The sequence below is a fragment of the Corynebacterium pseudogenitalium genome, assembly GCF_024453815.1.
In the GTDB taxonomy this organism is placed as follows: Bacteria; Actinomycetota; Actinomycetes; order Mycobacteriales; family Mycobacteriaceae; genus Corynebacterium; species Corynebacterium pseudogenitalium.
The window spans coordinates 1-461373 of sequence record NZ_CP072934.1 but is presented as its reverse complement, the minus strand read 5'-3'; the positions used below and the strand labels follow the sequence as shown (position 1 = coordinate 461373).

Annotated in this window: 416 protein-coding genes, 15 tRNA genes, 1 other RNA gene and 5 pseudogenes (1 of these 437 only partly in view); 188 read left to right on the top strand and 249 right to left on the bottom strand. The window is 62.2% G+C overall.

Annotation, left to right across the window (positions count from 1 at the left end; translation table 11 throughout):
* The 12 genes and pseudogenes from KBP54_RS02175 to secY form a co-directional block, all read right to left on the bottom strand.
* Nucleotides 1-562, bottom strand: the start of a protein-coding gene (locus KBP54_RS02175) for a DUF6541 family protein (RefSeq protein ID WP_256000515.1). The gene continues 1577 nt to the left of window position 1, outside the view; the window shows 562 of its 2139 coding nt (coding positions 1-562); the start codon lies at nucleotides 560-562; its stop codon lies off the left edge, out of view.
* A gap of 58 nt (nucleotides 563-620) precedes the next feature.
* Complete coding sequence (gene truA, locus KBP54_RS02170) at nucleotides 621-1460, bottom strand: tRNA pseudouridine(38-40) synthase TruA (protein ID WP_070975809.1); 840 nt, start codon at nucleotides 1458-1460, stop codon at nucleotides 621-623.
* 122 nt (nucleotides 1461-1582) lie between these two features.
* Nucleotides 1583-1963 (bottom strand): annotated as a pseudogene (gene rplQ / locus KBP54_RS02165) (50S ribosomal protein L17); the annotation flags it as partial.
* A 42-nt stretch (nucleotides 1964-2005) separates the two neighbouring features.
* Entirely contained in the window at nucleotides 2006-3019 is a 1014-nt protein-coding gene (locus tag KBP54_RS02160; protein ID WP_070363062.1) for a DNA-directed RNA polymerase subunit alpha, read from the bottom strand.
* Nucleotides 3020-3136: 117 nt separating this feature from the next.
* Entirely contained in the window at nucleotides 3137-3742 is a 606-nt protein-coding gene (gene rpsD / locus KBP54_RS02155) for a 30S ribosomal protein S4 (RefSeq protein ID WP_070363063.1), read from the bottom strand.
* Between the two features lie 27 nt (nucleotides 3743-3769).
* Entirely contained in the window at nucleotides 3770-4174 is a 405-nt protein-coding gene (rpsK, locus tag KBP54_RS02150) for a 30S ribosomal protein S11 (protein ID WP_070363064.1), read from the bottom strand.
* Between the two features lie 3 nt (nucleotides 4175-4177).
* Nucleotides 4178-4546 carry a 30S ribosomal protein S13 gene (rpsM, locus tag KBP54_RS02145; protein ID WP_070477572.1) on the bottom strand — a complete coding sequence of 123 codons (369 nt, stop codon included), beginning with the start codon at nucleotides 4544-4546 and terminating at the stop codon, nucleotides 4178-4180.
* 179 nt (nucleotides 4547-4725) lie between these two features.
* Nucleotides 4726-4944, bottom strand: coding sequence for a translation initiation factor IF-1 (gene infA, locus KBP54_RS02140; RefSeq protein WP_018017508.1), 219 nt, complete (start codon nucleotides 4942-4944; stop codon nucleotides 4726-4728).
* Nucleotides 4945-5140: 196 nt separating this feature from the next.
* Nucleotides 5141-5914, bottom strand: coding sequence for a L,D-transpeptidase (locus tag KBP54_RS02135; protein ID WP_070477570.1), 774 nt, complete (start codon nucleotides 5912-5914; stop codon nucleotides 5141-5143).
* 14 nt (nucleotides 5915-5928) lie between these two features.
* Complete coding sequence (gene map / locus KBP54_RS02130; protein WP_070477786.1) at nucleotides 5929-6726, bottom strand: type I methionyl aminopeptidase; 798 nt, start codon at nucleotides 6724-6726, stop codon at nucleotides 5929-5931.
* 92 nt (nucleotides 6727-6818) lie between these two features.
* Nucleotides 6819-7364 (bottom strand): adenylate kinase, encoded by a 546-nt coding sequence (locus KBP54_RS02125; protein ID WP_070363068.1) that lies wholly within the window; start codon nucleotides 7362-7364, stop codon nucleotides 6819-6821.
* Nucleotides 7364-8692: a preprotein translocase subunit SecY gene (secY, locus tag KBP54_RS02120; protein ID WP_070477568.1), complete on the bottom strand. Its 1329-nt coding sequence runs from the start codon at nucleotides 8690-8692 to the stop codon at nucleotides 7364-7366. Before secY ends, KBP54_RS02125 begins: the two co-directional genes overlap by 1 nt.
* A gap of 277 nt (nucleotides 8693-8969) precedes the next feature.
* Here secY and KBP54_RS02115 point away from each other — a divergent pair, with 277 nt between their 5' ends.
* Genes KBP54_RS02115 through KBP54_RS02100 form a run of 4 tightly spaced genes read left to right on the top strand, consistent with a single transcriptional unit; the run spans nucleotide 8970 to nucleotide 13658 of the window.
* Nucleotides 8970-11441 carry a DMSO/selenate family reductase complex A subunit gene (locus tag KBP54_RS02115; protein WP_070975807.1) on the top strand — a complete coding sequence of 824 codons (2472 nt, stop codon included), beginning with the start codon at nucleotides 8970-8972 and terminating at the stop codon, nucleotides 11439-11441.
* 25 nt (nucleotides 11442-11466) lie between these two features.
* Nucleotides 11467-12111: a DMSO/selenate family reductase complex B subunit gene (locus KBP54_RS02110; RefSeq protein ID WP_070363070.1), complete on the top strand. Its 645-nt coding sequence runs from the start codon at nucleotides 11467-11469 to the stop codon at nucleotides 12109-12111.
* A gap of 3 nt (nucleotides 12112-12114) precedes the next feature.
* Entirely contained in the window at nucleotides 12115-13056 is a 942-nt protein-coding gene (locus tag KBP54_RS02105) for a dimethyl sulfoxide reductase anchor subunit family protein (RefSeq protein ID WP_256006180.1), read from the top strand.
* On the top strand, nucleotides 13056-13658 hold the full coding sequence (locus tag KBP54_RS02100) for a TorD/DmsD family molecular chaperone (protein WP_256006177.1): 603 nt from the start codon (nucleotides 13056-13058) through the stop codon (nucleotides 13656-13658). Before KBP54_RS02105 ends, KBP54_RS02100 begins: the two co-directional genes overlap by 1 nt.
* Before the next feature lie 71 nt (nucleotides 13659-13729).
* On the opposite strand, the gene rplO is transcribed toward KBP54_RS02100, so the two are convergent.
* From rplO to rpsH, 6 genes are read right to left on the bottom strand one after another with little or no spacing between them, the layout of a single operon-like run.
* Nucleotides 13730-14179 (bottom strand): 50S ribosomal protein L15, encoded by a 450-nt coding sequence (gene rplO, locus KBP54_RS02095; protein WP_070363073.1) that lies wholly within the window; start codon nucleotides 14177-14179, stop codon nucleotides 13730-13732.
* 6 nt (nucleotides 14180-14185) lie between these two features.
* Nucleotides 14186-14371 (bottom strand): 50S ribosomal protein L30, encoded by a 186-nt coding sequence (gene rpmD / locus KBP54_RS02090; protein ID WP_070363074.1) that lies wholly within the window; start codon nucleotides 14369-14371, stop codon nucleotides 14186-14188.
* Nucleotides 14372-14376: 5 nt separating this feature from the next.
* Entirely contained in the window at nucleotides 14377-15012 is a 636-nt protein-coding gene (rpsE, locus tag KBP54_RS02085; protein ID WP_070363075.1) for a 30S ribosomal protein S5, read from the bottom strand.
* Nucleotides 15013-15052: 40 nt separating this feature from the next.
* Nucleotides 15053-15457, bottom strand: a complete 405-nt coding sequence (gene rplR / locus KBP54_RS02080) for a 50S ribosomal protein L18 (protein ID WP_070363076.1) — start codon at nucleotides 15455-15457, stop codon at nucleotides 15053-15055.
* A gap of 2 nt (nucleotides 15458-15459) precedes the next feature.
* The gene (gene rplF / locus KBP54_RS02075) at nucleotides 15460-15996 is read right to left on the bottom strand and encodes a 50S ribosomal protein L6 (RefSeq protein ID WP_070477559.1); all 537 of its coding nucleotides are present in this window, start codon (nucleotides 15994-15996) and stop codon (nucleotides 15460-15462) included.
* A gap of 18 nt (nucleotides 15997-16014) precedes the next feature.
* Complete coding sequence (rpsH, locus tag KBP54_RS02070; RefSeq protein ID WP_070363078.1) at nucleotides 16015-16413, bottom strand: 30S ribosomal protein S8; 399 nt, start codon at nucleotides 16411-16413, stop codon at nucleotides 16015-16017.
* Nucleotides 16414-16736: 323 nt separating this feature from the next.
* Here rpsH and KBP54_RS02065 point away from each other — a divergent pair, with 323 nt between their 5' ends.
* Genes KBP54_RS02065 through fdhD form a run of 3 tightly spaced genes read left to right on the top strand, consistent with a single transcriptional unit; the run spans nucleotide 16737 to nucleotide 19081 of the window.
* The gene (locus KBP54_RS02065) at nucleotides 16737-17969 is read left to right on the top strand and encodes an amidohydrolase (protein WP_256006175.1); all 1233 of its coding nucleotides are present in this window, start codon (nucleotides 16737-16739) and stop codon (nucleotides 17967-17969) included.
* A gap of 10 nt (nucleotides 17970-17979) precedes the next feature.
* Nucleotides 17980-18267: a DUF6457 domain-containing protein gene (locus tag KBP54_RS02060; protein ID WP_070976034.1), complete on the top strand. Its 288-nt coding sequence runs from the start codon at nucleotides 17980-17982 to the stop codon at nucleotides 18265-18267.
* Nucleotides 18254-19081: a formate dehydrogenase accessory sulfurtransferase FdhD gene (gene fdhD, locus KBP54_RS02055; protein ID WP_256006174.1), complete on the top strand. Its 828-nt coding sequence runs from the start codon at nucleotides 18254-18256 to the stop codon at nucleotides 19079-19081. Before KBP54_RS02060 ends, fdhD begins: the two co-directional genes overlap by 14 nt.
* Here fdhD and KBP54_RS02050 read toward each other — a convergent pair.
* The 4 genes from KBP54_RS02050 to rplN form a co-directional block, all read right to left on the bottom strand.
* Nucleotides 19078-19860 (bottom strand): formate/nitrite transporter family protein, encoded by a 783-nt coding sequence (locus tag KBP54_RS02050; protein WP_070363080.1) that lies wholly within the window; start codon nucleotides 19858-19860, stop codon nucleotides 19078-19080. The two genes, fdhD and KBP54_RS02050, sit on opposite strands and share 4 nt — an antisense overlap.
* A gap of 173 nt (nucleotides 19861-20033) precedes the next feature.
* Entirely contained in the window at nucleotides 20034-20612 is a 579-nt protein-coding gene (rplE, locus tag KBP54_RS02045) for a 50S ribosomal protein L5 (RefSeq protein WP_070363081.1), read from the bottom strand.
* Nucleotides 20613-20614: 2 nt separating this feature from the next.
* Entirely contained in the window at nucleotides 20615-20929 is a 315-nt protein-coding gene (gene rplX / locus KBP54_RS02040) for a 50S ribosomal protein L24 (RefSeq protein ID WP_070363082.1), read from the bottom strand.
* A 2-nt stretch (nucleotides 20930-20931) separates the two neighbouring features.
* Nucleotides 20932-21300 carry a 50S ribosomal protein L14 gene (gene rplN / locus KBP54_RS02035; RefSeq protein WP_070363083.1) on the bottom strand — a complete coding sequence of 123 codons (369 nt, stop codon included), beginning with the start codon at nucleotides 21298-21300 and terminating at the stop codon, nucleotides 20932-20934.
* 256 nt (nucleotides 21301-21556) lie between these two features.
* Between rplN and KBP54_RS02030 the strand changes: the two genes are divergently transcribed.
* Nucleotides 21557-22363 carry a formate/nitrite transporter family protein gene (locus KBP54_RS02030; RefSeq protein WP_256006172.1) on the top strand — a complete coding sequence of 269 codons (807 nt, stop codon included), beginning with the start codon at nucleotides 21557-21559 and terminating at the stop codon, nucleotides 22361-22363.
* A gap of 69 nt (nucleotides 22364-22432) precedes the next feature.
* Here KBP54_RS02030 and KBP54_RS02025 read toward each other — a convergent pair whose 3' ends face one another.
* The 4 genes from KBP54_RS02025 to KBP54_RS02010 form a co-directional block, all read right to left on the bottom strand.
* The gene (locus KBP54_RS02025) at nucleotides 22433-22696 is read right to left on the bottom strand and encodes a hypothetical protein (protein WP_070363084.1); all 264 of its coding nucleotides are present in this window, start codon (nucleotides 22694-22696) and stop codon (nucleotides 22433-22435) included.
* Nucleotides 22697-22738: 42 nt separating this feature from the next.
* The gene (locus KBP54_RS02020) at nucleotides 22739-22963 is read right to left on the bottom strand and encodes a hypothetical protein (RefSeq protein ID WP_070363085.1); all 225 of its coding nucleotides are present in this window, start codon (nucleotides 22961-22963) and stop codon (nucleotides 22739-22741) included.
* Nucleotides 22964-23072: 109 nt separating this feature from the next.
* Nucleotides 23073-25055 (bottom strand): sucrose-specific PTS transporter subunit IIBC, encoded by a 1983-nt coding sequence (locus tag KBP54_RS02015; RefSeq protein WP_256006170.1) that lies wholly within the window; start codon nucleotides 25053-25055, stop codon nucleotides 23073-23075.
* A gap of 69 nt (nucleotides 25056-25124) precedes the next feature.
* Nucleotides 25125-26429 (bottom strand): glycoside hydrolase family 32 protein, encoded by a 1305-nt coding sequence (locus KBP54_RS02010; protein WP_256006169.1) that lies wholly within the window; start codon nucleotides 26427-26429, stop codon nucleotides 25125-25127.
* 23 nt (nucleotides 26430-26452) lie between these two features.
* Here KBP54_RS02010 and KBP54_RS02005 point away from each other — a divergent pair, with 23 nt between their 5' ends.
* Nucleotides 26453-27319 carry a carbohydrate kinase family protein gene (locus tag KBP54_RS02005; RefSeq protein ID WP_256006167.1) on the top strand — a complete coding sequence of 289 codons (867 nt, stop codon included), beginning with the start codon at nucleotides 26453-26455 and terminating at the stop codon, nucleotides 27317-27319.
* On the opposite strand, the gene KBP54_RS02000 is transcribed toward KBP54_RS02005, so the two are convergent.
* From KBP54_RS02000 to rpsJ, 19 genes are all read right to left on the bottom strand, one after another.
* Nucleotides 27316-28359 carry an LLM class flavin-dependent oxidoreductase gene (locus KBP54_RS02000; RefSeq protein ID WP_256006166.1) on the bottom strand — a complete coding sequence of 348 codons (1044 nt, stop codon included), beginning with the start codon at nucleotides 28357-28359 and terminating at the stop codon, nucleotides 27316-27318. The genes KBP54_RS02005 and KBP54_RS02000 overlap by 4 nt on opposite strands.
* 17 nt (nucleotides 28360-28376) lie before the next feature.
* Nucleotides 28377-30245, bottom strand: coding sequence for a glutamine--fructose-6-phosphate transaminase (isomerizing) (gene glmS / locus KBP54_RS01995; RefSeq protein ID WP_071572781.1), 1869 nt, complete (start codon nucleotides 30243-30245; stop codon nucleotides 28377-28379).
* A 52-nt stretch (nucleotides 30246-30297) separates the two neighbouring features.
* Nucleotides 30298-31800 carry a SulP family inorganic anion transporter gene (locus KBP54_RS01990; RefSeq protein ID WP_256006163.1) on the bottom strand — a complete coding sequence of 501 codons (1503 nt, stop codon included), beginning with the start codon at nucleotides 31798-31800 and terminating at the stop codon, nucleotides 30298-30300.
* A gap of 23 nt (nucleotides 31801-31823) precedes the next feature.
* Nucleotides 31824-33086, bottom strand: coding sequence for an ABC transporter permease (locus KBP54_RS01985; protein WP_256006161.1), 1263 nt, complete (start codon nucleotides 33084-33086; stop codon nucleotides 31824-31826).
* Nucleotides 33083-34684, bottom strand: a complete 1602-nt coding sequence (locus KBP54_RS01980) for an efflux RND transporter periplasmic adaptor subunit (protein WP_256006159.1) — start codon at nucleotides 34682-34684, stop codon at nucleotides 33083-33085. Before KBP54_RS01980 ends, KBP54_RS01985 begins: the two co-directional genes overlap by 4 nt.
* A 27-nt stretch (nucleotides 34685-34711) precedes the next feature.
* Nucleotides 34712-34936, bottom strand: a complete 225-nt coding sequence (locus KBP54_RS01975; protein ID WP_070363094.1) for a sulfurtransferase TusA family protein — start codon at nucleotides 34934-34936, stop codon at nucleotides 34712-34714.
* Nucleotides 34929-36521 (bottom strand): sulfurtransferase TusA family protein, encoded by a 1593-nt coding sequence (locus KBP54_RS01970; RefSeq protein ID WP_256006157.1) that lies wholly within the window; start codon nucleotides 36519-36521, stop codon nucleotides 34929-34931. Before KBP54_RS01970 ends, KBP54_RS01975 begins: the two co-directional genes overlap by 8 nt.
* Nucleotides 36522-36528: 7 nt before the next feature.
* Entirely contained in the window at nucleotides 36529-36927 is a 399-nt protein-coding gene (locus tag KBP54_RS01965) for a DsrE family protein (RefSeq protein WP_256006156.1), read from the bottom strand.
* A gap of 99 nt (nucleotides 36928-37026) precedes the next feature.
* Nucleotides 37027-37311: a 30S ribosomal protein S17 gene (gene rpsQ / locus KBP54_RS01960; RefSeq protein WP_070363097.1), complete on the bottom strand. Its 285-nt coding sequence runs from the start codon at nucleotides 37309-37311 to the stop codon at nucleotides 37027-37029.
* A 2-nt stretch (nucleotides 37312-37313) separates the two neighbouring features.
* Nucleotides 37314-37544, bottom strand: coding sequence for a 50S ribosomal protein L29 (gene rpmC / locus KBP54_RS01955; protein WP_070363098.1), 231 nt, complete (start codon nucleotides 37542-37544; stop codon nucleotides 37314-37316).
* Nucleotides 37544-37960, bottom strand: a complete 417-nt coding sequence (gene rplP, locus KBP54_RS01950) for a 50S ribosomal protein L16 (protein WP_070363099.1) — start codon at nucleotides 37958-37960, stop codon at nucleotides 37544-37546. The genes rpmC and rplP overlap by 1 nt, the downstream gene beginning before the upstream one ends.
* A gap of 3 nt (nucleotides 37961-37963) precedes the next feature.
* Complete coding sequence (gene rpsC / locus KBP54_RS01945; RefSeq protein WP_070363100.1) at nucleotides 37964-38707, bottom strand: 30S ribosomal protein S3; 744 nt, start codon at nucleotides 38705-38707, stop codon at nucleotides 37964-37966.
* A complete protein-coding gene (gene rplV, locus KBP54_RS01940; protein WP_070363101.1) occupies nucleotides 38707-39066 on the bottom strand; it encodes a 50S ribosomal protein L22 in 360 nt (119 codons plus the stop codon). The genes rpsC and rplV overlap by 1 nt, the downstream gene beginning before the upstream one ends.
* Before the next feature lie 3 nt (nucleotides 39067-39069).
* Nucleotides 39070-39345 (bottom strand): 30S ribosomal protein S19, encoded by a 276-nt coding sequence (gene rpsS / locus KBP54_RS01935; RefSeq protein ID WP_070363102.1) that lies wholly within the window; start codon nucleotides 39343-39345, stop codon nucleotides 39070-39072.
* A 16-nt stretch (nucleotides 39346-39361) separates the two neighbouring features.
* Nucleotides 39362-40201, bottom strand: coding sequence for a 50S ribosomal protein L2 (gene rplB / locus KBP54_RS01930; protein WP_070363103.1), 840 nt, complete (start codon nucleotides 40199-40201; stop codon nucleotides 39362-39364).
* A 25-nt stretch (nucleotides 40202-40226) separates the two neighbouring features.
* Complete coding sequence (rplW, locus tag KBP54_RS01925; RefSeq protein ID WP_070363104.1) at nucleotides 40227-40532, bottom strand: 50S ribosomal protein L23; 306 nt, start codon at nucleotides 40530-40532, stop codon at nucleotides 40227-40229.
* On the bottom strand, nucleotides 40533-41189 hold the full coding sequence (gene rplD / locus KBP54_RS01920; protein WP_070363105.1) for a 50S ribosomal protein L4: 657 nt from the start codon (nucleotides 41187-41189) through the stop codon (nucleotides 40533-40535).
* On the bottom strand, nucleotides 41186-41842 hold the full coding sequence (gene rplC / locus KBP54_RS01915; protein ID WP_070363106.1) for a 50S ribosomal protein L3: 657 nt from the start codon (nucleotides 41840-41842) through the stop codon (nucleotides 41186-41188). The genes rplD and rplC overlap by 4 nt, the downstream gene beginning before the upstream one ends.
* 43 nt (nucleotides 41843-41885) lie before the next feature.
* Nucleotides 41886-42191, bottom strand: coding sequence for a 30S ribosomal protein S10 (rpsJ, locus tag KBP54_RS01910; RefSeq protein ID WP_003848085.1), 306 nt, complete (start codon nucleotides 42189-42191; stop codon nucleotides 41886-41888).
* 566 nt (nucleotides 42192-42757) lie between these two features.
* Here rpsJ and KBP54_RS01905 point away from each other — a divergent pair.
* Genes KBP54_RS01905 through KBP54_RS01880 form a run of 6 tightly spaced genes read left to right on the top strand, consistent with a single transcriptional unit; the run spans nucleotide 42758 to nucleotide 45750 of the window.
* Nucleotides 42758-43252, top strand: coding sequence for an Asp23/Gls24 family envelope stress response protein (locus KBP54_RS01905; RefSeq protein WP_070363107.1), 495 nt, complete (start codon nucleotides 42758-42760; stop codon nucleotides 43250-43252).
* Nucleotides 43253-43254: 2 nt separating this feature from the next.
* Nucleotides 43255-43566: a hypothetical protein gene (locus KBP54_RS01900; RefSeq protein ID WP_256006154.1), complete on the top strand. Its 312-nt coding sequence runs from the start codon at nucleotides 43255-43257 to the stop codon at nucleotides 43564-43566.
* A gap of 57 nt (nucleotides 43567-43623) precedes the next feature.
* Entirely contained in the window at nucleotides 43624-43824 is a 201-nt protein-coding gene (locus KBP54_RS01895) for a hypothetical protein (protein WP_070363109.1), read from the top strand.
* Nucleotides 43824-44609, top strand: coding sequence for an Asp23/Gls24 family envelope stress response protein (locus KBP54_RS01890; RefSeq protein ID WP_256006152.1), 786 nt, complete (start codon nucleotides 43824-43826; stop codon nucleotides 44607-44609). Before KBP54_RS01895 ends, KBP54_RS01890 begins: the two co-directional genes overlap by 1 nt.
* Nucleotides 44596-45189 carry a hypothetical protein gene (locus KBP54_RS01885; protein WP_070975789.1) on the top strand — a complete coding sequence of 198 codons (594 nt, stop codon included), beginning with the start codon at nucleotides 44596-44598 and terminating at the stop codon, nucleotides 45187-45189. Before KBP54_RS01890 ends, KBP54_RS01885 begins: the two co-directional genes overlap by 14 nt.
* Complete coding sequence (locus tag KBP54_RS01880; protein ID WP_070363112.1) at nucleotides 45190-45750, top strand: Asp23/Gls24 family envelope stress response protein; 561 nt, start codon at nucleotides 45190-45192, stop codon at nucleotides 45748-45750.
* A 675-nt stretch (nucleotides 45751-46425) separates the two neighbouring features.
* On the opposite strand, the gene tuf is transcribed toward KBP54_RS01880, so the two are convergent.
* From tuf to rpsL, 4 genes are all read right to left on the bottom strand, one after another.
* Nucleotides 46426-47616 (bottom strand): elongation factor Tu, encoded by a 1191-nt coding sequence (gene tuf, locus KBP54_RS01875; protein ID WP_070363113.1) that lies wholly within the window; start codon nucleotides 47614-47616, stop codon nucleotides 46426-46428.
* 313 nt (nucleotides 47617-47929) lie between these two features.
* Nucleotides 47930-50050, bottom strand: coding sequence for an elongation factor G (fusA, locus tag KBP54_RS01870; protein WP_070363114.1), 2121 nt, complete (start codon nucleotides 50048-50050; stop codon nucleotides 47930-47932).
* Nucleotides 50051-50290: 240 nt separating this feature from the next.
* On the bottom strand, nucleotides 50291-50758 hold the full coding sequence (gene rpsG / locus KBP54_RS01865; RefSeq protein ID WP_070363115.1) for a 30S ribosomal protein S7: 468 nt from the start codon (nucleotides 50756-50758) through the stop codon (nucleotides 50291-50293).
* A 6-nt stretch (nucleotides 50759-50764) separates the two neighbouring features.
* Nucleotides 50765-51136, bottom strand: coding sequence for a 30S ribosomal protein S12 (rpsL, locus tag KBP54_RS01860; RefSeq protein ID WP_070363116.1), 372 nt, complete (start codon nucleotides 51134-51136; stop codon nucleotides 50765-50767).
* 406 nt (nucleotides 51137-51542) lie between these two features.
* Here rpsL and KBP54_RS01855 point away from each other — a divergent pair, with 406 nt between their 5' ends.
* Entirely contained in the window at nucleotides 51543-53327 is a 1785-nt protein-coding gene (locus KBP54_RS01855; protein WP_256006150.1) for a ribonucleoside triphosphate reductase, read from the top strand.
* Nucleotides 53293-53955 carry an anaerobic ribonucleoside-triphosphate reductase activating protein gene (locus KBP54_RS01850; protein WP_305083183.1) on the top strand — a complete coding sequence of 221 codons (663 nt, stop codon included), beginning with the start codon at nucleotides 53293-53295 and terminating at the stop codon, nucleotides 53953-53955. The genes KBP54_RS01855 and KBP54_RS01850 overlap by 35 nt, the downstream gene beginning before the upstream one ends.
* An 80-nt stretch (nucleotides 53956-54035) precedes the next feature.
* Here KBP54_RS01850 and KBP54_RS01845 read toward each other — a convergent pair whose 3' ends face one another.
* The 11 genes from KBP54_RS01845 to KBP54_RS01795 all read right to left on the bottom strand — a co-directional run bounded on the left by KBP54_RS01845 (nucleotide 54036) and on the right by KBP54_RS01795 (nucleotide 71069).
* Nucleotides 54036-58034 (bottom strand): DNA-directed RNA polymerase subunit beta', encoded by a 3999-nt coding sequence (locus tag KBP54_RS01845; protein ID WP_256006147.1) that lies wholly within the window; start codon nucleotides 58032-58034, stop codon nucleotides 54036-54038.
* A gap of 71 nt (nucleotides 58035-58105) precedes the next feature.
* Nucleotides 58106-61603 carry a DNA-directed RNA polymerase subunit beta gene (rpoB, locus tag KBP54_RS01840; RefSeq protein WP_256000493.1) on the bottom strand — a complete coding sequence of 1166 codons (3498 nt, stop codon included), beginning with the start codon at nucleotides 61601-61603 and terminating at the stop codon, nucleotides 58106-58108.
* Nucleotides 61604-61897: 294 nt separating this feature from the next.
* Complete coding sequence (pgfA, locus tag KBP54_RS01835) at nucleotides 61898-62824, bottom strand: cell envelope lipid trafficking protein PgfA (protein WP_256006145.1); 927 nt, start codon at nucleotides 62822-62824, stop codon at nucleotides 61898-61900.
* A gap of 92 nt (nucleotides 62825-62916) precedes the next feature.
* Complete coding sequence (rplL, locus tag KBP54_RS01830) at nucleotides 62917-63306, bottom strand: 50S ribosomal protein L7/L12 (RefSeq protein ID WP_070363121.1); 390 nt, start codon at nucleotides 63304-63306, stop codon at nucleotides 62917-62919.
* A 49-nt stretch (nucleotides 63307-63355) separates the two neighbouring features.
* Nucleotides 63356-63877, bottom strand: a complete 522-nt coding sequence (gene rplJ / locus KBP54_RS01825; protein ID WP_070363122.1) for a 50S ribosomal protein L10 — start codon at nucleotides 63875-63877, stop codon at nucleotides 63356-63358.
* 218 nt (nucleotides 63878-64095) lie between these two features.
* Entirely contained in the window at nucleotides 64096-66111 is a 2016-nt protein-coding gene (locus tag KBP54_RS01820; RefSeq protein WP_256006144.1) for a choice-of-anchor M domain-containing protein, read from the bottom strand.
* Nucleotides 66108-66950: an anchored repeat-type ABC transporter permease subunit gene (locus tag KBP54_RS01815; protein ID WP_256006142.1), complete on the bottom strand. Its 843-nt coding sequence runs from the start codon at nucleotides 66948-66950 to the stop codon at nucleotides 66108-66110. The genes KBP54_RS01820 and KBP54_RS01815 overlap by 4 nt, the downstream gene beginning before the upstream one ends.
* On the bottom strand, nucleotides 66943-67716 hold the full coding sequence (locus tag KBP54_RS01810) for an anchored repeat-type ABC transporter ATP-binding subunit (RefSeq protein WP_256006141.1): 774 nt from the start codon (nucleotides 67714-67716) through the stop codon (nucleotides 66943-66945). The genes KBP54_RS01815 and KBP54_RS01810 overlap by 8 nt, the downstream gene beginning before the upstream one ends.
* Complete coding sequence (locus tag KBP54_RS01805; RefSeq protein ID WP_256006139.1) at nucleotides 67713-68606, bottom strand: choice-of-anchor M domain-containing protein; 894 nt, start codon at nucleotides 68604-68606, stop codon at nucleotides 67713-67715. Before KBP54_RS01805 ends, KBP54_RS01810 begins: the two co-directional genes overlap by 4 nt.
* Nucleotides 68607-68613: 7 nt before the next feature.
* On the bottom strand, nucleotides 68614-70155 hold the full coding sequence (locus tag KBP54_RS01800) for an anchored repeat ABC transporter, substrate-binding protein (RefSeq protein ID WP_256000488.1): 1542 nt from the start codon (nucleotides 70153-70155) through the stop codon (nucleotides 68614-68616).
* Nucleotides 70152-71069 (bottom strand): TIGR03773 family transporter-associated surface protein, encoded by a 918-nt coding sequence (locus KBP54_RS01795; protein WP_256000487.1) that lies wholly within the window; start codon nucleotides 71067-71069, stop codon nucleotides 70152-70154. The genes KBP54_RS01800 and KBP54_RS01795 overlap by 4 nt, the downstream gene beginning before the upstream one ends.
* Before the next feature lie 146 nt (nucleotides 71070-71215).
* Here KBP54_RS01795 and KBP54_RS01790 point away from each other — a divergent pair, with 146 nt between their 5' ends.
* The gene (locus tag KBP54_RS01790) at nucleotides 71216-72292 is read left to right on the top strand and encodes an HNH endonuclease signature motif containing protein (protein ID WP_070477514.1); all 1077 of its coding nucleotides are present in this window, start codon (nucleotides 71216-71218) and stop codon (nucleotides 72290-72292) included.
* 49 nt (nucleotides 72293-72341) lie between these two features.
* Here KBP54_RS01790 and KBP54_RS01785 read toward each other — a convergent pair whose 3' ends face one another.
* Nucleotides 72342-73196 (bottom strand): alpha/beta fold hydrolase, encoded by an 855-nt coding sequence (locus KBP54_RS01785; RefSeq protein WP_070976029.1) that lies wholly within the window; start codon nucleotides 73194-73196, stop codon nucleotides 72342-72344.
* An 87-nt stretch (nucleotides 73197-73283) separates the two neighbouring features.
* Here KBP54_RS01785 and KBP54_RS01780 point away from each other — a divergent pair, with 87 nt between their 5' ends.
* On the top strand, nucleotides 73284-74048 hold the full coding sequence (locus KBP54_RS01780; RefSeq protein WP_070363129.1) for an IclR family transcriptional regulator: 765 nt from the start codon (nucleotides 73284-73286) through the stop codon (nucleotides 74046-74048).
* A 23-nt stretch (nucleotides 74049-74071) separates the two neighbouring features.
* On the opposite strand, the gene dmpG is transcribed toward KBP54_RS01780, so the two are convergent.
* The 4 genes from dmpG to KBP54_RS01760 are packed head-to-tail and all read right to left on the bottom strand — an operon-like array spanning nucleotide 74072 to nucleotide 77796.
* On the bottom strand, nucleotides 74072-75121 hold the full coding sequence (gene dmpG / locus KBP54_RS01775) for a 4-hydroxy-2-oxovalerate aldolase (protein WP_070363130.1): 1050 nt from the start codon (nucleotides 75119-75121) through the stop codon (nucleotides 74072-74074).
* A 1-nt stretch (nucleotide 75122) separates the two neighbouring features.
* Nucleotides 75123-76052 (bottom strand): acetaldehyde dehydrogenase (acetylating), encoded by a 930-nt coding sequence (locus KBP54_RS01770; protein ID WP_070363131.1) that lies wholly within the window; start codon nucleotides 76050-76052, stop codon nucleotides 75123-75125.
* Between the two features lie 15 nt (nucleotides 76053-76067).
* Complete coding sequence (locus KBP54_RS01765) at nucleotides 76068-76853, bottom strand: 2-keto-4-pentenoate hydratase (protein WP_070363132.1); 786 nt, start codon at nucleotides 76851-76853, stop codon at nucleotides 76068-76070.
* A gap of 13 nt (nucleotides 76854-76866) precedes the next feature.
* Nucleotides 76867-77796: a 3-carboxyethylcatechol 2,3-dioxygenase gene (locus tag KBP54_RS01760; protein WP_256006137.1), complete on the bottom strand. Its 930-nt coding sequence runs from the start codon at nucleotides 77794-77796 to the stop codon at nucleotides 76867-76869.
* Nucleotides 77797-78081: 285 nt separating this feature from the next.
* Here KBP54_RS01760 and KBP54_RS01755 point away from each other — a divergent pair, with 285 nt between their 5' ends.
* From KBP54_RS01755 to KBP54_RS01720, 8 genes are read left to right on the top strand one after another with little or no spacing between them, the layout of a single operon-like run.
* Nucleotides 78082-79395: an aromatic ring-hydroxylating dioxygenase subunit alpha gene (locus KBP54_RS01755; RefSeq protein WP_070363134.1), complete on the top strand. Its 1314-nt coding sequence runs from the start codon at nucleotides 78082-78084 to the stop codon at nucleotides 79393-79395.
* 33 nt (nucleotides 79396-79428) lie between these two features.
* A complete protein-coding gene (locus KBP54_RS01750) occupies nucleotides 79429-79779 on the top strand; it encodes a non-heme iron oxygenase ferredoxin subunit (protein WP_070363135.1) in 351 nt (116 codons plus the stop codon).
* Nucleotides 79776-80984: an NAD(P)/FAD-dependent oxidoreductase gene (locus tag KBP54_RS01745; RefSeq protein WP_256000484.1), complete on the top strand. Its 1209-nt coding sequence runs from the start codon at nucleotides 79776-79778 to the stop codon at nucleotides 80982-80984. The genes KBP54_RS01750 and KBP54_RS01745 overlap by 4 nt, the downstream gene beginning before the upstream one ends.
* Before the next feature lie 21 nt (nucleotides 80985-81005).
* The gene (locus KBP54_RS01740; protein ID WP_256000483.1) at nucleotides 81006-81590 is read left to right on the top strand and encodes an aromatic-ring-hydroxylating dioxygenase subunit beta; all 585 of its coding nucleotides are present in this window, start codon (nucleotides 81006-81008) and stop codon (nucleotides 81588-81590) included.
* Between the two features lie 8 nt (nucleotides 81591-81598).
* On the top strand, nucleotides 81599-82420 hold the full coding sequence (locus KBP54_RS01735) for an SDR family NAD(P)-dependent oxidoreductase (protein ID WP_070477503.1): 822 nt from the start codon (nucleotides 81599-81601) through the stop codon (nucleotides 82418-82420).
* Entirely contained in the window at nucleotides 82414-84072 is a 1659-nt protein-coding gene (locus KBP54_RS01730) for an acyl-CoA synthetase (RefSeq protein WP_070363139.1), read from the top strand. Before KBP54_RS01735 ends, KBP54_RS01730 begins: the two co-directional genes overlap by 7 nt.
* Before the next feature lie 13 nt (nucleotides 84073-84085).
* Nucleotides 84086-84409: a hypothetical protein gene (locus KBP54_RS01725; protein ID WP_070363140.1), complete on the top strand. Its 324-nt coding sequence runs from the start codon at nucleotides 84086-84088 to the stop codon at nucleotides 84407-84409.
* Nucleotides 84410-84847, top strand: a complete 438-nt coding sequence (locus KBP54_RS01720) for a PaaI family thioesterase (protein ID WP_070363141.1) — start codon at nucleotides 84410-84412, stop codon at nucleotides 84845-84847.
* 73 nt (nucleotides 84848-84920) lie between these two features.
* Here the strand turns inward: KBP54_RS01720 and rplA are convergent, their stop codons facing one another.
* The 9 genes from rplA to KBP54_RS01675 all read right to left on the bottom strand — a co-directional run bounded on the left by rplA (nucleotide 84921) and on the right by KBP54_RS01675 (nucleotide 89369).
* On the bottom strand, nucleotides 84921-85631 hold the full coding sequence (rplA, locus tag KBP54_RS01715; protein ID WP_070477499.1) for a 50S ribosomal protein L1: 711 nt from the start codon (nucleotides 85629-85631) through the stop codon (nucleotides 84921-84923).
* A gap of 77 nt (nucleotides 85632-85708) precedes the next feature.
* On the bottom strand, nucleotides 85709-86137 hold the full coding sequence (rplK, locus tag KBP54_RS01710; RefSeq protein ID WP_070363143.1) for a 50S ribosomal protein L11: 429 nt from the start codon (nucleotides 86135-86137) through the stop codon (nucleotides 85709-85711).
* A 167-nt stretch (nucleotides 86138-86304) separates the two neighbouring features.
* Nucleotides 86305-87240, bottom strand: coding sequence for a transcription termination/antitermination protein NusG (gene nusG, locus KBP54_RS01705; protein WP_256006134.1), 936 nt, complete (start codon nucleotides 87238-87240; stop codon nucleotides 86305-86307).
* 81 nt (nucleotides 87241-87321) lie between these two features.
* Entirely contained in the window at nucleotides 87322-87645 is a 324-nt protein-coding gene (gene secE / locus KBP54_RS01700; protein ID WP_252930988.1) for a preprotein translocase subunit SecE, read from the bottom strand.
* Between the two features lie 24 nt (nucleotides 87646-87669).
* Nucleotides 87670-87745, bottom strand: a tRNA-Trp gene (locus KBP54_RS01695).
* Nucleotides 87746-87808: 63 nt separating this feature from the next.
* A tRNA-Met gene (locus tag KBP54_RS01690) sits at nucleotides 87809-87880 on the bottom strand.
* 36 nt (nucleotides 87881-87916) lie between these two features.
* Nucleotides 87917-87989, bottom strand: a tRNA-Thr gene (locus KBP54_RS01685).
* 198 nt (nucleotides 87990-88187) lie between these two features.
* Nucleotides 88188-88270: transfer RNA gene (locus KBP54_RS01680), tRNA-Tyr, on the bottom strand.
* A gap of 82 nt (nucleotides 88271-88352) precedes the next feature.
* Nucleotides 88353-89369 (bottom strand): polyprenyl synthetase family protein, encoded by a 1017-nt coding sequence (locus KBP54_RS01675; RefSeq protein WP_256006132.1) that lies wholly within the window; start codon nucleotides 89367-89369, stop codon nucleotides 88353-88355.
* Nucleotides 89370-89514: 145 nt separating this feature from the next.
* Here KBP54_RS01675 and KBP54_RS01670 point away from each other — a divergent pair, with 145 nt between their 5' ends.
* Nucleotides 89515-90741, top strand: a complete 1227-nt coding sequence (locus KBP54_RS01670; protein WP_256006129.1) for a geranylgeranyl reductase family protein — start codon at nucleotides 89515-89517, stop codon at nucleotides 90739-90741.
* Here the strand turns inward: KBP54_RS01670 and KBP54_RS01665 are convergent.
* The 10 genes from KBP54_RS01665 to KBP54_RS01620 all read right to left on the bottom strand — a co-directional run bounded on the left by KBP54_RS01665 (nucleotide 90731) and on the right by KBP54_RS01620 (nucleotide 100166).
* Nucleotides 90731-91423, bottom strand: a complete 693-nt coding sequence (locus tag KBP54_RS01665; RefSeq protein WP_256006128.1) for a demethylmenaquinone methyltransferase — start codon at nucleotides 91421-91423, stop codon at nucleotides 90731-90733. The genes KBP54_RS01670 and KBP54_RS01665 overlap by 11 nt on opposite strands.
* A gap of 6 nt (nucleotides 91424-91429) precedes the next feature.
* Nucleotides 91430-92551 carry a glycosyltransferase family 4 protein gene (locus tag KBP54_RS01660; RefSeq protein WP_256006126.1) on the bottom strand — a complete coding sequence of 374 codons (1122 nt, stop codon included), beginning with the start codon at nucleotides 92549-92551 and terminating at the stop codon, nucleotides 91430-91432.
* Nucleotides 92552-92554: 3 nt separating this feature from the next.
* Nucleotides 92555-92980: a DUF3592 domain-containing protein gene (locus KBP54_RS01655; RefSeq protein ID WP_418904464.1), complete on the bottom strand. Its 426-nt coding sequence runs from the start codon at nucleotides 92978-92980 to the stop codon at nucleotides 92555-92557.
* Nucleotides 92980-94596, bottom strand: a complete 1617-nt coding sequence (gene menD, locus KBP54_RS01650; RefSeq protein WP_070975770.1) for a 2-succinyl-5-enolpyruvyl-6-hydroxy-3-cyclohexene-1-carboxylic-acid synthase — start codon at nucleotides 94594-94596, stop codon at nucleotides 92980-92982. The genes KBP54_RS01655 and menD overlap by 1 nt, the downstream gene beginning before the upstream one ends.
* A gap of 11 nt (nucleotides 94597-94607) precedes the next feature.
* Entirely contained in the window at nucleotides 94608-95045 is a 438-nt protein-coding gene (locus KBP54_RS01645; RefSeq protein ID WP_070477489.1) for a hypothetical protein, read from the bottom strand.
* A 15-nt stretch (nucleotides 95046-95060) separates the two neighbouring features.
* The gene (locus tag KBP54_RS01640) at nucleotides 95061-96641 is read right to left on the bottom strand and encodes an SLC13 family permease (RefSeq protein WP_070975769.1); all 1581 of its coding nucleotides are present in this window, start codon (nucleotides 96639-96641) and stop codon (nucleotides 95061-95063) included.
* A 146-nt stretch (nucleotides 96642-96787) separates the two neighbouring features.
* On the bottom strand, nucleotides 96788-97747 hold the full coding sequence (locus tag KBP54_RS01635; RefSeq protein WP_070975768.1) for an o-succinylbenzoate synthase: 960 nt from the start codon (nucleotides 97745-97747) through the stop codon (nucleotides 96788-96790).
* Between the two features lie 9 nt (nucleotides 97748-97756).
* Nucleotides 97757-98008 (bottom strand): FeoC-like transcriptional regulator, encoded by a 252-nt coding sequence (locus KBP54_RS01630; RefSeq protein WP_070975766.1) that lies wholly within the window; start codon nucleotides 98006-98008, stop codon nucleotides 97757-97759.
* Entirely contained in the window at nucleotides 98008-99915 is a 1908-nt protein-coding gene (gene feoB / locus KBP54_RS01625) for a ferrous iron transport protein B (RefSeq protein ID WP_256006123.1), read from the bottom strand. Before feoB ends, KBP54_RS01630 begins: the two co-directional genes overlap by 1 nt.
* Nucleotides 99916-99917: 2 nt before the next feature.
* Nucleotides 99918-100166, bottom strand: coding sequence for a FeoA family protein (locus KBP54_RS01620; protein WP_083290805.1), 249 nt, complete (start codon nucleotides 100164-100166; stop codon nucleotides 99918-99920).
* 106 nt (nucleotides 100167-100272) lie between these two features.
* On the opposite strand from KBP54_RS01620, the gene KBP54_RS01615 reads away from it, so the two are divergent.
* Both KBP54_RS01615 and KBP54_RS01610 read left to right on the top strand, forming a co-directional pair.
* Nucleotides 100273-101205 (top strand): 1,4-dihydroxy-2-naphthoyl-CoA synthase, encoded by a 933-nt coding sequence (locus KBP54_RS01615; RefSeq protein ID WP_256006121.1) that lies wholly within the window; start codon nucleotides 100273-100275, stop codon nucleotides 101203-101205.
* Between the two features lie 209 nt (nucleotides 101206-101414).
* Nucleotides 101415-102293 (top strand): hypothetical protein, encoded by an 879-nt coding sequence (locus KBP54_RS01610; RefSeq protein ID WP_252931000.1) that lies wholly within the window; start codon nucleotides 101415-101417, stop codon nucleotides 102291-102293.
* On the opposite strand, the gene KBP54_RS01605 is transcribed toward KBP54_RS01610, so the two are convergent.
* From KBP54_RS01605 to KBP54_RS01585, 5 genes are all read right to left on the bottom strand, one after another.
* Complete coding sequence (locus tag KBP54_RS01605) at nucleotides 102290-103705, bottom strand: ABC-2 family transporter permease (RefSeq protein ID WP_256006119.1); 1416 nt, start codon at nucleotides 103703-103705, stop codon at nucleotides 102290-102292. The two genes, KBP54_RS01610 and KBP54_RS01605, sit on opposite strands and share 4 nt — an antisense overlap.
* Nucleotides 103702-104403 carry an ATP-binding cassette domain-containing protein gene (locus KBP54_RS01600; RefSeq protein ID WP_256006117.1) on the bottom strand — a complete coding sequence of 234 codons (702 nt, stop codon included), beginning with the start codon at nucleotides 104401-104403 and terminating at the stop codon, nucleotides 103702-103704. The genes KBP54_RS01605 and KBP54_RS01600 overlap by 4 nt, the downstream gene beginning before the upstream one ends.
* 65 nt (nucleotides 104404-104468) lie before the next feature.
* Complete coding sequence (locus KBP54_RS01595) at nucleotides 104469-105107, bottom strand: response regulator transcription factor (RefSeq protein WP_256006116.1); 639 nt, start codon at nucleotides 105105-105107, stop codon at nucleotides 104469-104471.
* Nucleotides 105104-106216 carry a sensor histidine kinase gene (locus tag KBP54_RS01590; protein ID WP_256006114.1) on the bottom strand — a complete coding sequence of 371 codons (1113 nt, stop codon included), beginning with the start codon at nucleotides 106214-106216 and terminating at the stop codon, nucleotides 105104-105106. The genes KBP54_RS01595 and KBP54_RS01590 overlap by 4 nt, the downstream gene beginning before the upstream one ends.
* Nucleotides 106217-106270: 54 nt before the next feature.
* Nucleotides 106271-107251, bottom strand: a complete 981-nt coding sequence (locus KBP54_RS01585; protein ID WP_252931003.1) for a hypothetical protein — start codon at nucleotides 107249-107251, stop codon at nucleotides 106271-106273.
* 154 nt (nucleotides 107252-107405) lie between these two features.
* Between KBP54_RS01585 and KBP54_RS01580 the strand changes: the two genes are divergently transcribed.
* The 4 genes from KBP54_RS01580 to KBP54_RS01565 all read left to right on the top strand — a co-directional run bounded on the left by KBP54_RS01580 (nucleotide 107406) and on the right by KBP54_RS01565 (nucleotide 112471).
* Complete coding sequence (locus tag KBP54_RS01580) at nucleotides 107406-109349, top strand: exonuclease domain-containing protein (protein WP_256006113.1); 1944 nt, start codon at nucleotides 107406-107408, stop codon at nucleotides 109347-109349.
* A 535-nt stretch (nucleotides 109350-109884) separates the two neighbouring features.
* Entirely contained in the window at nucleotides 109885-110721 is an 837-nt protein-coding gene (locus tag KBP54_RS01575) for a MetQ/NlpA family ABC transporter substrate-binding protein (RefSeq protein WP_070363163.1), read from the top strand.
* A 22-nt stretch (nucleotides 110722-110743) separates the two neighbouring features.
* Complete coding sequence (locus KBP54_RS01570) at nucleotides 110744-111784, top strand: methionine ABC transporter ATP-binding protein (protein WP_070363164.1); 1041 nt, start codon at nucleotides 110744-110746, stop codon at nucleotides 111782-111784.
* Nucleotides 111785-112471 carry a methionine ABC transporter permease gene (locus KBP54_RS01565; RefSeq protein ID WP_070363165.1) on the top strand — a complete coding sequence of 229 codons (687 nt, stop codon included), beginning with the start codon at nucleotides 111785-111787 and terminating at the stop codon, nucleotides 112469-112471.
* Between the two features lie 13 nt (nucleotides 112472-112484).
* Here the strand turns inward: KBP54_RS01565 and KBP54_RS01560 are convergent, their stop codons facing one another.
* Complete coding sequence (locus KBP54_RS01560) at nucleotides 112485-112901, bottom strand: arsenate-mycothiol transferase ArsC (RefSeq protein ID WP_256006111.1); 417 nt, start codon at nucleotides 112899-112901, stop codon at nucleotides 112485-112487.
* Entirely contained in the window at nucleotides 112898-113983 is a 1086-nt protein-coding gene (gene arsB, locus KBP54_RS01555) for an ACR3 family arsenite efflux transporter (protein WP_256006109.1), read from the bottom strand. Before arsB ends, KBP54_RS01560 begins: the two co-directional genes overlap by 4 nt.
* Before the next feature lie 84 nt (nucleotides 113984-114067).
* Here arsB and KBP54_RS01550 point away from each other — a divergent pair, with 84 nt between their 5' ends.
* From KBP54_RS01550 to menE, 7 genes are all read left to right on the top strand, one after another.
* On the top strand, nucleotides 114068-114400 hold the full coding sequence (locus KBP54_RS01550) for an ArsR/SmtB family transcription factor (RefSeq protein ID WP_256006107.1): 333 nt from the start codon (nucleotides 114068-114070) through the stop codon (nucleotides 114398-114400).
* A 41-nt stretch (nucleotides 114401-114441) separates the two neighbouring features.
* On the top strand, nucleotides 114442-115344 hold the full coding sequence (locus tag KBP54_RS01545) for an AEC family transporter (RefSeq protein WP_256006106.1): 903 nt from the start codon (nucleotides 114442-114444) through the stop codon (nucleotides 115342-115344).
* A 37-nt stretch (nucleotides 115345-115381) separates the two neighbouring features.
* Nucleotides 115382-116371, top strand: a complete 990-nt coding sequence (locus KBP54_RS01540) for a substrate-binding domain-containing protein (protein WP_070477448.1) — start codon at nucleotides 115382-115384, stop codon at nucleotides 116369-116371.
* Entirely contained in the window at nucleotides 116368-117414 is a 1047-nt protein-coding gene (locus tag KBP54_RS01535; protein WP_070477446.1) for an ABC transporter permease, read from the top strand. The genes KBP54_RS01540 and KBP54_RS01535 overlap by 4 nt, the downstream gene beginning before the upstream one ends.
* Nucleotides 117415-118173 (top strand): ATP-binding cassette domain-containing protein, encoded by a 759-nt coding sequence (locus KBP54_RS01530; RefSeq protein WP_256006103.1) that lies wholly within the window; start codon nucleotides 117415-117417, stop codon nucleotides 118171-118173.
* 68 nt (nucleotides 118174-118241) lie between these two features.
* The gene (locus KBP54_RS01525) at nucleotides 118242-119456 is read left to right on the top strand and encodes an ATP-binding protein (RefSeq protein ID WP_256006101.1); all 1215 of its coding nucleotides are present in this window, start codon (nucleotides 118242-118244) and stop codon (nucleotides 119454-119456) included.
* 6 nt (nucleotides 119457-119462) lie between these two features.
* A complete protein-coding gene (gene menE, locus KBP54_RS01520) occupies nucleotides 119463-120590 on the top strand; it encodes an o-succinylbenzoate--CoA ligase (protein ID WP_256006100.1) in 1128 nt (375 codons plus the stop codon).
* Here menE and KBP54_RS01515 read toward each other — a convergent pair.
* Entirely contained in the window at nucleotides 120587-121426 is an 840-nt protein-coding gene (locus KBP54_RS01515; RefSeq protein WP_256006098.1) for a glycosyltransferase, read from the bottom strand. The genes menE and KBP54_RS01515 overlap by 4 nt on opposite strands.
* A gap of 48 nt (nucleotides 121427-121474) precedes the next feature.
* Between KBP54_RS01515 and KBP54_RS01510 the strand changes: the two genes are divergently transcribed.
* From KBP54_RS01510 to KBP54_RS01490, 5 genes and pseudogenes are all read left to right on the top strand, one after another.
* Complete coding sequence (locus KBP54_RS01510; protein ID WP_256006097.1) at nucleotides 121475-122377, top strand: 1,4-dihydroxy-2-naphthoate polyprenyltransferase; 903 nt, start codon at nucleotides 121475-121477, stop codon at nucleotides 122375-122377.
* A gap of 427 nt (nucleotides 122378-122804) precedes the next feature.
* The gene (locus KBP54_RS01505; RefSeq protein ID WP_256006096.1) at nucleotides 122805-123062 is read left to right on the top strand and encodes a hypothetical protein; all 258 of its coding nucleotides are present in this window, start codon (nucleotides 122805-122807) and stop codon (nucleotides 123060-123062) included.
* A gap of 139 nt (nucleotides 123063-123201) precedes the next feature.
* A pseudogene (locus tag KBP54_RS01500) lies at nucleotides 123202-124194 on the top strand (Abi family protein).
* 119 nt (nucleotides 124195-124313) lie between these two features.
* Nucleotides 124314-124487, top strand: coding sequence for a hypothetical protein (locus KBP54_RS01495; protein WP_256006094.1), 174 nt, complete (start codon nucleotides 124314-124316; stop codon nucleotides 124485-124487).
* A 48-nt stretch (nucleotides 124488-124535) separates the two neighbouring features.
* Nucleotides 124536-129492: pseudogene (locus KBP54_RS01490) on the top strand (DEAD/DEAH box helicase).
* 11 nt (nucleotides 129493-129503) lie between these two features.
* Here the strand turns inward: KBP54_RS01490 and KBP54_RS01485 are convergent.
* Nucleotides 129504-129635, bottom strand: a complete 132-nt coding sequence (locus KBP54_RS01485; protein ID WP_255364819.1) for a hypothetical protein — start codon at nucleotides 129633-129635, stop codon at nucleotides 129504-129506.
* A gap of 163 nt (nucleotides 129636-129798) precedes the next feature.
* On the opposite strand from KBP54_RS01485, the gene KBP54_RS01480 reads away from it, so the two are divergent.
* The 7 genes from KBP54_RS01480 to KBP54_RS01460 all read left to right on the top strand — a co-directional run bounded on the left by KBP54_RS01480 (nucleotide 129799) and on the right by KBP54_RS01460 (nucleotide 132785).
* Nucleotides 129799-130107, top strand: coding sequence for a type II toxin-antitoxin system RelE/ParE family toxin (locus KBP54_RS01480; protein ID WP_256006093.1), 309 nt, complete (start codon nucleotides 129799-129801; stop codon nucleotides 130105-130107).
* Entirely contained in the window at nucleotides 130104-130397 is a 294-nt protein-coding gene (locus tag KBP54_RS01475) for an addiction module antidote protein (RefSeq protein WP_070362126.1), read from the top strand. The genes KBP54_RS01480 and KBP54_RS01475 overlap by 4 nt, the downstream gene beginning before the upstream one ends.
* A complete protein-coding gene (locus tag KBP54_RS11245) occupies nucleotides 130390-130818 on the top strand; it encodes a DDE-type integrase/transposase/recombinase (protein ID WP_418904460.1) in 429 nt (142 codons plus the stop codon). Before KBP54_RS01475 ends, KBP54_RS11245 begins: the two co-directional genes overlap by 8 nt.
* A 5-nt stretch (nucleotides 130819-130823) precedes the next feature.
* Complete coding sequence (locus tag KBP54_RS11240) at nucleotides 130824-130997, top strand: integrase core domain-containing protein (RefSeq protein WP_418904459.1); 174 nt, start codon at nucleotides 130824-130826, stop codon at nucleotides 130995-130997.
* A 177-nt stretch (nucleotides 130998-131174) separates the two neighbouring features.
* On the top strand, nucleotides 131175-131459 hold the full coding sequence (locus KBP54_RS01470; protein ID WP_143110101.1) for a Mu transposase domain-containing protein: 285 nt from the start codon (nucleotides 131175-131177) through the stop codon (nucleotides 131457-131459).
* A 293-nt stretch (nucleotides 131460-131752) separates the two neighbouring features.
* A complete protein-coding gene (locus KBP54_RS01465) occupies nucleotides 131753-132529 on the top strand; it encodes an ATP-binding protein (RefSeq protein WP_256006091.1) in 777 nt (258 codons plus the stop codon).
* A 115-nt stretch (nucleotides 132530-132644) separates the two neighbouring features.
* Nucleotides 132645-132785 (top strand): hypothetical protein, encoded by a 141-nt coding sequence (locus KBP54_RS01460; protein WP_232745367.1) that lies wholly within the window; start codon nucleotides 132645-132647, stop codon nucleotides 132783-132785.
* On the opposite strand, the gene KBP54_RS01455 is transcribed toward KBP54_RS01460, so the two are convergent.
* On the bottom strand, nucleotides 132786-134015 hold the full coding sequence (locus KBP54_RS01455) for an MFS transporter (protein WP_070495012.1): 1230 nt from the start codon (nucleotides 134013-134015) through the stop codon (nucleotides 132786-132788). It lies immediately after the preceding gene.
* 91 nt (nucleotides 134016-134106) lie between these two features.
* On the opposite strand from KBP54_RS01455, the gene KBP54_RS01450 reads away from it, so the two are divergent.
* Nucleotides 134107-134784 carry a TetR/AcrR family transcriptional regulator gene (locus tag KBP54_RS01450; protein WP_071569465.1) on the top strand — a complete coding sequence of 226 codons (678 nt, stop codon included), beginning with the start codon at nucleotides 134107-134109 and terminating at the stop codon, nucleotides 134782-134784.
* Between the two features lie 246 nt (nucleotides 134785-135030).
* Here KBP54_RS01450 and KBP54_RS01445 read toward each other — a convergent pair whose 3' ends face one another.
* The 6 genes from KBP54_RS01445 to KBP54_RS01420 all read right to left on the bottom strand — a co-directional run bounded on the left by KBP54_RS01445 (nucleotide 135031) and on the right by KBP54_RS01420 (nucleotide 138911).
* Nucleotides 135031-135750, bottom strand: coding sequence for a hypothetical protein (locus tag KBP54_RS01445; protein WP_256006089.1), 720 nt, complete (start codon nucleotides 135748-135750; stop codon nucleotides 135031-135033).
* Complete coding sequence (locus KBP54_RS01440; RefSeq protein ID WP_071566606.1) at nucleotides 135713-135907, bottom strand: hypothetical protein; 195 nt, start codon at nucleotides 135905-135907, stop codon at nucleotides 135713-135715. The genes KBP54_RS01445 and KBP54_RS01440 overlap by 38 nt, the downstream gene beginning before the upstream one ends.
* Before the next feature lie 269 nt (nucleotides 135908-136176).
* The gene (locus tag KBP54_RS01435; RefSeq protein WP_256006086.1) at nucleotides 136177-136659 is read right to left on the bottom strand and encodes a hypothetical protein; all 483 of its coding nucleotides are present in this window, start codon (nucleotides 136657-136659) and stop codon (nucleotides 136177-136179) included.
* Nucleotides 136660-136744: 85 nt separating this feature from the next.
* Nucleotides 136745-137005 (bottom strand): hypothetical protein, encoded by a 261-nt coding sequence (locus KBP54_RS01430; protein WP_256006084.1) that lies wholly within the window; start codon nucleotides 137003-137005, stop codon nucleotides 136745-136747.
* Nucleotides 137006-137279: 274 nt separating this feature from the next.
* Nucleotides 137280-137765 carry a DUF4411 family protein gene (locus tag KBP54_RS01425; protein WP_071569468.1) on the bottom strand — a complete coding sequence of 162 codons (486 nt, stop codon included), beginning with the start codon at nucleotides 137763-137765 and terminating at the stop codon, nucleotides 137280-137282.
* Nucleotides 137766-138911, bottom strand: a complete 1146-nt coding sequence (locus KBP54_RS01420; protein WP_071569469.1) for an ImmA/IrrE family metallo-endopeptidase — start codon at nucleotides 138909-138911, stop codon at nucleotides 137766-137768. It abuts the gene before it with no gap.
* A gap of 469 nt (nucleotides 138912-139380) precedes the next feature.
* Between KBP54_RS01420 and KBP54_RS01415 the strand changes: the two genes are divergently transcribed.
* Nucleotides 139381-140664 (top strand): hypothetical protein, encoded by a 1284-nt coding sequence (locus KBP54_RS01415; RefSeq protein WP_256006082.1) that lies wholly within the window; start codon nucleotides 139381-139383, stop codon nucleotides 140662-140664.
* On the opposite strand, the gene KBP54_RS01410 is transcribed toward KBP54_RS01415, so the two are convergent.
* Complete coding sequence (locus KBP54_RS01410; protein WP_071572843.1) at nucleotides 140661-141977, bottom strand: HtaA domain-containing protein; 1317 nt, start codon at nucleotides 141975-141977, stop codon at nucleotides 140661-140663. The two genes, KBP54_RS01415 and KBP54_RS01410, sit on opposite strands and share 4 nt — an antisense overlap.
* A gap of 575 nt (nucleotides 141978-142552) precedes the next feature.
* Here KBP54_RS01410 and KBP54_RS01405 point away from each other — a divergent pair.
* Nucleotides 142553-145267, top strand: coding sequence for a PKD domain-containing protein (locus KBP54_RS01405; protein ID WP_083433177.1), 2715 nt, complete (start codon nucleotides 142553-142555; stop codon nucleotides 145265-145267).
* Between the two features lie 261 nt (nucleotides 145268-145528).
* Here the strand turns inward: KBP54_RS01405 and KBP54_RS01400 are convergent, their stop codons facing one another.
* Entirely contained in the window at nucleotides 145529-145678 is a 150-nt protein-coding gene (locus KBP54_RS01400) for a hypothetical protein (protein WP_177224254.1), read from the bottom strand.
* A gap of 1460 nt (nucleotides 145679-147138) precedes the next feature.
* On the opposite strand from KBP54_RS01400, the gene KBP54_RS01395 reads away from it, so the two are divergent.
* The 4 genes from KBP54_RS01395 (at nucleotide 147139) to KBP54_RS01380 (ending at nucleotide 152141) form a co-directional block, all read left to right on the top strand.
* Complete coding sequence (locus tag KBP54_RS01395) at nucleotides 147139-148365, top strand: IS1249 family transposase (RefSeq protein ID WP_256006080.1); 1227 nt, start codon at nucleotides 147139-147141, stop codon at nucleotides 148363-148365.
* A gap of 224 nt (nucleotides 148366-148589) precedes the next feature.
* Nucleotides 148590-149351, top strand: coding sequence for an Abi family protein (locus KBP54_RS01390; protein ID WP_083290803.1), 762 nt, complete (start codon nucleotides 148590-148592; stop codon nucleotides 149349-149351).
* Between the two features lie 98 nt (nucleotides 149352-149449).
* Complete coding sequence (locus KBP54_RS01385) at nucleotides 149450-151327, top strand: hypothetical protein (RefSeq protein WP_071572848.1); 1878 nt, start codon at nucleotides 149450-149452, stop codon at nucleotides 151325-151327.
* Nucleotides 151328-151361: 34 nt separating this feature from the next.
* Entirely contained in the window at nucleotides 151362-152141 is a 780-nt protein-coding gene (locus KBP54_RS01380; RefSeq protein WP_071572878.1) for a MerR family transcriptional regulator, read from the top strand.
* Between the two features lie 6 nt (nucleotides 152142-152147).
* On the opposite strand, the gene KBP54_RS01375 is transcribed toward KBP54_RS01380, so the two are convergent.
* From KBP54_RS01375 to KBP54_RS01360, 4 genes are all read right to left on the bottom strand, one after another.
* Nucleotides 152148-153551, bottom strand: coding sequence for a succinic semialdehyde dehydrogenase (locus KBP54_RS01375; protein WP_071572849.1), 1404 nt, complete (start codon nucleotides 153549-153551; stop codon nucleotides 152148-152150).
* 10 nt (nucleotides 153552-153561) lie between these two features.
* The gene (locus KBP54_RS01370; protein WP_177224255.1) at nucleotides 153562-154233 is read right to left on the bottom strand and encodes a potassium channel family protein; all 672 of its coding nucleotides are present in this window, start codon (nucleotides 154231-154233) and stop codon (nucleotides 153562-153564) included.
* Nucleotides 154226-155563 (bottom strand): TrkH family potassium uptake protein, encoded by a 1338-nt coding sequence (locus KBP54_RS01365; RefSeq protein WP_256006078.1) that lies wholly within the window; start codon nucleotides 155561-155563, stop codon nucleotides 154226-154228. The genes KBP54_RS01370 and KBP54_RS01365 overlap by 8 nt, the downstream gene beginning before the upstream one ends.
* A 276-nt stretch (nucleotides 155564-155839) precedes the next feature.
* Nucleotides 155840-156154, bottom strand: coding sequence for a DUF4229 domain-containing protein (locus tag KBP54_RS01360; protein ID WP_369822028.1), 315 nt, complete (start codon nucleotides 156152-156154; stop codon nucleotides 155840-155842).
* 44 nt (nucleotides 156155-156198) lie between these two features.
* Here KBP54_RS01360 and KBP54_RS01355 point away from each other — a divergent pair, with 44 nt between their 5' ends.
* A complete protein-coding gene (locus tag KBP54_RS01355; protein ID WP_070477766.1) occupies nucleotides 156199-156462 on the top strand; it encodes a hypothetical protein in 264 nt (87 codons plus the stop codon).
* Here KBP54_RS01355 and galE read toward each other — a convergent pair.
* From galE to hemL, 7 genes are read right to left on the bottom strand one after another with little or no spacing between them, the layout of a single operon-like run.
* A complete protein-coding gene (gene galE / locus KBP54_RS01350; RefSeq protein WP_070477405.1) occupies nucleotides 156459-157451 on the bottom strand; it encodes a UDP-glucose 4-epimerase GalE in 993 nt (330 codons plus the stop codon). The two genes, KBP54_RS01355 and galE, sit on opposite strands and share 4 nt — an antisense overlap.
* Nucleotides 157451-158452 carry a c-type cytochrome biogenesis protein CcsB gene (gene ccsB / locus KBP54_RS01345; protein ID WP_070477403.1) on the bottom strand — a complete coding sequence of 334 codons (1002 nt, stop codon included), beginning with the start codon at nucleotides 158450-158452 and terminating at the stop codon, nucleotides 157451-157453. The genes galE and ccsB overlap by 1 nt, the downstream gene beginning before the upstream one ends.
* A 28-nt stretch (nucleotides 158453-158480) precedes the next feature.
* Nucleotides 158481-160109, bottom strand: coding sequence for a cytochrome c biogenesis protein ResB (locus KBP54_RS01340; protein ID WP_256006075.1), 1629 nt, complete (start codon nucleotides 160107-160109; stop codon nucleotides 158481-158483).
* Entirely contained in the window at nucleotides 160110-160838 is a 729-nt protein-coding gene (locus KBP54_RS01335; RefSeq protein WP_177224256.1) for a cytochrome c biogenesis CcdA family protein, read from the bottom strand.
* Between the two features lie 51 nt (nucleotides 160839-160889).
* Nucleotides 160890-161468 (bottom strand): TlpA family protein disulfide reductase, encoded by a 579-nt coding sequence (locus KBP54_RS01330; RefSeq protein WP_071572853.1) that lies wholly within the window; start codon nucleotides 161466-161468, stop codon nucleotides 160890-160892.
* Nucleotides 161469-161482: 14 nt separating this feature from the next.
* A complete protein-coding gene (locus KBP54_RS01325) occupies nucleotides 161483-162085 on the bottom strand; it encodes a histidine phosphatase family protein (RefSeq protein ID WP_070363187.1) in 603 nt (200 codons plus the stop codon).
* Nucleotides 162086-163411 carry a glutamate-1-semialdehyde 2,1-aminomutase gene (gene hemL, locus KBP54_RS01320; protein WP_071572854.1) on the bottom strand — a complete coding sequence of 442 codons (1326 nt, stop codon included), beginning with the start codon at nucleotides 163409-163411 and terminating at the stop codon, nucleotides 162086-162088.
* A 20-nt stretch (nucleotides 163412-163431) separates the two neighbouring features.
* Here hemL and KBP54_RS01315 point away from each other — a divergent pair, with 20 nt between their 5' ends.
* On the top strand, nucleotides 163432-164277 hold the full coding sequence (locus KBP54_RS01315; RefSeq protein ID WP_071572855.1) for an NAD(P)-dependent oxidoreductase: 846 nt from the start codon (nucleotides 163432-163434) through the stop codon (nucleotides 164275-164277).
* Between the two features lie 207 nt (nucleotides 164278-164484).
* Here KBP54_RS01315 and KBP54_RS01310 read toward each other — a convergent pair whose 3' ends face one another.
* The gene (locus KBP54_RS01310) at nucleotides 164485-165189 is read right to left on the bottom strand and encodes a DedA family protein (RefSeq protein WP_071572856.1); all 705 of its coding nucleotides are present in this window, start codon (nucleotides 165187-165189) and stop codon (nucleotides 164485-164487) included.
* Nucleotides 165190-165208: 19 nt separating this feature from the next.
* Nucleotides 165209-166732, bottom strand: coding sequence for a CAP domain-containing protein (locus KBP54_RS01305; protein WP_256006072.1), 1524 nt, complete (start codon nucleotides 166730-166732; stop codon nucleotides 165209-165211).
* Nucleotides 166733-166802: 70 nt separating this feature from the next.
* Here KBP54_RS01305 and KBP54_RS01300 point away from each other — a divergent pair, with 70 nt between their 5' ends.
* The gene (locus KBP54_RS01300) at nucleotides 166803-168122 is read left to right on the top strand and encodes an MFS transporter (RefSeq protein ID WP_256006608.1); all 1320 of its coding nucleotides are present in this window, start codon (nucleotides 166803-166805) and stop codon (nucleotides 168120-168122) included.
* Here KBP54_RS01300 and KBP54_RS01295 read toward each other — a convergent pair.
* The 9 genes from KBP54_RS01295 to KBP54_RS01255 form a co-directional block, all read right to left on the bottom strand.
* A complete protein-coding gene (locus tag KBP54_RS01295; protein WP_256006071.1) occupies nucleotides 168119-169525 on the bottom strand; it encodes a protoporphyrinogen oxidase in 1407 nt (468 codons plus the stop codon). The genes KBP54_RS01300 and KBP54_RS01295 overlap by 4 nt on opposite strands.
* 15 nt (nucleotides 169526-169540) lie before the next feature.
* Nucleotides 169541-170587: a uroporphyrinogen decarboxylase gene (gene hemE / locus KBP54_RS01290; RefSeq protein ID WP_071573902.1), complete on the bottom strand. Its 1047-nt coding sequence runs from the start codon at nucleotides 170585-170587 to the stop codon at nucleotides 169541-169543.
* Between the two features lie 27 nt (nucleotides 170588-170614).
* Nucleotides 170615-173173 carry a heavy metal translocating P-type ATPase gene (locus KBP54_RS01285; protein WP_256006069.1) on the bottom strand — a complete coding sequence of 853 codons (2559 nt, stop codon included), beginning with the start codon at nucleotides 173171-173173 and terminating at the stop codon, nucleotides 170615-170617.
* Between the two features lie 31 nt (nucleotides 173174-173204).
* On the bottom strand, nucleotides 173205-173774 hold the full coding sequence (locus tag KBP54_RS01280; RefSeq protein ID WP_083329446.1) for a hypothetical protein: 570 nt from the start codon (nucleotides 173772-173774) through the stop codon (nucleotides 173205-173207).
* Entirely contained in the window at nucleotides 173767-174777 is a 1011-nt protein-coding gene (gene hemB / locus KBP54_RS01275; protein WP_256006067.1) for a porphobilinogen synthase, read from the bottom strand. Before hemB ends, KBP54_RS01280 begins: the two co-directional genes overlap by 8 nt.
* 8 nt (nucleotides 174778-174785) lie before the next feature.
* Complete coding sequence (locus KBP54_RS01270) at nucleotides 174786-176498, bottom strand: bifunctional uroporphyrinogen-III C-methyltransferase/uroporphyrinogen-III synthase (protein WP_256006065.1); 1713 nt, start codon at nucleotides 176496-176498, stop codon at nucleotides 174786-174788.
* A gap of 163 nt (nucleotides 176499-176661) precedes the next feature.
* Nucleotides 176662-177543: a hydroxymethylbilane synthase gene (hemC, locus tag KBP54_RS01265; RefSeq protein WP_070477387.1), complete on the bottom strand. Its 882-nt coding sequence runs from the start codon at nucleotides 177541-177543 to the stop codon at nucleotides 176662-176664.
* Between the two features lie 5 nt (nucleotides 177544-177548).
* On the bottom strand, nucleotides 177549-178874 hold the full coding sequence (locus KBP54_RS01260) for a glutamyl-tRNA reductase (protein WP_084028625.1): 1326 nt from the start codon (nucleotides 178872-178874) through the stop codon (nucleotides 177549-177551).
* A 44-nt stretch (nucleotides 178875-178918) separates the two neighbouring features.
* Entirely contained in the window at nucleotides 178919-179155 is a 237-nt protein-coding gene (locus KBP54_RS01255) for a glutaredoxin family protein (RefSeq protein ID WP_070363200.1), read from the bottom strand.
* 66 nt (nucleotides 179156-179221) lie between these two features.
* Here KBP54_RS01255 and KBP54_RS01250 point away from each other — a divergent pair, with 66 nt between their 5' ends.
* On the top strand, nucleotides 179222-180244 hold the full coding sequence (locus KBP54_RS01250; protein WP_256006064.1) for an HAD-IB family hydrolase: 1023 nt from the start codon (nucleotides 179222-179224) through the stop codon (nucleotides 180242-180244).
* Between the two features lie 16 nt (nucleotides 180245-180260).
* Here the strand turns inward: KBP54_RS01250 and bsaP are convergent, their stop codons facing one another.
* The 7 genes from bsaP to KBP54_RS01215 all read right to left on the bottom strand — a co-directional run bounded on the left by bsaP (nucleotide 180261) and on the right by KBP54_RS01215 (nucleotide 185105).
* On the bottom strand, nucleotides 180261-180464 hold the full coding sequence (bsaP, locus tag KBP54_RS01245; RefSeq protein ID WP_070363202.1) for a biotin synthase auxiliary protein BsaP: 204 nt from the start codon (nucleotides 180462-180464) through the stop codon (nucleotides 180261-180263).
* Nucleotides 180464-181528, bottom strand: a complete 1065-nt coding sequence (gene bioB / locus KBP54_RS01240) for a biotin synthase BioB (RefSeq protein WP_070975690.1) — start codon at nucleotides 181526-181528, stop codon at nucleotides 180464-180466. The genes bsaP and bioB overlap by 1 nt, the downstream gene beginning before the upstream one ends.
* 392 nt (nucleotides 181529-181920) lie before the next feature.
* The gene (locus KBP54_RS01235; RefSeq protein ID WP_003855542.1) at nucleotides 181921-182022 is read right to left on the bottom strand and encodes a 30S ribosomal protein bS22; all 102 of its coding nucleotides are present in this window, start codon (nucleotides 182020-182022) and stop codon (nucleotides 181921-181923) included.
* Nucleotides 182023-182149: 127 nt separating this feature from the next.
* Complete coding sequence (locus KBP54_RS01230; protein WP_070363204.1) at nucleotides 182150-182341, bottom strand: helix-turn-helix domain-containing protein; 192 nt, start codon at nucleotides 182339-182341, stop codon at nucleotides 182150-182152.
* A 191-nt stretch (nucleotides 182342-182532) separates the two neighbouring features.
* Complete coding sequence (proC, locus tag KBP54_RS01225; protein WP_256006062.1) at nucleotides 182533-183336, bottom strand: pyrroline-5-carboxylate reductase; 804 nt, start codon at nucleotides 183334-183336, stop codon at nucleotides 182533-182535.
* 45 nt (nucleotides 183337-183381) lie between these two features.
* On the bottom strand, nucleotides 183382-184149 hold the full coding sequence (locus KBP54_RS01220; RefSeq protein ID WP_256006060.1) for a hypothetical protein: 768 nt from the start codon (nucleotides 184147-184149) through the stop codon (nucleotides 183382-183384).
* On the bottom strand, nucleotides 184149-185105 hold the full coding sequence (locus tag KBP54_RS01215) for a Ppx/GppA family phosphatase (protein ID WP_070477374.1): 957 nt from the start codon (nucleotides 185103-185105) through the stop codon (nucleotides 184149-184151). Before KBP54_RS01215 ends, KBP54_RS01220 begins: the two co-directional genes overlap by 1 nt.
* 33 nt (nucleotides 185106-185138) lie before the next feature.
* Here KBP54_RS01215 and KBP54_RS01210 point away from each other — a divergent pair, with 33 nt between their 5' ends.
* On the top strand, nucleotides 185139-186014 hold the full coding sequence (locus tag KBP54_RS01210) for a DUF3109 family protein (RefSeq protein WP_070363207.1): 876 nt from the start codon (nucleotides 185139-185141) through the stop codon (nucleotides 186012-186014).
* Here KBP54_RS01210 and KBP54_RS01205 read toward each other — a convergent pair.
* The 3 genes from KBP54_RS01205 to KBP54_RS01195 are packed head-to-tail and all read right to left on the bottom strand — an operon-like array spanning nucleotide 185996 to nucleotide 188612.
* The gene (locus tag KBP54_RS01205; RefSeq protein ID WP_256000717.1) at nucleotides 185996-186691 is read right to left on the bottom strand and encodes a response regulator transcription factor; all 696 of its coding nucleotides are present in this window, start codon (nucleotides 186689-186691) and stop codon (nucleotides 185996-185998) included. The two genes, KBP54_RS01210 and KBP54_RS01205, sit on opposite strands and share 19 nt — an antisense overlap.
* 25 nt (nucleotides 186692-186716) lie before the next feature.
* Nucleotides 186717-187856, bottom strand: a complete 1140-nt coding sequence (locus KBP54_RS01200) for a sensor histidine kinase (protein ID WP_083329444.1) — start codon at nucleotides 187854-187856, stop codon at nucleotides 186717-186719.
* 9 nt (nucleotides 187857-187865) lie between these two features.
* Complete coding sequence (locus KBP54_RS01195) at nucleotides 187866-188612, bottom strand: phosphoglyceromutase (RefSeq protein ID WP_071573650.1); 747 nt, start codon at nucleotides 188610-188612, stop codon at nucleotides 187866-187868.
* A 50-nt stretch (nucleotides 188613-188662) separates the two neighbouring features.
* On the opposite strand from KBP54_RS01195, the gene KBP54_RS01190 reads away from it, so the two are divergent.
* On the top strand, nucleotides 188663-189778 hold the full coding sequence (locus KBP54_RS01190; RefSeq protein WP_256006058.1) for a S1 family peptidase: 1116 nt from the start codon (nucleotides 188663-188665) through the stop codon (nucleotides 189776-189778).
* Between the two features lie 299 nt (nucleotides 189779-190077).
* Here KBP54_RS01190 and mshA read toward each other — a convergent pair whose 3' ends face one another.
* Both mshA and KBP54_RS01180 read right to left on the bottom strand, forming a co-directional pair.
* Nucleotides 190078-191343, bottom strand: coding sequence for a D-inositol-3-phosphate glycosyltransferase (gene mshA, locus KBP54_RS01185; RefSeq protein WP_256006056.1), 1266 nt, complete (start codon nucleotides 191341-191343; stop codon nucleotides 190078-190080).
* 13 nt (nucleotides 191344-191356) lie between these two features.
* The gene (locus KBP54_RS01180) at nucleotides 191357-192325 is read right to left on the bottom strand and encodes a MinD/ParA family ATP-binding protein (protein WP_070363214.1); all 969 of its coding nucleotides are present in this window, start codon (nucleotides 192323-192325) and stop codon (nucleotides 191357-191359) included.
* Nucleotides 192326-192453: 128 nt separating this feature from the next.
* Between KBP54_RS01180 and KBP54_RS01175 the strand changes: the two genes are divergently transcribed.
* Nucleotides 192454-194151, top strand: coding sequence for a long-chain-fatty-acid--CoA ligase (locus KBP54_RS01175; RefSeq protein WP_070477361.1), 1698 nt, complete (start codon nucleotides 192454-192456; stop codon nucleotides 194149-194151).
* Nucleotides 194152-194181: 30 nt separating this feature from the next.
* Nucleotides 194182-195897 (top strand): long-chain-fatty-acid--CoA ligase, encoded by a 1716-nt coding sequence (locus tag KBP54_RS01170; RefSeq protein WP_070477763.1) that lies wholly within the window; start codon nucleotides 194182-194184, stop codon nucleotides 195895-195897.
* Nucleotides 195898-195901: 4 nt separating this feature from the next.
* Here the strand turns inward: KBP54_RS01170 and KBP54_RS01165 are convergent, their stop codons facing one another.
* Nucleotides 195902-196960: a UDP-N-acetylmuramate dehydrogenase gene (locus tag KBP54_RS01165; RefSeq protein ID WP_070477359.1), complete on the bottom strand. Its 1059-nt coding sequence runs from the start codon at nucleotides 196958-196960 to the stop codon at nucleotides 195902-195904.
* Here KBP54_RS01165 and KBP54_RS01160 point away from each other — a divergent pair.
* From KBP54_RS01160 to KBP54_RS01150, 3 genes are read left to right on the top strand one after another with little or no spacing between them, the layout of a single operon-like run.
* Nucleotides 196922-197398 carry a DUF2505 domain-containing protein gene (locus KBP54_RS01160; RefSeq protein WP_070477357.1) on the top strand — a complete coding sequence of 159 codons (477 nt, stop codon included), beginning with the start codon at nucleotides 196922-196924 and terminating at the stop codon, nucleotides 197396-197398. The two genes, KBP54_RS01165 and KBP54_RS01160, sit on opposite strands and share 39 nt — an antisense overlap.
* A complete protein-coding gene (locus KBP54_RS01155; protein WP_070477761.1) occupies nucleotides 197391-198209 on the top strand; it encodes a class I SAM-dependent methyltransferase in 819 nt (272 codons plus the stop codon). Before KBP54_RS01160 ends, KBP54_RS01155 begins: the two co-directional genes overlap by 8 nt.
* A 5-nt stretch (nucleotides 198210-198214) precedes the next feature.
* Nucleotides 198215-198943: an LmeA family phospholipid-binding protein gene (locus KBP54_RS01150; RefSeq protein ID WP_141742158.1), complete on the top strand. Its 729-nt coding sequence runs from the start codon at nucleotides 198215-198217 to the stop codon at nucleotides 198941-198943.
* A 6-nt stretch (nucleotides 198944-198949) separates the two neighbouring features.
* Here the strand turns inward: KBP54_RS01150 and KBP54_RS01145 are convergent, their stop codons facing one another.
* The 8 genes from KBP54_RS01145 to lpdA all read right to left on the bottom strand — a co-directional run bounded on the left by KBP54_RS01145 (nucleotide 198950) and on the right by lpdA (nucleotide 206926).
* The gene (locus KBP54_RS01145) at nucleotides 198950-199255 is read right to left on the bottom strand and encodes a DUF2516 family protein (RefSeq protein WP_256472911.1); all 306 of its coding nucleotides are present in this window, start codon (nucleotides 199253-199255) and stop codon (nucleotides 198950-198952) included.
* Complete coding sequence (locus KBP54_RS01140) at nucleotides 199255-199644, bottom strand: CGLAU_01105 family protein (protein WP_141742157.1); 390 nt, start codon at nucleotides 199642-199644, stop codon at nucleotides 199255-199257. The genes KBP54_RS01145 and KBP54_RS01140 overlap by 1 nt, the downstream gene beginning before the upstream one ends.
* A gap of 13 nt (nucleotides 199645-199657) precedes the next feature.
* Entirely contained in the window at nucleotides 199658-200938 is a 1281-nt protein-coding gene (locus KBP54_RS01135) for a DUF445 domain-containing protein (RefSeq protein ID WP_070363219.1), read from the bottom strand.
* 71 nt (nucleotides 200939-201009) lie between these two features.
* Nucleotides 201010-201378: a hypothetical protein gene (locus KBP54_RS01130; protein WP_070363220.1), complete on the bottom strand. Its 369-nt coding sequence runs from the start codon at nucleotides 201376-201378 to the stop codon at nucleotides 201010-201012.
* A gap of 30 nt (nucleotides 201379-201408) precedes the next feature.
* Complete coding sequence (locus KBP54_RS01125) at nucleotides 201409-202158, bottom strand: succinate dehydrogenase/fumarate reductase iron-sulfur subunit (protein WP_070477350.1); 750 nt, start codon at nucleotides 202156-202158, stop codon at nucleotides 201409-201411.
* Nucleotides 202158-204176: a fumarate reductase/succinate dehydrogenase flavoprotein subunit gene (locus KBP54_RS01120; protein ID WP_256006051.1), complete on the bottom strand. Its 2019-nt coding sequence runs from the start codon at nucleotides 204174-204176 to the stop codon at nucleotides 202158-202160. The genes KBP54_RS01125 and KBP54_RS01120 overlap by 1 nt, the downstream gene beginning before the upstream one ends.
* A 22-nt stretch (nucleotides 204177-204198) precedes the next feature.
* Nucleotides 204199-204972, bottom strand: a complete 774-nt coding sequence (locus KBP54_RS01115) for a succinate dehydrogenase cytochrome b subunit (protein ID WP_070363223.1) — start codon at nucleotides 204970-204972, stop codon at nucleotides 204199-204201.
* Between the two features lie 541 nt (nucleotides 204973-205513).
* Nucleotides 205514-206926, bottom strand: a complete 1413-nt coding sequence (lpdA, locus tag KBP54_RS01110) for a dihydrolipoyl dehydrogenase (protein WP_256006048.1) — start codon at nucleotides 206924-206926, stop codon at nucleotides 205514-205516.
* Between the two features lie 107 nt (nucleotides 206927-207033).
* Here lpdA and KBP54_RS01105 point away from each other — a divergent pair, with 107 nt between their 5' ends.
* The 11 genes from KBP54_RS01105 (at nucleotide 207034) to KBP54_RS01055 (ending at nucleotide 217270) form a co-directional block, all read left to right on the top strand.
* Nucleotides 207034-208311 (top strand): alpha/beta hydrolase, encoded by a 1278-nt coding sequence (locus KBP54_RS01105; RefSeq protein WP_256006047.1) that lies wholly within the window; start codon nucleotides 207034-207036, stop codon nucleotides 208309-208311.
* 563 nt (nucleotides 208312-208874) lie between these two features.
* Nucleotides 208875-210014 (top strand): alpha/beta hydrolase, encoded by a 1140-nt coding sequence (locus tag KBP54_RS01100; protein ID WP_256006045.1) that lies wholly within the window; start codon nucleotides 208875-208877, stop codon nucleotides 210012-210014.
* A gap of 16 nt (nucleotides 210015-210030) precedes the next feature.
* A complete protein-coding gene (locus KBP54_RS01095) occupies nucleotides 210031-211212 on the top strand; it encodes a hypothetical protein (RefSeq protein WP_256006043.1) in 1182 nt (393 codons plus the stop codon).
* 6 nt (nucleotides 211213-211218) lie between these two features.
* Nucleotides 211219-212205, top strand: a complete 987-nt coding sequence (rfbB, locus tag KBP54_RS01090) for a dTDP-glucose 4,6-dehydratase (RefSeq protein WP_256006041.1) — start codon at nucleotides 211219-211221, stop codon at nucleotides 212203-212205.
* Entirely contained in the window at nucleotides 212205-213497 is a 1293-nt protein-coding gene (gene rfbD / locus KBP54_RS01085) for a dTDP-4-dehydrorhamnose reductase (protein ID WP_070477340.1), read from the top strand. Before rfbB ends, rfbD begins: the two co-directional genes overlap by 1 nt.
* Nucleotides 213498-213507: 10 nt before the next feature.
* The gene (locus KBP54_RS01080; protein WP_141742156.1) at nucleotides 213508-213855 is read left to right on the top strand and encodes a hypothetical protein; all 348 of its coding nucleotides are present in this window, start codon (nucleotides 213508-213510) and stop codon (nucleotides 213853-213855) included.
* Between the two features lie 4 nt (nucleotides 213856-213859).
* Nucleotides 213860-214708, top strand: a complete 849-nt coding sequence (gene rfbA, locus KBP54_RS01075; RefSeq protein ID WP_070477336.1) for a glucose-1-phosphate thymidylyltransferase RfbA — start codon at nucleotides 213860-213862, stop codon at nucleotides 214706-214708.
* Nucleotides 214709-214719: 11 nt separating this feature from the next.
* On the top strand, nucleotides 214720-215511 hold the full coding sequence (locus KBP54_RS01070) for a glycosyltransferase (protein WP_070477334.1): 792 nt from the start codon (nucleotides 214720-214722) through the stop codon (nucleotides 215509-215511).
* A 13-nt stretch (nucleotides 215512-215524) separates the two neighbouring features.
* Nucleotides 215525-216208: a glycosyltransferase family 2 protein gene (locus KBP54_RS01065; protein WP_070477755.1), complete on the top strand. Its 684-nt coding sequence runs from the start codon at nucleotides 215525-215527 to the stop codon at nucleotides 216206-216208.
* Nucleotides 216205-216546, top strand: a complete 342-nt coding sequence (locus tag KBP54_RS01060; RefSeq protein WP_070477332.1) for a DUF2304 domain-containing protein — start codon at nucleotides 216205-216207, stop codon at nucleotides 216544-216546. The genes KBP54_RS01065 and KBP54_RS01060 overlap by 4 nt, the downstream gene beginning before the upstream one ends.
* The gene (locus KBP54_RS01055; RefSeq protein ID WP_246814886.1) at nucleotides 216539-217270 is read left to right on the top strand and encodes a DsbA family protein; all 732 of its coding nucleotides are present in this window, start codon (nucleotides 216539-216541) and stop codon (nucleotides 217268-217270) included. Before KBP54_RS01060 ends, KBP54_RS01055 begins: the two co-directional genes overlap by 8 nt.
* Before the next feature lie 7 nt (nucleotides 217271-217277).
* Here the strand turns inward: KBP54_RS01055 and KBP54_RS01050 are convergent, their stop codons facing one another.
* On the bottom strand, nucleotides 217278-218090 hold the full coding sequence (locus tag KBP54_RS01050; protein ID WP_256006036.1) for a GDSL-type esterase/lipase family protein: 813 nt from the start codon (nucleotides 218088-218090) through the stop codon (nucleotides 217278-217280).
* A gap of 67 nt (nucleotides 218091-218157) precedes the next feature.
* On the opposite strand from KBP54_RS01050, the gene KBP54_RS01045 reads away from it, so the two are divergent.
* Together KBP54_RS01045 and KBP54_RS01040 are read left to right on the top strand one after the other, a co-directional pair.
* Nucleotides 218158-219702 (top strand): AMP-binding protein, encoded by a 1545-nt coding sequence (locus KBP54_RS01045; protein ID WP_256006035.1) that lies wholly within the window; start codon nucleotides 218158-218160, stop codon nucleotides 219700-219702.
* Between the two features lie 297 nt (nucleotides 219703-219999).
* Nucleotides 220000-220659: a hypothetical protein gene (locus KBP54_RS01040; RefSeq protein ID WP_256006033.1), complete on the top strand. Its 660-nt coding sequence runs from the start codon at nucleotides 220000-220002 to the stop codon at nucleotides 220657-220659.
* Nucleotides 220660-220673: 14 nt separating this feature from the next.
* Here KBP54_RS01040 and KBP54_RS01035 read toward each other — a convergent pair whose 3' ends face one another.
* The 7 genes from KBP54_RS01035 to KBP54_RS01005 all read right to left on the bottom strand — a co-directional run bounded on the left by KBP54_RS01035 (nucleotide 220674) and on the right by KBP54_RS01005 (nucleotide 233559).
* Nucleotides 220674-222236, bottom strand: coding sequence for an alkaline phosphatase (locus KBP54_RS01035; RefSeq protein ID WP_256006032.1), 1563 nt, complete (start codon nucleotides 222234-222236; stop codon nucleotides 220674-220676).
* 373 nt (nucleotides 222237-222609) lie between these two features.
* A complete protein-coding gene (gene rhuM, locus KBP54_RS01030) occupies nucleotides 222610-223665 on the bottom strand; it encodes a RhuM family protein (protein ID WP_256006030.1) in 1056 nt (351 codons plus the stop codon).
* A gap of 581 nt (nucleotides 223666-224246) precedes the next feature.
* Nucleotides 224247-229475: a G5 domain-containing protein gene (locus tag KBP54_RS01025; RefSeq protein ID WP_256006028.1), complete on the bottom strand. Its 5229-nt coding sequence runs from the start codon at nucleotides 229473-229475 to the stop codon at nucleotides 224247-224249.
* A gap of 67 nt (nucleotides 229476-229542) precedes the next feature.
* A complete protein-coding gene (locus KBP54_RS01020) occupies nucleotides 229543-230460 on the bottom strand; it encodes an adhesin domain containing protein (protein WP_256006027.1) in 918 nt (305 codons plus the stop codon).
* Between the two features lie 714 nt (nucleotides 230461-231174).
* Complete coding sequence (locus KBP54_RS01015; protein ID WP_256006025.1) at nucleotides 231175-231876, bottom strand: DUF3800 domain-containing protein; 702 nt, start codon at nucleotides 231874-231876, stop codon at nucleotides 231175-231177.
* Nucleotides 231877-232243: 367 nt separating this feature from the next.
* Nucleotides 232244-232316 (bottom strand) — tRNA-Thr (locus tag KBP54_RS01010).
* 49 nt (nucleotides 232317-232365) lie between these two features.
* The gene (locus KBP54_RS01005; protein WP_256006024.1) at nucleotides 232366-233559 is read right to left on the bottom strand and encodes a DNA polymerase III subunit delta'; all 1194 of its coding nucleotides are present in this window, start codon (nucleotides 233557-233559) and stop codon (nucleotides 232366-232368) included.
* Nucleotides 233560-233606: 47 nt separating this feature from the next.
* Here KBP54_RS01005 and KBP54_RS01000 point away from each other — a divergent pair, with 47 nt between their 5' ends.
* Nucleotides 233607-235133, top strand: a complete 1527-nt coding sequence (locus KBP54_RS01000; protein WP_070363236.1) for an adenylate/guanylate cyclase domain-containing protein — start codon at nucleotides 233607-233609, stop codon at nucleotides 235131-235133.
* A gap of 12 nt (nucleotides 235134-235145) precedes the next feature.
* Here KBP54_RS01000 and topA read toward each other — a convergent pair whose 3' ends face one another.
* Nucleotides 235146-237995 (bottom strand): type I DNA topoisomerase, encoded by a 2850-nt coding sequence (gene topA, locus KBP54_RS00995; RefSeq protein ID WP_256006022.1) that lies wholly within the window; start codon nucleotides 237993-237995, stop codon nucleotides 235146-235148.
* Nucleotides 237996-238152: 157 nt separating this feature from the next.
* Between topA and KBP54_RS00990 the strand changes: the two genes are divergently transcribed.
* On the top strand, nucleotides 238153-238779 hold the full coding sequence (locus tag KBP54_RS00990) for a DedA family protein (protein WP_070477320.1): 627 nt from the start codon (nucleotides 238153-238155) through the stop codon (nucleotides 238777-238779).
* Between the two features lie 220 nt (nucleotides 238780-238999).
* Here the strand turns inward: KBP54_RS00990 and KBP54_RS00985 are convergent, their stop codons facing one another.
* On the bottom strand, nucleotides 239000-239203 hold the full coding sequence (locus KBP54_RS00985) for a cold-shock protein (RefSeq protein ID WP_070363240.1): 204 nt from the start codon (nucleotides 239201-239203) through the stop codon (nucleotides 239000-239002).
* A 158-nt stretch (nucleotides 239204-239361) separates the two neighbouring features.
* On the opposite strand from KBP54_RS00985, the gene KBP54_RS00980 reads away from it, so the two are divergent.
* The 4 genes from KBP54_RS00980 to KBP54_RS00965 all read left to right on the top strand — a co-directional run bounded on the left by KBP54_RS00980 (nucleotide 239362) and on the right by KBP54_RS00965 (nucleotide 243950).
* Nucleotides 239362-241698: a DEAD/DEAH box helicase gene (locus KBP54_RS00980; protein ID WP_256006020.1), complete on the top strand. Its 2337-nt coding sequence runs from the start codon at nucleotides 239362-239364 to the stop codon at nucleotides 241696-241698.
* A gap of 355 nt (nucleotides 241699-242053) precedes the next feature.
* Nucleotides 242054-242851, top strand: coding sequence for a YwiC-like family protein (locus KBP54_RS00975; protein ID WP_070363242.1), 798 nt, complete (start codon nucleotides 242054-242056; stop codon nucleotides 242849-242851).
* A 422-nt stretch (nucleotides 242852-243273) separates the two neighbouring features.
* Nucleotides 243274-243618 carry a hypothetical protein gene (locus KBP54_RS00970; protein WP_240492752.1) on the top strand — a complete coding sequence of 115 codons (345 nt, stop codon included), beginning with the start codon at nucleotides 243274-243276 and terminating at the stop codon, nucleotides 243616-243618.
* Between the two features lie 5 nt (nucleotides 243619-243623).
* Nucleotides 243624-243950 (top strand): type II toxin-antitoxin system HicB family antitoxin, encoded by a 327-nt coding sequence (locus tag KBP54_RS00965; RefSeq protein WP_070363243.1) that lies wholly within the window; start codon nucleotides 243624-243626, stop codon nucleotides 243948-243950.
* Nucleotides 243951-244006: 56 nt separating this feature from the next.
* Here KBP54_RS00965 and KBP54_RS00960 read toward each other — a convergent pair whose 3' ends face one another.
* The 7 genes from KBP54_RS00960 to KBP54_RS00930 are packed head-to-tail and all read right to left on the bottom strand — an operon-like array spanning nucleotide 244007 to nucleotide 248212.
* Entirely contained in the window at nucleotides 244007-244330 is a 324-nt protein-coding gene (locus tag KBP54_RS00960) for an Rv3654c family TadE-like protein (RefSeq protein WP_070363244.1), read from the bottom strand.
* Between the two features lie 2 nt (nucleotides 244331-244332).
* Nucleotides 244333-244596, bottom strand: a complete 264-nt coding sequence (locus KBP54_RS00955; protein ID WP_070363245.1) for a hypothetical protein — start codon at nucleotides 244594-244596, stop codon at nucleotides 244333-244335.
* Nucleotides 244597-244599: 3 nt separating this feature from the next.
* Entirely contained in the window at nucleotides 244600-244812 is a 213-nt protein-coding gene (locus KBP54_RS00950; protein ID WP_070363246.1) for a DUF4244 domain-containing protein, read from the bottom strand.
* A gap of 34 nt (nucleotides 244813-244846) precedes the next feature.
* Nucleotides 244847-245401 (bottom strand): type II secretion system F family protein, encoded by a 555-nt coding sequence (locus KBP54_RS00945; protein WP_256006018.1) that lies wholly within the window; start codon nucleotides 245399-245401, stop codon nucleotides 244847-244849.
* Nucleotides 245398-246147 (bottom strand): type II secretion system F family protein, encoded by a 750-nt coding sequence (locus tag KBP54_RS00940; protein ID WP_256006017.1) that lies wholly within the window; start codon nucleotides 246145-246147, stop codon nucleotides 245398-245400. The genes KBP54_RS00945 and KBP54_RS00940 overlap by 4 nt, the downstream gene beginning before the upstream one ends.
* Entirely contained in the window at nucleotides 246144-247220 is a 1077-nt protein-coding gene (locus KBP54_RS00935; RefSeq protein WP_256006014.1) for a TadA family conjugal transfer-associated ATPase, read from the bottom strand. The genes KBP54_RS00940 and KBP54_RS00935 overlap by 4 nt, the downstream gene beginning before the upstream one ends.
* 11 nt (nucleotides 247221-247231) lie before the next feature.
* A complete protein-coding gene (locus tag KBP54_RS00930) occupies nucleotides 247232-248212 on the bottom strand; it encodes a CpaE-like family protein (protein WP_256006013.1) in 981 nt (326 codons plus the stop codon).
* Nucleotides 248213-248365: 153 nt separating this feature from the next.
* Here KBP54_RS00930 and KBP54_RS00925 point away from each other — a divergent pair, with 153 nt between their 5' ends.
* From KBP54_RS00925 to KBP54_RS00915, 3 genes are all read left to right on the top strand, one after another.
* Nucleotides 248366-249172, top strand: a complete 807-nt coding sequence (locus KBP54_RS00925) for an HAD family hydrolase (RefSeq protein WP_256006011.1) — start codon at nucleotides 248366-248368, stop codon at nucleotides 249170-249172.
* An 81-nt stretch (nucleotides 249173-249253) separates the two neighbouring features.
* Entirely contained in the window at nucleotides 249254-249766 is a 513-nt protein-coding gene (locus KBP54_RS00920) for a phage holin family protein (RefSeq protein ID WP_256006010.1), read from the top strand.
* A gap of 3 nt (nucleotides 249767-249769) precedes the next feature.
* Complete coding sequence (locus tag KBP54_RS00915; protein ID WP_071573609.1) at nucleotides 249770-250396, top strand: alpha/beta fold hydrolase; 627 nt, start codon at nucleotides 249770-249772, stop codon at nucleotides 250394-250396.
* Here the strand turns inward: KBP54_RS00915 and KBP54_RS00910 are convergent, their stop codons facing one another.
* Genes KBP54_RS00910 through nth form a run of 3 tightly spaced genes read right to left on the bottom strand, consistent with a single transcriptional unit; the run spans nucleotide 250397 to nucleotide 252902 of the window.
* Nucleotides 250397-251578, bottom strand: coding sequence for a MarP family serine protease (locus tag KBP54_RS00910; RefSeq protein ID WP_256006007.1), 1182 nt, complete (start codon nucleotides 251576-251578; stop codon nucleotides 250397-250399).
* Nucleotides 251578-252072: a TlpA family protein disulfide reductase gene (locus KBP54_RS00905; RefSeq protein WP_256006606.1), complete on the bottom strand. Its 495-nt coding sequence runs from the start codon at nucleotides 252070-252072 to the stop codon at nucleotides 251578-251580. The genes KBP54_RS00910 and KBP54_RS00905 overlap by 1 nt, the downstream gene beginning before the upstream one ends.
* Before the next feature lie 56 nt (nucleotides 252073-252128).
* Nucleotides 252129-252902: an endonuclease III gene (nth, locus tag KBP54_RS00900; RefSeq protein ID WP_256006005.1), complete on the bottom strand. Its 774-nt coding sequence runs from the start codon at nucleotides 252900-252902 to the stop codon at nucleotides 252129-252131.
* 223 nt (nucleotides 252903-253125) lie between these two features.
* On the opposite strand from nth, the gene glxR reads away from it, so the two are divergent.
* Nucleotides 253126-253809, top strand: a complete 684-nt coding sequence (gene glxR / locus KBP54_RS00895; protein ID WP_070363256.1) for a CRP-like cAMP-activated global transcriptional regulator GlxR — start codon at nucleotides 253126-253128, stop codon at nucleotides 253807-253809.
* A 372-nt stretch (nucleotides 253810-254181) separates the two neighbouring features.
* On the opposite strand, the gene KBP54_RS00890 is transcribed toward glxR, so the two are convergent.
* The 4 genes from KBP54_RS00890 to KBP54_RS00875 form a co-directional block, all read right to left on the bottom strand.
* Nucleotides 254182-254991: an MBL fold metallo-hydrolase gene (locus KBP54_RS00890; RefSeq protein WP_070363614.1), complete on the bottom strand. Its 810-nt coding sequence runs from the start codon at nucleotides 254989-254991 to the stop codon at nucleotides 254182-254184.
* Between the two features lie 78 nt (nucleotides 254992-255069).
* Entirely contained in the window at nucleotides 255070-255534 is a 465-nt protein-coding gene (locus tag KBP54_RS00885; RefSeq protein ID WP_256006004.1) for a RidA family protein, read from the bottom strand.
* A 3-nt stretch (nucleotides 255535-255537) separates the two neighbouring features.
* Nucleotides 255538-255693, bottom strand: a complete 156-nt coding sequence (locus KBP54_RS00880; protein WP_145945277.1) for a Sp36 family protein — start codon at nucleotides 255691-255693, stop codon at nucleotides 255538-255540.
* A gap of 21 nt (nucleotides 255694-255714) precedes the next feature.
* A complete protein-coding gene (locus KBP54_RS00875) occupies nucleotides 255715-256071 on the bottom strand; it encodes a WhiB family transcriptional regulator (RefSeq protein ID WP_083329365.1) in 357 nt (118 codons plus the stop codon).
* 155 nt (nucleotides 256072-256226) lie between these two features.
* Here KBP54_RS00875 and KBP54_RS00870 point away from each other — a divergent pair, with 155 nt between their 5' ends.
* Nucleotides 256227-258620: a transglycosylase domain-containing protein gene (locus KBP54_RS00870; RefSeq protein WP_418904458.1), complete on the top strand. Its 2394-nt coding sequence runs from the start codon at nucleotides 256227-256229 to the stop codon at nucleotides 258618-258620.
* Between the two features lie 12 nt (nucleotides 258621-258632).
* Here the strand turns inward: KBP54_RS00870 and KBP54_RS00865 are convergent, their stop codons facing one another.
* On the bottom strand, nucleotides 258633-259082 hold the full coding sequence (locus KBP54_RS00865; protein ID WP_071573607.1) for a GatB/YqeY domain-containing protein: 450 nt from the start codon (nucleotides 259080-259082) through the stop codon (nucleotides 258633-258635).
* A 92-nt stretch (nucleotides 259083-259174) separates the two neighbouring features.
* On the opposite strand from KBP54_RS00865, the gene KBP54_RS00860 reads away from it, so the two are divergent.
* Together KBP54_RS00860 and KBP54_RS00855 are read left to right on the top strand one after the other, a co-directional pair.
* Complete coding sequence (locus KBP54_RS00860; protein ID WP_256006601.1) at nucleotides 259175-260023, top strand: metallophosphoesterase; 849 nt, start codon at nucleotides 259175-259177, stop codon at nucleotides 260021-260023.
* A gap of 50 nt (nucleotides 260024-260073) precedes the next feature.
* A tRNA-Pro gene (locus KBP54_RS00855) sits at nucleotides 260074-260150 on the top strand.
* A 306-nt stretch (nucleotides 260151-260456) separates the two neighbouring features.
* Here the strand turns inward: KBP54_RS00855 and KBP54_RS00850 are convergent.
* On the bottom strand, nucleotides 260457-265406 hold the full coding sequence (locus tag KBP54_RS00850; protein ID WP_256006002.1) for a YPDG domain-containing protein: 4950 nt from the start codon (nucleotides 265404-265406) through the stop codon (nucleotides 260457-260459).
* A 358-nt stretch (nucleotides 265407-265764) separates the two neighbouring features.
* Complete coding sequence (locus KBP54_RS00845; RefSeq protein ID WP_256006000.1) at nucleotides 265765-267168, bottom strand: hypothetical protein; 1404 nt, start codon at nucleotides 267166-267168, stop codon at nucleotides 265765-265767.
* A 144-nt stretch (nucleotides 267169-267312) separates the two neighbouring features.
* Between KBP54_RS00845 and KBP54_RS00840 the strand changes: the two genes are divergently transcribed.
* The 6 genes from KBP54_RS00840 to KBP54_RS00815 are packed head-to-tail and all read left to right on the top strand — an operon-like array spanning nucleotide 267313 to nucleotide 273236.
* Complete coding sequence (locus KBP54_RS00840; RefSeq protein ID WP_256005999.1) at nucleotides 267313-270222, top strand: DUF4040 family protein; 2910 nt, start codon at nucleotides 267313-267315, stop codon at nucleotides 270220-270222.
* A gap of 5 nt (nucleotides 270223-270227) precedes the next feature.
* Entirely contained in the window at nucleotides 270228-270656 is a 429-nt protein-coding gene (locus KBP54_RS00835) for a cation:proton antiporter subunit C (RefSeq protein ID WP_256005997.1), read from the top strand.
* Nucleotides 270653-272182, top strand: a complete 1530-nt coding sequence (locus KBP54_RS00830) for a monovalent cation/H+ antiporter subunit D family protein (RefSeq protein ID WP_256005996.1) — start codon at nucleotides 270653-270655, stop codon at nucleotides 272180-272182. The genes KBP54_RS00835 and KBP54_RS00830 overlap by 4 nt, the downstream gene beginning before the upstream one ends.
* Nucleotides 272183-272184: 2 nt before the next feature.
* Nucleotides 272185-272622 carry a monovalent cation/H+ antiporter subunit E gene (locus KBP54_RS00825; RefSeq protein ID WP_256005994.1) on the top strand — a complete coding sequence of 146 codons (438 nt, stop codon included), beginning with the start codon at nucleotides 272185-272187 and terminating at the stop codon, nucleotides 272620-272622.
* Between the two features lie 3 nt (nucleotides 272623-272625).
* Nucleotides 272626-272892, top strand: coding sequence for a cation:proton antiporter (locus KBP54_RS00820; protein ID WP_256005993.1), 267 nt, complete (start codon nucleotides 272626-272628; stop codon nucleotides 272890-272892).
* On the top strand, nucleotides 272892-273236 hold the full coding sequence (locus KBP54_RS00815) for a Na+/H+ antiporter subunit G (RefSeq protein WP_070363266.1): 345 nt from the start codon (nucleotides 272892-272894) through the stop codon (nucleotides 273234-273236). The genes KBP54_RS00820 and KBP54_RS00815 overlap by 1 nt, the downstream gene beginning before the upstream one ends.
* A 116-nt stretch (nucleotides 273237-273352) precedes the next feature.
* On the opposite strand, the gene KBP54_RS00810 is transcribed toward KBP54_RS00815, so the two are convergent.
* A complete protein-coding gene (locus tag KBP54_RS00810; protein WP_256005991.1) occupies nucleotides 273353-274912 on the bottom strand; it encodes a catalase in 1560 nt (519 codons plus the stop codon).
* Between the two features lie 96 nt (nucleotides 274913-275008).
* Between KBP54_RS00810 and KBP54_RS00805 the strand changes: the two genes are divergently transcribed.
* From KBP54_RS00805 to KBP54_RS00795, 3 genes are all read left to right on the top strand, one after another.
* Complete coding sequence (locus KBP54_RS00805; protein WP_256005990.1) at nucleotides 275009-275554, top strand: RNA polymerase sigma factor; 546 nt, start codon at nucleotides 275009-275011, stop codon at nucleotides 275552-275554.
* Between the two features lie 154 nt (nucleotides 275555-275708).
* Nucleotides 275709-275945, top strand: a complete 237-nt coding sequence (locus KBP54_RS00800) for a helix-turn-helix domain-containing protein (protein ID WP_256000666.1) — start codon at nucleotides 275709-275711, stop codon at nucleotides 275943-275945.
* 72 nt (nucleotides 275946-276017) lie between these two features.
* Nucleotides 276018-277292 carry a YkvI family membrane protein gene (locus tag KBP54_RS00795; RefSeq protein WP_256005988.1) on the top strand — a complete coding sequence of 425 codons (1275 nt, stop codon included), beginning with the start codon at nucleotides 276018-276020 and terminating at the stop codon, nucleotides 277290-277292.
* 513 nt (nucleotides 277293-277805) lie between these two features.
* Here KBP54_RS00795 and KBP54_RS00790 read toward each other — a convergent pair.
* Nucleotides 277806-278840, bottom strand: coding sequence for an aspartate-semialdehyde dehydrogenase (locus KBP54_RS00790; RefSeq protein ID WP_256005987.1), 1035 nt, complete (start codon nucleotides 278838-278840; stop codon nucleotides 277806-277808).
* 15 nt (nucleotides 278841-278855) lie between these two features.
* On the bottom strand, nucleotides 278856-280121 hold the full coding sequence (locus KBP54_RS00785; protein WP_070363272.1) for an aspartate kinase: 1266 nt from the start codon (nucleotides 280119-280121) through the stop codon (nucleotides 278856-278858).
* A 115-nt stretch (nucleotides 280122-280236) separates the two neighbouring features.
* Between KBP54_RS00785 and KBP54_RS00780 the strand changes: the two genes are divergently transcribed.
* From KBP54_RS00780 to KBP54_RS00755, 6 genes are all read left to right on the top strand, one after another.
* Nucleotides 280237-281094, top strand: coding sequence for a DMT family transporter (locus KBP54_RS00780; RefSeq protein WP_070363273.1), 858 nt, complete (start codon nucleotides 280237-280239; stop codon nucleotides 281092-281094).
* 152 nt (nucleotides 281095-281246) lie between these two features.
* Nucleotides 281247-283007 carry a 2-isopropylmalate synthase gene (gene leuA, locus KBP54_RS00775; protein WP_256005985.1) on the top strand — a complete coding sequence of 587 codons (1761 nt, stop codon included), beginning with the start codon at nucleotides 281247-281249 and terminating at the stop codon, nucleotides 283005-283007.
* A 228-nt stretch (nucleotides 283008-283235) separates the two neighbouring features.
* Nucleotides 283236-284660: a hypothetical protein gene (locus tag KBP54_RS00770; RefSeq protein WP_256005982.1), complete on the top strand. Its 1425-nt coding sequence runs from the start codon at nucleotides 283236-283238 to the stop codon at nucleotides 284658-284660.
* Between the two features lie 14 nt (nucleotides 284661-284674).
* Nucleotides 284675-285667 (top strand): DNA polymerase III subunit epsilon, encoded by a 993-nt coding sequence (locus tag KBP54_RS00765; protein WP_256005981.1) that lies wholly within the window; start codon nucleotides 284675-284677, stop codon nucleotides 285665-285667.
* A 9-nt stretch (nucleotides 285668-285676) separates the two neighbouring features.
* Nucleotides 285677-286936, top strand: coding sequence for a Mur ligase family protein (locus KBP54_RS00760; protein WP_256005979.1), 1260 nt, complete (start codon nucleotides 285677-285679; stop codon nucleotides 286934-286936).
* Nucleotides 286929-287639: a type 1 glutamine amidotransferase gene (locus KBP54_RS00755; protein ID WP_256005978.1), complete on the top strand. Its 711-nt coding sequence runs from the start codon at nucleotides 286929-286931 to the stop codon at nucleotides 287637-287639. The genes KBP54_RS00760 and KBP54_RS00755 overlap by 8 nt, the downstream gene beginning before the upstream one ends.
* 237 nt (nucleotides 287640-287876) lie before the next feature.
* On the opposite strand, the gene tet(W) is transcribed toward KBP54_RS00755, so the two are convergent.
* From tet(W) to ffs, 8 genes are all read right to left on the bottom strand, one after another.
* Nucleotides 287877-289796: a tetracycline resistance ribosomal protection protein Tet(W) gene (gene tet(W), locus KBP54_RS00750; protein ID WP_000691721.1), complete on the bottom strand. Its 1920-nt coding sequence runs from the start codon at nucleotides 289794-289796 to the stop codon at nucleotides 287877-287879.
* A gap of 616 nt (nucleotides 289797-290412) precedes the next feature.
* Nucleotides 290413-290691 carry a hypothetical protein gene (locus tag KBP54_RS00745; RefSeq protein ID WP_005391230.1) on the bottom strand — a complete coding sequence of 93 codons (279 nt, stop codon included), beginning with the start codon at nucleotides 290689-290691 and terminating at the stop codon, nucleotides 290413-290415.
* A gap of 81 nt (nucleotides 290692-290772) precedes the next feature.
* Complete coding sequence (gene recR, locus KBP54_RS00740; RefSeq protein WP_070363279.1) at nucleotides 290773-291399, bottom strand: recombination mediator RecR; 627 nt, start codon at nucleotides 291397-291399, stop codon at nucleotides 290773-290775.
* A 58-nt stretch (nucleotides 291400-291457) separates the two neighbouring features.
* A complete protein-coding gene (locus tag KBP54_RS00735) occupies nucleotides 291458-291835 on the bottom strand; it encodes a YbaB/EbfC family nucleoid-associated protein (RefSeq protein WP_070363280.1) in 378 nt (125 codons plus the stop codon).
* Between the two features lie 73 nt (nucleotides 291836-291908).
* Nucleotides 291909-293927 (bottom strand): DNA polymerase III subunit gamma and tau, encoded by a 2019-nt coding sequence (locus KBP54_RS00730; RefSeq protein WP_256005974.1) that lies wholly within the window; start codon nucleotides 293925-293927, stop codon nucleotides 291909-291911.
* 18 nt (nucleotides 293928-293945) lie between these two features.
* On the bottom strand, nucleotides 293946-294482 hold the full coding sequence (locus KBP54_RS00725) for a hypothetical protein (protein WP_071573457.1): 537 nt from the start codon (nucleotides 294480-294482) through the stop codon (nucleotides 293946-293948).
* Entirely contained in the window at nucleotides 294479-295765 is a 1287-nt protein-coding gene (locus KBP54_RS00720; RefSeq protein WP_256005973.1) for an aspartate aminotransferase type Ic, read from the bottom strand. The genes KBP54_RS00725 and KBP54_RS00720 overlap by 4 nt, the downstream gene beginning before the upstream one ends.
* A gap of 104 nt (nucleotides 295766-295869) precedes the next feature.
* Nucleotides 295870-295968, bottom strand: an RNA gene (gene ffs, locus KBP54_RS00715) — signal recognition particle sRNA small type.
* Between the two features lie 114 nt (nucleotides 295969-296082).
* On the opposite strand from ffs, the gene KBP54_RS00710 reads away from it, so the two are divergent.
* A tRNA-Ser gene (locus KBP54_RS00710) sits at nucleotides 296083-296168 on the top strand.
* 492 nt (nucleotides 296169-296660) lie between these two features.
* On the opposite strand, the gene KBP54_RS00705 is transcribed toward KBP54_RS00710, so the two are convergent.
* Together KBP54_RS00705 and gluQRS are read right to left on the bottom strand one after the other, a co-directional pair.
* Nucleotides 296661-300203, bottom strand: a complete 3543-nt coding sequence (locus KBP54_RS00705) for a YPDG domain-containing protein (RefSeq protein ID WP_256005971.1) — start codon at nucleotides 300201-300203, stop codon at nucleotides 296661-296663.
* A 168-nt stretch (nucleotides 300204-300371) separates the two neighbouring features.
* Nucleotides 300372-301292 carry a tRNA glutamyl-Q(34) synthetase GluQRS gene (gene gluQRS, locus KBP54_RS00700; RefSeq protein ID WP_256005970.1) on the bottom strand — a complete coding sequence of 307 codons (921 nt, stop codon included), beginning with the start codon at nucleotides 301290-301292 and terminating at the stop codon, nucleotides 300372-300374.
* Between gluQRS and KBP54_RS00695 the strand changes: the two genes are divergently transcribed.
* Nucleotides 301291-301977 carry a queuosine precursor transporter gene (locus KBP54_RS00695; RefSeq protein WP_070477264.1) on the top strand — a complete coding sequence of 229 codons (687 nt, stop codon included), beginning with the start codon at nucleotides 301291-301293 and terminating at the stop codon, nucleotides 301975-301977. The genes gluQRS and KBP54_RS00695 overlap by 2 nt on opposite strands.
* Here KBP54_RS00695 and KBP54_RS00690 read toward each other — a convergent pair.
* The 8 genes from KBP54_RS00690 to KBP54_RS00655 all read right to left on the bottom strand — a co-directional run bounded on the left by KBP54_RS00690 (nucleotide 301974) and on the right by KBP54_RS00655 (nucleotide 308282).
* Entirely contained in the window at nucleotides 301974-302303 is a 330-nt protein-coding gene (locus KBP54_RS00690; protein WP_256005968.1) for a helix-turn-helix domain-containing protein, read from the bottom strand. The two genes, KBP54_RS00695 and KBP54_RS00690, sit on opposite strands and share 4 nt — an antisense overlap.
* A 60-nt stretch (nucleotides 302304-302363) precedes the next feature.
* The gene (locus KBP54_RS00685) at nucleotides 302364-302798 is read right to left on the bottom strand and encodes a type II toxin-antitoxin system RelE/ParE family toxin (RefSeq protein WP_141742150.1); all 435 of its coding nucleotides are present in this window, start codon (nucleotides 302796-302798) and stop codon (nucleotides 302364-302366) included.
* Nucleotides 302799-302867: 69 nt separating this feature from the next.
* Nucleotides 302868-304118, bottom strand: a complete 1251-nt coding sequence (gene tgt / locus KBP54_RS00680; protein WP_256005966.1) for a tRNA guanosine(34) transglycosylase Tgt — start codon at nucleotides 304116-304118, stop codon at nucleotides 302868-302870.
* Complete coding sequence (locus KBP54_RS00675) at nucleotides 304115-306517, bottom strand: MMPL family transporter (protein WP_256005964.1); 2403 nt, start codon at nucleotides 306515-306517, stop codon at nucleotides 304115-304117. The genes tgt and KBP54_RS00675 overlap by 4 nt, the downstream gene beginning before the upstream one ends.
* Nucleotides 306518-306897: 380 nt before the next feature.
* Nucleotides 306898-306985: transfer RNA gene (locus tag KBP54_RS00670), tRNA-Ser, on the bottom strand.
* Between the two features lie 49 nt (nucleotides 306986-307034).
* Nucleotides 307035-307241 (bottom strand): CsbD family protein, encoded by a 207-nt coding sequence (locus KBP54_RS00665; protein WP_070363288.1) that lies wholly within the window; start codon nucleotides 307239-307241, stop codon nucleotides 307035-307037.
* Between the two features lie 89 nt (nucleotides 307242-307330).
* Nucleotides 307331-307759 (bottom strand): nucleoside deaminase, encoded by a 429-nt coding sequence (locus KBP54_RS00660; protein ID WP_256006669.1) that lies wholly within the window; start codon nucleotides 307757-307759, stop codon nucleotides 307331-307333.
* Between the two features lie 40 nt (nucleotides 307760-307799).
* Nucleotides 307800-308282, bottom strand: a complete 483-nt coding sequence (locus KBP54_RS00655) for a tRNA adenosine deaminase-associated protein (RefSeq protein ID WP_256005963.1) — start codon at nucleotides 308280-308282, stop codon at nucleotides 307800-307802.
* Nucleotides 308283-308334: 52 nt separating this feature from the next.
* On the opposite strand from KBP54_RS00655, the gene KBP54_RS00650 reads away from it, so the two are divergent.
* Entirely contained in the window at nucleotides 308335-309366 is a 1032-nt protein-coding gene (locus KBP54_RS00650) for a prephenate dehydrogenase (RefSeq protein WP_246814881.1), read from the top strand.
* A gap of 76 nt (nucleotides 309367-309442) precedes the next feature.
* Here the strand turns inward: KBP54_RS00650 and KBP54_RS00645 are convergent, their stop codons facing one another.
* The 4 genes from KBP54_RS00645 to mgtE all read right to left on the bottom strand — a co-directional run bounded on the left by KBP54_RS00645 (nucleotide 309443) and on the right by mgtE (nucleotide 321026).
* Nucleotides 309443-311407 carry a hypothetical protein gene (locus KBP54_RS00645; RefSeq protein WP_256005961.1) on the bottom strand — a complete coding sequence of 655 codons (1965 nt, stop codon included), beginning with the start codon at nucleotides 311405-311407 and terminating at the stop codon, nucleotides 309443-309445.
* A gap of 143 nt (nucleotides 311408-311550) precedes the next feature.
* A complete protein-coding gene (locus KBP54_RS00640; protein WP_256005959.1) occupies nucleotides 311551-319059 on the bottom strand; it encodes a carboxypeptidase regulatory-like domain-containing protein in 7509 nt (2502 codons plus the stop codon).
* 460 nt (nucleotides 319060-319519) lie between these two features.
* Nucleotides 319520-319595: transfer RNA gene (locus KBP54_RS00635), tRNA-Arg, on the bottom strand.
* Nucleotides 319596-319664: 69 nt separating this feature from the next.
* Nucleotides 319665-321026: a magnesium transporter gene (gene mgtE, locus KBP54_RS00630; RefSeq protein ID WP_256005957.1), complete on the bottom strand. Its 1362-nt coding sequence runs from the start codon at nucleotides 321024-321026 to the stop codon at nucleotides 319665-319667.
* 254 nt (nucleotides 321027-321280) lie between these two features.
* Here mgtE and KBP54_RS00625 point away from each other — a divergent pair, with 254 nt between their 5' ends.
* Nucleotides 321281-323776, top strand: coding sequence for a hypothetical protein (locus KBP54_RS00625; protein WP_256005956.1), 2496 nt, complete (start codon nucleotides 321281-321283; stop codon nucleotides 323774-323776).
* 12 nt (nucleotides 323777-323788) lie between these two features.
* Here the strand turns inward: KBP54_RS00625 and KBP54_RS00620 are convergent, their stop codons facing one another.
* The 4 genes from KBP54_RS00620 to KBP54_RS00605 form a co-directional block, all read right to left on the bottom strand.
* Nucleotides 323789-324613 (bottom strand): fumarylacetoacetate hydrolase family protein, encoded by an 825-nt coding sequence (locus tag KBP54_RS00620; RefSeq protein WP_256005954.1) that lies wholly within the window; start codon nucleotides 324611-324613, stop codon nucleotides 323789-323791.
* Between the two features lie 300 nt (nucleotides 324614-324913).
* Nucleotides 324914-324986: transfer RNA gene (locus tag KBP54_RS00615), tRNA-Arg, on the bottom strand.
* Between the two features lies 1 nt (nucleotide 324987).
* Nucleotides 324988-325079: transfer RNA gene (locus tag KBP54_RS00610), tRNA-Ser, on the bottom strand.
* Nucleotides 325080-325160: 81 nt separating this feature from the next.
* Nucleotides 325161-325245: transfer RNA gene (locus KBP54_RS00605), tRNA-Ser, on the bottom strand.
* A gap of 62 nt (nucleotides 325246-325307) precedes the next feature.
* On the opposite strand from KBP54_RS00605, the gene KBP54_RS00600 reads away from it, so the two are divergent.
* Nucleotides 325308-326306: an NAD(P)H-quinone oxidoreductase gene (locus KBP54_RS00600; protein ID WP_256005953.1), complete on the top strand. Its 999-nt coding sequence runs from the start codon at nucleotides 325308-325310 to the stop codon at nucleotides 326304-326306.
* Here the strand turns inward: KBP54_RS00600 and KBP54_RS00595 are convergent.
* Complete coding sequence (locus KBP54_RS00595; RefSeq protein WP_240492758.1) at nucleotides 326303-327568, bottom strand: aminotransferase class V-fold PLP-dependent enzyme; 1266 nt, start codon at nucleotides 327566-327568, stop codon at nucleotides 326303-326305. The genes KBP54_RS00600 and KBP54_RS00595 overlap by 4 nt on opposite strands.
* Before the next feature lie 119 nt (nucleotides 327569-327687).
* On the opposite strand from KBP54_RS00595, the gene wzm reads away from it, so the two are divergent.
* From wzm to glfT1, 3 genes are all read left to right on the top strand, one after another.
* Nucleotides 327688-328539, top strand: coding sequence for a galactan export ABC transporter permease subunit Wzm/RfbD (gene wzm, locus KBP54_RS00590; protein WP_472924504.1), 852 nt, complete (start codon nucleotides 327688-327690; stop codon nucleotides 328537-328539).
* A gap of 16 nt (nucleotides 328540-328555) precedes the next feature.
* Entirely contained in the window at nucleotides 328556-329344 is a 789-nt protein-coding gene (gene wzt / locus KBP54_RS00585) for a galactan export ABC transporter ATP-binding subunit Wzt/RfbE (RefSeq protein ID WP_070363296.1), read from the top strand.
* Between the two features lie 359 nt (nucleotides 329345-329703).
* Entirely contained in the window at nucleotides 329704-330621 is a 918-nt protein-coding gene (glfT1, locus tag KBP54_RS00580) for a galactofuranosyltransferase GlfT1 (protein WP_070363297.1), read from the top strand.
* Here the strand turns inward: glfT1 and KBP54_RS00575 are convergent.
* Complete coding sequence (locus KBP54_RS00575) at nucleotides 330608-331000, bottom strand: GtrA family protein (protein ID WP_256005949.1); 393 nt, start codon at nucleotides 330998-331000, stop codon at nucleotides 330608-330610. The genes glfT1 and KBP54_RS00575 overlap by 14 nt on opposite strands.
* 5 nt (nucleotides 331001-331005) lie before the next feature.
* Nucleotides 331006-331449 (bottom strand): hypothetical protein, encoded by a 444-nt coding sequence (locus KBP54_RS00570; RefSeq protein ID WP_256005948.1) that lies wholly within the window; start codon nucleotides 331447-331449, stop codon nucleotides 331006-331008.
* A gap of 31 nt (nucleotides 331450-331480) precedes the next feature.
* Here KBP54_RS00570 and KBP54_RS00565 point away from each other — a divergent pair, with 31 nt between their 5' ends.
* The 8 genes from KBP54_RS00565 to KBP54_RS00530 all read left to right on the top strand — a co-directional run bounded on the left by KBP54_RS00565 (nucleotide 331481) and on the right by KBP54_RS00530 (nucleotide 342972).
* A complete protein-coding gene (locus KBP54_RS00565) occupies nucleotides 331481-331699 on the top strand; it encodes a hypothetical protein (RefSeq protein ID WP_070363299.1) in 219 nt (72 codons plus the stop codon).
* Between the two features lie 99 nt (nucleotides 331700-331798).
* Nucleotides 331799-333214 carry a decaprenylphosphoryl-beta-D-ribose oxidase gene (locus KBP54_RS00560; RefSeq protein WP_070477238.1) on the top strand — a complete coding sequence of 472 codons (1416 nt, stop codon included), beginning with the start codon at nucleotides 331799-331801 and terminating at the stop codon, nucleotides 333212-333214.
* A gap of 27 nt (nucleotides 333215-333241) precedes the next feature.
* Nucleotides 333242-334006, top strand: a complete 765-nt coding sequence (locus tag KBP54_RS00555) for a decaprenylphospho-beta-D-erythro-pentofuranosid-2-ulose 2-reductase (RefSeq protein ID WP_070477236.1) — start codon at nucleotides 333242-333244, stop codon at nucleotides 334004-334006.
* A gap of 50 nt (nucleotides 334007-334056) precedes the next feature.
* On the top strand, nucleotides 334057-336042 hold the full coding sequence (locus KBP54_RS00550; RefSeq protein ID WP_256005946.1) for a galactan 5-O-arabinofuranosyltransferase: 1986 nt from the start codon (nucleotides 334057-334059) through the stop codon (nucleotides 336040-336042).
* 11 nt (nucleotides 336043-336053) lie between these two features.
* A complete protein-coding gene (locus tag KBP54_RS00545; protein ID WP_256005944.1) occupies nucleotides 336054-339395 on the top strand; it encodes an arabinosyltransferase domain-containing protein in 3342 nt (1113 codons plus the stop codon).
* A gap of 18 nt (nucleotides 339396-339413) precedes the next feature.
* Complete coding sequence (locus tag KBP54_RS00540; RefSeq protein WP_071573660.1) at nucleotides 339414-340298, top strand: cutinase family protein; 885 nt, start codon at nucleotides 339414-339416, stop codon at nucleotides 340296-340298.
* A gap of 44 nt (nucleotides 340299-340342) precedes the next feature.
* The gene (locus tag KBP54_RS00535) at nucleotides 340343-342193 is read left to right on the top strand and encodes a M13 family metallopeptidase (protein WP_070363626.1); all 1851 of its coding nucleotides are present in this window, start codon (nucleotides 340343-340345) and stop codon (nucleotides 342191-342193) included.
* The gene (locus KBP54_RS00530; protein WP_256005941.1) at nucleotides 342187-342972 is read left to right on the top strand and encodes an alpha/beta hydrolase; all 786 of its coding nucleotides are present in this window, start codon (nucleotides 342187-342189) and stop codon (nucleotides 342970-342972) included. Before KBP54_RS00535 ends, KBP54_RS00530 begins: the two co-directional genes overlap by 7 nt.
* 717 nt (nucleotides 342973-343689) lie before the next feature.
* Here KBP54_RS00530 and KBP54_RS00525 read toward each other — a convergent pair.
* From KBP54_RS00525 to KBP54_RS00500, 6 genes and pseudogenes are all read right to left on the bottom strand, one after another.
* A complete protein-coding gene (locus KBP54_RS00525) occupies nucleotides 343690-344454 on the bottom strand; it encodes a VOC family protein (RefSeq protein ID WP_256005939.1) in 765 nt (254 codons plus the stop codon).
* Complete coding sequence (locus tag KBP54_RS00520) at nucleotides 344455-344742, bottom strand: RNA-binding S4 domain-containing protein (protein ID WP_070477226.1); 288 nt, start codon at nucleotides 344740-344742, stop codon at nucleotides 344455-344457.
* Between the two features lie 2 nt (nucleotides 344743-344744).
* Nucleotides 344745-345077, bottom strand: coding sequence for a heavy metal-binding domain-containing protein (locus tag KBP54_RS00515; RefSeq protein ID WP_070363307.1), 333 nt, complete (start codon nucleotides 345075-345077; stop codon nucleotides 344745-344747).
* Between the two features lie 29 nt (nucleotides 345078-345106).
* Nucleotides 345107-345826 carry an SDR family oxidoreductase gene (locus tag KBP54_RS00510; RefSeq protein WP_256005938.1) on the bottom strand — a complete coding sequence of 240 codons (720 nt, stop codon included), beginning with the start codon at nucleotides 345824-345826 and terminating at the stop codon, nucleotides 345107-345109.
* Between the two features lie 442 nt (nucleotides 345827-346268).
* Nucleotides 346269-347615: pseudogene (locus tag KBP54_RS00505) on the bottom strand (IS256 family transposase).
* Nucleotides 347616-347842: 227 nt separating this feature from the next.
* Entirely contained in the window at nucleotides 347843-348154 is a 312-nt protein-coding gene (locus tag KBP54_RS00500) for a transposase family protein (protein WP_070363309.1), read from the bottom strand.
* 232 nt (nucleotides 348155-348386) lie between these two features.
* Between KBP54_RS00500 and KBP54_RS00495 the strand changes: the two genes are divergently transcribed.
* The 3 genes from KBP54_RS00495 to KBP54_RS00485 all read left to right on the top strand — a co-directional run bounded on the left by KBP54_RS00495 (nucleotide 348387) and on the right by KBP54_RS00485 (nucleotide 352691).
* Nucleotides 348387-348785: an SHOCT domain-containing protein gene (locus KBP54_RS00495; protein ID WP_005322734.1), complete on the top strand. Its 399-nt coding sequence runs from the start codon at nucleotides 348387-348389 to the stop codon at nucleotides 348783-348785.
* A gap of 1154 nt (nucleotides 348786-349939) precedes the next feature.
* Complete coding sequence (locus KBP54_RS00490; protein ID WP_070363310.1) at nucleotides 349940-350506, top strand: sugar O-acetyltransferase; 567 nt, start codon at nucleotides 349940-349942, stop codon at nucleotides 350504-350506.
* Nucleotides 350499-352691, top strand: coding sequence for an ATP-dependent RNA helicase (locus tag KBP54_RS00485; RefSeq protein WP_070479006.1), 2193 nt, complete (start codon nucleotides 350499-350501; stop codon nucleotides 352689-352691). Before KBP54_RS00490 ends, KBP54_RS00485 begins: the two co-directional genes overlap by 8 nt.
* Here KBP54_RS00485 and KBP54_RS00480 read toward each other — a convergent pair.
* The gene (locus KBP54_RS00480) at nucleotides 352657-353340 is read right to left on the bottom strand and encodes a Rib/alpha-like domain-containing protein (protein WP_070479007.1); all 684 of its coding nucleotides are present in this window, start codon (nucleotides 353338-353340) and stop codon (nucleotides 352657-352659) included. The two genes, KBP54_RS00485 and KBP54_RS00480, sit on opposite strands and share 35 nt — an antisense overlap.
* A gap of 53 nt (nucleotides 353341-353393) precedes the next feature.
* Here KBP54_RS00480 and KBP54_RS00475 point away from each other — a divergent pair, with 53 nt between their 5' ends.
* Nucleotides 353394-354857, top strand: a complete 1464-nt coding sequence (locus KBP54_RS00475) for a basic amino acid/polyamine antiporter (RefSeq protein WP_070479009.1) — start codon at nucleotides 353394-353396, stop codon at nucleotides 354855-354857.
* Nucleotides 354858-354873: 16 nt separating this feature from the next.
* On the opposite strand, the gene KBP54_RS00470 is transcribed toward KBP54_RS00475, so the two are convergent.
* Together KBP54_RS00470 and KBP54_RS00465 are read right to left on the bottom strand one after the other, a co-directional pair.
* Nucleotides 354874-355464 (bottom strand): TetR/AcrR family transcriptional regulator, encoded by a 591-nt coding sequence (locus KBP54_RS00470; protein ID WP_168156206.1) that lies wholly within the window; start codon nucleotides 355462-355464, stop codon nucleotides 354874-354876.
* Nucleotides 355465-355471: 7 nt separating this feature from the next.
* Nucleotides 355472-356218 carry a TSUP family transporter gene (locus KBP54_RS00465; protein WP_252931184.1) on the bottom strand — a complete coding sequence of 249 codons (747 nt, stop codon included), beginning with the start codon at nucleotides 356216-356218 and terminating at the stop codon, nucleotides 355472-355474.
* Nucleotides 356219-356243: 25 nt separating this feature from the next.
* Between KBP54_RS00465 and KBP54_RS00460 the strand changes: the two genes are divergently transcribed.
* The gene (locus KBP54_RS00460; RefSeq protein ID WP_070363315.1) at nucleotides 356244-357269 is read left to right on the top strand and encodes an AbrB family transcriptional regulator; all 1026 of its coding nucleotides are present in this window, start codon (nucleotides 356244-356246) and stop codon (nucleotides 357267-357269) included.
* Nucleotides 357270-357273: 4 nt separating this feature from the next.
* On the opposite strand, the gene KBP54_RS00455 is transcribed toward KBP54_RS00460, so the two are convergent.
* Entirely contained in the window at nucleotides 357274-358965 is a 1692-nt protein-coding gene (locus KBP54_RS00455; protein WP_070363316.1) for a DUF885 domain-containing protein, read from the bottom strand.
* A gap of 133 nt (nucleotides 358966-359098) precedes the next feature.
* Here KBP54_RS00455 and KBP54_RS00450 point away from each other — a divergent pair, with 133 nt between their 5' ends.
* Nucleotides 359099-360169 (top strand): ROK family protein, encoded by a 1071-nt coding sequence (locus KBP54_RS00450; protein ID WP_070363317.1) that lies wholly within the window; start codon nucleotides 359099-359101, stop codon nucleotides 360167-360169.
* An 84-nt stretch (nucleotides 360170-360253) separates the two neighbouring features.
* A complete protein-coding gene (locus tag KBP54_RS00445) occupies nucleotides 360254-361546 on the top strand; it encodes a dicarboxylate/amino acid:cation symporter (RefSeq protein ID WP_070363318.1) in 1293 nt (430 codons plus the stop codon).
* A 5-nt stretch (nucleotides 361547-361551) separates the two neighbouring features.
* Here the strand turns inward: KBP54_RS00445 and KBP54_RS00440 are convergent, their stop codons facing one another.
* Together KBP54_RS00440 and KBP54_RS00435 are read right to left on the bottom strand one after the other, a co-directional pair.
* Nucleotides 361552-362175: a TetR/AcrR family transcriptional regulator gene (locus tag KBP54_RS00440; RefSeq protein ID WP_083290935.1), complete on the bottom strand. Its 624-nt coding sequence runs from the start codon at nucleotides 362173-362175 to the stop codon at nucleotides 361552-361554.
* 14 nt (nucleotides 362176-362189) lie between these two features.
* Entirely contained in the window at nucleotides 362190-362777 is a 588-nt protein-coding gene (locus KBP54_RS00435; RefSeq protein ID WP_070479015.1) for a TetR/AcrR family transcriptional regulator, read from the bottom strand.
* A gap of 51 nt (nucleotides 362778-362828) precedes the next feature.
* Between KBP54_RS00435 and KBP54_RS00430 the strand changes: the two genes are divergently transcribed.
* Both KBP54_RS00430 and KBP54_RS00425 read left to right on the top strand, forming a co-directional pair.
* A complete protein-coding gene (locus tag KBP54_RS00430) occupies nucleotides 362829-364148 on the top strand; it encodes a M20/M25/M40 family metallo-hydrolase (RefSeq protein WP_070363628.1) in 1320 nt (439 codons plus the stop codon).
* A gap of 41 nt (nucleotides 364149-364189) precedes the next feature.
* Complete coding sequence (locus KBP54_RS00425; RefSeq protein ID WP_070363321.1) at nucleotides 364190-364717, top strand: hypothetical protein; 528 nt, start codon at nucleotides 364190-364192, stop codon at nucleotides 364715-364717.
* A gap of 13 nt (nucleotides 364718-364730) precedes the next feature.
* Here the strand turns inward: KBP54_RS00425 and KBP54_RS00420 are convergent, their stop codons facing one another.
* Nucleotides 364731-365900, bottom strand: a complete 1170-nt coding sequence (locus tag KBP54_RS00420; RefSeq protein WP_070363322.1) for an alpha-amylase family protein — start codon at nucleotides 365898-365900, stop codon at nucleotides 364731-364733.
* A 50-nt stretch (nucleotides 365901-365950) separates the two neighbouring features.
* Here KBP54_RS00420 and KBP54_RS00415 point away from each other — a divergent pair, with 50 nt between their 5' ends.
* From KBP54_RS00415 to KBP54_RS00385, 7 genes are all read left to right on the top strand, one after another.
* A complete protein-coding gene (locus KBP54_RS00415; RefSeq protein ID WP_070479017.1) occupies nucleotides 365951-366526 on the top strand; it encodes a TetR/AcrR family transcriptional regulator in 576 nt (191 codons plus the stop codon).
* Nucleotides 366527-366559: 33 nt separating this feature from the next.
* Nucleotides 366560-369295, top strand: coding sequence for a hypothetical protein (locus tag KBP54_RS00410; protein WP_070363324.1), 2736 nt, complete (start codon nucleotides 366560-366562; stop codon nucleotides 369293-369295).
* Nucleotides 369296-369656: 361 nt separating this feature from the next.
* Nucleotides 369657-371048, top strand: a complete 1392-nt coding sequence (locus KBP54_RS00405) for an aromatic ring-hydroxylating oxygenase subunit alpha (RefSeq protein ID WP_070363325.1) — start codon at nucleotides 369657-369659, stop codon at nucleotides 371046-371048.
* A gap of 36 nt (nucleotides 371049-371084) precedes the next feature.
* Nucleotides 371085-371645 (top strand): aromatic-ring-hydroxylating dioxygenase subunit beta, encoded by a 561-nt coding sequence (locus KBP54_RS00400; RefSeq protein ID WP_070975507.1) that lies wholly within the window; start codon nucleotides 371085-371087, stop codon nucleotides 371643-371645.
* A 15-nt stretch (nucleotides 371646-371660) separates the two neighbouring features.
* Entirely contained in the window at nucleotides 371661-372728 is a 1068-nt protein-coding gene (locus KBP54_RS00395) for a VOC family protein (protein ID WP_070975506.1), read from the top strand.
* On the top strand, nucleotides 372725-373426 hold the full coding sequence (locus tag KBP54_RS00390) for a putative quinol monooxygenase (RefSeq protein WP_070975505.1): 702 nt from the start codon (nucleotides 372725-372727) through the stop codon (nucleotides 373424-373426). Before KBP54_RS00395 ends, KBP54_RS00390 begins: the two co-directional genes overlap by 4 nt.
* Nucleotides 373427-373457: 31 nt before the next feature.
* On the top strand, nucleotides 373458-374855 hold the full coding sequence (locus KBP54_RS00385; RefSeq protein WP_256005934.1) for an MFS transporter: 1398 nt from the start codon (nucleotides 373458-373460) through the stop codon (nucleotides 374853-374855).
* Nucleotides 374856-374904: 49 nt separating this feature from the next.
* Here KBP54_RS00385 and KBP54_RS00380 read toward each other — a convergent pair whose 3' ends face one another.
* The 4 genes and pseudogenes from KBP54_RS00380 to KBP54_RS00365 form a co-directional block, all read right to left on the bottom strand.
* The gene (locus KBP54_RS00380) at nucleotides 374905-375555 is read right to left on the bottom strand and encodes a DUF6198 family protein (protein WP_256005933.1); all 651 of its coding nucleotides are present in this window, start codon (nucleotides 375553-375555) and stop codon (nucleotides 374905-374907) included.
* An 88-nt stretch (nucleotides 375556-375643) separates the two neighbouring features.
* Nucleotides 375644-377353 carry a bifunctional 3-(3-hydroxy-phenyl)propionate/3-hydroxycinnamic acid hydroxylase MhpA gene (gene mhpA / locus KBP54_RS00375; RefSeq protein WP_256005932.1) on the bottom strand — a complete coding sequence of 570 codons (1710 nt, stop codon included), beginning with the start codon at nucleotides 377351-377353 and terminating at the stop codon, nucleotides 375644-375646.
* A 314-nt stretch (nucleotides 377354-377667) separates the two neighbouring features.
* A complete protein-coding gene (locus KBP54_RS00370; protein WP_255366105.1) occupies nucleotides 377668-378090 on the bottom strand; it encodes an SRPBCC family protein in 423 nt (140 codons plus the stop codon).
* Nucleotides 378082-379323 (bottom strand): annotated as a pseudogene (locus KBP54_RS00365) (glutaminase); the annotation flags it as partial. The gene KBP54_RS00370 and the pseudogene KBP54_RS00365, both read right to left, overlap by 9 nt.
* 332 nt (nucleotides 379324-379655) lie before the next feature.
* Between KBP54_RS00365 and KBP54_RS00360 the strand changes: the two are divergent.
* From KBP54_RS00360 to KBP54_RS00350, 3 genes are read left to right on the top strand one after another with little or no spacing between them, the layout of a single operon-like run.
* Entirely contained in the window at nucleotides 379656-379868 is a 213-nt protein-coding gene (locus KBP54_RS00360; RefSeq protein ID WP_070363332.1) for a helix-turn-helix transcriptional regulator, read from the top strand.
* A gap of 4 nt (nucleotides 379869-379872) precedes the next feature.
* Entirely contained in the window at nucleotides 379873-380355 is a 483-nt protein-coding gene (locus KBP54_RS00355) for a hypothetical protein (protein WP_070363333.1), read from the top strand.
* Between the two features lie 23 nt (nucleotides 380356-380378).
* Nucleotides 380379-381539 carry a globin domain-containing protein gene (locus KBP54_RS00350; protein WP_256005931.1) on the top strand — a complete coding sequence of 387 codons (1161 nt, stop codon included), beginning with the start codon at nucleotides 380379-380381 and terminating at the stop codon, nucleotides 381537-381539.
* On the opposite strand, the gene KBP54_RS00345 is transcribed toward KBP54_RS00350, so the two are convergent.
* From KBP54_RS00345 to KBP54_RS00335, 3 genes are read right to left on the bottom strand one after another with little or no spacing between them, the layout of a single operon-like run.
* Complete coding sequence (locus KBP54_RS00345; protein WP_070363335.1) at nucleotides 381511-382209, bottom strand: helix-turn-helix transcriptional regulator; 699 nt, start codon at nucleotides 382207-382209, stop codon at nucleotides 381511-381513. The genes KBP54_RS00350 and KBP54_RS00345 overlap by 29 nt on opposite strands.
* A complete protein-coding gene (locus tag KBP54_RS00340) occupies nucleotides 382206-382862 on the bottom strand; it encodes a helix-turn-helix transcriptional regulator (protein WP_083329414.1) in 657 nt (218 codons plus the stop codon). Before KBP54_RS00340 ends, KBP54_RS00345 begins: the two co-directional genes overlap by 4 nt.
* Before the next feature lie 56 nt (nucleotides 382863-382918).
* A complete protein-coding gene (locus tag KBP54_RS00335) occupies nucleotides 382919-383755 on the bottom strand; it encodes a hypothetical protein (RefSeq protein WP_145945282.1) in 837 nt (278 codons plus the stop codon).
* A 127-nt stretch (nucleotides 383756-383882) separates the two neighbouring features.
* Between KBP54_RS00335 and KBP54_RS00330 the strand changes: the two genes are divergently transcribed.
* Nucleotides 383883-385196, top strand: coding sequence for a multicopper oxidase domain-containing protein (locus KBP54_RS00330; RefSeq protein ID WP_256005930.1), 1314 nt, complete (start codon nucleotides 383883-383885; stop codon nucleotides 385194-385196).
* Nucleotides 385197-385206: 10 nt separating this feature from the next.
* On the opposite strand, the gene KBP54_RS00325 is transcribed toward KBP54_RS00330, so the two are convergent.
* From KBP54_RS00325 to KBP54_RS00300, 6 genes are all read right to left on the bottom strand, one after another.
* Nucleotides 385207-386517 carry a hypothetical protein gene (locus KBP54_RS00325; protein ID WP_084028637.1) on the bottom strand — a complete coding sequence of 437 codons (1311 nt, stop codon included), beginning with the start codon at nucleotides 386515-386517 and terminating at the stop codon, nucleotides 385207-385209.
* Nucleotides 386518-387984 carry an MFS transporter gene (locus KBP54_RS00320; protein WP_256005929.1) on the bottom strand — a complete coding sequence of 489 codons (1467 nt, stop codon included), beginning with the start codon at nucleotides 387982-387984 and terminating at the stop codon, nucleotides 386518-386520.
* A 9-nt stretch (nucleotides 387985-387993) separates the two neighbouring features.
* On the bottom strand, nucleotides 387994-388992 hold the full coding sequence (locus KBP54_RS00315) for a S66 family peptidase (protein WP_070363337.1): 999 nt from the start codon (nucleotides 388990-388992) through the stop codon (nucleotides 387994-387996).
* On the bottom strand, nucleotides 388992-389585 hold the full coding sequence (locus KBP54_RS00310) for a hypothetical protein (protein ID WP_070363338.1): 594 nt from the start codon (nucleotides 389583-389585) through the stop codon (nucleotides 388992-388994). Before KBP54_RS00310 ends, KBP54_RS00315 begins: the two co-directional genes overlap by 1 nt.
* An 87-nt stretch (nucleotides 389586-389672) precedes the next feature.
* Entirely contained in the window at nucleotides 389673-390773 is a 1101-nt protein-coding gene (locus tag KBP54_RS00305) for an FAD-dependent monooxygenase (protein WP_070363339.1), read from the bottom strand.
* 295 nt (nucleotides 390774-391068) lie between these two features.
* Nucleotides 391069-391152, bottom strand: a tRNA-Leu gene (locus tag KBP54_RS00300).
* A 137-nt stretch (nucleotides 391153-391289) separates the two neighbouring features.
* Between KBP54_RS00300 and KBP54_RS00295 the strand changes: the two genes are divergently transcribed.
* From KBP54_RS00295 to crgA, 8 genes are read left to right on the top strand one after another with little or no spacing between them, the layout of a single operon-like run.
* Nucleotides 391290-392195 carry a DUF3662 and FHA domain-containing protein gene (locus KBP54_RS00295; RefSeq protein ID WP_256006666.1) on the top strand — a complete coding sequence of 302 codons (906 nt, stop codon included), beginning with the start codon at nucleotides 391290-391292 and terminating at the stop codon, nucleotides 392193-392195.
* A 45-nt stretch (nucleotides 392196-392240) separates the two neighbouring features.
* Nucleotides 392241-392696, top strand: coding sequence for an FHA domain-containing protein FhaB/FipA (locus KBP54_RS00290; RefSeq protein WP_070363634.1), 456 nt, complete (start codon nucleotides 392241-392243; stop codon nucleotides 392694-392696).
* Nucleotides 392693-394081, top strand: a complete 1389-nt coding sequence (locus KBP54_RS00285) for a PP2C family protein-serine/threonine phosphatase (protein WP_256005905.1) — start codon at nucleotides 392693-392695, stop codon at nucleotides 394079-394081. The genes KBP54_RS00290 and KBP54_RS00285 overlap by 4 nt, the downstream gene beginning before the upstream one ends.
* A 2-nt stretch (nucleotides 394082-394083) precedes the next feature.
* Nucleotides 394084-395436 carry an FtsW/RodA/SpoVE family cell cycle protein gene (locus KBP54_RS00280; protein ID WP_256005904.1) on the top strand — a complete coding sequence of 451 codons (1353 nt, stop codon included), beginning with the start codon at nucleotides 394084-394086 and terminating at the stop codon, nucleotides 395434-395436.
* Entirely contained in the window at nucleotides 395433-396890 is a 1458-nt protein-coding gene (locus KBP54_RS00275; RefSeq protein ID WP_256005902.1) for a penicillin-binding transpeptidase domain-containing protein, read from the top strand. The genes KBP54_RS00280 and KBP54_RS00275 overlap by 4 nt, the downstream gene beginning before the upstream one ends.
* Nucleotides 396887-398410 (top strand): serine/threonine-protein kinase, encoded by a 1524-nt coding sequence (locus tag KBP54_RS00270; protein ID WP_256005900.1) that lies wholly within the window; start codon nucleotides 396887-396889, stop codon nucleotides 398408-398410. Before KBP54_RS00275 ends, KBP54_RS00270 begins: the two co-directional genes overlap by 4 nt.
* The gene (gene pknB, locus KBP54_RS00265) at nucleotides 398411-400441 is read left to right on the top strand and encodes a Stk1 family PASTA domain-containing Ser/Thr kinase (RefSeq protein WP_256005899.1); all 2031 of its coding nucleotides are present in this window, start codon (nucleotides 398411-398413) and stop codon (nucleotides 400439-400441) included. It abuts the gene before it with no gap.
* 52 nt (nucleotides 400442-400493) lie between these two features.
* Nucleotides 400494-400763, top strand: coding sequence for a cell division protein CrgA (gene crgA, locus KBP54_RS00260; RefSeq protein WP_070363346.1), 270 nt, complete (start codon nucleotides 400494-400496; stop codon nucleotides 400761-400763).
* A 137-nt stretch (nucleotides 400764-400900) separates the two neighbouring features.
* Here the strand turns inward: crgA and KBP54_RS00255 are convergent, their stop codons facing one another.
* Nucleotides 400901-401788 (bottom strand): endonuclease domain-containing protein, encoded by an 888-nt coding sequence (locus KBP54_RS00255; RefSeq protein ID WP_256005897.1) that lies wholly within the window; start codon nucleotides 401786-401788, stop codon nucleotides 400901-400903.
* Nucleotides 401789-401959: 171 nt separating this feature from the next.
* On the opposite strand from KBP54_RS00255, the gene KBP54_RS00250 reads away from it, so the two are divergent.
* Nucleotides 401960-403363: a hypothetical protein gene (locus tag KBP54_RS00250; protein ID WP_256005896.1), complete on the top strand. Its 1404-nt coding sequence runs from the start codon at nucleotides 401960-401962 to the stop codon at nucleotides 403361-403363.
* A gap of 288 nt (nucleotides 403364-403651) precedes the next feature.
* On the opposite strand, the gene KBP54_RS00245 is transcribed toward KBP54_RS00250, so the two are convergent.
* The 3 genes from KBP54_RS00245 to KBP54_RS00235 all read right to left on the bottom strand — a co-directional run bounded on the left by KBP54_RS00245 (nucleotide 403652) and on the right by KBP54_RS00235 (nucleotide 407294).
* Nucleotides 403652-404308, bottom strand: coding sequence for a rhomboid family intramembrane serine protease (locus KBP54_RS00245; RefSeq protein WP_256005894.1), 657 nt, complete (start codon nucleotides 404306-404308; stop codon nucleotides 403652-403654).
* A 98-nt stretch (nucleotides 404309-404406) separates the two neighbouring features.
* A complete protein-coding gene (locus KBP54_RS00240) occupies nucleotides 404407-405573 on the bottom strand; it encodes an ATP-binding protein (RefSeq protein WP_256005893.1) in 1167 nt (388 codons plus the stop codon).
* Nucleotides 405574-406061: 488 nt separating this feature from the next.
* On the bottom strand, nucleotides 406062-407294 hold the full coding sequence (locus KBP54_RS00235; RefSeq protein WP_071573210.1) for an MFS transporter: 1233 nt from the start codon (nucleotides 407292-407294) through the stop codon (nucleotides 406062-406064).
* A 671-nt stretch (nucleotides 407295-407965) separates the two neighbouring features.
* Between KBP54_RS00235 and KBP54_RS00230 the strand changes: the two genes are divergently transcribed.
* From KBP54_RS00230 to KBP54_RS00165, 14 genes are all read left to right on the top strand, one after another.
* On the top strand, nucleotides 407966-408262 hold the full coding sequence (locus tag KBP54_RS00230) for a hypothetical protein (RefSeq protein ID WP_256005891.1): 297 nt from the start codon (nucleotides 407966-407968) through the stop codon (nucleotides 408260-408262).
* Nucleotides 408263-408333: 71 nt separating this feature from the next.
* Complete coding sequence (locus tag KBP54_RS00225) at nucleotides 408334-409848, top strand: type I restriction-modification system subunit M (RefSeq protein WP_256005889.1); 1515 nt, start codon at nucleotides 408334-408336, stop codon at nucleotides 409846-409848.
* 12 nt (nucleotides 409849-409860) lie between these two features.
* Nucleotides 409861-411000 carry a restriction endonuclease subunit S gene (locus tag KBP54_RS00220; protein ID WP_256005888.1) on the top strand — a complete coding sequence of 380 codons (1140 nt, stop codon included), beginning with the start codon at nucleotides 409861-409863 and terminating at the stop codon, nucleotides 410998-411000.
* Between the two features lie 410 nt (nucleotides 411001-411410).
* Nucleotides 411411-411764: a hypothetical protein gene (locus KBP54_RS00215; protein ID WP_256005886.1), complete on the top strand. Its 354-nt coding sequence runs from the start codon at nucleotides 411411-411413 to the stop codon at nucleotides 411762-411764.
* Nucleotides 411765-412494: 730 nt separating this feature from the next.
* Nucleotides 412495-413550 carry a type IV toxin-antitoxin system AbiEi family antitoxin domain-containing protein gene (locus KBP54_RS00210; RefSeq protein ID WP_070479067.1) on the top strand — a complete coding sequence of 352 codons (1056 nt, stop codon included), beginning with the start codon at nucleotides 412495-412497 and terminating at the stop codon, nucleotides 413548-413550.
* A complete protein-coding gene (locus KBP54_RS00205) occupies nucleotides 413450-414403 on the top strand; it encodes a nucleotidyl transferase AbiEii/AbiGii toxin family protein (RefSeq protein WP_246814950.1) in 954 nt (317 codons plus the stop codon). Before KBP54_RS00210 ends, KBP54_RS00205 begins: the two co-directional genes overlap by 101 nt.
* 178 nt (nucleotides 414404-414581) lie before the next feature.
* Complete coding sequence (locus tag KBP54_RS00200; RefSeq protein WP_070363637.1) at nucleotides 414582-415766, top strand: Nramp family divalent metal transporter; 1185 nt, start codon at nucleotides 414582-414584, stop codon at nucleotides 415764-415766.
* A gap of 20 nt (nucleotides 415767-415786) precedes the next feature.
* Complete coding sequence (locus KBP54_RS00195) at nucleotides 415787-416176, top strand: NUDIX hydrolase (protein ID WP_005292595.1); 390 nt, start codon at nucleotides 415787-415789, stop codon at nucleotides 416174-416176.
* A gap of 62 nt (nucleotides 416177-416238) precedes the next feature.
* Complete coding sequence (locus tag KBP54_RS00190) at nucleotides 416239-416814, top strand: TetR/AcrR family transcriptional regulator (protein ID WP_256005884.1); 576 nt, start codon at nucleotides 416239-416241, stop codon at nucleotides 416812-416814.
* A complete protein-coding gene (locus KBP54_RS00185; RefSeq protein WP_005292602.1) occupies nucleotides 416811-417173 on the top strand; it encodes a DoxX family protein in 363 nt (120 codons plus the stop codon). The genes KBP54_RS00190 and KBP54_RS00185 overlap by 4 nt, the downstream gene beginning before the upstream one ends.
* 88 nt (nucleotides 417174-417261) lie before the next feature.
* Complete coding sequence (locus KBP54_RS00180) at nucleotides 417262-417504, top strand: YlcI/YnfO family protein (RefSeq protein WP_005292604.1); 243 nt, start codon at nucleotides 417262-417264, stop codon at nucleotides 417502-417504.
* Between the two features lie 260 nt (nucleotides 417505-417764).
* Nucleotides 417765-418307, top strand: a complete 543-nt coding sequence (locus KBP54_RS00175; RefSeq protein ID WP_070363354.1) for a winged helix-turn-helix domain-containing protein — start codon at nucleotides 417765-417767, stop codon at nucleotides 418305-418307.
* Nucleotides 418308-418389: 82 nt separating this feature from the next.
* Nucleotides 418390-419772 (top strand): AAA family ATPase, encoded by a 1383-nt coding sequence (locus KBP54_RS00170; RefSeq protein WP_070975474.1) that lies wholly within the window; start codon nucleotides 418390-418392, stop codon nucleotides 419770-419772.
* Complete coding sequence (locus KBP54_RS00165) at nucleotides 419759-420343, top strand: RloB family protein (protein WP_168156208.1); 585 nt, start codon at nucleotides 419759-419761, stop codon at nucleotides 420341-420343. The genes KBP54_RS00170 and KBP54_RS00165 overlap by 14 nt, the downstream gene beginning before the upstream one ends.
* Nucleotides 420344-420428: 85 nt before the next feature.
* Here the strand turns inward: KBP54_RS00165 and KBP54_RS00160 are convergent, their stop codons facing one another.
* The gene (locus KBP54_RS00160; RefSeq protein WP_070363638.1) at nucleotides 420429-421811 is read right to left on the bottom strand and encodes an RNA-binding domain-containing protein; all 1383 of its coding nucleotides are present in this window, start codon (nucleotides 421809-421811) and stop codon (nucleotides 420429-420431) included.
* A gap of 159 nt (nucleotides 421812-421970) precedes the next feature.
* On the opposite strand from KBP54_RS00160, the gene KBP54_RS00155 reads away from it, so the two are divergent.
* From KBP54_RS00155 to KBP54_RS00130, 6 genes are all read left to right on the top strand, one after another.
* Complete coding sequence (locus KBP54_RS00155; protein WP_256005881.1) at nucleotides 421971-425357, top strand: DEAD/DEAH box helicase family protein; 3387 nt, start codon at nucleotides 421971-421973, stop codon at nucleotides 425355-425357.
* Nucleotides 425358-425388: 31 nt separating this feature from the next.
* Nucleotides 425389-426843, top strand: coding sequence for a DUF5129 domain-containing protein (locus KBP54_RS00150; protein ID WP_256005879.1), 1455 nt, complete (start codon nucleotides 425389-425391; stop codon nucleotides 426841-426843).
* A gap of 325 nt (nucleotides 426844-427168) precedes the next feature.
* Nucleotides 427169-427714, top strand: coding sequence for a hypothetical protein (locus KBP54_RS00145; protein WP_256005878.1), 546 nt, complete (start codon nucleotides 427169-427171; stop codon nucleotides 427712-427714).
* On the top strand, nucleotides 427707-427889 hold the full coding sequence (locus tag KBP54_RS00140; RefSeq protein WP_070363358.1) for a hypothetical protein: 183 nt from the start codon (nucleotides 427707-427709) through the stop codon (nucleotides 427887-427889). The genes KBP54_RS00145 and KBP54_RS00140 overlap by 8 nt, the downstream gene beginning before the upstream one ends.
* A 350-nt stretch (nucleotides 427890-428239) precedes the next feature.
* Nucleotides 428240-429157, top strand: a complete 918-nt coding sequence (locus KBP54_RS00135) for a hypothetical protein (protein WP_256005682.1) — start codon at nucleotides 428240-428242, stop codon at nucleotides 429155-429157.
* A gap of 41 nt (nucleotides 429158-429198) precedes the next feature.
* On the top strand, nucleotides 429199-430173 hold the full coding sequence (locus KBP54_RS00130; RefSeq protein WP_070975143.1) for an IS3 family transposase: 975 nt from the start codon (nucleotides 429199-429201) through the stop codon (nucleotides 430171-430173).
* A 270-nt stretch (nucleotides 430174-430443) separates the two neighbouring features.
* Here KBP54_RS00130 and KBP54_RS00125 read toward each other — a convergent pair whose 3' ends face one another.
* Genes KBP54_RS00125 through KBP54_RS00115 form a run of 3 tightly spaced genes read right to left on the bottom strand, consistent with a single transcriptional unit; the run spans nucleotide 430444 to nucleotide 434200 of the window.
* Nucleotides 430444-430965 (bottom strand): peptidylprolyl isomerase, encoded by a 522-nt coding sequence (locus KBP54_RS00125; protein WP_070363359.1) that lies wholly within the window; start codon nucleotides 430963-430965, stop codon nucleotides 430444-430446.
* 41 nt (nucleotides 430966-431006) lie between these two features.
* On the bottom strand, nucleotides 431007-433259 hold the full coding sequence (gene metE / locus KBP54_RS00120; protein ID WP_256005853.1) for a 5-methyltetrahydropteroyltriglutamate--homocysteine S-methyltransferase: 2253 nt from the start codon (nucleotides 433257-433259) through the stop codon (nucleotides 431007-431009).
* Nucleotides 433256-434200, bottom strand: coding sequence for a methylenetetrahydrofolate reductase (locus tag KBP54_RS00115; protein ID WP_418904469.1), 945 nt, complete (start codon nucleotides 434198-434200; stop codon nucleotides 433256-433258). The genes metE and KBP54_RS00115 overlap by 4 nt, the downstream gene beginning before the upstream one ends.
* A 239-nt stretch (nucleotides 434201-434439) precedes the next feature.
* Here KBP54_RS00115 and KBP54_RS00110 point away from each other — a divergent pair, with 239 nt between their 5' ends.
* Nucleotides 434440-435012 (top strand): hypothetical protein, encoded by a 573-nt coding sequence (locus KBP54_RS00110; RefSeq protein ID WP_256005851.1) that lies wholly within the window; start codon nucleotides 434440-434442, stop codon nucleotides 435010-435012.
* Nucleotides 435013-435015: 3 nt separating this feature from the next.
* On the opposite strand, the gene KBP54_RS00105 is transcribed toward KBP54_RS00110, so the two are convergent.
* Nucleotides 435016-435582: a TetR/AcrR family transcriptional regulator gene (locus KBP54_RS00105; protein WP_071573199.1), complete on the bottom strand. Its 567-nt coding sequence runs from the start codon at nucleotides 435580-435582 to the stop codon at nucleotides 435016-435018.
* A gap of 88 nt (nucleotides 435583-435670) precedes the next feature.
* Between KBP54_RS00105 and KBP54_RS00100 the strand changes: the two genes are divergently transcribed.
* From KBP54_RS00100 to KBP54_RS00080, 5 genes are all read left to right on the top strand, one after another.
* The gene (locus KBP54_RS00100; protein WP_256005849.1) at nucleotides 435671-436282 is read left to right on the top strand and encodes an ATP-binding cassette domain-containing protein; all 612 of its coding nucleotides are present in this window, start codon (nucleotides 435671-435673) and stop codon (nucleotides 436280-436282) included.
* Nucleotides 436279-438372 carry a YhgE/Pip family protein gene (locus KBP54_RS00095; RefSeq protein ID WP_256005847.1) on the top strand — a complete coding sequence of 698 codons (2094 nt, stop codon included), beginning with the start codon at nucleotides 436279-436281 and terminating at the stop codon, nucleotides 438370-438372. Before KBP54_RS00100 ends, KBP54_RS00095 begins: the two co-directional genes overlap by 4 nt.
* A gap of 478 nt (nucleotides 438373-438850) precedes the next feature.
* A complete protein-coding gene (locus KBP54_RS00090; protein ID WP_256005845.1) occupies nucleotides 438851-439723 on the top strand; it encodes a hypothetical protein in 873 nt (290 codons plus the stop codon).
* 47 nt (nucleotides 439724-439770) lie between these two features.
* The gene (locus KBP54_RS00085) at nucleotides 439771-440742 is read left to right on the top strand and encodes a DDE-type integrase/transposase/recombinase (RefSeq protein ID WP_256005843.1); all 972 of its coding nucleotides are present in this window, start codon (nucleotides 439771-439773) and stop codon (nucleotides 440740-440742) included.
* 194 nt (nucleotides 440743-440936) lie between these two features.
* On the top strand, nucleotides 440937-441356 hold the full coding sequence (locus KBP54_RS00080; RefSeq protein ID WP_070363365.1) for a hypothetical protein: 420 nt from the start codon (nucleotides 440937-440939) through the stop codon (nucleotides 441354-441356).
* A 100-nt stretch (nucleotides 441357-441456) separates the two neighbouring features.
* Here the strand turns inward: KBP54_RS00080 and KBP54_RS00075 are convergent, their stop codons facing one another.
* The 5 genes from KBP54_RS00075 to gyrA all read right to left on the bottom strand — a co-directional run bounded on the left by KBP54_RS00075 (nucleotide 441457) and on the right by gyrA (nucleotide 449490).
* Complete coding sequence (locus KBP54_RS00075; protein WP_256005841.1) at nucleotides 441457-445986, bottom strand: hypothetical protein; 4530 nt, start codon at nucleotides 445984-445986, stop codon at nucleotides 441457-441459.
* 335 nt (nucleotides 445987-446321) lie between these two features.
* Nucleotides 446322-446394 (bottom strand) — tRNA-Ala (locus tag KBP54_RS00070).
* 11 nt (nucleotides 446395-446405) lie between these two features.
* Nucleotides 446406-446479: transfer RNA gene (locus KBP54_RS00065), tRNA-Ile, on the bottom strand.
* A 98-nt stretch (nucleotides 446480-446577) separates the two neighbouring features.
* Nucleotides 446578-446922, bottom strand: a complete 345-nt coding sequence (locus tag KBP54_RS00060; RefSeq protein WP_070363368.1) for a DUF3566 domain-containing protein — start codon at nucleotides 446920-446922, stop codon at nucleotides 446578-446580.
* A 3-nt stretch (nucleotides 446923-446925) separates the two neighbouring features.
* Nucleotides 446926-449490 carry a DNA gyrase subunit A gene (gyrA, locus tag KBP54_RS00055; RefSeq protein WP_256005839.1) on the bottom strand — a complete coding sequence of 855 codons (2565 nt, stop codon included), beginning with the start codon at nucleotides 449488-449490 and terminating at the stop codon, nucleotides 446926-446928.
* Between the two features lie 96 nt (nucleotides 449491-449586).
* On the opposite strand from gyrA, the gene KBP54_RS00050 reads away from it, so the two are divergent.
* The 5 genes from KBP54_RS00050 (at nucleotide 449587) to KBP54_RS00030 (ending at nucleotide 454032) form a co-directional block, all read left to right on the top strand.
* On the top strand, nucleotides 449587-449802 hold the full coding sequence (locus KBP54_RS00050) for a CopG family transcriptional regulator (protein WP_070363370.1): 216 nt from the start codon (nucleotides 449587-449589) through the stop codon (nucleotides 449800-449802).
* Nucleotides 449795-450064: a TetR family transcriptional regulator gene (locus tag KBP54_RS00045; protein WP_070363371.1), complete on the top strand. Its 270-nt coding sequence runs from the start codon at nucleotides 449795-449797 to the stop codon at nucleotides 450062-450064. Before KBP54_RS00050 ends, KBP54_RS00045 begins: the two co-directional genes overlap by 8 nt.
* Before the next feature lie 67 nt (nucleotides 450065-450131).
* The gene (locus KBP54_RS00040; protein ID WP_256005838.1) at nucleotides 450132-453005 is read left to right on the top strand and encodes a Rib/alpha-like domain-containing protein; all 2874 of its coding nucleotides are present in this window, start codon (nucleotides 450132-450134) and stop codon (nucleotides 453003-453005) included.
* Between the two features lie 33 nt (nucleotides 453006-453038).
* On the top strand, nucleotides 453039-453425 hold the full coding sequence (locus tag KBP54_RS00035) for a hypothetical protein (RefSeq protein WP_256005836.1): 387 nt from the start codon (nucleotides 453039-453041) through the stop codon (nucleotides 453423-453425).
* A gap of 157 nt (nucleotides 453426-453582) precedes the next feature.
* A complete protein-coding gene (locus KBP54_RS00030) occupies nucleotides 453583-454032 on the top strand; it encodes a DUF6918 family protein (RefSeq protein ID WP_070363374.1) in 450 nt (149 codons plus the stop codon).
* Here KBP54_RS00030 and gyrB read toward each other — a convergent pair.
* From gyrB to dnaA, 5 genes are all read right to left on the bottom strand, one after another.
* On the bottom strand, nucleotides 454029-456068 hold the full coding sequence (gyrB, locus tag KBP54_RS00025) for a DNA topoisomerase (ATP-hydrolyzing) subunit B (protein WP_256005834.1): 2040 nt from the start codon (nucleotides 456066-456068) through the stop codon (nucleotides 454029-454031). The genes KBP54_RS00030 and gyrB overlap by 4 nt on opposite strands.
* A 77-nt stretch (nucleotides 456069-456145) precedes the next feature.
* A complete protein-coding gene (locus KBP54_RS00020; RefSeq protein WP_256006663.1) occupies nucleotides 456146-456748 on the bottom strand; it encodes a DciA family protein in 603 nt (200 codons plus the stop codon).
* Nucleotides 456732-457910: a DNA replication/repair protein RecF gene (gene recF / locus KBP54_RS00015; protein ID WP_256005832.1), complete on the bottom strand. Its 1179-nt coding sequence runs from the start codon at nucleotides 457908-457910 to the stop codon at nucleotides 456732-456734. Before recF ends, KBP54_RS00020 begins: the two co-directional genes overlap by 17 nt.
* A 9-nt stretch (nucleotides 457911-457919) precedes the next feature.
* The gene (gene dnaN / locus KBP54_RS00010; RefSeq protein ID WP_177224269.1) at nucleotides 457920-459125 is read right to left on the bottom strand and encodes a DNA polymerase III subunit beta; all 1206 of its coding nucleotides are present in this window, start codon (nucleotides 459123-459125) and stop codon (nucleotides 457920-457922) included.
* Nucleotides 459126-459846: 721 nt separating this feature from the next.
* Complete coding sequence (dnaA, locus tag KBP54_RS00005) at nucleotides 459847-461370, bottom strand: chromosomal replication initiator protein DnaA (protein WP_070975457.1); 1524 nt, start codon at nucleotides 461368-461370, stop codon at nucleotides 459847-459849.
* Between the last annotated feature and the right edge of the window lie 3 nt (nucleotides 461371-461373).

Below are 461373 nucleotides of genomic sequence, written 5' to 3'. Positions count from 1 at the left end.
TGTGCGTCTCCTGGTACATCAGCTCCCCCATGCGCGTTGGCGACGCAATCCCCTCATCCATGATGAAGCGCACAGTATTGGCGTGCCACTGGGAATCCCAACCCTGCACGATATTGGCCAAACCCAGCGGAGTTCCCTGCAGCCACCGCAGCTTGTCACTGATCAGCATCGCCGACCCCGCAATCACACCAAGCAGCGGCAGCACCCAGACGGGGTCAACCACACTGCCTTCGCGCCGCTCCTGCGGAGTCCCCGGCAGCAGCGCCCGACGCCACGACAGTTGCCCAGTGCCAGTCCAGCGCTCGCGGGCGCGGCGCGCAAACGCGTAGCGCCACCCCGCAGCACACAACATCACAAACACCACGCTCACAGAGAACGTCCACGGCGAAAACCTCGCCGACGTCAGGCCCCAAGACCAGGCGCTGAAGCCAATAATGCCGAAGCTCACGGGTATCGACGCCACCACCGACGCCGGCACACGCATGCCGGAGATGACGTTGACCAGGAATCCTGGCAGCACAAACACAAGTACCGCTGCTATGAACATCCCGGCAGTGACCACGCGTACTCCTTCGAGACCTAAGACGTTGAGACTGGTGAAATCTTATCGCTTTGCGCTCTCAGAGCGAACGCCGATCACGAGTTGTGTTGGCTCGTGCCTCCCACTCCTGCTCTGGTGGGTACACAACGTGGTCGAAGGTCAGCCCCTTCGCGGGGGCTAACGGTACGTCGGCGCGCCGCTCAGTGGCGTCGAGCAGTCCAGTGGCCCACGCCAGGTCGCGCTTGCCCTGCCCGACCGTGAGGCACGTCGCGGTCAGTGCGCGCACCATGTTCCAACAGAACGCGTCGGCACTGATGTGTGCCTCGTAGAGCTGCGGCTCCGCCTCCGTGGAAGCGTCTACCCAGCGGAAGCTGTGCACGTCGCGGATCGTCGTCGCGTGCGGTCGCGGCTTGCAGAACGCCGCGAAGTCGTGCAGCCCGAGCAGCACGTCGGCGGTCTGTTGCATTAGCTGCACGTCGACCGGGCGAGCCCACACCGCAGTGTCACGCGTCCGTGTCGGCAGCGCCCCCGCTGGGTTGGTAGTGACGCGGTAGATGTAGTGACGCGCCATCGCCGAGAAGCGAGCGTCGAACTCAGGGGCAACCTCCCGGACTTGTTGAACTCGGATGTCGTCCGGTAGCAGTTTGGCAAGGCGACGCACCAGGCGTGCAGGATCACCGTCAAGAGAGCGCTGCTGCAACGCGGCCGGGTCGATGTCTGCGTGCGCAACCTGGCCACGGGCGTGGACCCCCGCATCCGTACGGCCCGCGACCGTCAGGGCGACGGGGTGGCGCAGCACAAGCGCGAGCGCGTCCTCCACGGTTCCTTGGACGGTCCGCAGGTCGCCTTTCTGCCGGGCCCAGCCGTGAAAGTCGGTGCCGTCATAGGCGATGTCGAAACGCAGCCGCATCGTGTTCATTCGTTACAGGCTAGCAAACTGGTCGCGTGCTTTTGGAATGCGAAAACCCCGCGACACCGTGAAGGTGGACGCGGGGTCTCATGTGGTTGAGCTAGAAAAGCTCACTCAGCGGAGGACTAGTCCTCCTTGGAAGCCTTCGCCTCAGCTGGCTCCAGAACCAGGGAAATCTGGGTCATTGGAGCGTTGTCGCCGGAGCGAGGTGCAACCTTGATCAGGCGGGTGTAGCCGCCGTTGCGGTTTTCGAACTTCGGTGCAAGCTCGTTGAACAGGTATGCAACGATCTGCTTGTTCGGAAGCTTCGCAGCAACAGCGCGGCGTTCCTGCAGGGAACCGCCCTTCGCCTTGGTGATCAGCTTCTCAGCGTATGGGCGAAGTGCTTTCGCCTTTGCATCGGTCGTCGTGATGGCGCCGTGCTCGAACAGGGACTGCGCCAGGTTAGACAGAATGTGCTTCTGGTGGGCGGCGGACCCTCCGAGACGGGCACCCTTCTTCGGGGTAGGCATTTTCGTACTCCTCGTATGGGATTGTGAGCGCGTGCTCTTGGTTTACTCGGTTTCTTCCGCGGTGTCGTCGACGTAGTCACCAGTCTCGGCGTCGTAGCCTTCGATCTGGGTCGGGTCGAAATCTTCCGGAGCGTCCTTCAGCGTCAGGCTCATGGAGGCGAGCTTGATCTTGACCTCATTGATGGACTTCTCGCCAAAGTTGCGGATATCCATCAGGTCGGTCTCAGAGCACTCAGCCAGCTGGCCGACGGTGTTGATGCCCTCGCGCTTCAAGCAGTTGTAGGACCGGACGGAGAAGTTGAGATCCTCAATCGGCAGGTTGTAAGCCGCGATGTACTCCGTCTCCTGTGGGGACGGGCCGATCTCGATGCCTTCTGCTGCCGTGTTCAGCTCACGTGCCAGGCCGAACAGCTCCACCAGGGTGGAACCGGCCGAAGCCAACGCGTCGCGAGCAGACATGGAGTTCTTCGTCTCCACGTCAATGATCAGCTTGTCGAAGTCAGTGCGCTGCTCAACACGGGTTGCCTCAACCTTGTAGGCAACACGGGTCACTGGCGAGTAGATCTGGTCGACCGGAATGCGGCCGGCTTCCCCACCAGAGTTCGGCATCGCTGGGACGTAGCCACGGCCACGCTCCACGACAAGCTCCATCTCAAGGCGTGCCTGCTCATTGAGCGAAGCGATGTGCAGATCCGGGTTGTGGATCTGAACATCAGCTGGCGTCTCAATGTCGCCGGCGGTAACGACTCCTGGGCCTTCAACGGACAGGTACATCACGACTGGCTCGTCGGACTCCGACGACAGCACGATGTCCTTGATGTTGAGGATGATCTCGGAAACGTTTTCCTTCACACCGTTGATGGTGGTGAACTCATGGAGCACACCATCAATCTTGATCGAGGTAACCGCTGCGCCCGGAATGGACGACAGCAGCGTACGGCGCAGGGAGTTACCCAGCGTGTAACCAAAACCTGGCTCGAGTGGCTCAATGATGAACTTCGAGCGGTTGGTATCGATGTACTCCTCGGTCAGCTGCGGACGCTGTGAGATGAGCATGAACTTCTCCTTTTCCGGCTACCACTATATGAAGCCGCGAGAATATGGACTTTCGGAAAGATATCGCACCACTTGTATACGTACGTATCGACGCAGTGCGGGGTGAAGTAAGCGGGCTTACTTCGAGTAGAGCTCGACGATGAGCTGCTCCTGCAGCGGCACCTCGATCTGAGCGCGCTCCGGCAACTGGTGCACGAGAATGCGCAGGGTGTCCGGAACGACCTGGAGCCATGCCGGAACAACGGCGTCCAGCAAGTTGTCCTGGGCCTCTTCGAACCAGAGCATCTTGCGGGACTTGTCACGAACATCGATGATGTCGTACTGCGTGACCTTGTAAGAAGGAACGTCGATACGCTTGCCGTTCACGGTGAAGTGACCGTGGGAAACAAGCTGACGTGCCTGGCGGCGCGTGCGCGCCAGACCTGCACGGTATACAACGTTGTCCAGACGGGACTCAAGCAGGATCAGCAGGTTGTCGCCGGTCTTGCCTGGGAGGCGGTTGGCCTCCTCGTAGTAGCGACGGAACTGCTTCTCCATCACTCCGTAGGTGAAGCGAGCCTTCTGCTTCTCCTGGAGCTGGAGCAGGTACTCAGATTCCTTGATGCGAGCGCGGCCAGCCTGCCCCGGAGGGTACGGGCGACGCTCAAAGGACATGTCACCGCCGACGAGATCGACGCGGAGGCGACGGGACTTACGGGTAGCAGGGCCGGTATAACGAGCCATGATGTATTACCTCTTTTCCTTTCTGCCTTAAACGCGACGACGCTTCGCCGGACGGCAGCCGTTGAACGGCTGTGGGGTCACGTCAGAGATCGAGGACACCTCCAGGCCAGCAGCCTGGAGCGAACGGATTGCGGTCTCACGGCCGGAGCCTGGACCCTTGACGAAAACGTCAACCTTCTTCATACCGTGGTCCATCGCCTTGCGAGCAGCGTTCTCAGCTGCCATCTGAGCAGCGAACGGCGTGGACTTGCGGGATCCCTTGAAGCCAACGTGGCCGGAGGAAGCCCAGGAGATAACAGCACCGGTCTGATCCGTGATCGAGACGATGGTGTTGTTAAAGGTCGACTTGATGTATGCGTGGCCAGCAGCCACGTTCTTCTTTACGATGCGACGGCCACCACGGCGCGCACCGGAACGAGTCTTAGGAGGCATGGATTACTTCTTCTTTCCTGCGATGGTCTTCTTCGGGCCCTTACGAGTGCGAGCGTTCGTCTTGGTGCGCTGCCCGCGAACAGGCAGGCCACGACGGTGACGAAGGCCCTGGTAGGAGCCGATTTCAATCTTGCGGCGGATGTCTGCCTGCACCTCACGACGCAGGTCGCCCTCTACGGTGTAGGAGGACTCGATTGCGTCACGCAGTGCGGACAGCTGATCGTCGCTCAGGTTGTCCGTACGCAGGTCTGGAGAAATGCCCGTCTTCTCGAGCAGCTCCTTGGCGCGGGTTGCGCCGATGCCATAAATGTAAGTAAGTGCGATCTCCATGCGCTTATTGCGCGGAAGATCAACACCAGCTAGACGTGCCATGTGGAACGTACCTTTCGGGTTGTTACGGCGGTTTTCTCCCTATCCGCCCACGCCAACCGACTCTTTATCCGGACCGTACCGGAGGATGGGCCGTGATACACGTGGCTTTGGCCACCGTAGCCAAAGGTAAGCGACGCGCAGCAACGCCACGCGTCTGGGTAAGGAGGCTTCAAACGAAATTACTTGTAGCGGTACGTGATACGCCCACGGTCCAGGTCATATGGAGACAGCTCCACAATGACCCGGTCTTCAGGAAGGATGCGGATGTAGTGCTGGCGCATCTTGCCACTGATGTGAGCAAGGACCTCATGCCCGTTGTCGAGCTCGACACGGAACATAGCATTCTTCAAAGGTTCGACGATGCGACCCTCTACCTCAATGGCGCCTTCTTTTGCCATACACTCCACTTCCTATAGCTCACGGAACACAGCGATCCTCATTGATGCGCAGTGTTTCCGCTGGTAGCTGACGTAAAACATACTTGTACTACGTGGTGCATAAACACCAGTGGTCAACTATATCCCGTCACCAGCGCAAACACAAGCCCACCTGCGAAGCTAAGTCCGCAGGTGGGCGTCGAAAAGAATGGAGCAGCTAGAAGACGAAGACCTTGTCCCCGATAGCGAGATCCTGGAAGTAGCGCTGGGCGTCCGCGCGGTACATGCGAACGCAGCCGTGCGAGAGAATCGACGGATCCCCCTGGTGGAACGCGATACCGTTGTTGGTGAAGTACGTCGCGTACGGCATCGGCGCATTGCCGAACTCCCACGAGATCTCATCCTTCACCTTGCGGTTGACGTAGAACGTACCCTTCGGCGTATCAAGGCCAGGCCTGCCCGGACCGATCAGGTCAGCCGTGTAGTACATCTGGCCGTTATTCTGCAGCCAGGAACGGCGTCCGCCGGTGTCCACACACACCTTCGCATCCTTCGGACATGGGCCGTAATCGAACGCGGGTTGTGCAGGTGGCGCCGGGCGTGCAGCTGGTTTCGGCGCTGGCTTCGGAGTCTTCTCGGCGATCAGGCCTGGGTAGAAGCGTTCGACAGTAGCATCGATGCTTGCCTTCGCCTGGGCTGGCAGGTCCTTGTTGATTGCCGCCAATCCGTCGGCCTGCGCGCGCAGCGAGTTGCGGGTCTGCCATGCTCGCTCACGTGCGTCGGGCGTACTGGAGCCGATGCTGGAGAGCTGAGACTGCGTCTGCTCAAGCAGGGCACCCAGTCCACCATTCGAAGACATCGCTGGCATCTGCTGCGCCTCCGCCATCGCTGGCTGGGCAAGCATGGAGGCGGCGACGCCGATTCCAACACTCAAACCGGCAAGCTTGCGGCTCAGTTGGGATGGCTTCGCATGTCGAGGTTGATAACGCATGTGGGCAGTATAGCTTACTTCGCTTCGCGGACAGTGAGGATGCGCGGCCCGTCAGCCGTGGCGGCGACCGTGTGCTCCCAGTGCGATGCCGGGGCGCCGTCGATGGAAACGACAGTCCAGTCGTCACCGAGCACCTCCGTGTCGATCTCTCCGCCGAGGATCAGCATCGGCTCAATCGCCAACACCGACCCCTCCTGGATCACAGGGCCGCGTCCGGGTTTTCCCTCGTTGGCAAGGTATGGATCCTCGTGCATCGTGCGTCCGATCCCGTGGCCGCCGTACCCGTCCACAATGCCGAGCTCCACTCCGAACTTCTCCTCTGCTGCGTACGTCGCGCGTTCGAGTGCATGCGACACGTCGGTCAACCGGTTGCCCGGCACCATCGCCTTCAGCCCCTCGTGCAGCACCCATTCGGTTGCCTGGTTCAACTTTTCGACGTCCGCTTCGAGCTCACCCACACCGAACGTCCACGCGGAATCCCCTACCCAACCATGCAAGGTCGCGCCACAGTCGATGGAGACCAGGTCTCCCTCGCGGAGCACAGTCTCTTTGTTCGGAATTCCGTGCACGACTACCTCGTTGACTGACGCACAGATCGACCCCGGAAAGCCCTGATACCCCAAAAATGTGGGCGTGGCCCCGTGATCACGGATAACAGTCTCGGCGACCTTGTCTAAGTCGAGCGTCGACTTGCCGGGGGCGGCCGCCGCCCGCACCTCCTGCAGCGCCAAGCCGACGATTCGGCCTGCCTTCTCCATCGCGTCGAGCTGCTCAGGTGTCTTTGCGACAATCTTGCGCTTCCGGAACCCCATCATTCGCTTCCTTCCTAGAGTTACTGCGTAAAAGGGCCGGTAGGCACTCGTCGAGTCCCTACCGGCCCTTGCGCCTATATAGACGCTGTATGTTACTTCTTCAGCTGCGCCATCGCGCGCTCGTTGATTTCATCAACGTCACCAACGGCGTCGATGGAGATGATCTCGTCGCCGTAGTGGTCAATCAGCGGCGCGGTTTCGTCGCGGTAGACCTTGAGGCGGGTGCGGATCGTTTCCTCATTGTCGTCCGCGCGGCCACGCGCGAGCATGCGCTCGACCACCACGTCTTCGTCGACAACAAAGTTGAGCACGCCGTCCAGCTTCAGGCCCTGCTTGCTCAGCAGCTCCTTCAGGATCTCTGCTTGCTCAACGGTGCGCGGGAAACCGTCGAGCAGGAAGCCGTTCGCAGCATCTTCCTGGCTGAGTCGGTCTTCCACCATGCGTGCGGTGACATCGGTCGGCACAAGCTTGCCAGCATCGATGTAGCTTTTCGCTTCGACACCAAGCGGGGTGCCCTGGCCGATGTTCGCACGGAACAGGTCACCGGTGGAGATGTGCGGAACGCCGAGCTTCTCGGAGAGAATGGCTGCCTGAGTGCCTTTGCCAGCGCCGGGAGGGCCAAGTAGTACAAGTCGCATTATCGCAACAGTCCTTCGTAGTTGGATTGGAGAAGTTGGGATTCAATTTGCTTGACCGTAGTCAATGCTACGGACACCATAATCAGGATAGCCGTACCGCCGAACGCACTCATGCCACCGCGGCCAGCGCCGCCAATGCCGGCGTCGAGCGCCAGGTTCGGCAGGATCGCGATGAGTGCAAGGTAGAGCGCGCCAACGAACAAGAGACGGTTCATCACAAACGCGAGGTACTCGGCGGTTGGGCGACCCGGACGAATGCCTGGGATGAAGCCACCGTACTTCTTCATGTTCTCTGCCTGGTCGACCGGGTCGTACTGGATAGAGACGTAGAAGTAGGAGAAGAAGATGATCATGGCGAAGTACGCCAGGATGTACTGCCAGGAGCCTGGGTTCTGCAGCCACGCCATGACGTTGTTCATCCACCAGTTGTCCGGCGGGGTCGTGTTGTTCATGGTCACGATCTGCGTGATCAAGACAGGAACGTACATCAGCGAGGAGGCGAAAATCACAGGAATAACGCCAGCCTGGTTGACCTTGAGCGGCAGGTACGTAGAAGAACCGCCGTACTGACGGCGCCCAACCATGCGCTTGGCGTACTGCACCGGGATACGACGCTGGCCCTGCTCGATGAAGATGATGCCGACGACCAACGCAATGATCGCCGCAACGACCATGGCGAAGGTAACCGCGCCGGAGTTCTTCAGGATGTAGGCACCCTCGGACGGAAGCTTCGTCGCAATACCAGCGAAGATCAGCAGGGACATACCATTGCCAACGCCCTTTTCAGTGATGATCTCGCCGAGCCACATAATCAGGACCGCACCCGACGTCATGACGATGATCATCATGATGAGCGTCCAGATGTTGCGGTCCTCAATAAGCACCGGAATCCCCTGGCCGAGGAGCTGCTCACGGTCGGCCAGCGCCACAATACCTGCGGACTGCAGCAGCGCCAGCGCAACCGTGAGGTAACGCGTGTACTGCGTCATCTTGGTTTGGCCCGACTGCCCTTCCTTCTTCAACTCCTCGAACTTCGGAATCACCACGGTCAGCAGCTGCACGATAATCGACGCCGTAATGTACGGCATGATGCCAATCGCGAAGATGGACAACTGCAGCAACGCACCACCAGAGAACAGCCCGATGATGGAGAACATCGTGGCGTTGTCACCCTGAGCGACTTCCTCCAGACGGGAGTTAATCAACGCGTAGTCGACACCAGGCGTCGGAATCTGGGCACCAATGCGGTACAGAATCATCAACGCAAGGGTAATCAGAATCTTCTTCCGAAGATCCGGGTCCTTGAACGCTTGCAATATAGCGGACACAAAGCCTCCTGGCTCCTGCAGCACTCACGCAGGAGATAGTGGACAGTACGGTTGCCAAAAGTGCACGTCACAACCACCGTAGCGGGCTGACGGGACACTCCAGACAGGATTGACCCCACTACTCTACCAGTTAGCAGGCCAAACCCCCGATTCGGCCAGCACCCCCGCGAGGGTTTCCAACTTTCGATTGAAAATCACTACACTCAAAAATACGTAATTGGTATTACATTTATTCACGACTTTTCTGTAGAAAATCCTCGCATTCGAAGGGACAGCGATGAGCACAGCACCTACACCAACGCCGACTCCCGTGAGTCGGCGTAAATTTCTCCAATGGTCAGGCCTCGTAGGAGGCGCGGCCGTAGCGACGACGGCCGTCTCTGGCACGCTCCTGCGCGGCACCCCAGGTGTCGGCGCCGCAGAGGCCGCAGAAGGCACGAGCACCGACCCGAAGTTCGTCTGGTCCGCCTGCACCGTCAACTGCGGCTCCCGCTGCCCACTGCGCCTCCAAGTTGTGGACGGGCGCGTCACCCGCGTCCTTCCGGACGATGGCGGCGACAACTCCATCGGCTCGCAGCAGATCCGCGCCTGCGTGCGCGGCCGCTCAATCCGCCACCGCATCTACAACCCGGACCGGCTAAAGACGCCGCTGAAGCGCAAGCCCGGCACGAAGCGCGGCGACGGCGAGTGGATCGAAATCTCCTGGGAGCAGGCGCTCGACGAAATCGCCGACCAGATGAAGGGCATCCTGGACAAATACGGCAACGAGTCGATCTACCTCGCGTACGGCACGGGGACCATCGGCGGCACCGTCGCGCGCTCCTGGCCGCCTGTCGAGACTCCTTTCGCACGGTTTATGAACCTCATCGGCGGCTACCTGAACCACTACGCCGACTACTCCACCGCGCAGATCACGGCAGCCTACCCGTACCACTACGGTTCCTGGGTCACGTCGAACTCCTTCGACGACGTGAAGAACTCCAAGCTGCAGGTCATGTTCGGCAACAACCCGCTTGAGACCCGCATGTCCGGTGGTGGCGAGACGTTCGTCACCCAGCAGACGAAACGCAAGTACGGCGTGAAGACCATCGTGATCGACCCGCGCTACTCCGAGACCGCAGTCGGCCTTGGCGACGAATGGGTTCCGATCCGCCCGGGCACCGACGCAGCGCTCGTGGCAGGTATCGCGCACGTACTGCTCTCCGAGAACCTGCACGACCAAGCGTTCCTGGACAAGTATTGTGTCGGCTTTGACGAGGACCACATGCCGAAGGGCGCGCCGAAGAACGGCTCGTACCGCTCCTACATTGAGGGCAAGGGGCCGGACGGCGTCGAAAAGACTCCTGAGTGGGCCGCCCGCGTCTGCGGTGTACCCGCGCAGAAGATCCGCCAGCTTGCCCGCGAGATGGGCACCGCAAAGCCAACCGCAATTACCCAGGGCTGGGGTCCGCAGCGCCACGCGAACGGCGAGAACCAGTCGCGCGCGGTGTTTACGCTGGCAGCGCTGCTCGGGCAGATCGGTATCCCTGGTGGAGGCACCGGCGCTCGCGAGGGCTCGGCAAGCTTGCCGATGACGTACCCGTTCAACACGCAGTACGAGAACCCGGTGGAGACCTCGATCTCGGTTGCAATGTGGCCACAGGCCGTCGACCACGGCCCAGAGATGACCAAGACGAAGGACGGCGTACGCGGCAAGGACAAACTCGACGTCCCGATCAAGATGATCTGGCAATACGCCGGCAACACCAACACGAACCAGCACGGCGACCTCAATCGCACGGTCGAGCTGCTTCGCGACGACTCCAAGGCCGAACTCATCGTCGTCAGCGACATCCAGATGACGGTGTCCGCGCGCTACGCGGACTACGTTCTGCCGGACTGCTCCACCGCTGAGCAAACCGACATCATCCAGCAGGGCTCGGCGGGCAACCTGGAGTACACCATCCTGGCCTCCAGCGCGATCAAGCCACTGTACGACTGTCGGCCGATTTACGACGTCGTCGCCGATCTCGCTGAACGCTTCGGTGTGCGCGACAAATTCACCGAAGGCCGCACCCAGGAAGAGTGGCTGCGCTACACCCTCGACGAATCCCGCAAGGAGATCCCGGAGCTTCCGTCCTTTGAGGAGCTCAAGAAGATGGGTGTGTGGCGTCGAGAAGGCGAAACCACGGTCGCACTGAAAGACTTCCGTGAGGACCCAGTGGCCAACCCCCTGGAGACCCCGAGCGGCAAGATCGAGATTTTCTCCTCCGAGCTCTACGAAATGTCGAAGGAGTGGGAGTTTGACCCGAACATCGCAGGCGACAAGCTGACACCGCTGCCGGAGCAGGTCGCAACTTGGGAAGGCGCCGAGGAAGCCGCAGAGAACAAGGAGTACCCGCTGCAGGTCATCGGCCACCACACCAAGGGCCGCACCCACTCCTCCTACGGCAACGTCGATTGGCTGCGCGACGACGCCCACCCGCAGGTCCTCTGGATCAACCCCATCGACGCCAAGGAACGCGGCATCAAGAACGACGACCCCGTCTACGCCTACAACAAGCGTGGCCGGATCCGCTCCATCGCCCGCGTCACCCCGCGAATCGCACCGGGTGTCATCTCGGTGCCGCAGGGTTCCTGGTTCAACCCGAAGGACGGCGGCGTGGACGTAGGGGCATCCGTCAATACGCTGACCAGCTGGCATCCCTCCCCTCTTGCCAAGGGCAACGCGCAGCACACGGCGCTGTGCCAGGTTGAAAAAGCGAAATAACAACACCAAGGAGTGAAACAACAACATGGCTAACAACAACGACAAGCCGAGCAAGCGCCTTGGTTTCTTCTTCGACCAGACCTTGTGCAACGGCTGCAAAGCCTGCCAGATCGCCTGCAAGGACAAGCACAACACACCGATCGGCGTGAACTGGCGCCGCGTGGTCGAGTACTCGGGCGGCGACTGGAACCGCAACGCCGACGGCGAGCTGACCACCAATACGTTCACCTACTACACATCGGTGTCCTGCAACCACTGTGACAACCCGATCTGCACCAAGGTCTGTCCGACCACCGCGATGCACATCGGCGAGGACGGCGTCGTCTCCGTCGACCCGCACAAGTGCGTGGGCTGCCGCTACTGCGAGTGGGCGTGCCCCTACTCCGCGCCACAGTTCAACCCTGAAAAGGGCGTCATGACGAAGTGCGACCTGTGCGCCGACTACCGCGCAGAGGGCAAGGACCCGGCGTGCGTGGCCGCGTGCCCGTCGCGCGCGCTCGACTGGGGCCCTATCGACGAGCTGCGCAAGGAACACGGCGACGTCGCCGGCATCGCGCCGCTGCCGGACCCAACGTTTACCGAACCACGCCTGACCATCAAGCCGCACAAGGACGCAAAGCGCTGGGACGCGTTGGATGCTGGCGAGATCATGAACCCGGAAGAGGTCTAACTCATGAATATGCACGAATGGCCCCTCACGTTTTTCACTACGTTCGGGCAGATGGCAGTCGGCGCGTTCTTCGTCCTCGGCGTCATCACAATGGTGGGACGCACCCGCTACTCCGCGAACGCGATTAACCGCATTTGTGTGCCGGCGCTCTACGCAATCGGCCCAATCATGATCGCAGGCTTCTGCCTCGCGTTCTTCCACCTCGGCAACCCGCTCAACGCGCTGAACGTGATGCGCCACATCAGTTCCTCCGGACTCACCCAGGAGCTCGTGGGCGGCTGCATCTTCGCGGCGCTCGGCTTCCTGTTCGCTGCCTGCCAGTTCTTTGACTGGGGCTCCGTGGGCACCCGCACAACCATCGCGGTCATCACCGCAATTGCCGGCATCGGGTTCATCGCCACCATGGCGCGCCTCTACATGCTGCCCACGATCCCATCGTGGAACCACTGGACTACCCCGGCGGCGTTCTATCTCTCCGCCGCGGTCACCGGCCTGCTCGCGATTGCGGTCGCGCTCACGGCGTACAACTGGCTCGAGGACTCCGAGCTCATCAAAAAGCTCATTCCGTCCGCGCGCAACGAAGACCAGACAGATGCCCAGAAGGAAGAAGTCTGGGACCTCATCCACGCCTCGCTGCGCTGGATCGGCATCGCGCTGACCGTCGTCGTGCCGCTCATTTTCATCGTGATGGTGTTCAACTACGGCCGCCCCGCGGGCCCGAACCCGGCGCAGTTTGAGTTCAACATGACCGCATTCGTCATCCGCATTGGGCTCCTGCTGGTCGGTGCGTTCATCGTGGGCCTCATCCTGGCGTTCGGCGGTCGCACCCGCCGCCCCACCTCGAGCGCAATGCTGTGGATCACCGTCGCGTACATCCTGGTGGTCATCGCGGAGCTGCTGGGCCGCTTCATGTTCTACGGCGCAGTTGACCGGATCGGAATCTGATGCACACAGAGTTACTTGAACGCTGCCACATCGCAGCAGACATCGTGGGGCAGCTCTTCCTCGACGAGCCTCAAGGCCCGCTTCTCGACGCCCTCTCCGCCCCTTCCTTCCTGCAGTCATGGCCGCTCGAGGACGACGCCTCGCAGCAAGCCATCAACGCCCTGCTGGAAGCGGAGCGCGACACCGCCGAAGCGCTGCAGCGCGACCACCTCTACCTGTTCATCGGCGTAAGCTCCCCGCTCGCCCAGCCGTATGAGTCCCCGTACTTTTCCAAGGACGGACTCGTCATGGATGAGGACGCCGCGGCCGTCGCCGCCGTTTACCACCAGGTCGGCTTTGACCCCGGCGCCGATAACCTCCCGCCGGACCACATCGGGCTGGAGTTCCGCTGTATCAGCCACATGTGCGCCCTGGCACTCAGCGCGTCCTCCGAGGCCGATCAAGCCGCCGCGTTGGCCGTGCTGCGCTCCTTCACCGCCGAGCACCCCGCCCGCTTCGCTGAGCAGGTGCTTGGGGGCGTCGAAAAGCATGCGAACACCGCGATCTACCGGGCGCTGCCTGGGCTTACGCGGGGCGTGCTGGCCGCCGTCGAAACCCTCTAATACGAAAGCTCCCCACCTCGTCGTTGACGAGTGGGGAGCTTTTCTCTGCGCTGTGGCGCGAAGATGAAGGCTTATGCCTGGGTGGTGGACCCGCCGGCTGCCTCGATCTTCTCAACCGCAGACTTGGAGAACTTGGTAGCGGTGACGTCCAACTTGACGTTGATGTCGCCGTTGCCCAGCACCTTGACTGGGTGGTTCTTGCGAACCAGGCCAGCTGCGACGATGTCGTCGATGGTGATGGTGCCGCCGTTCGGGAACGCTTCTGCGAGCGCCTGAACGTTGACTACCTGGTACTCCACGCGGTTCGGGTTCTTGAAGCCCTTGAGCTTCGGCAGGCGCATGTGAAGTGGCATCTGGCCACCCTCGAATGCTGCGGAGACCTGCTTGCGAGCCTTGGTGCCCTTGGTACCACGGCCAGCGGTCTTGCCGCCCTTGCCTGCTTCACCGCGACCTACGCGGAACTTTGGTTTGTTAGCGCCCTTTGCTGGGCGCAGATCATGGAGCTTGATAATTTCAGCCATGTTGTTCTACTCCCCTGCAACTTCTTCGACGGTAACGAGGTGGCGAACCTTCAGGATCTGTCCACGGGTTGCGGCGTTGTCCTTCTTAATAACGGACTGGCCGATCTTGCGCAGACCGAGAGCCTCGAGGTTCTTACGGGTCAGTGGCTTCTCGCCAACCTTGCCGTGGTGCAATGTGATCTTCAAAGCCATTGTTCTTACGCCTCCTGTCCTGCGCGTGCGCGCAGCATGCGAGCAGGTGCGACGTCCTCGAGGTCCTTGCCGCGCTTCGCAGCGACTTCCTCAGGGCGTACGAGCTGCTTGAGACCTGCAACCGTTGCCTGAACAACGTTCAGAGCGTTGTCAGAACCGATCGACTTAGCAAGGATGTCCTGGACGCCAGCGCACTCGAGCACTGGGCGAACTGCGCCACCGGCGATAACACCGGTACCTGGTGCAGCCGGGCGCAGCATAACGATGCCTGCTGCCTCTTCTGCCTGGACTGGGTGAGGAATGGTGCCACCGATCATCGGGACGCGGAAGAAGTTCTTACGTGCTTCTTCTGCACCCTTCTGGATAGCGGCAGGAACTTCCTTTGCCTTGCCGTAGCCAACGCCGACCATGCCCTTGCCGTCGCCAACGACGACGAGAGCGGTGAAGGACATGTTGCGTCCGCCCTTCACGGTCTTTGCGACACGGTTGATGGTGATGACGCGCTCGATGTACTTGTCGCGGTCATCATTCTGGTTGCGACGATCATCGCGACGGCCACGGCCACCGCGGTTGTTGCGCTCATTCTTCTTGTTCTGGTTGTCGGCGGAGCGTCCGCCGTCACGCCGTTCACGTTCGGCCATTACGCGATCCTTCCGTTGATGGTGATGATTGCGGTGGTCATTAGAACTTCAGACCACCTTCACGAGCGGCGTCGGCAAGAGCTGCGACGCGACCGTGGTACTTGTAACCTGCGCGGTCGAAGACGATAGCTTCGATGCCTGCAGCCTTGGCACGCTCAGCGATCAGCTGGCCAACCTTGGCTGCCTTTGCCTTCTTGTCACCTTCCATTGCGCGCACGTCAGCCTCGATGGAGGATGCCGCTGCGAGCGTGTGGCCAGCGAGATCGTCGATCAGCTGGACGTGGATGTGACGCGAAGAGCGGTGCACAACGAGACGTGGGGTCTCCGGGGTGCCGCGCAGCGTCTTGCGGATACGGAAGTGGCGACGTGCACGAGCCTCGCGGCGGCGGGAGGAAATATCCTTGCCGACCGGGGTGCGCTTGGTGTTCTCTGCAGAATTGCTCATGATTACTTACCCGTCTTTCCGACCTTGCGGCGAATCTGCTCACCTTCGTAGCGGATGCCCTTACCCTTGTATGGGTCATCCTTACGGAGGCGGCGGATGTTAGCCGCGATCTGGCCAACCTGCTGCTTGTCAATGCCCTCGATGGAGAACTTGGTGTTGCCATCGACTGCGAAGCTGATCCCTTCCGGAGCCTCAATGAGGATCGGGTGGGAGTAGCCGAGCGAGAACTCGAGGTTCTTGCCCTTGGCCTGGACACGGTAGCCGACACCGAAGATCTCCATGTTGATCTTGTAGCCCTCGGTCACGCCAACAACGAGGTTGTTGACCATGGAACGGGACAGACCGTGCAGCGCACGGTGCTTACGGTGATCGTCCGGACGGGAGACGACAATCTCGTTGTCCTCAACCGCAGCGGTGATTGGCTCAGGCAGCTCGAAGTTGAGGGAACCCTTAGGGCCCTTGACCTCTACGACCTGACCGTTAATTTTAACTTCGACACCATTCGGGATGGCGATGGGTGCATTACCTACACGCGACATAGTCTTTTCAACCTCCCTTTACCAGACGTAGGCGAGAACTTCTCCGCCTACACCCTTCTCCTGGGCCTGACGGTCAGTGAGGAGACCCTGGGACGTGGAGATGATCGCCACACCCAGACCACCCAGCACCTGCGGCAGGTCGTTGGACTTTGCGTACACGCGCAGACCAGGCTTGGACACGCGACGCAGGCCAGCGATGGCAGCCTCACGGGTCGGGCCGTACTTGAGGTCCAGGGTCAGCTGCTTGCCAACCTTGGCGTCCTCAACCTTGTAATCAGCAATGTAGCCTTCCTGCTTCAGGATCTCGGCGATGTTTGCCTTGATCTTGGAGGAAGGCATTGTCACGCTCTCGTGCTGTGCGTGCGACGCGTTGCGCACGCGAGACAGCATGTCTGCGATTGGATCAGTCATCGTCATAAGATATGACCGTTTACCTTTCTCGTTGCGGTTCCCTACCCACCTGACCAGCAAAACTATGTCGTGCCAGGTCGCGTTTTCCGCATGATCTGTCGGGGGCTACTTCACGCTCCCCACGCTCAATAACGCGGGGCGCTCGCCGCCTCCCTTGCACGCGGTCCGCTTCTCGGCGGGGGGCCTGCAACAAAGTTGGATGTACAATGTTTTCTCGGATTTTGCGCGCAGACAACTATCTGTGCACAAGTCCGTTTGGCCACATTACACTCCCTCTATACAAGAAACAAGTCACGTTGGCCCGATCGCTGCGTCGTATAGTCGGTGCTATGAAGCACCTCGACGAACTTTTCGACGCCCTCTCCGCCACCCGCTCGCACCGTGAGGAGCTCTACCGCTGGTTCCACCAACACGCTGAACTCTCGATGCAGGAAACCCAAACCTCACAGCGCATCGTTCAGGAACTCGAGGCAGCCGGGATCCCATATTCGGTACTGGGCGAAACGGGCGTCGTCGCCACCATCGAAAACGGGCCTGGTCCTGTCGTCGCTCTGCGTGGTGATACTGACGGCCTCCCAATCAAGGAGGATTCCGGCAAGGACTACGCCTGCACGCGTACCCAGGTGGACGCAACGACTGAGCAGGAGGTGCCGGTGTCCCACGCATGTGGGCACGACTTCCACATTTGCTCGGTGCTCGCGGCCCTCGTCGCGTTCAACACTTGCCGCGACGCTTGGTCCGGCACGCTGGTGGGCGTATTCCAGCCCGGCGAGGAAACTGCCTCCGGCGCACGTTCGATGGTTGAGCACGGTATCGCCGACGCGATCCCCCACCCCGACGTGTACTTGGGCCAGCACGTGCTCGGCGCCCTGCCGCTGGGGCACGTCGGTACCCGGCGGGGCCCGGTGCTTTCCCAGGCGTTCTCGGTGAAGGTCACAGTACACGGAGTGGGCTCGCACGGATCCATGCCTGAGATGGGTGTCGATGCGGTCTTGTTGGCGTCGACAATTGTGACGAGGCTGCACACCGTGGTCCCCCGAGAGATTGCTGCTTCCGAAACCGCGGTGCTGACGGTCGGCGCGATCCATTCGGGAGCGAAATCCAATGTCATCCCGGATAGCGCGGAGCTGCTCATCAATACCCGCGCCTATTCGGAGGCGACGAGCGCGCACCTCAAGGAGGCCATCGAACGCATCGTGCGCGCTGAGTGCGAGGCAGCGCGTAGCCCGCAGCCGCCCGAGTTCGAGTACTACGACGCCTACCCGCTCACCAGCAACGATGACGCAGTAACACAGCGGGTACGCGACGCCTTCGAGGCGCAATTCGGTGACCAAGCACAGACGCTGGCACAGGTCCCTGCCAGCGAGGACTTCTCGATCATCCCGGACGCGCTCGGCGTGCCGTACACGTTCTGGGGCCTCGGCGGCTTCGCCAGCTACCCGCATGCACCGGGCAATCACAACGCAGCGTTCGCACCCGACCCCCAGCCGACACTCGACCGCGGCGCCGAAGCGATGGTCACGGCTGCGAGCGCGTGGCTCATCAACAAGAACGACGACTAAGGTGGCACACATGGCTAACAACGAAGGTTTGCAATCAACACACGAGTGGCTCGAAGAGGTCTCCCGAACGCTCGGCGTTTCCCCGGATCTCACGCGCTCGCTGGTCGGCGACATTCTGAAGATGACCGCCGACGTCGCGCACAACGGCCCGTCGCGCCCGGCGGCGCCGACAACGGCGTTCGTCGTAGGCGTCGCAACCGGTGCGGCGCTCCAGGGCGATACTGATGCGGACGCAGCAACGACGCGCGCGGCGCTTGCCAAGGTAGCGAAGCTCCTGGAAACGTATGAGCAGGATTAATCGACGCTTCGCCGTCACGAAAGTCACCCGCACCGACAGCGGTTTCGCGCGCGATACTCGCGCCGATACCGTCACCGTGGAAGAGCCGCTGGCGATCCGCGCCACCGGCGACACGTTGACCACCACGATGCGGACCCCCGGCCACGACATCGAGCTGGCACACGGCTGGATGTTCGCGGAGGGACTGATCAGCAGCGCAGAGGACGTTCGTTCCGCGCGCTACTGCGCGGGTGCGGTCGGGCCGAACGGCGAAAACACGTACAACACGCTCGACATCGACCTCGGGCCCGCGGCCTCCCCCGCTGCACCGCAGTTCATTCGCCTGACCACTACCACGAGCGCATGCGGCGTGTGCGGCACGCAGTCGATCGACGACATCATGGGCAAGGTGCCCGCGCCAATCACTCCCGTCCGCTTAGACCCGGACCTGGTGATGCGATTACCCGACGCCCTTGCAACCGGCCAAAAGCAGTTCCGTAAGACAGGCGGCATCCACGCGGCCGGCGCGTTTACCTTTGACGGCGAACCTGTAGTAATCCGCGAGGACATCGGCCGCCACAACGCGACCGACAAAGTCATTGGCCACCTACTACTCGAAGGGCTCCTGCCAGCCAGCGAACTGATCCTGGTTGTCAGCTCCCGCGCGTCATTCGAACTTGTGCAGAAAGCAGCAATGGCCGGTTTCCCGGCAATGGTGGCGGTCTCGGCGGCATCCTCGCTCGCCGTCGAGCTGGCCCGCAAAACAAAAATGGCGCTCGCCGGCTTTGTGCGCGGCGAGCGCTTCAATCTGTACTCCGGGGAGCTCAGCGACTAGTCCTTGTACACCGTCTTCGTCTTGTTCAACCAAGCGTAGACACCGCCGATGCACAGGCCACCGCCGATGAAGTTGCCGATCCACACAGCAACCCAGTTGCTCAGGATTGCAGCGGCGGTGAATCCCTCAGGTGGCGTGCTGGACAGGAACGCCAGGGAGAACAGCGAGAAGTTCGCAATAACGTGCTCGAGGCCCAGGCCAACGAAGATAGCGATCAGCGGCAGGATCACGACGAACTTGGAGATGAACTCCTTCGCCAGCAGCGCACCAACAATCGCCATGTTGACAATGAAGTTCGCGAAGATCGCCTCAAGCAGCGCGCCGAAGAACGGCTTCGCCAACTTGCCCTCAACCAGAGTGACAATCAGGTGGCTGTTATCCATCGAGCCGAACTTGGCCGACTGGCTCATCACAGCCGCGAAAATGATCGCACCGATCAGGTTCGCCACCGTCACCACAACGACGAGCCAAATACCCTTGCCCCAGCTGAACACCTTGTCCGTCGCCGCCCAGGACGCAAACATCATGTCGCCCGTTGCAAGCTCCGCGTTCAGGATGACGATCGCGAACAGGCCAAGCCCGAACAGCAAGGCGAACACAACCGAGCCGAGCCCCGGCGCATATTCATTGACCGCATTTCCCGCCACCGCGGCGAACGCCGTACCGGCGGTCAGGTAAATGCCGGCGAGAATCGCGCGGACGAAAAACCGTGGCATCTCATTATCGAGAAGCTGCTCTTTCTTTTTGGCCCCTGCGTGGACCATTTCCTGCAAAGCCATCGTGGCCTCCTCAAATTCACCTGAGAGATTGTTGCAAGGATTCAGTCTATCGAACGTTTCCCAAAAACAGTACATGCGTACTATTCGGGTGTGCTCTGCAGGTTCCCCCAAAAGACGTACACCCCCGCAACCCGGTTGGGTCGCAGGGGCGATCGTCGAAAAGCAGTGACGCGTTATGCGCGCTGCATCTTGCCGTCCTTGTCAGCGAACGGGAAGCCGAGGTGGCGCAGGAGTGCGCGACCCTCGTCGTCGTTCGTTGCAGTGGTAACGACGGTGATGTCCATGCCGCGGACGCGATCGATCTTGTCGATGTCGATTTCGTAGAACATCGTCTGTTCGGTCAGGCCGAAGGTGTAGTTGCCTGCACCGTCGAACTGCTTGTCGCTGAGGCCACGGAAGTCACGAATACGTGGCAGAGCAACCGTCAGCAGGCGGTCCAGGAACTCCCACATGCGGTCGCCGCGGAGGGTGACCTTCGCGCCGATCGGCATGCCTTCACGGAGCTTGAAGTTAGCGATGGACTTCTTCGCACGGCGAAGCTGTGGCTTCTGGCCGGTGATCGCGGCGAGGTCCTCGAGCGCGCCGTTGATGACCTTGGAGTCACGTGCAGCGTCGCCGACACCCATGTTGACAACAATCTTGGTCAGACCTGGGATCTGCATGACGTTGTCGTACTTGAACTCATCGTTGAGCTTGGTACGGATGTCCTCTTTGTACTGGGTCTTCAGACGAGGGGTGTAGTTCTCAGCCATGCTTAGATGTCCTTCCCGTTCGACTTTGCAACGCGGACCTTCTTGCCGTTTTCGTCGAAACGGTAGCCCACGCGCGTCGGCTTGCCGTCGGAATCCAGGACCATCACGTTGGAGACGTGGATCGGAGCTTCCTGGGTGACAATGCCGCCGGACTCTGCGCCGCGCTCGTTGTAGGAGTTCGCGACGTGCTTCTTCATACGGTTCACGCCTTCAACGAGAACGCGCTGACGCTTCGGGTATGCCTCAATAACCTTGCCCTGCGCGCCCTTATCCTTGCCAGAGATGACCTGGACCATATCGCCCTTTTTGATTTTCATCCCTAGATCACCTCCGGTGCGAGAGAAACGATCTTCATGAACTTCTTGTCGCGCAGCTCGCGAGCAACTGGGCCGAAGATACGGGTGCCGCGGGGCTCGGTGTCGTTCTTGATCAGCACTGCAGCGTTCTCGTCGAACGCGATGTAGGAGCCGTCCGGACGACGGGTCTCCTTCTTCGCACGAACGATGACAGCCTTAACGACTTCGCCTTCCTTAACGTTGCCGCCTGGGGCAGCTTCCTTCACAGTGGCGACGATCGTATCGCCGATGCCGGCGAAGCGCCGAACGGATCCGCCGAGGACACGGATGCACAGGATTTCACGTGCACCGGTGTTGTCGGCGACCTTCAGGCGCGATTCCTTCTGAATCACTATTGGTCTCCTGACCTGGGTCGATGTGCGTTAGATTTCCGTCCTATACGCACGTGGTCAATGTCTTCGATGTCTTTTCGCTTGTCGACGGCACCTTCGGCACCGCAGGCGTACATGCTCAGCTCGGAAACGCGCAGAGCAAACACGCAGCAAAGGACAACTGGAACATTAAAGCACGGAACATGCGCGCCCGCAAACCATGACTTTTGGTTGTGTGGATTCGTGCCCGGTTCTGACCTTTGGTATGGTCATACCTATGAACTTCGATGGCACACTTGCGGATTCAATCGGCTTCAAGTCGTACCTCTACACCTACGAACTCCCCAAGTTCGCGGTACGCTCCATGCTCGCCGGCATGTTTTTGACGATCATGACGGCATTCGCCACCGTCGCCTCCACCCAAGTAGAAAGCAGCGCCCCCGGCTACGGCCGCTTCGTGTTCGCAGCTATCTTCTGCCTCTCGCTGTACGTCATCGTTGTCCTGGGTGCGGAGCTCGCCACCGGCAACATGATGTTCATGACCTACGGCAGCGCCTCGGGACGCCTCCCCTGGCTCAAGGGCTTCCTGATGGTCTCCACCTGCACCATCTTCAACCTGCTCGGCGTCCTCATCACCGCGGTATTCCTGGTCCACGCCACGGCGTTCCAGCCGATCGGGATGGACAGCTTCCTCGCCGCGACCGTTGAGACCAAGCTCGCGAAGCCGGACAGCTTGCTGTTCATGGAAGGCATTTTCGCCAACATCGTGGTCAACATCGGCGTGCTGCTCGCCATCCAGGCTGGCAAGGACTTCACCGCGAAGTTCCTCGCCATCATGCTGATCGTTCCTGCATTCGCCGCAATGGGGTACGAGCACTCCATCGCCAGCTTCGTCGTTTTCTCCCTGGCGGGTTACGGCATCGGCGCCGAGCACTTCGCCGGGTTCACGCTGACGAACGGCCTGTTGAACTGGTTCATCGTGTGGGTCGGCAACTATATCGGCGGTGGCTTCATCATGGGCGGCGTCTACGCGTGGCTGAACAAGGGCGGTACCCCGGCAACGCCACTGGCAACACGCCGCTAACCCCCAAGTACATGGAAAACGCCCCGTTCCCGCGAAGGGAAGGGGCGTTCGTTATTGCTCGGTGAGCACTTAGCTCGAAGCAGCGATGCCCACGCCGGTTGCCGCAGCAACGATCGACAGGATGACCACAACGGCCATGTTGACGACACCGATGGACGAAAGCACAGCCGGAACCAGCAGCAGGTTCGGACCCTGCGGGCCAGCGAAGTTGCGCAGCTCGTTCATGACGTTGTTCAGCGGCTCTGGGTACTGTGCAGCACTTGCATCGGTAGCAACAACGCCAGACAGGACAACAACAGAAGCGGCAACTGCAATTGCGTTACGAAGTTTCATTCTTACGTTCTCTCTCTATGGTCTCGGGTGAATGGGTGGGATTTAGACGCGCTGCGAAGACGTCGCGATGTTCGTCAGGAAGCCCAAAGAGGACAGCAGTGCAGGCACGAGGATCAGGTTCTGTGCCTGGTAGCCACCGAGGCGCTTCAGCTCGTGCAGGACACCTGCCAGCGGTTCTGGCGCTGGCTGTGCTGCCTGTGCGACCGGTGCGCCCACTGCAAGAGCGGAAGCCACGAGGCCTGCGGCGAGAATGCGACGAAGTTTCATAGTTTTCCTCCTGTGATGTCCGCTAGACCCTTGTGAGCTAGCGCGCTGAACAAGACACCAACAGATTAGCAGGCCAATTTAAGGTTGTTGCCAGTTTTCTAAAAAACTTTTATTTTGCTTCTTCGGCTATCTTTTTCGGCTCGACGAAGAAGAGGTCGTCTCCAAACTTCGTGTCTGCAGGAAGGCTTGTCGACGCCCCAATCTCCCCTACCCGCTTCGTATTCGAGACAACAATCGGGGTCGTCACTTCGTATCCTGCGTCGCGGATGGCCGCGATGTCGAACGTCGCGAGGAGCTGGCCTGCTTCTACGACGTCACCTTTCTTCACGTGTGCAGTGAAGTGCTCGCCCTTGAGGTTCACGGTGTCGAAGCCGATGTGCATGAGAATGTCCACGTTCTTGCCATCGGTCCCCTTGGCGCGGATTGCGTAGGCGTGGCCGGACGGGAACGTGACCGCAACCGTACCGGCGACGGGTGCGCGCAGCTCCCCAACCGTCGGCACGATTGCCACGCCGTTCCCCAGCTTGCCCTGGGCAAACATCGGGTCACTGACCGTCGCAAGCGGCACGGCGTTGCCCTCGAGAGGCGCCACGACGTGGAGCGCCTCGTCGGACGCCTCGAGCAGCGCTTGCTCGGCAGCGGCATCGGCGGCTGGATCCTCGGTTGCGTCCGGATCGATGCTGCCATGCTTGCCCACCAGGTAGCGCCCGTACCCGTAGGCCGCCACGAAGGCGATCACGAACGTAATGACGCCGAGGATCAGGAAGGTCACCATGTCATTCGCGCGGATGGAGACCACGCCGATAAAGCCCGCCGCACCAAGCGCAACTGCCTTGACATCAAAGATCGCAATCAGCATTGCACCAATACCGGCCGCGCCGAGGCCGATAAAGAAGGGCCAGCGGAGGCGCAGGTTGACGCCGAAGATGGCGGGTTCCGTGATACCAAATACGGCCGAGATGCCCGAGGAACCAGCTAGACCTTTGAGCTTTGCGTTGCGCGCCAGGAAGTACACGGCAAGGGCCACTGCGCCTTGCGCGATGTTCGCCATGGAGGCCGTCGGGAAGATGAAGGAGCCGCCCTGATTAAACAGCTCGAGCTCGATTGGCGGGAAGGACTGGTGCAGGCCAGTGATCACGATCGGCGAGTACACCAGACCGAAGAGCAGGCCACCGATTGGGCCACCGAAGTCGTACAGGCTGGAGAGGCCGACAATCAGCAGGTCACCGAGCCAGCGGACAAACGGGCCGACGGCGATGAAGGTAATGAAGCCCGTAATCAGCAGGGTTGCCAGCGGAGTAATCAGGAAGTCCGCCGTACCCTTCAGACGCTTGTGGAACCACTTCTCGATCGTTGCCAAGATCCACGCGACCGCCAGCACCGGCAGCACCGCACCCTGGTAACCCGCCTGCGCGACTGGCAAGCCGAACAGGTCCCAGAACGGCATCGTTCCGTCGGCAACGGAGTTCGCCACGTCGTAGCCGTTGACCAACGCCGGGTGAACCATCGCCATGCCCATGCCGGCGCCGAGGTATTCGTTGCCACCGAAGCGCTTCGTCGCGGAGTACCCCACCAGCACCGGCAGGAACGCGAACGGTGCGGAGGCCAGCACATTGATGATCTCCGTCAGACCCTGGATCTGCGGGAACATCCCCACCAGGGAGTTCTCCCCGAACAACCCCTCGGCGGTCAGGACGTTGTTGAGCGCCATGAGCAGACCGCCGCCAACCAGGATTGGGATCAGCGGCACGAAGATGTCAGAAAAGACCTTAATGAAGCGCGTAAACCAGTTGCCCTGGTTCGCCGCTACTTCCTTCAGGTCTTCCGTGGAGACAGCAATGCTCTTGCTGGTCATGCCGTTGAGCTGATCAAAGACAATGTCCACGTCACCGGGGCCGACGATGATCTGGAACATGCCGCCGGTTGCGAACGTGCCCTTCAAATCAGGGTCGTTCTCCAGCGTATCCTGCGCAACCTTGTCGACGTCCTTAAGCACGAAACGCAGTCGCGTCGCGCAGTGGGCGACGCCAACGATGTTTTCCTCGCCCCCTACCCCGGCGAGGACCCGCCGGGCTACTTCTTTGTGGTCCATGTGGGAATCCTTTCTCTTCCCACACAGTCAAACATCTATACGGGCATAAATCAGCTTACTTGCGTCCGATTACCCCCGGTTGTGGCCGATTTCACGTCCCTCCACGGCCATCCAAGGGGCTCCGCCGGTACCGAACACCGCCGAGGAAAACGCCACCTCCCCGCCCCCAGCGACAACTTCGAGGGCGGCGCCGTCAGCGCACACCACGAGCTCGCCCTGCGCGCACTCGGCACTGCGCTCATCACCACCGACCGTCACGCTCAGCATTCCACGCCCGGCCTCGCCAGGCCGCCACGCCACGTGAGCACCAACGCCACCGGCATCGTCGACCAGGTCGGCCTCCCACGGCTGTCCCCTGAGAACTTCGCGGTGCACGACCATCCCCGCGGGATCGGTTGGGAGAAGGAGTTCGGTGCGAAGCTGGCCGTCGACAAGTTGGAGCCTGCGAGGCAACGTCAGCTGATGCACCCAGCCCTCTGCCTGAAGCGTTGGGGTGTCATCGCGGGCAGGCAGTCCCATCCAACCGAGCAACAGCGCATCGCCATCGTCCTCGGCGACCATCTGCGGCGCGTAAAACTGATGCCCAAAGTCCAACGCCCGGAACTGCGACTCCACGCGGAACCACAGCCCATCCAGCGTGCCCACGACGTAGCCGCACTCGTCCGAGCCCGGGTACTGTGGGCACAGCACCAGCACCTCGCGCCACTGCCCCGTCGCGTGGTCACGCATCCGCAGCAGGTTCGGGCACTCCCACATGTAGGCGGCCTCAACGCGCGGGTCCAGCCCCTCGAACTGCAGCGCGCCAGCAAACGACCAGTTCAGCAGGTCCGGTGACTCGTAGAGCACCACCGCGCCGCGCTCCTCCTCACGCTGCGCGCCGAGCACCATGCGCCAGGAGCCGTCCTCATTCTGGGTGACGTGCGGGTCCCGGTAGTGGGCGGTAAAGCCGAGGGCTGGGCCGTCAATGAGCGGATTCTCTGGCGCACGGTGGTACACACCGCCCATCGGGCCCTCCAGGTCCTCAACCCGAACCAGGTTCTGCGTGGTCAGGCGGCGCCCATCCTCCTTCACGTTGCCGGTGTAAAACAGCATGACTTCACCGTCGTGGACCACGGAGGACCCGGAGTAGCACCCGTGCGTGTCGTACGGGAAGTCCGGGTACAGCGCGTCGGGGAGGTGACGCCACTGGCCCAGGCCCTCCTCACCCCCAATTGTGGTGACGGCGTGGCCCCAACCGGTGCGCTTCGCAGCGTGCGGAAAGCACGGATCATGCTGGTAAAACACGTGGAGTTGGTCGCCGATGAGCGTGACGCCGTTCGGGTCGTTGAGGCGCCCTTGCGGCGGGGACAGGTGAAATGTTGGCCGGTACGTCATGCGACTTAGTCTACGGTGGAACCATGATCACTGTGTACGGCGAAGCCCTCGTTGACCTTGTCCCCCAGGACCGTTCCCCGCTCGCGCCGCTGGTGCCCGCGCTCGGTGGCGGCCCGTTCAATGTGGCCCGTGCGCTGGGCCGACTCGGCGCAGACGTCTCCTTCCAGTCACGGTTGTCTCGCGACAACTTCGGGGAGGCACTCGCCCAATCGCTTCTCGACGCCCACGTGGACCTCACCAACTGCGGTCGCGGGGACGAGCCCACCACCCTGGCTGTCACCGCCTTGGCGGAGAACGGCTCGGCAACGTACACGTTCTACGTCGACGGCACTGCCGACCGCTTCGCACAGCCGGTCCCGGTGCAGGAGGGCTACGCGGTGTTTGGGACCCTGTCCCTGGCGCTAGAGCCCGCGTCGCTGCGCTACGCGGAGGCCGCCTCTGAGTCGGCGAAGCACGGCGCAATCGTCTGCCTGGACCCGAATATCCGCCCGGCGTTCGCCTCCGAGAAACACCGCCTGTTCCTGCGGGGGCTGCTCGATTCCGTAACGGTGCTCAAACTCTCCGACGAGGAAGTCGAGTTCCTCGGTGACACCTCCCACGTGCCAGTCGTGGTGACCACGCTCGGCGCCGACGGCCTGCGGGTACGCGCGCCGTTCGGCACGGTCACGGTCCCGTCACCGAAGGTCACGGTCGCGGACACGATTGGGGCCGGGGACACGGTGATGGCGGCGCTGGTCCACCAGTTCGACGCCCGCGGCCTGGACCGCGACGGCCTGCTCGCCCTCGGCGAGGAGGAGTGGCGCGAGATCCTCACGTTCGCCACCCGCGCGGCCGCGATCACGGTGTCGCGCACCGGCGCAGACACCCCCTTCGCCCACGAGCTGGATTAGGAAGCCGCGTTCGCTGGCTCCCACCCAAGCGCCGGCGCGACGTGCTCGGCGAACCCGCGCAGGATCTGCATGCACACGTCCACCCCGGCCTGGTTCGGAACGGTGAGCATCAGCGTGTCCGAGGCCTGGATTGCTGGGTCATTACCGAGCTCCTCGATAAGCTGGTCGGCCTCTGCGGCGTACGTCTTGCCAAACGTGGTGTACACACCACGCTCAATCTGTCCGATCTGTTCCTCGGTATCCAGCAGTCCGAAGAGCCGCTCGGTGTCCTCGTCCACGATCGGAAAGATAGAACGAGAAACAGAAACGCGCGGTTCCCAGTCGTGGCCCGCGTCCGCCCACGCCTTCCGGTAGTGCTGGATCTGTTCCGCCTGCAGCTCGCCGAGGCTGCGGCCGTCGGCTTCCGAAATCAGCGTGGAGCTCATCAGGTTCACGCCGTCGCGGGCAGCCTGCTCGGCGCTGGCGAAGGTACCTGCGCCCCACCACACCCGGCGCGCCGCCCCCTCGGAGTGTGGCAACACCGAAAGTGGGCTGGCAGGCGGGTACATCTGCGGGTACTGCTCCTCAAGGGATGCGGCGAGCGCCATCGGGTCCCCGCGCAGCGCGGAAATGAAACGCTGGAAATGTGCACGCGCCAGGTCAGAACCGTTCGCGGCCTCTGACTCGTAGCCGAAAGCGCGCCACCCTCTATCGGCAGGCTCCGGTGACCCGCGGGAGACGCCGAAGGCGAGGCGGCCGTCGCTTAGCAAATCGAGCGCGGCGACGTCCTCCGCGAGCTGCAGCGGGTTGGCGTAGCGCATATCGACGACGCCGGTGCCCACCTCAATGTGCTTCGTCGCCGACGCCATCGCGCCAAGCAGGGCAATCGGAGACGCGAACTGCGGCGCGAAGTGGTGCACTCGCACGTAGGCGCCGTTGACACCAATCGCGTCCGCCTGGCGCGCGAGCTCCACGGTGTCCTGTAGCGCCTCGCGCGCGGTCATCCCCTGGCGCCCGGGTGGTGCGTGGTGGCCGAATGAAAGGAACCCAAACTTCTTCATGCGGCCACTCTAGCGCGCTACTCCACCGTGACGGACTTCGCCAGGTTGCGTGGCTGGTCCACGTTCAAGCCACGTGCCTGCGCAACGGTGCAGGCGAAGATCTGCAGTGGGATCGTCGACAAGAGGGGCTGCATGAGGCCGGCCGACTGCGGGATGCGGATCACGTGGTTGGCGAAGCGGTTCACGTCTTCGTCGCCCTCTTCCGCGATCACGATGGTGACGGCACCACGCGCGCGGACTTCCTGGATGTTGGAGACAACTTTGGCGTGCAGGTTGTGGCGCGAACGCTTCGACGGCACGATGACGAACACCGGCTGCCCTTCCTCAACCAGCGCGATCGGGCCGTGCTTGAGCTCGCCTGCGGCGAAGCCCTCGGAGTGCAGGTAGGCGACCTCCTTGAGCTTCAGTGCCCCCTCGAGCGCGACTGGGAAGCCGACGTGGCGGCCGAGGAAGAGCACCGACTTCGCGTCGGCGAGCTCGCGGCCAAGTTCCTGGATTTCTGCCTCGTTGTCCAGGATCCACTGGATCTTCTCCGGCATCTCCTCCAGCTCAGCAATGATGGTCTGGATTTCGTCGGTGAACTTGTTGCCGCGAACCTGCGCCAGGTACAGCGCCAACAGGTAGGACGCCACGATCTGGGAGATGAACGCCTTCGTCGACGCCACTGCGATCTCTGGGCCGGCGTAGGTGTACAGGGAGGCGTCGGCCTCACGCGGGATGGAGGAGCCGACCGTGTTGCAGATCGCGATGACCTTCGCGCCCTGCTCGCGCGCGTGGCGTACAGCCATGAGGGTGTCCATGGTCTCGCCGGACTGCGAAATTGCTACGACCAGGGTGTTCGGGGTGACGATCGGGTCGCGGTAGCGGAACTCGTGCGCCAGCTCGACCTCCGTCGGGATGCGGCACCAGTGCTCAATCGCGTACTTCGCCACGTGCCCCGCGTACGCAGCGGTACCGCAGGCCACGATGATGATCTTGTCGACGCTGCGCAGCACGGACTCGTCGATACGTAGTTCGTCGAGCGTGAGCTTGCCCTCGGCGTCGAAGCGGCCGTACAGCGTGTCGCGAACGGCGGCCGGTTGGTCGTGGATCTCCTTCGCCATGAAGGAATCAAACCCACCCTTTTCTGCGGCGGTGACGTCCCACTCGACGCGGAACGGGCTGCCCTCGGCGTGGTTGCCTTCGAAGTCAATGATGTCGTAGCTGTCGGCGGTCAGGGTAACGATCTGCCCGTTGTCCATCTCCACCGCGTCGCGGGTGAACTCGATGAAGCCGGAGACGTCAGAGCTGAGGAAGTTCTCACCCTCGCCCAGGCCGATCACCAGCGGTGAGTTCCAGCGCGCCGCAACGATACGGTCCGGGAATTCCTGCTCGATGGCCAGCAGCGTGAACGCGCCCTCGAGTCGCAGGGCGGTCAGGCGCATTGCCTCGGTGAGGTCCTTGTTCGCCTCAGTATTGAAGATGTCCAGCAGCAGCGTGGCTGCTACCTCGGTGTCAGTTTCGGAGCGGAACGTGTAGCCCTTCTCGCTCAGCTCGGCGCGGAGTGCCGCGAAGTTCTCGATGATGCCGTTGTGCACCACGGCCAGTGCGCCGTCGCCGACGACGTGGGGGTGGGCGTTGGCGTCGGTAGGCCCGCCGTGGGTTGCCCACCGGGTGTGCCCGATGCCCAGGTTGGAGGGCGCAAGCGGTGCCTCTGCGATGGCCTGCTCTAGGTCCGCGACCTTGCCTGCCTTCTTCCTGCACGCGATGGTGTCGCCCTGCATGACTGCTACCCCGGCCGAGTCATAACCGCGGTATTCGAGCCTGCGAAGCCCATCAATAATGACGGTGAGGGCGTCGTGCTCGCGTGCACGCTCGCCACCTATGTATCCAACGATTCCACACATGGGGCGAATTTTACACGCGGCGTAGTTCCTGAAAAAGTGACGCCGCCGAACCCTATCTCAGAGAGCCCGTGAGCTTGCTGTGAAACTCCGTGGTACTCGGGTTCATGCCGATGAAGCGCACGTGCTTGCCGCGCTCTTCGTATTTTTGTTCAATGCTGTCGAGCGCCGCGACCGTCGACGCGTCCCACACGTGCGCGCGGTGCAGGTCCACGACCACTTCGTCGGGGTCCTCCGAGTACATGAACAGAGTGGTCAGGTCGTTGGAGGAGGCAAACAGCAGCTGGCCGGACACCACGTAGTGGGCCACGCCGTCGACAACTTCGCGGGTCACTTCCACCAGGTGGGCGACGTTTCGCACAAAGATTACGGACGCCACAAGCACGCCAACCACGACGCCGATAGCCAGGTTGTTCGTCGCCAGCACCACCGCAACCGTGATCAGCATCGTGACGGTTTCCGAAGCCGGCAGCTTGCGCAGCGTGCTCGGCATCACCGAGTGCCAGTCGAACGTGCCCACCGACACCATCACCATCACGGCAACCAGCGCAGCCATCGGGATCATGGCGACGTACTCGCCGAACGCGAGCATCAGGATGAGCAGGAACGCGCCCGCCAGGAAGGTGGAAATACGGGTGCGAGCCCCGGAGACCTTCACGTTGATCATGGACTGGCCGATCATGGCGCAGCCACCCATCCCGCCGAACAGGCCGGTGACAATGTTCGCGACGCCCTGCCCCCAGCTCTCGCGGGTCTTGTTGGAATGCGTGTCCGTGACTTCATCGATCAGCTTCGCGGTCATCAGCGACTCCATCAGGCCGACGAGCGCCACGCCGAGCGAGTACGGTGCGATGATCCGAAGCGTCTCCCAGGTCAGCGGCACGTGTGGGATGAAGAATTCGGGCAGGCTGCTCGGCAGCTCGCCGCGGTCTCCGACCGTCGGCACGGGTGCCTTCGTAGCGACCGCGATGAGCGTGACCACCAGAATCGCAATGAGCGGCGCCGGAACCGCCTGCGTAAACTTCGGCATCACCACCATGATCACGATGGCCAGCGCCAGCAGCGGGTACACCGCCCAGTGAATGCCGATAATTTCGGGCAGCTGCGCCACAAAGATGAGAATCGCCAGCGCGTTGACGAAGCCGATCATCACGCTGCGCGGCAAGAACCGCATCAGCGTTGCGACGCCAGCTACCGCCAACACAATCTGGAACACCCCGGCGAGCATGATGGCCGCCACCATGTAGTCGTAGCCGTAATCCCTCACCAGTGGCGCGATTACCAGCGCCACCGCACCGGTGGCGGCCGCGATCATGGCGGGGCGCCCACCCGTAATCGCGATCACCATCGCCATGATGAAGGAGGAGTACAGCCCGATCTTCGGGTCCACTCCTGCGATGATGGAGAAGCTGATCGCCTCTGGGATCAGCGCCAGCGCCACAACCAGCCCGGCGAGGACCTCCTTCGTCAGGATGCGCGGTGTCTTCAGCGCTGTCGCCACTGATGGCTCGGGCTTGTACCGGCGCGTGTTTTCCGTGGTCAGCACGGTGGCTGCCATATGTGTCACTCCAAACGTTGTTGCTATTCGTAGCGCAGGGCTTCGATCGGGTTCATTCTCGATGCGCGGTTTGCCGGGTAGTAGCCGAAGAACAGGCCAATCAGCAGCGCGAATACCAGTGAGAGTAGCACTGCCGAGATCGGGGGGAACACGAAGGCGTTCAGCAGCAGCGCGCCCAGCATGCCGAAGCCCGCGCCCACGACCACGCCGAAGAGCCCGCCGATGAGGCAGACGATCATCGCCTCGGTGACAAACTGCGTGCGGATCATCCGACGCGTCGCGCCCAGCGCCATGCGCACACCGATCTCACGGGTGCGCTCCGTCACGGTAATCAACATGATGTTCATCACGCCGATACCGCCGACGAGTAGCGAGATCCCGCCGATTGCGGAGACCACCACGCTCATCATGGTCAACGTCTGGTTGAGCTGATCGATGTCACGCTTCATGTCGGCCACTTTCCCCTTGTAATCGGGGTCGTCCTCATAGGCGCGGTCCGCCCACGCCTGGACGTCCTTGGCCACTTGATCGGTGTCGGCGCCGTCCGCGGCGCGCACGCTCACGTTGTCCACGCCAGGCACCGGCGTGCGCATCATGTCCGGCTGCACCGTGTACGGCACCGCCATCATCGACTGCGAAAAGTCCCCGACCAGCACTCCCTGCTTCTCAAAGTGCCCGTACGCACCGACCACCTGCACCGAAGCGTACTGCCCGCCGATGTCCAGCTCGACTTCCTGCCCGATCGCCGAATCAGGGTCGTTATTGAACAGCTGCTCCACAACCTCCGGCGAGACCACCGCCACGGCGCGGTTCGCCTCAATGTCGTCTTGGGTCAGAAATCGCCCGGCGGTCAGCGGCAGGTTCTGCATCTCCAGCTGGTCAGCGTTGACAAAACTCACCATCGTGGTGCCGTGCGCCAGCCCGCGTGTCGCCTGAGCTGTCGAGCTATCCAACTCAAACGCGATACCCTTCGCCCGCGTCCCGAGTTCGGCGCGCAGGTCCTCGATCATGTCGGGGGTGAGCTTCGAGGCGTCGTCAATTTCTTGGAACATGTAGCGGGCGGCCTCGCTGTCATCCTCCTGGCGGGGCTTGACTTCGAGGTGGACGTCGTGAATGCCGAACTGCTCCAGGCTGTCCAGCGTCTGCTTCTGCATCGCCTTACCCAGCGTCATAATCGCAATCACCGAGGCGATGCCAATGATCACCCCGAGCAGCGTCAGCGCCGAGCGCATCTTGTTCGCCCGCAGGCTCACCGTAGCGAGTCTGACAGATTCGCGCGGGTTCACTCCTGCTCCTCAACCAAGGTCACGGTGGCACCGACGCGTTCGCGATACTCGGCAGGCTTGTTCAGCACCCGCGTCCCCTTCTCGACGCCCTCTACGACCACATCCGAATCCGACACCAGCCCAACCTTGACAGGCGTCTTCACTACCTCGAACTTGTCCCCGTCATCCTTCGGGCGCAGCGCGTACACCGAGTAGCTACCGTTCTCATCGACGACGGCCTCCCGCGGCACAGCGAGCGCGTCCTTCGCGGACTCCGTGGTGATCTGCGCCTTGGCCGTGCCGCCGATCTTGAGGCCCTCGGTATCACCCAGAACCTCGATCTCCACGGGGAACTCCGGGCGCGCCGCCTGCGCCGACGCCCCATCCGCCGCGGGCTGCGTTTCCGCAACCGATGAAACATCCAGCACACGGCCCTTAAACTTCTTCGCGCCGGTGCCAGGCGTGGTGAACGAGACGGCGTCGCCCGGCTTCATCTTCGCCGAGTCCAGCTCCTTGACGCTCGCGCGCAGCACCAGCCGGTTCGGGTCCGCCACAGAGAGCAGATAGCCCGTCGGCGTCTGCCCCTGCTTCACCGCGACCTCCGCGACCACACCCGCGATCGGGGCTCGCACCTGGCCCGACGCCACGTCGACCTCAAGCTGCGCGATTGACTGGCCCGCCGCGGCCTGCGCCGCCTGCACCCCACGCTGTGCCTGCTGCACCGCTGCCGCCTGGGAGTCGAGCTGCTGCTGGGCCGCAAGCTTTGCTACCTCGAGCCCGACCGCTGCCTCCGCCTTCGCATCAAATGCCTGGGCAACTGCGCGCTGCTTCGCCGCAAGATCCGCGTCGGTGTCGTTGAGGGCAGCGTCGTACGCTTTTTGCGCCGCAGAAAGGTTGTGCTTCGCGCCGCGGTAGCGTTCGTCGGCCTCCAGTTTGCTCAGCAACGGCTGCACAGCATCGTCTTGCGCCATCCCGGATTGGAAGATGCCGTGGTTGCCACGCACAGACTCCAGGGCCGCCGTCAGCGCGTCACGACGCGCCGAGTCCACGCCCTGCGCCTGCGTAAGCAGCGTGCTGTCCAGGCCCGCAGCGACTGCTTTCTTTCGCTGCTCGAAAACTGCGGTAGCCTCCTGCAACTGGCCATCAGCCTGGCGAAGCGCCGCCTCCGCCTGCGTCACCTGCGGGTTCAGGCCACGCTGCATCGCGTCGCTCGACTGCCGGTAAGCCTGCTGGGCCTGCTCAAGCTGATTCTGCGCCGCGACATCCGCCGAAATCTGCTGCGCGCGCTGCGCATCAATCTCACGCTGGACCCCCGACGTATCCAGGACCGCGACGACCTGGCCCGCCTCGACACGCTGTCCCACCTTCACGTTCAGGGCTGTGACCGGGCCGGTCAGGTGCGTCGTCAACGCGGTCACCGTGGCAGCCTCCACCGTCGCGGTGACCGGCACTTTGGCAGCAACATCACGAGGAGCGAGCTCTGTCGTATCAGCTGCCATGACCGGCTGACCGCCCCCAAACCCGCAGGCGGCGGTAGAGGCAAGAATACAAAGCCCGAGCCCAACGGTTGCGAGGGCTCGGGAAACGACACGGTTCGTTCGGCGCAGTCCTTTATTCACAGCGCTAAGGATAGCCGAAGTTTCACATCAATCAGAAGTTTTACGGATATAAAACTCCGGGTGATCCGCGCGCAGCAACGTGTTGCCGGTCAGGCCGCACCAGGCACGAATATCGATATCGATCGCCTCGTTCGTGGACCGCAAGTGCAGCACTTCCCCATCCTTGATCTGGTCGCGGAACAAGAGGAAGAGGCGCACCAGGACATCACCGCACGCGATGTCCTGGGCGTCCCAGTAGTGATCCTCATGCATTGCGGCGCGCCATCACATTGTCGCGGGCCTGCACAATGAGCGCGAGTTGCTGCTCAGCCAAGTTCGCGGCCACGATCGGGTTATCCGCAAACGTTGCAAAACCGCAGTCCGTGGAGAAGACCACCCGGTCAGCTCCGAACGTGTCCAGGGCGCGCTCGATGCGCTCCTCCACTGCTTCGACCGGCTCCAGCTCCTGGAGTTTTTGGTTCAGCACGCCAACGCAGATGCGCTGGTCGTCGCGGATTCCCTCGAGGGCTCGGATATCGCCGGCGCGAGGCGTCGCCAACTCCATGGACAACATACCCACGTTCAGCGAGGCGAAAAGCTCAACAAACGGAGCGTAATCGCCCGTCAGCGCCGCCGACTCGTCCGTGGTCCAGTTGCCGCGGCACACGTGCAGCGCCAACCTGTCCTTCGGCAGCCCTTCTGTGAGCTCGTCGAGCAGGGACTTCGCGAACTCCAGCTCCTCATCCACCGTGCCCTCCAGGCCGTCGAGCGCGCCACACATAAACGTGCGGCCGCCCCCGCCTGCCTGCCCGTACACGACTTCAGTAAGCACCGGCTCATCGATCTGCACCAGCGACGTTCCCTTCGCCAGCAATTCGTGGAGCTCCTCGCGTAGCACGCGGACGATATCCTTCGACATCTCCTCGCGGTTCTCGTACGCGCGGTCGGAGACACACTCCATCCACATCGTGCGTGTGAGCAGATACGGCCCTGGCAGGCACACCTTCACCGGGCGGTCGGTGAGCTGCTGCACAAACTCAACCTCGTGCGCAACCAGCGGCTTATCGCGACCAAGCGGGCCAAAGACCGCCGGGTGGCGCACCTCGCCCGCCGGGACGTCCAACGCGCGAAGCTCGCGCTCGAACTCCTCCGGGTCATCCACGTACGGCAGCAGGTCCGTAATCGGGATGAGCTGGCAGTTCTGCAGACGCCCCGCGACGAAGCTCGAGTAGTTGTCGCGTCGCATTTCACCATCCGTGACGACGTCCACTCCGGCCCGCTCCTGCGCCGCAAGCACAAGGCGCACTGCGTCGTCGGCTGTGGCCTGGAACGTGCCCTCATCCATCCGCTCTTCGAGGTGGCGGTGCAGCGCATCCAACAACCACGGAGACCGCGGCCAAGAGCCCATCGTCAGCACAGATCCGGCCGGAATCTCCGGCGCGGGAGCTGGCTCAGGCAGTTCCTTGGCGATCGTCGGCTCCACGACCTCCTGCGTCACCGGCATCTGCGGGCGCTTGCGCGGCCCCTTCTTCTTTTTCGGGCGCACAGCCTCGGGAGCAGCCGGGATATCAGCAACCTCCACGGGCTTCGTGAACGCCCCCTTCGACACAAGGAAGCACCACCGCTTGTGCTCTGGCTCCTCAACCACGTTGACCAAGTCATTGCCAGTCAAGTTACACCAGGAAGGCAGATCCACCTTGACTGTGGAGTCGTAGGAGATAATCTCTAGCAGCTGACCAGACTCGAGCGGATCGATGTTCTTTCGAATCAACAGCAGCAACCCGTTACCGCAGTCCAGATCGCCGCCATCAAAGCTGGCGTCTGGAGCGTACGGGTGCACATTCTCTTGCTGAGCCATCGCTGCCCTAGTAGGAAACGCTTGGGGTGCCGTCCGCCAGGAACTCAACCAGCTTTGCGCCGCCGACGATGGTGGCGCCGTCGATAAGATCCTCTTCCCCGAAGCCACGCTTCTTGGCACAAGGCGCGCACACGTACAGCTTGCCCTCTGCGGCAACGAAGTTCTCAATCAACTCCTTGATTGGAGCGAAGCCCTCCTCATGGATGTCGTCCGCGTAGCCCTTCACAGCGAGGCGAGCGCCCTCGGAGGACAGGAACACCATCGTGTCCTGCGCGGAACCAACAGCAGCGTTCGCGACGACGAAGCCGAGCGTCGCCAGGTCCTCATTATCCTTCGCGTGTGCAACGGTGACACAAAACTTACCAGTACCCATCATGGACTCCTTCAAATTGGTGATATCGAACACCAGAAAGTGTACCGAAATGCAAAAAGCACCACCCCCTCGTCGCGAAACTTGGGGGTGGTGCTCTCTTGTCCTTGAGTCGGACGCCTCTACCGGATGGGTTTAGCGTGCCTTCTCAATGATCTCCACGAGACGGAAGTGCTTGTCCTTGGACAGCGGACGCGTCTCCTGGATGCGGACGAGGTCGCCAACACCGGCGGTGTTCTCCTCGTCGTGTGCCTTCACGCGCTTGGTGGTACGGACGATCTTGCCGTACAGGGCGTGGGACTTGCGGTCCTCGACCTCGACAACGATGGTCTTGTCCATCTTGTCGGAGACGACGTAGCCGCGGCGGTTCTTCTGAACACGCTTCTCGTTGGTCTGTTCGTTCACGTTTGCCTCACTCATGATTAAGCCTCAGCTCCCGGAACAACGGACAGGCCGAGCTCGCGCTCGCGCAGCACGGTGTAGATACGTGCGATGTCGCGCTTCACGGTGGAGATGCGGCGGTTGTTGGTCAGCTGGCCGGTAGCAAGCTGGAAGCGCAGGTTAAACAGCTCTTCCTTTGCCTCGGACAGACGAGCGCGCAGCTCTTCGTCGTTGAGCTCGCGGAACTCGGATGCGGGGGTACCGTTTGCCATTAGAACTGGTCCTCCTTCTTGATGATGCGAACCTTGCAAGGCAGCTTCGCGCCTGCGCGGCGCAGTGCCTCGATAGCGGTTGCGTCGTTCGGGTAGGACATCTCAAAGAGAATACGTCCCGGCTTTACGTTAGCGACCCACTTCTCGACAGGGCCCTTACCGGAGCCCATACGAACACCGAGCGGCTTCTGCGTCAACGGACGGTCCGGGAAGATGTTGATCCAGACCTTGCCACCACGCTTGACGTGGCGGTTGATCGCAATACGAGCCGCCTCAATCTGACGGTTGGTGATGTACGCCGGCTCGAGAGCCTGCAGAGCGTAGTCACCGAAGTTGATCGTGTTGCCACCCTTGGACACGCCAGAACGAGTCGGGCGGTGCTGGCGGCGGTACTTCACACGCTTAGGAATAAGCATTGATTAGCCCTCCTGCTTCTGCTCTGCACGCTGGCGGCGCTGGCCACCACGGCGTGGGCGGCGATCGCCACGGCCACGACGCTCGTTCGACGGAGCGTTGAGCTCGGACTCGCGCACGCCACCGACGACGTCGCCCTTGTAGATCCAAACCTTGACGCCGATGACGCCGAAGGTCGTGTGTGCTTCTGCGATGCCGTAGTCGATCTCAGCACGAAGGGTGTGCAGTGGCACACGGCCTTCGTGGTAGCGCTCGACGCGGGACATTTCAGCGCCGCCGAGACGACCCGAGGTCATGACCTTGATGCCCTTGACCTGTGGGTTACGCATAGCGGACTGGATTGCCTTGCGCATCGCACGACGGAACGCAACGCGGTTGACCAGCTGTTCAGCGATGGACTGAGCAACGAGCGTCGCGTCGGCGTCGACGTTCTTGACCTCGAGGATGTTCAGCGCAACCATCTTGCCGGTGAGCTTCTCGAGCTCACGGCGGATGCGGTCAGCCTCAGCGCCACGACGGCCAATCACGATGCCCGGGCGGGCAGTGTGAATGTCGACGCGGACGCGGTCACGGGTGCGCTCGATGACGACGTCGGAGATACCGGCGCGCTCGAGGCCCTTGGACAGGAACTCGCGGATCTTGATGTCTTCTGCGACGTAATCAGCGTAGTTCTTGTCGGCGTACCAGTGGGACTTCCAGTCGGACGTGATACCCAGGCGCAGGCCGTGTGGGTGAATCTTCTGGCCCATTACTTCGCCCCTTCCTTGGACTCGACAACTACGGTGATGTGCGAGGTGCGCTTCCGGATCTGGAATGCGCGACCCTGAGCGCGTGGCTGGAAGCGACGCATGGTCGGACCTTCGTTTGCCCAGCACTCGGAGACGACCAGCGTACGCGGGTCCAAACCGAAGTTGTTTTCAGCGTTGGCGGCTGCAGATGCAACAACCTTGGCGACGTCCTTCGCAGCACCCTGTGGTGCGTACTTCAGGACTGCGAGAGCCTCGGAGACGGACTTCCCACGGACGAGGGCGAGCACGCGGCGCGCCTTCATCGGAGAAACACGAACGAACTTGGCCGTCGCGGATGCAGTGGTGATGGTGTCAGCCATTGCTTATCGACGTCCCTTCTGTTCCTTGACGTGACCCTTAAAGGTCTTGGTTGGTGCAAACTCGCCGAGCTTGTGGCCGACCATGGACTCGTCGACAAACACCGGGACGTGCTTGCGGCCGTCGTGGACGGCGAAAGTGTGTCCGATGAAATCTGGGAGAATGGTCGAACGGCGAGACCAGGTCTTGATTACCTGCTTGGTGCCTGCATCGTTCTGAGCGTCCACCTTGTTGAGGAGGTGCTCATCGACGAACGGGCCTTTCTTTAGGCTACGTGGCATGTCTTACTACCTCCTCTTAACGCTTCTTGTTCTTCGAGCGACGGCGTCGCACGATCATGTTGTTTGAGTAACGGTTTGGGTTGCGGGTGCGAACTTCCTTCTTGCCCCATGGGGACACTGGGTGACGACCACCGGAAGTCTTACCTTCACCACCACCGTGTGGGTGATCCACAGGGTTCATGACAACACCGCGGACCGTTGGGCGCCAGCCCTTCCAGCGCATACGGCCAGCCTTGCCCCAGCGGATGTTGATCTGGTCAGCGTTGCCGACCTCACCAACGGTTGCGCGGCAGCGGATGTCCACGCGGCGAATTTCGGAGGACGGCATACGCAGCACTGCGTAGGAACCTTCCTTACCGAGCAGCTGAATAGAAGCGCCTGCGGAACGAGCAAGCTTGGCACCTGCACCAGGCTTGAGCTCAACAGCGTGGATCGTCGTACCGGTCGGGATGTTACGAAGTGGGAGGTTGTTACCAACCTTGATGTCGGCGTTAGGACCAGCCTCAACGACGGCACCCTGCTTCAGGCCCTTCGGAGCGATGATGTAGCGCTTCTCACCGTCGTAGTAGTGGAGCAAAGCAATGTTAGCGGTGCGGTTCGGGTCGTACTCGATGTGAGCAACCTTTGCCAGCACGCCGTCTTTGTCCGAACGACGGAAGTCAATCACGCGGTAGCGACGCTTGTGGCCGCCACCACGGTGACGAGTGGTGATGTGGCCGTGCGTGTTGCGGCCACCCTTCTTCGGGAGCGGGCGCAGCAGCGACTTTTCCGGAGTGGAGCGGGTAAGCTCCTCGAACTCCGAAACAGAGCTGGCACGGCGACCCGGGGTTGTCGGCTTGTACTTACGAATAGCCATATTTTGTCCTTTTCTATCGAGTCACTTAGACGGCTGCGCCGCCGAAGATGTCGATGGGATCGCTGCCCTCGCGGAGAGTAACGTAGGCGCGCTTGGTGTCCTTGCGCTTACCGAAACCAGTGCGGGAACGCTTGCGCTTGCCCTCACGGTTCACGGTGTTCACCGAAGCGACGTCGACGCCGAAAATCTCTTCCACGGCAATCTTGATCTGGGTCTTGTTAGCAGACTTCGCTACAAAAAACGTGTAGGTGTTCTGCTCCATCAGCGCGTAGGTCTTCTCAGAGAGGACCGGCGCGATGATGATGTCGCGGGAATTCACGATCTTAGCCATTTACTTCTCCTCCTCCGCAGCTTCAGCCTTGCCACGGTTGATGAAGGTGTGCAGCGCCTCAACCGAGAACACAACGTCATCGGCGTTCAGCACGTCGTAGGTGTTCAGCTGCGCCGGCTCAAGAATGGTGACGCCCGGCAGGTTCCTTGCGGACAGACGGGAGTTAACATCCTCACGGCCGATCACGAGCAGCACCGACTTACGGTCAGTCAGACGCTCAATGAACGCACGAGCAGACTTGGTCGAAGGCTTCTGGCCCGGAACAAGCTCCTCAATGAGGTGGATGCGCTCGTTGCGAACACGATCAGTGAGTGCACCAGCAAGTGCAGCCTTGATCATCTTCTTTGGGGTGCGCTGCGCGTAAGAACGCGGCTGCGGACCGTGGACAATGCCACCGCCGGTGAAGTGTGGCGCGCGGATCGAGCCCTGACGAGCGCGACCGGTGCCCTTCTGGCGGAATGGCTTCTTACCACCACCGCGGACCATGCCGCGGGTCTTGGTGGCGTGAGTGCCCTGACGAGCGGCTGCCAGCTGAGCTGTCACAACCTGGTGCATCAGGGGAATGGAAGCTTCACGGTCAAAAAGTTCTGCCGGAAGCTCAACGGAACCGTTGGTCTTTCCGTCTGCGGTGTGGACGTTCAACGTCAGGTTCGTCATGCGTGAGCACCGCCCTTCACTGCGGTCTTGACGGTAACAACAGAACCCTTCGCACCAGGGATAGCACCCTTGATGAGGAGGAGGTTGTTGTCGCCGTCGATGCGTTGAATCTTCAGGTTCTGGGTAGTAACGCGGTTACCGCCCATACGGCCAGCCATGCGCTTGCCCTTGAACACGCGACCCGGCGTAGACGCGCCACCAATGCCACCAACGCGACGGTGAGCAGCCTGGTTACCGTGTGCTGCACCCTGGCCCGCGAAGCCGTGACGCTTCATTGCGCCAGCGAAGCCGTGGCCCTTGGTGGTGCCAGCAACGTCGACGAAGACGTCGCCGTCAAACAGATTGACGGTGATCTCTTGGCCGAGTTCGTACGCAGAGGTGTCATCCATGCGGATTTCAGCTACGTAGCGACGTGGGGTGACGCCAGCCTTCTTGAAGTGGCCAGCCTCTGGCTTGTTCGTCTTACGGGGATCGATGTCGCCGTAAGCAATCTGGATGGCGGAGTAGCCATCAGTCTCTGGTGTACGGATCTGGGTGACCACGCACGGCCCAGCCTCAACGACGGTAACCGGGATAACACGGTTCTCGTCGTCGAAGATCTGGGTCATGCCGAGCTTGGTGCCCAGAATGCCCTTGATCTGGTTATCAGACATGTATTAGTTCTCCACTACTTACAGGTTGTCGGATCTCTAGTGATTACTGGATGTTCACGTCAACGCTTGCAGGAAGGTCGATACGCATGAGCGCGTCAACCGTCTTCGGCGTCGGATCGAGAATGTCGATGAGACGCTTGTGCGTGCGCATCTCAAAGTGCTCGCGAGAGTCCTTGTACTTGTGGGGAGAACGAATAACGGCGTACACGTTCTTCTCTGTGGGCAACGGCACCGGTCCAACGACGCGGGCACCCGTGCGGGTGACCGTCTCAACGATCTTCTTCGCAGATGCGTCGATCGCTTCGTGGTCGTAGGCCTTCAGCCTGATGCGGATCTTCTGTCCCGCCACGCTTACCTCTTCCTCGCATCCCCACATTCTGAACGAAGCGGTGGGGTTGTAGCTTCTAGTTTCTCTATAACGTTGTCCGGGCTGGGCCCATGGCTCAACGCCAGTGTCGTTTTCATTGACTGTTTGACACTTCCGGAAGGTGAGTAACGCGACAATAAACTGCGCGCTTACTTCAGTGCTTCCGCCTCGGTGCACACGTGCATCGGGGTGTCAGACTCGGAAGGGTGCGTGACCCTTGCGTACTGCCGCTGTTTATTTGCCATGTCCCTTCTCCGGTTTCTCACCTAGTTAACCTAGATAAAAACCTTCTTTGGAAGGTGTCATGTTTACCCCACCATCACAACCTTGCGGCCGCCATGTCGAGGCAACCCGAGTATTAAAACACGTTCTTGCAAGAAGTGCAACCCCTTCTCCGAACATTTCAGTTTGGTTGCAGACTGATATCCATTCGGAAATTTTTGCATCGATTCAGGCAAGCTAGCTGGTTGCTGTGTACCCTGGGTGTTTACACGGGCGTCTGTCCGTCGTACTTTTCTTTACCCAATATATAGACGAAGGGATTTTCCATGGCCGACCACAATGCAACCGAGAACACTCCTGCCACCACCGAGGCAAAGGAGACAGAGCAGGTTCGCACCCGCAACTCCAACCTTGAGACTGAGCACGGCACCACGATGATCGACGACAACGTCGTCGGCAAGATCGCCGGCATCGCCGCCCGCGAAGTTTCCGGAGTTTACAACCTGGGCGGTGGCGCTGCACGCATGTGGGGCGCTGTTCGCGAGTCGCTGACCTCCTCCACCAATGTTCAGCAGGGCGTCGATGTCGTTGTCGAGGACGGCCACGCTTCCGTCGCTGTTGCAATTATTGCGGAGTACGGCGTCGCCATCCACGAGCTCGCAAACGCCATCCGCGAGAACATCACTGTTGCTGTTACCCGCATGACCGGCCTTATCGTTGACCGCGTCGACGTCACTGTTCACGACGTCCACCTGCCGGAGCAGGACAACGAGGAGTCCAACGAGGCCGCTTACAACGCTAACCAGGCGCTGGCTCAGTAGTTATGGCGTACACCTCCGTTAGCCGCGAGGTGGCCGAAGCCGCCCGGGACGCCATTTTGGCTGTCCCTGGCGTTGCGGGTATGCACAGCGGGTTCTTCGGTGAAGTTGCCCTCCTGCTACCCGGTGAGCGGATCGAAGGGCTCAAACCCGCGACGCGATCCTCAGACCCCAACCTCCGCGGCCTTGAAGTCAACTTTATTTACGACGTTTCGAGCGAACGGGACATTCACTCCGTCGCCGACGACGTACGCACCGCTACCCTGCGCGCCACCGATGTCGATTTCGTCGACGTTGTTGTCGCCGACGCCGAATAGGAACGCCCATTAGGGCGTCCGCGTTGCGTACCCACAACTACAAGTAAGTGGTGAACAATGAATCTTTTATCTAACAAAGCGTTAACCGGTGTCATTATCGGCATTATCGTTGCTTTCTTCGTCACCTTTGGCGGCGGACTCGGGCTACTGTGGCTCGTTCTCTTCTCCGTCATTGGTGGTGTCGTCGGCGCCCAGCTTGATGGCAAGCTGGACCTCGCAGAAATCCTGAGCACCAGCTCGGGCAAGGGTCGTAGCTAATGGCGTCGAACCAATTCCATCTCAGTGAGCGCGTCATCGCGCAGATTGCTGAGGTGGCGGCTTCGTCAGTGCCCGGCACGATCGAAATGGACGCAAAGCTTGCAGGTTTGGCAGGCCGCAGCTTTCCCCAAATCGATGTCCGCCTGGACCGAGTTTCAGGCACCGCGGCCGTCGAAGCCGAGATCGCTACTACTTACCCTGCCCCCATTGCTGCCATCACGGACGCCGTGCGTTCAACGATCATCTCGCACATCCGGACATTGACTGGGCTGGACGTCTCCAGCGTCAATATCGAGGTGGCAAACGTCACCGCGAACGCCGGTGAACCCGTCTCGTGGGACGACGTTGCAAACCACCAGTCGTTCATCATCCCGACTCCGCTGAAGGTCAAGCCTTTGGACGTAGAGTCCCCGACGACGAAGGAGCCGGAACCGTTGCACGATATCGTCGCTCGCTCGCTTGTCGACGACCTGACGGACACCCACGTTCCAGAGCCAGTCTCTGTGAAATCCATTACTGCTCCGACTCCGTACCCCGTGCGTACCAAGGGCTTCGAAGCACAGCCCGCGCGAGTTTTCCGTCCACGGACACCGGAGCCTGCCCGACTGCTTGGCGTGCAAACACGCAAACAGCGCGTATATAGCCCGAGCGTTCCGCAACCTGCGCCGCTCAAGCCCATTCGCGTGAAGCGCACTGCGGCACCGACGACGGTATCGGCACCGCAACCTCAGCCGCTTCGTGAAATTACGATCAAACCGGCGGTGAAGTACTATGACCGAACCTAATACGCCCGTCGCCCCAGTAGGCCCGCACCCGGCTGCCGCACCTAAAGCTAGCCCAGTTGCTCGCTGGATCACCGTGCTCGCTGGCCTGGCGTTCCTCGGGGGCGCCGTTGTTACCGGGCACGACGCTTGGGTGCGACTCCAGGAAACTAGCAACCAACCGGAGTGGCTCCCCGAGCTCTACGACCAGTTGACGTTGAATCTCATTGACATCACGTGGGTGGGCGTCGCAGTTGGCATCATTGTGATGCTCGTAGGGCTCGCGCTTGTGGTTGCATCGCTCAAACCTCGCCAGAAGACGCACCTTCGCGTGCAGTCCCCAGTTTCGATCTGGACACGACCAGTGGACATCGCACGGAAGTCAACATTCCTTGCAACATCCCAGTTCGGAGCTAATCATGCACGCACCAAGGCTGACCGGAAGAAGGTCACACTCACAATGCAGACCGACACGCAACGCCCCGAGGTAGAGCAGCAAGCGCACGAAACTCTCGTTGGTGAGTTCCAGCGTCTGGAGCAGGTACCCGCCATCACCATCAAGACCGAAGCGCCAGCACCAGTTGCTGAACAGGAGGCGAAGTAAATGACCAAGACACTTGCGTTCTTTGACCGCATACTCGTCTTCATCCTCGGAGTTTTGTTGCTCTGCATCGGGTTCGTTCCACTCGCATACTTCTGGGACATCCCCTACGTCAGCCAATGGATCCAGCAAGTGGATCCAGTGGTGATCGGCAACCTGCCCTACCGTTCCTGGTACAACACCGCGTTGATCGTCGGTGCGGTTGTGCTGGTAATTATCGGGCTGTGGGCCATTATCGCAAATATTCGCAGCCGCGGGTTCTCCACCCGCGCCATCACCGCAGCCGACGCCGAGCATGGCACAACCGAAATCAACGTCAAACGCGTCGCCGAAGCCGCATGCCACCACTTGGCTATGGACCCCATCATCAACTCTGCCGACGCCAAAGTTGCGATGGTCGAGACCAGGCCGACCGTTGAATTCGTTGCGATTGCCAACCCAGCATTCTCGCTGGACGAAGTCGTTGACGTTCTCGAGCGCGCCGATCAGGACTTCCGAATGGCAAACCACACAATGAACGTGGATACCCTGTGGAAGCTGCACTTCGACCAGGTTAGCGCCTAAAAGGACTCACGCGAATGCTCCCCACCAACAGGTGGGGAGCTTTTCGTGTCCAGACGGTGCGGCTTAAGGGACATTTTGTGTGTATATATCTATTCGGTTTCCCGGACTCCCGATATGGTTTTCAAAACAGTTCCATTCGCCGGTCTTGAGAATTGAACGCCGGATGACGTCTGACGTGTGGGATGTATCGAGTCTGCGGGTAGCGCAGCGAGATTGGTGGCTCTAGAGAACAAGAACCGGTCTCTCTACGCGTTGGGCGATCGCATACTGCCAGGGGGACGAGCAAAGCCCTGACGTGCACGATACTGGCCAGGGCACGAACATGACCGGGAAGCAAGTGGGGTATGCCGCTAACTGAGCTGCCATACAGCCTGCGGGGCGAGAGACGATCTTGCACACAGCGGTGCACTGAATGGGCGGCTGAAAGAATTCAATACTGGCAATGATCGTCAGTGCAACCCCGGTCTAGCCGTGAGAAAGGGGTGGGCTGGACGCGGCTAGTTACACACAAAATGTCCCTTAAGTCGGCGGTGCCCAATGCACTGAAGTAACAGCACGGTGACCAGTTGCAGGACATAGTGGTCCTAGAACCATTGCCTTCCCAACGCACTGTAGGCATGAAAAAAGGTCACTCCCCGATGGGGAGTGACCTTTACGTCACGTTATCGGACTGAATTAGCCGAGGATCTTGGTGACGCGGCCAGCGCCGACGGTACGGGAGCCCTCGCGGATAGCGAAGCGCAGGCCCTCGTCCATAGCGACTGGGTGGATCAGCTCGACGGACATGTCGACGTTGTCGCCAGGCATGACCATCTCGGTGCCCTCAGGCAGGTGCACAACACCGGTAACGTCGGTGGTGCGGAAGTAGAACTGAGGACGGTAGTTGTCGAAGAATGGCGTGTGACGGCCACCCTCGTCCTTGGACAGGACGTAGACGGAGCCCTCGAACTTGGAGTGAGGGGTGTAAGCGCCCGGCTTGATGACAACCTGACCACGCTCAACGTCCTCACGCTTCAGGCCACGGAGCAGCAGAGCTGCGTTGTCGCCAGCCTCAGCGGTGTCGAGAAGCTTGTTGAACATCTCGATGGAGGTGACGGTGGTCTTCGTGGACTTCTCGCGGATACCGATGATCTCAACTTCGTCGTTGAGGTTCAGGACGCCACGCTCAACACGGCCGGTAACAACGGTACCGCGGCCGGAAATGGTGAAGATGTCCTCGATCGGCATCAGGAAGTCACGGTCGGTCTCGCGAACTGGGTCCGGAATGGAGTTGTCGCAAGCTTCCATGAGCTCAACGATGGAGTCAACCCACTTCTCCTCGCCCTCAAGAGCCTTCAGAGCGGAGATGTGAACGATTGGAGCCTCTTCGTCGTAATCCTGCTCTGCGAGAAGCTCACGAACTTCCATCTCGACGAGCTCGATGATTTCCTCATCGTCGACCATGTCGCACTTGTTCAGAGCAACGAGGATGTAAGGAACGCCAACCTGGCGAGCAAGCAGAACGTGCTCGCGGGTCTGAGGCATCGGGCCGTCGGTAGCAGCAACCACGAGGATTGCGCCGTCCATCTGAGCAGCACCGGTGATCATGTTCTTGATGTAGTCAGCGTGGCCTGGAGCATCCACGTGTGCGTAGTGACGCTTAGGAGTGTTGTACTCGACGTGGGAAATGTTAATGGTAATGCCGCGCTCGCGCTCTTCCGGCGCCTTGTCAATCGCGTCGTACGCGAAGGACTTGTTCTCCTCCGGGTACTTGTCAGCGAGCACCTTGGTGATAGCAGCCGTGGTGGTCGTCTTACCGTGGTCGACGTGACCAATGGTACCGATGTTGACGTGCGGCTTTGTACGTTCGAACTTTGCCTTTGCCACTGTATGTCCTCCTAGGACTTCATGGTGGCTACGACCTTCGCAGCCACGTGGTTTACATTTGCCTTTGCCTTCGAAAAGGCGTCGGCTCATTCACAATGTGCCAGTTACCTGATCCTAGAGATTCCCAGTCTGATTTTCAAACCGTCAGACCGAAAGTTCCGGGATCATTCGTCGCGAGTAACGGCCGGCTCAAACCACCACTTCAATCTTGTGGCGATTCCAGCGCGACCGCTACTAGCGGCCATCCCTGCTTCCTTCTACCGGTCACGCTCACTGGCACGTGAGCAGGCCGTCGAGAAGCAGGGAGCAGCGATTAGTTGCCGTTGCGGGCGTCGATGATTTCCTGAGCGACGTTGGACGGAACCTCACCGTAGGAGTCAAACACCATGGTGTAGTTCGCGCGACCCTGCGTCTTGGAGCGCAGGTCACCAACGTAGCCGAACATCTGCGACAGCGGAACAACAGCCTTGACAACCTTGGCGCCAGAGCGGTCGTCCATCGAGTTGACCTGGCCACGACGGGAGTTCAGGTCACCGATGACGTCACCCATGTACTCCTCAGGCGTGACAACCTCAACAGCCATCAGCGGCTCGAGCAGCACTGGCTTCGCCTTAGCGACGGCCTCCTTGAGCACCTGCGAACCGGCCATCTTGAAGGCCATTTCGGAGGAGTCAACCTCGTGGTAAGCGCCGTCTTCGAGGGTTGCCTTGATGTTGACCAGCGGGTAGCCAGCGAGGTAGCCGTACTGCATCGCGTCCTGGATACCGGCATCCACGGAAGGGATGTACTCCTTCGGCACGCGACCACCGGTGACCTCGTTGACGAACAGGTAGGTTGCGCTCTCGCCCTCTTCCAGGGTCTCTGGATCCGGGTTGTAAGGCTCGATGGAAACGATAACCTTTGCGAACTGACCGGAACCACCCGTCTGCTTCTTGTGGGTGTAGTCCAGGGACTGCACCTTCTTGCGGATGGTCTCGCGGTACGCAACCTGTGGAGAACCAATGTTCGCCTCGACCTTGAACTCGCGCTTCATGCGGTCAACGAGGACGTCGAGGTGGAGCTCGCCCATGCCGCCGATAACGGTCTGGCCAGTCTCCTCATCCAGGTGAACGGTGAAGGTTGGGTCCTCTTCAGCAAGCTTCTGAATAGCGGTGCCCAGCTTCTCCTGGTCAGCTTTGGTCTTCGGCTCAATAGCAACCTGAATAACCGGATCCGGGAAGTCCATGGACTCGAGGATGATCGGGTGATCAGGGTTGCACAGGGTGTCACCAGTAGTGGTGTGCTTCAGACCAATGAACGCGTAGATGTTGCCGGCGTCAGCGTGCTCAACCGGATTCTCCTTGTTCGCGTGCATCTGGAAGAGCTTGCCCACGCGCTCACGCTGCTGCTTGGTGGAGTTCATCATGTTCTCGCCCGGGATAGCCTGGCCCGAGTACACGCGCACGTAAGTCAGCTTGCCGAAGAACGGGTGCACAGCAATCTTGAACGCCAGTGCAGAGAACGGCTCATCAACGGAAGGCTTACGCGTGAGGTCTTCCTCACCGTCGACGGAGGTGCCGTGAACCTCGCCGATATCCAGCGGAGAAGGCAGGTAATCGACGATGGCGTCCAGCACAGGCTCGACACCCTTGTTGCGGTACGCAGTACCACAGAACACTGGGTAAACTTCCGAATTAACGGTCAGCTTACGGATGCCAGCCTTGAGCTCCTCGATCGTGAGCTCTTCGCCGCCGAAGTACTTCTCCATGAGCTCTTCGTCGGACTCAGCAACGGTCTCGACGAGCTTCTCACGGTACTCCTCAGCCTTTTCCTTCAGATCGTCCGGGATCTCGGTGATCTGTGCAGGAGTGCCGGTCTCGACCTTGCCTGGCCACAGCATTGCCTTCATCTCGAGAAGGTCAACGACACCGTCAAAGTCATCCTCAGCACCGATCGGGAGCTGCATTACCAACGGCTTCGCGCCGAGACGATCGACGATCGTGCCAACGGTGTAGTAGAAGTCAGCGCCCAGCTTGTCCATCTTGTTGACGAAGCAGATACGCGGAACGTCGTACTTTGCAGCCTGACGCCAGACCTGCTCGGACTGCGGCTCAACGCCTTCCTTGCCGTCGAACACAGCAACTGCGCCATCGAGCACGCGCAGGGAACGCTCAACCTCAACGGTGAAGTCCACGTGACCCGGCGTATCGATGATGTTGATCTGGTTGTTATTCCAGAAGCAGGTCACTGCTGCGGACGTAATGGTGATGCCGCGCTCTTTCTCCTGCTCCATCCAGTCGGTGGTTGCGCCACCGTCGTGGGTCTCGCCGACCTTGCGGTTAATACCGGTGTAGAACAGAATGCGCTCTGTCGTGGTGGTCTTACCAGCATCGATGTGCGCCATGATGCCGATGTTGCGGACCTTGTGCAGATCCTTAAGCACTTCTTGTGCCACGTTATTTACCCCAACTTAAAAGTCGTCGACGTGCTGCACACGTCTTGGCGAATATTTACCTAGTTCATTGTGCCACTGTTTGCCCAAGATGGGCAGAGTCGGCCTGCAAGTCACCTCAAAACAAAAACCCGGACGCCGCACGTGCACCCACATTGGTGGGTAACCACGTATGCAATTGTGCACACGTTGTCCGTGTCAGCATGGTCCGGGCGTTTTGTCTCATATATGACCTACCGGCGACTACCAGCGGTAGTGAGCAAACGCGCGGTTTGCCTCGGCCATCTTGTGGACGTCCTCGCGACGCTTCACGGATGCACCCAAGCCGTTGGATGCGTCCAGGATCTCGTTAGCGAGACGCTCGATCATCGAGTTCTCACGACGCTGGCGCGTGAAGGTGACCATCCAGCGCAGAGCCAGAGTGGTTGCACGAACTGGCTTCACCTCGACTGGAACCTGGTAGGTAGCGCCACCGACACGACGGGAGCGAACCTCAAGGTCAGGACGGATGTTGCCGAGTGCCTTTTCCAAGGTGCCAACCGGATCGGTGCCGGTCTTTTCACGGCAGATCTCGAGCGCACCGTAGACGATGCGCTCAGCGGTGGACTTCTTGCCGTCGAGAAGCACCTTGTTGACCAGCTGGGTCACGAGTTCAGAGTTGTATACCGGGTCCTTAACGATGGGACGCTTCGGAGCTTGCTGCTTACGCATTTCTGATTACTGTCCCTTCTTTGCGCCGTAGCGGGAACGAGCCTGCTTACGATCCTTGACACCCTGGGTATCCAAGGAACCACGAATAATCTTGTAGCGAACACCCGGGAGGTCCTTCACACGACCACCACGGACAAGCACCATGGAGTGCTCCTGGAGGTTGTGGCCCTCACCTGGGATGTATGCGGAGACCTCAATACCGGAGGTCAGACGAACACGAGCAACCTTACGAAGCGCCGAGTTCGGCTTCTTCGGCGTGGTGGTGTACACGCGGGTGCACACGCCACGACGCTGCGGGGAACCCTTCAGCGCTGCAGTTGCTACCTTGCCACGCTTGTCGTGGCGGCCCTTGCGGACCAGCTGCTGGATAGTTGGCATAGATTTTCCTTCTAATTTTTACGCTGAGGCGGACAATCGCCTGAACATGCAAAAATGAGGGCTCTTTCCCGGGGCCCTGCCGCACGTCCAGAACGCTCCGCCACGTTTATGCGAAAACGATCAGACACTTCACCTTGAGGTGGTGAACCGTCCGACAGCGTATCACGAGCCACCCCAGCTTTGCAAGACCGAAACTTCCTCCACAGTACATACCCCCGCTCGAGGGTGTACTGAAGGTGTATGGAGGCGCTACTACACCTACACCTATCGCCCGTCGTCCACCAAGGGTGCACACCCCTACGGCTACCACATGTTGTATCTCAGTTACTCTTTGTGTCCATATCTACTAATTACGATCAATGGAATTACAGCTACGTTAGTTACGAACCGAGAGAAAGGAAGCAGCATGGCCGCCAACAACGTCAACCCCCAAGCCACCATCAACGAATACCTCCACCGCGCTGACTGGCGCATCAACGCAAACGCCAATCAGGATTACTCCCTCGGCGGAATGATTCTCAACTCCGCCGGCAAAATCACCGCCAACTACTGGCTGGACGAAGTGTTTTCCGACGTCGCCGGCAATGCCCACCGCAACGGCGACCTCCACATCCACGATCTCGACATGCTCTCCGGGTACTGCGCAGGGTGGTCATTGAGGCAGCTCCTTGAAGAAGGGTTCGGAGGGGTACCTGGCACGATATCTTCTCTGCCACCAAAACATTTCTCCTCCGCGTGCGGACAAGTAGTGAACTTCCTCGGCACACTGCAGAACGAATGGGCTGGCGCGCAGGCGTTCTCCAGCTTCGATACCTACATGGCACCATTCGTGCGGCTGGACTCGCTCACATACGAGGACGTCTTGCAACACATGCAGGAGTTCGTCTTCAACCTCAACGTTCCCTCGCGTTGGGGGACGCAGACTCCGTTCACAAACCTTACATTTGACTGGACGTGCCCTCAGGACCTCGCTGAGCAGACTCCGTTCATCGGTGGAGACCCTGTCGACTTCACTTACGGCGAGCTCCAAGAAGAGATGGACATGATCAACCGCGCGTTCATTGAGGTTATGTCCCAAGGCGACGCCGACGGCCGCCCATTTACCTTCCCCATCCCGACGTACAACATCACCAAGGACTTCGACTGGGGCTCGCCAAACACGAAAGCCCTGTTCGACATGACTGGCAAGTACGGCCTCCCCTACTTCCAAAATTTCCTCAACTCGGATTTGGACCCAGGCATGATCCGCTCGATGTGCTGCCGCCTCCAACTCGACCTGCGTGAGCTACTCAAGCGCGGAAACGGTCTGTTCGGTTCCGCGGAGCTCACTGGCTCCATTGGCGTAGTCACCCTGAACTGCGCACGCCTCGGGTACCTCTTCCCCAACGATGAGGCTGCGCTACTGCGCAGGGTTGACGAGTTGATCGAGGTGGCTGTCGATACGCTGGAGCGGCGTCGCGCGTTTGTGCAAGATTGCTTCGATAAGGGGCTATACCCGTACACGAAACGGTGGTTACCGGGGTTTGACAACCACTTCACCACCATCGGGGTCAATGGTTGCAACGAAATGGTACGTAACTTCACGCACGACGCCTACGACATCACCGACCCCCAAGGCCATGCACTTGTGGCGCGCCTGCTCGACCACATCAATGCCCGCATCACGGAAGCTCAGGAACGTACAGGGCACCTCTACAACCTAGAAGCGTCCCCCGCGGAAGGCGCAACGTACCGCTTCGCACGCGAGGACCGTGCCCGCTATCCCGGCATCATCCAGGCAGGTACCGAGGAGCAGCCGTACTACACCAACTCCTCCCAGCTGCCTGTTGCGCACACTCCAGATCCGTTCGCGGCGCTCGCCGCCCAGGAGGACCTGCAAACGAAGTACACCGGCGGCACGGTGCTTCACCTGTACATGGGCGCAGCAATGTCCAGTGGCGAAGCAACCGCCAAGCTCGTACGACGCAGCCTAGAAACCTTCCGCCTGCCGTACATCACTATCACGCCGACGTTCTCCATCTGCGCAAACCACGGCTACATCTCCGGCGAGCACCCCGAATGCCCGCACTGCGGAAGCGCCACCGAAATGTGGACGCGCGTAATGGGCTACTTCCGGCCCGTGCAAAGCTTCAACACTGGGAAGAAGGGTGAGTTCGCTGAGCGTCACTACTTCGCAGAAGCCTTCGCCTAACCTGCCGGTGGCGGGGATCATTCCGTTCTCCGCCACCGACTGGCCCGGCCGTCTCACGGTCACGGCATTCACACAAGGCTGCCCACTGCGCTGCAGCTACTGCCACAACCCTAGCTTGCAGGAATTTACTCCTGCTCCCCACGATTTCTCGGAAGTGCTCGACTTACTGCGGGCTCGACACGGACTTATTGACGCCCTCGTCATTTCCGGCGGCGAACCACTCGCATGCGCAGGACTCGGCGAAGCGATTGCCGCGGCCCATGAGATCGGGTTTCCCGTCGGGCTACACACGAGTGGCTATGTCCCCGCGAGGCTGGGTTCCATTCTCGCTGACTCGGCTACCCGCCCCGACTGGATCGGGTTCGACGTCAAGGCGCTTCCCGAGCACTTACCCTCGGTCGCTGGTGTCACCAGCGTGGTGGCCGCACGGATGTGGGAAAGCCTCGACATCGTGTGCGCCGCGGCCCGCGAACATGGCATGGAACTGCAGCTGCGTACTACGTTGTGGCCGGGGTCCGTCATCGAGCAAAACATCGACCAGCTGCAGGACGCCGCCGCACAGCGGGGCCACGCGCTGGTATTGCAGTGGGCTCGCGGAGTTGACGCCCACGGCGTGTACAGCGCCTAAGGCAAAGCGCCCCGCCTCCCTGGGTTCAGGGGGCGGGGCGCTGGTGCTGGGGTAGCAGACCTAGCTATAAGCCAGAGTCACTAGATCTGGTCGTACCCGTATTCCTCCAGTGGGACGGAGGCGCCGGTGTAGTCGCCGTATGCCTCGTCGCCGTAGATGCCGTCGCCGAAGGACGGGATCGAGTAGGCGGCGGAGCGGGCGGCTTCCGTCGGCTTGACCGTGATGTTGCGGTAGCGCGAGATACCGGTACCAGCCGGGATCAGCTTACCGATGATCACGTTCTCCTTCAGACCGATCAGCTGGTCAGAACGCTTGTTGATAGCAGCGTCCGTGAGCACACGCGTGGTCTCCTGGAACGAGGCGGCGGACAGCCAGGACTCGGTTGCCAGGGAGGCCTTGGTGATACCCATGATCTCGGAGCGCATCTCTGCTGGCTCGCCACCATCTGCAACAGCCGCAGCGTTGACCTGGCGTGCCTCCGACAGGTCCACGAGCGTACCCGGCAGGAACTCGGTGGTACCCGAGTCGATGACGGTGCCGCGTCGCAGCATCTGGCGGATGATGATCTCGATGTGCTTGTCGTGGATGGACACACCCTGGGTGCGGTACACGGCCTGCACTTCGTCGATGAGGTGCTTTTCCACGCCACGGCGGCCGAGGACCTCGAGCACGTCGTGCGGGTCAGCAGCGCCACGCAGGAGGCGGTCGCCCACGTTAACGTGGTCGCCTTCACGCAGGGAGCGCTCGATCATCGCGTTCGGGTTGGACTCCATCGGGCGGCGGACCTGTGCGAGGCCCTGGCGCTTCGACAGCTTCTCGTAGACCACAACGTCGGAGCCGTCATCCGGGTGGATGGTGAGCGTCCAGAAGTTGCCTTCGTCTTCGAGGGTGACGGTGCCGGCCACGGATGCGATCGGGGCGCAGTTCTTCGGCACGCGGGCCTCGAACAGCTCCTGAACACGTGGCAGACCACCGGTAATGTCGCCACCGACACCACCCTGGTGGAAGGTACGCATGGTCAGCTGGGTACCAGGCTCACCAATCGACTGTGCAGCCACGATACCGACGGCTTCACCGATGTCGACAAGCTTGCCGGATGCCATGGACTTGCCGTAGCACTTCGCGCAGACGCCGGTTGGGGTCTGGCAGGTCAGGACGGAGCGGACCTTGACTTCCTCGACACCGGCGGCGACGAGGGCGTCGATACGCTCTTCCGAAAGCTCAGCGTCGGCTTCGAGCACAACGTTGCCCTCGGCGTCCTTCGCGTCGGATGCCAGTACTCGGCCAGCGACGGAGGTCTCGACGAACTCGTCGCGGACGAACTTCTCACCGGCAAGCTGCGCAACTGGAACCTTGACTCCCTGGCGGGTGCCGCAGTCGTGCTCGCGGACGATGACGTCCTGGGCGACGTCGACAAGACGGCGGGTCAGGTAGCCGGAGTCTGCGGTACGCAGTGCCGTATCCGCCAGGCCCTTTCGGGAACCGTGGGAGTTGTTGAAGTACTCCATCACTGTCAGGCCTTCGCGGAAGGAGGTCTTGATCGGGCGGGTGATGTACTCACCGCGCGAGTTCACGACCATGCCCTTCATGCCGGCCAGGGTCCAGATCTGACGCATGTTACCGGCAGCACCAGACTTCACGATCATCGGAATCGGGTTGTCATCCGGGTACAGCGCCTCAACTGCTTCACCGACCTGGTTGGTGGCGTCCTGCCACAGCTCCACGAGACGGTCGTAGCGGTTCTCCTCGGTCAGGGCACCCTTCTCCCAGTACTTGCGCTCGATCTCCTCGGCGCGCTGCTCGTACTGCTCAAGGATTTCCGTCTTGTTCGGAAGCACCAACACGTCGGACATGGAGATGGTCACGCCGGAACGGGTCGCCCAGTAGAAACCGGCGTCCTTCAGCTTGTCCAGCGTCTGGGCAACGGTAATCATTGGGTACTTCTCCACCATCGACTGGATGATGTCGCCCAACAGCACCTTGCCAGCGCCGCCGCCCTTACGGACCATCGCGCCTTCCTGGTACGGGAAGTTGAACGGAAGCAGCTCGTTGAACATGATGCGACCAAGGGTGGTCTCCATCATCCAAGCCTGGCCCTTCGACCAGCCGTCTGGGAACTGCTCAGCCTCAATCTCAATCGTCGGACGCAGGTGGTCGATGCGCACCTTGATCGGTGCCTGCAGGCCAAGTACACCCAGGTCGTAAGCCATGATGGCCTCACGGTAGGAGGAGTACACGCCCTTGGCTGGGCCGTTCTCGTCGGCTGGGGTGAAACGACCCTCGCCGCCGATCTCGTCCTCGCCCTTTTCCATGGTCAGGAAGTACAGGCCGGTCACCATGTCCAGGCGAGGCATCGCCAGTGGCTTGCCGGATGCCGGGGACAGGATGTTGTTCGAGGACAGCATCAGGATGCGGGCCTCGGCCTGCGCCTCCGCGGACAGCGGCAGGTGGACTGCCATCTGGTCACCGTCGAAGTCAGCGTTGAACGCCTCACAGGCCAGCGGGTGCAGCTGGATTGCTTTACCCTCGACCAGCTTCGGCTCGAACGCCTGAATGCCAAGGCGGTGCAGGGTTGGTGCACGGTTCAGCAGCACTGGGTGCTCGGAAATCGCCTCTTCGAGGACGTCCCACACCTCAGGGCGCTGGCGCTCCACCATGCGCTTCGCCGACTTAATGTTCTGCGCGTACTCATTGTCCACGAGGCGCTTCATCACGAACGGCTTGAACAGCTCGAGCGCCATCAGCTTCGGCAGACCACACTCGTGCATCTTCAGCTGCGGACCAACAATAATGACCGAACGGCCAGAGTAGTCCACACGCTTACCCAGCAGGTTCTGGCGGAAGCGACCCTGCTTACCCTTCAGCAGGTCAGACAGGGACTTCAGCGGACGGTTGCCTGGGCCCGTGACAGGGCGGCCACGACGGCCGTTGTCGAAGAGGGCGTCGACAGACTCTTGCAGCATGCGCTTCTCGTTGTTCACGATGATCTCTGGGGCTCCCAGGTCAATCATGCGCTTCAAACGGTTGTTGCGGTTAATTACGCGACGGTACAGGTCATTCAGGTCCGAGGTGGCGAAACGGCCACCGTCGAGCTGCACCATTGGACGCAGCTCTGGTGGGATCACCGGGATCGCGTCCAGGATCATGCCGGCAGGATCATTGCCGGAACGCTGGAACGCAGCCACAACCTTCAGGCGCTTCAGTGCGCGGACCTTCTTCTGGCCCTTGCCCTCAGCGATGATGGTGCGCAGTTCCTCCGCCTCAGCTTCGAGGTCGAAGTTGCGGATCAGCGTCTGGATCGCCTCAGCGCCCATGCCGCCGGTGAAGTAGTCCTCGTAGCGGTCCACGAGCTCTTCGTAGAGGAACTCGTCGATAATCATCTGCTTCGGAGCAAGCTTCTGGAAGGTGGACCAAATTTCGTCGAGGCGCTCGACCTCGCGCTCGCCGACCTCGCGGATGTGCTGCATCTCCTTGTCAGCAGCGTTCTGCACCTTCTTGCGGGCGGCAGCAGTCGCACCGGCAGCCTCGAGCTCAGCGAGGTCCTCCTCCAGCTTCTGCGCACGCTCCGCAATCTCGGCATTCGCGTCCTGCTCGACTTCCTTCTTCTCGAGCAGCATCTCCGCCTCGAGCGTCGACATGTCGTTGTGACGCGCCTCCTCATCAACACTGGTGATGATGTTCGCGGCGAAGTAAATGATGCGCTCCAGGTCCTTCGGAGCAAGATCCAGCAGGTAACCCAGGCGCGATGGGACGCCCTTGAAGTACCAAATGTGGGTCACCGGCGCGGCCAGCTCAATGTGGCCCATGCGCTCACGGCGAACCTTCGACTTAGTGACCTCGACGCCACAACGTTCACAAATGATGCCCTTGTAGCGGACACGCTTGTACTTGCCACACGCACACTCCCAGTCACGGGTAGGACCGAAGATGCGCTCGCAGAACAGGCCGTCCTTTTCCGGCTTCAACGTGCGGTAGTTAATCGTTTCGGGCTTCTTGACCTCACCATGCGACCAACGACGGATGTCGTCAGCAGTAGCCAGGCCGATGCGAAGCTCGTCGAAGAGGTTTACGTCAAACACGTAAATTCCCTTTCACCTCCCCAACGACGGGGAGGATTGCAGTTGGATAGATTCTTTCGTTCGTTCCTGGCTTAGGCGGTGTCCGCCGCGGAGCCCTCGTCACGTGACAGGTTGATGCCAAGGGAGGAACCGGCCTGATCAAAGTCGTCATCATCGCCGTCGAGCTCCATCGGGGTGCCGTCCGTCGAAAGGACTTCAACGTTCAGGCACAGCGACTGCAGCTCCTTGAGCAACACCTTGAACGACTCCGGAATACCCGGGTCAGGGATGTTCTCGCCCTTCACAATGGCCTCGTACACCTTCACGCGGCCAACCACGTCATCCGACTTAATCGTCAGCAGTTCCTGCAGCGTGTAGGCGGCGCCGTATGCCTGCATCGCCCACACCTCCATCTCACCGAAGCGCTGGCCACCGAACTGGGCCTTACCGCCGAGCGGCTGCTGGGTAATCATGGAGTACGGACCAGTGGAGCGAGCGTGAATCTTCTCGTCAACCAGGTGGTGCAGCTTGAGCATGTACATGTAGCCGACGGAAATCGGGTACTTGAATGGCTCGCCGGAGCGGCCGTCGAACAGCGTGGTCTTGCCGTTCTCATCGACCATGACGTCACCGTCGCGGTTCGGCTTGGAATTCGCCAGCAGACCAGCGATCTCCTCGTTCGTCGCGCCGTCAAACACTGGGGTCGCGGTGAGCGACTCAGGCGGGACGTCGTACAGATGCTCAGGCAGCGTCTCGAGCAACTTGGCGTTCGCAGGATCGTCCGGGTTGACCGTCCAACCAGCCTTCGCCAACCAGCCGAGGTGTACCTCAAGGACCTGGCCAATGTTCATACGACGCGGCACACCGTGGGTGTTCAGAATGATGTCCACCGGGGTGCCATCCTCCATGAACGGCATATCTTCCTGCGGCAGAATCTTGCCCACGACACCCTTGTTGCCGTGGCGGCCAGCCATCTTGTCGCCGTCCTGGATCTTGCGCTTCTGCGCAACATAGACGCGAATCATCTCGTTGACGCCTGGCGACAGATCGTCGTCGTCCTCGCGGGAGAAGCGACGAACCGCGATGACCTTACCGGTCTCACCGTGCGGCACCTTCAGGGAGGTGTCGCGGACCTCGCGGGCCTTCTCGCCGAAGATGGCGCGCAGCAGACGCTCCTCCGGAGTCAGCTCGGTCTCACCCTTCGGGGTGACCTTACCGACCAGGATGTCGCCGTCACGCACGTCCGCACCGATGCGGATAATGCCGCGCTCATCGAGGTCCTTCAGCACGTCCTCGGACACGTTCGGGATCTCGCGAGTAATTTCCTCTGCACCCAGCTTGGTGTCGCGGGCGTCGATCTCGTGCTCTTCGATGTGCACGGAAGTCAGAATGTCGTCCTCAACCACGCGCTGGTTCAGGATGATCGCGTCCTCGTAGTTGTGGCCTTCCCACGGCATAAACGCAACCAGCAGGTTGCGGCCGAGCGCCATCTCACCGTTCTTGGTACCAGGACCGTCAGCCAGCACCTGGCCAGCCTCAACACGCTGACCGTGGTCAACGATCGGAACCTGGTTGTAGCAGGTGCCCTGGTTCGTGCGCTCGAACGTGCGCAGCATGTACGTGTCCTGGATGCCTTCGTCGTCCATGACGGTGATGAAGTCACCTGTCACATTCGTGACGACGCCAGCCTTCGCCGAAATAATCGTGTCACCAGCATCGTACGCAGCGCGCTGCTCCATGCCGGTGGCCACGTACGCGGCCTCAGAACGCAGCAGCGGCACAGCCTGCTTCTGCATGTTCGCACCCATGAGGGCACGGTTCGCGTCATCGTGCTCGAGGAACGGAATCATTGCCGTTGCCACGGACACCATCTGGCGTGGGGAAATGTCGAGGTAATCGACGCCCTTAGGGCCAACGACGCCGATGTCGCCGTCCTTCAGGCGGACCTCAATACGCTCACCAGTTAGGTTGCCGTCCTTATCCATCGGGGTGGCCGCCTGCGCAATTGCGTAGCGGTCCTCTTCGTCCGCGGTCAGGTAGTGGACCGTATCAGTCAGCTTGCCGTCTTCGACCTTCTGGTACGGCGTCTCAATGAAGCCGAACGCGTTGACGCGTGCGTAGGAAGCCAACGCACCGATCAGACCAATGTTCGGGCCTTCCGGCGTCTCAATCGGGCACATGCGGCCGTAGTGCGACGGGTGCACGTCTCGGACTTCAATGCCGGCGCGCTCACGCGACAGACCACCAGGGCCCAGCGCCGACAGACGACGCTTGTGCGTCAGACCAGACAGAGAGTTGTTCTGGTCCATGAACTGCGACAGCTGCGAGGTGCCGAAGAACTCGCGGATCGCCGCGGAAACCGGGCGGACGTTAATCAGCGAGGTCGGGGTGATGGACTCCGCGTCCTGCGTCGTCATACGCTCGCGCACAACGCGCTCCATGCGGGACAGACCAACGCGAACCTGGTTCTGGATGAGCTCGCCCACCGTGCGTAGACGACGGTTACCAAAGTGGTCAATGTCGTCCGTGTTGATCGAGATAACCTCGCCCTCCGGGGAAGTCATCTCGTGCTCACCCGCGTGCAGGCGCACCAGGTACTCGAGGGTCGTCGCGATGTCTTCCTCGGTCAGCGTCATCAGACCGTCGTGGTCGCCGCCAAGACCAAGCTTGCGGTTGATCTTGTAACGGCCAACTCGTGCCAGGTCGTAGCGCTTCGCCTTGAAGAACGAGTTCTCCAGCAGGGACTGCGCGAGGTCGCGCGTCGGCTGCTCGCCCGGGCGCTGCTTGCGGTAAATCTCCAGCAGAGCCTCGTCGGTGTTCGCCACGCCGTCGTTCTCGAGGGTGGACATCATGATCTCGGAGAAGCCGAAGCGCTCCGTGATCTGCTCCGTCGTCCAACCAAGCGCCTTCAGCAGCACCGTCACTGGCTGACGACGCTTACGGTCAATACGCACACCAACCGTGTCACGCTTATCGACGTCAAACTCCAACCACGCACCGCGCGAAGGGATCACCTTCACCGCGTGCAGCGGCCGTTCCGTCGACTTATCAATCGTCTCGTCGAAGTACACGCCCGGCGAACGCACCAACTGCGAAACAACAACACGCTCAGTGCCGTTGACGATGAAGGTGCCCTTGTCCGTCATCAGCGGGAAATCACCAATGAACACCGTCTGAGACTTAATCTCCTGGGTTTCATTGTTGATGAACTCCGCCGTCACATACAACGGCGCGGAGTAGTTAATATCTTTTTCTTTACACTCGTCGATCGTGTCCTTGACATCTTCGAAGCGCGGCTCGGACAGCGTCAGGCTCATGTTGCCCGAGTAGTCCTGGATTGGAGAAATCTCTTCGAGAATGTCCTCCAAGCCACTCGTGATACGCGCGTCGGCGCCGCGAGCTTCCTGCTCACGCTCACGCCACTCCTGCGTACCAACAAGCCACGCGAAAGATTCAAGCTGTACATCAAGAAGACCCGGGACAGCGATCGGCTCTGCGATCTTCGCGAACGAATAACGTTCGGGAGCCCCGGGAATTTCAGCCATTGACATGGTCTGGTTTGAGACTGCCAAGTTGGGTCCTTCCAGCACCTAAGGCGGACGCCGATCTCTACTCTGGCTCTGTAAAAATCGGCGTTTCCGCTGGGTAGATTAGCATTCGGTCTGCTTCGGAATACCCGCCCCCAGAGACAGCAAAATCACCTTGTCAAGTCAGCGCTTCGAAAATTCTCGACGCCAACAAAGCAAGGTTGACATAGCGGACTGGAGACGGCTTCCAGTGCACCGAATGAGTTTACACAATGCACCCAATGTTGTAAAGGGCAGCAACAATCCCCCGATTCAATGCCGTCGCGGGGAAGCTTAGCACTAAACGCAGGCGCGACGCTAACGCCGACGCGGCCACAACGCGCCAACCAGACCAATCAAGGTCAGCGCACCACCCAAACCGAGCACGCCCCACGTGAAGGCCTGCTGCACGGAAGGTCCGTAGGCGCCGTCGAGAAGCGAGATGAGCTCGGCCGTCTGCTGCTCGTCCATCGCGGCGTCGTAGGAAACAATGCCCTGGACCTCATTGCCGTCCACGTCAGCATAATAGTCGTTGACACGCTCCTGCATCCCCACGACCACGCCGGTGATCTGATCAACCAACAACTCGCGCTGCGCGCTATGCGTATAGAACGTGCGGACCGGCTCACCGTCTTCCCCTTCGACGGTCAACGTGTTTCGCATATCCGCGTACCGCTGCGCCACGTTCGTTGGCGCAATGACCTGCCGGAACCGCAGCACCGCGCGCCCAGCAACCGATTCCTCTGCGACGAACTCCGCGGGAGCAGCCCCACGCAACACCGGGTCGAACACCTGGTACGTCTCCTGCTTCACCGGCGATGGCAACTTCAGCCACGACCCCTCCACCGGGACATCGACGGCCGGCATCGCCATCACAAGCTGGACCTTTGCCGGTCCCTGCGCCTCACCGGTTTCACGGTCCAACGTATACGTCCACGTGCTCGCGCCGACAAGGTTTTCAAAGTCCGTACCCGCGTCCCCCGCACGCAACGTGTCCCCCACGCGCACGCTGGCAGAGTCCTTGCCCGCCGGATTCTGCACCTCCATATGCAGCTGGTGCACCACCGGCGCCGGCTCGCCCTCGCGGGTGCCATCGGGATCGGCCATCGTCAACGTTACCGCCCCAAGGTCCAGCGGTAGCTTCGCGCCCGAGTTCAGCACACGCGGGGCCAGCAGACCGCCAACCAACAACGCAATACCGAGGCCCGCCAACAACGAAGCAATGATCCTGGATTTGGGCAGCATGGTGCGAAATCTTAGCACACAACGCGAAACACCCCGCCAGCCACAGTACGTGGCGACGGGGTGATCGTCGAAAAGCTATGCAGCCTGCGAGATTACTTGAGGGTAACCTTTGCGCCAGCCTCTTCCAGCTTGGCCTTTGCAGCCTCTGCATCGTCCTTGTTTGCGCCCTCGAGGATAGCCTTTGGAGCACCCTCGACCATTTCCTTGGCGTCCTTCAGGCCCAGGCCCGGAACGAGCTCGCGGACAACCTTGATGACACCGATCTTCTTGGCGCCAGCGTCCTCGAGAACAACGTCGAACTCGTCCTTCTCCTCTGCAGCAGCAGCGTCGCCGCCAGCAGCGCCCGGAGCAGCAGCAACAGCAACTGGTGCAGCAGCGGTAACGTCGAAGACCTCCTCGAATTCCTTCAGGAACTCGGAAAGCTCGATGAGGGTCATTTCCTTGAACTGCTCAATGAGCTCGTCCTTAGACAGCTTAGCCATGGTGGCTTCCTTTCTATTGGTGGGCGGTTAGCCCAAGTTTGTAAGTGTGTTATGCGGCGTCGTTCTGCTTGTCCTGCAGCGCAGCGACAAGGCGAGCCGTCTTGGATGCCGGAGCCTCGAACAGCCCAGCAGCCTTTGCCAAAGAACCCTGGAATGCGCCAGCGAGCTTTGCAAGCGTGGTCTCGCGGTTGTCCATCTCAGCGATGGCGTCAACCTGAGCGGCGTCGATAGCAGCGCCATCCATGTAGCCACCCTTGATCACGAACGCGTCGTGATCCTTGGAGAACTTCTTCATGACCTTAGCAGCGTCGACAGCCTCGCCCTTAATGAAAGCGATAGCGGTCGGGCCGGTCAGAAGCTCGTCGAGACCCTCGATGCCGTGCTCGTTAGCAGCGATCTTGATGAGGGTGTTCTTGGCGACGTGGTATTCGACATCGAAGCCGAGATCGCCACGAAGAGTCTGCAGCTGACCAACGGTCAGACCACGGTACTCCGTCAGCACGATGGAGCTAGCAGCGTCAAACTTCTCCTTCAACACAGCAAGCTCGCGCTCATTCTTCGGATTTGCCATTACACACGCCTCCTTCCAATAACTTCATGTCCTTCAATCCGCCCGGGACACAAAAAGTGCCCCGTGCAGAAGCACGAGGCACCATTAGAAAGGTAGGCCACGTTCCTCCTGCGTGGGTCGACCCCTGGAGAGGGGTACCTTCGGCCCCGAAGGGCGACCGACGGTCTTCGGTGAAACTTGAGCTCGGGTATTACCCGTTCAAACTTCGTTGTGGAACCCTACACGTCTTCCTGCGTGCGCGCAACTCCGCGCAACATCCGCGCCGCCACCACGAACAACGCAATGCCCCCCAGCAGCGCCATCAAGCCAACACCGAGGATGAGCCCGCCCCAGAAACCGCTGGCAGTCACGCCCGTCGCGGGTTCCTCCTGCGCTGCTCCCTGGTCGAAAGATGAGACGATGCCACCGCCACCAGTCTGTATCGGAGCGTCCGGGATCGCTCTTCTTGTCGACGTCGGCTTCGCCCCCGTCGGCTTTACCGCCTGCCGCTTTGGTGCCGACGTTGTTGTGGACTTCTGCGTCGGTTTCTGCGCCGTCGTCTGCTTTGGTGGCGCCTGCTTGGTCGCGGCCTTCGCTTCCGTCGCACGCACAGTACTTATTACAGTGCGCGGTGGCACTGGCTTTGACGGCGCAGTCGTTGCTACTGGCCGTAGCTTGTGGCCGAACTTGCTCAACTCCTCGTCGATTGAGCGGATCCCCTTCGCCAATGCGCCCATCCACATGTCGCTGGTCGCTGCATTGGAGCCGCACGAGTCCAGCTCACGATACCCGCTCGCGTGCTGTTCGCGGGCCGTCGCGATGGCGGCGTCGCCGACCGCGAAGACCGCAACGAGCTCCGCAGAGTCAAACGCGAAAGTCACGGCGTAAAGTCCAGGCTCGGTGAAACCGAATGCCTGGTGGTCATGGGCGTTCGCCGGGTAGCTCAGCGTGCGGGACTTGTCGCCGGAGTCCAGTTCGAGCTTCGCGCCCTGCAGCCCCTCGTGCCAGGTGTACATGCGGCCGGGTCCGGCGACAGCAGTAATGCGGACGATGGCGGGGGCTGGGTGGTGGGTTGTCGAGAACCCGAGCCACGGCAGGTCCGCCTTCTGCGACTGCGGCAACACCCACATGCGCTCGGGGCGGGTGGGGAACGTGTCGCGCAGCGTCGCAGGGATGTCCTGGCGGGCGCGGTCGGGAACCTCGAAGAGGAAGGTGCCGCTGGTGTGCCGCGCGGGGTTGTTGGGGTCGCGGTCGTCGATGAGCGCGGCCTCCCCCGTATCGACGGGCCCCATGTCCATATGCCCGTTCGCGATGAACGCCTCCGGGCGGGTGCGCAGCGCGTCGCAGTGCTTCGCAGTGGGTGCGGGTGCCGGTGCCGGTGCCGCGGTTGTCACTGGTGCTGTTGGTGTTGGTGTTGGCGGTTGCGTCGGTGACGGAGTGGGCGTCGATAGTGCGGGGGTGCGAAGTCCCGTCGTGGTGCCCTCCGGCAAACCGACGTCCGCGTCGGTGCCAACCAGCCAGTACTGGTCGGTCCAGCCGGTGTACTCAGTCTCACCGTTGGTCAGCTCGGCGCGGCCCTGCCAACGCAGCTTATAAACGCCGGGCTTCGTAAACGTCCAGTTGAAATGGCCGTGCGCGCCAACCTCATACTCGACGGTGCGCATCTGTTCGTCAGCGCTATTGAAGAGGCGCTCAGCCGGCGAGGCGGCGTTCTTAAAGAAGATCTGCACATCACCCGGACCATCGATGCCCAGCAGGTCGAAGTACATCATGTCGTCTTTGAAGTTGCTCGGCACAGCACCCGGCAGCTCGTGCGCCGGGTCAAATGCACCGATGCCGGACCAGATGGGGCGCCAATCATCGGTGAAATCCGCGTGCTGGGGCGCGAGCCACACCTGACTGCCCGGAGCGCCCAGAAAATCGAGGGAACCATCATCCGGGATGGTGAGGCGGGAGACGTCATTGCCGTCGGCGTCAGCGTCGAGAGGCAGACGGAAGCAGACGTCGCGCTGGTCGGTGACCTGCTGACCGTCAACCGCACCAATGGACAGCTGGCCGTCGAACCGAGTGCCGTAGAGGGCGTCGTTGTGGGAGTGGTACAGCAACTTACGGCCAGCGCATGGGTGGTCAAGGTCCTCCGGGAGGACGACGCCATGCCCAGGGTCACCGGGCTGATGCCCGGCAGGCGTGGTCGCGTGCGCCGGGCTGACGGTGAAGGCGAGAAGCGCCACCGTAAGGATGAGTCTTCGGATCATGCCCGAGCCCCCTTCCTAGCGAACAACCAGCTCGCACCGAAGATTGCCGTCACGCACAGCACGATAGTTGCGCCGGTCGGCGAGTCAAACGACCACGCCAGCCATACACCAACCACGCTGCCTACCACGCCAATCAGCGCGGCGAGGATCATCATGGTCTCCAGGTTGTCTGTAAACAGTCGCGCGGCGGACGCCGGGGTAACCAACAGTGCCAACACCAGAATGTTGCCGATCGTCTGCACCGAAACCACCACCGCGGCCGTCACACACAGGTACAACACCAAGTCCAGGAGCGCGACGCGCACGTTCATCGCGCGCGCCGTCTCTCGGTCGAGCGCCACCGCGGTCAGCCACGGCCGTAACACCACCACCAGCGACACAATGACAGCACACGTCGCAGCACTGACTATAAGGTCGCGCTCACTCACACCTGTCAGCGAACCAAACAAGAACGAACTCAGCGACGCTGTGTAGCCCTCAACACGCGAAATAATCACCAGGCCAAGCGCGAACGCGGCCGCAAACACAATGCCAATCACCGCGTCCTCTTTCAGCGCACGCCGTTGCGACAGCACTGCAATCAACACCGCCACGATCAACCCGGCAACGGCCCCACCGAGCAGCACCGACACCTGCAGCGCGAACGCCAACGCAACACCCGGAAACACGGCGTGTGCCACCGCATCCCCGATAAACGCCATACCGCGCAGCACCACAAAACACCCAACGACCGCGCACAACACGGACGCCAACACTGCCGCCGTCAACGCGCGCGGCAAGAACGCCAGGTGCGGGTTGGCCACGTCAGCCAAGAATTGCAGAAACCCGATCTCAAGCACGGGATACCTCTTTCACATGTGTTTGCAGCGCCGCCAGCCATGGCGAATCCGGGCCGACGCCGAACGTGTCCATCCAGGGGCGGGCGTCGTCAAGATCAGCGGGAGCCCCGTCCGCGACGATGCCACCGCGGAACAGCAGGAGGCGATCACAAGAGTCAACAGCCTCCACGATGTTGTGTGTGGACATCACGATCGCGATTCCGCGGGAAGCCAGCTGACGAAACAGCGCTAGCAGCTGCTCAGTAGACGGGATATCGAGGCCGGTGAACGGCTCGTCGAGGAACAGCGCGCCTGGACGACGCACCAGGGCGCGCGCCACCAATACGCGTTGGCGCTGCCCTCCGGAGAGCGCCGCGATCGGCCGGTACGCCAGGTCTTGGAGGTTCACAGCTTCGAGTGCTTCCGCCACAGCTTCGTGGTGCTCCGCCTTAGGCCGCGCGTACCACGGGCGCAGGTCAAGCGTGGCGTTCATGACAGCGGACGCGACATCGATCGGGAAATCCCAGGCGACGTCGTGACGCTGCGGGACGTACCCCACCACTTTGCGCACCGCGTGGCCCGTACACTCCCCTACCCGCACCGTTCCGGCTGTGCCGGGAATCAGGCCGAGCGTTGCACGCATCAGCGTGGTCTTCCCCGCCCCGTTCGGACCGAGCAGCGCGACGAACTGCCCGGCAGGCACAAGAAGATCAACGCCCTCAAACACCGGGCGACCCGGGTACCCGGCGCGCAAGCCTCGCACCTCTATAAGCGGTTGCGTGCTCACGCGCGACGCTCCTTCCGAGAACGCGCCACTAGAAGCGCCACCAGCGCGAGCACCAACACACCGATCACCCCACCAGCGATCAGCCCCGCATTCAGCGTGCTCTGGTTATCTGCCTGTTCTTCCGACGCAGCACCCTCGCGCCACGGCCCGTTGAACTGTGCGGACTGCGCCGCCGCTACGTCCGTCCCGTCGCCTACAGCCACGCGCACCAACTGCTCGTCCGTGTGAACGGTGCCAGCGTCATCCTTCACCACTGCTCGCACCCCGACCAGGTGCACTCCCGGCTCGGTGAAGACCCAATTGGCGTGGGTATGCGTGTTCGGCTCCACCCACATTGGCTGCACACCCGGCTCAGTAGTCGTCCACAGCAACTGTGGTGCGTGGAACCCGCCCGGTTGCAGGAACAGGGAGAACTCGCCTGGCCCTTCGTGTCCGCCGAACTCCAGGCTCACGCCGTTTCCGGAGTGTTCGAGCAGGCTCGCGGCCTGCGTGTTCCACCCCAGCCACGGCACCCCGGCAACCTCAGTCTGTGGGATCACCCAGACGTCCGCACCTGGCTTTGCGCCGGTGAAGGCGAAGTCGTCGCCGTCGGGGAGGGTTTGCTTCGCGGCATCGGTCACGCGGAACACCACGTCGTCGAGGTGACGCCATACGGGCGGTTGCTGTGTGTCGTCGCGAGCGAGAAATTCAAGGGTATCCCCGTTGAATGTCGCGCCTAGATCGACGTGTCCGGCGTCAATAACTGTGTGCTCACCGGCTGGCGCAATCGCCTCATCTGCGCTGACCACCTGTTGTAACGCAGGATCGTTGTTGGCGGCCTGCGCATTCGCAATCGCAGGAGTTGCCACGATCATCGCAGCAACCATCAGTGGGATAATTCGAAGTTTCATTGTTCGCTCATTTCTCATTTCGTCCGAGGCACCTGCGTATCGACGCAGCATTCGCCTCCACAAGGTGTATATAGGTATCGGCTGGCCCAGACCCCGGAGGATCCAATGTGTCGCCCCAGATTGGGCATACCTCTATGCCAAGCTGGGCGGCGGTTTCTGTCAGCACTGTGCTGCGCCCCGCCAACTGTGGTTCCAGGAAGACCGCGGGCACGTGCAGATTCTCCAGTGTGCGGGTGAACGCGATGACATCACGCGGGCTCGGCTCCACGCTGGGGTTTGGCGTGACAAAACCTGCAACTCGCATTCCATATGCCCGCGCGAGGTAGGCGTATCCATGGTGCGTAGTCACCAGGTTGCGTTGTTCCTCCGGAACCGCGGAGACAGACTCGTGCATCATTTCATCCGCTGCGTCCAGTTTTTGCAGGTAGTCGCGGGCGTTTGCCTGGTAGATTTCCGCGTGGTGCGGATCCACCGCAGCCAACTCGTCACGGATTACCTGAACGATCGCTTTCATCGCCCGAACGTCGTGCCACACATGCGGGTCCAGCTCACCATGCACGTGATTGCCCAGCACCGCCTGCGGGAGCAGGTAGGTTTCCTCCCCCGGTGTACCGAGGAATCGGAAGGGGCGCTCCGGAGGGATCGGCTGCAGGGTTGTATTCGGCACTGTGACGGCTACGTTCACTGGATCCATGCGGCCGTCGTCATCCGAGTTGAGCACGAGGTGAGCCGCGCCTTGCCCATCAAGCTCTGTTGTAATGTCGACGTGCCCCTTCTCCACCGCGTGCAACCCCGGCGTTACCCGCGCGGGATCCTGCCCCACAACGACCGTCACCGTCGACTCCGCACTTGCGCGCTCAGGTGCACCGACGGCATCGCGAATATGCGATTCAAACGTCAGCTTGTACACGCCTGGCTTGGAAAATGCCCAGCTCAAGTGAGTATGCGCGTCAACCGGCAGGGTCTTTACGTCACGGCTATCCAGCCCGTCGTGAGAGTTGAACACCACCTCCGGGGTGCCGAAGGTTCCCAGGATGAACGCGAAAGTGGCACCGGGGCCGTCAACATCTACAAGGTGTAAGTCCGCGACTCCCGTCGTCGGGAGCTGTTGGCCCGTATCCACCCGCAACCCGAGCCACACCGCATCTAGGCTCGCGTCCTCCACAAGCGGAATCGGCGCAAACCCGTACCGTTGCGCCTCCTGCGCAAGTGCCACGACCGGAGTCGTGTCACGCACGGTCGCCGCAATCGTATTCGTTAAAGACTGTGGCTCCAACAACAGTCCGTTGGTAAAAATGGCATCCGCATACGCGATGTCGCGTGTGGCATGCAAGCTCGGTTCGTAGCTGTGCGGATCAACCCCACGCGCCATCAGCGTGTGCACATCAGCCACATCACCTGCAACGTTTTGAACCGCATCCGCCAAAATAGGTGTCGACGCCACCACCGACGCCTTCCCCTCTCCCACCGACTGCCCTTCTGGTGCGCTACACGCCCCGAGCAGCGCCACGCACATCAGCACAGCGGCTCGTTGAAAAAACTGGATCACCGGTGGCCACCGAAACCCCACGCTGCGGCGACACGACGGCGCAACGACGCATCCAAACACAACCAACCCGCACCAAAGACAAACACGCCCAAGCCGAGCACAGCCACCGGCAGCGTCATCACTGTCGTACCCGTTTCTGCAAGGGCCCCACCGCGTTGCGCGGGAGCAACATCCTGCTGCTGGTGATCTTGTGATTGCAACTGAGTCTCTCCCTGATCAGGCGCTGGATTCGCGTTGCTCGCCGCCACTGGCTGCGCGCACTCGCCCTCCTCGTCAAAGACGGAGCCAAAGTCGAAGTGACCATCGTTCGCGTTACCGGCGCCGCCAATGTCAAAGGTGAGCGTCGCCTCCCCGCTCACCGGCTCGCCATTACTCGTCGTCGCGCTTTGACGAACTGTCACCGTGTAAGTCCCCGGAGCACTGAACATCCAGTTTGGATGCACATGTGAATTCGCAGGAATGGTATGGCTGCCCTGCGCCTGCCCATCGACGCCACGGAACCACTCCTCGCCCACGACCTGACCGAGCCCACCCTGTGTGAACACAAACATGGCACCGGGTCCATCAAAATTTGTAATCTCCCAGGCCACATCCCCAGAAGTGTGCTCAAGCAGCGACGGATGCTGCGTATTCGCTCCAAGCCATGGCACACCGGCTTGCTGAGTTGCACCGATCATCCACGCGGTACCGGCCGGAATTGGCCCGACTGGATTGGAGAGCTGTTGCTTTGCTGCATCACCCAGCCCAAAAACGAGTTCTGCGGGATCGCGCCACTCGGCCGGAACAGTGCGGTCGTCTTTCACCATCGGGTGCAGTGTCGGGTGGCATTCCGCCGCGAAAGCAGGCGTCGACATGGAAAGGAGCAGTAATGTCGCGGCGAGCGCTCGCAGAATCTTGATGACAGAAAATTTCACCTAATGAACATTATTTTCATTAGCGTTCGCATGCAAGTCATACGTTATCCACAGGGCACTTCAGAAAACGCCACACAAGAAGAAGTTATCCACAGGTAGCGTGAAAAGCCTTTCCCAGGCGTTCTGCAACCACATATGTTCAGGTTATGAACTTCAAGACATTCCTAGAATCCATGTCCACGCAGGCACTCGACGTACTGGACGGCTTCGATTACGAAGCCGCCATCGAAGCAGGCGTCGATCCAACACGAGCCCGCGCCTGGCGCCAGCTCCACGACATCTACTTCGGGCCCACAAAATCCCGACAAAAACAGCGACTCGCTACCGAAAAGGCTCGACGCTACGGCTTCTCACTCGACCAACTCGCTATGATCGAACGGCGCTTACGCCCCATCAAGTCCGCGCGAACACGCACCAAACTGCGCCTCGTACTCCTCGATACCAAGGGCACATACAAAAAGCTCAGCGAACGCGCAAAAGCACTTCTTCCGAACAACACCAAGCACCAAAACGACCGCCTCACATTTTCGCCTTCCCGCAATGGGCGCCGCACCATGACGCTCACCACCAACGAGCGCGACCTCGCCGACCTTGAACACGCCCTCACCCAAGACATGGACCCCAAGACGCCACCCACGAAACACATGCTGCGCAGATTCCTCGACATCATACGTGGCGACGGCCGTTCCGTCCCCCACGCGGTCCCCCGACCTCTCTTGCTCATTCCACTCCCCCAGTGGATCCAAATACAGCGCGGCCACGGCGACGAGACCACCCTCACCCTGACCGATGGCACCACCATGACAGGCGCCGAATACCTAAACAGCCACGTCGCCACCACCGAGAACGAGCTCGAAGCCGCCGTCTTCCACCCACAGCACGGGGCAGTCAACCTCTACCGGACACAACGCCTCGCAAATGACAAGCAGCGCGCTCTGGCCCGCGCCGTTACCCCCGGCTGCCCAGTGCCTGGATGCCGCCATGCAGCCGACGCCTGCGAAATCCACCACATCACTGCATGGCAACACGGCGGGGAAACGAACATCAACAACCTGTCGCCATTGTGCCGCTACCACAATCGCGTCAACGACGACGACCCCCAACGAGCACGCCGAGGTCGCATCGAAATTGTGGACGCACAACCGCTCTGGCACTCACCACGCGGCTACTCCGCCCCAAACCCAGTCCACCGACCTGGTGCGATGAAAATGTTGTACACATAGCAAAACGCCCACCACGACGGGGCCGAAGTGGGCGTCGAAAAGCTGCTGACTAGAACTGACGCTTAATCCAGTTCACGATGACCTCATTGAACTCATCAGCCTTCTCAACCTGCGACCAGTGGCCACACTGTGCGAAAAGGTGAGCGTCAGCGGACGGAATTGTGTTCACCAGGTCCCACGTGCGCTGCGGCGTAATCACGACGTCTTGCATGCCGTGCACTAGCAGAACCGGGATCTCGACCTTCGACAGCACGTCGAAGTCGAGTGGAAGCTCGGTACGGTCACGGTCACGCGCCTGCACAACCTCCTGTAGGCGATCAGACGCCGTATCGTTCAGCGCGGACTGGTAGCGCAGCGACACGAGCTCATCGGTGATCAGCGACTTATCCACCACGAACTGCTCGAGCGTGTTGCGGATACCTTCTTCGGTCAGCTTCGGGTTCGAATGACCCTTCAGCGCGCCGGTCAACTTCGCCCCACCGGTGCCCATGGAGATGATGCCCTTCACACGCTCCGGGTGGTCGATGATCATCTGGAAGCCAACCCAGCCACCGAGCGAGTTACCAACAATCCAGGTCTTTTCAATTCCCAGGGCATCCAGCACACGGATTGCGTGCTCAACCCACTCGCGGATACCGTACTTGGTGCCCTCAGCTACGACAGTCTGGCCGTAACCAATGGAGTCAATCGCGATGCATCGTGCGTTCTCGGAGATGGTCGGAAGGTTCAGCCACCAGTTCGCGGCTGCAGTCACGCCCGTGCCGGAGCCGTGGAGGAACAGTACTGGTTCGCCCTCGCCGAGATCGTGGTAGTGAGTGAGCTCGCCGGGTGCCGTCTCCAGCCACTTGTCCTCGAGCCCGAAGAATTCGTCAGTCTTGTAATCAGGAATGGAAATTTCAGTCATACAGCCAACATAGCGACGAACCCACGCACACGCCGGAGTGTTCCAGTCCGTGGCACACGATAGACACTATCCGGTTACACTGAGCCTATGGTTCAAGACGCAAAACCAAACTCCATCGACAAGGCGTTCGGCATTCTGAAAGCGTTCAAGAGCGAGGACGTCAACGGGGTTGGCGTTTCAGAGTTAGCCCGGCGCGTCGATCTTCCAAAGTCGACGACGCACCGCCTTCTTAACAAGCTGGTGGAAAATGATGCCGTCCTCAAAGCGAACGAGCTCTATCGGCTCAACCCGGCGCTCGGAATGGCGTCAACACCGGAGGTGTATTCCGAGCAAACCGCTCAGGTATCAGAGTTGCTCACACCATTTTTGGCAGCGCTTTTTGAGCGCACTCGACACACCGTCCACCTTGGACATGTTGAAGGGACGAACGTTCGTTACGCGAACAAGCTCTTTTCCGTCCGTGGTGTGACAGCGCCGTCACGCATTGGCGGCCTCATTCCCGCTTACGCGACTGGCATTGGCAAAGCAATTATGGCGTACGACGAAACGCTGACCGAGCGCATCATCCGTGAGGGGCTCGCGCCATGGACCCCGCACACGATCTCAGACCCGGATGAGCTGCGTGAAACGTTGAAAAAGATCCGCGATGAAGGTATCGCCTACGACCTTGAGGAAATTTCGGAAGGTCTATGCTGCGTCGCCTGCCCGATTTTCGGCACCGAGGGCGTACCGATTGCCGCGATGAGCGTTTCCTTTCCCGCAGAAGACTTTCAGCCCAAAACAGTAATCCCGGTCCTCAAAAAGATTTGTGGATCCGGGACTCGTGCGTGGAGAGCGAAGCACGCGGGATAAACCCGCATACGCGCTCTACTTCGCTACTTCTGCTTTGCCAGGTCGATTGCGACGTCGATAATCATGTCTTCCTGACCACCGACGTAACCACGGCGACCGACTTCTTCCAGGATGGTCGCTGCAGGCACACCATAGCGTTCCGCGGCGCGCTGCGCGTGGAGCAAGAAGGAGTTGTAAACGCCAAACTCACCCTGGACGATGGAGCCGCGGTCCATCATTGGGAGACGCTCGACCATTGGCTTCAGGACGTCTTCAGCGGCGTCACGAAGCTTGGCTTGATCAACATTGCCGATGTCAATGCCGGTGCGGTTGAACACCGTGGCTAACACCTCGATCGGTGCGTTACCGGCGCCAGCACCAAGCCCATACAGGGTGCCGTCAATTTGGCGAGCACCATTGACTACAGCGAGCAACGAGTTTGCAACCCCGAAACCGAGGTTCTGGTGTCCGTGGAAGCCGACCTGTGCGTCGTCGCCAATCTCTTCAACGACTGCCTTGACGCGGTCCGCGGCCTGGTTCATCACCAGGTAGCCGGCGGAGTCGACCACGAAGACGCACTGACAGCCGGCATCGACCATGATGCGGGCCTGCTTCGCAAGCTCTGCTGGTGGGATGCGGTGTGAAAGCATCAGGAAGCCACCGGTCTCAAAACCAAGCTCCCGTGCTGCCTGGAAGTGCTGGATCGAAATATCTGCCTCGGTGCAGTGAGTGGCAACGCGCACGATGGATGCGCCCGCACTCTTTGCTTCTTTGAGGTCCTTTACGGTACCCAGGCCTGGAAGCATCAGTGCGGCAATCTTCGCATTCTTGACTTCTTCGACTGCGGCTTCGATGAGTTCGATGTCGCGGGTGTGGGAGAAGCCGTAGTTGAAGGAAGACCCGCCAAGCCCGTCGCCGTGAGTGACCTCGATCATTTCGACGCCGGCGTCGTCAAGCGCGCGGGCGATCTTTTTCACCTGGTCTTTGGTGTACTGGTGGCGTACGGCGTGGGATCCGTCACGCAGGGTCGTGTCGTTGAGGCGGATTTTGTGTGTCGGGATGCCATCGATGACATCGCTCGCAACCGTGTTCATACTATGCTCCTTGCTTCTGCGCCGACACGAGCTCGGCGTACTTGTTTGCGGTGGCAATTGCTGCCGATGTGATGATGTCGAGGTTGCCGGCGTAGTCCGGCAAGAAGTCGCCTGCCCCTTCTACTTCGATGAGGACGGAAACACGACCGAGTCCGTTCCAGTCGTCGCGGGCTTCTTCGAACTGTGGATCTGCGGTGAGGCGGTAGCCCGGTACGTACTGCTGCACCTTCGCTGCCATTTCTTTGATGGACGCGGCGATCTGGTCTTGCAGTTCGCCAGGAGCCGCGGCTTCTGGAGGAAGGGCACAGTAGACGGTGTTGCGCATCATCATTGGTGGCTCGACGGGGTTGAGGATGATGATGGCTTTTGCGTGTTTCGCGCCAGCGAGTTGTTCGAGGGCGGCGGCAGTGGTTTCGAGGAACTCGTCGACGTTAGCGCGGGTGCCGGGACCCGCAGACTTCGAGGAGATCGACGCAACGATCTCCGCGTATTCGACGTCTACGATGCGGGATACTGCCGCGACAATCGGGGTGGTGGCCTGACCGCCACAGGTAATCATGTTCACATTGTCGACGGTTTCGAGCTCATCCAGGTTGACCGATGGGCAGAAGAATGGGCCGACGGCCGCCGGGGTGAGGTCGATGGCGCGGATGCCTGCTTCGCGGTAGCGCGGTGCGTTTGCTGCGTGTGCGCCCGCCGAGGTTGCTTCAAAGACGAGGTCTGGAAGCGGATCCTGTTGCAGGAGCCAGTCGACGCCTTCGTGGGAGGCCGCGATGCCGTTTTCGCGCGCACGCTTGAGGCCTTCCGATTCTGGATCGACGCCGACCATGTAGCGCAGATCAATGTTGGATTCGTTGTTCAAAAGCTTCATCATCAGGTCGGAGCCGATGTTGCCCGATCCGACGATGGCTGCTGTCATTTTCTTTTGCATTGTGGTGCTCCAAACCTATTTAAACCGGACGTCGATGGCCCCGTATGGGCCGTAGGATACTGCGAGGTGTTGGCCTGCTTTGAAAGCGACTGCGCCGCAGAAGCTACCGGTAAGCACGATGTCACCGGCGCGCAGGGCGGTGCCTTGCTCGTCGAGAATGCCTGCGAGCCACGGCAGCGGGAGCAGCGGGTCGCCCATCACATCCTTGCCGACGCCCTCTCCGACAACTTCGCCGTCGAGCGTCATCGTCGCGTGGACTGTTGCAGCTTCCTCCAAGTCGAGATCGAGCGGGGTCGGGTCCCACACGATGGCGCCGAACGAAGCGTTGTCGGCGATGGTGTCGACAAGGCGGATGTCCCAGTCACGGACTCGTGAGTCGATGATTTCGACTGCAAGGTGCGCGGACTTGACAGCCTTGCGGGCCTCTTCGAGTGTCGCGCCCGGTTCAAGGTCCTTCCCGAGCACGAACGCGAGTTCCGGTTCGACCTTCGGGGAGATGAAGCGGTCGACTGCAATGTCGGTGCCGACTTCGTAGAGGTCGGCGTCGGTAAAGAACCCGAAGTCTGGGCTATCGACCCCCAGCTGCTGCTGCATTGCGAGTGAGGTCAGACCAACCTTGCGCCCGATAACTTTGTGTCCGCGGGCAACGAAGTCTTTTTCCTGGATCTGTTGGATTGCGTAGGCGTCGGCGATGTCAAGGTCGGCGACGACGGTGCGCGGTGGCGCGATCGGCTCGCAGGACGGGTACGCGGCGAGCAGGTCGTTTGCGATGGTACGCAGGGAGTCCTCACGGCTACTCATCTGTCTGTCTCTCCTATGATGCGATGACCAGGCCGAAGCCTGCGACGAACTCTGGGATTGGGCGGTAGAACGTGAACTCGGCGTTGACTCCACCGTTGGCGGCGGTCAGCGCGGAAAACGCCGCAACCCAGGTGCGCACCTCGTGCGAGGAGTGACCGGCTTCGTCGTCCATGGTGTCGGCGTCGTAGGCGTCGAATCGTGTCGATTCGCCGGAGATGCAGTCCGCCATGAACTTTTCGTCCCACTCTGGGTTGATGTCGATGATTCCTGCATTTGTGGCACCTTCTTTGCCGGCAGCAATGACGCGAGCTTCACGAGCGTCGCGGTCGGCCTGGTCCGGGTGGCCGTGGAGCATGAAGTGCTTCTGCGCGTCGGTTGCGGATGCCCAGCGTGGAAGCGGCGGGTCGTGGGACAGGCCACCGGAGGCAACCATCAGCACCTTCTTATCCTGGGCCTTCGCCCACTTGCCGACGGCCTCCCCCATCACACGGATGCGCTGCATCGCGGTGAACGGTCGGGCGACTCCGTTGACGAAGATCGGGATGACTGGCTTGGCGGTCAGGGAGCCGAAGAGCAGCTCGACAGGCTGTGCGCCGCCGTGGTCGAGAACCATCTGGCGGGAGATTGCCATGTCGACGTCCTGGTCGATAACGAATTGCGCGAGCTCTTCTGCGGCTGACTCGGGCACGTCGAATGGGCCAGGCGTAGTGAGGTAGTCACCCATCGATTCTGCTTGTAGGCCTACACAGAACGGGGGCATCAGGGTGTAGAAGAACCCGTTGAAGTGGTCCGGCGTGAAGACGATGACCAGATCTGGGTCATATTCTTCCGCGGCTTTGCGGGCTTTTGCGAATGCGTCTTGCAGCGCCTCGTTCACCTCTGGTTTTGGCTCGTTGATGCCGAGCAGCGGGCTGTGGGACAGCGCAATAAGTTTTACGCTCATGGTGACCTCCTCCGGGGCTGGGTTTATCAGCTGTCACATCTGACTGTAGAAGTAGCGCATCACACTCCGCACCCTCGTTCCGGGTTTTGGAACACTAAACCACATACTCAAAAGCAAGAATGCCTGGACTACCCTCGTTCCCTACCCCCGTTCCACAGATTCTGTTCTATTCACTGGAACACATACGCGAACATAACTGCCCCCATGTAGCTTAAGAATTGTGTGAAGCAAAGAACGCTTCAGAAGTAATTGTGCTTTCTATCACTAGGTGCGAAGGAGTTACCTATGGCAACGCCACCAAAGTCCGGCTTACAGCGGCCGGCAGAATTGGATCAGTGCATCGACGTCAGTGGCATGGTCGACCCTGAAGGTGGCCTGGTAGATCGTCGAGTCTTTACGGACGAGGCCGTCTATAAGCAGGAAATGTCGCGCATTTTTGCCTGTTCCTGGCTGTTTATCGCCCACGAGTCGCAGTTCCAGAAACCGGGCGATTTCTTCCAGACGTACATGGGCGAAGACCCGGTCATCGCGACGATGAACAAGAAGCGCGAAATCCGCGTGCTGCTCAACAGCTGCCGTCACCGCGGTGCCCGCGTGTGCCGCGCCGACCAGGGCCGCACGAAGATGTTTACCTGTACGTACCACGGCTGGGCGTACGACCTCGACGGTAACCTCGTCAACCTTCCTGGCAAGGAGCAGTACGACGAGAACTTCTCCCAGGACGACTGGCCGCTGGTCACGGTGCCACGCGTGGAGTCCTACAAGGGCCTCATCTTCGCGAACTGGGACGAGAACGCCGAGCCGCTCGAGGATGCGCTTGGTGATATGCGCTGGTACATCGACGCATTCATGGACCGAGACCCTGAAGGCACCTACGTCGTTGGTGGCGTCACTAAGTGGGTGCTCGACGGCAACTGGAAGTTGGCAGCGGAGCAGTTCGCTACTGATTGGTACCACGTCAACATGTCGCATGCCTCTGCGCTGATGGTGATGTCCCCGTCGGGCAAGGGCCCGAAGAAGGAGATCGCGGAGCGCACCGGTGTGCAGTACCACGACGACCACGGCAACGGCGCGGGCTTCCCAGTACACCCGAAGAACCGTTTCGACGCCCAGCCGGTCCACGAGTACTACGACTACGACTTCTTGCGCGAGCGGCTCTCCCCTGAGCAGGTGATGGGCCCGATGACGAACGGCCACGCAACCGTGTTCCCGAACTTCTCCTACCTTCCGGTGAATGGCTCGATCCGCGTCTGGCACCCGAAGGGTCCGAACAAGATGGAAGTTTGGGCATGGACTGTCCTGGACCGTTCGATGCCGGAGGATGTGGCTCGCGCGCAGCGCCTGTATAACCTGCGCACTTTTGGCCCGTCGGGCATCTTCGAGCAGGACGACGGCGAGAACTGGTCTGAGTGCCAGTCCATCGCGCATGGCTTCATGGTTGGCAACACCCCGCTGAACTACCAGATGGGTATGGCCACGGTCGGTGAACGTGAAGGGTTCCCCGGCACTACATCCGAACTGTATTCAGACGCTGCTGGTCGTGCGCTGTACCGCCGTTGGCGCGAACTGATGTCGACCCCAGCTTGGCACGAGAAGTAAACCAAACACACCCTCGAAAGGAACCGAATTACCATGGCTGAACCAGTAAAAGTTGCTGACCTGGACGATCTCGAGCAGGAGGAAGGCTTCCTGGTCACGGAGGAAATGTCGGGATACGACAAGCCGATTGCACTCTTCCGCACCGAAGACGATGAGGTGTACGCCCTCGACGATATTTGCACTCACGAAATCGCTCACCTGTCTGACGGCTGGGTCGACGGCACAATGGTTGAGTGCCCGGTGCACTCCAGCCAGTTCTGCATGAAGACTGGCGCGGTGCAGTGCATGCCAGCGACCGAGGACACCAACACGCACAAGGTTGAGCTGCGTGGCGAAGAAGTCTGGCTCTACCCAGGCGTGCCTGCTGAAGGAGCCGACAAGTGAGCAGCACGACAATCGTAGGCGGCGGAATCGGCGGCTTTACCGTCGCTGATGAGCTGCGCAGGAACGGCTACACCGGTGAGATCACGATCATTGATCCGCTTGGTGTTCCGTACGACCGCCCACCGCTGTCCAAGGACTACCTGACCAACGAGAAGACGCGCGCTGAGATTGAGTTCCGCCCGGCGGAGTGGCTCGAGGAAAACAACATTGTGTTGAAGCAAGCCACCGTTGAGCGCGTTGAGGCGCAATCGAAGAAGCTGGTGCTGGAGGGCGGTGAGGAGGTTGCGTACGACAACCTCGTTATCGCCACTGGTGGTACTGCTCGTCGCGGCAGTGCGCCGGGCTTCGACAGCGACAACGTCGTGGTGCTGCGCACTACTGAGGACGCTGACAAGCTGCGCTCGCTGATCGGCCCAGGCAAGAAATTGGGCATCATTGGCGCTGGCCTTGTTGGTGCAGAGGTCGCGTCCTCTGCACGCAAGCTGGGCGCGGACGTGGTACTCATCGACCCTGCACCGGTATCCCTGGTCCCTGCTGTCGGTCCTGAGCTGGCGCAGCGCCTCCACGACATGCACGCGGAAAACGGCGTGGAGTTCATCAACGCGATGACCTCTAGCATCGAGGAGTCTGACGGCAGGTTCCACATCGGCCTCGACGGCCACGACGCCGTCACGGTTGACGCTGTGTTGCTGTGTATCGGCATCATCCCGGAGACGGTCCTCGCCGAATCCGCTGGTCTGGAGACCGATAACGGCATCCTGGTGGATGAGCAGCAGCGCACGTCGAACTCCTCCATCTGGGCTGTGGGCGACTGCGCCCGCACCCGCCTCGAGGATGGCACGCTACTTCGCCGCCACGAGCACTGGGACTCCGCAATCCAGGAAGCAAAGACAGCCGCCGCCTCAATTATCGACGGCCCATCTCCGAAACTTTCCGCGTCCTGGTTCTGGTCCGACCGCTACGGCATCCACGTTGAGGGCACCGGCGACATGACTATCCCTGGCGAAACCATCATCCGCAATGACGCGGAGGGTCGCCCGGCCGTCGCGTTGCGCCTCGACGAGAACGGCGCCTTGGTTGGCGCGGCAGCAATCGAAGATTCGATGGCTGTTCGTGCGGCACGTCGCATCATCGACCGCGGTATTGCCGTCGATAAGGACAAGCTGGCTGACGCATCGATTCCTCTGAAGAAACTTGCTCGATAGCTACAAGAAAGGAATGGACTCGTGACTGACTTTCTACGTCGCGACGACGTGACCCCCGGGGAGCGAGTGGACCAAACCACCTACTTCGATCTCCAAAACATGTACTACGACGAAGCCACCCTCCTCGACGAGGGACGCTACGTCGACTGGCTGACCCACTTCGACGAAGACCTCTTCTACTGGGCACCAACCCGCACGAACCGCCTCCGCCGCGAGCAGGCCCTCTCCATTTCGGACGAGGACGGCCCGGCCTTCTACGACGAAACCTACGACTCGCTAGCGTGGCGCATCCGCCGCTTCGACTCCGGCATGGCGTGGGCTGAAGACCCGCCGTCGCGTACGCGCCACCTGATCACGAACCTGATCGCACGGCACGTCACCGTCGGTGAAGGCGCCGACGCCGTCGAGGCGCTCGAGGTCCGCACCAACTTCTACGTCTGGCGCACTCGCCTCGAGCGCGAGCAGGACCAGTTTGTGGGCACCCGCACCGACCTGCTTCGCCCCGCGAAGGACGGTGAGGACGGCCCGAAGTGGAAGGTCTTTGACCGCCGCATCCTGCTCGACATCAACGTTCTGAACTCCAAGAACATCTCTACCTTCTTCTAAGGGCCGACATGCTACAAGGACAACACGTACTTATTACTGGTGGTGGCTCCGGACTTGGGGCAGCGCTGGCGAAGCGCTTCGTTGAAGAAGGTGCGCGCGTAGCAGTTGTGGACATCTCGCTCGAGCGATGCGAAAGCGTCGCCGACGAGATCGGCCGCGAGCACGTCCTGCCGCTCGAGGCGGACGTGACCGACACACACTCGCTACACAAAGCCGTCGACGCTGCCGTGGCGGAGTTCGGATCCCTGGACACCGTCATCGCAAACGCTGGCATCTGGGACTACAACCGTTCCATCACCCGTCTCAACGGCGAAGAGATGAGCGCCATTTTTGACGACGTCATGAACGTCAACCTCAAGGGCTACCTGCTCACCGCGGAAGCTACGTGGCGTCACTTGCTAGCGTCGAACGGTTCGCTGATCTTCACGCTGTCCAACGCATCGACCTACGCGGCCGGCGGCGGGCCGGTCTACACCGCAAGCAAGCACGGTGCCGAAGGCATGATGCTTGAGCTGGCGTACGAGCTCGCCCCGAAAATCCGTGTCAACGGTGTCGGCGTTGGCGGCATGCGCACGAACCTATCCGGCCCCGCGTCCGCTGGCCTGGATGACCGGAAGTTCTCCGACATCATGGACAAGCGCGGCGACGGCGGCAACCCATACCTACCACTCCACGACATTTCTACTGACCCCTATGCATTCACCGGGCCGTACGTGCTGTTGGCGTCCAGGAAAGACGGCGCGAACATCACCGGCGAAGTGATCAAGATTGATGGCGGAATCGCGGCTCGCGGTTTCGCTAAGACTGCCGGAGGCGACAACCTATGTTAATTCGCGGTGTTGAGCACGACGCAAACACTCTCGACGTCAGCCCTTGCTTCCAAGTACAGCGCCACGCTGACTGGCAGCCAGAACGCTTGGCGATGGCCTACGAAGGCCAAGAAATCAATTACGGTGAGTTCCGTGACACCGTAGTCCGCTGGGCGGCCCAGCTGAAGGAAGCTGGCGTGAATCCGGGCGATCGCGTCGCTTACTTCGGTATGAACTCCAGCTCCTTCATGTATGGCATGTTCGCGTCCTGGTGGATCGGCGCAGTGTTCATGCCTGTGAACTTCCGCCTGGCTGCGGGCGAAGTCTCGCAGCTGCTGGCGATGGGCAGCCCGAACAGCATCATCGTGGAGGGCACGTTCCTCGACGAGGCAAAGCGCATCTACGGCGTGGAGCGCCACCATGTCCTCGTTGTCGATGACGACGAGGCCGCCCCACCAGAGAGCGATATCCCGCTGTACTGGTCGCGGACCTCGCAAAGCTCCGAGTACGAAACCGTGGCGGTGGAAAAGCCGACGCCACGCACCATGTCTGACTTGGCGCTGCTGCTGTTCACATCCGGCACGACTGGCCTGCCGAAGGGCGCCCAGATCACGTTCGGCAACCTATGGTGGAACCAGATCAACGTGGACACAGCGATCGACAGCCGCATCGGCGACGCGACGCTCGCGTCCGCCCCGCTGTTCCACGTCGGCGCGCTAAACTCCTTCGCGGTGCGCGCCTTCGGCCGCGGCAACTCGGTTGTGGTGCACCGTACCTTCGACCCAGCCCGCATCTTCAAGGACGTCGCCCAGTACAAGATCGGTTCGGCGTTCCTCGTGCCGGCACAGCTCGAGGCAATGGCACAGCACGACGAGTTCGCTGACTCCGACCTTTCTAGCCTCCGCGTCATCATCTGCGCAGGCGCCCCGGTGCCACCGCGGCTGATCCGCACGTACTGGGAACAGAAGGACTCCGTCGTCCAGCAGGCGTGGGGCCTCACCGAGACCTCCCCATTTGCCACCTACCTCCCACCGGCCAGGACCATGGAAAAGCTCGGCTCCTGCGGCATCCCCATGGCGCACACCGAAGTCAAACTGATGGACACCGAAACCGGGCAGCACATCAAGGAACCAGGCGTTCCCGGCGAGATGTGGGTGAAGGGCCCAAACGTAGCCGTCGGCTACTGGAACAACCCTGAAGCAACCCAGAAGGCGTACACCGGTGGCTGGTTCCACTCCGGTGACATTGGCTACTTCGACGAGGACGGATACTTCTTCATCGTCGACCGCCTCAAGGACCTGATCATTTCCGGCGGAGAGAACGTCTACCCCGCCGAGGTGGAGCGCGTCCTCGCCGAACACGACGACATCCTGGCTAACTCCGTCATCGGTATCCCCGACGAGCGCTGGGGTGAAGCCGTCGTCGCCGTCCTGCAGGTCAAGGACGGCAAGGAACTCACCTTGGAAGAAGTCCGCGACCACTGTGCGAACTACCTGGCACGTTACAAGCTGCCAACCCGCGTTGTGCACGTGGACGAAATCCCACGCAACCCGGCAGGCAAGATCAACAAGATCCAGCTACGCCAGGAAGTGCGCGCGATGTTCGGCGAGAATCCCGAGACTGCCAGCCAGTCCGTCGTATCATCGCAAAATCAGCCCGACGCACAGAAGTAAGGAGGCGGAAACGATGCTCGACTACCGCAACATCACCAAATCGCCGCTGAAGCACACGTACCCGTACGGCACCACGGACACCGTGGTGGACCTCGGGACTACCGCGGAAATCAAGGAGACCGTGGCTGAGGTGTTCAAACAGCAGCCGGAGTGTCGGCGCGTCATTGTGCCTGTGCCTGTCGGCGACACCGACGGCGTCATCGCCGCGGAGGAGGCCGGGCTGCGGTACGTCTTGGACGTCACCCAGCGTGACGGCCAAGAGTTCTCCCTCCTGGTTGCTGAACCCGACTGGGTCACCAACCAATCCATGGATATCGACGGACTGGAGTTGAAATAAATGGCCGAACTTAACGAGTTCCAGAAGCGCTGGGCGCACTTCTACCGCGAGGACGGCGGCGTCCAAGACGTGGCACAAACCTTGCGCGTTTACGCCATCGACGGCAACAAGGACCAGGTCAAGCTCGGTATGCCGCTGCACAAGGCAATCGCCCAGCCGGCCGGCATGTTCTCTGCCCCGGCGCTGTTCGGCCAAGCCGACTTGTGCGGCACCTGGCTGGCGATGCAGCAGGTACCAGAAGGCGTATTCCCGCTCGCTGTCTCGGTAGCTGGCAACGTGGTGTCCAACACCAAGGAGGGTGACGCCATCGCTACCGCCTCCATCGTGAGGGCGGGTCGCACCATCATCGTTGCGGACGTGGAGACACACTCTGAGGTCACAGGCGCCATTCTGTCGAAGTTCACCTTCACCTACTCGGTGCCGCGCCCCAAACAGTAACCAAGACGCAAGAGTAGAAAACACCCCAGTCGACGAATCGACTGGGGTGTTTTGCGTAGTAAAACGCCGAAGCTTACGCCTTCTTAGCGAAGTTCTTCACAACGTTGGTGTCCACTGGGACGCCAGGGCCCTGCGTTGCGGAGACGGTGACCTTCTTCAAGTACACGCCCTTCGCAGATGCCGGCTTGAGGCGCAGCACCTCGTCGAGCAGAGCGCCGTAGTTCTCGGCCAGCTGCTCAGCGGTGAAGGAAGCCTTACCGATCAGCGCGTGCAGGTTCGAAGCCTTGTCCACGCGGAACGCGATCTTGCCGCCCTTGGTCTCTTCGATCGCCTTCGCGACGTCGGTGGTGACGGTGCCGGTCTTCGGGTTCGGCATGAGGCCACGTGGGCCCAGGACGCGAGCGACGCGGCCAACCTTCGCCATCTGGTCCGGGGTCGCGATTGCGACGTCGAAGTCGATGTTGCCGGCGTTGATCTGCTCGATCAGTGCGTCGGTGCCGACGATGTCAGCGCCTGCAGCCTCAGCCTTGGTTGCGTTCTCGCCCTCTGCGAACACAGCGACGCGGACGGTCTTACCGGTGCCGTGTGGCAGGTTGACAGTGCCGCGGACCAGCTGGTCAGCCTTGCGAGGGTCGACGGACAGACGCATTGCGACGTCGATGGTGGCGTCGTAGTTCTTGGAGGAGGTCTCCTGTGCCAGCTTGACGGCGTCGAGCGGGTGGTAGAACGCGTCGCGGTCGACCTTTGCCAGCGTCTCGTTGTAGCGCTTGGACTTCTTAGCCATGTTGATTTCCTTTCAGAAAATGGTGTTGTCAGGAAATGTGGTACGCGCCTGGCCGGCGCTCCCACAGACGGTGAGAATTACTTCTCGACCGTGATGCCCATCGAGCGGGCGGTACCAGCGATGATCGCGGCGCCAGCCTCGATGTCGCGGGCGTTGAGATCCTTCTTCTTGGTCTCGGCGATTTCCTTGCACTGATCCCAGGTGACAGAGCCAACCTTCTGGGTGTGCGGGACGCCGGAGCCCTTCTTCAGACCAGCTGCCTTCAACAGCAGGGATGCAGCCGGTGGGGACTTCAGGATGAAGTCAAAGGAGCGGTCTTCATACACGGTGATTTCAACCGGGATGATGTTGCCGCGCATGGACTCGGTTGCAGCGTTGTATGCCTTGGTGAACTCAACGATGTTCACGCCGTGTGCACCCAGCGCAGGACCAACCGGCGGAGCCGGGTTTGCCATGCCTGCCTCGATCTGCAGTTTGATCAGGCCAGTGACCTTCTTCTTAGCCATCGAATTACCTCAATTCCTTGGTACAGTGCCGCCTGCCACGATGACGGCAGGAGCACTTCCGGATGCCCCGCTTGACGGAGCCACCGGGGAGAACGAAAAAACGTCGCGGGCCTTACGGCACACGCGACGTTCAACCTTACGCCCCCACTAGGCTCAAACGCAAACGGTTACATGATGCGTTCGATCTGGTCAGCGGTGAGCTCGACTGGTGTTTCGCGGCCGAAGATGGACACGAGCGCCTGGATCTTGCCGGTCTCCTCGTCGATCTCGGAAATGGTGGCGGACACGGACGCCAGGGCACCGGACAGGATGGTGACGGCTTCGCCGACCTTGTAGTCGTGGTCGATCTTCTTCGGCGCTGCTTCCTCCGGCATCGCGACGACAGTCTCGCCTTCGGCGTTCGGCTTGGTGTCCTCGCCGGTAGCTGGCTCAGCCTTCGGCATCAGGAACTTCGCCACGTCGCGGTGCTTGACCGGGGTAGCGTTGCCCTCGTTGCCCACGAAGCTGGTTACGCCCGGGGTTTCACGCACGACGGACCACGCGGCGTCGTTCATGTCCATACGGACCAGGACGTAGCCCGGCAACAGCTTGCGCTTGACGAGCTTCTTCTTGCCGTCCTTGTTCTCGATAGCTTGCTCGATCGGCACGACCACGTCGTAAATGGAGTCCTCCACCTCGAGCGTCTGGATACGCATGTCGAGGTTGGTCTTCACCTTGTTTTCGTAGCCGGAGTAGGACTGGATGATGTACCACTCGCCCGGCAGCTTCTTCAGCTCACGGACGTACTTGCGCAGGCGCGCGCGGTACTCGGAGTCATCGTCAGCCTCCGAAGCACCCGAAGCCTGCGAAACCTCGGCACCCTCAGCGCCCTCAGCGAGCGGCGACTCGGCCGCGGTGAGGTCGCCCTCCTGCACCGGCTCCTCGACGGCCTCAACGGCCTCGTCTGCCTCTACAGTGGCCTCTTCTATCTCCGGATCGGTGGCCTCGGTGACGGCGCCGCCTTCGGCGACCATTTCCTCTTCGGCTTGCAGTTCGGTTTCCTGCTCAGTTGCTTCGATGTCGGCGTTTTCCAGGTTTTCCAGGTTTTCCGGCTCGGTGGTCATGGTGTTTCTCCTTGGTGTGGCAAAAACTAATCCCGCCTTACCTCGAGGTTGAGGTGGCGGGACAATCACTTGTTGTTCATGTTAGCGGATGAATACCCATTGCATCAACATGGTGCCGAGGCGGTCGGTCCCCCACACGAGTGCGGTGAGCACGATGAGGAATGCGAATACGACGAGGGTGTAGTTGAGCATCTGGTTTCCGGTTGGCCAGATGACTTTGCGCATTTCCTGGACGACTTCGCCCGGGAACGCACCTGGGCCGCCGCCGAGGGATTCTTCGCGGTCCTCTTCCTGCTTGGCGGGCGCGTGCTTCTCTTCGTAGGAAGCGGATGAAACAGAGGAAACCCCGCGCAGCTGGCGCTTGCCGGTGGGCTGTGCTGGGTTGTGTTCTTGCGGATTAGTCAAAAGAACTCCTCTAACTACAAGTTTTGGCAGGGGCGACAGGACTCGAACCTGCAACCTACGGTTTTGGAGACCGTTGCGCTACCAATTGCGCCACGCCCCTAGGACACTGTGAACAGTGCTCCTAACCCTACCACGGGAAACGCGTTTCCCGTTTTGAGGTGAGTAGCGATGGCGAGAATTGAACTCGCGACACAGCGATTATGAGTCGCTTGCTCTACCACTGAGCTACACCGCCATGTGTTTGCCGCCACGAGGGCCATACAAACAACAGAGCCCCCTGTCAGAATCGAACTGACGACCTTTTCCTTACCATGGAAACGCTCTGCCGACTGAGCTAAGGGGGCACAGCCTCTATGTTGTGAACTCACCGTTTTGGTGTGTCCGCTCCGTTGAAGCCTTTGAAAGACTAACCCGGTTCTATCATTGAACGCAAATCGCCAGGTAGCAATAGCTTTTCGACGCCTTCTTCGTGCACGCTATAACGCGTCACTACAACATGAAAAATGCCCGCCCCTCACGTTCTGTGAGAGACGGGCTTGCGGTGCCAGGTAGAAGATTCGAACTTCTGAAGGCGTACGCCGGCGGATTTACAGTCCGCTTCCTTTGGCCACTCGGACAACCTGGCATGCACCGTAAGTGCGTGGACTACTTTACATCAACGCACCCGCGATAAGGCAAATCGCGTGCACAGAGGGCATATCCCACCGCTATCCGACGCGTTCGATAGCGTACACGGAGACCTGCCGCAGTGCTTGGTTTGCGGGGCCGTCGGGAAGGAAGTCGAGTTCGCGCTCGACGATGTCGAGATACTCGTGCACGGTGGCGAGGGAGCGTTGGCGCCCTTGCGTCTGGCCGAGCAGAGTGATGGCCCGTTCGACGTCGGCGTCGTTTTCGAGTGGGCCAGTGAGGAGGCTACGAAGCTCCTCTGCCGCGGGCGAGTCCTCTTCGAGCGCGTACAGCACGGGGAGGGTAAACACGCCTTCGCGGAGGTCGGTGCCTGGGGTTTTCCCGGACTGGGCGCTGTCGGAGTAGATGTCGATGATGTCGTCGACGATCTGGAAGATCATGCCGATGGCGCTGCCCATTCGGGAGCAGCTCTCGACGATGTCGCGCGACGCCCCGGAGTGCAGCGAGCCGAGGTAAGCCGCGGACGCGATGAGGACGGCGGTTTTGCCGTCGATAACTTTGAGGTAGTGCTCGACTGGGTCCTCCCCCTGGGCGCCGACTGTCTCGCGCATTTGGCCGGTGACCAGGCCCTGGAAGGTGTCGGCGAAGTGGGCGACGGTGTCGGTGTCGATTTCGCTCATGAGGCGGGAGGCGTGTGCGAACAAGATGTCGCCAGCAAGGATGGCGACGGTGTTGTTCCACCGCATGTTGGCGGAGTCGACGCCGCGGCGCTTCTCGGCTTCGTCCATGACGTCGTCGTGGTAGAGGGTGGCCAGGTGCACCATCTCGGTGGTGGTGGCGCCTTTGATGACGTTGGTGGCGCCCGGGTTGGGGCCGAACTCGCTGCAGAGCAGCGCCACGAGGGGACGAAAGCGTTTGCCGCCAGCGACTGCTAGGTGCATCACTTTGTCGGTAATGAACGCTTCACCTTGTTGGAGGCGTTCCCTGAGCAGCGTTTCAACGTCGCCCATGCCCTTCGTAACACGCTCGGTGAGGGCGTCGTCGCCTAGGTCCATGCGAAATCCATGGCGTGGTGACGGTGTTATGCCGTTGGTCATCGATGATGTCCTTGCAGGTTAAAGTACTCATTGCGCCATGCCCGGGGCATGTGCTGCGCGCGGTTAACATCACTAACCGTAGTCCACACCCTCCATTTTTTGCAGTAATGGGGTGTGCCTGCGCTATCTGGCACAATGTGGACTCGTGACTGAGTTTGTTGATTGCGTAGTTGTGGGCGCGGGCCCGTCGGGGGCCACGGCGGCCATTGCCGCCCAGAGAGCTGGGTTTTCTACCCTGCTTCTCGACGCCGCTTCGCCTGGCCGCGACAAAACCTGCGGCGACGGCCTGACCCCACGCGCCGTGCATACGCTGCGCCGCCTGGGCCTGGAGCACGTGCTGCCCGCCTACCGCAACAAGGGCCTTCGACTGCACGGGTACGGGGGCGATGTGACGGCGCCGTGGCCGGACGGGGTCTACGGCACGGAGGGCTCCGCGAGCCCGCGCGCAACCTTCGATGCCGCGCTGGTCGCGGAGGCTGAGGCCGCGGGTGCCACTGTGTGGCAGGACTGCCCAGCAACGGACGTGGCGTTCGGAGCGGACGGCCTGATCGAGTCCGTGCACACCGCGCGCGGCGAGGTGCGCACCCGCTGGGTGATCGTGGCGGATGGGGTTCGTTCGACGTTCGGCAAGCTGTTGGGCCGTACGTGGCACAAGGGCGAGGTCTTCGGTATCGCGGCGCGTTCCTACTGCACCTCCCCCATGTCCGGGGAGCCGTGGATGCACTCGCACGTGGAGCTTCGCGACGACACCGGCACCATCCAGCCCGGCTACGGCTGGATCTTCCCGCTCGGCGACGGCACGGTGAACCTTGGCTGCGGCGCCTTGTCCACGGACGCCCGCCCGGCGCGTGTGAACACGAAGAAGCTGCTGCACCAGTACGCGGACCAGCAGCGTGACACCTGGGCCTTGGGCGAGCCGCAGCAGGTCACCAGCGCCCTGCTCCCGATGGGCGGGGCAGTCTCGAACGTGGCGGGTCCGAACTGGGTGCTCATCGGGGATGCGGCGGCGTGCGTGAACCCGCTCAACGGCGAGGGTATCGACTACGGCATGGAAACCGCCGTCATGGCGGTGGAACTGCTGCAGGAGGGCAAGGACTGCACGCTGGCGTGGCCGCTCATCCTGCGGGAGGCCTACGGCCAGGCGTTCGCGCTGGCGCGCACGGCGGCCCGCCTGCTTACCTACCCGCAGTTCTTGCCGGTGGCGGGCCCGCTGGCGCTGCGCGGGGTGGCAGGACGCCACCTGATGCCGGCGGCGGCACGCCTGATGGGCAACCTGGTCACCGAAGAAGACACGGACCTGATTTCGCGTGCGTGGCGCGCGGCCGGGCGCGCGGTGCCGGTGAACGCGCCGCTGTGGGACGCTACTTTGTAGGTTTCACGGCGCTGTGCAGCGCCACAATGCCGAGCGAGAGGTCCTGCCAACCGGCGCCTGCCCACCCGTTGTGGTTGATGGCGGCGGCCAGCTCTTCTTGGTGTGGCCACGCCCGGATGGACTCGGCGAGGTACTCGTAGGCCTCCGCGTTGGAGGAGAACACCTTCGCCAGCAGCGGCAGCGCCACCGGCAGGTACTGCTTGTACAGGGTGCGGAAGCCGGGGACGATGGGCGTCGAAAATTCGTTGACCAGAAGGCGCCCGCCGGGCTTGGTCACGCGCGCCATTTCGCGCAGGCCCGCCTCGAAGTCGTAGACGTTGCGCAGGCCGTAGGAGATGGTGACGGCGTCGAAGGTGTTGTCGGCGAACGGCAGGTGCATCGCGTCGCCGACGACCTTGGGCACGTCGCGGTCGCGACCGGCGGCCAGCATGCCCTGGGAGAAGTCGCAGGCGACGACCCACGCGCCGGACTTCGCCAACTCCACGGTGGACACGGCGGTGCCTGCGGCGAGGTCGAGCACCTTCTCCCCCGGCTTTAGGTTGAGGCGCTCGCGGGCGCGCCTGCGCCAGTACTTGTCCAGCCCGAAGGACAACACGGTGTTGGTGATGTCGTACTTCTCGCCGACGCCGTCAAACATGCCCGCTACGTCGAAGGGCTTCTTCTCCAGATCTGCCTTGGCCATAACGCTCTACTGTAGCGCGCGCTGTGCCTGTTCGTAATACTCGACGAGTTGTCGGCACAGCGCCTCCCACGTTTTGCCGGAAGTGGACTCGCGGGCCGCGACCCGAAGGTCCTGCCACCTGATCTCGTCGAGGCACCACGCGACGGCGTGGGGCAGTTCGGTGGTGAACGTGGGGACGTCGAGAAGGAGGCCGTTGGTGCCCTCGGCGATGAGGTCGATGGGCCCGCCGGCGCGCGGCGCGATGGTGGGCACGCCGCTGGCCTGAGCTTCTTGGATGGTTTGGCAGAAGGTTTCAAACTCGCCGGGGTGTACGAAGACGTCGAAGCTGGCGTAGGCGCGGGCGAGCTCCTCGCCGGTGAGCGGGCCGCAGAACACCGCGCCCGGCAATACGGCGCGCAGCTCGTCGGCCTCGGGGCCGCCGCCGACGATCACCACTTGCAGGTCCTCGCGGCCACAGAGTGGTGCGAGGCGGTGCACGCTCTTCTCGGCGGCGAGGCGGCCGACGAACCCGACGATGCGTTTGCGCCCGCTCGGGTCCCAAGTGCGGCGCAGCTCCTCGCTGCGGCGGCGGGGGTGGTAGAGAGTGGCGTCGACACCTCGGCCCCACGTGTGGACGCGCTCGATGCCGTGCCTGCGCAGCTGCTCCACCGCTGCCGACGACGGCGCGAGCGTGAGCTGGCAGGCGTTGTGGAGGCGCCGTGTCCAGTCCCACGAAAGCTTCGCCAGCGCCGGAAGGTGGTATTTCGTGGCGAACCCGGCCACGTCGGTTTGATAGAGCGCTACCGCAGGCACCTTCAGCTGGCGCGCGGCGAACGCGCCGGCCGCCCCGAGCACGAACGGGCTGGCCAGGTGCACCACATCCGGCTGAAAGGAAGCGAGCGCGGCGCGCACGGCACTGGTGGGGACCCCGATGGGCAGCGAGTTGACCATCGGCACGCGCACGGTGGGCACGCGCACCACACGGAAGCCCCGGTAGTGGGAGATTTCCTCCTGGTGTTCGCGCGCCCCGGGGGCGATCACGAGGGCATCGTGGCCGTACTCGCGAAGGTGGTCGAGCACGCGCAACACGGAATTGGTCACCCCGTTGACGTTCGGCAGGAAGGACTCGGCAACGATGGCCACGCGCATCCGCTACGCCTCCCCCTCGCTGTCCTCGCGCACGAAGCGCCCCACGCCCTTCCAGGCCGCGGCAGCCACAAGCGTTGCCACCACGGCGACGGACAGCGCAGGGATCAGCGACAGCGTCCAGCCGCGGCCCTCAACCTTGACCAGGTCGGGGTCGGTGCGCGAGTACGTCACCCACACCTGTTGGCCTTCGCTGAGCCCAGTCGGGTACAGCAGACCGGTCGCCGGCGAATGTGTGCGCCCGCGGTCATCCTGATACTCCACGGCGGTGCGGATCTTGCTCACACCAGTCACGGTGGCGAGGCCTCGTCCGGGATCGCGGGCGATGCGCCAGTCGTTGATGGCTGGCCCTGCGACCATCGCGAGGCAGCCGAGCATCGCGCACGTATACAGCGCCAACACGAGCTGCTGGGCGCGTCGCTTCCAGCGGATCACTTTTGCAGCCGCTGCGCGAGCGCTCGCCGGGTGGCCCGTGTGGTGCGCGCTTCCACGACGGTGATCGGGCTGGGCTGCGCCTCCAGCTCAAGCAGCACCTCGTGCAGCTCGGCAAGGGTTTCGGCACGGCGGTAGTCGGCTCCGTAGGCCTCCGCCAGCTTTTCGACGTCCACTTCGTGCCTCGTACCAAACGCCTTCTCAAAGTCGTCCCGGACGGACTCCGCCCCGACCTCGAGCGTTTCGAAGATGCCACCGCCGTCGTCGTTGGCGACCACGATGGTGAGGTTGCCGGGGCGTGGCTCGTCGGGCCCGATGAGCAGCCCGCCGGCGTCGTGGAGGAAGGTGAGGTCCCCCATGAGCGCGACGGTGCGCGGGGCGCGGATCTCGTCCGGGTGCAGGCGCTGCGTGGCAAGGGCAATGCCGATTGCCTGGGAGACCGTGCCGTCGATGCCCGCGGCGCCGCGCGGGGAGAAGGTCGGCACGCCGTCGAACGGCATGCCGACGAAGGAGGCGTCCCGGACCGGGTTGGAGGCCCCCAACACCAGCGTGTCCCCGACCCCGAGGGTGTCGCACACGGCGGCGGCGACGTGCATGCCGGTGAACCCGTAGTCGGCGTCGGCGAGAGCGTCGCGCACCGTGTTCGCGCCGACGCCGCCCGCGGCCTCGCAGATAGTGATCCACTGCTGGCGCGGCTGGCCGGTCGCGTTGACTCGCGAACCGCGCAGCTGCGGATTGCCCGTGAACGTCTCCGTGCGCGAAATGCCGATCACGGTGATGTCCGGGTCGGCGAGCAACGCCATCACGTCGCGGTGCAGGGTCGGGTGTCCCACCACGATGACCTGCTCCGGCTTCGTCGACGCTGCGAAATCGCCGCCGTCGTGGCTAATCGAGACCTCGCTCTGCGCAAAGAAGCGCGCGGCCAGCGGGTGCACCTGGTGGAACGGTGTCGGCGCGGTGGGCTCCGCGATGGTGGGCACGTGCTCCAGCCCGGGAACGTCCCAGGCCTCGTCGCCGGCGATAACCAGCGTGTCCTTCGTCAGGTCGACGTCGACGGCGCCGTGGTCACTCCACGCGGGCTTCGTGGCCAGGCGACCCGGACCAACCCGGCGCGACTTCCCCACCGGCTCCGGCAGGGCGTCGGGCACCAGCGGGGTGTCCAGGGCCACGTTGACGTGCACCTGGGCTGCGCCGAAGTCCAGCGCGCGGGCCTCCTCCACACTGGTGACCTGCTGCGTCTTGGCGTAGTGGCCGAAGATGCCCTGCTGCCAAATCGTCTGGGAGGCCCCAGTGCCGACCATCCACTCGGGCCGGTCGGCGCTGATAACGGCCAACGGCACGTGCGCCATGTGCGCCTCCACCATGGCCGGAAGCGTGTTGGCAACCGCGGTGCCGGACGTCATCACTACGCCAACGTGGCGGCGCTGCACGCGCGCCAGGCCGAGGGCGGTGAAGGAGGCGGAGCGTTCGTCGATACGCATGTGGACGGTGATGTCCCTGCGTGCGAGCAGCGCGTACGCCAGCGGCGAGTTGCGCGAACCTGGGCACATCACCACGTCCGTGACGTGCTGCGAGAGCGACTCGGCGACCTGGCGGGCAATATCCATCGAGTTCATGGCCACCTACCTTACTGTCCTTGCAGGGCGCTCTCTGCACCGGAGACGATGTCGTCGAAAAGGCCGCGAAGCTCGGTCGGCACCTCGACGGCTGGCTCGGTCGGTGCCACGGTCTCCCCGCTCTCCCCGCGCCCCCGGTCCGGCAGCAACTTCGGCCGCTTCGTCGTGGTCTCCGTGACCGTCTCCGTAGACACGGCAGTCTCGGTCACCGTGGAGGTCACCGGCGGCTTGTCCGCCTCGGCTGCGGCGCTGCGCCACAGGAAGAACAGCACCGTGCCAGCGCACAGTGCGATAGCAAGGGCAATGCCCAGCCCAATTGCGAGCCCGTTGGAGCGCTGCGGCTCCGGCTCGTAATAGGACTGGGGTTCGTAATAGGCTTCCGGCTCGTAGTACTGCGTTTGATGCTCCGGGTCCGGGAAGTACTGCTTTGGACGTTGCTGGTTATCCATGCTGCTAGCGTACCGCTAGAGCACCAAACCAAACACCGGCACCGCCAGGAAGTAGGTCACCACGGTGATCAGGCCGAGGGAGATGATGTTCAGCCACAGGCCGCCCTTGAGCATCTCGCTCATAGTGACGTAGCCCGAGGAGTACGCGATCGCGTTCGGCGGCGTTGCCACCGGGAGCATGAACGCACAGGTTGCGGACAGCGCCACCGGGATGGCCAGCAGCAAGATGTTCATCTCGGTCGCCTCGGTCAGGCCGATACCAACCGCGACACCGCCCATGATCGGGAGGAAGGTGGCGGCGGTCGCCGTGTTCGAGGTCAGCTCGGTCAGGCCCAGCACCAGTGCGGCGACAGCCATGATGAGCAGGATCGTCGGCAGCACAGCGAGGCCCTTTGCGGCTTCACCGATCCAGAGGGACAGGCCGGTGGAGGTGAACATCGCGGACAGGGACAGGCCACCACCGAACAGCAGCAGGACGTCCCACGGCATCTCGTTCGCGGTCTCCCAGTCCATCAGGCGCTTGCCTTCCTTCGTGCCCGGCACGATGAACATCAGCAGGCCGGCAATGATGCCGACGATGGCGTCGTTGTACGGGAACTCCCAACCGAACTGCTTGATACCAAGCGGGATGAAGATCCAAGCGAGTGCCGCGATCAGGAAGATGATGCCGACGGCCACCTGCGGGAAGGTCCATGCGCCCAGCTTGCGGTACTCCTCATCGATGAGCTCCTTGCCACCGGGGATCCGGTCGATCTCAGGCTTGAACACGTTAATCAGGACAAACCAGGCGATCACGGTCAGCAGGATCGCCATCGGCATACCGACGAGCATCCACTGGCCGAAGCCGATCGTGATGTCGTGTGCTTCCTTCATGTAGCCAGCCAGCAGGGCGTTCGGCGGGGTACCGATCAGAGTGCCGAGCGAGCCAGTCGACGCGGAGTACGCGATTGCCAGCATGAGCGAGGTAGCGAACTTCTTCTGGTTCTGCATGCCGCCAACGGAGTCAGCGGTCAGGGTCAACACGGAAACACCAATCGGGAGCATGACCACCGCGGTCGCGGTGTTGGATACCCACATGGACATGAAGCCAGTGGCCAGCATGAAGCCCAAGATGATGCGCTTCGGGCTGGTACCCACAATGCGCACGACCACCAGCGCGAGCCTGCGGTGCAGATTCCAACGCTGCAACCCGAGGGCCATCAGGAAGCCACCCATGAAGAGGAAAATCGTGGACGACGCGTACGGCCCGGAGACCGCGCTGAACTTTGCCACGCCCATCACCGGGAAGATCGCTATCGGTAGCAAGGCGGTTGCCGCCAGCGGGATCGCCTCCGTCATCCACCACGCCGCCATGAGCACGGTGGTAGCGGCGACGACGCGCATTACGTCGGCGTCGTAGGTCGTTTCAGGGTCGGCGCCCGAGGACTGCTGCACTGTTTCGGCAGCGCTGCCCGGGAAGATGTAGTACACCAGCAGCGCAAGCAGCACACCTGCGATCAAACCAATGAGTTGGCGACGCCACTCACCCGGTTCGGGCGACTTGGCAAGCTCGCCGTCGGAGAGCGCGGACGATTCGTGCATCACGGGAGTCGACATTTTCGATCCTTTCGAACAGGATTCACACAACAGCTAAAAAGGTGATCTTTCACACCCTCGCGTGGGAGACGTTACGCCCTCACACATCAAATGTCGCAAGAATGCACAGATTAATCAAACATTTCCACCCCCGCCCGGGCACGTTTTTACCCCCGCATGGTGTCCATGCAGTCCCGAACGCGCTGAAACCACCAGTCGCGACGTTCCGCGGGAGCCCGCAACTCGTGCAGACGCGCCGGATCGGGGGTAACAGGGGTGGCTTCGAGGCAGCCGTCTACAAGCGGCCGCGGCTTCGCGACGTCCTCTACGAACAGCCGCTGCGTAGCCAATCCCGCTGCACGCGAATCCGCGCACTGCGCCGCTACCAGCCCCGCGTACATCCCCACCGCGGTGTCCAGGGCGCTGGCCACCGTCACATCCATCCCCAGGTCCCGCTTCAGCGCCAGCAGGCGGCGCACTCCCCCGAGCGGCGCAACCTTCAACACGGCAACATCCGCCGCACCCAGCTCGGCGACACGCAGCGGGTCAGCGGCCCGGCGTATCGATTCGTCCGCCGCGATCGGCGTACGCACCCGCGCACGCACCTCCGCGAGCTCCTCCGCGCTCCCGCAGGGCTGCTCGATGTACTCCAGCTCCCCCAACGCGTCGGCGGCGCGCACCGCCTCCTCGACGCTCCACCCCCGGTTCGCGTCCACGCGCAGGGTCGCGTCGGGACGCAGCTCGCGCACCCGCTCGACGCGCGCAACATCGTCGGCGAGCGTCTGGCCAGCCTCGGCCACCTTAATCTTGAACGTCCCGATCCCCGGGAAACGCTCCAACACCTCCTCCACCTGGGCGGCGTCCACCGCGGGCACCGTGCCGTTCACCGGCACCGGGCCGGAAGCCTCCGGCAGACCATCGAACGCGGCCTCCAAACCGGAGCGCAGCCACTGCGCGGACTCCTCAGGGCCGTACTCCACAAAGGGAGAAAACTCGCCCCAGCCGGAGGGGCCGTCGATAAGCAGGGCCTCACGGGTGGTGATCCCGCGGAACTTCACTACCATGGGCAGGGCTACAACGTGGGAGCGCTCAAGGATCTCGTCAACGGAAGGCAATAAAGAAGGCATAGGGCCAGGCTAGCGCCGGCCGAGCACCAGCGCGACGGGCCCCTGCTGGATCGAGCACGCACCCCGCGAGGAACAGCCACCGCAGCCGCCTGCGCAGGAGTCGTTGAGGGCGCGGCGCTGCACTTCGCCGGTGGCCTCGAGGTGGGCCATGACGGCGTCGATAGTCATGGGTGACAGGTTGGTGCAGCGCGCAATTTCCTCGCGGCTCACGCAGCCTTCGCGCAGCGCGCCGAGCACCGCCGACATCGGTCCGCCGCTCATCAGAAGAACACCTTCAACAGCTGGAACGCGCCGACGGCCAGGCCCCACGCCATCACCATCTGCAGTGCGACGCCGAACAGCGTCCACTTCAGGCCGATCTCCCGACGCTGCGCAGCAAGCGTGGCCACGCACGGGGTGTACGCCAGCAGGAAGAGCATGTACGCCCACACTGCTGCCACGGCATGCCCGCCCGAGGCCTGGTTGAAGTCTTCACGGATCGCCTGGCTCAGTGGCGAGTTGCCATCGCCCTCCTCAGGCTCCTCCAGTGCGTAGGTCTGCGCCCAGCTCGAAATGACGGCCTCCTTGGCCACGAAGCCGGTGATGAGCGGGCCAGCCAGGGACCAGGAGTTGAAGCCAGCCGGCGCGAAGACCGGCGCGATCGCGTCAGAGACGGTGCCGTACACCGACTCCTGCGGGGCCACCTCGCCGAACTCTGCTTCGGAAGTCACCGGGGTGGACTGCAGCGCCCACACCACGACGACAGTTGCGACGATGATCTTGCCGGCAGTCTCCAGGAAGCCGCGCAGGCGAGCCCACATCACCGACAGCGCCAGGCGCGCGCCCGGCAGCTGGTACACCGGCAGGTCAATGACCAGCGGCTCGGTGCCCATCATGGACCACAGCGCCTTACGAAGCGCCAAGCCCGTCAGCACGACAAGCAGGATAGAAATGACATACATCGCGAAGACGACGGTGCCCGCGTGGTCCGGGAAGAACGTCGCAGCCAGCATGACGTACACCGTCAACCGCGCACTGCAGGACGTGAACGGCACCAAGAGGGCCGTCATCAAGCGGTGACGCGGATCCCCCATCACGCGCGTCGCCGAAATCGCCGGCACGTTACAACCGAAACCAACAATGAGCGGGATGAACGCCTTACCCGGCAAGCCCATCGCGCGCATCACACGGTCCGCGACGACCGCCGCGCGCGCCATATAACCAGAATCCTCAAGCACGGCGAGGCACAGGAACATCAGCGCCATCAGCGGAGCGAACGTGAGCACCATGCCCACGCCGTTAATCAGACCATCGACGACCAGGCCGCGTAGCCAGCCAATATCCGGCAGCACCGCGAGCGCCGCGTCAGAAACTGGGCCGCCAAAAAAGCCCTCCAGGCCATCCTGCAACGGCTTCGCCACCGTGGTGGTGATCTCGAAGACCATCCACATCGCCACCAGGAACATCAGCGGGCCGATCACCGGGTGCAGCGCGAAACGGTCCAGGCGCTCGGTGAAAGTCTGCTGGTGGCCGGTGTCGCTCGCGGCGCGCTCGACGGCGGCGTCGACCCAGGCGAAGCGGGCGTCGGCAAGCTCGAAGTCGTCAGTGGTAGCCACTGGGCGCAGGGTGACCGCTGGTTCGACGAGCTGGGCGTCGATAACTTCGCGCAGACCGCGCACATCCCTCTTACGCGGATCGACCGCGACCACGGGCAACCCAAGCGCGTTCTGCAGCGCCGCCGCATCCACCGCAATGCCCTCCGCGCGGGCCACATCCATCTTGGTCAACGCAACCACGATGCGGTACGGCGTCTCCGCGAGCTGCGCCACCATATACAAACCACGCGCAAGGTTCGCCGCATCAACGACGACCACCACCGCATCCGGACGCTCCGCCGGGCAACGCTCCAGCAGCAGCTCGCGAGTGAGCTCCTCGTCAGGGCTCTGCGGATCCAGCGAGTAGGCGCCAGGAAAATCAATCACGTTATAGGAACCCGCCCACACGCCGCGAGAAATCTCCACGGAGGTGCCAGGCCAGTTGCCCATCTTCACGTTCGCGCCAGTCAGCGCATTAAACAAGGTGGACTTGCCGGCGTTCGGAGCTCCGATCAGCGCGATGGTGGGCTCGCCCTTGACGGCGGTATCTGCGTGCGGCCCGCAACACGACGGAACCTGGGTGAAATCGGCCATGGCTATGCCACGCTCACCTTGATGCCACGCAGCGCGTCAGCGCTGAGGGCGTAGCGGGAGGTTGCCACCTTGATCACGCGGCCACCACCAGCCGTGGACTGCATAATGCTCACGCGCTGGCCTGGGCGAAGACCAAGCTCCTGCAGGCGACGCGCGACGGTAGGGGTAGTGTCAAGCGCCGCGATAACGGCGCTGTCGCCGACGGGGATGCGGGCAAGGGTGCCCTCGGCAGTTTTCGTTATCAGACTCATACGTTTGATTTAACTCCGAGCCCATTAGGTAAGCAATGCCTTATACAGTGGTTGCCTCCCTGTGGGGGTGCCCCGAGCTGCCGTCGGCACCGTAGACTACAAAGCCATGAGCTATTCCACTGCGCAACCATTCGACCCAACCCAATGGCGCGAGGTCGAAGGTTTTGACTTCACCGACATCACCTACCACCGACACGTAGGAACCACACGCGCCGACGGCATCGTCCGCATCGCCTTCGACCGCCCCGAAGTACGCAACGCGTTCCGCCCCCACACCGTCGACGAACTCTACCGGGCACTCGACCACGCCAGGCGCGACCCTTCTGTGGGCGTGGTGTTGCTGACCGGCAACGGGCCTTCCGAGAAGGACGGCGGCTGGGCGTTCTGCTCCGGCGGCGACCAGCGCATCCGTGGCCGCTCCGGCTACCAGTACGCGGGCGGCGACACCGCCGACACCGTCGATGAAGCGCGCGTCAAGGCCGAGGGCGGACGCCTGCACATCCTTGAGGTCCAGCGCCTCATCCGCACCATGCCCAAGGTGGTCATCGCGGTGGTGAGCGGCTGGGCAGCCGGCGGCGGCCACTCACTCCACGTCGTGTGCGACCTGACCATCGCCTCGAAGGAGGAGGCCAGGTTCAAACAAACCGACGCCGACGTCGGCTCCTTCGACGCCGGCTACGGCTCCGCCTACCTGGCCAAGATGGTGGGTCAAAAGTTCGCCCGCGAGATCTTCTTCCTCGGCCGCACCTACTCTGCCGAGGAGATGCAGCGCATGGGCGCCGTCAACATCGTCGCCCCGCACGCTTCCTTGGAAGAGGAGGCCATCCAGGTCGCCCGCGAAATCAACGGCAAGTCCCCCACCGCACAGCGCATGCTCAAATTCGCCTTCAACCTTGTCGACGACGGCCTCATGGGCCAACAAGTCTTCGCCGGTGAAGCAACCCGCCTCGCCTACATGACCGACGAGGCCGTCGAAGGCCGCGACTCCTTCCTGGAAAAACGCGAGCCCCGTTGGGACGACTTCCCGTTCTACTACTAGGTAGGTATGTGACCTAGCGGTTTTCTCCCCTTCGTGCCCCTTTGAAATAGTTCCCGCCGCCGGGGAACTATTTTGCGTTTGGGGCCGGTTCCGGTCGACCAACGGTTACATTTCCCTAGGTCACAACGGCTGTCCACGAAAATGGTTCCGGCGATCACGAATAGGTTGGGAACTTTCTTCGGGTTTCTAGTTTTCTGTAGCGTGGTGCCATGAAGCGCTATCTGCCTCTCATCACCGCCACTCTCCTGCTGGCTTCCTGCGGCACGGCGCCTGTGCCGGAAGCGCCCGTGCCGGAAACAACACTGGGCACGCCCGCGACTGAAGCACCGGTGCCCTCCACCCGTGATCTGTACGCCGACGCCATCGCGGACCCGGCGCGGTTCTTCGCAGATCTCGACGGCTTGGACGGCACGTTCGCCTACGACGTCTTAGATATCAACGGCGATCTTGAGCCGGAACTGCTGCTGCGCGCTGGTGCTGACGGCCCTTCTCCAATTCGCGTGTTGCGGGCCCAGGACGGCACGCTGAGCTGGACGAAGGACTACCTCATCGACTCGGACGACCCGTACCCGACTGTGTTCACCAACGGCACGCAGCCGGGCTTGGACCAGTACGAAGCCGAAAGCCCTCTCTTGCACGTGACGCACTTCGAGCTGCGGGGTCAGCGTTTGGAGAAGGTGTGGGGTCCGGAGGAGACGGTCGTCGGCAATCCGCTCAGCGAGTTCACCCGTATCACCTGGCACCCGACGACGGCCGCGGCGGCGCTGGGCACAATCAAACCTCCAGAACTCAAAGGTCCAATGGAGGGCACGATGGGTCAGGTATCCGAGGTCGAGCACCTACAGGGGCAGCAGTTCCGTGTCTGGTTCGCGCCAACCGCGGACGGTATCGCGGTGACCTACCCTGAGCTCGGCTGTGCAGGGCAGCTCACGAGAACCGAGGATGGCTTCCGGGAGACGATCACCGAGGGCACCTGCGATAACGGCGGCACGTGGCACTTACTTATCGACGACAACCACGCCCACGCCTTCTACAACTCCCCCGATGGTCGCTACACGGCGGACGGACGCCTCACTCCGGCGGGTTAGCGTCGTACTGGGCGCATCCCGCGCAGCGTCCGCATCAGCAGCACTACAACCACCGCCAGCAGCACCAGCCCCACCGCAGCCGCAACCCACACTCGTGTACCGGTGGCGGTAGCTGGCCATGCGGGGACGGCAAGGATCCATAACGCAGATTGCGCGAGGACGTCGCCGCCGATCGTGGCGGAGACGATCGTGACCAGGATCGCCGCAGCCAGCGCCCATGCCACGCCGAAGCGGACGGTGATGGCAAGTGCGGTGAGGGCCAATACGCTGCCGGCGAGGAACGCGAGGAGTCCGAAGCGCGCGTCGCCAACCACGGCCGCTCCGAACGCGCAGACGAGTGCGACGACTCCAACGCACCAAGTGGCCAATGCGGCGCGGACGTGTGGGTGTTCGACCTGCATGAGCGCCCAGGCGGGACGCAGTTTCGGCCACACCAGTGTGGGAAGCACGCCCGCCCCTATCGGCAGGATGATGTAGGTGAACATCGCCTCACGCACATCCACCGGATATGCCAGCGAGAACAGCAGCACCAGGGCGGTGAGCAGGAGCAAGACGCGTATCGGCGACACCCTCGCCGCCATCGCAACCCCCTTCACCGCAGCCACGTATCCGGTGGCTTCGGTGCGTGGCGTCGCCGGAGAAGTGGCCAGCGGTGCGGTGACGTGGTGGACTCGGCGGCGGCGCAATATAGGTCGGGTGCGCGGTGGTACGAGGGCGGCCACTACAAAGCCAATTGCTGCGAGCACCAGCGTGAGGATGAGGGCAAGCACAGGAGACTCCCCCGCCATCGGATCCGTGGCGTCGAGGGGCAGCAGGTTGAAGTGCAGGCCCATGGTCGGCAGCACCAACCGAATTGGCCAGGCGCCGGGGTTGGCCCACCACCAGTCGCGTTCGGCGAAGTAGCCAAGCTCGATGGTGAAGAAAAAGCCGAGGATGATGGTCGGCAGCATCCCGATGCGTCGCGTGGCAGCGGCGGCAAGGCCTGCGGGGCCGAGCATGCCCAGCCACACAAATAGGCCGACGAGTGCGATCGGGGCTGTGTTGTCCAGGTTGAATACGAGGCCGGCGGCAACCGGTACGACAAAGTCAAGGGCAACGAACACGGCCAGCGCCAGCCACACCACGGCGATGCGGGCGGCTCGCGTTCGCACCCGTGAGACCGGCCGCCACCAAGTGCCACCGCCTCGGGCGTCACGCTCGCGGGTCTCGGCCAAGCCTGCGAACAGTGCGGCGGCAGGCGCAGCCATGCCGGTGACCAACAGGCCTTGCGGGTAGAGCAGGTTCGTGGCGGTTTCCACATTTCCGGCCAGGGCGAACAACGTCAGCAGCACACCGACCAGCAAACCTGCCCCAGCGAGCCACCACAGTATGGAGCCGCGAGCACGGATCCATTCGGCGTGTAGGAGGTTCATCGTTCACCACCGGAGGTGAGCCGAAAGAACGACTCTTCTAGGTTTGGACCCAGTTCCGCGAGCTCGCCTGCGAAGCGGACGCTGCCGCCTGCGATGACTGTGGCGTCGTCGGCCATGTGCAGCACTTCGCCGAGTTGGTGGGAACTGACCAGGACGGTGCGCCCGGCACGTGCGTATTCGCGGAGGTAGTCGCGCAGGTGGGCAATGCCTTCGGGGTCGAGACCGTTTTGTGGTTCGTCGAGAATAAGCACCTCCGGCTCACCGAGCAGTGCCTGAGCGAGTGCGAGGCGTCCCTTCATGCCGGTGGAAAACGTTCCGGCTTTCTTCTTGCCCGCGGTTTGGAGGCCGACCAGTTCGAGGACTCGGTCGGCTTCGCTGTCCGGCAGGCCCAGGAGCGTGGTGTGGACGCGGAGGTTGTTGCGGGCGCTGAGGTGGCTGAAAAAGGCGGGGTCGTTGATGGAGGCGCCAACGTGGCGCAGCGCCGAACGGTCAAACGGCTGGCCCATCAAGGTCACCCCGCCGGCATCGGGTTTGATCAGGCCGAGCAGCACCGACATCAACGTCGATTTACCCGCGCCGTTAGGGCCCAACAGTGCGTGGACTCGGCCCGGAGTGGTGGTCAACGACACGTCGCGAAGTACGTGGTGGTCCCCGAAGGACACGGTCACGCCGCGGCAAGCAAGTTGCGTATCAGTCATGGCATTCATGGTCGTCGCTGAGCAAGGCCACCACATCGGCCGGCGGGACCACACCGCCTCCTCCTCTAGGAGGAGATCCCGGCGCGCTGGGAGATCAAGGCAAGCGCCACCCTGTCGCGCGCGCCGAGTTTGGCAAGCAGGTTAGAGACGTGCGTTTTCACCGTGGTCTCTGCAATAAACAGCGTGGCGGCGATTTCAGCGTTCGTGGCGCCGCAGCCAATCTCCGCGAGTACATCGCGTTCGCGTTGCGTCAGCGCTTCCAGCGCGGCGGCGGATTCTGCAGTGCCCGCCCCATCGCGGACCCACTCCATCACGCGGCCGGTCACCCCGGGGGCCAGGACCGATTCGCCGCGGGCGACGGCGCGTACGGCGTTGGCCAGGATGTCGGGTTCGGCGTCTTTGAGGAGAAAGCCTTGCACGCCGGCGTCGATAGCTGCATGGATCAAGGTGTCGTCGTCGAAGGTGGTCAGCATGATCACGCGTGGGCCCATCTCCATGATCGCGCGGGCGGCGGTGATGCCGTCGAGCACTGGCATGCGGATGTCCAGCACTGCCACGTCGATGCGGTGGGCGCGCGTTTTCTCCACGGCTTCGGCGCCGTCGGCGGCGCTGGCGACGACGGTGATGTCGTCCTGGGCGTCCAAGATGGTGCGGAGGGCGCTGAGGAGGAGCGGTTGGTCGTCGGCAAGGAGCAGGCGGATCATGCTGCTAACTCCGCCCGCACGGTAAACGTCTCCCCTGACTGCCATGTCTTCAGCGTGCCACCGGCGCTCGCCGCGCGTTCACGCAGCCCCTCTAGCCCGACGCCGGTGCCTGGCTGAGGTCGAATCTGGCCGGTAGAAACGACTTCTACCACCACGGTCTCGTCCGGTACGACCCGAACCGTCACAGTGGGATCGACTTGGTGGCGCGCCGCGTTTGCCAGCGCCTCCGCCACGATGCGATAAGTAGCAAGCGAGGTCACCGGGGAGACATCCACTGCTGGTGCTTCCAGCGACACTTCCAGGCCGGCGTCGCGGTAACGCTGCACCAACGACGGCAGGTCAGGGATCCCCGCCGCCGGCGAAAACGCATGATCGCTCTCACGCAGACCCCGCACAAGCAGGCGAATCTCCGACAACGACTGCCCGGCGGCCTCGTTGATCTGCTGCAGCGCCTCCCGCTCCTGTCCGGCCGCCAAACCAGCATTCGCCTGCGCTTTGATCAGGGTCAGCGAGTGGCCGAGAAGGTCGTGAATATCGCGGGCAATGGCGCGGCGTTCCTCCTCGCGCGCCGCTGCGAGACGTTGCTCTTTCGCGTGTGCTTCTCGACGACGCACCTCATCCTCAGCCGCCACATTCGCCCCCAGGAGATACCCCACCGCACTCGCACCCCAGTGCAGCGCAAGCGTGATCCCGAGATCGACCCCGTGCCGGTAGAACAACACAAAGTTGTCGTCCCACGTCCACATGAACGGCGACAGCAGTGCCCACCCGCACGCGGCAGCGAGAACAACTAGCGCGAAGCGCTTCCCTGTAAACAGCCCGGCAATAAAGGTCGCCACCGGGACCGCCAACACCCACGGCGAAAAGCCAAGGTTGACCGGCGCGGCCAGCCACATCACAGACCAGGCAACATTCAGCGCGATAAGCGCAATCGAGGAGAACTTGGGTTTGCTCGTGAGCACCACGCACACCGCGACGAAGCCCCACGACAGCACGGCCTGGCCCCAACTGGCCGCATGCGTGGGTTGGGTAAACGCACTCGCGGTGTACACCGCCGCCAAGATGGCAACAGCGACCGCGAGCACAAGGTCACCCGGTTTGTAGCGCATGGCCGTAAGCCTATCGGCAACACCGAACACGCGCCTCCTCCCAGGGGAGGAGATCTACTTGTTCAGCCCGGGAATCTTCGGAAGCTCCGGCACATTGATGCCGGCGTTCTTGAGCAGCGCGAACAACCCGCCCAGCGCTGCCAGTACCGCAGCGATGATGCCGATGATCTGGCCGAGCTTGGCGTCAAAGTTCTGCGGCTGCTCCGGCTTCGGCGTGGGCTGCTCCGGGGTTGGCGTTTCCGGCGCGGAGGGATCCGCTGGTTGGCCCGGCAGGGTGTTCTTCAGTACCGGCGGTGCTGGCAGGTCCGCGTTTTGGGTGCTGAAGATAAGCGGTGGGTTGTCGCTGCACTGTTGCGCCTGCTTAAGCAGGTAGTAGTACCGGGACTCGAGCGAGTCGGCAGCCTTGGCAAAGTAGGTGCCGGACATGTTCGACGCGAACGCCGTGCGCTTCCAGTCGGGGACGTGATTCAGGAACCGAGCAGTGTTGTCGCCGGTGCGGCCAAACACGTAGTTCGCCCCGAGGCTGGTCACCTCCGGCACGGATCCGTCGATACCGATGTACCAGCGCGCCGAGCCCTGCAGCGCCTTGCCCGCTGGTGAAAGCGGAATCTGGGCGCCCTGCTTCATGTCCAGGTAGAAGTCGGCGTCGGTGGAAACCAGGCCTAGCTTGGCCAGTTTTTCCTTAGTGGCGGCGCGGGCGGCGTCGTAGTCGGGACGCTCGCCGGGCTCCTGCCCTTCCAGGCGGAGTTGCTGGTAGGAGATGATGGCTGGTTGGTCGAGGTGGGCGTCGCCAAGTGGTTTGAGCCCCTCGAAGGTTGCCTCGAATGCTTCGGCGACGGCGGTGGCGTACATGCCGTGCGTGAGCGTTTTTGCGATGCGTTCGGCCTGCCAGGCGGGGCCGCGCTCAGCGTCGTTGAGGACGACGCGGCACTGGCCACTTTCGGTGCGGTCAAGGTGGGCGGCGTGGGACGGGGTCGTAGCGAGGGCAGTGAAGGCGGTCGCCGCAGCGACGGCCGATGCGATGATCTTCTTCATGCCCCTGTAATCGGCACAGACGGTGCCGGGCGTTACGCGGCGACCACAACTCCCCCGCCGGTTCCATCGAACATCCGACCGACTCCGCCTCGGTGTGTCGGCGGCGTGCCTTATATTGAATGACGCCCCAACACGGATGGACAAAGGAGCAGGAATGGGCCGGAATGGGTTTGCGGTCGTCGATTTGGAGACGACAGGGCTGAGCAACCAGGACCGCATTGTGGAGATCGGCGTGGTGCTGCTGTGCCCCGACTTCTCCGTGGAGCGCACGTGGGAGACCCTGATCCAGCCGGAGCGCGACATTCCGAATAGTTACATCCATAAGATCACGGCGACCGATGTGGTGGATGCACCATTATTTTGCGACGTCGCTCCGTACCTGGGCTCGCTGCTCAATGGCCGCACGCTGGTGGCGCACAATGCGTCGTTTGAGCACCGCTTCCTGACCAACGAGTTCGCGCGCGCCGGCGCGGAGGACGGCTTGTGCGAGTGGCTGGACACGATGCGGTTGACCAAGCAGTACATGGGCGTGAGCAAGTTAAGTGAAGCGCTGGATATCGCGAGGATTCGGAACCGGTTTGCACACTCGGCGCTCGCGGACGCCGAGGCGACCGCGGAGCTCCTCCGCTACTTGTGCGTGGGCAACGGAGTGGACGTCGAGAAGTATCCGTCGGCGACGTTCACCTCCCCCGCAGCCGAGGCACCGTGCCTCCCCCGCGGCGGCGAGCCCTCCTGGGCGGGACAGCTTTCGCGCACCTTGCCGACGGCCACCACCAAGAACGAAGCCGACTACCGCGCCGAGCTGACCTGCGCACTTGTGGACCGCGCCATCTCCCGCACCGAAATGCGCCGCCTCGAATCCACCGCCATCGCCGCGGGCCTCAGCGCCGACGACGTCGACGCCATCAACGAGGAGTTCACGCGCCAGCTCGCCGTCGAAGCCTGGGCCGATGGCGTCATCACCGACGAGGAGCGCGCCACGCTGCTCGACATCGCCGAGGCGCTCAACGTCGATGCGCAGCTCGTGCGCTCGCTTCTCGACGAGCCCACCTCCGGCCCCACCCCCGCCACCTTCGCCCTGCGCCCGGGCGACCGCGTCGCGTTCACCGGAGCCCTCGACATCCCTCGCGACGTCTGGACCGACCGCGCCACCGCCGCAGGCCTCGACGTCGGTGGCGTGACCCGCACGTGCGCCGTCCTTGTTGCGGCGAATCCGGACTCGATGAGCGGGAAGGCGAAGCAAGCACGCGAGAACAACGTGCCGATCATCAGCGAGACCCACTTCGCCCAGTTACTGAAGGCCATGGAGGATTCGACCGAGGACGCACCGGTTGCTGCCCCTGATGCCGCTGCGCCTGTTTCAGCCCCGGAGCAGTTCTCTTGGCTGACCACCGAGCAGTCGCACGCTGTTGGCGCGTCGAGTGCGCGCATCGCCGCCGCGTGGATCGAACAACACCCGGACCGCCCACTGCACGAGATCGCTGACAACCTCAAACCCCACCACGTCCCCGAAGCGACCGGACGCGGCATCGACCGCTACCTCGCCATGTGGAGCCTCGAGCACCCGGTGATGCTCAACGCCAGCGCCGACGACCTACTTGACCTGCACGGCGTCGGCCCGAAGCGGTGCAGCCAGCTCGTGGAGATGGTGGTGGACCTCGCCGTCGACGGCGTCGAGGAGCCGGTTGTTGAGGAGGCCGCTCCGGACCTCTCTGAGCTGCCCGCGCAGCCTGCCCCGGAGCCACGCCCTGCAGCCGCCAAGTCTCGGCCTGCCACCAATGAACTGACACCGGAGGAGCTGCTTGCCGCAGCGTATGCCCCGCTGCACGCACCGGTCCCCGCCCAATCGGCACCGTACGATCCCGCGCTAGTCACGCCTGCTGCTGCCCCGAAGCGACACTCCAAGTCCGGGAAGGTATTCAAGTGGTCGGTGATCATCACAGTGGTGTCGTTTATGCTCTTCGGGCTGTGCATGGAAACCTTCGACCCGGAGGCCGAGTCCTTCATCGCCGGGATGCTCGCTCTGGCAACATTGGTTGGAATGCTGACGGCGGGGGTCTCGGGTGTGATGGCGCTAATCAGCAAGTTGCGGGGATAGAGCGCCAGGCCTTGTGCGTGTCTGATATTCAGTTAGGCTTGTCCGGCTGGTGACCGAAATCAGCATTAGGCATTCACCTCACCCCCTTCCCTACAGTCGAGAACAGCCGCTTCCGCAAAAGCACGTCCGTACCGCCACTCACAGTCCGCAAATTGCAAAAGCGGGTACGCCGCCCGTGAACTGCACGTTTTCTGCAGCACTAGGAACACGCTCGCCGCCATGCCGCGCGCTCGAAAACAGCGGCGCGAGCTCCCAAAAATCCAAACTGTAGTAGGTGGATTGTAGTAATCCTCGAAAATTTCGAGCGAAACGGGGATTACTACAATCCTATTGCTCACTTTTAGGCGCCCAGCCATCCAGCCCCAGCCGCTCAACCTTCCAACCCTCTGCCGCACCCCACCCCAACCCAGCACAAGCCCAAACCAGACCGCCCCGACCGCCTCACACCCCCAACAACTAGACCGACCAGTCTTGCAATAACAAACCGAGTGGTTTATTCTTCGGTACAGCTTGAAAAAACTTGAAAGGAAACATCGTGCTGAAGAAACTCACTGCCATCACCGCGGCTGCCGCGTTAACGCTTGGCCTTACCGCCTGCTCCGGTGATTCCACCGACGCCACCGCTACCCCGGACGGCGACTTGCAGACGATCCGTGTCGCTACTTCGCCTGGCCCGTACTCGGAGCTGTTCACGGACGCGGTCGGCCCCATCCTGGAGGGGCAGGGTTACGAAGTGGAGTACCAGTCGTTTACTGACCTGACCCAGGCAGATACTGCGCTCAACGAGGGGTCCGCGGACTTGAACGTTGACCAGCACACTGCCTGGCTGAACGTCTTTAATGAGGAGAAGGGCGGCAACCTCGCTTCCATTACTGAGGTGCCGACGGTGCCGGCTGGGTTGTACTCCGATAAGTACACGCAGCTCACCGAGGTTGCCGACGGCCACAAGGTTGGTATCCCGCTGGATGGGTCGAATAAGTCCCGCGCGCTGCACCTGTTGGTGGATGCTGGCTGGATTACCTTGAATGATCCGGATGCGACGCTGGTCGCGGAGTCGGATATTAAGGACAACCCCCACAACCTGGAGATTATCTCCATTGATTCGGGCAACCTGTCGCGCACGCTGCCGGACTTTGACTGGGCGGTGATCCCGGGCTCCATGTCGTATTCCGCCGGGTTGGACCCGAAGTTGCAGGTGTTCCAGGAGACGCTGCGTCCGGAGCTGATTCTTGTCGCGGTGACCACCGAGGACAAGAAGGATCAGCCGTGGGCGAAGGCGGTCGCGGACGCGTACCGCTCGGAGGAGTTCAAGCAGTACTTCGACGAACACAACGAGAACAACTACTGGTTCCTTCCGGATTCCCTGAAGTAGACAAAGCGCTAGAAAGGCTCGCATGACCATCGCAACCGGTAGCGGTAGCGCCGTCGTCTTTGACGGTGTGACCAAGGTGTTCGGCACCGGGGACACCACCTTTACTGCGCTCGAGGACATCTCGTTTGCTGTGCCAGCAGGAGGTATCTCCGGCGTGGTGGGGACGTCTGGTGCTGGCAAGTCCACGCTGATTCGTACCGTCAATGGGTTGGAGGTGCCGACGTCGGGCTCGGTGTCGGTGCTCGGCGAGGAACCCGCGAAGCTGAACGCGAAGCAGCTGCGTGACCTGCGACGCAAGGTGTCGATGGTGTTCCAGAACTACAACCTTCTGGAGACCAAGACGGTTGCGGAGAATGTCGCCACGCCCCTACTGCTATCGAAGACGCCGAAGGCGGAGATGCAGCGCCGTGTCGCGGAGGCCCTCGAAATGGTGGGGCTCACCGATCGCGCAAGTCACAAGCCACGCCAGCTTTCGGGCGGTCAGCGGCAGCGCGTCGGCATCGCTCGTGCGCTCGTGACCAATCCGAGTATTTTGCTTTGCGACGAGCCCACGTCCGCCTTGGATCCGCTCACCACAACACAAATCCTGGAGCTACTCCGCAAGATCAATTCGGAGCTGGGCGTGACGATCCTCCTGATCACGCACCAGATGGACGTGGTGGCGCAGCTCGCGGACGAGGTCGCGGTACTGTCCGAGGGCCACCTGGTGGAGTCGGGCCCCGTCGCCGAGGTGTTCGCCGACCCGCAGCACCCGTTGACGCAGCGGTTCGTGGAGACGGTCATCCAGCGCGAGGTCCCTGAGCACGTGCGCGAGACCATCCGCGAAGGAAGGTTTGACCGCGCGGTGCAGCTCGTCCACACGGGAGGGGCTGCGCAAGAGGTGTTCACGCAGCTCGTTGGCAGGTTTGGTGTGGATGCGCGGCTGCTGGCGTCGTCAAGTACTGAGCTTGCGGAGACCACCGTGGGCACCACCATCGTCGGCTTGCGTGGCGGCGAGGCGGACGGCGCGGTGGCGTGGCTGTCGAGCCTGGAAGGTGTGACTGTGAATGAGGTGGAGGCGTAAATGGAACCGCTGAACTCCTGGTGGCGCGACCTCACGGGCTCGCGCGTGACTCCGTCGATGTACCTCGACTCCTTCGGGGAGACCGTGTACATGGTGGGGGTCGCCCTGTTCATTGGTGCGCTGGTTGGTATCCCGCTGGCGCTGGCGCTGGTGATTACCCGCCCGGGCGGCTTGCGCCCGAACCGGCTGGTGTACGGGGTGCTCAACGTGGTGGTCAACATCATCCGTTCCCTGCCGTTCATCATTCTGCTGGTCGCGATTTCGCCGTTTACCCGCTCTATTGTGGGCACCTCAATAGGCACGACGGCCGCGCTGGTGCCGCTCACCCTGTACATCGCCCCGTTCATCGCAAGGCTCATCGAGCAGTCCCTGCTCGAGGTCAACCCCGGTATCACCGAGGCCGCCGAATCGATGGGCGCGAACATGTGGCAGACCATCCGCCACTTCCTCCTGCCGGAGGCGAAATCCTCCATCATTCTCGCGGTCACGACGGCAACCGTCGGCCTCATCTCCGCGACGGCGATGGCCGGAACGATCGGTGGCGGCGGCGTGGGCGATCTTGCGATTGCCTACGGCTACCAGCAGTTCGACTCCGTGGCAATGCTCACCACCGTGATCATCCTGATTATCGTGGTGCAGGCCATCCAGTCATTGGGTAACACACTCGCCCGCCGAGCACGCGCGTAGCGCCCCAAACCGCTCAAAGCGTGTGATACAGCTCGCGCAGGAGGGCGCACACGCGGGCGTCGATATCGTCGCGTACGAGGCGCATCCGCTCCATGCCTTCGATGCCACGGGTGGACGGCTCGTCGGTGTGCCAGCGTTCCAGGGTGCCGGCGGCGTCGGCTGGCATGCTGAGCTGGGCGGCGTCGCCAATTATTACTACTCGGTCGACTGTGCGCAGCAGTTCTGGGTCGATGGGTTTTGGTGTGCCGCGCGACATGTCGGCACCGAGTTCTGCAATTGCGGCGACGGATTCTTGGTTCAGCGCGGTGCCCGGTTTCGTGCCAGCGGAGAAGACGCTGACCTGGTCGCCTGCGTAGTGTCGCGCAAGCGCCGCCGCCATTTGTGATTTACCGCCGTTGCTGACGCAGACGAACAAGACACTGGGGTTCATGAACGGCTCCTTGCAGCTGGCAGGGTGGGATCGCCTGGGAAGAGTCTCTGCCCGATGCCGCGCATGAGGTAGACAAGTCCGACGAGGACGGGGATTTCGATGAGCGGACCGATCGTACCTGCCAGCGCTTGAGCCGAGGTGGCGCCAAACGTGCCGATCGCCACCGCGATGGCCAACTCGAAGTTGTTGCCCGCGGCGGTAAAGGACACGGAGGCGGATTGGGCGTAGCCCATCCCCGACGCCTTCGACACCACCAGGGCGATCAGGAACATGCCCACGAAGTACCCCAGCAGTGGCAGGGCGACTCGAGCAACGGTCCACGGTTGGGATGTAATCTGATCGCCTTGCAGGGAGAACAGCAGCACGATCGTGTACAGCAACCCCACGAGCGCAAGCGGGGAAACCGCTGGCAGGAAAGTCTCTTCGTACCACGCACGGCCCTTCACTCGCTCACCGATGATGCGGGAGAGCACTCCGGCAAGTAGCGGGATACCGAGAAACACCAGTACCGCGGTGACGATGGAGAAGAAGGAGAACTCCACAGAGGTGGTCTCCAGGCCCAGCCAGCTCGGCAGGATCTGCAGGTAGAACCATCCGAGCACGCCGAACATGAGCACCTGGAATACTGAGTTGATGGCGACCAGGACGGCCGTGGCTTCCCGGTCGGCGCAGGACAGGTCGGACCACACCAGCACCATGGCGATGCAGCGCGCCAGTCCGACGATGATGAGGCCTGTGCGTAGCTCTGGTTGGTCCGGCAGAAACAGCCAGGCCAGGGCGAACATGAACGCGGGACCGACGATCCAGTTCAAGATGATGGAGACGGTCATGAGCCGTTTGTCGGTGGCGATCTCGCGGGTCTTGTCGTAGCGGACTTTGGCCAACGGCGGGTACATCATCACCAAAAGGCCAAGCGCGATAGGCAGCGATATCCCGCCGACTTCAAAACGCTCAAGCGTGCTGCTGAGCCCTGGAACGGCGCGGCCCAGCAGCAGACCGAATGCCATCGCCAAGATGATCCATACTGGTAGGAATCTGTCGAGGAACGACATTCGAGCGGGGGTCGGCTCTGGGTTGGTCATCTAATCACCTCACATATCGATAACTATCAATATGTGAAAATAGAGGGGCGCATAGACCGCTGTCAATATGAGAAGGTAGAAGTCATGCACGAACAATCCCCCGCCCCAGACTGCTGCTCACTCGGCTCCGGCCCACTCCCCCCAGAAGACGCCGAGCGCTTCGCGGCCCTGTTCAAAGTGCTGGCAGATCCCGCCCGGCTGCGCCTCCTCTCCCGCCTCGCCGCAGAAGGGTGCGAGCCGATGAGCGTGACCGCGCTTACCGAGTATTCCGGGCTCAGCCAACCGACGGTCTCCCACCACCTCAAGAAGCTTGCCGAAGCCGGACTACTCAAAAAGTCCCGGACAGGCCGAACCGTCACGCACGAAATCTGCCCGGCTCCCTTCGCGGAACTGCGCACCGTCCTGCAGATGGACTAGGCGCCAGTTTCACGGGCGCGTAGCCACTACACTCATTCGACATGCTTGACGTTCTGACTGGTTTCGCCATCATCTTCACCGTGATCGCGGCGGGCTGGTGGCTTGCCCAGAAGAAGGTGATCGGCCCGGGCGAGCAGCGGCTGCAGCTCAACCGCATCGCGTTCCATGTGGCAACACCGTCGTTGATTTTTTCATCGGTGGCGGTTTCGGACACGGATGCGTTCTTCTCCCCGGTGATCCTGGTGATCGCAATCGCGACAGTGACCACGATGCTGATCTATTGGACGATCAGTGCGGTGTGGTTCAAGCAGGATGCTGCGGAGACCATGGCGGGGGCGGCGTCGTCGAGTTATTACAACTCGGTCAATATCGGGTTGCCCATCGCCACGTACGTGCTGGGGGATCCGACGTACGTGATTCCGGCGCTGGTGTTGCAGATGGCGGTGCTCTCCCCCATCGTGATCGCTGGCCTGGACCGTGGGGCGTCGGGGGTGCTGAAGTCAGTGATTGCGGGGTTGAAGGCGCCGGTGGTGGTTGCGGCGTTTGCGGGGTTTGCGGTGTCGGCGTCGTCGTGGACGGTGCCGGAGCCGGTGCTCGCCCCGCTGCAGATTCTGGGTGGCGCGTCCATCCCGATGATCCTCATGAGCTTCGGCGCCTCGCTCACCGGGGAGAAGGTGCTGCAGAGCCAGCGCTTAGCGACGACCACCGCTACCATCCTCAAGCTGATCGGCATGCCGGCCGTAGCGTGGGTAGTGGCGTCGCTTCTGGGCCTGACCGGCTCCGATATGTACGCGGCCCTCATCCTGTGCGCGCTGCCGACGGCGCAGAACGTGTACAACTACGCGGCGACGTACCGCTCGGGGGAGGTGATCTGCCGGGACACCGTCTTCCTCACCACGTTCCTGTCACTGCCTGCGATGTTATTGATCGCGGGGGTGTTCTAGCCTTGACAAACATGGTGCGGTGGATCACACTCGTACAATGGCTAAGACACGGACTACATTTTTTGCCGCAGCACTGATGGCTGCGGCGCTGCTTGTTGGGTGCTCTTCAACAGGCGGCGCACCCCGCTCCGAGAACACTGAAGGGACCGCTGGTGGCGTCGATACGCCGAGGTACGTGGTGGCCATGGTCACGCACGGTGCGCCGGGCGACACCTACTGGGACCTCGTGCGCAAGGGCGCGGAGGACGCGGCGAAGAAGGACAACATCGAGCTGCGCTACTCCTCCGACCCGCAGGCGCCGAACCAGGCGAACCTGGTGCGCTCGGCGGTGGACGCTGGCGTCGACGGCATCGCCGTGACCATGCCGAACGCCGAGGCAATCGGCCCTGCGGCGCGCAACGCTGTCGACCGCGGCATCCCCGTCGTCGGCCTGAACGCCGGTATGGGCAAGTACCAGGACTACGGGATGACCGGCTTCTTCGGCCAGGACGAGTCGGTGGCGGGCAACGCCGCTGGCGAGCGCCTCAAGGAGGAAGGCAAGTCGAACGTCCTGTGCGTCATCCACGAGCAGGGCAACTCCTCCCAGGAAGCGCGCTGCGACGGCGTCCGCAAGGGCCTCGATGGCAACGTCGAACTGCTCTACGTCAACGGCCAGGATCTGACGTCCGTGCAGTCCACCATCACCTCGAAACTGTCGCAGGACAAGAGCTTCGACACCGTCTTCGCCCTCCAGGCGCCGGTGGCGATGCGCGCGACGGAGTCCGTGAAGCAGTCCGGGTCCAAGGCGCAGGTCGCCACGTTTGACACCAACGCCGAGCTTGTCGACGCCATCGCCGACGGCCGTGTCGCCTTCGCCGTCGACCAGCAGCCGTACCTGCAGGGCTACCTGGCCGTCGACTCACTGTGGATCGCGAAGCGCAACGGCGGCACCCTCGGCGGCGGCCGCCCCGTCTACACAGGCCCGAGCTTCGTAGATAAGGACAACGTGGACAAGGTCGCCGAGGCAGCGAAGGCGGGCATGCGATGAGCGCGGCAGTGAGCGAAGGGGCGTCGACAAGCGATGACCGGCTACGAACGCACACTGGCTTTTCCAAGCTCATCCGGCGCCCCGAGTTCGCTTCGATGCTGGGCTTCATCGCGATCTTTGCGTTCTTCCTGACCGTCGCCCCCGCGTTCCGCTCCTTTGAGGCGCTCGCGACCACCCTGTACGCGTCCTCGACGCTGGGCATCGTGGCGCTCGCGGTGGGGCTGCTGATGATCGGCGGCGAGTTCGACCTTTCCTCGGGCGTCGCCGTGACCACGGCCGCGCTGGCCGCGACGATGCTGAACTACAACCTGCACCTCAACTCGTGGGTTGGCGCGTTCATGGCGCTCGGGATCTCGCTGGCGATCGGCGCGCTGAACGGCTACCTGGTCACCCGCACCGGCATCGATAGCTTCCTGATTACGCTGGCGGCGTTTTTGATGCTGCAGGGCCTCAACCTAGCGGTGACCAAGCTGGTGACCGGCCAGGTGGCGACACCGATCATCTCCGACATGGAGGGTTTCCCGTCGGCGCACGTGGTGTTCGCGGGCACCTTCGACATTGGCGGCGTCACCTTGAATGTGACGGTGCTGTGGTGGTTGCTGCTCGTCGCGATTGCCTCGTTTGTGCTGTTCCGCACGAAGTTCGGCAACTGGATCACGGCGGTCGGCGGGGACCAAAACGCCGCGCGTGCCGTGGGCGTGCCGGTGCGTCGGGTGAAGATTCTGCTGTTCATGGGCGTGGGCTTCGCGGCCTGGTTCGTGGGCATGCACACCCTGTTCGCCTTCGACTCCATCCAGGCAGGCCAGGGCGTGGGCAACGAGTTTCTCTACATCATCGCTGCCGTCATCGGCGGCTGCGCTATGACGGGCGGGCGCGGCACCGCGGTGGGTACCGCGATCGGCGCGCTGATTTTCGGCCTGACGAACCAGGGCATCGTCTACGCCGGCTGGAACCCTGACTGGTTCAAGTTCTTCCTCGGCGCAACACTGCTGGTCGCCGTGTTTACGAATATGTCCTTCGCTAAGTACACCAAGGGGCGCTAAGTGGCTGTCATTGAACTGAAGAACATCACCAAGTCCTACGGCAGCTTCGATGCGCTGCGCGGGGTGAACCTCGCAGTGCGTGAAGGGGAGGTCACTTGCGTGCTCGGCGACAACGGCGCCGGCAAGTCCACGTTGATCAAGATTCTCGCTGGCCTGCACCAGCCGACCTCGGGCGAAGTGCTTATCGACGGCCAGCCAACCACCTTCACCTCCCCCCGAGATTCGATCGATACCGGCATCGCAACGGTGCACCAGACGCTGGCGATCGTGGATGAGCTCAGCGTGTGGCGCAACTTCTTCCTCGGCCAGGAGCTCACCGGCCGCTTCGGCGTCCTCCGCGACGCCGAGATGAAGCAGATCTGTGCCAAGCAGCTCCTCGAGATGGGCATCGACATCCCCGACGTCGAGGTGGACGCCGGGAACCTTTCCGGCGGCCAGCGCCAGGTCGTGGCCATCGCACGCGCGGTGTACTTCGGCGCCCGCGTGCTCATCCTGGACGAGCCGACCGCGGCGCTTGGCGTGAAGCAGTCCGGCGTGGTCCTGCGCTTCGTCGCAGCTGCCCGCGACCGCGGCATCGCCGTCGTCCTGGTCACCCACAACCCGCACCACGCGTTCCTGGTCGGTGACCACTTCACCATCCTGAAGCTGGGCCGCCAGGAACTCGACGAGCCCCGGGAGAACGTGACCCTGGAGGAGCTGACCCACCAGATGGCTGGTGGCGGGGAGCTCGAGGCGCTCAGCCACGAGCTGGGAAGGTAGCGGCGCGTTTCAGGTATACCTGAAACTCTTGCCGGTTTTGGAGATAGTTTCAGGTATACTCGAAACTCATGAGAGCCCTGTACCCGCGACAGCAGTACTTCGACAACCTGCTGGCAGTCACCGATAGCGACTTTGTTCGCATCATCACCGGTGTGCGGCGCTGCGGGAAATCGACCCTCCTCGAGCTGTACCGCCGCCACCTGCGCGAGCACGGCACCCCAGACGACGCCATCATGGTGATCAACTTCGAGGACCAGGCCAACGCCGCGCTGCGGGACCCGACAACCTTCCACGACGCCGTTACGCAACGGCTCGCACAAGGGCTGCGCTACCTCCACGTCGATGAGGTGCAGGAGCTCGAGGACTGGGCACGCGTGATTAACTCGCTGCGGCTCAACGAGCAACTGGAGATCTGTGTGACCGGCTCCAACGCTTCCCTTTTCGTTGGCGAGTCGCTGACGTATTTGGCGGGGCGCTACATCGAGATCCCGATGCTGCCTCTTTCCCTGGCGGAGTTCATGGAGTTCCGCTACCCGGCGGATGCGCGCCCTGGCCTTGACAGTGCGTTTCAGGAGTGGGTCACCATCGGCGGCTTCCCCGCCACGGTACAGCTCGCGGACCCGGTGGTGATTCGTCAGGCGAACTCCTCCCTGTTCGATTCCATCTTCACTCGCGACATTTCCCTGCGTGGCCAGATCCGCGACACCGACGCTTTCCTGCGCGTGGCCCGCTTCCTCTTCGACAACGCCGGAAACCCGGTGTCCACGCACCGCATCGTGGGCCACCTCAAGCACGAGGGGCTCAAGGCGTCGAGTGAAACGGTGGACCGCTACCTCGGACTGATGGCGGACGCGCACCTTATTTATCAGTGCCGGGATTACGACACGAAGGGCAAGCGGTGGCTGAGTACAAACGGCAAGTTCTACTTCGTCGACCCGGGGCTGCGCACCGCGCTGCTGGGCTCTCGCCCTTTCAACTTCGGCCACGACTTGGAAAACATGGTTTACCTTGAGCTTCGCCGCCGTGGATACCAGGTTGCCACCGGTAAGGTTCCCGGTGGGGAGATTGATTTCATCGCCAACGACGGCCAGCACACACTCTACATCCAGGTGGCGCTCACGGTTGCCGAGCCTGCAACGCTCGCGCGCGAACTCGCACCGTTCGACGCCCTGCCCGCCTGGTCCCGCTGCATCCTCTTATCGATGGACCGCTTCGCCCCCGACACCGGCAACGTCACATGGCGCGACGCCATCGAGGTCCTCGCAGGCGGGGCGCTAGACTAACGCTTCGTGACGAAGCTCCTGGAACTCCTCCCCGTTGACCCCGCCAAGCCGCTCACGATCCTTCCTGCTCTTGAGGAGGCGCTGACCGGCCAGCGTGCGCTACTGCCCGTGCCGACGAACGACCCGGCGCGCGCCAACCTGCTGCGCAACACACAGGGCGTGGGCGAGCCGATCGCCGACGACGTCGCCCTCGTGGTGGCGACTTCCGGGTCCACGGGCACTCCGAAGGGAGCGCTGCTGACCCCGACGAACCTGATAGCCAGCGCGGACGCAACCCACCAGGCGCTCGGCGGGCCGGGCCAGTGGCTGCTGGCGATGCCCGCCGCGTTCATTGCGGGCATCCAGGTGTTGGTGCGCAGCATGGTCGCGGGCGTGGAGCCCGCCTTTGTGGACCTGACGCACGGGTTCCACGTGGACGAGTTCGCGGCGCGTACCGCGGAGATCGCCGCGACTGGGGACCGCTGCTACACGGCGCTGACCCCGCTACAGCTGGACAAGGCGATGTCCACGCTCACCGGCATCGACGCGCTGCGCAGCTTCGACGCGGTGCTCGTCGGCGGGGCCGCCACGAATCCGGCACTGCTGGACTCGGCGACCAAGCTGCGCATCAACGTGGTCACCACCTACGGTTCCTCGGAAACCTCCGGCGGCTGCGTCTACGACGGGGTGCCCATCGCCGGCGCCAACGTGCGCATCCGCGACGGCCGCATCTGGCTCGGCGGCCCCCTGGTCGCGCAGGGCTACCGCAACCAGCCGGAGCACCCCGACTTCGCCGAGCCAGGGTGGTTCCGCACCTCAGACGCAGGCCAGCTTGTCGACGGCCACCTCACGGTCGAAGGGCGCGTCGATAATGTGATTGATTCGGGTGGGCTGAAGCTGCAGCCGGAGGTGCTGGAGCGCTTCCTGCTGGGTGTGCCAGGTGTGACGGATGCGTGCGTGGTGGGCGTGCCCGACGAGCGTTTCGGGCAGCGCATTTGCGCCGCGTATGCGGGTGAGGCGCAGGTACCGGACGTGATGGACGCCCTGCAGGACCTGCCGCGGTGGCAGGTGCCGAAGGAGCTCAAGCGCGTCGCGGCGCTGCCGTTGCTGGGGCCGGGCAAGGTGGACCGGGCCGCGGTGCGCGACCTGTTCTAGCCTGCGTTGACGACTGCGCTGATGTCCTCTGCGCTGTAGCTTGCGGCGAGCTGGGCGTCGTTGCCACCGCGCAGGTTCTTCCGCACCAGCGCCACCGACTGCGAGCCCGGCACCAGCGGAAACTCCTTCGGTTTGTCAAAGACTTGGCGCACAAAGTGCCCCGAGCGCACCGCGCACATGTTGAGCCAGACGTCGTCGGCGCTGGGGGCGGCGCGCAGGAAGGCGTCGCCCTGGGCGGCCACGTAGTCCACCATCGCGGGCGGGTACGCCACCCCGGACACGCCGGTGGCGAAGTGTCGCGGGCTCGGCGCGGTGGTGCGCACACTGCGCCACTGCGTATACGGCGCAAACCCCTCGCCCACCAGCGCGATCTCGTGGGCACGGTAGGCCGTCACCGCCAGCGGATCCACCACCAGCTTCTCGACGAACCACCGCGGGTACAACACATCATCATCCACCGTAATCACGCTCGTCCCCGTGCCCGCCAGCTGCCGGAACGTACCGTAGTACTTGGTGTGCGGGCCGTAGTGGCCGTCGGAACGCCGCACCTGCAGGCCGCGCTGCACCAGCTCCTGCAGCGGCTCGGGCCAGGGTGCATCGAAGTCCTCCGCGTCCAGCCACAGGATGGTGGGCACGCGGCGAGTCCCCACCAACAGCGATGCGAGGGTGTGGTGGACCGTCGATAAGCGGGTGCCGTGCGAGGTCAGGCTGATCACGGTATGCCCCGCGGCGGGAAACTCCAGACGCCCAGAGCGCACCGCCAACCGTAACGAGGGCAAACGCGCCACCGCGCCTATCGACGCCACCGCCTGCCGCGCCGCATAATCGACCCACATGGCGCACCACTTTAGCCGACAGGCCCGACACGGGGCATGATGGAAACCATGAACGCACAACCCAACCTGCACGCGTGGTGGGAAGCCTCCCGCCCCCACACCTGGCCAAACGCCTTCGCGCCCGTCATCGCCGGCACCGGCGTCGCAGCCTTTACCGCGCACGCCAACCTCGGCCGGGCACTGTTGGCGCTGCTCGTGGCGTGGGCCCTCATCATCGGCGTGAACTTCGCCAACGACTACTCCGACGGCATCCGCGGCACCGACGACGACCGCTCCGGCCCCACACGCATCACCGCCAGCGGACTCGCCGACCCCAAGGACGTGAAACTCGCCGCCTTCATCGCGTTCGGCGTTGCAGGGCTGTTCGGGATCATCCTGTCCGTGTTGGCCGGGGCGTGGTGGCTGATCCTGGTCGGCGCCGCCTGCATCGCCGCCGCATGGTTCTACACCGGCGGTAACAACCCCTACGGCTACATCGGACTCGGCGAAGTCAGTGTCTTCATCTTCTTCGGCCTCGTCGCCGTGATGGGCACCGAGTTCGTCCAGACCGGCTTCCTGTCCTGGGAGGGCCTGCTCGTCGCCGTGGCGATCGGCGCAATCTCCGCATCCGTGAACCTAGTCAACAACATCCGCGACATCCCCACCGACGCCGCCTCCGGCAAGCAGACCATCGCGGTTCGCCTCGGCGACAGCCGCGCCCGCACCCTGTTCACGGTCCTGACCTGCGTCCCGTTCGTAGTCAGCGTACTGCTGGCTCTGGTGTACGCGCCTGCCCTGGTCGGCCTGGTGGCGCTGCCACTGGCGATCGCCGCCATCATGAAGGTTCGCAGCGGCGCGACCGGCACCGCCCTCATCCCGGTCCTCGGGCTCAACGGCAAGGCCATGCTGGCCTGGGCCGTGCTCACAGCTGTTGCGCTGGCGTTCGGCGGGATGGTCGTCCCGTACGCGTAGGGCTGGTTGTATGTGGTTTTGCGGGGGCTACGCACCAAATTCCCTCACGCAGTTTGCGTGACCTGGGCTTTTCCAAACCGCCGCGCGAAAATCTAGGAATTTGGTGCCCTCTCCACAGAGTGAGTGCCAAAGGACGCAACCCCTTTTTCACGACCTGGGCTTTTGCCCCCTTCCCCGCCAAAAATTGCGCCCTTTGGCACTCCCCATTCACGCAAGACGCCAGATTCGCCCGCCCGGTTCATTACGCGACCTGAGCTTTCCAAACCGACGCGCGATTCTGCGGTAAGCACGGATGCTTGCCCCACATCGGTAAAATCATCCGGTCGTAGGCTCGTCAGCTCCGCGTAGGCTTCCGGCGACAGATAACCCGGCTGTGCCTCGACCTTGGCGGCGAACCGGCACGCCGAATTCCAGATCGACTCCGCTCGTGATCCGACCGGGCCGGTTCGCACAGGGATGCTTTCCGGCCGAACTGGTCAATCCCGTCGGCCTCGTCCAGCCAGGCGTCCAGCAGCTTCGTGCCGTCGTGGATGGTGGTCTCGGGTTAGTGGCGCCGTGGATGAACCTGCCAGCATCGAACGCCTGTTGGTCAAAGAACTCGAACCTGGCCGCCAGGCGGCGCTTCGACCCCGCATACGCCTCAGACTCTGTCACCTGGGTGATTGGGAAACCGGACACAGCGTGAGGAAGGCTCTCGCCCATACGCCCCCGAGGACCGACGAACCCGGACGGATCAGAGAGCACACTGGTGTGTGAACGTACCGATGGCTCTGTGCCCCGTGTTCTTGCTTCGCCGTCGTCAACTAGGTAGCCTTGCAAGCAACATGACCGGTTCCGCTGCCCGCCTCGGTGGGAGTCCAGGGCCGGTCTTCGTTTTTCGTATCAAACAGGGGGTGCGCGTGGAGCAGGTAAAGCAGTTCAAGACCTACGGTGAACAGGTTGAATTGCTTCGTCAGCGTGGGATGCGAGTGAATGATCCCGAGCATGCCGAGATGCTGCTGGCGCGATTGAACTACTACCGCTTGTCCGGATACTGGTACCCGATGCGCCGCTTCTCCCAAGGCGACGGCACCGCCCGAGATGAATTCGTTGACGGAGCGTCGTTTGACCTGGTGGTAGCGCTCTATGGGTTTGACGAACAATTGCGCCACAGCGTGTTCATCGAGCTTGATCGCGTGGAGTTGGCTATTCGAACCAAGCTCGGTCACGAACTGGGCCGCCTTGACCCGCTGATCTATTTGGATCCTCAACGTTTGAGCGCCCGGGCACGGCAACGAAACAAAGACGGGCGTAGCGTGCATGAGGTATGAGTGAGAAAGTACCAGTCGGCATTGAAAGCGTCGAAGGAGGACTTCGTCGCCCACCATAAATCCAAATATGGCGGGACTCTACCCATCTGGGCGGCCGTCGAAATCATGGATTGGGGAATGCTGTCATACCTGTACGGCATGTCGCCCAATATCGTGCGCAACCGGATTGCCCACCCTTGCGGCCTAACCGGTCCTCAGCTCGAATCATGGCTGAAATCCTTGAATATTCTGCGCAACTACGCAGCTCATCATGCGAGGATGTTCAACCGCGTTTACGACATCAAACCGAAACTGAACAATGACGTCAGGCTGGCTCCGGTAGCTGAAGGAATGAATCGCGTGTTCGGGCAGCTCTCCCTTATCCAATACTTGCACCGCCAACTGGGCTTGTCCCCAGCCGACCGGCTACCGAAGCTCTTCGACACTTACCCGCACAATCCCATCGTGCCGATTTCTCGCACAGGCGCACCTGGCAACTGGCGCGAGTTGCCTCTCTGGCGCGCCTAATCCTCGCGGTTCATTACCGCGCGACCAAAAACACCGACTGGGTTGCCTGGAAAAATCACGATTATCCGCACGACAAGGGTACCGGCGCCGCACCAGACACTCAGACCACCAGGGATTGGGTGTACGGTTCCGTGGAGAACGGTTCCTCCGCCGAGGAGGCCTACCGGGCAACGCAGGCCGGCTGGATCCTGACCTGGATCGCCGTTGCCGCAGCGGGCCTGGGCGCCATCGGCTACGGCGCGAAGGTCGCAGGCGTGCTGCCTCCACAGGTTGCGCAGGCACTGCCGTTCTAGGCAACCAATACTCTCCCCACGGGGTGTCGCTGGGGCATAATATTGCCCATGTCGACATTCACTGATGCCATCGAAGAACTCCGCAAGCTGCCGTCGAAGTCAGAGCAGGGCCTGGCGTTTGAAAAGTTGATGGTCAATTATTTCAAGACAGACCCGACGCTGTCCAGTGAATACTCTGAGGTGTACCGCTGGGTGGACTGGCCGTTCAACGGCGGCAAGGCGGACGTGGGGATTGACCTCGTCGCGAAGCGGGTGGATGACGGCGAGTGGACGGCAATTCAGTGCAAGTTTTACCTGCCTACGACGCATATCCAGAAGGGGCAGCTGGATTCGTTTTTTGAGGCATCGGGGCGCTCGTTCCACACTGATCGTGGGGTGGAGCAGTTTGCGAACCGCCTGATCATTTCGACGACGGACCGTTGGTCGTCGAATGCTGAGGCGATGTTGGAGAACCAGTTGATCGCCACGAACCGGATCGGCACGTCGGCGATTGCGGAGTCCCCGATTAACTGGGATATCGCCTACCCAGGCAGTGAGATGTCGGTGAACCTCACCTTGCGGGAGACGTTTGAGCCACGCCCACATCAGGCGACGGCGATTGAAAAGTCGCTGGAGGGGTTCAAGGCGCACGATCGCGGCAAGCTGATTATGGCCTGCGGTACGGGGAAGACGTTCACCGCGCTGCGCTTGGCTGAGCGTGTTGCAAAGGAACAATATGGCAAGGCGCGGGTGCTGTTTTTGGTGCCATCGATTAGTTTGCTGTCGCAATCGTTGAAGGAGTGGACGGCACAGGCGCAGGTCGATCTTCGCAGCTACGCGGTGTGTTCCGACAGCAAGGTGGGGAAGAAAGCGGAGGATATCGCCTCGTACGACCTTGAGGTGCCCGTGTCGACGAATGGCGAGGATATTGCAGAGCGGTTGTCGAAGCGAAAGCGCGCGGCGGGGTTGAGCGTCGTGTTTTCGACATACCAGTCGCTGCCCGCGATCCACGACGCGCAGGAGGCCGGCCTTGAGGATTTCGATCTTGTCATTTGCGACGAAGCCCACCGCACCACAGGGGCGACGCTCGCTGGAGAGGATCCGTCGAATTTCTCCCGCATCCACGACAACGACTACATCAAGGCGAAGAAGCGCCTGTACATGACAGCCACTCCCCGCCTTTTCGACGAGACCGTGAAGGGCAAGGCCATCGAGCATTCGGCGGAACTGTACTCCATGGATGACGAGGCCGTGTACGGTCCTGAGTTTCACCGTTTGGGGTTCGGAGAGGCCGTCGATAAGGGGTTGTTGACGGACTACAAGGTGCTCATCATGACTGTGGATGAGTCACTGGGCGCTGATGCGATGGGCAAGTTCAACGCCGCTGGCGGCAAGGACATCAACTTAACGACGGGCTCCGCGATGATCGGCGTCTGGAATGCGTTGGCGAAGCGCTCGGGGTCGTTGCAGGGCAAGAAGGGCGGCTTCGATGAGGGTGCGGAGCCGATGCGCCGCACGGTAGCGTTTGCGAAGGATATCAAGACATCGAAGGCGATTACGGAGGCGTTCCCACTGCTGGTGAAGTCGCATCGCGAGTTGTTGCAGGAAAAAGCGGTGCTCAATGACGCTCAGACGCTGAACATGGATCTTGACGTGCAGGCGCAACATGTTGATGGCGCGATGAATGCCCTGGAGCGCAACACGAAACTGACGTGGCTTGAGTCGGATATGCCGACGAATGAGACCCGTGTGCTTACGAACGCTCGGTGCCTTTCCGAGGGTGTCGACGTCCCCGCCCTCGACTCGGTGGTGTTCTTCAACCCGCGTAATTCGATGGTGGACGTGGTGCAGTCCGTTGGTCGCGTGATGCGGAAGGCGGAAGGCAAGGACTACGGCTACATCATTTTGCCGGTGGCGGTGGCGCCGGATACATCGCCGTCGGAGGCGCTGAACGACAACCAGCGGTTCAAGGTCGTGTGGCAGATCCTCAACGCGCTGCGTGCGCACGATGATCGTTTCAACGCCAAGGTGAACTCGATTTCGCTGAACGAGAACCTGCAGGAAGATTTGCCGATTTCCGTCCAGCCGGTCGTGGATCCTTTGCAGGAGGCGAAGAAGAAACTCGCGAACAGCGAGCGGACCGAGGCCTACGAACCCGACCAGGTCACTGCCCAGCAGATCGCGTTGTTCTCGCTTGAGCAGTGGCAGGAAGCGATCTATACCAAGCTGGTGGACAAGGTGGGTACCCGCACCTACTGGGAGGATTGGGCCGACGACGTCGCCGACATCTCCAAGGCGCAGGTCACCCGCATCCGCGCGCTGCTTGACCAGGCGGATGCGACACTGCGCGGTGAGTTCGACACCTTCGTCGAGGGCCTGCGCGGCAACCTCAACGACTCGATTTCTGAGGACGAAGCGATCAGCATGCTTTCGCAGCACCTGATTACCGCCCCAGTATTTGACGCCCTGTTTAGCGAGCACGACTTCGCCGCCCACAACCCGGTCTCCCAGGTCATGCAGCGCATGGTCGACGCCCTCGACGACAGTGACCTGGATGCTGAGACTGATTCGCTGGAGAAGTTCTACGCCTCGGTGCGTGTGCGTGCTTCTGAGGTTACGAGCGCGTCCGGGAAGCAGCAGGTGATCAAGGAGCTCTATGAGCGTTTCTTCCAGAAGGCGTTCAAGCGCGACGCTGACAAGCTGGGCATTGTCTACACCCCAGTCGAGATCGTGGACTTTATCCTGCGCGCCGCCGACGATGTGTCGAGGCAACACTTCGGCCGGGGTTTAAGCGATGAGAGCGTGCATATTCTGGATCCGTTTACGGGCACGGGCACCTTTATGGTCCGCCTGCTGCAGTCCGGGTTGATTGATCCGAAGGATCTGGCGCGCAAGTACGCCAACGAGTTGCACGCCACCGAGATCATTTTGCTGGCATACTACGTCGCGGCCGTCAACATCGAAACGACGTTTAACGCGTTGCAGGCTGAGGCCGCCAAACGCTGCGAAAGCGCACCCCCCCCCCCGTTATGTTTCCTTCGAAGGCATCGCGCTTGCAGATACATTCCAGATCCACGAGGAAGGAGACATCCTCGACCTCACGGTATTCAGGAACAACAACGAACGCATTGTTCGCCAGAAGGAAGCCCCGATCAATGTCATCGTGGGCAACCCGCCGTACTCGGTGGGCCAGGCAAGCGCGAACGATAACAACGCGAACCTGAAGTACCCGACGCTGGATGCACGTATCGCGGAGACGTACGCGGCGAAGTCAACGGCGACGAATAAGAACTCGCTATACGACTCATATTTGCGCGCATTCCGGTGGGCGACGGACCGAATCGGGGATCATGGCGTCGTGGCGTTTATCGCAAATAACGGCTGGGTAGACGGCAACACCGGAGATGGTGTCCGCCTGTCGATGGCCGAGGATTTCACCGACCTCTATGTTTTCAATCTGCGCGGCAACTCTTTGGGTGGTGGCGAACAAGCCAAGCGTGAGGGCGACAATGTCTTTGATATCCGGGTTGGCGTTGCGGTGCTGATCGGTGTGAAGGATCCTTCCAAGACCGGCTTCCACCTGCATTATGCCCAAACGGCTGATTATCAAAACCGCGATGAGAAACTGGCGTTTGTTGAAAACGCGACGGTGGGCCAGATTCAGTGGCGTTCAATTACCCCGAATCAGCACGGTGATTGGTTGAACCAGCGCAGCGACGAGTTCGCGACCTGGCCGGTCATCGGCGAGAAGAAGGGTGATGCGACGAAGTTCTTTGAAGAGCATTCACGTGGCCTTTCAACTGCGCGTGATGCGTGGTCGTATTCTTCTTCCACCTTTGACTTAGCGGAGAATATCGGCACGCATATCGCGAACTACAACCAGGCACAGGCTGTGTTGCGAGCCGAGGGGTTTGAAGAAAACAAGCGGGGTGTTGACGCGTTGTTTGCGCAGCATCCTGAGTTAGTCGATAGCGCGAAAGGTTCATGGAACCGCAGCCTGAAACAGGAGTTAGCCCGCGGAACCGAGATTACGGTCGATACGGACCGTGTCTACACCTCGTTGTACCGCCCGTTTTTCAAACAGCGCAGTTACTTTGCGAAAGAACTCAACGACATGGTGTACCAGTTGCCGTCGATGTTCCCGACGCAGCACCACCACAACATTGGGTTTGCCCAGATGACCGTGGGCGCAGTGAAGCCTTACAGTATTTTTGCAGCTGATATGCTCCTTGACCTTAATCTGTTTGGCTCAGAAGGAACACAGTTCTTCCCACGCTTCACTTGGGAGCTCGTTGAGGCTTCGGATGGTGCGTTGTTTGGCGAGGGGGCGTCGATAAGCGAGGGTGAATCCTCGATGTATGGGCAGGTCGGTGAGGTTGTTGCGGGGCATGTGCGCAAGGACAACATCACTGATGCGATCAAGGCGCTCTACCGCGATGCGCTGGGTGCCGATGTCACTGGTGACGACATCTTCCACTTCGTCTACGGCAAGCTGCACGACCCGAACTATCGGGAGGCGTACGCGACGGACTTGAAAAAGATGCTGCCGCACATTGAGATACCGGGAACGCGGGAAGAGTTCGACAAGTTTGCGCGCGCCGGCAAGGAACTCATGGACCTGCACGTTGGGTACGAGGATGTGGAGCCGTACCCGCTGGACATCGCGGTCAAGGGCGACGAGTCCGACCCAGACACCTGGCGTGTGTTGAAGATGAAGTGGGCACGCAAGAAGGACCCAGAGACGGGTAAGAACGTCAACGACGTGACCAAGTTGATTTACAACAAGCGCGTGACCATCACCGGTATCCCGGCTGAGGCTGATGAGTACATGCTGGGGTCACGCTCTGCGCTGGCGTGGCTGATTGATCGCTACCAGGTGAAGAAGGACAAGGCGTCCGGGATTGTCAACGACCCGAACGATTGGGCCGATGAGGTTGGCAACCCGCGCTACATCGTGGATCTGATTGGCAAGGTCACGCGGGTTGCGGTGGAGACGGTGCGGATCGTGGAGGGGCTGCGAGAATAACGCCGTTTGCTTCATTGACAGTTGAGGCTCGAGAGCGTGGCTTCATCACGGATGATCGAAAAGCGGTGCGGTGGCCCCTCAGTCGTCAGGTTGACCTTGAACACCTCACCGAAGATCCGGGCCGTAGCGGACGTGTCATCCACCTCGACCTCAACTCATCAACCGCACCCTCAAGTCTGCATGCGTCTTTAGCGTCTTTAGACGCTTTCCTGGCGTCATCACCAATCTTCAAACCGAAAGAGGAGTCAGCCATGAGAGGCGTATCCCCCACTTGAGCCATGTAGCTTTTAGGCTACACTTGGGCGTGTGGAGATCATTTCCAGCAGCTTGTTTGACGCCTGGTTAGGTGAGCTAAAAGACAAACATGCTCAGCGACGCATTTTGTATGCAATAGCCCGATGCGAAACACACGGAAGAATGATTGGAGACATCAAACCCGTTGGCGAGAAGGTTAGCGAGATGAGATTTCATTTCGGGCCCGGCTATCGGGTGTACTACACCCGACTAGGCGCAATAACGGTTTTCCTGCTGGCCGGAGGAGATAAATCCAGCCAGGCTAAAGATATTCGAACCGCTCAAAAGCTCGCACAACAGGTAAGGGAGGAACAGTCGTGAAGGAAGTAACATTTTCAGCGTTCGATGCAAGCAAATATCTCGATAGCCAAGAAGCAGTGAACGATTACCTGGCTATCGCACTCGAAGACGGCGATACGAAAACCGTACAGGTGGTTTTGCGTGACATTGCAAGGGCACACGGCATGAGCCAGCTCGCTAAAGAGACTCAACTCAACCGTGAATCCCTCTACAAGTCACTATCAAAAGACGGTAACCCGTCCTTTGCGGCTATCACGAAAATCATGAAAGCCCTGGGACTCAAAATAACTCTCGCTACACAAAATGCCTAGATACCTGCTGGAATCACATCACCAATACACCAAACACGCCTCTGCTCAGCCCGTCCGGCCTCTATCCGCCGATCAGTGGTGGATCGCGGATTTCACGTATGTGCACACCAGCTGCGGTTTCAGCTACGTGGCTTCTGTCACCGACGTATTCACCCGTGAGATCCTGGCGTATGTCGTGGACACCCGAGCCACGAAATCTTTGGCCATCCGTGCGCTGCGACAGGCACTGGCACTACGCCAGCGCCAGGACCCGTACTTTGAGTCGGCCGGGGTGCCCCATCACTCGGGCGGGCTCACAGTACACTCCCACACATCTCCGCCGTCTGCTTGCCGTCCATCAGATAGACGGGTCCATCGGCACTGTCGGCGACGCCTACGACAACGGTCTGATGGAGTCAACGATCGGGCTGTACAAGTCTGAACTCATTGATTTCGAGGCAGAGACGTGGACGAACTGGGGGGGAGGTGGAACGCGCCACAGCCGGATGGGTCCACTGGTACGATCACGAGCGGTTGCATTCCTCGCTCGGGCATATCCCGCCGATCAAGCACTACACCAACTACCAACGAGAAAACCACGCAGGCCTTCACGCCGCGTAACACGCCACTCTCAAAAAGTCAGGCCGATTCACAACACCAGCAGAAGGATGCTCTTTGACGAGTTTGAACGCGGCGTACTCGGCGAACTTCCTACAACACCGTGGCAGCATACCGAATGGAAACGTGCGAAAGTCGCCCCCAACTTCCACATCACCGTCAACACAGCACGTTACTTAAGTGCCTTACCAGCTTGTCGGCCGGACTGTCGATGTACGTATCACTGGCAATGAAGTAACCGTTTTTGATGCCGGGCAGCGTGTTGCAACCCACCGGCTTGCCCAAGCCCGGGGGATCTATGTCACCGATGTGGATCATATTCCTGCCAACATGGCTGACACCACAGGGTTGTGGACCAGTGAGTACTTCTACCGTGAAGCAGCCAAGATCGGGCCCGCAACCCGGACAGTCATCGAAGAACTCATCAGCGCAAAGGCAATCCCTGCCCAGGTATTTCAGTCGTGACGAAACGTACTGAATATGGGCAAACACGCCAACAAAGTGATTCTGGAACAAGCCTGTGCACGCCTGATCGCACCTGATGGCACCAGGAGGGCTGTGTCGTATACCGCGGTGAAAAACATGATGGCCGCGGTACGCAAAGACCAATCAACCCGCCCGACAGGCCATGATCTGCCAGCCACAACAGCGCCTGAAACACCACCGGTGGAACACGCACGCGATACCCGCGGCGCATATCTGGGTGGGTCTGCCCAGTTCAGTATGGAAAACCTCACGAAGAAAGGACCCCTACAGTCATGACACAGCCACAACCAGCATCAGCATCAGCGCGCTTTCTTGATGAATCGATCCTACCTGTCTTTACCGATCTACGTATGACGGCTTTTGGCCGAACCGTGATTGATATTGCAGCAGATCCCATCTTCGACTCGTGGAGCTTTTCTGACAAAGTGCTCTACGCGCTCGATAAAGAAGTCGCGGCCAAGCGTGAACGACGAGTCAACAAATTACTCAAAGCATCCCGATCGCCAAATCTCGATGCGTGTATCGAAGACATCACCTACGCACCCGGCCGCAACCTCAACAAAGAGCAAATCACCAGACTCGCTCACTGCCAATGGTGTCAAAAAGCGCAAAGCATTGTCATCCTCGGCAAATCATCCGTCGGCAAAACATACCTGGCCCAAGCACTCCTTACCGCTGCGTGCAGAAACGACTACTCTGCTCGTTTCTTCCGCACAGACACCCTGGCCAACCAGCTCATGGTGCTACGCCATGATGACACAGCACGCATGGAGTTTCTTCAAGATCTCCACCTGGCAGACGTACTCGTACTTGATGACTTCTTAACAACGCCGATTGATGCTGCCACAGCACACCAGCTGCTCAACATTCTTGTTGAGCGTGAACACCGGGGCTCAACGATTGTCACCTCCCAGTTCACACCCGATGAGTGGTACAAGTCCATCCCGGATGCTGTCATCGCCGGGTCGATCCTGAATCGGCTTGTCGTTGGCGCTGAGATCATCACACTCGAAGGACCAAACATGCGCCTCGAAGCCAATACGCAGTAGCGGCTCATAGTCAACGCCCGGGTGTTACCCGATACTCACCCGGGCGTTACTGGATACTCACCCGGGTGTTACTAAATCCGTGGTCCTAACAGCTATCGCGTCCCCATTCGTGGCCATGTCTCAGTCGTTTAGCAAGCAGGCGAATACGCTCTGGTACGAGATTTTCGATGTCGTCAAAGCCAACTCGCTGGTGGACTACTCGGGGCCGACTCCTGCGGATAACGTGATGGAACGGCTACTTCAGGCACGCTCATAGTTATTGGCGTAGTGCGGGTGCGGTGTGGGCGTAGATGACGACCACTGCAATCAAGGCGATACAGACGGCGAAGGGTGCCAGCGGGTTCCACCCGTAAAGGGCGGTCGAAGCCAGCGGGGCAATCGCGTACGCCAACCCATTATTAGCGTTGATGATGCCAGCCACTGCGCCTTGCTCATCTGCACTCATCTTCAAGGTTGGGCCAGTGTTGTACCCGGGCATCGCCAGTCCCATACCTACCCCCAGCACGATACACCCGACAACCAGTAAAGCGTGCGAGGAGGTAGGCCAAATGAGCACAGTTGCAACTAGTGTAATGGCCAGACCAGTACGTAAAAGCTTCGCTGCTCCCCACCCTGTCTTTGGAGCAATCACCGCTTGGGCAATGATCATGGTCACGCCCATGATGGTCAGGTAAATCGCGGAAATACCTGCGGTCGCAGTTGCCGACAGGGCGAAGCGGTCTTGGACAGTGAATCCAAAAATCGTAGCAACAGAAGAAAACACAAGAAACATCACCAGACCAGTTGCTAGCCAGGGAGCTACACGCGGATCAGTGAAGCGAATCCGTTGAGGCTTTGCAAAAAGTTGCCCTCGGCTTTGAGGTGCGAAACTCACCAAGAGAACAACCAGACCAATCACCATCACAACGGGCATGACCACCAAGGGCAAGAGCAGGCCACCAGCAGCGGCTAACACACCTCCAGTAACACCTCCAACAATGGAGGCCATCCCTTGAGCCGCTCCAATCATGCCCAGTGCTTTTACCCGCCCGTTCTCGCTGGCAGCATGCGTGACCAGGTGGGCTTGCGCGGTCGGGGCGATCGCTGAAATCCCTCCACCATAGAGCAAACCACGAGTGATCACAACACCAAAAACTAGTCCGACACCGCCAACTACCTGGTTCATCCCCAGGTAGGAGACAATACCGAAGGCGCTCAAAGCGATGATCGCGATCACAAGCCCGGCAGCGAGTACACGTTTAGCGCCGACACGTTGGGAAGCTCGCCCCCAATAAGCACTCAAGCTCGCTAGTACAATCGCTGCCAAAGAGATAGTGGCGCCAATATGCCATTCCCGCAATCCCATCTGTCGTGACAGTGGCGCGATGATCGGATTGAGAATCATTTGCCCCATAAAGGCGAGAAAAACGATTCCCACTACCAGGTTTGCTTGCGCTCCTGGATCAATAGAGCTCTGTGTCGGCTTATTACTACGAGGGTCGGGCATCACTACACTCCATTACTAGAACACTGTTTCACTTAGGGATATTGTAGAATGGTGTTCTAGTAAGGGTCAAGGAATAAGTTAGGGTCACCTTATGAACACTGCGCTAACGGGGCGAAGGGCTGGGCTATCACGCGAGCTGATTGTCAAACAAGCTGTACAGTTAAGCGCGATCAGTGGCGTTGAGGGATGGTCAGTACGGGACATTGCCCGTGAACTGGGCGTGGTTCCCTCAGTGATTTATCATTATTTTCCAAACAAGGAAGCCATTTGTGATGCTGTTGTAGACCGGGTATGTGTCGGGATTGAAGTTCCCGACCCGGACCTTGAATGGAAGGCCTGGTTTCGAGCTATGGCTCACAATCTACGCCCCGCATTGTTAGCATATCCGGGGATTACCGACAGGTTCGCGCGGGGCAAGTTCACCGAACAGTTTTTGCCGATGATCGATGGAGCCTGGGCCAAACTACAAGAAGCTGGGTTTGGTGACAATTCGCCTGTGGCCTACACAATTATCGCGAACTCGATCATCCACACGATCGGAGCGAGAAACCTGCGCGCATCCAATCAAATCCAGCCTCGCCACAACCTGCACGAAATGCTTGTCAGGCTTGAGCCTATGATGGCTCAATCTGTTGGACTGACCAGTATTGTCAACTCTTACCTGGAGCCTCTCTCACACCCTGATGAAGAAGAAGCGATGTCCGAGGAATACTACGACCTCGTCATCGATGTGATTCTAGACGGCATCGAACACACCCTGCTGCCTTAACTCTGACCCACTTCTCAATCATCGTCTTAGTGAGCGCCCGCACAGCTGTGTACTTCAACACAGCGGATGTAGCCCAGTTGATAAGCCGGGTCAGTTCACGTTCACCCCCGCGTTCTCATGGTCACGGAGACGGTTAAGTAGTTCTTCCTGATACGGATTATTCATGGTGTGCCCTTCATCCAGGTATGGGTAAAGGGGGCCAAGGCACACACCCTGACCCCTTCGCTGTCTGCTACGGGCTAGCGTCTACTCGGTAGCACCCGCCGTGGTCGGCTCCACCACATCCTGTTCAGCCGTCGCCAGCGCCTCCGGGCGGATCACGGAACCGCCGTACACCTGGAGGCCCGTAATCGCACGGGTGAAACGGAACGGCAGCATGGACGATTCCTCCACCTCCGTGATCTGGTAGCCGAACGGGGTAGCCATCGGGTGGCCCGCAATGACCACCTCACGGCCCGGCACCGTCGGCGCGGAAATGATGCGGAACCCGAGCAGGCGACCAATCTCACCGTTCAAGAGATTGCTGTTGTTCACTGCCTTGTCCAGGCGCTCGTCGTACAGCAACGCCGATTCCATCTCCGGGCCAACCATCACGAAACGGTCAGTCTTCGGAACCGAAGTGGCGTTGAGTTTCTTACGCAGCGCCACCAGCGTCTTGTACGCGTCCTTCTTCTCAATGTCGAGCGGGAGGGTGCCCACCTTGTTGGAGTTCTTCACTCCGTCCTTCATGAGCTTGCCGATGTAGGTATCGACCTGCTCGGACATGCCTTCCTCTGCCTCGCTGACTGCCTCCGGCTTCACGTCCAGAGCAGACTGGACGGAAGATACCAGCGGAATCTTGAAGTTGAAGTAGTCGCCCTGGTCGGTCTTGAACTTACGCTCTCCGAACTCGACATCTTCAACAATCATGTCTTCGGACTCGTCGTACTTACGGATGGTGGGGACGGCCAAGGTTGGAGACAACAACCTCGTCACCCTTGCCCTTGATTTCACCTTCGAATTCGCGGTTCGTCACGCCTTCCTGCGCGAATGCCCAGGTCTCCTTGAGCGGCTGCATGAGCGCGGACGCGACAACGGGGCCAATTACCGGATCCCAGTTCTTGTGGGACTGTGGAGTTGCCATAGTGTGTTCCTCCTAGTGGAAACTGTTAGCGGCTGATACGGCCTTCCTCCACTGCCTTGTTGATTTCCTCAAACTTGCCCTGTGCGTACAGGCGGTTGAGGTCATCGGCGGTGAGGATTCGGCCATCGTTGTTGTTCGTGGGGCTGGGGTTCCGCTGGTGCGGGGTGCTACCCCACCCGCCTTGAACTGTGGGAATGAGTTGAGCGTGTTGGTGACGAGTTCGCCAGCCTTACTGTCCCACTCGTCGCTGCCCCACTTCGGGAGATCACCTACACCACGGAGATACGGCACAAGCATGTCGGGGGCTGCCCCGTTTTCCTTCGCCAGCTTGCGTAGGGTGTTGTCCTCGCGCATTCGGTCGAGTTCGGCCTGGAGCTTGTCACGCTCGGCTTCTCGTTCCTGCGCGGCGGCCTTGGCCTGCTTGATTTGTTCCTCCGAGTCTTCGTCGGACGGTTCAAACCGAGTACCTGCGCGAGTTTCTTCAACGTCGCTGCCTGTTCTTCCGCCTGCTTCGCCTTCACTCGGCGGTCGCCGTTCTCGTTCTTCAACTTGCGGTTTTCCGCTTCGTATCGGGCGAGCTGCTTACGTAGCGCGTCAAGGTCTACGGCTTCGTCCGCCTCGTTGGCCTGCGCCTCGCCTAGGTGTTCACCGGCTTGGGTGTAGTTGCCCTGCTCGGTGTCGTGCTGGGCTTGCTGCGCCTTGTCAGCGGCCTGCTGTGCGAGGTCTGCGGGGGTGGTGTTTTCATCCGACATGTGGTTTGTCTCCTCATTGGGGGCTTGGGTGGTGTTCCACGCCTTGGTGGTAACGGGGAGGAGTATCGCGGAGTCAGGGTGGCGGTCAGTGTTGCGTGACGGTCACCCAGGCGGAATCGTCCTCACACACCTGCCAGTACCACTCCGGCCACGTATCAGCGTTGGAAGGCAAAGCCACAACCCCTGTAGGGGTTACCCAGGCGGGAGCGTCACCAACCACCATGGGCACTGTTTCCTCCGGCATTACCATCGCCTCGTCACCGTAAACAACCACCCGGTTAGACCACAGGCGTTCGGGCAGCGGCTCCCTAGCGCGCTCCACCGCCCGTGCTGCAACGTCAATCAACGCTAATCACCGCCAAAACTTCATCCGTAGGTGTCAAATCGTCCGTGCGCATCATCGTCAGCGAACCCGCCTTCAACTTCTTCAACCGTTCGTCAACATTGATTAGTCCATCTGATGACTGGCCCTCAAACCACTTGATCTCGCCGTCCTCTTTAACCCAGTTCCAGATATGGCCGCTCCTAGTGTGTGCACGGCACGTACCGGGACATCATCGCGGGGTTCCTCGGGACGGTCGAAGGGTTATAGAGCGTGGCGTGGGGTCGGATTGGCCGTTTTAAAAAATAATGCTTTGTTGCCTTAAGAAATCAAACTCTGTCATGCACTGCACTCCCAAACCATTGGCAACGTCAGGCAGCTTGACCCGCGTTTGTTTTCGCGGACTCGGGGTCTCGTTCGTAATCACGGTGAAGTCTCGGGCATGCGCACTCGCCACTATCCAAGAATCTGCAACGCGCAGAAATTCTCGAATTGCGCTTTCTTCATAGGGAGCATCCTTACGATCACGCACCCATTGTGTTACCGCACGATAGGAGTCAACCTCTTCTTGCGTCACAGTGAGAATCTGCGACGTAGGGACGAAGCTTCTCAGCCACTGTGACTTTTCGTCATCTCGTTTCAGCAACTCATCTTCTACAGTCTGGTGAAAATAAAACTGACCATTGGAGAAAAACGAATCGAACTGCCGCCAGTACGTTTCAAAAATGTCCCGTGGCCGATGATTGAACGCACCAATCACGATATTCGTATCGATGAGGTACATCTATGCGACCCCCTGCGCACGAGTAACCGTATTCTTCAACGTCTCGGTCTTGGCAATCCCCAGTTGACGCGAAGCCTCCTCTTCAGAAATTGCACCGTCTACATATGCCCCGGTGACGGTGTCCAAAAATCGGCCACCCAGCCGCGACTTCAACGTGACGAAAAAGTCGCCGCCTCCGCCAACAACTGGAGGCTTGAGGTTCGAGGGACGTTGCCGAAGGAATTCCTGCACTTGTGGTTTGCCAAGGCGACGCTGCCCCACCAGTGACCACAGCGCCGTATCCGCACTCACGCGGTACGCATCGTATGCCCACTGAGTTATGTTATTCAGGTCGGGATTACGGTCCCACTCCTGCAACAACGCATGCTGTGGCAGAAGCAGGGCAGCTGCAAACCTGTTACACCATCGCTCCACATCGTGATGATCATTCATGGCACCTGTGAGACCTTCTGCAGCGAGCAGTACGTGGCCTAGCTCGTGAGCAAGGCTGAAGTACTGCCCAACTTTGTAATCACTGCCGTTAACGAAGATCAAGGGATAGGGACCATCAAACAGTGTGAAAGCTCGAAACTCGTCGATGTCGAGTTTGCGGTGGTTGTTATTTCCAAGTACGGAGTTTCGCATCACTAAGACACCGCAGTGCTCAATTGCATCCGCTAATTCCAGCACATTCTCCCGACCAGTGGGCGCTTTACCCGGCCTCCATCCGACATCGGCAAGCTGGGGTAACAATGCACACACCGCATCGTCCGGGCTATCACGCAGTGTCCAGGCACCACCGAAATTTGGAGGATCAATTCCTTCCGCGCGCGCAAATTCTGCATACCAGCTCAAGCGGCGCTCACAGGTATAAATCGTCTCCTTCAACGCTGGGCTGAACTCAGTTACTTTCTTACTATCCACGGTGCGAAAATCTGGGAAATCCGGCTGATCGTCCGTGGGGCCGTCGAGAAGCAAGTAACCAAACGGGATACATGCGAGCGATGCCAAGTGCTCAGCCTGACGCAGCGTCGGCGACACCTTGCCTTCCAGCCATTGCCGGACCAACCGGAAATCACTTCTTTGGGCAAGTTCTTCCACCGTGCTGCCGGTACGCTGCAGCGCCCAGCGCAGCGTCGGCTCTGCAATGTCGACTCGAACAGCCATCACTCACCTCCCGCTAGTTACGTAGTTTTTACCTTAGCGGAGGAGCCCGACAAACATCTCTGGGTAGCTACAGCTAGCAAATTGATACAAACGAGTTTTCATGCTTGTGGAACTAACCTCACGAACGCTAGGATTCATGTCAATCGTTCAGCCCGCCTCCGAGCCAAGCTCAGAGTGTGGGCTGGATTTCTTATTGCAATCGGGGAATATACTTCGCCAAGCTGCAAGATCAAACCAGCTACAACCGTTTCGCAACAAATCGCAAGTTCTCCTCGCTTCCAGAAGGACAACGTGAACACATTTTCGGAGCTTTCGTTATCATGTCCTCCGTAATTCGGGTCGTGTCCCCCGGGACGACTTGGCCAGACACAGTCTCGCAGTATCAAAAAGCGTGCCAGCCGTTGCACACAATAGCGATAGACATTTAAGATAAGGCTAACCTAAGTTATCTAATGAGGGGAGTCTCATCTTGAACGTATCCACACGGCGTCGCGTCGCAACGGGCACTGCTCTATTCGCGCTGTTCAGCACTAACATTGCGGCCGCGCACGCTTTCCCAACTATCGACGCCGCCACCGCCCCCGGCTGCACCGGCGAACTCGACACGCGGCACCCGAACCTCGGCGTGCAATTCGACGTCACCGGCCCCGACACCATCGACCCAACCAAGGACATCACGTTCAAATTGAAGGGTTCGGGAATCAACCCGGCGTCGACGCCCGGGGCGTCCAACGGCGTCTACGTGGTGCTCACGCCGACGCGGGTGTGGCGCCTCAACCACTGCTCCACCATGACCGGCGACGGCGACGCGCTCGTCGCACGCTGGATCCCCGCCGCCGTACTGGAAGACAACGGCGGAAAGCTGGACCTCGATCTACTCGTGGAGGCAAACACGCTGCAACCGGGGCAAACATACACGGTCGGGATCATGGCGGCGCACGCCCTGGCGCTCAGCGAGCGCTACTTCGACCGCGGCGTCACCTTCAAGGTGCCGTCGGTAACAACGGACCACGTAGCGACGCCATCCAACGTCCGCGGCGAGATCGACCAGCAGCGCAACGTCACCGTCGCGTGGGACTACCCCGAGTCCGTCCCCGGCACCGCGTGGCGCGCCCAAATCGAATGCGTCGAACACTGCACCAGCACAAAAACCCTCCGCAGCCTCGACCTTTCCGACCCCAACGCCCGCACCGCCAAGTTCGACGATGCCGACCCCGGCGTCTACCAAGCCTCCGTCAACGCCAGCCGATGGGTCAACGGCAAGTTCGTCACCACGGACTTCGGGACGTCGACGCGCTTTGTCGTAGGGGACGTCGATAAACCAATCAGCCAGCGACTGTACGCGGCCGGCATCGCGCACGAGTACGGCGAGTACGTGGCACCCGGCACCGAGATCACCCTAGCGAATCCCCTGACCGCGAAAGCGAAATGGTCAGTGACCGGGGTGAAGGACTACACAGTCGACCCCGCGACGCAGGCGCTGCGCTTCACCATGCCGACCAACCCCGTGCAGGTCGAAGTTGCAGAGGCCAAGGAGGCGCCGACGACCACCCCGACCACCCCGACTTCGACGACCACTGCGCCTGCAGCGCCTACCGTGCCTGCTGAGCCCACTACCCCTGCTGCCCCTACCAAGTTCCCGGCCTGGGGCGCGGTGCTGATCGCGGGCGGGGCAGCCCTACTCGCCGTCGTTGCTGGCCTGGCTACCCAGTCCCCCGTGATCGCGGCGCTACTGAAGCGCCTGCAGCGTTAGATCTTCGGCAGGATGCTCGCCGCGAGCGTATGCAACGCGGCAAACCCACCCAACAGCGTGGCGATAACCCCCAGCACAATCGCCACAATCGACTCCGGGGCCATACCCTGCTGCTGCACCGACGGCATCTCGACCGGCGGCAGCACCGTCCCATCCGTCAGCGTCACGACGAGCTTGCCGTCCTTATCCACCTTCACCGACGCGATACCGCGGCCGTCCTTGCCGTTGTTGCCGTCCGCGCCTGCGGCGCCTTCCTTGCCTGGGGCGCCGTCTTTTCCTGCGGTACCGTCGCGTCCATCCTTACCGTCTCGACCGGCAGGCGCGTCGCGGCCGTCACGACCATCGTGACCGTCCTTACCATCAACACCGTTGCGGCCGTCCTTGCCGTCCTTCCCCACCACTTTGCCGAGGTCCTTGGTCGTGCCGTTGGTGAAGGTCAGGATCAGGTGGCCGTCACGGTTAATCGAGGCATCGCGGATGCCGCCTTCTGGCTGCTGCCCTGGCGCTGGTGCCGGTTCCGGCTCGGCAGGCTTCTCGGGCTTCTCGCCGAGCTCCAGCGTCACAGCAAACGGCGCCGGCTTCTTCTGGTCCTCCCACCTGCTCCCGGAGTTGTAGAACCACGACCGCACCGAGTCCGTCACGTTGTTCACCAGCTCAGTCGGCCATGCATCCGGGTAGGAAATGTCCTCATCCCGCTTATAGACGACCCCTTCGTACTCCGGCGTCGCCCCCACCATCACTGTCTTGCCATCGACGGCAACGTTGGCACCCTTGAACGTCGCGACGGTGACCCGCTTCGCTTCCTTATTATTTGCTGCCTGGTTCGGGTCCGCCGAACTCACGACCGCCGTAATCTTACCGGCGCCCTCCGCATCGACCTCGAGCGCGAAGTCCTTGAAGGAGATCGTTTGCGCCCCGTTAATCGTGTAGGTCACCTGGCCGGTCCACTGCACCGACAGCGCTTTGGTGTCCTCGTCGACCCAGCCGGTCGCCTTCGTCAGCTTCAGGCTCCCATTGTTCGGCTCGGACTCGTCCACCGGGACGACGGAGACTCCCTCCCCTTCCACTGCGGCGTCCCACAGCAGGGCGCGTTTGCTCAGTTCCCACTCCAGGGTTTGGGGTTGGGCGTCAGCAAGCGGTGTTGACCCAGCGGGCTGAGCTGCGGCGACGGACGCGGCGGCCGTAGTGTCAGCCTCCTGTGCTTGGGCAGGGACGGCCAGCGGCGCGACGGCGAGACTTGCCGCGAGCACAACCGCGGGCAGCACTGGCAGCGCTGGTAGCGTGGCGTAGATCCTGCGTTGGGACTTCTTCATAAGGTTCACCCTCCTCGTGTAAATATTAGGCTTGCCTTACCTTAGTGCAATATATGGTTTGGAGTAAAGGTTTCCGGGCAGATTTTGAGGCGTTCGTTCCCGTCGACCTCTTCCGGTCGACGGGAACACCTGGCTCCGCACACGGGGAATACCGCTACATCTGGTCATCAGCGGGCCTCTGAACGATGCTGTCGCGCTCCGGCAACAGCGTAAAAAAGAAGGAACCCCTCCCGATGTTCCGACGCTTCGTCGGTATTCGGGAGAGGTTCCTTCTGCAAGAGCGCACTCGAGTCGGAGACTCTACTCGCTCTCTCGCTTGACGCGTTAACCGAGGAGCGAATAGGAAGCAAGACATCACTCACGTTTCTCAGCTAATCCCGTACCGTTTTGGTTGACGAGTCCGTTTGAGTATATAAGCAAGGCAGTTCACATCGCCCCCAAGAAGGATGAAAGTCAGATCCTCATTCATCAATACGTAACACGATAGAAAACATTCAGTTAAGCTGCGCCGACAAGTAGTGAGCTGTAAGTTTACATGCAGCTGCATTTGCCCCTTCACTCAAGGATTTACAATATTGTTCAAACGTACGACTGCAATCATGTCGGTTATAAGCATCTCCCTGGCATTGGTAACCTCTCCGGCCGATGCATTAGATATCCAAGCTGATCTTCAAACACTCTGCTCCACGCCTACAGCTATTTGGGTGCGAGGTTCGGGAGTTGAAAGAAATGATCAAAGTGTGCGGCAGATGGAGAAGTATGCCAAAGAATATCTAGGCATTGCCCCTGACAGCGCTAATCTTCTGGAACTAGGTCGATTCGTTGGAGATGGGTACGAGAATTCCGAAAAATATGCCGTGTTCGACAGGGCTGCAGCCCAAGCAGGCATCGAAGCAGCAGATGAGAGCCACCGCTCGATTCCGCCAGCGTTGACCTACCCAGCCGCCACTGTAGGTACAAAAGCCCCTGATCTAAATGAACCAGTCAAAGACGAGGCTTACTTCCATACTCCTCGTATTCTAAATTCGCTCGGTGCTCGAATCTCAGCTGGTTATGGCCACCGCTACGGGAAAAGTGTATGGACGGGCGTGGCAGAACTTACAAACCTGATCGAGCGCCGTGTAAATGTTTGCGAACAGATTGACATCACACCCAAATTCCTGCTTTTCGGCTTCTCTCAAGGTGCTCAAGTAGTTGGCGATACCATCGCCACCGACCAGGCAGTAAATGGACATCTCCTGATTGATAGCAAGAAACCGCACCGTGATTGGCCTGGAGTGGAGCCAGACAACTACGATTCCACCTTGATTGAAAGATATTCACTTGGTCTACGCCCTGACCTGCGCGAACACATTGTTTTTTCTGCCCTGCTAGGAGATCCGAAACTCCACCTTCCAGAAGGAGAATGGAAAGCTGGCGGAACTCCAGCATGCTCGGGTAAAAGCTCAAGCCTCTGGAGGCGAGGAGTTAAAAATTGCAGAACAGACAACGGGTCGTTGGAACCACGTTTGCCATACCTCAATGCGCAAGTAGACTACAAAACCGGTCTTTGGTGCAACGATAACGACTTTGTTTGTGGATCATCTAAAAACCCACTAACGCTTGAGGGCCACAAATATCACAATGACTTGGCCCGTAAGAACTCTGCTTCTGGCAGAATTCCGCTAGAAGAAGCCATGATTGAAGCGCAAATGCGCCTCAACGGCAGCATCAGCGATAACACCAGCCAGCGCACGATCCAACGAAACGTATCAATCGCATTATCTAAAAGCGAAAATCTCCTCAAGCCTAGTGAAACTACAGATGCGTCAACCCCACAAGACCTCGTATTTCTTATAGACTCCACAACCTCAATGCAACCGTACATTGAAGGTGTAAAGCAGTTCGTAAGGGAAACAGCCAAAGAACTCGACAACAGCAGCCAAACACGAATTGCGCTTGTCGAATATAAAGATCACTCAACGTACCAACCCGGCTGGGAAACCATCGAAGACTGCAAAATTCCAGCAGGAACAGTAGACACTGCCTGTGTCCTTTCTGATTTCAGCGACACCCGCGAGCACTTTCTCGACAAACTCGACGGTATCGATACCAGCCGAGGTGGTGGCGCATGGGGAGATTTTGATGAGACAGCGCTGTACGGACTGCACACCGCTTTTGAGAAGCTCGATTGGCAAAATGGCGCAACTAAGGCTGTCTTCCTTCTCACTGACGCTGGTTTCAAAGATCCCGACCCGACTACCGACAACATTAGACGCAGCCAGCTCGGTCGCGACGACTTTTACGACGGAAAGCTCACGGCGAAATACATCGCGAAGCGCTCTCTCGAAATCGATCCAGTGAACATTTACCCAATCGTTCCTAACTCTAAGCAACGCCGCTACACCGAACTTGCAGACCTAACCTCTGGCCAAGTCATCTCCATGAACGATAAGAGTCCAGAAGTCATCAAACAGGCCATCGGCGATGCCTTTGACAGAGTGCAAAATCGACCGGTTGCAAAACTCCCACAAAAAGATTATTCAGGCCAACCAAATACCGAATTTGCTTTTGACGCTGGCCTGTACTCTTACTCACCAGCGTCCGAGATCGTACGCTTCGACTACGACTTCGACGGAGACGGCACTTGGGATGTAACAGACGCCGGCGAAATCGGAACTCACATCTACAACAAAGTAGGGGATTACCAAATGCAAGTCCGTGTGACCGATGCGAATGGCCTCATCGGTTCCCACTCCGTACCAGTCCACATTGGAACTGAAACACCAAAACCCGCACCAATTGGATCTATCGACCTCGCTACCATCGACAACGGCAATTCTGCGAAACTCGAATGGGCATCAACAGCAGAGCCAAACTACGGCTGGCTCATCTCTTCCAACAGCGTGCCGCTCGCATATACTGCATCTGATCTCCGAGAAATCACAATCACAGACCTCGACCGACGCTATCCAGTCGACCTGCGAGTCACTGCAATCAACCGATACACCGAGGATGAAGACATCCAAGGAGCCTCCGCTAACAGCTTCTTGCGGCCAACTGAGGCCATCCAAATCGATAGTGACGGCAAGATCACGAACAACCCTTGGCAAGAAGGAGATAACTCTTCGCGCTCAAGCGGAAGTACAGCCAGCAGCAGTTCTAAGAACGACACTCAGAATGGCCCGACTGAGCTCTCCGCTGCCGCAATTGCTGGCATAGTGGTCAGCGTAATCGTCGCCACCGGGACCATCGGTGCACTTGTCTGGCCCTATATCGAACCACGACTTCGGCGCATGGGATTGATCTAAACTCCCACGCAGCAAGAAGCACCACACAAAAGTCTGATGGAAATAACTTCATCAGGCTTTTCGTACTCTATTACGATATTCTCTGAATAGGCGTGAGAATAGAATCTCTCCCCTGGCTAGAATGACCACCCTTCCCTCACTTGGGAACTACTTCGGTTTTTAGGCCTGTTCCGGTCGACCAGCCGTGATATTCCTCAGGCCACGACGGCCTACCCACGAAGAAAGTTCCCAAGATACCGTCAGGTCGAAAAGTGTTCCACCCTATGCGCACTGTGCACCACCAACGTTACGGTCGCGCACGCCTTCCAGGCTATCGACGCCACCACCGCCCCCGGCTGCACCGTTGACCTCGCCACCCACCACCCCAACCTCGGAGTCCAATTCGACGACGCCGACACCGGCGTCTGCCAAGCCTCCGTCAACGCCAACCGCTGGGTCAACGGCAGGTTCGTCACCACAGACTTTTGGGGAGTCGACGCGCTTTGTCGTAAGGGACAGGGACGTCGATTAGCCGATCAGCCAGCGACTGTAAGCTGCGGAAATCGCGCACGAGTACGGCGAGTACGTGGCACCCGGCACCGAGATCACTCGGTGCGAACCCCTGGCCACAAAGGCGAAATGGTCGGCGACCGGGGTAAAGGACTATACAGTCGATCCCGCAACGCAAGCGCTGCACTTCACCGTGCCGACCAACCCAGCGTGTCGAAGTCACAGAGGCCAAGGAGGTCCCGACCGCGACAATGGAGGCGCTCTCTCCTACCCTCGCAGCCCCCCTCAATGCCTGAACTGGCCATAGCACCTCATGTCCGAACTGGAGAATCAGTCGACGGTACCGCCCGGGGACAGGGAACCATTCAGTGGACACCGAGCCAATGTTATGGCTCAATAGAATGGATCGCCGACAACACTCCTTTAGGAACGTGTTCGGGTTATCCGGGTGCCACCGTAGACCTGCACGGCACGTACCGCGACTTCATTGTGGTGTTTCTCGGGGCAGTCGAGGGGTTGTAAAGCAGGGGAAGCGTCGGCCCATCGGCTTCTTTCTCCGAATTGACGTTGACGTGCTGATTAGCCTTTTCCGTAAACATTTTGTTGTTGGTGGGCTGCCGCAGCCGTGATGCCGATGGGGTTAGCCGTCGACTTCTGGGGCATGAGAAAACCCTCCATCCAAGAAAAATGCTGGGTGGAAGGGATATTTTGTCGTCACGTCGATTACATCACAAGCTGCGACACGTATCTGCTAGACACCGGAGAAATATCGGGAGTGGGACTGGCGGAGGCTTTCTTCACTGGCACTAGCAACCGCCACGATTTCAACATCGGGGTCAGCATTGGATCGATCCAAGCGCAGTCGCTCACGCGTAGCCTCAGAAAGCGAATCAAACTTCTTACACCGGACAGTTCCCTTTTTGCGATGGTATTCAATCAAGAATGCTGGCATAGGGCTTTACGTTCCTTTCTGCGCGAGGCTTGACCGTACTCTGACTAATCTCGAACCCCCACTCCCATAGTATGGGATGAGCATTTCTCCTCAACTGACGAACTCATCAGTACAGGGCAGTAAAAGAAGCGGAACTAAACGCAGTACGCTTCGTTCCCCATTCATGTTTACGCGATAGGATACTCCCGAACGCCCCGAGGCGCCTCTGCGAAAGCATGCACCCGGGGCTCTCGTATTATTTCGGCACCGCGACCCCGCGCAACGTCGGGTTAAGCGACAAAATGTGTGCTTTTTTGGATATGGATTCCAGGTCCTGCCTGGGCCTACGGCGGGACAGTGCTCGTTGAATCGGGATTCCCTGCCGTAGACCGGAAGGTCCACCACTTCAGGCGTTGGATGTGCTATGACAGCAGACTGTTAAACCAGCTGCATGCCAACTCAACACAGAAAGAGAAAACACAACAGGCCCCTATGCACGGCATGCGAGCACACCGCCACAAAAATGGGCACCACATCCAGCGGAAAACAGCGATGGCGCTGCACAGACTGCGGGCACACCTTCACCAACCCCAACACAGCCAAGACCAGCGCATATCGGTTTGCCATCTTCATTGACTGGATCACCAACCAGCGTCCCCTCGACGCTGTCGCTGCTGCGCACAACGTCTCCAGACGCACACTCATCCGCTGGTTCACCTACTTTTGGTTCATCATCGTCCCGTGCAAACCGGACCCGTACCGCGTCTACGACCAGCTCTTTATTGATGGCACCTACTTCCACAAAAAATGCCTGCTTGTCGCTGCAACCAGCGAGCACGTCGTCGCCTGGCACTGGTGCACACGAGAAACCGCCTACGACTACGCCAAACTCTTCGACATGATCGCCGAACCCCTCGTCGTGACCACAGACGGCTCCGGTGGCGCCCACAAAGCCATCAAACAATGCTGGCCAAACGCCTCCATTCAACGCTGCCTCGTCCACGTACGCCGCGACACCATCAAAGACACCACACGCCAACCCACAATCACCGCACACAAAGCACTCCTTCGCCTCGGCAACCAGCTGACCCACATCACCACCCGTGACCAGGCAATCACCTGGGTACTTCGCCTCAACCGCTTCCATGACCTCTACGGTGACTGGCTCAAACAACGCACCTACCGCAACCAAGTCGCCCCAGAAGAGATCCCAAAACGTATCCGCGACAACCAGCAATGGTGGTACACCCATCCCAGAGCCCGCAGAGCCTACCGCCGATTCGAGCGTCTCTACCAACAAGGCCACCTCTTCGTCTGGCTCAACCCACCACACCGCACCACGACCACGCTGAAGACCACCACAAACAGCCTGGAAGGCGGCATAAACGCACAACTAAAACACCTCGCCCGAGCCCACCGCGGCACATTTGACGAACACCAGCGAATCATCATGGACTGGTGGCTCTACCTGCACACCCAACACCACGATGACCCGCTGGCGCTAGCAATCGAGCAAGACTTCGGCCACGCAGGCTACGCACACGCCCGCCAGGCACACATGCGTGAACGCGACCAAGCCAACTCACCCGACGGTCGACCGAAAGTCTACGACACCGGCATCGACACCGACTTCAACCCCTCCTGGGCCATCCGACACGGCTGGGCAGGACGCTCATAACCCCAGCACAACACCCCACAACCCACCCATCCCAGCCCCTGAAAAAGCACACATTTTGTCACTTAAGTCGACACGCCGAGAAAAGCACACATTTTGTCGCTTAACCCGCAACGTCATCATCCGGCTACCACCCGATAAGCGTTTCAGAATAATAAAACCCCCGGGAACCATAGACATTTAACTATGGTCCGGATCCGGGGGACTACATTGGCTAGCCTATAGCAATGACGTTTCCTACACAACTGCCTTCGACAAATGCAGCCTTGCTTTGGGGTTCTCTCCCGCCCGCTCGTTTAGCCAGTTTTCTTAGCGAATCGCCGAACGGCAACATAGACGAAGCCCTCGAGCTCTACATATGGAACATCAAGCTATCTACTGCATTTCTAGCGGATATTGCCATTTTGGAAGTTGCACTACGGGAATCGATCAATAAAGCGGCAGCTGCAAAATGGGGCAGCCACTGGTACCTCGATATCCCGTTGGATGAACGGTCAGAGCAGAATCTTGCGGTGGCTTGGTCGCAACTTTCCAGGAGGGTACGTGAGCGTCCAAACGATGGTGATGTTCCCGGGCGTCTTTTCGCTAACTGTACATTTGGTTTTTGGACGAACCTCTTTGACAAAGGAGGACATACAGGCAAGTCTCCCAGACGGGTCCGCGTCAATTACGAGCACAACTGGGAAGCCGCCCTACGTCATGCTTTCCCTGAAGGAAGAAACGTAGCAAGACAGCAACATGCTGGTTTCACCAGAGATTGGGTGCACGGGATTTGCAAGCGAGTCAATAGCATTCGAAACCGTGTAGCCCACCATGAACCGCTCATCAGAGGTTTCCCGATGCCTGGACAGCCTCACCGTATGACCTGCACGGAGGCACACGAGGAGACCCTGAAGCTTGCCAGGATGCTTGACCCGAAGTTGGCCGCCTGGCTAGCAGAAAACAGCGATGTTCCCAGGCTAATCGCTGCACGCCCCTGCACCACGTAATAGCACCGCGAACCCCCGTTCGAACACCGCCCGCGCAATGTCGGGGCTGCATGCTTCAATAAATCAACAAGTGATAGTTGATGCGAAAGGTGCAGGTCATGGCCATTTCGATGCCGCAGGACTTCGAGCATGCGCTTACGTTGATGTACAACGGCGAAAGCGTTGTGATCGATGGCGCGCCCGGCACCGGCAAATCCACGCTGCTGCGCACGTTCATGGAAGCGAATGACGCGCTACCGGATAACCTGCGCAAACGGGTGCTGCCCGTCGCGCTGCTGGAACCCGCGGCGAGCGGCATCAGCGGGCTGACGATCGACTCTGCATTCAACTTCGATCCCTTCATGACGCTCGGCGATGTCCTGCCGGGCGGTTCCTGGGACATCAACGATGCCAAGCTGCTGCTCAGCTTGGCTGAGACATTAATTATCGACGACGCCCACAACCTCAACACCGAGCTCCTGTTGATGATGAGCGTCGCCCTGCAGCGCGTGCGAAAGAACAACGAACCGTTTGGGGGCGTGCAACTCATCGCTGCGGGAGAATTGGCTGGGCCCGACTCACCGCTGGAGATGATGCTGGAGGAGGCAAGGCAGGATCCCGAGCGTTACGTGTTCCTCTCCTTTGACGGTGTCAGTTTTAATGTGAGCTACCACGTGGTTCGCGTTCACGCGGTGGTTGTGGAGCGTGGCCAGGTCGTTGCGGACTTTGGCACGTGGCTCAACCCGATGTCTGACTTGGGGCAGTTCGGCCTCGACAACGAGGTTCCTCCGGGTGGGGTTGCTATCGCGCCGCAGCTCGAGGACTTTTGGCCGCTGCTGCTACGGCAGGCTGCAGGTGGCATTGTCGTCGGCGATCGCCTGGAGATGGCCCAGGACGCCGGCCGCTACCAGGCACGAGGCCTCGACATGGAACTCGGCGACGGTATCGACGCCGAGGCACTCGACATCATCATTGAGGGCAGCGACGTCATCGAACGCGCGCACTCCATGGCGCTCGATTTCCTCTCGGGGGACGTCGAGATCCCCTACGTGCGGCCGGTACCCGACGCATCCGATACACAAGAAGGCGCACTCTTCCAGCCGTTTTGGGCGCCCGCCGCTCCTCTCAAGCTCGATCAAACTCGCGCGACCGACTCCGATAACGCATGGGCAGCCTTCTCCGGCTCCGGCGTGGAAGTCAGCGACCAACGCATGCTCCAGCAGACTGCCCTGCGGCTTTCTTCCTGGGGGATGTCTCGCGGCGTTTGGACGAAGCGGGCCGAAGAGGAGGTGCGCAAACGCGCCATCATGACAGGGCTGACGCAGGTGTCCCTCCCGGAGGGCAAAGAGCAAAACATCGACATTGCTGCGCTGCTCTCCCCAGGCATGAGGGTGGTGTTTACGGGCTGCCGCGAAGCCATCAGCTTCTACGACGGCGAAGAGCAGCTCATCTCCGCCTGCGATTCGTGCGGGCTCATCTTCGAAGACAGCGTCTCTGCAACCACGTGCGATGTCCTCGTAGCGTGGGACCCGGCATCCATGTCGCGCAAGGCAAGAACCGCCCGGGAGCTGGGCATCCCGATCGTCTCGTTCGCCGATTTTGAGGACTGGTATAGGTACTACACGGGTTCGCCCTACGAGACCTTCCTCGCCGACATCCTCGAGGAAGGCCACCAGGTGGCGTTCCGTGGGTCGATCGTCATCAACGGGATCCACATCACCGACGGTGCACGCATGGCGCTCCTGTGCGACGAGCTCGGCCTCGTGTACAGCCCGGAAATCCCCATCTCACTTTGCGACGCCCTCATCACTGACGACCTGACCGCCAGCCAGTACGGCATACCACTCATCCCAGTGGATGCATTCGGCGCGTGGGTGAACAGGGAGTTCGCATCCAAGGGCCAGTTCTTCACCGAAGACTTCTTCATCCCCGTCGAAATCTCCGGTCTGTATGGCCCGGACGAGCTGCTTTCCAAGATCGACGAGAGCAAAGCTTGACCCTGACGTAACGTCAGACTGCACAATGGCTGCCATGACCAACAACGAAGCGCTGTACACAGTCGGCGAAGTAGCCAACGCATTCGGGATCACGGTGCGCACCCTGCACCACTGGGAGCAGGCCGGCCTCGTCGAACCTGTGTATCGCAGCTGGTCAAACTACAGGCTGTACACGCCAGATGACCTGGAGCGCATCCAGCACATCCTGGTCTACCGGACCACTGGCATGAAACTGTCTGAAATCAAAGAAGTACTCTCCCACCCCACCTCGAACCGGGAGCACCTGCGCAGGCAACACGAACGCCTGCTTGAGGAGCGTTCGCGGATCGATGGGATGGTGGTGGCCGTCGAAAAGTTATTGGAGCAAGCAATGAATAACCACAAACCAACCCTTGAAGAAGTCGGCGAGATCCTCGGCGACCCGAACTACACCGAACACCAAGCCGAGGCGCAAGAGGCCTACGGCGACACGCCCGGCTGGGCGCAGTACCAGGGTCGCACCGGCAACTGGGGCGCGAGCGACTGGGAGGACAGCAAGCAGCGTTTCGACGCCATCGATACCAAACTCGCCGACGCTGTTCGCCGCGACGTGCCCACCGACAGCGCGGAAGCCGCCGAACTCGTCGAGGAACACCGGAAGGTGATCGGGCAGTTCTTCGACGTCACCCCGGAGATGCAGTTCCAGATCTCGCGCGGCTACATCGCCGATGAACGCTTCAAGCGCTACTACGAAGAACGCCAACCCGGCCTGGCGCAGTGGCTCGCCGACGCCATCGCGCACGCCACCGGCCACAGCACAGAGAGCAAGTCCTAGCCGGGCCTAGCGCAGCAGGCGTTTCCCCAGCCGCAGCGCAAGCGCCATCGCGTCCGCGACCGGCTTGCCGCCACCAGCGCCGACCCCGCCGAGCGGCACGTAACGCTGCGCCGCCACGGTACGCGCCTCGGTGTACTTCAGCAGGCCTTCGTCGCCATGGCGTCGCCCCACGCCTGACTGTTTCCACCCGCCCATCGGCGCGTCCATCGATGCCCACGCGGCCGCGTACCCCTCATTAATGTTCACGGTCCCGGCGTGCACGTGCGCCGCGACCACGCGCGCCTCGTCCTCCGCGCCCCAAATCGAGGCGTTGAGCCCGTAGTCGGTGTCATTCATCTTCTCGACGCCCACCTCCGGCCCATCCACCACCTCCACGTAGACGACCGGCCCGAACACTTCCTTGCGGTACAGATCGGCGTCCTCCGGGACGTCCACGAGGATGGTCGGTGCGTAGAACGTATCCCCGAGCTGGGGTAACGCCTCCCCACCAGCCAGGACGGTGGCGCCTTTGTCCACGGCGTCGTGGACAAAGGCGTCGACACGCGAGCGGTGCTCCGCCGAAATCAGCGAGCCAACATCGTCACCCCACCCGTGCCCAATGCGCAGGCGTTTCGTCAGCGCCACAAACTGTTCAAGGAACACTTCTGCCACGGCGCGGTCCACGTAGATCCGCTCCACGGAAATGCACAGCTGACCGGTATTGCTGAAGCACGCGTCAGCGGCGCCACGTGCCGCCGTCTCGGGGTCCGCGCTGGCTAAAACCAGCAGTGGGTTCTTCCCGCCCAGCTCAGCGGAAAACCCAATCAGACGCTCCCCGGCCTGCGCGGCAAGCTTCCTGCCGGTGGCGGTGGACCCTGTGAACATGAGGAAATCGCACCGCTTCACGATCTCCTGCCCCACCGTCCGCCCGCTTCCCTCCACAACCTGGAACAGGTCGGCTGGCAGCCCAGCCTGCACCAGCAGCTGGTGGGCGCGCTGCGCGGTGCGCGGGGTTTGCGTATCCGGCTTCAGCACCACCGCGTTGCCCGCGATCAGTGCCGCCACCGCATCCGACACCGCCAACGAGAGCGGGTAGTTCCACGGCGCAATCACCCCCACCACACCCTTCGGCGCCCGGTGCACCTCGGTCCGTGTCGCCACCGGCATAGCGCCCCGCACTCGGGCTGGCGTCAGCAGCGCCTTCGCGCGGTACGAGTAGTGGCGGGCGGTAATCGCAACATCCATGACCTCGTCGAACGCGTTGTGTTTCGCCTTACCTGTCTCCTGCTGGATCAGGTCCACCAATTCGTCGCGGTGGGCAAGGATCAGGTCGTGGTAGCGCAGGAAGATGCGGCTGCGCTGGCGAAGAGGTGTCGTCGCCCAGGCGCGCTGTGCCGCGCGTGCAGTGTCGAAAGCGTGCTGTACTGACATGCAGCCCAGGTTAGCGTCGCCGTGCCGCCATGCGGCTGAACTTTTCCACCCGGCGCGAATCCCCATAGATCTGCACCTGCTCGCCAGCCTCCAAAGCCATGTGCCCGAGGACGGGCTGCCAGCGGTCCTCCCGGCGCACGGCAATCACCTTCACGCCGTGGCTCTGCCACAACGCCTGCTCGTCGAGCGGGCCCGCCACGTGCGTCGGCACCACCGTGTGCACAATCGCCGTGCCCGAGGACAACTCCACATAGTCGAGGTTCGCGCCACGCACCAGGTGCGCCACACGCCGCCCCATCGCCTCCTCCGGGTGCACCGCATGCGGCACACCAATCTGGTCCAGGATGCGCCCGTGTGCATTGCCGGAAGACTTCGCCCACAAATTCTCGACGCCCACATCCACCAACAACGAACACGTCAAAATCGACGCCTCCACGTGCGCCCCGCCGATCGCCACGACGACGCCGTCGAACTCCGAAATGCCCAACTCTTCAATCGTGGCCACGTCCGTGCAGTCCGCCTGCACCACCTTCGACAGCAGCCCGTTGTTGCGTTTCACGGCGGACTCTTCCAGATCGATGCCGACGACGGTGGCGTCGTCAAACATGAGCTCCCGGCCCACCGCCGAGCCAAACCTCCCGAGCCCAAGCACCGCGTACGTGGGCGTTGCAAACTTAACCAATGATCGGCCTTTCATAAGGAAGCAAAATTTTCGACGCCGGCTCCGCAAACGCGAACGCCGTCGCCACAGTAATCGGACCCAACCTGCCAACAATCATCATAAAAATAATGACCAACAACGAAGGCGCATCCAGATGAGGCGTAATACCCGTGGACAACCCCACCGTGCCAAACGCCGACAGCACCTCAAACAACACCTCCGACAGGTGAAACGGCGTCAGTGCCAACAACGCGAACGTCGCCGCCACCACCAGCGCGCCGCTGAGCATCACCACCGTGATCGCCTGGTGCACCACCTCCACCGGGACACCTTTGCCCAGCATGACCGGCTGCGTGCGACCCCGCACCACCGCCGACACCGCCGACACCAACACCAACACCGTCGTGATCTTCACGCCACCCGCCGTGCCAGCCGGGCCCGCCCCCACAAACATGAACAGGTCCATCGCAAACAGCGTCGGCTCGTGCATCCCGCCAATATCGACAGAGTTGAACCCGCTCGTGCGGGTCTGCACCGCCTGAAACAGCCCCGCCAACACCGCATCCGACGCCGGCAACCCACCCAGCGTGCGCGGGTTGTTCAACTCCATGGCGAGGATGGTGGCCGTCGAAAAGCAAAGAAGGAAGAGCGTACCGGCAACCACCATGCGCGTATTCAACGTCCAGCGGTGCAGGTGAAACACGTCCCGCCGAAACTGAAACAGCACCGGAAACCCCAAACCACCAATAATGATCGCCGCCATGATAGGCACGCAGACCCACCAATCCCCCACGAAGCCGGTCATGTTGTCCGAATAAAGCGCGAACCCCGCATTGTTAAACGCCGACACCGCATGAAACACCCCATGCCCCAACGCGCGCGGCAATGGGTAGCCCAACGCCACGAACCGCGCCGTCAACGCCAGCGCGACCAGCGCCTCCACCACGATGCTCACCAGCAGGACCCGCCTCAACAGCGGCGCGATCCCGCCCACCGCCGTACGACGCTCCACCGCCGAAATCACATTCGCACTCAAATTCGCTTTGCGGACCACCGCCTGACCCAGAATCGTCGCGAAGCTCATCACCCCGAACCCGCCAACCTGGATCAACACGGCAATGACCACCTTGCCGAACGTAGTCCAATACGTCGCCGTATCCACAATGGCTAGGCCGGTTACACACAGCGCGGACGTCGCCGTAAACAACGCCGGCAACAGCGGCAACCCACCCGGATTCACAGTGGAAGCCGGAAGCATCAGCAACACGGTGCCCACGAACAGGGCTACCAGGAAGCCGAACAAGATCACCGCCGCGCTATTGAGCTGGCGGTGCCGAATGTCAGCAGGCACCAGCGGAACATTACGCCAGCGGGGTGCGGGTGGCAAGGGTTTTCTTGTCCCTGAGTGGCTGTGGAGTGGGCGCCAGTGCCAAATCTGACATCGTTTGTTGTCTAGCACATTTTTTGCCAGCAACTTTGAAGCAATAGACCTTATTCGATTGCGTCTTTTGGCACTCGAACCGACCTGCCTGACACCAAATTCCCTCGCGCAGAACAGGCGACCTGGGCTTTGCGAACCCACGACGCCAAAATGCAGGAATGTGGTGCACACCGTCCCACGAGAGAACTAACGCTCGGCCAGCTCGGCCTCGATCCACGCCTTGCGGGCCTGGCGCTGCTCCTTCCAATGTGCAAGCGCCTGGACGGCCTCAATGCGCTGCTTCTTGAACACCAGCATGGACAGCGGGAACGCCACGATGAGGGCCAGCAGGGCCGACATGATCAGCGGGACGGGCGCCCCAACCGCGACGGCTAGCAGCTGGATCACCACGGTGAGGACGATGAAGAGGAGGAGCCGGTACAACCCGTAGATGGCGGCGGCTTTGTTTGCGCGACGCTTCGCGCTCGGGTCAACTTCGGGTGCTTCACTCATGGGGGCCATGGGGACTTAGCCTAACGCAAAGGTGGACCAGTATGTTAGAGGGCATGGGAAGGCTTCTACTCATCGCTCTGATCATTCTGGCTGTGTACTTGATGTGGCGCGCGTTCGGCCCGGGGTCGAATGCACGGTATGGAGGGTACGGGGTGCAGCAGCAGGAACAGCCACCGGTTATTAAGGGGCCGGATGATGATGAGGAGTTCCTGTGGGAGATCGAGAAGAATAGGTTTAAAGAACGCCGGGCCCGCGAGGAGGCGGAGCGCCGGCGTCGTGAAGAGGAGGAGCGTCGGAGGAAGCGCGGCGAAGACTAGCTGCGCGTTGCTTCCTCGGCGAGGACCTCGGGCAGCTTCTCTGCCCAGGCCAGGGAGTCGCGGACGCCCTGCTCGATGGTGAGTTCTGGGGACCAGCCGAGTACCTCGCGCGCCTTGTCGATGCGCGGTGCGCAACCGGCGACGTCGCCCTCGCGTGGTGGTGCGGTGGTGACCTCCATGTCGGAGCCGCTGGCGGACTTGAACGCCTCCGCGAGCTCGAAGACGGTGGTGCCGGTGCCGGTGCCTAGGTTGATGACCTCGTATGGGGCGAGGTCGGCCTTGAGGGCGGCGACGTGGGCGCGGGCCAGGTCCCAAACGTGGACGTAGTCGCGCAGGCCGGAGCCGTCGCGGGTTGGCCAGTCGACGCCGGTGACCGTGAACGCCTCACCCCTCTGGTGGGCGGTGATCATCTTGCCCAGCGCGTGGGACGGCAGCGGGTTCTGCAGGCCGGTGCGCAGCTGTGGGTCGGCGCCGATCGGGTTGAAGTAGCGCAGGGCCACAGCCTGGATCTGGCCGGCGGCAGCGGCGTCAGCCATGACGCGCTCCAGCATCCACTTCGACGCGGCGTACGGGCTGGTTGGCGCCACAACGGAGGACTCGTTGACGGTGAAGTCCTCGTCCGCCTGGTACATTGCGGCGGTCGAGCTGAGCATGACGCGCTTGACGCCGCGGTCGCGAAGGACCTGCAGCATCTTGGTTGCGCGGCCGACGTTGACGTCGTAGTACTCGAGCGGCTGCGCGACGGACTCCGGCACGATGATCTTGGCCGCGCAGTGGATGACGGCTTCGATGTCGGGGTGGTCGTCGAAAATTTTGTTGAGCAGCTCGGTGTCGGCGATGTCGCCCTCGTAGTGGTCGAAGCGCTCTGCGAAGACGCGCAGGCCAGTGGAGTAGTCATCCAAGATGACCGGGGTGATGCCTGCGTCGGAGCAGCACGATGCAATTGTGGAGCCGATGTAGCCGGCCCCTCCTGTAATCAGTGTTTTCATTAGTTCAATCCTGCGTACGAGTGAAGTCCAGCAATGACAGTATTTACATAGGTCATGTTAAAGATGGTCATGGCCAAGGCAAAAACGTTGATCCACGCGGCCTTCGAGTTCTTCCAGCCGGCGGTGGCGCGCGCGTGGAGGTAGGCGGCGTACAGAATCCACGTGATCATGGACACGGTTTCCTTCGCGTCCCAGCCCCACGGGCGACCCCAGGCGACCTCAGCCCAGATCGCGCCAAACACAATGCCGATTCCGAACAGCGGCAGCGTAATAATCGCCGTCTTGTAGGTGATCTGGTCGAGCGTCTTCGCGCTCGGCAGTGGCTTCGCAATCGCGCCGAAAAACCCATGCTCCTCGCCGCGCGGCTGCCACATGCGCAGCAAGTACAGCAGCGCAAAGATGCCCGACACAATACCTATCGACGCCCCCACCGACACCGACGAAACGTGCACCGGCAGCCAGTAGGACTGCAGCGCCGGCACCACCGGCGCCACGTGCATGTGGAACACCGTGGAGTTCAAGAACATCGCGATCGCCATCGGGGCGAGCAGCCACGGCCAGATGGTGTGCCAGTTCTTGCGCTGCACCACGATCGCGGCTGCGACCATCACGACGGCCGTCATGGCCAGGATGTACTCGTACAGGTTGCCGAGCGGGAAGCGCTTCGCCGCCAGCCCGCGCGTAATGAAGGACGCCACGTGCAACACGATGCCGAACCAGATCAGCGCCTGCGTCATGTTCGCCCACTTGCGAGCGCCGGCGACGCGGCGGTCGTACTCTGCCTGGTCGAAGGAGTCGGAGGGGGCGTCGATAAGCTCGGAGCCGCCCCCGGCCCCCACGGCGACTTTTTGATCCATGCGGGCGCGCTCGCGGCGCATGTCGAGCACGCCGAACATGCGCCCGTAGTAGATACAGGACATGATCAGCGCAGCCAGGTACAGGATGAACGCGGTGCGGAACGTGAGGTCTGAAAGGTCCGCCATCGTGGAATCGACAAGCATGGGGAACAATCTACCGCGTCATCGCAGGTTAGCCAAGGTCATCAACCTCGAAGGAGGGGTTCTCCTCCTCCGAAACGCCCAGGATTTCCTCCACGATTTCGTCGAACTCGGCGCCCCACCCGGCGCGGTCCGTGCGCGCCAGGCCGGCGAGCTCCACGTGAGTGCCGGTGGCCGTCGGGGTCAGGCGGATCCACAGGCGGCGGCGCTTGATGGTCAGCGAGCCGGCCAGCGCGGCCAGCATGAGCACCGAGGTGGCCAGCATCCAGCCCTGGGTCGGGTCGTGGGAGATTTGGTAGTTGGCGTACTCGGCTGCGCCATCGAAGCGCACGCGGATGCCGCCCTCAAGGGTGGTTTCCTCCCCCGGCACCAGGTTGACGCGCTCCACCTTCTGCAGGCGCCCCTCGGCGATCAGGTTCTGGTCCAGCACGAAGATGTTCTGCGGGCGGCCGGTGTCCAGGCCGACGTCGCCGACGTAGATGTCTACTGCCATCGCCGGGTCCTGCATCGCAGGGAAGCCGGACTGCAGCATGTCGCCGTTCACGCCGGTCCACTGGGCGGTGGGCGCGAAGTTGCCCTCGATGGCGATCTGGTGCTCGCGGCGCTCGGTGAGGTCCGGGTACATGCCGGCCGGCGGGTCGAAGCGCATCACGCCGGCGGACAGGAAGTTCTGCACGTCCGTGGGCCTAAACTGCACCATCTGGGTGCGCGACTCCCCGTTCGGCCAGGTGATGGTCACCTGGGGGGCAAAGCCGTGCCCCTGCAGGTAGACGCGGTTGCCGTCCACGCGCAGCGGGTGGTTGACCTGCAGCGTGAAGTCCTGCCACTGCTCGCGCGGGGCGGCCACGTCCGGGGTGTAGGCCACGTCCGACCAGAACCCGTTCGCCTGTCCAGTGTTGAGGTACTCGGCGCGGAAGTTCTTCGACTCGATGCAGAACGGGTGCAGGCCAGTGCCGTCGAAAAGCGGGCCGGCGCGGAAGACGTCGAAGTTCGCAGGCGACGTATTACAGAACTGGCGCGGCTGCTCCACAGGCACCGCGTACTGCGACTCGGACTCGGTCACCATGATGACCTGGCCCTCGTAGAAGACCATGCGGCCCGCCGCGAACGCCACAATCATGCCCACCAGCCCGATGTGGAACAGCAGGTTCATCAGCTCGCGGGAGTAGCCGCGCTCCGCCGAGATGGAGAACACCCCGGCGCGGTCCTCCTCCGGCTGGTAGGAAGCCACGTGCCACTTGCGCAGCACTGCGCGCGCCTTCGCCTCCAGCTCTTCCTTCGGCGTATCGACGTCCCCTTCCGCATGCAGCGGCATCCTGGACAGGTACTTCGGTGCCCGGGTCGGCGTGGCCCGGTACGCGCGCCAGTGGTCAATCGAGCGCGGGATGATGCACCCGACCAGCGACACCATCAGCAGCGTGACGATGGCGACGAACCAGGTGGAATCGAAGACGTCGAAAAGCTGCAGCTTGTCGTAGATGGGCCCCATGGTTGGGTTGGCGCGCAGGTAGTCGTCTACCAGCGTCGCGGAGACCGTGCGCTGTGGCAACAGCGCGCCCGGTATGGAGGCGAGCGAAAGTAAGAACAGGAGCAGCAGCGCGGTGCGCATACTGGTCAGCCAGTGCCACGACCTGCGTAGCCACGTCCATGCAGTGCTCATTTAAATCACCGTTGCTCCATATCCGAAGACGAGCTGGCGCGTCCAGCCGATAAACACGTTCCAGGCCCCGGTCAGCAGCAGCAGGCCGACGATGACCATCGCTACCCCGCCGATCACCTGGATGGTGCGCGAGTGCTTTCGCAGCACCTCGATGCTACGCACCGCTTTCGCCGAGCCAAGCGCCACCAGCAAGAACGGCAGCCCCAGCCCGAGGCAGTACGCGATGACCAGCAGCACGCCGCGCGCCGCGGTCATGCCCGCCGTCCCCACAGAAACGGACACGATGGCGGCGAGCGTCGGTCCCAAACACGGGGTCCACCCGAGCGCGAACACCCCGCCGAGCAGCGGCGCGCCCAGCAGCGTGGTCCACTTCTTCGGTCGCAGCCGCGTGTCGTTTTGCAGCGCGGGCACCCAACCGGCGAACACCAGGCCCATCACAATCGTGACCACCCCACCCGCGCGCATGAGGGTCTCCGCGTTGAGCGCCACCGCGCTCACCGCGCCGAAGACGGTCACGGTGGCCAGCAGGAACACCACGGTGAACCCGAGGATGAACAGGCCCGCCGCGCCGGCGACGGCCCAGCGGCGCCGCGTCACAGATACCCCGTGCTCATCCACGTTGAGCTCCCCGCCCACGATGCCCGTCAGGTACGACATGTAGCCCGGCACCAGCGGCACCACGCACGGCGAGGCGAAGGACGCCAACCCGGCCAGCGCAGCCGCCAGCATTCCCAGCAGCAGCGGGCCTTGGGAAACCAGCTCCGATAACGCCTCCCCCACTTAGGCCTCCGCCTCCTGGTGCAGCGTATTCGCCAGGTCGATGATCTCCTGGGCGGTGACCTCCCGCAGGAACACCGCCGCCGGGCGGTGCTGGGTGTCCAGCACGATCGTCGTTGGGATCACGGAGCTGGGCACGCCGCCCAAGAACGCGGCGGTCTTAAACGGCGGGTCGTAAATGGATGGGTAGGTCACCCCGTTGTCCTTCATGAAGTCGCGCGCGATGTCCGCGTTGTGGTCCCGCACGTTAATACCGAGGACGGTGCCGAAGCCCTCGATGGACTCCTGCACCTCCTGGAGGTCGTCGACCTCCGCGCGGCACGGCGCGCACCACTGCCCCCACGCGTTGAGCACCACGACCTCACCGTCGAAGTCGCTGAGCGAGATCTCACTGCCCGGCTCCATCAGGGACTCGCCGGAAAAGTCCGGCAACGGCTTACGCTCCTCCTGCGGGTAGAACAGTTCCACCTGCCCACCCGGCGAGTGGAACGCGAAGGACCCGCCGTTGTCACTGGCGCTCGAGCACCCGCTCAGCAGCACGGCTGCGGCAACGAATGGGACAAGGCTGCGGCGCACGGTCATGGGGTCCTTCCAGGTTAGATCGCGGATGCGGGGGTTGAGTATGACCAGTCAACAACAACGTCATCATCGAACACAAGTGACGTCACGCTGGCCAGCTCGCAGCGACGGCTCGCGTGCGCGAAGGGCTTGCCCTGCACGTAGCGCTGCACCGTCACGATCGGCAGCTGGTGGCTCACCAACACGGCCTCGTGGCCCTCGGCGCGCTGGCGGGCGTCCTCAATCGCGACGTCCATGCGGGCGAAGATGTCCTCGTAGGACTCGCCCCAGCTCGGCTCCCAGGGCTTGAGCATGTGGCGCCACCGGATCGGGTTCCACAGCTGGGAGCGCCACCCCTTGGTGCGCAGCCCCTCAAAGGTGTTGCCGGCTTCCAGGATCTCCTCCCGGGTATCGATCTCCAGACCGGTGACCTCCGCAATCGGCTGCGCGGTCTCCTGCGCGCGCAGCAGCGGGCTGGCCGCCAGGTAGGTGACGTCGCGGCCTTCGAAAAACTTCGAGGTCGCAGCGGCCATCGAGTAGCCGCGGGAGCTCAAGTGGTAGCCCGGCAGGCGCCCGTAGAGGATCTTCTTCGGGTTGAACACTTCACCGTGGCGCACCAGGTGGACAACAGTTCGCGTCATTTACTGGCCCTCCGGGGTCGCGGCGGCCGCGGCCTTCGCAGCCGGGACAAGCGCGGCCTCGATGGTGGCGAAGTCGTCGTCGGTCAGCGCTGTGGAGACGAACCAGGTCTCGAACGGGCTCGGGGACGCGTGCACTCCGTGGTCCAGCAGCGCGTGGAAGAACGGCGCGTAGCGGAACGTGTCCGCCGCCTTCATGTCGTCGAAGTTGTGGCCCTCGCCCTCCGCGAAGCGCACCGACAGCATCGTCGACGCGCGCTGGATGTGGTGCGCCACGCCCTCACGCGTCAGCGCCGAGCTGACCAGATCTTCCAGCCTGTCCGCGTTGCGGTGCAGCACCGGGTAAATATCCTCGCTGGCCAGGCGCAACGACGCCATGCCCGCAGCCATCGCCACCGGGTTTCCGGACAGGGTTCCTGCCTGGTACACCGGCCCGTTCGGCGCAAGCTTCTCCATTACTTCTCGACGCCCACCAAAGGCCGCCGCCGGCAACCCACCAGAGATGACCTTGCCGAAGGTCGTCAGGTCACCCGCAACACCGTCGACCCCGTACCAGCCGGAGTAGGAGGTGCGGAAGCCCGTCATCACCTCATCCAGGATGAGCAGGGCACCATTGGCGTGGCAGACCTCCTTCAGCTTCGCGTTGAAGTTGTCCTGCGGCGCCACCGTACCCATATTGCCGGCGGCCGCCTCCGCGATCACGGCGGCAATCTGGCCCTCGTTTTCCGCGAACGCCCGCTTCACTGCCTCAATGTCGTTGTACGGCACCACGATCGTGTCCGCCGCCTGCGCACCGGTCACCCCCGGGGAATCCGGCAGGGAGAACGTCGCAATCCCCGAACCCGCCGACGCCAACAACGCATCCACATGGCCGTGGTAGCAGCCATCAAACTTAATAATCTTCGGGCGCTGCGTGTACCCGCGCGCCAGGCGCACCGCCGACATCGTCGCCTCAGTACCCGAGTTGACCATGCGCACCTCCTCCACGGACGTACGCTTCGTGATCATCTCCGCGATCTCCACCTCAGCCTCAGTCGGCGTACCGAAGCTCAACCCGTTCACCAACGCCTTCTCGACGGCCTCCAGGATCGCCGGGTGCGCATTCCCGTGGATCATCGGACCCCACGAATCCACCAGGTCGACGTAGGAGTTGCCGTCGACATCTACAAGCGTGCTGCCGAACGCCTTCTCAATAAATCGCGTCTGCCCACCCACCGAGCCAAACGCGCGCACCGGCGAGTTCACCCCGCCCGGCGTGACCCGCTGAGCGCGCGCAAACAACTCAGCAGAACGAGCAGTGTTTTCTGAAGTCAGATTCGTCTTCGTCATAGTTGCCTATCCTAGGTCATATGAGAATTGGATTTTTAGGCCTCGGCCGTATGGGTACCGAATTAGCACTCAAGCTTGTCAGTGACCACGACCTCACGGTCTGGAACCGCACCGCGGCAAAAACCGCCCCGCTCGTGGAGCGCGGCGCCACCGCCGCCAACACCCCCGCAGACGCCGTGAAAGGCGCCGACCTCGTGATCACCTCCCTCTTCGGCCCCGACACCGTCCGCGAAGTCGTCATCGAACCCGGCCTCATCCCCGACGGCGTCACCTGGGCCGACGCCACCACCATCTCCCCCGCCGACGCCGACTCCTTCGCCGCCGCCGTCCCCACCTTCGTCCACACCCCCGTAGTCGGCTCGCTCATCCCGGCGCGCGCCGGCAAGCTCGGCGTCTACGTCGGCGGCGCCTCCGAACAGCGCCGCAAGGAAGTCGCCGAGGTCGTCGCGCCGTGGGCCGCCGCAAACCCGGAACGCCTCAAGGTCGTCGACACCGCCGCCCAGGCCGCGACGGGCAAGCTCATCGCTAACCTCGCCCTCGCGGTGACCATGCAGGGTTTCAAGGAAGCACTGCACATCGGCAACGCCCAAGGACTTGACGACGCCACCATCGTCGACATGCTCGCCTCCACCGGCCTCGAGTTCATCGTGAACATGAAGTCCCCCTTCCTACTCGGCGAGCGCGACACCAACCCCGGCGACTTCTCCACCGACGCCATCGAGAAGGACGCGCGTTTGATGCTCGCCACCGCCGAGGCCGCCGGCAAGGAGCTGCCCGCCGTGGCAGCCGCGGTTGCCTCCCTGCAGGAGCAGCAGAAGAAGGGCCACGGGGACGAGGACTTCTCCTCAGTGGTGGTGTACCGCTAATTTTCTGGGGAGCGAGTGCCAAATCACGCAACTAGGAAAAGATAGCCCATTTCTGACCTGCAACTATGAATGTACATATCAAATCCAAGTGCGTCTTTTGTCACTCGGCGCCAGTTCTGCGCACCTTTATCCTGTCTGGACAATCGGCGACCTGGGGAAACGCCACACCGCCATCCCAAAAAGAGGGAATGTGGTGCACGCATCCGCTCACGACTTCTTCGCCTGCCTCCGGAACGCGCCGAACATGATCACCACGATCAGCCCGATGGCGATCCAGTTGGCCACCTTCGCGTACTGCTCCAGCACGTACACGACGGGCTCCCCGATCCACCAACCGAGGGCGAAATAGCCCAGTGACCACAGGGTTTTCGAGATGAAGTCCAGCACCATGAACTTCCACAGCGGCATGCCGGTCATGCCCATCAGGACGAAGACGACGAAGGCGATGGGCAGCGGGATCGGTACGTAGGCGAGGAAGATGCCCAGCCAGCCGAGTTTGAGGGCCCACGTTTCCACGCGCGCGATGTTGCGGGCGCTGCGTTTGGAGTTCTGCGCCTGCACGTCCAGGATGCCGCGCCCCCACAGTTTGCCGGCCCACCAGTAGATCCAGTCGAACTTGATGGCCATCAGCGTGCCGATGAGCAGGTAGCCCAGCCAGTGCTGCACCTCGCCAACGGCGGCGAGCGCGCCTGTCGACGCCGCACCAATCCGAGAACCCGTAATCGCCAGCATGATGGGCGGGTGCAGGCCGAGTAGCCAGGCACGAAGCGGGATCATGGCGAGGCCGAAGAGGCCTACGAAGCCGAACCAGCCAAGGCACCAGTAGTCAGCCTTGGTTGGTTTGCTGTTCCAGGGCATGCCTGGTTGTTCCCACCATTCTGGTTCGGGTGTGGTCTGCTCCTCGCTTTGCATAAGCAGAGAGTGTACCTACCTAGAACATATTGAGAACTCCTGGGTTGGTGGCTACCACGATTCCGACGATCGCCAGCAGCCCGAGCACTACGCCGGCGATGATGCCACCGGTGGAGGAGCCGTCCTTCTCCGGGGCGGCCAGCGTGGCGCACTCCGCCTGCACAGGCTTGTATTCGGCTTCGGCGCGTTCGGTGGCTGCGCGGGCCTCGGCTGCGGCTGCCTTGGCGGTCGCAGCGGCAGCAGCCGCATCCTCCTGCGCCTGCTTCGCCGCGGTCAGCGCTTCCTCGGCTGCGGTCTGTCGGGCCGGTTGCGCCTCCTTGGCGGCGGAAAGCTCCTGCTCACGCTTTGCCACGAGCTCCTCCGCGGCCCGCAGCGCGCGTGCGGCTTCCAGGGTCCGCTCCGCCTTGTCGACGTCCCCTTCGCGCTCCTCGAGCGTTTGACGCTTGGTGGCGTCGCCAAACTCGATGGCGTGCTTGAGGCCGTCGTAGTAGGTATTGAAGCGCTCGGTGTACTCGTCGACGGTGAACAGTGGAGTGCCCTGCTTCATCCAGTGGGTGGCGAAGGTCTGCGCGTGTGCAATACGCCACGGGTACCCCTGGTACCGGAAGGCTTTGGTGTTCACGGCGAAGCCGGTGGCGCGCATGTCCGGGTTGACGATCGCCATGTAGTGGCCAGCGCCCGCCTCGAATGGCTTCTCGCCCTTCTCAATCGCCTCGAAGTACGCGACGCGCTCCTCGTGGAACCAGCCCTTGAACGGGTTGTCGTAGTTCCAGGACAGGTTGTCCCATCCGTTCTTCGAGTGCCCGCGCGGCAGCTGGTGCGACCAGTTCACGTTTACCTGGGCCTGCGCCATCAGGAAGTCGGAGACGGGCAGGGCGGGCTGGCCGTCGCTTTCGCGGAGTTCATTGGCCTCGGGCAGCCAGCCGATGGCTGTCTTCATGTTGTCCAGGTGGGTGGCGTCGTCGGTCTCACCGATGTGGGTGTCGTCCGCGATGCGGTAGCCCGTCTGCCCCGCCACCGGGTCTTCTTCTTTGAAGCGGAAGTCGGTGTTCAGTTCGGCGACGGCGTCGGTTGCGCCCATGGCTTCGAAGAAGCCGAGGGAGCCGCGGTCGAACTGCTGTTGCGCCTCGGCCTTGCTGGCTTCGAGGGCGGCGGCTGCTTCGGCGGCCCGCGCCTTCGCGTCCTCGAGCGCCTGCTGTGCAGATTCCGCCGTCACGCCGGCGGGCACTGCGGACTGTTTCGCGGTGCGGTCGGTGGTGGCGTCGTCAAGAAGGCGTTGGGCGGCGGCGACCATGCCCTTTGCTGCCTTGAGTTCTTCCTGGGCGGCGGCGACGTCGCGCTGCGCCGCATCGAGCGTCTGCTGCGTGGCGCGCTCGCGGTCCTGCGCATCGCGCTGCTTCGCGGTGGCGTCCTTCACCGCGTCGACAAGTGCCACGCAGCGAGCTTCCGTGAGCTGGGCGGTGTCCTCCGCCATGGCCTGCGGGGCCACCAACATGGCCGCTGAGCAGGTAGTAACGAGCATGAGTCCAAGCTGCTTCTTCATACCGGCAGATTAGCAGGAAACTTTAGTAATTTTCCCAAATAAGCGACAGGGTTGGTCTAAGGTTTTGCCCATGAAAACAGCACTGACCCGCACGCAGCGCCTCGATAGGCTGCCGGTTACACCGAAGCACAAGAAGCTCCTCGTCGGATCGGGGGTGGGGTGGGCGCTCGACGCGATGGACGTCGGGCTGGTTTCCTTCGTCATCGCGGCGCTGGCCGTGCACTGGGACCTGGAGAAAACCACCACGAGCTGGATCGCGTCCGTGGGGTTCATCGGGATGGCGGTCGGCGCCTCCCTCGGCGGGCTGCTCGCGGACAAGCTGGGGCGCCGCCAGGTCTTCGCCCTCACGCTCCTGATCTACGGCGTGGCCACGGGCGCTTCAGCGCTCGCCGGGTCGGTCGCTGTCCTGCTCGTCTTCCGTTTCCTCACCGGACTGGGCCTCGGCGCGGAGCTGCCCGTCGCGTCCACGCTGGTCAGCGAGTTCGCGCCGCTGAAGGTGCGCGGGCGGATGGTGGTCTGGCTCGAGGCGTTTTGGGCGGCGGGCTGGATCCTGGCGGCGGTCATCGGCACGTTCGTCGTCGCCGAGGGCGAAAACGGCTGGCGCTGGGGGCTTGCGCTCGGCGCCGTGCCTGCGCTCTACGCACTGTACGTGCGCATGCAGCTGCCGGAATCGGTCCGCTTCCTGGAGTCGCGCGGCCGCGACGAGGAAGCAGAGGCAGTGGTCCGCAGCTTCGAGGAGCAAGTCCCGCCCGAACTACTTACCGACGCACCCATCGCCACCACCACCGATCCCGATGCAAGTTCTAGCCATCACATTTGGGGCCCCGAACTGCGCGCCCGCACCGCCGCGTTCTGGACCGTTTGGTTCTGCGTTTCCCTCGCCTACTACGGCGCGTTCACCTGGATCCCTTCCCTGCTTGTGGACCAAGGCTTCAGCCTCGTGCGCTCCTTCAGCTTCACGCTGATCATCACGCTGGCCCAGCTGCCCGGGTACGCCCTGGCAGGCTGGCTCATTGAGGTCTGGGGGCGCCGCACCACCCTCGCCGTCTTCCTGGCTGGGTCGGCGGTGTCGGCGGGGCTCTACGGGTTCGCCACCGCGCCCTGGCAGATCATCGCCGCAGGCTGCCTGCTCTCCCTGTTCAACCTGGGCGCGTGGGGTGCCCTCTACGCCATCGGTCCTGAGCTCTACCCCACCCAGATCCGCGCGACCGGCACGGGTGCCGCGGCGGCCTTCGGCCGCGTCGGCTCGATCCTGGCGCCGCTGATCGTCCCGCCGGTCCTGTCCTTCGGCGGCCACGCCAGCGTGTTCGTAGTCTTCGCGGTGGCGTTCACCGTGGCCGCCGTGGCGGCGTTCGTCCTGCCGGAGCAGAAGGGCAAAGTGCTCGTCTAGAGGAGATCCTGCGCCGCCTGACGCGCGTTGCCGATCACTGCCGGGACCCCAACCCCGGCAACCCAGGCGCCTGTCACACCAACGCCGTCGATACCGGCGAGGGCGTCCTGGACCTTGGCCACGGTGGCCAGGTGGGTGGCGTCGTAACGCGGGAGGCCGCCGAGCCAGCGCTGGACGAAGATCTCCTCGACGCCGGCGGCGCGGCCGTCGAAGCCGGTGATGGTCTGCAGGTCGTCGAGGGCCCAGTCCACGAGGTCGTCCTCGCTGGCAGTCAGGGCGATGTTATCGCCGTAGCGGCCGAAGCTGGCGCGTACAAGGGCGCCGCCGCGCTCGGCGAGGTGCGGCCACTTACGCGACGAAAGCGTGAACGCCTTGGCGTGCACGTCCTTCGCATCGGTGCTGACCAGCACGCCGGAGTTCTCCGGCAGGCCCTCGTCGGTGGCGAAGCGCAGGCCCACCACGGCGGAGTTCGCCAACTCGACGGAGCGAAGCGCTTCGGAGGCCTCGGGGGCGATGTCGCGAAGCAGCAGCGCGGTCGTCGGCGCCGGGGTGGCCAACAGCACGCGGTCGTAGACGGTGTCCTCGCCACCCTTGAGGCGGAACCCCTCGCCCTCGCGGCTGATGGACGGGATGAACGCGTCAACGTAGATGTTTGCGCCGGACTGCTCCGCGAGTGCCTCGTAGAGTTCCTGGTAGCCCTCGCGGAAGGACGCGAAAATGGGTGCCGGTTTCGAAGGCTTCGAGGCATCAGAAGACCCAGCCGCGGCAACGGCCTTCTTCCGGGCCGCCTCCAAGTTGGCGACCGCCGTGGAAAGGTGCACGGGGCCGTCGGCGGCCAGGCGGTCGAACTCGGCGGCGAGCTGCGGCACGGTGGCGCGAACGCCCAGGTCGTCGGCGGTGCAGGAGTACACCCCGCCAAGCAGGGAGGAGACGATGTTGTCCACGACGTCGTCGCCGTAGCGCTCGCGGACCAGGGCGCCGACGCTCATGTCGCCACCGATGGTCCACTCGAAGCCTTCGCGCTGCGCCTCGGTGTCGATGCGCCGCGCGGTCTCCTCACTGACCAGGTGCGCGACCGGCTCGGAGGTGGAAGGGATGCCCATCGTGCCACCAGCCGGCATGGCGCGGGTCTCACCGTCGACGTAGAGCAGGGAGCGCATCCCCGACGGGGAGACCAGCGAGTCCTGCAGACCCAGCTCCTCGACGAGCTGCTTCGCTTCCGGGCGGCGCGCGATGAAGGCTTCGGCCCCCATATCGGTGGGGCCGCCGTCGAACGCAACGGTGTACAGCTTGCCGCCGATGCGGTCGTTGCCCTCGTAGACGTCGACGGTGTGGCCGGAGTTGCGCAGCTCAAACGCTGCGGTCAGCCCGGCAAGCCCTGCACCGACAATGGCGATATTCAATGGGGATCTCCTTCGTTATGCTTCGTGGATCATTGCGACAGCGTCGGTGATGGCGCCTGCATCGGTGGTCGGCAAGACGCCGTGCCCGAGGTTGAAGATGTGGCCGGTGGCGGTGCCTGCGTCGATAGCTCGGGCGGCCTCCGCCTTGATGCGGCGCACTTCCTCCTGCACCACGGCGGGGCCAGCGAAGAGCATCGCCGGGTCGAGGTTGCCCTGCAGCACGCGCGGGGACGCGAAGCGCTTCGCGGCGACGTCGAGCGGCACGCGCCAGTCGACGCCCATCACCTCGGAACCCGCCTCCGACATCGCGCCGAGCAGCTCACCCGTGGCCACACCGAAGTGGATGCGCGGGATCACACCCTCGACCTCCTTCAGGATCTCGGCGGAGTACGGCAGGACGTGCTCGCGGTAGTCGGCCTCGGTGAGGAAGCCTGCCCAGGAGTCGAAGAGCTGCATGGCGTCGATGCCGGCGTCGACCTGCGTGCGCAGGAACGCGCTGATGGTCGGCACGAGGCGGCGCATCAGGGCGTGCCACGTGTCCGGGTCGCCGTGCATCATGGCCTTCGTCTTCTCGTGGTTCTTGCTCGGCCCGCCCTCGATGAGGTAGCTGGCCAGCGTAAACGGCGCGCCGACAAAGCCGATCAGGGCCTGGGTGTCGGTGAGCTCGTCGAGAATCATCTCGATGCCCTTGGCCACTTCCTCAACGTTGTGGTCCAGCACCGGCAAATTATCGACGTCCTCTTTCGTCGTAATCGCCTTCTCCATCACTGGGCCGCGGCCCGGCACGATCTCCACGCCGATACCCGCCGCTTTCAGCGGCACGACGATATCGGAAAAGAGAATCGCCGCATCCATGTCGTGGCGGCGCACCGGCTGCATCGTGATCTCGGCGAGGAGCTCCGGTATGAAGCAGGAGTCCAGCATGGAGATGCCTTCACGGACTTTGCGGTATTCCGGCAGCGAGCGCCCGGCCTGGCGCATGAACCACACCGGGGTGCGTGAGGGCGTGCGGCCGTTGGCGGCCTCAATGAACGGGGCAGAAGAAAGGTCGCGTCTGGTCATAGTCTCCCACCCTACCGCCGTTGCGGTTTAGGTGGGAAAATGATTTGCCCGCGAGGAGTGCGCCTCAATCACGAGCGAGCTGCCGAGCATGAGCAGCGTGGCCCCCACCGGGGGCAGCACGCCGATCGCGGCAAGCACGATCGCGGTGGAGTTGTACGCCCAGGCGAAGATCATGTTGTAGTCGATGATGTGGCACACGCGGCGCGCGTGCGCGATGAGCTGCGGGACGGCGGAGACGTCGTCGCGGATCAGCACGGCGTTGCAGGCGCGGGCGATGGTGGAGGACTGGGCGTCGATAATGTCGTCGGTGGCGTAGAGCAGGCCGACGTCCGCCACCTTGATAGTGGGAAGCGCGGTGGCGTCACCGATCATGGCAACCGTGGCGCCCTTCGTGTGGATGGCGCGAACCGCCCCCGGCTTGTCCGGCGCGGTAATGCCGGCGAGCACGTTGGACATACCCAAAAAGTCGGCAAAGCGGCGGGCCACCGGGTAGGTATCGCGGGTGAGCATCACCGTCTCTACGCCCATCTGTTCCAGGCGGTTGATGGCCTCGTGGGCGTCGTCCTTCGCGGGGTCGTAGAGGGTGATCACGCCGCGGTCCTTGCCGCGCCAGCGCACCACTACAGGGGTGCCTCCGGCGGTCGCGGCCATCGCGAGGCGGCCGTGCAGCTGGGACAGGTTCGTGGGGCGCCACAGGCAGGCGTCGAAGGACTCGGTGCGGTCCTCGTCCTCGTCGCCGTAGGTCAAGGTGAGGCGGCCGCGGAACTCGCCGCCGGGCGTGATTTCCTCGTTGCTCATCTCGATCCACGACGGCACATCGGCGCTCTTCGTGCGCCCATCGCGCGCCTCACGCGCCGCCTTCACCATTGCGCGTGCCGACGGGTGGTTGGACTCCACCGACAGCGCACCCGCCACGCGCATCACCATCTCCGGGCTTTCGCCGCGCTCGGCGGTGACGGTCTCCACCGTCATCTGCGGCTTGACAAGGGTGCCCACGCGGTTGAACACGGCCGTGTCCGTCGACTCCAGCGCGCGGAAGGTTTCGCCGTCGCGGATCAGGATGCCGTTTCGCACCGCCGACTCAATGCCGAGGCGGATCGCCAGCGAAGGCGAAATCGCCAGCGCCACCGGCGCCACCACCACCAAGATGGCCAACGCCGTGGAAAAGCCAGCATTGTAGTTGCCGGTCAGCAGCACCCACAGCCCAAAATCTAAGATAGCCAGCGCATAGGCCGCCGGGATGAGCAGGCCCGCCGCGCGCGTGGACATCAACGTGGCCTCGTTCTGGTGGCGCAGCACCGCGTCCACCCAGCGCTCCACCGCGCCCAGGCGGGTGGTGTGTCCGACGCGCTCCACGCGCATCTTGATCTTGCCGCTGCGCAGCACCGACCCGGCGCGCACCGTTGAGCCGACTTTCACCTCGGAAGGCTCGCGGGCGTCGATAATCTGGGGGTTCAACACGCCAGAGCCGCCGACCACCTCGCCGTCGGCAGGGATGATCTCGCCCGCGTGGACGTAGACGTCATCCCCCTTGTTCAGCTCGACTGCCGGGAAGTCTTCCTCCGTCACGTTGCCCGCCCGCGAACGACGCACCACCTTGTACACCGCGTCCGGATCAGGGTTGCGGGCCTGCAAATCCTCCATGAGGCGGGGGCGAGCGCGCATGGTGAAGTAGCGTCCCACCAGCAACAACGTGGTCACGGCGCAGGAGACCTCGAAGAAGATCTCAACGTCGTGGCCCATCTGGTGCGGCACCCAGCCACTACTGGTAGTCCAGCCGATCTGCCCAGCGGACGTCAGCACCACCGCGACCAGCGACCACAGCCAAGCGGCCAAAATCGCGATCGAGCTCGCGCCGTCCAGCGCGGAAATCCCGCGGCGCACGCCACCAAGCATCGCGCGGTGGAACGGGAACGCGCACCACAGCACCACCGGCGTGGACAACGCCAGCGAGCACCACTGCCACCCCGGGAACTGAAACTGCGGCACGTACGCCATCAGGACGACCGGGATGCTCAGCACAATAGCGATCCACATGCGAAGCGGCGTGACCAAGTCGCGGGCGGTAAACAGCACGTCCTGGCCGCGCATCATGCCACGGCGCCGTCGGGCAGTGCGCACGAACCCGCTCGCGCGCGCCGTGCGCAGGGAGCGCTGCTCGTGTTCCTTCATCCGGCGCATCCGGCCGGACATGCCGCGCGTGCCACGCCGCGGCAGCGTGTGATCCACCACCGAATGCCCCTGGGCGCGGCGGCGCAGCGTCGAATCCGTCAGCTGCACCTCCACCCCGAAGCGCTGCATCACCTCGGCGATCGTGTGCGGTGCCGTGGTGTCCGGCGCGGTCACCCACGCCATCTTCGTCGGGTACACCAGGCGCGCCTGCACGCCTGGCAGCTCTTCGAGGGCCTCCTCGATGTCGCGCAGCTGCGCGCCGTCCTCCAGGCCCTCGAGCTCGAACGCGTAGGAAGCGTGGGGGCGCAACGGGTTGCCGTTGCTGTCCTCGGAGTGGCGCGAGTCCGGGTCGAACCCGGCGTCCTTGGCCGCCAGGCGGGCGTCGTCAATTGAGCGCGTCACATTATCAGCCATGCGCCGTTACTCCACTTCTTCCCTACTGCTGCTACTGCTCAGCCGGACGCAGATAGTCCTGCGATTCCTTCCGGGAAGCATAGAACAGCCCCAATGCTCCCGCCACACCGACCACGATCTGCACCGCACCGTCGACGGCGAACAGCGCAACCGGCACTTTAGTCGCAGCGGGCGTCATCAAGAAGAGCGTGAGCACGCGCACCGCGAAGAAGACCGAGAAGACCTGCAGCACCCGCGTGGCGTTGAGCATCCACTTTCCGCGGCGCTGCACTGAGCGCAGCGCCAGGCAAAACACCACGATGATGCCCAGCTGCAGCAACGCCATCAGCACAACCGTGGCGTACATGCTCGCCTGCATCATGTTCTCCGGCAGCGCCTCCGACTGGTTCTTCGCGGCCTGCTTCGCCGCCTCGCGCAGCGCAGCCGGGTCGAGCACCGTCACCACCACGGCGAGGATCTGGTGCAGGAGCTCACCGAGGATCATCACTGCCCACGCGCCGAGGAGATAGCGCACCGCCTCGGGCTGTTGCTGCGTCGGCTCGTCCTTCCGGTGTCTCGGTGGCAGGGCCGGGGCCTGCGCTGCGGGAGGTGTGTTAGCCATGAAGCTCCTTCAGCGCACGCGCGCCCTCGATTGCGTAGTACGTCAAAATCTGGTCCGCGCCAGCACGCTTGATAGAGGTCAGCGACTCCATCATGGTCGCCTCGAAATCGATCCAACCGTTTTGGCCAGCGGCCACCATCATCGCGTATTCGCCCGAAACCTGGTACGCCGCCACCGGCACCGGCGACATGTCCGCCACGCGGCTGAGCACATCCAGGTACGGCAGCGCAGGCTTGACCATGACGAAATCCGCGCCTTCCTCAATATCGAGCTCGGTCTCGAGCAGGGACTCGCGCGCGTTCGCCGGGTCCTGCTGGTACGTGCGGCGGTCGCCCTTCAGGGAGGAGCCGACCGCGTCGCGGAACGGCCCGAAGAACTTCGACGCGTACTTCGCCGAGTACGCCATGATGGCCACGTCCTGGTAGCCCTCGGCGTCGAGTGCCTCGCGGATCACACCGATCTGCCCGTCCATCATCCCCGACGGGCTCACGATGTGCGCGCCCGCGGCAGCCTGCGACAGCGCCATATCGCGGTAGAGGTCCAAGGTTGCATCGTTATCCACCACCTGATTGCCATACTTATCGACGCCCACTACACCACAGTGCCCGTGGTCCGTGAACTCATCCAGGCAGGTATCGGCCATAATCAGCAGGTCCTCGCCGAACTCCTCGCGCAGCGCACACACGTTGCGGTTCAGGATGCCCTCCGGGTCCCACGCGACGGAACCCGTGGCGTCCTTATCCTCGTCGAGCGGCACGCCGAAGAGGTCCACGCAGCGGATCCCCTCCTCGAGTGCCTCGTGGCAGATCGCCTTCAGGGTGTCCGTGGTGTGCTGGTACACGCCCGGCATGGAGGCAATCTCTCGGCGTTCGGTGATGCCATCAGCCACGAACAACGGCAAAATAAAATCGGCCGGAGCCAGTCGCGTCTCCGCGGTGAGCTGCCGAATCGCAGGATTCTGGCGGAGGCGACGTGGACGGCGTGGAAGATGATATGTAGTCATGTGCTACATCATAACGCCGGTTTCCGACGCGCCCTCCGCTTCTTCCGCGGCGGCGGCAGCTCCCCAGCTGCCCGCAGGGCGGCGACGTGCTCGGCAAGCGCGTCCACCAGCGACGGCACGTCCGCAACCTCTGGTACGACGTCGACACGCAGCCCCTGCTCGCGCGCTGCCTCAGCCGCCATTGGGCCGATGCACGCGATGATCGTGCGCTGGTGCGGCTTGCCTGCGATGCCAACCAGGTTGCGCACCGTCGAGCCGGACGTGAAACAGACCGCGTCAAACCCGCCGGTCTTGATCATGTCGCGTACTTCAGGAGCTGGCGGGGCCGCGCGCACCGTGCGGTACGCCACGACGTCCTCGACGTCCCAGCCCTTCTCAATCAGGCCATCCACCAGCACGTTCGTTCCGATGTCCGCCCGCGGCAGCAGCACCCGCGAGACCGGGTCGATGTCCTCGACGTACTCGGGGAACACCTCCACCAGGCCAGCGGCGTTCTGTTTCGTGCGGTGCGGCAGCAGCTCCGGGCTCATCCCTAGCGCGCGCAGCGCCTCCGCCGTCTTGCGGCCGACCGCCGCCAGGTGCACACCCGCGAACGCGCGGGCGTCCAAGCCAAGCTGCTCGAACTTCTTCCACACCGCGTGCACAGCGTTCGTCGAGGTGAACACCACCCACTGGTAGCGGCCCTCCACGATGCCCTTAATCGCGCGGTCCATCTGCGCCGGGTTGCGCGGTGGCTCCAGAGAAATCGTCGGCACCGACTGCGGGATCGCCCCGTACGACGCCAGGCGGCTGCTCATCGCCTCCGCCTGCTCCTTCGCACGCGGCACCAGCACTCGCCACCCGTACAAAGGACGGTTTTCCCACCACGAAAACTTCGATCGATCATCATTCACAGTACCGAGCGTCACCACCAAAGAACCAGGCAGATCCGCCGTCACCGAGTCCATGGTTGCCAGGGTCTCCAGGGTCGCATCGACCGTGCGCTGCAGCCGCGTCGTTCCGTTGGCCGTGACGCTGCACGCCAGCTCACCCGGGAACCCGCGCTGCATCAACTGCAACGCCATCTCCGGCAGCTGCTCGCGCACCGCCTGCAACACCAACGGCTGCGGCGCCTGCGACAACTGGTCCCAGTCCACCGGCCCGTTCGCCAGATCTGCTTCCGTATACGTTGAACCAAGCGCGATACCCGCAAAGGACGGCACCGTCGACGGCAGCGACATCCCCGGCACAATCTGGAACTCCAGGCCGGCGGCCGCCACCGCGGCGATCTCCTCCCGCACCGCATCGCGCGTCAGCGGGTTCCCGCTGACCAGACGGATCACATCCCCGTCACCGTCATCCCCCTTGCGGATCACCTCGGCCGCCGCCTGCAGCGCCGAGCGCAACCGCGCAACAATATCGTCCGTGCCAAGCGGCACCTCTTCAACCTCAGCCGCGGTCGGGTCCGCAGGCTTCGGCGGGCGGCGCCGCGCCCCCGAGGCCTTCGCCTCCGCACACATCGCCTCGTACTGCGCCTCAGCAGCGTCGATCTTCTCCTGCGGCACCGCGCACGCTGCGGCAAGAACGTTTCGGACACCCTCAAGAACATCCGGTTCCACCAACGCGATAGAATTGCGTTCCATCACCTGGCGAGCGCGAATCGTCAGCAAATCGGGATTGCCAGGTCCGGCACCGACGAAGATCACCTTCCCCGGCTGGGGCGTGATTGAGGGCAGTGTCATCAAAATGGTCTTTTCTGGTCTTGTATAAGGCGTAAAGAAGTGTCCCGGCGTACAGCGAGCCCCAAAGGGACCCCTATACACCGAGACGATTGGACGTATGGTAGTTACACCTTAATTTGCATACGCCGTGTTTCAAAACCTGTTTCAAAACCAGTCTGAAAACTTACTGCATAATTTCTGCCGCCCCGCGGCCAATCAGCGTCTGCGCAAGCTGTGTTCCCAGCTCACGGGCGTCCTTACCTGAAGCCTCCTCAATCAGCTGTTTGGAGCCATCCAGGGCGAATACCCCCGCCCGCAAGGTAATGGTGCCGTCAGCGATGGTCGCGTGCGCCGCAACCGGGGCCGTGCAGCCTGCCTCCAAAGTCGCCAGCACCTGACGCTCCGCCGCCGCGCACGCAAAAGAATCTGCGTCCAACAGCTTGTCCAGGCCCTCACGCAGCGCGGTGTCGTCGACGCGGCACTCCACCGCCAGCGCACCCTGCGCCGGGGCGGGCATGAACACCTCAGCATCGAAGACTTGGGTGGCGCGGTCCGCGAACCCACCACGGACCAAGCCCGCATACGCCAGGACAATCGCGTCCATCTCGCCGCTTTCCACCCGGCCCATGCGCGTCTCAATGTTGCCTCGCAGCGGGAGGATCTCCAGGTCAGGACGCAGCGCGCGCAGCTGGGAAACACGGCGCGGCGCCGAGGTGCCCACCTTCGCGCCCTTCGGCAGCGTGTCCAGCGTCAGGCCGTCGCGGGCGATGAGTGCCTCGCGGTGGTCTTCGCGCTCCGGAACGATCAGGTAGGTGCGGGGCTCTGGGGCCGTCGGCAAGTCCTTGAAGGAGTGCACGGCAACGTCCACCTCGCCGTCGAAGAGGGCGTCGCGAAGCGCAGACGTAAACACGCCGACGCCGATGCGTTCCACCGGCGCGTGGGAAACATCCCCGGCGGTTTTCACAATGTGCAGCTCAGACGGGTAACCGTGCGCGATCAGGGCGTCACGCATGTGACCCGCCTGCGTCGTGGCCAAGTGCGAACCCCGCGTACCAATTTTCAGCATGTAAATTACGACTCCTTCAACTTCAACTCGTCGGGACTCGGCAACCGGTCCATATCAGTAGCAGCCGACACGGGGCGCACCCCAAACAGTTCCTCAACGGCGGTCTCCAGGCTAATCGAGTCCGAGCTCGCCGCCAGCTCCTTAATCTTCACCGTCGGCTTATGCAGCAGCTTATCCACCACACGCTTCACCGACCGCGCCACCTGCTGGAAGTCCTCTTCACCCAGGTCAGGAAGACGCTTGCGCAGCCGCGCCAGCTCCTCCTCCGAGATCTCCGCGCCAATCCGGCGCAGCTGCGCCACCGCCGGCGCCACCTCGCGCACCCGCTGCTCGGAGCTAAACGCCTGCACCTCCTCGGCCACGATCGCCTCCGCGGCCTGCAGCGCCTTCGAGTCCTCCGAGTCCGCGTTGTGCAGCTGCTCGTGCAGGTACTCGATGTTGATCAAGTGCACGCCCTCGTGCTCCAGTACCGAATTGTCAATATCGCGCGGCAGCGACAAGTCAATCAGCATCGTCGGCCCCGAGATGTCCTCGCCCGAAATGGTGAACCCATCTGACGCCGTCGCCGACACCGTAATATCCACACGCCCCAACGCCCCCGCGCGCGCATTAAAGTCCACGACCTCCGCAGCCACCCCGGCCTCCCGGGCATGCTCCGCCAACCGCTCCGCGCGCGAGCGAGTGCGGTTCGCAATAATCAACTTATCGACGCCCCTCTTGCCCAAATGCGTCGCCGCCAACGAGCTCATTGCACCAGCCCCCAACACCAGCGCAGTCTGGCCCTCCAGCGTGTCCACCCCCATCGTCTCCATCGCCGTATCCAGCGCGAAGGTCACCATCGAGCCGCCGGCATCATCAATCGACGTCTCCGTGTGCACACGCTTGCCCGTATGCAACGCCGACTGCGCCAGCGAATGCAACGCCGGGCCCACCGTGCCCTGCTCCGCCGCGTGCGTATACGCGGTACGCACCTGCCCGATGATCTGCTGCTCCCCCACCACCATGGAATCCAGGCCGGAGGCGACCGTCAACAAGTGCTCCGCAGCCGCGTCCGAATACCGCACGTACAGGTAGCCGCGCAGCTCCGCCTCACTCACCCCGGAGACCTCCGCCAGGACCGCCAACACATCCTGCACACCCGCATGGAACGCGTTGGCAACCGTGTACACCTCCAGCCGGTTACACGTCGAAATGATCATCGCCTCAGACAACGACGGGCGCTCCACCAGCGCCGACGCCGCCGAATGCTGCACCGCATCATCCATACTCAAGCGTTCCAACAACGCAACGGGCGCCGAGCGGTGCGACATCCCTACAACGAGAACACTCACTCAATCCCTCCAGTCAGCCGTGAATCAAACCAAAGGATAGCGCGTCACTCTGACAGCGCCTCGGCCAGGTCCGCGTTATCCACTTCCCAACACGCGAACTCGTCCCCATCAATCACCACAACCGGGACGCGATCCCCGAACTCGGCGTTGAGCGACGGAGAGGCGTCGACATCAACAAGCGTGAGCTGCGCGCCGCACTGCTCGACCACCGGGGCGATCTGCGCAGCCACCCGCTCGCACGACCCGCAGGTCGCGCGCACCATCAGTTCAACCTGTTTCATCTCTCCGCCAATCTTGTTTACGATACAAGCTATCACGTCTGCCACACGGTGAAAGGCTCGCTGGCAATGTCCGACCACAAAGAACTCCTGGCCCAATGGTCACTCACCCAAGGCAACCTTCGCCGCTTCCTCGAAGAAGTTGCCCTCCCACCTCTCGACGCCGAATCCCAACGCACCGCCGGTAACGCCGCCGCAGCCGCCGCCATCGAAGAAACCTTCGGCATCAGCATCGAAGAATTCGCCACCGGCGTCGACTCCGTCGGCGGCGCCTTCAAAACCGCCGGCCGGGAGAAAATCACCCAGCCCGACCCCGACGTCCCCCAAGACACCGAGGCGGCCGCGTTCTTCGACATCGACAACACCCTCATCCAGGGCTCCTCGCTCATCCTGCTGGCCAAAGGCTTGGCCAAGCAGCGCTTCATCACCCTTCGCGAGCTCCTGCCCGCCCTGACCAAGCAAATCCGCTACCGCGTCTCCGGCTCCGAAAGCGCCAAAGACATCGCCAAAGGCCGCGAGCAGGCCCTCCAAGTAGTCAAAGGCAAGAACGTCGAGCAGCTCAAAGAGCTCTGCGCCGAAATCGTCGACCGCCAAATGCTCGACAAGACCTACCAATCAACTATCGACGCCGCGTCCCGCCACATCGCCCAAGGCCAACAAGTCTGGCTGGTCTCCGCCACCCCGGTCCAAATCGGCCAGGCGCTCGCGGAACGCCTCGGCTTCACCGGTGCCCTCGGCACCGTCGCCGAAGAGGAAGACGGCAAGTTCACCGGCCGCCTCGTCGGCGACATCCTCCACGGCCCCGGCAAGCAACACGCCGTCGCCGCACTGGCTGCCATCCAGAAGCTCGACCTGGCAAAGTGCACCGCCTACTCCGACAGCATCAACGACCTGCCGATGCTCTCCATGGTCGGCAACCCCGTCGCCATCAACCCGGACCGCGCACTTCGCCGCTACGCGACAGGCCAAGGCTGGACCATCGAGGACTACCGCTCCCTACGCCGGTACATGCTCCCGGCCCTCGGCGCTCTGGCGGGCGGCGCGCTCGCTGCCGGTGTCGCGGCTGGCGTGGTGGCGCTGCGTCGACGGTAGTTTTTTGGTGCGGGCATCACCGCTCAAGCCACTCCGAACGCAGCAATCCGTGGCGGGAGCATGCCGCCGACCACGCCATCGGCGAAATCTTCACCACCATCCGCCGCTGACACAGCGGGCAGATACGTGGCGCGTCGTAGGGGCGGGCCGGGTCGAGGGGCCAGGCGATGTCGCCAGAGAGGATGGCGTCGGCAAGATCGGTGTTGTCTGGAATGCGCATCAGAGTGACTTGATCGTGTCGTAGAGGATGCCGTGGCCGGAGTTCACCTTCTGGCCGACGGGTGTAATACCCAGGTTGATGCGCGGCCGGGAGCTCCCGTCGAGGACGCGGTCCACGGCGTCGCGGTCCTTCTCTATCGGACGGCCAAACGTGGTCAGGTAATTACCGCCGATGATGGCGTTCGCGCCGCCCATCAGGCCGACTTCGGTGCCGTCGTCGCCAAGCGCGAGCTCCGTGCCACCGGCAAAACGGAGCTGGGTTGTGGGCATGGCCAGGCGGAACGCCGCAACGGCACGAAGCGCCTCCCCCTGCGGGACGAGTGGCCGGTCGGCGAACGGGGTGCCGGGACGTGGGTCGAGGAAGTTCATCGGCACCTCGTGAGGCTGGATCTCGGCAAGCTGCGTGGCGAATTCGGCACGCTGCTCGATCGTCTCCCCCAGACCAATGATCCCGCCACAGCAGGTCTCCATCCCCTCAGCGAGCACGTGCTCGAGAGTGTCTTTGCGCTCCTGCCAGGTGTGGGTGGTGACCACGTTCGGGAAGAAGGATTCGGCGGTTTCGAAGTTGTGGTTATAGCGGGACACGCCCATCTGCGCGAGTTGGCGCGCCTGTTCACGGGTCAGAATGCCAAGCGAGGCAGAAATAGAGATGTCCACCTCCTCCCGAATGGCAGTCACCGCCGCCGCGACCTGGTCCAGCAGGTCCTGCGTCGGGCCTTTCACGGCGGCGACAATACAAAACTCGGAGGCGCCCATTTTCTCGGACTGCTTCGCGGCCTCCACGAGCTCGTCGATATTCAGGGTGACGGCACGGACCGGGGACTCGAACAGTCCGGACTGGGAGCAGAAGTGGCAGTCCTCGGGGCAGCCGCCGGTCTTTAAGGAGATGATGCCCTCCAGGGAGACGTCGACGCCACAGTGCTTGATGCGAACCTGATGGGCAAGGTCGAGCAGTTCCGGCAGGCGCTCGTCCTCGATGGTGAGGATCTGCACGAGCTCTTCCTTGTTCAGGCCTTCGCCGCGCTCAAGGGCTTTTTCGCGTGCGATATCGAGGATGTCGGTCATGGTAATGCGCTCCGTTCAGTGCGGGGACGTGTTGTAAGTACGCATCAGTGTAGACCGCAATTGAACACCGTTCAGGTGTTTCGTGCCCCAACCTCCACCCACATCAAAAAGTTCCCGCGATCACAGAAATCCGAGGAACTTTTCGCAATTTCGGGGTACTCCACCCGCCCGAACACCCGCCTGACCTGCAAAGTGTAGTAACAGGAATGTAGTAATCCTCGAAAAGGGGGCCAAAACGGGGATTACTACAATCCTGTTACTACCATTTGGGTTTTAGCCACGCCCACAACCGCATTTCCCCAGGCTAATTCGCTCGCTCACCGGTATGGAGCGCGAGCCACACGCATGAAAAAACGCCCGCTCCAACCATGTGGTGCGGGCGCTGCAAAAGCTTACTTGCCAAGCTTACGACGCTGAACACGCGTGCGGCGAAGCATCTTGCGGTGCTTCTTCTTGGACATACGCTTGCGGCGCTTCTTAATCACTGAACCCATAAGGTTTCCTCGTTTCTTCGTAGTACGTTCTTGACGTGCCAGCATTCACTCGTGGTGTACGCAATGGGTGTAAGCATACAACCAAGGTGTTTGGCACTCAAAAAGGTTCGGGCAAGGTGAGTGCTATTTATCCGACGTCGTACACGGAGGATTCAAGGTACTCACTGACCGCCGTTTCGTTGACACGGAAGGAGCGGCCGACGCGTACTGCCGGCAGCTCACCCGAGTGCAACAAGCGGTAGACCGTCATCTTGGAGACGCGCATAATTTCGGCGACTTCAGCGACGGTTAAGAACTTGCCTTTATCTTCATTTGCCATTAATTCATAAACCCTTCAGCACGGTCGCGCTGCAGGCTTCCCCTCCTGCAGGACGAAACACGCACGTGCTTCAAACAACCTTATCGTGAACACTGGGCCTAATGCGACTCATGTGCCGATAATTTTTCAAAGTGCCTGGAGAAACACCCCGTATCTGGTGTGAAAGCGGTGACTGCTGTGGCTCAAAAGGCTCAGTATTCCTCGGAGCGCGTCGCGCAGGCGTCGGTGGCGCGGTAGATCGCTGCGCGTAGGCCGGACTCCTCGAGTTCACGGATCGCGGCAACAGTGGTGCCGCCCGGTGAGGAGACGGCAGCGCGCAGGCCAACCGGGTCGGGGTGCTGGTCCAGGAGCGCTCCGGCGCCGGCGCAGGTTTGGGTGGCCAGTTCCGTGGCGAGGTCCCGGGGCAGTCCGAGGGCAACGCCGGCGTCGATAAGTGCTTCGGTGAGCAGGAAGTAGTAGGCGGGCCCCGAACCCGAGAGCGCGGTGACGGCGTGCATTGCCTTTTCGGGGACGGCGACGACGCGGCCCGCGGACGTCAACAGCTTTTCGACGGCCTCCCGCTGCTCGTCTTCCACATAGCGGCCGGCGGAGACGGCGAGCACGCCCTTGCCCACGAGCATCGGGGTGTTGGGCATCACGCGCATGATCGGAGTGCCCGCGGACGAGATTGCCTCTTCCATGTCGGCGATGTCGACGCCGGCGGCCATCGAGACGAGCACGGTGGGCACCGAATTGCTCGCGACAGTCTCCGCGATCTCCCCGATCACGTCAATGATCTGGTTGGGTTTGACGCACAGGAAGACAACGTCGGCGTCGGCGGCGGCCTCGACGTTGTCCGTCGTGGCCTGGATGGCGTAGCGCTCGGCGAGCGCCGCCACGCGCTCCTCGGAGCGGCAGGTGGCAATGATGTGGTGCGGTTCGACCTGGGAGGCGATCAGCCCCTGCAGCAGGGCCTCGCCAATATTGCCAACGCCAATGATTGCGATTTTTTCCATGCACCACACACTAGCGCCACGGGGGCACTGTGGTGGAAAACGCCCTTAGAGCAGGGCCGGGCCGAACGCCATGACCAGGGCGGCAACGCCCGCGAGCGTCATGGTCAGACCATCGCGGCCAGTGTGCATCGCGCGCACACCGAAGACGACGCCCGCAACAGCGGCGGCGCCCAGGATGGCTGCGAGTGCGGTTGCCAGGTTCGCCCAGATCCAGCTGAACAGCATGAACCCGAGCACGCCCAGAACCACGCCGATGAACACGAAGAGCACCAGCATGATGGGGTTGACGGCGCCGTCATCATCGATTTCGGCGACCTCGGCGGCTTCAGTCTTTTCGACGTCCACATCCTCAGCATGCTCGTCGTCGAAGAGGTCGAGCGCGTCTTCCTCGGCGGGCTTCTCAGCCACCTCAGGCTTGGTGCGCTGCACTGGCTCGTTGGTGTCCTCCACGACGCGGATCTGCGTCGTTTCGTCCTCGGAAGGGCTGTCCTGCGCGGCCTTCGCGACGGGCGGGTCAACCGGCTTTTCAGCCGGAACCGCAGGCTTTGCAACAGGCTTTGCAGCTGCGGGCTCTGCCTTTTCAGCAGCAGGCTTCGCTGGTGTTGGTTCGGCTGGTGCGTCGAGTGGCACGCTGGAGTGCTTCGCTTCGGCCGGGCGGGCGTCGACAGCCTTGAAGGAGCCGGTCAGCTCCGCGACCGAGACGCCGCCTTCCTCCAAGCTGCGGCGTCGGCGGGGACGCTTACCCACGTCCGGGTTGGTTTTCTGCGCCCGGGCGAGGAGCTCCGCAACCGTCAGCTGCTTGTCCTCAGACATCAGTCGTTGTCTCCTTCGTCATCTCCTAAGTCATGCCCTTGGTCGATCCAACGGAGGATCACGCCTTCTCGTAGCGCCCATGGACAGATCTCTAACTTATCAAGCTTAAGCGCTCGCATGGCAGCCTCTGCAACTAGGGCACCCGCAACGATCTGGTGGGAGCGGTCGGCGCTGATGCCTTCGAGCTCCGCACGGTCGGCTGCGGTCATGCGGGAGATGAACGCGATGAGCTGGCGCAGGCCCGGCGCGGTGAGGGTTCGCTTCACGAAAGGCCCAGCTGAGGAGGGTGCAGCACCGGTTAGCCGAGCGAGGGAGCGGAACGTCTTCGAGGTGCCGACGGCCAGCCCCGCCTCCCCCAGCGCGTGGAACTCGCGGGCGGGCCCGGCGAGTTCAGCGTCGATGTAGTCGCGCAAAAGGTTGATCTTTTTGCGCTCGGGCGGGTCGGATTCGAACCACTCGTGGGTGAGCCGCCCGGCGCCCAGGTCGAGGGACACGGCCAGGTCGGGGCTTTCTTCGGTGCCGGTGGACATTTCCAGGGAGCCGCCGCCGATGTCCAGGTTGGTGATGCGCCCGGCGGACCAGCCGTACCAGCGGCGCACCGCGAGGAACGTCAGCCGCGCCTCTTCCTCGCCGGAGAGGACTTCGAGGCGCACGCCGGTTTTCTTCTCGACCTTCTTTAGCACTTCCTCGGAATTCGTCGCCGAGCGAACGGCGGACGTCGCAAAGGCGAGGAACTCCTCGCACTTCAGCTTGCTGCTTAGGCCTGCGGCTTCCCCCACGGCGTCGACAAGCTTGTCGACGCCCCGAGGCTCAATATTGCCCTCGTCGTCGAGGAGTTCGACGAGCCGGAGCGGCTGCTTCCAGTCACTCATCGGGGTGGGGCGGCCACCGCTGCGGGCATCTACCCCCACGAGATGCACCGTATTACTGCCTACGTCTAATACACCTAATCGCACACCCTCAGCGTAGTGCGTCTACGGTGTGTTGGTGTGAATCAACCAGTTTTTCTCGGATTCCCCGCCGAATCCCCCGCCGGCCGCTCGATCCTCGCGGGACGCGAAGTGCCCACCGACTTCCCCCGCGAATGGTTCGTGTTCATGCACCCGGAGGACCCGCTGCACTACTTCAGCATCGACCTGACGTGGGTGGAATCCACCTGGTCCTGCCGGTTCGGCACACCGCAATGCCACGGGATTGATGAGGACTTCTCCGTTGTCGGCTGCTGCATCCACGGCGCGTACCTCTCCGACGAAACGGACCGCGACGACCTCTATAATGCGGTCGCGGAGATGCCTGCGAAGTACTGGCAGCTGCGCCCCCGCGACGTCGATTCCTACATCGCGGCCGCCGACCCCACCATCCTCGAGCCCTGGCTGGAATGGGACGACACCGAAGAAGAGGACGACGGCCCACACATCAAGACGCGCGTGGTGGATGGCGCCTGCATCTTCGCCAACCGCAACGGCGCCGAGACCGGCCCGGGCTGCTCCCTGCACCAGTGGGCGATGGCGGAAGGCCGCAACATCATCGGATCCAAACCGGAAGTGTGCTGGCAAGTGCCGTTTTCCCGGGAGGACTCCTGGGAGGAACGCGCCGACGGCCAGGAGATCCTGCGCACCACCATCGGCGAGTACGACCGGCGCCAGTGGGGTGGCGGCGGCGAAGACTTCGACTGGTGGTGCACCGACGCGCCCGCCTGCCACACCGGCGGCACCCCCGTGTGGCAGTCGATGAAGCAGGAGCTACAGCAGCTCATTGGCGAGAAGCCCTACGAGGTCCTCGCCGCGCACTGCGCCGCCCGCGCGAAACTCCCGCGTGAGGCGAAGACCACGCACCCGGCTAGCGATCAGGCCTCGAACTTGTAGCCCAGGCCGCGCACCGTCACCAGCTGCTTCGGCTTCGACGGCTCCTCCTCGATCTTTGAGCGCAGCCGTTTCACGTGTACATCCAGGGTCTTGGTGTCGCCGACGTAGTCAGCGCCCCAGATCATGTCGATGAGCTGGGAGCGCGTAAGCACCCGGCCGGCGTTGCGCATCAGGTACTCCAGGAGGTCGAACTCCTTGAGCGGCATGCGGACTGGTTGGCCGTCGACAAGCACACTGTGGCGCTCGACGTCCATGGTGACGCGGCCGCCGATGAGTACGTCGCGGCTCGGCTCGGCTTCCTCCGCCGCCGACTCCCCGCCGCGGCGCAGCACCGCCCGGATGCGCGCAATGAGCTCGCGGGTCGAGTACGGCTTGGTCACGTAGTCATCCGCGCCGAGCTCGAGGCCCACCACCTTATCGATCTCCGAGTCACGCGCCGTGACCATAATGATCGGCACCGACGAACTCGCGCGCAGCTTCCGGCACACATCCGTGCCGCTCATGCCCGGCAGCATCAGGTCCAACAGGACAAGATCGACCTCGTTGGCCTCGAACGCCTCGAGCGCCGCCGGGCCGTCGGCCGCCCACACCGTGGAAAAGCCCTCCTTTTCCAGCAGATAAGAAAGCGGATCCGCCAGGGACTCTTCATCTTCAACGATCAGGATCTTCGTAGACACGGTTAGGGAAACCCTCCTGCAAAAGCTACATCGGCAACTCGAGCGTGAAAGTCGACCCGGTCCCCGGGCGCGACCACACTCTGATAGTACCCCCGTGGTTTTGCGCCACATGCTTCACGATGGCCAAACCCAAGCCAGTCCCCCCAGTCGAGCGAGACCTCGCCTTATCGACGCGGTAAAAACGCTCAAACACGCGCTTCTGATCCTCCAGCGCAATCCCGATCCCGCGGTCAGTGACGCGCACAAGCGCCACCTTCTGCTTCCCGGACATACGCACCTGCTGCGTAATACTCACCGGCTGGCCGTCCGGCGAGTAGTTAATGGCGTTCGACACCAGGTTGCTCACCGCGGACGTCAGCAGGGACTGGTCCCCCATCACCGTAATCCCGGTGGGTTCCCCACGGATCAGGTCGATGTTGCGGCCCTCGGCGGTGACGTGATTGCGAGTGATGGCGTCGTCAATCACCTCGTCGAGGCTCACCGGCGACATCTCAGGCAACGCCTCCGCACCCTGCAGCTTCGACAGCGAAATCAGGTCCGTGATCATGTCGCCCATCCGGTGGGCCTCCTTCAGCACCTTCGTGCCGAAGTAGTCCACCATCTCCGGGTCATCCGGGTCCTGCAGCAGCGCCTCCGCGAGTAGCGCCATCCCGCCGACCGGCGTCTTCAGCTCGTGCGAGACGTTCGCCACGAAGTCGCGGCGCGCGTGCTCCATCCGCACGTTCTCGGACTCGTCCGTGCTGTAAGCAATCACGTAGGAGTTCTCCGTCAGCGTCAGCGGTTTGACCACCACGCGTACATTCCGAATGCGGGACCCCGTCGCGCGAATCGGCAGGTCAAGGTCAAGGACGTGCGTCTCCTGATCCTCAAAGACCTGCTGGGCGGTCTCCCACACCTCCGGCTGCACCGTGCGGTCATACACCAGCGACATATCGTGCGCCCTCGCGTTCGAGAGCAGCACCTTGCCCTCCTGGTTCATCACCGCAATCCCCGTCGGCGAGCCCTGCACCGCCAACTGCAGCACCTCACTAATCGTGGCCGCCCTACGGGAATCCGAACCACCATCAACCCGGTTGCGTAAACGCCAACGCAGCGCCCGCCGCACCAACGGTGCAGCAAGCGCTGCGAGAACTACGCCCCCTAAAAACGCCAGTAGCGGGGACAATGTGGCTACTTACTTCTGGCCCTGGTTAGCAACCGCAGCAGCACCTGCCGCAGCCGCCTCCGGATCGAGGTACGTGCCGCCTGGGTTGAGCACCTTGCCCTTGCTGTCAATCTCGTAGACCAACGGCATGCCGGTCGGGATGTTCAGGGCAGCGATGTCATCGTCGGAGATGTTGTCCAGGTACTTCACCAGGGCGCGCAGCGAGTTACCGTGCGCAGCCAGCATGACCGTCTTGCCGTCGAGAACCTCAGGCAGGATGACGTCGATGTAGTACGGCAGGAAGCGCTCCACAACGTCCTTCAGGCACTCCGTGCGTGGCACCTCTGGGAGGAACGCGTAACGCACGTCGTCGGTCTGGGAGTACTCGTTGTCGGCGTCGATTTCTGGTGGCGGAGTGTCGTAGGAACGGCGCCAGCTCATAAACTGCTCTTCACCGTACTCCTCACGGATCTCGGCCTTGTTCAGGCCCTGCAGCTTGCCGTAGTGACGCTCATTGAGGCGCCAGTTACGCACAACTGGGATCCAGTGACGGTCCGCAGCGTTCAGCGCGATGTTCGCGGTGCGGATCGCACGACGCAGCAGCGACGTGAACACGATGTCCGGCAGCACGCCCTTTTCTGCCATCAACTTACCGGCGTTGACGGCTTCCTGCTCACCCTGCTCAGTCAGATTGACATCGACCCAGCCGGTGAACTGGTTGGACTTGTTCCATTCACTTTGTCCGTGACGGACAAGAATCAACTTTCCATTCGTCATGGCACCAATCATGCCACGAATCGTATGATTTTTCTTTAAGGTTGGGTCTCATGATCCACGCCAACGCCGTCGCCGCCACGCTCTCCGTCGCACTTCTCGCACCTGGGGCACCATTTCGTGTCCTCCCAGAGCAACCACCGACCACAATACGAGTGGGCAATCACACAATTTCCATCCCCGAACACGCCAGCGCCGCGTCCTGCTCCCAAGGCTTCAGCGGCACCATCAACGGCCAGCTCGTCATGCTCACCGCCGGCCACTGCTTCGACCTCTCCGAGGGTGTCGACAACGAACCCACCGACGTCATGCGCACCCACCGCGTCGAAGTACCTATCGACGCCAGCTACCGCCCCATCGGCACCCCAACCAAACTCAAGCCCTCCACCGACTACGCCGACGTCTACCTCCCCTCACAGTTCTTCTGGGACACCGTCAACACCCCGGATTGGGGCGTCGTCACCGCCGCCCCCGACGCCCCGGCCACCCGCATGTCCTTCTCCCGCGACGCCAACGGCCACGCCCACGGCGCACCTCGCGAACTGCGCTACATCCAGGACACCCGCAACCTGCCCTACAACTACTTCGACACCTCCAACTTCGGCCAGCCCATCTGCAAAGACGGCGCCACCACCGGCCGCACCTGCGGCCACCAGCTCGCCCGCTCCCGCAACAGCATCTACTCCTGGGGCCTGCGCTACGAACACGGCGACTCCGGCGGCATCAACTACGACCCCTGCGACGGCGCCGTCCTCGGCGTCAGCTCCATGGGCATAGGGCCTCTCGGCAAAGCCCAGCGTGCTGATCGCATCATCGAAGACGCCTTCAACGTCCCCGACGGCAAGGTCAACGAAGCCTTCACACTCCCCGATTCCACCGCGCCCCACGCCGACTTCACCCCGCTCAATCAGGAGCAAGGGGCATTGATGGGCCAGATCATGCAGGACAACCCCGAACTGAAACCGCGCAAGACCGGCAAGCAGGGCTTCGACGAGGCCGTCACCGCCGCCCAACGCGACGCCGACGTTGCCGCCCAGCGCGCCGGCCAGGTCCGCACCGTTGAGCAGGCGCAACGCCTCGCCGCCGACGTCTCAGGTGCCATCGACCACCACACACAGCAGCTCGGCAAGTGGGGCGCGGCCGCGGCAGTGGAGGCGATCGGGCGGTAGTCCGGGGCGGCTGGGTGACACCACATTCCTTCACGCAACGTCGGCGACCTGGGACAACGCGCCAACGCTAAAACGAAAACATCGAATTTGGTGCAGAGGGTGGGAGCCAGTGCCAAAGGACGCAATCCTGTCCGCCAATCCCGGCAAAAGGCCAGGCCACGAAAAGTGGGTTGCGTCCTTTGGCACTCGGGCCGGCCGGGGTGACACCACATTCCCGCACGCAAACCCAGTGACCTGGGAAAACGCGACGGCGCCCTCCCGAAAAGCAGGAATCTGGTGCAGCTCCCCCAAACGCCCAGCTAGCTCCCGATGGCCTTCCGGTCGCAGAGGCCGCGGTCGAAGTGGTCGAGGGTGTCCTGGTAGATGCCGGTCAGGTCGTGGGCGCTTTCGCGCCAGCTGAACTTGCTGGCTTGGGCGACGGCGGCTTGGCCCATGGCGATGCGGGTGTCGTCGTCACCGAGGAGCTCACCGATGGCGTTGGCCCAGTCGGCGGGGTCGTGGCTGGGGACGAGGGTGCCGGTTTCGCCATCGGCGATGACGATCGGCAGGCCGCCGACGGCTGCCGCGACGACAGGAGTGCCGGTGGCTTGGGCTTCGACGGCGACGAGGCCGAAGGATTCGTTGTAGCTGGGCACGGCGACGATGTCGGCGGCTTGGTAGACGTTCACGAGTTCTTGGGGCGGCCGCGGCCCGAGGAAGCGCACGATGTGGCCCACGCCCTCCTCCTCGGCGAGGCGCTGATACGTATCGACGCTCACTCCGCCACCGGAGGCGCCGCCGCAGATAAGGACGCGCAGGGGGTAGTCGACGCCGTCGCGAACGAGTTGGCCGATGGCCCGGATGAGCACCTGCGGACCTTTGAATTCTTGGAGGCGGCCGACGAAGGCGACCACTTTGGCGTGGACGGGGATGCCGAGGTGGCGGCGTGACATTTCGGTGTTGCGGTTGGTGCCGGGGGTGTAGAGCTCGGTGTCGGCGCCGGGGGTGACCACGGCAATTTTGGCGGGGTCGACGTCGTAGTGGCGGGACAGTTCGGTGATTTCGTCTTCGGTGTTGACCACGAGGCGGTCGGCGTTGTCCACGAGTTGTTGTTCGCAGATGCGGCGGGCTTCGCTTTCGGAGCTTTCGGCGCCAGACGCGTAGGCGTTTTTGACGGCGGCCCAGGTGTGGCCGGTGTAGATGAGGGGGACGTCGCTAAGTTCGGCAAGCAGCCAGCCGACCTGGCCGGAGAGCCAGTAGTGGGCGTGGATGATGTCGTAGTGGGCGTCGTAAATTCGGCAGAACTGTACGATGCCGCCGGCGAACGTGGCGAGCTGCGTGGGCAGTTCCTCTTTGGGCAGGCCTTCGTAGGGGCCGGCGACGATGTGGATGACCCGGAAGCCGGGCTCGACCTCGGCGATTTGTGGCTGGCTGGGGCGCGTGGCGCGGGTGAACACGTCGACTTCGATGCCCTGGCGCGCGAGCTGCTGGGCGATATTGAGGATGTACACGTTCATCCCCCCGGCATCCCCGATGCCGGGCTGCTCGAGGGGCGAGGTGTGCATTGAAATCATGGCGACGCGCATGCCCGCCAGCGTATTACATCACCGCGTGGCGGTGCCACGACCCAAAGTCCGCTGCGACGGTCGCGGCGAGCTGCTGGTAGGCGCGCAGGGTGTCGGGTGCGAGGCGGTCCATATCGACGACGGCACCTTCGGCGAGGTGGCGGTCGTATGGGATGGCGTGGACGGCGCGGGTACGGGCGGCGAAGTGCTCGGTAAGGCGCTCCATGTCGATGGTGGGTTTGCCCGGCGCGCCCGCGCTAATGACGACGACCGCATTGGAGGCGAGCTGGTCGTAGCCGTGGAGGCTGAGCCAGTCGAGGGTTGCGGCGGCGGACTGGGCGCCGTCGAGGGCTGGTGAGGTGACCAGGACGAGCGCGTTGGCCAGGTCGAGGACGCCAGCCATGGCGGAGTGCATGAGGCCGGTGCCGCAGTCGGTGAGGATGACGTTGTAGTGGTGTTGCAGGATGTCGATGGCTTTGCGGTAGTCGAGTTCGGAGAAGGCTTCGCTGACGGCCGGGTCGCGTTCGGAGCCGATGACTTCGAGGCGGGAGCTGGCCTGGTTGGTAAATGCCCGGACCTGCGGGTACCGCGAGGTGTCCTGCGCGAGCAGGAGGTCGCGGATGGTGGCGGGTGAGTTGGCGGTGGCGCGTTGCGCGAGCGTGCCGAGGTCCGGGTTGGCGTCGATGGCGATGACGCGGTCGCCACGGGTTTCGGCGAAGACACCGCCGAGAGCAATGGTTGTTGTTGTCTTGCCGACGCCCCCTTTCAGCGACATGACGGCAATCCGGTAGTCGCCGCGCAGGGGTGCGCGGATGGCGTCGATGAGTTCGTCGCGTTCGGCTTGGGCGCGGGAGCGCCCAGGGTTGATGCGGCCGCGGCTGGCGCTGTGGACGAGTTTGCGCCAGCCCTGTTTTGGCGGTGCTTTCACGGGATCGACCAAGTTGCTTTGGTCGAGGCCGGTTGGCGGTGTGAGGTCGGTGGTGGCGTCGAAAAATGTGGTCAATGGAATCCCCCCTTGTGTTTCCCCAGTGGCTCACGAGCGTACCTGATGTGGAAAACTAGCAAAACCTACCAAACCGTAGGTTATACTTTCCCTCACCTACTTTCGACTAGCTAACAAAAGGAGTGTTTATGGGAGCCTACGAAACCAAAGCCTGGCTTACGCACTACCCCGAATGGACCGACCCGCACCCGATCGTCGGCAGCGACACCCTCGTCAGCCTGTTCAATACCGCCGCAACCACCCACCCGGGCCGCACCGCCACCTGGTTCATGGGCAAAACACTCACCTACCAAGCCCTCAACGAGCAGGTCAACCGCCTCGCTGCCGCCCTGCAGCGACTCGGCGTCGCACCAGGCGACCGCGTTGTCATCGCGCTGCCGAACTGCCCGCAGCACGTCATCGCCATCACCGCGATCCTGCGCATCGGGGCCGTCGCCATCGAGCACAACCCGCTCTACACCGCCTACGAGCTGGAGAAACAGTTCCTGGACCACGGCGCGCGCGTGGCCATCGTGTTCGACCGGGAGGCCGACACCTTCCACACGCTGCAGGAAACGACGGCGCTCGAGACCGTCATCGCCGTCAACCTTATCGACGCCATGCCCCGCCACCTGCAGCTCGCCCTGCAGGTGCCGCTCGGGTCGGTGCGCAGCCAGCGCGAGGAACTGCACAAGCCCGCACCAAAGGCGATCTCGTGGGAATCCCTCGTGGCGAAGCCCGCCACACCAACGAACCTGCCGACCATCGCGCAGTCCGACACCGCGTTCATCCTGTACACCTCCGGCACCACCGGCACCCCCAAGGGCGTGCCGCTGACGCACGCCAACGTGCTCTCCGTCCTGGTCGCCGGCGCACAGTGGGTCAAGGACTGGGGCGCCGTCAACGAGAAGGTGCTCGCCATCTTGCCGATGTTCCACATCTACGGTCTGGCCCTGAACTACGGGTTCCCCCTGACCGTCGCAGGCCAGATGGTGTTCGTCCCGGCACCGAAGCCGAAGCTCTACCAGCAGGCCATCCTGAAGACTCGCCCGACCCTGCTGCCCGGCGTGCCGCTGCTGTACGAGCGGATTGCGCAGTGGGCCGTCGAAAAGCATGTGGACCTCTCCTCCTTCCACAGCGCGATCTCCGGCGCCGCAACGCTGCCGCAAAGCACCATTGAGCTGTGGGAACGCGTGACCGGCGGGCAGCTCATCGAAGGCTACGGCCTCACCGAAACCTCCCCGATCCTGTGCGGCAACCCGCTCGACGGCAACCGGCGCCCCGGCTACATCGGTGTACCATTCCCGAACACCGAGATCCGCATCGCCAACCCGGACAACCCCAGCGAGACCATGCCCGACGGCGAACCCGGCGAGCTGCTCGCGCGCGGCCCGCAGGTGTTCTCCGGCTACCTCAACAACCCAGAGGCCACCGAGCAGGCCTTCCACGACGGCTGGTTCCGCACCGGCGACATGGCCGTCATGGAGCCCGACGGCTTCATCCGCCTGGTGGCGCGCATCAAGGAAATCATCATCACCGGCGGATTCAACGTCTACCCGGACGAGGTCGAGGAGGCGGTGCGCACGCACCCAGACGTCGAGGACGTCGCCGTCGTCGGCCGCCCGCGCGAGGACGGCTCCGAGGACGTCGTCGCGTGCGTCACACTTCGCGACGGCGCCCCGCTCGACCCGGAAGGGTTGAAGGAGCACGCTCGCCAGCGCCTGACCCGCTACAAGGTGCCGCGCACCTTCTACCATTTCGAGGACTTGAACCGGGACCAGACCGGCAAGATCCGACGCCGCGCGGTCCAGCAGGAACTGGTCGCCATGCTGCAGTCCACACAATAGGTTACGGTAGCGTAGGGTAGGGCCATGACCTTGGACGCAAACACCACAAAGCCATGGCTGCAGTACTACCCGGAGTGGACCGCGCACTCGCTCGAGTACGGGTTCACCACGCTGCCAGGCATCTACGACGACAACCTGGAACGCAACGCCGACAAGCCAGCGACCAGGTTCTTCGGCCGTTCCATGACCTACGCCGAGCTGGACAAGGAAGTCCGCCGCGCCGCCGCCGGGCTCAAGGCCTTCGGCGTACGCAAGGGTGACCGCGTAGCCATCCTGCTGCCGAACTGCCCGCAGCACGTCATCGCGTTCTTCGCGGTGCAGAAGCTTGGGGGCGTCGTCGTCGAGCACAACCCGCTCTACACCGCGAACGAGCTTCGCCCGCAGTTTAAAAACCACGGCGCCCGCGTGGCCATCGCCTGGGACAAGGCGGCCGACACCCTCGAGGCGCTGCGCACCACCACGGACTTGGAGACGGTCATCTCCGTCGACATGACCAAGGCGATGCCGAAGCTGCAGCAGCTCGCGCTGCGCATCCCGATCGCGAAGATCCGCAAGGCGCGTGAGCAGCTCACTGTGCAAAGCTCCAACACCGTACTCAAGACGGTGCCGTGGGAGACGCTGCTCGGCTCCGCGATCGGCGGCGAGGGCAACGACCTGGCCACCGAGGCGGACATTACCCCCGACGACCCAGCACTCATCCTCTACACCTCCGGCACCACCGGCGAGCCCAAGGGCGCGGTGCTCACGCACAAGAACCTGCACGCCAACGCGTGGCAGGGCGTCGCCTGGGTCAAGGATCTGCAGTCCGATTCGCAGCAGCGCATGCTGGCCACCCTGCCGTTCTTCCACGCCTACGGCCTGACGTTCTCGCTCACGCTCACGGTGCTCATCGGCTCCGAGGTTGACCTGCTGCCCGCACCAAAGATGGACCTCATCATGAGCTCCATCAAGAAGTTCAAGCCCACCTTCATCCCCGGCGTGCCCACCGTGTTCGAGCGAATTATCGACGCCGCCAACAACGAAGGCCTCAACATCGACGGCGTCAACACCGGGTTTTCGGGCGCGGCCTCCCTGCCCGTCGAGACGATCGAGGCGTGGGAGCGCGTCACCCACGGCCACCTCGTCGAAGGCTACGGCCTGACCGAGACCTCCCCGATCCTGATCGGTAACCCGGGCACCGCGGACCGCCGCGCGGGCTACATCGGCATCCCCTTCCCCGACACCGAGATCCGCATCGTCAACCCCGACAACCTGGACGAGGACATGCCCTATGGCGAGCCCGGCGAAATCCTCGCCCGCGGCCCCCAGGTCTTCGCGGGCTACCTCAACAACCCTGAAGCCACCGAGCAGGCCTTCCACGACGGCTGGTTCTGCACCGGCGACCTCGGCGTCATGGAGGAGGACGGCTTCATCAAGCTCGTTTCCCGCCTCAAGGAGCTCATCATCACCGGCGGCTTCAACGTCTACCCCGCCGAGGTGGAAACGGTCATGCGCACCCATCCCGATGTTGTCGACGTCGCCGTCGTCGGCCGCCCACGCGAGGACGGCTCCGAGGACGTCGTTGCCTGCGTCACGCTTCGCGACGGCGCCCCACTCGACCCGGAGGGCCTGAAGGACTTCGCCCGCAAGAACCTCACCCGCTACAAGGTGCCGCGCACCTTCTACCACTTCGAGGAACTGCCGAAGGACCAGCTGGGCAAGCTGTCGCGCCGCAAGGTGCAGGAGGAGCTCCTGTCCCGCCTGTAGGTGATTAGATCGACATCCCGACCCACACCGGCTCCGGCACCAGCCGGACGCCGAATGCGCGCTCCACACCGGCTTGCACGTCGCGGGCCAGGGCCACGATGTCGTCGGCCTTGGCGTTGCCCCGGTTCGTCAGCGCCAGGGTGTGCTTGGTGGACAGGCGGGCCGGGGCGTGCTCGCCGGGGTAGCCGCGTGGGAACCCGGCGCGCTCGATGAGCCAGGCGGCGGAGAGCTTCACGCGGCCGTCCTCCTGTGGGTAGCGCGGCATCCCCTCAATACCGATTGCGTCCGCCACCGAGGCGTCCACCACCGGGTTGGTGAAGAAGGAGCCCGCGGACCAGGTGTCGTGGTCGGCCGGGTCGAGCACCATGCCCTTTGACCGGCGCGTCTCCAGGACGGATGCGCGTGCCTCCGCGAGTGGGACCCGCTTTCCGCCGAGGTGGCGCAGCGGCGCCGACAGGTCCGACTCGGTCAGCTTCAGCTCGATCTCGAGGACCACAGCACGGTGGGTGAACTTCAGGTTGGAGTAGCGGTACGCCAGCTCCAACGACTCCGGGGTGACCCACTCGTCCACGCCGGTCTCTCGGTTCCACAGGCGGACGCGGTGCAGCACGTCAGCGATCTCGGCGCCGTAGGCCCCCACGTTCTGCACCGGGGTGGCCCCAGCGGAGCCGGGGATGCCGGACAGGGCCTCAATGCCCGCCAGGCCGTGCTCCACGGCGTAGGCAACCACGTCGTCCCACACGGTGCCGGCGCCGACGCGGAGGGTGGTGGCGTCGATAAGTTCGATGCCGGCGTTGCGCACGAGCACAGCAGTGACTGCCTGCGGGCCGTCGGCGACCACCAAGTTGGAGCCGCCGCCCACGACGAGCAGCGGCGCGCCTGCGGCGTCGAGACGCGCGACCGTCGCAGCGAGGTCCTCTGCGGTGTCGCAGCGGATCACATCAGCGGGGGTGCCGCCGACGCGCAGAGTTGTCATTGAGGCAAAAGATGTATCAGACACCCCATCAACGGTAGTCTGTTCACTATGACTGCACGTAGTGAAATCACCGTAACCATCAACCATCCTGCCCAGAAGGTGCGCGACGCCTTTGCAAGCAAGGATTACTGGGCGTTCATCGCGGAGAAGCTCTCCCCCGAACCGGGCGAGCTCCACGAGTTCGACGGCTCCACTGCCGTCCTCTTCGAGATCCTGCCGAAGTCCATCCTGCCTGAGGCAGCGCAGGCCATGATTTCGCAGGACCTGAAGCTGAAGCGCACCGTCAACACCGGCACGGACCCGATCACCTTCACCGGTGACGTCAAGGGCACTCCGGTCGATTTCGGCGGCGAGATCACGCTGACCGACAACGGCGACACCACCTCCCTGGCCTACGACAACGAGGCCAAGGTAGACATCCCGTTCATGGGCGCTGCGCTGGAGCCGAAGGTTGCTGAGGCGCTCGAGGAGATCGTCGAGAACGAGGCGAAGCTCACCGAGGAATGGATCTCCAACAATCTCTAAGCACCACCACAATCTGCGCTCGCAGGCGGGCCACGGGCAGCCCTACGGGGTCATCACCCGGGGGACGACTGGCATCAACCGGCTGCGGCGCTGCGATCGATGGACCCGCCACAACGCGCGGGTCATTTCGCTTTTGCGCGAAGGAACCCCACTAGCACTCGACGTCGGCTACGGCGCCTCCCACACCACCACCTGCGAGTGGGCGGGCTGGCTGCGGCGCATCAACCCCGACGTCGAGGTCGTGGGCCTCGAGATCAACCCCGAGCGGGTCCTCCCGCCGCGCGACGGCGTCCGCTTCGAGCTCGGCGGGTTTGAGCTCGCCGGCTACCAGCCGCAGCTTGTGCGCGCGTTCAACGTGCTGCGCCAGTACGACGTCGCGGAAGTCCCCGACGTGTGGCGCACCGTCACCTCCAAGCTCGCCCCCGGAGGTCTCTTCATCGAGGGCACCTGCGACGAGCTCGGCCGCCGCAGCACCTGGGTGCTTCTCGACGCCACCGGCCCCCAAACCCTCACCCTGTCCTGGGACCCATTCGACGTTGCCACGCCAAGCGATCTGGCCGAACGCCTGCCGAAGGCGCTCATCCACCGCAACGTTCCGGGCGAGCCCATCCACGACTTTCTTCGCGACGCCGACTCCGCCTGGGAACACGCCGCCGGGTGGGAGCCGCACGGCCCCCGGGTGCGGTGGCGCCACGCCCGCGAGGCCCTTGCCCGCGACTGGCCGATCGCCCCGGTGCGCCGTCGGCTCAGCGACAACACCGTCACCGTCGACTGGGCGGCTGTGGCGCCCAAAGGTGAGTCGCTACACTAGTGCGCATGAAAACCGTCTGGAAAGTCCTGATCGGCATCCTCGCCGCCATCCTGGTCCTGTTCATCGCCGCCGAAGCCGGCTCACGCGCCTACATCGGCAGCCAGATGCGTGACCAAGCCCCGGAGGGCACCGAGGTTTCCTTCGGCGCTTCCCCACTGACGCTCGGCATGTTGAGTGGCACCATCCCCCACATCACGGTGACCACGCCTTCCACGCTGGTGGTGAACGGCGACGAAACCACCGGCCAGCCGGCTTCCACCGTGGAGATGGACTCCATCAAGGTCGACGCCAGCGGCAAGTCCGTCGCGGACACCCTGACCGCCACCACCGAGGTTCCGAGCGAGTTCGTGCGCGCGATGCTGAACACGCAGCTGCAGCAGAACATCGGCAGCGATTTCCTCTCCGCGCTCATCAACGTGTCCGAGGTGACCACCTCCCCCGAGGACGGCACCTTCACCGTCGAGTTCAGCGGTGGCGCCGCTGCGGTTTCACTTCGCCCCGAAATTGACGACGCCGGCGGATTCTCCGTCCAGGCCGTCGACACCTCGCTGTTCGGCAACACGCTGCCGGATGAGATCTCCTCCGCGATTACCGAGGCACTCACCAACGGCGTGGCCGAGTACACCGACCAGACGATGCGCATCACCGGCTTCGACGTCGTCCCCGGCGGCCTCCGCGTTACCATGCAGGGCCACAACGTGGACTTCGCCGAACTCCAGGCCTACCAGCAGTAGGCCTGCTTACCAGCCGTAATTCCCCCGCAAAATGTTGTTGATCTGCGGCCGCACATCGAAGTAGTACACACCGATGGCGACCGCGCCAATCCACGCCACGAACGGCAACGACAGCATGCAAGCGAACGCGGAACCAGCCAGAATGGCCACCCACGTGCCCTTCGACTGACGCCCCGCCGCCTCAAACGCGTCCGGGCGCGTCGACGCCGCCATCACCGCCGCCACAATGCCCGCGATGGCCAGCACCCAAAACAGCAGCGCGTTCGCCATCACGGGCAGCGACATGATCAGCTGCTCAGCAGTGAGGGACATTACTTCTTGCCGCCCAGGTCAGCGATGCGCTCCTGCACACGCGCAACCACGGACTCGATGCGCTGCTTCGCGTCATCAGCGTCAATGTTGCCGAACGCGTCGCGGATCTCCTCAGCGACCAGCTTGAACGCATCCTTCGCCTCGCCGGCCTCGGCGGAGTCGCCGATGTTGCGCACGATGGACTCGGCGTCGCTCGCAAAGGAGGACACAGCGTCCTTCAGCTCCTTGTCGTCGCCCGCACCGTCAAACGTGCTACGAGCGTTGTCCACAGCCTGCTTCAGCTGCTCAGTCACATCGCCACCAAGCTTGCCGACGGCCTCCCCGACCGACTGCCCAGCAACCAGCAACGCATCCGCAATATCGCGCAAACCAGAATTGTTCTCAGACATCATCATTCTCCTTTTAGAAAAACAGCAACTGTGACACAGCGTATATAACAAGTCCGGCCAATGCACCCACGATCGTGCCGTTCACGCGGATGTACTGCAGGTCCTTGCCCACCATCAGCTCGATCTTGTCGGCGGCTTCCTGCCCGTCCCACTTCTGAATAGTCTCCGAAATAATGCCGACGATCTGCCCCGCACCGTTCTCCGCAGCGAAGTGCGTCCACTTCTGCAGGTTGCGCTCGGCCGCCTCACGCGTCGCCGGCTCGTTGACTAGCTTCTCGCCCCACTCGTGCACCGTCAGGGCTATCTTTCGACGCACCAAACTCTCCGGATCCGACGCCGACTCAATAATCGCCGCCGACACCTGCCCCCACAGCCCCGCGGCCGCGTTCTGCACCGCATTCGACGCCATCACATCCGCCTTCAGCTCCTCCACTCGCGTAATCATGGCACCGTCGAACTGCAGGTCCTGCGCGAACTGGTTGATTTGGCGTCGAATAGCTCGGCGAGCCTCGTGGTCCTTGTCCTTATCGACGTCCGCCATGAACGCCACCAGCTCGTTATAGACCTTCGCACCGACCAGGTCCTTGGCGAACTTCGGGGCCCAAGCGGGCATGCGCTCATCGATGGTGCGGACGATGGCGTCCTCCATGCCGGCGAGGCGCTCGTTGCCCCAGGCGACGATGTCGTCGACCACCGGCTCGATCTTGCCGTCCGCGATGAAGCCCTCCAGCGCGCGCCCGATCGGCGGGCCCCAGATCGGCTCCGCGAACCGGTCAATGACCTGCGAGTTGAGGAACTCCTCAGCCTCCGCAGGGTCGACCGCCTCGACGGCTTTGACCGTAAACTTGCCGACCTCCTCCGACACCCGCTTCGCGTTCTTCTCAAGCGACAACCACCTTCCGGCACGCTCCGGGATGCCCGCCGCCATCACCTTCTCGGTGATGGTCTCCGCGTTGAGGAAGTTCTCACTCACGAAGTCACTCAGCGCGTCAGCCACCTGGTCCTTCTTGTTCGGCACCAGCGCCGTGTGCGGGATAGGCAGCCCCATCGGGTGCTTAAAGATCGCCGCGACCGCGAACCAGTCCGCCAGCCCGCCAACCATCCCGGCCTCCGCCGCCGCGCGCACGTACCCCACCCACAACGGCGCGGTGCCCTGCGACTGCCACCACGAACACGTCAGGAAGATCACGGCCATCAGCCCCAGCAGGGCCGTCACCCCGATCTTGTACTTCCGCAGTGTCCTGCGGCGCTGTTCGTCCGCCTCGGTGAGCTCCATTAACGCGTGTGTAGCCATGCACTTGATTAAAGCAAAAATCTCCCCGCCACCATATTGAGCGTGGTGACGGGGAGACCTGGAGGTAGCCGCTAGTTGACGCGACCGGTTTGCTCGCGGTACTGACGGTAGGCCGCGCGACCCTTCACGATAAGGAACGCGCCGAGCACTAACGTCACAACCGCCTCTACGAGGCCGTACAGGATGAGCTGGCTGCTGACCTCAGCAGACGCACCATACCCGTACGTGCCAACAGTTGCGCCCCAGATGGCAAGCCCCATACCGAACAGTGACGCCAAGATCAGGCCCATCGCTACCCACGTGGAGTAGCGCAGCAGCGAAGAGTGCGGCGCGGAGTACGACACCGGGTCGTAGCCTTCGACGTACAGGTCCTGAATCTTGCCCTCATACTCAGGGAACGATTCACTGCGGATATCAGCTACAGCATGTTGGGACGCCATCGTTGTTTCCTTCCTCGTTTTATTCTCTGTTTAGTCGTCGCCGCCGCGGGCGGCCGCGCGGACACGCTCGGCGTTAATCGCGCCAACCGCGTCCAGCGGGATGCCTGCAGGGCAGACGTCTGCGCACTCGCCGTACAGGGAGCAAGGACCGAAGTTGGTTTCCAACTCGTCGATCATCTTGCGTGCACGACGGCTACGCTCCAGCTTGCCCAGTGGCAGCAGCTTCAAGTGCTTCAGCTTAGCACCAGTGAACAGGTGCGCGGCGCCATTCGGGCACGCAGCCACACAAGCGCCACAGCCGATGCAGGCTGCGTAGTCGAGCGCAAGCTCGGAGTCGTGGTGGTTGACGGACAGGGTGTCTGCGTCTGGGGCGGTACCCGGGAAGACGGAGATGTAGCCACCCTGCTGCATCACGCGGTCGAGCGCGGAGCGGTCAACCACGAGGTCCTTGATTACCGGGAACACAGCGGAGCGGAACGGCTCAATCTTGAGGGTGTCGCCGTCGTTGTAGTTCACCAGGCGCTGCAGACATGCAGGGACGTTCTGGTCCGCACCGTGTGGGCGACCGTTGATGGTCAAACCACAGGTACCGCAGATGCCCTCGCGGCAGTCAGAAGCGTAGGTGAAAGGCTCCTTGCCTTCCTCAACAAATTGGTTGTTGACGTGGTCAAGCAGCTCCAGGATAGACATCTGCTCAACTGCGTCCGGCACCTCGACGGTTTCGAAGTGGCCTTCAGTTTCGGGTCCGGCCTGACGCCAGATCTCAAGTGTCAGTTTCATTACTTGTAGTTCCTCGTCATCAGTGGGATCGAATCGAAGTACAGTGGCTCGGCGTGACGCACGAACTGGTCGTTGCCCACGGTCTCCCATGCGGAGACGAAGCACCAGTTCTCGTCGTCACGGCGGGCCTCGCCGTCTTCGGTGAGGTGGTCCATGCGGTAGTGAGCACCACAGGACTCGTCGCGGTCAAGTGCGTCGATGCACATCAGCTCGCCGAGGTTGATGTAGTCAACCAGGCGAAGCGCAGCCTCGAGGACCTGGTTCATCTCATCAGCGCGGCCTGGGATGTGGAGGTTCGCCCAGAAGTCATCGCGCAGTGCGCGGATCTTGTCGATGCCCTCACGCAGGCTGTCCGCGGTACGTGCCACGCCACAGTGCAGGTAGAGGATCTCGCCCAGCTTGACGTGGTAGTACTCCGGACCGTGCGGGTCGGAGCCCTTGATGTTCATCAGGCTGTCAATGCGCTTCTGCGCACGCTGTACAGCCTCAACGGATGCAGGTGCATCCTCTGCGTACACCGGCTCGTTCAGGTGATCCGCCAGGTAGTTCGGCACCGTGAACGGAATGGTGAACCAGCCGTCGACCGATGCGGACAGCAGCGAGTTCGCGCCCAGGCGGTTCGCACCGTGGTAGGTCCAGGAGCACTCACCGGCTGCGAAGAGGCCGTCGATAGACGTCATCTCGTTGAAGTCGGTCCACAGGCCACCCATGGAGAAGTGCACCGTCGGCGCAATACGCATCGGAGCCTTGTATGGGTTCTCGCCGGTGGAGTCCTCGTACATCTCGAAGAGGTTGCCGTAACGCTCACGGATAGTGTCCTCACCGAGGCGCTCGATGGAATCCTTGAAGTCCAGGTACGCCGAGTTGTGCAGCGGGCCAACACCGAAACCGGCGTTAAGCTGCTGCGAAATAGCACGAGACGCAACGTCACGCGGCACGAGGTTACCGAACGCCGGGTAACGACGCTCCAGGAAGTAATCGCGCTCGTCCTCTGGAATGGTGTTCGGGTCGCGGTCGTCACCCTTTTCCTTCGGGGTCCAAATGCGGCCGTCGTTACGCAGGGACTCGGACATCAGCGTCGTCTTCGACTGCCAGCTCGCGTTCAGCGGCAGGCCGGTCGGGTGGAACTGAATGAACGCCGGCGACGCCAAGTACGCACCAAGCTCGTGCGCACGCATCATCGCGGAGGAGTTCGAGTTCTTCGCCAACGTGGTCTTGTGGTACACGTTGCCGTAACCACCAGTACCCAGCACAACAGCATGGCCGGTGAACGGGGTCAGGGAGCCGTCAATCAGGTTGCGGGTAACAATACCGCGGCAACGCTTCTTGCCGTCTTCCTCAGTAATGATCAGATCGATCAGGTCGTTGTGCGTGAAGATCTCAACGTTGCCCAGGTGGATCTGACGCTGCAGCGCCGAAGCGGTGGACAGCTGCAGCTGCTGGCCTGTTTGGCCACGGGTGTAGTAGGTACGGGAGACCTGCACACCACCGAAGGAACGGGTAGCCAGGGAGCCACCGTACTCACGCGCGAACGGAGCACCAATCGCGTTCATGTGGTCAATCACGCGGACCGACTCGACGGCCAGGCGCCAGCAGTCAGCCTCACGGCAGCGGTAGTCGCCACCCTTGACAGTGTCCTTCACGTGGCGGTACGCGCCGTCGTTATCAACCTTCTTGCCGCGAGCAGCGTTGACGCCACCCTGCGCTGCAATGGAGTGTGCACGACGAGGAGCGTCATGGTACGTGAAGACCTGTACCTGGTAGCCCAGCTCGCCCAATGCGGCGGCAGAAGCACCGGCAGCCAAGCCCGTGCCCACAACGAGCACCTTGAACTTGCGACGGTTCAGTGGGGACACCAGCTGCATGTGGTCCTTCTGGTACTCCCACATGTCCTTCATCCGGACCTTGTGGCGGTCCGGCATTGCATTATCAAGAATGCGGCCAATGGTGACGCCAGGAGCCGAGGACTCCGGCTGGCGGAACACCTCGTCCTGCGTCTGGTTCAAAGAGGTAGTCATTAAAGTTTCTCCTAATCAGCCGTTAGCGGGTGTACCCCGGGATAAGACCAGCCATGATGGCCAGTGGCATGATGACGTTTCCAAGAACAACGATGAACGGCAGTACGTACCCCAACACGACCATTACGCCGCGCCCACGCTCGCCGAGCCATCCAAGGTCAGAAACTGCCAAGTACACACCGTGCGTCAGGTGCAGCAGCAGCGCCAGCATGGCAACCAGGTAGAACAGGGTCACGTACCAACGCTCAGGAGCGAAGGTTGCAATCAGGTTGTCACGGACATTGCCATGAACGAACTGCTCAGAAGCAACAACCGTGCCCGCGGTCAGATCCAGGATGTGGAAGATGATGAACAACAGCAGGATGACGCCGGTCACCAGCATCCAACGCGTCGCGGTGGACTGCCAGCCCCCCATCAGGTTCGTGCGCTTGAACGTACCGCGCGACTCGGCGGAACGCTTCTTCAGAGTGAACGCACCATACACGTGCAGGATCAAGCACGTCAGCAGCACGATGCGGAGAATCCATAGGAATCCCCCACGCGGGAACAGCGGCTCGCCGAACGTACGGAACCACTCGCCGTAATCATCAATGTGTGCGCCGCCATCAGCCTTGAGCGGCATGAAAATCTTCAGGTTGCCCACCATGTGAACAAGAAGGAAGAGCGAGAAGATGAGGCCAGTGATGGCCATCTCGAGCTTTACTGCCCATGTTGGGAACCCTGGCCGCTCTCGTAGCGGCTTCTCAGTAATTTTTCCGTGACGAATTGCTTCACGGTCTGTTTTTTGTACAGTCATGGCACCTCCAGTGTCGTAACCACTTTAGGCACCATTCTTCACTATTGCCTAGTCAGAGCATGTTTCTTTCGCCTGATTTTCACCCAAAATTCACCGCCTGGACGCGCTTGGCAAATTTTCGAAATTTTAAGCATGGCGACACCCTGCACATATTCAGTATGAGAACAAACCAAGGTAAACCTAATTTGTGATGTTACTCACGACCTGCGCGTAACGTCTATAAAATCTTCGAACTACCCCCAAAGGTCGGTAGTCAAGAGTCTGCTTCAAACATCGGGAAATGGGAGGGTGAGCGGTCCTTTTACTACCCCGTCAGCGCGCCCCAAAACGTTCGAAGCGTGGGCTTAGGAGCGTGCGATGCAGGTCGGCAAAAATCGGATAGGGTCAGCCAAAAGAGGCGACCAGCATCGCACTCCTCTAACGCCTCAACCGGAGCAATGTATGAAGGCGCGAAGGCAGGGCAACTGAGCGAGAACCCCACCCACACAGCGCAAAACCCGGTCCCACCAACAGGCGGGACCGGGCGTCGAGAAGAAAAAGGCTACAGGTTGATCATGTGGCCTTCGATGCCGTGGGCCGCTTCCTTCAGCACCTCAGACAGGGTTGGGTGAATGTGGATAGAGCGGGCGATTTCGCCGGCGGTGAGGTCAAAGCGCTGGGCGAGGACGACCTCTGGCAGCAGCTCGGCAACGTTGGCGCCAACCAGGTGAGCGCCGAGGATCTCGCCGTATTCGGCGTCGGCGACGATCTTGCCGAAGCCCGCGGTCTCAGCCAGGCCGACCGCCTTGCCGTTCGCGGAGAACGGGAAGGTCGCAACCTTGATTTCGCGGTCTGGCCACTTCTCCTTCGCCTGCTCCTCGGTGTAACCCATGGAGGCGACCTGAGGGTTGCAGAAGGTGGCGCGCGGCGTCATCATGTAGTCCTCGATTTCGAGGGTTTCAGCACCCGCGATGGTCTCGGCGGCGATGATGCCCTGCGCCTCCGCAACGTGCGCGAGCTGCAGCTTCGCGGTGACGTCGCCGATGGCGTAAATGCCGTCTACGTTGGTGCGCATGCGGTCATCGATAGCGATGGCGCCACGCTCGGTGAGCTCGACACCAGCCTTGTCCAGGCCGTAGCCCTCGACGCGCGGGGCAAAGCCGACAGAGATCATGACGCGCTCAACGGTGAGCGTTTCAGTCTTGTCGGTGCCATTCTTCTTGACGTCCACCTCGACCGAGTCGCCGTTGTCGCGAACGGCAGTTGTTGCGTGGCCGGTCATGAGCTTGACGCCGAGCTTCTTGTACGCCTTCGCGATCTCCTTGGACACGTCCTTGTCCTCGTTCGGCAGAACGCGGTCCATGTATTCGATAACGGTGACATCCACGCCGTAGTTGGACAGCACGTACGCAAACTCCATGCCGATAGCGCCCGCACCCACGATGACCATGGACTTCGGTGCGTCCTCGTTGAGGATCTGCTCCTCGAAGGACACAACGTTTTTGCTCAGCTCGATGCCTGGCAGGGTACGCACGACGGAGCCCGTCGCGATGATGCAGTTGTCGAAGGTGACGGTCTTCCCCTTGTCGTCGCCTTCGGTGATCTCGATCGTGTTGGAATCGGTGAAGGAGCCAAGACCGTGGATCTCCTGGATCTTGTTCTTCTTCATCAAGTAATGCACGCCGCCGACGATCTTCTCGGAGACCTTGCGGGAGCGCTTGTGGGCGTCTTCGTAATCAAACTCGACATCACCCTTGATGCCGAACGTCTTCGCCTCATGGTTGAAGATGTGGGCGATCTCCGCGTTCTTAATCAACGACTTCGACGGGATACACCCAACGTTGAGGCACACACCTCCCCAGTACTGCTTCTCAATGACCGCAGCCTTCAGGCCCAGCTGCGCTGCTCGGATGGCGGCGACATAGCCACCAGGGCCAGCGCCGAGGACAACAACGTCATAATGCTCTTTAGTCACGCCCCATAGAATACGTTGCTTGTAACGTTTTCGCTTCAATATCGGACACTTTAATAGAATGCTTGAAGGACACCCTTCACCACCTACAAAAAGTTGAGGAGCACCCCGTGAATATTGCGCGTCCAGCTATCGCCGGAGCCGCTGCCGTCGCGATCGCTGCAGGAGGCTGGTATGCCGTTGCACCATCCGAACAGGCAACGACTATTTCTGCCGCCCAGAGCGTAGAGGAGACGTCGATAAGTGAGGCGACGACGACCTCTTCCTCGAAGACCACCACGACCACAACCAAGGTTGAGGAAACGACGGTCGTCGAAGTCGTAGAGGAAGACAGCACCGAACCCACGCTTGATGACGCCGACATCCCCACAGCAGAGGGTGCCGAAACCACAAACGATGCCATCGCGCGCGTAAAGAAGCTGGAAACCGCACCGCAAAAACCCAGCGGCGGCGATCAGTACTGGTTCACCAACATCGACGGCATCAAAGGCTCCGAGAAGCTCAGCGTCTACTCCCCCGCTATGGAGCGCGACATCCCCGTCGGTGTGATCCGCGCTGGCGTACCGAACGCACCGACCATCTACCTCCTCAACGGCGCCGGTGGCTCCGAGCAGGATACTGACTGGATCGCGCAAGCGGGCACCGTGGTGAAGAAGGTCTTCGAAGACGAGCCGGTCAACGTCGTCATCCCGATGGCGGGTGCGTTCTCCTACTACATCGACTGGCTCTACGAGCCGAACTCCCGCTACCTGCAAGGCAAACAGCTGTGGTCCACGTTCCTGGGCTCCGAGCTCCCTGACGCCATCGAGCCCTACCTCGGCACCAACAACGACAAACGCGCCGTCGTCGGGTTCTCCATGTCCGCCACCTCAGCCCTCCTCCTCGCTGAGCACAACCCTGGCCGCTACGCCGCCGTCGGCTCCTTCTCCGGCTGCGCCGCTACCTCGACGGGCATCCCGAACGGCTGGGTCAACCTCACCGTCAACCGCGGCGGCGCCAAGCCCGAGGAGATGTGGGGCCGCGCCGGCAGCGAGTACAACCGACACAACGACGCCCTCGTCAACGCCGAGAAGCTCAAGGGCACCAAGCTGTACATCTCCAGCGCAACGGGCCTTTTCGCCGAAAGTGACACCGTCGGCTTCCTCCGCAAGACCCGCGACATGGACTTCGTCCAGGCCTCCGCAAACGCCCAAACCCTCATCGTCGAGGGCGGCGTGATCGAAGCCGCCATGAACGCCTGCACCCACGACCTGCTGGTCAAGCTGAAAGCCAACGACATCCCATACAACGCCAACCTGCGCGCCACCGGCACCCACTCATGGCGCATCTGGAAGGAAGACCTGGAGCTGTCCTGGAAGCAGACCATCAAGCCGGCGCTTGGGCTCTAACTCCCGCCCCAGACACCAAATTCCCTCCCACACTAGGAATTTGGCGCGCCCCCCTGGTCGACCAGTGCCAAAGGACGCAACCCTTAACATCTAGCGCTTTTCTCACCTGCAGGTTTGAATGTCTAGCCTAAATAAGGTTGCGCCCTTTGGCACTCCAGCGTTTCCACAAGACACCAAATTCCCTCACGCCCACTCGGCGACCTGGGGAAACACAAACCTGCCCCCCAAAAATTAAGGAATTTGGTGCGCAGCGCCCTGCACGAACCACAAAACCCGCCGCACCACCCAACAAAAGGTGGCGCGACGGGTTCAAGCGGGCCGAGCCTCTAGAACAGGCCCATGCCGTATGCGATGGTGGAAGACGTCGAGGAGCCGAAGTGGATCAGCTCACCGAGGACGTTGTTGATGGCGACCTGCATGGACTCGATCGGGTTCATTGCAACTACCTTCTTTCAAAGAGAAATTCTGTAAGAACGAAATACTTCCCACATTCTTGCACGAAACGCCGAACAAAGTGACACCAGAAGCCCCAATTGCCACATCTGTAAAGTAGGATGGCTTCCATGTTGAAGCGCATCACTCGTTCGGTTGTGGCTACAGCGATGGCTGTAGCCATTCCTTTGTCGGCACTCCAGGCGATCCCAGCAGTTACGCCAGCAGCATCGGCCCAGCCCGTGGGTACGGTGAAGCCCTGGAACGCAATTGCGAATCCACCGTTGGCGAAGACGGATGGGAAGCCACAGAAGTGGGTCGAGAAGGTTGACCATAAGCAGGTGTTGAGCTTCTTGGTGTATTCGCCGTCGATGCGCCGGGATATCCCGGTGGCGGTGTTGCCTGCGACGAATACTGCGGGGCAGCGCGTACAGAACGCGCCGACGATCTACCTGCTCAACGGCGCTGGTGGTGCGGAGCAGCACCAGGACTGGTTGAGCATGAGTGATGCTCGCGAGTTCTTCGCAGGCAAGGGCGTCAATGTTGTGATTCCGCAGGAGGGCGCGTTTTCGTACTACACGGACTGGGTGAGTGACAATGTGCGCTCGCGCTACATTAGCGGCCCACAGAAGTGGGAGACGTTCCTGGTCAAGGAGTTGCCGGGGCCGATTGAGGGGCTGTTGGGGGCGGACAAGAATCGCCGTTCGATTGTGGGATTCTCGATGTCGGGGACCACGTCTCTGGTGTTGCCGACACACTACCCCGGGTTCTATAAGTCTGCGGCGTCCTTCTCGGGGTGTGCGGCGACGTCGACGCCTGAGGCGTACCAGTTTGGCCGGATTACGGTGAACCGGGCGTCGGGAACGTTGGATTACCGCACGGTGACGCCGGAGATGATGTGGGGCCCGATGGGTAGCCCGAATAACCGCTATAACGATGCGCTTGTGAATGCGGAGAAGCTGCGCGGGACCAGCTTGTATATTTCGACGGGCACGGGCCTGGCGGGCCGCCAGGATCAGGTGAGTTACTTGGTTGGCCAGGGGCTTCCGCAGCCTGCGGCGAGTGTCGGTTCGGCGATTCTGCAGGTTGAGGGCGGCGTGATTGAGGCTGCGATTAATAAGTGTTCGCATGATTTGCGCGCGAAGCTGGAGGGCCTGAATATTCCGGCGCAGTATGAGTTCCGGAATGCGGGGACGCACTCGTGGCCGTACTGGCGCGAGGATCTGCACAAGGCGTGGTTTACCACGATCGCGCCGTCGTTCGGAATGTAAGGCGATGTAACGCCAGGTGAAGCACCTTTCTTTTGCCACGCTGTTCGCGGCGGTCAGTGGCTTTGTGGTGTTGTGGGTGGCGTCGAAGGCACTCGACGCCGACACGGCCTACCGCTACTTCGCTGCGTACTGGGGGTTGTTCTTCGCGTCCACCGGGCTTATCGACGGCCTCACCCACGAGACCACGCGTGCCGTCGCGGCGGCGCGCGAGGATGGCCGGCGGGGTTCGGCGAATCCGTGGCGGTTGGGGGCGTGGACGGCGCTGGTGGTGGTCGTCGCGGCAACGGTCGCGGGCGCACTGTTCATTGGCACCGTTGTTCCCGGAAGTACGCTGACGGCCACTGCCCTGCTGCAGGTTGGCCTGGTGATGTACGTGTTCCAGGCGGTGCTGGGCGGGGTGCTGTCGGGGGCGCAGTTGTGGGAGCGCTACGCGGCGCTGGTGGCGCTGGATTCGGGTGTGCGGCTGGTGTTGGCGCTTCTGGCGTGGGCGCTGGGGTGGGGCCTGCCTGCGTTTTTGGTGATTACGGTGGTCGGCGCGTTGAGTTGGCTGGTGGTGTTGCGTCGGGAGCATTTGCGGGTGCCGCTGGATGTGCATCGTGGGGTGTTTGTGCGCCGGGTGTTGACGGCGATGGTGGCGTCGGGGGCGTCGGCGGCGTTGATTACGGGCTTCCCGACGGCGGTGAACGCGGCATTCCCTGAGGCGTCGGTGGCAGCGATTATGAACGCGGTGATTTTGACGCGGGCGCCGGTGTTGGTGCCGTTGCAGCGGTTCCAGTCGGCGCTGGTGGTGAGGTTTGTGGAGCGTCGAGAAGCGTTGTTTGCGGCGTTGGTGCAGCCGGTTGCTGCCGTGCTCGGCTTGGGCGTTGTGGGCTTCGCCGCGGCGTGGGCGGTGGGCCCCTGGATTCTAAAACTGGCGTTTGACCCGGAGTTTTACGTCGATGGGCTCACGCTTGGGGTGCTTACGTTCGCGTCGGCGTTTATGGGCGCGCTGATTATTACGGGGGTGGCGGTGCTGTCGCTAGAGCGGCACGGCTGGTACGTCGCGGGGTGGTTGACGGCGACGGCAGTGGCGTTCGCGGTGCTGGGGGTGATGCCGCGGCTCGTGGGTGTCGACGTCCACTCCGTCGTGGTCACGGCCTTGTTCGCGGGCCCGCTGGCGGGGGCGGCGGTACATTTGGTGGCGCTCCGGCTAAGGTAGAAGCCCATGGGAACAATGCTGGTCACTGGTGGTGCGGGCTTCATCGGCGCGAATTTCGTGCGGATGGTCACCGAGCGCACTGACTACAAGGTCACGGTCCTGGACAAGCTGACGTACGCGGGCAACCCGGCGAATCTGCGGGGGTTGGACGTGGAGTTGGTGGAGGGGGACGTCGCTAATGAGGCGCTGGTGGGTGACTTGGTGGGGGCGTCGGATGTGGTGGTGCATTTCGCGGCGGAGTCGCATAACGATAATTCGTTGGAGGACCCGTCGCCGTTTATTCACTCGAATTTGATCGGCACGTATATGTTGTTGGAGGCAGTGCGCAGGCACGGGGCGCGGCTGCACCACATTTCCACGGACGAGGTGTTCGGAGACCTGCCGCTGACGGGCAACGAGAAGTTCACGGAGGCGACGCCGTATAAGCCGTCGAGTCCGTATTCGGCGACGAAGGCCGGCTCGGATCATTTGGTGCGGGCCTGGATCCGCAGTTTTGGTATTCAGGCGACGATTTCGAACTGCTCCAACAACTATGGGCCGTACCAGCACGTGGAGAAGTTCATCCCGCGCCAGATCACGAACATCCTGTGCGGGCAGCCCGCGAAGCTGTACGGCACGGGCGCGCAGGTGCGTGACTGGATCCACGTCGACGACCACAACGACGCCGTGCTGACCATCCTGGAACGCGGCAAGCTGGGTGAGACGTATAACATCGGCGCGGACAACGACCACACCACGAACAAGCAGGTCATCGAGATGATCTGCGAGCTGATGGGTGGCAAGTACGAGCACGTCAACGACCGCCCCGGCCACGACCAGCGCTACGCGATGGATTCCACGAAGCTCGCCACAGAGCTGGGGTGGCGGCCGCGTTACACGGAGGATCTGCGCGACGGGCTGCAGCAAACCATCGAGTGGTATCGCGAGAACCGCTGGTGGTGGGAAGGGGCGAAGGGGGACGTCGAGAAGCGTTATGAGGCGAGAGGACAGTAATGATTGCTGGGTTGGAAGTCCACGAGCTTGCGGTGCACCGCGATAACCGCGGCTGGTTCAAGGAAAACTGGGCTGGACAGAAGCTGGTGCCGGTGCAACAGAATGTGAGCTTCAACGCGCGGCGCGGGGCGACTCGCGGCATGCACGCGGAGCCGTGGGATAAGTGGGTGTCGGTGGCGTCGGGCCGCGTGTTTGGGGCGTGGGTGGACATGCGCGAGGGCTCAGCGACGTTCGGGGAGACGTTCAGCTGCGAGATCGGCCCGGAGACGGCGGTGTTCGTGCCGCGCGGGGTGGCCAACGGCTTCCAGGCGCTCGAGGACGACACGACGTACATTTACCTGGTCAACGAGCGCTACCAGCCCGGCGCGCGCTACGCCTACTGCTCCTACAAAGAGGTCGAGTGGCCGCTGGAGCCCACGGAGCTTTCGGAGGCCGACCTCACTCACCCCATGCTTGTCGACGCCACCCCAGTCCCCCAGCGCAAAATCCTTGTGACGGGCGCGAACGGGCAGCTGGGCCGGGCGCTGCAGGAACTGTACGGGCCGGATGAGGCGGAGTTCTGCAGGCGGGACCAGCTGGACATCACGAACCTGGAGGGCGTGGACTGGTCGAAGTATTGGGCGGTGATCAACTGCGCGGCGTACAACGACGTCAATGGCGCAGAGGATGACCCGGCGGGCGCGTGGCGTGTGAACGCGGAGGCCCCGGCGCAGCTGGCGCGGGTGGCCAATGAGCACGACTTGGTGTTGGTGCACGTGTCCAGCGACTACATCTTCGACGGCACGCACGAGGTGCACACGGAAGACGAGCTGCCGAGCCCGCTGAGCCGCTACGGGGCGTCGAAGGCTGCCGGGGAGACGGCGGCGCAGGTGGCGCGCAAGCACTACGTGGTGCGCACGTCGTGGGTGTTCGGGGACGGGGCGAACTTTATGGCGACGATGCGCTCCCTCGCGGAGGCCGGCGCAAAGCCGCGGGTGGTGAAGGACCAGCGCGGGCGGCCGACGTCGGCGGAGGACCTGGCGAAGGGCATCCGCCACCTGCTCGCCAACGAGGCTGCGTACGGGGTGTACAACATCACCTCGGATGGGGATTCGGTGGGCCGCGACGAGATCGCAATGGCGGTGTTCATCGGGATGGGCAAGGACCCCGCACAGGTACACCCGGTGACTTCGGAGGAGTACGAGGACAAGGCGCCACGGCCTGCGGAATCGACGCTGGCGCTGGACAAGATCAAGGCGACGGGCTTTGCCCCCATGAACTGGAGAGCTGCGTTGGCGCTCTATCTTGGGTAGGTTGTACTGCATGAATCGCACTTCTCTTGCAGCTCTCGCGGTGGCGGGGGCACTGGTGGTGGCAACCCCGGCGTTCGCTTCCACCCAAACCTCCACCTCGCCTGCTCCTTCGGCTCCTTCGACCCCAGCAACCACCACGGTCACCGTCACCCCGACGGTGACGGCGACGGTCACCCCGACGGTTGAGGCCACCACGACGACGAATACTGCCCCGACCGACCCGGCGATGGCACTGTCCGCGGGCGACACGTCGAACGTGTCCACCCCGGCGCTGATCCTGTTCATCATGGGCATCCTGACCACGGTGCTGACTGTGATCGAGAAGCTGCCGCTGGATAAGATCCTGCCGAAGCGCTAAGTCGATGAAGGGCATCATTCTGGCCGGCGGGTCCGGCACCCGGCTCTACCCGATTACGAAGGGTATTTCGAAGCAGTTGATGCCGATTTACGACAAGCCCATGATCTACTACCCGCTGACCACGCTAATCAGCGCTGGTATCCGGGAGATCATGGTGATCACCACGCCGGAGGACGCGCCCGCGTTCCGGCGCCTCCTCGGCGACGGCTCCGACTGGGGCATCATGCTCCACTACGGCATCCAACCCTCCCCCGACGGGCTTGCCCAGGCGTTTCTGATCGCCGAGGACTTCATCGGGGATGACTCAGTGGCGCTCGTGCTGGGTGACAACATTTTCGACGGCGCCCTGGACCTCAGCCACGACGGCACCGGCGGCACCATCTTCGCCTACGAGGTCTCCGACCCGCACCGCTACGGTGTGGTGGACTTCGACGCGAATGGCGTGGCCACGTCGATTGAGGAGAAACCGGAGCACCCGAAGTCCAACTTCGCCGTCGTCGGCCTGTACTTTTACGACAACCAGGTCGTGGACATCGCGAAGACGATCACCCCGAGTGCCCGCGGCGAGCTGGAGATCACCAGCGTGAACGAGGCGTACCTCAAGGCGAACCAGCTGCGGGTCCACCGTTTGAACAGGGGTGACGTGTGGCTGGACACCGGCACGATTGACTCCATGGCGGAGGCGTCCGCCTACGTGGAGGTGCTGCAGAAGCGCACCGGTGTGGTGATCGGCTCGCCGGAGGTCGCCGCCTACGAGCAGGGGTTCATCTCTGTGGACAGGCTGGTCAGCCTGGGTGAGTCCATGGTGAAGTCGGGCTACGGCACATTTCTTCTCGACGCCGCACGCAACTAGTATCGGTAGCCATGTCCACCGTTACAGCGCTCCTGTCTGCCTACCACGGCACTGTTCCTGACCAGCTCGCCGAGGCGCTACAGTCCCTCGCTGAGCAGACCCGCCCCGCGGACGAGGTCGTGGTCGTGTTTGATGGGCCGGTGGCGGATGGGGTCGAGGGGGTCGTCGAGAAGTATGGGGCGCGCGTGGTGCGCTGCGCCGAAAACCGCGGTGCGGGCCCCGCGTTGCAGGCGGCGCTGGAGACGATCAACAGCGAGTTCGTGGCGCAGCTCGACTCCGACGACAAGGCGTTCCCCCAGCGCATCGAGCGGCAACTCGAGTTTTTGCAGCAGCACCCCGAGGTGTCCGTGGTGGGAACTGCGGTGCAGGAGTTCGACGGCGAGCGCACCGGCGGCATCCGACGCCTGCCCGAGCACCCCGCACACTACGCCAAGATGAACTCGCCAATGAACCACCCTTCCGTGATGTACCGCACGGCGGACGTCAAGGCGGTGGGCGGGTACCAGGACGTGCACCTCATGGAGGACTACGACCTCTTCGCGCGCCTCATCGCCGACGGCTACACCCTGTACAACATGCAGGAGCCACTCACCTACTTCCGTGTCACCGACGAGCAGTTCGACCGCCGCACCGGCAGCGACATGTTCACCTCGGAGGTAGACATGCAGATCCGGCTGGTGCGCTACGGCCTGATCGGCCGCACGCGCGCGATGGTGAACGTCGCAGTGCGCACCCTCTACCGCCTGCTGCCGAAGCCTCTGCTGAAGCGCGTTTATGCGCAGCTTTTCCACCGCGCCGGGTAACATCTGCGTCAACATGAACGACGACACTTGGCTCATCATCCCCTGCTATAACGAGGGCCCCGTTATCCAGCAGGTCATTGAGCATGCGCGGGCTACGTTCCCGAACATCGTGGCCGTCAATGACGGCTCCCGCGACAATTCTGCCGACGCCATCCGCGCCGCCGGGGCTCACTTGGTCAACCACCCGGTGAACCTGGGGCAGGGCGCCGCGATCCAGACCGGGGTGGAGTACGCGCGGGCTCAGCCGGGGGCGAAGTACTTTGTCACCTTCGATGCCGACGGTCAGCACCAGGTCAAGGACGTGCTGCGCATGGTGCAGCGCCTGCGCACGGAGCCGCTCGACATCGTGGTGGGCACCCGCTTCGCCGGCCAAGATAGCTCGCAGGTGCCGTGGATCAAGCGCGTGGTGCTGCGCACGGTGGTGTTGCTCTCGCCACGCACTCGTCGCCTCGGGCTGAGCGACGCCCACAACGGCCTACGCGCCTTCAACCTCAAAGTGGCCAACGAGATGAACCTGCGGATGAACGGGATGTCGCACGCATCCGAGATCGTCGCCCTGATCGACCAACGCAAGTGGCGCGTCGCCGAGGAGCCGGTGGAGATTCTGTACACGGAGTACTCGATGAGCAAGGGCCAGTCGCTTATCAACGGCGTCAACATCCTGGCCGACAACATCGTGGCAGGGAGGCTCCCATGATCCAGTTCGCACTGATCTGCGCCACCGTCCTGTTGGCGCTCTACTTTTTTGCTAACCGCCGAAAGGCGAACGCGAAAGCGTGGGTGAAGATCGGCTTCGGCGCGATGTTCATCGCCGCCATCTGGGCGATCCTGCGCCCCGACGACGTCACCATCCTTGCCAACTGGTTGGGTGTTGCCCGCGGCACGGACCTGATGCTGTACGTGCTGATCATCGCGTTCTTCTTCACCACCATCTCGACCTGGACCCGGTTCCGTGAGCAGGAGCTGCGCTACGCTCGTTTGGCGCGGGCGGTAGCATTACAAAACGCAGAACAACCAAAGGAGCACCATGAGTGATACCAAGATCCCACCACTGATGTGGGCATTTACGGCAGTATTGGCGGTCGGCACCGGGGTGGGTGGCTACGTCATCGGCGCAAACTCCGCGACACCCGCCACGGAGACCGCCCAGACTGCACCGTCTCAGGCCGCCGAAGAGCCTGCCGCCGAACCGACTATGAACGAGGCCGCCGCCGAGATCGAGCGCCGCGACGCCAACGACCCAATGGCCCTCGGCGATGTCGACGCCCCCGTCGTCCTCTCCGAGTTCTCCGACTGGGACTGCCCATTCTGCATCAAGGCCAACGTTGAGATCATGCCGCAGATCATCAAGAACTACGTCGATGAGGGCAAGGTGCGCATCGAGTTCAACGACTTCGTAGTTAACGGCCAGGCCGCCGTCGAAGCAGCCCGCGCCGGCCGCGCTGCCGCCGACCAAGGCAAATTCTTCGAGTACCAGGACGCCTACATGGCAGAGGCCATCAAGGCCAAAGGCCATCCCGACTTCGACATGGAGGACTTCGTCCGCTTCGCTGAAGCCGCAGGCATGCCGGACATGGAGAAGTTCAAGGCCGACGCCGCCAGCGACAAGTACGACGCCGCCCTGCAGGACGCCAACAACCTAGCGCAGCGTGCAGGCTTTAACTCCACCCCGTCCTTCCTGGTCAATGGCCAGGAAATCATCGGCGCGCAGCCTTACGAGGCCTTCGAGCAGGCCATCGAGGACGCGCTGGCCAAGTAGCTAGTTTCTAGGAATGCGCGATGACGTCCGCGACGTGGGCGTGGCCGCGCTGGTTCACGTGCAGCGGCATGTTGCGTGGCGAAGGGCCGAAATCGACCAGCCCGGCCCACATCCGGATGTGGTCCGGGGCACACATGTTGTTGTTCCACGTGGACGGCTTCAGGTCCAAAAATTCGACACCCGCTGCGCGCGCCAGGTCCACCTGCATCCACTGCGCGGTGTCCTCCCACGCTTGCACGAAGGGCATCGGGGTGGCGTCGTGCATGTTGTTGCCCAGCTGAAACAGGCACACGCGGTCGCCCTGCGTGATCTTCGGGTAGCCGACAATCTGGATGCGCGCGTTCGGCGCCGCCGCCCGGATACGGTTCACCTGCGGCACCATCGCGTCGACGAAGGCGCGACGCACCTGCTCCGGGGACCGGCCGCCGGTCGAATAGGTGTCATTGAAGCCGGTCGAGATGATGACGCGGGCCGTTGCCGGGTTCAGGGAGCGGTCGCGCAACGCGCGGTCAACCTGCAGGGAGAAATAGGGGCCAACGCGAGTTGAAACGGTGCCGGCACAGGAGTAGTCCATTGCCCGCAACCCGAGGCGCGCAGCCGCCTGCTTGCCCCAATTCCTTGCACCGGTTGGGCACCAGACCTTCGCATCCGAGGAGCCTTGTGGCGTGGCGCCGATTTTTCCTGCCGCCCAGTCGTGGACTGTTGGGTCGGCAATGACTGAATCGCCGAAAACCACCATGTTACGCGGCTGCGCGGTGGCCTGCGCTGGCACAATGGCCAGCGCGGTCGCGACGATCGCCGCCGTCAACTTACGAAACACAAGTGCACTTCTTTCACATCTACAACAAGAACTACGCCTACTTTGCCAGATGTCATAGAATAGAGCAATGTTTCTCCGCTTTCTCAGGGCCACCCACCGCGCCGGAATGATCAGCCTCGGCAACAGCCAGAAAGCAGCGCTAGGGGTTATACCAAATCTGCTCCGCTTCCGCTTCACCACCGCCCGCGCTATCGAACAGGGCTACCTCGCCGCCCCCGAGCGCACCGCCCTTATCGACGACGCCGGCCTCCTCACCTACCGCGACCTCCGCACCCAAGCGCGCAACGTGGCCCGCTGGATCCTTACGGTCACCGACCAGCCGCGCATCGGCGTCATCGCCCGTAATGGCCGCGGCATCATCCTGCCACTCGGCGCTAAAGGCTACACCGGCGGCTCCATCTTCCTCCTCAACGTCGGCTCCTCCACCGAACAGCTCCGCGGGTGTATCGAGGAAAACGACATCAACATCCTCTTCACCGACGACGAGTTCCTGCCCCGCATCCCGAAGGTCACCGGCATGGTAGTGGTTGATGGGGCGAAGTTGGCGTCGATAAGTATGGGTGGCGGCGACGCCGCGCTGCCGCTGTTTCCGAAACATGGCGACATCGTGCTCATGAGCTCGGGCACCTCCGGCATCCCCAAGGGCATCCTGCGCGCCGAGCCCGCCCTCCCCTTCGTGGTCACCGGCTACCTCGAGGCGATCCCCTTCCGCGCCGGCGACACCGTCCAGACGACCGCCTCCATGTTCCATACCTGGGGCTGGTCCGCGCTCAACATCACGCTTGGGGTCGGCGGTACCATCGTTACGCAGCGTGTCTTCGACCCCGACAAGGTTTTTCGGCAGCTCGAACACTTCCGTTGCGACGGCCTCATCTCCTCCCCCATCTTCCTCAAACACATGCTTGACCTCGAGGGAGAGTACGACACATCGCGCCTGCGCTTCATAGGCACCGCCGGCAACGCCCTGACCCCACTCCTCGCCGAGCGCCTCATCGACCGTTTCGGACCCATCGTGGCCAATATCTACGGCTCCACCGAACTCGCCCTCGCCGCAGCCGCCGACGCCACCACCGTCGCCAACGACCCGACCTGCGTCGGCCGCGTCCCACCCGGCACCACCCTGCGCATCTACGACGACGCAGGCCGCGAAGTCCCCACCGGCACCGTCGGGCGCATCTTCCTCAACAACGAAACCGCCCTGCGCGGCTACACCAACCCCGACACGCCCATGGTCACTATCGACGGCCTCATCGAAATGGGCGACCTCGGGTACTTCGACAACCAGGGCCTCCTGCACGTCGTGTCCCGCAGCGACGACATGATCATCGTCGGCGGCGAAAACGTCCACCCCCAATCCGTCGCAGCAGTCCTCGAGCGCATGCCAGGTATCGACGACCTCTACGTCGGCAGCGTCGACGACCCCGATACCTTCAAACGCGTCGCCACCTGGATCGTCCGCACTGACGATCGCGCCGGCCAGGCGTTGACGGCTGCCAGCGTCCAGGATTGGGTTCGCGACCACCTCGCCGAGCATTCCATCCCCCGCGACGTCCACTTCGTCGACGCGCTGCCACGCAACGCCACCGGCAAAGTGGTGCCGCGGGAGTTGTAGCGGGCATTCGGCGCGCGGGTTAGCACGTAGCAGCCTCACATGAGACGCTCCAAATCGTTCCGGTCGAGGTCTTAGAAGCGTGCGATGCTGGTCGCCGAAAATCAGCCAGACGGGGCGAGGAAGCGCGACCTGCATCGCACTCCTTGAACACCTCGACCGGAGCGAGAACCACCCGGAGACCAGCCGCAAACCACCCCCACCTACCCCCGAATTCCCACGTTAACGCTGTCGCAACGTGCGGTGTCGGAAACTAATCGCGTACACCCGGTACACCCACTCGACCTCAAGGAGGACACCATGAAACGTATTGTTACCTGCGCTGCTGCGACCGCGATCGCGCTCGGCACCATTGCCGCACCCGCCCACGCCGCGACGGTGAACGTGAAGGACAAGGACGGCATGTGCACTGTGCAACTCTCGGCCGACGAGCAGCGCTTCGTCGTCTCCTGGTTCGAAGCGTCAAAGGCGATTGGGCTGCATGAGCAGGCACGCGACTTCGTGGCCGCCGTGGATGCTGCTTACCCGGACGCCACGAAGCGCCCAACCAAGCTCGCCGAGAAGTACGCCGAGGCGCAGAAGACGGTGAAGGAGACGAAGCCGACGAAGGAAGGTTCACTCGAGGACATCGACCCGGCGACGCGCAAGGTCGGTCCGGAGATGAAGCGCGCTGAGGTGCCGTTTGGCGTCGAGAAGAGTGATGAGGCGCTGTATAAGGCGTGGGCCGCCACGCCAGCTGGGAAGGTCGCCGAGAAGCAGGCAATGCTTGACGACGCCGACTCCGCCGCGGCCGCTGCCTGCGCGAAGGGCGCTCAGGCGGATGTTGCGTACCCGACGGCGGAGCCGGAGCTGAACGTGGCGGCGATTGTTGGCGGCGTGATCGCAGCGGTGCTCGCGATCATTGGCCTGATTGCCGCACTGCCGAAGCTCGGCGTGAAGTTGCCGATGCTTCCTATGTAGGCAGGTAGTAGCTGCTAGAACTTAGGCAGTTGCGTGCGCAGGTTGTCCACCAGGGATGGTGCTGCCTGCGCGATCACAGCCAGTAGACCGGCGACTCCGAGGATGGACAGGATGGCGATGAGCCACGGGGAGTCGGCGGAGGAGCCGTCGGCAGGCTTCTTGTTGTCTGCTGGCTTTTCGCCGTTCCACCACTTGTCCAGGGTGAGGCGGGCGACGGTGGTGTTGTCGATGTAGGAGCCGCGGATCTTGTCGGTGTGCTTGGTGGATGCTTCGTAGATGTCGTCGGCACCTGCGCCCTTGTACCAGAAGCCGACGAGCTGGTTGGTGTGGTTGTCGGAGTTGTAGGTGTGCTCCGGCTTGGCGCCCTTTTCGCTGCTGAGCTCGCTGTACTTGGATGGGTCCTGCGGGCCGGCGAGGTAGCCGGTTTCGTGGTCGGCGGTGACGATGAGCAGGGTGTCTTCCCAGGAGGAGTTCGCCTCGACCCACTTTTCGACGGCAGCTACCGCGTCAAAGAAGTCGATGGTCTCTTCGATGGAGCGGCCGATGGTGTTGGCGTGGCCGGTCCAGTCGATGGCGCCGCCTTCGATCATGAGGTGGAAGCCGTCTTCGTCCTGGTTGAGGGTGTTCAGAGCGCCGAGCGACATGGTGGCCAGGGTTGGCACGCCCTTGTTGAACTCGGTGAGGTACGGGCCGACGTTTGCCTTGTCTTCGCCGTCGGAGCCTGCGCGGCCCTGCTGCAGCGTGTTCGCCACAGGTGCGAGGCCGAAGATCTTCTTGGCGTCCTTGTTGGCGGCTTTGGCGAGGGACTCGAAGTCTGCCTGGTCGGTGACCAGGCTCCAGTCGGTTTCGCCGTTGGCGACCTTGTTGTAGGTCTCCTCGGTGATGTACTTCGGGTTGAACTTGTCGGTTTTTTGGGCGTTGTCGTCGTAGAGAGGGTGGCCGGCGCCCATGATGACGGACAGTGGGCTGTCGGGGCCGAGCATTTCGTCGGCGAGCTGGGTGTAGTTGCTGCGGTTCTCGTTGTGGCCGCCCCAGCCTGCCGGGGTGGCGTGGTTGAACGGCACGGTGGACACGACGCCGGCGGCCTTGCCCTGCTTCACGGCGCGCTGGGAGGTGTTCTCCAGTTTCTCGCCCTTGTGGTCGACGCCGATCTTGCCGTTATCCGTCTTGACGCCGGTGCCCATGGCGGTGGCGGCTGCGGCGGAGTCGGTGAAGTTCTTGTTGATCCAGTCGCGGTCGCTCCACGCCTTGATTTCGTCGTACTCGTTGCCGTACTGGAAGGTGGTCATGGAGGTGTGCTTCCAGCCCTTGTCCTCCTGCTCGAAGGCCTGGACTGGTTTGCCGTCGACGTTGGAGATGCTGTTGATGCTGTTTTCACCGTTGAGCATCCACTTGGACTGGCCGGTCTGCCACAGGTTGGCTGCTGCGACGTGATTGTAGCCCATGCCGTCGCCGACCATGTAGATGATGTTCTTCGGTGCCTTTGGTTCAGCGGCGTGCGCAGGCGTTGCGACGACAGCGAGCGCCACCACTGCGGACGTTGCTGCAGCGGCGACACGTGGGTTGGTAAAAGCCATGAGAATCCTTCACAGAATCAATACTTGGTTCGAGTCGCCGGGTTGGCGACGTATCGATTCTGCGAAAGGAATGTGAGTTTCCGGAAACATTCCGGTTATGGTTGGCGCAATTTTGGGTGAACGCTGAGCAAACCCTCCAAGTGCGCGGAACGTCAAAAGGCGCCACTGCTCGCCGTAGCCTGCGAAATGGCGGTTGACAGCAGCTAGCCGTTGACTGCGAGGACGCTGGCCTCGGTGGCATCGACACGTGCGCGTTGAAGTACATGGGTGTAACCGTGGCGATTGCCGCAGGCGCGGACGCGGCGCCGCGCGCGGATCATCTGCAGGCTCGTAGTGTCCGGCGTGGTCGGATACGTGCCGTGCCGGATGTGGGTTAGCGCGCCAGGCGTCGCTTGCTGGACAGAATCTCCTTCTCGATGCGCTGCATGTCTTCAATCTGTTTCTGTAGCTCGATGGCCTCGAGTTCTTTTTTCCGTGCCCGGTCGTAAATTTCGTACCGCTCTTCCGCGTGGCGCTTGGCGGCTGCCGTAGTAACTCGCCCTGAATTTTCGAGAACCGGATAGTCATTGAACTGGATGAATTTGTCCGTCTGCTCGATCCAATCCTTGAATGTCATCGCCTTACGACGCTCTGCCTGCAGCTGGGCATGCTCCAAGTACATTGTGGTGAGCCGGTTCAGCGTGCGCATTTCTCCCTCTTCGAGGTGGTTTTTTGCGATCGTGACGTCCTTTTTGCGCACCTTCTTACCGGCAAAAGATGTTAGCCCCATATTTGGCTGGCTTGGGTCGCACCTTGTTTCGAGGATTTCCGCGGCCGTTTGGCCTGCGACCGCAAAGTGGAGCTTATTCTGCAGAGCAGCGAAGAGGTTTCGTTGTGCCGAATTATCCTTGTCGTAATCCGTTGCCGTCGCCACGACTTCAAGGATCTGTTGGTAGAAGCGGCGCTCCGAGGCACGGATGTCGCGGATCCGCTCCAGCAGTTCGTCGAAGTAGTCGGCACCAGTAGGGTCCTTGAGCTTTTCGTCGTTCATCGCGAAGCCCTTGACTAAGTACTCTGTAAGCACCTCCGTCGCCCAGTTTCGGAACTGTGCCCCGCGCCGCCCACGAACCTTGTAGCCGACCGCCATGATGGCATCGAGGTTGTAGTGTTCCAATCTCCGAGTGACCTGTCTTCCCCGCTCAAGGGCAACTCTTTCATAATATGAAACAGTTGCCGGGCGTTTGAGCTCCCCGTCTTCAAAGATTGTTTTGAGATGGCGGCTGACGGTGGCCACCCCTATATCGAACAGCTCGGCCATCTCCCCTTGGGTCATCCAGACAGAGCCGTTACGAAGCTTGAGATGCACCTCCGTTTCGTCATCCTCTGTGCGGTAGACGATGAACTCTCCGAGCGAATCTTCAAACTTCTCAATCTCGTATTCCTCTGGCATGACGCTCCTTTGCGGTTCCTCTGGATTAATAGCCGCCAATGGTACCGACACATGTGATTAACGAAAGCCGAGGCGCAGGGTCGGAGGGCAGTTAGCGCGTGCCTTCGCCATCGTTCTTCCTCTCAGATCGTCCAAACACATACCCAGTGCAGTAGTGGCAATGATCTGGAAGACGTCGATGGTACCGGCAAACGTCTGGTCCTCACGTGGCCACGCGTATTCGATGACTGAAAGATTAGGATCGCAACAAGCGTGCCGACAACGAGCCATTGAGCAAACTTGTGCCTGTTCCAATCCAGGTGTTCTCCCCAATTCCGGGGCTTTGGCTCACTCTGGGATGGGTTCTGTACACCAGCTCGCAGTGTCTCGAGCGGTCTCGCCGACTTAGGTTCGTCTTTGCGGACAGCCTCTAGCCTTTTGTCTTGGTCTTCCTGAACCTCTGGCGCTTTCTTTCGCCCTGCACTCTGTGATTCGCCCTTGCCTGTCACAGGTTGAGCAATTCCTAGTAGGTGTTATCCGCTCCGGAACGCCAAAAGGCGCCACCCGGTGTGGGTGGCGCCTTTCATTCGACTCTGCGCGGTTTACTTCTGCTCAGAAGAACCGGCCTTGGCCTTGTCGGCAGGCGTGTCGCCCTTCGACGAACCGAGGATGGTCAGGCCGTTGTTGAACCCATCCTCCTCACACGCCTGGGCGATCAGGACACCCAGCATGCTGACCGCGGCAATCGCACCAAGCGCGATGCCCAGCGGGCGGAGCTGCTCGCCGTAGCCAGCGAACTGGCGGTTGACAGAGTCAGCCTTTGCGCGCAGCTCACGGACCCACTCCGGGTCTTCGTGGCGGCGACCCTGCTGACCGTGACCCCAGTCACGCTTTGGCATGGACTCCTGGAAGCGGGCGTTCAGCTCAGCGCCAGCCTGCTGCAGCTGCGGACCGAACGCTTCGTTCACGCCGTAGCCGATACCAGCAAGGAGGCCGATTGGCAGCAGCCACAGCAGCGGGCTGTTGACCGCGAACGCGTTCGCAGCACAGCGCTTCGCCTTCTCCGAGGAACCGTTGGCGCCTGGCTCAGCAGGCGTCGAAGGCTCGGTTGGCTTCGACGGATCGGTCGGGTCGGTTGGGCTCTTCTTCGTGCCGACCTTGATGATCAGCTTCTGCGGAGCAACCTCGACGACACTGCCGTCTTCCTTATGGATGCGCTGACCGGGCTTGCCCGGCTGCACAACTTGGTGCTTACCAGCCTCGAGCTCGGAATCCTCGACAACCTCGTAGTCGTAGGAAATCTCCTCGGTCCAGCGGACACCTGCAGGTGGCTTGGTACCAACACGCAGCACGCGCTCGACTGGCTTCTCCACCATCTCGGCGACAGGCTTGCCGTCGACAACCTTGATGGTGTAGCGGCCGTCCTTACCAGCAACGTCTTCGACTTCCTCACCTGGCTTCAGGTTCGGGTCGTAGACGATCCGGGTGGTGTAGCGGACCTTGATCTCCAGGTCGCCACCAGGCGTCGGCTGCTCAGGCTGCTCCGGATTCTCCGGATCGTTGCCCGGCTTCTTGGTGCCGATGAGGATGACGTGATCCTGCTTCTCCACGACGGTCTCTTCGGTGCCGTCGGACTTGTGGTGAACCAGGCCTGGCTTGCCTTCCTGCTCGACCTTGTGCTTGCCAGCCTCGATGGTTGGGTCAAGTTTGACTTTCACCTCGAACGGGATTCGCTCGTTCCACTCGATATCCGCAGGTGGCTTGGTGCCAACACGGATGATCTTCTCGACTGGCTCCTTGACGACCTTCACGGAAGGCTGGCCCTTTTCGACGGTCACCTCAACCTTGCCGTTAGCGCCTTCCTGGTCCACGATTTCCTGACCAGGCTCAAGCGTCTTGTCGTAGATGATCTTCGTGGTGTACGGAAGCTCGACTTCCTTCGGATCGCTGGTCGGCGGCGTCGGGGTCGCAGGCTTCTTGGTGCCAACGCGGATGATCTGCTTGACCGGATCCTTGGTGCGCTCAGTGGTCACCTTTGGATCGCCGGAGGGCTTACCATCGACGATCTTCTGGGTGGAGGTTTCAACGTCCTCACCAAGCTCGCCCTGCTGTGTCACCTTATAGGTACCGGCTTCGAGCGAGTCATCTTCCACGATCTCAGTCTCAAACGGGACCGGCTTCTTCACGGTGCTGGATACTTCACCGTTTTTCACTTCGCCTGGTCCGTATTCAATGATCTCGTTTACCGGATCCTTGGTCTGCTTCTCTTCAGGCTTCACGGAAGCCTGGTCGCCCTTGGCGGTGAAGTCAGCGGTGTAGGTCTTCTCACCCGGGATGCCCTTCTGGACGACCTTGATCTCGCCCGGCTTCAGCTCCGGGTTCGGACGGGTCTCAACCTCGAACGGAATCGGCGCCTTCCACTCGACCTTCTCGGAGGTCTCCGAAGGCTTGGTGCCGACCTTGATCACCTGATCAACCGGCTCTTCGGTGATCTTCTCCTCAACGGTGGCTTCGCCATCCGGCTGGGAGTTGGTGACCTTCTGGGTCACCGTGGTGGTCTTCTTACCCGGCTTGCCCTCGGTGACGACCTCGGAGGTACCAGCAGGCAGGTTCGGGTCGAATTCAATCTTCACACCGAAAGGAACCTCAGACTCAACGGTCTTCTTGGTCTCACCGGTGGTCTTGGTGCCAACGCGGATCTTGGCCTTCTTCGGGGCCTTTGTCTGCTCAGAGGTCACGGTCGGCTCGCCGGACGGCTTACCATCGACGATCTTCTGGGTAGAGGTCACAACCTCGGTACCAAGCTCGCCCTGCTCATCGACGACCTGCTCACCCTCCTTAAGGGTGTTGTCGAAGACAATCTCGGTCTCGAACGGAACAGGCTTCTCAACCTTGGTCACCACAGAGGTGTCCTCGGCCGCCGGACCATACTCAATGATCTGGTTAATCGGATCCTTGGTCTGCTTCTCCTCAGGCTTCACGGAAGCCTGGTCGCCCTTGGCAGTGAAGTCAGCGGTGTAGGTCTTCTCACCCGGAACACCTTCCTGGACAACCTTGATCTCACCCGGCTTCAACTCCGGGTTCGGACGAGTCTCAACGCCGAACGGAACCTGCGCAGTCCAGGTGACCTTTTCGGACGCCTCTGACGGCTTGGTGCCGACCTTGATCACCTGATCAACCGGCTCTTCGGTGATCTTCTCCTCAACGGTGGCTTCGCCATCCGGCTGGGAGTTGGTGACCTTCTGGGTCACCGTGGTGGTCTTCTTACCTGGCTTACCCTCGGTGACAGTCTCAGACGTTCCGGCAGGTATGTTCGGATCGAACTCGATCTTCACACCGAACGGAACCTCAGACTCGACGGTCTTTGTGGTCTCGCCGGCGGTCTTGGTGCCAACACGGATGATCTGCTCGGTCGGCTCCTTGGTGCGCTCAGAGGTTACGCTCGGGTCGCCGGAAGGCTTGCCGTCCACGATCTTCTGGGTAGAAGTCTCAACCTCAGTACCAAGCTCGCCCTTCTGATCCACAACCTGCTTGCCAGCCTCCAAGGTGTCGTCGAAGACAACCTTGGTGTTGAACGGAACCGGCTTCTCGGTCTTGGTCACCAGCTCACTCGGCGCAAGGCCCGGGCCATATTCGACAATCCGCTTGACAGGCTCCTCGGTGGTCTCCTCCTCAGCGACCTGCGCCTCGGAGCCCTTGGCGGTGAACTTGGCGGTGTAGGTCTTTTTGCCGTTCTTGCCTTCCTGAACAACCCGGGTTTCACCAGGTTTCAGCTCTGGGTTTTCACGGACCTCAGTCGGGTACGGAATCGGGACCTTCCAGGTGATGTCCTTGGCGGCCTCGGCAGGCTTGGTGCCGATGACAACGACCTCGTTGACTGGTGCCTTAGTTTCGTTCCATTTACGGTCCTTGTCCATCTTTTCGGTGCCCGGCACGCCCTCGGTTTCGACCTTGTAAGTACCGGCAGCGATGGTGTCGTCGTACTTGTACTCGACGTCGAACGGCTTCGGGCGCTCCGGGAAGTCTTCGACTGTCACCACAGCGGTAGTGGTGTCTTTCGAGCCATCCTCGTAAGTCACAGTGACAGGAACGTTGATCTTGTCGCCCGGCTTTGCGGTGTCCGGTGCAGTAGACACAACGTTGCCGTCCTTATCCAGGCCGACAACCCAGTCGCCGTTGGGGGTACTCACCTTGTAGGTCGGGTTGCCGAACTCGTTCTTCTCACCGGTCGGGGTGAAGTTCTTGGCGGGCTTGATGGCGTAGGGGTTTTCCTTCGCAACGTCGATGCCTTCCGGCTTCTCAATCGCCAGTGGTGACGTCGCCGTATCACCCGGGTAAACCGTCTGTGGCGGGATGATTGGCTCGGATTCCCAACTATTGGTCAGCTTCACCACGGTGGTGACAGGAACCTCGGAGCGCGAGCCATCCGGCATGTCCACGGTAACGGTGACAGTCTTCTTGTCGCCCGGTTTCGCAGTTGCCGGCGGGGTTGCCGAGACAACACCGGTATCCGGATCGATGGTGTATTCCCAGTCGTCCTCGGTTTTCTTGGTCAGGATCGGCTCATCCCCATCTACGCCAAAGGAGTACTTTGAGTCCTTCGGAGCGCCACTAACCTGGTGGTCCACAGCCTGGTTCGGGCCGGTGACCTGCACATTGTATTCCGGAGCGACGTCGCTCTTCAGCACAACGACAGTGCCCTCTACCTTCTGCGGCTTGTCCGTATTTTCGTCGTAGTGGGCGAGCACCGGCACGTTCAAGATGTAGCCCTCAGGGGCGTTCTTCGGAATCGTCGTGGTGATCTTGCCGGTGTTCTCGTCAATCTTGACGGTCCACGTGCCGCTGTCATCCGTGTGGGTGTACTCGGTCTTACCGCCCTCGAAGGTGTAGCGCTTCGGGGCCTCGTCGCTCGTGTTGCCGCTCAAACCACGCTCAGGAAGCTTGGGAGTCAGGCTGACCTTCGCGTTCGGCTTGTTTGCCACCGTGTCGTAGGTCGGGATCTTGATGTCAACGATCGCCTGGAACTGGGTCTCGATCTCATCCGTGGTCTGGTCCGGGTAGGTGGCCTTCACCTTCGGAGTAATGATGGTGCCCGGTGCCACGGTGTCGTCCGCCTTAGCGGTAACCTTGCCGGTTTCATCGATGGTGACGGTCCAGCCTTCTGGCACAGTGGACTCGTCGATCTCGAACTTGGCAGGGTGGACCGGCTTGTAGCCCTTCATGATGGACTTCGTGCCCACCTGGGCGGTCAGTTCGTCGCCAATCGTGCCCTTCGTTAGGCCAGGGCGCACCAGGTCGGTGACCTGGGTGTTGTTCGGGTCAACAACGACGAACAGCTCGATCTTGTCTGTGGAGCCATTGGAGTACTCCACCGTTACGACGGGGCGCGCGAAGGTGCCCGGACGCGGGTCTTCCGGCGCAGTGACGGTGACGTTGTAGTCCTCGTCCCTCTCGACGGTCCAGCCCTCGTAGACGTACTTCTCGTCGAGGGTGACCTTGGCCTCGAAGCCCTTCTCGCCCTTCTTCTTCTCTAGCTCCTTGATCAGATCTGGGACCTGGGTGAAGGTGACCTTCTGCGGCTCGGTAGCGATCGGTCCCGTTGCACTATCGACGCCCGAGATAATCGAAGCGTCCGTCTTGTCATACTTCGGGTCGTGATACTCGGTGTCATCCAGGGAGAACGCCTTCGAGTCGATGACGTTCGCTTTGTTGTAGCGTGTCAGCGAGTTGGAGCTGTCAAAGGTCTTGCTTTCGCCATATTCGTTGTTGTGGTTACCAGCCTTCTGGAGCTGGTCCTTGGTACGTGGCTTCGCCAGAACGGAGAAGTTCACGTTCTTGTCGGTCGCCAGGTCGGTACCACGGTACTCAGGCCAGGTGAAGAAGATTTCACCGGTCTCTTTATCGACGCGCAGGAGCTGCTTCCCCCCCGGACGCTGCCGGGTCCGTGGTGCCGATGAACTTGCCGTTGCCGTCGTAGGCCTCCACGACCATGCGGGACATCGAGTCGTCCGTGCCGTCGTTCTGCACAGCAGGCACGTTGATCTTACCGACCTTGGTTTCGTCATCGGGGACGATGACGTGCTTCTGCCAGTCCTCCCACGAGACTGTGATCGGGTTACATTCGATGTTCTCGCTCGGCCACGGGTTCACGACGGCACTGAAGGAAGCATTATTCCCTTGGGTGGCCTTCGGCCCGTTAGCATTGTCTAGCTTGTACTTGCCCTGCCAGGCATAACGCACCGGGTTGCCAGCGGAGGCATCTGCGTACTGCTGGACCTTTTCCTCGGTCAGGTCCGCCGTGAGGTTTAGATTTATCTGTGGACCGCTCTGAGTAATACCGATGCTTTCGTCGGCCTTGCCAGTAACTGTCTTGTCCATAAAGGTCTGGCCCACATTCATAGAGGGAACCTGCCCCACACCGAGGTAGTTCCTAAGCTGCCCTGAATTGGTAAAGACCCAATCGGCAAACGTGCGGTCCTTCGAGTTATCAAAGGACATGCTCAGACCCCAGAGCTTCTTATCGGGGCTTAAGCCACCTGGTTCCAAAGTGCTCCAGCTGAAACCAGCCTGGCTGCCCTCCGGAGTGGTGTCCGAGACAACACACGAACCGGCTGGCAGGTCGGAGGCCTTCTGCTTGTCCTTCTCCACCGCGCCGGACTTTTCGCGGATGCCGCCGGTGAACTCAGCAGCAGCAGCGTGCGGTGCCAGCGGGCCCGGGCCGACCACGCTCAGGCCACCAAGCGCGAGCGCAATCGCAGATGTTGCCGCGATGCCAGTAGACGTTGACTTACGTAAACGCCGAGATGATTCGGCCATTAATTTACTCCTCATAATTACTTCAGAAGAAACTGATAAAAACAACCAGCTTCCTGAATCTGGTGTAAAAGTGCCACTGACATGGTATTTCCAGCAGTAGATAGCTATCTATTCTAGTGAATAGGTATAACGGATGTCGATATAGAATTCACAGCACCCCCACCGCGAACGCCCATGAAACCAGAAAAACACCCCGCGCATTCGCATTTTCCGTACGGGCGGGGGGAGTTTATTTTCTTGCCGGACCGGCCTCTGTAGTGATGAAAACAGGGAGTGAGGCGAAGAGGGCGTCGATACATGGGCGAGGCCTGCCACACACCGGAAAGCGCTGCCTGCGTCCTACGCCTTATGAATATAAGTGAAGTTAAGTTTTCACCGGGGACGTCGTGAAGCTGCTACTTCATTGCCACAGCTCGCCATGGAACCTGTACGATCCCTTTCGACGTGCCCATTTGTTGATCTCCGTTTCGTCCTGAACCGACAGGCATGCCCACCCCAGCGTCTGCTCGCTGAATCTCCCCACCCCATAATGCGCTAGCAGGCTGAACGCCGCTCTACGAGACACCGCCCGGCAGTTTTTTACATCTTGCGTGCTTTTACCGCGCTGAATCTTGTTTTTCCATCACCGACTAGCTAGCATTTTGATTGTAGAGATTGCGCGCCGTGCGCAACTCCACATTGCCAGAAACCCCGCCGTGCGGGGTTTTTGTGCGTCTACGGCCAAATTCGTTGCCTACCGCTTTTAACAATGTTTTCAATCGCCCCCCACATCTTTTCTTGGGTTGCGAGCATTTTTGGGTTACCGACTTTCACGTTGAGACGCCGCTGATAAACATAACAGCAGAGGTCAGCGGCTTGTAACCCCCGCTCCGACCGTGAGTCATAGAATTCCATTTCTTCTATATTGGCAAGTTTGGAGCTTCGGTAGCCGAATGTCCCCTTGGCTTTATACTCGATGAATTCTTTACGCCCTTCCGGAGCGGTGTAGTGGTCATCGAGGTAACACTTCGCAATCTCGTTTCCTTTTGAGGCATACTCATTCACGCGCTCCAATATGTAGCCGATTGCTACCGTTCGTGGATTGTAAGCATTTCGATATTTCTTTGCTTGCTCATGTCGGTCAATGGTCTCCACGAACATGGCAGATGCAAGCATGTTTATTGTCCCAAGAGCGCGTAGATAAATCGATCTCGCGATTCTGATTGGAACCCCATCCCAATCTCGTTTTTGCTGCATCATGTCGTATCCATGCAACTCAGCATCGATATTGACGCAGCCGGTGGTCTCGGCATAGTCCGCAAGCAAGGCATCCAATTCTTGCTCAAGGCGTAAAAGGTTTTCGTCCTCCACGATCAAGACGGTGAGGGTGAAGTATTTATCCTTGTGCTCGGATTCATCAATAAATGCATGCAACACATGGATCACCCTAGCAATCCGTCACGCTAGTCCCCTTTCTGCGCCGTAATCTGCTCGGTCTGTGCTCGGTCTACGCCTGACAATACGCACGTGGTCGATTGTCTGTGCACGTCCGAGATAGTTCCCGGGCTCGGGAACTACTTTGGCCTCAGCCCCGGTTTTCGGCGCTCAACTGCGGTGTTTCCCCAGTTCGTCGGAATGGTCGCCTAAAATAGTTCCGGCGACCGCGAATCTCGGGGAACTATTCTGACGGGGCGCGGAGAAGCCCGCCATCCAAGCTGGTGTGTACCCCCAGTGCGTACCGGGCACCGCCCCGCATACGAACAAAACCCCAGCTAAAACCATGTTCTAGCTGGGGTTTCACTTGAGCCACCTGCGAGAATCGAACTCGCGACCTTCTCATTACGAGTGAGACGCTCTGCCGACTGAGCTAAGGTGGCAACGCTGCACAATATTACAGCACCGCCAAGAATCTACGAAACTGCCAGGTCAGCGGGCTTCGCAGGCGAGGCGGATGTGGCCGAGCATCCCGTTGAACGCCACGACGGGGCTTACCTGCTGCTGGAGGCGCAGTCGACACTGGGCGATAGCATCGAGGCACGCCACGAGTCCTTCTGGGCGGACTTTCTCGGCGAGTTCTGCGGCCAGCGGCTGGAAGTCGGGGTGTGTCAGTGAGACTTCGGCACCGGACTGGACGGCGAGGGCATCGCGGTAGATGCCGGCGAGGTCCACGAGGATGAGGTCGAAGACGTCGCGTTTGCGGCGAGTGCCACGCGCTTTCTGACTCGCCTCAAGCGCCTTGACGGAGGCGGACGCCCCGCGCAGCGCCTTCGCCGCTCCCCTGCCCTTCGCGCCAACGCCGAGGGCCTGCTCAAGCTTGGCGCGCTCCTCGGCGTCCTCCTCGGCATAGTCCTCGACGGCGGTCTTCTCCGTGGCCTTCACCAGAGAGGCAACGGCCTGGAAGGCCTGTGCGCCGTGGAAGACCAGCTCGGCGAGGTTGATGGCTTGGGCGCGGCGCATTTGGACGGACTTGTCGTTGACCATCCGGCGGGCACGGCCCACGTGGCGCAGTGTGGTGGCGGCGGCAAGCCGAGCGTCGGACTCTGTGGCCCCTTCCTCCTGCATGAGGATGCGCACCACCTCGTCCTCGGAGGGCGCGGGGATATAGAGGTGGCGGCAGCGGGAGCGCAGCGTCTGGGAGAAGTCCTCCGAGTCCGTCGACGGGGCGCACAGAATAATCACGGTGTGGGCCGGGGGCTCCTCCACCGTTTTCAGCAGCGCGTCGGAGGCGTCCTGGCCGAGGCGGTCGGCGTTCTCGATGATGAGGACACGCCAGTGGGCGACCGTCGGCATGCGGGCGGCTTGCGCGATGTACTCGCGGGTCTCCTTCACCTTGATCGTCAGTTCCTTGGGCACCACGTGCATGACGTCGGTGTGCTGGGAGGACAGCGCGTCGCGGCAGCCTTTGCAGCGCCCGCAGCCGATCTCGTCTGGGTCCGTGCACACCAGCGCAGCCGCGAACGCGAGCGCCGCGTTGGAACGCCCCGAACCGGGAGGTCCCGTGAACAGCCAGGAATGCGTCATGGCTCGCGCGTCGCCGATCCCCCGGGCTGCTGCGGCAGCGTTCATGATGACCTGCTGGACGGAGGGGGCGTCAGCAAGTAATTGACTCACGGTAGGCACAAGCCCCAAGCGTACAGCAGGGCGAAAACCCGCTAAAGTGTTACAGCATGGAACGATTCTGGCGCAGTTTCAAATGGCTGTGGGGCACCTCGTGGCCCCTCTACGCCGCAACTGTGCTCGGAACCAACGTCGTCGGCGCCGTGCTGATCATGCTGTTCGTGCGGTTCCTCATCCCCATGCGGGAGGTGCAGCAGCTCAACATTCACGACGAAAGCCTCGGCTTCCTCGGCGCGGCCTACTTCTGCTTTGCCATCTTCGTGGGCATCGTGGTCACGTTCTTCTTGTTCCGCCCGGTGCTCGAGTGGCAGCTCAGCCCCGACGACCACGACCCGAACATGGTGCGCAACCTGGTCATGCGTATCCCGGTGCTGCAGACCGTGATCGTGGTCGGGGTGTGGGCCATCGGCATCATGATCATCACCGTGGCCGCCTGGCGCATCGACCACCAGCTGGCAATCGTGACCTTAGGGTCCACGTCGCTGGCATGTTTCGTCACCGCAGTGATGACATATCTGCAGGCAGAGCGCCTGGTGCGGCCGGTGGCGGCGTCGGCACTCGCGCGGCGCTTCGAAGACTCGACCCTGGAACCGCCGATCAAGCACCGCTTGTACCTGACCTGGTTCACCACCTCCGCCGTGCCGATGTTCGGGGTGCTCGCCCTGTTCTTCGCGCAGCGCCACGGCTTCTTCTACAACCGCCCCGGCGAGCTCATGCCTGCCGTGCTCGCGCTGACGCTCACCGCACTGGCCACCGGCTTCATCGGCACCGCGTTCGCCATCATGAGCGTGGTGGACCCCATCAAGGAGCTGCAGGAAGCCATCAACAAGGTGCGCCGCGGGGAGCGCAACACCCAGGTCGACATTTACGACGGCTCCGAAATCGGCGTACTACAAGCCGGGTTCAACGAGATGATGCGCGGGCTCAACGAGCGGCAGCGCGTCCGTGACATCTTCGGCCGCTACGTCGGCACCGAGGTCGCCCAGAAGGCCCTCGAGGAGAAGCCAGAGCTCGGCGGGGAGGACCGCCGCGTGGCCGTCGTGTTCATCGACGTCATCGGCTCCACCACGTTTGCCGTCAACCACACCCCTGAGCAGGTCGTGGCCGCGCTGAACAACTTCTTCGAGATCGTCGTTGAGGTGGTGCACCGCAATAAGGGCGTGATCAACAAGTTCCAGGGCGACGCCGCGCTGGCCGTGTTCGGCGCGCCCGTCTCCATCCACGACGCCGCCTCCCACGCCCTCCAGGCCGCCCGCGAACTCCGCCGCGAACTGGCGGGACTGGAGCTGCAGGCAGGCATCGGGGTGGCCTCCGGGCACGTGGTCGCCGGCCACATTGGCGGCTCCGACCGCTTCGAATACACCGTGATCGGCGACGCCGTCAACGCCGCCGCCCGCCTCACCGAGCTGGCCAAGGACACCCCGGGCTGCGTGCTCACCAACGCAGCTACCCTACGCGCCGCCAACGAGGTTGAGCAGCAGCGCTGGACGCTGATGAAGTCCGTGGAGCTGCGCGGGCGCAACCGCATGACGCAGCTGGCCCGCCCGGTGCGCTCCACCCTGGCGGACCGCTACTAGCCAGCCCCGCTACTAGCTCTTCGCGGCCTTCTTCGTTGCCTTCTTGCGCGTCGTCTTCTTCGTCGCCTTCTTGCGCGTGGTCTTACGCGTGGCCTTCTTGGCTGGCTTCGGGTTCTCCGCCTCGCGGGCCCGGCGCGCAGACAGCAGCTCGTTCGCGCGCTCGTCCGTCATGGTCTCCGGGGTATCACCGCGCTGGAGGGACGCGTTGGTGGTGCCGTCAGTGACGTACGGGCCGAAGCGGCCGTCCTTAATGGACATCGGCTTGCCGGACACGTCGTTGTCCCCGAGCAGCTTCAGCGGCGGCTTCGCAGCCCCGCGACCGCGGCGCTTCGGCTCCGCGTAGATGCGGCGCGCTTCCTCCAGCGTGATGCTGAAGATCTGCTCCTCGCTGGCCAGGGAGCGCGAGTCGGAGCCCTTCTTCAGGTACGGGCCGTAACGGCCGTTCTGCGCCGTAATCACTTCCCCATCGTCGACGCCCACCTCGCGCGGCAGGCTCAGCAGCTGCAGCGCCTGCTCAAGCGTGACCGAAGCCGGGTCCATCGACTGGAACAGGGACGCCGTCGCGGGCTTGAGCTGCTCGTCGACGAGCTCGGTCATGCGCTTTTCTTTCTGCTTCGCGGCAGTCTTGGTGTCCCAGTTCTTCTTCCGCTTGCCTTCTTCGGCGCGCTGCTTGTCCTCGGTGGCACGCTCCTCGGCGATGACTTCCTCGGCGTGGGCTTGCGCTTTCTCCAGCTCGTCGTCGCCGAGCTGCTCCGTGACGTACGGGCCGAAGCGGCCTTCCTTGGCCACTACCATGCGCCCGTTGGCAGGGTTCACGCCCAGCTCGCGGCCGGACTGCGGGGTAGCGAACAGCTTCTCCGCCAGCTCCAGGGTGACCTCATCAGGTGTGGTCGCCTCGGGGATGTTGGCGCGCTGGTACTCCGGCTCGCCGTCGGCGGTGACGCCCACCTGGCGTTCCATGTACGGCCCGTAGCGGCCCACACGCACGTTGACGGCGCGGCCTTCCGCGTCGTCGAAGAGTTTCAGAGAGTTGACCTGGCGGGCGTCGATACGCTCGAGGTTGTCCTCAATGATGTGCTTGAGCCCACCGCGGCGCGCGATCGCCTCGGCGGTGTTGTCGCTGGCGTCGGCGTCACCGAAGTAGAAGCTGGTCAGCCAGCGGGTGCGGTCCTCGTTGCCGTGCGCGATCTCGTCGAGCTCGTCCTCCATCGAGGACGTGAAGTCATAGTCCACCAGGGCATCGAAGTTGTTCTCCAGCAGCCCCACCACGGAAAACGCCACCCAGCTGGGCACCAGCGCGTTGCCACGGGAGAAGACGTAGCCGCGGTCCTGGATCGTCTTAATAATCGACGCATACGTCGACGGACGCCCAATCCCAAGGTCCTCCATCTTCTTCACCAGGCTCGCCTCCGTGTAGCGAGCCGGCGGGTTCGTGGAGTGCCCATCCGCCGAAATCGCGGTGGTCGGCAGCTCGTCGCCCGCAGTGAGCTGCGGAAGGTGCGTCTCGCTGTCTCGCGTATCCGAGTAGGCGCGCAGCCAGCCTGGGAACGTAATCGTGCGGCCGGTCGCAGCGAACTCGGTATCGAAGTCGCCCGCAACAGTCACCTTCGTGGAGTTCCCGCGAGCGTTCTCCATCTGGGACGCCACCGTGCGCTGCCAAATCAGCTCGTAAAGCTTGAACTCCTCCGCATCAAGCACCTTCGACAACTGCCCCGGCGTAGGAAAACGCTCACCAGCAGGGCGGATCGCCTCGTGCGCCTCCTGCGAGTTCTTCACCTTCCGGTCGTAGATACGCGGCTTGTCCGCCACGTACTCCGCACCGTAGAGCTCCGTCGCGGCAGCCCGCGCCGCCGACAGGCCCTGCTGCGACAGCGACGTCGAATCCGTACGCATATAGGTAATGTGGCCGTTCTCGTACAGGCGCTGCGCAATACGCATCGTTCGCGCCGACGTAAACCGCAACTTCCGCCCGGCCTCCTGCTGCAGGGTGGACGTCATAAAGGGTGCGTACGGCTTGCGGCTGTACGGCTTTTCCTCCACGCTGCTCACCGTCATCGAGGTGCCCTTCAGCGCCCCAGCAAGCTCCTCCGCCACCTGCTTATCGACGACCACAACCCCCTCAGCCGACCCCTTCAGCCGACCGCGATCATCAAAGTCCTTGCCCTGCGCAATCCGCGAACCATTAATCGCAACAAGCTTCGCATCAAACGCCGTACCCCCACCGTACGTCGCAGTCACATCCCAATACTCCGCCGGGATAAACGCCATGCGCTCGCGCTCACGCTCCACAATCACACGCGTCGCCACCGACTGCACACGACCCGCCGACAGCCTCGGCATGACCTTCTTCCACAACACCGGAGAAACCTCGTAGCCATACAACCGGTCCAGAATGCGACGGGTCTCCTGGGCGTCGACAAGATCCATATCCAGCTCGCGGGTATTCTCCGCAGCCTCCCGAATCGCCGACTCCGTAATCTCGTTGAACACCATGCGCTCCACCGGCACCTTCGGCTTCAACGTCTCCAGCAAGTGCCACGCGATCGCCTCACCCTCACGGTCCGGGTCTGTCGCCAGCAGCAGCCTGTCCGCCTGCTTCAACTTCGCCTTCAGGTCAGCGACCTTCTTCTTCTTGTCAGGACTGACAACATATATAGGTGCAAACCCAGACTCCGGATTCACACCCAACTTCGCCCACGGTTCCTTCTTGTACTTCGCAGGGATGTCAGCAGCGCGGCCCGGAAGATCACGAATGTGCCCCACGGAAGCTTCCACAATGTAGTCGCTCCCCAGATACTTCTGGATCTTCTTCGCCTTCGTCGCGGACTCCACGATGACGAGGGTCTTGCCGTCTTCAGCCACGCTTCGTGACACCTCACTTCAAGAACTATGTTCGTTAACTCACATAAGTTGTATCAGACAATATGAATAGCAACCCTACAACTCCTCGTTTTCACCCCCACCAACTACACTGAACCCCCATGAGCACCATCGGGCACCCAAGGAGGTAAAACCCCAGATGATCGACTCCCTCATCGGCTTCCTCCACACCCTGATGGGCACACCCCTCTTCTACCCACTCGTCATACTCCTCATCCTCGGCGACGCACTCATCCCCCTCATCCCCTCCGAAACCGTCCTCAACCTCTCCGGCGCCTTCTCCGCATCCCAAGGCGTCCCCAACGCGTGGGGCATCATCGCCGCCGCCATCATCGGCGGCATCATCGGCGACAACATCTGCTTCCTCCTCGGCGGACGCCTCATCCACGTCGTCGACCGCCTCGACCCCAACTCCAAAGCCGGCCAAGCCATCGACTGGGTGCGCCGCAACATGAACCGCGGCGCCGGCATCACCGTCCTCGTCGCCAGGTTCCTACCCTGGGCACGCTGGGTTGCCACCATCGTGCTGGGCAGCGTGCGCTACAACTGGTTCGCCTTCTTCCTCTACGACACCATCGGCGTCATCATCTGGGCCTGCCTCTCCGTCGGCCTCGGCTACGCCGGCGGCTCCCTCCTTTCCGACTTCCCCCTCCTCGGCATGATCGTCGGCATCGCCCTCGGCGCCCTCGTCGGCTGGATCATGCAGCGCATCCAGTCCTACATCTTCGAACTTTTCGACGTCCGGCGCGGCGTCTCCGCCGTGTAGGTCTTGGCTGTGCTGGCGGCGCGTGCTTCCCAGGTGGCTAATTTCGGCGAGGGAATTTGGTGCTAGTAAACAGGAGTCAGTGCCAAAGGACGCACCCTACTTTTCACGACCTGGGCTTTTCTCGAATCCCCCGGAAGGAATTGCGTCTATTGGCACTGGCACGTGAATGGAACTCAAAAGCAAAAACCCCGGCCGGAGCCGGGGTGTGCACCTATATAGATTAGAGAGCGGTGACCTGCTGGGCCTGTGGGCCCTTGGCGCCCTCGCCGATTTCGAACTCGACCTTCTGGTTCTCCTCGAGGGTGCGGAAGCCGCTGCCCTGGATCTCGGAGTAGTGGACGAAGACGTCGGCGGAGCCGTCGTCTGGAGCGATGAAGCCGAAGCCCTTTTCTGCGTTAAACCACTTCACGATGCCTGTAGCCATTGGTGTGTTCCCTTTCAAAAGATGGATAAATGAAGCCGTCCACCAGGGCTGATGTCCTGGCGCCCGCGTAAACAATCCCTCGCGAGCACCGTTGAAGGCGCGCACAAAATTTGTTACTGCCAACCAGTGTGCCACAAACTGGCATACTTTGCTGTGTCATGAAGCAGGATTTTTGTTCTTTTGGGGGCGAGCTCGTTCGCGGGCTTCGCGAGCAGTTCCCCCACTCCACGATCACCCACGTGGAGGAGGTTCCGGCGCGCCCGGCCGAGTACGGCGAGTGGCCCGAGTGGGTGCATCCGGCGCTGCGTCACGCACTCGAACAACGTGGCATTCAGCGGCTGTTTCGCCATCAGCAGCTGTGTGCCGAGGCTGCTTGGCGGGGTGAGGACGTTGTGGTGGCGACGGGGACGTCGTCAGGCAAGTCGTTGGGGTATCAGCTGCCGGTGCTGTCTGCGTTGGCGGCGGATGAGCGGGCGTGTGCGCTGTACATCACGCCGACGAAGGCGCTGGGGTCAGATCAGTTGCAGGCGACGTTGGCGCTGACGAAGGATCTGCCTGGGATTACGCCGGCGCCGTATGACGGCGATACTCCGGTTGATGCGCGGCGTGCGATTCGCGATCAGTCGCGGTTCGTGTTCACAAATCCTGACATGTTGCACGCGAGCATCCTTGGTTCGCATGAGCGGTGGGCACGTCTGTTGCGCCACTTGCGTTTCATTGTGGTGGATGAGTCGCACACCTATCGGGGGGTGTTCGGCGCCAATGTGTCCCTCGTTTTTCGACGCCTGCTTCGCCTCGCCCGCGCGTACGGTTCGGAGCCGACGTTAGTGTTTGCGTCGGCGACGTCGGCGGCCCCGGCGGAGCACGCGGAACTACTGTGTGGCAGGCCGGTGCGGGCGGTGGATGTGGATACAGCGCCGACGGGCGAGCGCACCGTGGTGTTGTGGGAGCCGGGTTTCATCGAGGGCGCGGAGGGTGAGCACGGTGCTCCGGTGAGGTATGCGGCGACGACGGAGGCGGCGTCGATAATGGGGTGGTTGGTGCGTGAGGGGGCGCGGACCTTGACGTTTGTGCGGTCGCGGCCGGCGGCGGAGATTGTGGCGATGCGCGCGCAGGAGGACTTGAGCGCTGCGGGGCGGCCGGATTTTGCGCGACGGATCGCGGCGTATCGGGCGGGCTACCTTGCGGAGGACCGTCGTGCGCTGGAGCGCGCCCTGGACGAGGGCGACATCCTGGGCATGGCCACGACGAACGCGCTCGAGCTGGGAATCGACGTCGGCGGGCTCGACGCCGTGGTGATGGCGGGCTATCCGGGTACGGTGGCGTCGTTTCGGCAGCAGGCGGGCCGGGCGGGACGCCGCGGGCAGGGCTCACTGGTGGTGCTCGTTGCCCGCGACGAGCCGATGGATGCCTTCCTGGTGCACCACCCCGCGGCGCTGCTGGGACGCCCGGTGGAGCGCAGCGTGTTCAACCCGTCGAACCCGTACATCCTGCGCGGCCACCTCTACCACGCAGCACACGAGCGCCCGCTGACCTCGAAGGACGTCGACGACTTCGGCGCCCACGACGTGGTGGAGCAAATGTGCGAGGAGGGCCTGCTGCGCAAGCGCCCTCGCGGCTGGTTCCCCGCACCTGACGCGGAGGTGACCGTCTCTATCCGCGGCGGTGCTGGCGCCGAGGTGATGATCGTGGACGTCAGCGACGGTCGCCTTTTGGGCACCATCGATGCCGCCCGCGCCCTCACCCAGGTCCACGAGGGCGCCGTGTATGTGCACCAGGGTGAGCACTTCGTGGTGCAGGAACTCAACCTGGACGACTACGTTGCGCTCGTGGAGCCCGCGCAGCCCGACTACACCACCCGCGCCCGCTCCACGACGGACATCCGCATCCTGGGCGAGGCCCACGAGACCCACCAGCTGGCGAAGGGCGTGTGGGTGGCCAGCGTGGACGTCGAGGTCACCGACCGCGTCACCGGCTACGTTGTCCGCCTGGCGGACGGCTCGGTCAGCGAACACATCCCGCTGGACCTGCCCGCGCAGCACCTGGAGACCCGAGCGGTGGCCTACACGATCGACCCCCTGGTGCTGGACTCGCTAGGCATCAGCGCGGGCGAGGTGCCCGGCGCGCTGCACGCCGCGGAGCACGCGGCGATCGGGCTGCTGCCGCTCATCGCCACGTGTGACCGCTGGGACATCGGCGGCGTATCGACGGCCCTCCACCAAGACACACTGCTGCCCACAGTGTTCGTGTACGACGGCCACCCCGGCGGCGCCGGCATGAGCGACGAAGGCTTCGCCCGCTTCCACACGTGGATCACCGCCACCTACGGCGCAGTGGAGTCCTGCCCGTGCGAGCACGGCTGCCCGTCCTGCATCCAGTCTCCAAAGTGCGGCAACGGGAATCAGCCGCTGGATAAGCAGGCGGCGCTGAAGGTGTTGGGGCTCCTGAGCAAGGCGTCATCCGTGGACGCAGAAAACCGGGAATTTGGTGCATAGATCGGGGAGCGAGTGACAAAGGACGCAATCCGGTCGGCCGAATCCGGCAAAAGCCCAGGTCGCAAAAAGTGGGTTGCGTCCTTTGTCACTCGGTTCTGCTGGGGTGACACCAAATCCCTTTGCGCAGGGGTCGCGACCTGGGGAAACGCCACGGCGCCATCCCGAAAAGCGGGATTTTGGTGCACACCTTGGCGCAGCACGCACCAAAATCCATCACAGCCCCTAGCGAGCGGAAATGCTATCCTTTACCTCGAAAGCCCCGGAACGATCCCTGCACTACGAAAGTAGGAGTAAATCGCCGGGGTTACTGGTTTTCAGCTTAATCATAGTCCTTTTGATTGATACACTGCGGGGCATGGATAAACGCACACTCCGCATGTGGATCCCAAACCAGCACGGCGCGTGGGCAATGGCGCTCACCCCCGCCATTGTGGGGACCCTCGGCGTCGCGTTCGGCACCGAGCGCTTCCCGGCCGCGATCGTGTGGTTGTTGATTGCGTGGTTTATCGGATACTGCGCGTTCTTCACGTTCGGCCAGGCGGCCCGGGCACGCACTGTGGAGCGGCGCCGCCAGTACATGCCGCCAGTACTCACCTACGGAGCGATCTCCCTGGTCGCGGTAGCGATCGTGGTCATGCAGGATCCGTCGGTGCTCAGGTGGGCGTGGTGCTACGCCCCACTGGTCGGCATCGCTGTGTGGGAAACACTGCAACGCAGACCGCGCTCGCTGGCCAGTGGCGCAGCGACGACGGTCGCCTCCGCACTACTGGTCGCGGTGATCGCGCACCTAGCCGGGTTGCCGACTGATTGGTCCAGCCCGGCGATCGTCGCGACGACGTTTTTGGCGCTCTACTTCACCGGGACGGTGCCGCTGGTCAAGACAATGGTGCGTGACCGCGGCAGCAGCGCCATGTTGGCGTTCAGTATCGGCTACCACGTGGTGGCAATCGTGGTGATGGTCGTATATACCGTCCTTGTTGGGTTCGGTTGGTGGATGGTTGCGGTACTGGTGTTGGCGCTGGCCCGCGCAGTGTACTTCCCACTGAGCGCGCGTCGCGGAAAGCGGTGGACTGCCAAGGACATCGGCAAGGCGGAGGTTGTGCCGTGCGTCCTGGCGGCGCTCGCGGCACTTGGGGTGCTGCTCACCGGATAGAGCGGCGCCTGACCAGATTGAGCAGGGTGTATCACAGATCTTCCGCTTCTCTGGCGGTAAAGCTGGGATACTGTAGTTTATGTCCTCTCGAAAAATTCTGCTTCGTCCAGAGTATAGCCATCCAAGCTCTTTATGGCCGTCTAAAGAACTAGTAGTCTCTGAGCCTAAAAACCTAGGGTTCTATCTTCCTGAGGAGATAGGGATTAAGCCAGCTTTAGGAAACGAAATCCTTGAGTGGACGAGGGAATTTCAGGATAATTTTCTCGAGAAACCCGATAGCTTTCATCAGCGCCCGCGCTGGAAAGACCAATTCGATAGATTTCAATGGTATGACGCGGGCTGGGATATCACGTACGCCTTGAGAGATTCATTCCCATCGACGCAGATCATTCCCCGGTTTTCGCAATTTGTTTTTTCCATCAATGAGCGAAGAGAGAATTTCGGAAAGCAGCCACTATGCCTTCCCGGGGACGAACGGGAAGGGTACGTGTCCATCAAGGAATGTCGGGAATAATGAAGAATTGTGGATCGCGCCGTCTGGGACAAATATTGCGAACCAAAACCTAAATAAGTTCAAGGGCTTCTTACCCGCGCCGATATATGCTTTTCCTCATAAAATAATCGATGTTCAAACCTACAAGACCCCGTGGCCGGGTGACCCTCGTGTCAATATTCAAAATGCGAAGGGCAAGGCCAAGCCATATCAAGTGAACCAGGTTCTCGAAGCAATTGAGAAACTAGGCACGCAGAAGAGTGAATCGGAGTAGCCAGCATGGACATCAATAAGTACACCTATCAAGTCTCCTGGTCGGAAGAAGATCAGGAGTACGTGGCGACCGTGGCTGAGTTCCCCTCATTGTCTTGGCTGGATGCAGATCGGCACCAGGCCGAGCGCGGTTTGATTGATCTTGTGACTGAGGTTGTCGAAGACATGGAGGCCTCCGGCGAGGTGGTTCCCGTGCCATTGGGGAGTCGTAACTATTCGGGGAAGTTCAACGTGCGCACGTCTCCGTCGCTGCATCGGCGGTTGGTTATCGCCGCTAAAACAGAGGGAATTTCTCTCAACGCACTAGTCAATCAAAAACTCGCGTCCGTCTAACTGGCGCACAGACCACACGCGCACTGAGATGCTCACGACGAGACGCCACTCACCTGCTAGACCGGCCCGGCGCGCGCCTTCTGCACGGCCCGGCCGACGCGCACGCTGACCTGCACGTCCGGCCCGTCAACCTCGCACGTGTCGACGCTTCCACCGTTGGCCTGGGCGGTGTCGTTGGCGGTGGAGCAGGCCTCGACACCTTGGTAGAGGGCGGTGGCCGCGGCGACAGCTGCGAGGTCGGCGGCGACGCGCGCCCGATGGGTGTTCGCCACCCCGGCAACCACCGCCGCAACCGCAAGAGCCAGCGCGGTCACCGCGGCGATGATGCCCGCCGTGGTGACAGATGCGGAGCCTTCGTCGCTTCGGAGTTGACCAAGCATGTCTAGCCTCCGAACTCGGTTGGGAAGACGGCGGTGGCCTCCATGCCGCGCACGCGGGCGGTCACGGTGACCATGCCGCCGCGTTCCTGGGTGGTCACGCGCCCGGCGGGCGGGTCGTAGTCCAGGCCGATGGCGTGCGCGCGGGCTGCGGCCCCGGCGATGTCCACCGCCGAGATGTAGGCGCCCATCGCGGCCAGCGCCGCCACGATCACACCGGCGACGACCACCAGGGCGCTCAGGGAGAGCGCTGCCTCGATGGTGTTCATGGGCTAGCCCGGCTTGTTGGTCAGCGCGTCGGTGATCACGCCTTCGATGGCGTCGGAGACGCCGTTGCTGGTGACCACCATGTAGAGCACCCCGGCAAGGGCCGCGGCAGCCAAAGTACCAAAGGCGTATTCGATGGTCGAAAGCCCGTCGTCGTTGGATAGTTTCGCCTGCATGCGCGTGATAATTCGGGCAGCTGCAGCGTGAACAAGATTCATAGACATTTTTATCTCCTTATTAGTTGTTGGTGTTTTAAAACAGGGTTTGGCCCAGGCTGACCACCACGGGCGCCAAGCCGAGGACGAAGAACGCCGGCAGGAAGAAAGCGGTCAGTGGGAGTGCGATGAGCACCCCGGCGCGCTCGGCGCGGGCGGTGGCGTGGTCGGCGGCGTCCGCGGTCAGGCTGACCGCGATGCGTTCGCAGCCCGCGGCGAGGGTTGCGCCGGTGGTGTTAGATAAGGCCACCAGGTGCGCGAGCTCCTCCCCACCCGGCACCGCGTGTAGCTCCGCCCAGGCGCGTGTCGGGTCGGCCCCGAGTGCGCTGAGCGCCGCCACGGTGTGCCAGGGGCTTGGGTCCTCGCCGTGGGTGTCGGCCACTGCGCCCGCGGCAGCGGCAACCGGCAGGCCTGCGCGGCAGCACGCCGCGAAGAGCCGGATGTCGGTTGCGCTCCTGCCGGGGCTTGGCGACGGCCCGTCCCGCGGGGTCTTCGGCGCACGGGTCACGTCGCGCCCCACCCGGCCGCGTGGGCTGTGCCCGGCGACGGCCATCGCGCCAGCGACGCACAAAGCGGTAACAAACGTACTCATTGGGTTGCCCTTTCAATGATGTGTTGTGACGTACAGAAACCGGCCCCCACCAGCGCGGTGCCGGCAATGAGCAGCACCCCGCCCAAGTTGGTGCCGGTCAAAAAGTGCAGCGGGCGCGCCCCCATCGCGGCGCCCATACCGATCCCGGCCAGCGGAAGCAGGGAGAGCACCACCGCGCTCGTCTTCGGCCCGGCCAACGCCGCGGCGGTGGCGGCGCGGTGGCGCAGCGCAGCGTCGATCTCCTCGCGTGCGGCGGTGACCAGGGAGGCGATCGGCACGCCGCGTTGCACCCCGACCCGCCACAGGGCCTCCACCCGGGACAGCTCCGGGGTGCGAAGCCCCGCGGCGTCGCCGGTGCTTAGCACGTGGCAGAACAGGGAGGCGTCGGCAAGCAGGTCGGTGGGGGTGGTGTCGGGGAGTTGGTCGGTGGCGCGAAGGGTGGCGTCGAGAAGCGAGGAACCTGCCTGCAGGCTGGCGCTGATGTGGCCGAGAAACTGCGAGGCCGCCTCCTGGCGCCGCACCAACGCCTGCCCGGCGCGGCGCCGCGAGTAGGCGTAGAGCACCGTCGCCCCGGCGAGCGCGGCAGCGATAACCACCGCCGCGCGATCCGTCACGATGACCAGCAGCGCCACAGCGAGCGCCACCGGCGGCACCCACCCCCAGGACACCGCACGCGGGCGAATCCGACGCACAGGCACCCCTCCCGTCCAGGCCACACAGGCCGCGAATGCGAACAGGTACGTCATGGCCGCTGCCAGATCACTCGTGTGGTCACCGGGTTGCCCTCCAGGGCGCCGATCTGGTGCAGGACGCGGCGGCCGTCGGGGCGGCGCTGCATCACAATCACCGTGTCCAGGGCTGGCGCGAGCTGCGCGTGCAGGGCGTCGCGCCCCATCCCGCCGAGCGCAGCGAGCGCCTCAAACCGGGCCGGGACCTCCTCGATCGCGTTGGCGTGCAAGGTGCCAGCGCCGCCCTCGTGACCGGTGTTCAGCGCCGCGAGGAGGTCCGTCACCTCCGCCCCGCGGATCTCCCCCACCACGATCCGGTCCGGGCGCATCCGCAGCGACTGGCGGACAAGGTCCGCAATCGTGACCTGGTCGGCGCCCTCCGTGTTCACCGCCCGCGTATTCAGGTTCAGCACGTGCGGGTGGTTCGGGGTCAGCTCCAGGGTGTCCTCGATCGCCAGGATCCGCTCGTGCGGCGCCACCTCTGCAAGCATCGCTGAGAGCAACGTCGTCTTGCCTGAACCGGTCCCGCCCACGATGACGAAGGCGCGCCGGGCCCAAACAATCTCGCGCAGCATCTCGGCGCGCTCCTCGTCCATCGTGCCGCTGGACACCAGCTCGTCGAGGGTGGCGGTGGTGGTGCGCAGCACGCGCAGCGACAGGCACGTGCCCGCCACGGCCGTGGGCGCCAGCACCGCGTGGAAGCGGATAATCGAGCCGTCCGGCCTGCGGAAATGTCCGTCGCAGTAGGGTTGGGCGTCGTCAAGGCGGCGCCCGCAGCGCAGCGCCAGGCGCGTGGCCAGTCGGCGCACGGACTCCTCGGAGTCGAAGCGGATCTCGCTGCGCTCGAGGCCGTGCCCGCGGTCCACGAACACGCGGTCGGGGGCGTTGACGCAGATGTCGGTCACCTCCCCGCCGGCGAGCAGCGGTTCCAGGGGCCCGGCGCCGGAGGTGTCGTCGCGAAGTTGGCGCATCGCGGCCAGCACGTCCACGTCACTGATAACGACGGCCTCTTCGCGGATCAGCGCCGCAAGCCGGGTGGCGTCGACCTCCCCGGGCTCGTCGGCCATGCGGCGTTGCACGCGTAGTAACAAGTCCCGATCCACTAGGCCACCTCCTCGAGCACAGCTTTTGCCGCCTTCGCAAGCCCAGTAGGCAACCGCTGCGGCAGGCCGCGCTGCTCGACGCGCTTCGTCAGCCCGCGGACCTGGCCGATGGTGGCCACCACCCGCGAACCCGCAATCGCGGCGATCTCGTCCACGCCGATGCCAGCCCACCCGATGTCCCTGACCACCAGCACGTGCCGCAGCCCGGCTCGCTCGCACTGGGCGACCAGTTGCGCCGCCGCGGACACCGCCCTGACCTGCGGGGCGACCAGGATCGCCACTACGTCGCAGCGCGCGGGCAGCTGCGCGCACGGGGCGTCCACCACGGTCACCCCGCCGGTGCCGAGCACCTCCACCAGCGCCTCAAGTTCATCCACACCATCCCCGAGACCAGCGCCGGAGACCTCCCTGCTACACGTCATCACCGCCACGCCGTCCGGGGTGGCGGGCAGCGCGCGGCGCACGTCCTCGCGGGCGACCGCGCCCTCCCCGATCGCGATCTCGCCCCACCGCGCGCCGATCTCCTCCTCGATACCGAGCAGCAGGTCCAGCCCGCCGGAGTGCGCGTGCCCATCAACCAGGGTCGACGGGGCCGCGGCCCTGGCGCACGCCGCCGCAAACGTCGAGGCGCCCACGCCGCCGGACGCGCCCACCACGCCGATGACCCTGCCGCGTTCCTTCGGTGTCCGCAGCGCCCCAATCGCGCGCAGCAGCTGTCCGGACTGATCCGGGACGTCGTAGGCGCCGCGCTGCTGGCCGAGCTCGAAACAATTCGGGCGGCGCAGTACCGCGGGTGGCAGGTAGGTGGCGAAGTGGGCGTCGATAAGTATGGCGAAGGCCTGCTCACAACGGCGGGCGACCTCCGCCGGCTCGGCGCTACTGAGGTCGGTGACGGGCATACCTGTTGCCGCCGCGAGGTGCATGGCCTCGGGGTGCAGCGCCGCGTCGCTGACGGCGATGGTGATGTTGTGCGTGCTCATGGCTTCGAGCATCACCCACGCCACAACCGCCCCACAACGGTTTGGAACGCGCCTGTGGATAACTCCCCTGTTGCCTGAACGCTCGACCCTGATTTGTGGATAACATTCTGCACAGCCCAACGCGTTCGTGTATGTGGCGTTAGAATGTGCCACATGGCTTCGAATTCGGCACCGGTAGCGGCGTTTTTTGATCTGGATAAGACGATCATCGCCACGTCGTCCGTGTTCGCGTTCGGCAAAGAGTTCCTGAACAACGGCATGATCACACGCCAGGAAGCGCTGGACCTCTACCTGACCAAAGCCGCCTACATGCTCGTCGGGCAGAGCAGCGAACAGATGGACACCACCCGCGACAACCTGGCCAACATGATCACCGGCTGGAGCGTCGAGGACGTCACCGCTGTCACCACCGAAACGATGCACAACGTGATCACCCCGGCGATCTACTCGGAGGCCCGCGAGCTCATCGAGGCGCACCGTAAGCTCGGCCACGACGTCATTATTATCTCGGCGTCGGCAAATATTTTGGTCGCGCCGATTGCGAAGGAGCTGGGCATCGACATGATTGTCGCCAGCGAGGTCGAGGTTGTCGACGGCACCCTCACCGGCCGCATCACCCGCTACCTCAAAGGCGACGCCAAGGCCGAAGCCATCCGCGAATTCGTCGCCGAACACGGCTACGACCTGGATCGCAGCTACGCCTACTCCGACTCCGCCACCGACATCCCCATGCTGGAGCTGGTGGGCAACCCCGTCGCAGTCAACCCGGACCGGGCGCTGCGCAAGCACGCGCAGGCGGAAGGCTGGGACGTGCAGACGTTCAAGAATCCGGAGCCGCTGATCCAGATCCCGAACGCGAAAGAAGTCGGTATCGGGGCGTCCGTCATCGCGGGCGTGACCGCGTTAGCCGTGGCAGGGACGCTGCTGGCAAAGGCCATGAAGAAAGATAAGTCTGCCTAAGCCCTGAGGGTGTGCGACAAATCCCATCAATGGTTGCTAGGGTTGAGTGCATTCAATAATCGCAGGAAGGTTGAACATACAGTGAGCAACGAAGGTCTGTACACCAGTGGAACGTTTGCAGTGTCCGCAAAGGTTAACTCGATTCCTTTGCACGACACCGATGTCACCCACCCGGGCAAGGACTCCATCGGTACGTTGATTTCGAACGCCTCCGAGCAGGTATCCACCCTGGTTCGCGGCGAGATTGAGCTGGCCAAGGCCGAGGTTATCGGCGAGGCCAAGAAGGGCGCCGTCGGCGGCGGCCTCCTGGGCGTCGCGGGTGTTATCGCCCTGTACTCCTCCTTCTTCCTTTTCTTCGCATTCGCCGAGATGCTGTCCTCCTGGATGCACCGGGGTTGGGCGTTCCTGATCGTCTTCGCCATCATGATCGCCCTGGCGGGCATCCTGGCGCTGGTCGGCGTGAAGAGCCTGAAGAAGATCCGCGCGCCGAAGAAGACCATCGATTCCGTCAACGAGCTGAAGAACCTGCGCCCAGGCCAGGCACAGAAGAACCTTGCCAAGGACAGCTCGGGGCTCTACACGGGCTCGAACTAGGGCGTGCCAGACTTTTCGACGTCCCCTTCGGCTATCGACCTACCTGGTCCTTTTACCCACGAGTGGTTGCACACTCGTGGGTTGCGCCTGCATGCGGCCGTCGCGGGCGACCCTACGAATCCGCTGCTGTTGCTGCTGCACAGCGCGTTCGGCGGCTGGTATGACTACCGCAACCGCATCGCCGACTTCGCCGATTCCGGCTATCACGTCGCAGCCCTCGACCTGCGTGGCTGCGGCCTGTCCGACAAGCCGGTGCGCCGCAGCGGCGACGCCCTCCTGCTGCACGCCGGTGACCTGAAGGGCGCAATCCACACGCTGGGCCACGACTCCGCGGAGGTGATCAGCGCTGGCGCCTCCACCGTGATCACGAACACGCTGCGGGAACGCTCCCCGCACCTGGTCACGCGCCACACCTCAGCACCATGGACCGGCAGCAAAGCCGCCTTTGTGCCGACGCCCCTCTACCGCCACTTCCCGGCCCTCTTCGACCAACTGTGGCTGCGTGACCTGCTACGCAACCAGCCCGAGGACGCCACCGCCGACCACCTGCGCCTGCGCCGGGACGGCACCCACATCACCAACGCGCTGCCCTACATTCTGGAGCTCGCGCGCATCGAAGCCCGCATGTAGCTAGCGCCCGACGCACGCCCCCGTACCAACCTGCTCACGCAGCCCAGCGATCTCGCCCGTACGCTCCAGGATCTGCTGCGCGGTGAGCACGTAACCGGTCTCCGTGGCGTCCACAGAGGCACCGAACACCATGCCCGCGACACCGCCGGACGGGGTCAGCATCGGTCCACCCGAGTTGCCCTGACGGATATTGCCGCGGATCGTGTACACCTGGCGTTGCACGTGCCGCTTCGCGTAAATATCGGGGCCAGACAGGCTGACTTGGTTGCGCACCCGCACCGGCATCGCCTCAAACGGGCCGGACTCCGGGAAACCCATCACCAGGGCGCTGTCGCCGGTGCGCAGCGTGCCCTCCGCCCAGCGCAGCGGCGCGATCCCCAGCGCCTCCGCGTGCAGCACCGCGATGTCCGCCTCCGAGTCGTAGAAGACCACTTTGGCCTTCTTCACCCCAAGCACCGTGTCCAAGGACACCGTCTCCGTACCCGCCACCACGTGCGCGTTGGTGAGCACGTAACCGTCCTCGATCACGAAGCCGGAGCCCATCAGCCGCCGACTGCAGGACTCCGCGTCCCCCATCACGTGCACCACGGAGGCGCGGACGGCGTCGACAAGCTCGGGGCGCGCAACCAACGGGTCCGGGGCGTCGACCTCCGCATGCCCATCCGAGGCAAACGGGGAAATCAGCGGCGGCAGACCCGAATCCGCCAGCACCGCCGCCACCTGCGACGGCAACTGCTTGCCCGCCGCCGGCATCGCAGCATCAATCTGCGTGAGCACCCGCGAGCTCTGCAAGTGCTTCGCCCACGCCCCCGGCAACGACGCCGCCAACGGCATACACACGCACCACACCAACGCCACCGCCACGGCCCCCTGGAACAGGGCACCAAACAGCGAATCGAGACGCTGCGCCGACTTCCGACGGAACCTGTCATGCATCCAGTCACCCACCGTCGAGCCCGCGAAGGACCCCAGGCAAACCACCAGCACAACCACCACAATCAGCACCGCCACGCGCACCCACTGCGCGTCCGCCCGCTGAATCAGCGGCGGCAGCCCCACCACCGCGAGCGTCAAACCGGCAACAATGCCCAGCGCCGACAGCACCGCCGAAAACGCACCGCGCCGCCAACCGCTCACACAGGCGGCGAGCACGATGATGAGGATGAGGACGTCGATAAGCACTAGAGCCCCACCGCTTCCTCAAGCTCCTCCAGCGAGTGGAACTCCTTCGGGAACAACCCAACCTGCCGCCCATCGCGCAACACCAACGTCAACGGCACCACCGCAGGCAGCCCCAACGCGCCCGCGAACGCATTCTCACCGTCCTGGTAACTCGGCACATCGACACCCAGATCCCCCAACAACGCCGCCCCATTCGCAGCGTTGCCATCCGCGTGCACACCCACCACGCGCACGTCCGGGTGCGCCTTCGCCAGCGCGTCAAACAACGGCAACTCCGCGCGGCACGGCTCGCACCACCACGCCCACACGTTCACCACCGTCAAGCCCGACTCCGACTCCTGGCCCGACTCCCCACCCAAACACGGCAACGCGACGCCGGCCACAGTCGGGCCCGGGCAATCCGGGCGCTGCGCCACCTGCGCCGTCGTGGCGGGCTGGTTACCCGGCTGCGCCGGTTCCCCAGGGCGCAACAACTGCCACGCACCCCCAACCATCAGCGCCGACACCACCACAATCGCAGCGACGCTCGCAACCACCGACCTACTCGCGCTCACACCTGCTCCATCTCGCCCTTGACACGTTTCGCCGCCTCAGCAGGATCCGTCGGACCCTCCAGACCAAAGCTGGGACAATCGTACGCGATAGGGCAGACACCACACGCCGGCGACTTGGCATGACACACCCTCCGGCCCTCAAAAATGATCCGATGCGAAAACATCGTCCACTCCGAAGGCTCAATCAACTCCGCCACAGCATGCTCAATCTTCACCGCGTTCGAGCCCAAGGAGGCGTCGATAAGCTTCAGCCTGTGCATCAAACGCTGAAAATGCGTATCGACGGTCAGCCCCGGCCTCCCAAACGCATTCCCCCGCACAACGTGCGCCGTCTTGCGCCCCACACCCGGCAAGCTGACCAAGTCCTCCAACGCGACCGGCACCTCACCACCAAAATCCGACACCAACTTCTGCCCCAACCCAATCAAGTTCGCAGCCTTCGCACGGAAGAAACCCGTCGGGCGAATGATCTCCTCCACCTCCGCCTGCGACGCCGCCGCATAATCCGCCGCCGTCGGGTACGCCCGGAACAGCGCGGGGGTGACCTGATTCACCCGCACATCCGTCGTCTGCGCCGACAACACCGTCGCCACAAGCAACTCCAGCGGGTTCGAAAAATCCAACTCCGCATGGGCATCAGGGAACGCTTTCGCCAGCGTACGATTAATCCTCCGCGCGCGACGCTTCCGCGCCAACGGCGACACCTCCCCCTTCAACACCGGATGCTTACCAGGGACCCGCCGCTGCTGCGGCGTCAACGAACCAGACATGCTTTCTCACCTTAACGGGGTAAGCGATACGATGGACGCATGGCAGTACTCTTAGTCGTCGCGATTCCCCTCATTCTCGGGCTGTTCACCATAGGAATGGAACACCTAGAGTCCGCAGTCGTCGACTAGTGGTACAGTTCCAGTGTGGTGTGACTCACGCACACTTCAAGAGCTAACGTGACAACCGACACGGGACTGTCACACCCGTCCACAAGGAGGATTCATGGAAGGCGCACACGAAATTCTCGCCCGCGCGGGCATATTTCAAGGCGTGGATCCCGCGGCCGTCGCAGCACTGATCCAAGACATGGAAACAGTCACCTTCAACCGCGGCACCACCATTTTCGACGAAGGTGAACCCGGCAACCGCCTCTACATCATCATCAGCGGCAAAGTGAAACTCGCGCGCCACGCCCCCGACGGACGCGAAAACCTCCTCTCCGTCATGGGCCCCTCCGACATGTTCGGCGAACTGTCCATCTTCGACCCAGGACCACGCACCTCCTCCGCAGTGTGCGTCACCGAAGTCACCGCGGCCACCATGGACTCCACGCTGCTGAAGAAGTGGATCGACAACCACCCTGAAATCTCCCAGCAGCTCCTCCGCGTCCTGGCCCGCCGCCTCCGCCGCACCAACGCGTCCCTCGCCGACCTCATCTTCACCGACGTCCCCGGCCGCGTTGCCAAAACCCTCCTCCAGCTGGCCAACCGGTTCGGCACCCAGGAAGGCGGCGTCCTGCGCGTGAACCACGACCTCACCCAGGAAGAAATCGCCCAGCTTGTCGGCGCCTCCCGCGAGACCGTCAACAAAGCCCTGGCAACCTTCGCCCACCGCGACTGGATCCGCCTCGAAGGCAAGTCCGTGGTCATCGTGAACACGGAGCACCTCGCCCGCCGCGCGCGGTAGGCTGCTGTTCTAGTTTTTGCCTGTTTTGTGAGCCCCCGGGCCTTCCCCGGGGGTTTTCTTCTGCACTTGTGAGGTCCCCCCTTCACCGCCAGTGCCAAAGGACGTACCTTCTTTTGAGTAGTCCTTTTTCTACCAGGCTGTTTGAATGTCTAGCTTCTTCTGGATTGCGTCCCTTGGCACTGGAGCCCTGGGAGTGTGCACCAAATTCCCACACTCGGCTTCGGCGACCTGGGCTTTTGCAGACCGGCCTGTTGAAATCCCGGAATCTGGTGCCGAGCAGATTGGGCCAAGCACCAAAGGCAACACAAAAGCCCTAGCTGCCAGCATCCACGACTAAGGCAACTAGGGCTCTAGAACTCGAAACGCCAGGAACTAGTGTTCCTTCAGGTAACGCAGGGCGACGCGCGTGGACTGTTCCGCGGCGCCGCGGAGGACTGGGTCGACGTCGTCGTAGATGGCGTCGACAAGGGTGTTGATGTCTACGTCCTCGCCGTACTTCTTCAGGGCCTCACGGATCTGGTCGAGGCGCTGCTCGCGGCGGTCGATGTACTTGCGGGCGAAAGCGGAGAGGTCCGGGGCATCAGGTCCGTGACCTGGCAGCAGCGGGATGTTCTTACCGCGGCGCTCCAGCATGGACAGCGTTTCCAGGTATTGGGCCAAGTCGCCGTCGGTTTCAGAGATCATGGTGGTGTGGCGGCCGGCGATGGTATCGCCGGTAATGATGCCTTCGAGCTGGTCATCTTCGACGTCGTGGGTGTAGACGAAGAAGCAGGTAGAGTCCGCGGTGTGGCCCGGGGTCGCAACGACCTGGATCTTGGGGGAGACGCCTTCGATGGAGATGATTTCGCCATCGGTGAGTGGCTCGGCGCCGTGGGTGTAGCGGGCGTCAAGAGCACGGATTGGGGCGCCGGTGAGCTGCGAGAAGCGGCGGGCGCCGTCGGCGTGGTCGTGGTGGCGGTGAGTCAGGAGGATGAGGGCAACCTTGTCCGCTTTAGACTGCAGGACGTTGAGGTGGCCTTCGTCTTCTGGGCCCGGGTCGACGACGATGCTGTACTCGTCTTCGGGGTCGCGCACAACCCAGGAGTTTGTGCCTTCGAGCGCCGCGTAGCTTGGATTGGGCGCAAGAACGACCGCGACGGATGCCGTTACAGGACGCAACTGACTATAAGCGGGATGCTGCATGCCACCCACCCTACCGCCTTGCACGCGGATTTTGCTGCGAAACAACGCGATTCCCCCGCTTAGGGGCACCGCGCGGTATCACTGCAGCTCGACGACGAGCTCCACTTCGACTGGGCTGTCGAGCGGCAGCACGGCAACGCCGACGGCGGAGCGGGCGTGGGCGCCGGCATCGCCAAAAATGTCGCCGATGACATCGGAGGCGCCGTTGATCACGCCGGGCTGGCCGGTGAAGGTTGGGTCGGAGGCGACGAAGCCCACGACTTTCACCACGCGCTTGATGCGCTCGAGGCCCACCAAATTATCGACGGCAGCTAACGCGTTGAGGGCGGCCTGCCGGGCGTAGCCGTAGGCGTCCTCGGCGGAGACGTCCGCGCCGACTTTGCCGGTGGCGGGCAGGGTGCCGTCGATAAATGGGAGCTGCCCGGAGGTGTGCACGTGGTTGCCGGTCTGCACCGCGGGAACGTAGGCCGCGACGGGCGCGGCGACGGCGGGCAGGGTGATGCCGAGTTCGGTAAGGCGCGCGGCCCAATCGGTGTGTGCCATGGCCTACTCCAGCGGGCGCTTCATGTAGGCGACGACGCTGTCCGGCGTCGGCCCTGGGGTGACGGTGACCAGTTCCCAGCCGTCCTCGCCCCAGGAGTCCAGGATTTGCTTCGTGGCGTGTGTGAGCAACGGAACCGTTGCGTATTCCCATTTCGTCATGGCCACTACCCTAGACGAATTCTAGAGGCCGATAATCTCGCGGCCGGCGACGAGGTGCTCGCCCCAGTCGTTGACCTGTGGGTTCTTGCGCAGGACGGCGCGGCGCTGACGCTCGGTCAGGCCGCCCCACACGCCGAACTCGACCCGGTTTTCGAGGGCCTCGGCGAGGCACTCGAGTTGGACGGGGCAGCGTCGACAAATTTCTGCGGCCTTGCGCTGCTCGGCACCTTGCACGAAGAGAGCGTCTGGGTCACCTGTGCGACAGATTGCACGAGTAATCCACTCCCCACGGTCAAACACAAGATCCCCAGCAGAGTTCACACGGCGCGGAATGGCGCGGGTGTCCTCGTACGTCGCGGTTCCAAGAGTGGCAGTCATGAATCGGTCTCCTTTCAAGCGGAGGCAAAGTATAATACTTAGACCCATTAAGCGCTTGTAAGTGTATTCACAGGGTATGCACCTTGTAAAATGCATCACATGAAAGGTGGGGGCGTCCTATTCACTCTCCCCCGCGTTTCATTTAAGGTAACGGTGTGACTGCACTTCGTTCCTTTGGAAACCTCCTGCTCGGCCTTTGCGCCGTTGCTCTGGCGATTGCCCTGTGTTTGGCGCCGGTCGCAGGCCTGACGGGCCTCGCGATTGCGCGCACCGCGAATACAATGCAGTCGAATCTGCTCGACCTGACACACGGCGATGTCCCCGGTGTCACGACCGTTACGGACGTCAACGGCACCCCCATTGCGTGGTTATACAAACAGCGTAGATACGAGGTTCCGAGCGAAAAAATTTCAGCGCATGTAAAACATGCGCTGGTTTCCACAGAGGATCGACGCTTTTATATGCACGACGGCGTTGATATGCAGGGCTTTGCGAGGGCCATGGTGACCAATGTGCTGGCGGGTGGGGTCGAGCAGGGGGCGTCGACAATTAATCAGCAGTACGTGAAGAACTACCTGTGGTTGGTTGAGGCAGGCAATGATGAGGAGGCGCAGGCGGCGACCGAGCAGTCGATCCCGAGGAAGCTGCGCGAAATGCGCATGGCCTCCGATCTGGACAAGACGCTGACGAAGGACGAGATCCTCACTCGCTACCTCAACCTTGTTTCCTTCGGAAACCACGCCTACGGCATCGAGGCCGCGGCCCGCATCTACTTCGACATCCCGGCCGCTGAACTGAACCCGCCACAGGCGGCGCTGCTGGTGGGGCTGCTGCAGTCCGTGGAGTACCTGAACCCGTACACGAACCCGGAGGGTGCGACGCAGCGCCGCAACACCGTGCTACAGAACATGGTGAACGAAGGCCACCTCACACAGGCGGAAGCGGACCGTTACGCGGCGTCCCCGCTGGGTGTGGTGGACAAGCCGAAAGGCCTGCCGGACGGCTGCATCACCGCCGGTGACGCAGGCTTTATGTGCGACTACGCCCTGCAGTACTTGGAAAGCAAGGGCCTGAGCATCGACGAGATCGAGCGCGGCTCCTACACCATCACCACCACCCTCGACCCGGCGGTGCAGGCCTCGACGGTGCAGGCGGTGCGTAACAACGTCAACCCAGCCACCCACGGCGTGGCCGAGGTCCTCAACGTGATCCGGCCCGGCGCGGACTCCCGCGACATCCTCGCGATGGCATCCTCGCGCTACTACGGCCTCGAGCTGGAGAAGCACCAGACGATCATGCCGCAGCCGACCTCCATGGTGGGCAATGGCGCCGGTTCCGTGTTCAAGATTTTCACGGCGGCTGCAGCGCTCGAGCAGGGCTACGGCCTCGACTCCATGCTGAACACCCCGGCGCGCTCCGTGGTCTACGGCATGGGCAAGGGCGGTGCCGCCGGCTGCCCGCCGGGCGCCTACTGCGTGGAGAACGCCGGCGTCTACCCGCCACAGATGACGCTACGCGACGCCTTAGCTCAGTCCCCGAACACCTCGTTCATCGAGCTCATCCAGAGCGTCGGCGTCACCCCAACAGTGGATATGGCGGTGCGCCTGGGCCTTCGCTCCTACACCGAACCCAATACGTTTGGCGACGGCCGCTCCGTCGCCCAAGCCGCGAAGGAAGAGAACATGGGCTCCTTCGTGCTGGGTCCAACCGCCGTGAACCCGCTCGAGCTGTCCAACGTGGGCGCCACACTCGCTGCCGGCGGCCGCTGGTGCGAGCCGAACCCGATCAAGAGCGTCGTGGATAAGCACGGGCAGGAAGTGTTCATCCAGCGCCCGCCGTGCGAGCAGGTCATCGACCCAGACATCGCCGGCGCGCTCGCCCTCGGCATGTCACACGACACTATCGACGGCACCGCCAAGGACGCAGCCGCCGCCTCCCGGTGGACCGCACCCGTCGCTGCCAAGACCGGCACCACGGAGTCCCACCAGTCCTCCGCGTTCCTCGGGTTCACCCGCGGGATGGCCGGCGCGCCGTACATTTTCAACGACGGCACCCAAACCACCCCGCTGTGCACCGGCCCAGTGCGTCAGTGCTCCGTAGGCAACCTGTTCGGCGGCAACGAGGCCGCGCGCACCTGGTTCCAAGCCGCCCACGGCGTGCCCGGCGCCGCGGCAGCGGGCCTGCCACCGACCAGTGCGACCTACACGCGCGGCACGAAGCAGTCGGCGCTCGACGCCGTCGTCGGCCTCCCGGCCGCCACCGCGAAGCAGCAGCTCCAGGCGCAAGGGTTCAACGTGACCACCCAAACCGTCTTCGGCAACGGGGCGCCCGCCGGCAACGTCATCGCAGCGATCCCCGCCAACCCCGCGCTCACGCAGGGCACCATGGTGACCCTCAACGTGTCCGACGGCAGCGCCGCCGCCCCCACCGCGTCACCGTCGGCGTCCACACCCCCGCCGACCAGCACGCAGGCCCCCGCCGTCGACTTCGACGGCATCCAGCAGTCGCTGAACGACGCCCGCGATGCGCTCACGAACGTCTTCCAATAAGGCTAACTAGCCCTAGCTCAGGCGGGCCTTGACCGCCGTGGAAAGCCGCTTGCCGTCAACACGGCCGGCGGCTTTCGCGTTCGCAGCTTTCATGACCTGCCCCATCTGCGCCATGGACTCGGCGCCGACCTCGGCGACGGCCTCCTCCACCAGGGCGTCAACCTCCTCGTCCGTGAGCTGGGCAGGCTGGTACGCTTCGAGGATTTCGGCTTCGTGGAGTTCGGCGTCGGCAAGCTCTTGGCGGCCGTTCGTGGCGTAAATCTCCGCGGACTCGCGGCGCTTCTTCACCTCGCGAGCAATAATCTTCAAGATCTCCGCATCATCCACCTCGTGCTTCGAACCCTCGGTCTCAGCGGTCTGGATGGCGGCCAGCAACATACGGATCGTGCCGGTGCGTTCCTTCTCCTTCGCCTTCATCGCGGTCTTCAGGTCTGCGCGCAGCTGTGCTTTCAATTCACTCATGTGGGAAAGCGTAGTCCATCTGTACGCTAGGACGCGTGAATACTTCCCTCAAACGCCTCACGCGTGCCGCCGGCGTCATCGCTGCGACCGGCATGGCCACCGCCGCGTACGGCGTGAGCCAGCTGAACAACTACCGCCTGAAGGAATACACCCTCCCCCTCCTCCCGCCCGGCACCCTCAAAGGACGCGACTCCTTCGACATCCTCCACGTCAGCGACCTCCACATGATCCCAGGCCAACGCGCCAAAGTCGCCTGGGTCTCCAGCCTCGCCGAACTCCAACCCGACCTGGTGATCAACACCGGCGACAACCTCTCCGACCCCAAGGGCGTGCCCTGGGTCTTCCAGGCCCTCGGCCCGCTCCTCGAGATCCCGGGTGCGTTCGTCTTCGGCACCAACGACTACTGGGCGCCCCGCCCCGTCAACCCCTTCAAGTACTTGCTTGGCACGAAGCGCGAGCCCTCCTACGTCGACCTCCCCTGGGAAGGCATGCGCGCCGCATTCCAGGAGCACGGCTGGCACGACGCCACACACCGCAGGCTCGAGTTCAAAATTAACGACGTCCGCCTCGCCCTCGCAGGCGTCGACGACCCACACCACAACCTGCACGACTACTCCACCATCGCCGGCGCCCCCAACGCCGACGCGGACCTCGCCATCGCGCTTCTCCACGCCCCCTACCGGGAAGTCCTCGACGCCTTCGAGCGCGACGGCTACCAACTGGCGCTGTCCGGCCACACCCACGGCGGCCAGATCTGCCTACCTGGCGAGCGCGCCATCGTCACCAACGCCGACATCGACCGCGAGCGCGCCTCCGGCCTCCACCGCTTCGGCCGCATGTGGATGGAAGTCTCCAACGGGCTGGGCACCTCCAAGTACGCCCCCGTACGGATCTTCTGCCCGCCATCCGCAGCACTCCTCCACATCACGGAGCGGCCCTGACCACGGCTTTTGTTTTTCGCGGGCACAGGAGTAAAGTAACCAGGTGCCCACGGGATATGGCGCAGCTTGGTAGCGCGCTTCGTTCGGGACGAAGAGGTCGCAGGTTCAAATCCTGTTATCCCGACCAATGAAACCCCGTCGCTTTCGCGGCGGGGTTTCGCGTTGCTCAGATGGGCTTGGGACCCGCGCACCACATTCCTTGTTTTTGGGGAGCACCGTCGGCGTTTCCCCAGGTCGCCAAGGGGCAGGGTGGGAATTTGGTGTCACGACGAACGGGCTAGACACCAAATTCCCGGTTTTTCGCACGAAGATCTGGAAAAGCCCTGGTCACGAAAACCTCATGGGAAAATTTGGTGTCACCCCAACCGGGGCGAGTGCCAAAGGACGCAACACCATTTGGATTAGACGTCTAAACCTGCAGGTCCAAAAAGGCCTACTTTTTGGAAGATGCGTCCTTTGGCACTGGCTCACCATCTTTGGAGGAACCGAGGACGGTCATGCCACGGTCAAAGCCCTCGGGCTGGCATGCCTGGGCGATCAGGGAGATCGCCAGGCCGCCGACTGCGATGGCTCCAAACGCGATAGCAACGGGCTGCAGCTGACGGGCGTCGACGCCGAACTGCCTGTTGACGGCGGCAATCTGGTCCTCGAACCCGCGGCCTACGTGGCGCAGGGAGTCGTTGAACTGCCCAAGAGCGGCGTTGATCTGGGGCTGCATCGTGTTCGCAACGCCAATGCCAACTGCGGCGGCGAGCCCGATTGGTAGCAGCCAGAGGATCGGGCTGTTGAGCGCGAACATGTTGGCCATGCAGCGCTTGAAGCCGTCGGCAGATGAATCGGCTGGAGTGGGAGTAGATGTGGTCGGCGCAGGCGTGGTCGGACTCGTGGTAGTGCCACCCTTCGCGATGACCCCCACGACAGTCTTCACCTCGTATGTTGCGCCCGTGGCTGTGGTGACGGTGACGGGGATGTCAACCTTCTCACCGACTTCGGCGGAGGCGGGTGGGGTGACCAGCAGATCTCCCGAGGCGGACACGGAGGCCCGCCACCCGGTCGGCAGGGCGCCGAGCTTGTAGGTGTTGCCGTCGGTGTGGCCGCTGATCTTGATGGACGTCGGCACGCCCGGCGCGGTGATGGCCGGCGGGTACGACGGTGCTGGCGCGATAGGTACAGAAGGAGCAGTCGGAGTGGCAGTCGGGGACGGCTCCGGCGCCGCAGTCGCGGAAGAAGTAGGTTCAACTGGCCCGGTCGGCACGTTGGCCACGGTGAAGACGGCCTGGGTGGTGTAGGCCTCGCCGTGGGCTGGGGTGACGGTGACAGGGACGCGGATCCAGGCGCCTGGGGTGGCGGACTTCGGCGCGGTCGCGGTAACGGTGCCGTGCTCGTCGACGCTGACCTTCCAGCCATTGACCCGGTCGGGTACCGAGTAGCGGTTGCCGTCGGTGGCGTTGGTTGCAGGCTGAGTACTCGTCTCGCCGGGTAGGACGGAGGCGGAGGCGTAGCTGACGTGCGGGGATTCGTCGGTTTCCTTGATGGCCGCGAATGCCGGAACGACCAGGATGGCTCCGTCGGTGTAGGTGACCTTGACGGGGATGAGGATGGAGTCGCCGGGCTTGGCGTCGGCTGGCGGCGTCGAGAAGACGCGGCCGTGCTCGTCGACGGTGGCGGTCCAGCCCGGGATGGTTGGCTTCCACTCGGGGTCGATTTCGAAGGTAGCGTCAGAAGGCACCTTGGAGCCCTCGTGGAGAGGGACCTCGTCGGTTGCGCCCGGTTCCTGGACGACCTTGCCGTAGGTTGGCACGATGTGGCCGACGCCGACCTCGATGATGCGCTTGACCGGGGTCTTGGTCGTGGTGGTGTGTTCGACGGGGTTGCCGACGACGTGGCCGTCGACAAGCTGCCAGGTCTTCTCCGTGATGGTTTGGCCGTAGGAGCCTTCCTGGATGGTCTTGACCACGCCGGCGGGCAGGCTGTCTACCTGGCGGATTTCGGTCTCGAACGGCACGGGGGTGTGGATGGTCTCGCGTAGCTCTGTCTGCTTGGATTCCTTCTTGGTGCCGACCAAGATGACCTGGTCCTCAGCGTCCACGACCTGTGGTTTCTGCGCGATGCCGTCGATAATTTTGTAGGAGATCCTGCCCACCTTGCCGCGCTGTGCGACCTTGTGGGTGCCGGCCTCGAGCGTCGGGTCTTCCCGGATGATGACGCGGTACGGCGTCTCTTCAGACCAGTGGATTTCCGGCGTGACGCCCGGCCTTTCCTTGGTGCCAACGCGCACGATGCGATCCTGCGGGTCCGCGATGCGCGTCTGCTCGATGCGTGTGCTGACCACCTCGGAGTTCGTGATGGTCCTGGTCGTGGTCACTTTGTCGGTGCCGAGCACGCCGGGGTGTTCGGCGTCGACGACCTGCGTGCCTACGTCGAGTGTGGGGTCGAAGACGATCTGCGTCTCAAACGGCACGATCACTTCGTACTCGGTGTTGATGTCGAAGGAGGCGTCAGGCGCGGGCTCCCTGACCACGACGAACGCGGCGGTGACCACGTCTTTCGAGCCGTCCTGGTAGGTGACGGTGACGGGGACGTTGAGGTGGTCGCCAGACTCGGCGTCTTTCGGTGGGGTCGCAGTGACGGTGCCTTTGCCGTCGACGCGCAGCTTCCAGCCGTCGAGGCTCGCGGGCACGCTGAACGGCGTCTTTTCCGCGAGGTCGCGGGCAGGGATGCGGGTGGGCTCGGTGATCTCAGATCGCTTGTCGACGCCCGGCTTCGCCTCCTGCTGCTCGTATCGCGGCTCGTAGACGGCGCGCTGCTCGCCGAGCACCACCACAGTGGCCACGATGATGGCGGTCGTGCCGTCCTTATAGGTCACGCGCACCGGGATGTCCGCGGAGCTGCCCGGTACGGCGCGCTCGCTGACCGGGGTGGTGATGGTGCCCGTCTTCGGGTCGATCTTGACCTGCTCCCACCGCAGGTTGCGCGGTGGGGCGATGTAGTGCTTGTCCTTCGGGTCCGTGATCAGGGCGAACTTCGGCTCCGAGATGTCCCGGACGCTTCCAGTGTCCAGCTTGCTCGTGACCGTGGTGCCCGGCTTGCCCGACTTGGTCTGGTACCGCGGGTTGTTCATGCCCTTGTCGTCGCCGACGACGGTGAACGCCGCCGGGACGTCCGCCTCGGAGCCGTCCGGGTAGCGGACGTGGATGTCGATGATCGCCTGGTCACCGGGCCGCGCATCCTTCGGCGGAGTCGCCGTGACCACGCCCTTCTTCGACACGTCGAACGTCCAGCCGTCCGGGAGTTGCTCCGGCAGGCTGTACTTCGCCTTCATCGGGTCCGCCAGCAGGGTGCTGATCATCGAGGAGACCGGCAGCCCGGGCTTGGTGAAGCTCTGCGGGTAGTTCGCAACGTCGGTGCCCGTACCGTCGCCGATCACGTTGATGGTGGCGGTGGTTTCCTGCGGCACAGCGCCGCTGGCGTAGTGGGTACGCACCGGCACCGTGATGTAGGCGCCCGGCAGCGCGGTGTCCGGGATGGTGACGGTCAGCTCGCCGGTGGTGGCGTCGAGGGTGACGTTCCAGTCGCCGACTTTGTACTGTTGGGAGCCATTAGGGAAGGTGTAGCGGTTCGGCGTTTCGTCGTGCGCGTTGCCGCCGAGGCCAACCTTCGGCACGGTCGGCGTGAGCGTCATGCGGTCTGCCACCTCACCCGAGGCCGAGCCATACGACGGCACTTTCACGTCCGAGAACACCTGGAAGGACACCGGAGCTTCGTCGGTCGTACCGTCCGGGTAGGTCGCCTTCACCACGGGTTTGATGGTGGTGAAGTTCGGCACGGTTGCCTTCGCCTTCGCGGTGACGGTGCCTTCCTTATCGACTGTGACGTTCCAGCCGTCTTTGTCGGAGGGGGCGTCGATAAGCTCGAATTTCTTCGGCTTGATGACGTCCCCCTTGCCCAGCACCCGTGTCAGGCTCGCCTTGGCGGTAAGTGTTGTGTTTTGGGCGCCCTGCACTGGCTCCGCGGGGTACTCGAGGTTGGTCTGCTGCGTGTGATTCGGTTCGACGACCACGAGCAGCGGGATGGCGTCCTTGGAGCCGTTCGAGTAGCGTACATGCACCACAGGCTGCGCAAACGTCCCAGGGGTCGGCTTATCGACGCCCTCCGGCGCCGTCATGATCACCCTGTAGTCGCCCTTTTCCTCGTCAGCGAACTTGGCGGTCCAGCCGTCGTAGACGAGGCTCTCGTCGAGGGCGATGGTGGCGTCGAACTTCTCTTTCAGGTCGGCGAGGGTGTGCCCGTTTGCGTCGGGAAGCTCCTCGAAGACAATCGCATCCTTTGAGATCCCGGAGGTGATGTTGACCTCAGACCTGGTGAACTGCGGATCGTGGTAAAGCGTGTCATCCACGCTGATCGCGTGCGAGCTGAGCTCGTTGGCGGTGTTGTAGCGTGGCAGCGCAATGGAGCTGGCCGTTACCCCAACCCTTGTATCTTCGTACGCGTGGTTCTGAGCGATAGCCTCGAGCTCCTCGACACTGCGCGGCAGCGCAACCGCGGTAAACGTGAGGCCCTGGAGGCCGTCGAGCTCGGCGTCGTCGGCGAACTTCGGCCAGGTAAGGAAGAAGTCGGAGCCATCGCGCGTGATGGTGACGTGCTCGAGCACCTTGCCGCTGCCGTCCGCGACCTGAATGCGCAGACGATCCAGGTCACGTTCCGTGAACATCCCGCCGGCAGAGGCGATCTTGACCTTCTCCCCCGGCTTGATCACGGCCTTCGAAATGTGCTCCCAATCAAGTTTGAGGGGGACGCAATCGTCGGTCTCGCTCGGCCAAGGGTTTGCGTTCGCGTCAGCTTGGAAGTTTTGGCTTTTGAAAAACCTGTGGTCAGAGTCTTCCTTTGTGTAAGCCCCTTTCCACGCAAAGGTGAGCCCTTCCGGGCTCACGGCTTGTTGCTGGAACTGTTCCGTGAAGGGGAACGCGCCGTTCAAGTTGCGCTGAACTCGGGAAGCGGTAATTTCGGCGGGCTCAGCAGTGTTGTTCACCGTGAACGGGTTACCGCCATCGAGCTTCTCGTCCGCGGGGACAACGCCTAGCTCGCCAGCTTCGACTGGAACAGGCCCGCTGTCGCTAAACCCTGTATCCGTGAAGGTGCGCTGCTTGTCCGCGTTGAAGTGCAGCTGAATGCCGAACTCAGTTGCGCTCTCGGAGTACTCGCCAGGGTTGAGCGCGTCAAACCTGAAACCCGCAACGTCCTTGCCGACATCGTCCTTCTCCAGCACCACTCGGCAGGCATCATCGCCCAGCCCCTCTGACTTCGCCTGCTGCTCAGCGCCGATCACCGCACCGGTGTACGCCAAGTTCTCCTGCGCATATGCAGCAGGGGAAGGTACAACCACAGCCGCGCTCCCCAACGCGAGCGCTATCGCAGACGTTACGGTAATTCCAACACGTACTTTCCGACGCCCCGCGCCCGGAAATGTGCCTTGCATGTGGCTGCCCTTCACTTTTCACAACGATTGGTCAGTAACAGCGTAATTCGGGCTGTGTGCTTCGTACACTCTTAACGTTGCATAAGTGGCAATAAGTGAAGGCCCCGCCAGCCGAAGCCGACGGGGCCTTCCCCATCCCTAACCCCTTTCTTGCCCACAATGGGCGAAAGGAGACCACTCAATCCAAGCCCCTATTACTTGAAATGAGCACCGCTAGATTAACACAAACCCATCCGAAAGTAGGAACCATGTCCGTGTGCTCGGATTATTCCTCCACGTGAACCGCAACGTCACGTCGCTGCGGTACTCCGCCCAGCAGCCCGACCGCCGCGACGAGCGCGCTCATAGCGATACCAATCCATAGTGCCTGCGCAGAGCCGTTATTGCCCGCGCTCGAGAGCGACGCGGCCAGCCAGTGCATCGGCATCGCCGAAGAAAGTGCCTCGAGGACCCCACTAACAGGGGCAGCCGCGGCGGCTTTCCAAACCCACCCGACTACCCCCATCTGAAGAATTATCAGGATTGCGGCAACCAGACTCCCCCATCCGCGGCCAAACAGCGCCGCGAGCGCCGTCGTCACACCAACGGAGGCGGCCGCACCGCACAGCAGCGCGAGAGCCGCGATCCCCAGAGCGGCCGGGCTCAGGTTGTGGCCGAGGATGAACACCAGCACCCAGCCAGCAACCGCCAGGAGCACGACGCCTAGCTCCAGCGCCAGCCAGCGCCTCGTGCGGGACATCCACGCCGCCGCGGCGACGCCAACACCGCCCAGCCCCACGAGCGCCGCGACCAGCATCGCCGCGACCGGAGCCAGCGAGGACTCCTGCGGCTCCTGCGCCTCCGCACCCGCCTGCGCCGCCGCCGGCGCCGGGAGCGCGCCACGCACCGCGCGAATCTGGTCGGCGGTCAGGTTCGCCATGTGGTCAATCTTTGCGACACCCTCATCAAGCTGTGCAATACCGCCAACCGCGCCCTGCGCCTCGTTATTGAGCTGAGTCAGTCCACTCGCCAGCTGCTGGGCGCCGTTCGTGGCCGTGTAGACGCCGTCGTGGTAGGCGTAGCCCGGCACCGCTAGCTGGTTGGCTACCTCGCGGGAGCCGTCGCGCAGCTTGTTCATCTGGGCGACAACCTCCGGCGGCAACTGGGCATTGTCCGCCTGGACCTTCAGTTGTTGAAGCTGCTCGCGTGCGGCGATGACGTCCGGGTCCTTGGAGGCCTTCGTCGATACGAGGGCGCGGTCGATGGCAGCCGTGACCTGGCCACGCACCGCGTCGAAGGCCGTGGCCTGCTCAACAACCTGGCCAATCGCGTCCGCGACCTCCGTCGCGCCACCCCCGAGCTGGCCCGTCGCCGCCTGTAGCTGCACCATCCCGGCCGACAACTCCTGCGCACCAGCCTGCGCCTGGGAGATCGCGGCGACGAGTTCGTCGGCGCCGCCGGTGAGTTGGGAGGTGCCGTCGACAAGCTCTTTGGTGCCCTGCGTGAGAAAGCCCGCCTGCGTGTTGGCCTCCCCCGCCGCGCGGCGCGCCTCGTTCGGGTTGCCGCGATCCGACGGCAGCTGCGGCGCGCTGGCGTCCCCCTGCGTGGACATCCAGGTACTCACCGGACTCAACGGCAGGAACGCCGCAACAATACACACCAACAACACACACAACACGCGCCACTTCATGGTGCACAATGTAACCCCTGCAACTGCATGAATGCTGGAAGGCACACCGCACGCTCCCAAAGATGTTGTGGCCTTGTCCAAGCTTGTTGCTACCCTTTAAAGCAACTGACAGTTTTCAAATCCCAAACTCAGAGAGGGTTCACCATGGCACTACCTCTCGTGCTCGCATTCGTGGCCGCGACGGTTCCGCTATCGCCGCTGCTCGTGCGAGTTTTCGACAGGAAAGCAGGCTGGCCGCTGGCGCTCCTGCTGTTCGCCGCAGCGGTCACGCTGGGCCGCGAATTTCCTAACATTTCCCAAGGCAACGTGGAAACGTGGTCCCTTACATGGGCCAACGACATCCTCGGGCCCGGCACCGAAATCGCGTTCTCACTGCGCGCGGACGGCCTGAGCATCTTCTTTGCGTTGCTCGCGCTCGTCATTGGCGGCATTGTCCTTATATATTCGGCCGCATACCTGCCGAAGCGCGAGGGCAACACCAGCTTCTACACCATCATGACGGCGTTTACCCTCTCGGTGCTGCTGCTCGTGCTTGCGGACGACACCGTGCTCCTCTTCATCGGCTGGGAGCTCGTCTCGATCGCGTCCTTCATGCTCATCGCCCGCTCCGGCTCCGGCGGCGAGGCCGGCTCCTACCGCACGCTCATCCTGACCTTCTTCGGCGGGCTGACGCTGCTGGCGGGCCTGGCGGTCGTCTCCGTCGCGGCAGGAACGACGCAGCTCAGCGCAGTGCTCGCGTCGCCGGTCTGGGCGCAGTCGCCGGGGCTGACCACCACGGTGGCACTGCTCATCGGCTTCTCCGCCTTCACCAAGGCCGCGCAATTCCCCTTCCACTTCTGGCTGCCTGAAGCCATGGCGGCAGCCACGCCAGTCTCCGCGTTCCTGCACGCGGCGGCAGTGGTCAAGGCGGGCGTCTACGTCCTGCTGCGCTTCTCCACCATCTTCCACGACGTCACCGCGTGGAACACGCTGCTGCTGGTCACTGGCCTGTTTACCGCGCTGATGTCGGCAGCCTTCGCCATTACGAAGACGGACCTGAAGCACCTGACGGCCTACTCCACGGTTTCCCACCTGGGTTGGATCGTCGCGGCGATCGGCATCGGCACCCCGGCGGCGCTTGCCGCCGCGATGGTGCACACGCTGGCCCACGCGCTGTTCAAGTCCTCCCTGTTCATGCTCATCGGCGTCATTGACCACCAGGCCGGCTCCCGCGACATCCGCCGCCTCGGCCAGCTGTACAAGCAGCTGCCGTTCACCTTCGCCTCCACCTGCGTGGCCGCGGCCTCCATGGCCGCCATCCCGCCGCTGTTCGGCTTCATTTCGAAGGAATCCATCCTCACGGCGTTCGACGCCACAAGCTTCGGCCCGCTGCTGCTCGCCGTCGCGGGTCTTGCCGCCCTGCTGACCTTCATCTACTCGGCGAAGATCGTCTTCGGCGCATTTATCGACGGCACCAAGCCCATGCCGCACGTCACCGAAGCGCCCGTCGCGCTCTGGCTGCCAGCCGCGCTGCCCGGCCTGACCTCCCTGGTCCTGCCGTTCACGCTCGGCTGGGTAGACAACCCGATCAACGCGGGCGTGCGCACCATCACTGGCGACACCGAGTTCCACTCACACCTGGCACTGTGGCACGGTCTGAACGCGCCATTCATCGTCTCGCTCATCGTGCTCGTGCTGGGTGTTTGCTTCGTCCTCTTCGTGCGCAAACCGTTCTTCGCGGCCGTCGAGAACAAGCAGCTGCTGCCAACCAGCGGCAATGACCTACTCAACGCCATGGTCCGCGGGCTTTCCAAGGTGGGCCGCTGGCTCGGCGCGATGGCGGACACGTTCAACCCGTCGCGCCACCTGCTGCCACTCGTGCTGTGCATCCTCGTCCTGGGCGTCAGCACCGCCGTGCTCACCCAGGGTGTCGACGGCATGCCGCTCGCCCCACGCGCCGAGGGCATCGACGTGTGGTGGGACCTCATCCCATTCGCCATCATCGCCCTGTCCGTCATCGGCCTGGTGCGCACCCGCTCCCGCCTCGCCGCGGCGGTACTGCTGGGCACCACCGGCGTCGGCATGACGCTGCAGATGCTCATGCTCGGCGCACCCGACGTGGCACTGACCCAGTTCCTCGTCGAGTCGCTGACCGTCGTGATCATCATGGTGGTGCTGCGCTACCAGCCACGCACCTTCCCCAAGACCCCGACCTCACGCAAGGTCTTCGCGGCCGTCGTCGCTGCCATCGCCGGCGTGGTCGCCTTCCTCGGCGTCTACGCCCTGCTGGGCCGCCACGACCGCTCCGACCTCGCCCTGTGGTACCTCACCGAGGGCGGCAAGATGACCAGCGCCGACAACATCGTCGCCGTCATCATCGTTGAGTTCCGTGGCTTCGATACCCTCGGCGAGCTCTCCGTGCTCGGCATGGCGGCAGTGGTCATCGCGGCCGTCGTCCAGTCCATGCCACGCCACATGTTCGAGGCCGGCACCCGCCCACGCCCATTCGGCCAGTCGCAGCTCAACTCGCTGCCACTGCGCAAGGCGTCCGCGCTCGTCGTACCGATCCTCGCACTGCTGTCCATCCTCATCTTCTTCCGTGGCCACACCGCGCCCGGCGGCGGCTTCGTCGCAGCGCTCGTACTGGCCACCGCGTTCGGCCTCAACTACCTGTCCCGTGGCGCGGATGCGTACGTCGTGAAGCAGCTCACCCCGATCCGGCTGACGGGCTGGGGCATCATCATCGCGATCAGCTCCGGCTTCCTCGGGTTCCTCGAAGGCGGCTTCATGTACGCCATCCACGGCACCATCGCTGGGGAGCACATGACGACGTCCCTCATCTTCGACTTCGGCATCTACCTCGCCGTGCTCGGCATGGTCACGCAGGCGCTCAACGCGCTCGGCGGCTACCTACGCCCCGGCACCGAGATTTCCGACCTCACCTACACCCGCGGCGGCGAAAACCCACTGCCGGATGTACCAGAGCCGGAAGCACCCGCCGAGCCTGTCGACGCCCACCCAGCCCCACTCAACCCCGCGGAAAACCCGCGCCCAGTTACCACGAAGGAGCTGTAAACCACATGGTCATGGCACTTACCATCGCGGTCCTGGTTGCAGGGTCCGTCTACATGATCCTCCAGCGCGGCATGGTCCGCATCATCTTCGGCATGTCCCTGTTCGGACACGCCTCCAACCTGACGCTGCTTGCCACCGGCGTCGGCGCCTGGCGCGGCGAGGCATTCCCCTCCCGCACCGCATTCGCCGACTTGTCCGACCCGCTCCCGCAGGCATTCGTGCTCACCGCCATCGTCATCGCCATGGCGACGACCACGATCCTGCTCATGCTGGCCTCACTCGGCAAGGATGACGACACCATGGACAACCCGACCGGCGTCGCAGGCACCTACGACCTGATGCGCCTGAGCCCGTCCGCGCTATCCACCGCAGGCCGCACCGCGCGCCTCAACCCGAACAAGATGAACAACACGGAAGGAGCACCACGCGCATGAGTGCGGACGCAATCCTCCCAGTCTTCGTCGCGCTGCCACTCATCATGGCGGCGGTGACGACGCTCAGTCCCTGGAAGCGCGGCAACGACGCCCTGGGCCTCATCATCCCCGCCATCAACCTCGGCCTGGCCATTTGGCTGTACAGCTACACCGCCGAGCACGGCACCGTCTCCCACGTCATCGGCCTGTACCAGGGCGGCGTCGGCATCTCCTTCGCCGCCGACCAGTTCTCGGCCATCATGCTGATCACCACCATGATCGTGGCGCTGACCTCCAACTGGTTCGCCAGCGTGGCCGGTGAAACCCAGGCGCGCTACTTCACGCCGCTAACCCTGGTGCTCATCACCGGTGTCTCCGGCGCGCTGCTCACCGCGGACCTGTTCAACTTCTTCGTCATGATCGAGGTCATGCTGCTGCCGTCCTACGGCCTCATCGCCATGACCGGTACCCGCAACCGCCTGCTGTCCGCCCGCACGTTCGTGCTGGTGAACCTGGCGGCGTCGACACTGCTCGTGATGGGCGTGGGCTACATCTACGGTGTTGCCGGCGCCGTCAACATCGCTGCCCTGCGCGGCGCCGCGGCCGGCAACGGCCCGATCACCGTGGCCACCGGCCTGGTCGTCATCGCCATCGCCGCCAAGGCCGGCGTCTTCCCGGTCCATACCTGGCTGCCACGCACCTACCCCTCCACCAGTGCCGCCGTCATGGGCCTGTTCTCCGGCCTGCACACCAAGGTGGCCGTCTACATGCTCTTCCGCATCTGGGTGGTCATCTTCGACATGGACGCGCGCTGGAACGCACTGATCATCGTCATCATGGTGATCTCCATGCTCATCGGTGGCTTCGCCGGCCTTGCTGAGCACACCATGCGCCGCGTCCTGGGCTACCAGATGGTCAACGGCATGCCGTTCATCCTCATCATGCTGGCCTTTACTAACGACGACGCCCGCTACGCGCTTGCCGCCGGCCTCATGTACACGCTGCACCACATGATCACCATCGCAGCACTCGTGCTCAACGTCGGTGCCATCGAGGAAACCTACGGGACCGGCACCATCTCGAAGCTGTCCGGCCTCGCACGCCGCGACCCGCTCACCTCCGCCGTCTTCGTTGCGGGCGCGTTCTCCATCGTCGGCTTCCCGCCGTTCTCCGGCCTCTTCGGCAAGGTCACCATCGTGCTCGCCGCCGCTACACCCGGCGACTGGCGCTCCTGGGTGGCAATCACCACCATCATCGTCGCGTCCTTCGGTGCGTTGCTGTCCATGATGCGCGTCTGGAAGCGCGTCTTCTGGGGTCGCCCAATGCAGCACTACCCGAAGGCCCTCAACGTCCGCGCGAAGCTGCTCGCACCGTCCGCGCTGCTCATGTTCATGTCGCTTGGCATGTTCATCGGCGCCGGCCCGCTCTGGGCAGCCAGCACCGCGGCCGTCGACAGTCTTCTCGACGTCGACTCCTACACCACCGCCGTCCTCGGCGACGACGCCATCGGCATCCCCGATGTGGACACCCTCCAAGGAGGTAACTAACCATGCTGCAACGCTTCGTACACGGCGTGGGCTACACCGCCTGGCTCATCAAAGAAATCTTCGCCGCAGGCTTCAGCGCCGCCGCGGCCGCATTCAAGCCCAACACCGGGCTTGACCCGATCATCATCTACTACCCGCTGCGCCTGACCACCGACTGGCAGATCTTCTGGTACTCCACCTCCATCACCGTCACCCCGGGCACCCTGTCCCTTGGACTGCGCTACCCCGCCCAGGAAGACGGCCCGATCGTGTTGCTGGTGCAGGCCGCGTTCGGCAGCGACCCTTTGGAGCAGATCGCTGGCCTCATCGACATGGAAGAGCGCATCAACCCGGCAGTCAAAGCCACCCCGTTGGACCCAGCAACCATCGGGTGGGACCCCTACGTGGACCTCGGCGACCCCGACGACCACACCCTGCCACCAGCGGAAAGGATGGACTAGAACATGTTTGAAACGATCCTCATGGGCTGCGTCATCGTCATGGCGCTCAGCCTGCTCGTCGGCCTCGCTGGTCTGATCCTGGTCAAGGACGAACTCTCCCGCGCCGTCATGGCCGACCTCATCTTCTACGCCATGGTCACCATCTTCCTCGTCTGGTCCATCTGGACCCAGACCATGATCGGCTACGAAATCGCCATCCTCGCAGGCCTCGTCTGTGGCGTTATCCCGACCATCTCCATGGCCCGTATCATCACGAGAGGACGCCGCTAATGACCATCATCGAAATCATCGTCGCAGCGCTCGTCATCGTGGCCACCCTACTGGTGGTCGCCACCGCGCTCCTGCAGCTGCGCGCCCCCGACGCACTGACCCGCGCGAACCTGCTCGGCCCAACCGTCTGCCTGGCCTTTCCGATCCTGGTCGTTGCCAAGCTGATCTGGTCCTGGTCCACCACCGGCTTCGACCTCAACGACTTCCTCCGCGCCATCATCGCCATCGCCGGCGTATGGATCGTCGGCTCCGTCGGCTCCTTCATCATGGGCCGCACCCTCTACGGCGTGACCGTCTCTGATAAGCGCGACCGGCACCCGAACCGGCCGAACTACCGGATTTAGGTTCCGGTTCTGGGAGGGTGGTGCTCAGGCACCGCCATGTGAGCCGCCGAGCTTGCCCAACAAACACCAAAACCCGCCGGGACGTCACCGTCCTGGCGGGTTTAAATCGTTAAGGGTTACTTCTGCTGCGCTGCGCGCTTAGCGGCGAAGGATTCGCGGACCTTGGTTTCCAGGTCAGCGTCGATCTTGCCCCAGTATTCGTAGACGCGCTCCTCGATCTCCTTGTTGGTGATCGCCATCATCTTGTTGGTGATGTTGTGCACGAAGCGTTCCTTGGCGGCGTCGTCGAAGACGTCGCGGTAGAGGGTGCCGGCTTGGCCGAAGTCGTCATCCTCAGCGTGCTTGACGTAGGCGGCGCGCACCAGATCGGTGCCCTCCGGGTCCGGGTTGACGTACAGGTTCTCGGCGAGGCCGAGGTCCTGGCCGCTGGCGGAGGTTTCGCCGTCGTCGAGGTAGCCGGCGCCCTTCTCGTAGGAGTTCGGACTGTAGTTTGGCTCGTTCTCCTCGTTGAAGAAGTACGCCATGGAGCCACGCTCGGCGTAGGTGTTCACCTGGTTGATCGGGCGGTTGACCGGCAGGTCCTTGTAGTTGGCGCCGATGCGGTAACGCTGCTGGTCAGAGTACGCAAAGACGCGCGCCTGCAGCATACGGTCCGGGGACAGGCCAATGCCTGGGACCAGGTTGGCTGGGTCGAGTGCCAGCTGCTCGATCTGGGCGTGGAAGTTCTTCGGGTTACGGTTGAGGGCGAAGTAGCCGACGTCGATAAGCGGGTAGTCCTTCTGCGACCACGTCTTGGTGAGGTCGAACGGGTTGAAGCGGTAGTCCTTCGCCTCCTCGAACGGCATGATCTGCACCTTGACGTCCCAGATTGGGTAGTCCCCATCCTTGATGGCGTTGAAGAGGTCCTCGCGCTGGAAGTCCGGATCCGTGCCGGCCTTCTCGGTGGCTTCTTCGTCGGTGAAGCATTCCCAGCCCTGGCGGGTCTTGAAGTGGTACTTGACCCAGACCGGCGTGCCTTCCTCGTTGATCCACTGGAAGGTGTGGGAGCCGAATCCGTCCTGGTGACGGGAGGTCTTCGGAGTGCCACGGTCGCCGAGCAGGTAGGTCACCTGGTGAGCAGATTCAGGGGTGCGGGTCCAGAAGTCCCACTGCATCTCGTCGTCGCGCAGGCCGGAGTTCGGCTGGCGCTTCTGGGAGTGGATGAAGTCCGGGAACTTGATGCCGTCGCGCAGGAAGAACGTCGGGGTGTTATTGCCGACAATGTCATAGTTGCCGTCTTCGGTGTAGAAGCGCAGTGCGAAACCGTGGACGTCACGCCAAGTGTCTGGGGAGCCTGCCTCACCAGCAACGGTGGAGAAGCGTGCAGCCATCGGGGTGACGGTGCCAGGCTGGAAGAGCTTCGCCTTCGTGTACTTGGACACGTCCTCGGTGATGTGCAGCTCACCGAATGCTCCGTGGCCCTTCGCGTGTGGAATACGTTCGGGGACATTCTCGCGGTTGAAGTGCGCAAGCTTCTCGATGAGGTGAATGTCATCCAGGACATTCGCGCCCTGACGGCCCTGCGTAACACTCACGTTTTCCGATGGGACGGGCTGGCCGGCGAGCTGGGTAGTTTGCCCCTTGCCCGCTGGACGTTCGCCGTTCGAAAGGATGCGGTCTACGTTCTTCTCTGCCATTGTTAGGCCCTCCTTATGGGTTGGTGTTTATTTATACCATACGTGAATATCAGAGTGACATCAAGGGTTTTCCCGATACTGGTACCCTTTTTATTCGTGAACAGCAGCGATAGCCAGTACGTCACCGACCTCGCCCTCCGGGCAGGTCGGGGCGACAAAGCTGCCCTCACCGACTTCATCGCCGCCACCCAAGACGACGTCTGGCGCCTCCTCGCCCACCTCGCAGGACACGACGCCGCCGACGACCTCACCCAGGAAACCTACCTGCGCGCCCTCGGCGCCCTCCCACGCTTCGCCGGCCGCTCCACCGCCCGCACGTGGCTCCTCTCCATCGCGCGCCGCACCTGGATCGACTCCGTGCGCCACGACCGCAGTCGCCCGCGCGCCACCAACAGTGGCTACGACGACGTCGCCAACCAACAGCCCAGCACCGACGACCCGAACCTGTGGCCCGAAGTTATCGACGCCCACAATCTCCTCAACGAACTCGCCCCCGACAGGCGCGAAGCCATCGTCCTCACGCAAGTGCTCGGCTACAGCTACGAGGAAGCCGCCAAAATCGCTGGCGTGCGCATCGGGACCATCCGCTCCCGCGTCGCCCGCGCCCGAAAAGACATCATGCGACTCACTGAACAGACCTAGTTCATAATCCCATTTTTCGTTTATTGCACAGCAGGCCCTCGAAGACCTTGACATCGCGCTTTCACAACCCCACTCGAGCAGCGTCGACATTGTCGTCGATGGGTCCCAGCAGCCGATACGCATTCCACGATCCGCTGCCTCTGCACTACGCGAAGTGCTCGCCAACGAGGCGGAGGGCAGGCCGGTTGAAATTGTTCCGGTACAAAAAGAGCTCACCACCCAGCAGGCGGCGGACCTCCTCCACGTGTCCAGACCTCACGTCGTGAAGCTGATCGACACCGGCCAATTAGCCGGCCACAAAGTCGGGGCGCACCGGCGCCTCTACGCCGACGACGTCTTCGCATTCAAACGCAAAAGGGACGCAGCGCAGCGCGCCAACACGGACGAATGATCCACCTGGAACCAAACCAAAAAGGTTCCGAATTCACCGACCAGGCCCAACCCATCAACTACACTGCCTTTTATGATTCGAAACGCAATAGCGATCTCCTTTGCCTTCATCGGCATCGTTGTCGGCGCCGGGTTTGCGTCCGGGCAGGAAGCGATGCAGTACTTTGTAGCCTTCGGCACGCAAGGCATTTGGGGAGCACTCTTGAGCTCGGCCCTGATGCTGGTCGGCGGTATCTCCATCCTCCAGCTTGGCTCCTACTTCCAGGCGACTGAACACATGGAAGTGCTCGGCAACATCACGGGCAAGGTCATGGGCTGGGTGCTCGACATCTCGACCATCATCACGCTGTTCTCCATCGGGTTCATCATGTTCGCAGGTGCGGGCGCGAACCTGAACCAGCAGTTCGGCATCCCGGTCTGGATCGGCGCCGTCATCATGCTGGCAATGGTGCTCGGTGTTGGCATGCTGGACGTCAATAAGGTGACCGGCGCGATCGGCATCCTCACCCCATTCCTCCTGATCTTCGTGATCGGCGGCTGCACCTGGACCATCGTCAACGCGCAGCCAGACTGGGATAGCATCAACATCGCAGCCCAGGACGTCGCAACCGAGCTGCCAAACTGGTGGATCGCCGCACTGAACTACACCGGCCTGAACTTCATCTGCGTTGTGTCCATGGCGGTCGTCATCGGCGGCAACTACCTCGACCCGCGCGAAACCGGCCTCGGCGGCCTCTTCGGCGGTATTGCCTACCTCGCGATGCTGCTCCTGCTCGGCATGGGCCTCATGGTCAGCATCAGCGACGTCAACGGCCACGACATGCCGATGCTCACCCTCATCAACAACATCAACCCAACACTCGGCCTCATCATGACGTTCGTGATCTTCGGCATGATTTTCGCCACCTCACTGGGCATGTTTTACGCCCTGGGCAAGCGCCTGGCACGCGGTCGCCAGCAGAAGTTCCGCGTCATCTACATCTCCGCGTGCCTGATCGGGTTCGTCCTGTCCTTCGTCGGCTTCAAGGACTTGATCTCGTTCGTCTACCCGATCCTGGGCTACCTGGGCCTCGTACTCATCGTCGTGGTCACATCAGCCCGCATCCGCGGCTCGGAAACCCTGCGCCACGAAGGCAGCCTGCGACGCCGCGCCCTCGAGCTCATGAAGGACAAACTCGATCCGCGCGTGAAGTTCACCCGCCGCGACCAGCGCGAGCTGGACAAGATTACCGAGAAGTCCGTCATGGAAAATAAGGACTTCAAGGAAGCCATGATCGAAGAGGCCGAGCAGGCCCTCGAAGCGGAAGAAGTCCTCGAGACGGAAGAGGCTGAGAGCCAGGCTAAATAATCCTGCCCAGCCAAGTGCCAAGGGACGCAAGATGCGTGCTTTGGCACTTTTTCTTTGGCTCATACAAGGGTGAGCGCACCAAATTCCTGTTTTTCCGGAGAGGAGTCGGAACGTTTCCCCAGGTCGTAGGCAGTACTTGATGGAATGTGGTGTCCCCACCACCCGGTCCGACACCAAATTCCCGCTTTCAGGAGCAGCCCTGAGCGTTTCCCCAGGTCGTTGATTCTGCATGGGCGAATTTGGTGTGCACCCAGAGAGGCCAGTGCCAAAGGACGCAACCGGTTTTGGTGCAGCCATTCAACACTGCAGGTCAGCAATGTGCTAGGTGTTTTCCAGTGCGTCCATTGGCACTGCTACCTAGCAACCACACCTCAAACCCTGGATCCAGGAAAGTATTGGGGCATTTCCCTGGTCGCGGACCGGCCTGCCCCAGCAGAAAAGCGGCCCCGCCAGGGAGCAAACCCCAGGGGACCGCCTCAAGCGCCCTCAAGCGCCCTCAAGAAGCCAGAAAAGCTACTTCACAAGCAGCTCCGCGATCTGAATCGTGTTCAGTGCGGCGCCCTTGCGCAGGTTGTCGCCGGAGACGACGAACACGAGGCCGCGGTTGCCGTCGACGGCCTGGTCCTGGCGGATGCGACCGACGAGGGAATCGTCCTTGCCGGCGGCGGCGAGAGGGGTCGGTACGTCGACGACGGAGACGCCCGGCGCGGCCTCCAGGACGGCGCGAGCCTGGTCAGGGGTGATTTCCTTCTCAAACTCGGCGTGGACGACCATGGTGTGCCCGGTGAACACTGGGACGCGGACGCAGGTGCCCGAGACGCGCAGGTCGGGGATGGAGAGAATCTTGCGCGATTCGTTGCGGAGTTTCTGTTCTTCGTCGGTTTCTTCGGTGCCGTCGTCGACGAGGTTGCCGGCGAGTGGCAGCGCGTTGAAGGCGATGGGTGCGACGTATGGGCCGAGCTCCTCGGGCTGGAGGAGGGAGCCGTCGAGGGCGAGTTCGGTGTTGCGCTCGCCGATTTCGGCGACCTGGTTTGCAAGCGCCTGCACACCGGCGAGGCCGGAGCCGGAAACAGCCTGGTAGGAGGCTACGCGCATGGTGTGAAGGCCGGCGGCGTCGTGGAGTGCCTTGGCCACGGGCATGATTGCCATGGTGGTGCAGTTCGGGTTCGCGATGATGCCCTTGGCTGGCGCCTTGGCTTCGTCGGGGTTGACCTCGGAGACGATGAGGGGGACGTCGTCGTCCTTGCGCCACGCGGAGGAGTTGTCTACGACGGTGGCGCCGGCGGCTGCGAAGACTGGGGCCCACTGCTTGGAGGTGCCGCCGCCTGCGGAGAAGAGGGCGATGTCGACGTCGGCGACGGAGTCTTCGGTGACCTGGGTGAGGTCTTCGACGACGACGTCCTGGCCGCGGTATTCGAGGTTCTTGCCCGCGGAGCGTGGTGATGCGAAGAAGCGCACTTTGTCCGCTGGGAAGTCTCGTTCGGCGAGGATTTCGCGCATGACGCGGCCGACCTGGCCGGTTGCACCTACTACTGCGATGGTGGTCATGAAGTGTGTCCTTTCTTAGCGTCCGGTGCCAGCGTAGACGATGGCTGGTTCGTCGCCGCCGAGTTCGAACTTGTCGTGGATAGCGCGGGTGGCTTCCTCGAGGTCGATTTCGCGCACCACGGCGGTGATGCGGATTTCGGAGGTGGTGATCATGTCGATGTTCACGCCGGCGTCGCGAAGTGCTTCGGTGAAGTCGGCAGTGACGCCCGGGTGGGTCTTCATGCCCGCACCGATGAGGGACACCTTGCCGATCTGGTCGTTGTAGGTGATGTTGTCCCAGCCTTCTTTCGCCTGGAGGGCCTTGAGCAGTTCCATGGCGCGGGGGCCGTCGGCAATTGGGAGGGTGAAGGTGATGTCGGTGGTCAGGTTGTGGAGGCTGGAGATGTTCTGCAGCACCATGTCGATGTTGATCTCGTTGTCGGCGAGGACGCGGAACACCTTGGCGGCCTCCCCTGGCAGGTCCTTGACGCCGAGGATGGTGATTTTCGCTTCGGAGGCGTCGGTGGCAACGCCGGACAGTACTGCTTCTTCCATGGGGATATCCTCCAATGCTCCGGCGACGAGGGTGCCGGGATCGTTGCTGTATGACGAACGCACCCGCATGGGTACGTTGAATGCGCGCGCATATTCCACACTGCGCAGCACAAGGATTTTCGAGCCGGACGCGGCGAGCTCAAGCATCTCTTCGAAGCAGAGCTTGTCGAGTTTGCGGGCATCGTGGACGATGCGTGGGTCGGCGGTGTAGACGCCGTCGACGTCCGAGTAGATTTCGCACTCGTCGGCGCCGAGGGCGGCGGCGAGGGCGACGGCGGTGGTGTCGGACCCGCCGCGGCCGAGGGTGGTGACGTCCTTGGTGTCACGGTTGACGCCCTGGAAGCCGGCGACGATGGCGATGCGGCCGGCGTCGATAGCTTCTTGGACGCGGCCCGGCGTCACCTCAATAATGCGGGCGTTGCCGTGGCGCTCGGTGGTGATGACGCCCGCCTGCGAGCCGGTGAAGGACTGCACATCAGCGCCGAAGGATGCGACCGCCATCGCGACCAGCGAGTTCGAGATGCGCTCGCCTGCGGTGAGCAGCATGTCCATCTCGCGGGCTGGCGGCGTTGGGTTGACGCGGGCGGCGAGATCCAGCAGCTCGTCGGTGGTGTCGCCCATTGCGGAACACACCACCACGACATCGTGCCCCTGCTTCTTAGTGGCAACGATGCGTTCAGCAACCGCGCGTATGCGGTCGGCGCTTTCGAGGGACGAGCCCCCGTATTTCTGCACGATCAATGCCATGGTAGAACCTTCCATCGGTGTAAAAACTGTCGCGTGAAAATCCGCACTATAAGAATAGCGTCCCAAAAACGACTATGGGGCGACATGGCACAGAAAATTAGTATTATCGTTGACCATGCAGAACGACTTCCTTGCGATTAGCTTTGCGCTCACGTCTGCGCTGCTCATCGCGGTGGGGACGGTGTGGCGCCACCGCATCTTGCGCGCCGGCCGCTCCACAACGGAGGTCAATCCCTCACCGCTTTCTTCTTTGCGACGCCCCGCCTGGTGGGCATCGCTCGCCCTTGCGCTGGCCGCGTACGGATTTCAGGCGCTGGCGCTGGCGTTCGGATCCCTGCTGGTAGTCCAGCCGATTCTGGTGCTGTCACTGATGTTCACGCTGCTACTTTCGGCGCGCGTGGAGCACCGCACAATGTCGCCGCAGGGCACGGCGTGGGCGACGCTGCTGACCATTTTCGTTGCGGTGGTGATCCTGGTGGGCCGCCCGGTGCCGGGCACCGCCCCGCCGGGAATGGTCGGCTGGGTGCTGGCAATCGGGGTTGGGCTGGCCTGGATGGTCGGGACGGTCGCGTTCGCCCGTACCCGTGGCGCCGCTACGCAGGCGCTGGCCTACGGCATCCTGTGCGGCGCGATCTTCGGCTACCTGGCGGTGTTTTCCAAGGTGGCTGTGGACGCCTACGTACACGGCGGAGTCGTTGGACTTGTGGAGTCGTGGCAGTTCTGGGCCATGCTGGCCTGCGCGGTGCTGGGCACGGCAGTGCAGCAGTTCGCGTTCGGCGCCAGCAAGCTGGCCACCACGCTGCCGGCCATGAAGGTTGTTGAGCCGCTGGTGGCGCTCACCTTGGGCATCGTGCTGCTTGGGGAGAACTTCGCCGTGTCCAGTGTTGGGGGTTGGGTGGCGATGGTGGCGTCGATAATTATGATGCTGGCCAGCGCGGCGATGCTCACACGGGTCAGTATTCAAGTGGGATAGGCGCAAACCGTGTATGCTTTGGCGCATGTCACATCAGCTGCTGCTCCTAATCTGCCGCGGCGGGATACAGGCCTCGTTGTAACACGGTTGGCGCCCGTCGCGGAGTTTGTGCACGCCGACCGTGAAACTCGCCACGAAGGAGAACAGCCACAATGACCACCCAACCAGCCTGGAATAAGCAGCAGCCATCGAAGATGCCAGCGCACCGCTACCTGCCGTTTGCGCAGGAGGTAGAGCCTATCCGCCTGCCGGATCGCACCTGGCCAGACGCCACCATCACGCACGCGCCACAGTGGTGCGCGGTGGACCTGCGCGACGGCAACCAGGCCCTGATTGACCCGATGAACCCGGAGCGCAAGCGCCGCATGTTCAACCTGCTGGTGGAGATGGGTTACAAGGAGATCGAGGTGGGCTTCCCGTCCGCCTCGCAGACTGACTTCAACTTTGTGCGCGAGATCATCGAGCAGGACATGATCCCGGATGACGTCACCATCCAGGTGCTGGTACAGGCCCGTGAGCACCTGATTCGTCGCACGTTCGAGGCTTGCTCGGGCGCGAAGAACGTGATCGTGCACTTCTACAACTCGACGTCGAAGCTGCAGCGCGAAGTGGTGTTCCGGAAAGACCGCCCGGCGATCAAGAAACTGGCGACGGACGCGGCGGAGCTGATCAAGGGCATCGCGAAGGATTACCCGGACACGAACTGGCGCTGGCAGTACTCGCCGGAGTCCTTCACCGGCACTGAGCTGGACTTTGCGGCTGAGGTGTGCGACGCCGTCGTCGAGATCATGGACGCGACCCCTGAGCAGCCGATGATCATCAACCTGCCGGCGACCGTCGAAATGATTACCCCAAATGTGTATGCGGACTCGGTGGAGTGGATGCACCGCAACCTGCAGCGCCGCGACTCCATCATCCTGTCGCTGCACCCCCACAACGACCGCGGCGAAGGCATCGCCGCGGCCGAGCTGGGCTACATGGCGGGCGCGGACCGCATCGAAGGCTGCCTGTTCGGCAACGGTGAACGCACCGGCAACGTCGACCTGGTCACACTGGGCCTGAACATGCTGACGCAGGGCGTCGACCCGCAGATCGACTTCTCTGATATCCAGCGCATCCGCGACGTCGTGGAGTACTGCAACCAGCTGCGCGTCCCCGAGCGCCACCCATACGGCGGCGACCTGGTCTTCACGGCGTTCTCCGGCTCGCACCAGGACGCTATTAATAAAGGCCTGGACGCACTGGCGAGCAAGGTGCGCCCAGGCGCAAACTCCACCGAGGTGCAGTGGGAAGAGCTGCGCGAGACGGTCTGGGAGGTCCCGTACCTGCCGATCGACCCGAAGGATGTGGGCCGCGACTACGAGGCTGTCATCCGCGTCAACTCCCAGTCCGGCAAGGGTGGCGTTGCCTACATCATGAAGACGGACCACGGCATCGATATGCCGAAGGCGATGCAGCCGGAGTTCTCCGCGGTGGTGCAGAACATCACCGACAACGAAGGCGGCGAGGTCAACTCGAAGAACATGTGGGACATCTTCGCCACGACCTACCTGGATCCAGATTCGCCACTGGAGCTGCACTCCTTCCGCACGTCGGATGAGGAAGGCAAGGACGCCACGACGACCGGGATCCGCGCGCGCGTGACCTACAACGGCCAGGACCACGAAGTCACGGGTGTCGGTAACGGCCCGATCGCGGCGTTCGCGAACGCTCTGGAGCACATCGGCATCAACGTCGAGGTGCAGGACTACTCGCAGCGCGCCCGCTCCGCGGGTGACGACGCCGACGCGGCCTGCTACATCTACGCGGATGTCGACGGCAAGTGTGCGTGGGGCGCTGGCGTGGCAGGATCGACGACGTTGGCGTCGATGCAGGCCATCGTGTCCGCGGTGAACCGTTCGACGGTCGCGTAACACCACCCCCGTTAGGGGGGTCGTTCTGCCTGGCGGACTGAGATGCGAGTGATAAAGCGCGCTCGCTTCTCTTACGCCTCTCTCAGCGTATAAGAATCCGCGCTGCGTACGACCGTGACGTGTCACACGCCTCCACAGGTCGACATGCGTTTACCCAGGTGCGCGCCTTATACTCATTGCTCGGAGATTTATCTACTGGCGAGGCAGCACCGGGTAAGGCAGGGCGAAATGGCAACAACATACGTGGTTCCAGACCACGGGCTTGGTGCTGTTCGCAACATCCCGGTGCACGAGGCGGAGCAAGAGCACATCATTCACCTGCTCGATTCCGCCGATACGGACGTTGCGGACCTCGCGGCGCTGCTTATCCCGCGCGCTGAGGGCGGCGGGTTCGACATTCACTTCCAGGACTCAGTGCTCGGCAGCATGAGCGCCTCGGACGCGCGCGAGTACGCGGAGCTGTCCTGGATCGTGGAAGCCTCGATGATCCCGCAGGTCACGGTGCGCGCCACCCGCCTCGCGGACGGCTCCCTGCAAACCGTCCTTCGCCTGCCACGCCCCGGCCTGTGCATCCCCACCAACCAGCCCCCGACCGAGCCCTGGGTGTTTCTCGACGACACCCGCACCTACGACGTCTCCTTCCTCCCGGACGCGCAGGAAGCCCAGGAAGTTTCGGTGCTGGACCGGAAGCATTACCTGCTCACGCTGAGCGCCACTGAGGATGCCGCCGAAGATACTGTGCAGGTCGCGATTGGGGATCGGGCCGTCGGCACCCTGGTGGGGCCAGTGGCCACCGCGCTGCTGCCGACGCTGCAGTCCCTCAGCGAGCGTGGCCTGCTGGCGGTAGCTCACGGCTACCTCGCGCCGCTGGGTGGCAAGCCGTCGTTGAGCGTGACCGTTGGCCCACTCGCCCCGGACGTGCTTCCGCCCCTCTCCCCGATTCCGCCGGTGCAGGTCCACCCGCGCCACCCGGATACCTCGGCGATGTCGGCGACCACCGTGATCCCCGTGGTACGCCCAGAGGAGCTGGAAGACAGCGCCGACGCGGTGGCCAAGTCCGCCGCAGCGAAGGCTGATTCGGAGGAGTTCCCCGCCGTGGAGACCCCGGCGGACGAGAAGGCCCCGGAGGCGCAGCCGAAGAAGAACCAGCCGATCCACCCCATGCGCTGGGTAGCCGCTGTCATCGGCGCGCTGCTGATCGCACTGATCGGCTCGGTGGCGTTCAGCGAGCAGTGGAGCGGCTCGCCGGACACAGTTTCCACGTACATGACGGAGCCTGCGCACTCCCCGAGCAAGTCCGGCCAGAAACCGGAACCTTCGAAGCGGTCGACGGAACAGACCACTGAGGAGACCACGCCGCCTTCTTCGGAGCCCGCGTCTGCGCCGGCTTCGACGCCAGCCCCGGCGCAACAGGAACCGGCGTACCAGGTGCCAGCACAGCCGGCCCCGGTGTGGCAGGCTCCAGACCCTGCGCCCGTGCCCGCCCCTGCGCCTGCACCAGCGCCTGTGCAGCAGCCCGCTCCCGTGCAGGAACAGCCCGCGCCGGCCCCTGCACCAGCGCCTGCCCCCGACTACCAGTACAATTTCGGCGGCCTGCAGATCCAGTCGGACACGCCGCTCGGCGGGCCATTACACCGCGTGCAGTGGCCATAGCTACTATCAGAGTGATGACAACACCTGACCACGAGCTCTTTCCGTTCGTCGCGGTAAGCGCCCTTTCGACAAGCATCCACCCCTCTACGGGGCGTTTGCTCACCCTCGATGCGGTCACGTTCGACGAAAACGGCGAGGTCGGCGAGGACTTCCACGCCGTATTCAACCCGGTCAAAGACGCCGGCCCACGCCACCTGCACAACCTGGAGAAGAGCGACTTCGCTCAGGCGCCACGGTTCGCGCGGCACCTCAAGGCACTCAACAAGCTTATCGACGGCCGCACCCTCATCGTGCTCGACAGCCCCACGGAGTGGGGGTACCTCGTCTCCGAGTCGCGCCGCGCCATGAACGCCGCCGCCCGCGCCAACCGCCAACGCGCGCGGAAGCACAACCGGCGCCGCCAGCGCGTCGGCCACATCCCGCGCCCCGAAGCAATCGTGGACATCCTCGGCAGCGCACGCCGCCAGGGCCACATCCTCATCGACGAGCGACTCAACGCCGTGGCCAACCAAGTCGGTGTGCTCTCCGAACCGGCCACCGCCACCGTCGAGCGCGCCAGCGTCCCCGAGGAGGAACTCTCCCGGGCGGCCACACTGAAGCTCGTCGCGGTGTACCTGCAGCTGCGCGAAAACGGCACGCTGACCAGCATTGACCCGGAGGACCTCAAGGCGGACCGCTTCGGCCTGCAGCGCTCCGCACTGCGGGTGGACGCGCATAAGCGCGAAGGGGACGTCGATAATCCGGGCGTCTACACGGGTGCGGGCCTCAAGCCAGGCATGGAGATCTCCATCTCCGACGACGTCGCCGTCGACCCCGACGAGCTCATCCAGGCCGCGCTCGACGCCGGGCTGAACTACCAAGAAAAGCTCACACGCACCGCATCCCTCGTAGTATCCGACGCCCCCTCCCGCGGCGCAGAACTGCGTGGCAAAGCGATGCACGCGCACCGCAAAAACATCCCGGTGCTCAGCGCGCAGGAGTTTCTCCAGGCCGTAGCGCGCGACTAACGTAGAGGCATGCTCTCACAACTGCGTACCTCTGTTGCGCTGGCCGCCGCGAAGGCCGCCACGTTCGCGTCGCGCGCCACCGGCCGCGGCGCCGGCGGCATGATCGGCGGGCTCGTTGCCAACGCGATCGACCCGAACATCATGGCAGGCCTGTCCAAGGGGCGCCCGGCCGTGCTGGTGACGGGCACGAACGGCAAGTCCACCACCACAAAGATGCTGGTGGCGGCGCTGCGCTCCACCAGGACCGTGGCCACCAACGACGGCGGCGACAACATGGACGCCGGCATCATCTCCGCGCTCATGGCGGGCAAGGACGCCTCCACGATCGCGCTCGAGGTCGACGAGCTGCACGTCCCCCACATCGCCGACCGGCTGCAGCCGAAGGCGTTCGTGCTGCTCAACCTGTCGCGCGACCAGCTGGACCGCGTCGGTGAGATCAACAAGATCGAGCGCGCCCTCCGCGGCGCCGTCAACGCCCACCCGGAGGCCACTGTCATCGCTAACTGCGACGACGTGCTGATGACCTCCGTCGCCTGGGACCACCCCAACGTCATCTGGGTTTCCGCGGGCGCCGGCTGGCTCGGAGACTCCGTCACCAACCCCCGCAGCGGCGGCCACGTCGTACGCACCGAGGACGACTGGTACGCCGTCGAGCCCCTCCCCGATGGCTCCGAGTTTCGACGCCCTACCCCCACCTACGCCGTCACCGACGACGGCCTGCGCTGCCCGGATGGGGGCGTCGTCACGCTTGACCTGGCGCTACCCGGGCGGGCCAACCGCGGCAACGCCGCACAGGCCGTAGCCTGCGCCGTCGACGTCTTCGGTGTACCACTCGCCTCCGCGCTCGCCGCCGTCGCCGACGTCCAAGACGTCGCCGGGCGCTACTCCACCATCCACTTCGGCGACCACGAAGTCCGCCTCCTGCTGGCCAAGAACCCGGCAGGCTGGCAAGAGGCCCTCTCCATGGTGGACCGCACCGCCGACGGCCTCGTCATCGCCGTCAACGGCCAAGTCGCCGACGGCGAAGACCTCTCCTGGCTCTGGGACGTCAAGTTCGAAGACTTCCACGGCATCGCCGTCAAAGCCGCCGGCGAACGCGGCACCGACCTCGCCGTGCGCCTGCTCTACGCCGACATCGAACACGAACTGATCCACAACTGCGTCGACGCCATCCGCGCCTGCCCACCCGGCCGCGTCGAAGTGCTGGCCAACTACACCGCCTTCCGCGACCTCAAAAAGGACCTACACAAGGAGCTGGACCGTGACTAACACTTTGACCATCGGCCTGCTGCTGCCCGACGTACTCGGCACCTACGGCGACGACGGCAACGCACTCGTCCTGCGCCAACGCGCCCGCATGCGAGGCATCGACACCCACATCCGACCCATCCCCCTCACCGAGGACATCCCCTCCGACTGCGACATCTACACCCTCGGCGGCGGCGAGGACTCCGCCCAAATCATTGCGGCCTCCCGCCTGCAAGCATCCCCCGGCCTGCAGCGCGCCATCGACGCCGGCCGCCCCGTCTTCGCCGTCTGCGCCGGCATGCAGGTCCTCGGCCACAGCTTCACCGCCCACGGCGAGGAAGTCGCCGGCATCGGCGTCCTCGACGTCCGCACCTCCCCCATGTCGGAGCGCGCCATCGGGGAAGTCCAATCCCACCCACTTCTCGACGGCCTCTCCGCCCCCCTCACCGGATTCGAAAACCACATGGGCGGCACCACCCTCGGCCCCGACGCCTCCCCACTCGGCCAGGTGAAACGCGGCGTGGGCAACAACGGTTCTCGGGCTGGCGTTGAGGGCGTTGTGCAGGGCAGTGTCATCGCCACCTACATGCACGGCCCCGCCCTGGCCCGCAACCCCGAACTTGCCGACCTCCTCCTCGCCCGCGCCCTCGGCATCCACGCCCAGGAACTCACCCCACTCGCGTTGCCCGAGGTGGACCAGCTGCGCAAGGAGCGCCTCAGGTAGGTTGCCGCTAGCGCTCTAGGAGCCAGTGCCAAAGGACGCAATTCGTTCCGAGGAACTCGGGAAAAGCCCAGGTCGCAAATAAGCGGTTGCGTCCTTTGGCACTCGGCCCGGTTGGGGTGACACCAAATTCCCTCATTGGATTTTCGCGACCTGGGGAAACGCCTCAGCGCCTGCCACCTAGGGTTATCAATGATATTTCGCAATAGCCAGCAATGAACGCTTGCATTGCGCAAGACGTTACATTATCTTCTGAAACATATAGCGCACCTTGTCCAGGCGGCTGTTTGGACGGCGGGGCTGGATGACTGGCTTGCCGACAGCGGCCTGATACCCTTTCAGTTCTGTAAGGCATACGCTCTGCCCGTTGGTGTAAAAGGCCAGATCAGTACGGTATGCCTGTATACAGCGGGCGGGAATCTCGCCAGTAAAGACAACTTCATCCTTTTTTACCTGGACCGTTTCGATGGTGGCACAGTATTTCGGTGCATCATGATAAGCCCTGGAAAGATATTCCCGGGGCGCATAGAGGGTGAAGGAGAGATAAGGTTCCAGCAGTTGCGTCCCTGATTCCTTCAATGCCTGTTCCAATACAATCGGGGCCAATGAGCGGAAGTCCGCCGGCGTGCTGACCGGACTGTAATAAAGCCCGTATTCAAAGCAAATCTTACAGTCCGTTACGTTCCAGCCGAACAAGCCCTGCTCCAGCCCGTAACGGATACCATCCCTGACAGCGTTTTGAAAACTCTGGTTCAAGTATCCCAGCGAAACCCGGCTCTCGTATTGTACACCGGAGCCAAGCGGGAGTGGTGTAACAGACAGTCCGATGGATGCCCAAAACGGGTTGGGCGGCACCTCGATATGGATGGTGTGGCTGGCTGCTTTGAGCGGCCGCTCCATATAAATGACGGTGGGTTCCTTTACCACTGTTTCAAGCTTGTATTTTTCCGACAGCAAAGCGGAAACAACCTCCAACTGCACCCGGCCCAAAAAAGAAAGAATGATCTCATGGGTGATGGAATCCACCTCGCAGCGCAAAAGCGGGTCAGTATCCGCAAGTTGCGTAAGAGCGTCCAGCAGCCGTTCTCTTTGCGCTGCCGTTTTCGGCGCAATCGACGTCCGCAGCATGGGGAGGGGGTCCTCACGCCACCTTTTACGAGGGAGCCGGGTTGGGTCCCCTAATACATCGTTTAACCTCACGCTGTCGCTGGGAAGGATAACAATTTCACCCGGATAAGCGGTGTCTGTCCGAACAATTTCCCCTTTGGATGGAATACGCATCTCTGTGATTTTCAGCTTTTCTCTCCCGGCCAGGGCCACCGTATCCCGCAGGCGCAGCGTTCCGCTGTATAGCCGTAGATAGACACGCCGCTGGCCGCAATCTGTATACTCCACCTTGAAAACGCTGCCGCATAGGGCGGCGCTCCCCTGTTCCCCAATCGGTTGGAACAGCCCTGTCACCGCATCCATCAACGGTTGAATGCCAAGGCCCTTTTTGGCGCTGCCATAATAGACCGGGAACAGGGAGGCGTCTTGAACCCGCCGCTGTTCCTCCCGCACAAGTTTTTCCCGGCTGATTGGTTCTCCTGCGATATACTTTTCCAATAATTTATCGTTATTTTCGATGACCGCATCCCATGCTTCTATGTCGGTATTTTCCTCCAGGACTATTTCCGGGGACAGCGACACCGTCTGCTTGATGATAATATCGGCGGAGAGCTTATCCCGAACAGACTGAACCACGCTCTGCAAATCAACGCCAGCCTGGTCGATCTTGTTGATAAAGATAACGGTGGGAATGTTCATTTTCCGCAGGGCATGGAACAGAATACGGGTCTGGGCCTGCACGCCATCTTTAGCGGAGATCACCAAGATGGCCCCATCTAAAACAGCCAAAGAGCGGTACACCTCCGCCAAAAAATCCATGTGGCCGGGCGTATCCACAATGTTGACTTTACATCTGTGCCACTGGAAGGAAGTGACTGCCGCTTGAATGGTAATCCCACGCTGCCGCTCCAAAAACATGGTGTCCGTCCTCGTTGTCCCTTTTTCGACGCTCCCCGGTTCTGAAATGGCTCCGCTGGCATATAGCAGGCTCTCCGTCAAGGTCGTCTTTCCAGCGTCTACATGGGCAAGAATTCCAATATTGATTATTTTCATGTGATTGTCCTCCCTTTACTGCCCCGAAGGGCATAAAAATCCCCAGCAGTAAAATACTTTTACCACTGGGGATGATAATTTGCGGACATACACATATACAGCATACACCTGTTTGTGAGTGCTGTTTTTGGGGATATGTCAAAATTGATAAGGCAAAAGTATTCTTAAATTGGGTACAAAAAACTAAGCCCCTACAAAAGGGACTATCATAATCCTTTGTTCCCACTATTTGATTATAGTTTTATTTAAGAATACCTTGCCGCATATTTTTTACTCCTTTTCTGGAATTGAATTATTATATCACATCAGTTTTAGGAAAACAAGTATCTAAAAGAAATTTTTCTTCCCCTTATATGTAACAATCATACCGGCTTCCTAACGTTCAGAATGGTTTCTACTGTCTGCTGCGGTGTTTGGTTGGAATTGTCCAGCCAAAAGCCGATCCGTGGTGTTGTCTGCATTTTACTAAATACAAATTCAATGTATACAGAAAGAAATATATAAGGAGTGGGAGGGATTCCGCCGTAGTCGGCATTGTAGGAAAATCCAAAAGTTTAGATTTTCTCAAAATGCTTATCTTTTGGTCTTTGGTTCGGAATAGTGTAGTGCTGGCGGTCTATCTATTGTTTTCGGTTGCTTGCTTCTTTACCGTACATGAGCATTCAGTGTTGGGGATAAACACGACTGCCGCAGCATCCGGCATGACCAACTCACTATCGGAAAGCGTGGCACCGGGTGCAAGGGTGACAGTCGGCAACGCCAGCACATCGCGTGCAGAAAGCATGCTTGCACGCCGACGTTTACGAGTCCTGCCGGGGTCGGGGTTGGTGTTGTAATCGGCCCAATCCTTCTCTGGTGGCTTGGGGATCAGCGGGGGAATATCGTGTGGGGACATGGGTGCGGACCTCCTTCGGGTTCTGGCCCACAACCAGCCTGCCACCTAGGGTCAGTGAGGGAATTTGGTGCACAGCACCTCCTACAACGTGAGCCGCCCGGAGAGCGCGCGGGAGAGGGTGAGCTCGTCGACGAACTCGAGGTCGCCGCCGAGCGGCATGCCGGAGGCCAGGCGGGAGACGGTCAGATCTGGGAAGTCCTTGAGCAGGCGGGCCAGGTAGGAGGCGGTGGCTTCGCCTTCGGTGTCGGGGTCGGTGGCGAGGATGACTTCGGTGATTTGGGGGGCGTCGTCGCCGTCGAGGTCGGGAAGGACGCCGCCGATGCGCTTCAGCAGGGGCGTGACGGCGAGGTCCTTGGGGCCCACGTTCGCAAGTGGGTCCAGTGCCCCACCGAGCACGTGGTAGCGGCCGTTGAACTCACCGGTCCGCTCGATGACCTGGATATCTTTGGCGTCTTCGACGACGCAGATGAGGTCTTTTTTGCGGCCGGAGTCGGCGCAGATGCGGCAGACCGCTTCGCGGGAGACGTTGTTGCAGATGCGGCAGAACGTCACGCCGTCGCGGACGCCGGCGAGGGCGGCGCGGAGTCGGTCGATATCTTCGGGCTCGGTTTGGAGGAGGTGGAAGGCGATCCGTTGCGCAGACTTGGGTCCGACGCCGGGGAGGCGCGAGAGCTCGTCGATAAGGTCTTGGAGCGGTCCTTCGAACATGGGGGTCCTTTACAACACAAAACGCCTGGCGAAGTGCCAGGCGTTCAAGCGGGTGGGTTTAGATGATGCCGCCGAACGGAATCTCACCAGGTGCAGGCTGCTGACCACCAGGAGCCTCCTGTGGCATTGCGCCGCCGGTCAGTGGGCCGATCTTCTCCTGTGCCAGCTCGCCGGCCTTGTTGTGGGCGTCGCGGTATGCGGCGAGGATGAGGTCCTGCAGCGTCTCGACGTCGTCGGCGTCAACAGCCTCCGGCTTGATCTGCAGGTCGGTGATCTCTGCGCCACCGGTCATGACGACGGTGACCAGGCCGCCGCCAGCGGTGCCGGTGACGGTGGTGCTGAGCAGCTCCTGCTGTGCCTGCTGCAGCGCCTGCTGCACCTCGGCTGCCTGGCGGATGAGTTCCTGCATGTCCTGAGGCATATTTGGCTGGGTCATGGTGCGTAACACCCTTTCGTGTCAGTGATTTTGTCTAATTTGCTCACCAGTGTACCCGGTGGTTCCTGAATGCTTACAAGGGCTTGGCTCCAAGTTCGCTGGCAAGCAGGTCCATGGCAACTTCGGTGGCGTCACGACGGTCGAAGGTCGCCGACTCGGCCTCGGCCTGGTCGACCATGTCGCGCTCTTCGTCCTCTTGGCTGTAGGGCTCGGGCGGCGGCGGTGGCGGTTCCCATCCGGCGTCTTCGTGGAATGGTTCGGGCGGCGGCGGGACTTCTTCGTGCTCGCGGCGCTCCTGTTGCGCGCTGCGTTGCCCGGCGGCTTTCGCTATCGCCCGCCAGTCAGTGGGCTGCTGCGCTGCGGGTTTTGGGGTTGCTTCACTTTTCGACGCCCCCTTCGCCCCTTTCGTGCCCACCACACAGCGCACGGCCACCTTGGTGCCAAGCGCTTCGGAGAACACCGCGACGATGTCCGCGTTGTTGTTGTCGGCGTTGAGGCGCTCCGCGAGGGCACCCGTGTTGTGTCCGATGAGCAGCGTGGGCTGGCCGTCTTCGTTGTCGAGGGAGAGCGGTTTTGCCTCGGCAAGCATGATTTCGGCGACCTGGTTGCGCTTGCCCACAGCTTGGCGCAGCTTCATCCAGTCACGCTGCACGCGCTCGAGGAGGTCCTCCGCAGGTGCAGGCGCCGGTTCTGGTGTCGGCTTCGGTGCCGGGGTTGGTTCCGGCTTCGGTGGCGTTGCGGGTTCCGCGGGTGGCTGCGGCACCGGCTTCGGTTCAGGCTTCGGCTCGGGCTTGGGCTCAGGCTTCGCTGCAGGCTCGGGCTTGGGCTCAGGCTTTGGCGCGCTCTGCGCCTTTCGGCGCTCCGCGATCCTGGCCGCAGCAGCCGCAGCGGCCGCGGCTCCCCCACCCTGCGACGGGGCCGGCTGGGCAGGCTGGGCCGCCTGCGCAGGCACAGCAGGCGCCGGTGCAGCTGCGGTAGCCGAGGAGACCGCCGGGCGGTCGCCCATCGTGAGCAGGTGCGCCATCATCACTTCCAACAACAGGCGCGGGGACGTCGCGCCGCGGAGGTCGCCGATCCGATCGTTGACCTCGGTCGCGAGCGCCGCCAGCGTCGACGGGTGGAACTGCTGCGCTTCGGCGCGGAGTATTTCGGCGCGGTCGACGGGGGCGTCGACAAGCCCTTCGCCGAAGGCATCCGGCACGGTGACGATGAGCAGCAGGTCACGCAGCCGGTCCAGCAGGTCGAGGGCGAAACGGCGCGGCTCGTGGCCGGACTCAATCACCTTGTCGATGGTGTGGAACATCGCCGCGGCGTCCTTGGTTGCGAGTGAGTCGACGGCGGCGTCGAGAAGCGTGAGGTCCGTGACCCCGAGCAGCGGCAGCGCCATCTCGTAGGTCAGGCCGTCCGGACCGGCGCCCGCCAACAGCTGATCCAACACCGACAGCGTGTCGCGCGGCGAACCGCCGCCAGCGCGGATGACCAGCGGGTACACGTTCTCGTCGACGAACGCGCCCTCCTCCGCAACGATGTTTTCCAGCAGGTGGCGCATCGCCTGCGGGGTCAGCAGGCGGAACGGGTAGTTGTGGGTACGCGAGCGAATCGTGCCGAGGATCTTCTCCGGCTCGGTCGTCGCAAAGATGAAGATGAGGTGCTCTGGCGGCTCCTCCACAATCTTGAGCAGGGCGTTGTTGCCGGAGGGTGAAATCATGTGCGCCTCGTCGATGATGAAGACGCGGTAGCGGGACTCCGCAGGCGCGAACATGGCGCGTTCGCGCAGCTCACGCATGTCGTCGACACCGCCGTGGGAGGCGGCGTCGAGCTCCATCACGTCCAGGTTCCCGGTGCCACCAGGCGCCAGCGACACGCAGGACGCGCACTTGCCACACGGAGTGGATGTCGGCCCCTCAACGCAGTTCAACGAGCGCGCCAGGATGCGCGCCGAGGACGTCTTGCCACACCCCCGCGGCCCCGAAAACAGGTACGCATGGCTGATGCGCCCGTTGTCGAGAGCGTTCGATAACGGCACAGTCACCTGGTCTTGCCCAACCAGCTCACCAAACGTTGCAGGACGATATTTCCGGTACAGAGCCACGGCGCCAAGTGTAGACGATCAGCCCTCTTCCCGGCACCAATCTTTCACATCCACACCACGCCTGCGAAGACGCCGCTCCAGCACCGGATAGCCCTGCTCGGAGGCGATCCCGAACTCCTCATCGGTGAGCGCAATCAGCTCCAGAAGCAGCGTAATCCGGCCCGGTTCTCGCACCAGCGGGGTGCCCTGCGCGAAAACCTCCGGCTCCCGCAGTAGCCCATGCCGCACGGTGCCCGGCGCGTCCGCCAGCAGCCCCTCGAGCAGCACGCCAGGCTGCCCCGGCACTCCAAGGCGCTCAAGCTCGCGGGTCGCGTCCACGACGGCCTCAGCAAGCACCTGCTTGTCGACGTCCCCCACCGCCATCACCTCGCACACAACTTCGGGGCCGCCATCATCAAGCGCCACCAGCCCCATGTCAGTACCGCTGAACCCGGCGGTAACCGCCACGTTCGCACCGTTCAGTTCCGCGGTGGCGACGGCGCGGGCGTCGACAAGCGAAAGCTGCATCCCCGGAAACACCGAGGCCAGCCAGGCAGCGAGGTCGTCGCCCGTCATGCGCCGAGCTTCTCCACCGCCGCGAGCAACACGCACGTGGCCACGCCGTCCATCGCCCGCGTGACATCCTCCAGTGGCGGCATCGACGGCGCTAGGCGAATATTGCGGTCGTTCGGGTCCTCCCCCTTCGGGAACGCCGACCCCGCCTTCGTCAGGCTAATGCCGGCCTGCTTCGCCAACTCCCACACGCGAGTCGCGGTCCCGTCCATCACGTCCAGGGAGATGAAGTAGCCGCCCCTCGGCTTCGACCAGGTCGCCACGCCCGTGCCCCCGAGCCGGTTCTCCAGCACCTCAAGCACAGCCTCAAACTTCGGCGCCAGCGACTCAGCATGCTTCCGCATTACCTCACGCACACCATTCGCGTCCTTGAAGTACATCGCGTGCGCCAACTGGTTCACCTTGTTCGGACCGATGCCTCGCACATTCGCGATCGACTCATACCACTCCAGGTTCTCCTGCGAGGAAGCAAAGAACGCCACACCCGAGCCCGCGTGCGTAATCTTCGACGTCGACGACATGTACCAGAAACGATTCGGGTGCCCCGCCTTCGCCGACACCTCCAGCACATCCACGTTCACCGGGAACGTATCTGTCAGCGTGTGCACCGCGTACGCGTTATCCCACACGATGCGGAAGTCCGGCGCGGCGGTTTCCATCGCCGCCAGGCGCTCGATAGTCGCCTGCGAGTACACCGCGCCCGTCGGGTTAGAGAACACCGGCACGCACCACATGCCCTTCACAGCAGGGTCCTTCACCAGCTCCTCCACGACGTCCATGTCGGGACCGTCCTCAAGCAGCGGGACAGTGATCATTTCGAAGCCGAAGCGCTCCGTAATCGTGAAGTGGCGGTCATAGCCGGGCACTGGGCACAGCCACTTAATCGCGTGCTCGCGCTGCTCATCCGCCCACGGCCGCGGCGAATCATTCGTCCCAAACGTGTACGCCCAGGACACCAGGTCAAACATAATATTTAGCGACGACGAGTCTCCCGCCACCAACAGCTTCGGGTCAATACCGAGCGCCTCGGCCCACAACTCACGCAACTGCAAAATGCCCGTCAGGCCGCCGTAATTACGCACGTCCACACCCGACGCATCACGGTGATTCCCCACACCCGGCAGTGCCAACAGATCGTCCGCCAAGTCCAACTGGCGCGCCGAGGGCTTCCCCCTCGTGAGATCCAACGCCATGTTGGTCTCCTCCAGCTGCTTGTACTGCTCACGCAACTCAGCAGCCAGGCTTGCAAGCTGCTCAGCATCTAGTTCTTTCAACGGGGTGTTCAATGTCTTGGTGTCCTATTCGAGTACGTCGGCGTATCTACTAACGACCCATCATCGTACTAGCGACACCCCACCCCGCGCGACGGTTTTTCCCCAGTTTTACCCCATAAAAAAGGGGACCTCACGCACCTGCCAGCGCCCGCTTACCCTTGCTGCGTTCCCGCCCTGGGGGAGTTCACGAGATGAGCACCGCGTGAGATCCTGCAGAACACTCTAGCCTGAAGCTTTAGGCGTTGCAAAACATTGACTGCGCAGGCGTTTTGTCGGAACCTGGGGGGATGGGTTAAAGTAGTCCCTCGACGCATGATGTGTCGCAACTAGGAGGATTCGACTAGCGGCCTATGTCACACGCCTGGAACGCGTGCGGGTTTCACGACCCTCGTGGGTTCAAATCCCACATCCTCCGCGCTTTTTGACAGCGCATCCGGTTGAAGTTTTCGCCGGGTGCGCTGTTTTTGCATTCGCGTTTGGATTGCGCACCACATTCTCTGTTTCCGGGGTAGCGACCGAGCGTTTCCCCAGGTCGCGCCCACTTCGTGAGGGAATGTGGTGCACTACCCATCACCCGAGTGCCAAAGGACGCAACCCACTTTTCACGACCTGGGCTTTTACCCCATCCCCCAACAAGAACTGCGTCCTTTGGCACTCACACCACGCACGGAGACACCAAATTCCCCCACCGGCTGCCAGTGACCTTGACTTTTCCAATCCGTCCCGCGAAAACCCAGGAATGTGGTGCGCGAGGAGGGTAGTTGCGCACCAAAATCCGGCATTTTGAAAAGTCGCCAAAGCATTTCCCCAGGTCGCGCCGACCGTATGAGGGAATTTGGTGCGCGGGTCCAGCATGCACAAAACCCCGCGACCCAACTCGCAGGTCGCGGGGTTGTTTACAGAGGAGCTACTTGTTCTCTGTAGTGGTCGGCTCAGCCGAGGTCGTGGCAGTTGCCGTGGTCGATGGCTTCCGGCCGAGGAAGTCGCCGAGCGAGGAGCCCTCGTTGGAGCTCTGCTGGATCTTGTTGGCTGCGCCATTCTCGCCTGGGGCACACAGGGAGAGCAGGCCGGCCAGGGCACCAATGCCGAGCGTGACCGCCGCGATGGCGCCGAGGGCTTCGGTGGCCTGCGGGCCGAACTTGGCGTTCAGGCGGGCGGCTTCAATGTCGAGCTGCTTTAGGAAGTCAGGTCGGTTGTCGCCGAAGTTGCCGAACGGGTTCGGGATGTTCATCTGCTCGGAGACGCGGCGTGCGGAGGCGCTGATCTCTGGGCCCATTGCGGCGATGAGTGGCGCGCCGACGGCGACTGCCAACCCGAGCGGGATGAGCCACAGGAGTGGCCCGCCGTGGGAGGACATGTCGGCGAAGCAGCGCTGCAGGTCATCGGTCGAGCTCTTGCCTGGGGTCTTCGGCTGGTCTTCACCCTGGACAACGACGTGGACGGTGACGTCGCCTTCGCGGCCTGGGATCGTGATGTCGAAGCCCTTGGGGTCCGGGGTTCGCTCAGCTGGCGGGACGATGATGACCTTGTCGCCCTCGCGCTGAGCGGTCCAGCCGTCGGGGAGTTTGAGGTCGCCGATGTTGGCACCTGGCACGTGGACCTCAACGTGCGATGTGCCCGGTTTGACCTCAATGGTCGGAGGGGTGTTGCCGCCCGAGGTCGACGGGGTGTCGTCACTGACAGTTACAACCGCCGGGCGGGTGACGGTCTTGCCGCCTGGGTAGGTGACCTCTACTGGGACGACGATCTGGTCGCCTGGTTTGGCGTCGGCAGGTGGCGTGACGGAGACTGAGCCGCCGTCGTTGATGGTGACGCTCCAGCCTTCCGGCGCCTTCCAGCCGTCGACGATCTTGAAGGTCGCGCCGTCAGGCTGCGTGCTTGGCGGCACGACAACGGTGACGCCGCCCTTGGTACGGCCAGGGTTGTAGTCGACTGGTGGCTGGCCTTCGGGGGTGTCGGCGTCGTCAACAACCAGGATGGTTGCTGGGCGGGTTACCTTCTGGCCGCCTGGGTAGGTGATGTCGACTGGGACGACGGTGTAGTCGCCGGACTTGGCGTCGGCAGGCGGGGTGGCGGTGACGGAGCCGTCCTCGCCGACGGTGACCTTCCAGCCCTTCGGCGCCTTGTACTCAGGCGAGATTACGAAGGCGGTGCCGCCCGGCGCGCGTGGCGTCGGGTTGACGGTCACGGTCTGGTTCGGCTTGGTCTGCTTCGGGGCGTAGTTCTGGTCGGGGGCGGACGGGGTGGCCGGGTTCGGGTCGACGGGTGCGGCCGGGTCGTCGATGACGGTCACGACGATTGGGCGCGTGATGGTGTTGCCGTTCGGGTCGGTGACCTGCACGTTAATCACGCCGAAGTCGCCTGGCTTGGCGTCTGCTGGTGGGGTGACGTGCGCGACACCGGTGTTCTCGTCAATGTTGATGGTCCAGCCTTCAGGGATGTCCTTCTGCTCGACAACGTAGGTGGAGCCCTCGGTGCCACCCTTCGGGGTGACAACTACGACGGTGCCCGGCTTGGTCGGCTTCGGTGGGAACTGGACGTCGTTGGTGCCCTTGGGGGCGTCGTCGACAACTACGACGACTGCTGGGCGAGTGATCGAGGAACCATCCGGGTAGGTGATCTGGACAGGCACGACAATGCGGTCGCCTGGCTTGGCATCGGCAGGCGGGGTGGCGGTGACGGAGCCGTCCTTGCCGACGGTGACCTCCCAGCCCTTCGGCGCCTCGTAGGCGCCGTGGATGGTGAACGTGGTGCCCTTCGGCGCATCAGCGCTGAACTCTGGGGCGTCCACGGTGACCTCGACACCTGGGCGGGTGGTTTCCGCCAGGTAGTACGCGTCCGGGTTCTGTGCCTGCGGCGGCGCGCTGACGATGACGGTGCCCGGTACGACCTTGGTGGAGCCGTCTGGGAAGGTCACCTCAACGTTGATGGTCTTCGTTTCGCCGTCGCGGGCGTTCGCCGGCGGCGTTGCGGTGATCTCGCCGGTGCGCTTATCGACGCCCACCGTCCAATCACCGAGCTGCTGGTCAGGGGCGATCTTGAAGGTCGTGTCGGCCGGCAGCTCCTGGTCACGGACCTGCGGCAGCGTCACTGTGACGGATGGGCGGGTGATCACCACGTCGTAGCCAGGGGTGTGCTCCTGTGCCAGGGTCGTGTCAACGCCGACCACGGACTCCAGCACGTCGTGGGATCCGTCTGGGTAGGTGGCCTTGACCTGCACGGTCACGGTGTCTTCCAGGCGCGCGCTGATCGGCGCGGTGACCTTGAGCGCGTTGCTGCCCTCTTCCAGGGTGACGTCCCATGGGCGGGCCTCGCTGCTTGGGGTAGCGCCGATGACCTCGAAGGTGGTGCCGTCAGGGTACTTCGGGCTGCCGGGCTTCAGCGCGACGGTTGCCGTCTTGCCCGGGGAGGTCTTCTCGTTGCCGTAGCTTGGGGCCCATTGCTGGGTCTTGAGCTGGAACGTTTCGCCGATCTTGGCGTTGTCCTTGTACTTCTGCAGGTTGAGCTGGTCGGAGCCATCGCGCGGGGTGGCGTACACCTCAACCTGGAGCGCCTCCGGCTTCTCGTTGTCGATTTCGCCGGTCCCGCCGACAGGCAGGGTGACATGCACGCGGCCATCCTTATCGACGCGCGCATTCGCGCCCTCGACAGCCTTACCGTTTCGCGTCACGACAGCAATCACGCGAGCGTAATCTTCCCCAGCACCGTTGGTGACCTGGATGTTCGTCGCAAACTCCTTGCCGTTCGCGGTGACAACCGGCACCTCGTCCTGAGCCGCCTGCAGCGGGAAGCACTGCGCGTTCTCTGCCGGGACCGGCAGCAGGTCAACCTCGGCGATGTTGCGGGCTTCGAAGCCCAGGCGGTTCGGGAAGTTCTCGTAGCCGTTGCCTACGCTTCGGGCGACCCACGCGAACGTGCGTGTCTCGCCTTCCTTGATGTCCTTCACGTCCTCGAGGGTGACCTTCGCGGACACCACCGGGGAGCCTTCCGAAAGGTGCAGCTCGACCGGCTCAACGTGCGCGGTGCCGGTGACGTTCAGGTCCATATTGGTGGTGCTATCCTCGCCGGAACGCACCGCTCCTGGGATAGTCTCCCCTACAGACACCGCCGAAAGGGTGAAGGTCTCCTCGAAATCAGAGATGCCGGTCTGGTTCATGCGCAGCTCGGAAACCATCGAGTCCACAGCGTGCTCGCCGTCGCCGTGGAGGCTGACCCAGTAGTACACCTCAACCTGGCCCTGCTCGTTGACAACGCGGGTGCCCGTCTCAAACGAGCCCTCGTTCGGCGTAGTCACGGCACCAACGTGCTGGTGCGGGAACAAGGTGTTCGCGCTCAGCACGTCGTGGCATCGGTTCTCTTCGGCGCTCTGCGCGTCCACCTGTGGCACCACGAGCGCGGACGCCCCCAGCGCCAGCGCCACCACAGTGGCTGACATTCTACGATTTCGCATTCTGAAACTCCCCTCAAAGGCAACTGTGTGTTATTTGTGCTATCCATTCATCATGAACGGTTTTTAAGAAGTTTCAAGTACTTTTGACAGTTTATTTTCAGCGAACGCCCGGACCTGCACAGTTGTCGTCAAAATATTTGCATCACATGCATGTTATTCAACCAGCGGTTACCCCCGCTCGGGTGTATTTGTCCAGACGAAAGGATCCGCTGAGAGTTTCTCAGGGTCAAAGCGCTCAAGGATCTCCTGCGCCGTCCCAGCGCCTGCGCACCCAATCGATTCTGCAAGCGCCCGCACCACACCATCCACCCCAACGCGCTGCGACATCTCCGCAAACGTCACCGCCCCGTCGCGCTTCGCCAACCGCTTGCCCTCCGCGTTGAGCACCAGCGGCACGTGCACATACTCGGGTTCCTGCCCGCCCAACAAGTGCGTCATGTACGCCTGCGCGGGCGCCGACATCAACAAATCATCCCCACGAACCACCTGGTCAACCCCCTGGTCCACGTCGTCGACGACCACCGCCAAGTTATACGCCCAGTCCCCCGCCTGCGCCTGCGTAAGGTTGCCACCGCGGCGCACCACCACGTCATCGACAGGCCCGGTCACCTCCCCGGCAAAGAAGTCACGAACCGTCCACTCCCGCACATCAGCACGCAGGCGAAGGGCAGGCATGCGGCCCTGCTGCGAAAGCTGGTGGCGTCGAAAAGCTCGCTGCTCCTCGCTCAAATCCCTGCACGTGCCCGGGTACATCCCAGGCTGCGCATGCGGCGCACTCGCCGCCTCCCGAATCTCGCGGCGCGTGCAGTAGCACTCATACACCGGGAGCTGCGACAACGCCGCCTCATACAACGCCGAACGCTGCGACTGCCACACCACCGGCGGATCAAAATCAAGGCCCAGCGCCAACAAGTCCTCTATTTGACGACGCCCCGCCGCCTCCGACGAACGCTCCGAATCAACATCCTCCACCCGCAACCAAAAACGCCGCCCACTCTGTCGCGCAAACAGCCAGGCCAGCAGCGCCGTCCGCAGGTTGCCAAAATGGAGATCCCCACTCGGAGAAGGTGCATACCGTCCAGCATTCATGTGTATAGGATATGTAGCCGTGACAAACCAAGAAACTTTTGCGCGATCGCTTTACCCTGTACTGGTATCTGTGTTCTGCGCCGTCTTCCTCATTTCCAACATCACAGCACAGAAGGGAGTCGCCCTCGGACCATTCATCACCGACGGCGCCTTCTTCCTCTTCCCACTTGCATACGTCCTCGGCGACGTGCTCGCCGAAGTCTACGGATTCAAAGCCGCCCGCCGGGCGATCTTCACCGGATTCGGCATCGCCATCCTGGCCGTCGTGTCCTTCTACATCGCCATCTGGCTCCCCGGCGCCGACTTCTACGACATGCAAGAACCCTTCTCGACGATCCTCGGCCTCATGCCGCGCATCGTCATGGCGTCCCTGGCCGGCTACATCGCAGGCCAGCTGCTCAACGCGTGGGTGTTGCAGAAAATGAAAGACCGGTTCGGACACGACCGCCTGTGGGCACGCCTCATCGGCTCCACCATCGTCGGCGAGTTCGCCGATACCCTCCTGTTCTGCGCCATCGCAGCGGCGGTCATCGGCATCGAAACGCCGGGTCAGTTCATCAACTACGTCGTCGTCGGCTTCCTGTGGAAGACCCTGCTCGAAGTCGTCCTACTCCCGATCACGTACCCGACCATCGCGTGGGTACGCCGCCGCGAGCAGGAACTGCACGCGGAGCTGCGAAGCTAACGCCCAGAGCCGGCGCTAGGAGCTGGCTCGAACACCAATCTGAGATCAAGGGCCGCAAGCACTTTGAGCAAAGTGTCAACAGTCGGGTTACCAAGCCCGTTTTCAATGCGGCTCAACTCGGCTTGCTGGATCCCAGCGGAATCTGCAACCTCTTGCTGCGTTGCGTCGCGTTCTTTCCTCGCGGTCATCAGGGCAGCACCCACTGCCCTTCGGTCTGCAATCTCGGAAGCAAACGCACGAGCAGCAGCATCTCGCACGATCTCAGCAGCTGGTGAAGCTGCTTCCCGATACGGTTTTACGAATTCTTCAAATGCTGTAGTCCCCATTCCCACACCTTTCATCCGCTGATTCAATACCCCTGATCTTATGTGTTACAGCACATAAGATCAAGAGGGTTGGTCACGCTTCCACTGCTCCAACGCAGCCCTTGCAGCTCGAATCTCCTTCTGTTCTTGCTTGCTACTTGGCGCACGCAGTTTGTTGTACCCACCCAGCAACAGAACGATCTTATCGCCGTGAAAAGTGCAGTAGACACGGATCAATACGCGTTTCTTCCACCAACGTTTTGGCACCCGATCAGCTGCTCCCGAGGGCCCATGCTCGCGAAGAATTGTGTCGATGCTTCTTCTTATTCGAAGTTCAAACAGCCCCCTACCAAGGCTTTTGCCCCATTCGCTTTCACAGATGCGAATCCCCAGCGGCGCTAAGACATACTGGACTGCTGCGTCCGTGACTGCTCGTTCCACTTCATCCAGGCGTTTGTAAAAACGATGAAAGTTTCCACCATCGAAAACCTCGACACGCCAAAGTTGATCAGACAATATACCCCCTTGTCCCCCGAAATGCGCTCTAGCTTAACGCCTATAAGAGCCTCTAGCCCCCAGAAACACCTACTTCCCCGCGTAGTACCTGCCCATAAACTCGTCTCGGAACGCCTCGTACTCCCCGGCATCGATGGCGTGGCGGATGTTGTCCACCAGGCGGATCATGAACTCCAGGTTGTGCATGGTGCACAGCGTGCCCGCCAGGAACTCCTTGGCCTTGAGCAGGTGGTGGATGTAGGCGCGCGAGTAGTTCTCGGAGACGTAGCCACCGAACTCCTCATCGACGCCGGAGAAGTCCCGCTTGAACCGGGCGTTCATCAGGTTCATGCGTCCGCCTAGCGTATAGACGCCCCCACGGCGACCAAGCCGCGTCGGCGCGACGCAGTCGAACGTGTCGGCGCCGGCTTCGACGGCGGTGAAAATGTCGTCCGGCTCGGAGATGCCCAGCAGGTGGCGCGGCTTGTCCACGGGCAGCTCATCGGTGACCCAGCCGACGATGGTGCCCAGGTTTTCCTTCTCCAGGGCGCCGCCGATGCCGAAGCCACCGAAGCCGCGTCGGCCGGCCTCGCGCGCCTCCCTGTCGAGGTCGAGCAGTCCGCGGGTGGCGTGGCGTCGTAAATCTTCGTACTGGGCGCCCTGCACCACTCCCCACAGTGACTGCTTCGGGCGGTGCGTGCGCTCCTCGGTGAGGCGGTGGTGCTCGTCGAGGCAGCGCTTCGCCCAGCGGTGGGTGCGCTCCACGGAACGCTCCTGGTAGTCGCGGGTGTCCACGAGGGTGGTGAGCTCATCGAAGGCGAACATGATGTCGGCGCCGAGCTGGTGTTGGATCTGCATGCTCACCTCGGGGGTGAAGCGGTGCTTGGAGCCGTCGATGACGGATTTGAAGTCGACGCCGTCCTCATCGACCATCGCCATGCGCTTGCGCTTCTCAGCCCGGATATCTTTGTCGGTGAGCCCGGCGGTATCCATGGCCAAGACCTTCTTGAAGCCGACGCCCAGGCTCATCACCTGGAAGCCACCCGAGTCCGTGTAGGTCGGGCCGTCCCAGTTTTCAAAGGCGGCGACGCCCCCGGCCTCATCGACGATGTCGGGACCCGGCTGCAGGTACAGGTGGTAGGCGTTGGACAGGATCGCCTGCGCACCGGTCTGGTGGATCTGCTCCGGGGTGAGCGTTTTCACCGTGGCCTTCGTGGCCACTGGGATGAACGCCGGGGTCTGGATCGGGCCGTGCGGCGTATGGATCACACCCGTGCGCCCATGCTTACCCGGCGCGTCATACAGGGTGGTGTTCAGGTCGAAGGAAAGGTCGTCGGTCATGCGTGCTCCAGTGATTCGGGGTGGAATTCGGCTTCGAGTTCGGTGCCCTCCACGTCAACTTCCGGCAGCACCTTGTCCAGCCACTTCGGCATCCACCAGGTGGAACGGCCCAGGATGAACATCGTAGCGGGGACGAGCGCCATGCGGACGAAGAAGGCGTCGAAAAATACGGCGGCGCCGAGCGTAAAGCCAAAGATTTGGATGAACGGCAACGGCTGGTCGATGAACGCCACGAACACCGCAATCATGATGACTGCTGCGGCCGTGACCACGCGCGCGCCCTGCACGAAGCCCTCGACGGTGGACTCGCGCACCGCCTTGATTTCCGCCTCCGGGTCGCCGGCGCGGCGCAACTTCAGGTAGCGCTCGCGGATACGGGTGACCAGGAAGACCTGGTAGTCCATGGCCAGGCCGAACGTGACGCCGATCAGGAAGATCGGCATAAACGACAGGATCGGGCCGGGGGTGTTCACAAGCCCGCCCCAGCCGAGCTGGAACAGGCCCACCGTCATACCGAACGCCGCGCCGACCGACAGCAGGAAGCCAAGGCCCGCCACCACCGGCACCAGGATGGAGCGGAACACCAGGATCAGCAGGATGATCGCAAGCCCAACCACAATCGCCAGGTAGAGCGGCATCGCGTCGCCCAGCTCCTCAGTAATGTCCATCTGCACCGCAGTGAGACCCGTCAGGCCTATCGACGTCCCCGTCGCATCCTCCACCTGGACATTGTTCGCACGCAGCGCATGCGCCACCTCCAGCGTGTACTCCTCTTCCGGACCACCCTTCGGGGTGGCCAGGATCCGGGCCGCCGTCATGTCCTCATTCGCGCCTACCAGCTGCGCGTGCTCGATACCGTTGACGCTGTTGGCCTCCTGCACCGCGTACATAAACGACGCCAGCGCCGCCTTCTGCGCGCGCCCTCCGGCTTCGTCCGGCATCATCGCCATGTACGGCTGCAGCATCTCCGCGTCCGGGTTGACGGAGGTGGCGTCGACAACCAGGAGGAACGGCGCGTTGACCCCCGGGCCGAAGCCCTCCGCCATCAGGTCCGCCGACTTACGCTGCGTGGTGTCCAGGTTCGACGTCGTATCCGACGGCAGCGCCATCTCCAGCTGCAGCAACGGCGACGCCAGCGCACCCAGCCCCAGCACGACGACCGTCATCACCACCACCGGGAACCTGCGCACCACGTTCACCCAGGACCGGCCCACCGACTTCGCCGACAAGTCGTGGCCAGGCCGCTTGCCCGGGCCAGGGTTGCCCGCGAACCACGGCAGCTTCCCTCCAAACGAGCGATCACCCCACACTCCCAGCAGCGCTGGGAGCAGCGTTAATGCCACAAGCACTGCGATGAGCACCGTCAGCGCCGCCGCCAGGCCCATCCACGTCAGAAACTCGATACCTGCCAGGGAGAGCGCCACCAGCGCCGTGAACACCGTCGCCCCCGCGAACACCACCGAGGACCCGGCCGTGCCCACCGCCAGGCCCGCCGCCTCCGGCGCGTCCAGCGTCTGCCGTTCCTGCCTGTACCGCGACAGGATGAACAGCGCGTAGTCAATACCGACAGCCAGGCCGATCATCACCGCCAGCACCGGCGTGACCTCATTGAGCTCCACCCAATGCGTCGTGATCAGCACCGCCAGCACACCAATACCCACCCCCACAACAGCACTCACAATCGGCATTGTCGACGCCACCAAGGACCCAAACGTCACAATCAACACCACGAACGCCACCGCGAGCCCCACCATCTCCGACGTCGTCTTAATTTGGATCGGGTCTCCGAACCCGGCACCACCGGCCTCAACCTGCAGGCCAGCCTCCCGGCCGATCTCCAGCGCCTCATTGACCACGGCGCGCTCTTCCTCCGACACCGACATCGAAGACTCCGCACCAAACTCAAACGTGGTGTACCCGATCCGGCCATCATCCGACACCATCCGCAGGTAGTACGCGTCCTGCTTCGCCTGCTCCTCAGGCAGGCCCATCTGCGTCATCTGCCCGACGATCATCTCCCCCAGCTCCCGGTTCACATTCACCGGGTTGCCAAACCTGTCCGTCCCCGTCAGCCCCTCCAGGTGCTCCTCGATGTAGCCGACCGTCGCGTCCATCCCCGCCATGAACTCCGGCTCATCTAATCGACGCCCCTCCGGCGCCGCAAACACCAAATTCACCCCAGGCGCCGTCGCCACGTTCCCTTCACCCGGGAAGTGCCGCTCCATGTCCTCGAGCGCCTCAATGCCCGGCGTCCCCGAGATCGGAAACTCCGACGTAAACGGTTTCATCAGCGAAAACGCCCCCGCCGCCGTGGCGCCGAGCAGCAACAGCCACGCCACGATCACCTTCCACTTATGCAGAAATGACCAGCGCCCAAGCCGAAACAGCATCTTCGCCACGGTGTTTACGTCCTCACTGTCGCTTCTCGATTCTGACTGCCACCAAACCGTGGCACACTACCAGGCCATCTTATAGGCGAAACCTTGCTGGACTCGATTTCCCTTCATACCCAGGTCACCCGTCTGGCCAAGCGAAAAAGTTGCCCGCCTTAGACGACCTTGGGAAACGTACCGACTCCTCCTCAAAATCCGGGAATGTGGTGCACATACAAAGGAGCGAGTGCCAAAAGACGCAACGCAAAACTTCTAGCCCTTTTCTGGCCTGCGGGAATACAAATGCCCGTTTTGCGAATTGCGTCCTTTGGCACTCGCACACTCGGGGTCCTCCCAAAAACCAAAACAACGCACCCCAGGCGACCCCAGGGTGCGTTGTTTTTAATTGGCGGTAGCGGCGGGATTTGAACCCGCGGAGGTTTTACCCTCACTCGCTTTCGAGGCGAGTACCTTCGGCCGCTCGGACACGCTACCGCAAACTAGAGTAACGGTTATTGCCCGAGCAACCAAATCAAGGCGGGGACTAGTCGTTCAGCTTGTCCTCGACCTTGGCGGCTACCTCGTTTGCCTTGTCCTTGACGGAGTCGGCAGCCTCGTTGACCTTATCCTTAGCATCGCCGATGAGCTGGTTGGCCTTGCCTTCGTTCTCGAGGGACTTGTCGTCGGAAAGCTTGCCAGCTGCTTCCTTAGCGGTGCCCTTCAGCTTGTCTGCTGCTCCTTCAAAAGCCATGTGATTGCTCCTTTTCGTTTCGTTGTAAGCTAACGGTTCCCCATGGTAGCCACTTTGGCAGGGCGGCGCTGTAACGATTCGGTTAAGTATTAGCGCAGGTCCCGGAAAAATTCGGCGAGCAGTGCCGCATTTTCGGGTTCCATGATCCCGCCGCGGACTTGGATTTGGTGGAGGTGGTGGGGGTCGCGGAGGGCGTCGAATAGGGAGCCGACGGCGCCGGTTTTGGGCTCGAAGGCGCCGAAGATTAGCGAGTCGATGCGGGCGCCGAGCAGGGCCCCGGCGCACATGGTGCAGGGTTCCAGCGTGACGACGAGCTCGCAGCCGTCGAGTCGCCAGGTCCCGAGGGTGCGCGCGGCGTCCCGGATGGCTTCGACTTCGGCGTGGGCGGTGGGGTCTTGGCGTTGTTCGCGCCGGTTGACACCGCGGCCGATCACCTCGCCGTCTGCGTCGAAGACGAGGGCGCCGACGGGCACGTCGCCGGGCGGGGTCGTGGCTGCGAGGTCGAGCGTTTGTTGCATGCGGGCGGTGGCGCGCCGCTGCCAGCTAGAGGAAACCAAGCTACCGCAGTGCTTCTTGGAGTTCGTCGGCGAAGCCGAGGGCGTCGGCGATGTCGTCGATGAGGTCGGCGGGTTCTTCGTCGGCGTCGAGAAGGAGGCTGAGGCGTTCTTCGGTGAGGCCGAGGTCGGCGAGGATGTCGAAGTCGCCGTCGGCCCAGCTGTCGGTGTCGTCGAGGTCGTCGGGGTCGATGTCGGGGATGTCGCAGCCGGCTTCTTCGAGGGCGTCGGCGGCGTAGTCGTCGTCGACGGCGATGGGGGCGTCGCTCAGCAAAATGCGTGCCCGATTCGGCCCTGGGCGCAGCACCACAACGTACTCATTTTCGACGTTGAGCAGCGCAAACGCCGGACCTTCGCTGCGGAGGCGGCGTACTGCGGCGATGGTGTCTTCCAGCGAGTCGAAGTTGTCGTTGTAGCGGTGCACGGACCATGCGCCATCGTGCTGGGCGACTGTCACTGCGTACCCGTCTGGAAATTCCTGTGCCATGTCTCACGACATTAGCCTGCACGCAGTGAATTTGTCACTAGAATGTGAAACCGTGACTGCCTCTTTCCTACATTCTTCGCGCCACCTGCCTCCTGTCTGCATTGTTGGGCTGGGGTTGATCGGTGGCTCCATCATTCGCGACCTCACCGCGGCTGGCCACGATGCGTTCGGCTACACGCACTCGAATGCGGGCACGAGGGCTGCGCAAAAAGATGGTTTCGACGTCACCAACGACCTCGAGGCCGCACTGCAGAAGGCAGAGGCGCAGCAGGCCCTGATCGTGATCGCGGTACCGATGGATGCGGTGGCGACCGTCCTGGACGCCATCGCGGAGCACGCCCCGAGCTGCGGCATTACAGACGTGGTCAGCGTGAAGCAGCCGGTGTACGACCTCGTGCTGGAGCGCGGTCTTGAGGAACGCTACGTTGGCGGGCACCCGATGGCCGGCACCGAGTTTTCCGGCTGGTCGGCGTCCCAAGAAGGGTTGTTCCAGCGCGCGGCGTGGGTGGTGACGTATGACTACGCGGAGAGCGTCGACAAGGTGCCGCAGACGTGGGCGAGTCTGTTCGCGGATGTGTGCAACCTGGTCGCTGTGACGGGCGCAGAGGCCGTACCGGTGTCGGTGAAGCGCCACGACGAGGCAGTCGCCCGCGTGTCCCACCTTCCGCATGTGATTGCGGAGGCGCTCTCTGTGGTCGGGGATCGCGGCGGCACGTTGGCGCAGTCGCTGGCAGCGGGCTCATTCAAGGGCGCCACGCGCGTCGCGGGCACGGACCCGTCGCTGGTCCGCAACATGTGCGAAACCAACGCCGAGAGCCTCGTCAGCATCATCGACGAGTTCACCGAACTGCTTGCCGACGCCCGCTCCGCCCTCTCCGCCGACGCTCCTTCCATGAAGCGCCTCGCCGAGAACGGCCACCGGGCGCACACCCGTATGCTGGCGCGTTCGGGCGCGCGACGTGAGTCGGTGTCACCGGTGAAGATTTCTTCGCGCCCTGTGATGCGCCTACACCCGGGCGCGCCAGGCTGGGTGAAGCAGCTGCGCCAGATCGAGTCGTTGGGCGGGCGGGTCGAGGTGTTCTAACTCGCGTTTGTTGGATACGGCAAAGGCCCGAGGGGATCACTCCCTTCGGGCCTTTACTCTGTACTGCTAATGCGCTTTATGCGTCGCGGCGACGTCCCATGAAGACGTACGCGCCACCGATCAGGAACAGCACGATGCCGAGCGTGATCACGCCGGACATCGGGGTACCGGTATCGGCGAGGTCCCCGCTGCGGGTCGACGTGGTCGTCGAGGAGGACTTGCTGGAGCTACGCTTGCTGCTGCTCTTCGACGTGGAACGGGACGCTGCCGTGCTGCGGGACGTTGCGCTGGTGGTACGTCCGGTGGAAACAGTGCCGGAGCTCTTGGAGTTGGAGAACGTTGAGGTCGTCGAAGTCTTCGAGCTTGTCGACTTCGAACCTGCAGCCCCTGCGCCTGCGCCCGCGAGGGCACCGAACGCGCTGAGCAGCGGCTTGACCTCCTTGAACACCTCGAGAATTTCCTGCGGCTTGGACTTCGTGCTCGTTGCACGGGTGTCCTTGTCCAGGGTGATTTTCTTGACCAGGTCCTCCTTATTGATCTGGATGGACTCGTTCTTGTAGCCCTCAGGGACCTCTAGGAGGCGGACAATGAAGGCCTTGTTGTTGAGCTCTCGTGGCAGGGGCGTCGACAAGTGGCCCTCGCCGTCAGTCTCGCCTTTGAGCACACGGTTGTTCAGGCTCGGGACAACCAGGCGGGCACCCTCAACTGGCTCCTTATCGTTGCCTTTGTAGATCGTGACGTCGAGCGTGCGCGGCTCCGCGGCCTCTGTCGTCGGAGTTGAGGACGGCTTCTCATTGTTGTTGGCTGGAGGCTGCTGCTTGTCCGCATCCTTGTTCGTCGGCTCAGTAGGCTTCGCAGCTTCAGCGTCAGACTTCGTCGTTTCGGACGGCTTCTTATCCGCCTGCTCCGCAGTATTGTCAGACTTCGGGGCCTCCGCATCGGCCTTCGTCTTGTCCGAAGCCGACGTCTCCGCGTCCTTTTCCTCACCCGCGTGCTTGATGGCGGTGAATCCGAACTTCTTATCGGCGCCGAGCACCTCGCTGAGCGTGTCGTCGCCGTCCTGGGAGAACGTGGCCACGAGCTCGTCGCCAGGGCCGATCTTCAGCTGCGTCGGCTTGAACTCGACGGTGTTGCCGTCCTTGTCGCCGGCAACAAAGACGTCGGTGTCCTTGGTCACTGCGTAGGCAACCTCACCCAGACGGTCGATGCCCTCGGTCTTGACGCCATGTGCCACCTTCAACGTGGTCACGCTGAGCTTGTCGGTGTCGGTGTTCAGGGTCCACAGCGCTGGCTTGCCGTCGAGGGTTTCAGCGTATGCGTGCAGGTACTCCCCCTTCGGGTCGGCCTTCTTGGAAGCCGTGCCCCACGCACCCGGCGCCTTGAAGTCCTTCGGCTTGCTGAAGGTATCCACCGTCACCTTGTGCTCAGTGAACACCGGGGTGGTGGTCGCGCTCAGCTTGTCCAGGTCGATGGCGTAGTAGCTGTCGCCGTCCTTCGAGAGTTCCTCCGACACGATCAGGCGGCCATGAGAGGTAATGGTTGCCGTGGTGATGTCGGTTGGAAGTGCGCCGTGCTCGACGCGTGCAGCCCCAAGATCCTCGACGTTGCCCGTCGCCGGGTCGATCTTCAGCAGGTGGTTCTCCTGCGGCGCGGTGGACAGCGCGTAGACGCTGCCGTCGGTTGGGTGTCCCGCCACCGCCGTGTACGTCCACGCACCGGACTCGAGCTCTACACCGCTGGTACCAGTGCCTGGCTTATCGCTTGTCGACGCCTTCTTCGCTTTCGCTGGCGTCGTCGCCACTGCTGGCGCACCCGCGACGGACGGGGCAACGCTCACGGATGGAGTCGCGCTGGCGCTTGGCGTCACGCTGGAGGAAGCAATGCTCGAAGGAGCGGTTGCTGTCGTGGTGACGGGCGCCTGGGTGGGCGTCTCGGTCGTGGTGTCGGCGTTCGCTGCCACTGGGACGAGTGTGAATGTCCCGGCGAGTGCGGACGCCATCGCCAAGCGGCCGTAGTAACCGGCGGTTTTCGAAATTTTCATTGTTCCCTCTCGTATAGGTTGCGGGGCTGCAAACCCAGTAATCCACCATTCAATGTACAAAACGATGTGGTACTTCTCAAGCAGCAACCCGCCACCATTTTCGTGGTGGCGGGTTACTTTTCGCTCGTCCTTAGCGCTTTGGGCTAGGAGACCTTTTCCTCACTAGGGGTCTGCTCTTTCTTGCTGGAGCTTTCTCCCTTGCTGGAGCCGTCGGCACCAGACTTGCAGGCTGCGTAGGCCAGGCCCACCCCAATCGCACCGATGGCGACCAGGATCAAGGCCAGAACTGCCGGGCCGGCTGCTGGGTGCAGCTGCTCTAGCTGTCGGCTGATCTGGTTCATCCACGCCGGACGCTCGATTGCGAGCTGCGGCATCGCCTGGTTGAACTGCTTGACCACGGCGTTGAACTGGTCCTCGTAGATGACCAGGCTGCCCGCCATCGCGCCGACCAGCAGGCCGAGCGGTATGAGGTACATCGCTGGGTTCGATGCAGACGAGGTCTCGGTAATGCAGCGTCCAAGGGAGCTGCCTTCCTTCGGAACTTCCGCCTTCACCAGCTGGATGCTGAGGTCCGTCGGCTGTTCTGCTTCGACCTCGAACAGCTTGGTGGTGATCTTCCCACCCTTGGCTGCCTTCTCGGACGGGATGCCGTACTCGCCAGCGATCTTCATGACGTCCTCGGACGGGTTGGTCACGCGCAGCTTGTACTTGCCTGGCGTGACGTTGCCGTAGGCAAACTTTCCGTTACCGTCGACGGTTGCGCTCAGGGAGGTCTTGTTGTCCTCCGAGATGAGCTCAACCTTCGCCTCCGTGAGCAGGCCAGCCGGCAGGCCGCTGAGCACACCATCGATGTAGCCCTTCGGGGTCTTGCCCTCAGACACAATCACGTGTGCGTTACCCCACGAGTTCTTGTTCGGGGTAACCGTCAGGATTGACGGTGGGTCCTCCTCGTAGATGCCCTTCTCTTCCTCAATACCCGGGCTACGACGCGGCTGGTCAAGGTCGGCCTTCACCAGCGCCTTGTTGTGGTGACGGGTGCCTGGCTTCAGCGGCGGTAGCGCAGCGGTGAGGAAGACGCGCTCGCCTGGCAGCAGGGTGCGGTTCCAGTCGCTCGGCAGGTCGATTTCCATCGGCTTGCAGTCGTTGGAATCGTCTTCGCTCGTGCCTTCCTTCCACTCACAGACCTCGTCGGTCAGGGTGACGTTGTACATCGGTGCGGCGCCACGGTTCATGATCTCGTAGGTGAAGTACATGTCTTCATCCACATCGAGGGACACTGGCTTGTTCTTATCCACACCGAACCGTGCGTTGACCTTCTTCTCCACGGAGGCAGAACCAATTCTTGCCACTGCGTTATCAGGTGTCGACGCCACCATCTGCCCCTTGCTGCCCGTACCGCGGGCCGTCGCGATGTTGTTCACAACGGACATGTCCTTCTGCGGCGGAATCTTCGCGGAGGCAAACACGTGCTCGCCTGGCTCCAAGGTGCGATTCTCTGGCTTCTCCCAGCCCTCAGGCCAGGTGATCTTGGCATCTCCCAGGAATGGGTCATCCAGGGTGATGTTCTTGATGATCTCGTCGGTCTCGTTGGTGATCACGAAGCCGTAGATCAGGTCCCAGTCCTCAGGGAGGATCGGGGCGCTGTCCATATCGTCGGCATCGTACCCGCGGACACGCTTGCTCAGCTTGAGCTGCTTCTCCGTCAGGTGGACGCCCGGGATTGCAACGTCCTGACCAGGCTTGACCGGAACGTACATTGGGTCGACGTTCTGGATACCCTGCGGGGTGAACACCTCGATGGTGGAGGTACCCGGCAGCGCCTTGTCAAAGACGAACTTGCCGTCCTTGTCGGTCGCGACCGCGCTGGTCTGACCACGCGGGTCGGTCGCGGTCACGATGACGCCCTCGACTGGTTTGCCGGAGCCGTCGTCAACAACACCTTCGACGTTGCTTCGCGGTGCCTTGATGCTGACAAGGCCAAGCTCGATCGCCTTGTCCTCAGTGACAGTGACCTTCTTCGGCCAGCCCTTCGGCTTTGGCCAGCCATCTGGGACGTCGAGCTCAATGGTGTACTCACCTGGCTCAAGGCGATCCGTGGTGAAGTAGCCGTCCTTGCCAATCTTCACCGCTGGAAGTGTCTCGATAGGCTTGCCGTCCTCGTCAAGGCGTGGGCTGCCGTCCTTATTCTTTGCGGTGCCCTTGATGCGAACCGTGCCGCCCTTGATTGGGTAGTTGCCGTCATCAAGGAGCCAGCCGCTGATCGTGCCTGGTGCTGCACCTGGCTTCGGGTTCGGCGTCGGCTTGCGCTCGAGGTAGACCCGCAAGTCGTCGTTCGTCTTGCCAGCCTCAACAACGACACGCTCGTAACGCGGCGTATTGAAGCCCTCTGGTGCCTCCACCTGGACGACGTACTCGCCCGGCTCGAGACCGGAAGCGGTGAAGATACCGGAATCGTTCGTGGTGACCTGCGTAGATCCGCCACCGAGGCGGAGGATGTTCACCTTCGCGCCAGCAATCTGCTCGACTGGCTTGCCCTCGCTCACGCCGAGCACGTTGCCCTGCAGGGTACCCGTGGTCGGGGTGTTCTCAACTGGGATCCTCTCCAGTTTGATGTCCTGGGCATAGTTGTCCAGGCCCGTCTCGATGACAACGGTGATGTCCGCACGCTCGAGGTAGCCCTCCGGCTGCGCGATCTTCAACTGGTAGTTACCGGTTGGGATGCCGTTGCGGCGGAACGAACCGTCAGCGTTAATAGCCACCGGGTAGCGTCCAGCGTCGCCTACAAGGACCAGGCCGGTCTGCGGCAGCGGAGCATTCGTCGCCTTGTCGTAGACACCACCGATGAAGTTACCGGTTTCGGCCTCCACCTCGCTCTTCTTCAGCGTGATGGTCGGGACGACACGCTCCTTACCCGCGTCGACCTTGACCGGGATGTTGTCCACCGGTTCGTAGCCAACAGGCTGGGTCACCTTGAGGCTGTAGGAGCCTGCTGGGATGGTGGCGTCGTCAAATGTGCCGTCTTCGGCGACCTTGACGTCGATGGTGTTGCCCTTGCCGGAGGTTGGCTCAAGCGAGATACCAACGTTCGCAACCGGTTCACCGGCTTCGTCCTCAATGTTGCCCTTGATGGTGCCCTTCGTCGGCTTCGTCTCAAGGGTGATGTCAAGAGGCGTTTCCTCGGCAGGCTTCACCGTGGCGGTCAGACCGCGAACCGACTTGAACTTCTCCGGCTGCACAACGTCAACCGTGTAATCGCCCACCGGGACCTTGGTGAAGGAGAACGTGCCGTCTTCGGCAGATTCAGATTCGATCGGCTGCTGGCCTGCGCGCTGCAGCTTGATCTTGACCTTGCCAACAGGCTCGCCGTTCTCGTCACGGACAGTGCCTGCAACGTCGCCGATCTCGGCGGTGAACGTAATCACGCCCAAGTCAGCTTCCTTGCCTGGGTAGACCGTCAGTGGCGGAACGCTTACGCGCTTGTAGTTGTCCGGGGACTTGACCTCAACATCGTACGTACCTGCTGGCAGCTCTGGCACGGCAATGTTGCCTTCGTTGTTGAATTCCAGATCGATTGGATCGCCGGACTCCGGTACCAGTCGGATCTCGGCGCCGTCGACAACCTTGTTGTTCGAGAATTCGACCTTGCCCTTCATGCTGCCTGGCTTGCGCTGCAAGGAGACCTGGACAGGATCCGTACCCTGGCCAAGCACGACCTCGAAGCTTTCGCTCTCACCAGCGAGGTGGGTGTCAGTCTCCTCGACCTTCACCGTGTAGGTACCCGGCTCCATCTTGTCGAATGCAAAGCTACCGGACTTATCGGTGGGCTGGGTCTTTACTACCTCACCGTTCTGGATCAACTGTGCTTCGACGCCTTCGATGGCATTGCCGCCGTCGTCAAGCACGGAGCCGTTGAGGCGCTTAAGGTCTCGGGTGACCTCGATGGTGATCTCTTTCTGATCACCTGGCAGCAGACCGTTCACGGTGAGGTTGTTACCGGTGTACTCGCTAGTCTTCGGGACCTCAAAAGTTGCGTTGCCTTCGCTGAGGCCCTCGACGACGAACTTGCCGTCCTTGTCAGTCGTGACTTCTTGCGTGCCTTCGTTCGTCACCTTGACGGTGGCGCCAGCAACTGGCTGCTTGTTTTCGTCGACGACGGTACCGATCACCGTCGCGGACTCGTTGGTCACCCTGACGAATTCCTTGTTATCAGCTGCCGTGCTGCCAGGTTTGATGCTGACGCCGGACTTCGATCCACCCTTGTGGCGATCCGTCGGCTCAACCTCAATCGTGTAAGTGCCTGGGCGCAGCTCGTTGAACTCGACCTTGCCGTTCGCGTCACCGGTGCCCTTGGTCTCTGCACCGTTTTCATCAATCAGCTTGATGACTGGTGACGAGATAGCACGGCTCTTCTCATCCATGACGTGGACCGTCATGGATGCATCTTTACGACGCAGCTTCACATCGCGAACGACGTTGCCCGCTGCATCGACCTTGAGCTCAATACCCTGGGCCTCGTCGTATGCTGCAGAGTCTTCAATGGTGACCTTGTAGGTACCGACTGGAACCTTATCGAAAGCGACCTTGCCGTTTGCGGTGGTCAAGTCCTTGTTGATTTGCGTCTTGTAAGTGTCAGACTGCGTGCCCTTAAGCCACACCTTCACACCGTTTACTGGCTGCCCTGCATCGTCAGTGACGTTAATTATGACGGTGCCCGGGTTACGGTCGACAGTGTAGTTAGCGCGGCCACCTTCAGCCCACCTCACTGTGACCTTGCCGTGTGTGGAACCATGAATGTCGTTTGCCTCAACCTGGACGATGTACTCACCAGCAGGCAAGTTGCCCGAGGTGTACACGCCACGCTCGCCTTCGGTCCAGGTAGTGTCAACGCCCTTGAGAGTCAGCTTTGCGCCACTGACTAGCTCACCGGCCTCATTAAAGACGGTCGCGACAATTGGAGCGCGATTTTCCTTGAGGTCGAACTCAACCTTTGCGGCCTCTCCAGGCTTGACAGTGACAGACTTGGTCGTCTCGTCGAAGCGACCATCATCCGACTTTCGGACCGTGACCTCGTACTTACCTGGCAGCAGCTTCGCGGAACCGGTATTTGCAAAGGAGAACTTACCGTTCGAGTCAACGCCACCGAAGTCGAAGTACGCGCCGTTCTGGCCCTTTGCGTCCACCGAGACGCCACCCGAAGCTGGCTTCCCGTCGATGCGGACGGTGCCTTCGATGCGGGAGGTTGCCCGCTCGACCTTGATGTCTTCGACGGTCTTCCTCTCCGCAGCCTTGAGCGCGGAGAACTTCTTCGAGGCCTCTGCGTAGGTGCCGTCACCTGCGGCAGCAACGGTTACCGAGTCAGTACCAGCCGCGACCCTGTTAAAGGTGTAGTAGCCGTTCCAGTTCGTACGAACTGTCTCATTGCCAACTCGAACTTCGGCATTCACCACTGGCTTGCCATCGTCGTAGATGACGCGGCCGTTGATCTCGCCTGGGTTCTTCTTCAGCGTGATCTCCTGGACTTGCATGCCATCCTTGGGATCAATCGTGACGGTTCGAGGAGCATTCTCGAACGTGTACTTGTCGCCCAGGTCGCCCTTCGGAGAAGTCAGCTTGAGATCGTAGGTGCCTGGGAACAGCACTTGCTGGACAAAGCCGTTCTTATCAGTGACGCCCTTACGTCCTTCAGCCCCGTTTGCCTTCTTATGGTTCGGGCTCGGAGTGACTTCCCACGTCACGCCCGCAACGCCGTCTTCGCCGCCGAGGAACTGGAGAAGAAGTTCCTTCGTCATAAAGTTCGGCTTCAGCGGGTCAGGAAGGTCGTAGGTTTTGCCGCCTTCAGTCTTATTGACAGGCACTGACGTATTCAGTTCGTAGGTGTAGTTATCAATTGCATCGACCTTGACCTGAACTGTCGCAGTGGGCTTCACACCTGCAACAACGAACTGGCCGCGACCGTCCGTCTTCACGCTCTTGCCGTTTACAGAGACCGTGGCACCAGAAATTGGCTTATCGAACTGGTCAAGCACCACGCCCTGGTAGGAAGCCAGCGTCTTGGACACTGTGGCGCGCACAATCTTAGTTTCGCCTGGAAGCACGAACTCATAACCGCTGCCTACGACCTTTCCGTTCCGGTCGATCAGCTGGACGGATACCTCACCTGGGTTGACAACACCAAGGTCGTATCCTGCTTGATTCTTGTATGGGTAGTCACCCCAAGTCCGGTTATTGTATTTCAGGCGAATCTTTCCGCCATCAAAGTTCTCGTTGCTTGGGACCTGGATCTCTACCTTCGCGCGGGCCTCTTTCAACGTTGGTCGGAAGTCAACTCCGTCGATCGTACGGTTACTAATATTCACCGTTCGTGAAACGGTATTGATGTAGTCACCAGAGAGCTGGAAGCGGTAACTTCCATTGTCCAGACCTTGAATCTTGTAATCCCCAGAGTCCAGGAGGGACACCTTCCGGACCTCGCGTTTGTTTTGATCAAACACTGTGAGGGTAAGCCCCTGCGCAGCATTGAACGAGTAACCAGTCGGCAGGTAAACCTTGCCGTTGACCTCCTTACGCTGCAGGTAGAACCTAATTTCACTCGGATTGTTCCCCGGAATATTGAACGACTGTACTGATGTAGGGAAGTACTCATCCGATCCGCCGTACCAAATTTGGTAGTCGCCGTAGCTTCCGGTTAGTTCATTCGACGACCAATTCCCATGACCAATTGAAGCTCCGTTACTCGGGCCAAGGTCGGTACGCTTGATCTGCAGGCTACCTCCCGTGTTCCACAGCGGGTAGCCATGGCGATCGTGCATATGGACCAAAACGGTCCCCTTGCGCTCCTCAAGTTTGATATTGAGGTAGGACTGCTGGTCAGCACTGATTGTAACGCTGCCGCGTGACGTTGAAGTCTTATCGTTCAGGCGAGCTTCCCAGCTGTACGTCCCAGCTTTCAACTTCTCGCTCGTGAACCAACCATCACGCCCAACATTAACCTTCTTGCCATCAATCTTCAGGTCAACTTCGGAGGCTGAGTAGCCGTTCGGCACCTGTACATAACCCCCGACCCAGCCAGGCTTGGGCGCTTGAGGCGCGACTGGTTCATGCTCGAACCGTGGTGCAGAGGCCTGGCCAAAACGGAAGTTCGTAATCGAATTCACATCTTGAACAGACAGAATATCGAGACGCTCTTCGCCAAAACGAATATTGCACGGCGAAGCATCCGAGCACTTCGATGAAAGATCCAGTTCGAATGCATCGCCATTGGAGGTCATCGGGAAATCAAACTCGCCCAAGTCCCTCTTAACCGTATTTCCCTGCATAATCCGGACACGTACCTTACCTACAGGCACGATTGGCTTTTTATCGATAAGGGTTGGGTAAATCCGGAATTTTCCCGAAACGGGGATATTGAAGTAATACCCATCAGGAGCATAGAAACGCCACGCGATCTTATTGCCTATCCTGACTTGCTGCGATTTCAGGTTGCTCAGTGAATCCGCCGCCTCCGCCGACGGCAGCGCCACCTCGGCGACGTGGTCGCTCACAGCCGGGACGGCCATCCCACCGATAGCTAAAGAAAAAGCGGTCGCCGTAGCTATGGCCGCTTTGCGAATGCTGGAAAACAGCCCGCGTCCGGACTTACCGTTTCCGGTCATTGTGGTCTCCTGATTCGTAAGTTATTGAGAGAAATTCGAAGCCTAGGAGCGAGCGCACAGACTTCTCCTAAGTAATCTGTACAAATATACGTCGTTTACCACCGTCAACTCAAGCTAAGAGCTACATATACGCAGCGCAAGAATCGCAAATCCCCTCTTCGCACCGCTTCAATTATCGACGCCCCCTCCGACCTGCGCCCTTAGTCCAAATCAATGAGGCACCCCCAACACACACCGGGCAAACCTTGCAAAAAGCTGAGAGCAGCGGGGTCCCCCTTTGTTTCCACATTTCGCTGATTGCCGATGAGGGAATGAGTGCCAAGAGACGCAATTCGAGAAAACGTGACCAATATACACACAGGTCAGCAAAGGCCTAGATTTCAAGGGGTGCGTCTTTTGGCACCGCCTCAAAGAATAAAGCAGAAACCCCAGCCCACACGCGGTGGACTGGGGTTTTATTTGGTGCGCCCGGAGGGATTCGAACCCCCAACCTTCTGATCCGTAGTCAGATGCTCTATCCGTTGAGCCACGGGCGCGGTGTTTTGCTGCCTTGTAAGCAACGAAAGAGACTCTACACCGAAACTGCGAGTGCAGCAAAACGCCTGTTAGATGCCCAGAACCGCCTTCGCAATAAAGAAGTAGATAATCAGACCGGTGGCGTCACAGAACGTAGAGATAAACGGGTTAGAGAACACGGCTGGGTCGGCGCCAATGGTCTTAGCGATGATTGGCATCACACCGCCCACGGTTGCGGCCATCGTGCAGACCAGCAGCAGCGTCAACCCAATGACAATGCCCACCGACTGCCCGAACACCAGCCCTGCCAGTACAAACCCCAACGTGCCAAGCACGGCACCGAGCAGCATCCCCACCCGCATTTCGCGCCACGCCACCTTAGCCACGTCGCGGTTACGGACGTCATTGAGCGCGAGCGCGCGAGTCACGGTGGTGGCAGCCTGGTTGCCGGTATTACCGCCGGTACCCGTCAGCAGCGGGATAAATAAGGACAACACGACGGCCTTCTCAAGCGTGTCCTCGAAGATACCGAGCACCTGCACCGTCAGGATCGCGGAGACCGCAAGCACCAGCAACCAGACGATACGGCTCTTGACCAGGGCTTGCACGGGCGTTGAGAGGTACGGGCGCTTCAGGGACTCGGACGCACCCAGGCGGGCGGTGTCCTCGCTGTCTGCTTCCTCGACGATGTCGTGAGCCTCGTCGTATGTGAATATGCCCACCAGGTGGTGCTCATTATCGACGACCGGCAAGGCCAGCAAGTTCGACGACAGGAACCAGCGCGCGGTGTCCTCTGCCTCGTCGGAGGCGTAAGCGTACTGCGCTTCCCGCATGACCTCGGAAACGGGTTGGTTGGCGTGGGATTGGAAGAGGCGTCGTAAAGAAACGATGCCTACGAGCGTGCGGTGCGCATCCGTGACGGGGACGGTGTAGATCGTCTCCAGACTGTCGACGTTCTCGCGGAGATTATCGACGACCTCCTTGACCGTCATCTCTGGCGTGACCAGCGGCACCTCCGGCGACATGGTGCGGCCGACGGTGCCCTTCTCGTAGCCGAGGACGACGTTGGTGACGCGCTGGTCGTCCTCGTCGAGCTCGTGCATAAGGCGGGCGGCGACCTCGGGAGGGAGCTCGTCGAGGAGGGCCACGCGGTCCTCGGCGCCAAGGGCGTCGAAGAAGCCGACGACGGCTTCGTCGCCAAGTGCGGTGACCATGTCTGCCTGGTGCGCCGGGTCCAGCACGTCGAAGACGACCGCAGAGCGCTCCGGCGACAGCAGGCGCAGAATCTTCGCACCGTTTGTGACATCGGTGCGCTCAATCATCGCGATAATGTCCTTGAGGCGGACGTGCTTCAGCTGATCCTGGAGCTCCGACAGCCCCTCGATCTCTGGATCGTGGTCCTCCAGCCGCCGCTCGAGCTCGTAGAGCTGCTCGGGGTCATTGATCTTCATCTCCACATCCTTTCACCTCACCGCGATTGGCCAAGTCAAGCATTGCAAGCGTAGCCGCACCTACCCCCGGAGGTGGAATAGCGCACCTTTTTGTTCAGCGAACTACCTGCATGTTTTGCCTATCCCTTTACGTTCCTCGCCTTGGGCGGGGGTGAGAATGTTAAGTTTTACTGGACAGAAACGATATCAATCTGTGACATACCTGTGCTGCAGGTCCAGTGCAGCGTTTCCGCTCTTGAGCAAAGGACAAGTTTATGGCATACAGCACGCGCACAAAGCGCATCTCTATCGCCGCCGGTGCGCTTTCGATCGCGCTGGTCGCCCCATTCGTCAGCGTCTCGACGTCCGACCTCCCCGCAGCCCACGCCCAGACAGTGGCGACGCAGGCATCCGACTTCGACACGCCCGAAGAGGTCAACTTCTGGGACGCTAAAACGGTCGAGCTCAAAGACCTCGCCCTAAACCCCGGCGACAAGATCGATTCGACCTACTGGGACAAAACCACGCGCTGGCCGGTGACCGTTGATGCGGAGGGCAACCTGACCATCGGCAAGCCGTGGAACAAGCTCACCTTCAGCAACGCAGTGAAGGCCGGCAGCGCTGAAATCCCGATCAAGGTCACCCCGGCCTCCGGCGAGCCGTACGAAGCCACGCTGAAAATCACCGTCAAGGACGAGAAGCCAGCGGAGGAGACCACCACGCCGGAAACCACCACGGCTGAGTCCGAGGCGCCGTCTGCGTCCTCCGAACCGGAGGCACCGGCCGAGTCTGAAGCACCGGCCGAGTCGGAGGCACCAGCAGAGTCGGAGGGGCCGTCGACAAGCGAGGAAGCCCCAGCCCCTGAGGCGCCGAAGTTTGACTTCGACAAGACCTACGAGGCCGAGAACTTCTGGAACAAAGAAACAGTGCCTGTGCCGGACGCCAAGCTCGAGCCCGGCGACAAGATCGCGTCGACCTACTGGGACAGCACCACGCGCTGGCCAGTGACCGTCGATGCGGAGGGCAACGTCACCATCGGGAAGCCGTGGAACAAGATCACCTTCAACAACGCCATCAAGGCTGGTAGCGCGGATATTCCGGTCACCATCACGCCGAAGGAAGGCGAACCGTACTCCGGCACCCTGAAGGTCAAACTCACCGACACCATGCCTCCCGCCAAGTGGGAAGGCGACCTGCCGGACTTCAGCAAGATCTACTCAGTCGACTTCGAAAAGCAGCGCGTGAAGCCGGTCCCGGGCCTGACCCTGCCGGAGAACGTCACGATTGAGCGCAGCGGCGCGAAGTACCCGCTCTGGTCCTTCACCAACCTCAACGGCGAAGTGCAGGTCAACGCACCTGCCACCTTCACCCCGGGCGTGTTCGACCTGCCAGTCAAAATTAGCGACGGCACCTCCACCGTCGAGCGCACCATCCGCATCAACGCCACCAACCCGCAGACCACTGGTGGGGAAATCGCGAAGGGTGTCGGCGGCGTTCTCGGCCCAATCCTGGGTGGCCTGATCGGCGGCGGCACCGGTGGCATCGGCGGCGCTATCGGTAACTTGCTCGGCGGCCTCCTCGGCGGCGGTGGCTCCGGCGGCTCTGGCGAGGACGGCAAGGGCGGCTCGGGCGGCGGGCTGCTCGGCAGCCTGAAGGGCGCGCTCGAGGGCATCGTCAAGGTTGAAGACGGCGCGATCCGCATCGAAAACAACGGCAACAACAACGGCCATGTCACCGTCACCGGCAACGCCAACCCGACCGTCAACATCTCCGACAACGGTTCCAACAACGGTAACCCGCAGGTCAGCGTCGTTGTCACGGATAACGCCAAGGTCCACGACAACGGCAACGTCACCATCACGGGCAACGCCAACCCGACCGTGAACATTTCCGACAACGGCAACAACAACGGCAACCCAAACGTTGTTGTGACCAACAACGCGAACCCGACCGTCAACATCACCGATAACGCGAACAACAACGCGTCCAACAACGGCAACCCGGACATCAAGATCTCGGATAACGCCAAGGCGTCCGTCGTGGTCACTAACAACGCAAACCCGACCGTCAACGTCTCTGATAACGCGTCGAATAATGGCAACCCAAACGTCGTGGTCACCAACAACGCGAACCCAACCGTGAACGTTTCGGATAACGCCAACAACAACGGCAACCCAGACATCAAGGTCTCCGATAACGCGAACCCGACCGTCAACGTTTCGGACAACGGCAACAACAACGGCAACCCAGACATCAAGGTCTCCGATAACGCGAACCCGAACGTGCAGGGCATCCCGCTCAGCTCCGGCGGCGGCTCCTCCAAGCGCGGCGGCCAAGGCGACGAAGGCCAGGGCCAGGGCAACGGCGGCTCCTCGAACCTGAACGCGCGCGTCGGCGCAGAGGGCGGCATTTCCGACCCACGCTGCATCGCAACCCTGGTCGGCCTCGGCCTTCCACTGCTGGCCGCAATCCCGGTTGCGCTGTCGAACCAGCTCGGTATCCAGATTGCGGGCGTCGATAAGAACTCGGTTAACCGCGCACTCCGCGACACCGCCCGCTCCCTCAACGTCGACGCAAACACGCTGACTGCGGTCGGCGGCGGCCTGGTCGGCGTCGTGGTGACCCTGCTGGCGATCGCCGGCCTGCGCAGCTGCATCCCGAACGTCAAGGACATCGACATCACCGTCGGCAGCTCCGGCAACCAGGGCCAGCAGCCGACCGGCTCAGTGACCACCACCGCGCCAGTCGTCCCCACCACCCCAGCGAAGTAAGGGCGCCGGGCGCTACTCGAACACAGTGCGGTTCGAGATGCGCCCCAACCCCTCAATCTCAATCGTGACGACGTCCCCGTCGCCCACATAACGCTTCGGGTCGCGCGCATGCCCAACCCCGCCCGGCGTACCAGTCAAGATGGTGTCGCCGGGGTTCAGCGGGTAAATGTGCGAAATGTACTCAATCAGAAACTCCGGTGTAAACACCAGGTCAGACGTCGAATCGTTCTGCACCACCTCGCCGTTGAGGCGCGTCGTGAGCTGCCCCGCACCCGCCCACTCGTCGCGAGTGGTCAGCCACGGCCCGAATCCCGCGGACTTCTCCAGGGACTTGCCCTGGTGCCACTGCAGGGTGGAGTACTGGTAGTCGCGCATCGTGTAATCATTGGCCACCGCGTAGCCCGCGATGTAATCAGCCGCGTCCGCCTCTACTACTCGACGCGCCCTCTTCCCAATCACAACCGCCAACTCCCCCTCCCAATCCAGGGCTCCCCTGGCCCATTCGGGAACGTTCACATCGTCGTAGGGGCCGGTGAGGGCGTCAGCAAACTTAATGAACAGCGTCGGGACTTTCGGCAGCTCACGACCCATTTCCTTGATGTGGTTCGCGTAGTTCAGGCCGACACAAATGACCTTGCCCGGGCGAGGCACAACTGGCGCGAGATCCTTGTCCTGGAAGGTGACCTGCTCCCCGTCTGCCGCGGCAAGGTCCTGCCAGTTTTCTTGGGCGAGGAGCTCGCCGACATCTTGAAAGCCGAGCTTGACTGCGGTCGTTTCCCCGGTGCGGCGCGCGGCGGTCGTGGTTCCGCCGGGTTGGCGAAGTGTCATCAGTTGCATAGTGCGATTCCTTTCGGTGCGTGTGTGTACGCACGACGCTACCGGCCCGCATATGCGCGCGCACCAGATTCGCCAATTCGCGCGAAGGCGCTCGGCGTTTTCCCAGTTCGCTGATGGGCTGGGAGGGAATTTGGTGTCCCCCAGCCGATTGAGTGCCAAGGGACGCAATTCGAAAAATCCGCCCGGGCATATGAGCAGGTCACCAAAGGGCTAGGCAATAATGGGTGCGTGCTTTGGCACTGCACAACTAGCAGGAAAGCAACAACCCCAGCCCGCACAGTGGACTGGGGTTTGATCTAGTGCGCCCGGAGGGATTCGAACCCCCAACCTTCTGATCCGTAGTCAGATGCTCTATCCGTTGAGCCACGGGCGCGTGGCGGAGACGACAGGATTTGAACCTGCGGCCCTCCGCAAAGAGGGCAACTCCTTAGCAGGGAGCCCCATTCGGCCGCTCTGGCACGTCTCCAGACCTTCGCCCATAGTACACACACCACGAACGGGGAACAAAACGAAGGCCCCTCACCAACCGGTAAGGGGCCTTCACTTGCGGAGACGAGGGGATTTGAACCCCTGGAGGTGTGACCCTCGCTGGTTTTCAAGACCAGTGCATTCGGCCGCTCTGCCACGTCTCCAATGTTGCGTGATTCTACAGCACCCCCTTGCTGAACGCGAAAATTCAGTACGCTGGCCCGGTATGAGCACACAGAACACACAGAACACGAAGACTATGCAGGCCATCGTCCAGACTGATACCTCGGATCCGCAGGCACTCGAGCTGACAACCGTTCCCCTCCCGGAGCTGAAGGAGGGTGAGGTGCTGGTGAAAGTGCACGCCGCGGGTGTGAATCGCGGGGACTTGATGCAGGCGAAGGGGATGTACCCGCCGCCGAAGGGCGAGTCGGAAATTATGGGGTTGGAGTGCGCGGGCACCATCGCCGATCCGGGCACGACCGGCCGCCAGCCGGGCGAGGAAGTCGGCTGCCTGCTGGCGGGCGGCGGCTACGCCGAGTACGTGGCGGTGCCGGAGGGCCAGCTCACGCCGAAGCCGACCAACCTCACTCTCACGGAGACCGCCGGCGTTGTGGAGGCGGCCGCCACGGTGTGGTCGAACCTGGGGATGGTCGCCGGGTTGCAGTCCGGGGACAAGGTGCTCATCCACGGCGGGGCGGGCGGCATCGGCTCCTTCGCGATCCAGCTGTGCAAAGCCATGGGCTGCGAAGTCGCCGTGACGGCGGGCAGCGCCGAGAAGCTCGAGTACTGCAGGCAGCTCGGCGCGGACAGGCTCATCAATTACAAGGAGCAGCGCTTCGAGGAGGAGCTCGCGGGCTGGGCGGACATCATCCTGGACGTCATCGGTGGCTCCTATCTGGAGGCCAACATCAAGTCGCTGGCGGTGGACGGCAGGCTCGTCGTCATTGGGCTACAAGGCGGGCCGAAGGGCACGCTGAGCCTGGGCCGTATGCTCACGCGCCGCCAATCCGTCCACGCGACCACGCTGCGCGCCCGCCCGCGCCCCATGAAGGCAGTGATCGTTGCAAGCACGGTGGAGCACGTGTGGCCACTCATTGAAGCAGGCCACATCACACCGAACATCTCCCGGACCTTCCCCCTTATCGACGCCCGCTGCGCCCACTCCTACCTCAACTCCGGCGAGCACACCGGCAAGGTAGTCCTGGAGGTCGAAACCGCTTAGGCCAGGGAGGCCACGGTGCGGATCAGCTGCTCGATGTCCACTTCCGTATTGAAGGGACCCAGCCCGACGGCGACCGCGCCGCCCATCTCGGCGACACCCATGTCCTGCAGTAGCGGTGTGGTCGGGGCGGGCGTCGATACGATGCCGTTGGCGAACAGCCGCTGGTGCACCGTCTCTGCCGGCACGCCGTGCACACCGAAGACCAGGCGCGGGGTGTGCTCCATGCGCGAACCCTCAGCGGCCTCGCCGGACACACCCACGATGTGCACCGACGGCAATGTGCCCAGGAAGGTGTGCAGGTCGTCGCGCAGGCCGCGCATGTAGCGCTGCGTCAGCCCCATCGAGAACTCCAACCGGTTGCGGCGGGTCTTGCGGCGCCCCGGCTCCTCCACCAGGCGCGCGTAGTGATCGACGATGGCGGACACCCCGCCGGCGAGGCCCGTCGATACGTCGAGCTGCAACGCCGACATATCCAGCCTGCCGAACATCGCCTCATCCCGGAACACCAGCGCCGCCACCTGCGGCCCGCCGAGCTCCGCGACGTCAATGCCCAAAATATCCGCGCCGAAGCTATCGAAGTCCATCAGGTAATACGGCGCGTACGCCGAGACGTCCGCGAGCACCCACGCGCGGGAACGATCCCGCACCGTGTCCGCAATGTCCGCCACGCGGACCACAGACCCCAGCACCTCATGCGCAGCAGGGACCGCCACCAGGCGCGTCGAACCGTCCACCAGCTCGCCGAACTGCCAGGCAGGCACATCGCCAGTCGCTAGATCCGTCTGCGCCCAACGCAGCTGCGCATCCTCCGCGCAGCGCGCCAACGCGTCCGTCAACACCGGGCGGTCCGCATTACACACCACCACCGACGACCGGTGCCGAAACAGCGGGCGCATCGCCAACACCAACGCCGAATACAACACCGGAAGCGACGGCCCCAACACCACACGCTCAGGCGAAACGTTACACAGGTCGGCGATGGCGGAGCGGGCGTCGAAAAGAAAACTTTGCCCCTCGGGCACACCGACAGTCGGGCGAGCATGCGAGCCGACCCGCGGCTCCGGGCGCGCAACCGCCGTCGACATACGGAACGAACGCGCAACCGCCGCCGACACCCGCTCCGGAATCTGCGGACAATCATGCGCATTCATGTAGGTCCAGCCGTCAGAAAGGGAGGTGTACAGCCCACGCACACTAGCAACGTCATACGACTGCAACGACACCACGACCTCCTCCAGGCAACACTTCCAATCATTATGCACGCCCGAACACCGCAGCGCACCCCACCCGCAGCATGCTGCCAAAACACCGCTCAACGCACACGCAAGCTAGGGTATGAACCGTGCACAATACAAACCAGCTCCGAAACGACGTCGCAAGGATGACCTCCGAGCCACACCACGACGACGCTCCGAAATCACAGTCGAAAACACTGAAGCTGGCATTCCGCGACCTCATCCGCGGATGGGGCCAGCACGAACTCTGGCTCCAACTAGGCTGGCAGGACATCAAACAGCGCTACCGACGCTCCACCCTCGGACCGCTCTGGATCACCATCGCCACCGGCGTGATGGCGCTCGCCCTCGGCCTCCTCTACTCCATGCTGTTCCAAATCAGCGTGCGCGAATTCCTCCCACACGTCACCGTCGGCTTCATCGTCTGGGGATTCATCTCCGGCTGCATCAAAGACGGCGCGGAAGTCTTCATCGAAAACGAAGGCCTGATCAAGCAGCTACCGTCGGCACTGTCGGTCCACGTGTACCGCCTCGTGTGGCGCCAACTCCTCTTCCTGGCCCACAACCTGGTCATCTGGGTCATCCTGGTCATCGCGTTCCGCATTCACCTCGGCTGGCAAGTCCTGCTCGCCATCCCGGCGATGGCGCTCCTCGTGGTCAACGGCGTGTGGGTGACCATGCTCTTCGGCATCATCGCCACCCGATTCAGGGACGTCGCCCCACTCCTGGAAGCACTCGTGCAGCTGCTGTTCTACGTCACCCCGATCGTCTGGACCACCCACACGCTCAAGGAGCAAGGCGGCGACGTCGCTAAGCGAGCCATGCTCGCCGAAATCAACCCCCTCTACCACTACCTCGAGATCGTGCGCGCCCCCATGATCGGCCAAGAACTCGCCGGCTACCACTGGATCGTCGTCGGCGTCTGCACCATCATCGGCCTGCTGCTCGCCCTGCTCGCCATGCGCCAAATGCGCTTCCGCGTGCCGTACTGGGTCTAAGGAGAAGAAGTCACACATGGTTTCCATCGATACCTACAACGCCTGCGTCGACTTCCCAATTTTCGACGCCAAATCCCGCTCACTCAAAAAGGCAGTCATGTCCTCCGCCGGTGGCAAAATCGGCAAGAATGCCTCCAACACCGTGGTCGTCGAAGCACTCAAGGACATCAACCTCCACCTGCGCGAAGGCGACCGCGTGGGACTAGTCGGCCACAACGGCGCCGGCAAATCCACGTTGCTACGTTTGCTCTCCGGCATCTACGAACCAACCCGCGGCGTCGCCGACGTCCGCGGCCGCGTCGCCCCCGTCTTCGACCTCGGCGTCGGCATGGACCCCGAAATCTCCGGCTACGAAAACATCATCATCCGCGGCCTCTTCCTCGGCCAAACCCGCAAACAGATGAAAGCCAAAATGGACGAAATCGCCGAATTTTCCGAACTCGGCGACTACCTCTCCATGCCACTACGCACCTACTCCACCGGCATGCGCGTCCGCCTAGCCCTGGGCGTGGTCACCTCCATCGAACCGGAAATCCTGCTCCTTGACGAAGGCATCGGCGCCGTTGACTCCGCCTTCATGGCCAAAGCCCGCGTCCGGTTGGCCGAACTCGTCGAGCGCTCCGGCATCCTCGTCTTCGCCTCCCACTCCAACGACTTCCTGGCGCAGTTGTGCAACACCGCCCTGTGGGTGGACAAGGGCGAAATCAGGAAAGCCGGCCTGGTCTCCGAGGTCGTCGGCGCCTACGAAGGCCCCGAAGCCGGCCAGTACGTCGACGACCTGGTCACGCGGTTCCAGGCGGAGTAGGCGCCGGGCTGGTTCGGCCCGGTTTCGGCCAGTTTTCGCTGGCCAGAGCTCCTCTGAAACCCAAATGGGAGTAACAGGATTGTAGTAATCCCCTTTTCGCAATCATTTTCGAGGATTACTACAATCCACCTACTACACTTTGCAGTTTTTGCCGGTTTTCGAACGACCGTTTGGCGGCCTGCCGTCCCGTTTCCCCTCCAAGGTTAGAAGCGTGCGATGCAGGTCGCGCATTTTCACCCAGCCGGGACGATTTCCAGCGACCAGCGTCGCACTCCTTGTACACCTCTACCGGAACGAAAAACCGCGCAAAACCCCCGCGAACCCCCACCCCGCCCCGCCGATGGTGCACAATATGAGGCATGACTGGAACTGGAACGGCACACCTGAAAAGTAGTGGTTCGACGGCGGCGGTGATCGTGACGCATAAGCGTGTCGAGATGCTGCGACATTCCCTGGAGCAGGTGGTGAACCAGACGCACCCGGTGCAGTGGGTGATCGTGGTGGATAACGGCGCTGAGCAGGCTGTTCAGGAACTGCTGCAGGAGTTGGCTGGGGATCGGGCGGTGTATTTGCCGTCGAAGACGAATCTGGGTGGTGCTGGCGGGTTCGCGTATGGCTTTTTGACGGCGCTGGCGTTGGGGGCGGACGCGATTTGGTGCGCGGACGATGATGGTCGGCCGGCGGACCACGGCGTGTTGGAGGAGCTGTATCGTGTGGCGGAGCAGCACCGGCTGCATGAGGTGAGCCCGGTCGTGGCGAATATTGGGGATCCGGCGAAGTTGGCGTTTCCCCTGCGTCAGGGCTTGGAGTGGAAGCGGACGACGGCTGAGTTGGAGGGCTCGTTCTTGCCGGATTATGCGTCCTTATTTAATGGGGCGTTGATCTCGGCGGAGGCGATGGAGCGGATTGGTGTGCCGGATTATCGCCTGTTTATTCGGGGTGATGAGGTGGAGTATCACCGGCGTTTGTCGCAGTCGGGGCTGCGGTATGGCACGGCGTTGACGACGAAGTATTTGCACCCGGATGGGTCGGGCGAGTTCCACCCGATTATGGGTGGTCGGGCGCATGCGCAGTGGCCGGATAATGAGTCGAAAAGGTATTTCACGTATCGGAATCGCGGCTACATCATTAATCAGCAGGGTATGAAGAAGATGAAGCTGCAGGAAGTGGTGCGCTTCGGGTGGTTCTTCCTGGTGGAGCGGAAGGATCCGAAGGGCTTCCTGCAGTGGCTGCGTCTGCTGCGGATGGGGGCGCGGGAGGACTTTAGGCGTCCTTAAAGATGACTTTGCTTTGGAGGACGAAGTTGGTCACGGTGGCAACGCCTTGGGCGATGACGAAGGACACGGCGTTCTTCCACGAATCTTGCAAGCCTAGCGACGACAACGGCTCGTCCGTCACCCTCCACAGCAACATCTGCACCGCGAAGGTGGTGGCGTAGAGGATGAACACGGCGCTGGCTTTTTTGGCGTCGATTTTGGCGTTGAAGGCGAACTTGGAGTTCAGCACGTAGGCGGAGATGGTCCCGAAGACCCAGCCCACGGCCTTGGCAAGATCGCGTTGGACGTCGAGGGCTTGGTCGAGGGTGTTGGTGATGCCGAAGTCGATGACGGCGCAGCCAATGCCGATGATGAGGAATGGCAGCGCTTGCTGCTTCATCGCGCTCACAGTTGTTTCGCCCCGAGGTACGCGAGGGCTGCGACGGTGCCGATCGCCACGTTGGGCTTTGCGACGCCCCTCCGGCCCAGCCAGCTTGCCAGTTTCTTCTGCGCCTGCACTCCGGCGGCGAAGGCGCCGACGGCGGCCACGGCGATGCCGCCGATGGTGAACCAGGTGGTGGCGATGGATTCGGCTTCGCCCTGTTCGGATTCGAGGACGGCGGTGAGGTCGTTGCGTGGGTCCTCGTCGAAGGCGTTGAAGGCGGCGATGGTGGCGAGGTTCGCGGCGCCGAGGAGGGTCCAGGCCAGCGCTTTGCGCGTGGTGAAGTCGGGGACGGAGGCGGCGGCGAGGATGTAGGCGGCTTGGATGCACTGGCCGCCGAAGGTGTCGTCGAGGGCGTTGTAGTCGATGGTGGGCTCGTCGACAAGTGATTGAATCGTGTCAGTCATGGTGTCCAATGCTACTAGTAGGGTGAAAAGCATGACTAAGCATGAGGAGATTCATGAGGCGGCGCAGCGCGTCGAGGTGCCGCTGTCCGATTACATGGTGAGGCTGTTCGCGGAGGAGCTGCCGTTTGTGGATTCGATGTCGCGTGGGCGCATCTATGAGCTGCTGCGGGAACATAAGGCTGCGGGGAAGCCGGAAATTACGTCGCAGGAGGAGCTTCCTGCAGAAATCAGGGAGCTTATGGACCTTTAGTTTGATGTTTTTATAGGTTTTTCGACTTACATCATTTAGACTCGAACCGAATGTCTTCGCATTTCGGCGAAGCAACGACGACAAGAAGAAGCGAAAGAGATGGAACTACACACCAATCTTAAGTCACTCTACGGCTGGGGCCGCACGGCTCCGTCGACTGCGCATGTGCTGTCCACGCCTGACGTGGAGGTCATCAAGCAAGCCGTCGCACAGGTCGCGCAGGATAACGAGAGCCTGCCTGAGCACGCTCGCCGCGGCGTCATCGCCCGTGGTCTGGGCCGCTCCTACGGCGACCCGGCACAGAACGGTGGCGGCCTGGTCATCGACATCAACGAGCTGAACAAGATCCACTCGATTGATCCGGAGACCGGCATCGTCGACGTGGACTCGGGCGTCAACCTGGACCAGCTGATGAAGGCGGCCCTGCCGTACGGCCTGTGGGTTCCGGTCCTGCCGGGCACCCGCCAGGTCACCATCGGTGGCGCGATCGGTCCGGACATCCACGGTAAGAACCACCACTCCGCTGGTTCCTTCGGCGACCACGTGGTCTCCATGGAGCTGCTGGTGGCGGACGGCCGCGTCCTGCACCTCGAGCCGGAAGGCAGCGCGGACGACCCGGACGGCACGCTGTTCTGGGCGACGGTCGGCGGCATGGGCCTGACCGGCATCATCTTGCGTGCACGCATCCAGATGACCAAGACGGAGACCGCGTACTTCCTGTCTGACACGGAGCGCACCAGCACCCTGGATGAGACGATCGCGCTGCACTCGGACGGCTCCGAGGTCAACTACACCTACTCCTCCGCATGGTTCGACGCCATCTCCGCGCCGCCGAAGACGGGCCGTTCCACCATCTCCCGTGGCTCGCTGGCGACGCTGGCGCAGCTGGAGGAGTACGCGCCGAAGCTGGCGAAGGACCCGCTGCGTTTCAAGGCGCCTCAGCTGATGACGGTGCCGGACATCTTCCCGTCCTGGACCATGAACAAGCTGACGCTGTCCGCCATCGGCGAGGCCTATTACATGATGGGCGCCCCGAGCAAGAACGACATCAAGAACCTGACGCAGTTCTACCAGCCGCTCGACCTGATTGGTGAGTGGAACCGCGGCTACGGCAGCGCGGGCTTCCTGCAGTACCAGTTCGTGGTGCCGACCACCGCTGTGGAGCCGTTCAAGGACATCATCTACCAGATCCAGTCCTCCGGCCACTACACGGCGCTGAACGTGTTCAAGCTGTTCGGCGAGGGCAACCGCGCGCCGCTGTCCTACCCGATGAAGGGCTGGAACGTCTGCGTGGACTTCCCGATCCGCCCGGGCCTCAACGAGTTCCTGGACCGCCTGGATGACCAGGTGATGGAGTTCGGCGGCCGCCTCTACCTGGCGAAGGAGTCCCGTACGTCGGCGGAGAAGTTCCACAAGATGTACCCAGGTCTGGAGGGCTGGCTGAAGACCCGCCGCGAGATCGACCCGACCGGCGTCTTCGCCTCCGACATGTCCCGCCGCCTCGAGCTGAACTAGCTGAATGAACTGAAGGAGATTTTTCACATGTTGAATGCAGTAGGCCAAGCGCAAAACATTCTGCTCGTGGGTGGCACCTCGGACATCGGCCTCGCCATTGTGCGCGAGTTCGTGTCCCGCGGAGGCAACCCGAATGTCACGCTTGCAGCTCGCAAGAACTCCCCGCGTATCGACGCCGCCGTTGCTGAGGTCACCAACGCAGGTGCAGGCTCCGTTGAGGTCCTGGACTTCGACGCGACCGATTTCGCGTCTCACCCGGACGTGATCAAGCAGGCGTTCTCCGGTGGCGATGTTGACGTCGCCGTGGTTGCCTTCGGCACCCTGGGTGACCAGGAGCAGCTGTGGCAGGACCAGGCGGCAGCCGTGGAGTCGGCGCAGGTGAACTACACCGCGTTCGTGTCCGTCGGCGTCCTATTGGGCCAGGAGATGAAGCGCCAGGGCCACGGCACCATCATCGCGATGAGCTCCGTTGCGGGCCAGCGTGTGCGTCGCTCCAACTTTGTGTACGGCGCGTCGAAGTCCGGCATGGATGCCTTCTACCTCCAGTTGGGTGAGGCGCTTCGTGACTCCGGCGTGAAGGTGACTGTGGTTCGCCCAGGCCAGGTACGTACCAAGATGACGGATGGGCTGGAGGAGGCTCCGCTGACCGTCGATAAGGAAGAGGTGGCGCAGACTGCCGTTGAGGCTGCGTTGAAGGGCGAGCCAAGCGTGTTTGTGCACAAGCTGTTCGGCCCGATTTCCTTGGTGCTGCAGCACATCCCAGCGGCGATTATGCGCAAGCTCAACTTCTAATTCCCGGCGGGGAACGTGGTGGATGCGCTGCGATGTGCCAAACTGAGTGCATGACAGATACATCCATCCAACCCACGCTGGAGTTCAAGACCGTCGACTACGAGCCTGACGCTGTGTCATGGACGTCGGCGGTCTTGCGCATGCTTGCGGCCGGTGCCAGCGCGGCGGTGGTGACGTTGGCGGTGTGGTACGTGCTGCACTCCACGTCGCTGCCTGCGTTTAATACCTCGATGGTGACACGCGCTCTATCCACGGGCGGCTCTTTCGTTGTGATTCTGTGCGCGGCGTTGGCGTGCTGGGCGTGGGTGCGGAAGCGCCTGTCGCGGCCGGTGCGCGTGCTTTGCCAGGCTGTCTGCGGGCTGGCCCCGGCTGGTCTGGTGATTACGGCGTTGGGGATCCCGCTGGCGTCGACACGCCTGTGGCTGGACGGCATCCAGGTGGACCAAGGCTTCCGCACCCAGTTCTTGAGCCGGATGACCGAGGTGGCCACCAACCAGGACATGAACTACCTGGACCTGCCTACCTTCTACCCGATTGGGTGGTTCTGGCTCGGCGGGCGCCTCGCGCACCTGCTGGGCATGGAAGGCTGGGAAGTATACCAGCCGTGGGCGCTGGTATCCCTGGCTGCCGCGGCGTGCGCGCTGGTACCGATTTGGCGGAAGCTGTGCGGCTCCCTGCCGGTATCCACGCTGATCGCGCTCGTATCGACGGGCATCGTGCTCACCGAGACGCCTGACGAGCCCTACGCGGCGATCGTCGCCCTCTTCGCCCCCGCGGCCGCTGTCACCGCGTACAAGGCACTGACGGGCTCCTGGCAAGCCACGGTGGTGCTGGCGCTCTACCTGGGCGTTTCCGCCATGTTCTACACCCTGTTTACTGCGATCGCCGCGCTGACCGTTGTGGTGATCGCGGTGCTGTTGTGGTTCCGCCGCAAGTTCGCGCGCGGCCCCGTCGTGCACCTTTTGGCTTCCGGGGTGGGCGCGCTGTGCATCGCGGCGATTGGTTGGGCGCCGTACCTGTACGAGTCGGCCTTCGGCGGTTTCGACGTGCGCCACACCGCGAACCACTTCCTGCCCGCCCAGGGCACGGTGATCCCGCTGCCGTTCTTCTCCCTGTCCATCATCGGCGTGCTATCGGTGTTGGGCCTGATCTTCATGGTTGGGCGCCTGCATGTGCCTGAGGTGGCGTCGTTAGCTGTGATGGTGGTGGTCTGCTACACCTGGGTGATCGTCTCGATGTTTGCGTCGCTGCTGGGCACGTCCCTGCTGGGCTTCCGCATCGAGGTGCTGCTGATGTTGCTGTTTTCCACCGTGGGTATCTTCGCGGTGGCGGACTTGCGCACTGCTGGCGTCGATTATTACTACCCGGGCCACTTCAAGGAGCGCACGCAGCGCGTGATCACCGCGGTGCTCATCATCGTGGTGGCTGCGGGCACGCTCTCGTTCGTGCAGCGCATCCCGGCACTCAACGAGGCGCACATTGACCAGGCGTACTCGGATACGGACGGCTTCGGCGAGCGCGCCGACCGCTTCCCGCCGGACCCGGGCCGCTACTACGGCGAGATCGACGAGTTCATCCAGTCCCACGGTTACACCCCTGGGGAGACCGTGGTGTACACGGATGAAATCAACTTCATGGCGTTCAAGCCCTACCACGGCTTCAACGCGTTCACCAGCCATTACGCTAACCCGCTTGGGGAGTTCCACCTGCGCAACGAGGCACTTTCGCAGTGGGCGAAGCTCTCCTTCGACGCCCCCGAGAAGCTCGACGCAGCCATGCAGGACACGAAGTGGACAGCGCCGCAGGCGTTCATTTTCCGCGGAACCATGAGCGATGACCTGCGCGAGGACGCCACCGAGAACCGGGATACGGCGTGGAAGACGCACATCGGCCACAACATCTTCCCGAGCGAGCCGAACGTGCGCTACGAAGGCCTGTTCTTTAACCCGAAGGCGTTCCCCCGCGAGACGTGGGACGCGAAGCAGATTGGTCCGTTTGTCGTGGTGGTTCGCAATGCCGCCACGCCTGAGAAGTAGAGTATGCCCCTGTGACAACTGAGACATCCGTGAATCCCGTGAACCCTGCGAACCCACAGAGTGCGGCGAGCACGCCCGGCGCGCAACAACCTCGGCGCGCCCCGCGCCAGCTGGTGGCTGCGACCGTCGTGTCCGGCTTCATCGCCTTCGTGTTGCTGCTGCTGACGCCGCTGCTGCCTGTGACGCAGGTGCAGTCGTCAGTGCAGTGGCCGCAAGGCGGCTCGGTGGGGTCGGTGAATGCCCCGCTGATTTCGCTGGCGCCGCAGGAGATTGACATGACGGTGCCGCTGGAGGCGACGCGTCACCTGCGTGAAGGCCAGAACATCATTGTGTCGACGCTGCCTGCGTCCTCGGAGGAGGCGACCGACCGTGGCATGTTTGTGTCCGCGCCGGATGGCGGGTTGGTGGTCAGCTCGATTAATAAGGTGCTCTTCGAGTTGAGCCCCGGCGAGCTGGCGGGTATCGGCCCGGACAAGCAGCTGCGGGTGCACATCACGGATGAGCAGGCGGAAATTTCGGTGCCGGGCACCAGCTTCGAGGAGGTCCTCGAGGATGATTATCGCCCGCAGCTCAGTGGGTTGTACTCGGAGCTGAAGGAGGAGTCGTCGGCGCAGCTTATTGACGCCGGGCTCGCCGCCAACATCGAGATCAACTCTCGCTTTACGTCCAGCCCGACCCTGGTGAAGTCGCTGGCGATGTGGCTGGGGCTGGCCGCGATGGCGGTGAGCCTGTGGGGGCTGTGGCGCCTGGATCAGCTGGATGGGCGTCGTATCCCGCTGTTCAACCGTCGTTGGCGCACGTTCAAGCCGCTGGACGCGGTGGTGCTGGCGGTGCTGGGGTTCTGGCATGTGTTCGGCGCGAACACCTCGGATGACGGCTTCCTGCTGACGATGGCGCGGGTCTCGAACGACTCGGACTACATGGCGAACTATTACCGCTGGTACGGCGTGCCCGAGGCGCCGTTCGGTTCCCCGTTCTATGACGTGTTGGCGTTGTTGGCGAAGGTGACGACGGCGTCGATGTGGATGCGCCTGCCGACGCTGCTGGCCGCCATCTTGGTGTGGTGGCTGATTTCGCGTGAGCTGCTGCCGCGCTTCGGCGCGGTCATCGCGGACCGCCGGATGGCGTACTGGACTGCCGCGTTCGTGTTCCTGGCGTTCTGGCTGCCGTACAACAACGGCACCCGCCCGGAGCCGATTATCGCGATGGGGTTGACGCTGACGTGGGCGCTGTTTGAGCGCACGATCGCCACGAAGCGACTGGCCCCGGCGGCGCTGGGCACGGTGGTGGCGGCGTTCACGCTGGCCTGTGGCCCGACGGGTCTGGCGGCGGTGGGCGTGTTCCTGATCTGCCTGCCTGAGGTGTTCCGCATCATGAACAAGCGACGCGCGATTGCCCCGGGCATCGCGTACATAGCGGCGTTTCTGGCGGCGGGCTTCGCCGTGATGGTGCCGGTGTTCAAGGACCAGACCCTGGCGACCGTATTGGAGGCCACCAAGGTGCGCGGCGAGGTCGGCCCGGCGCTGTCCTGGTACTCGGAGTGGGTGCGCTACGGCACGCTGTTCCAGGAAGCTGTCGACGGCTCGCTGTCGCGCCGCTTCCCGATGCTGGTCTTCGCCTTCTGCGTAGTCCTCATCCTGTTCTCGATGGCACGCCACGGCGCGATCCCAGGCACGCCTGCGAAGCCGACGCAGCGCCTGATGCTGATCATCGGGCTGTCCACGTTCTTCCTGATGTTCACCCCGACGAAGTGGACGCACCACTTCGGTATTTACGCGGGTATCGGCGGTGTGGTCGCAGCACTCGGCGCGGTGGTGCTGTCTCACTTTGCGCTGCAGTCGGCGCGCAACCGTTCGTTCGCGATCGCAGCGGTGCTCTTCCTTGTCTCCCTGAGCCTGGCGGGCTGGAACGCCTGGTGGTACGTGTCCTCCTTCGGCGTGCCGTGGTGGGACAAGAACCCACAGGTGAAGGGCATCGAGGCGAACACTGTTTTGCTCGGAATTACGCTGGTGATTGCCTTGGTGGGCGTCGTCCAGTGGCTGCGGCCGCGCCCTGATTCTGTGCGGGAGCGCGCGGCGGCGTCGCGCTGGGCGGGCGTGATGGCCGCGCCGATCGCCGTCGCCGCGGTACTCATGGTGGCGTTTTCCTGCCTGACCTTTGTGAAGGCGTTCGCGGAACAGACTCCGAACTACTCGGTGGGCATGGGCAACGTGAAGACGTTCAAGGGTGACATCTGCGCCCTCGGCAGCGAGATCTTGCTGGAGACCGACACGAACGATTCCTTCCTCACCCCCGTCGACGGGGTGCCGCTGGGCCGCTCGCTGGACTCCGGCGTGAACCGCGCGTTCCACCCGGACGGCGTGCCTGCCACGATCGCGGACGACAACGCCGACACCACGGATACGAAATCGGGCGACGACACCGCCATCGAGACCGTCCAGTCCGATGCAAACGAGGAGCCTGAGCTCTCCTCGGATGCACGCAGCGTCGAGGGCAACCGCCCGTTCACGCTGCGCGGTGTCAACGGGTCGACGGTGCGCCTGCCGTTCAACCTGGACTTCAACCGCATCCCGCTGCTGGGCACATACGACGAGCGCGCGACGCGCACGGCCTACCTGGAAACCACCTGGTTCGAACTGCCACAGAAGCGTGACGACGCCCCCCTGCTGGTCACGTCCGTGGCTGGCAAGATCGCGCACCACGACATTAATGGCGTCGAAAAGGAAGGTGCCGAGCTGGTGCTGGAGTACGGCGTGCGCAGCGACGACGGCTCAATAAAGACCCTGGGCGAGGCAGAAATGCTGGACCAGGGGCCGACGCCGAAGTGGCGCAACCTGCGCTACCCCATCGCGGACCTGCCCGAGGAGGCAAACGTGGTGCGCCTCGTCGCCGAGGACGCCTCCCTTGCGGAAGACGACTGGATGGCCGTCACCCCGCTGCGCAACCCGACGCTGCAGCCGCTGAACAAGATGTTCGACTCGGACACCCCGGGCCTGCTCGACTGGTCGGTGGCCTTCCAGTACCCGTGCCAGCGCACGTTCAACCACTTCGCTGGCGTGACCGAGATCCCGGAGTTCCGCATCATGCCTGACGCACCGGGTAAGCAGCAGCTGTCCGGCTTCATGGACTTCCTGGGCGGCGGTGCGCTGTCCACCGCGGAGGCCGTGAACTACTCCTACCAGGTGCCGGGGTACATGAAGGGCGACTGGCAGCGCGACTGGGGTTCCCTGTCCCGCTACCAGCTGCGCACGAACTCCATCGGTGAGGTACCAGCGCTTGCTGAGATCCAGCTCGAAGAGGTCACCCGTTCAGGGTGGTGGACCCCAGGCCCGATGAAGATTCGGGAGGTCTAACAGCTAAGATGAGGCGCCATGCGCGCTTTCGCATCCCTCCGCTCCGTTCTTGTTGCCGCCGCTACCGCCGCCCTTGTCGCGGTTGGTGCGGCGGCTCCGGCGTCTGCGCAGCAGCTGCAGCTGCCGGCGCCGATCGCACCGTCGTTCCGGCTGCCGAGCCTGCTGAAGTCCCAGGGCTGCAAGTCGGAGTACCTGATCGCGGTGCCGGGTGGCGTCAATACGATGCCGGGGCTACCGCGCAACCTGCCGCACGGCGGGAACGTGTGGCTCACGGGCGTGCTTACCCAGCTGTATACGGGTGGGCAGATTCAGCCGCTGTGGATCGCGTACGACGCCGCGCCGTTCGCCACCACGCAGTACCAGACGGCGTCGAATCGTGGCTACGCGGAGACGAAGAAGGCCGTCGCGGGCATCGCAAACGCCTGCCCGAACGCGCGCTTCAGCTTCACCGGCTACTCCCTCGGCGCGGATATTGTGTCGCGGATGCTGAATAACATTGCGCATGACCGTGGCCCTATCGCGAAGGAGCGCGTCGCCTCGGCTGCCCTGTTTTCCAGCCCCTACCAGGGCGGGAACGGTGCGGTGATGTCTGCGGGAACGTCGCCACACGTGCGCGGCGCGCTCGGTGAGCTTGAGGGCGGCTATGGCGACCTCGGTGAGCGCGTGCTGGAGATCTGCAACACCGGCGACATCGTGTGCTCCCCGACGGAGAATCAGCGCGAGATCGTCGACCCTGCGATGGACGTCAACCTGAGCAGCGGCGGGATGCCCCGCTGGGTGATTGACATCGCGCGCGCGAACGACGGCCGCACGAGCAGCATCATCCACTCGATCGGTGCGCACGGGTCCTACACGCTGGCGCAGCAGCATGAGGCTGCGAACTGGATCGCCAACCACCGCTAGTCCCTCCGACGCGCATGTCCGCCCCACACGTTAGAGTTGTGGGCATGCATGATCTTTTTCATCACGTAAACGGCGAGTGGGTCGACTCCCACGAGATCCCGGCGGACCGCGGCATCGACGGCTCCTTCTACGCCCTGCGCGACAAGGCGGAGGAGGACGTCCACGCGATCGTCTCGGAGACCAGCGACCTGTTCGCCTCCTTCATGGACACCGACGCCATCAACGCCGCAGGCACCGCGCCCCTGCAGCCGGACCTGGACCTGATCGCGGTGAAAGATATCGAGGAGTTCGCCCACAACCTGGGCGTGCTCGACCGCACGGGTGTCGGCTCCCCCCTGGCCTTTTGGGTTGAAAAGGACTCCCAGGGCGAGGACAGCGTGCCCTACCTTGTCCAATCCGGCCTTGGCCTGCCGGACGAGGCCTACTACCGGGAGGACGCCCACGCGGAGACCCGCGCCACCTACCAGAAGCACGTGGCCCGCATGCTGGCGTTTTTGGACCCGGCGTACCTGCTGGGGCTTACGCCTGAGGTGGCGGCGCAGCGCATCATGAACCTGGAGACCCAGGTGGCGGCCAGCCACTGGGATGTGGTGCGCAGCCGGGACGCGATGGCTACCTACAACCCGGTGGAGTTGGCGGAGTTGCCGTCGATAATTGTGACGATGCTGCGCGGCGCCGGGCTTCGCGACGGCCGCGTGATCAACATGATGCCCTCCTTCACCGAGGACTTAGCGACGATGCTTCGCCCCGAAACCCTCGCCGACTGGCAACTGTGGGCGGCGTGGACCGTGCTGCGCTCGCGCGCAAGCGTGCTCACCGAGGAGATCGGGCGGGCGAACTTCGAGTTTTACGGCACGGTGCTCTCCGGCGCGACGCAGCAGCGCGACCGCTGGAAGCGCGGCGTGGGGCTGGTGGAGTCGCTGGTGGGCGAGGAGATCGGCAAGGAGTATGTGGCGCGCCACTTCCCCGCCAAGTCGAAGGAGCAGATGCTCTCCCTGGTGGACTACCTCGTGCGCGCCTACGAGCAGCGCATCAGCAACCTGCCGTGGATGACACCCGCCACCCGCGAGCGCGCCCTGGAGAAGCTGCGCCTGTTCCAGGCGAAGATCGGCTACCCGGAAACCTGGCGCAGCTACGAGGGCCTGACCTTTGACCCTTCCGGTGAGCAGCTGGTGGCCAACGTGCGCCGCGGCGCCGCCTTCGAGCATGACTACCAGCTGGGCAAGATCGGCAAGCCTTCGGACCGCTCCGAGTGGGTGACCACCCCGCAGACCGTCAACGCGTTCTACAACCCAGTGGTCAACGACATCACCTTCCCTGCCGCGATCCTGCAGCCGCCGTTCTTCGACCCGGAGGCGGACCCGGCGCGCAACTTCGGCGCGATCGGCGCGGTGATTGGCCACGAGATCGGCCACGGTTTCGACGACCAGGGCTCGCGTTACGACGGCCACGGCAACCTCAACTCCTGGTGGACCGACGAGGACCGCGCCCACTTCGAGGAACGCACCGCGAAGCTGGTGGAGCAGTTCCAGGGTCTGGTGCCTTCTGTGCTGGAGGGCCAGGACGTGGCGGGGGTCAACGGCGAGTTCACGCTCGGCGAGAATATCGGCGACCTGGGCGGCCTTGGTATCGCGGTAGTGGCGTACCAGCTGTACTGCGCCGACAACAACGTCGAGCCGAACCTGAAGGAGCTCTTCCTGGCGTGGGCCCGCGTGTGGCGTTCGAAGGCGCGGCCGGAGATGGCGGCGCAGCTGCTGGCGATTGACCCGCACTCGCCGAACGAGTTCCGCTGCAACGTCATCGCCTCCAACGTTGACGAGTTTTACGAGGCCTTCGACGTGGAGCCCGGCTCCCCGATGTGGATCGCCCCGGAGGAAAGGGTCAAAATATGGTAGAGGAATCGTCGCTTCAGCCCGGCGCGGAGGGCGCGCACTACCCGCTCAACGAGCAGGGTTCCGAGGAGTTCCAGGTCGGTGGCGTGGAGCGCACCCTGCCGGAGTCCGAGCAGCTCGCGCAGCTGGTGTCCTACATCGAGGCGTCCTACGAGGACTCCCCGCAGTACCTGGCGTTGCTTCCGGACCGGATTACGCACGCCGCGATGCTAATGCTGGGCTCCGCAGTGGATCACCAGATGCCGGGCGTGGCGTTGACCGGGGACGTCTCCGTCGAGGACGCCCCGCTGGGCCAGGTGTTCACCTCATCGAAGGCGCCCGCAAAGGGCGGCGTGTGGGTGGTGTCTTGCTACGACGGGCCAGCGGATGCCCGCGAGTTCGCCTGGCGCCCCGAGGTTGCCGCCTGCGCTGAGCAGGCCGGTGCCCGCGCCTACGACGTAGACGACCCGACTGGCGTCGCCTCCGCCGTGCATGCCGCACGCCAGGAAGGCGCGGACGTGGTCGCGGTGTGGGGCACCGGCTCCTCCTGCGGGCTGCTGCCTGCGGGCGCGGACGCCTACGTGCTCACCTTCCCCACTGACGCTGCTACAACGATCGAGGTCGGCGAAGCGAGGGTGCTGCTGCAACGCGCCTCCGACGCCGCGTGGGAGCAGCCCTCAGTCGAGGGGGCGGAAGTGAAAGAGTACGTCTCCACCGGGGTGATCGCCACCCCGGCCCAGCACCGGCGCAAGGTCCTGGATGCCGCGGAGTTTCTTGCCGGACTTGCTGTGGCCGAAGGCTGACGCGGGCGTGGCGTCGTGGCGCTGGACAATGCCACGTCGTACGTCGACGGTGTTGTGGTAGGCGCTGCCATTCGTTAGCGCCGCCACCGCCCACGTCTCATCCAGCGTGGTGCCCCAGGAGACAGAGGCGGTCGCTGTGGTGGCCTCGTTGGCCCAGCCCATCTTGGAGCCCTGCACGCCGCGCAGACGCGCGGTGCCGAACTGCTGACCAAACCCGTCAGAGGCCACCAGCGACTGCCGGCGCATCCCGTCCAACAGCGGCTCAGCAACCGGGTCCCACAGGATGGCCGCGATGAAGGTGGCTACGTCTCTCGCCGAAGTCAACGTGGTACCCCACGCGCCGACGCGCTGCGTGCGCTCCAGCTCAAAGTCGGCGGCAATCTCGTCGATGGCCTGCGGGTAGCGGGCGTCGAGCGCCTCGGCGATGGCGTCGTTGGAGACGCGCACCATCTCCTCAACCTGCGCCTTCTCCTCCTTCGTGCCGTTGTAGAGCACCCAGTAGCCCAGGTAGAGCTTGGCCAGGGACAGCGCGGCGCGCGGCTCCTCGCCCGCCGGGGAGATCGACACCCGGCCGTCCGGGTGCACCACCGCCAGCGCAGTGCGCTCCCGCGTGTAGCCGGGGTTCACATGAAACCCCTGCAGCGCGGGCATCAGCGCGCACACCAACAGCGCCGTAATCCACTTCTTCAACACAGTGCTTCCGCTTCGTTTCGCGCCCTAGAGGTCCAGGATGGAGTCTGCTTCACTGACGTCCTCGCTGACCGGCTCCGGCACCTCGCACAGGTACACGTTGGCGCCGGTGGCGTCCTTCGCCCCAAGCATCGGGCCGAACGGGCTGAGCGTCGGGCCAGCCAACACCTGGCCGCCACCCATACGCACCGCATGGGACGCCGCATCAACGTCCTTGACGCCGAAGTAGGAGTGCCAGACCGCCGCAAGGCCATGCTGCTGCAGCCGCGGGTCCAGACGCAGGCCCAAGAACGCCGCGCCCTCCTGCAGCGCAATGTAGTAGCCGCTTTCCTTGCGCAGCTCCCAGTCGAACAGCTCCCCATAGAAGTCCACGGTGGCCTCATCCGGCGCCACGCACTCGTACCACACCGGAACACCCGGCTCACCAGCGGCAACGAAGGCGTCCTCCCCCGCCGGGCGCATCAGGCCGAACAGGCCACCGGACGGGTCGGCACACACCGTCATCACACCGAAGTCCACCTCCTGGGAGCTCAGCACCTTGCCGCCCAGCGACTCCACACGTGACTCAATCGAGCCGTCCGCGTCCATGAAGTACGTCACCCACAGGTCCCGCTCCTGATTCGACGGCACGAACCCCGCCACCGGCAACCCGTCCTTCCGGGCAACCCGGTACGTCTCGCCCGTCACTTCCCAGCCGAGCACCTTCGAGTAGAAGTACGCTGACTTCTGCACGTCCTTGGTCAAGCAGTCCTGCCAGTACGGCATCCCTGGTGTTCCCTGAAACGCAGGCATTTACATGTTCCTCCACTTTTCCGGATCGAAATCGTCGTTCGCGGTGCGCTCATCGAAGTAGTCGCCGTCATCCCCGCCGGTGCTCACGGTTGCCGTTTGGGTGCCGACGGTGACGGAGTCGGCGTCGAAAAGCAGGTGCCCGCGCGCACGCACCACCTCCCCATTGACACTGACCTCGCCGGCGTTGATGAGCTCCTTGGCGTGCCCGCCGGACTCCACAAGGTTGGCCACCTTCAAAAACTGACCGAGCTTAATGCTCTCCCCCGAAATCACCACATCAAACGCCATGATTACACCACCGGCGGAGCAAGCTTGACCGCAGTGCCCACCGCGGACACCAACATCATGCCGCCGTCAGCGCCCATGGACTCGTAGTCCACCTTCACGCCAACCACCGCGTCAGCCCCCATCTCCGCGGCGCGATGCCACAGCTCGTTCAGGGCCTCCTCGCGGGCGCGCACGACGTCGGCCTCCCACGCGGCGGCGCGACCACCCACAATGTTGCGAATGCCCGCCGCGAAATCCTTGAACACATTCATGCCGACGATCGCCTCGCCGCCCACGATGCGCATGTACTCAGCGATGGTGCCCCCATCGACGGAATTAGTAGTGCTTAGAATCATGCAGCCAGTCTAAGCCACGCCCCCGACACTTAGCGTTCAGCCTGGTCAGTCGGCATAATCGACAAGGTATCGATGTTCACGTGCGGCGGCAAACTCGCCACCCAACGCACCGCCTCCGCGATGTCCTCCGCGGTCAGGTTCAGCTTGCCCTCGTACACCGCGTCCGCGCGCTCGGCATCGCCCGCGAAACGGTTCAGGGAGAAGTCCGTCTTCACCCGGCCAGGGTCAATCTCCGTGACGCGGATGTTATTCTCCGCCTCTTCCCGTCGCAGCGCCCGCGTGATCCCGCGCAGCCCGTACTTCGCCGCGTTATAGCCGCTGCCGCCCTTGTACGCGTCAGTCGCCGCCACGGACCCAATGTTCACCACCAGACCGGACGCCTCCAGCAGGTGCGGGTACAGGGCCTTCGTCACCCGCATGGTGCCGAGCACGTTCGTCTCGTACATCCACTGCCAGTCGGCGGGGTTCGCGTCGCGAAGCAGGTCGAGGCCCTTCGCGCCGCCCGCATTATTCACCAGCAGCCCAACCGGCCCCTCAATTATCGACGCCAACTCCCCCACACTCACCTCATCCGTCACATCAAGGCGCACCGCCACGCCCCCGATCTCTTCTGCGATGGCCTGGCAGTGCTCCACCCGGCGCGCCGCCACGTACACCTTCCAACCGTCCGCGGCGAGCGCCCGCGCACACGCCTCCCCGATCCCGGCGGAGCCTCCCGTTACTACGGCTACTTTCGTTGTCTCTGTCATGGTTGGCAGTGTAGTGCTCGTGCGGGCTCGGCGTGCCTGGGCGTTTGGGTGATCGTCCTGCTTTTTCAAATCTCAGGGTTATACTCTCACCTGCAGTGCGTACCCATTCATGTGAGTACTTCACTGTCCGCAGGAGTTTATTCACCTGCGCCTCTCCGTGGGATTTCGTCCCTCACCTGCGGAAGGACCCTATGGGGCGGCGCCTGATAAGGAGGAATCCTATGGGTTGCTTCATGCTCCAAATTGGGCTTAAGAGACATTTTGTGTGTATAAATCTATCTGGTTTCCTGGGATGACCTCGGACAACAACCAGATATGGTTTTCAAAACAGTTCCATTCGCCCGTTTCGAGAAACCAACACCAAATGACGTCTGGTGTGTGGTATGAAGTCTGCGGGTAGCGCAGGGACCCCAGCGAGATCGAGTGCTCTAGGGGGGGTGGTTTACAAGTAGTCCGCGAATCGGTCGGGGTAAGCCACGGCTAGTTGGTTGATGGCTTGTTTCCACCCGGTGGCTTTCGCTCCTTCAATATAGCCGTTGCACTCAATGTCGCGCTTTGCTTTCTTCGCTCGCTGGGCGGCACGCTTGTTCGATGTTGCAGATCATCAGCCACAGCGTCTTTAGTGCGGCAGTATCGTTCGGGAATTGGCCCCTGTTGCGGGTAGCTTTACGCAGTTCAGCATTCAGCGACTCGATTGAATTGGTGGTGTAGAGCACCCGGCGTGCCGCCGGCGGAAACTGCAGAAACGGCACGAACCGCTCCCAGGCGTCGCGCCAGACTTTGACCGACTGGGGGTATTTCCGGCCCAGTTCACTGGCCTCGAAAGCATCCAGGCTGGCACGTGCGGTGTCCTCGTTAGCGGCTGTGTAGACCTCACGCAGCGCGCGGGAGACTGCTTTGCGGTCCTGGTAGGACACCCACCGGTTCGCAGCCCGAATCAGGTGCACAATACAGGTCTGTACCATGGAATTCGGCCAGGTTGCCTCCACGGCTTCCGGCAAGCCTTTGAGCCCGTCGCAGCACACAATGAACACGTCTTGGACACCGCGGTTAGCCAGATCCGCACACACCGATGCCCAGAATGCGGCTCCTTCATTGTCGGCGATCCACAGTCCCAGGATGTGCTTGATGCCGTCCATGTCGACACCAACCGCCATGTAGCAAGCCTTGTTGACCACGCGGTGGCCGTCACGGATTTTCACGCGTAGCGCGTCGAGGAAGATCACCGGGTAAAACTCGTCGAGCTGGCGGTTTTGCCAGATCATGACCTCGTCTAACACCGCATCGGTAATGGTGCTGATCGTATCCGGGCTCATATCCACCCCAAGGGTGGTCGCGAGGTGATGCTGGATATCGCGCACGGTCATCCCACCGGCGTAGAGCGAGATAATCATGTCGTCGAGCTCTGTGAGCCGACGTGCACCCTTGGGCACCATCCGGGGAGTAAACGTGCCGGCACGATCCCTGGGCACGGTCACCTCAACTGCGCCGTAGCCAGAATTGACGGTCTTGGTGTACGACCCGTTACGGTGATTATTCTCCTGTGCGGTTTCGACCTGGGATTTCGCTTTGCGGTCGGAATGGCCGTAGCCCAAGTGCGCATCCATCTCCGCCTTAAGGCCAGCGTTGATTGATGCTTGCAGCAGGCCTTTGACCAGCTCGCTTGCATCATCAGCGGAGCTCGACAGCTCGCTAATCAAGCTGGCGATTTCAGAATTTTCCATCAGCTTCTCGCTGATCTCGTTGACCCTCGCCGGGTCATGGTTTTCTTCGGTGACACCGTAGTCATTATCGGTGAAACTCCTTCTAGATCAGAGCCTCACACACAAACTTCCTGACACCCTTCAGGAATGACAGGCGAGGAGCAATCCGCGGGGACGGATAAGGCCACAGCGCGTTCAAATGTCTCACATGAGTGCAACGGTGAGGGGTGTAGAGAACGCACGGTGGGCGGTTGCGAATAAGTGACCACGCTGGCAGCCAAGAGGTACGAGCGATGAAAGATCAGCTCGAGCATTAGCGAACGTACTGACGTCGCTTTATTAGGTGTACTGACCGGGTACGTTGCGGGCACGCCGGTTCGGCGCACCGCCACAGCCGCTTGCGCCACACCAGCAGCACCGGCCGCCCCGCCGAGGGGATGTCACGCACCAGATGCTCACGCCGGCCGTGGGCCACCGCGACCACCCCGCACCGCGGGCACCCGGTCACCGACTCGGAGGTCTCCACCAACAGCTCCAGCTCACCGCCGTACTCACCGACGGCAAGCACCACCAACCCCGAGATGCCGAGCATCGCAGCGGACAGGACGGTAGCCTCAACACTCACCTGGGACTCCTCTCGATCCGTTGCTTGGTCGCTACGAATCGTGGAGTCCCAGGCCCGTCTTCACCAGCCCAACCCGGTCAGCGCGTCGCAACCCGGCTACCACGCTTGGTGAGGAAAAGCTGCTAACATGGTTCGGCGACGGCCCGGGCACGTCCTTGTTCCTAACCGTCGTGCGCTGGGGTCCGCGTGGACCGCTCGGCCAGCGTCCATCCAGTCAGGAGGAAGTCAGCAAATGTTCGACGACAACGGCTCATTCCTACTCGCCATGTTCGAGTTCTTCATCTTCTTCGCATGGTTCATGTCCCTGTGGTGGATCTTCGGAGATCTCTTCCGCAGCAAGGACCTCGGCGGCTTCGCGAAGGCGCTGTGGGTGGTGTTCATCCTCGCGCTGCCGTTCATCGGAATGCTCGCGTACCTGCTTGTTCGAGGTCGGGGGATGACCGACCGCGCGGTCGAGGCGCGCCAGGAGCTCCAGCAGCGGCAGGATGAGTACATCAAGTCCGTCGCCGGCGGCTCCGCCGGATCGAGCCCGACCGATGAGATCGCCTCGGCGAAGGCCCTTCTCGACTCGGGAGCGATTACCCAGCAGGAGTTCGACCAGATCAAGGCAAGGGCGCTCTCCTCGGTCTGACCCTGGTCCGCTCCCTCGCCAGCCGCAGCGTCGCGGTCCGAGGGCGGCCATCCGGCGCGGCCTAGGTATTCGCCAAGTGTGCGGCTTGCGCGCGCGAGCAGGCGCATACCGGGCAGAGGGTGTCCGATTGTTTGTGTGCGGGGGGTGGGACTAGAACCAGCCGCCTGTGCGTTGGGCGGTCGCATATAGCCAGGGGGACGAGCAAAGCCCTTGACGTGCACAATTCTGGTCGCATAGAGGTATCGGGGGTTCCGGTCGACCTCATTGCGTCGACCAACCCAGGTCAGCGGTGATTTGGATGATTTTGGGGCTATTTTGCCGATTTTGCGCTGACCTGCGTTGGTAAACCGGAGTAGGTCGACGGGAAGAGGTCGACGGGCCGAAAGAATTCGATACCGGCATTGATCATCAGTGGAACCCAGCTTAGGCGTGAGAAGAGGGTGGGCTGGACGCGGCTAGTTACACACAAAATGTCCCTTAAGCCTCGATACCGGCATTGATCATCAGTGGAACCCCAGCTTAGGCGTGAGAAAAGGGTGGGCTGGACGCAGCTAAACACACACAAAATGTCCCTTATCGCGACACGCCGTAAAAACACACAAAATGTCCCTTAAGCCCCAAATTGAGAGACACAGAAAACTAAAGAGAAAGGGATGCGAAGATGGAAATTCAATCTTCGCATCCCGTGGGTGTGGTTACTTGCGCTAACCGTTGGATTCACCCGCGCTTCTGAAGCAGTTTGGCCGCTCCTTCAGAATGCTCTCATGTAGTGTGTCCCTCGCCACCCTCCAGGTCCTCAAACACCCTGGAGGGTGGTTCTATTTTGCAACACAACAACACATCACAACACCATGTTTTGTGTTGTACTCATTGTCCCCCTGACATGTCCCCCTGTCAACCGAAACCCCTCAATGCTCTGTCCCTTCTCGGCTCGCACCGATACTCTTTGAAAAAGTTCCCGCGCTCGGGAACCATTTTGGATTTCGAGCCCACTCCGGTCGACCGACGCTGCCGTTTCCCCAGTTCGCGACGCCTGTCCATGAAGATCGTTCCCCGCATCACGGTTCTCGGGGGAACTTTTTCGACGGGCGGGGGCGGTAAGCCGAGCGGCAGGCAGGGCCGTAGGGGCTACACACCCCGGTACCCTGGCTGGTATGTATTCGATGGAGCAGATGCGATCAGGTCAGTGGTACCTCCCCGGCGGCGAGGAGGCCGACGCCCAACACGCCCGGACGTGGGAGTTGATGCGCCAGGTCAACGCCCTGGGCAACACCGATCAGCCGCGGGCGGAGGAGCTGTTGCGGCAGGTGTTTTCCAACAGTGAGCACGTGCCGGGACTGTTCGCGCCGCTGCATGTGGAGTTCGGGCTGAACACCCGGTTCGGCAAGGGGTGCTTCATGAACTTCAACTGCGTCATCCTCGATATTGCGGAGGTGACCATCGGGGACGGGTCGGTGTTCGGGCCGGGCTGCCAGCTGATTACGGTGGGTCACCCGGTTGAGGATGCGGCGAAGCGGGCTGAGGGGTGGGAGATCGCGAAGCCGGTTCGGATTGGGAAGGACTGCTGGTTCGGGGCGGGTGCGATGGTGATGCCTGGCGTGACGGTGGGTGATCGTTGCGTGGTGGCCGCCGGCACGGTGGTGACGAAGGACGTGCCAGATGACTGTTTGGTGGCGGGGGTGCCGGGCGTCGTGAAGCGAAAGTTTGCGCAGGATGCCTGAGCACGCGTTTGACCTGGGCAAGATTGGGGAGGGGCTGCCCGTCGCGAAGGTGATTGGGGAGCTGCCGCGCACCGGGCCGCTGGTGGTGGAGGCGCCGCCTGGGACGGGTAAGACGACGCTGGTGCCACCGGCGGTGGCAAATGTGTGTGGGAAGACGCTGGTGACGGCGCCGCGGCGTGTGGCAGTGCGTTCGGCGGCGAAGCGGCTGGCGGACCTGGATGGGTCGCGGCTTGGGCAGCGGGTGGGCTACTCCATTCGTGGTGAGCATCGGGATGGTTCGCTGGTGGAGTTTGTGACGCCGGGTGTGCTGCTGAACCGCCTGTTGCAGGACCCTGGCCTGGAGGGCGTCAACGCGGTGATCATCGACGAGGTGCACGAGCGTGGCCTGGACACCGACCTGGTGCTGGCCATGTGCATGGAGACTGCCCTGCTGCGCGATGACCTGTACCTGTGCGCCATGTCGGCGACGCTGGACGCGCGCCGCTTCGCCGACCACATGGGCGCCGAGGTGCTGTCCACGGAGGCGGCGACCTACCCCGTCGAGGTCACATATGCTCCGCACGCTGGGCGGATGCAGGGTTCGCGCGAGTTCTACCGGCATGTGGCCGCCCTCGCGGAGGCGCCGGAGCGCACCCTGGTGTTCGTGCCGGGGGTGCGGGAGGTGGAGCTCGTCGCCAGCTTTCTTGACGACGCCACTCCGCTCCACGGCCGCTTGTCCTCCGCGGAGCAGGACGCCGCGCTCTACGGGGATGCTGCGGTGGTGGTGTCGACGAACGTTGCGGAGTCCTCGGTGACGGTGCCGGGTGTGCGCCGCGTGGTGGATGCCGGGCTTACCCGGGTGCCGCGGCGGGATGCCCGCGGGATGACGGGCTTGGTGACGGTCTCTGCGGCGAAAAGCAGTGCGGACCAGCGGGCGGGCCGCGCCGGTCGCCTGGGGCCTGGCACGGTGGTGCGGGCCTACTCGGAGACGGACTACCAGCACTTTCAACCGGATGTGGCGCCGGAGATCGCGACGAGTGACCTCACGCAGGCGGCGCTGCAATTGGCGGCGTGGGCGTCGCCAGACTTGCCGCTGCTGGACCCTCCCCCGGCGCACCACTTGGCCGCTGCACAGGAGACGCTGCGGCTCATCGGCGCGCTGGACGATGAGCACCGCATCACCGCCCTCGGTGAGAAGCTGGTGCGCATGCCGGTGGATCCGCGGCTGGGGGCCGCGTTGGTGAAGTTCGGCTCGGGCGCTGCGGACACGGTGGCCAAACTCGCCGACCAGCCCGCGAAACGCCTGGCCAGACTCGTACACCAGTCAGCGCCGGTGGCGCCTGGCGACGTGATCGCGGCGGCGTACCCCCAGTGGGTGGCCAAGCGCGACGGGGGCGAGTACCTGCTTGCCTCAGGAACGAGGGCGCGGCTGGACGTGCCGATCGGCGCCCCGGAGTGGATCGCGGCCGCAGAGGTGCAGCGCACTGCGCGGGGTGCGGTGATCCGCGCGGCGGAACCGCTTGCGATGCCGCAGGAGCGCGTCGAGGAGCACGTGCGCGCATCACTGGTGGACGGGAAAGTGCGCGCACGCAGGGTCAAAGCCATCGGCGCCATCGAACTGAGCGCCACCCCGATCCGCCCCGAGCCCCACGAGGTGGAAGAGGCACTGCGCGACATCAGCTTCGAAGATTTCGCGCTTGATAGCGCCGCCACCGCCCTCAAGCAGCGCCTCGATTTCCTGCACGCCACCATCGGCGAGCCGTGGCCGGACGTGACCAAGGGCGACTACTCGCTGGAGGTGGCGCAGTTGGCCAGGGGGGCGTCGATAAGAGAGCTGGACATGCGACAGGCGCTGATGCGGCAACTGCCGTGGCCCGAGGCTTCGCGGCTCGACGAGCTGGCGCCGACGCGCATCGCGCAAGGCAAGCTGGACTACTCGACGGGCCGACCCGTCGTGCGGCTGAAGCTGCAGCTGGCGTTCGGGCTGGCGGACTCGCCGGTGATTGGCGGGCAGCGGGTGCTGTTCCACCTACTCTCCCCTGCTGGGCGCGAGCTGGCGGTCACGGACGACCTGCGCAGTTTTTGGAACGGGCCCTACCAGGACGTGCGTAAGGAGATGCGCGGGCGCTACCCGAAGCACCCGTGGCCGGAGGACCCGTGGACGGCGACGCCTACTGCTCGAACGAAGCGCACGCTGAATAAATGATGCCGCCGCCGACAAGGCCAGCGACCGTCAGCACCGACGCGATGCCGAGGTCCGCATTGCGGCGGTTGTACTGGCGCGGCTTGAGGTGAATGTTCACCGGCTTCGCCAGGTTTGTAATCTGCAGGTTAACGCTGTCCTGCACCGCAACGATTGGTAGCCCCATTTGGGTGGCAAAGCCGAGCGGGATCAGTGCCAGCAGCGGAATGCCCACTGCCAAGGAAGTCTTGGAACACTTCGGCGTGATCTGCTCAAAACCGAGCGGCTTCAGGAAGTCCGGTGCCACGCCTTCATCCGTTCCCGGGTTCGCCACAGTGACTCGGACCGGGATGATTTCCGTGGATTCGTCGCCGTAGTGGGCAACGACTGGCCACTGGTAATCGCCAGGATCGACGCCGACAGATGGCGTCAGCTCGATGGAGCCATCGGCTTCAGAAAGGTGCGCCCAGCTGGGGATACTCGTGCCGCTGTACCAGGCTTGGCCCCTGGGCAGTGGTGGGGGTAGTGTTTCCGTACTACCGATAGTTACGGTTGTAACGGGGTAATTGCCCTGCACGATCGCCTGTCCGTGCGCAGTTTCTACCGCCACGGCATGTGGGGAGGTGCAGGCAAGCATGACTGCACACGCAGCAGCTGTAATCCGGCCACGCATGACCGACCTCCTTCGACGCTTCACGGCTCTCATCATAAGGTAACTTATTCTCCATGACTAATGCCCAATCACACACGGTGACCATGTGGACGCTGGTGTCGCTCATTATTGGCTCCACCATTGGCTCCGGCATCTTCGCCTTGCCGCAAAATATTGGCTCCGTGGCGAGCCCCGGCGCAATGCTCATCGGCTGGGTTATCGCCGGGGTGGGCATGCTCTCCATCGCGTTCGTGTTCCAGATCCTGGCGCGGCGCAAACCGCACCTGGACTCGGGCGTGTACTCCTATGTACGCGCTGGCCTGGGCGACTTCATCGGGTTCACCTCTGGACTGGGCTACTGGTTGGGTTCCGTGATGGCACAGGTGGGCTACGCCACCCTGTTCTTCTCCACGGTGGCCTACTACTTCGCCCCGCTGAATAATCGGTGGGTGCTGGCTGTGGCGGTATCCGTGATGACGTGGGGCATCTTCATCATGCTGACCCGCGGCGTGAAGCAGGCTGCCGTGATGAACGTGGTCACCACGGTGGCCAAGCTGGTGCCGATCCTCTGCTTCATCGTCTTGGTCGCCTTCCTCGGCTTCTCCTGGGACAAGTTCACCTTGGACTTCTGGGGCGAGGGCTCGGCCATCCCGTTCTCGCAGCAGCTGCAGGGCATCATGCTCTACACCGTGTGGGTCTTCATCGGCATTGAGGGCGCCTCCGTGTACTCCAAGCAGGCGAAAACCCGCAAGGACGTGGGCCGCGCGACCATCATCGGCTTCCTGTCGGTGCTGTTGCTGCTGGTCTTAGTGTCCACGCTCTCCTACGGCGTGCTCACCCAGGAGGAGCTGGCGGCGCTGCCGGAGAACTCGATGGGTGCCGTGCTTGAGGCGGTCGTCGGCCCGTGGGGCGGCGTGTTCATCTCAATCGGCCTGTGTCTGTCGGTGCTGGGCGCGTACGTATCCTGGCAGATGCTGTGTGCCGAGCCGATCGTGCTCATGGCGAACGACGGCCTGCTGCCGCAGTCGCTCGGCGTGGCCAACAAAGCGGGCTCCCCGTTCCGCGCGCAGCTGATCTCCACCGTGGTGATCCAGCTGTTCGTGATCATCTTCTTCGCCAACGAGACGTCCTATAACGCGATGGTGCAGCTGGCGACCATCATGTACCTGCTGCCGTACATCTTCTCCTCGCTGTACCTCATCCTGCTCGCGGTGCGCGGCAAGGGGCTTAACCACCCGAACGCGGGCGTGCGTTTCGACGACTCCGGTCCGGAGGTCAGCCGCAGCGACAACCAGCGCCACCTCATCGTCGGCGCGGTCGGTTTCGTGTACTCGATGTGGCTGATCTACGCCGCCGACCCGGTCTACGTGCTCTTCGGCGCGCTCGCCGTGGTTCCGGGCATCATCCCGTACGTGTGGACGCGCATCGCGAACAAGGAGCGCCTCTTCAACAGCTTCGAGTGGGTTGTGGTGGCGATCGTGATCGCGGGCGCTATCGCAGCCGTGGTCGGCCTGGCCAACGGCTCTCTGCAGCTCTAGTCAGCTCTCAGCAGCTCTAATCGTTTCGGCGGTCCGGGTCCACAGCTAGCTGTGGCCACAGGACCGTCGCGGTATTTTCGGCGTGCCGCTCGGCGGAGGCCTCACTGAACGCCTGGCGCATAACAATGCCGCCGAGCAGCATGCCCACGAAGGCGTACGGGTTGATGTTCGGGTTATACAGGCCCTCGTCCATCCCCTTGCGGATCCCCTCCACCATCCGTTCGAGGATTTCGGTTTCAAGGCGCAGACGCCACTGCGACACGAAAGGCTCTGCGCTGGCGATGATGGAGCCGATCAGCCGCACACCCAGCGTCTCGTCGAGGTAGCGCTGCAGGTCAATCATGTATTTTACGAACTCTGCGCGCGTGGTGGGGAGGTAGATCGGGATCTGGAGCGCGATTGAGTCCAGCGCCGCGGTGATCATCTCGCGGCGGTCAGCGTAGCGGCGGTAGATCGTCGTCTTTGCGACACCACAATCCGCCACAACCTCGTCGATCGTTACAGAGTGCAATCCGCGATCGCGGGCGATGCTGAGCACCGACGCGAAAATCTTCTGCTCGGTTGCTGCCCTACGGGCCGGCCTAAGAATCTTCTGCTGCTTTTCCACGCCGCCATTATTGCACGAATTCTTGCCACCCAAGCCGCGCGCATAGAACAACTACGAGCGTCAATAAGGCGATTCGGACCAACTTGGACCCGCCCTGCAGCACGGTGCGCGCGCCGAGCTGCGCGCCGATGACGTTCGCGATCGCGAGCGCGATTGCCAGCGACCAGTCCACGTAGCCCCCGGCGATGAACACTCCGAGCGCGCCGATGTTCGTCGCGGTGTTGACCACCTTCGCCATCGCCGCGGACTCGAGGAAGGTTTGAGAGAACACAGCTGTAAACGCCATGATGAGGAACATGCCGGTGCCGGGGCCGAAGACGCCGTCGTACCCACCGACGAGCAGGGCCACCGCGACGCCGAGCGCCACCCGGCGCGGCGTGATGATGCGGTTGCCCTCCGACCCAAACGAGGGCTTACACACCACGAAGATGCCCACTGCCAGCAGTAACACAATGATGAGTGGGCGTATCACGGAGTCGCTGACGAGCGCGACGGCCAGCGCACCGCCCGCGGAGGCGCACATCGCGGCGAGCGCGAAGCCCCACGTGCAGCGCGGAACCCCAACCTTGCGCACCATGGTGACCGCGGCGGAGGAGGTGCCGGTGAACGCCGCGAACTTATTCGTCGCCAGGACGGCGGCGGCAGGCATGCCGGTGGTGGACATCAGCACAGGGATGAGCACCAGGCCACCGCCGCCGATGACGGCGTCAATCCAGCCGGCGGTCAGTGATGCAATCAGCAGGGCGACAATCATGCACTAAAGAGTAATATCAACAGCCATGCTTCGTTGGTGTGTGGTCGTCCCGGTGTCAATCGCGCTCGGTTGGGCCTTCAGCGCGCTGCACCTTCCGGCCGCGTGGATCCTGGGGGCGATCGTCGCATCGGGCGCGGTGGCGCTGCGCAGCGGGCGCGACCTTCCCATCAACGAGCTCCTGTTCACGTGCACCCGCGGCGTGATCGGCGTACTGGCGGCGCTGCCACTGGTGGGCATCCCCCCGAAGACGCTGTTGCCGTTCCTGCTGCCCGGCCTGCTGGCCGCGGCGAGCATGATCGGGTTGGCCTACGTGGGCGGCGCGGTGCTCGCGCGCAAGGGAATCTCGCAGGAAACCGGGGTGTTGTCGCTGCTCGCGGGCGGTGCGTCGCTCATGCCGGTCATCGCGAAGGAGATTGGTGCCGACGTCCGCTACGTCGCTCTGACGCAGTACCTGCGCCTGCTCGTCGTGTCGATGACGCTGCCGGTGGTGGCGGGGCTGCTCACTACCAAGCACGCCTCCGCCACGGAGCATCTGGAGCCCTACTGGTGGATGTGGTTGCTGGTGCCGGCGCTGGTGGCGGTTGGGCAGCCGATCGCGAAGGTGCTGCACATCCCGAACCCGTCGATTTTCGGCCCGATGATCGTCACCGCAGTGGTCGGCTCCTTCATGGACGTGGTCATCGTTCCGCCGGAGCCGCTGAACATCGCGGCGTTCTTGTGCATTGGCTGGGCGTGCGGCGGCGGCCTATCCGTACCTGCCCTGAAGCAGTTCTCCCGCCTGCTGCCCATCACGATCGTCTACATCGCCGCCCTCATGGCAGCCTGCGCCGGACTGGGCTGGCTGCTGGCGCTGTGGCTGAATATCAGCTTCTACGAGGGGTACCTGGCCACCACGCCAGGCGCACTCGAGACGGTGCTGGCACTCACCGCGGAGGGCGGGGTGGGCCCGGCGGTCGTGGCGGTCCAGCTGATCCGCCTGATCTGCATCCTGCTGTTCGCGGGTTACCTGCCGAAGTTGGTCAACTGGCAGAATCGCAAACGCAACGGCTAGCAGGCTAGTCGTGGTGGTTGAGCACCTCGTGGGCCAGCATGTCCATCGGCATCGACCCGAACTTGAGCGCCTTGTCGTGGAACTGGCGCAGCGTCATGCCCTGCTCCAGGGCGCTGTCGCGCAGTGAGCACCAGTCGCGGTAGCCGATGGCGTAGCTCGGCGCCTGGCCCGGCCAGCCCAGGTAGCGGTCCAGTTCGAAGGCGATGTGGGACTCTGGCATGGCGGAGTTGTCGCGCAGGAACGCCTTGGCGTAGGCGGCGTCCCACACGCCGGTGCCGTCCGGGGTGGCCTTCTTGAGGTGGACGCCGATGTCGATCATGACGCGGGCGAGGCGGAGCCGGCGGGCGTCGAGAAGCCCCATGCGGAAGCCTGGGTCGTCGAAGTGGCCGTGCTCCCCCATGAGCTCCTCGGCGTAGAGCGCCCAGCCCTCGCCGTGTGCGGAGTTCCAGCACGCGGTGCGACGCCACAGGTTGAGGTCGTTGCGCTGCATGAGCGCGGTGCCGATCTGCAGGTGGTGGCCCGGGATACCCTCGTGGAAGACGGTGGTGAGCTCCTGCCAGGTGTGGAACACTTCCTGGCCCTCCGGCACTGACCACCACATGGTGCCGGGGCGGATCAGGTCGTCGGACGGCGGGGTGTAGAAGATGCCGCCGGAACCGGCGTGGTCAATCGCGCACTCTACCTTGTGCAGGCCCTCCGGGATGGTGACGTCAACGCCGTCGAGGTCCCGCATGACCTGCTCGTTGACGGAGTTCATCCACTCCAGCAGGGCGTCGGTGCCGCGCAGGGTGTAGCGCTCCTCCTCGTTGAGACGCTTGTACGCACCCAGGATGGTGGCGTCCGGGCCGTAGAGCTTCTGCGCGAGCGCGCGCTGCTCAGCGACGGTTTCCTTCAGCTGCTCCTTGGCCCAGGTGTAGGCCTCGTCGAGGTTGATGCCGCGGCCCAAGAAGAACTCGGAGAAGAGTTCGTAGCGGTCGCGGCCGACGGCGTCGTCGTGGCGGCCGTGTGGCGCGAGCTCGGTGGACAGCCAGGTGGCCATCTCGTCGAATGCAGCCTTCGCCTTTTCGACGACGGCCGAGTCCTCCGGCAGACCCAGCTGGTCGAAGACGCTGTCGTCGTCGGTGAGGTCGCCGCACTGCTTGATCACGGCTTCGATCTGGCGGTACGCAGGCACATTGCCTGCCGACGCCGCCTCCGAAAGCGACGCGCGATAGCCCGCGAGCGCCGCCGGCACCTTGGACAGGCGCGCCTCAATGTGTTCGAAGTCCTCCTTGCTCACCTTCGGCATCAGCGCGAAGGAGTCGCGGATGGTCTGCACCGGCGAATCGATGTTGTTGAGCTGGCGCAGGTCCTCGCCCTGGTGGTGCAGCTCCAACTTGAATGCCATCCGGTCGCGCAGCAGCGAAGCGGTGAGATTGTCGACGTCGTCGAAGTCGTCTTCGTCGTCGGAGGCGTCCGTGGAGTCGTTGAGCGCGTCGACGTCGGCGACGACGTCACGGATGCGGTCGGCGACTTCGCCGTAGTACTCGGGGCTGAAGTCCTGCAGGTCGCAGTCGTGGCCTTCGAGGCCGATCTCCGTTGCCAGGGTAGGGATCAGCTCGGCGAGGTCGTAGAGAAAGTCTTCGCAGGTGGCGTCGAGTAGCGAAGGCTCGCGTTCTGACTGGGATGCGTGCTCCTCAAGCAAAGGATTGGTCATGGGTAGGCAGTGTAACCGAGGGACACGCTGAATGTGCACCTCTACACCCCATACAAACCGCATTGTCTACCGAGACGGCCCACTCTAGCTCGATAACTGGACAAAGCGGTCTACTACCGGTACATATATTCACATGCCTGCGACACGGACAGCGTTCCATCACCCAACAACCCCCGCCGCCAAGTGCCTGCACCTCATTCGCCTGCAGGAACAGTGCGTGCGACGAGACCTGATCGCAGCCACCGGCCTCTCGCAGCCCACCATCACCCGCGCCGTCACCGCGCTGGCAAACTCCGGCTACATCGTGGAACGCGGCGACCTGTCCGAGTCCACCGGCCGGGGCAGGCCCACCATGCCGCTCGAGCTCGGGGAACCGAACTCGCTGTACGCCGGGGTGGCCGTCGGCACCTTGAGCACCTACATCGCGCTGTTCGACCTCAAGGGGCGCACCCTGCGCAGCATCGATGTGGACATCCCCGTCGCACACATGAGTCCGGATGACTTCGTGCAGCACATCATGGCCGGGCTACACCGCCTCAGCGCCGGGATGGGCCGCCCGCTCGCAACCGTCGGCGTGACTACCTCGGGCACCGTCAACGAGGACGGCGAGGTCACCGCGGCAAACCTCGGCTGGCACGGGGTGCCGATCCGCCAGCAGATGCGGGAGCAGTTCGGCGTGCCCGTCGAGGTCGTCTCCATCAGCCAGGCGATCGTCGGCTCGGAGATGCAGTCGAGCCTGGACATCGACACCCCGCCGGTGATGGCGCTGTTCGCCGATGACTCGCTGGCCTGCGCAATGTCCACCCCGACCGGCGTGATGGCCATCGACGTCGCCAGCGATCACCTGACCACGCAGGGGCTCCTCAACGCCATCGGACAGTCGGCAGTACAGTCACTGCAGGAGGTCGTCGCGCTCGCGGAGCAGCAGTCGGCCACGCGCCAGGCGCTCGACCAGCGCGCACGCGGCCTCGGCTCACTCGTGGCCACGCTTGCCGACGCCCACACCCCCAGCACCGTCGTCGTCGCCGGCAGCGCCTTCATCGACGACCCGCAGGCGCCCGCCACGTTCGCGCGCACGGTGGTCAGCGAGGCCGAGCGCGCCCCGAAGCTGCGCATGATCCCTTCGCACCGCGAGATCGTGCGGGACATCGCGCGCGCGGTTGCACTGGATAAAGTGCTACGTGAACCGCTCTGTCTAGTTTAGATTTGACGCGTTTCTAGAGGATAGGTGTAGAATTTAGCTTCGTTTAATACCGATTAGTCTATAAATCTACACCTGGAGAGCTTCATGCACCTTCCAAAGTGGATGACCGGGTTCGGCGCCCAAGTGATCGCCGGCCTGATCATCGGCCTCATCCTCGGGCTCATCGCCGCGGCCAACGACATCACCTGGCTCAGCGAGACGCTCAGCTGGGTCGGCAGCGCCTATGTGCAGCTGCTGAAGCTACTCATCCCGCCACTCGTGTTCACCGCGGTGGTCACCTCTATCGCGAACCTGCGCAAGGTCACCAACGCCGCGCGCCTTGCCTGGCAGACCCTGCTGTGGTTCGCCATCACCGCGTTCTTCTCGGTGATCATCGGCATCATCGTCGGCACCGTCATGCAGCCCGGCGCGAACTCGTCTGTCGACGCCTCCTCCGCCGCCGAACCAAGCGGCTCCGGCTCCTGGCTCGGCTTCCTGAACACCGTCATCCCGTCGAACTTCTTCGGGCTTGGTGTCAAGGTCTCGGAGACGAGCGCCTCGGTGAACTTCAACGTGCTGCAGATCCTGGTGATCTCTCTGCTCATCGGCGTGGCCGCCATCAAGGCGGGCAAGGCCGCGGAGCCGTTCCTGCAGTTCTCCGCCTCTTTCCTGGAGGTCATCCAGGTGGTGCTGTGGTGGATCATCCGCCTTGCCCCAATCGGTTCGGCGGCGCTCATCGGTAAGGCCGTGGCCACCTACGGTTGGGAGGCTCTGGGCAATCTCGGCCAGTTCGTGCTGGCGATCTACGTGGGCCTCGCGCTCGTGATCTTCGTGCTGTACCCGGCGGTACTGGCCGTCAATAAGGTGCCGGTCGGTGGCTTCTTCCGCCGCGTGTGGCCGGTGACCACCCTCGGCTTCGTCACCCGCTCCTCCATGGGCGTGATGCCGGTGAACCAGCGCACCGTCGAGGAGTCGATGGGCGTGCCGCGCGAGTACGCGGCCTTCGCCATGCCGCTCGGCGCGACCACAAAGATGGACGGCTGCGCCTCCATCTACCCGGCGATCGCGGCCCTGTTCGTCGCGCAGTTCTACGGCCTCGACCTGGGCGCGACGGACTACCTGCTCATCGTGATCGTGGCCGTGCTCGGCTCCGCGGCGACCGCGGGCACCACCGGCGCGACCGTCATGCTCACGCTGACGCTGTCCACCCTGGGCCTTCCGCTGGCTGGCGTGGGCCTGCTGCTGGCCATCGAGCCGATCATCGACATGGGACGTACCGCCGTCAACGTCACCGGCCAGGCCGTCGTCGCCGCCATCGTGGCGAAGCGCGAAGGCATCCTGGACGAAAAAATTTGGGACGCCGCAGAAGACGGCGCCCCAGCTCCCCAGCGAGGATAGCGATGCTACTGCTCGTCCGCTGCCCCACCACTGGTGGCGCGCAGCGCGCCGATCACGAGATCTAATGCCGCGCGAACGTTTTCTACGCGTTGCGCGGTTTCTTCATGCTCGCGGTCGCGCAGCATGCCGTCGATCAGGATGTCCTGTGTTCCGGCAGCCATGAAGCGGGCCGTGTCGCGCAGCGTTTCCTCCGTCAGAGCAATTTCTTCGCCTGACTCGATCTGGGTGTAGATCTTCTTCAGGTAGGCGTCCGCCAGAATGTTGCAGATCTTGTCGTTGAGATGGCCGTGCACCGAGGAGTTGATCAGATGCTTGACCGCCTTGTCGTAGCGCTCGAGGTGCTTCACCAGCCGCGCCACCTGGTCCGGGTACGTTTCGTCGATCACGATGTCATTGACGAAAGACTCGTAGGCAGGGAGGCAAATGTCGCACCCCGCAGCCAGGATGAGCGCGTCCTTGTCGTGAAAGTGCTCGTAGCAGGCCTGGCGGCTGACCTGCGCGTACTTCACAATCTGGGACAACGAAAGCTCATCCACCCGGTAATGGAGCAGCAGTTCCTTCGTTGCGTTCAGTAACGCCGTGCGCGTACGAACCGCGCGCGGGTCCATACTAAGTTCACGTGGTGTCATGAATGCAGGATACCTCACTGAGGCAAGCTCATTGCCCTACCGAACACTCCGAACACGCTCATTGCGCGTTTGACGGCTTCCTCGTAATTCTCGGACTCAGTCGCCGACTTCATAAAGATCGAAAACGCGCCGGAGCACAGGTAAGAAGCCACGTCGGCAGCTTCCTCGTCGGTCATCGGGACGACCTCGGCGCGCATCGCCGTCACCATGTCGTGCAGCATTGGCATCTCGGGCGTTGTAAAGCAAGCCATCAGCGTGGCGTGGGCCGGGCCGTTAATCACGTGGCTCAAGAGGCAACGAACCTCGGCGAGCTGCGAGAACAGCGCCTCCAGCGCAGGAGGCATCTCGCCGGTCTTCTTATACGTCTCGATGTAATCGTTCACCGCCGGGGCCAGCGCGCGCTGGATTGCTGCCTTGACGGCGGCGTCGCGGTCCTTGAAGTGCTCGTAGAAAACCTGGCGGCTCATCCCTGCCGCGTTCACAATCTGGGACACCGTGATGTCCTCAACCCGGTGCTCATTCAACAACTCGGTAGTTGTCTTGATGATCGCGTTCCGCGTTTTCACAGCGCGGGGGTCCTGGCTGAGTTCTCTTCGAGCCATACGACACCAACTCCTCTCTGGATGCCCACAAAAGCACCTAATATGCCAGACATGAACCTACATAGCGCAACAGTGGATCTCTTACGAACCCTTATCCAAAATACGTGTGTCAACGACCTTACCCCAACTTCGGGGGGAGAATACCGCAACGCGGCCACGCTCGAATCGTTTTTCGACGGCGCTCCCGTGCGCATCCAAAAGTATGAACCCACAGATGGGAGGGTGTCTATCGCGTTTACCATCGAGGGTACCGACCCCTCCGCGGAGCCCCTCACGCTGCTCGGCCACACGGACGTAGTGCCCGTCGATAAGGAGCAGTGGACGCACGACCCCTTCGGCGCCGAAATTATCGACGGCCGACTCTACGGCCGCGGCGCCACCGACATGCTGTACATCACCGCCGCGATGGCCGCCGCCACCCGCGACGTGGCCCTGAGCGGCAAACGCCCGCGCGGCACACTGACTTTCGTGGGCGTGGCGGACGAGGAGGCGCGCGGCGGGCTCGGCGCCGGCTACCTCTCGCAGCTCGACCCGGAGCCGTTCAGCTGGAAGAACTGCCTCTCCGAGGAGGGCGGCTCCCACCTGCCGGTGCGCGACGGCTCGGACGCGATCGTCGTGGTGATTGGTGAGAAGGGCGCGGCCCAGCGCCGCCTCGTGGTGCGCGGGGACGCCGGCCACGGCTCCGCCCCGCACGACCGCGACATGGCCGTCACCAAGATTGGTGAGGTTGCTCGCCGTATCGCGTCGGTGCAGCCCTCCGTGACCACCGAGCAGCCGTGGCCGGACTACATCCGCGCCTGGAAATTCGACCCCGAGACCGAGGCCGCCCTGCTGCGCGGCGAAGGCTACGAGGCGCTCGGCGACCTGGCGCGCTACTCGCACGCCATGAGCCACCTGAGCATCGCACCGACGGTGCTGCGCGCGGGCGAGGCCATCAACGTACTGCCGTCCATGGCCTACATGGAGCTGGACATCCGCCCGCTGCCCGGCCAGAGCCAGGAGTGGATCGACGAGCAGCTGCGCACGGCGCTCGGCGACCTGGCCAGCGAGGTGGAGATCCAGCACCTCATCACCGAGGACGCCACCATCTCCCCCACCGACTCGCCGCTCTATCAGGCGATCTGCGAGACCTACGCCGAGTTCTTCCCCGACGCCGTGGTGGTCCCAACTATCGCCGCCGGCGGCTCGGACCTGCGCTTCGCGCGCCGCAAGGGCGGGGTGGGCTACGGATTTGCGATGCACGCCCGTGAGCGTCACCTGGGTCAGGTGCTGGATTTGCTGCATGGCCACGACGAATACGTGGATATCGAGGACGTTCACCTCACCGTGGACGCCTACCGCAGCCTGATTCGGCGCTTCCTCGACGCCTAACCGGGTGTGACAGATGGGGCTGATGTGACATACTGGCGGCTATGAAAATTCGCACAGCTGCACTCACCGCACTCATGGCCGCCACCGTTTCTACCGGCGTGGCCTCCGCTGACGCCATCGACGACGCCCTGGCAAAGCTTCCCGCAGGCCAGATCTCCTGCGATCAGGCATCCCGCTACTGGACCAACGACGCCGACTTCAACGCCAAGAAGCGCCAGGCCCAGACCATCGCAGCCTTCGACCGCCGCGGCCCGCAGATCCAGGCCGCGCTCGGCCGCGTGGAGGAAGCCGCCAACCGCTGCGGCCTGCGCGGCACCACGGGCGCGCCTGCAAATAAGCAGCAGCCTGCCCAGCAGAACGCGCAGCCAGCGCAGCCTGCCCAGCAGAATGCCCAGCCGGCCCCCGCACCCGCACCGCAGGGCACACCTGTGATCACGCTGGCACCCGCCAACGTGCCCACCTTCGACATGCCGGTCGCGGGCGCGGTCACGCTGCGCCTGCCGGACCTGTCCGTCATTGCCCGGGAGCTGCTGGCCAAGTACGCACCGGGTTCCTCCCTGCCGTTCTAGGCCGTTCTAGCGGTTAGACAGCAGACCACTCGTAGCAGGTCTCGCCCCCGGACGTGATGCGCACGCCCGGCGCGGGGTCGAGCCAGGCGGTCACCGTCGCGCGCTCCGAACCGGATTCGAGCGCCACGGTGATCGCCTCATTTGTTTTGTCGGTCACCTCGAGGGTGGCGGTTTCGAGCCAGCGGTGGCGGCGTCGAAAAGCGATGAGCTTCTTGTGCTCCTCGAAGATCCACTGCCCCAGACTCGAAAGCTCCGCGGGGCTGGCTGGCAGCGGCGGGCGCACGGGGTCGTCGGCGGCGAACCCCTCCCCGCGCAGGCCCTCGAAGCCCTGCTCATCGCCGTAGTAGATGCTGGGCATGCCGGGCAGCGCCATGAGCAGCGCCGTGGCCACAAGCGCGCCGTCCTGCCCCACCTTCGAAGCAATCCGGTCCACGTCGTGGTTGCCGACGAACGTGTTGGGCACCATGTGCTCGCACAGGTCGCGGTGGCGGCCCAGCGCGTGGTCAAGCTCCCAGAAGTTCACGTCCTTGATGGAGGACCACAGGGCCTTCCACAGCTCGTATTGAGTGACGGTGTCCAGGGTGCCCGCCGCGGCGATCTCGGCGTAGTCGCCGTGGATGACCTCGCCCAGGAAGAGCGCGTCCGGGAAGCGCTCGCGCACGCGCGCCAGCACGGTGCGCCAGAACTCCGGCGGCACCGAGTACGCCACGTCCAGGCGCCAGCCCGTGATGCCGCGTTCGAGCCAGTAGCACATGACGTCGGTGACCAGGTCCGCCACGCGCGGGTCCTCGTGGTGGAGGGTGGCCAGCTCGCCGTGGCCTTCCCAGTCCGTGTCGCCGGCCAGGCCCTGCGCCACCAGCGGGTGGGTGCGCGCGACGTGGTTGAACACGCCATCGAGCATCACGTGGATGCCGCGCTCGCGGCAGGCGGCCATCAGGTGGTCGAAGTCCTCGTTGGTGCCCAGGCGGGGGTCGATCTGGAAGTGGTCCAGCGTGTCATAGCCGTGGGACACCGATTTGAAAATCGGGCCGAGCAGCAGCCCGTTGCAGCCGAGCTCGATCAGGTAGTCCAACCAGGGCTCGAGCTGCCGCAGGCGCGGCGCTTCGTCGTGCTCCTCGCGGATCGGTGCGCCCGTGGCGCCCAGCGGGTAGACGTGCCACCAGATAATGTCTGACGTGGACAAGTTCCTCACACTTTCTATTGAGCAAAGCTCAGTACTGTAGGGTGGTGTCCATGACACAACCACGACGGAGGCTCAGCGTCGAGCAACGCCAGGAAGAAATCCTCGCCGCTGCCACGGACATCTTCTCCACCACACCTTACGTGGAAGTCTCCACCCAGGACATCGCCGACGCCTGCGGTGTGTCCCAAGGCCTCCTCTTCCACTACTTCGAATCCAAGGCAGGGCTCTACACCGCTTTCCTCAAGGCACACACCCAGCCGCTTTTCGACGACCACCTCGACCCCAACACCGACACCCACGAGGCTCTGCGCAGCACCCTGGAGCGCTACCTCAACCACGTCGCCGAGCACCCGTTCGTGTGGCTGGCCGGTCGCCGCGGCGGCGCCGAACCCACCGAGGCAATCAACCTGCGCATTGAGATGCGCGACGCCTCCGTCGAAACGCTGTGCTCCCTGCTGGGCCGCGACGACGAGCACGCCGCACGCGCCGCATCCGGGATGCTCGGCTTCCTCGACGCCGTCTGCATCGACTGGGTCGACGAAAGCTGCCCCGCCCCCGAACGCGACGACATCATCGACACCGCCATCGGCGCACTCACGGGGGCACTCGCCGCTACACAGAAGTAGCACTTCGAGAGGTCTATCCCCTAAACTTTGCGCATGCACAAGTTGACCTCCGGCGCCCTCGTTGTCGCCCTGACCGGCACCGCCGTCACCGTCCCCGCCACCATCAACCCCACCGCCCACTACGCCGAAGCGCAAGGCCTCCTCGGCCTCGGCGGGCAGGCGTTGCAGGGGCTCGTCGAAAAGGGCGAAGCCAAAGTCGCCGAACTCGAATCCCAGCTATGGAAAGCCGACCTGGCGCTCAAGGGCGCGCAGGCTGTCCTCGAGATGAAGCGCTGGGGCGTCGTCCTCGCCATCGGCGAGGAGAACAAGAAGGCCAAGCAAGCCGAGTACGACCAGCAGAAACTGCTCGTCGACTCCGCCGAACTCCTCGTCCGCACCACCAAGACCTCCCTCGACGCCGCACGCAAAACACTCGCCGTGACCAAGAAGCAGCTCGAGGACTTCAACGGCAAAGACCCATCCGCCTACGAAGACGCCCCCGAACCCGACATCAAACCCGTCGCCCTGCCCACCAACCTGCGCGAAGCCCTTGAGAGCATCACCGCGCAGCAGGAGGCAGTGGCCAAGCGCCAAGCACTTTTCGACGAAGCCGACTCCGCCTACACCAAACGCAAAAAAGAAGTCGACTCCAGCTGGTTCAGCTGGCTCGCCCCCTCCAACACCAAGGAGCTCGAGGGCCTGAAGAACCGTCGCGACGCCCGCAAAGCCAAACTCGACCTCGAACAAGCCCGCCTGGACAACATCACCCGCTCCATCGAACTCTTCGAAACCGTCGAAGCAGCAACGCCTTCGCACGAGGGCCACGGCGCCGACCGCTACGACGCCACCACCCCCACCAACATCGACGACGCTTCTCGACAGCTCGAGTTCGCCAACAGCACCCTCGAAGCCGCCACCCACCGCAAGGCCAACATCGAAGCCAACCTCGCCGCACTCACCGGATGGCAAGAGCGCAACCCATTCACCGGCTTCTGGCACAACGCCGACAAGTGGACCCTCGAACGCGCCCTCCGCGCCGTGGACAACGAAATCACCGACGCCACCAAACGCATCGCCGACAAAGCCGCCGCGCTGGAGGAACTGAAGAACGCGCCCGCGGAGACAGAGGCTTCTGAGACCGAGGCTGCCGAGCCTTCTGCAACGGTAGAGCCTTCTGCGGCTGCCGAGCCGACCGAGGAGTCCGCCCCGCGGACACCGGAACCGTCGGAATCTGAAGCAGCTCCGGAACCGTCGGAATCCGAAGCTCATGCTGAGCCCGAATCCCCCGAGACTTCTTCGGAGGAGTCCGCGGCAACCTCAACACCAGCGACAACGTCTACTTCAGCTCCGGAAGAGTCCGCCCCGCGGACACCCGAAGCTTCCGAAAGCGTTGAACCTGCAGACACTTCCGCCGAACCCGAAGATCAAATCGATATCGACGAGCTCACCCACAACCTCGACGAGGCAAAGAAACTCGAGCAGGACATGCTCGATCTGCAGAAGCTGCTGCAGCAGTACATCAACAAGCCTGAAGCCGAGACAACCAAGCCGTCCGAGTCGCCCCAGGATGAGGCATCCGAGGCTGAAGCACCCGAGGCTGAGGTCTCACCAACGACCGTGACCGAGGTGTCCGCGGCAACCACAGCACCAGCAACAACGGCTGCCCCAACCTCGGAGGTGTCCGCCGCGCGAACAACGCAAACGACTGAACCGAGCGCTGAGGATTCCGCCGCGCGGACAACCGAGGAGACAGCACCCACTGCTGACAGTTCCGCCGCGCGGACAACCCCGACCGAAATTCCTTCGAGTGAGCAGTCCGCCGCGCGGACAACTACTTCGGCAAAGCTGTCCACGGTAGCCGTGGCCCCTGCAACCTCGTCCGAGGTGTCCGCCGCGCGGACAACTGAAGCCGCAGAGCCAACGATCGAAGTGTCCGCGGCAACCTCAACACCAGCGACAACGTCTGTTCCAACTTCGGAAGTGTCCGCCGCGCGGACAACCGAAACGACAGAACCGGCTACCGAGGATTTCGCCGCGCGGACAACCACTTCGGCAAAGCTGTCCACGGTAGCCGTGGCCCCTACAACTTCGTCGGAGGTGTCCGCCGCGCGGACAACCGAAGCCGCAAAGCCAACCACCGAGGTGTCCGCGGCAGCTTCGGCACCAGCGACAACGGCTGCCCCGACCTCATCGGAAGTGTCCGCCGCGCGGACAACGGAGAGGCCAGAACCCACTGCTGAAAGTTCCGCCGCGCGGACAACCGAAACGACAGAACCGGCTACCGAGGATTTCGCCGCGCGGACAACCACTTCGGCAAAGCTGTCCACGATAGCCGTGGCCCCTACAACTTCGTCGGAGGTGTCCGCCGCGCGGACAACCGAAGCCGCAAAGCCAACCACCAAGGTGTCCGCGGCAACCTCAACACCAGCGACAACGTCCACCCCAACCTCGGAGGTGTCCGCCGCGCGGACAACCGAGGAGACAGAACCGACCGCTGAGGATTCCGCCCCGCGGACAACCGAAGCCGCAAAGCCAACCACCGAGGTGTCCGCGGCAACCTCAACACCTGCGACGAGGCCGGGAAGTTCCGCGCCGCGGACAACTAGCCAGGCGCCGGAAACTACGCAGCAGGCCAAACCAACGCAGCAGACGGAAGGGGCTGCGAGTGGGGCGGAGGGGTCGTCGGCAAGTAGTTGGCTGTGGCTGATCCTGCCGCTGCTGCTGGCGCTTGGGTTCGGCGGTGCGGCGTACGCGGACCTGATTCCGGGCGTGCGGCTGCCGAGGATGTAGCGCGCGCACCAGATTCCTTGTTTTTCGCGGGGCGGATTTGGAAAAGCCCTGGTCGCGGGAAGCACGTGAGGGAATTTGGTGTGCGTAGAGTAAGGTCTGAGTGCCAATGGACGCAACCTCTTTTGGGCTAGCTATTCATACTAGCTGGTAATAAAAGTGCTGGATGTTTAGGCTTGCGTCTTTTGGCACTGGCCCCCGGGAAGAGTCGGGAAGACTATCCTAGGCTGAACTTTGAGCCCCGAGGCCCCTCCTTTTATGCCCGCCGGGGCTGTTCCATTGACTGGAACGTGGGTTTTAGCCAATTATTCTTCCGTTTAAAGTCACTCCCACAGATGACACAGATCACAGAGGGGAAGTGGCTATGAGTAAGATCGCAGAACTCATTGATCCGGTCGGAGGATACGTTTCCGGCAAGATTTTCGCCGACGAGGACATCTACCGCCAGGAGTTGGAGACCGTCTGGCAGCGCACTTGGGTGTTCCTTGCGCACGAGTCGATGCTGCCGAAGCGCGGGTCCTACATCCAGACCTACATTGGTGAGGACCCGGTCATTGTTGTGCGCCAGAAGTCCGGCGAGGTCAAGGCGTTCCTGAACCAGTGTCGCCACCGCGGTATGCGTATCTGCCGCGCTGACCGCGGTCAGGCGAAGTCCTTCATGTGTTCCTTCCACGGCTGGTCTTACGACCTTGAGGGCAACTTGACCAACATCCCGCATGAGAACAATGCGTACCCGGAGGGCATCGATAAGTCGAAGTTGTCGGCGATCAAGGTGCCGCGCATCGAGAACTACAAGGGCTTCATCTTCGGCTCCTGGGATGAGACGATCCCGCCGCTGGAGGAGTACCTGGGCAACGCGAAGTACTACCTGGATGGCTACATGGACCGCTACGAGGGCGGCATGGAAGCCATCGCTGTACACAAGTGGGTCCTGCCAGCGAACTGGAAGTTCAACGTTGAGCAGCCGACGTCCGACATGCAGCACTCGGAGATCTCCCACGTCTCCGCGGTGGAGGCGCTCAGCTCCGGTTCGGACACCTTCGACCGCAAGACCGGCCGCAAGAAGGTCCCGGAGGGCCGCCAGTTCCTCAGCCCGTACGGTCACGGCGGTGCGTTCTTCGGCAAGCGTGACGCGGAGATCCCCAACACTGGCCCTGCGCTGATCGAGTGGGAGAACACCATCCGTGACTCCATCGTGGAGCGCCTCGGTGAGTTCCGCGAGGTCCGCGGCCACATGAACGTCTTCCCCAACTTCATGCTGCTGGGCAACTACACCTTCCGCGTCACCCACCCGCGTGGCCCGAACGAGATGGAGATCTGGTCCTGGGCGTTCGTGCCAAAGGACGCGCCGGAAGAGGTCAAGGAAGCCATCCGTGTCGACGTCATGCGCACCTTCTCCCCTGGCGGCATGTTCGAGCAGGACGACGCCGAGAACTGGGAGGAGATGCAGCACATCCTCCGCGGCGCGAAGTCCCGCGAGACCGGCTTTACCTACAACATGCGCCGCGTCCCCGTCAGCTACGACGATGACGGCTACCCAGGCGCATCCACGGCACATGTCTACTCGGACAACGCCGCGCTGAACATGTACGGCTTCTACCGCGACCTGATGGAAGACAAGTCTTGGGAACAGCTCAAGGCCGAACGAGGGGGCGTTCCGGAGGTTGACCAGCGAGACTTCACCAAGGTGATGGATCCGGAAGCAGCAGCGGCAGCTGCAGCCTCTGACGGTGCTTACGAAGGCAACGTCGATTAGTCCCTAGCTTTTACACGACCTTTGAAGGAGAAACCCATGGCGAGCAACAACACGCAAGCGTCAGAGGCAGTGACCCAGGCCCCTGCGGGTGCGGAAGATGAGCGCCTCATCGCGCGCTTCCTGTACGACGAAGCTGAAATGATGGACAACATGCAGTGGGAAGACTGGCTCGACTGCATGCACGACGACGTCGACTACTGGGCGCCGGTCCGCGAAAACCGTGTGGCCCGTGAGCGTAAGGAAGAGTTCTACCCGAAAGGGACGTCGGTCTACTTCGAGGAATCCAAGGCGTTTCTGCGCCAGCGCGTCGTCCGTCTTCAAACGAACATGGCGTGGGCCGAGGAACCGCCGTCACGTTCGCGCCACATGCTCACCAACCTGCGCATTGACGAGCGTAGCGACGGCACCTTCGCCGTCCGCTCGAACTTCCTCATCTACCGTTCCCGCGGGGAGCGCTACGAGGACACCATCGCAGGTGAGCGTCGCGACGTCATCGTACGGGCACCGGAATCGCGCTACGGATTCCTGGTGCTCGAGCGTGAGATCCGCTTCGATATGGCAACCATCCTCGTCAAGAACTTGTCTCTGTTCTACTAAAGAAAGGAAACGCTCTTGAGTACACAGATTGAAACCACGAACCTCCTGCGCATCGGCGTCGTTGTCTACGATCTCGACGCCAAGATCAAGGAGTACTCCCGCATCTACGGCATCACCGACTGGGACACCGCCGAGCACGCACCGACCGACGCGGTAGCGCACGGCCGACGCTTGGCGACGACCCCGGGAACCTGGCGGAGCGCCGTCGGCACCACCCCGGCCGTGAACGGCGAGAAAGGCCCAGGCGGGCGCCCGGCGTCGAGCCTCACCTTCGAGATCATCGAACCAACCGGCGGCGAGAGCCCCTTCAACGAGTTCCTACGCACCAAGCGCGAAGGCATCGCGTTCCTGCAGGTCCGCTCCACCGCGGCCAACGACGAGGCGGTCGCGGAGCACTTCAAGGCGCTCGGCTACGACATCGCCTACACAGCAACTGTCGACGGCGCCACGCGCACCTTCTACGACACGCGTGAGAACCTGGGCGGCTTCCTCGTCGAGATGCTCCCCGCAACCGCGGCCGACCCAGCCCAGGTGAGCACCGACACCCGCCCGCCCCAGCCGGTGCAGGGCATGTACCACTTCGGTGTCCTCGTGCACGACGTCATGGCGGCGCTGCCGCACTACCGCGACGTCTTCGGCATCCAGCGCTACGAGATGAAGACGTGGGAGACCGGCTTCGGCCGCCTGGACAAGCCGTACTACCGCGGCAAGGACGGCGACACCGGCTACTTCACCGCCCAGGGCACCGCCGGCGACTTCGGCTTCGAGATCATCTCCGTCAACCACGGCGACTGCCACTACAACCGCGAATTCTTCGATGAGCGCGGCCCGGGCATCCACCACTACTTCGCGTGGATGACCACGGAGGACTCCGAGTGGGACGAGGTCGTCGCCTCCATGACCGAGGCTGGCCACCCACTGTGCATGGGCTCTAACCTGCGCGGCGGCGCCGCCGAGTTCGGCTACTTCGACACCTTCGACGCGCTCGGCGGCTACCTCATCGAGATCGTCGCGCGCCGCGAGCCACCGAAGCCGGAGTTCGCCGCGCCGGACTGGATCGTCGACTTCGAGGAGCTCGTATGATCCGCATCGTTCACCGCGGAGCTACCGATGCTCCAGAAAAGCTTCTTCACGACGTCGCATCCCTCCGCCAGCGCGACGGCATCAAGCAAGCCGAGGCCTATCAAACCCTGGCGGTCGAGGACGAGGACTGCGCCGTCGCGATCCTCGCGGAGAGCGTGTCCGACTACGCAGAGATCGTCGAAAAGCTGCCGGAGCTGCCGCACCTGCACACATTCGTGCAGGACGGCACGACGGAGATCTACGAGCAGTCCAAGTACGTCCTCGCCGACGGCGTGTGGGCCCCAGAAGCAGGCTACGACGCCCGCATCATGTGGCCAGCGCGCGGGCCAGTCAGCATTGTCATCCAGAACGCTTTCGTCGAAAACCCTGAGATGCGCGCGCTGACCGCCCAGGAAATCACCGAGACCCGCCGCGAGCCGGGCTGTCTCTACTACGCATGGATGGAGAACCTGGAGCTGCCCAATCACCTCATGCTGCTTGAGGTGTGGGCGGACCAGACGATCTACGACCATCACTGGTTCGGGCGCATGGCCACGGGCGAGTACCGCGGCAACTCCGGACGCGAGGCCGCCACGCCGCAGCGCGGAGAACTTACCCGCGAGTTTTACCGCCAGCAGTCCTTCGAATACCACTACGGACGCCTTCTCCCTGAGGCAACCGAAAACTATTCCCACTCCGTTGCGTGGTCCGCGCGCTAGCTGACCACCCCATCCCTTTCAGGAGACCCACATGACTAACATCACCCATGCCCCACCGGTAGACCTCGCGAAGCATGAGCGCACGCCGAAAGAGCGACGCCTCGCCCTTGGTTCGTCCTTCCTCGGCTCCACCGTGGAGTACTACGACTTCCTGCTCTACGCAGCCGCAGCTGGCCTGGTGTTCCCGCAGCTCTTCTTCGCGAACATCGACCCGAAGCTGGGCACGATGCTCTCCTTCGTCATCCTGCTCACCGGCTACCTCTCCCGCCCGATTGGTTCGATGGCGTTCGGCCACTTCGGCGACAAGTACGGCCGTAAAAACGTCCTGGTCATCACGCTCATGACGATGGGGCTTGTCTCCATCTCCATCGGTTTGATGCCGTCCTCGCAGATGATTGGGCCGGCCGCTCCGATTCTGCTGGTCATCCTGCGCATCATCCAGGGCATGGCGATCGGCGGCGAATGGGCCGGTGCCACCCTGATGGCCATGGAGAACTCCACCGCCAAGAACAAGGGCTTCGGCGCCTCCGTCGCCATCGCAGGCGGCCCAGCAGGTGCCATCTTGTCGACGCTGATCCTCGCAATCTTCGCGAAGGCTTCCGGCGACAACTTCGCCAACCCCGAGCAGTACTTCATCACCGACTGGGGCTGGCGCGTTCCGTTCCTGTTCTCCGCAGCCATCGTCATCGTCGGCCTGTTCATGCGCGCAAACGTAAAAGAGTCCCCAGAGTTCGAAGCCGCCCGGCGCGCCGGCAAGGTGCATACCGGTGTGCCGCTGGTCCGCATGCTGAAGGAGGCTCCGCGCGAGCTGGTCCTCGGTGCGCTCGCCGGCACCGCCGCACTGTTCGTGCAAGGTCTGCAGGGCTCGTTTATGGTGCCGTACATCGTGAACGCGACCGCTGAAACTGAAACGCCAGTCGGCCGCTCGACTGCGCTGATGATGGTTACCGTTGGTTCCGCCATCGCGATCTTCGTCATGCCGGGCCTCGCCGCCCTGTCTGACCGCCTCGGACGACGCCGCGTCATGCTGGCCGGTGGTTTGGTCTCCATCATCGGCATCTGGATCGTTTTCAACATGATCGACTCCGGTGACCCAACCAAGATCTGGATCGGCATGGTCCTGCTCGTATGCGTGGTCCAGCCCGCACAGTACGGCCCGATCGGCGCATTCATCTCCGAGAAGTTCGTCCCCGAGCTGCGCTACACCGGCTCCGGTATCACCTACCAGGCGGCGTCCATCCTCGGCGCTGGTACCGCACCGCTGGTCGCGACCCGCTTCGTCTCCCCGGAGACCGGCCTGACCCCGCTGGCCATCATCATCACCGGCCTGTTCGTGGTCTCCTCGCTGGCGATTTACTTCTCCAAGGAAACCGCCCAGAGCATGGGCCACGCAGAGCGCTTCACCAAGACGAATATGTTCAAGGGCTAACACCGCAACACAAACGCCCCGGAGCTACTCCGGGGCGTTTTCTTATTGCTTAGTCGACCGGCTTCACCAGCCGCCGGGCAACCGGGGTGAACGCCCCCACGATAAACCCGAGCGTCAGCGCTGAGACGATCGTCGCCTCACGGGCAGCCTCAAAATGGCCCACCCACAATACGGACAGCACCAACGCCAGCAAAACACACACGATGTCAAAGACCAGCTTGACCTTGTAGAACGGTTTTCGACGCAGCGTCGCAACGGTAGCGACGAAGCCCTCGCCCGGCAGGAATACGGCGTTGGCAGTAGCCAAAATTGCTACACCGAAGCCGAGCACCACCAACCCGACCGCGACGAGTGCAACCTGCGCCGCGTAATTCGTCGACGCCAAAGGGCGGCACACATACATCCACCCGTCCAAACTCACGCTGCCGACAAGCAGCGCGGGCAGCTGCAGCCAGTACCGGCCCGGGAAGTCCTGGCGCAGCATCACCCACTGCGCCGCAATGAGGAACAGGTTCAGCGCAAACGTCCACCCGCCAAAGCTCAACCCGCCGATCAGCGTCATCGCATACACCGGCGACGAGACCGGCGGCGTGCCGAGCTGGCTCGTCGTCACAAGGGCGGTACCGGCCATCATCACCACAATGGCGAACACTGAATATGCGTAGTCTCTCGGCCGCGCCGAGTGTTTCGAGTCGCTCACTTGCGATACCTCCTTGATAAAGACTTGTTAAACACCAGGGACACCCAAACATTCCTGTCTGAGTGCCCCTGAAGTAGTCAGTATGTAATTACTGCACGCGCATGCTTGCAGCCTGCTTGTACGCCTCCCACGCCTGGCCTGCCTGGGCGTTGAGCGTTGCCACCGCAACGAACCTGTCCGGGCGGACAAGCACCGTACCAACCGCGCGGGTATCAAAGAAGCCCTTCAGCGCACCCGTGATATCCGAGACAACCTCGGTGTCCGCCGACACGTACTCCTTCGCCCACTCGACCTGCGTCGGGCTGACCGCACACACCAGTTTGACGTTCGCCTTTGCCATCTCAGCGAGCTGCTCCGGCGTGAACAGGCGGGCCGGGTCCACGCCCCAGGTCACCACGGCGTGGTTGAGGCCCAGGGCGTCGTCGAGAAGCACCTCAGCGCCGTTGTACTCGACCTTCGGCTGGATGATCTGCAAGCCCACCGGCGACAACTTGTTCACCGCAACGCGCGACGTGACGATGCGCGGGCGATGCGACGGATCATTCGAACGATCTGCAACGCCAGGCTTCAACGTCGCCTGATCCACCACCGCGCCACGGCCGTAGCGAGGCACCGGCTTGAACTTCATGTCCGCGAAGTACTCCTTGACACGCGGCGAAAGGTTCATCAGCTTCGCCGCCGTGTCGCGCACGAACGCCACCTTCTTATCCGTCGGCTTAATCACCGTGCCGAACGTCATCGACAAATCGATCATGGCCTTGGCGTGGTCGCGGCGCTCGACATCGTAGGTATCCAGCAGCTCCGGGCTGAAGTTGCCCTGCAGCACGCCAGCGAGCTTCCACGACAGGTTCGTCACATCGCGGATACCCGAGTTGTACCCCTGGCCCATCCACACCGGCATCAAGTGCGCCGCGTCACCGGCGATGAGCACGTTGCCCTTCCGGAACGTCCGCGCCATCCGGCCGTGGTGCGTGAACACGCGGCGGCGGATCACGTCCAGCTTCGTGCCCTCCGGGATGTGCTCCGACAGCAGCTCCTCGATGAAGGCATCCTCGTCGACTTTCTCGGTCGGCTCGTCATCAAACAGCATGAACTCCCAACGACGCACCCCGCGCGGCAGGCCAATGGACACGTACGGGCGGTTCGGGTCAGCACCGAGGTACACATTCGGGGCGCCCAGCGGATCATTATTGACGTCAACAACCACCCACCTTGTCGACGGCGACTTCCCCTCAAACTCCGTCCCCATCCACTTGCGCGTAAACGAACGGCCGCCTTCACAACCAACGAGGTACCTCGCGGTGATCTGCTCCTGCTCGCCCGTGCGCTCCTCCCCCTCTTCACCACGCACGACCTCAAAGGTCGCGCGGACGCCACCGTCGACCTCCTCAATCTTGACCAGCTCGCGGCCAAACGTGGTGGTGACGTGCGGGAACCTCGCCAACCCATCGAAGGAGGCCTTATCCGCCAGCGGCTGCAGGAACCCAAACTTACGAGGCCAACCATACGGCTCACCCTGCGGGTTGTTCGTCAGGATGACGTTGCCGGCACCATCGACCAAGCGCATGATGTGGTGCGGAATCGTGTACGGCCGGAACTCCTCCGCCAGGCCCATCGCCTGGATGGTGCGCATGGACTCGTCGTCGAGGCCGACCCCGCGCGGGTAGTCAATCAGCTGGTCACGCTTCTCCATGACCGCGACCGAAACACCACGGATGCCAAGCAGGTTCGCCAGCGCTAGGCCAACCGGTCCCGTACCGATGACCAGCACATCAACGTCTGCATTCAGCTCTCCCATGGTGTTCGCTCCTTGACTTTCGACAATAGATCCAGCACAGTGAGTCACCTCACTTTCGCATGTGTTTCTAGTTCTAATCACAGGAGTAAGTTGACGCATCTCCAATTCCGTCTTTCGGAACATGTGAAGGTGGGTGCGCGCACCAGATTCCTTGTTTTTCTCGGGGCGGGTTTGCAAAAGCCCTGGTCACGGCAAGCGCTTGGGGGAATTTGGTGTCATAGCGCCCCGGCTTTGCACCAGATTCCGGGATTTTGGGGGGCGGGTTTGCAAAAGCCCTGGTCGCGGGAAGCGCGCGAGGGAATTTGGTGCGCAGTCTACTCAGATTTGCTCTCGCGCTTGATCAGTGGCTCCAACTTGTCGCGGAGACGCGCCTTCCAGTCGGCGGCGGCCTCCTCGTAGCCTTCCTCGTGCGGGTGCATGCCGCGGTGGGTGAATTTGACGCGGGTGTCGCCGTCGGGGGCGTCTTCAAGCTCGAAGATGATGTCGGTGTCGTCCCACTCGGGGTCCTCGAGCAGGTTGCCGGTGGGCTCGACGCGCCAGACGAGGCGGTCGCCCTGCTCGGCTTCGGAGACGTAGAGCTCGGCGAATTGGTCGTCGTTTTGGAAGTGGAACTCGCCGCCGGCGGTGTCTGCAGAGCCCTCGATGGTTTCGTCCCACCACTCCTGTGGCCTGGTGATTGCGCGGAAGACTTCGGTGCGGCTCGCCGGGACCTCGAAGGAGGTGGAGAAGTCCTTCACGGCGCGGAATTTGGTGCCGTCGGAGAACTCGTAGTCGGGCATGGCGCCGTCGGGGTCGTAGATGGAGACGTCGAAACCTTGGTCGCGGATCTGCTTGATGCCTTCTTTAATCAGCAGGCGCCCGGCCTTGTTGAATGAGGTGACGTTGGAGACGTCGAGCACCAGGCGGTTGCCGGCGAGGCGGTATTCGCCGAGGTCGTGAAGGATTTTCTCGGCAGCGGTGAAGTTGATCATGCCCTGGAGTTGCACGACGGTCTTCGCTTCTCGACGATCCACCGTCCGGATCCCTGGCGCCGCGTAGTAGTCGGCGCTCATCAGGTTGAGGCCGAGGGATTCGGACAGCTCGCGGAAGATCTTCACGCCGCGTACCGAGTTGCCCTGCTTGTCCAGGCGCGGACTCAACGACGCGATACCGAGCTGCCCCGGCATCGTGCCGATGAGGCCACCAGCCACGCCCGACTTGGCGGGGATGCCCACGTTGACCATCCAGCGGCCGGAGCCGTCGTACATGCCGGCGGACGTCATCACGGCCTGTGTCACCCGGCTAGCCGCAGCGGACATGATGCGCTCGCCGGTGATCGGCTGGACGCCGCCGTTGGCCAAGGTGGCGGCCATGACGGCAAGGTCGCGGACGGTGACCAGGATGGAGCACTGCTGCGTGTAGGAGTTCACGGCGTCGTGGGCCTGGTCTTGGACCATGCCGAATTCCCGCAGCAGGTGCGCGATGGACAGGTTGCGGTGCGCGGTGGCCAGCTCGTCGTCGAGGATGTTTTGGTCGATGCGCAGTTCACGGCCCGCAAGGCGGGAAAAGAACGACCGAATCTTCTCGACGCGGTCTTCGACACTCGAATCCGCCCCGTTGATGAGCTGGTTCACGGCGATGGCGCCTGCATTGATCATGGGGTTTGAGGGCCGGTTGGTGGCGTCGTCAAGAGAGATGGCGTTGAAGGCCTCCCCTGAGGGCTCAACCCCCACGACCTTGTGCACCTCCTGCGCGCCGAGCTCCTCGAGCGCGAGGGCGTAGACGAACGGCTTCGAGATTGACTGGATGGAGAACTCGTAGCTGTCGTCGCCGACGGAGTACAGGTGGCCCGACGTGGTGCACACGGCGAGGCCGAGCTTGTCCGGGTCGGCGGTGCGCAGCGACTCGATGTAGTCGGCGGGCTCGCCGGCGTCGTCGTCGCGGACGAGGTCAAGGATCTTCTCGAGGTACGCAGGCACTGGGGTTGGCATGCCGCCAGCTTACTTCCCACATAACATCCCACATAACATCCCACATGTGGGATGTTGGGTGGTATGTTCCACCGAAAAAGTGGTATGTAGGACGAGTTCACGCAGGTCAAACAACATAACACTTACATCCCACATGTGGGATGTTGGGTGGTATGGCGGACGAGGTCAAGGATCTTATCGAGGTACGCAGGCACTGGCGTAGGCATGCACGACAGTCCAGAGCTTTGCGCCTATCGACGCCTACTCTTACCTTTTTGTCCACTTTCCTTTACATAGTGGGGTGTTTAGTTTATTGTTTGTCGTAGGTGCTTACAAAGCAGAAAGGAGCGCTGATGCCAGACACACACGAAAACATGGTCCGCAAGTGGCGACGGTGGCAGGAACTCTCCCAGGCCGAGCTCGCCGCACAGGTGGGAGTGTCCCGCCAGACCATCGCCAACATCGAAAAAGGCAACTACTCCCCCTCCGTCCACCTCGCACTCGACATCGCACACACCCTCGGCAAGACCGTTGAAGCCCTCTTCGGCGACGAACAGGAAGGATAACCCCATGTTGAAGCAGTACGGCGACAAGAAGATCGCCCTGGCAAACCAGGGCACCGACGACGAATACCAGCAGCAGATCCTCCACCAGTCCAGCACCGTGACCTCGGAGACGCTGATGTACACCACCACGTTCATCATGGCGATCCTCGCCTGGGTCCTGCCAAGTGGTGTGGCCATCTACTCACTGCTCGCGCTGTTGCCCGGCACGCTCGCACAAACCGCCGGCGCGCTGTGGATGCAGAACTACGCCCCGCGGCCCCGCCCGCCCAAGATTTTCACGCTGTCCACCCTGCCCATCTGGATCTTCCTCGCGATCGCCTTAGCCGGAATCGCTTTTAACGACTTCGACAGTGACCCGAGCGGCAGTATCGGCATGGTCATCGGCGTGATCGTCGGCGGTGCCGCAGCCGCAATCTTCGCCCCGCGCTGGCAGCGCTCGCGGCGCCGCAGCGACGAAGAGCGACTGGACCAAAATCTCGAAGATTAATAAACACGGGTATATTCGTGTTTATGTTCATTGACGAGAAACCAAACCCGAAACAGGCATACCTGAGCGACGAGCACGCCGAGATCATCAAGGCGACGCTCCCGCCGGTAGGCGCGAATATCCAGACGATCACGAAGACCTTCTACAACAAGATGTTCACCGCCCACCCCGAGCTCATCGCCGACACGTTCAACCGCGGCAACCAGAAGCAGGGCGCGCAGCAGAAGGCGCTAGCGGCGTCGGTGGCGACGTTCGCCACGCAGCTGGTGGACCCAGACGCTCCAGACCCAGTGATGATGCTGGATCGCATCGCGCACAAGCACGTCTCGCTGGGCATCACGGCGGACCAGTACCAGATCGTGCACGACAACCTGATGGCCGCCATCGTCGAGGTGCTTGGTGACGCCGTCACCCCAGAAGTCGCCGAGGCTTGGGACAAGGTGTACTGGCTGATGGCCGACGTCCTGATCAAGCACGAAGGCAAGCTCTACGAATCGGACGGCGTGGAGGCGGGCGACGTGTTCCGCACCGCCACCGTCACGGAGAAAACCCAGCTCAGCGACACCGTCTACGCCTACACCCTGGAGGGCGACTTCACGGCGCCGCGCCCAGGCCAGTACACGTCGGTCGGCGTGAAGCTGCCGGACGGCGCGCGCCAGCTGCGCCAGTACTCCATCATCGAAGGCGACGCCTCCCACTACCGCATCGCCGTGGAGACCGAGGGCGAAGTGTCCACGTTCCTGCGCGACCACGTCAACGTCGGCGACACCGTCGACGCCACGCTCGCCGCCGGCGACCTGGTGCTGCAGGCCGGCACAAACCCGGTTGTGCTGATCTCCTCCGGCATCGGGTCCACGCCGATGACCGGCATTCTCGGGCATCTCGCAGCGGAGGGCTCGCCGCGCAAGGTCACCGTCGCGCACGTCGACGAATCGCAGCAGTCGTGGGCGCAGGCGGATGAGATGCGGATGCTCGTCGAGAAGCTTGACGACGCCTCCCTGCACCCCTACTTCCGTGCCGAAGGCCAGCGCCTCAACGTCGCTGACCTGGACGTTTCCGGCGCAGACGTGTATCTGTGCGGCGGCGAGGGCTTCCTGCAGTCCATCCGCGACGACCTGGCACAGCTCGACCCGGCGAACGTGTACTTCGAGCTGTTTAGTCCGAACGACTGGCTGATCGGTTAACCAGCCGGGCCCCGCACTGCCCCGACGCGTCGAACGGCATGAAGTCGAGGTGGTGGGGGCCGATGGTGGCGTCGATAAACCCCTGGTGTAGTGCGCAAATCGTGGCTGCGGGCGGGGTGCCGTCGGCGGCGACGAACGGGCAGGCCTGCAGGCCGACTTCCACCGAGGCGTCGCCGTCAGCCTCGCGGACGAGCGGGTCGAAGCCCATCTCGCGCAGGGAGCGCAGCACCGCGGCGGCGAGCTCCTCGAAGTCCTTTGGCGGCTCGCCGAAGCGGTCCGCGTTGCGCCGCGCCCACGCGCGCCCGAAGTCGCGGGCAGCGTCCAGATCGAAGCCGGCGAGCGACTCAATCAGCGACTCGACGAGCGCGACGTACTCGTGCATCACAGCGTGATGCTGTGGGGTGCGCACGTGGTACACGTGCGAGGGGCGGCCGCGGGTAGTGCGGCTGGCCACGCGCCAGCCCACCAAACCGCGCTCCGCCAGCTCATCGACGTGGCCGCGCACAGTATTGACGTGGATGCCAAGCTCCTTGCTCAGCTCGCTGAGCAAGGCACCCTCCGGGAAAGAATCGAGCGCATCGAGGACCTCACGCTGCTTCGGGCTGAGCTCTGCCGCGCGGCGCATCAGCTCCGCGGTGGGCAGGGGGGCGGCGGCGTCGTCGATAGTCATAGTTCGATCTCGCACTGCGACGGGCGACTATACGGCAGCAGCTTGTGCACGATGCCGCCGCTGAGTTCATCCAGGTAGCCGGCGTGCAGGGCACAGATGACCGAACTTGGCGCGCTGACGCCCACCGTCGTGAACGGGCAAGCGTTGAGGCCAATGTTGCCGGACTGGTTTGGGTAGGAGGGGTCGAAGCCGAGGTCCCGCAGAATCGCGATCAGGGCGCTGAGCTGGGACGCCCCGGAGGCGTCCGACTGCACCTCGCGGCCGTTGTGGGTCTGGCGCGCCCACTGACGGCCGATCTCGCGCGCCTTCTCCGTATCGCCCTCGGTGAGGCACTCCGCCATCGTCCTGACCAGGCCGATGTACTCGCGAGTCACGGTCGAGTGGTGCGGGGTGCGCGTGTGGAAAATGTTGCTCGGGCGGCCGCGGCCCTCGCTCGGAGCCGTGGTGACCTGCACCAAATCCCGCGCCAACAACTCATCCAAATGCCCGCGGATCGTGTTGGGGTGCATCCCCATCTCCTTGGCAAGGTCGCCGACCTGCGCCCCATGCGGGTGCAAAGCTAGGCGATCAAGCACCTCGCGCTGCTTCACGCTCAACTCGGCGGCGCGGTCCATCAGGTCCGTCGTCGGTTGAGGCGGGGTCGCCGAATTCACGTGTCCTCCTTCGGTCAGAGCTCTTTACCAGCTTAAACCGAAATCGCCGATTTTCCCTATTCCAGGCCGTATTTATTGAAAGAACGTGACGAAGAGGTTATTTCGCACTTTCTCGCCATAACACCTGGTACTTCACTATTGGCCACCAACCACGTAGCCAGGTCAGTGTCAATCATGCGGGCGAGGGACAAGATTTGCGCGAATGCCTCCTCAACTGTTCTCCTTCTTTTTTCATTTCGATGCGTTTGTCCACGAAGTGGGACACCATTCAGTAACGGTTCATGATGCGCAACACGGTTTCGAAGTTCATTAATCTCTTGGCACAACTGATGAACCCACACACGAGAAAAAGTTATCGCTCTCGCCTTTTCAGGATGCTCATCCCGCTGACGTGCAGCTTCTCGCCTGCCGCCGGGGAATGCTTTTGCTAGAACTGGCCAGTTCCGCTCATTGTCAACCTTTCTGCGCCAAGGACCTCGGCCGGTATAACCGCCTTTATCAAACAGATTCGTCCAGAAGCCAAACATGCAGTTGGCCACTAGTCTCCCTGGTAAATCCCCACGTTCCGAGTTCAATCTCACGTGAGCAGGCAGACGTTCCCAAGCACTAGCCAAAGCCGTTCGCGACCGGTCGTCCAAAGGCATTTCCTGATACCACTGCACGCCCCATTTCTCGGTCAGAACAGCATGAATAGCCTCACGTAACGCAACTTCGAGGACCGCTAAATCGGCCATAAAGGCCATGGACAAATCGCGATTCCATACATAAAGTTCAAGCGCCTCATCGGCGCAATGATGAGACGTGTGTGATAGAAATGTCGCCATCCGAGCAGGTGGAATAGACCCCCATAACAGGTGGTGGCGCCCTGTAGGCGGCTGCACTGGATACGTCATTGTGCTATTGTAGCCAACGTAGTCCCTCGGATCTGGGTCACAGACATAGACTCTGTGTTCCCCCGAGGGTTTTTCTATGGGTGCCGAGCTTTCCCTATTTCGAACCATATTTATTACGATCGAGACCGTGAATAAAAAAGGGCAGACCTCCGACGGCCTGGCGTGGGGCATCATCGCCGTATTCGTGGCGCTCGTGGTGGCGTTCAGCGCGCTGAGCTCGACCGCAGGCGACGATCGCGGCCCGGAACCACTCGACACCAGCGGCGCCACCACGCTCGACGTCGACATCCAAGGCATGACCTTCACGCCGAATCGTATCGACGTCCCCTCCGGTACCCGCCTCATCCTCACCATCACCAACTCCGACGACCAGCAGCACGACCTCAAGCTGGGCAACGAGTACACAGGCCGCATCGATCCCGGCGACACCGTCGTCCACGACTTCGGCGTCTTCACCGAGTCCACGCAAGGCTGGTGCACGATCGCCGGACACAAGGCGATGGGCATGGTGTTCGATGTCGTGGTCGGATCGGCGAGCCCGAGCACTTCGCCGAGCGCCGCGCCCAGACCGGTAGTTGCCGCGGACGGGCCCGACTCCGGCCTGGTCTACCGCGACCCGGCGCTGCCTCCCGCGCCCGATGCTCCCGAAAGAACAGTGCACGAACACACCTGGCACGTTGCCGAAAGCGAGCGCCAGGTTGCGCCCGGCGTCACCCAACCCGTCTGGACCTTCGACGGAGAAATGCCAGGTCCCGTACTGCGTGGGCGCGTCGGTGACCTGTTCCGCATCACCATCGTCAACGACGGCACGATGGAGCACTCCATCGACTTCCACGCGGGTGAGGTCAACCCCGATACGAACATGGCCCAGATCGCCCCGGGCGAATCGCTCACGTACGAGTTCGAAGCCCGCCGCTACGGGATCTGGATGTACCACTGCGCCACCATGCCGATGAGTCTGCACATCGCCAACGGCATGTTCGGCGCCGTCGTCATCGACCCACCGGACCTCACGCCTGTCGACGCCGAATACGTCCTCCTCTCACACGAGGTCTTCCTCGGCGAGGACGGCGCCGACCCCGAGCGAGTCGCCGCCGGGCTCTACGATCTCACCGCGTTCAACGGCTACCCCAACCAGTACCAGCAGCGGCCGATTCCGGCCCGCGTCGGCGATACCGTCCGTGTGTGGATCTTCAACGTCGGCCCCGACAATCCGCTGAGCTTCCACGTGGTCGGCGAAATCTTCGACACCGTATTCAAGGAAGGCCAGTACCAGGTCCGAAACGCCACAGATACCGGATCACAGGCGCTCGGGCTCCTCGCCGCCCAAGGCGGGTTTGTTGAGATGACCTTCGACGAGCCCGGGACGTACACTTTCGTGAACCACCAGATGACCGACGCCGAAAAGGGACAGCGCGGCCAGTTCGTGGTCACGCCCTAAGCGACCCGGCTCAGGCAATCCCGCCAAAGGACGCGACAATCGCGGCCACCAGCGCCAGCGCCAGGGCGGACTGCCCGGCGGGGCGCTCCACGTGGGCGCCCGCCACCGGGGCCTCGCGCTGCCCCCGCAGCACCGCCACCTGGGCCTTCACCGCCCTGCGCAGCAGTGGCAGGTACGCCACCAGCACGGCGAACACGAGCAGGCTCATCACCACCCGCAGCCAGGACTGCTCCGTCAGCAGCCACACCGCCAGCGCGAGGTTGTACAGCACGACCCGGAAGTAGGTGCCCCGGGACAGTTCGAGCAGCCCGGCGCGCACCGCCTTCGGCCCGCCGCCCATCGTGGTGGGCAGCAGGTAACTCATGGTGCCGATCAGCAGGGGCGCCACGAAGCCGAGGAGGAGCGCCAGCGTGGGGATCTCCGGGACCGTCCGCACCAGGCCCACGGCGTACCAGAGCATCGTGCCGATCAGCCAGAACATCGCCACGAAGACGGAAAGTCCCGGGTAGGTGATGCGGTCGCGTGGGTCGCGCAACACGTCGATCACGTTGACCAGGAACCCCTGGAAGAGCCACAGCCACGCGCCGACGTAGACGAACGCACCAACCGCGACCACCTGCGAGATTCCCAGCAGCGCGCCGACGACGGCGCAGACAATCCCGGCCACCGCGCCCCAAATGGCCACGCGGGTGCGGTCCCGCATGCCGTTGATCCGCCACATCGTCGGGAACAGCACGCTCAGGCTCGACATCGCGGCCAAGCCCACAAAGCCGCCAACGTTGGTAAACAGGTGCGCCTGGCGAATCTGCTCCTGCCAGGTGCCCGGCAGGCCCATCGACAGGGCCGCGCCGAAGCACACCCCTACCAGCAGGCAGGCAGCCGACGCCACGTACCCAATCGCCGCGGGTCGGTGCCGCTTCTCCGGGCCGGCATCACGCACCAGCCGGGCGAGCACCACCGCGTGCCACAGCACCGCACCAGCCACCAGGCACCCACCGACCCAGGTGACCAGCCAGTGCTGCTCCCACCAGCTGGCCAGGACCTGGCCCACAAGCACCAACACGACGCCGACGTTCAGGACCCAGGTGCGCCGCAATTGGGCCGGGCGCGCCTCCTCGGGAAGGCGCTGCTGCAGGAAACGCTCGGTCAGGTTCACGCTCCACAGCACGATCGAGTTCGCCACGATTCCGAGCGTGAAAATGTGAATCAGCAGCCACGCCGGTTCGGGGAACAGCGTGTGGGTGAGCCCGATCAAGATGAACACCCACATCCAGATGCTCACCGGCTTGGACGCCTTCCGGTGCCAGCTGCGTGCGCTCATTTACGCCGCCACCTTCGCGTCGCCGGACTTCGGGTTATCGCGGAAGCACCACCAGGTCACCGCACCAAAGACCAGGGCCGAGCAGGCGATCATCACGAGGACGTTGTGGTACGCCCCAGCGTAGGCCGGGGCGGCAAGGGCGTTGGTGGAGGCGTCGTAAATTGCATCCATGCCGAGGGGCTGCAGCTCGGCGGGCAGGTTGCGCACCATCCACATCGGCAGCAACGAGCCGGTCAGCGCGACGGTGACCAGGGTGCCGAACTCGTAGGAGACCTCCTCCACCCCGGCGGCCATGCCGGAGCGGTGCAGCGGCGCCGCGCCGATAATCGCGATGGAGGACACGCTCATCACCGAGCCCGCCGAGAAGCCCATCACGGCCAGCGCCGCAATCTCGATGCCGAGGCTGCCCGCGTCCGAACCCCAAATCAGGGCCGCGGCACCCGCGGCGGCGCCCAGGAAACCGCCGCCAATCAGAGGCAGGAAGCCAATCTTGTGCAGGTAGGCGCCCCCAAGTGTCGACGCCGGAATCGCCGCCGCCGCCATCGCAATAATTGTCGCGCCGGCGTGGAGGGGGGAGAAGCCGTCGACAAGCTGGAGCTTCTGCGTGGTCATCAGCTCGGCGCCGGCCATGAAGAACATGCCGCCGGCTGCTGCGACGACGCCGCCGGTGAACATCCGCGACTTGAAAATGTCGAAGGTGAGCAGCGGGTCCGCCAGCTTCCCCTGGCGGCGCACGAACAACACCGCGCCGACGACGCACAGCACCACCGCCACCACGAACAGGGACCAGCCGGAATTCGGGTTCGCCAATTCTTTGATAGCCATGGTCAGGCCCGACAGCGCGAACAGTGCGTACACCGAGGAGATAAGGTCCCAGTGCTTCGCCGGGTTCGGCATGTTCTCCGGGGCCAGCCAGAACGTCAGGGCCAGCGCGATGAGCACGATCGGCACGTTAATCAGGAAGACGGAGCCCCACCAGAACGCCTCCAGCAGCGCGCCGCCGACCAGCGGACCCAGCGCCGCACCCACCACGGCCACCGACCCCCAAATGCCGATCGCGGTGTTGCGCTCCCGCTCGTCCGGGAACGTAAGGCGAATCAGCGCGAGCGTCGCCGGCATCATCACCGCGGCACCCATGCCGAGCAGCCCGCGCGCACCCACAAGCAGCCACGCCGACGGCGCAAACGCCGCCGCCAGCGACGCCACCCCGAACACCACCAGCCCAACGATGAACATCAGGCGGTGGCCCAGCTTGTCCCCCAGCGTGCCCGTGCCCAGCAGCAGCCCCGCCAGCACCAGCGGGTAGGCGTTAATAATCCACAAGCCCTGGGTCGGGGTGGTGTGCAGCTGCTCGTTGAGCTCCGGCAACGCCGTATACAGAATTGAATTGTCCAGCCCGATCATCAGCAGACCGAGCGAAATCACTGCAAAGAAGGTCCAACGTTGACCCGGCGTCGAATCAGTCATAGGGACAAACTACACTCTAGGAAAACTAATCGACGCCTCTCCCCCCTCCACCGAAACATCCACACGCCCGCCGACCGGGAACGTCAACAACGGGTTCGTGTGTCCAAACGATGCGTTCGCCACCACCGGCTTCCCCCTCAACTCAGGTATCGACGCCACCATCTCCTCCACCATCACCCTCGTGACACGGCTCGCGGTCTGGAAACGCCCAATCACCAAGCCCTCAATCCCGTGACCATCCGGGGCCTGCAACAACGACACCAGCTCACGCCGGAAATCCATCACGGTGTACTTCCCCGTCACCTCCGCAAACAACACCGCATCGTTCAGGGACGGCATGAACTCCGTGCCCGACAACAACCCCAACGTGCCCAAATTCGACCCAAGCGCAATCCCCTCCGCGCGGCCCTCCTGGATCACCCACCAGCCATCATCCGGCTCCTGCACACGACCATCCTGGTTAATAAACCAGTCATCGTCCGTGAACCAGTCCCCCGGCTGCCACACGATCGGCCCATCAGTAAACGCCGCCTGCACAAACGCGTCACGGGTCACCTCACCGAAATCGCGCATCCCCAACGTCGACCAATGCGGGCCCACGTAGACCACCTGGCCCGTCTTCGCATACACCGCATTCGCCAACGCCGACACATCCGAATTCCCACACAGGAACTTCGGGTGCTCCGCAATCACATCAAAGTCCAGGTGAGGCAGAATCTCGTTACTGGTAAAGCCGCCGATCACGCTCATGATGCCGTCGACAGAAGGGTCGGAGTAGGCGTCGATAAGATCCTCAGCCCGCAACTTGCCCGGCGCAGACCAAAACATGTCCGACACCCGCACATTCGCCCCAAAACTCACCGACAGGCCAAGCTGCTCCAGGCGCCGCGTGGCCAACTCAGCCACAAAACGACCCGCCGGGCCCTGCTCCACATACGCCAACGAACGCGCCGGAGCCACCACACGAACATGATCGCCCACCGACAACGGGCGAGGATACAACGCCATTAGTACAAATACACCGACGCGTTATTACCGCCCTGGCACCGGGCTCCCCCACCCGCAGGCCAGCACGACATCGTGTACGTCTGCCCCGTCACCGGGCTATACACACTCAACGACCCCGGGAACTCACCCGTGGCTGCAGCCCGCTCATTAAACACAGCCAACACATTGCCCGCGAACTCCGACGACGTATTCCCGGTCTCCGCCGTCGCGTTCGAGAACCCCGCACTCGACCCCATCGGCTCACGCCGGTTCACATTAGGCTTGTTGCCCTGGTTGTTCTGGCTGCCGTTGTTGCCGGCTTCCGGCGCGACCGTCTCAATCTCCGTCACGATCACCGGATCCTGCTGCCCGCCATTCGACCCATCGGAACGCACGAACAAAAACGCCACCGCTCCAGCCAGCGCCAACAACACCAGCGTCCCCAACACCGACAACGCAACCACCAGGCCAGTGTTGCTCTTCTGCTGCTGCGGCTGGTACGGGGGCTGTGGCTGGTATGGCTGTTGGTAGTACGGCTGCTGGTACTGCTGTTGCTGAGACGTCCACTCGTCAGTGCCGGGGTGGGTGTCGTCGGGCTGGTACGGGTTCGTCATGAGGGGCTTCCTTCAGGGATATGCAACAATACTGCAGCTCACCTTACTAGGTGCGCGCTGCTCATATAGGCGGGCGGCCCCATATTTCTATAGCGCCGGCATCTGCCATGCAGTCACCGACTGCACCTGGCGCTGACTCACTGAATCCGGCACGCGCCCAAGCACCCAATTACGTATCGACGCCACCTTCCTTCCTCCGGCGTGAATAACCCGCCCAACGAGCCGGGACTGACGCGCAATCGTTTGGCTCCTCCGAAGGCGGTACTCATCGTAGGTGCGAATGTCCTGGGTGCCGTTGAGAAGGAGAGCGGAAAGGACAGCGACGTCCTCAAGTCCCTGGCACGCCCCCTGCCCAAGATTCGGAGTCATGGCGTGTGCCGCATCCCCGACGAGCACCACTTTGCCGTTGCAATAAGTGGGTAGCGGTGACGCCAACTCTTGGATCGGCAAAAGCTGGATCGACTCGTCAGGTGTTGCGCGCAGCAGGTCCGGGATGGGGTCATGCCAGGAGGCAAAGGTGCTTTTGAGCAGGTCAAGGCGAGCCTCGCCCGGTGTGGCCTCTGCCCCGGAAAGAACGGCGAACCAATAGACGCGGCCGTCGTGAAGTGGGACGGCGCCGAAGCGAGCGCGCTCGCCCCAGGTCTCGAAGACGGCGTCGTAAAGCGGGCCATCGCTGACGCCGCGCCAGGCGTTGTAGCCCGCGTAGGCGATACCAGGATCATGAAAGCAACTACGCCGAACCGCGCTGCGGATCCCATCCGCGCCGACCACGACGTCGAAACGCTCGACTTTGCCATCGGCGAAAGTGACCGTTCCGGTCTGCGCCTCAACGTCCACGGCCTCGGCGGACGTGTGGACGAGCGTTTCGGGCAGGTGCTTGAGCAGCAGCGTGTGGAGCTCCGCGCGATCAATGCCGAGCCCATCCGCTGGAATACACGACAACCACTCCCCCTCCGGGCACCGAATCCCACCCCGCACAAGGGTCTGCCCCCACTGGCGATGACGGAACGCAGCCCCAATCCCTAACGCATCAAGTGCCGTAAGTCCGTTTTCGGCCAACGTGATCCCTGCACCCGTACCGCGGATGTGTCCGTGGCGCTCATACAACTGCACGTCCACCCCACCACGATGCAGGGTCGCACCCAGCGCGAGACCCGAAATACCAGCACCGATAATGCCAACTCTCATGGTTTTCGAGGATAGCGAGTGTAGCTGGCGCCTGTGAGGAACTTTGCACCAGATTCCGGGTTTGCATTTTCGCGACCTGGGGAAACGCCGCTCGGGTTGCTCGAAAACGGGGATTGTGGTGCACAGGAAACTCGCAGGAGTGCCAAATCTGACATCGTTTAACATCTAGCACTTTTCTGAACTGGCACTTTAAATGGCCGGACCAAATCGGGTTGCGTCTTTTGGCACTCGCTCCCCCTGCTAGAGACCAAACACAAAAAGAACCGGCCCTCCCGAAGGAGAGCCGGTCCGTTTGTGCCCGGGGGGGGACTTGAACCCCCACGTTCTTGCGAACACTGGCACCTGAAGCCAGCGCGTCTGCCAATTCCGCCACCCGGGCGGGCACTGGAACAATATAACACCCTTACATAGAGAAGTGCCAAATCCGCATGTCATGGGGCGTAAAGGTGTTTCACGCTAGGTTGTGTCGGAATGCGCACCTATACTAACGGGGTTAAAGAAAGGAGGTGCATGCGGATGGGAGTCATGGATCGATTGGCAAAGCTGGACAGTACGTTGCAGCGTGGCCTGGATAATTCGATGGCGGCGCTGTTTGGCGGCAAGGTGGTTCCGGCTGAGATCGAGGAGCTGCTGAAGCAGGAGGCGCAGGACTCTGTTGTGGTGACTGACCATGATGAGTTTGTGGTGCCGAATGTGTTCGCGGTGGGTGTTTCTTCGAAGGATTTGGAGAACTTGTCGCAGGAGCGTGACCTGCCGGTGCACCTCGCGGAACAACTGACGCGGTATGTGCGCAACCAGGGCTGGTTCTTTGATGGGCCGGCGGTTGTGCGGATCGCGGAGGAGTCAGGGCTGCGTACGGGCCAGTTGCGGGTCAGTTCTTATATTGATCCGCAGCCGGAGGTCGCGAGTGGGTTTGATGCCATTGTGGCGGAGCCTACGAAGCGGTCGAAGGGTGGTAGGCACCGTCATGCGGCAAACCGGGATCAGGAGGATCACATGCATGAGCCAAATACGATGACGCCGGTTGAGGGCGGCGAAGCGACTGTGAGCCTGCTGTTGCAGGACGGGTCGTCGCGCACTTACTTGGTGCATGAGGGCTCGAATATTTTGGGCCGTTCGAATGATGCGGATTTCCGCCTGCCGGACACGGGTGTGTCGAGGCAGCATGCGGAGATTACGTGGGATGGCCAGGTTGCGGTGTTGGTCGATTTGCAGTCGACGAACGGCACGACGGTCAATGATGAGCCCGTGGAGAACTGGATGCTTGCCGACGGTGACGTGATCACCCTCGGGCACTCCCACATTGAGGTGCGCATCGTGGAGCCGAGGGCATCGACCCCGGCGACGCCGGACCCGGAGGAGGGCGCGCCGCGCTACACGGATGCGGCGTCGCACCCGCAGACAGAATTTTTCCAGGCCTAACGGCACAACAGGCTAAACAAGCCCCGATTTGAAGGAGCTCCTTTGTTGGATTCCGCGGTGATCCTGAGCGCACGCTTTGGCCTGCTCGCGCTGCTCTGGCTGTTCATTCTGCTGGTGTTGTGGGTGCAGCGGAAGAATGTGCGTGAGGTGGGTGGAGCTGGGCGTCGACAAGTGAAGCAGGCGGGGAAACCGCTGCAGTCGCGTGAGAAGGTCCGGCAGATTGCGGTCGTTGAGGGGCCGCTGCAGGGCTCCCACATGGAGATTGCGAGTGTGGAGCATGTGACGCTGGGCCGCTCGCCGGATAATGATTTCCAGCTTGGGGACGATTTTGCGTCCTCGCGGCACGCGCGACTGTTCCGCCGCGGCAGCGACTGGTTTGTTGAGGACCTGGACTCCCGCAACGGCACCTTTGTACAGGGCATGCGCATTGACCAGCCGGAGCGGGTGTCGGTGGGGACGAATATCAAGATGGGGCGCACGATTGTGAGGTTGATGCCATGACGCTGCGGTTGAATTATGTGGCGGCATCGGACAAGGGTCTGGTGCGTGGAAACAATGAGGACTCCGCCTACGCGGGCCCACACCTGCTGCTGCTTGCGGACGGGATGGGTGGCCACGCTGCGGGCGAGGTTGCCTCGCAGTTGATGGTCAGCCACATGGAGCACCTCGACCGGGACCCGGAGGACGCCGACATGTTGGCGCTGCTCGGGGCAGCTGCGGATGATGCGAACGCGACGATTGAGCGTTCGGTGGCGCAGCACCCGGAGCAGGAGGGCATGGGCACGACGCTGACGGCGTTGATGTTCAACGGTGCCGAGTTCGGCCTCATTCACGTGGGCGATTCCCGCGGGTATTTGCTTCGCGACGGCCAGCTTCGCCAGATCACCGAGGACGACACGTTTGTGCAGTCCCTGGTCAACGAAGGGAAGCTGGACCCGGAGGACGTGTCGAGTCACCCGCAGAAGTCGTTGATTTTGAAGGCGTACACGGGCAACCCGGTGGAGCCGCACCTGGAGATGGTTCAGGTTCGCGCGGGGGATCGTGTGTTGTTGTGCTCGGATGGCTTGTCGGATCCGGTGACGGCGTCGACGATTGGGGAGGCGCTTGGTCAGGGCACCCCGTCGGTGGCGGCGCAGCGGCTGATTGAGCTGGCGCTGCGTTCGGGTGGGCCGGACAACATCACGGTGGTCATCGCTGATGTGGTGGAGGTCAAAGACGGCGAGGAGCACCCCGACTTGCCGACGTCCCCTGCGATGGCGGGCGCGTTGGCGCCGGAGTTCGAGTCGACGCACCCGGACTCTTCGGCGTCTCGTGCGGCGGCGTTGATGCGCAAGTCGGAGACGATTCCGCCGAACCACAATCGTGAGGGCGGCCGTGGTGGGTCGCAGCCCGGCGCGGGTGACGCGTCGGCGGACGAGGAGGATGACCAGCGGTTTGGCCGCAAAGTGAACATTTGGCCGTGGGTGCTGTCCGCGTTGGCGATTGTGCTGATGTTGTCGCTGGCGGCGGTGTTGTGGACGAACGATAGGCTCAACGACCGCTATTTTTTAGGCACCGACGGCAACGACGGCCACTTCGCGATTGAGCGGGCCGTCGGGACGTCGTTGTTTACGGAGCCGCGCCGCGAGGTGATTCAGCGGGCGTGCATTAATGAGCAGAACAAGTTGCAGATTGTGTCGTCGAACTCGGTGCCGCAGGACTGCGTGATCTTCGGTATCAATGACCTGCCGGAGAGCCAGCTGAACACGGTGGAGAACTTCAAGGGCGGCACGTATGACGATGTGCTGGGAATCCTGAACCGGTTGGCTGGTGAGGCGTTGCCGGTGTGCGTCGATAATGATGCGGCGAAGGACGCCCCGCAGGGCGCGTGCCGGGAGGTGAAGTAGCGATGTCTCGTGTGTTTCGGCGTGCGAAGGAGCTGCTCCTGCTGCTGTGCTCGGCGGGGTTGCTGCTGCTGATGCTGTTCGGCCTGGAGCTAAGCCAGGGCCGCACGATGTCGACGGAGATGTTCTACCTGGTCGGCGGGTTCGTGGGCGTCTACGCGATTGCCCACGTGGCGATTTCGCTGGCGGCGCCGCACGCGGACCAGCTGCTGCTGCCGCTGGTCTCGCTGCTCAACGCGATTGGCCTGGTGGTGATTTACCGCCTGGACCTAGCGGAACGCCCAGGGTACGCGCCGCTCGCGGAGCGCCAGGTGATGTGGTCTTTGGTGGGTGTGGTGCTGATGGTGTGCACACTCGTGATTGTGCGCGACCATAAGGCGCTGGCCCGCTACTCCTACCTGCTGGGCCTGCTGGGCCTGGTGCTGTTGGCGTTGCCGCTGGTGTGGCCGCAGCCGCCCGGGTTCGCGGATGCGCGGATTTGGATCTGGCTGGGGCCGTTCTCGTTCCAGCCGGGTGAGTTCTCGAAGATCCTGCTGCTGGTGTTCTTTGCCCAGCTGCTGGCGCAGAAGCGTGCCCTGTTCACGGTGGCGGGCAAGACGCTGCTGGGGATGAGCTTCCCGCGCCTGCGCGACCTGGCGCCGATTTTGGCGGTGTGGGCGATCGCGATTGCGATCATGGCGGTGTCGAATGACTTCGGCCCGGCCCTCCTGCTGTTCGCCACGGTGCTGGGCATGGTGTACTTCGCCTCAGGGCGGACGTCCTGGCTGGTCATCGGTGCTGGGCTGGTGGCCATCGGCGGGTACGCGGTGTACCAGGTCAGTGAGAAGATCCAGGACCGCGTCGCGAACTTCATGGACCCGCTGGCCAACTTTGACACCACGGGCTACCAGCCGTCGCAGGCGCTGTTCGGCCTGTCCTGGGGCGGGCTGACCGGCACCGGGTTGGGCTACGGCCACCCGGAAATGGTGCCGGTGGCGCACTCGGATTACATCCTGGCGGCGATTGGTGAGGAGCTCGGGCTCGTGGGTGTGGCCAGCGTGCTGTGCCTGTTCGCCATCTTCATTACCCGCGGCTACTCGGCGGCGCTGCAGGTCAGTGACACGTTCGGCAAGTTGTTGGCCGCAGGCTTAGCGACGACCATCGCTATCCAAATCTTCGTGGTCGCCGGAGGGATCTCCGCGATGCTCCCGATGACCGGCCTGACCACGCCGTTTATGTCCGCTGGTGGCTCGTCGATCATGGCGAACTACGTACTGCTGGCGCTGCTGCTGCGGATCTCGAACGCGGCGAACAAACCGGCGGAGTTTGATGCTTCGGCGATGGGTGCCCAGGCACCGGAGGCGGTGAGCGCACGATGAACAAGTCCATCCGCTTAGGCGCAGGAATTGCTCTGCTGCTGATTGTGGCGCTGCTGGTGAACTTCACCGTGGTGCAGGGCTTCCGCGAGGAGAAGTACGCGCAAAGCCCGCTGAACTCACGCACCGTGGTGGAGCTGCGCCAGATCAACCGCGGCCAGATCAGCGCCGGCGGGCAGGTGCTGGCGGAGTCCCACCCGCTCGAGGACGGCTCCTACCAGCGCACGTACCCGAACATGCCGTGGTCCTTTGCGCCGGTGCTCGGCTACGTGTCAGACCAGTACGGCACCTCCCAGATCGAGGCCGGCTACAACGGGCAACTGACCGGGGCGGGCTCCGGCAAGTCCTCCCGCTTCCTGCGCACCGGCCTGGAGCAGGACGTGGTGGGCAACTCGGTTGAGTTGAGCATCGACCCGCACCTGCAGGCCCTGGCCTACGAACAGCTTTCGAACCGCAACTACGAGGGCGCGATCGTGGCGCTACGCCCGTCGACCGGCCAGGTGCTGGCGATGGCGTCGACGCCCTCGTACGACCCGAACGCGATCTCCAACCCTGACACCGCCGAGGGCGCCTGGGCCGAGGTGAACAACAACCCCGGCAAGCCGCTGCTCAACCACGCGACGCAGGACCAGCTGCCGCCGGGGTCGATCTTCAAGATCGTCACCACCGCCGCCGGGCTGCGCAACGGCTACACGCCGGATTCCCCGCTGACGGGCGCGCCGTCCATCACCCTGCCGGGCACGACCGTGCCCCTGACCAACTACGCGGGCCAGGCCTGCGCCGGCGGCGGCCAGGTGCCGCTGCGCACCGCGTTCGCACTGTCCTGCAACACGGCGTTCGTGCAGATGGGCATGGCCGTCGGCGCTGACGCGCTGCGTGAGGCCGCCCACGGATTCGGCATCGGCGAGCAGTACGACCTCGGCATGCCCAACGCGGCCGGCTCGCTCGGCGACCTGCCCGGCGACGCCGAACTTGGCCAGTCCGCAATCGGGCAACGCGACGTCACCATGACCGCCCTGCAGGCCGCCGTGATGGCCGGCACCGTCGCCAACGAGGGCCGCCGTATGGCGCCGTACGTGGTCAACCGCGTACTCAGCCCCGACCTGCGCGAAATCGAAACCACCAAACCCCGCATGCTTTCCGACTCCATCAAACCCGAGGAAGCAAACACCATCAAGGACCTCATGTTCGGCTCCGAGCGCGACACCTGGGGCTACGACGGCAACGGCTTCGCCTCCAAAACCGGCACCGCCGAGCACGCCGAAGGCGCAGCGCCGCACACCTGGTACGTCGCCTTTGACCCGGTGAAGGATGTGGCGGTGGGGGTCGTCGTCAAGAATGGTGGCGGCCTGGGCACCGGGGCGACCGGGGGGCAAGTCTCCGCACCACTCGGGCGCGCGGTGCTCTACGCGGCACCCGCAGCGCCAGCTGATGAGGAAGGAACCAACGCGCGATGAACTACGAAAACAAAGACGAACTACAGAAGCTCATCGGTCCCGACTACCAGCTGCAATGGATCATCGGGCACGGCGGCATGTCCACCGTCTGGCTTGCCGACGACGTCCGCCACGAGCGCGAAGTAGCCCTCAAAGTGCTGCGGCCCGAATTTACCGCCAACCAGGAGTTCCTCACCCGCTTCCGCAACGAGGCCAACTCGGCGGAGGGGATCAACTCCCCCAACGTGGTCGCCACCTACGACTACCGCGAGGTCAAGACCGACGGCGGGTTCCCCATGTGCTTCATCGCCATGGAATACATCCGCGGCGAATCCCTCGCCGACCTCATCGCGCGCGAAGGCCAGCTCAAGGAAGACATGGCCCTTGACGTGCTGGAACAGGCCGCGCACGGCCTCGCCGTGATCCACCGCATGGGGCTGGTGCACCGCGACATCAAGCCCGGCAACCTCATGATCACCCAGAACGGGCAGATCAAGATTACGGACTTCGGCATCGCGAAGGCGGCGGCGGCCGTGCCGCTGACGCGCACCGGGATGGTCGTGGGCACCGCCCAGTACGTCTCCCCCGAGCAGGCCCAAGGCAAGAAGGTCACGGCGGCGTCCGACGTCTACTCGCTCGGCGTCGTCGGCTACGAGATGCTCGCCGGGAAACGCCCGTTCACCGGGGACTCCTCCGTCTCCGTGGCGCTGGCGCACGTCTCCGCCGAACCACCCGCGCTGCCGATTAGCGTGAGCGCCCCGGCGCGCGAACTCATCGAGATCGCCCTGCGCAAAACGCCAACCCAGCGCTTCCGGGACGGCAACGAGATGCAGCTGGCCGTCGAACAGGTCCGCCAGGGGATGCGCCCGACGCAGCCCGGCGGCGACACGGCCGTCATCGCCATCGAGCCCTCCCCGACCGCGTCCACCCAGATGCTCGCCGACATGTCCCGGCCGACCACGGCCCGGCCCGCCGCGCCGCGGCGCCGCCCGTCCGTGCCACCGCAGGCCCCGGCGCGCGCAGCGATGCCTGTGCGCCCGGCGCCCGCTGACGTTGCTGCTCCTGGGAAGCGGCGCAGCACCGCCGGCTACTGGGTCGGCATCGCGCTCGGCGTGATCACCCTCGCCGTCATCGGCGGCGTGGCCTGGGCATTCAACAACGGCACCCTCGGCGGCAGCACCCCGAGCAGCACCGCCCCGCGCCAAAGCGTGGTCACCCAAACCACCACCGTGGAAACCGAACCGACCTACGAGGAACCCGTCGAGGAGCCGACCACGCACGCCCCCGACACGCCCACTGAACACAGCAAGCCCAGTAGGCACAGCAGCGCCCCGGCCACGCTCACCATCGAGGACGAAACGCCGACGCAGCCAACCCACACCCGCTCTTCGGTGCCGGAGCAACAGCCGACGGAGGGGACGTCGATACATAATGAGGCGCCCACGACGCAGGTACCCAGCGAAAGCCCGGTTGGTGGGGAAATCGGCAATGGTGAACTAGACTTGCACAATCTGCCAAACATCCTCGGAGGAAATGCGTAAATGACAACGATCGCTAACCGATACGAACTCGGCGCCATCATCGGCACCGGGGGCATGAGCGACGTCTACGCAGCCACCGACACCGTGCTTGGCCGCGACGTCGCCGTCAAAATGCTCAAAATCGACATGGCGCGCGACGAAAACTTCCGCGAACGCTTCCGCAAAGAAGCCCAAAACTCGGCGCGGCTCAACCACACCAACATCGTCGCCGTCTACGACACCGGCACCGAAGAAGTCTCAGGTGTCGACGTCCCCTTCATCGTCATGGAACGCGTCACCGGGCAAAACCTCCGCGACCTCGTGCGCGCCGACGGCCCCTTAAGCCCCCAGAAAGCCGCCGCGTTCCTGCTGCCCGTCACGCACGCGCTGCAAGCCAGCCACGACGCCGGCATCATCCACCGCGACATCAAACCCGCCAACATCATGATCACCAACACCGGCGAGGTGAAGGTGATGGACTTCGGCATCGCCCGCGCACTGGATGACTCCACCTCCGCCATGACGCAAACCTCTGCCGTCATCGGCACCGCGCAATATCTCTCCCCCGAGCAGGCACGCGGCAAAGCAGCCGACGCCCGCTCCGACATCTACGCCCTCGGCTGCGTCATGTACGAAGCCGTCACCGGCAAACCACCATTCGAAGGCGAATCCCCCTTCGCCGTCGCCTACCAACACGTCCAGGAAGACCCCATCCCGCCAAGCGAGCGCGTCCCCGCCGACCGCGAACTGACCCCCAACGAGGCCGTCAACCTGGACAGCGTCATCCTCACCGCGATGGCCAAGCACCCGGCGGACCGCTACCAAACCGCCACCGAAATGGGCGAAGACCTGGCACTCCTCAAGCGCGGCGCCGTGACCAACGCCGCCCGCAGCCACCTCGCCGCCCCCGAACCCGAACCCGTCGACCCCTCCGATGATGCCACCATGGTCTCCGAAACCGTCCAGGGCAACGCGCCGCGCCGCGCCCCGCGCCCGGACAGCCGACCCGTCGGGCATCTGCCGGAGAAGGCTGGCGCCGGAGCAGTCGGCGCTGGGGCTGCTGGACGCTACGCCGCCCACCGCCGCGAACACGAAACCACAACCCCAACCTGGATGAAGTGGCTTGCAATCGGCCTCGGCGCCGCCATCATCGGTGCCTCCGGCTGGCTCGCCTACTCCTACTTCTCCCCCAACAGCGGAGAGACCCACAAGTCCTCCCAGATGGTCATCATCCCGGACCTCGCCGACAAACCACGCGCAGAAGCCGTCGCCGAACTCGAAAACCTCGGCTTCCAGGTTGCCGTCTCCGACGAGCCCAGCCCCGACATCAAGCGCGGCAACGTCATCGACACCAACCCGATCGCCGGGTCCGAACTCCAGCGCGGCACACTCGTCACCGTCAACGTCTCCTCGGGGCGCGAGCTTACCGACGTCCCCGACGTCACCAACATGGACGCCCAAGAAGCCGCAAAGGTCCTCGAAGATGCCGACCTGGAACTGAATGCGGAGCTGCGTCGAGAAGCCAGCGAAGACGTGCCGAAGGGCGAGATCATCAGCCAGCACCCCGCAGCCGGCACCCAGATCTCCAAGGGATCCAAGGTGACCGTCACGGTGTCCGACGGCCCCGAAATGGTCCAGGTACCGTCGCTGTCCGGCGTCAACGTCAACCAAGCGTCCGCCACCCTCGGCTCCATGGGGCTCCAAGTCACCGTGAACAAGGTCGACTCCGAACGCCCAGACGGCGAAGTCATCGCAGTCGCCGGCGAAAACACCGAGGTAGCCAAGGGCACCACCGTCGAAGTGCGCGTCTCCAACGGCATGCTCATGACCATGCCGAACATCACCCGCATGAAACCCGCCGACGCCGACAAAGCGCTACGCGACGCCGGCTGGAGCGGACGCCTCGTCGAAGGACCAACCGTCCCGACCGGCGCCCTCGTGGACAACGGGCTCATCGGACACCAAGAGGTCAACGCCGGCGACACCGTCCGACGCGACGCCGCCATCGGCTACAACCTCTGGCAGTTCACCGCCGAACGCCTGATAAGGTAAAAACCCTGATAGCTGGAAAAGCCACCGCACTTGCTTGTAAAGGACTGACATAATGCCAAAGGCAAAAATCACCAAGGACCACCGCCCCGTATCAACCCCAACTGGCGTGTCCCGCACCCCGGTCAAGATCAACACCGGCGGCACCCCGATCTGGTACAAGACCATCATGTTTGGCCTGATGCTGCTCGGCCTCGGCTGGATTATCTTCTACTACATCGCCGGCGACCAGCTGACGTTCCTTGCGGAGCTCGGCCCGTGGAACTACGGCATCGGCTTCGCAGGCATGATCCTCGGCCTGCTCATGACCATGGGGTGGCGCTAGCCTCTGGCGTTTTTCCGGGATTTTTCGTAGATGGTAGTAACAGGATTGTAGTAATCCCGATTTTGGCCCCCATTTCGGGGATTACTACAATCCTGTTACTACCATTTGCGTTTTGACGTGCGGTTTTGACGTGCGTTTTAGCGGGCCGCGCGGCCCTTTGCGCGGGCCCGTTCCAGCTCGATTCGGGCGAGGATCTCGTCCATGCGGTGAAGCACATCCGTGAAGCCGTACCGTAGAACGGTGTATCCCTGGTTGGTTAGCTCGCGTTCGCGTTTGCGCTCCTGCAGGAGGCTGCGGCGGGGGTCGGAGGCGTGTTTGGTGTCGCCGTCGAGTTCGAGGATGACGGAGTCGTCGAAAAGGAAGTCGACGCGGTAGCGCTGCACCTGTGCCTGGAACTTCCAGCCGGTGACGCCGCGGAGGAGGAACTCGGCGCGGGCGAGGGACTCCATGGGGGAATCGGCGTTGTAGACCGCGGCGCGCGCGGCGTCGCGCGCCACGCCGCAGTTGCGGACGCGGCCCATGCGCTCGATGTGCAGCAGGATGTCGCTGCGCTCCACGTGCGCGATGGAGAGCAGCCAATCCATGGCGATCAGCCCTTCATGAAACCCGTGATAGCGGGCGATATCGATCGCGGTGCGGATGGGAGTGGAGAGGCGGATGCCGTACGCGGTAGTGACCTCGGCGGCGCTCAACGCGGAGGTGCGGTAGCGGACGTCGGGCTCGACGAGGTGTTTCGCGGGGCCGCGGCGGCTGGGCGTCGTTACTTCTTGGATTTCTTCGCTGAGGCTGATGACCCACATGCCGTGGATGCGGGCGGCGGTCCTGCCTACGAGGCAGCCTTTGGTCATGGCGCGGGCGGTGGCATAAGCGCGCACGAGGTGCCGCTGCCAGGCATTGAGTTGCCCCCAGGTGCGCGACGGGATGCATTGCGTCCGGTTGAGGCGTCGGTACTCGGGGCTGTGCAGACGGTGACGGAGAGTGCGCGTGTCCACGATGGATGCGAAAAGTTCAGTGTTTTCCAACATGAGGTTTAGACGCACAGGAAAGCCGCCAGGTTCCCCACAGGTGTTCGGTAGCGGGGTGGCACGGGGGTGGATTGTTGAACAATCCGCGCACAGAAGGTGTACACATAGGAACAGGGCCAGAAAGGCCCTGACCTGCTATTTTACTATTGTCACCTTATGAAAGGTATAGTCATGCGGTTTATTCGTTCCATGACGGGCGTTGTAGCGGCCTTGGCATTAGCTGCCGGTACGCTGACCCCAGCCACGGCTCAGACGCTTGAGGAGTCGTACCCCGAAACCCCAGCGACCAATGATGCGCTGCCGATCATCCACACCTACAGGGGATCGGACCACTTGAAGGCGAACGTGCTCAACCCGCGCCCAGTGTGCAACTCCACTGAGGACTACCGCACCATCGTGTACAAGGTGAAGGACAACTTCTTGCCGGTCGGCACGATTTCGACGACCAACCTGACCAAGAGCACCATCCCGCTGACGCAGGACCTGGCGCGCACGCAGACGATTTCGGCGTCGGTCAACGGGTCGAAGACTGAGACGATCAACATTGGTGGGTCGGGCTCGAAGGATGGGCTGCAGGGCAACATCGGCTACTCGCTGGCGAAGATGCTGGGCTGGTCGGTGTCCGGAAGCTTGAGCTGGAACGTCGGCCAGAAGATCGGGCCGTACGAGGTTCCGGCGGGCAACACGGGCGAAGCGACGTACGGCTTCCGCACCGTCACCATGACGGGCACGCAGCAGCGCTGCCGCCCGAACGGCACGTGGGCGACGCCGACGGCGTGGGTCGCCCACGTGCCGATCAAGAACGAGGTGCGAGTCAAGAACTACTCCACACCTGCAGGTTCGTGGGCACCGAACCGCGGCGCGCAGGTCACTGACACGGTAGAGAACCCGAACCCGGCGTACAACGAGGACGTGCAGAAGATCACCGAGGGTGAGAACCTTGACGACGTCACCACCATCGACGACAACGATGAAGCCAATGTGACCAACGTCGAAATCGACGGCGAGACCGCCGCGGTGATCACCGACGAGGAGTCGGATGAGGCGACGTCGGAGGAGAACACTGAGGTCGAAGAGGTCGTCGATAATGCGGAGGCGCCTACGCTCGACCTGGTGCCATACTTCACGACGAGCTCCTGGAAAGCTTCCGGCTTTGCTGGGTCCGTGGCGCTGCGTGTGAAGAACGTGGGCACCGAACGCTACTGGGCGGAGTTCCCGGCGCTGACGTTCCGCGTTGAGGTGCGTACCGAATCGGGCCCGAAGGGTGTGGACCGCCTGATCACCACGACCGGCGCGAACGGCTCGCACATCCGTGACCTCGGCTACAACGCCAAGAAGGGCGCGCGCATCTTCGAGGTGACGCTGTCCAACCCGGTCAACGCTGGTGACGACATGCTGCTCGGCGCGTTCAGCTTCGGCGACGGCAAGACCAAGGAAGGCCGCCTGCACAACTACATGACGGTCACCCAGACCAGCCGCCTGGCCGGTGACGTCTCCCAGTGGAACGACCAGAACGTCGACTCCCGCGACGTGACCGTGTCCGACTTCGGCCGCTGGCTGAAGGGCACCTTCTAGGGAGCATTTTGTGTAATTCGTAGTGCCAAGTTATCCACAGGTTGTGGATGGTTCTGTGGAGAGGACCGTTATCCACACCTGTGGATAACTCTGTGCACAACCTATTCGCACATCGAACGCCTGGCGTAATGAGCTGCAATGATGCCCATTCGCCAGGCGTTTTTTAGTGTGAATCGCTGACATGTTCTAGCGATGTTCTAGAAATTACACGGTTGTGTTTATCCACAATGTGGACAAGTCTGTGGAGTTCTCCACCGGTGTACAAACTTGGGGATAACGTGTGAAAAACTAGGCAACACCAATCACAAACGCCACAGCAGCCACAGCCGCTACGGCCGCGAGGGCGGACGCGAGCCACCTGACGCGCTTCTTCACCGACGTCACCGGCCAGCCCGCCAACAGGCCCACCACCAAACCGCCAAGGTGCCCCCACAGACTGATACCCGGGGACAGCACCGAGTAAGCAAGATTCGCGCCGACCAGCGCCAACGGCGCCCGCACGTTGACCTTCTGGCGCATCGACAACGCGAGCAACACGCCCATCAGCATGTAGAGGGCGCCGGACGCGCCGGCCGTGGGCACGTCGTAGTTCCACTCCAACACCGACGCCGACGACCCCAACACACCCGCCGCGTACAGCAACGAATACGGCCCAGTCCCCAGGCGGCGCTCCAGCTGAGGGCCCAACAACGCCAACGTGATCATGTTCACGGCCACGTGGGAGATATCCACATGCAGAAAGCCGGCCAGGAGGGTGCGGAGGGTGGCGGAGGGGGCGTCGATAAATGGGCCGAAGAGCACCATGTTCTCGGCGAGGCTGGAGCCCCACACCACGTTGCTAATGGAGTGCGCCTGGAGCGCCGTAATCACGAAAACGCCCAGGCAGACGACAGTGATGAACGCGGTTGCGGGCGCGCCGCGGAAGAGAGAGCGAACGAATTGCATACGGCTACGGTACGGGGCGGCCTGCAATTATTGCGAAATTGTGTGAAAGATGTGCCCATATCTGATTTTTCGCATCTGGGCACATCTTTGTGGATATTTCAGGATAGGCGCTTGATATAGTCCGCCATTCCAGGGACCGTGAACTGCACAACACCGTGGTCAGGGGCAAAAATGAGACCCTTCTCAATCAGGTGCTTCCGGTTACTACTCAACGAATTCACCGAAACGTCAAGCGAATCCGCAATGTCCTTCGTGGGAACCTGCTTCGCAGAATGCGCAGCCATCGCCTGCAAATAGCGCTTCTCGCCAGGCGTTGCGCGCTCCCAACGGCTCGGGAAGAACCCGGCGTCAAGGGCCGCATTGCCTTCCGCCACGGCAAGTTGCGCATCACTTTCGGTAAACGGCGAAGCAGGAGCAACGTTCCAGATCGCCTTCCCGTACTCCTGAAGGAAATAGGGGTAATTCAGAGCGGCGTCCACAAGATTCCGCAACGCTGCTGATGTAAACAGCACCCCTTGCCTGGTAGCCGGATCCTCAAGTGCGGCCGCCGCCGCGCTATCTGACAATGGACCAATCTTGCGGTACTCGAACAGACGCTCCGCGTACGACTGAGATTCCACCAGCTTCTGAGGCAACGTAGGTAGGCCCGCCCCGAACACATAAAACGGCAAACCACGCTGGCCCGCCTGGTGCTGCGCGGTAATCACCGCCGACATCAATTCCGCATCAAGGTCCTGCATCTCGTCAATAAAAAACGCAATCGCCTTCCCGTCCTTCTGCGCGGACTCTGCGACACTCAGCACAAGTTCCTCGAGATCCATCCCGATATCACCAGAGTCAGAAATACCCGCCTGAGCAGGTACCTCCAGCGCGACGTCAATACCACCGACATGCCAAGCAAACGAAGAAATCGCTGGAAGTGCGTCCTTGAAATGCTGCCACCGCTTACGCAACGACACCTTCCGCGCACTCAACGCCAGTTCACGGGCCAACCGCTTCCGGACCCGCTGCGCACCAGCACGATCAGCGCTTGCCTCAAGCTGCACCGTCAACCAATCTGCATTCTCGGCACGCGATGCGAGTTCATTCAGCAACACCGTTTTGCCCACCCCACGCAAACCACTCAGGATAACGCCGCGATTGTGCAATCCGCTGCGGGTCCTTGTGATGATCGCCTCGACAAGCTCGAGCTCCGCTTCGCGCCCTGTCAGCGCAGGTGGTCGCAGTCCCGCACCTGGCGAATACGGGTTCAGTGTTTGGTCCATGGGTTCACAATAATCGAAAATGTGTGAAATATGTCCCCGTATCTGATTTTTCGCATCTGGGCACATCTTTATGGATATTTCAGGATAGACGGGTGTGCTGGGGCTGGGGGTTGGGGGCTGGGGCCGTGCTGCTTGCTGAAATTCGTTCCGGTCGAGGTGTTCAAGGAGTGCGACGCTGGTCGCCGGAAATCGCCCGGGGTGGGTCGAAATGCGCGACCTGCATCGCACGCTTCGAAGCGCACGCTACGAGCAGGTGTGAGGTGCGCCGGGGCTGATTACCGTCCTGGTTGATCATGAATGGCGCTGTGGAGATAGCGCGCTGCTTGCTGAAATTCGTTCCGGTCGAGGTATTAAAGGAGTGCGACGCTGGTCGCCAGAAATCGGCCGGGGTGGGTGGGAAAGCGCGACCTGCATCGCACGCTTCGAAGCGCACGCTACGAGCAGGTTTGAGGTGCGCCGGAGGCGGCAAAGAGGCCGGGGACAGCCGCCTACCAGGTCGGGCCGGGCAGGTGGGCGCGCCAGCCGAGGACCACGTTGACCAGGCAGCACAGGGCAAGGATGGTGCCGATGACGAACAGGGTGGTGAAGCCGACGACGGGCGCGGCGGCACTGAAGACCATCGGGATGAAGAAGCCGGTGTAGGACACCGAGTAGTAGACGGCGGTCAGGCCGGCGAGTTCGTCGGCGTTGGCGATGCGTTGGACCTCGGAAAGTCCGGCGACCAGGGCCAGGCCGTAACCGGCGCCCATGATGGCGGCGGCCGCAACGCCGATTGGCAGCGAGAGGGACCGGGACGCCTCGGCGGCAAGGATGCAGCCGACGGTGATCACGGCCATCGCGACGGCGGACGCGCGGGCGGACCTACTCGTATCGATGACACGGCCGAGCATCTGGACGCCGACGCCGCAGCCGAGGGTCACGACCGTCATGAAGCCGGAAAACGCGATGGGCATATCGTGCGCTGAGCTGGACAGCAGCTGCGGCAGCAGGGCGTACGCGGCGCCGGCGCACCCGAATACCCACGGCGCGACCGGCACGACGATGCGCACGAAGCGGCGGTGCGCGGCGGATGGGATGTGCAGCATTTCGAGCATGTCGCGAACGCGCAGCTCAAGGAAGGTTTCCTTCACGGTGCCCCGGCGCGGCGGGCGGGTCTCCGGGGTGTCGAGCAGCCAGTAGGCGGTGCCGAGTGTGAGCAGGATGTGCAGCACGTACGCGGTATGCGTAGGCCACGGTCCCCACTGCGCCAGCACGGAGGCGAGCGCCGCGCCGATCAGGAAGCCGACGGTCAGGCACATCGACGCCTTGCGCGGCCCCGACGCCGGGTCCCCGCCCGCTTTAATAATCAGCTCCGAGACCCACGTGGACCCCACCGCCATCACGATGCCCAGGGCGAGCCCGCACAGGATGCGGCCCGTCGCGATCACCAGTGGCTCGTTCGGGGCGATGGACAGCAGGAAGGACCCCACGAGCGAAAGTGGTGCGGCTGGGAGCATGGTGGGGCGTCGTCCAATGTGGTCGGACAGCGGACCGCTGATCAGCAGCGCCGGGATGATGCCCAGGACGTAAGCGGCGAGCAGCCCATTGACGGTGACCTGCGAAAAGTGCGAGGTTTCGCGGTACATCACGAGCAGCGGGGTGAACTCGTTGCCGCCCCATGCGACAGCAACCATGCTGCCTGCGACGGGGAACCATGCGCGCGGATGAAATTGTTGAGTCATAATCAGTTCTTCACGTTGTCCGATTGGTAGCACGAATATATTGCTCCTCGGATGAGGTATGACCAAATCGCGCCCCGCTAGGGGTCCAACTTTTCGACGACGGCTCTGCCCTATCTTCTGAAAATCTGGAAAAGCAGAACTTAGGCGCTGCTCGATACGCACCTATCTTATAGAAATCGCGGTTTTTAAAAGATAGCTCCGCCTCGGGAGGCCGCTATCTTCTGTTCCGCGTGGCTATTCAATTACAGGCGTGCTGAAGTCCCAGGTAGACGGAATTTGGGACGCTTTTGATCCAGTGTCATTTCGAACCCGATCACGATGATCGGGCAGCTTGGGAACCATTTCAAGCCGACGCACGTGCGACCTGGGGAAATGTCAGTGGTAAGTGGGGGTTTTGGGGCTCAGCTGTGAAAAAGTTCCCCGTTTCAAACGTGAGCTGCACCAAATTCTCTCACGCGTGCTCGCCGACCTGGGCTTTTACAAATCGAACTGCTCAAAAACGGAAATTTGGTGCAACCCCCAAAGGCGCCCTTCACCAAAAGCCCTGGTCGGAAGTTAGTTGTATGGTTCTAGGGTCGCTCGTGGGCGTCAGAACCGCTTGAGGACTTCCTCGACCGCCGACGGAAGGTGCCACACGAACCGCAGGCGCTATCTACCGCTACTTTGGGGGCATGATTAAAAAGAAGTTGACCACGCTCATTTTCGGAAACGTCGTGTTGGAATCAACCCTCACAGCATGTTACGTGCGCGTGTATTCAGATGATAAGCGCTCTTTTTCTATGAGCACGAACCCTCCAGTCGAGCTGAAAGTGCCTCTTGATGAGCTGAAAAAGAACGCCTCAAGGGAACAAAAGAATGCAATCGCTACCCACATTTTCGACGAGACCAGACACTTGTTGGACGCTGACTATCCAGGAGGCGCCGATGCTGCGGCTCAGGAATTATTTGAATGGTTGTGTGAGGTTTAGAAGATGAGTCTCATCGGATAGTCCGTGATGGCATCTCGCTACCTGCCCATCGCGGTTGTTAGAATGACGCCATGATTACAGGCGCACTAAAGTCCCAGGTAGACCGCATTTGGGACGCTTTTTGGTCCGGCGGCATCTCCAACCCAATCACCGTCATCGAGCAATTCACCTACCTGCTGTTCATGCGCCAGCTCGACGAACGCCAAGCACAGGCCGAGTTCCTCGCCAACACACTGGGCGGCGAGCCCGATGACACCCAAATATTTTACGACGCCACCCACGACCACCTGCGCTTTTCCAAGTTGTTGGCCGTCGATTCGCCCGAGGCGCGCTTCGCCGCGTTCCGCGAGGGGTTTGACTACATCAAACAACTCGGCGCCGCACGTGACAGCGGGTTTGTCACGCATATGAAGGATGCGGCGTTCCTGATCCCGAACCCGGCAACACTGACAACGGTGGCGACGATGATCGCGAAGCTGGAGTTCTCGAATAAGGACATGACGGGCGACTTGTACGAGTACATGTTGTCCAAACTGGCCACCGCCGGCACGAACGGACAGTTCAGAACACCGAGCCACATCATCGAACTGATCGTGGCACTGACCGAGCCGAAGGTCACCGACCGACTTATCGACCCAGCCTGCGGCACCGCAGGCTTCCTCGCCGCCACCAGCGAATACCTGCGTGATGATTTCAAAAACGCCACCAAACAACAGCGCGAACACTACCTCGCCTGCGGCCTGACCGGGTTCGACTTCGACTCCACCATGGTGCGCATCGCCGCGATGAACATGGTCATGCACGGCTTTAGCGACCCGAACATTTCCTACCTTGACTCCCTGCAGGAGCTGGCCCCCGAGCGGCTTGAGGCGTTCGATGTGTTGCTGGCGAACCCGCCGTTTGCGGGCTCGATTAATCAGGACATTTTGGATCCGGAGTTGGCGTCGATAAAGACGAAGAAAACAGAGCTACTGTTCATCGCAAGGTTTTTAACCTTGCTGAAACTCGGCGGCCGGGCGGCCGTCGTTGTGCCGGAGGGTGTGCTGTTCGGCTCGACGCGCGCGCACAAGACGCTGCGCAAAGAACTTGTGAACAACCAGAAAATCGACGGCATCATCAAACTGCCCTCCGGCGCGTTTAAGCCGTACACCGGCGTGTCCACCGCCATCGTGTGCTTTACCCGCACCGACTCACCGGGCCAAAATGAGCACATCTGGTTCTACGACATCACCGCTGACGGGCGCTCCCTCGACGACAAACGCACCCCACTGCTCGCCGAGGAACTACTCGGCCCCTGGCCCGCTACTCCACTTGACGACGACCAGCTGCGCCTGAATAACCTCCCCGACGTCGTGGCCCGCTTCCACAACCAAGCCGCCGAACAGGACCGCGCCCGCACCGAGGCGTCCTTTACCGTCCCCGTCGACGAGATCCGCGAGTCGGACTACGACCTGTCGATGAACCGGTATAAAGAAATCGTTTTTGATGCCGAAGAAACCCGCGACCCGAAAGATATCCTTGCCGACATCGACGCCCTCGACGTGCAGATCGCCGACGCCATGAGCACACTTAAGGGGCTGATCTAGATGGGGTGGGAGATGGTGAAGCTGGGGCAGTTCATCGAAGAAACTCGGATTACGAACAAGGAAGACGACGCTTTACCCGTTTACTCAGTAACAAAACACAATGGCTTCATGCCATCAACAGAGTTCTTCAACAAGACAGTGCACTCAAAAGATCTAACTCGCTACAAGATCTGCAATACGAACGACTGGGCCTATTCGACAATTCACTTAGATGAAGGATCACTTGGCTTTGCTCCGGAAAGATGTCTTATCAGCCCGATGTATAAGACATTTACAGTAGATGAAACGGTGCTCAACAGGGAGTTTCTTTATAGCTTCCTCAAATCACGAAACGCCCTCAAACAGTATTCGCTCATTGGGCAAGGAAGCGTCGAACGCCGCCGAAGCGTTAAATTTGATGAATTCGAACGCGTCAAAATCCCCCTACCACCCTTGGAAGAGCAGCAGCGCATCGCGAAGATTCTCAACTCTGTAGAAGATCAAGTGACAAATGTACACAGGCAAAAGTCCTTGGCTAGTACATTACAAGTTTCGTTTTTCGAAGCTTGCACTAACAGTAATTCAACGCTTAAGTCACTGGGAGATTCTGGCCTTCAAGTAATAACGGGCAAAAGCTTGACGGCAAAAGGTAACGATGCATCGCCAGATAGCTTCGTTATAAAAGTTAGTGCTGTTTCGAGTGGCATTTTTGACGCTTCAGAAATAAAGCCACTTCCTGCGAGTTATACGCCAAATCCAGATCATTTAATTCACGAGGGTGACTTGTTGTTTGCACGCGCCAGCGGTAGCCCCTCACTCCTTGGCGCTGTAGCCATCGCACCGGCCACAAAAAGGAACCTCTACCTGCCAGATAAAGTTTGGAAAATTTCTTGTCCAAACATTCCAAATGCAGTTCTTCACACCGCCTTACAAACGCAACGCTTTCGACGCCACGTCGAATCCAACGCTTCCGGAGCTTCTGGTGTCATGAATGTTCGCCGTACTACGTTGAGCGAATTCGAAATACCACAACTGAATGAAATTGAAGCTTTCGAGCTGAACAGTCAACTTCTACAGATAGACAATCTAGCGAGTTCGCTCACCAAGAAAGCGATGCTTTTGAACGAGCTCTACACTTCCCTCTCCTCTCGTGCGTTCGCGGGAGAGCTTTAGAGCTGACAGATAAAAGGACTAGTTGACGACCCCTTGGCAATCTACTCGAAACGGTTTCGAGTAGATTGTTTTGCGCTTTTCACGACTTGAAAGTTCGTTTCGAGTGTGTTTCGAGCTATACGCAAAATTACATTTGGACTATCTTCCACCCGGTCGCATCTCGGACAATGTTGTTATAGGTCTCTTTTATAAACCCCTCGGACCCATTCCGCGGGCGGACAATCCTCAAGGTTCCACTGTCCGCGGCATCGGAACTACCAGCGACTTTCCTGGTGGAAACCACATCGAGGTGTCCGCCGCGCGGACAGGCAACCACACCGGCTTTCCGCGGGGCGGACAGCAATTGCTAACGGTGTACGCAACTTCGGGTGTCGCAAAGGTCCGCGGGGCGGACAGTTCACTCGTTTCGAATGTCCGCGGGGCGGACAAGTTATCACTGGATTCCGCCGCGCGGACAGATCTTCATCGCTCACCCGGAAGCCGGGTCATGTTGTTGGTGGTTAGCGTGGTGGGACGGAGAGGGCGTCAATAAGAAAGTATTCGCTGCTTCCACTGTCCGCGGCACCATCGTGACCAGCGAATTTCTTGACGGCAATCCGTCGAGGTGTCCGCCGCGCGGACAGTCGGCCGCAGTGAACATGATGTGGATGACGGATGAAGGTATCCGTGGTGGGAGGGCCACCTATAAAAAGCTGCGGCAGATTCCGCGGGGCGGACTGACATCCACCACTCACCCGGAAACCGAGGCGCGTTGTGAAAGGTAAACGTGATGGGACGGAGCCGGCGTTGATTAGAAAACCCGCCGCTGCTTCCACTGTCCGCGGCACGCCATCTACCAGCAACTTTCCCGGCGTGAACCCGTCAAGGTGTCCGCCGCACGGACAGGCAACCACACCGGCTTTCCGCGGGGCGGACAGGTTGCCATCGGCGCATGCGGCTTCGGGTTGTCGCAAAGTTCCGCGCCGCGGACACTCTGGAAAACCTCGGTTTCCAAGTCGAACTGTCCGCGGGGCGGACAGTGGGATCGGTATTCGGGTGTCCGCCGGGCGGACAGTTGGCAGCAGTGAACACGATGTGGATGACGGAAAGGTATCCGCGGTGGAAGGGGCGTCGATAAGAAAGCTGCAGCAGATTCCGCCGCGCGGACAATGGAGTCGGTATTCAGGTGTCCGCGGGGCGGACAGGTAGTCGCTGGATTCCGCGGCGCGGACAAATAATCACAGTTCACCTGGAAACTGGATCATGAGTGTTAAAGGTAAGCGTGGTTGGTCGAAGGGGCGTCGATAAGAGCCCTCGTGCTTCCACTGTCCGCGGCACTGCCACTGCCAGCAACTTTCTCGGCGGTGAACTTATCAAGGTGTCCGCCGCGCGGACGAAATAGCCGCGAACATCCTGCAGCTCATGGGATGAGGAGGCGGCAACCCGACTGATAGTTTCGCAGGAGTTATGAAATCTCCGTGCTGCAAAACTATCCTATATGGTAATTTTTGAAGTATGGATGCCGCCGAATCGTTGGAGATCATCGGGGAGATCGCTTCCCAACAGTGGGGACTGTGCACGGCAAAACAAGCACGCGCAGAAGGAGTAACGCCCTTGACTCTCTCCCGACTAGAGACAAGGGGTGGACTCATCCGAGTTCGACATGGGGTTTATGCGACCGTCGGCACCATGATGAGTCCAGCGTTAGACGTCAAAGCACAATGGCTTGCACTCCGACCCGAGATGATGGCCGCTGACCGGGTCCACGACCCTACATTGGCGTCCGAATCCGTCATCTCCCACACCACCGCAGCTGAACTCTGGGGCATCGGTGACCTCTGGCCCGATGGAATCCACTTCACCGTCAACCGTCGACGCCAAAGTAGGCAACCAGAAGTCCAGTTTCATCGAAACAAACTCGACGACCACGAATGGACCCTGCACCCCGAACACAACCTCCCCATCACAACTGCAGCTCGCACCATCGTGGACCTCGCACTAGACGGACATGAACCCCAACATCTCCTTGATCTCATCGCAGATGCGAGCGAAAAGCAATTACTGCAAGAACCTGAGCTACTCAGCGCTTTTGCTGGAAACGAAACAGCTTTCGGCCTGCCAAAAGGTGATCAGGAGGGGCTACGTATGCTTTGGAAAGAATGCTTTCCACCTGTTCCCGCGGCAATCATGGAAGAGCAAATCCAAAGAGCTGTCGCCAAGGCGCTCGAGCCATTTGCTGAAGAGTTAAAGGCGCTCGTCGCAAAGATGCCACTTCAAACCGACTTTCACAGCAGCAATGTAGAAGAGGCACTCCAGAACATGCTCGCTGGCAGAGCAGCTACTGCCCATGCGCTCGAAGCAACACATAAACAATTAGCCGAAACGATCGTGCACAGTGAAGGTTTGAAGACCCTCTGGCTGTCCACCCCTCTTCCCCCATCCCACACAGCAAAACCTCAAGGAGAATCCTGTGCCACAACCTCAAAAACAAAGGGAGCGCCACGGTCAGATCGTTTCAGCACTGAAGAAGGAAGCAAGCCACGCCGGAAAGAAGCCAAACGACGTATATAACCAGTTTTTCCGTGAGGTGTTCCTTCATGAACTCATGCGCCTAAACGACGGTTGGGTGCTCAAAGGGGGCACCAACATTTACTGCCGAATACCAGGCGCCCGGCAGACAAAAGACCTCGACCTATTTCGGCAATATGCCCCTACCTCAGCCTTAAAAGCCGCTGACAGCCTCATCGCGACAATGAACAAGCACCGAGTAGGCCCTTATACATTTCAAGTGGAAAAGAGCAATGGCAAGGCGGAACGAATCGGCACGATAGACAGCAAACGCCTCAAAGTTACAGTCACTTACGGCTTAGGTAGCAGCAACCGCTTCATTGAGTTTTCCATCGACGTCAGTGGTGACCTTGAGGTCACTAGTGAAGTGGAATCAGTCACCGTAGCTTCAAGTTACGACGTCCAGACACCTTATCTTCCAGAACATTTCCAAGTCACGTCGTACCCCATCGCAAACCAGATCGCAGATAAAGTCTGCGCAATGTATGAGATACACGGCGACACACCTCCGGGCAAAGCGTCGACACGCTATCACGATCTCTACGACATTGCGCTATTAGCTTCAGAGCTTCCGCCAACAACACAGCTCAATGCTGCTGAACTCCGCGACGCTCTCAACTCACAGCAACAAATCCGAGGCGTTACTCTCCCAACAAATCTCAATATCCCTGATGCAACGTGGGCAGATCGGTACCCGAAAGCCGCAAAGAAATTTGGCAACGAAATACGAAAAGAATTCTTGATTCTAGATGAAGCCCTTCGGGTTGCTGCACTCCTCATTGACCCCGTTCTGAACAATGAACTCCATACGTTGACCACAACCTGGAACAGCGCAACACTTTCCTGGACACAATAGCCAGCGCCGGATATCCGCTTGAGGGTGTTCACTCTTCCTCAACCAACTGCACCAAACGCACATTGCCAAAGTGCAAAACCAAAGTGTGAAAGTGCAAAACTTTTTGGCCCCCCTGGCTTGAACATATGGCGATGAAAACTAGACTTCAAGTAGTTGAACTTTTGGTATGGAGATGCCTATGCGTAAGACCTTAATCAGCCTCACCGGCCCCGCCTTCGTTGCTGCAGTGGCTTACGTCGACCCCGGCAACGTAGCCGCCAACATCAGCGCCGGCTCCCACTACGGCTACCTCCTGGTGTGGGTACTCGTCGTGGCCAACCTCATGGCCATGTTCATCCAGTACCACTCCGCCAAACTGGGCCTAGTCACCCACCGCTCCCTGCCGGAAATCATGGGCGAGCGTCTCTCCCGCCGCGCGCGCCTAGGCATGTGGGCCCAGGCCGAGCTCATCGCCGCGGCCACCGACCTCGCCGAAGTCATCGGCGGCGCCATTGCCCTGCAACTCCTCTTCAACCTCCCCCTGTTCGCGGGCGCGCTCATCATCGGCACGGTCTCCATCATTCTCCTCATCTTCCAGAAGAAGAACCAGTGGTTCGAGGGGCTTGTCATCGGCCTGCTCCTGGTCATCTGCATCGGCTTCCTTGCCGGCCTCGCCATCGCCCCGCCCGACCCCGCCGACGTGGCCGGCGGCCTCATCCCCCGCCTAGAGGGCAAGGACAGCATCCTGCTGGCCGCCTCCATGTTGGGCGCCACCGTCATGCCGCACGCCATTTACCTACACTCCTCCCTGACCAAGCAGCGCTACCCCGACCTGGAAATCCCCCACGTGCTGGCCGGCACCCGCGCGGACATCGCCGTGGCGCTGTCCATCGCCGGGCTCGTCAACGTGGGCCTGCTGGTCCTGGCGGGCTCGGCCCTCTACGGCGTGGACGGCACAGAGACCATCTCCGGGGCCCACACGGCGATTGCCAGCCACCTCGGCCCGCTGGCCGGCGTTCTCTTCGCCATCGGCCTGCTGGCCAGCGGCCTCGCCTCGACGTCAGTGGGCGCCTACGCCGGCTCCGAAATCATGGACGGCCTGCTTCACATCAAGGTCCCCCTACTAGTCCGCCGCCTGGTCACGCTCATCCCGGCGCTGGTCATCATCGGCTGCGGGGTCGACCCCACTATGGCACTGGTGGTCAGCCAGGCACTTCTTTCCCTGGGCATCCCCTTCGCCATCATCCCGCTTTTCCGCTATGCCGGCTCCCGGGACGTCATGGGTGAGTTCGCCGCGAAACCCTGGTCTATGGCCGTGGGCTGGACGCTTGCCGCGCTGGTCATCGCACTCAATCTCGCCCTCGTGCTCCTGCCGCTGCTCTAGGCCGCCTACAATCAGCAGCCATGATTGAAGTAGCAGCCGTCGTCATCCGCAACCCACAAGGCCACGTGCTTACCGTGCGCAAGAAGTCCTCCACCAAGTACCAACTGCCCGGCGGCAAGCCCGAGGCGGGCGAGGCGCTTGTCGACGCCGCCCTGCGCGAAGTTGCCGAAGAAGTAGGCCTCACCCTCGACGCCGAGAGCCTCAACAAACTCGGCACCTTCGACGCTCCCGCCGCCAACGAACCGGGCGAGGTCGTCGTCGGCACCATCTTCACCTACACCCGCACCGTCACCGCCGACGAACCCCATGCCGCCGCCGAAATCGGCGACACCGCCTGGGTCAACCCAGCAGCCCCCGACCGCGAGCTTGCACACCTGCTGCGCGACCGCGTCTTCCCCACGCTGGCCTAGCGCCAACTGTCAACACTTCGGCGTCATTGACCTCGAAACCATCAAGAGCTACCCTTTTGAACATGTTCACTGAACACGTTCACTCATCGCGCTCGGCCGCCAAAGCTGGCACCGTCAGCAAGGTCCTAGCCACCGCCTACGAACTCTTCCTCACTCAGGGCTACGCCACCACCAGCATCCGGACTATCGCATCCGAAGCTGGCGTTAGCGTGGGAACCGTCATGGGAGTCGGCGACAAACAAACGCTGCTCATCCGCACCATTGGCCAACACATTTCAGAACTCCACGATGACATCCGGGGACAATCCGATAGCCTTCTCGATGTCCTGAGACCTTTCCTCCAGATGTTTACCGGCCACGAAGAGCTCTCCCGCGCCTTTGGCGCAACACTCATCCAACAAGGCAATCAAGGCGAAGCGCTCACCGCACTCAAAACGCTCCTGACCGATGAAATCACCCTGCGACTCGGCACCAGGCTCAGCAGCGCCGATGCGGCCGAGTACGCCGACCTGCTGTACAACGTCTACCTCGGCTTACTCATCGGCTGGGCCGCCGGAATCTACGACACCGAGCACCTCACATCCCAAGCCGCCTCATCGATCGAACGCCTCAACACCGCATTCGGAGTAACCCAATGATCCTAGAATCTTCCCCAGCCTGGCCCTCCCTTCTACTAGCAGCCATTCTGCTTGGCGACGCCGCCCTCTCCCTCAAACCAGTCCCCTTCATCGAAGCCTGCCTCAGCGGCGTCAAACTCCCCAAGGACTGGTGGTGGGCGCTCATTGTCATCAAGTGCCTCGCCGCCGTAGGACTCATTGCCGGCCTCTGGTTCCCCGGCGTAGGAATCACAGCCATGATTGGAGTCATCGCCTATTTCTGCGCGGCCGCAGCAGCCCATGTCCGCGCCCACTTCCTCGGTAGCGCATTCTGGATCAACTGCTTAGGCATGCTCGCATTCTCCATCGGAGTACTGATCCTGACGCTCGCACTGAATTAAGACACCAGTCAACCTTTCACGGCTTCCTGAAGGCAGATACATCATTGCACCTCTTGAATGATGACTTGATGCTTTCTACCCTAAAGGTATGCGCACGACGATAAACCTCCCGCCGAAACTCCTTGAAGAAACGAAGGTCCAAGCCAAAGCCAACAATGTCACTTTGAGCTCATACGTCGAAGAGGCGGTCCGCGCTGCCCTCAAGAAGGAAGCCCGCATCAGTACCGAAGACACCCCCGTTAACCTGCCCTCCTTCGATTGCGGCGGACCGGCTCTAGTTGATCTCAGCAACAAAGAAGCTGTGTGGGCGGTACTCGATGATCATTCCTGATGTCAACATTCTCGTTTATGCCTTCCACTCCGCTGCACCGCAACATAAACCCGCTCAACAATGGCTAAGTAGTGCTCTAAATCGGCATGAAACAATTGGACTCCTGGATGTTGTGGCAACGGGCTTGCACTGAGGAGGGCTTCCCACTATTCAAACTGCTAAACATGCAGGTCATCAAAGTGTGAAACTTCAAAAACCATACTGTTAAAGTGTAAAACTGTTGCTTGCTCCCAGACCAGTTATGTTTCACCTGAAACGGAGTGTCGGGTTGTCACAAAGTTCCGCGGACGGCGGGGCGGACACCCCGGGCGGCCTCTGCCTACAGGTCGAACTGTCCGCGGGGCGCACAAGCTGTCGCGGGGTTCCGCCGCGCGGACAACCACGCTGACGAAGGCGGCGGCACCCGCGAAGCGATCACCTCCTGCCGCGAATCACGCGTAGCGACGCCCCGCTTCATCAACACCAGCGTCCAATTCACCGTACTGTTCCCACGAGGCTCCCGCTCCAGCGCAGAACACGATGCCCGGCTGGAAGACATAGGCTCCAATACCCGACTCTCCCCGACCGAGGAAGACCTACTGGTCAACCTCCAAGCCTTGGGCAAGAACGTACCCCGGATCTACCAGGCACTCTCCGCGACAGGTAGCGGTATCACCGTGAACGTACTGGCAGCCAATACCGGACTTTCCACAGGCCAAGTGCGCTACGGACTCGCGCCACTGCTTCGCGAGGGCATCGTCACCATGGAAGGTGGCCAAGGCGACCGAGCAACGGTGTACAGGATTGTGCAATCGGTGAGTTAGTAAAACCGCATCATTTTCTTTATTAAGCCTTTCTGGGGAAATTTTTTCCCGTAATGAGCTTTTCTCACCTAAACTTACTTCCATGAGACTGCTTAGCTTTATTGCGGAGAATCACCGTAGCTTCCGTGATGAGTTTGCGCTGGAAATGACGCGCAGCTCCTGGCGCACCGCAGTTCCTCGTCAAGGTGAGAGTTGGGCCGATGCCGTTCTACCGGTTGCAGCCATCTTTGGACCCAACGCGTCAGGAAAGACGGCGGTACTCGACGCAATGCGCTATGCAATGGAGGCAATCCAATGCTCTGCAAGCAGATGGCTTGAATTTCAGAAAAATCGTCGATCTCCATTCAAGCTAGATGAGGACTCTGTACGTTCCCCCAGCTTCTTTGCACTCGATTTCACGTTAACCGGTGGCATTGGCGGCCCGGAGCTTGCGGCCCGAGAAATTCGATATCACTACGAATTCTCCATTTCCGCGAACCGCATTGAACACGAGCTGCTGCTTGGTTATTTCTCCTCCCGCCCAACACGACTTCTGGAAAGAGACGCCGAACAAGGCATAACCAGCTGGCATAAGTATCTGGGACCACGTATATCTCCAGCCCCGCGAGAACTTGTGCTCTCCCGTGGCTACGTTGCAGGTCACGACAAACTGCAGTCGTTTGTGGGAAGCATTATCGCTGGCGTCGATTTCTACGACATCAGCGACAGTGCCCGGCGGCAACGCCTCGACCGAATTGCGGCGGATATCGCCGATGAACGAATTCCGTTGAACGTACTCACCACACTCGCAGCAGTAGCGGATATCGGAATCACGCGAATTGATGTAGATGAACGAGAGTTACCCCCGGAAATACGCAAGATTCTCGAGCGATCTGCGGCACGGGGCCTGAAGGCGACCGGGAAAGCTCTATCAGGCCAAAGTCTGATCGACCACGACTTCGTAAACAGAACACTGCGGTTTTATCACCATGGCAACGAATCCGCCGACGCCGGCTTTCTCATGCGCGATGAATCATCCGGAACGTTGGCATGGCTCGCCATGGCCGTTCCCATCTTAGAAGCGCTCCGCGACGGCACAATTTTTTGCGTCGACGAGCTGGATACCAGCCTCCACCCCATTCTCGCCGAAGCAATCGTCGCACTGTTCCAAGATCAAGATACAAACCCACACGGGGCCCAACTGATCTTCACGTCACATGACGTAACCCTGCTCCAGCCGCAGTCTTCTGCGAACCTGACGAAAGAGCAAGTCTGGTTCACCGAAAAAGACAGCTCTGGTGCAAGTACGCTCTATAACTTGCAGGACTTCCGCGATTTGAAACCGGCATCAAATCTTGCAAAGCAATACCTGGAAGGCCGATTCGGCGCGCTACCGTATCTATTACCAGGTTTAATGCGAAGTGCTGTTGAAGAACTATCACCTACACGACGGGGGCAAGAAAATGGGGAACGTGGCAGCGCGTAAAGGTACACCCAGAAAGCCCAAGAGCAGGGCAAAGCGGAAGCTGAAAAGTCGGCTTCTGATTGTTGTAGAAGGCGACAAAGGAAAGTCTGAGCAAGTTTACTTCCAAAGGCTCGCACAAATTCTGCGTTCCAACGACGTGGCCACGGACATCAAGGTTGTACCTAGTAAGGGAGAACCCAAGCGAGTTCTTGATACATGCGAGAACCATCTGAAGTCCGACAACTTTGACCGCGCGTTCCTAGTCGTCGATTGTGACCAACACACCACCCTGGGTGATGTTCTTCAGCTCGCACAAAAGAGCAATATCTCAGTCGCAGTAACGAACCCTCAATTTGAGCAGTGGCTGTATTGGCACCTCTACGACGGCGGGAGCGACGCGAAGAAAATGACCGATGTACTGCAAAAGGAACGCTATCTCACAGGCCGCAATGCGAAAGAACTCGGGGTAACGTTCCCAGTCGAGAGATACCCTGAGGCAACGGCACGCGCAAAACGCCACTGGACCGAAATGCGCCCCAATGCACCAATGCAAAAGGGCCATGCCCGTCATCTTCAATCCCGTACCTTATAGAAGCGATGCAAAAGTAATGACTAACTAGAGGGCCACACAAACCTCCCCACGCACCCGTGGGGAACTTTTGTTCGTTGGTCATGTATCAGTAACGCAGCGGGCTGACCGCTGACCATGTTGCGCGAGGATCCCTCAAACCGCTTCCGTTCCACTGCACGAGTCCAGCGTCCCGGAGTGCTTGCAGAGCACGGCGGACGGGAGGGTTCGAGAGGTGAAGGGCGTTGGCCACTTGGCCCGTCGATAAGGGATGTGGGCTTGCCTGCAAGGCTGCAAGCACCTCTGTTGAGTAGCGCGGCAAGTCCGCACGAAGCGACTCGTCGAGGCGTTGCACTGCCTTCAATGTCAAGACAACACTGCCACTTGTCTGCCGGTACACTGGGTCTGCAAAACTCGCCTTTCGCATACCAGCGATCATTCGTCGAATCCCTTCCCCCAACTCCTGCCCAATCCGCAACTCAGCAGTCCCACGCGCAATCAACGGGTTTCTTGCAAACCTCGCAATTGCTTCGGGTTTCGACGGGTCCACCAAGCCAGGGAACCTGCCAGGGCTAGACACCTCAACCCGATCAGGATAGATCTCGAACCTGACGTGATCCCCAGCCATACTGTAAGACCTGTGGATCACCGCATTCACCAAACCCTCTAGCCACACATCCGGCGGGATCAAATCCTCCTCTTCAAAAAGCCCACTGCCCACAAGACGGCGCACTTTTGGAAGAATCTTGCTAATCGCAGTTCTGGCCTGCTGAATCTGTTCTGGCAGGGTGCCGTCGAAGCGTTCGTCGTAAAGAATTTGCTGACCATGACCCGGCAACCGATCTATGTCATTGAACTGGACCACACGAACATGAGCGTTTGGAAAGAACTCCTGCGGATGTTTTCCGAAAAGCAACAATGCTGCTGTCCGCGGGTTGCCGACCCTATCTACCAAGTTTCGCGCCCTCAACGCATCTTGGGCCGAGGCCGAACCAATCGCCTCCGCATACCGCTCGACCTGCGCCATATCGAGGTCTCCAGGCTCAGCACGTGGTGGAACAATTGCATCAAACTGCTGCTCCCCCTTCAAATACCGCAACTCTAAAATGCCGTCGGGGCCCAGCTGCTTCGTTTCATCCCCGATGCGCAGGAAGCACTCCCCCGAATTGGAATAATGTACACGCTCACTAGGCAAAATATGGAATAGGTATACAGAAGTGGCGTCATCAATGCGAAGGCTCTCGATCTCGACTCGAACCGTTGGATCGGTGTGATCAAACGCCGATTGTCGTAAGTCGTTGTCCTGCCGTGCGCTAGGCAACCCATCGAATTGTCGATCAGTGATACCGACAGCGATGACCCCGCCCTCGGCGTTGGCAAACGCGATAATCGCCTTCGCAAGATCCTTCGGTTTAATACGAAACGATTTCCGCTCAAACCACTGATCTTCGGGGCGCGTAAGTAACTCATCAACCTTTACCGCAGTATTCATGTGGATCACCCTACTCGAAACGATTTCGAGTAGGGTGATATACCCAGGTCAAAACATGTAAATCCGTTTCGAGCATGTTTCGAGTAGGTTTCGAGCCACAACGCAACGGTATAGAATAACGCGCAGGCGAACGAGCGCACCGGGAAGAAAGGCGATCAGGTGAGCATCACTCCACGTCCGTCCAACTTTGGCTTCGTTGGGCAAGCATGGCCCCAGCTCATTATTGAGTGTCGCAATGCGGAGGATGCCGCGCTGACCAACCCGCGCGCGTCGATGTTCCAATCCCGGTTCGTGTTAGAGCAGGTCATTGGGCATATCGCGGCGCTGAATGGGCTGGAGAAACAGTCCAACATCTTCGATACACTGACCAACCCGGACTTCTCGCGCCTGCTGTCGGAGACGATCCGTTCCAAGATGCACATCCTGCGCAAGGCCGGCAACACCGCGGTGCACAGCGAAGCGCACATCACCAGCGATGAGGCGCTGCAGGCGCTGAAGCACCTGTATGACGTGATGGTGTTCGCAACTACGCACTTCTCGGGGAAGACGATTCGGGGGATTGCGCCGTTTGACGTCGAGATCTTGAAGCAGGCACCGCGGCAGGCGGCGTTGAACCAGCGGCAGATGATGGCGCTGGCGGCGAAGGAGAAGTCCGCGAGGGAGCAGGCTGACCTGTACAAACTGCAGCTGGATGAGGCGCAGCAGCGGGAGCTGGAAAAGGCTGCGGGGTATGAGGAGGAGATTGCGAAGCTGCGGGAGCAGATTCGCAAGCAGCAGGAGAAGCTGACGCCACCGGCGCCGCAGTTGGCGGTGGATGAGGCGCAGACGCGCCGTGACATCATCACGCCGATGCTGGAGGAGGCCGGGTTTGTGCGCGGCCGCACGCTCATCGAGGAGTACCCGGTGGCGGGCATGAAGGTGGACTATGTGCTGCTGGATACACAGGGTGTGCCGATCGCCGTTGTGGAGGCGAAGAAGGCCAGCCGCAGCATTAACGACGGCCGCCAGCAGGCCGCGATCTACGCCGACGCCATCGGCAACGCGACCGGCCGTGTACCGCTGATCTTCTACACCACCGGGTATGAAGTGCGCTTTTGGGACAGGGATGCCGACCTGCCGGGCGGTGCCGGCTACGAAACCCGCACTATTGAGTCCTACCCAACAGTGCGCGCGATGGAGGCGCTCATCGCCCGGCGCGACAAGCGCCAACCGCTCAGCGCGCACAGCGCCACCATCACCGAGATCGCCGGCAGGCCCTATCAGCTGGAGATGATCCAGTCCGTGGCGGAGGCGTTCGGCAAGGGTAAGCGCCGCGCGCTGTTGGTCATGGCGACGGGTACGGGCAAGACGCGCGTCTCCATCGCTACCGTGTCCATGCTGTTGGAGGCCGGCTGGATCCGCAACGTGCTCTTCCTCGCGGACCGCAAAGCGCTGGTCACGCAGGCGCACGCGGCCTTCAACGAGCACCTCGCAGAGGCGGTGCCCGTCAACCTGACCACCAACCCCGCCGGCGAGGGCCAGGTGTACGTGAACACGTACCAGACCATGATCGGCATGATCGGCGAGGGCCAACGCTTCAACTCCTTCGACTTCGACCTCATCATTGTCGACGAGGCCCACCGGTCCATCTACCAGCGTTATCGGCGCATCTTCGACTACCTGGACGCCCTCGTCGTCGGGCTGACCGCCACCCCGCGCAGCAACCTCTCCCACGACACCTACACCTTCTTCGGCTGCGAGCCCGACACCCCGACCGGCTACTACAGCCTGAGCCGCGCCATCGAGGAGGGCAACCTTGTGCCCTACGAGGTGTTCTCCGGCAGCACCACCTTCATGCGCCGCGGCATCTCCTACGGCGAACTCACCCCCGAGCAGCAGCTGGAGTGGGAAAACGCCGAATGGGGTGTCGACGAACACGGCGACCCACTTTCCGCACCCCAGGAAGTCAACGCCGCCGAGATCAACGCGAAGCTGCTCAACCGGGACACGATCCGGAAGGTGTTGCGCCAAGTCATCGACAAGGGGTTGAAGGTCGACGGAGCGGACCGGCTGGGCAAGACCATCATCTTCGCCCGCAACCAGGCCCACGCCGACCTCATCGCCGACGAATACCGGGCCATCTTCCCCACCACCGCCACCCGCGCCGAAGTGATCACCCACGGCGTGTACAACGCGGAAGCACTCATCGCCGAGTTCAAACAGCCCGACTCCGGCCTGGACATCGCCATCAGTGTGGACATGCTCGACACCGGCATCGACGTCCCCGAGGTCGTCAACCTGGTGTTTTTCAAACCCGTCTACTCCCCCACCAAATTCTGGCAGATGGTCGGCCGCGGCACCCGCCTGCGCCCTGACCTGTTCGGCCCCGCCGTGGACAAAACGTGCTTCTACATCTTCGACTACTGCGACAACGTGCGCCAATTCAGCGGCACCACCAACACCACGGAAGGCTCGCACCAGATCTCGCTGTCGCAGCGCAGCTTCACCACCCGCGCGCGCCTGCTTCTGACGGCCACGGATGAGGTGCGAGGGGACGTCGCAAAGCATCTTTCGGACGCCGTGCGCAGCGTGCCCCACCGCAGCATCCTCGTGCCCACCGAAGCACGCGCCTACCTCGAACGATTTAGCGACGCCACCCCCTGGCTCACCGCCGACGCCGACACCCACCAACAAGCCGTGACCGCGCTGGCGCCACTACCCTTCGCCGCGACCGGCGACAAAGAACAAGCCCGGCGCTTCGACTACCTCATCTACCAGCTCGAACTCGGACTATTCGAAGAACGCGGCGACTGGGACGCGCTCGCGGAGAAAGTCGCGACCATCGCCGCGGCGCTACTGCAGAAAACCAACATCCCCACCGTGGCCAACAACGCAGCGCTACTCGAGGCGATCGCCGGCCCACAATGGTGGGACGGCGTGACCTACAGGGACCTCGAACACGCCCGCAAAACGGTCCGCGGGCTCACCGTCTTCCTCGACAAAGCACAACGCGCCGTAGTGATCACCGACATCGAAGACGAACTCGGCGAACTCGAACAAAGCACCCTCCAAGCCACCGGCGGCACCCAGCGCGAAAGCTCCGTCGTCGAAGAAGAACTCCGCCGCGCACTCGAAGGCAACACCACCAGCCTGGCGCTGCGCAAACTCCGCAACGCGCAACAGCTCAGCACGCATGACCTCGACGAACTCCGTCAGCTGCTACTCAACGCCCACGTCGACGGCGCCGCCGAACTCGCCGACACCCACCAGGCCAAACTCGGCCTCTTCCTGCGCGAAGTCGTCGGGATGGACGCCGCCGCCGTCGAAGCGCACTTCGAGGAACTGCTGCACTCCACCGACCTCAACTCCGTGCAGCGCACGTTCCTCAACACCGTCGTCAGCGAGGTGATCCGCAACGGCGTCGTCGAAGCGCACGAGCTCACCCAACCGCCTTTCGACGAAAACGGCTCCATCATGGACATCTTCCACGAAAACGTCGGCGTAGTCCTGCAACTTCGCGACAGCCTCGAGCAGCTCAACAACACCGCCATGCCGACTGCGGGGTAGGTTTGGCGGGGTTTTCTATAAAATCGCGGGCATGAGCACATGGTCACAAGTTTTGAGCATTGGAGCGGCGGCCCTGCTGATCGGCGGCGGCGTCGGCGCGGGCACCTACGCAGCCATCGACGAGCCCGACCCGGCACACTACGCGATCGCCACCACCGCCGAGGCGCCACGCCTGCAACTGACCAACCCCGATGGCCTGCTCACCCCAGCTGACCAGGCGCAACTCGAGCAGAACCTCCAGCGCATCGACCACCCAGAAGTCGTGCGCACCATCCACATCCTCGCGTTCAACAACGCCGAAAACACGCGCGAGAACATCAACGACACCATCGAGGAATACTTCCGCGCCCACTACCCCGACGAAATCCTGGACAAACACGGCTTCCGCGACGGCACCCTCGTCCTCGCCGTCGACATGGCGCACCGCCACCACGCAATCTACGCCGCCGACGACGTCGCCGACGTCCTCGACCTCCACAGCGAATCATCGCGCGTCTCCTCAGTTATCGACGCCATGGTCCCCGGCCTACAAAGCAACAACGTCCCCGCCGCCCTCTTCGCCGGCGCGAGCCTCGCCATGGACACCGCCGGCCTGCAGCAGGAGCGTTACGAGTCCGCAGTCGACGACCGGATTGGGGGCGGCATCGGCGCCGGTGTGGGATCCGGCGTGTTGGCAGGCGTTGTTGGCGGCACAGGCGTCGCGCTGCGCAACCGGCGCCGCCGATTGATCGAGCAGGCGCGGGCGGACTACTCGCTCGTGACCAAGGAATACGCCGACCTCGCCGGGCGCCTCGACGGCATCGACGTCCGCGCCAACTCCCTGACCAGCGCGTTTGCCGATGCGGAGCTGCGTCGTCAATGGGGCGACGTCCGCGACCGTTTCCTCCAACTCCACGACACCGTCTCCGGCGCCGGTGGCATCAGCAGCATCCCCATCTCCGACGACGCCGCTGCCTACCGCGCCCGCAAACAACTCGCCGACGCCGCCGAAACCCTCACCCACACCAGCCACGCCGAAGACAACATCAACCGCCTCTTCAACATCGAACAAGGCGACACCACGACCCGCCGCACCGACCTCGCCCGCCTCAGCAGGGACATCACCAAAGCACGCACCTCAATTAACGACGCCACCCTCCGCCAAGAACTCGTCTCCTTGGAGGAGCGCGTCCGGCAGCTGGATGCGGACCCCGCCAGCCCCACCTTCCTCGACGACTACCTCCACCTCCTCTCCGACTACCGCATCATCCTCGACGCCGTCAAAGACAAAGAGTTCAGCGACGTCAAAGACCGCCACAAACTCACCACCCCAGCCATCTACGACAAGGACTACTGGTACCCCACCTACATCCCATTCGTTGCGATGCAGTCCTGGCACAACACCAACGTCGCCGCCGCGAACTCGGCTGCTTCTTCCTCCTCTTCGGGTGTGAACACGACGTTCAGCTCGGGGTTCACGGCCGCTGGCGGGTCGGGGAGTTTCTAGGGGTTGGTCCTGCACCAAATTCCCTCATACGCGCTCGCCGACCTGGGCTTTTGCAGATTGGGCTGCTGAAAAGCGGGAATGTGGTGCATGTCCCGGCCTTAAAAACATCAGAATGCAGATTGATGCTAAATTGGCGTTGCAGACCTCCACCGCACATGCGGAATTTGGGGGTCTAGCTGTTTTCCAGGGCTATTGGCCGTATCTTCGGGGAGTTCCACCCCAGTCTCACCTCTCAACCAGTCCGGGACAGATCTTGAAATCTTGTAAATTTGAGGCCTGTGGAATCCATCTGAGCAGGAGGAATCTGAGTGATAGCCTTATTCTCGTGCGAAAAATGAACATTAATTTCAGGGCCGAATGGAATAACGCGCAAGTCATTGCCGCTCTGCTCGTTGCTTTCGTGTTATTCCTTGCCATGGTGCACTGGGGGTTGGTGCTCTTCTGGGAAAAGCCCTGGCAGGAATCGCTTGCGACGATATTTTCATATCGAGGAGCGATACCTGCTGCCGCAGCTGCCGTACTTACGTTAGGTATCGCCACCAAGTCACTGTCGCAGAAATCAAATGCTGATGACCGCTCTGCGTACTACGAACGTGTTCAGTGGGCAATCGATATGACACTTGCAGAAAATCCCGCTCAGCAAAATGCAGGTTGGCATTTTTTGACCCCAATGCTGGAGTCAGGGTTGAAGTCTTCAGAAGATATCGGGTTTACTCGGGCAATTCTTGAATACGACAATAAATTTAACCCGAAGAATTCAACCTTTTCGCCGGGTACTACTTCGAAGAACTGGGTTTCAGACCTAGAGATTTTGTTACTATTATCCGTACTAGGTCATAACAGGGATAGGAAGGAGTCTGCTGATGACTAATCAGGCAATGGCAGAGCGGAAGTATCCACTGACCGAGTCCCATAAACGAATGATCGAGCAGTTGCCAATGACACAGGCGAAAGCTAGCCGTGATTTGCAAGAGTATGCCAAGAAACTCGAAGCACGTCAGAACCGGCCCTTATGGCAGCGGATTCTAGGCATTTATCCGATATAGATGGTGTTGCCCGGAGGGCTCCACACATAGGTTAAAAGACCGAGTGTGATCCATGCGACCATCAAACACAACCACAAGCAGCGGTTCTAAAACGTTTCACGGGGCTTCTCCTAGTATGAGTAGTGTTTCCTTGCAGGATAAATGCAAATATTTTTGCACACAATTGTTTGCTCTGCCCGAACATTTTCACTCCCGCTGGCTGACTAGCCGTCACCGAGCTAGGCTTTTACAACTTGGCCAACTCAAAGCGAGGGAATGTGGTGCAGGCACCTCTTCCCTGCGCACCAAATTCCTGGTTTTCCCTTAGTGTCAGGATGGTTGTGAACGTCAATCCATAGGAGGTTTTGTTCATGACCGACCCACAGTTGCCTGAGTTGGTGCCGTCAGCGTTGACGTCACCACCGACCGTTGCAACCCCGGTAAGGACCCACGGGGGCAAGACTAAAACATCACGCGAGGAAGTCAAAGAGATCCTAGCAATGCCACCGCGTGTGCTGGCAGCGGGGCAAGTACTCGATGAAGACACGTTGGCCTCACTTCAAGCAGTAGCAGTCGTGTTCTCCCCGTACCGCACTACTGGCTCTGGCAGGTGGTTTCATCCAGCACAGCAGCGACAAATGATCACGATTTATAACCGGTTGCCGTACGGCACGAAAGGCCCATGGTGCACCCGACAGGCAATCCAGTCTTGCGATATCAAGCGCTGGGCCCGCGCATTACAGTTATCAAAGTCCACCACTGATGGTTTAGATGGTATTCAACGAGCCAAACGCAGCGTTGATGAAGCATATCGGGGAAGGTATTCACCTGACTACATCCGTGAGATGGCCATTGAATATCAGCTGGTGCCGTATGGCCAGAAAGAAGCGTGGTTGATTGAACATGGACTTGCTGACCACACCGTGCGACGCTGGACAGCAATGGTTGCCGATGGTGATCTCACCACGCGTACTACACCAAGGAGGATTGGAACATTGACGATGGATGAGTGCGTTGAAATCCAGCAGTTACGCAAGGAAGTCTCCGCGTTGATGCAGCAAAAGCGCAAGCTCGAACTCGATGCGAAGCGTCGGGAGGAAGCTATGCAGCGTGCCCTGGATAAGGCAACAGAAAGAGCAGAGCGGGCTGAACTAGCCACTGATGTGTTGGGAAAAGCTTTAGCGACCATGCCAGGGCAACATGGCGTGGACTCAAACGTGGCGGAAGAGTCCTCACTCAAGACCAACAACGCCTCTACGACCAAGGACAACACGCAGAAGAAACACTGATTGACCAGTTAGTTGACTGTGGCTATTCGAAAACTCACGCAATGCGCATCATCGGAGTCTCACGCAGCCGCGTGTTCTATCAAACGAAGCCACGCCCACGTGTTGCCGATCCAATTGCCTACGACAAACGACGGATCAACCGACTGTCCGATACCACTGTCGAGCGCATCTTGGAATTGCTAGACGCCAATCCACATTCCGGGGTGGACCAGGTGTTTTACGCCGCGTTAAACAACGGGATTTACCTGGCAAGCCTGCGCAGTTTCTACCGAGTTGCCAAAAAACATGGACGATTGCTCTACCAACGACACAACACCAAAGCCAAGCAAGCTCAACGCAAACGAAACGCCTCCCCGCCACATGTACGCGCCACAGCACCAGGCCAGGTACTGTGCTGGGACATTACCTTCTTGCCTGGCCAATACGTCGGACAAAACTTCGCATGCCACACGGTCATTGACCTGTACTCCCGCGCAATCGTTGGCTGCGTCGTAGCAGAACGCGAAAACAGCCACGTAGCAGCAGCAATGTTTGACGACATCCTGACTCGTTTTCCCCACGTGAAAACCGTGCACTCTGATAACGGCAGTGCGATGACAAGCAAACGCCTCGGCAAACTCTTCGCCAAACACGGTGTGGCCCGCTCATTTAACCGGCCTCACACCAGCAACGACAATCCGCATACCGAGTCGGTATTCCACACGATGAAAGGCAGGACCTACTACCCGAAAACGTTTGCCACACTCGGCCACGCCAAAAACTGGCTCAACGAATGGGTGCCGGTCTATAACGCCACTCCCCACAGTGGAATCAACTACTACCCACCACAAGCAATCCTCGACGGCACCTGGGACAAACTGCAACACCAACGCGAGGAGGGGATGCGAAACGCGCTACGCGAAGGCATCATCACTCAACTTCCGAACACCGCAGCTGGCACAGGCATTCCGGCAGAAGTCAGCATCATCCGCACCACTACCCAAACCGCCCCGCCCCCACAACCCATCACGATCTAACACCCAACCATGTTCACAACCACTTGACATAAAGCGTTTTCGCGGGGCGCTCGGCGTTTTCCCAGGTCGCGATTCGGCAAGATGGGAATGTGGTGCGCGTCCCGGGCACTTGAGTGCCAAAGGACGCAATCCCGAAAAAACCGCCATCAAAACGCCTGGTCATCAATGGGCTAGCCTTTAGGGGGTGCGTCCTTTGGCACTCACGGCACTCGAGACCTAAGAACGCCAAAGGCCCCACCAAAAAGGCGGGGCCTAAGACAAAAAATAAAGCTACTCCACGGTGACGGAGTTGATCACGACGTCCTCGACGGGGCGGTCCATGCGGCCGGTCGGGACGTTGGCAAGCTCGTCGACGACCTTGCGGGAAGCCTCATCGGTGACCTCGCCGAAGATGGTGTGGCGGTTGTTCAGCCACGGGGTTTCGGCGACGGTGATGAAGAACTGGGAACCGTTGGTGCCTGGGCCGGCGTTGGCCATGGCCAGCAGGTATGGGCGGTCAAACTGGAGTTCTGGGTGGAACTCGTCGGCGAACTGGAAGCCTGGGCCGCCGGTGCCGGTGCCGGTTGGGTCGCCGCCCTGGATCATGAAGTCGGGGATGATGCGGTGGAAGATGGCGCCGTCGTAGAAGGGGCCTTCGGTGGTGCCGGAGGCGTTCTTGGTGGAGTAGTCGAGGGTGCCCTTCGCCAGGCCGGTGATGGTGTCAACGGTGTGTGGGGCGTGGTTGCCAAACAGGTCGACTTTGATGTCGCCGTGGTTGGTATGGAACGTCATTGTCTGCGTCTTTTGAGTCATGGTGTACAGCGTACACGACCCTCCACGCCCCTCGTCCGGTGTTAGCGCTGGGCGAGCACCGCGTCGCGTGCGGCAACCAGGTTGCGTAGCGACGGCACCACTTCCTCATACTTGCGCGTCTTCAGGCCGCAGTCGGGGTTGACCCAGAGGTGTTCGGCTGGGACGTGACGCAGTGCTGCTTGGAGCAGTTCGACGATTTCCTCGACGGAAGGGACGCGTGGTGAGTGGATGTCCCAGACGCCGGGGCCGATTTCGGAGTGGAAGGAGTCGTCGATGTCGGCAAGCAGTTCCATGCGAGAGCGGGCGGCTTCGATGGAGGTGACGTCGGCGTCGAGGCCGGCGACTGCGTCGATGATCTGGCCGAACTCTGAGTAGCAGAGGTGGGTGTGGATCTGGGTGGTCGGTGTGGCGTTCAAGGAGACGAGTCGGAAGGAGCGGACGGCCCAGTCGAGGTAGGACGGGCGATCCTTTGCTCGGAGTGGGAGGAGTTCGCGCAGGGCGGGCTCGTCGATTTGGATGATGCTGATGCCGGCTTCCTCGAGGTCGCGGACTTCGTCGGCGAGGGCGGCGCCGATTTGGTCGGCGGAGACGGACAGGGGGACGTCGTCGCGTTTGAAGGACCAGGCCAGGATGGTGACAGGGCCGGTGAGCATGCCCTTGACTGGCTTGTTGGAGAGGGATTGGGCGTAGGTGGCCCATTCGACGGTCATTGGGGCTGGTCGGGAGACGTCGCCGTAAACGATTGGTGGGCGGGTGCAGCGGGAGCCGTAGGACTGGACCCAGCCGTTTTCGGTGACGACGAAGCCGTCGAGGAGTTCGGCGAAGTACTGGACCATGTCGTTGCGTTCGGCTTCGCCGTGGACGAGGACGTCGATGCCGATTTCTTCTTGCAGTTCGATGACCTGCTTGATTTCTTGCTGCAGCGCTTCCTTGTATTGAGCGTCGCTGAGTGTGCCGTTGCGGTGTGCGGCGCGGGCTTGGCGGATCTCGGGGGTTTGTGGGAAGGAGCCGATGGTGGTCGTCGGCAAGCTGGGGAGGTTCAGCGCCTCGCGCTGGGCTTGCTGGCGCTCGGCGAACAGGGGCTGGCGCTGCACCTGACCTGCAGGAAGAGTGCCAAGACGCTTGGCGACGGCCTCGTCGTGGCGCAGCGGGGACTCCGCGCGGGTCCGCGCGACCCGTGCAGATGCGGCGAACGCGACCTCGGCGGCCTGCGGGCCGGCGCTCAGGGCGAGGGCTTCGGCGATCTTCTCGTCGGCGAAGGCGAGCCAGGTGGCGACGTCGACGGGCAGGTTGCGCTCGGCCTTGAGGGTGTGCGGCACGTGCTGCAGCGAGGTGGACGTGGTCACCGATGTGGCGCCGAGGGTGGTGAGGATTTCGGTGCGTTCGGCGAGGTCGGCGGCCCAGACGTTGCGGCCGTCGATAAGTCCGGCGACGAGGAGTGTCTCGGGCGCGACGTGGGTGCGGACCTGCTCGACGTAGTCAGGGGTGGCCTGCAGGGTCCATGGGGACAGGTCCACATGGAGGGCTTCGGGCTTCAGTTCGCCGAGGACGGGCAGGGCGGCGTCGGCGGCGCCGTATGGGGTGGTCAGGTAGACGTTCGGGCGGGCGTCGGCGCCGAGGAGCGTCGACCATGCCTCACCCAGGTAGCGCGCGATATCGGTATCCGGGGTGTCAACGTCAGCGACGACGATCGGCTCGGCGACCTGGACCCACTCCACACCGGCCTGGCGCAGCGCCGCGAAGACCTGGGCGTATGCCTCGACGAGGACCGGGAGCAGGGACCACTCCACCGGCTTCGACAGCGCGAGGAGCGTGACCGGGCCGACGAGGTACGGGCGAACCTGGTGGCCGGCCTCGCGGGCCTCCTCCACGATGCGCACGATGCGGTCCGGCACCGGCGTGATCTCCTGACCAGCGGCGACCTCGGGCACGAGGTAGTGGTAGTTGGTGTCGAACCACTTGGTCATCTCCAGCGGCACGCGGGTGGCGGTGCCGCGAGCAAGCGCGAACTCCTCGTCAAGGTCGGTGCCGCCGGCGACGAGGCCGACGGTCAGCGCGGTCTCCAGGACGTGGTCGTAGAGGGCGACGTCCGCCGGGATGGCGTAGGGCTCGGAGAGACCGAGGTCACGCAGGTGGTTGTACGTATCGATGCGCAGGGCGCGCGTCGTGGAGCGGAACGTGTCCGCGTCGATCTGCCCGGACCAGTAGGACTCCAGGGCGCGCTTCAGTTCGCGTTGCGCGCCGATCCTCGGGTAGCCCTCGATGGTCGTGGTGGGGAATGCTACGGTGCTCACAGGTTGAGTCCTTTCAATAGTTCACGTGTTACTGCTAAGTCGTTATGTGTGTAAACATGCAGGCCACCGGCGCCGGCCTGCAGAATCGTGCGCGCTAATGCAACGGTGAGTCGCATGCCAATCTGGTGCTCTTCCTCCGGTGTCCGCGCCGCTTCAAGCTGCTTGATGACGTCCACCGGGGGTGCCACACCGGACAACTCACCCATCCTGCGCACCCGGTTCACGCTGGTCATCGGCATGATGCCGGGGATCAGCGGGATGCGCACCCCGGCGAGCCGGGCACGCTCCGCGAAGCTGAGGTAGTCCTGCGCGTCGAAGAACAGCTGCGTGATGGCGAAGTCGGCGCCGAGGCGCTGCTTGGCCAGCAACACGTCCAGGTCCTGGTCGTCGCTGGTGCTCTCCGCGTGTCCCCGCGGGTAGCAGGCCACCGACAGCGCCAGCTTGCCCGCCGCGAGGCGGTAGGCCTGTGCGTCAGCGACGTCCTGGATCAGGTTGAGCAAGTCCGTCGCGTACTGCAGGTGTGTGTCGGGCAGGCGGTCGAGTCCGGCTGGGATGTCGCCGCGAAGGGCGAGGAATCCGCGGACGCCGGCGTCGATAAGCTGGGTGATCCACTGCCGCAGCTCGTCGGGCGTGCCGGCGGTGCAGGCGAGGTGCGCGATAGGGCGCATGCTCGTGGTCTGCGCGATGCGCTCGATGAGGCGGGCGGTGCCTTCCAACCAGTCGCTGCGGTGCGAGCTGGTGACCGACACGTAGTCGGGTTGGTAGGCGGCGAGCCCTTGGATGAGGGCGTCGAGCTTGGCGGAGTCGGCGCTGTGACGCGGTGGGATCACCTCGAAGCTGAGCGCCGTGCGTGCCCGCTGCGGGCGTGGTGCGAGCTCCTCCTCGATGCCGTCCAACGGTGCCGACGCCGAGATCCGCGTTTCCAACGTTGCCTGCCGCACCTGACTCACCTGCCTTCTGTTGCTTCCTGTTGATGGGGTGCAATGAAATTTAAGACTGGCCGCAAGGGTGCACAACTACTTTTGCGTATCGCGATGTATTGCCACAGGTCAGCGACCTGCGAAATGTGAATAATATTTCCCAAAACTGAACCGCTTGGTCTACTTCGTGCGGACTGTGGGGGCACATGTCGGTGCAGCCCGCTAGGGTGGTTGGGAAAGAACACAACGAAGGAGCACACATGAACCTCACCACTGCACGACTCGCACTGCGCGGCATCAGCGGCGCCTGGAACTACTTCCGCGAACTCAACAGCAAGCAGCAGCGCGACGTCTACGAAGCACTCACCGAAGCCATCAAGGACGACAACATCGACGACCTCCACGACCTCGCCGACGTGCCACAGCTCGAGGGGATCTACGACGCCGCGCGCCAGCAGGCCGGCAAAGTCACCCGCGCCAGCCACGCGCGTATCGACGCCCGCCGCGCCCTCCACGCCGCGACCGCCCCTGACCGCAAGGCTCGCCAGATCGCGCTGAAGAAGGAAGCGCGCAAGCGTGGGACCGGCTCGAAGGTCCTGTTCGCCTCCCTCGGTGCTTGCGCGCTCGCGGCCGGCGGCTGGGCGCTGTGGGAGTTCTACCTGCGCGAAAAGCTCGAGGAGCGCAACCACGAGCCGAAGCACGCGCTGCGGGAAGACGCGACTGAAGGCGGGTCTGAGGGAACGGCGACGCTGGTGTACTCCACCGATTCCGCCGACGACCAGTTCAGCACCCTCGACGCCCTCGACGACGAGCAGCGCCGCGCTACGAAGTAGCTGCTAGCTGGCGTCCACCCGCCACGCCAGCAACAGGTGGTTGACCAGGCGGGTCTTCACGTCTGGGAAAAGGTTGCGCAGATTCGCACTCATGGGGCGGGTCACCACGATGAGCTCGGCGGCGATCTCGGAGGGAGTCAGCGCTGGGTCCACCAGGCCGTGAGCGGCGGCGAGGTCCAGCAGCTCTTGGGCGTGCGCGAAGAACTCGTCGCGGCGCTGCCGCACCGTGGGCTCCAGGGCGTGCGGCGGCTCGTCCGCCGGGGCCGCCACCAGCATGCCGATACCCGAGTCGGCGCACGCCCAAATGAAAGCGCGCCACTGCTCCTCCGGGGCGCTGTCAAACTTGGCCAGCGTGTCCCCCAGCTTCGCGTCGAGCACGTCAATGAACTCGAGGGCGCACGCCTGGCGCAGGTCGGCGCGCGTCGGAAAGTGCCTGTACAGCGTGGCGATGCCCACCCCAGCGTGCTCCGCGATCTCGCCAAGCGTGACCTCCGAGTTCGGGCGGGTGCGGAAGTTCTCCACCGCCGCCCGGATCAGCTGTTCGCGCTTCTGTCTCGCATCGGCTCGCATGGTGCTTCCTTTCCGCTTGACATTAACTGATAGTCAATCCTACGCTTAGCACCATTCTGCAACGAAAATCAACCAAAGTAGGTGTTCAATGGACTGCATCCTACGAGCCGTCGACGTCGTCGTGCGCCCAGGGAACAACCCGGTCAACCTCGAGGTTGGCGAAGGGTTCACGCTGGTCACCTCGCCGCGCGAGTCCGGCGCGTCCACACTGAGTATGGCGCTCGCCGGCCGCTACGAACCACACAGCGGCACCATCGAGCTTTTCGACGAGCCCACCACCGCCCGCCAACGCTTCCCCGAGATCGCCCTGGCGGGCATCTCGCTCATCGACTCCGTCGAGCGCTCCGTGCCCACCAAGGAAATCATCCGGGAGCAAATCTCCTGGGAGCTGCCGTTCTTCCGGCGCATCCCGCGTGACCTGCTCGGCCACGAACTTGTCGAACCCTGGCTGGAACCCCTCCAATTCGACCTGGACGAGGACAAACTCAAGCTCGGCATCGGCGACCTCAGCATCGTCGACCGGATGCGGCTGCGTGTACTGCTCGCGCTCATCGCGCGACCAGACGCGCCGCTCATCATCGTCGACGACCCAGACCAGCTGCGTAACTTTGAACTACGCAAAGAATTCATCGACAACCTGCGCGACGTCGCAAAACTCAAACCAGTGCTGGTCAACAGCGTGAACAAGGAGGACCTATGATCGCAGGGCTGCACATCGGCAGCAACTTCCGAAAGTTCGGTCACGGCAAACTGCCGCCGCTCGCCATCATCGCCATCACGCTCATCCCGCTGCTCTTCGGCGGGCTGTTTGTCTGGTCCTACTACGACCCGCTGGGCAACCTGCACAAGATGCCCGTCGCCCTGGTCAACTCGGACGAGGGTGAGCACGGCCTGACCGTCGTGGAAGAGCTCATGGACGAGCAACCCATGGACTTCCGCCTGGTCAGCGCGGAGGAAGCCCAAAAGGGCGTCGCCGACGGCACCTATTACCTTGGCGTGGAGATCCCCAGCGACTTCTCCGAAGCCGCCGAATCCGTCAACTCCGACAACCCCCACCAGGCGAAACTCAACATCTCCCTTAATGAGACCAACGGGTTCATTCCCACCATGCTGGGCAACCAGGTGACCCTGATCATGAGCTCCGTCATCTCAGAGAGCGTGAGTAAAGAGGTGGTCAACCAGCTCTTCGTCGGCTTCAACACCATCCACGACGGCATGGTGAAAGCCGCCGACGGCGCGGGCAAACTCGATGACGGCGCGCACAAAGCCAAGGACGGCAGCGGCAAACTGAAGGACGGCGCCGGCAAGCTCAACGGCGGCGTCGGGGAGCTCGACAACGGCATCAAGAAGCTCGCCGACGGCGCGCAGCAACTCGACTCCGGCATCGGCGAACTCCAGCAGGGCGCTAACACCCTCAACGAGAAGCTCGGCGAAGCCTCCCAAGGCGCCAACAAGCTTGCCGACGGCCTCTCCGCCCTCCAAGACGGCACCAACCAGCTGGGCGCCGGAGCAGCCGCCATCGCCGGCGGCGTAGGCAAGCTGACCTCCATCACGGACCAGCTCAACGTGGCCCAGAACACCTTCAACAGCATCAACGCCACCCTGGACCAGGCCATCCGCCAACTCGACGCCACCCCAGTCCCCGGCGCGGCCGACCTGGCCAATCAGGCCCGCGGCCTGAAAGCTCAGCTCAACGGCGACCAGTTCGTCGCCATGAACCCGCAGATGATCAACGACCTGACCAGGCTGCGCAACGGCGCCCACGAACTGTCCACCCAGCTCAACGACCCCACCGCCAAGTACCGCTCCGGCATGGACCAAGCCGCCGCCGGTGCGCAGACGCTGGCGCAGGGCCTGCGGATGCTGCAGGACGGCTCCGGCACGCTCGTAGTGGGCGTCGGCAAGCTGAAGGACGGCTCCTCCCGCCTCGTCGTGGGAGCGAACTCCGCAGCCGAAGGCACCTCCAAACTCGCGGGTGGCTCCAACCAGCTCGTCGTCGGCCTCAACGACCTGAACGACGGCCTCGTCACCCTCAGCGACGGCACCGGCGAACTCAGCCTCAAACTCAACGAAGGCGCCGACAAAGCCCCGACGTGGGAAGGCGACCGCCTCGAGAAAGCCACCGAGGCCGCCGGCAACCCCGTCGTGCACAACAACACCGGCGACGAACTCACCTTCTTCGGCAAGGGCCTCTCCCCCTTCTTCCTGTCCCTCTCCCTGTGGATCGGCGGGCTGGTGCTCTACATGATCCTCGCGCCGTTCTCGCGCCGCGTCATCGACTCCGGCACCAACCCCTTCCGCATGGTCGCCCACACCCTGCTACCGGCCCTCATCGTCGGCTTCGTGCAGGCCGTGCTGCTGTGGCTCGTGCAGGTCGTCGCGATCGGCGTCGAGCCGAAGCACCCACTCGGCCTGTTCGGCGTGCTGTGGTTCGGCTCCTGGGTGTTCATGTCGCTGATCCTCGCCATCAACATGGTCTTCGGCCCCGCCACCGGCAGACTGGTCACCATGGCGCTCATGTCCCTCCAGCTGGTGGCATCCAACGGCCTCTACCCGCCCGAAGTGCAGCCAGGGTTCATCCAGTGGGTCCACGACTGGGACCCGATGCGCTTTACCGTGGATATGATCCGCGTCGCCTTCTTCGGCAACCACGCCGAAGACCCGCGCCTGCTGCGCGCCATCGTGGTCCTCACACTGCTCGCAGTGGCCGCGTGGTTGATCAGCGCGTGGGGCATGTGGAAGCGCCGCATCCTCAACGACAAGGACATCCACCCAGAGCTGGCGTTGTAGGGGGTGTGTGGGCGCTGGGGCCTGGTCCCTGGCACCACATTCCTATATGCGGGTTCGGCAACCTGGGGAAACGCTGCGGCGCCTTTTCGGGAGATTCGGGAATTTGGTGTCTGGGCAGGGGATGCGCGCACCAAATTCCTGGATTTTGGCAGCCGGGTTTGGAAAAGCCCAGGTCGATGGGGGTCGGGGAGGGAATGTGGTGTCCCATCGGGAGATGCCAGTGCCAAAAGACGCAATTCTTGTTGGGGGAAGGGGTAAAAACCCAGCTCGTGAAGAGAGAGTTGCGTGCTTTGGCACTGAGGTGAGGGGGAGTGCACCAAATTCCTCCTCGTGGAGTTGACGACCTGGGGAAACGTCGCGTCGCCTTTTCGAGATTCGGGAATGTGGTGTCGTGATGCTTGGCCTGCGCACCAAATTCCCTCACTGGCCCTAGGTGGCAGGCTGGTTGTGGGCCAGAACCTGAAGGAGGTCCACACCCATGTCCCCGCACGATATTCCCCCGCTGATACCAAACCCACCGGAGAAGGATTGGGCAGACTACAACACCAACCCCGACCCCGGCAGAACTCGTAAACGTCGGCGTGCAAGCCTGCCATCTGCACGCGATGTGCTGGCGTTGCCGACTGTCACCCTTGCACCCGGTGCCACGCTTTCCGATAGTGAGTTGGTCATGCCGGATGCTGTGGCAGTCGTGTTTATCCCCAACACCCCAGATCGCGGGATTATCACCTATAGCAATACTCAGAAACAGCAGATGGTCAGGATCTATCACCAACTGCCGTACGGGACGAAGCAGGTTTGGCTGGCCCGTCACGACATGGACGCATCACGAGTGATTCGGTGGATGAAGCGTTTTGATCTTGGCACGTTTACCCAGCAACAACGCGCCGCAGTCTATACCGGGGCAACTACCCCTGTACCGGTGGTGTTAGACGCTGAAGCAATCATCTCACTTGTCCACCAGTATGTGGCTGCCCCGCATGGGACAAAACAAGCCTTGTTGGATAAACACGGTATCTTGCAGTCAGCGATGCATGGCTGGATCGAGAAAGTCGCAAACGGCACGATTGCCCACTACACGCACACAAGAAAGGTAGAACCCATGAACACGCCCAAGGCCACCAACAACGACATGGTCACCATTACCCGCAAGGAGTACAACGCACTACAACGAGAAAACGCCAAGCTGCGCAAAGAAAACAAGCTGTGGAAGGACACCAGTGATGTGCTGGGAAAAGCTATAGCGTCTCTGCCAGAAAACACTGGCGGGGACTCAAACGCGGCGGGAAAATCCTCACAGGAGAACAAACGCAACGCTATGAGGCAGGCCTACAACAAGAAAACGAGCTAATCGAAGCCCTCGTTGGTATCGGTCACTCAATGAGGAAAGCTTGCAGCGTGTTAGGAGTGGCGCGTTCCAGGCGGTATTACCAGGACAATCCTCGCCCGAAGAAGCAAGATCCGATCCCGCATCACAAACGCAACATCAAACGCTTAACCGATGCGCAAGTCAACGACATTTTGGCCTTGTTGGATGCCAATCCGTATTCGAGTGTGGATGATGTCTTCTACCACGCATTGAACAATGGGTGCTATATCGCCAGCTTGCGTAGCTTCTACCGGGTTGCCAAAGCACACGGCAAACTCTTATCACAACGCCACGGCACAAGCAGAACACGCCCGCGGCGTGCACGCGGCAACAACCAGTCCCCACATGTTGAAGCACACCGGCCAGGTCAAGTGCTGTGCTGGGATATCACCTACCTTCCAGGCAAGTACACCAACCAGTACTACGCCTGCCATACCGCAATCGATCTCTATTCCCGTGCTGTTGTTGGCGCAGTCGTTGCCCACCACGAAGATTCCCGCGTGGCACGGCATATGTTTGAAGAAATCTTTGCCGCACACCCTGATGTTGACACGGTGCACTCCGATAACGGGGCAGCGATGACTAGTCGTAGCCTTGGCGAACTTTTTGATGCCCACCAGGTCAAACGGTCGTTCAGTAGGCCGTCGATCAGTAACGATAATCCGCATATGGAGTCGTTGTTTCACACGATGAAAGGTATGGCCTACTACCCGAGGGCTTTTGCCAGCATTAAGCACGCGGCGAGCTGGGTTGATGAGTTTACACACTTGTATAACCAACGGCCCCACAGAGGGATTAATGGCTACACACCGCAAAGCGTGCTTGACGGCACGTGGCAACAGATGGAAGCCACCCGGCGAGATGCCGTCGAGCAAGCACTTGCCGATGGGCTAATTACCGCGATACCGAAAACACCGATTGGGTTGCCTGAGAAAGTCACGATTATCCGCACAACGAGTAAGACGGCGCCGACGCCGCGTGCATTGATGATGCATTGTTAACCATGAATCTGGCCCACAACCACTTGACACAGAGCGGCGCGTTTAGTGACCTGGGAAAACACGTGTGCGACCTTCGGAAAATCACGAATTTGGTGCGCTCCCCCTTCTGCAGGTGACTTCTACGACTGGTAGACTCGCAACATTGTTGATGCGTCAACACGCATTGCGATCTACCAATAACGAAGGAGCACACTATGTCTACATCCGCAAAGCTTGCATCCGTTGCCCTGCGCGTCCCGACGGGGCTTTTCATTTTGAACTCTGCCCTGGGCAAGTTCGGCCTCAACCGCGAGGCCGCCGAGGGCCTCCAAGGCATGGCTGCCACGGGCATCCCTGCGCTTGGCAAGTTGGATCCGGAGCAGTTCGGCAAGGGTCTCGCTGTCTCTGAGGCAGCGGTGGCCGGCGCGCTGCTCGCCCCCTTTGTGAGCAACCGTCTCGCCGGTGCGGCCCTTGGCTCGTTTGGCGCTGGCATGTTGACGATGTACTTCAACAACGACGCCATGACCGAGGACGACGGCATCCGTCCTTCCCACGATGGCCTTTCCCTGGCGAAGGATTCGTGGCTGGTTTCGATGGGTGCGGCGCTGATGGCGTTGCCGAAGAAGCGGAAGTAGCCGATTCCCTTTACTGCAAGAGAAAACCCGGCCCGCGCACCGTGTGGTGTGCGGGCCGGGTTTTGTTATGCCCTGACCTCAGCCTGAGACGGAGTCAACGTTAGTTGTTCTCCGCTGGCTTGTCCTCGGCAGGCTTTGCTTCCTCGGTGCCCTGATCGTCCTTCTTGGAGGAACCGTCAATCAGGGTCTGGTTGCCGGTTGCCTTGCCCAGCTGGTAGGAGGACGTTGCTTCGTCCACACCACAGCTACGCAGGACAACGTCCATGATGATCAGGCCGGCGGTGATGGCACCGAGGGCGCCACCTGCGAGGCCGATCATCTGTGGGTTCGCTACCTGGAACGCACCCTGCAGGCCGGCTGCGCGCTCTGCGCGGTCGCGGTCGTAGATACCCAGGCCACGCTGGATGTCATCGTTAGCGCGCTTGATGGCTGCGTTGACCTCTGCGCGCAGGCTCTCGAGGCCCGGAATGCGGACCTGGGAGAGGATGCCCAGCGGGATCAACAGCAGCAGTGGCGACGCCATGCCGACCAGACCAGCGATGCACTTCGGGTCCTTGAAGTTCGCGTTCGAGGAACCCTTGGTTTCCTTCGTAACGGTGATATTTACCTCAACATCGACTGGAGCACCCTGAGCAGAGTTCGGGAAGATCGGCACGATGGTGAGGTTGCCATTCTTCTCCGGGGTGATGATCCACTTGCCGTCCTTGAACTCCTTCGTCGCCTTACCGCCGACAATGTCGAAGTCGACCTTGCTCAGGTCAAGCTTCACGCCAGAGTCAGGGTTGAGCTGGATGGTGATGACGCCGGTCTTCTCGTTCTTCTTAATGATGAAGAGCTTGTTCGGGTCGGCAATGTTTGCACCCTCGGAAGTGGACCAGCCCTTTGGCAGCACGGAGATGGTGTATCGAGTCACCAGGTCACCGTTTTTGTTCGTCTCCTCAACAACCACAGTCTGGTTGGCAGCCTCGTTCTTCAACGTGAACTTGGAGTTATCCTCGCTCTTGTCTTTGACAAGGTCGCCGCCCTTGACGATGGCAAAATTGTTGTCCTTGTCCTTCTTCTCGAGCTCCACCCTCTCGCCAACAATGGCGCCCTTCTGAACCTCATCGAACTTGCGGACCTTCGGTGCCGTGATGTTCAGCGTGTAACGGTTAACAACGTTGCCGTCTGGGTCAACCTCCTGCACGATGCCGGACTTGCCAGCCGAACCCTTCACAGGCTTTGCAACCCACTCAGAGATCTTGTTGCTCTTGCCGTCGACAGAACCGCTGTCCTGGACGTTCGTCGTGAAGTTCTCGGAACCACTGACCCACACCATGGTGTTCGGGTTGATCTGCAGCACGCGGAACTCGGACGATTCTGGGATCTCGAAGGTACGGTTGCTCTCGTTTTCGCCAGCACCAACGGTGAATTCGTAGTTCGCGTACACGCCACGATCGTCAGCCACCTGGAAGGTGAAGACCTTGCCGATTGCTGCCTCAAGCGGGACGAGCTTAAACTCGTTCGTCTCCTCGGAGTACTTGAAGTACTTCTTGAATTCGCTGGTGATGTCCTTACCGTCAGCAAGGGTGCCTTCAAGGACCTTGAAGACCTTGTCGTTCTCGTAGCGGGCCAGCTTCGCGGTGCTATCAGTCGTGATCGCACGCTTGAGCTTGGTGACCTTGTTCACGACACGACCAGGCTTGAAGTTGATGGTGTAACGCTCGAAGACGTAGCCATCCTTCGTGCGGTTCTCAACGACAACCGTGCCGTCCGCAAAGCGGTTCGGCTCCAGCTTCATGATGGAGCCGTCTTCAGGCTTCGACTTCAGCAGCTCCTCGCCCTTGATGAGCTTGAGGTCGGTGCCCTGAATCGTCAGGTCGTTGTCAGTGGTGAACTCGTGGTTCAGCTCCTGGACGTGACCCGGCTCGACATCAACAACCCACTCGGTGATGACAAGGTCAACGTACGGCTTGCCATTCTTGTCCTTCGGAGCCTTCTCGACAAGGACCTTCAACACGTCCGGTTCATCGTTCTCTGGATCGAGCAAGGTTTCGTCGAGGATGGTCGAACCCTTAGGAAGCTTCGGACCACCATCGAGACGCCAACGCATCGTCTCCTGGATCTTGACCTGGCCCTTCGTGCCCGGCTTGAAGCGGAAGCGCAAATCGGTAGTGTCACCGTTGTCGTTGGTCTTCGTATTCTTCTCATCCTTGACGACCAAGTCCTCACCCTCAGTGATGGTGAGGTTGTTGTTCGTGGCGTTGCCAGCGTTAATCGTCATGTAGGAACGATCAACCGCCTCACGCTGCAGCACGCGCTTCTCGAAAGTGTCCTGGTTGAGAGCCGGATTGATCTGGATGTTCCAGATGTTGCGCAGCTCACCCTTGTCATCGTTCACCTGAACGACGACCTGGCTGCCCTGAAGATTATTGGCCGCGGCGTCGGTCGGCTTCACAACCCACTGGCCGTCCTCTTCAACGACCGTTGCGTACTCTTCGCCGCTAACAATCTTGATGGTGTAGTTGTCGCGACGCTCGATCTCAACCTTGCCGTTGAGCTTTTCCTGTTTGTTGTAGTTGATCACAACGTCACGGATGTCCGGACCTGCATTCACGTCCTTCTTGACGATGAACGTGAAGTCGTAGGTACGGCCGTCCTTGTCAGTGAAGGTGACCTTTGCTTCGCCTTCAGCGCCCTCATTCGGAACGATCTTCCAGTTGTCGCCGTCCTCGACGATCTCCTTGATGACCTTGTTCTCGTCGGAGGTGATCTCAAACTTCGTACCGCCACGACGCTCAACGAAGCCTACGGAGGTGTTGAGGATCTCGCGGGTCACCTTGTAGGTGGAGTTGATGTTCTCAATAGTGATGATGTTTTGCTTCTCTTCACCATTCTTCGACGTGATCTTGACGATCACCTCACCGTGAACATCCTTGTCCTTCGGGGTGATGACGAGCTTGCCAGCACCATCGTCCTTCACGGTCGCGATGTCGCCACCCTCGAGAACCTCTACCTTGTCACCCTTGTCCAGCGTGATGATCTTGGTGCGATCAGAGCCACCCTGGTTGATGTTGTAGAAGTAGTTGTTCACGATCTTGTTGAGGTGCTCGACCTCACCAGTGCGATCGTTGATCTGCAGCTCGTAGATGTACTCGTTGCCGTTCTCATCGGTAACGACGATCTCAACAACACCGGATCCCTTGAAGTCATCCTTCGGCTTGATGATCAGGTTGTTGTCCTTATCGCGATCCACGATCACGAGGTCCTCGCCCTTCGTGATGCGCCAGGAGTAGCCCTGCTTCTTCAGATCGCCCATGTCAAGGATCTTCTTCTCGTCCTTGTGACGGATGTCGATCGTGTTGTGGATCTCGTAGACTTCCTTCTCGATCCGGGTGTAGTACTCCTTGATGATCTCCTGAACGTTGACGTTCGTGGAAGTCGTCGTGACCGTGGACTGCTCGGTCTTCGTCTCGGTGACGTCAGACGGGGTGACCTCAACCGTCGTTGGGACGGTCGTGTAGTGGGTCTCCGTCGTCGGGGTGACGTGCTCCTTGACCGTGGTCACGACTGGGCGCTCAGTAACGGTCGTCGTGTTGGTGACTGTCGAGCCTGGAACAACCGTCTCAACGATCGACGGCTCCGGCGTGATGGTCTTCGTGACCGTGACGTCCTTGCCGTTTTCACGCTTGGTCGTCGTCACCGTCGACGGCTCGTGAGTAACCGTAGTGGTCTTCGTCTCCGCCGGCTTCGTTACAGTCGTTACCTTCGTGGTCGGCGGGATTTGCTCCCAGCGGGTCTCGGTCGCCTCTGGGACTGTCACGACGGTGGTAACCGTGCTCTTCGGCAGCGTCACTGTCGTGTTCGTGTAGTGAGGCTCCTGCGGCTTTGGCTGCTTCGGCTTCTCCAGACCTGGCTGGTACGGCGTGATCAGACGCTGGGAAGTGTATTCACGCCTCCAGCTGAAATTCAGGTTGTAGTTGTTTGGCATCAAGACAACGATGTATTCGCCTTTGTTGTAGCTCTTGCGAACCTTTTCCATCGCTCCCTCGTTAACGACGAGGTAGTAGTTCGGCCCCGGGTTTGCCCTATCAACACGCTTGTAGCGAATCTCGAAACCGGTCAGCTCGGTGAACATCGCGTCACCCATCAGGTTCGGGCGAACCTCGTTGAGGTATGCAAGGTTGTTGGAAACCAACGCCTGCATGTACATCATCTTGCGCTTAACGCCCTCGATGTCGCCTTTCTCCTGGTCCTCGAGAACGGCCTTCATCAGGTTGATGGCGCCCTTCTCAACATCCGGGTTGATGCGGTTACCAACGCCGTAGCGGCCGGACTGGCCGGTCAGCTTACGGAAGGAGTAACCCTTCGGGTTGTTCCACGGGTTATCGACGCCCCAGTCGATGCACCAGCCCGGGCCGTACTGGGTAGCCAGCAGACCGAGAGCGTTCTGGCCCTTCGGGATCTTCTCTTTCCAGATCTGCTGGCCTTCAAAGACCTTCTGCAGCTCCTCCTGGGAGAGCTGATCGTACTGGCTTGTAACAGCAATGTCTGCGCTTGCGTTCGGCGCAGCAACGTGCACGGTGCTAACGGCCATGACGCCTGTAATCAGGCCGGCCATGATTCGCTTCTTAAGATGTGCGTTTTGCAACGGCTCAATCCTTAAAAATCGTAGGAGATATTCGAAGCAGCCTGAAGACCATCTGAACACGGATCCACAAACTGACAGACATTTATTCAATCACAAAAATCTCCCTGAAAGTAGTCCACTACGCCCCCACCACCACAAAAACACCACCACAACCCACAAAACCACACCCCACAACCCCCAAAAACCCCCTGACCAGCAGCTTCACAAAACCTGTCAAAGTATGCAACAAAAACGTGATCTATCACACTCAAAACACCACTGCCACCAAACAGGGGGGACACGTGTCAACGCATGAAAAAACCCTGGCCTCCGAATCGAAGACCAGGGTGAACCTGTGGAGCATAGGAGAATCGAACTCCTGACATCCTGCTTGCAAAGCAGGTGCTCTACCAACTGAGCTAATGCCCCTTTTGTTCCTGTGGGCCTAGCAAGAATCGAACTTGCGACCTCATCGTTATCAGCGATGCGCTCTAACCGACTGAGCTATAGGCCCTGGGAACGAGAAGTAAGATTACCTACCACTATAACCTTTGACAAATCGCCAGTACAAGCGGTGTTTTTATAGTTGTTATAGCGGTAGGTATCTCACGGCTATCGCGCCCTGTTGGACATCACCAGGGTGACGCCGCCGACCAGGTCCGCGATGGCGTTGTAGAGCAACGCCGTCAGCGGGGCCATCACCGCGACGAACACCACGCCGATGAGCCCGAAGAGGCCTGCCGCGGACATGACCAGGGTGGCGTCGATAACTTGGTCGCCGCCGACGCCACTGACCAGCGAGTTCAAGGAGTCAATGACCCCAGTCTGCGCGAGGCCGTAGTAGACGATGGCCGCGCCCAGCATCCACGCGACGAAGCCGACGAGGGCGAGGATCGTCGCCACCTTAAACACGGAGGCGACACCCACGCGCCGCACCACTATCTTGCGGGCGGCCATGGTTTACTCCCCATCCTTCGGCGACGCGGAGATGGACGAGGAGGTCTGCTCCTTGGCTTCCTCAATCGTCTTCTCGCCCTTGGCAACCGCGGTTGCCTCCTCTTCGCCCTGCTCCTCGACGTTCTTGTCGATGGCCAGCAGCTCAACGTCATCCGCGAGGTCGACGAGGCGGACGCCCATCGTGGCGCGGGAGGACGGACGGATCTGGTTGACCTCGGTGCGGATCACGCCGCCGGCGGAGGTGATGGCGAAGATCTGGTCTTCCTCATCGACCGCCAGGGCGCCGATCAGCTTGCCACGCTTCGGGGTGTACTTGAACGTCATCACGCCCATGCCGCCGCGGCCCTGGGTGTTGTACTCCTCAATCGCGGTGCGCTTGCCGTAGCCGCCAGCGGTAGCGACGAGCAGGAACTCGCCGTCCTGGACCACGGCCATTGCGAGCAGCTTGTCGTCGCCGCGGAAGCGCATGCCCTTCACGCCGGCGGTCGCGCGACCCATTGGGCGCAGCTGGTCGTCGTCAGCGGTGAAGCGGATGGCCTGTCCCTGCTCAGAGACGAGCAGCAGGTCGTCTTCCTCGCCTGCCAGCGCGGCGCCGATCAGGGCGTCGCCTTCGTTGAGGTTGATCGCGATGAGGCCCGCGGAACGCGCCGACTCGTAGTCGGTCAGGCGGGACTTCTTCACGCGGCCGTCGCGGGTGGCCAGGACCAGGTACGGGGCGTCCTCGTAGGACTGGATCTGGATGACCTGCGCGATGCGCTCCTCAGGCTGGAACTCCAGCAGGTTCGCCACATGCTGGCCGCGAGCGGTGCGGCCCGCCTCCGGCAGCTCGTAGGCCTTGAGGCGGTACACGCGGCCGAAGTTGGTGAAGAACAAGATCCAGTCGTGGGTGGAGCAGATGAAGAAGTGCTTCACCACGTCGTCCTGCTTCAGTTCCGCCCCGCGGACACCCTTGCCGCCGCGCTTCTGCGACTTGTACGCATCCACCTTCGTGCGCTTCGCGTATCCGGTGGAGGTGATGGTAACCACGACGTTCTCGCGCGCGATGAGGTCTTCCTCGGTCACATCGCCGGTCGCGGCCACGATCTGGGTGCGGCGCTCGTCGCCATACTTTTCGACGATCTCACGCAACTCGTTGCCAACGATCTCCCGCTGGCGCTCCGGACGGGCCAAGATGTCCTTGTAGTCGGCAATCTTGCGCTCGATCTCGGCCAGGTCGTCGACGATCTTCTGGCGCTCCAGCGCTGCCAGGCGGCGCAGCTGCATTGCCAGGATTTCGTTGGCCTGGATCTCGTCGACGTCGAGAAGCTTGATCAGGCCCTGGCGGGCGTCGTCAACCGTTGGCGAGCGACGGATCAGGGCGATGACCTCGTCCAACGCGTCGAGGGCCTTGACCAGGCCGCGCAGGATGTGGGCGCGCTTCTCGGCCTCATCCAGGCGGAACTTGGTGCGGCGAACGATGACGTCGATCTGGTGCTTGACGTAGTAGCGCAGCATCTGGTCGAGGCGCAGCGTGCGCGGCACGCCGTCGACGATGGAGAGCATGTTCGCGGAGAAGTTCGTCTCCAGCTGCGAGTGCTTGTACAGGTTATTGAGCACCACCCGAGGAACCGCGTCGCGCTTCAGCGTGACCACGATGCGCATGCCCACGCGGTCGGAGGACTCGTCCTCAATCTTGGAGATGCCCACCATCTTGCCCGCGGTAACCTGCTCCGCGATGTTGTGGATGAAGTTATCCGGGTTGACCTGGTACGGCAGCTCCGTAATCGTGATGACCTGGCGGTTGCCGATCTCCTCGATCTCGGTCACACCACGCATGCGGATCGAACCGCGGCCCGTGGTGTAGGCATCCTTGATGCCCTGATCGCCGACGATGAGGCCGGCCGTCGGAAAGTCCGGGCCCTTCACTCGCTCCATTACCGCGTCGAGCGCCGCCTGCTCATCCGCGTCATAGTTGTCGAGCATCCAGTAGATGGCCTCCGCCAGCTCGTTCAAGTTGTGCGGCGGGATGTTGGTGGCCATACCGACGGCGATACCGTTCGAGCCGTTCATCAGCAGGTTCGGCACACGCGATGGCAGCACGTCCGGCTCGCGGGTCTTGCCGTCGTAGTTCGGGGAGAACTCCACGGCGTCCTCGCGGATGTCGCGGACCATCTCCATCGCCAGCGGCGTCATCTTGCACTCGGTGTAACGCATGGCCGCTGGGCCGTCATTACCAGGGGAACCGAAGTTACCCTGGCCGTCCACCAGCGGGTAGCGCATCGCCCACGGCTGGGCCATGCGCACCAGCGTGTCATAAATCGCGCTGTCGCCGTGCGGGTGGAAGTTACCCATCGTGTCGGCGACAGGCTTGGCACTCTTCACGTACGAGCGCTCGGGGCGGTAGCCGTGGTCGTACATCGCGTAAATGATGCGGCGGTGCACCGGCTTCATGCCATCGCGGACATCCGGGAGCGCACGGCCGACGATCACGCTCATCGCGTAATCGATGTAGCTCGTCTGCATCTCCTCATTGATGTCAATGGGCTGGATGGCGTCGGAGCCGCCGCCACCTAGAGTGTCATCACTCATTGCTCACCTTTCGTCAAACATTAGTTCCTACCGATTCTAGCGCCTTGTGCACCGAATCACCCCTGCGCCGTGGTATCACTCTGATACCATCGCGGCATGGCCATGACGCTACGACTCAGCACAGACGAAGACACAGCACTCATCATGCTCGCCTCCGCATGGGGCTGCTCCAAGCAAGAGGCCGCCCGCCGCGCCATCGTCACCGCTGCCTCCCGCCTTCTTGACGACGCCACCATTACCAACCTCGCCCGCACCACCCTGCAGGAATACGCCCACACCGAACGCCGCATCCGGCAGGCCCGCGATGCGTAGCTTAAGCAGTGAGCAGCTGCTGGCCATCGCCGACGAATGCGCGCATATATATAAGGTGCGAATACGTTCCTTCGCCGCACTATGCGCCTGCGCCGCCGTCCCCGGCGCCCACCTCCACGGCGTGCCCGTCTACGACACCGCACACGCCGCCGCCCGCGGCCTCGCCGACACGATCCGGGCCCTGTGCCCCCTGACCGGAGCCAACGACGCCTTCGCTGACGTCGCCGGCACCACCTATTTGCGGTGGGTCGAGGAAGCGTAATCGCGTACTTTCTCCTACACTGGCAACTATTTACACGGACCATTAGAGAACACTTGGTGGAGGAACAATGAACGCTACAAAGTACACCGCTGTACTGGCAACCACCGCAGCGCTGATCGGCGCCGGCCTGGCCGCGCCGCAGCTGCGCGCGGAAGAGACCGCTGCTGCGTCTGATTCGGCGTCTGCGGCGTCTCAGTCTCAGGAGGCGCGCGAATGGCGCGACGCCGAAATCACCGCAGGCGACACCATCACCGTCGAACCGAGCGTCCCTCTCCCAGAGGGCGCCAAGGCCGTCGGCCCGACCAGCATCGACGGCTGGAAGCTGACCACCGACGAAAAGACGGGTGCCGTTACCATCGAGGCCGCACCGAAGCTGCGCCCCGGCCAGGGACTGCGCTACCGTGTCTTCGTCCTCTTTGCAGACAAATCCACGGCCACCTATGACACCGAGGTCACCGTCGTTCCCGGCGGAAACAACAACGCCAACACCGCCACGATCGAATACAAAGATTCGCTCGTCCAGCCGAAGGAGAGCGTCACCGTCACGCCTACCGGCAAGTTCCCGCAGGGTACGAAGTTCTACCTCAACAGCGACAAAATTGAGAAGTGGGACGTCAGCGTCGAGGAGGCCACCGGCGCCGTCACCGTCAAGGCCGGCGATATTGGATATGGTTCCTGGATCTCCATCCCAGTTCGCGCCGAGTTTCCCGACGGCTCCTCCGACGTCAAGCACGCCAAAGTATCCGTCGCCGACAAGCACGGCAACACCACCCCGTCATCCGACCGCCTCGCCGCGAAGCACACCCCGTCCTACCCAACGGAGCAGATCGCGGGCAACGAAACAGCCACCGTCAAGCAGACGGCTGAGCTGCCGGAAGGCACCACGTTCAAGATCGTCGGCGAGTCCAAGCTATGGGACCTGTCTATCGACGCCACCAACGGCACCATCACCGCGAAGCCAAAGGAGCCGCTCGCTGCCGGTGCGGTCGTGAATGTGCCTGTCATCGTCACCTACTCCGACGACTCCCAAGACTTCGTACAAGCCAAGGTCGAGGTGACCAAGGACCCCGTCTGGCAGTCCAGCAAGGCCAACGTCGATTATCCAGTGACCAATACGCCCGCTGATGAGACCGCCACCATCACTCCTGCACTCAAAGATGTGCCGGACGGCACCAAGTTCGCCATGAACGCAACGCCACCAACGGGATGGGAGATCAGCATTGAGCCATCGACCGGTGTGGTGACCGTCAAAACCCCAGAGGGCACCCGCGCAGGCACCCAGATCAACGTGCCTATCCGCGTCGAGTTCCCCGACGGTTCCCGCACCGTCACCAGCGCCGTCGTCCTCTTCGAGGCGCCAACCAATCCCGAGTCCGAAAAGTTCAAGGTGACCTACAAGGACGTGACCATCAAGGCCGGCGAGAACCACGTGTTCAAACCAGCTGAATCCCTGCCGACCGGTGCCATCGTCAACGGCCCGAAGAACCAGAGCGTCAACGGTGTGAAGGTCAATACCGACAAGGACGGCGCTGTCTCCGTTGAAGTACCAAGCCACGCCCGTGACTTCGACTTCACGGTTCCCCTCGAGATCTACTTCCGCGACGGCTCCAAGCAGGAGACGAAATTCCACGTCACCGTGAAGGCAAAGGAGACGACTACTCCGACGACCTCCACCAAGGAGTCCACGCCGACTTCGGAGGAGTCCGCGCCGCGGACAACCGACCCGGCGACTTCGGAAAAAACCACGGAACCGTCCACGCCACGGACAAGCGAAGAGGCTACGACGACGAAACCGACGACTTCGGACAAGACGACAGAGCCATCCACGTCTGAGGAGTCCACGCCGACTTCGGAGGAGTCCGCCCCGCGGACAACCGACCCGTCAACGACTACGCCGACGACTTCGGACAAGACGACCGAGCCGACCACGTCCGCGCCGCGGACAACCGAGAAGTCCACCACCCCGGAGACGACCACCCCGGCCACGTCGACTACCAAGGCAACGCCAACAACCAAGGCAACGACGACCACGAAGGAGTCCGCGCCGCGGACAAGCGAAGAGGCGTCGACAAGTGAGACGACTCCAACTACCTCGACGAAGCCTTCGAGGCCACAGAATGAGACGACCAAGATTGAGTACGCGCGCACGCCGGTGCACGCGGGCGAGTCCGTGACGCTGAAGCCGAAGGGCGAATTCCCGGCGGGCACGAAGTTCAACGGGCCGAGCGGGTCGCAGCAAGGATGGTCCGCCACCACGAACAGCCAGACTGGTGAGATTCGAATTACTGCACCAGCAAACGCGACGGTTGGTACCACTGTGAGCTTCCCTGTCACCGTGGTCTTCCCAGACAAGTCGAGGCAGATTCACGAAGTCACCGTCTACGTGGAGCGCACCACCACGGCGCCGTCCACCAGCGAGCAGCCGACGAGCGAGCAGCCAACGGGCACGACGACGCCAGCGAAGCCGAAGGAATCGCAGGCGGACAAGACTAACGTCGACTTTGAACAGCCGAAGGTGAACGCCGGCGACACGATCGTGCAGCGTCCGAGCGGCAACGTTCCGGCGGGCACGAAGTTCACGGGCCCGAACGGCACCTACGAGGGCTGGAAGTTCGCCACCGACCCGCGCACGGGTGAGGTCACTATCACGCCTCCGGCGGACGCGAAGCCTGGCGCCTCCATCGACTACACCGTCACCGCGACGTTCCCTGACTGGTCCACAAAGGAGTACAAGCTGAAGGCCACGGTTGCGGACGTCGATAAGGGTGGTGACACCGGATCGAGTAGCGATGGCTCCAGCAGCTCCTCCTCGAACGAGGAGGGCTCGAGCACGGGTGCGACCATCGGCATCGTGGTTGGCGTGCTCGCGCTGCTCGGTCTGCTGGCCGGCGCGGCGAACTATGTGCTGCAGTACGTCGACATCAACGCGCTGCTTCGCTAACACCGTTCGCGCGGGGACGATATTCTAAGCACTATGAAGAAAATGAGTGCTCTCGTCCTCGCCGGCGGGCTTACGGCGTCGCTGATCGTCGCGCCGCAAGCCACCACCGCTCCATCGGGGTCCTCCGGATCCTCCAAACCGACGCCGGTGATCACGCCGACCGTCACCCCACCAAAGCAGCCACCGCTTGGCAGCGCATACACGGGCTCGGCGCCGGTCTCGCTGACCATCGCGGCGCTGCTCACCCTGCTGGTTGGCCAAGTAATTGTCGACGCCGTCCCCCCACTGCGCGCAGCCGTCGACGACCTCGCGCGCCAGGCCGGGTTCTCGGGCGTGATGGGATCCTCCCAGGGTAACCGTATTTTCGACTTCTCCAAGATCGACCTCAACGAGCTGCAGAAGATGCTGCCCAAGGTCTAAACCCCACCCCAAATATGTAACCGCTGTGACTCATGATAAGTTTGTTCCTGTTGTGGTTACAGTGTCCTGTGTGACTGCTGTGGCGGAAGAGCCGCAACGCTCAACGTAACAATGCGACCTGCCGGGGGCAGGTCGCATTTGTCATACAATCAACGGCATGGAAACACCACAAGGACTCAACGCACTGCTTCACAACGGGCGCCGCCCAGGAATTGTCGACGCGCTCGCCGGAGTGGTCGACCAGACCGTCGCAGACCAAAGCGGACTCACCGGCATGGCGCTGCGCTCCGCAATCGCGGGCGTAAAGAAAGTCGACGCCCGGATCCTGCACAAAGGCATCAACACCGTACTCCCCCAACTCCTCGAGCAGCTCAACCCCCGCTGGGAAGACTACAAAAACAGCGACCACGCCGCCTTCGGCGAATACCTCGCACAACACGAAGACGACGTGGTCACAGAACTCGTCTCACTCGGCGACAACCTCCGCGACTCCATGCCAGCCGGCGTACAGAAGATCTACGCCACCTTCCGCAGCAAAGCCGCCAAAATTGTGGGGCCTGCGCTGCCGCGGATCGGAGAGGTCGTCGAAAAGCAGATGGAAAGCTAGACGTCCAGGAAACGGACGTCCTTCGCCTTGCGGGTGATGAAGGAACGGCGAGCCGCGACATCATCACCCATCAGGATGCTAAACAGCTCATCAGCGCGCTGAGCGTCCTCCACATCAACACGACGCAGAATACGGTGCTCCCGGTCCAGCGTGGTCTCCCACAGCTCGCTCGGGTTCATCTCACCCAGACCCTTGTAACGCTGGATGCCGTCATCCGTGTTGATCTTGCGGCCGGCCTCCAGGCCCTCCGCGAGCAACTGGTCGCGCTCCGCGTCGGAGAAGGCGTAGCCAGGCTCACCCTTCGCCCACTTCAGCTTGTACAGCGGCGGGTTCGCCAGGTAGACGTGGCCCTCCTCGATGAGCTCCGGCATGAAGCGGAACAGCAGGGTAAGCAGCAGCGTTGCGATGTGCTGGCCGTCGACGTCAGCATCCGCCATCAGCACAATCTTGTGGTAGCGCAGCTTCGAAATATCGAACTCTTCGTGAATACCCGTACCCAGCGCGGTGATGATCGCCTGGACCTCCGCGTTCTTCAACACGCGGTCCATGCGGGCCTTCTCCACGTTCAGGATCTTGCCGCGCAGCGGGAGGATCGCCTGGTACATCGAGTCGCGGCCCTGCTTCGCCGAACCACCTGCTGAGTCACCCTCAACAATGAACAGCTCGGAAAGCTTCGGGTCCTTCGAACGGCAATCCGCCAACTTACCCGGCAGGCCACCCAAGTCCGTCGCCGACTTGCGACGCACCAAGTCACGCGCCTTGCGCGCCGCCTGACGCGCCTGCGACGACGACACAGCCTTCGAAATAATGGCCTTCGCCTCCGCCGGGTTGGCATCAAACCAATCCGACAGATTCTCGTTCACGGCGCGCTGCACGAAGCCCTTCACCTCGGTATTGCCGAGCTTCGTCTTCGTCTGGCCCTCAAACTGCGGGTCCGCCACGCGGACAGACACCACGGCCGCGAGGCCCTCACGGCAGTCATCACCAGTGAGGTTCGGCTCCTTGTCCTTCAGCAGCTTATGGTCACGCGCGTAACGGTTCATCAGGGTGGTCAACGCCGCACGGAAACCCTCCTCGTGCGTACCGCCCTCATGCGTATTAATGGTGTTCGCGAAGGTGTGCACAGACTCCTTGAAGGAGCTGTTCCACTGCATCGCCACCTCAGCCTCAAGGCCGTCACCCTTCTGGTCAAAGCCCACGATCGTCGGGTGGATCGCCGTCTTCGACTTATTCAGGTAGTTGACGTAATCAATCAAGCCGTCCGGGTAGTGGTACGTGACCTTCTTCTCGCGCTTCTTCGGGGTGGCAGATGTGTCACCCTCGGTGGCGTCGTCAAACGAGTCCGAGCCGACCGCAGCGGCCGTCTCGCCCTCCTCCGCGATCGCCTCGAGCTCAAGCTCCTCCTCGGAGACGCGCTCATCCTTCAGCGTGATGGTCAGGCCCTTGTTCAGGAACGCCATCTCCTGCAATCGACGCGCGATCGTGTCCCACTTAAACTCCGTGGTCTCAAAAATCTCCGGGTCCGGCCAGAAACGAATCGCCGTACCCGTGCCGCGGGCATTGCCGCCCTCCTCCAGAGGCTCCGGCTGCGCGTCCACAAACCGCTGGTACCAGTGCTTGCCATCGCGCTTAATGTCCGCCTCAACACGCGTGGACAGCGCGTTCACCACGGAAATACCCACACCGTGCAGGCCACCCGACACCGCGTACGACTCCGAGTCGAACTTACCGCCCGCGTGCAGCTGCGTCATCACGACCTGCACCGTCGGCGCACCAGACGGGTGCATCTCCACCGGAATACCACGACCATTATCGACGACCTCTACGCCGCCATCCGCGAGCAGAGTCACATCGACGCGATCGGCATAGCCCGCCATCGCCTCATCGACCGAGTTATCCACGACCTCCCACACCAAGTGGTGCAGGCCACGCTCGCCGGTCGACCCAATGTACATACCTGGGCGCTTCCGGACGGCCTCAAGGCCCTCGAGGATAGTAATCGACGACGCGTCATAATGAGGTTGTTGATCAGCCACTGGAAAAGACGCTCCTCCTGAAAAATGTCATTAACCCGTCCCATCTTACACGTAAAACAGGACACCAAACCCCACGACTACCCGTACGTGTCCCTCGGACCCCGCCCCTTCACGTGCAGCGGACCATAGCGCCAACTCTTCACCCGCGGCCCATAAATGTGCAGCTTCCGGATCACATCCGGGCCCACCTTCTCCGCGATCGCGTGCAGCACCGTCGACTGCATGTACTTCAGCTGCGTCGCCCACGCCGTCGTCGTACACGTGATGAAGACCTCGCCGTCCTTGATCATCTCCACCTTCGTATGCTCCGCGATCTTCGCGCCGACCAGGCCCTCCCAATTGCCCATCACCCAGCCGTACGCCATGTTCTCCGTCCAATCGCGCTTCCGGATCTCCTTGCCCAACAGCGACGAAAACGACTTCACCTTGTAACTGCGCGGCAACGCCCGGCCATCCTTGCCCGTCGGCCGACCCCGCTCCAACCACGGCCTGCGCTCCTCCTGCTCAAAGTGCAGCCCCGGCACCGTAATATCCTTCACCGGACGGCCCTTGCCCTGGCTGCGGCGCGGCACCACGCTCGTTCCCTGCTTCGACAAATCCGGCAACCTCCCGCCGCGCCGCTTCGCCGTGCGCCGCAGCTGATCAAAGGTGGTGCCCACCAGGTCACGCTCGCTCAATATGGGACACCCCCTCCTCCATCCGCACGTGATACCGCGCCGTCACCGCCCCATCAAGGTTGCCCGGCAAGTCATCCCCGACCGCCGCCGTAATCAACACCTGCTCCGCCGACTCCGCCACGTGCACCAACCGCTCACGGCGCTTCGCGTCCAACTCCGCAAACACATCATCCAGAATCAGCACCGGATCCGTGCCCTCACCAGCCAACAAGCGGTACTCCGCCAAGTGCATACTCAGCGCAAACGACCACGTTTCCCCATGCGACGCGTACCCCTTCGCCGGCTGCTGACCCAGCATCAACACCAGGTCATCCCGGTGCGGACCAACCAGCGTTGAGCCGCGCTCAATCTCCTCTTTTCGACGCCTCCCCAACTCCGACAACATCGCCGCCTCCAACACCTGCGGATCCCGCGACGCCTCCCCCGTCAACTCCAACACCGCCCGATCCAGCGTCGACGTATACTCCACCGACGCCGCACGCGACTCCGGCGCCACCGACGCATAGGACTCCGTGATGGGTTCGGAGAGGGCGTCGACAAGCAAAAGCCTGCCCGCCAGCACCTGCGCCCCATAGCGCGCCAACTGCGCATCCCACGCATCCAACGTGCTCAACGCACCCGCGCCCGCCGCATCCCCATAACCGCGGCGCAACGCCATATTCTGCGAACGCAACAACGCGTTACGCTGGCGCAACACCTTGTCATAATCCGCCTTCACCCCACCATGGCGTGGCGTACGCACCGCCGCCAACGCATCCAAAAACCGGCGACGATCCCCCGGCTCCCCATTCACCAAACGCAAATCCTCCGGCGAAAACATCACCGTCCGCAACACACCCAGCAACTCACGCGCCGACTTCAACCGCGTCCTATTAATCTGCGCCTGATTCGCCCCACTCGCCTTAATCAACAGATGCGTCGTCAGCGCGCGCCCCTCATTCACCGTCGTCGCCGACACGCGCGCATCACTCGCCCCCGAATGGATCAGCGGAGCGTCCGTAGCCACCCGGTGACTCCCGAGCATCGACGTATACCGCACCGCCTCCACAACGTTCGTCTTCCCATGCCCATTACGGCCAGAAAACACCGTGACGCCCGGCTCCAAATCCACATGCAACTCCCGCCACGAACGGAAATCACGCAGGTCAAGCTCCGAAACGTACATTGTGGCAAACTAGCCCGGCAGACGAACCGGCATCAACAAATACGTGAAATTCGTCTCCGGCGTCGGGAACAACCCATCATCACCCTTCTCCGGCAACGACTCCGGCTCCGGAATCATAATCGCCGGACGCGACGACTCCGTAAACCCAAACACCGCACGATCCGTCCCAATCACCGACAAACCATCACGCAAATAACCAGCATTAAACGCAATCAGCAGCTCATCCTCCCCCACAAACTGCGCAGGAATCGACTCCGACGCCTCACCAGAATCAGCCCCCGACGCAAACAACGTCACCTGACCCTCCGAAAAATGCAACCTCAACTGCGCATTCCGATCCGCCACCAACGACACACGGCGAATCGCCTCCAGCAACGGAGCCACCTCCACCGACGCCATCGACGTATGCGCCTTCGGCAACAACGGCTGCACATTCGGGAAATCCGCATCCAACATACGCGTCGTCGTCTCACGATTGCCCGCATGCAAACCAAACAAGCCGTCCGCGCCCACATTATCGACGCCACCAACGGCAATCTGCACCGGCTCCTCCAACTGCGTATCCAACGTCCGCGCGTTATCCAACAACGTCTTCGCCGGCACCAGCAGCTTCGCCTGCACCCCCTCACCAGCAGGCGACCACTCCAACGAACGCAACGCCAACCGGAAACGGTCCGTCGCCGTCAAGTGCAACGTCGAACCCTCCACCTCAATGTGGATACCAGTCAGCATCGGCAACGTGTCATCCTTACCCGCCGCGGCAGCCACCTGCATCACCGCGCCACTGAGGTCCTCCGAACCGATCGTGCCAGTCACCTCAGGCAACTGCGGCAACTGCGGATAATCGTCCAACGGCATCAAAGGCAGCTCGAAGTGGGCGGAGCCGCCGTCGAGAAGCAACTTTGTGTCACTCGTAGAAACCTCAACCGGCTGATTCGGCATATTCGCAACAATGTCAGACAACAACTTGCCCGCCACCGCAACGCGACCAGGCGTATCCACCTCAGCCGCAATCCGCACCCGCGACGACACCTCATAATCGAAGCCCGCGAACTCCAAACCCTCATCCGACGCCGTAATCAACACCGCGCGAAGAATCGGCTGCGTGTTCTTCGTAGGCAACATCCGAGCAACCCACGCCACCGCGTCCGACAGGTCCTCCTTGTGCACGCGGAAGGAAACGTTGGAATTCAAGTTGTCTTGGATGTCCGCCATAGTGACACGGGCTCCTTGCAGTACGTAGAGATTCTTGTAATTACGTTCTCACTTTAGGCGGGGACGGGCTTTTTGTCATTCGAGTTTTCACACGCCTGGCTCATGGCTTTTTGGGGCGTTGGTCGTTTGTGCGCCGTTCTGCACAGCTCCCCTTTCTACTCTAGGAATTACAAGTAAAAACCTTGGGAACAACAATAAGTCCTGTGCAATCTGTGGAATTACACGAATTCGCCGTGGTCGGAACGCGAAAACAGGGTGTGCAATTGCCTGTGGAAGAAATGTGGATAACTCCGGGCGCTTGTGGATAGATTTTCTGTAATTTGATCTGTGCACAACTCGGGAAGGGTTGTCCACTGGGGGATTCACACGTTATCCACAAGGGCTGTGGTGTGTGATGTGTGTCTCTTTGTGGTGCGGGTCACTTAGGTGTTTCTCCCCTGAATGTGAATTACAACGGTGTAATTACACAGGTGTGGATAAGTCTGTGGATGGATTTTTAGGGTGCGGGAGGAGGGAGTGTCAAATGTCGCAATCTGATATGGACTAGGTGTTCAAAGCGCCTGGCAGAAAAAGGGCTAGTCAAAAGTGGGTGCGTCTTTTGGCACTGAGAGACCAGGTGGGGCACCAAATTCCGGGATTTGGGGAGTCGGGCTTGTGTTTCCCCAGGTCGCTGGGGGTGCGTGAGGGAATTTGGTGCGGGCGACGCCGAGAGCGACGAAAGTTAGCGCAGGGTGCGGGCGCGGGCCTTAATAATCTGGGTGAGCTCCTGGATTTCGTCGTAGGTGCCGCGGTTCTCCGTCATCTCCTTGCGGATCTTGCGGTCCGCGTACATCACGGTGGTGTGGTCCTTGCCGCCGAACTCGTCGCCGATCTTGGGGAGGGAGAGTTCGGTCAGTTCGCGGCACAGGTACATCGCGATCTGGCGGGCGTGCGCCACCTGGCGGGTTTTACCTGCGCCGATGAGCTGGTCCATCGTGACGTTGAAGTACTCGGCGGCGTACTCCTTGATGGTGGAGGCGTTGATGTTGATGTCGCCTTCGTCGGGGAGGATGTCGCGAAGTGCGACTTGGGCGACGTCGAGGGTGATGGGCTCGTCGATAAGGGAAGAGTAGGCCGAGACCCTGATGAGGGCACCCTCGAGCTCGCGGATCGACGACTCGAATTGTGAGGCGATGAGCTCGAGCACCTGGTGGTCGACCTGCGTGCCGTCGGCGGCCGCCTTCTTCATAAGGATGGCGATGCGGGTTTCCAGGTCTGGTGGCTGGACGTCGGTGATCAGGCCGCCTTCGAAGCGGGTGCGGAGGCGGTCCTCGAGGGTGGTGAGCTGCTTCGGCGGGCGGTCAGACGACAGGATGATCTGCTTATTCGCCTGGTGCAGCGCGTTGAAGGTGTGGAAGAACTCCTCCTGGGTACCTTCCTTGCCCTCGAGGAACTGGATGTCGTCGACCATCAGGATGTCGAGGTTGCGGTAGCGGCGCTTGAAGCTTTCTTGGCGGTCGTCGCGTACGGAGTTGATGTAGTCGTTCGTGAACTCTTCGGAGGAGACGTACTTGATGCGGAGGTTCGGCTGCAGGACCTGCGCGTAGTTGCCGGCGGCGTGCAGCAGGTGCGTCTTGCCGAGGCCCGAGCCACCCCAGATGAACAGGGGGTTGTAGGCGCGGGCCGGGTTCTCGGCGACGGCGACGGCGGCGCCGTTGGCGAAGCGGTTCGAGGAGCCGATGACGAAGTTCTCAAAGGTGTACTTCGGGTTGAGGCTGGTCTCGCGCTCGGGGTCGTGGGCAGGCTTTTCGCGGGGGATTCGCTTAGGGACGGTCGGGTGCGCTGGCGCCTGGTGTTGTTGCTGTTGGCGGGCGTGCATCTCGGCGAGTTCGTCGAGGCCCATTGGGATTTGCTCGCCGGGGGTCATGTGGGCCGGGTCGACGGCCTCGGGGGCTGGTGGCGCTGAAGGCGCTGCCGGGGCTTCTGGCGCCTGGATCGAGACGGCCAGCGTGCAGTGTTTACCCAGGTGGGAGGCCAGCAGCGCTGTGATGTGCGGTGCCAGGGACTGCTCCACCACCGTTTTCGCGGCGGCGTGGGGTGCGGAGAGGATGGCGTAGCCGTCGACAAGCATGACGGGGCGGACGAGCTGAAGGTACGCGCGTTCTTGCGGGGTGAGCGTCGGGACTTGTGAGCTGGGCTGCGTGGACAGCGCCAGCAGGTCAGCGACGATGGTGCGCCATAGCGTTTCGATGTCTTGCTCTGCCAACGT

Bases quoted from the DNA above. Each gene is read 5' to 3' on its own strand.
- KBP54_RS00640 (WP_256005959.1), bottom strand. From the start codon at position 319,059: ATGACCGGAAACGGTAAGTCCGGACGCGGGCTGTTTTCCAGCATTCGC.
- rplL (WP_070363121.1), bottom strand. From the start codon at position 63,306: ATGGCTAAGCTGTCTAAGGACGAGCTCATTGAGCAGTTCAAGGAAATG.
- KBP54_RS01790 (WP_070477514.1), top strand. From the start codon at position 71,216: ATGAACTTCAAGACATTCCTAGAATCCATGTCCACGCAGGCACTCGAC.
- KBP54_RS00090 (WP_256005845.1), top strand. From the start codon at position 438,851: ATGTCCCCGCACGATATTCCCCCGCTGATACCAAACCCACCGGAGAAG.
- KBP54_RS02065 (WP_256006175.1), top strand. From the start codon at position 16,737: ATGAAGCACCTCGACGAACTTTTCGACGCCCTCTCCGCCACCCGCTCG.
- KBP54_RS02020 (WP_070363085.1), bottom strand. From the start codon at position 22,963: ATGAAACTTCGTCGCATTCTCGCCGCAGGCCTCGTGGCTTCCGCTCTT.
- KBP54_RS02115 (WP_070975807.1), top strand. From the start codon at position 8,970: ATGAGCACAGCACCTACACCAACGCCGACTCCCGTGAGTCGGCGTAAA.
- rplF (WP_070477559.1), bottom strand. From the start codon at position 15,996: ATGTCGCGTGTAGGTAATGCACCCATCGCCATCCCGAATGGTGTCGAA.
- KBP54_RS01640 (WP_070975769.1), bottom strand. From the start codon at position 96,641: ATGTCGACTCCCGTGATGCACGAATCGTCCGCGCTCTCCGACGGCGAG.
- KBP54_RS00320 (WP_256005929.1), bottom strand. From the start codon at position 387,984: ATGACTGATTCGACGCCGGGTCAACGTTGGACCTTCTTTGCAGTGATT.
- KBP54_RS00270 (WP_256005900.1), top strand. From the start codon at position 396,887: ATGAACTACGAAAACAAAGACGAACTACAGAAGCTCATCGGTCCCGAC.
- KBP54_RS00785 (WP_070363272.1), bottom strand. From the start codon at position 280,121: ATGGCATTGATCGTGCAGAAATACGGGGGCTCGTCCCTCGAAAGCGCC.
- KBP54_RS11245 (WP_418904460.1), top strand. From the start codon at position 130,390: ATGCCTAGATACCTGCTGGAATCACATCACCAATACACCAAACACGCC.
- KBP54_RS02010 (WP_256006169.1), bottom strand. From the start codon at position 26,429: ATGACGTACCGGCCAACATTTCACCTGTCCCCGCCGCAAGGGCGCCTC.
- KBP54_RS00780 (WP_070363273.1), top strand. From the start codon at position 280,237: ATGCAGAACGACTTCCTTGCGATTAGCTTTGCGCTCACGTCTGCGCTG.
- glmS (WP_071572781.1), bottom strand. From the start codon at position 30,245: ATGTGTGGAATCGTTGGATACATAGGTGGCGAGCGTGCACGCGAGCAC.
- KBP54_RS01895 (WP_070363109.1), top strand. From the start codon at position 43,624: ATGAATCTTTTATCTAACAAAGCGTTAACCGGTGTCATTATCGGCATT.
- KBP54_RS01590 (WP_256006114.1), bottom strand. From the start codon at position 106,216: ATGCGCTACAAACCGGGTGACCTTGTGCTCGCGGTCGCTGTTGCCATC.
- KBP54_RS00310 (WP_070363338.1), bottom strand. From the start codon at position 389,585: ATGACGAACCCGTACCAGCCCGACGACACCCACCCCGGCACTGACGAG.
- KBP54_RS01070 (WP_070477334.1), top strand. From the start codon at position 214,720: ATGTCCACCGTTACAGCGCTCCTGTCTGCCTACCACGGCACTGTTCCT.
- KBP54_RS01325 (WP_070363187.1), bottom strand. From the start codon at position 162,085: ATGACGCGAACTGTTGTCCACCTGGTGCGCCACGGTGAAGTGTTCAAC.
- KBP54_RS00130 (WP_070975143.1), top strand. From the start codon at position 429,199: ATGCGCATCATCGGAGTCTCACGCAGCCGCGTGTTCTATCAAACGAAG.
- KBP54_RS01540 (WP_070477448.1), top strand. From the start codon at position 115,382: ATGGCTAAGACACGGACTACATTTTTTGCCGCAGCACTGATGGCTGCG.
- KBP54_RS01305 (WP_256006072.1), bottom strand. From the start codon at position 166,732: ATGAAGAAGCAGCTTGGACTCATGCTCGTTACTACCTGCTCAGCGGCC.
- rpsG (WP_070363115.1), bottom strand. From the start codon at position 50,758: ATGCGTAAGCAGCAAGCTCCGAAGCGTCCCATCGTTAAGGACCCGGTA.
- KBP54_RS00815 (WP_070363266.1), top strand. From the start codon at position 272,892: ATGACCATCATCGAAATCATCGTCGCAGCGCTCGTCATCGTGGCCACC.
- KBP54_RS01545 (WP_256006106.1), top strand. From the start codon at position 114,442: ATGCTTGACGTTCTGACTGGTTTCGCCATCATCTTCACCGTGATCGCG.
- KBP54_RS01390 (WP_083290803.1), top strand. From the start codon at position 148,590: ATGACGTTTCCTACACAACTGCCTTCGACAAATGCAGCCTTGCTTTGG.
- KBP54_RS01270 (WP_256006065.1), bottom strand. From the start codon at position 176,498: ATGACACTGCCCTCAATCACGCCCCAGCCGGGGAAGGTGATCTTCGTC.
- KBP54_RS02005 (WP_256006167.1), top strand. From the start codon at position 26,453: ATGATCACTGTGTACGGCGAAGCCCTCGTTGACCTTGTCCCCCAGGAC.
- KBP54_RS01435 (WP_256006086.1), bottom strand. From the start codon at position 136,659: ATGTCGGATGAAAACACCACCCCCGCAGACCTCGCACAGCAGGCCGCT.
- KBP54_RS00405 (WP_070363325.1), top strand. From the start codon at position 369,657: ATGAGTAAGATCGCAGAACTCATTGATCCGGTCGGAGGATACGTTTCC.
- KBP54_RS01765 (WP_070363132.1), bottom strand. From the start codon at position 76,853: ATGAGTAGCCGTGAGGACTCCCTGCGTACCATCGCAAACGACCTGCTC.
- KBP54_RS00450 (WP_070363317.1), top strand. From the start codon at position 359,099: ATGCCTGCGACACGGACAGCGTTCCATCACCCAACAACCCCCGCCGCC.
- galE (WP_070477405.1), bottom strand. From the start codon at position 157,451: ATGAAAACACTGATTACAGGAGGGGCCGGCTACATCGGCTCCACAATT.
- KBP54_RS00275 (WP_256005902.1), top strand. From the start codon at position 395,433: ATGAACAAGTCCATCCGCTTAGGCGCAGGAATTGCTCTGCTGCTGATT.
- KBP54_RS01395 (WP_256006080.1), top strand. From the start codon at position 147,139: ATGCCAACTCAACACAGAAAGAGAAAACACAACAGGCCCCTATGCACG.
- KBP54_RS00770 (WP_256005982.1), top strand. From the start codon at position 283,236: ATGGCAACAACATACGTGGTTCCAGACCACGGGCTTGGTGCTGTTCGC.
- rpsH (WP_070363078.1), bottom strand. From the start codon at position 16,413: ATGACGATGACTGATCCAATCGCAGACATGCTGTCTCGCGTGCGCAAC.
- KBP54_RS00415 (WP_070479017.1), top strand. From the start codon at position 365,951: ATGACACAACCACGACGGAGGCTCAGCGTCGAGCAACGCCAGGAAGAA.
- KBP54_RS00140 (WP_070363358.1), top strand. From the start codon at position 427,707: ATGACTAATCAGGCAATGGCAGAGCGGAAGTATCCACTGACCGAGTCC.
- KBP54_RS01040 (WP_256006033.1), top strand. From the start codon at position 220,000: ATGAAACGTATTGTTACCTGCGCTGCTGCGACCGCGATCGCGCTCGGC.
- KBP54_RS01455 (WP_070495012.1), bottom strand. From the start codon at position 134,015: ATGCCCGACCCTCGTAGTAATAAGCCGACACAGAGCTCTATTGATCCA.
- KBP54_RS00425 (WP_070363321.1), top strand. From the start codon at position 364,190: ATGAAAATTCGCACAGCTGCACTCACCGCACTCATGGCCGCCACCGTT.
- KBP54_RS00520 (WP_070477226.1), bottom strand. From the start codon at position 344,742: ATGGCGTTTGATGTGGTGATTTCGGGGGAGAGCATTAAGCTCGGTCAG.
- KBP54_RS00110 (WP_256005851.1), top strand. From the start codon at position 434,440: ATGAACCTCACCACTGCACGACTCGCACTGCGCGGCATCAGCGGCGCC.
- rpsK (WP_070363064.1), bottom strand. From the start codon at position 4,174: ATGCCTCCTAAGACTCGTTCCGGTGCGCGCCGTGGTGGCCGTCGCATC.
- KBP54_RS00945 (WP_256006018.1), bottom strand. From the start codon at position 245,401: ATGAGTACGTTTGTTACCGCTTTGTGCGTCGCTGGCGCGATGGCCGTC.
- KBP54_RS00600 (WP_256005953.1), top strand. From the start codon at position 325,308: ATGAGCACACAGAACACACAGAACACGAAGACTATGCAGGCCATCGTC.
- KBP54_RS00135 (WP_256005682.1), top strand. From the start codon at position 428,240: ATGACCGACCCACAGTTGCCTGAGTTGGTGCCGTCAGCGTTGACGTCA.
- KBP54_RS00950 (WP_070363246.1), bottom strand. From the start codon at position 244,812: ATGAATCTTGTTCACGCTGCAGCTGCCCGAATTATCACGCGCATGCAG.
- KBP54_RS01820 (WP_256006144.1), bottom strand. From the start codon at position 66,111: ATGATCCGAAGACTCATCCTTACGGTGGCGCTTCTCGCCTTCACCGTC.
- KBP54_RS02015 (WP_256006170.1), bottom strand. From the start codon at position 25,055: ATGGACCACAAAGAAGTAGCCCGGCGGGTCCTCGCCGGGGTAGGGGGC.
- KBP54_RS00225 (WP_256005889.1), top strand. From the start codon at position 408,334: ATGATTACAGGCGCACTAAAGTCCCAGGTAGACCGCATTTGGGACGCT.
- KBP54_RS01000 (WP_070363236.1), top strand. From the start codon at position 233,607: ATGGAACGATTCTGGCGCAGTTTCAAATGGCTGTGGGGCACCTCGTGG.
- KBP54_RS00760 (WP_256005979.1), top strand. From the start codon at position 285,677: ATGCTCTCACAACTGCGTACCTCTGTTGCGCTGGCCGCCGCGAAGGCC.
- KBP54_RS00495 (WP_005322734.1), top strand. From the start codon at position 348,387: ATGTTCGACGACAACGGCTCATTCCTACTCGCCATGTTCGAGTTCTTC.
- KBP54_RS00335 (WP_145945282.1), bottom strand. From the start codon at position 383,755: ATGACGTATCCAGTGCAGCCGCCTACAGGGCGCCACCACCTGTTATGG.
- KBP54_RS00825 (WP_256005994.1), top strand. From the start codon at position 272,185: ATGCTGCAACGCTTCGTACACGGCGTGGGCTACACCGCCTGGCTCATC.
- KBP54_RS01375 (WP_071572849.1), bottom strand. From the start codon at position 153,551: ATGTCAGTACAGCACGCTTTCGACACTGCACGCGCGGCACAGCGCGCC.
- KBP54_RS01550 (WP_256006107.1), top strand. From the start codon at position 114,068: ATGCACGAACAATCCCCCGCCCCAGACTGCTGCTCACTCGGCTCCGGC.
- KBP54_RS00745 (WP_005391230.1), bottom strand. From the start codon at position 290,691: ATGTCCCCACACGATATTCCCCCGCTGATCCCCAAGCCACCAGAGAAG.
- rplW (WP_070363104.1), bottom strand. From the start codon at position 40,532: ATGGCTAAGATCGTGAATTCCCGCGACATCATCATCGCGCCGGTCCTC.
- KBP54_RS00820 (WP_256005993.1), top strand. From the start codon at position 272,626: ATGTTTGAAACGATCCTCATGGGCTGCGTCATCGTCATGGCGCTCAGC.
- KBP54_RS00465 (WP_252931184.1), bottom strand. From the start codon at position 356,218: ATGATTGTCGCCCTGCTGATTGCATCACTGACCGCCGGCTGGATTGAC.
- nth (WP_256006005.1), bottom strand. From the start codon at position 252,902: ATGTCTGGTTCGTTGACGCCGCAGCAGCGGCGGGTCCCTGGTAAGCAT.
- KBP54_RS01230 (WP_070363204.1), bottom strand. From the start codon at position 182,341: ATGGCAAATGAAGATAAAGGCAAGTTCTTAACCGTCGCTGAAGTCGCC.
- KBP54_RS01150 (WP_141742158.1), top strand. From the start codon at position 198,215: ATGAAAACCGTCTGGAAAGTCCTGATCGGCATCCTCGCCGCCATCCTG.
- KBP54_RS01165 (WP_070477359.1), bottom strand. From the start codon at position 196,960: ATGGTTGATGGTTACGGTGATTTCACTACGTGCAGTCATAGTGAACAG.
- KBP54_RS00885 (WP_256006004.1), bottom strand. From the start codon at position 255,534: ATGGCACACACCGATTGGGCCGCGCGCCTTACCGAACTCGGCATCACC.
- KBP54_RS00400 (WP_070975507.1), top strand. From the start codon at position 371,085: ATGGCGAGCAACAACACGCAAGCGTCAGAGGCAGTGACCCAGGCCCCT.
- KBP54_RS00050 (WP_070363370.1), top strand. From the start codon at position 449,587: ATGGCCATGACGCTACGACTCAGCACAGACGAAGACACAGCACTCATC.
- rpsL (WP_070363116.1), bottom strand. From the start codon at position 51,136: ATGCCAACTATCCAGCAGCTGGTCCGCAAGGGCCGCCACGACAAGCGT.
- KBP54_RS00625 (WP_256005956.1), top strand. From the start codon at position 321,281: ATGGCATACAGCACGCGCACAAAGCGCATCTCTATCGCCGCCGGTGCG.
- KBP54_RS00350 (WP_256005931.1), top strand. From the start codon at position 380,379: ATGTTCATTGACGAGAAACCAAACCCGAAACAGGCATACCTGAGCGAC.
- KBP54_RS01045 (WP_256006035.1), top strand. From the start codon at position 218,158: ATGTTTCTCCGCTTTCTCAGGGCCACCCACCGCGCCGGAATGATCAGC.
- KBP54_RS00515 (WP_070363307.1), bottom strand. From the start codon at position 345,077: ATGATTCTAAGCACTACTAATTCCGTCGATGGGGGCACCATCGCTGAG.
- KBP54_RS00485 (WP_070479006.1), top strand. From the start codon at position 350,499: ATGCCTGAGCACGCGTTTGACCTGGGCAAGATTGGGGAGGGGCTGCCC.
- KBP54_RS01145 (WP_256472911.1), bottom strand. From the start codon at position 199,255: ATGTCCCTCACTGCTGAGCAGCTGATCATGTCGCTGCCCGTGATGGCG.
- KBP54_RS00125 (WP_070363359.1), bottom strand. From the start codon at position 430,965: ATGACTCAAAAGACGCAGACAATGACGTTCCATACCAACCACGGCGAC.
- KBP54_RS01120 (WP_256006051.1), bottom strand. From the start codon at position 204,176: ATGACTACCTCTTTGAACCAGACGCAGGACGAGGTGTTCCGCCAGCCG.
- KBP54_RS00295 (WP_256006666.1), top strand. From the start codon at position 391,290: ATGGGAGTCATGGATCGATTGGCAAAGCTGGACAGTACGTTGCAGCGT.
- KBP54_RS01130 (WP_070363220.1), bottom strand. From the start codon at position 201,378: ATGGCGTCCCAACATGCTGTAGCTGATATCCGCAGTGAATCGTTCCCT.
- KBP54_RS01080 (WP_141742156.1), top strand. From the start codon at position 213,508: ATGAATCGCACTTCTCTTGCAGCTCTCGCGGTGGCGGGGGCACTGGTG.
- hemC (WP_070477387.1), bottom strand. From the start codon at position 177,543: ATGCTGAAAATTGGTACGCGGGGTTCGCACTTGGCCACGACGCAGGCG.
- KBP54_RS01280 (WP_083329446.1), bottom strand. From the start codon at position 173,774: ATGGCTAACACACCTCCCGCAGCGCAGGCCCCGGCCCTGCCACCGAGA.
- KBP54_RS00965 (WP_070363243.1), top strand. From the start codon at position 243,624: ATGGACATCAATAAGTACACCTATCAAGTCTCCTGGTCGGAAGAAGAT.
- KBP54_RS01635 (WP_070975768.1), bottom strand. From the start codon at position 97,747: ATGCCTTCTTTATTGCCTTCCGTTGACGAGATCCTTGAGCGCTCCCAC.
- KBP54_RS00445 (WP_070363318.1), top strand. From the start codon at position 360,254: ATGCACCTTCCAAAGTGGATGACCGGGTTCGGCGCCCAAGTGATCGCC.
- KBP54_RS01610 (WP_252931000.1), top strand. From the start codon at position 101,415: ATGAAGCGCTATCTGCCTCTCATCACCGCCACTCTCCTGCTGGCTTCC.
- KBP54_RS01880 (WP_070363112.1), top strand. From the start codon at position 45,190: ATGACCAAGACACTTGCGTTCTTTGACCGCATACTCGTCTTCATCCTC.
- KBP54_RS01255 (WP_070363200.1), bottom strand. From the start codon at position 179,155: ATGAAACAGGTTGAACTGATGGTGCGCGCGACCTGCGGGTCGTGCGAG.
- KBP54_RS00560 (WP_070477238.1), top strand. From the start codon at position 331,799: ATGGAACTACACACCAATCTTAAGTCACTCTACGGCTGGGGCCGCACG.
- KBP54_RS00690 (WP_256005968.1), bottom strand. From the start codon at position 302,303: ATGGGGACTACAGCATTTGAAGAATTCGTAAAACCGTATCGGGAAGCA.
- KBP54_RS00180 (WP_005292604.1), top strand. From the start codon at position 417,262: ATGCGCACGACGATAAACCTCCCGCCGAAACTCCTTGAAGAAACGAAG.
- rplX (WP_070363082.1), bottom strand. From the start codon at position 20,929: ATGAAAATCAAAAAGGGCGATATGGTCCAGGTCATCTCTGGCAAGGAT.
- wzt (WP_070363296.1), top strand. From the start codon at position 328,556: ATGGTTTCCATCGATACCTACAACGCCTGCGTCGACTTCCCAATTTTC.
- KBP54_RS00080 (WP_070363365.1), top strand. From the start codon at position 440,937: ATGTCTACATCCGCAAAGCTTGCATCCGTTGCCCTGCGCGTCCCGACG.
- KBP54_RS02060 (WP_070976034.1), top strand. From the start codon at position 17,980: ATGGCTAACAACGAAGGTTTGCAATCAACACACGAGTGGCTCGAAGAG.
- KBP54_RS01140 (WP_141742157.1), bottom strand. From the start codon at position 199,644: ATGTCTGAGAACAATTCTGGTTTGCGCGATATTGCGGATGCGTTGCTG.
- KBP54_RS00985 (WP_070363240.1), bottom strand. From the start codon at position 239,203: ATGGCTACAGGCATCGTGAAGTGGTTTAACGCAGAAAAGGGCTTCGGC.
- crgA (WP_070363346.1), top strand. From the start codon at position 400,494: ATGCCAAAGGCAAAAATCACCAAGGACCACCGCCCCGTATCAACCCCA.
- rplK (WP_070363143.1), bottom strand. From the start codon at position 86,137: ATGGCTAAGAAGAAGGTCACTGGCCTGATCAAACTGCAGATCGAGGCA.
- KBP54_RS01020 (WP_256006027.1), bottom strand. From the start codon at position 230,460: ATGGCCGAATCATCTCGGCGTTTACGTAAGTCAACGTCTACTGGCATC.
- KBP54_RS00490 (WP_070363310.1), top strand. From the start codon at position 349,940: ATGTATTCGATGGAGCAGATGCGATCAGGTCAGTGGTACCTCCCCGGC.
- KBP54_RS00655 (WP_256005963.1), bottom strand. From the start codon at position 308,282: ATGGCACAGGAATTTCCAGACGGGTACGCAGTGACAGTCGCCCAGCAC.
- KBP54_RS00430 (WP_070363628.1), top strand. From the start codon at position 362,829: ATGAACCTACATAGCGCAACAGTGGATCTCTTACGAACCCTTATCCAA.
- KBP54_RS01675 (WP_256006132.1), bottom strand. From the start codon at position 89,369: ATGACCAACGGCATAACACCGTCACCACGCCATGGATTTCGCATGGAC.
- wzm (WP_472924504.1), top strand. From the start codon at position 327,688: ATGACCTCCGAGCCACACCACGACGACGCTCCGAAATCACAGTCGAAA.
- KBP54_RS01600 (WP_256006117.1), bottom strand. From the start codon at position 104,403: ATGACTGATACGCAACTTGCTTGCCGCGGCGTGACCGTGTCCTTCGGG.
- KBP54_RS01720 (WP_070363141.1), top strand. From the start codon at position 84,410: ATGGCCGAACTTAACGAGTTCCAGAAGCGCTGGGCGCACTTCTACCGC.
- dmpG (WP_070363130.1), bottom strand. From the start codon at position 75,121: ATGAACACGGTTGCGAGCGATGTCATCGATGGCATCCCGACACACAAA.
- KBP54_RS01645 (WP_070477489.1), bottom strand. From the start codon at position 95,045: ATGGATAACCAGCAACGTCCAAAGCAGTACTTCCCGGACCCGGAGCAT.
- KBP54_RS01420 (WP_071569469.1), bottom strand. From the start codon at position 138,911: ATGGCTGTTCGAGTCGACATTGCAGAGCCGACGCTGCGCTGGGCGCTG.
- KBP54_RS01990 (WP_256006163.1), bottom strand. From the start codon at position 31,800: ATGGCAGCCACCGTGCTGACCACGGAAAACACGCGCCGGTACAAGCCC.
- gluQRS (WP_256005970.1), bottom strand. From the start codon at position 301,292: ATGAATGCTGGACGGTATGCACCTTCTCCGAGTGGGGATCTCCATTTT.
- KBP54_RS00845 (WP_256006000.1), bottom strand. From the start codon at position 267,168: ATGAAGTGGCGCGTGTTGTGTGTGTTGTTGGTGTGTATTGTTGCGGCG.
- rpsM (WP_070477572.1), bottom strand. From the start codon at position 4,546: ATGGCACGTCTAGCTGGTGTTGATCTTCCGCGCAATAAGCGCATGGAG.
- KBP54_RS00190 (WP_256005884.1), top strand. From the start codon at position 416,239: ATGTTCACTGAACACGTTCACTCATCGCGCTCGGCCGCCAAAGCTGGC.
- KBP54_RS01380 (WP_071572878.1), top strand. From the start codon at position 151,362: ATGACCAACAACGAAGCGCTGTACACAGTCGGCGAAGTAGCCAACGCA.
- KBP54_RS00195 (WP_005292595.1), top strand. From the start codon at position 415,787: ATGATTGAAGTAGCAGCCGTCGTCATCCGCAACCCACAAGGCCACGTG.
- KBP54_RS00555 (WP_070477236.1), top strand. From the start codon at position 333,242: ATGTTGAATGCAGTAGGCCAAGCGCAAAACATTCTGCTCGTGGGTGGC.
- KBP54_RS00830 (WP_256005996.1), top strand. From the start codon at position 270,653: ATGAGTGCGGACGCAATCCTCCCAGTCTTCGTCGCGCTGCCACTCATC.
- rpsS (WP_070363102.1), bottom strand. From the start codon at position 39,345: ATGCCACGTAGCCTAAAGAAAGGCCCGTTCGTCGATGAGCACCTCCTC.
- KBP54_RS02000 (WP_256006166.1), bottom strand. From the start codon at position 28,359: ATGAAGAAGTTTGGGTTCCTTTCATTCGGCCACCACGCACCACCCGGG.
- rpsD (WP_070363063.1), bottom strand. From the start codon at position 3,742: ATGGCTCGTTATACCGGCCCTGCTACCCGTAAGTCCCGTCGCCTCCGC.
- KBP54_RS00795 (WP_256005988.1), top strand. From the start codon at position 276,018: ATGATTCGAAACGCAATAGCGATCTCCTTTGCCTTCATCGGCATCGTT.
- hemL (WP_071572854.1), bottom strand. From the start codon at position 163,411: ATGACGAAGACGAATCTGACTTCAGAAAACACTGCTCGTTCTGCTGAG.
- KBP54_RS01315 (WP_071572855.1), top strand. From the start codon at position 163,432: ATGAGAATTGGATTTTTAGGCCTCGGCCGTATGGGTACCGAATTAGCA.
- KBP54_RS00765 (WP_256005981.1), top strand. From the start codon at position 284,675: ATGACAACACCTGACCACGAGCTCTTTCCGTTCGTCGCGGTAAGCGCC.
- mshA (WP_256006056.1), bottom strand. From the start codon at position 191,343: ATGCGCGTCGCCATGATTTCAATGCACACCTCGCCCCTCGAGCAGCCC.
- KBP54_RS00440 (WP_083290935.1), bottom strand. From the start codon at position 362,175: ATGACACCACGTGAACTTAGTATGGACCCGCGCGCGGTTCGTACGCGC.
- KBP54_RS00160 (WP_070363638.1), bottom strand. From the start codon at position 421,811: ATGAATACTGCGGTAAAGGTTGATGAGTTACTTACGCGCCCCGAAGAT.
- KBP54_RS00550 (WP_256005946.1), top strand. From the start codon at position 334,057: ATGACAGATACATCCATCCAACCCACGCTGGAGTTCAAGACCGTCGAC.
- KBP54_RS00460 (WP_070363315.1), top strand. From the start codon at position 356,244: ATGCTTCGTTGGTGTGTGGTCGTCCCGGTGTCAATCGCGCTCGGTTGG.
- ccsB (WP_070477403.1), bottom strand. From the start codon at position 158,452: ATGCTTGTCGATTCCACGATGGCGGACCTTTCAGACCTCACGTTCCGC.
- KBP54_RS01115 (WP_070363223.1), bottom strand. From the start codon at position 204,972: ATGACTGTACAAAAAACAGACCGTGAAGCAATTCGTCACGGAAAAATT.
- KBP54_RS01285 (WP_256006069.1), bottom strand. From the start codon at position 173,173: ATGGCTGATAATGTGACGCGCTCAATTGACGACGCCCGCCTGGCGGCC.
- rplR (WP_070363076.1), bottom strand. From the start codon at position 15,457: ATGAGCAATTCTGCAGAGAACACCAAGCGCACCCCGGTCGGCAAGGAT.
- KBP54_RS02110 (WP_070363070.1), top strand. From the start codon at position 11,467: ATGGCTAACAACAACGACAAGCCGAGCAAGCGCCTTGGTTTCTTCTTC.
- pknB (WP_256005899.1), top strand. From the start codon at position 398,411: ATGACAACGATCGCTAACCGATACGAACTCGGCGCCATCATCGGCACC.
- KBP54_RS00435 (WP_070479015.1), bottom strand. From the start codon at position 362,777: ATGGCTCGAAGAGAACTCAGCCAGGACCCCCGCGCTGTGAAAACGCGG.
- KBP54_RS01535 (WP_070477446.1), top strand. From the start codon at position 116,368: ATGAGCGCGGCAGTGAGCGAAGGGGCGTCGACAAGCGATGACCGGCTA.
- KBP54_RS00385 (WP_256005934.1), top strand. From the start codon at position 373,458: ATGACTAACATCACCCATGCCCCACCGGTAGACCTCGCGAAGCATGAG.
- KBP54_RS02100 (WP_256006177.1), top strand. From the start codon at position 13,056: ATGCACACAGAGTTACTTGAACGCTGCCACATCGCAGCAGACATCGTG.
- fdhD (WP_256006174.1), top strand. From the start codon at position 18,254: ATGAGCAGGATTAATCGACGCTTCGCCGTCACGAAAGTCACCCGCACC.
- KBP54_RS00660 (WP_256006669.1), bottom strand. From the start codon at position 307,759: ATGCAACAAACGCTCGACCTCGCAGCCACGACCCCGCCCGGCGACGTG.
- rplJ (WP_070363122.1), bottom strand. From the start codon at position 63,877: ATGGCAAATCCGAAGAATGAGCGCGAGCTTGCTGTGTTGAAGGAGAAG.
- gyrA (WP_256005839.1), bottom strand. From the start codon at position 449,490: ATGAGTGATGACACTCTAGGTGGCGGCGGCTCCGACGCCATCCAGCCC.
- KBP54_RS01450 (WP_071569465.1), top strand. From the start codon at position 134,107: ATGAACACTGCGCTAACGGGGCGAAGGGCTGGGCTATCACGCGAGCTG.
- KBP54_RS01620 (WP_083290805.1), bottom strand. From the start codon at position 100,166: ATGAGTCTGATAACGAAAACTGCCGAGGGCACCCTTGCCCGCATCCCC.
- KBP54_RS01235 (WP_003855542.1), bottom strand. From the start codon at position 182,022: ATGGGTTCAGTGATTAAGAAGCGCCGCAAGCGTATGTCCAAGAAGAAG.
- KBP54_RS00835 (WP_256005997.1), top strand. From the start codon at position 270,228: ATGGTCATGGCACTTACCATCGCGGTCCTGGTTGCAGGGTCCGTCTAC.
- KBP54_RS00540 (WP_071573660.1), top strand. From the start codon at position 339,414: ATGCGCGCTTTCGCATCCCTCCGCTCCGTTCTTGTTGCCGCCGCTACC.
- KBP54_RS01970 (WP_256006157.1), bottom strand. From the start codon at position 36,521: ATGGCTCAGCAAGAGAATGTGCACCCGTACGCTCCAGACGCCAGCTTT.
- dnaN (WP_177224269.1), bottom strand. From the start codon at position 459,125: ATGGCGGACATCCAAGACAACTTGAATTCCAACGTTTCCTTCCGCGTG.
- KBP54_RS00185 (WP_005292602.1), top strand. From the start codon at position 416,811: ATGATCCTAGAATCTTCCCCAGCCTGGCCCTCCCTTCTACTAGCAGCC.
- KBP54_RS01055 (WP_246814886.1), top strand. From the start codon at position 216,539: ATGAGTGATACCAAGATCCCACCACTGATGTGGGCATTTACGGCAGTA.
- KBP54_RS00975 (WP_070363242.1), top strand. From the start codon at position 242,054: ATGGATAAACGCACACTCCGCATGTGGATCCCAAACCAGCACGGCGCG.
- KBP54_RS00725 (WP_071573457.1), bottom strand. From the start codon at position 294,482: ATGACGGGCGACGACCTCGCTGCCTGGCTGGCCTCGGTGTTTCCGGGG.
- KBP54_RS00235 (WP_071573210.1), bottom strand. From the start codon at position 407,294: ATGACTCAACAATTTCATCCGCGCGCATGGTTCCCCGTCGCAGGCAGC.
- KBP54_RS01060 (WP_070477332.1), top strand. From the start codon at position 216,205: ATGATCCAGTTCGCACTGATCTGCGCCACCGTCCTGTTGGCGCTCTAC.
- KBP54_RS01135 (WP_070363219.1), bottom strand. From the start codon at position 200,938: ATGGCTACACACGCGTTAATGGAGCTCACCGAGGCGGACGAACAGCGC.
- KBP54_RS01890 (WP_256006152.1), top strand. From the start codon at position 43,824: ATGGCGTCGAACCAATTCCATCTCAGTGAGCGCGTCATCGCGCAGATT.
- KBP54_RS00865 (WP_071573607.1), bottom strand. From the start codon at position 259,082: ATGAGTGAATTGAAAGCACAGCTGCGCGCAGACCTGAAGACCGCGATG.
- tgt (WP_256005966.1), bottom strand. From the start codon at position 304,118: ATGACCGACGACCTTTCCTTCGACCTGAACACCACCCTGTATGACGCG.
- truA (WP_070975809.1), bottom strand. From the start codon at position 1,460: ATGAACACGATGCGGCTGCGTTTCGACATCGCCTATGACGGCACCGAC.
- KBP54_RS01425 (WP_071569468.1), bottom strand. From the start codon at position 137,765: ATGTACCTCATCGATACGAATATCGTGATTGGTGCGTTCAATCATCGG.
- rpsE (WP_070363075.1), bottom strand. From the start codon at position 15,012: ATGGCCGAACGTGAACGGCGTGACGGCGGACGCTCCGCCGACAACCAG.
- glfT1 (WP_070363297.1), top strand. From the start codon at position 329,704: ATGACTGGAACTGGAACGGCACACCTGAAAAGTAGTGGTTCGACGGCG.
- KBP54_RS01340 (WP_256006075.1), bottom strand. From the start codon at position 160,109: ATGAGCACTGCATGGACGTGGCTACGCAGGTCGTGGCACTGGCTGACC.
- KBP54_RS01805 (WP_256006139.1), bottom strand. From the start codon at position 68,606: ATGAAACTTCGAATTATCCCACTGATGGTTGCTGCGATGATCGTGGCA.
- KBP54_RS00570 (WP_256005948.1), bottom strand. From the start codon at position 331,449: ATGACTGACACGATTCAATCACTTGTCGACGAGCCCACCATCGACTAC.
- KBP54_RS00645 (WP_256005961.1), bottom strand. From the start codon at position 311,407: ATGAAAATTTCGAAAACCGCCGGTTACTACGGCCGCTTGGCGATGGCG.
- KBP54_RS02160 (WP_070363062.1), bottom strand. From the start codon at position 3,019: ATGCTCATCTCACAGCGTCCGCAGCTGACCGAGGAGTACATCGATACC.
- KBP54_RS02030 (WP_256006172.1), top strand. From the start codon at position 21,557: ATGAACTTCGATGGCACACTTGCGGATTCAATCGGCTTCAAGTCGTAC.
- KBP54_RS01905 (WP_070363107.1), top strand. From the start codon at position 42,758: ATGGCCGACCACAATGCAACCGAGAACACTCCTGCCACCACCGAGGCA.
- KBP54_RS00480 (WP_070479007.1), bottom strand. From the start codon at position 353,340: ATGCGTGGCCGGATTACAGCTGCTGCGTGTGCAGTCATGCTTGCCTGC.
- KBP54_RS00305 (WP_070363339.1), bottom strand. From the start codon at position 390,773: ATGAGAGTTGGCATTATCGGTGCTGGTATTTCGGGTCTCGCGCTGGGT.
- KBP54_RS00360 (WP_070363332.1), top strand. From the start codon at position 379,656: ATGCCAGACACACACGAAAACATGGTCCGCAAGTGGCGACGGTGGCAG.
- KBP54_RS00525 (WP_256005939.1), bottom strand. From the start codon at position 344,454: ATGCCTGCGTTTCAGGGAACACCAGGGATGCCGTACTGGCAGGACTGC.
- KBP54_RS00150 (WP_256005879.1), top strand. From the start codon at position 425,389: ATGAGCACATGGTCACAAGTTTTGAGCATTGGAGCGGCGGCCCTGCTG.
- KBP54_RS00930 (WP_256006013.1), bottom strand. From the start codon at position 248,212: ATGAGCACGCACAACATCACCATCGCCGTCAGCGACGCGGCGCTGCAC.
- KBP54_RS00230 (WP_256005891.1), top strand. From the start codon at position 407,966: ATGATTAAAAAGAAGTTGACCACGCTCATTTTCGGAAACGTCGTGTTG.
- KBP54_RS01125 (WP_070477350.1), bottom strand. From the start codon at position 202,158: ATGAAACTGACACTTGAGATCTGGCGTCAGGCCGGACCCGAAACTGAA.
- rpsC (WP_070363100.1), bottom strand. From the start codon at position 38,707: ATGGGCCAGAAGATTCACCCACACGGCCTGCGCCTGGGTATCACGTCC.
- KBP54_RS00315 (WP_070363337.1), bottom strand. From the start codon at position 388,992: ATGGCGTTGTATCCTCGCCCGTTGTCGGTGGGCGATCATGTTCGTGTG.
- KBP54_RS00530 (WP_256005941.1), top strand. From the start codon at position 342,187: ATGGTAGAGGAATCGTCGCTTCAGCCCGGCGCGGAGGGCGCGCACTAC.
- pgfA (WP_256006145.1), bottom strand. From the start codon at position 62,824: ATGCTGCCCAAATCCAGGATCATTGCTTCGTTGTTGGCGGGCCTCGGT.
- KBP54_RS00905 (WP_256006606.1), bottom strand. From the start codon at position 252,072: ATGGTTGGGGGTGCGTGGCAGTTGTTGCGCCCTGGGGAACCGGCGCAG.
- rfbA (WP_070477336.1), top strand. From the start codon at position 213,860: ATGAAGGGCATCATTCTGGCCGGCGGGTCCGGCACCCGGCTCTACCCG.
- map (WP_070477786.1), bottom strand. From the start codon at position 6,726: ATGGGGTTCCGGAAGCGCAAGATTGTCGCAAAGACACCTGAGCAGCTC.
- KBP54_RS00280 (WP_256005904.1), top strand. From the start codon at position 394,084: ATGTCTCGTGTGTTTCGGCGTGCGAAGGAGCTGCTCCTGCTGCTGTGC.
- KBP54_RS01525 (WP_256006101.1), top strand. From the start codon at position 118,242: ATGAGAGCCCTGTACCCGCGACAGCAGTACTTCGACAACCTGCTGGCA.
- KBP54_RS01755 (WP_070363134.1), top strand. From the start codon at position 78,082: ATGGCAACGCCACCAAAGTCCGGCTTACAGCGGCCGGCAGAATTGGAT.
- KBP54_RS01885 (WP_070975789.1), top strand. From the start codon at position 44,596: ATGACCGAACCTAATACGCCCGTCGCCCCAGTAGGCCCGCACCCGGCT.
- KBP54_RS01560 (WP_256006111.1), bottom strand. From the start codon at position 112,901: ATGAACCCCAGTGTCTTGTTCGTCTGCGTCAGCAACGGCGGTAAATCA.
- nusG (WP_256006134.1), bottom strand. From the start codon at position 87,240: ATGACCACCGAGCCGGAAAACCTGGAAAACCTGGAAAACGCCGACATC.
- KBP54_RS01785 (WP_070976029.1), bottom strand. From the start codon at position 73,196: ATGACTGAAATTTCCATTCCTGATTACAAGACTGACGAATTCTTCGGG.
- KBP54_RS01665 (WP_256006128.1), bottom strand. From the start codon at position 91,423: ATGGCCAAGGCAGATCTGGAGAAGAAGCCCTTCGACGTAGCGGGCATG.
- KBP54_RS02105 (WP_256006180.1), top strand. From the start codon at position 12,115: ATGAATATGCACGAATGGCCCCTCACGTTTTTCACTACGTTCGGGCAG.
- KBP54_RS01035 (WP_256006032.1), bottom strand. From the start codon at position 222,236: ATGGCTTTTACCAACCCACGTGTCGCCGCTGCAGCAACGTCCGCAGTG.
- menD (WP_070975770.1), bottom strand. From the start codon at position 94,596: ATGAACTCGATGGATATTGCCCGCCAGGTCGCCGAGTCGCTCTCGCAG.
- KBP54_RS01385 (WP_071572848.1), top strand. From the start codon at position 149,450: ATGGCCATTTCGATGCCGCAGGACTTCGAGCATGCGCTTACGTTGATG.
- KBP54_RS01460 (WP_232745367.1), top strand. From the start codon at position 132,645: ATGTCTCAGTCGTTTAGCAAGCAGGCGAATACGCTCTGGTACGAGATT.
- KBP54_RS00285 (WP_256005905.1), top strand. From the start codon at position 392,693: ATGACGCTGCGGTTGAATTATGTGGCGGCATCGGACAAGGGTCTGGTG.
- mgtE (WP_256005957.1), bottom strand. From the start codon at position 321,026: ATGAAGATCAATGACCCCGAGCAGCTCTACGAGCTCGAGCGGCGGCTG.
- infA (WP_018017508.1), bottom strand. From the start codon at position 4,944: ATGGCAAAAGAAGGCGCCATTGAGGTAGAGGGTCGCATCGTCGAACCT.
- KBP54_RS00665 (WP_070363288.1), bottom strand. From the start codon at position 307,241: ATGGCTTTTGAAGGAGCAGCAGACAAGCTGAAGGGCACCGCTAAGGAA.
- rplE (WP_070363081.1), bottom strand. From the start codon at position 20,612: ATGGCTGAGAACTACACCCCTCGTCTGAAGACCCAGTACAAAGAGGAC.
- rplB (WP_070363103.1), bottom strand. From the start codon at position 40,201: ATGGCTATTCGTAAGTACAAGCCGACAACCCCGGGTCGCCGTGCCAGC.
- KBP54_RS00035 (WP_256005836.1), top strand. From the start codon at position 453,039: ATGAAGAAAATGAGTGCTCTCGTCCTCGCCGGCGGGCTTACGGCGTCG.
- bsaP (WP_070363202.1), bottom strand. From the start codon at position 180,464: ATGCGCATTCCAGACAACACCGATCTTGCCGACGCCATCCTCTCTGGC.
- KBP54_RS00790 (WP_256005987.1), bottom strand. From the start codon at position 278,840: ATGACCACCATCGCAGTAGTAGGTGCAACCGGCCAGGTCGGCCGCGTC.
- KBP54_RS01855 (WP_256006150.1), top strand. From the start codon at position 51,543: ATGGCCGCCAACAACGTCAACCCCCAAGCCACCATCAACGAATACCTC.
- KBP54_RS00940 (WP_256006017.1), bottom strand. From the start codon at position 246,147: ATGACGTACCTGTTCGCATTCGCGGCCTGTGTGGCCTGGACGGGAGGG.
- proC (WP_256006062.1), bottom strand. From the start codon at position 183,336: ATGGAAAAAATCGCAATCATTGGCGTTGGCAATATTGGCGAGGCCCTG.
- KBP54_RS01630 (WP_070975766.1), bottom strand. From the start codon at position 98,008: ATGAGCGGCGGACCGATGTCGGCGGTGCTCGGCGCGCTGCGCGAAGGC.
- KBP54_RS01760 (WP_256006137.1), bottom strand. From the start codon at position 77,796: ATGAGCGTAAAACTTATTGCGCTGTCCCACAGCCCGCTGCTCGGCATC.
- rfbB (WP_256006041.1), top strand. From the start codon at position 211,219: ATGGGAACAATGCTGGTCACTGGTGGTGCGGGCTTCATCGGCGCGAAT.
- hemB (WP_256006067.1), bottom strand. From the start codon at position 174,777: ATGACTACATATCATCTTCCACGCCGTCCACGTCGCCTCCGCCAGAAT.
- rpmD (WP_070363074.1), bottom strand. From the start codon at position 14,371: ATGGCTTTGAAGATCACATTGCACCACGGCAAGGTTGGCGAGAAGCCA.
- rfbD (WP_070477340.1), top strand. From the start codon at position 212,205: ATGATTGCTGGGTTGGAAGTCCACGAGCTTGCGGTGCACCGCGATAAC.
- bioB (WP_070975690.1), bottom strand. From the start codon at position 181,528: ATGACCGACATCCTCGATATCGCACGCGAAAAAGCCCTTGAGCGCGGC.
- KBP54_RS01730 (WP_070363139.1), top strand. From the start codon at position 82,414: ATGTTAATTCGCGGTGTTGAGCACGACGCAAACACTCTCGACGTCAGC.
- KBP54_RS00880 (WP_145945277.1), bottom strand. From the start codon at position 255,693: ATGACGAAATGGGAATACGCAACGGTTCCGTTGCTCACACACGCCACG.
- KBP54_RS01900 (WP_256006154.1), top strand. From the start codon at position 43,255: ATGGCGTACACCTCCGTTAGCCGCGAGGTGGCCGAAGCCGCCCGGGAC.
- KBP54_RS01510 (WP_256006097.1), top strand. From the start codon at position 121,475: ATGAACGCACAACCCAACCTGCACGCGTGGTGGGAAGCCTCCCGCCCC.
- KBP54_RS00095 (WP_256005847.1), top strand. From the start codon at position 436,279: ATGATCGCAGGGCTGCACATCGGCAGCAACTTCCGAAAGTTCGGTCAC.
- KBP54_RS00925 (WP_256006011.1), top strand. From the start codon at position 248,366: ATGGCTTCGAATTCGGCACCGGTAGCGGCGTTTTTTGATCTGGATAAG.
- hemE (WP_071573902.1), bottom strand. From the start codon at position 170,587: ATGACCAGACGCGACCTTTCTTCTGCCCCGTTCATTGAGGCCGCCAAC.
- rpmC (WP_070363098.1), bottom strand. From the start codon at position 37,544: ATGGCAAACGGTACCCCCGCATCCGAGTTCCGCGAGCTCAACGACGAA.
- KBP54_RS01440 (WP_071566606.1), bottom strand. From the start codon at position 135,907: ATGGCAACTCCACAGTCCCACAAGAACTGGGATCCGGTAATTGGCCCC.
- KBP54_RS00705 (WP_256005971.1), bottom strand. From the start codon at position 300,203: ATGCGAAATCGTAGAATGTCAGCCACTGTGGTGGCGCTGGCGCTGGGG.
- KBP54_RS01100 (WP_256006045.1), top strand. From the start codon at position 208,875: ATGTTGAAGCGCATCACTCGTTCGGTTGTGGCTACAGCGATGGCTGTA.
- KBP54_RS01355 (WP_070477766.1), top strand. From the start codon at position 156,199: ATGGGAAGGCTTCTACTCATCGCTCTGATCATTCTGGCTGTGTACTTG.
- KBP54_RS01360 (WP_369822028.1), bottom strand. From the start codon at position 156,154: ATGGCCCCCATGAGTGAAGCACCCGAAGTTGACCCGAGCGCGAAGCGT.
- KBP54_RS00475 (WP_070479009.1), top strand. From the start codon at position 353,394: ATGACTAATGCCCAATCACACACGGTGACCATGTGGACGCTGGTGTCG.
- KBP54_RS01975 (WP_070363094.1), bottom strand. From the start codon at position 34,936: ATGCATGAGGATCACTACTGGGACGCCCAGGACATCGCGTGCGGTGAT.
- KBP54_RS01465 (WP_256006091.1), top strand. From the start codon at position 131,753: ATGACACAGCCACAACCAGCATCAGCATCAGCGCGCTTTCTTGATGAA.
- KBP54_RS01330 (WP_071572853.1), bottom strand. From the start codon at position 161,468: ATGACCGTGCGCCGCAGCCTTGTCCCATTCGTTGCCGCAGCCGTGCTG.
- KBP54_RS00390 (WP_070975505.1), top strand. From the start codon at position 372,725: ATGATCCGCATCGTTCACCGCGGAGCTACCGATGCTCCAGAAAAGCTT.
- KBP54_RS01580 (WP_256006113.1), top strand. From the start codon at position 107,406: ATGGGCCGGAATGGGTTTGCGGTCGTCGATTTGGAGACGACAGGGCTG.
- rhuM (WP_256006030.1), bottom strand. From the start codon at position 223,665: ATGCCAGAGGAATACGAGATTGAGAAGTTTGAAGATTCGCTCGGAGAG.
- KBP54_RS00565 (WP_070363299.1), top strand. From the start codon at position 331,481: ATGACTAAGCATGAGGAGATTCATGAGGCGGCGCAGCGCGTCGAGGTG.
- rplV (WP_070363101.1), bottom strand. From the start codon at position 39,066: ATGGCTGACACCATCACCACTGCATCCGCGACGGCCAAGTTCGTTCGT.
- KBP54_RS01735 (WP_070477503.1), top strand. From the start codon at position 81,599: ATGCTACAAGGACAACACGTACTTATTACTGGTGGTGGCTCCGGACTT.
- KBP54_RS00860 (WP_256006601.1), top strand. From the start codon at position 259,175: ATGGCCACCGCCGCGTACGGCGTGAGCCAGCTGAACAACTACCGCCTG.
- rplC (WP_070363106.1), bottom strand. From the start codon at position 41,842: ATGTCTGATAACCAGATCAAGGGCATTCTGGGCACCAAGCTCGGCATG.
- KBP54_RS02050 (WP_070363080.1), bottom strand. From the start codon at position 19,860: ATGGCTTTGCAGGAAATGGTCCACGCAGGGGCCAAAAAGAAAGAGCAG.
- KBP54_RS02125 (WP_070363068.1), bottom strand. From the start codon at position 7,364: ATGCGACTTGTACTACTTGGCCCTCCCGGCGCTGGCAAAGGCACTCAG.
- KBP54_RS00510 (WP_256005938.1), bottom strand. From the start codon at position 345,826: ATGACAGAGACAACGAAAGTAGCCGTAGTAACGGGAGGCTCCGCCGGG.
- KBP54_RS01250 (WP_256006064.1), top strand. From the start codon at position 179,222: ATGTCCGACCACAAAGAACTCCTGGCCCAATGGTCACTCACCCAAGGC.
- KBP54_RS00455 (WP_070363316.1), bottom strand. From the start codon at position 358,965: ATGACCAATCCTTTGCTTGAGGAGCACGCATCCCAGTCAGAACGCGAG.
- KBP54_RS00980 (WP_256006020.1), top strand. From the start codon at position 239,362: ATGAAGCAGGATTTTTGTTCTTTTGGGGGCGAGCTCGTTCGCGGGCTT.
- KBP54_RS01605 (WP_256006119.1), bottom strand. From the start codon at position 103,705: ATGAACCTCCTACACGCCGAATGGATCCGTGCTCGCGGCTCCATACTG.
- KBP54_RS01615 (WP_256006121.1), top strand. From the start codon at position 100,273: ATGAGCTATTCCACTGCGCAACCATTCGACCCAACCCAATGGCGCGAG.
- KBP54_RS00535 (WP_070363626.1), top strand. From the start codon at position 340,343: ATGCATGATCTTTTTCATCACGTAAACGGCGAGTGGGTCGACTCCCAC.
- KBP54_RS01725 (WP_070363140.1), top strand. From the start codon at position 84,086: ATGCTCGACTACCGCAACATCACCAAATCGCCGCTGAAGCACACGTAC.
- KBP54_RS01160 (WP_070477357.1), top strand. From the start codon at position 196,922: ATGACTGCACGTAGTGAAATCACCGTAACCATCAACCATCCTGCCCAG.
- KBP54_RS00200 (WP_070363637.1), top strand. From the start codon at position 414,582: ATGCGTAAGACCTTAATCAGCCTCACCGGCCCCGCCTTCGTTGCTGCA.
- KBP54_RS01660 (WP_256006126.1), bottom strand. From the start codon at position 92,551: ATGCGCGTGGCCATCGTTGCCGAGTCCTTCCTGCCGAACGTCAACGGG.
- KBP54_RS01780 (WP_070363129.1), top strand. From the start codon at position 73,284: ATGGTTCAAGACGCAAAACCAAACTCCATCGACAAGGCGTTCGGCATT.
- KBP54_RS00045 (WP_070363371.1), top strand. From the start codon at position 449,795: ATGCGTAGCTTAAGCAGTGAGCAGCTGCTGGCCATCGCCGACGAATGC.
- feoB (WP_256006123.1), bottom strand. From the start codon at position 99,915: ATGGCCGATTTCACCCAGGTTCCGTCGTGTTGCGGGCCGCACGCAGAT.
- recR (WP_070363279.1), bottom strand. From the start codon at position 291,399: ATGTTCGAAGGACCGCTCCAAGACCTTATCGACGAGCTCTCGCGCCTC.
- KBP54_RS01300 (WP_256006608.1), top strand. From the start codon at position 166,803: ATGAAAACAGCACTGACCCGCACGCAGCGCCTCGATAGGCTGCCGGTT.
- KBP54_RS01310 (WP_071572856.1), bottom strand. From the start codon at position 165,189: ATGCAAAGCGAGGAGCAGACCACACCCGAACCAGAATGGTGGGAACAA.
- KBP54_RS00220 (WP_256005888.1), top strand. From the start codon at position 409,861: ATGGTGAAGCTGGGGCAGTTCATCGAAGAAACTCGGATTACGAACAAG.
- recF (WP_256005832.1), bottom strand. From the start codon at position 457,910: ATGTACGTTTCGGAGCTTGACCTGCGTGATTTCCGTTCGTGGCGGGAG.
- KBP54_RS00875 (WP_083329365.1), bottom strand. From the start codon at position 256,071: ATGACTGCCACTCTTGGAACCGCGACGTACGAGGACACCCGCGCCATT.
- KBP54_RS01595 (WP_256006116.1), bottom strand. From the start codon at position 105,107: ATGATCCGCCTGCTCCTTGCCGACGACCAACCGCTCCTCCTCAGCGCC.
- KBP54_RS00970 (WP_240492752.1), top strand. From the start codon at position 243,274: ATGAGCGAAGAGAGAATTTCGGAAAGCAGCCACTATGCCTTCCCGGGG.
- KBP54_RS01335 (WP_177224256.1), bottom strand. From the start codon at position 160,838: ATGCTGGCGGCTGCGCTGGCCGGGTTGGCGTCCTTCGCCTCGCCGTGC.
- glxR (WP_070363256.1), top strand. From the start codon at position 253,126: ATGGAAGGCGCACACGAAATTCTCGCCCGCGCGGGCATATTTCAAGGC.
- KBP54_RS01410 (WP_071572843.1), bottom strand. From the start codon at position 141,977: ATGAAGAAGTCCCAACGCAGGATCTACGCCACGCTACCAGCGCTGCCA.
- KBP54_RS01195 (WP_071573650.1), bottom strand. From the start codon at position 188,612: ATGACGAATGGAAAGTTGATTCTTGTCCGTCACGGACAAAGTGAATGG.
- rpsQ (WP_070363097.1), bottom strand. From the start codon at position 37,311: ATGAGTGAGGCAAACGTGAACGAACAGACCAACGAGAAGCGTGTTCAG.
- KBP54_RS00345 (WP_070363335.1), bottom strand. From the start codon at position 382,209: ATGACTATCGACGACGCCGCCGCCCCCCTGCCCACCGCGGAGCTGATG.
- KBP54_RS00955 (WP_070363245.1), bottom strand. From the start codon at position 244,596: ATGAACACCATCGAGGCAGCGCTCTCCCTGAGCGCCCTGGTGGTCGTC.
- KBP54_RS00060 (WP_070363368.1), bottom strand. From the start codon at position 446,922: ATGGCCGCCCGCAAGATAGTGGTGCGGCGCGTGGGTGTCGCCTCCGTG.
- KBP54_RS01565 (WP_070363165.1), top strand. From the start codon at position 111,785: ATGGAACCGCTGAACTCCTGGTGGCGCGACCTCACGGGCTCGCGCGTG.
- KBP54_RS00840 (WP_256005999.1), top strand. From the start codon at position 267,313: ATGGCACTACCTCTCGTGCTCGCATTCGTGGCCGCGACGGTTCCGCTA.
- KBP54_RS00890 (WP_070363614.1), bottom strand. From the start codon at position 254,991: ATGCAGCATCCCGCTTATAGTCAGTTGCGTCCTGTAACGGCATCCGTC.
- KBP54_RS01750 (WP_070363135.1), top strand. From the start codon at position 79,429: ATGGCTGAACCAGTAAAAGTTGCTGACCTGGACGATCTCGAGCAGGAG.
- KBP54_RS00990 (WP_070477320.1), top strand. From the start codon at position 238,153: ATGATCGACTCCCTCATCGGCTTCCTCCACACCCTGATGGGCACACCC.
- KBP54_RS01190 (WP_256006058.1), top strand. From the start codon at position 188,663: ATGATCCACGCCAACGCCGTCGCCGCCACGCTCTCCGTCGCACTTCTC.
- arsB (WP_256006109.1), bottom strand. From the start codon at position 113,983: ATGACCAACCCAGAGCCGACCCCCGCTCGAATGTCGTTCCTCGACAGA.
- KBP54_RS00620 (WP_256005954.1), bottom strand. From the start codon at position 324,613: ATGCAACTGATGACACTTCGCCAACCCGGCGGAACCACGACCGCCGCG.
- rplD (WP_070363105.1), bottom strand. From the start codon at position 41,189: ATGACGAACCTGACGTTGAACGTCCACACCGCAGACGGAAAGACCAAC.
- KBP54_RS01220 (WP_256006060.1), bottom strand. From the start codon at position 184,149: ATGTCTGAGGACAAGCAGCTGACGGTTGCGGAGCTCCTCGCCCGGGCG.
- KBP54_RS01515 (WP_256006098.1), bottom strand. From the start codon at position 121,426: ATGTGGGTCGATTATGCGGCGCGGCAGGCGGTGGCGTCGATAGGCGCG.
- KBP54_RS00105 (WP_071573199.1), bottom strand. From the start codon at position 435,582: ATGCGAGCCGATGCGAGACAGAAGCGCGAACAGCTGATCCGGGCGGCG.
- KBP54_RS00245 (WP_256005894.1), bottom strand. From the start codon at position 404,308: ATGCAATTCGTTCGCTCTCTCTTCCGCGGCGCGCCCGCAACCGCGTTC.
- KBP54_RS00170 (WP_070975474.1), top strand. From the start codon at position 418,390: ATGAGACTGCTTAGCTTTATTGCGGAGAATCACCGTAGCTTCCGTGAT.
- KBP54_RS02135 (WP_070477570.1), bottom strand. From the start codon at position 5,914: ATGCGTTATCAACCTCGACATGCGAAGCCATCCCAACTGAGCCGCAAG.
- rplA (WP_070477499.1), bottom strand. From the start codon at position 85,631: ATGGCTAAGAAGTCCAAGCGCTACAACGAGACGCTGGCAAAGGTCGAC.
- KBP54_RS01770 (WP_070363131.1), bottom strand. From the start codon at position 76,052: ATGCAAAAGAAAATGACAGCAGCCATCGTCGGATCGGGCAACATCGGC.
- mhpA (WP_256005932.1), bottom strand. From the start codon at position 377,353: ATGGGAGAGCTGAATGCAGACGTTGATGTGCTGGTCATCGGTACGGGA.
- KBP54_RS00215 (WP_256005886.1), top strand. From the start codon at position 411,411: ATGTCCGCGGGGCGGACAAGTTATCACTGGATTCCGCCGCGCGGACAG.
- rplP (WP_070363099.1), bottom strand. From the start codon at position 37,960: ATGCTTATTCCTAAGCGTGTGAAGTACCGCCGCCAGCACCGCCCGACT.
- KBP54_RS02025 (WP_070363084.1), bottom strand. From the start codon at position 22,696: ATGAAACTTCGTAACGCAATTGCAGTTGCCGCTTCTGTTGTTGTCCTG.
- KBP54_RS00255 (WP_256005897.1), bottom strand. From the start codon at position 401,788: ATGTTGGAAAACACTGAACTTTTCGCATCCATCGTGGACACGCGCACT.
- rplO (WP_070363073.1), bottom strand. From the start codon at position 14,179: ATGGCTGAAATTATCAAGCTCCATGATCTGCGCCCAGCAAAGGGCGCT.
- KBP54_RS00575 (WP_256005949.1), bottom strand. From the start codon at position 331,000: ATGAAGCAGCAAGCGCTGCCATTCCTCATCATCGGCATTGGCTGCGCC.
- KBP54_RS00325 (WP_084028637.1), bottom strand. From the start codon at position 386,517: ATGAGCGCACGCAGCTGGCACCGGAAGGCGTCCAAGCCGGTGAGCATC.
- KBP54_RS00810 (WP_256005991.1), bottom strand. From the start codon at position 274,912: ATGGCAGAGAAGAACGTAGACCGCATCCTTTCGAACGGCGAACGTCCA.
- KBP54_RS00410 (WP_070363324.1), top strand. From the start codon at position 366,560: ATGCACAAGTTGACCTCCGGCGCCCTCGTTGTCGCCCTGACCGGCACC.
- KBP54_RS00695 (WP_070477264.1), top strand. From the start codon at position 301,291: ATGTGTATAGGATATGTAGCCGTGACAAACCAAGAAACTTTTGCGCGA.
- KBP54_RS00210 (WP_070479067.1), top strand. From the start codon at position 412,495: ATGGATGCCGCCGAATCGTTGGAGATCATCGGGGAGATCGCTTCCCAA.
- KBP54_RS00735 (WP_070363280.1), bottom strand. From the start codon at position 291,835: ATGACCCAGCCAAATATGCCTCAGGACATGCAGGAACTCATCCGCCAG.
- KBP54_RS00250 (WP_256005896.1), top strand. From the start codon at position 401,960: ATGCGGTTTATTCGTTCCATGACGGGCGTTGTAGCGGCCTTGGCATTA.
- KBP54_RS00040 (WP_256005838.1), top strand. From the start codon at position 450,132: ATGAACGCTACAAAGTACACCGCTGTACTGGCAACCACCGCAGCGCTG.
- KBP54_RS01175 (WP_070477361.1), top strand. From the start codon at position 192,454: ATGGGAGCCTACGAAACCAAAGCCTGGCTTACGCACTACCCCGAATGG.
- KBP54_RS00030 (WP_070363374.1), top strand. From the start codon at position 453,583: ATGGAAACACCACAAGGACTCAACGCACTGCTTCACAACGGGCGCCGC.
- KBP54_RS01585 (WP_252931003.1), bottom strand. From the start codon at position 107,251: ATGAAGAAGATCATCGCATCGGCCGTCGCTGCGGCGACCGCCTTCACT.
- KBP54_RS01570 (WP_070363164.1), top strand. From the start codon at position 110,744: ATGACCATCGCAACCGGTAGCGGTAGCGCCGTCGTCTTTGACGGTGTG.
- KBP54_RS00240 (WP_256005893.1), bottom strand. From the start codon at position 405,573: ATGGACCAAACACTGAACCCGTATTCGCCAGGTGCGGGACTGCGACCA.
- KBP54_RS00355 (WP_070363333.1), top strand. From the start codon at position 379,873: ATGTTGAAGCAGTACGGCGACAAGAAGATCGCCCTGGCAAACCAGGGC.
- KBP54_RS00100 (WP_256005849.1), top strand. From the start codon at position 435,671: ATGGACTGCATCCTACGAGCCGTCGACGTCGTCGTGCGCCCAGGGAAC.
- leuA (WP_256005985.1), top strand. From the start codon at position 281,247: ATGACCACCCAACCAGCCTGGAATAAGCAGCAGCCATCGAAGATGCCA.
- KBP54_RS01065 (WP_070477755.1), top strand. From the start codon at position 215,525: ATGAACGACGACACTTGGCTCATCATCCCCTGCTATAACGAGGGCCCC.
- KBP54_RS00960 (WP_070363244.1), bottom strand. From the start codon at position 244,330: ATGCTTGGTCAACTCCGAAGCGACGAAGGCTCCGCATCTGTCACCACG.